The 448602-nt window shown below is 63.8% G+C and carries 438 protein-coding genes, 3 tRNA genes, 1 other RNA gene, 7 pseudogenes and 1 riboswitch (1 of these 450 only partly in view); of the genes and pseudogenes, 223 read left to right on the top strand and 226 right to left on the bottom strand.

Annotated elements, in window-relative coordinates:
• Positions 1-22 precede the first annotated feature (22 nt).
• From ACFOKF_RS04615 to mscL, 12 genes are all read right to left on the bottom strand, one after another.
• Positions 23-334: a (2Fe-2S) ferredoxin domain-containing protein gene (locus ACFOKF_RS04615; protein ID WP_380793551.1), complete on the bottom strand. Its 312-nt coding sequence runs from the start codon at positions 332-334 to the stop codon at positions 23-25.
• Positions 331-879 (bottom strand): J domain-containing protein, encoded by a 549-nt coding sequence (locus tag ACFOKF_RS04610; protein WP_380793549.1) that lies wholly within the window; start codon positions 877-879, stop codon positions 331-333. The genes ACFOKF_RS04615 and ACFOKF_RS04610 overlap by 4 nt, the downstream gene beginning before the upstream one ends.
• A gap of 56 nt (positions 880-935) precedes the next feature.
• Positions 936-2846, bottom strand: a complete 1911-nt coding sequence (locus ACFOKF_RS04605; RefSeq protein ID WP_380793547.1) for a hypothetical protein — start codon at positions 2844-2846, stop codon at positions 936-938.
• A gap of 143 nt (positions 2847-2989) precedes the next feature.
• Positions 2990-3392, bottom strand: an RNA gene (gene rnpB, locus ACFOKF_RS04600) — RNase P RNA component class A.
• Between the two features lie 44 nt (positions 3393-3436).
• Complete coding sequence (locus ACFOKF_RS04595; protein ID WP_380793545.1) at positions 3437-4135, bottom strand: N-acetylmuramoyl-L-alanine amidase; 699 nt, start codon at positions 4133-4135, stop codon at positions 3437-3439.
• Between the two features lie 150 nt (positions 4136-4285).
• Positions 4286-5161, bottom strand: a complete 876-nt coding sequence (locus tag ACFOKF_RS04590; RefSeq protein ID WP_380793543.1) for a CheR family methyltransferase — start codon at positions 5159-5161, stop codon at positions 4286-4288.
• Entirely contained in the window at positions 5161-6243 is a 1083-nt protein-coding gene (locus tag ACFOKF_RS04585) for a chemotaxis protein CheB (protein WP_380797655.1), read from the bottom strand. The genes ACFOKF_RS04590 and ACFOKF_RS04585 overlap by 1 nt, the downstream gene beginning before the upstream one ends.
• A 69-nt stretch (positions 6244-6312) precedes the next feature.
• Positions 6313-6678 carry a response regulator gene (locus tag ACFOKF_RS04580; RefSeq protein ID WP_298398580.1) on the bottom strand — a complete coding sequence of 122 codons (366 nt, stop codon included), beginning with the start codon at positions 6676-6678 and terminating at the stop codon, positions 6313-6315.
• Positions 6679-6764: 86 nt separating this feature from the next.
• On the bottom strand, positions 6765-7202 hold the full coding sequence (locus ACFOKF_RS04575) for a chemotaxis protein CheW (RefSeq protein ID WP_380793541.1): 438 nt from the start codon (positions 7200-7202) through the stop codon (positions 6765-6767).
• 9 nt (positions 7203-7211) lie between these two features.
• Positions 7212-9584 (bottom strand): chemotaxis protein CheA, encoded by a 2373-nt coding sequence (locus ACFOKF_RS04570; protein ID WP_380793539.1) that lies wholly within the window; start codon positions 9582-9584, stop codon positions 7212-7214.
• Between the two features lie 139 nt (positions 9585-9723).
• The gene (locus ACFOKF_RS04565) at positions 9724-9993 is read right to left on the bottom strand and encodes a hypothetical protein (RefSeq protein WP_380793537.1); all 270 of its coding nucleotides are present in this window, start codon (positions 9991-9993) and stop codon (positions 9724-9726) included.
• A gap of 146 nt (positions 9994-10139) precedes the next feature.
• Positions 10140-10577 (bottom strand): large conductance mechanosensitive channel protein MscL, encoded by a 438-nt coding sequence (mscL, locus tag ACFOKF_RS04560; protein ID WP_298398589.1) that lies wholly within the window; start codon positions 10575-10577, stop codon positions 10140-10142.
• A 103-nt stretch (positions 10578-10680) separates the two neighbouring features.
• Here mscL and ACFOKF_RS04555 point away from each other — a divergent pair, with 103 nt between their 5' ends.
• Genes ACFOKF_RS04555 through ACFOKF_RS04540 form a run of 4 tightly spaced genes read left to right on the top strand, consistent with a single transcriptional unit; the run spans position 10681 to position 13310 of the window.
• The gene (locus ACFOKF_RS04555; RefSeq protein WP_380793535.1) at positions 10681-11283 is read left to right on the top strand and encodes a LemA family protein; all 603 of its coding nucleotides are present in this window, start codon (positions 10681-10683) and stop codon (positions 11281-11283) included.
• Between the two features lie 4 nt (positions 11284-11287).
• A complete protein-coding gene (locus tag ACFOKF_RS04550) occupies positions 11288-12094 on the top strand; it encodes a TPM domain-containing protein (protein ID WP_298398592.1) in 807 nt (268 codons plus the stop codon).
• The gene (locus tag ACFOKF_RS04545; protein ID WP_380793533.1) at positions 12094-12771 is read left to right on the top strand and encodes a TPM domain-containing protein; all 678 of its coding nucleotides are present in this window, start codon (positions 12094-12096) and stop codon (positions 12769-12771) included. Before ACFOKF_RS04550 ends, ACFOKF_RS04545 begins: the two co-directional genes overlap by 1 nt.
• Complete coding sequence (locus ACFOKF_RS04540) at positions 12768-13310, top strand: NUDIX hydrolase (protein WP_380793531.1); 543 nt, start codon at positions 12768-12770, stop codon at positions 13308-13310. Before ACFOKF_RS04545 ends, ACFOKF_RS04540 begins: the two co-directional genes overlap by 4 nt.
• 86 nt (positions 13311-13396) lie before the next feature.
• On the opposite strand, the gene ACFOKF_RS04535 is transcribed toward ACFOKF_RS04540, so the two are convergent.
• The gene (locus ACFOKF_RS04535; RefSeq protein ID WP_380793529.1) at positions 13397-13852 is read right to left on the bottom strand and encodes a DUF6456 domain-containing protein; all 456 of its coding nucleotides are present in this window, start codon (positions 13850-13852) and stop codon (positions 13397-13399) included.
• A 95-nt stretch (positions 13853-13947) separates the two neighbouring features.
• On the opposite strand from ACFOKF_RS04535, the gene ACFOKF_RS04530 reads away from it, so the two are divergent.
• Positions 13948-14511, top strand: coding sequence for a helix-turn-helix domain-containing protein (locus ACFOKF_RS04530; protein WP_380793527.1), 564 nt, complete (start codon positions 13948-13950; stop codon positions 14509-14511).
• Between the two features lie 57 nt (positions 14512-14568).
• Positions 14569-15741 (top strand): glycosyltransferase, encoded by a 1173-nt coding sequence (locus ACFOKF_RS04525; protein ID WP_380793525.1) that lies wholly within the window; start codon positions 14569-14571, stop codon positions 15739-15741.
• Here the strand turns inward: ACFOKF_RS04525 and ACFOKF_RS04520 are convergent.
• Positions 15736-17364 (bottom strand): molybdopterin-dependent oxidoreductase, encoded by a 1629-nt coding sequence (locus ACFOKF_RS04520; protein ID WP_380793523.1) that lies wholly within the window; start codon positions 17362-17364, stop codon positions 15736-15738. The two genes, ACFOKF_RS04525 and ACFOKF_RS04520, sit on opposite strands and share 6 nt — an antisense overlap.
• Before the next feature lie 122 nt (positions 17365-17486).
• Here ACFOKF_RS04520 and modA point away from each other — a divergent pair, with 122 nt between their 5' ends.
• On the top strand, positions 17487-18257 hold the full coding sequence (gene modA / locus ACFOKF_RS04515; protein ID WP_380797654.1) for a molybdate ABC transporter substrate-binding protein: 771 nt from the start codon (positions 17487-17489) through the stop codon (positions 18255-18257).
• Positions 18258-18266: 9 nt separating this feature from the next.
• Here modA and ACFOKF_RS04510 read toward each other — a convergent pair whose 3' ends face one another.
• Complete coding sequence (locus ACFOKF_RS04510) at positions 18267-19013, bottom strand: HAD-IIB family hydrolase (RefSeq protein ID WP_380793521.1); 747 nt, start codon at positions 19011-19013, stop codon at positions 18267-18269.
• 152 nt (positions 19014-19165) lie between these two features.
• Between ACFOKF_RS04510 and ACFOKF_RS04505 the strand changes: the two genes are divergently transcribed.
• The 7 genes from ACFOKF_RS04505 to ACFOKF_RS04475 all read left to right on the top strand — a co-directional run bounded on the left by ACFOKF_RS04505 (position 19166) and on the right by ACFOKF_RS04475 (position 26973).
• Positions 19166-20269 (top strand): hypothetical protein, encoded by a 1104-nt coding sequence (locus ACFOKF_RS04505; RefSeq protein ID WP_380793519.1) that lies wholly within the window; start codon positions 19166-19168, stop codon positions 20267-20269.
• Between the two features lie 90 nt (positions 20270-20359).
• Positions 20360-21064, top strand: a complete 705-nt coding sequence (gene modB, locus ACFOKF_RS04500) for a molybdate ABC transporter permease subunit (RefSeq protein ID WP_380793517.1) — start codon at positions 20360-20362, stop codon at positions 21062-21064.
• Positions 21054-21674, top strand: a complete 621-nt coding sequence (locus ACFOKF_RS04495; protein WP_380793515.1) for an ATP-binding cassette domain-containing protein — start codon at positions 21054-21056, stop codon at positions 21672-21674. Before modB ends, ACFOKF_RS04495 begins: the two co-directional genes overlap by 11 nt.
• Positions 21675-21716: 42 nt before the next feature.
• Positions 21717-22364 (top strand): hypothetical protein, encoded by a 648-nt coding sequence (locus ACFOKF_RS04490; protein ID WP_380793513.1) that lies wholly within the window; start codon positions 21717-21719, stop codon positions 22362-22364.
• A 109-nt stretch (positions 22365-22473) separates the two neighbouring features.
• A complete protein-coding gene (locus ACFOKF_RS04485) occupies positions 22474-23490 on the top strand; it encodes a phytanoyl-CoA dioxygenase family protein (protein WP_380793511.1) in 1017 nt (338 codons plus the stop codon).
• Positions 23491-23645: 155 nt separating this feature from the next.
• Positions 23646-24716: a dTDP-glucose 4,6-dehydratase gene (rfbB, locus tag ACFOKF_RS04480; RefSeq protein ID WP_380793509.1), complete on the top strand. Its 1071-nt coding sequence runs from the start codon at positions 23646-23648 to the stop codon at positions 24714-24716.
• A gap of 58 nt (positions 24717-24774) precedes the next feature.
• A complete protein-coding gene (locus ACFOKF_RS04475; protein WP_380793507.1) occupies positions 24775-26973 on the top strand; it encodes a DUF4214 domain-containing protein in 2199 nt (732 codons plus the stop codon).
• A gap of 8 nt (positions 26974-26981) precedes the next feature.
• Here ACFOKF_RS04475 and ACFOKF_RS04470 read toward each other — a convergent pair whose 3' ends face one another.
• From ACFOKF_RS04470 to rfbA, 8 genes are all read right to left on the bottom strand, one after another.
• Complete coding sequence (locus tag ACFOKF_RS04470; protein WP_380793505.1) at positions 26982-27776, bottom strand: type I phosphomannose isomerase catalytic subunit; 795 nt, start codon at positions 27774-27776, stop codon at positions 26982-26984.
• Positions 27777-27799: 23 nt separating this feature from the next.
• Positions 27800-28849, bottom strand: a complete 1050-nt coding sequence (locus tag ACFOKF_RS04465) for a polysaccharide biosynthesis/export family protein (RefSeq protein ID WP_380793503.1) — start codon at positions 28847-28849, stop codon at positions 27800-27802.
• Between the two features lie 238 nt (positions 28850-29087).
• Positions 29088-29990: a GDP-mannose 4,6-dehydratase gene (locus ACFOKF_RS04460; protein WP_380793501.1), complete on the bottom strand. Its 903-nt coding sequence runs from the start codon at positions 29988-29990 to the stop codon at positions 29088-29090.
• Between the two features lie 10 nt (positions 29991-30000).
• The gene (gene gmd / locus ACFOKF_RS04455) at positions 30001-31035 is read right to left on the bottom strand and encodes a GDP-mannose 4,6-dehydratase (RefSeq protein WP_380793499.1); all 1035 of its coding nucleotides are present in this window, start codon (positions 31033-31035) and stop codon (positions 30001-30003) included.
• 10 nt (positions 31036-31045) lie between these two features.
• Entirely contained in the window at positions 31046-32356 is a 1311-nt protein-coding gene (locus tag ACFOKF_RS04450; RefSeq protein ID WP_380793497.1) for a UDP-glucose dehydrogenase family protein, read from the bottom strand.
• Between the two features lie 64 nt (positions 32357-32420).
• Positions 32421-33281: a dTDP-4-dehydrorhamnose reductase gene (rfbD, locus tag ACFOKF_RS04445; RefSeq protein ID WP_380793495.1), complete on the bottom strand. Its 861-nt coding sequence runs from the start codon at positions 33279-33281 to the stop codon at positions 32421-32423.
• Positions 33278-33823 carry a dTDP-4-dehydrorhamnose 3,5-epimerase gene (gene rfbC / locus ACFOKF_RS04440; RefSeq protein ID WP_380793493.1) on the bottom strand — a complete coding sequence of 182 codons (546 nt, stop codon included), beginning with the start codon at positions 33821-33823 and terminating at the stop codon, positions 33278-33280. The genes rfbD and rfbC overlap by 4 nt, the downstream gene beginning before the upstream one ends.
• Positions 33820-34704 carry a glucose-1-phosphate thymidylyltransferase RfbA gene (rfbA, locus tag ACFOKF_RS04435; RefSeq protein ID WP_380793491.1) on the bottom strand — a complete coding sequence of 295 codons (885 nt, stop codon included), beginning with the start codon at positions 34702-34704 and terminating at the stop codon, positions 33820-33822. Before rfbA ends, rfbC begins: the two co-directional genes overlap by 4 nt.
• A 255-nt stretch (positions 34705-34959) precedes the next feature.
• Between rfbA and ACFOKF_RS04430 the strand changes: the two genes are divergently transcribed.
• Complete coding sequence (locus ACFOKF_RS04430; RefSeq protein WP_380793489.1) at positions 34960-35757, top strand: sulfotransferase family 2 domain-containing protein; 798 nt, start codon at positions 34960-34962, stop codon at positions 35755-35757.
• Here the strand turns inward: ACFOKF_RS04430 and ACFOKF_RS04425 are convergent.
• From ACFOKF_RS04425 to ACFOKF_RS04405, 5 genes are all read right to left on the bottom strand, one after another.
• Positions 35747-36943 (bottom strand): glycosyltransferase family 4 protein, encoded by a 1197-nt coding sequence (locus ACFOKF_RS04425; RefSeq protein ID WP_380793487.1) that lies wholly within the window; start codon positions 36941-36943, stop codon positions 35747-35749. The two genes, ACFOKF_RS04430 and ACFOKF_RS04425, sit on opposite strands and share 11 nt — an antisense overlap.
• Positions 36940-37596 (bottom strand): ABC transporter ATP-binding protein, encoded by a 657-nt coding sequence (locus tag ACFOKF_RS04420; protein ID WP_380793485.1) that lies wholly within the window; start codon positions 37594-37596, stop codon positions 36940-36942. The genes ACFOKF_RS04425 and ACFOKF_RS04420 overlap by 4 nt, the downstream gene beginning before the upstream one ends.
• A complete protein-coding gene (locus ACFOKF_RS04415) occupies positions 37593-38399 on the bottom strand; it encodes an ABC transporter permease (RefSeq protein ID WP_380793483.1) in 807 nt (268 codons plus the stop codon). Before ACFOKF_RS04415 ends, ACFOKF_RS04420 begins: the two co-directional genes overlap by 4 nt.
• Complete coding sequence (locus ACFOKF_RS04410) at positions 38399-39511, bottom strand: hypothetical protein (protein ID WP_380793481.1); 1113 nt, start codon at positions 39509-39511, stop codon at positions 38399-38401. The genes ACFOKF_RS04415 and ACFOKF_RS04410 overlap by 1 nt, the downstream gene beginning before the upstream one ends.
• Positions 39512-39729: 218 nt before the next feature.
• Positions 39730-40860 carry a polysaccharide pyruvyl transferase family protein gene (locus tag ACFOKF_RS04405; RefSeq protein ID WP_380793479.1) on the bottom strand — a complete coding sequence of 377 codons (1131 nt, stop codon included), beginning with the start codon at positions 40858-40860 and terminating at the stop codon, positions 39730-39732.
• A gap of 360 nt (positions 40861-41220) precedes the next feature.
• On the opposite strand from ACFOKF_RS04405, the gene ACFOKF_RS04400 reads away from it, so the two are divergent.
• On the top strand, positions 41221-42342 hold the full coding sequence (locus ACFOKF_RS04400; RefSeq protein ID WP_380793477.1) for a hypothetical protein: 1122 nt from the start codon (positions 41221-41223) through the stop codon (positions 42340-42342).
• 57 nt (positions 42343-42399) lie between these two features.
• On the opposite strand, the gene ACFOKF_RS04395 is transcribed toward ACFOKF_RS04400, so the two are convergent.
• From ACFOKF_RS04395 to ACFOKF_RS04330, 14 genes are all read right to left on the bottom strand, one after another.
• Positions 42400-47724, bottom strand: coding sequence for a glycosyltransferase (locus ACFOKF_RS04395; protein ID WP_380793475.1), 5325 nt, complete (start codon positions 47722-47724; stop codon positions 42400-42402).
• A 572-nt stretch (positions 47725-48296) separates the two neighbouring features.
• Entirely contained in the window at positions 48297-48941 is a 645-nt protein-coding gene (locus ACFOKF_RS04390) for a methyltransferase domain-containing protein (RefSeq protein WP_380793473.1), read from the bottom strand.
• A 107-nt stretch (positions 48942-49048) separates the two neighbouring features.
• The gene (locus ACFOKF_RS04385) at positions 49049-50221 is read right to left on the bottom strand and encodes a polysaccharide pyruvyl transferase family protein (RefSeq protein ID WP_380793471.1); all 1173 of its coding nucleotides are present in this window, start codon (positions 50219-50221) and stop codon (positions 49049-49051) included.
• Positions 50221-51453, bottom strand: coding sequence for a glycosyltransferase family 4 protein (locus tag ACFOKF_RS04380; protein ID WP_380793469.1), 1233 nt, complete (start codon positions 51451-51453; stop codon positions 50221-50223). The genes ACFOKF_RS04385 and ACFOKF_RS04380 overlap by 1 nt, the downstream gene beginning before the upstream one ends.
• 5 nt (positions 51454-51458) lie before the next feature.
• Entirely contained in the window at positions 51459-53234 is a 1776-nt protein-coding gene (locus tag ACFOKF_RS04375; RefSeq protein WP_380793467.1) for a glycosyltransferase family 2 protein, read from the bottom strand.
• Between the two features lie 345 nt (positions 53235-53579).
• Positions 53580-54677, bottom strand: a complete 1098-nt coding sequence (locus ACFOKF_RS04370) for a mannose-1-phosphate guanylyltransferase/mannose-6-phosphate isomerase (RefSeq protein ID WP_380793465.1) — start codon at positions 54675-54677, stop codon at positions 53580-53582.
• A 61-nt stretch (positions 54678-54738) separates the two neighbouring features.
• Positions 54739-56022, bottom strand: a complete 1284-nt coding sequence (locus ACFOKF_RS04365; RefSeq protein ID WP_380793463.1) for a capsule biosynthesis protein — start codon at positions 56020-56022, stop codon at positions 54739-54741.
• Complete coding sequence (locus ACFOKF_RS04360) at positions 56015-57655, bottom strand: capsular polysaccharide export protein, LipB/KpsS family (protein WP_380793461.1); 1641 nt, start codon at positions 57653-57655, stop codon at positions 56015-56017. The genes ACFOKF_RS04365 and ACFOKF_RS04360 overlap by 8 nt, the downstream gene beginning before the upstream one ends.
• Before the next feature lie 135 nt (positions 57656-57790).
• Positions 57791-59086, bottom strand: a complete 1296-nt coding sequence (locus tag ACFOKF_RS04355; protein WP_380793459.1) for a glycosyltransferase family 4 protein — start codon at positions 59084-59086, stop codon at positions 57791-57793.
• Positions 59087-59143: 57 nt separating this feature from the next.
• Entirely contained in the window at positions 59144-59584 is a 441-nt protein-coding gene (locus tag ACFOKF_RS04350; protein WP_380793457.1) for an HIT family protein, read from the bottom strand.
• Between the two features lie 9 nt (positions 59585-59593).
• A complete protein-coding gene (locus ACFOKF_RS04345; protein ID WP_380793455.1) occupies positions 59594-60229 on the bottom strand; it encodes a CoA transferase subunit B in 636 nt (211 codons plus the stop codon).
• Complete coding sequence (locus ACFOKF_RS04340) at positions 60229-60591, bottom strand: DUF5076 domain-containing protein (RefSeq protein WP_380793453.1); 363 nt, start codon at positions 60589-60591, stop codon at positions 60229-60231. The genes ACFOKF_RS04345 and ACFOKF_RS04340 overlap by 1 nt, the downstream gene beginning before the upstream one ends.
• Entirely contained in the window at positions 60558-61442 is an 885-nt protein-coding gene (locus ACFOKF_RS04335) for a 5'-nucleotidase, lipoprotein e(P4) family (protein WP_380793451.1), read from the bottom strand. Before ACFOKF_RS04335 ends, ACFOKF_RS04340 begins: the two co-directional genes overlap by 34 nt.
• On the bottom strand, positions 61442-62152 hold the full coding sequence (locus ACFOKF_RS04330) for a CoA transferase subunit A (RefSeq protein WP_093019288.1): 711 nt from the start codon (positions 62150-62152) through the stop codon (positions 61442-61444). Before ACFOKF_RS04330 ends, ACFOKF_RS04335 begins: the two co-directional genes overlap by 1 nt.
• A gap of 89 nt (positions 62153-62241) precedes the next feature.
• On the opposite strand from ACFOKF_RS04330, the gene ACFOKF_RS04325 reads away from it, so the two are divergent.
• Positions 62242-63126, top strand: coding sequence for a LysR family transcriptional regulator (locus tag ACFOKF_RS04325; RefSeq protein ID WP_380793449.1), 885 nt, complete (start codon positions 62242-62244; stop codon positions 63124-63126).
• Here the strand turns inward: ACFOKF_RS04325 and thiS are convergent.
• The gene (gene thiS, locus ACFOKF_RS04320; RefSeq protein ID WP_380793447.1) at positions 63123-64124 is read right to left on the bottom strand and encodes a sulfur carrier protein ThiS; all 1002 of its coding nucleotides are present in this window, start codon (positions 64122-64124) and stop codon (positions 63123-63125) included. The genes ACFOKF_RS04325 and thiS overlap by 4 nt on opposite strands.
• A 111-nt stretch (positions 64125-64235) precedes the next feature.
• Here thiS and aroQ point away from each other — a divergent pair, with 111 nt between their 5' ends.
• The 5 genes from aroQ (at position 64236) to ACFOKF_RS04295 (ending at position 67801) form a co-directional block, all read left to right on the top strand.
• Positions 64236-64676, top strand: a complete 441-nt coding sequence (aroQ, locus tag ACFOKF_RS04315) for a type II 3-dehydroquinate dehydratase (RefSeq protein WP_380793445.1) — start codon at positions 64236-64238, stop codon at positions 64674-64676.
• A gap of 94 nt (positions 64677-64770) precedes the next feature.
• Positions 64771-65259: an acetyl-CoA carboxylase biotin carboxyl carrier protein gene (gene accB / locus ACFOKF_RS04310; protein WP_380793443.1), complete on the top strand. Its 489-nt coding sequence runs from the start codon at positions 64771-64773 to the stop codon at positions 65257-65259.
• Between the two features lie 14 nt (positions 65260-65273).
• Positions 65274-66626, top strand: coding sequence for an acetyl-CoA carboxylase biotin carboxylase subunit (gene accC, locus ACFOKF_RS04305; RefSeq protein WP_380793441.1), 1353 nt, complete (start codon positions 65274-65276; stop codon positions 66624-66626).
• Complete coding sequence (locus tag ACFOKF_RS04300) at positions 66623-66967, top strand: arsenate reductase family protein (protein ID WP_380793439.1); 345 nt, start codon at positions 66623-66625, stop codon at positions 66965-66967. Before accC ends, ACFOKF_RS04300 begins: the two co-directional genes overlap by 4 nt.
• Before the next feature lie 84 nt (positions 66968-67051).
• Complete coding sequence (locus ACFOKF_RS04295) at positions 67052-67801, top strand: ParA family protein (RefSeq protein WP_380793437.1); 750 nt, start codon at positions 67052-67054, stop codon at positions 67799-67801.
• 10 nt (positions 67802-67811) lie between these two features.
• On the opposite strand, the gene ACFOKF_RS04290 is transcribed toward ACFOKF_RS04295, so the two are convergent.
• Both ACFOKF_RS04290 and ACFOKF_RS04285 read right to left on the bottom strand, forming a co-directional pair.
• A complete protein-coding gene (locus ACFOKF_RS04290) occupies positions 67812-70121 on the bottom strand; it encodes a putative bifunctional diguanylate cyclase/phosphodiesterase (RefSeq protein WP_380797651.1) in 2310 nt (769 codons plus the stop codon).
• 106 nt (positions 70122-70227) lie between these two features.
• Entirely contained in the window at positions 70228-71949 is a 1722-nt protein-coding gene (locus ACFOKF_RS04285; protein ID WP_380797650.1) for a fatty acyl-AMP ligase, read from the bottom strand.
• 186 nt (positions 71950-72135) lie between these two features.
• Between ACFOKF_RS04285 and ACFOKF_RS04280 the strand changes: the two genes are divergently transcribed.
• The 10 genes from ACFOKF_RS04280 (at position 72136) to ccoS (ending at position 81839) form a co-directional block, all read left to right on the top strand.
• The gene (locus tag ACFOKF_RS04280) at positions 72136-72657 is read left to right on the top strand and encodes a regulatory protein RecX (protein ID WP_380793435.1); all 522 of its coding nucleotides are present in this window, start codon (positions 72136-72138) and stop codon (positions 72655-72657) included.
• 270 nt (positions 72658-72927) lie between these two features.
• Positions 72928-73671 carry a Crp/Fnr family transcriptional regulator gene (locus tag ACFOKF_RS04275; protein ID WP_380793433.1) on the top strand — a complete coding sequence of 248 codons (744 nt, stop codon included), beginning with the start codon at positions 72928-72930 and terminating at the stop codon, positions 73669-73671.
• Between the two features lie 276 nt (positions 73672-73947).
• A complete protein-coding gene (ccoN, locus tag ACFOKF_RS04270; protein WP_380793431.1) occupies positions 73948-75606 on the top strand; it encodes a cytochrome-c oxidase, cbb3-type subunit I in 1659 nt (552 codons plus the stop codon).
• 112 nt (positions 75607-75718) lie between these two features.
• Positions 75719-76465 (top strand): cytochrome-c oxidase, cbb3-type subunit II, encoded by a 747-nt coding sequence (ccoO, locus tag ACFOKF_RS04265; protein ID WP_380793429.1) that lies wholly within the window; start codon positions 75719-75721, stop codon positions 76463-76465.
• Positions 76462-76632, top strand: a complete 171-nt coding sequence (locus ACFOKF_RS04260) for a cbb3-type cytochrome c oxidase subunit 3 (RefSeq protein ID WP_380793427.1) — start codon at positions 76462-76464, stop codon at positions 76630-76632. The genes ccoO and ACFOKF_RS04260 overlap by 4 nt, the downstream gene beginning before the upstream one ends.
• Positions 76625-77536, top strand: coding sequence for a cytochrome-c oxidase, cbb3-type subunit III (gene ccoP, locus ACFOKF_RS04255; RefSeq protein ID WP_380793425.1), 912 nt, complete (start codon positions 76625-76627; stop codon positions 77534-77536). Before ACFOKF_RS04260 ends, ccoP begins: the two co-directional genes overlap by 8 nt.
• A 144-nt stretch (positions 77537-77680) precedes the next feature.
• Positions 77681-79114: a cytochrome c oxidase accessory protein CcoG gene (ccoG, locus tag ACFOKF_RS04250; RefSeq protein WP_380793423.1), complete on the top strand. Its 1434-nt coding sequence runs from the start codon at positions 77681-77683 to the stop codon at positions 79112-79114.
• A gap of 3 nt (positions 79115-79117) precedes the next feature.
• Positions 79118-79570, top strand: a complete 453-nt coding sequence (locus ACFOKF_RS04245) for a FixH family protein (RefSeq protein WP_380793421.1) — start codon at positions 79118-79120, stop codon at positions 79568-79570.
• Entirely contained in the window at positions 79570-81702 is a 2133-nt protein-coding gene (locus tag ACFOKF_RS04240) for a heavy metal translocating P-type ATPase (RefSeq protein ID WP_380793419.1), read from the top strand. Before ACFOKF_RS04245 ends, ACFOKF_RS04240 begins: the two co-directional genes overlap by 1 nt.
• Positions 81699-81839, top strand: a complete 141-nt coding sequence (gene ccoS, locus ACFOKF_RS04235; protein ID WP_298398644.1) for a cbb3-type cytochrome oxidase assembly protein CcoS — start codon at positions 81699-81701, stop codon at positions 81837-81839. The genes ACFOKF_RS04240 and ccoS overlap by 4 nt, the downstream gene beginning before the upstream one ends.
• 268 nt (positions 81840-82107) lie before the next feature.
• On the opposite strand, the gene ACFOKF_RS04230 is transcribed toward ccoS, so the two are convergent.
• The 5 genes from ACFOKF_RS04230 to ACFOKF_RS04210 form a co-directional block, all read right to left on the bottom strand.
• Positions 82108-84066 (bottom strand): TonB-dependent receptor domain-containing protein, encoded by a 1959-nt coding sequence (locus ACFOKF_RS04230; protein WP_380793417.1) that lies wholly within the window; start codon positions 84064-84066, stop codon positions 82108-82110.
• A gap of 232 nt (positions 84067-84298) precedes the next feature.
• Positions 84299-85159: a LysR family transcriptional regulator gene (locus ACFOKF_RS04225; RefSeq protein ID WP_380793415.1), complete on the bottom strand. Its 861-nt coding sequence runs from the start codon at positions 85157-85159 to the stop codon at positions 84299-84301.
• Positions 85160-85202: 43 nt separating this feature from the next.
• Positions 85203-85520, bottom strand: a complete 318-nt coding sequence (locus tag ACFOKF_RS04220; protein WP_380793413.1) for a DUF3325 domain-containing protein — start codon at positions 85518-85520, stop codon at positions 85203-85205.
• Positions 85510-87150: a PepSY-associated TM helix domain-containing protein gene (locus tag ACFOKF_RS04215; protein WP_380793411.1), complete on the bottom strand. Its 1641-nt coding sequence runs from the start codon at positions 87148-87150 to the stop codon at positions 85510-85512. The genes ACFOKF_RS04220 and ACFOKF_RS04215 overlap by 11 nt, the downstream gene beginning before the upstream one ends.
• Positions 87147-87455, bottom strand: a complete 309-nt coding sequence (locus tag ACFOKF_RS04210; protein ID WP_380793409.1) for a hypothetical protein — start codon at positions 87453-87455, stop codon at positions 87147-87149. Before ACFOKF_RS04210 ends, ACFOKF_RS04215 begins: the two co-directional genes overlap by 4 nt.
• A 135-nt stretch (positions 87456-87590) precedes the next feature.
• Here ACFOKF_RS04210 and ACFOKF_RS04205 point away from each other — a divergent pair, with 135 nt between their 5' ends.
• From ACFOKF_RS04205 to ACFOKF_RS04190, 4 genes are all read left to right on the top strand, one after another.
• Entirely contained in the window at positions 87591-89888 is a 2298-nt protein-coding gene (locus ACFOKF_RS04205; RefSeq protein WP_380793407.1) for a TonB-dependent siderophore receptor, read from the top strand.
• A gap of 400 nt (positions 89889-90288) precedes the next feature.
• A complete protein-coding gene (locus ACFOKF_RS04200; RefSeq protein WP_380793405.1) occupies positions 90289-91563 on the top strand; it encodes a TolC family protein in 1275 nt (424 codons plus the stop codon).
• Entirely contained in the window at positions 91560-93287 is a 1728-nt protein-coding gene (locus ACFOKF_RS04195) for an ATP-binding cassette domain-containing protein (RefSeq protein ID WP_380793403.1), read from the top strand. The genes ACFOKF_RS04200 and ACFOKF_RS04195 overlap by 4 nt, the downstream gene beginning before the upstream one ends.
• Positions 93284-94585, top strand: coding sequence for an HlyD family type I secretion periplasmic adaptor subunit (locus ACFOKF_RS04190; RefSeq protein ID WP_380793401.1), 1302 nt, complete (start codon positions 93284-93286; stop codon positions 94583-94585). The genes ACFOKF_RS04195 and ACFOKF_RS04190 overlap by 4 nt, the downstream gene beginning before the upstream one ends.
• A gap of 88 nt (positions 94586-94673) precedes the next feature.
• On the opposite strand, the gene ACFOKF_RS04185 is transcribed toward ACFOKF_RS04190, so the two are convergent.
• The 3 genes from ACFOKF_RS04185 to ACFOKF_RS04175 all read right to left on the bottom strand — a co-directional run bounded on the left by ACFOKF_RS04185 (position 94674) and on the right by ACFOKF_RS04175 (position 100120).
• The gene (locus ACFOKF_RS04185) at positions 94674-95771 is read right to left on the bottom strand and encodes a calcium-binding protein (RefSeq protein WP_380793399.1); all 1098 of its coding nucleotides are present in this window, start codon (positions 95769-95771) and stop codon (positions 94674-94676) included.
• On the bottom strand, positions 95772-96338 hold the full coding sequence (locus ACFOKF_RS04180; protein WP_380793397.1) for a calcium-binding protein: 567 nt from the start codon (positions 96336-96338) through the stop codon (positions 95772-95774).
• A 137-nt stretch (positions 96339-96475) separates the two neighbouring features.
• Entirely contained in the window at positions 96476-100120 is a 3645-nt protein-coding gene (locus ACFOKF_RS04175; protein ID WP_380793395.1) for a M10 family metallopeptidase C-terminal domain-containing protein, read from the bottom strand.
• Between the two features lie 491 nt (positions 100121-100611).
• On the opposite strand from ACFOKF_RS04175, the gene ACFOKF_RS04170 reads away from it, so the two are divergent.
• From ACFOKF_RS04170 to ACFOKF_RS04145, 6 genes are all read left to right on the top strand, one after another.
• Complete coding sequence (locus ACFOKF_RS04170; protein ID WP_380793393.1) at positions 100612-102933, top strand: TonB-dependent receptor; 2322 nt, start codon at positions 100612-100614, stop codon at positions 102931-102933.
• A gap of 99 nt (positions 102934-103032) precedes the next feature.
• Positions 103033-104376 (top strand): alkaline phosphatase family protein, encoded by a 1344-nt coding sequence (locus ACFOKF_RS04165; protein ID WP_380797649.1) that lies wholly within the window; start codon positions 103033-103035, stop codon positions 104374-104376.
• A gap of 100 nt (positions 104377-104476) precedes the next feature.
• The gene (locus tag ACFOKF_RS04160; RefSeq protein WP_380793391.1) at positions 104477-105508 is read left to right on the top strand and encodes a phosphoribosylglycinamide synthetase; all 1032 of its coding nucleotides are present in this window, start codon (positions 104477-104479) and stop codon (positions 105506-105508) included.
• Positions 105508-106317 carry an NTP transferase domain-containing protein gene (locus tag ACFOKF_RS04155; protein WP_380797647.1) on the top strand — a complete coding sequence of 270 codons (810 nt, stop codon included), beginning with the start codon at positions 105508-105510 and terminating at the stop codon, positions 106315-106317. The genes ACFOKF_RS04160 and ACFOKF_RS04155 overlap by 1 nt, the downstream gene beginning before the upstream one ends.
• A 3-nt stretch (positions 106318-106320) precedes the next feature.
• Positions 106321-107406 carry a sugar-transfer associated ATP-grasp domain-containing protein gene (locus ACFOKF_RS04150; protein ID WP_380793389.1) on the top strand — a complete coding sequence of 362 codons (1086 nt, stop codon included), beginning with the start codon at positions 106321-106323 and terminating at the stop codon, positions 107404-107406.
• Entirely contained in the window at positions 107403-108545 is a 1143-nt protein-coding gene (locus tag ACFOKF_RS04145; RefSeq protein WP_380793387.1) for a glycosyltransferase, read from the top strand. The genes ACFOKF_RS04150 and ACFOKF_RS04145 overlap by 4 nt, the downstream gene beginning before the upstream one ends.
• A gap of 7 nt (positions 108546-108552) precedes the next feature.
• On the opposite strand, the gene ACFOKF_RS04140 is transcribed toward ACFOKF_RS04145, so the two are convergent.
• The 3 genes from ACFOKF_RS04140 to prfB all read right to left on the bottom strand — a co-directional run bounded on the left by ACFOKF_RS04140 (position 108553) and on the right by prfB (position 110796).
• Entirely contained in the window at positions 108553-108861 is a 309-nt protein-coding gene (locus ACFOKF_RS04140; protein WP_380793385.1) for a PilZ domain-containing protein, read from the bottom strand.
• An 85-nt stretch (positions 108862-108946) separates the two neighbouring features.
• Entirely contained in the window at positions 108947-109669 is a 723-nt protein-coding gene (locus tag ACFOKF_RS04135; protein WP_380793383.1) for a class I SAM-dependent methyltransferase, read from the bottom strand.
• Positions 109669-110796 carry a peptide chain release factor 2 gene (gene prfB, locus ACFOKF_RS04130; RefSeq protein ID WP_380793381.1) on the bottom strand — a complete coding sequence of 376 codons (1128 nt, stop codon included), beginning with the start codon at positions 110794-110796 and terminating at the stop codon, positions 109669-109671. Before prfB ends, ACFOKF_RS04135 begins: the two co-directional genes overlap by 1 nt.
• A gap of 196 nt (positions 110797-110992) precedes the next feature.
• Between prfB and ACFOKF_RS04125 the strand changes: the two genes are divergently transcribed.
• Positions 110993-111862: a class I SAM-dependent methyltransferase gene (locus tag ACFOKF_RS04125; RefSeq protein ID WP_380793379.1), complete on the top strand. Its 870-nt coding sequence runs from the start codon at positions 110993-110995 to the stop codon at positions 111860-111862.
• A 131-nt stretch (positions 111863-111993) separates the two neighbouring features.
• Here ACFOKF_RS04125 and ACFOKF_RS04120 read toward each other — a convergent pair whose 3' ends face one another.
• From ACFOKF_RS04120 to ACFOKF_RS04105, 4 genes are all read right to left on the bottom strand, one after another.
• The gene (locus ACFOKF_RS04120) at positions 111994-112344 is read right to left on the bottom strand and encodes an endonuclease domain-containing protein (RefSeq protein ID WP_380793377.1); all 351 of its coding nucleotides are present in this window, start codon (positions 112342-112344) and stop codon (positions 111994-111996) included.
• A 179-nt stretch (positions 112345-112523) separates the two neighbouring features.
• A complete protein-coding gene (locus ACFOKF_RS04115) occupies positions 112524-112814 on the bottom strand; it encodes a hypothetical protein (RefSeq protein WP_380793375.1) in 291 nt (96 codons plus the stop codon).
• A gap of 3 nt (positions 112815-112817) precedes the next feature.
• Positions 112818-115361, bottom strand: a complete 2544-nt coding sequence (locus ACFOKF_RS04110; protein ID WP_380793373.1) for a penicillin-binding protein 1A — start codon at positions 115359-115361, stop codon at positions 112818-112820.
• A 294-nt stretch (positions 115362-115655) separates the two neighbouring features.
• A complete protein-coding gene (locus tag ACFOKF_RS04105; protein WP_380793372.1) occupies positions 115656-116933 on the bottom strand; it encodes an N-acetylmuramoyl-L-alanine amidase in 1278 nt (425 codons plus the stop codon).
• 539 nt (positions 116934-117472) lie between these two features.
• Here ACFOKF_RS04105 and ACFOKF_RS04100 point away from each other — a divergent pair.
• The 9 genes and pseudogenes from ACFOKF_RS04100 to ACFOKF_RS04060 all read left to right on the top strand — a co-directional run bounded on the left by ACFOKF_RS04100 (position 117473) and on the right by ACFOKF_RS04060 (position 126205).
• Positions 117473-120172: an Rne/Rng family ribonuclease gene (locus ACFOKF_RS04100; protein WP_380797645.1), complete on the top strand. Its 2700-nt coding sequence runs from the start codon at positions 117473-117475 to the stop codon at positions 120170-120172.
• Positions 120173-120308: 136 nt separating this feature from the next.
• On the top strand, positions 120309-121658 hold the full coding sequence (locus tag ACFOKF_RS04095; protein ID WP_380793371.1) for a M48 family metalloprotease: 1350 nt from the start codon (positions 120309-120311) through the stop codon (positions 121656-121658).
• A gap of 2 nt (positions 121659-121660) precedes the next feature.
• Entirely contained in the window at positions 121661-122428 is a 768-nt protein-coding gene (locus ACFOKF_RS04090) for a DsbA family protein (protein ID WP_380793370.1), read from the top strand.
• 211 nt (positions 122429-122639) lie between these two features.
• Positions 122640-122773: pseudogene (gene rpmH, locus ACFOKF_RS04085) on the top strand (50S ribosomal protein L34).
• Between the two features lie 35 nt (positions 122774-122808).
• On the top strand, positions 122809-123216 hold the full coding sequence (gene rnpA / locus ACFOKF_RS04080) for a ribonuclease P protein component (RefSeq protein ID WP_380797644.1): 408 nt from the start codon (positions 122809-122811) through the stop codon (positions 123214-123216).
• On the top strand, positions 123213-123425 hold the full coding sequence (gene yidD, locus ACFOKF_RS04075) for a membrane protein insertion efficiency factor YidD (RefSeq protein ID WP_298398689.1): 213 nt from the start codon (positions 123213-123215) through the stop codon (positions 123423-123425). The genes rnpA and yidD overlap by 4 nt, the downstream gene beginning before the upstream one ends.
• A gap of 34 nt (positions 123426-123459) precedes the next feature.
• Entirely contained in the window at positions 123460-125163 is a 1704-nt protein-coding gene (gene yidC / locus ACFOKF_RS04070) for a membrane protein insertase YidC (RefSeq protein ID WP_380793369.1), read from the top strand.
• An 87-nt stretch (positions 125164-125250) separates the two neighbouring features.
• The gene (gene yihA, locus ACFOKF_RS04065) at positions 125251-125898 is read left to right on the top strand and encodes a ribosome biogenesis GTP-binding protein YihA/YsxC (RefSeq protein WP_380793368.1); all 648 of its coding nucleotides are present in this window, start codon (positions 125251-125253) and stop codon (positions 125896-125898) included.
• A gap of 4 nt (positions 125899-125902) precedes the next feature.
• Positions 125903-126205: an alkylphosphonate utilization protein gene (locus tag ACFOKF_RS04060; protein WP_380793367.1), complete on the top strand. Its 303-nt coding sequence runs from the start codon at positions 125903-125905 to the stop codon at positions 126203-126205.
• A 179-nt stretch (positions 126206-126384) separates the two neighbouring features.
• On the opposite strand, the gene ACFOKF_RS04055 is transcribed toward ACFOKF_RS04060, so the two are convergent.
• On the bottom strand, positions 126385-126936 hold the full coding sequence (locus ACFOKF_RS04055; RefSeq protein WP_380793366.1) for a 2'-5' RNA ligase family protein: 552 nt from the start codon (positions 126934-126936) through the stop codon (positions 126385-126387).
• A 126-nt stretch (positions 126937-127062) separates the two neighbouring features.
• Here ACFOKF_RS04055 and ACFOKF_RS04050 point away from each other — a divergent pair, with 126 nt between their 5' ends.
• The 4 genes from ACFOKF_RS04050 (at position 127063) to ACFOKF_RS04035 (ending at position 130202) form a co-directional block, all read left to right on the top strand.
• The gene (locus tag ACFOKF_RS04050; protein ID WP_380793365.1) at positions 127063-127509 is read left to right on the top strand and encodes a pyridoxamine 5'-phosphate oxidase family protein; all 447 of its coding nucleotides are present in this window, start codon (positions 127063-127065) and stop codon (positions 127507-127509) included.
• On the top strand, positions 127510-127905 hold the full coding sequence (locus ACFOKF_RS04045) for a DoxX family protein (protein WP_380793363.1): 396 nt from the start codon (positions 127510-127512) through the stop codon (positions 127903-127905).
• A gap of 66 nt (positions 127906-127971) precedes the next feature.
• Positions 127972-130020 carry a carbon starvation CstA family protein gene (locus ACFOKF_RS04040; protein WP_380793361.1) on the top strand — a complete coding sequence of 683 codons (2049 nt, stop codon included), beginning with the start codon at positions 127972-127974 and terminating at the stop codon, positions 130018-130020.
• Positions 130017-130202 carry a YbdD/YjiX family protein gene (locus ACFOKF_RS04035; RefSeq protein ID WP_380793359.1) on the top strand — a complete coding sequence of 62 codons (186 nt, stop codon included), beginning with the start codon at positions 130017-130019 and terminating at the stop codon, positions 130200-130202. Before ACFOKF_RS04040 ends, ACFOKF_RS04035 begins: the two co-directional genes overlap by 4 nt.
• Before the next feature lie 229 nt (positions 130203-130431).
• Here the strand turns inward: ACFOKF_RS04035 and ACFOKF_RS04030 are convergent, their stop codons facing one another.
• Positions 130432-131349 (bottom strand): XdhC family protein, encoded by a 918-nt coding sequence (locus tag ACFOKF_RS04030; protein ID WP_380797642.1) that lies wholly within the window; start codon positions 131347-131349, stop codon positions 130432-130434.
• A gap of 91 nt (positions 131350-131440) precedes the next feature.
• On the bottom strand, positions 131441-132121 hold the full coding sequence (locus tag ACFOKF_RS04025; protein WP_380793357.1) for a S24 family peptidase: 681 nt from the start codon (positions 132119-132121) through the stop codon (positions 131441-131443).
• A gap of 115 nt (positions 132122-132236) precedes the next feature.
• Between ACFOKF_RS04025 and ACFOKF_RS04020 the strand changes: the two genes are divergently transcribed.
• Positions 132237-132422 (top strand): hypothetical protein, encoded by a 186-nt coding sequence (locus ACFOKF_RS04020; RefSeq protein ID WP_380793355.1) that lies wholly within the window; start codon positions 132237-132239, stop codon positions 132420-132422.
• A gap of 74 nt (positions 132423-132496) precedes the next feature.
• On the top strand, positions 132497-132790 hold the full coding sequence (locus ACFOKF_RS04015; protein ID WP_380793353.1) for a hypothetical protein: 294 nt from the start codon (positions 132497-132499) through the stop codon (positions 132788-132790).
• A gap of 20 nt (positions 132791-132810) precedes the next feature.
• On the opposite strand, the gene ACFOKF_RS04010 is transcribed toward ACFOKF_RS04015, so the two are convergent.
• Both ACFOKF_RS04010 and ACFOKF_RS04005 read right to left on the bottom strand, forming a co-directional pair.
• Positions 132811-133776 (bottom strand): hypothetical protein, encoded by a 966-nt coding sequence (locus ACFOKF_RS04010; RefSeq protein WP_449325390.1) that lies wholly within the window; start codon positions 133774-133776, stop codon positions 132811-132813.
• A gap of 19 nt (positions 133777-133795) precedes the next feature.
• Entirely contained in the window at positions 133796-135022 is a 1227-nt protein-coding gene (locus ACFOKF_RS04005; RefSeq protein ID WP_380793351.1) for a TIGR04063 family PEP-CTERM/XrtA system glycosyltransferase, read from the bottom strand.
• 91 nt (positions 135023-135113) lie between these two features.
• Here ACFOKF_RS04005 and ACFOKF_RS04000 point away from each other — a divergent pair, with 91 nt between their 5' ends.
• The 5 genes from ACFOKF_RS04000 to ACFOKF_RS03980 are packed head-to-tail and all read left to right on the top strand — an operon-like array spanning position 135114 to position 139565.
• A complete protein-coding gene (locus tag ACFOKF_RS04000; protein ID WP_380793349.1) occupies positions 135114-135251 on the top strand; it encodes a hypothetical protein in 138 nt (45 codons plus the stop codon).
• A complete protein-coding gene (locus tag ACFOKF_RS03995; RefSeq protein ID WP_380793347.1) occupies positions 135244-136608 on the top strand; it encodes a putative O-glycosylation ligase, exosortase A system-associated in 1365 nt (454 codons plus the stop codon). Before ACFOKF_RS04000 ends, ACFOKF_RS03995 begins: the two co-directional genes overlap by 8 nt.
• Positions 136605-137315 carry a hypothetical protein gene (locus ACFOKF_RS03990; RefSeq protein ID WP_380793345.1) on the top strand — a complete coding sequence of 237 codons (711 nt, stop codon included), beginning with the start codon at positions 136605-136607 and terminating at the stop codon, positions 137313-137315. Before ACFOKF_RS03995 ends, ACFOKF_RS03990 begins: the two co-directional genes overlap by 4 nt.
• Before the next feature lie 48 nt (positions 137316-137363).
• Entirely contained in the window at positions 137364-138371 is a 1008-nt protein-coding gene (locus tag ACFOKF_RS03985; protein ID WP_380793343.1) for a DNA topoisomerase IB, read from the top strand.
• Between the two features lie 33 nt (positions 138372-138404).
• A complete protein-coding gene (locus tag ACFOKF_RS03980; protein ID WP_380793341.1) occupies positions 138405-139565 on the top strand; it encodes a mechanosensitive ion channel family protein in 1161 nt (386 codons plus the stop codon).
• A gap of 119 nt (positions 139566-139684) precedes the next feature.
• Here ACFOKF_RS03980 and ACFOKF_RS03975 read toward each other — a convergent pair whose 3' ends face one another.
• The 4 genes and pseudogenes from ACFOKF_RS03975 to ACFOKF_RS03960 form a co-directional block, all read right to left on the bottom strand.
• Positions 139685-140452, bottom strand: a complete 768-nt coding sequence (locus ACFOKF_RS03975; protein WP_380797638.1) for a ThuA domain-containing protein — start codon at positions 140450-140452, stop codon at positions 139685-139687.
• Positions 140453-140472: 20 nt separating this feature from the next.
• Positions 140473-143522, bottom strand: a pseudogene (locus tag ACFOKF_RS03970) (glycosyl hydrolase family 28-related protein).
• 80 nt (positions 143523-143602) lie between these two features.
• Positions 143603-146578: a TonB-dependent receptor plug domain-containing protein gene (locus tag ACFOKF_RS03965; RefSeq protein ID WP_380793339.1), complete on the bottom strand. Its 2976-nt coding sequence runs from the start codon at positions 146576-146578 to the stop codon at positions 143603-143605.
• A gap of 135 nt (positions 146579-146713) precedes the next feature.
• On the bottom strand, positions 146714-149737 hold the full coding sequence (locus ACFOKF_RS03960; RefSeq protein ID WP_380793337.1) for a glycosyl hydrolase family 28-related protein: 3024 nt from the start codon (positions 149735-149737) through the stop codon (positions 146714-146716).
• Between the two features lie 155 nt (positions 149738-149892).
• Here ACFOKF_RS03960 and ACFOKF_RS03955 point away from each other — a divergent pair, with 155 nt between their 5' ends.
• On the top strand, positions 149893-150423 hold the full coding sequence (locus ACFOKF_RS03955; RefSeq protein WP_380793335.1) for a gluconokinase: 531 nt from the start codon (positions 149893-149895) through the stop codon (positions 150421-150423).
• A gap of 150 nt (positions 150424-150573) precedes the next feature.
• On the opposite strand, the gene ACFOKF_RS03950 is transcribed toward ACFOKF_RS03955, so the two are convergent.
• Together ACFOKF_RS03950 and ACFOKF_RS03945 are read right to left on the bottom strand one after the other, a co-directional pair.
• Positions 150574-151251, bottom strand: coding sequence for a FadR/GntR family transcriptional regulator (locus tag ACFOKF_RS03950; protein ID WP_380793334.1), 678 nt, complete (start codon positions 151249-151251; stop codon positions 150574-150576).
• Positions 151252-151294: 43 nt separating this feature from the next.
• Positions 151295-152641: a GntT/GntP/DsdX family permease gene (locus ACFOKF_RS03945; protein ID WP_380793332.1), complete on the bottom strand. Its 1347-nt coding sequence runs from the start codon at positions 152639-152641 to the stop codon at positions 151295-151297.
• Positions 152642-152937: 296 nt separating this feature from the next.
• Between ACFOKF_RS03945 and ACFOKF_RS03940 the strand changes: the two genes are divergently transcribed.
• Genes ACFOKF_RS03940 through ACFOKF_RS03930 form a run of 3 tightly spaced genes read left to right on the top strand, consistent with a single transcriptional unit; the run spans position 152938 to position 155337 of the window.
• Positions 152938-153219, top strand: a complete 282-nt coding sequence (locus tag ACFOKF_RS03940; protein ID WP_380793330.1) for a helix-turn-helix domain-containing protein — start codon at positions 152938-152940, stop codon at positions 153217-153219.
• A gap of 28 nt (positions 153220-153247) precedes the next feature.
• Complete coding sequence (locus ACFOKF_RS03935; protein WP_380793328.1) at positions 153248-154348, top strand: Gfo/Idh/MocA family protein; 1101 nt, start codon at positions 153248-153250, stop codon at positions 154346-154348.
• Complete coding sequence (locus ACFOKF_RS03930; protein WP_380793326.1) at positions 154345-155337, top strand: SMP-30/gluconolactonase/LRE family protein; 993 nt, start codon at positions 154345-154347, stop codon at positions 155335-155337. Before ACFOKF_RS03935 ends, ACFOKF_RS03930 begins: the two co-directional genes overlap by 4 nt.
• Here ACFOKF_RS03930 and dnaN read toward each other — a convergent pair whose 3' ends face one another.
• Complete coding sequence (gene dnaN / locus ACFOKF_RS03925; RefSeq protein WP_380793324.1) at positions 155338-156450, bottom strand: DNA polymerase III subunit beta; 1113 nt, start codon at positions 156448-156450, stop codon at positions 155338-155340.
• 175 nt (positions 156451-156625) lie between these two features.
• Here dnaN and ACFOKF_RS03920 point away from each other — a divergent pair, with 175 nt between their 5' ends.
• The 4 genes from ACFOKF_RS03920 to ACFOKF_RS03905 all read left to right on the top strand — a co-directional run bounded on the left by ACFOKF_RS03920 (position 156626) and on the right by ACFOKF_RS03905 (position 159712).
• Positions 156626-157114 (top strand): hypothetical protein, encoded by a 489-nt coding sequence (locus tag ACFOKF_RS03920; RefSeq protein ID WP_380797637.1) that lies wholly within the window; start codon positions 156626-156628, stop codon positions 157112-157114.
• Between the two features lie 129 nt (positions 157115-157243).
• On the top strand, positions 157244-157963 hold the full coding sequence (locus tag ACFOKF_RS03915) for an NYN domain-containing protein (RefSeq protein ID WP_380793322.1): 720 nt from the start codon (positions 157244-157246) through the stop codon (positions 157961-157963).
• Complete coding sequence (gene rlmN / locus ACFOKF_RS03910) at positions 157963-159210, top strand: 23S rRNA (adenine(2503)-C(2))-methyltransferase RlmN (protein WP_380793320.1); 1248 nt, start codon at positions 157963-157965, stop codon at positions 159208-159210. Before ACFOKF_RS03915 ends, rlmN begins: the two co-directional genes overlap by 1 nt.
• Before the next feature lie 79 nt (positions 159211-159289).
• Entirely contained in the window at positions 159290-159712 is a 423-nt protein-coding gene (locus ACFOKF_RS03905; protein WP_380793318.1) for a hypothetical protein, read from the top strand.
• Positions 159713-159798: 86 nt separating this feature from the next.
• Here ACFOKF_RS03905 and ACFOKF_RS03900 read toward each other — a convergent pair whose 3' ends face one another.
• Positions 159799-160311 carry an outer membrane protein gene (locus tag ACFOKF_RS03900; protein ID WP_380793316.1) on the bottom strand — a complete coding sequence of 171 codons (513 nt, stop codon included), beginning with the start codon at positions 160309-160311 and terminating at the stop codon, positions 159799-159801.
• Between the two features lie 327 nt (positions 160312-160638).
• Positions 160639-161199 carry an outer membrane protein gene (locus ACFOKF_RS03895; RefSeq protein ID WP_380793314.1) on the bottom strand — a complete coding sequence of 187 codons (561 nt, stop codon included), beginning with the start codon at positions 161197-161199 and terminating at the stop codon, positions 160639-160641.
• 264 nt (positions 161200-161463) lie between these two features.
• Here ACFOKF_RS03895 and ACFOKF_RS03890 point away from each other — a divergent pair, with 264 nt between their 5' ends.
• The 5 genes from ACFOKF_RS03890 (at position 161464) to ACFOKF_RS03870 (ending at position 165004) form a co-directional block, all read left to right on the top strand.
• Complete coding sequence (locus ACFOKF_RS03890; protein WP_380793313.1) at positions 161464-162195, top strand: cytochrome b/b6 domain-containing protein; 732 nt, start codon at positions 161464-161466, stop codon at positions 162193-162195.
• Positions 162192-162938, top strand: a complete 747-nt coding sequence (locus ACFOKF_RS03885) for a molybdopterin-binding protein (RefSeq protein ID WP_380793311.1) — start codon at positions 162192-162194, stop codon at positions 162936-162938. Before ACFOKF_RS03890 ends, ACFOKF_RS03885 begins: the two co-directional genes overlap by 4 nt.
• Positions 162939-162969: 31 nt before the next feature.
• On the top strand, positions 162970-164211 hold the full coding sequence (locus tag ACFOKF_RS03880) for a class I SAM-dependent methyltransferase (protein WP_380793309.1): 1242 nt from the start codon (positions 162970-162972) through the stop codon (positions 164209-164211).
• A 112-nt stretch (positions 164212-164323) separates the two neighbouring features.
• Positions 164324-164626 carry a hypothetical protein gene (locus tag ACFOKF_RS03875; RefSeq protein ID WP_380793307.1) on the top strand — a complete coding sequence of 101 codons (303 nt, stop codon included), beginning with the start codon at positions 164324-164326 and terminating at the stop codon, positions 164624-164626.
• Between the two features lie 102 nt (positions 164627-164728).
• Positions 164729-165004 carry a DUF3297 family protein gene (locus ACFOKF_RS03870; RefSeq protein WP_380793306.1) on the top strand — a complete coding sequence of 92 codons (276 nt, stop codon included), beginning with the start codon at positions 164729-164731 and terminating at the stop codon, positions 165002-165004.
• A 39-nt stretch (positions 165005-165043) separates the two neighbouring features.
• On the opposite strand, the gene ACFOKF_RS03865 is transcribed toward ACFOKF_RS03870, so the two are convergent.
• The 4 genes from ACFOKF_RS03865 to ACFOKF_RS03850 all read right to left on the bottom strand — a co-directional run bounded on the left by ACFOKF_RS03865 (position 165044) and on the right by ACFOKF_RS03850 (position 168317).
• Entirely contained in the window at positions 165044-165760 is a 717-nt protein-coding gene (locus ACFOKF_RS03865; protein ID WP_380793304.1) for a CHAP domain-containing protein, read from the bottom strand.
• 78 nt (positions 165761-165838) lie between these two features.
• Positions 165839-166372, bottom strand: coding sequence for a CHAP domain-containing protein (locus tag ACFOKF_RS03860; RefSeq protein WP_380793302.1), 534 nt, complete (start codon positions 166370-166372; stop codon positions 165839-165841).
• 108 nt (positions 166373-166480) lie between these two features.
• Positions 166481-167554: a DNA replication/repair protein RecF gene (gene recF / locus ACFOKF_RS03855; RefSeq protein ID WP_380793300.1), complete on the bottom strand. Its 1074-nt coding sequence runs from the start codon at positions 167552-167554 to the stop codon at positions 166481-166483.
• Between the two features lie 268 nt (positions 167555-167822).
• Entirely contained in the window at positions 167823-168317 is a 495-nt protein-coding gene (locus ACFOKF_RS03850) for a hypothetical protein (RefSeq protein ID WP_380793298.1), read from the bottom strand.
• A 98-nt stretch (positions 168318-168415) separates the two neighbouring features.
• Between ACFOKF_RS03850 and ACFOKF_RS03845 the strand changes: the two genes are divergently transcribed.
• Together ACFOKF_RS03845 and ACFOKF_RS03840 are read left to right on the top strand one after the other, a co-directional pair.
• Positions 168416-168805: a VOC family protein gene (locus ACFOKF_RS03845; RefSeq protein WP_380793296.1), complete on the top strand. Its 390-nt coding sequence runs from the start codon at positions 168416-168418 to the stop codon at positions 168803-168805.
• A 16-nt stretch (positions 168806-168821) separates the two neighbouring features.
• Positions 168822-169355, top strand: coding sequence for a peroxiredoxin (locus ACFOKF_RS03840; RefSeq protein ID WP_380793294.1), 534 nt, complete (start codon positions 168822-168824; stop codon positions 169353-169355).
• A 51-nt stretch (positions 169356-169406) separates the two neighbouring features.
• Here ACFOKF_RS03840 and ACFOKF_RS03835 read toward each other — a convergent pair whose 3' ends face one another.
• Both ACFOKF_RS03835 and ACFOKF_RS03830 read right to left on the bottom strand, forming a co-directional pair.
• Complete coding sequence (locus ACFOKF_RS03835; RefSeq protein ID WP_380793292.1) at positions 169407-170324, bottom strand: dienelactone hydrolase family protein; 918 nt, start codon at positions 170322-170324, stop codon at positions 169407-169409.
• 66 nt (positions 170325-170390) lie between these two features.
• Positions 170391-170876, bottom strand: coding sequence for an Lrp/AsnC family transcriptional regulator (locus ACFOKF_RS03830; protein WP_380793290.1), 486 nt, complete (start codon positions 170874-170876; stop codon positions 170391-170393).
• 103 nt (positions 170877-170979) lie between these two features.
• Here ACFOKF_RS03830 and ACFOKF_RS03825 point away from each other — a divergent pair, with 103 nt between their 5' ends.
• The 8 genes from ACFOKF_RS03825 to ACFOKF_RS03790 all read left to right on the top strand — a co-directional run bounded on the left by ACFOKF_RS03825 (position 170980) and on the right by ACFOKF_RS03790 (position 176781).
• Entirely contained in the window at positions 170980-171939 is a 960-nt protein-coding gene (locus tag ACFOKF_RS03825) for a DMT family transporter (RefSeq protein WP_380793288.1), read from the top strand.
• Between the two features lie 44 nt (positions 171940-171983).
• Positions 171984-172370: a fluoride efflux transporter CrcB gene (gene crcB, locus ACFOKF_RS03820; RefSeq protein WP_380793286.1), complete on the top strand. Its 387-nt coding sequence runs from the start codon at positions 171984-171986 to the stop codon at positions 172368-172370.
• Positions 172367-173713: an RluA family pseudouridine synthase gene (locus ACFOKF_RS03815; protein ID WP_380793284.1), complete on the top strand. Its 1347-nt coding sequence runs from the start codon at positions 172367-172369 to the stop codon at positions 173711-173713. Before crcB ends, ACFOKF_RS03815 begins: the two co-directional genes overlap by 4 nt.
• Positions 173710-174321, top strand: coding sequence for an FMN-binding negative transcriptional regulator (locus ACFOKF_RS03810; RefSeq protein ID WP_380793282.1), 612 nt, complete (start codon positions 173710-173712; stop codon positions 174319-174321). The genes ACFOKF_RS03815 and ACFOKF_RS03810 overlap by 4 nt, the downstream gene beginning before the upstream one ends.
• A complete protein-coding gene (locus tag ACFOKF_RS03805) occupies positions 174318-174977 on the top strand; it encodes an HAD-IA family hydrolase (RefSeq protein ID WP_380793280.1) in 660 nt (219 codons plus the stop codon). The genes ACFOKF_RS03810 and ACFOKF_RS03805 overlap by 4 nt, the downstream gene beginning before the upstream one ends.
• The gene (locus ACFOKF_RS03800) at positions 174974-175231 is read left to right on the top strand and encodes a hypothetical protein (protein WP_298398867.1); all 258 of its coding nucleotides are present in this window, start codon (positions 174974-174976) and stop codon (positions 175229-175231) included. Before ACFOKF_RS03805 ends, ACFOKF_RS03800 begins: the two co-directional genes overlap by 4 nt.
• The gene (locus tag ACFOKF_RS03795; protein ID WP_380793278.1) at positions 175228-175923 is read left to right on the top strand and encodes an ATP12 family chaperone protein; all 696 of its coding nucleotides are present in this window, start codon (positions 175228-175230) and stop codon (positions 175921-175923) included. The genes ACFOKF_RS03800 and ACFOKF_RS03795 overlap by 4 nt, the downstream gene beginning before the upstream one ends.
• 105 nt (positions 175924-176028) lie before the next feature.
• The gene (locus tag ACFOKF_RS03790; RefSeq protein WP_380797636.1) at positions 176029-176781 is read left to right on the top strand and encodes a hypothetical protein; all 753 of its coding nucleotides are present in this window, start codon (positions 176029-176031) and stop codon (positions 176779-176781) included.
• Positions 176782-176803: 22 nt separating this feature from the next.
• On the opposite strand, the gene ACFOKF_RS03785 is transcribed toward ACFOKF_RS03790, so the two are convergent.
• Positions 176804-177202, bottom strand: a complete 399-nt coding sequence (locus tag ACFOKF_RS03785) for an endonuclease domain-containing protein (RefSeq protein WP_380793276.1) — start codon at positions 177200-177202, stop codon at positions 176804-176806.
• 91 nt (positions 177203-177293) lie between these two features.
• Positions 177294-178037: a hypothetical protein gene (locus tag ACFOKF_RS03780; protein WP_380793274.1), complete on the bottom strand. Its 744-nt coding sequence runs from the start codon at positions 178035-178037 to the stop codon at positions 177294-177296.
• Between the two features lie 157 nt (positions 178038-178194).
• Between ACFOKF_RS03780 and ACFOKF_RS03775 the strand changes: the two genes are divergently transcribed.
• Genes ACFOKF_RS03775 through ACFOKF_RS03760 form a run of 4 tightly spaced genes read left to right on the top strand, consistent with a single transcriptional unit; the run spans position 178195 to position 180851 of the window.
• The gene (locus ACFOKF_RS03775) at positions 178195-178416 is read left to right on the top strand and encodes a hypothetical protein (RefSeq protein ID WP_380797635.1); all 222 of its coding nucleotides are present in this window, start codon (positions 178195-178197) and stop codon (positions 178414-178416) included.
• A 32-nt stretch (positions 178417-178448) separates the two neighbouring features.
• Positions 178449-179315 carry an EamA family transporter RarD gene (gene rarD / locus ACFOKF_RS03770; RefSeq protein WP_380793272.1) on the top strand — a complete coding sequence of 289 codons (867 nt, stop codon included), beginning with the start codon at positions 178449-178451 and terminating at the stop codon, positions 179313-179315.
• A 55-nt stretch (positions 179316-179370) separates the two neighbouring features.
• The gene (ygfZ, locus tag ACFOKF_RS03765; protein ID WP_380793270.1) at positions 179371-180108 is read left to right on the top strand and encodes a CAF17-like 4Fe-4S cluster assembly/insertion protein YgfZ; all 738 of its coding nucleotides are present in this window, start codon (positions 179371-179373) and stop codon (positions 180106-180108) included.
• Entirely contained in the window at positions 180105-180851 is a 747-nt protein-coding gene (locus ACFOKF_RS03760) for a glutaminyl-peptide cyclotransferase (protein WP_380793268.1), read from the top strand. The genes ygfZ and ACFOKF_RS03760 overlap by 4 nt, the downstream gene beginning before the upstream one ends.
• Before the next feature lie 49 nt (positions 180852-180900).
• Here ACFOKF_RS03760 and ACFOKF_RS03755 read toward each other — a convergent pair whose 3' ends face one another.
• Together ACFOKF_RS03755 and ACFOKF_RS03750 are read right to left on the bottom strand one after the other, a co-directional pair.
• The gene (locus tag ACFOKF_RS03755) at positions 180901-181584 is read right to left on the bottom strand and encodes a hypothetical protein (protein ID WP_380797634.1); all 684 of its coding nucleotides are present in this window, start codon (positions 181582-181584) and stop codon (positions 180901-180903) included.
• A gap of 168 nt (positions 181585-181752) precedes the next feature.
• Positions 181753-182139 (bottom strand): PH domain-containing protein, encoded by a 387-nt coding sequence (locus tag ACFOKF_RS03750; protein WP_380793266.1) that lies wholly within the window; start codon positions 182137-182139, stop codon positions 181753-181755.
• A 129-nt stretch (positions 182140-182268) separates the two neighbouring features.
• Between ACFOKF_RS03750 and ACFOKF_RS03745 the strand changes: the two genes are divergently transcribed.
• Together ACFOKF_RS03745 and ACFOKF_RS03740 are read left to right on the top strand one after the other, a co-directional pair.
• A complete protein-coding gene (locus tag ACFOKF_RS03745) occupies positions 182269-182844 on the top strand; it encodes a hypothetical protein (protein ID WP_380793264.1) in 576 nt (191 codons plus the stop codon).
• A 61-nt stretch (positions 182845-182905) separates the two neighbouring features.
• Positions 182906-183205 (top strand): PilZ domain-containing protein, encoded by a 300-nt coding sequence (locus tag ACFOKF_RS03740; RefSeq protein ID WP_380793262.1) that lies wholly within the window; start codon positions 182906-182908, stop codon positions 183203-183205.
• A gap of 114 nt (positions 183206-183319) precedes the next feature.
• Here ACFOKF_RS03740 and ACFOKF_RS03735 read toward each other — a convergent pair whose 3' ends face one another.
• Both ACFOKF_RS03735 and lepA read right to left on the bottom strand, forming a co-directional pair.
• Positions 183320-183796 (bottom strand): hypothetical protein, encoded by a 477-nt coding sequence (locus ACFOKF_RS03735; protein ID WP_380793260.1) that lies wholly within the window; start codon positions 183794-183796, stop codon positions 183320-183322.
• A gap of 4 nt (positions 183797-183800) precedes the next feature.
• Positions 183801-185606: a translation elongation factor 4 gene (lepA, locus tag ACFOKF_RS03730; RefSeq protein WP_380793258.1), complete on the bottom strand. Its 1806-nt coding sequence runs from the start codon at positions 185604-185606 to the stop codon at positions 183801-183803.
• Between the two features lie 152 nt (positions 185607-185758).
• Between lepA and ACFOKF_RS03725 the strand changes: the two genes are divergently transcribed.
• Entirely contained in the window at positions 185759-186571 is an 813-nt protein-coding gene (locus tag ACFOKF_RS03725; protein WP_380793256.1) for a CsgG/HfaB family protein, read from the top strand.
• Positions 186572-186628: 57 nt separating this feature from the next.
• Here the strand turns inward: ACFOKF_RS03725 and ACFOKF_RS03720 are convergent, their stop codons facing one another.
• From ACFOKF_RS03720 to rpsL, 29 genes and pseudogenes are all read right to left on the bottom strand, one after another.
• Positions 186629-187672, bottom strand: a complete 1044-nt coding sequence (locus tag ACFOKF_RS03720; protein ID WP_380793254.1) for an acyltransferase family protein — start codon at positions 187670-187672, stop codon at positions 186629-186631.
• A 144-nt stretch (positions 187673-187816) separates the two neighbouring features.
• Positions 187817-188350 carry an SRPBCC family protein gene (locus tag ACFOKF_RS03715; protein WP_380793252.1) on the bottom strand — a complete coding sequence of 178 codons (534 nt, stop codon included), beginning with the start codon at positions 188348-188350 and terminating at the stop codon, positions 187817-187819.
• 35 nt (positions 188351-188385) lie between these two features.
• Positions 188386-189041, bottom strand: a pseudogene (locus ACFOKF_RS03710) (adenylate kinase).
• Between the two features lie 50 nt (positions 189042-189091).
• On the bottom strand, positions 189092-190456 hold the full coding sequence (gene secY / locus ACFOKF_RS03705; protein WP_298398896.1) for a preprotein translocase subunit SecY: 1365 nt from the start codon (positions 190454-190456) through the stop codon (positions 189092-189094).
• A 191-nt stretch (positions 190457-190647) separates the two neighbouring features.
• Positions 190648-191184, bottom strand: coding sequence for a 50S ribosomal protein L15 (gene rplO, locus ACFOKF_RS03700; protein WP_380793250.1), 537 nt, complete (start codon positions 191182-191184; stop codon positions 190648-190650).
• A 279-nt stretch (positions 191185-191463) separates the two neighbouring features.
• A complete protein-coding gene (gene rpmD / locus ACFOKF_RS03695; RefSeq protein ID WP_046761668.1) occupies positions 191464-191643 on the bottom strand; it encodes a 50S ribosomal protein L30 in 180 nt (59 codons plus the stop codon).
• Positions 191644-191648: 5 nt separating this feature from the next.
• Positions 191649-192368 carry a 30S ribosomal protein S5 gene (rpsE, locus tag ACFOKF_RS03690; RefSeq protein WP_380793248.1) on the bottom strand — a complete coding sequence of 240 codons (720 nt, stop codon included), beginning with the start codon at positions 192366-192368 and terminating at the stop codon, positions 191649-191651.
• Positions 192369-192370: 2 nt separating this feature from the next.
• A complete protein-coding gene (rplR, locus tag ACFOKF_RS03685) occupies positions 192371-192736 on the bottom strand; it encodes a 50S ribosomal protein L18 (RefSeq protein ID WP_380793246.1) in 366 nt (121 codons plus the stop codon).
• Position 192737: 1 nt separating this feature from the next.
• A complete protein-coding gene (gene rplF / locus ACFOKF_RS03680) occupies positions 192738-193271 on the bottom strand; it encodes a 50S ribosomal protein L6 (RefSeq protein WP_380793244.1) in 534 nt (177 codons plus the stop codon).
• Complete coding sequence (gene rpsH / locus ACFOKF_RS03675) at positions 193271-193666, bottom strand: 30S ribosomal protein S8 (protein ID WP_311269169.1); 396 nt, start codon at positions 193664-193666, stop codon at positions 193271-193273. Before rpsH ends, rplF begins: the two co-directional genes overlap by 1 nt.
• A 12-nt stretch (positions 193667-193678) precedes the next feature.
• Positions 193679-193984, bottom strand: a complete 306-nt coding sequence (gene rpsN, locus ACFOKF_RS03670) for a 30S ribosomal protein S14 (RefSeq protein ID WP_007707881.1) — start codon at positions 193982-193984, stop codon at positions 193679-193681.
• 51 nt (positions 193985-194035) lie between these two features.
• On the bottom strand, positions 194036-194608 hold the full coding sequence (rplE, locus tag ACFOKF_RS03665; protein ID WP_380793241.1) for a 50S ribosomal protein L5: 573 nt from the start codon (positions 194606-194608) through the stop codon (positions 194036-194038).
• A complete protein-coding gene (gene rplX / locus ACFOKF_RS03660; RefSeq protein ID WP_380793239.1) occupies positions 194608-194919 on the bottom strand; it encodes a 50S ribosomal protein L24 in 312 nt (103 codons plus the stop codon). Before rplX ends, rplE begins: the two co-directional genes overlap by 1 nt.
• Entirely contained in the window at positions 194919-195287 is a 369-nt protein-coding gene (gene rplN, locus ACFOKF_RS03655) for a 50S ribosomal protein L14 (RefSeq protein WP_007686569.1), read from the bottom strand. Before rplN ends, rplX begins: the two co-directional genes overlap by 1 nt.
• Positions 195288-195464: 177 nt before the next feature.
• A complete protein-coding gene (rpsQ, locus tag ACFOKF_RS03650) occupies positions 195465-195728 on the bottom strand; it encodes a 30S ribosomal protein S17 (RefSeq protein ID WP_009820639.1) in 264 nt (87 codons plus the stop codon).
• 14 nt (positions 195729-195742) lie between these two features.
• A complete protein-coding gene (gene rpmC / locus ACFOKF_RS03645) occupies positions 195743-195946 on the bottom strand; it encodes a 50S ribosomal protein L29 (protein ID WP_013847759.1) in 204 nt (67 codons plus the stop codon).
• A gap of 3 nt (positions 195947-195949) precedes the next feature.
• Complete coding sequence (gene rplP, locus ACFOKF_RS03640) at positions 195950-196381, bottom strand: 50S ribosomal protein L16 (protein WP_380793236.1); 432 nt, start codon at positions 196379-196381, stop codon at positions 195950-195952.
• Between the two features lie 21 nt (positions 196382-196402).
• Positions 196403-197098 carry a 30S ribosomal protein S3 gene (gene rpsC, locus ACFOKF_RS03635; RefSeq protein ID WP_380793234.1) on the bottom strand — a complete coding sequence of 232 codons (696 nt, stop codon included), beginning with the start codon at positions 197096-197098 and terminating at the stop codon, positions 196403-196405.
• 4 nt (positions 197099-197102) lie between these two features.
• A complete protein-coding gene (rplV, locus tag ACFOKF_RS03630) occupies positions 197103-197489 on the bottom strand; it encodes a 50S ribosomal protein L22 (RefSeq protein ID WP_013847761.1) in 387 nt (128 codons plus the stop codon).
• On the bottom strand, positions 197489-197767 hold the full coding sequence (gene rpsS / locus ACFOKF_RS03625) for a 30S ribosomal protein S19 (RefSeq protein WP_380793231.1): 279 nt from the start codon (positions 197765-197767) through the stop codon (positions 197489-197491). The genes rplV and rpsS overlap by 1 nt, the downstream gene beginning before the upstream one ends.
• Before the next feature lie 5 nt (positions 197768-197772).
• Positions 197773-198609, bottom strand: a complete 837-nt coding sequence (gene rplB / locus ACFOKF_RS03620) for a 50S ribosomal protein L2 (RefSeq protein WP_179043899.1) — start codon at positions 198607-198609, stop codon at positions 197773-197775.
• A 10-nt stretch (positions 198610-198619) separates the two neighbouring features.
• Entirely contained in the window at positions 198620-198934 is a 315-nt protein-coding gene (locus ACFOKF_RS03615) for a 50S ribosomal protein L23 (RefSeq protein WP_179043898.1), read from the bottom strand.
• Positions 198927-199550 carry a 50S ribosomal protein L4 gene (gene rplD, locus ACFOKF_RS03610; RefSeq protein WP_380793229.1) on the bottom strand — a complete coding sequence of 208 codons (624 nt, stop codon included), beginning with the start codon at positions 199548-199550 and terminating at the stop codon, positions 198927-198929. Before rplD ends, ACFOKF_RS03615 begins: the two co-directional genes overlap by 8 nt.
• Before the next feature lie 3 nt (positions 199551-199553).
• Positions 199554-200303 (bottom strand): 50S ribosomal protein L3, encoded by a 750-nt coding sequence (gene rplC, locus ACFOKF_RS03605; RefSeq protein ID WP_380797633.1) that lies wholly within the window; start codon positions 200301-200303, stop codon positions 199554-199556.
• Positions 200304-200591: 288 nt separating this feature from the next.
• Positions 200592-200900, bottom strand: a complete 309-nt coding sequence (gene rpsJ / locus ACFOKF_RS03600) for a 30S ribosomal protein S10 (protein ID WP_007686587.1) — start codon at positions 200898-200900, stop codon at positions 200592-200594.
• 209 nt (positions 200901-201109) lie between these two features.
• Positions 201110-202300, bottom strand: a complete 1191-nt coding sequence (tuf, locus tag ACFOKF_RS03595; protein WP_380793227.1) for an elongation factor Tu — start codon at positions 202298-202300, stop codon at positions 201110-201112.
• 136 nt (positions 202301-202436) lie between these two features.
• Complete coding sequence (fusA, locus tag ACFOKF_RS03590) at positions 202437-204509, bottom strand: elongation factor G (protein WP_380793225.1); 2073 nt, start codon at positions 204507-204509, stop codon at positions 202437-202439.
• A 156-nt stretch (positions 204510-204665) separates the two neighbouring features.
• Positions 204666-205136: a 30S ribosomal protein S7 gene (gene rpsG, locus ACFOKF_RS03585; RefSeq protein ID WP_093020440.1), complete on the bottom strand. Its 471-nt coding sequence runs from the start codon at positions 205134-205136 to the stop codon at positions 204666-204668.
• A gap of 15 nt (positions 205137-205151) precedes the next feature.
• A complete protein-coding gene (gene rpsL / locus ACFOKF_RS03580; RefSeq protein WP_004208728.1) occupies positions 205152-205523 on the bottom strand; it encodes a 30S ribosomal protein S12 in 372 nt (123 codons plus the stop codon).
• 331 nt (positions 205524-205854) lie between these two features.
• On the opposite strand from rpsL, the gene ACFOKF_RS03575 reads away from it, so the two are divergent.
• The 4 genes from ACFOKF_RS03575 (at position 205855) to ACFOKF_RS03560 (ending at position 211428) form a co-directional block, all read left to right on the top strand.
• Positions 205855-208149, top strand: coding sequence for a putative bifunctional diguanylate cyclase/phosphodiesterase (locus tag ACFOKF_RS03575; protein ID WP_380793223.1), 2295 nt, complete (start codon positions 205855-205857; stop codon positions 208147-208149).
• Between the two features lie 291 nt (positions 208150-208440).
• Positions 208441-209643 (top strand): M23 family metallopeptidase, encoded by a 1203-nt coding sequence (locus ACFOKF_RS03570; protein WP_380793221.1) that lies wholly within the window; start codon positions 208441-208443, stop codon positions 209641-209643.
• Positions 209624-210007, top strand: a complete 384-nt coding sequence (locus ACFOKF_RS03565; protein WP_380793219.1) for a bactofilin family protein — start codon at positions 209624-209626, stop codon at positions 210005-210007. The genes ACFOKF_RS03570 and ACFOKF_RS03565 overlap by 20 nt, the downstream gene beginning before the upstream one ends.
• A 245-nt stretch (positions 210008-210252) precedes the next feature.
• Positions 210253-211428 (top strand): aminotransferase, encoded by a 1176-nt coding sequence (locus ACFOKF_RS03560; protein ID WP_380793217.1) that lies wholly within the window; start codon positions 210253-210255, stop codon positions 211426-211428.
• Here the strand turns inward: ACFOKF_RS03560 and ACFOKF_RS03555 are convergent.
• The 3 genes from ACFOKF_RS03555 to ACFOKF_RS03545 form a co-directional block, all read right to left on the bottom strand.
• Complete coding sequence (locus ACFOKF_RS03555) at positions 211383-211895, bottom strand: hypothetical protein (protein ID WP_380793215.1); 513 nt, start codon at positions 211893-211895, stop codon at positions 211383-211385. The two genes, ACFOKF_RS03560 and ACFOKF_RS03555, sit on opposite strands and share 46 nt — an antisense overlap.
• Positions 211896-212043: 148 nt before the next feature.
• Positions 212044-212820 carry an SDR family NAD(P)-dependent oxidoreductase gene (locus tag ACFOKF_RS03550; RefSeq protein WP_380793213.1) on the bottom strand — a complete coding sequence of 259 codons (777 nt, stop codon included), beginning with the start codon at positions 212818-212820 and terminating at the stop codon, positions 212044-212046.
• A 155-nt stretch (positions 212821-212975) separates the two neighbouring features.
• On the bottom strand, positions 212976-213806 hold the full coding sequence (locus ACFOKF_RS03545) for an alpha/beta fold hydrolase (protein WP_380793211.1): 831 nt from the start codon (positions 213804-213806) through the stop codon (positions 212976-212978).
• A 131-nt stretch (positions 213807-213937) separates the two neighbouring features.
• Between ACFOKF_RS03545 and ACFOKF_RS03540 the strand changes: the two genes are divergently transcribed.
• The 10 genes from ACFOKF_RS03540 (at position 213938) to ACFOKF_RS03495 (ending at position 222167) form a co-directional block, all read left to right on the top strand.
• The gene (locus tag ACFOKF_RS03540) at positions 213938-214921 is read left to right on the top strand and encodes a GlxA family transcriptional regulator (RefSeq protein ID WP_380793209.1); all 984 of its coding nucleotides are present in this window, start codon (positions 213938-213940) and stop codon (positions 214919-214921) included.
• Positions 214922-215174: 253 nt separating this feature from the next.
• Positions 215175-216689: a DNA recombination protein RmuC gene (gene rmuC, locus ACFOKF_RS03535; RefSeq protein ID WP_380793207.1), complete on the top strand. Its 1515-nt coding sequence runs from the start codon at positions 215175-215177 to the stop codon at positions 216687-216689.
• 150 nt (positions 216690-216839) lie between these two features.
• On the top strand, positions 216840-217013 hold the full coding sequence (locus tag ACFOKF_RS03530) for a hypothetical protein (RefSeq protein WP_380793205.1): 174 nt from the start codon (positions 216840-216842) through the stop codon (positions 217011-217013).
• A gap of 203 nt (positions 217014-217216) precedes the next feature.
• On the top strand, positions 217217-217846 hold the full coding sequence (locus ACFOKF_RS03525) for a nicotinate-nucleotide adenylyltransferase (protein ID WP_380793203.1): 630 nt from the start codon (positions 217217-217219) through the stop codon (positions 217844-217846).
• 12 nt (positions 217847-217858) lie between these two features.
• Positions 217859-218248: a ribosome silencing factor gene (gene rsfS, locus ACFOKF_RS03520; RefSeq protein WP_380793201.1), complete on the top strand. Its 390-nt coding sequence runs from the start codon at positions 217859-217861 to the stop codon at positions 218246-218248.
• A gap of 123 nt (positions 218249-218371) precedes the next feature.
• Positions 218372-218794, top strand: coding sequence for a 23S rRNA (pseudouridine(1915)-N(3))-methyltransferase RlmH (locus ACFOKF_RS03515; RefSeq protein WP_380793199.1), 423 nt, complete (start codon positions 218372-218374; stop codon positions 218792-218794).
• Between the two features lie 53 nt (positions 218795-218847).
• The gene (locus tag ACFOKF_RS03510) at positions 218848-220083 is read left to right on the top strand and encodes a murein hydrolase activator EnvC family protein (RefSeq protein WP_380793197.1); all 1236 of its coding nucleotides are present in this window, start codon (positions 218848-218850) and stop codon (positions 220081-220083) included.
• Positions 220084-220135: 52 nt separating this feature from the next.
• Complete coding sequence (locus tag ACFOKF_RS03505) at positions 220136-220336, top strand: type II toxin-antitoxin system VapB family antitoxin (protein WP_380793195.1); 201 nt, start codon at positions 220136-220138, stop codon at positions 220334-220336.
• A 38-nt stretch (positions 220337-220374) separates the two neighbouring features.
• The gene (locus ACFOKF_RS03500; protein WP_380793193.1) at positions 220375-220710 is read left to right on the top strand and encodes a VapC toxin family PIN domain ribonuclease; all 336 of its coding nucleotides are present in this window, start codon (positions 220375-220377) and stop codon (positions 220708-220710) included.
• Positions 220711-220814: 104 nt separating this feature from the next.
• A complete protein-coding gene (locus ACFOKF_RS03495) occupies positions 220815-222167 on the top strand; it encodes a S41 family peptidase (protein ID WP_380793191.1) in 1353 nt (450 codons plus the stop codon).
• Positions 222168-222321: 154 nt separating this feature from the next.
• On the opposite strand, the gene rpmB is transcribed toward ACFOKF_RS03495, so the two are convergent.
• Positions 222322-222615, bottom strand: a complete 294-nt coding sequence (gene rpmB / locus ACFOKF_RS03490; protein ID WP_009822595.1) for a 50S ribosomal protein L28 — start codon at positions 222613-222615, stop codon at positions 222322-222324.
• A gap of 147 nt (positions 222616-222762) precedes the next feature.
• Between rpmB and ACFOKF_RS03485 the strand changes: the two genes are divergently transcribed.
• Both ACFOKF_RS03485 and ACFOKF_RS03480 read left to right on the top strand, forming a co-directional pair.
• The gene (locus ACFOKF_RS03485) at positions 222763-222984 is read left to right on the top strand and encodes a hypothetical protein (RefSeq protein WP_380793189.1); all 222 of its coding nucleotides are present in this window, start codon (positions 222763-222765) and stop codon (positions 222982-222984) included.
• A gap of 38 nt (positions 222985-223022) precedes the next feature.
• Positions 223023-223484: a nucleoside deaminase gene (locus ACFOKF_RS03480; RefSeq protein ID WP_380793187.1), complete on the top strand. Its 462-nt coding sequence runs from the start codon at positions 223023-223025 to the stop codon at positions 223482-223484.
• 75 nt (positions 223485-223559) lie between these two features.
• On the opposite strand, the gene ACFOKF_RS03475 is transcribed toward ACFOKF_RS03480, so the two are convergent.
• Entirely contained in the window at positions 223560-225434 is a 1875-nt protein-coding gene (locus ACFOKF_RS03475; RefSeq protein WP_380793185.1) for a hypothetical protein, read from the bottom strand.
• 138 nt (positions 225435-225572) lie between these two features.
• Here ACFOKF_RS03475 and ACFOKF_RS03470 point away from each other — a divergent pair, with 138 nt between their 5' ends.
• From ACFOKF_RS03470 to ACFOKF_RS03450, 5 genes are all read left to right on the top strand, one after another.
• Positions 225573-225989, top strand: a complete 417-nt coding sequence (locus ACFOKF_RS03470; RefSeq protein ID WP_380793183.1) for a GtrA family protein — start codon at positions 225573-225575, stop codon at positions 225987-225989.
• An 80-nt stretch (positions 225990-226069) separates the two neighbouring features.
• Positions 226070-226564 (top strand): disulfide bond formation protein B, encoded by a 495-nt coding sequence (locus ACFOKF_RS03465; protein WP_380793182.1) that lies wholly within the window; start codon positions 226070-226072, stop codon positions 226562-226564.
• Entirely contained in the window at positions 226561-227115 is a 555-nt protein-coding gene (locus ACFOKF_RS03460; protein WP_380793180.1) for a demethoxyubiquinone hydroxylase family protein, read from the top strand. Before ACFOKF_RS03465 ends, ACFOKF_RS03460 begins: the two co-directional genes overlap by 4 nt.
• Positions 227116-227128: 13 nt before the next feature.
• Positions 227129-227716, top strand: coding sequence for a hypothetical protein (locus tag ACFOKF_RS03455; RefSeq protein WP_380793178.1), 588 nt, complete (start codon positions 227129-227131; stop codon positions 227714-227716).
• A gap of 104 nt (positions 227717-227820) precedes the next feature.
• Entirely contained in the window at positions 227821-228222 is a 402-nt protein-coding gene (locus ACFOKF_RS03450; protein ID WP_380793176.1) for a hypothetical protein, read from the top strand.
• 204 nt (positions 228223-228426) lie between these two features.
• On the opposite strand, the gene ACFOKF_RS03445 is transcribed toward ACFOKF_RS03450, so the two are convergent.
• Both ACFOKF_RS03445 and ACFOKF_RS03440 read right to left on the bottom strand, forming a co-directional pair.
• Complete coding sequence (locus tag ACFOKF_RS03445) at positions 228427-230001, bottom strand: amidase (RefSeq protein WP_380793174.1); 1575 nt, start codon at positions 229999-230001, stop codon at positions 228427-228429.
• A complete protein-coding gene (locus ACFOKF_RS03440; protein ID WP_380793172.1) occupies positions 229998-230405 on the bottom strand; it encodes a DUF1801 domain-containing protein in 408 nt (135 codons plus the stop codon). The genes ACFOKF_RS03445 and ACFOKF_RS03440 overlap by 4 nt, the downstream gene beginning before the upstream one ends.
• 33 nt (positions 230406-230438) lie before the next feature.
• A riboswitch (yybP-ykoY riboswitch) is annotated at positions 230439-230633 on the top strand.
• Positions 230634-230650: 17 nt separating this feature from the next.
• On the opposite strand from ACFOKF_RS03440, the gene ACFOKF_RS03435 reads away from it, so the two are divergent.
• From ACFOKF_RS03435 to gltB, 5 genes and pseudogenes are all read left to right on the top strand, one after another.
• Complete coding sequence (locus ACFOKF_RS03435; RefSeq protein ID WP_380793171.1) at positions 230651-231229, top strand: TMEM165/GDT1 family protein; 579 nt, start codon at positions 230651-230653, stop codon at positions 231227-231229.
• 84 nt (positions 231230-231313) lie between these two features.
• A complete protein-coding gene (locus ACFOKF_RS03430; protein WP_380793169.1) occupies positions 231314-232240 on the top strand; it encodes a complex I NDUFA9 subunit family protein in 927 nt (308 codons plus the stop codon).
• A gap of 110 nt (positions 232241-232350) precedes the next feature.
• Complete coding sequence (locus ACFOKF_RS03425) at positions 232351-233160, top strand: undecaprenyl-diphosphate phosphatase (RefSeq protein ID WP_298398152.1); 810 nt, start codon at positions 232351-232353, stop codon at positions 233158-233160.
• A 165-nt stretch (positions 233161-233325) separates the two neighbouring features.
• Positions 233326-234770: pseudogene (locus ACFOKF_RS03420) on the top strand (NAD(P)-dependent oxidoreductase).
• A gap of 52 nt (positions 234771-234822) precedes the next feature.
• Entirely contained in the window at positions 234823-239358 is a 4536-nt protein-coding gene (gltB, locus tag ACFOKF_RS03415) for a glutamate synthase large subunit (protein WP_380793168.1), read from the top strand.
• Between the two features lie 15 nt (positions 239359-239373).
• Here gltB and ACFOKF_RS03410 read toward each other — a convergent pair whose 3' ends face one another.
• Positions 239374-239886, bottom strand: a complete 513-nt coding sequence (locus ACFOKF_RS03410; protein ID WP_380793167.1) for a hypothetical protein — start codon at positions 239884-239886, stop codon at positions 239374-239376.
• 160 nt (positions 239887-240046) lie between these two features.
• Between ACFOKF_RS03410 and ACFOKF_RS03405 the strand changes: the two genes are divergently transcribed.
• The 5 genes from ACFOKF_RS03405 (at position 240047) to ACFOKF_RS03385 (ending at position 247115) form a co-directional block, all read left to right on the top strand.
• Positions 240047-240133 (top strand) — tRNA-Leu (locus ACFOKF_RS03405).
• Positions 240134-240222: 89 nt separating this feature from the next.
• The gene (locus tag ACFOKF_RS03400; RefSeq protein WP_380793165.1) at positions 240223-243585 is read left to right on the top strand and encodes a transglutaminase family protein; all 3363 of its coding nucleotides are present in this window, start codon (positions 240223-240225) and stop codon (positions 243583-243585) included.
• A 97-nt stretch (positions 243586-243682) separates the two neighbouring features.
• Positions 243683-246049 carry a circularly permuted type 2 ATP-grasp protein gene (locus tag ACFOKF_RS03395; protein WP_380797632.1) on the top strand — a complete coding sequence of 789 codons (2367 nt, stop codon included), beginning with the start codon at positions 243683-243685 and terminating at the stop codon, positions 246047-246049.
• On the top strand, positions 246046-246936 hold the full coding sequence (locus tag ACFOKF_RS03390; protein ID WP_380793163.1) for a transglutaminase family protein: 891 nt from the start codon (positions 246046-246048) through the stop codon (positions 246934-246936). The genes ACFOKF_RS03395 and ACFOKF_RS03390 overlap by 4 nt, the downstream gene beginning before the upstream one ends.
• Positions 246933-247115, top strand: a complete 183-nt coding sequence (locus ACFOKF_RS03385; RefSeq protein WP_380793161.1) for a hypothetical protein — start codon at positions 246933-246935, stop codon at positions 247113-247115. The genes ACFOKF_RS03390 and ACFOKF_RS03385 overlap by 4 nt, the downstream gene beginning before the upstream one ends.
• A 1-nt stretch (position 247116) precedes the next feature.
• Here ACFOKF_RS03385 and ACFOKF_RS03380 read toward each other — a convergent pair whose 3' ends face one another.
• Positions 247117-248487, bottom strand: a complete 1371-nt coding sequence (locus ACFOKF_RS03380; RefSeq protein ID WP_380793159.1) for a cytochrome P450 — start codon at positions 248485-248487, stop codon at positions 247117-247119.
• On the bottom strand, positions 248484-249608 hold the full coding sequence (locus ACFOKF_RS03375) for a hypothetical protein (RefSeq protein WP_380793157.1): 1125 nt from the start codon (positions 249606-249608) through the stop codon (positions 248484-248486). Before ACFOKF_RS03375 ends, ACFOKF_RS03380 begins: the two co-directional genes overlap by 4 nt.
• Before the next feature lie 21 nt (positions 249609-249629).
• Here ACFOKF_RS03375 and ACFOKF_RS03370 point away from each other — a divergent pair, with 21 nt between their 5' ends.
• Both ACFOKF_RS03370 and kdsA read left to right on the top strand, forming a co-directional pair.
• Positions 249630-249923 (top strand): hypothetical protein, encoded by a 294-nt coding sequence (locus ACFOKF_RS03370; RefSeq protein ID WP_380793155.1) that lies wholly within the window; start codon positions 249630-249632, stop codon positions 249921-249923.
• A 5-nt stretch (positions 249924-249928) separates the two neighbouring features.
• Positions 249929-250756 (top strand): 3-deoxy-8-phosphooctulonate synthase, encoded by an 828-nt coding sequence (kdsA, locus tag ACFOKF_RS03365; protein WP_380793153.1) that lies wholly within the window; start codon positions 249929-249931, stop codon positions 250754-250756.
• 107 nt (positions 250757-250863) lie between these two features.
• On the opposite strand, the gene ACFOKF_RS03360 is transcribed toward kdsA, so the two are convergent.
• The 4 genes from ACFOKF_RS03360 to ACFOKF_RS03345 form a co-directional block, all read right to left on the bottom strand.
• Entirely contained in the window at positions 250864-252129 is a 1266-nt protein-coding gene (locus tag ACFOKF_RS03360; protein WP_380793151.1) for a glutamate-5-semialdehyde dehydrogenase, read from the bottom strand.
• A 232-nt stretch (positions 252130-252361) separates the two neighbouring features.
• The gene (locus ACFOKF_RS03355) at positions 252362-253462 is read right to left on the bottom strand and encodes a helix-turn-helix transcriptional regulator (protein ID WP_380793149.1); all 1101 of its coding nucleotides are present in this window, start codon (positions 253460-253462) and stop codon (positions 252362-252364) included.
• A 106-nt stretch (positions 253463-253568) separates the two neighbouring features.
• Positions 253569-254213 (bottom strand): class I SAM-dependent methyltransferase, encoded by a 645-nt coding sequence (locus ACFOKF_RS03350; RefSeq protein ID WP_380793147.1) that lies wholly within the window; start codon positions 254211-254213, stop codon positions 253569-253571.
• A 144-nt stretch (positions 254214-254357) separates the two neighbouring features.
• Positions 254358-256652: a CDC48 family AAA ATPase gene (locus ACFOKF_RS03345; protein WP_449325389.1), complete on the bottom strand. Its 2295-nt coding sequence runs from the start codon at positions 256650-256652 to the stop codon at positions 254358-254360.
• Between the two features lie 335 nt (positions 256653-256987).
• Between ACFOKF_RS03345 and ACFOKF_RS03340 the strand changes: the two genes are divergently transcribed.
• Together ACFOKF_RS03340 and ACFOKF_RS03335 are read left to right on the top strand one after the other, a co-directional pair.
• On the top strand, positions 256988-257869 hold the full coding sequence (locus tag ACFOKF_RS03340; protein ID WP_380793143.1) for a LysR substrate-binding domain-containing protein: 882 nt from the start codon (positions 256988-256990) through the stop codon (positions 257867-257869).
• Positions 257870-257980: 111 nt separating this feature from the next.
• Positions 257981-259141 carry a GGDEF domain-containing protein gene (locus ACFOKF_RS03335; RefSeq protein ID WP_380793141.1) on the top strand — a complete coding sequence of 387 codons (1161 nt, stop codon included), beginning with the start codon at positions 257981-257983 and terminating at the stop codon, positions 259139-259141.
• Between the two features lie 42 nt (positions 259142-259183).
• Here ACFOKF_RS03335 and ACFOKF_RS03330 read toward each other — a convergent pair whose 3' ends face one another.
• Positions 259184-259855, bottom strand: coding sequence for a glutathione S-transferase family protein (locus ACFOKF_RS03330; protein WP_380793139.1), 672 nt, complete (start codon positions 259853-259855; stop codon positions 259184-259186).
• A gap of 185 nt (positions 259856-260040) precedes the next feature.
• Between ACFOKF_RS03330 and acs the strand changes: the two genes are divergently transcribed.
• Positions 260041-261984: an acetate--CoA ligase gene (gene acs / locus ACFOKF_RS03325; RefSeq protein ID WP_380793137.1), complete on the top strand. Its 1944-nt coding sequence runs from the start codon at positions 260041-260043 to the stop codon at positions 261982-261984.
• Positions 261985-262181: 197 nt separating this feature from the next.
• Positions 262182-262694 (top strand): cytochrome b, encoded by a 513-nt coding sequence (locus tag ACFOKF_RS03320; RefSeq protein WP_380793135.1) that lies wholly within the window; start codon positions 262182-262184, stop codon positions 262692-262694.
• 336 nt (positions 262695-263030) lie between these two features.
• On the opposite strand, the gene ACFOKF_RS03315 is transcribed toward ACFOKF_RS03320, so the two are convergent.
• Positions 263031-264239, bottom strand: coding sequence for a UbiH/UbiF/VisC/COQ6 family ubiquinone biosynthesis hydroxylase (locus ACFOKF_RS03315; protein WP_380793133.1), 1209 nt, complete (start codon positions 264237-264239; stop codon positions 263031-263033).
• Positions 264240-264375: 136 nt separating this feature from the next.
• Positions 264376-265464 (bottom strand): branched-chain amino acid aminotransferase, encoded by a 1089-nt coding sequence (locus ACFOKF_RS03310; protein WP_380793131.1) that lies wholly within the window; start codon positions 265462-265464, stop codon positions 264376-264378.
• A gap of 157 nt (positions 265465-265621) precedes the next feature.
• On the opposite strand from ACFOKF_RS03310, the gene ACFOKF_RS03305 reads away from it, so the two are divergent.
• Both ACFOKF_RS03305 and ACFOKF_RS03300 read left to right on the top strand, forming a co-directional pair.
• Positions 265622-266641, top strand: coding sequence for a threonine aldolase family protein (locus tag ACFOKF_RS03305; protein ID WP_380793129.1), 1020 nt, complete (start codon positions 265622-265624; stop codon positions 266639-266641).
• Positions 266634-267530 carry a DMT family transporter gene (locus ACFOKF_RS03300; RefSeq protein ID WP_380793127.1) on the top strand — a complete coding sequence of 299 codons (897 nt, stop codon included), beginning with the start codon at positions 266634-266636 and terminating at the stop codon, positions 267528-267530. The genes ACFOKF_RS03305 and ACFOKF_RS03300 overlap by 8 nt, the downstream gene beginning before the upstream one ends.
• A gap of 206 nt (positions 267531-267736) precedes the next feature.
• Here the strand turns inward: ACFOKF_RS03300 and ACFOKF_RS03295 are convergent, their stop codons facing one another.
• From ACFOKF_RS03295 to ACFOKF_RS03245, 11 genes are all read right to left on the bottom strand, one after another.
• Positions 267737-267904, bottom strand: a complete 168-nt coding sequence (locus ACFOKF_RS03295; RefSeq protein ID WP_380793125.1) for a hypothetical protein — start codon at positions 267902-267904, stop codon at positions 267737-267739.
• A gap of 77 nt (positions 267905-267981) precedes the next feature.
• Positions 267982-268779: an SDR family NAD(P)-dependent oxidoreductase gene (locus ACFOKF_RS03290; protein ID WP_380793123.1), complete on the bottom strand. Its 798-nt coding sequence runs from the start codon at positions 268777-268779 to the stop codon at positions 267982-267984.
• 17 nt (positions 268780-268796) lie between these two features.
• Positions 268797-269159 (bottom strand): HesB/IscA family protein, encoded by a 363-nt coding sequence (locus ACFOKF_RS03285; protein WP_380793121.1) that lies wholly within the window; start codon positions 269157-269159, stop codon positions 268797-268799.
• 242 nt (positions 269160-269401) lie between these two features.
• Positions 269402-269866, bottom strand: a complete 465-nt coding sequence (locus tag ACFOKF_RS03280; RefSeq protein WP_380793119.1) for an SUF system Fe-S cluster assembly protein — start codon at positions 269864-269866, stop codon at positions 269402-269404.
• Positions 269863-271047, bottom strand: coding sequence for a cysteine desulfurase (locus ACFOKF_RS03275; protein WP_380797630.1), 1185 nt, complete (start codon positions 271045-271047; stop codon positions 269863-269865). The genes ACFOKF_RS03280 and ACFOKF_RS03275 overlap by 4 nt, the downstream gene beginning before the upstream one ends.
• 98 nt (positions 271048-271145) lie before the next feature.
• Positions 271146-271910 carry a SufD family Fe-S cluster assembly protein gene (locus ACFOKF_RS03270; RefSeq protein WP_380793117.1) on the bottom strand — a complete coding sequence of 255 codons (765 nt, stop codon included), beginning with the start codon at positions 271908-271910 and terminating at the stop codon, positions 271146-271148.
• Positions 271907-272653 (bottom strand): Fe-S cluster assembly ATPase SufC, encoded by a 747-nt coding sequence (gene sufC / locus ACFOKF_RS03265; protein ID WP_380793115.1) that lies wholly within the window; start codon positions 272651-272653, stop codon positions 271907-271909. The genes ACFOKF_RS03270 and sufC overlap by 4 nt, the downstream gene beginning before the upstream one ends.
• 6 nt (positions 272654-272659) lie before the next feature.
• Positions 272660-273115 carry a hypothetical protein gene (locus ACFOKF_RS03260; protein WP_380793113.1) on the bottom strand — a complete coding sequence of 152 codons (456 nt, stop codon included), beginning with the start codon at positions 273113-273115 and terminating at the stop codon, positions 272660-272662.
• Between the two features lie 136 nt (positions 273116-273251).
• Positions 273252-274736: a Fe-S cluster assembly protein SufB gene (gene sufB, locus ACFOKF_RS03255; protein WP_380793111.1), complete on the bottom strand. Its 1485-nt coding sequence runs from the start codon at positions 274734-274736 to the stop codon at positions 273252-273254.
• Complete coding sequence (locus ACFOKF_RS03250; protein ID WP_380793109.1) at positions 274733-275143, bottom strand: RrF2 family transcriptional regulator; 411 nt, start codon at positions 275141-275143, stop codon at positions 274733-274735. Before ACFOKF_RS03250 ends, sufB begins: the two co-directional genes overlap by 4 nt.
• Positions 275144-275261: 118 nt before the next feature.
• Positions 275262-276206: a helix-turn-helix transcriptional regulator gene (locus ACFOKF_RS03245; protein ID WP_380793107.1), complete on the bottom strand. Its 945-nt coding sequence runs from the start codon at positions 276204-276206 to the stop codon at positions 275262-275264.
• Positions 276207-276568: 362 nt separating this feature from the next.
• Between ACFOKF_RS03245 and ACFOKF_RS03240 the strand changes: the two genes are divergently transcribed.
• Positions 276569-277621 (top strand): quinone-dependent dihydroorotate dehydrogenase, encoded by a 1053-nt coding sequence (locus ACFOKF_RS03240; RefSeq protein ID WP_380793105.1) that lies wholly within the window; start codon positions 276569-276571, stop codon positions 277619-277621.
• A gap of 72 nt (positions 277622-277693) precedes the next feature.
• The gene (ggt, locus tag ACFOKF_RS03235) at positions 277694-279394 is read left to right on the top strand and encodes a gamma-glutamyltransferase (RefSeq protein WP_380793103.1); all 1701 of its coding nucleotides are present in this window, start codon (positions 277694-277696) and stop codon (positions 279392-279394) included.
• 82 nt (positions 279395-279476) lie between these two features.
• Here ggt and ACFOKF_RS03230 read toward each other — a convergent pair whose 3' ends face one another.
• Positions 279477-279968: a hypothetical protein gene (locus ACFOKF_RS03230; protein ID WP_380793101.1), complete on the bottom strand. Its 492-nt coding sequence runs from the start codon at positions 279966-279968 to the stop codon at positions 279477-279479.
• A 227-nt stretch (positions 279969-280195) separates the two neighbouring features.
• Between ACFOKF_RS03230 and ACFOKF_RS03225 the strand changes: the two genes are divergently transcribed.
• The gene (locus ACFOKF_RS03225; protein WP_380793100.1) at positions 280196-280600 is read left to right on the top strand and encodes a hypothetical protein; all 405 of its coding nucleotides are present in this window, start codon (positions 280196-280198) and stop codon (positions 280598-280600) included.
• A gap of 247 nt (positions 280601-280847) precedes the next feature.
• Here ACFOKF_RS03225 and ACFOKF_RS03220 read toward each other — a convergent pair whose 3' ends face one another.
• Both ACFOKF_RS03220 and ACFOKF_RS03215 read right to left on the bottom strand, forming a co-directional pair.
• The gene (locus ACFOKF_RS03220; RefSeq protein ID WP_380797628.1) at positions 280848-281285 is read right to left on the bottom strand and encodes a SufE family protein; all 438 of its coding nucleotides are present in this window, start codon (positions 281283-281285) and stop codon (positions 280848-280850) included.
• Between the two features lie 142 nt (positions 281286-281427).
• On the bottom strand, positions 281428-281949 hold the full coding sequence (locus ACFOKF_RS03215; RefSeq protein ID WP_380793098.1) for a hypothetical protein: 522 nt from the start codon (positions 281947-281949) through the stop codon (positions 281428-281430).
• Positions 281950-282076: 127 nt separating this feature from the next.
• Here ACFOKF_RS03215 and ACFOKF_RS03210 point away from each other — a divergent pair, with 127 nt between their 5' ends.
• On the top strand, positions 282077-282967 hold the full coding sequence (locus ACFOKF_RS03210; RefSeq protein ID WP_380793096.1) for an aldose 1-epimerase family protein: 891 nt from the start codon (positions 282077-282079) through the stop codon (positions 282965-282967).
• A gap of 456 nt (positions 282968-283423) precedes the next feature.
• Positions 283424-285001 (top strand): peptide chain release factor 3, encoded by a 1578-nt coding sequence (locus ACFOKF_RS03205; protein WP_380793094.1) that lies wholly within the window; start codon positions 283424-283426, stop codon positions 284999-285001.
• 314 nt (positions 285002-285315) lie between these two features.
• On the opposite strand, the gene ACFOKF_RS03200 is transcribed toward ACFOKF_RS03205, so the two are convergent.
• Both ACFOKF_RS03200 and ACFOKF_RS03195 read right to left on the bottom strand, forming a co-directional pair.
• The gene (locus tag ACFOKF_RS03200) at positions 285316-286566 is read right to left on the bottom strand and encodes a spinster family MFS transporter (RefSeq protein WP_380793092.1); all 1251 of its coding nucleotides are present in this window, start codon (positions 286564-286566) and stop codon (positions 285316-285318) included.
• Between the two features lie 96 nt (positions 286567-286662).
• Positions 286663-289026, bottom strand: a complete 2364-nt coding sequence (locus ACFOKF_RS03195; RefSeq protein WP_380793090.1) for a TonB-dependent receptor — start codon at positions 289024-289026, stop codon at positions 286663-286665.
• Between the two features lie 161 nt (positions 289027-289187).
• On the opposite strand from ACFOKF_RS03195, the gene ACFOKF_RS03190 reads away from it, so the two are divergent.
• From ACFOKF_RS03190 to ACFOKF_RS03175, 4 genes are all read left to right on the top strand, one after another.
• Positions 289188-289799 carry a TetR/AcrR family transcriptional regulator gene (locus ACFOKF_RS03190; protein ID WP_380793088.1) on the top strand — a complete coding sequence of 204 codons (612 nt, stop codon included), beginning with the start codon at positions 289188-289190 and terminating at the stop codon, positions 289797-289799.
• 456 nt (positions 289800-290255) lie between these two features.
• Complete coding sequence (locus ACFOKF_RS03185) at positions 290256-290660, top strand: hypothetical protein (protein ID WP_380793086.1); 405 nt, start codon at positions 290256-290258, stop codon at positions 290658-290660.
• A 168-nt stretch (positions 290661-290828) separates the two neighbouring features.
• Positions 290829-292121, top strand: a complete 1293-nt coding sequence (locus ACFOKF_RS03180) for a class I SAM-dependent methyltransferase (protein ID WP_380793085.1) — start codon at positions 290829-290831, stop codon at positions 292119-292121.
• Between the two features lie 43 nt (positions 292122-292164).
• On the top strand, positions 292165-293955 hold the full coding sequence (locus tag ACFOKF_RS03175; RefSeq protein ID WP_380793083.1) for an ABC transporter transmembrane domain-containing protein: 1791 nt from the start codon (positions 292165-292167) through the stop codon (positions 293953-293955).
• Positions 293956-294007: 52 nt separating this feature from the next.
• Here the strand turns inward: ACFOKF_RS03175 and ACFOKF_RS03170 are convergent, their stop codons facing one another.
• From ACFOKF_RS03170 to ACFOKF_RS03150, 5 genes are all read right to left on the bottom strand, one after another.
• Positions 294008-294337 carry a PilZ domain-containing protein gene (locus ACFOKF_RS03170; RefSeq protein WP_380793081.1) on the bottom strand — a complete coding sequence of 110 codons (330 nt, stop codon included), beginning with the start codon at positions 294335-294337 and terminating at the stop codon, positions 294008-294010.
• 204 nt (positions 294338-294541) lie between these two features.
• Complete coding sequence (locus ACFOKF_RS03165; protein WP_007705977.1) at positions 294542-294964, bottom strand: ExbD/TolR family protein; 423 nt, start codon at positions 294962-294964, stop codon at positions 294542-294544.
• A 25-nt stretch (positions 294965-294989) separates the two neighbouring features.
• The gene (locus ACFOKF_RS03160; protein WP_093080008.1) at positions 294990-295478 is read right to left on the bottom strand and encodes an ExbD/TolR family protein; all 489 of its coding nucleotides are present in this window, start codon (positions 295476-295478) and stop codon (positions 294990-294992) included.
• Between the two features lie 126 nt (positions 295479-295604).
• Complete coding sequence (locus ACFOKF_RS03155) at positions 295605-296354, bottom strand: MotA/TolQ/ExbB proton channel family protein (protein ID WP_380793077.1); 750 nt, start codon at positions 296352-296354, stop codon at positions 295605-295607.
• A 72-nt stretch (positions 296355-296426) separates the two neighbouring features.
• Positions 296427-297089, bottom strand: a complete 663-nt coding sequence (locus ACFOKF_RS03150) for an energy transducer TonB (RefSeq protein WP_380793074.1) — start codon at positions 297087-297089, stop codon at positions 296427-296429.
• A 349-nt stretch (positions 297090-297438) separates the two neighbouring features.
• Between ACFOKF_RS03150 and ACFOKF_RS03145 the strand changes: the two genes are divergently transcribed.
• Both ACFOKF_RS03145 and ACFOKF_RS03140 read left to right on the top strand, forming a co-directional pair.
• A complete protein-coding gene (locus ACFOKF_RS03145) occupies positions 297439-298215 on the top strand; it encodes a hypothetical protein (RefSeq protein ID WP_380793072.1) in 777 nt (258 codons plus the stop codon).
• Positions 298216-298292: 77 nt separating this feature from the next.
• A complete protein-coding gene (locus tag ACFOKF_RS03140) occupies positions 298293-299597 on the top strand; it encodes a homoserine dehydrogenase (protein ID WP_380793069.1) in 1305 nt (434 codons plus the stop codon).
• A 30-nt stretch (positions 299598-299627) separates the two neighbouring features.
• Here the strand turns inward: ACFOKF_RS03140 and ACFOKF_RS03135 are convergent, their stop codons facing one another.
• A complete protein-coding gene (locus tag ACFOKF_RS03135; RefSeq protein ID WP_380793066.1) occupies positions 299628-300056 on the bottom strand; it encodes a hypothetical protein in 429 nt (142 codons plus the stop codon).
• Between the two features lie 145 nt (positions 300057-300201).
• Here ACFOKF_RS03135 and glpX point away from each other — a divergent pair, with 145 nt between their 5' ends.
• On the top strand, positions 300202-301185 hold the full coding sequence (gene glpX, locus ACFOKF_RS03130; protein WP_380793063.1) for a class II fructose-bisphosphatase: 984 nt from the start codon (positions 300202-300204) through the stop codon (positions 301183-301185).
• 41 nt (positions 301186-301226) lie between these two features.
• Here glpX and ACFOKF_RS03125 read toward each other — a convergent pair whose 3' ends face one another.
• The 8 genes from ACFOKF_RS03125 to ACFOKF_RS03090 all read right to left on the bottom strand — a co-directional run bounded on the left by ACFOKF_RS03125 (position 301227) and on the right by ACFOKF_RS03090 (position 310681).
• Positions 301227-301604, bottom strand: coding sequence for a MerC domain-containing protein (locus ACFOKF_RS03125; RefSeq protein ID WP_298396167.1), 378 nt, complete (start codon positions 301602-301604; stop codon positions 301227-301229).
• Positions 301605-301687: 83 nt separating this feature from the next.
• A complete protein-coding gene (locus tag ACFOKF_RS03120; protein WP_380793059.1) occupies positions 301688-303466 on the bottom strand; it encodes a sensor domain-containing diguanylate cyclase in 1779 nt (592 codons plus the stop codon).
• A gap of 93 nt (positions 303467-303559) precedes the next feature.
• Positions 303560-305032, bottom strand: coding sequence for a glycerol kinase (locus tag ACFOKF_RS03115; protein WP_380793056.1), 1473 nt, complete (start codon positions 305030-305032; stop codon positions 303560-303562).
• The gene (locus tag ACFOKF_RS03110; RefSeq protein WP_380793053.1) at positions 305029-306537 is read right to left on the bottom strand and encodes a glycerol-3-phosphate dehydrogenase; all 1509 of its coding nucleotides are present in this window, start codon (positions 306535-306537) and stop codon (positions 305029-305031) included. The genes ACFOKF_RS03115 and ACFOKF_RS03110 overlap by 4 nt, the downstream gene beginning before the upstream one ends.
• 110 nt (positions 306538-306647) lie before the next feature.
• Positions 306648-307259, bottom strand: a complete 612-nt coding sequence (locus ACFOKF_RS03105; RefSeq protein ID WP_380793050.1) for a hypothetical protein — start codon at positions 307257-307259, stop codon at positions 306648-306650.
• Positions 307260-307371: 112 nt separating this feature from the next.
• Positions 307372-307782 (bottom strand): ATP-dependent Clp protease adapter ClpS, encoded by a 411-nt coding sequence (gene clpS, locus ACFOKF_RS03100; protein ID WP_380797627.1) that lies wholly within the window; start codon positions 307780-307782, stop codon positions 307372-307374.
• Between the two features lie 119 nt (positions 307783-307901).
• Positions 307902-308801, bottom strand: coding sequence for a phasin family protein (locus ACFOKF_RS03095; protein WP_380793047.1), 900 nt, complete (start codon positions 308799-308801; stop codon positions 307902-307904).
• Positions 308802-308941: 140 nt separating this feature from the next.
• Positions 308942-310681, bottom strand: coding sequence for a PHA/PHB synthase family protein (locus ACFOKF_RS03090; protein WP_380797625.1), 1740 nt, complete (start codon positions 310679-310681; stop codon positions 308942-308944).
• A gap of 143 nt (positions 310682-310824) precedes the next feature.
• Here ACFOKF_RS03090 and ACFOKF_RS03085 point away from each other — a divergent pair, with 143 nt between their 5' ends.
• From ACFOKF_RS03085 to ACFOKF_RS03075, 3 genes are all read left to right on the top strand, one after another.
• Positions 310825-312036 (top strand): LL-diaminopimelate aminotransferase, encoded by a 1212-nt coding sequence (locus ACFOKF_RS03085; protein WP_380793044.1) that lies wholly within the window; start codon positions 310825-310827, stop codon positions 312034-312036.
• Between the two features lie 144 nt (positions 312037-312180).
• Positions 312181-312657, top strand: coding sequence for a DUF2721 domain-containing protein (locus ACFOKF_RS03080; RefSeq protein ID WP_380797624.1), 477 nt, complete (start codon positions 312181-312183; stop codon positions 312655-312657).
• Positions 312654-313217 carry a (2Fe-2S)-binding protein gene (locus tag ACFOKF_RS03075; protein ID WP_380793041.1) on the top strand — a complete coding sequence of 188 codons (564 nt, stop codon included), beginning with the start codon at positions 312654-312656 and terminating at the stop codon, positions 313215-313217. The genes ACFOKF_RS03080 and ACFOKF_RS03075 overlap by 4 nt, the downstream gene beginning before the upstream one ends.
• A 27-nt stretch (positions 313218-313244) precedes the next feature.
• On the opposite strand, the gene ACFOKF_RS03070 is transcribed toward ACFOKF_RS03075, so the two are convergent.
• The 3 genes from ACFOKF_RS03070 to ACFOKF_RS03060 all read right to left on the bottom strand — a co-directional run bounded on the left by ACFOKF_RS03070 (position 313245) and on the right by ACFOKF_RS03060 (position 317433).
• Positions 313245-314054, bottom strand: a complete 810-nt coding sequence (locus ACFOKF_RS03070) for a DODA-type extradiol aromatic ring-opening family dioxygenase (RefSeq protein ID WP_380793038.1) — start codon at positions 314052-314054, stop codon at positions 313245-313247.
• Between the two features lie 279 nt (positions 314055-314333).
• Positions 314334-316901 (bottom strand): HWE histidine kinase domain-containing protein, encoded by a 2568-nt coding sequence (locus ACFOKF_RS03065; RefSeq protein ID WP_380793035.1) that lies wholly within the window; start codon positions 316899-316901, stop codon positions 314334-314336.
• A complete protein-coding gene (locus ACFOKF_RS03060) occupies positions 316894-317433 on the bottom strand; it encodes a biliverdin-producing heme oxygenase (RefSeq protein ID WP_380793032.1) in 540 nt (179 codons plus the stop codon). Before ACFOKF_RS03060 ends, ACFOKF_RS03065 begins: the two co-directional genes overlap by 8 nt.
• Positions 317434-317677: 244 nt before the next feature.
• Here ACFOKF_RS03060 and ACFOKF_RS03055 point away from each other — a divergent pair, with 244 nt between their 5' ends.
• From ACFOKF_RS03055 to ACFOKF_RS03045, 3 genes and pseudogenes are all read left to right on the top strand, one after another.
• Positions 317678-318619, top strand: a complete 942-nt coding sequence (locus ACFOKF_RS03055; protein ID WP_380793029.1) for an RcnB family protein — start codon at positions 317678-317680, stop codon at positions 318617-318619.
• Positions 318620-318720: 101 nt separating this feature from the next.
• Positions 318721-319394: pseudogene (locus tag ACFOKF_RS03050) on the top strand (prolyl hydroxylase family protein).
• A 297-nt stretch (positions 319395-319691) separates the two neighbouring features.
• Positions 319692-320162, top strand: coding sequence for an RcnB family protein (locus tag ACFOKF_RS03045; RefSeq protein WP_380793026.1), 471 nt, complete (start codon positions 319692-319694; stop codon positions 320160-320162).
• Positions 320163-320356: 194 nt separating this feature from the next.
• Here ACFOKF_RS03045 and ACFOKF_RS03040 read toward each other — a convergent pair whose 3' ends face one another.
• Positions 320357-321937, bottom strand: a complete 1581-nt coding sequence (locus ACFOKF_RS03040) for a lysine--tRNA ligase (protein ID WP_380793023.1) — start codon at positions 321935-321937, stop codon at positions 320357-320359.
• Positions 321938-322067: 130 nt separating this feature from the next.
• Here ACFOKF_RS03040 and ACFOKF_RS03035 point away from each other — a divergent pair, with 130 nt between their 5' ends.
• From ACFOKF_RS03035 to ACFOKF_RS03020, 4 genes are read left to right on the top strand one after another with little or no spacing between them, the layout of a single operon-like run.
• Positions 322068-322427, top strand: coding sequence for a PilZ domain-containing protein (locus tag ACFOKF_RS03035; RefSeq protein ID WP_380793020.1), 360 nt, complete (start codon positions 322068-322070; stop codon positions 322425-322427).
• A gap of 41 nt (positions 322428-322468) precedes the next feature.
• On the top strand, positions 322469-325222 hold the full coding sequence (locus ACFOKF_RS03030; RefSeq protein ID WP_380793017.1) for an ATP-dependent DNA helicase: 2754 nt from the start codon (positions 322469-322471) through the stop codon (positions 325220-325222).
• A complete protein-coding gene (locus ACFOKF_RS03025; protein WP_380793014.1) occupies positions 325219-325761 on the top strand; it encodes a SixA phosphatase family protein in 543 nt (180 codons plus the stop codon). The genes ACFOKF_RS03030 and ACFOKF_RS03025 overlap by 4 nt, the downstream gene beginning before the upstream one ends.
• Positions 325762-325771: 10 nt before the next feature.
• The gene (locus ACFOKF_RS03020; protein WP_380793012.1) at positions 325772-326290 is read left to right on the top strand and encodes a GNAT family N-acetyltransferase; all 519 of its coding nucleotides are present in this window, start codon (positions 325772-325774) and stop codon (positions 326288-326290) included.
• A 19-nt stretch (positions 326291-326309) separates the two neighbouring features.
• Here the strand turns inward: ACFOKF_RS03020 and ACFOKF_RS03015 are convergent, their stop codons facing one another.
• From ACFOKF_RS03015 to rpmF, 5 genes are all read right to left on the bottom strand, one after another.
• Positions 326310-326663, bottom strand: coding sequence for a MerR family transcriptional regulator (locus ACFOKF_RS03015; protein WP_380793009.1), 354 nt, complete (start codon positions 326661-326663; stop codon positions 326310-326312).
• A gap of 80 nt (positions 326664-326743) precedes the next feature.
• Positions 326744-327040: an integration host factor subunit alpha gene (gene ihfA, locus ACFOKF_RS03010; RefSeq protein WP_298401974.1), complete on the bottom strand. Its 297-nt coding sequence runs from the start codon at positions 327038-327040 to the stop codon at positions 326744-326746.
• 92 nt (positions 327041-327132) lie between these two features.
• Positions 327133-328101: a beta-ketoacyl-ACP synthase III gene (locus ACFOKF_RS03005; RefSeq protein ID WP_380793005.1), complete on the bottom strand. Its 969-nt coding sequence runs from the start codon at positions 328099-328101 to the stop codon at positions 327133-327135.
• Positions 328098-329123, bottom strand: a complete 1026-nt coding sequence (gene plsX / locus ACFOKF_RS03000; RefSeq protein WP_380797622.1) for a phosphate acyltransferase PlsX — start codon at positions 329121-329123, stop codon at positions 328098-328100. The genes ACFOKF_RS03005 and plsX overlap by 4 nt, the downstream gene beginning before the upstream one ends.
• A gap of 68 nt (positions 329124-329191) precedes the next feature.
• Positions 329192-329371 (bottom strand): 50S ribosomal protein L32, encoded by a 180-nt coding sequence (gene rpmF, locus ACFOKF_RS02995; protein ID WP_298401966.1) that lies wholly within the window; start codon positions 329369-329371, stop codon positions 329192-329194.
• Positions 329372-329590: 219 nt separating this feature from the next.
• Here rpmF and ACFOKF_RS02990 point away from each other — a divergent pair, with 219 nt between their 5' ends.
• On the top strand, positions 329591-330022 hold the full coding sequence (locus ACFOKF_RS02990) for an MAPEG family protein (protein ID WP_380793002.1): 432 nt from the start codon (positions 329591-329593) through the stop codon (positions 330020-330022).
• A gap of 94 nt (positions 330023-330116) precedes the next feature.
• On the opposite strand, the gene ACFOKF_RS02985 is transcribed toward ACFOKF_RS02990, so the two are convergent.
• The 5 genes from ACFOKF_RS02985 to ACFOKF_RS02965 form a co-directional block, all read right to left on the bottom strand.
• Entirely contained in the window at positions 330117-330776 is a 660-nt protein-coding gene (locus ACFOKF_RS02985; RefSeq protein ID WP_380793000.1) for an MBL fold metallo-hydrolase, read from the bottom strand.
• A 211-nt stretch (positions 330777-330987) separates the two neighbouring features.
• Positions 330988-331413 carry an RrF2 family transcriptional regulator gene (locus ACFOKF_RS02980; protein ID WP_380792998.1) on the bottom strand — a complete coding sequence of 142 codons (426 nt, stop codon included), beginning with the start codon at positions 331411-331413 and terminating at the stop codon, positions 330988-330990.
• A 65-nt stretch (positions 331414-331478) separates the two neighbouring features.
• A complete protein-coding gene (locus tag ACFOKF_RS02975) occupies positions 331479-332522 on the bottom strand; it encodes a glycerophosphodiester phosphodiesterase (RefSeq protein WP_380792995.1) in 1044 nt (347 codons plus the stop codon).
• The gene (locus tag ACFOKF_RS02970; protein ID WP_298401944.1) at positions 332519-332878 is read right to left on the bottom strand and encodes an ArsC family reductase; all 360 of its coding nucleotides are present in this window, start codon (positions 332876-332878) and stop codon (positions 332519-332521) included. Before ACFOKF_RS02970 ends, ACFOKF_RS02975 begins: the two co-directional genes overlap by 4 nt.
• Positions 332879-332884: 6 nt before the next feature.
• Positions 332885-333265 (bottom strand): RidA family protein, encoded by a 381-nt coding sequence (locus ACFOKF_RS02965; protein WP_380792992.1) that lies wholly within the window; start codon positions 333263-333265, stop codon positions 332885-332887.
• Positions 333266-333403: 138 nt separating this feature from the next.
• On the opposite strand from ACFOKF_RS02965, the gene ACFOKF_RS02960 reads away from it, so the two are divergent.
• Positions 333404-333706: a hypothetical protein gene (locus ACFOKF_RS02960; RefSeq protein ID WP_380792989.1), complete on the top strand. Its 303-nt coding sequence runs from the start codon at positions 333404-333406 to the stop codon at positions 333704-333706.
• On the opposite strand, the gene ACFOKF_RS02955 is transcribed toward ACFOKF_RS02960, so the two are convergent.
• Positions 333703-334119 carry a group II truncated hemoglobin gene (locus ACFOKF_RS02955; protein WP_380792987.1) on the bottom strand — a complete coding sequence of 139 codons (417 nt, stop codon included), beginning with the start codon at positions 334117-334119 and terminating at the stop codon, positions 333703-333705. The genes ACFOKF_RS02960 and ACFOKF_RS02955 overlap by 4 nt on opposite strands.
• 151 nt (positions 334120-334270) lie before the next feature.
• Between ACFOKF_RS02955 and ACFOKF_RS02950 the strand changes: the two genes are divergently transcribed.
• The gene (locus ACFOKF_RS02950) at positions 334271-334789 is read left to right on the top strand and encodes a thermonuclease family protein (protein WP_380792984.1); all 519 of its coding nucleotides are present in this window, start codon (positions 334271-334273) and stop codon (positions 334787-334789) included.
• Positions 334790-334831: 42 nt separating this feature from the next.
• Here the strand turns inward: ACFOKF_RS02950 and ACFOKF_RS02945 are convergent, their stop codons facing one another.
• From ACFOKF_RS02945 to ACFOKF_RS02915, 7 genes are all read right to left on the bottom strand, one after another.
• Positions 334832-335419: a glycine zipper 2TM domain-containing protein gene (locus ACFOKF_RS02945; protein WP_380792981.1), complete on the bottom strand. Its 588-nt coding sequence runs from the start codon at positions 335417-335419 to the stop codon at positions 334832-334834.
• Between the two features lie 481 nt (positions 335420-335900).
• Positions 335901-336092 (bottom strand): hypothetical protein, encoded by a 192-nt coding sequence (locus ACFOKF_RS02940; protein WP_380792979.1) that lies wholly within the window; start codon positions 336090-336092, stop codon positions 335901-335903.
• A 61-nt stretch (positions 336093-336153) separates the two neighbouring features.
• The gene (locus tag ACFOKF_RS02935) at positions 336154-336408 is read right to left on the bottom strand and encodes a DUF2442 domain-containing protein (RefSeq protein WP_380792976.1); all 255 of its coding nucleotides are present in this window, start codon (positions 336406-336408) and stop codon (positions 336154-336156) included.
• Positions 336392-336634 carry a DUF4160 domain-containing protein gene (locus ACFOKF_RS02930; protein ID WP_380792973.1) on the bottom strand — a complete coding sequence of 81 codons (243 nt, stop codon included), beginning with the start codon at positions 336632-336634 and terminating at the stop codon, positions 336392-336394. The genes ACFOKF_RS02935 and ACFOKF_RS02930 overlap by 17 nt, the downstream gene beginning before the upstream one ends.
• Before the next feature lie 74 nt (positions 336635-336708).
• Positions 336709-337758 (bottom strand): ribonucleotide-diphosphate reductase subunit beta, encoded by a 1050-nt coding sequence (locus ACFOKF_RS02925; RefSeq protein ID WP_380792971.1) that lies wholly within the window; start codon positions 337756-337758, stop codon positions 336709-336711.
• Positions 337759-337763: 5 nt separating this feature from the next.
• Complete coding sequence (locus ACFOKF_RS02920) at positions 337764-338150, bottom strand: endonuclease domain-containing protein (protein ID WP_380792968.1); 387 nt, start codon at positions 338148-338150, stop codon at positions 337764-337766.
• A gap of 91 nt (positions 338151-338241) precedes the next feature.
• Positions 338242-340140 carry a ribonucleoside-diphosphate reductase subunit alpha gene (locus ACFOKF_RS02915; protein WP_380797621.1) on the bottom strand — a complete coding sequence of 633 codons (1899 nt, stop codon included), beginning with the start codon at positions 340138-340140 and terminating at the stop codon, positions 338242-338244.
• Positions 340141-340628: 488 nt separating this feature from the next.
• Between ACFOKF_RS02915 and ACFOKF_RS02910 the strand changes: the two genes are divergently transcribed.
• From ACFOKF_RS02910 to ACFOKF_RS02895, 4 genes are all read left to right on the top strand, one after another.
• Positions 340629-341276, top strand: coding sequence for a glutathione S-transferase family protein (locus tag ACFOKF_RS02910; protein WP_380792966.1), 648 nt, complete (start codon positions 340629-340631; stop codon positions 341274-341276).
• 64 nt (positions 341277-341340) lie between these two features.
• A complete protein-coding gene (locus ACFOKF_RS02905) occupies positions 341341-341532 on the top strand; it encodes a hypothetical protein (RefSeq protein WP_380792964.1) in 192 nt (63 codons plus the stop codon).
• Positions 341519-342679, top strand: coding sequence for a hypothetical protein (locus ACFOKF_RS02900; protein WP_380792961.1), 1161 nt, complete (start codon positions 341519-341521; stop codon positions 342677-342679). Before ACFOKF_RS02905 ends, ACFOKF_RS02900 begins: the two co-directional genes overlap by 14 nt.
• Positions 342680-342775: 96 nt before the next feature.
• The gene (locus ACFOKF_RS02895) at positions 342776-344296 is read left to right on the top strand and encodes a fumarate hydratase (protein ID WP_380792959.1); all 1521 of its coding nucleotides are present in this window, start codon (positions 342776-342778) and stop codon (positions 344294-344296) included.
• Between the two features lie 231 nt (positions 344297-344527).
• Here the strand turns inward: ACFOKF_RS02895 and ACFOKF_RS02890 are convergent, their stop codons facing one another.
• From ACFOKF_RS02890 to ACFOKF_RS02875, 4 genes are all read right to left on the bottom strand, one after another.
• Positions 344528-345889: a methyl-accepting chemotaxis protein gene (locus ACFOKF_RS02890; RefSeq protein ID WP_380792957.1), complete on the bottom strand. Its 1362-nt coding sequence runs from the start codon at positions 345887-345889 to the stop codon at positions 344528-344530.
• A gap of 107 nt (positions 345890-345996) precedes the next feature.
• On the bottom strand, positions 345997-346914 hold the full coding sequence (locus tag ACFOKF_RS02885) for a DMT family transporter (RefSeq protein ID WP_380792954.1): 918 nt from the start codon (positions 346912-346914) through the stop codon (positions 345997-345999).
• A 30-nt stretch (positions 346915-346944) separates the two neighbouring features.
• Positions 346945-348003: a DUF3667 domain-containing protein gene (locus ACFOKF_RS02880; RefSeq protein ID WP_380792951.1), complete on the bottom strand. Its 1059-nt coding sequence runs from the start codon at positions 348001-348003 to the stop codon at positions 346945-346947.
• A gap of 81 nt (positions 348004-348084) precedes the next feature.
• A complete protein-coding gene (locus tag ACFOKF_RS02875) occupies positions 348085-348330 on the bottom strand; it encodes a hypothetical protein (RefSeq protein WP_380792949.1) in 246 nt (81 codons plus the stop codon).
• Between the two features lie 157 nt (positions 348331-348487).
• Here ACFOKF_RS02875 and ACFOKF_RS02870 point away from each other — a divergent pair, with 157 nt between their 5' ends.
• Complete coding sequence (locus ACFOKF_RS02870; protein ID WP_380792948.1) at positions 348488-349705, top strand: MBL fold metallo-hydrolase; 1218 nt, start codon at positions 348488-348490, stop codon at positions 349703-349705.
• 6 nt (positions 349706-349711) lie between these two features.
• Here ACFOKF_RS02870 and ACFOKF_RS02865 read toward each other — a convergent pair whose 3' ends face one another.
• The 3 genes from ACFOKF_RS02865 to ACFOKF_RS02855 form a co-directional block, all read right to left on the bottom strand.
• Positions 349712-350227 (bottom strand): DUF3617 domain-containing protein, encoded by a 516-nt coding sequence (locus ACFOKF_RS02865; protein ID WP_380792945.1) that lies wholly within the window; start codon positions 350225-350227, stop codon positions 349712-349714.
• Positions 350228-350730: 503 nt separating this feature from the next.
• The gene (locus tag ACFOKF_RS02860) at positions 350731-351651 is read right to left on the bottom strand and encodes a hypothetical protein (RefSeq protein WP_380792942.1); all 921 of its coding nucleotides are present in this window, start codon (positions 351649-351651) and stop codon (positions 350731-350733) included.
• Positions 351648-352202, bottom strand: coding sequence for a DUF3617 domain-containing protein (locus ACFOKF_RS02855; protein ID WP_380792939.1), 555 nt, complete (start codon positions 352200-352202; stop codon positions 351648-351650). The genes ACFOKF_RS02860 and ACFOKF_RS02855 overlap by 4 nt, the downstream gene beginning before the upstream one ends.
• Positions 352203-352354: 152 nt before the next feature.
• Between ACFOKF_RS02855 and uvrB the strand changes: the two genes are divergently transcribed.
• Genes uvrB through ACFOKF_RS02835 form a run of 4 tightly spaced genes read left to right on the top strand, consistent with a single transcriptional unit; the run spans position 352355 to position 355618 of the window.
• Positions 352355-354538, top strand: coding sequence for an excinuclease ABC subunit UvrB (uvrB, locus tag ACFOKF_RS02850; RefSeq protein ID WP_380792937.1), 2184 nt, complete (start codon positions 352355-352357; stop codon positions 354536-354538).
• A gap of 57 nt (positions 354539-354595) precedes the next feature.
• Positions 354596-355045, top strand: coding sequence for a hypothetical protein (locus ACFOKF_RS02845; protein WP_380792935.1), 450 nt, complete (start codon positions 354596-354598; stop codon positions 355043-355045).
• Positions 355042-355326: a type II toxin-antitoxin system RelE/ParE family toxin gene (locus ACFOKF_RS02840; RefSeq protein WP_380792932.1), complete on the top strand. Its 285-nt coding sequence runs from the start codon at positions 355042-355044 to the stop codon at positions 355324-355326. Before ACFOKF_RS02845 ends, ACFOKF_RS02840 begins: the two co-directional genes overlap by 4 nt.
• A complete protein-coding gene (locus ACFOKF_RS02835) occupies positions 355298-355618 on the top strand; it encodes a HigA family addiction module antitoxin (protein WP_380792929.1) in 321 nt (106 codons plus the stop codon). Before ACFOKF_RS02840 ends, ACFOKF_RS02835 begins: the two co-directional genes overlap by 29 nt.
• 9 nt (positions 355619-355627) lie before the next feature.
• Here the strand turns inward: ACFOKF_RS02835 and ACFOKF_RS02830 are convergent, their stop codons facing one another.
• Together ACFOKF_RS02830 and pip are read right to left on the bottom strand one after the other, a co-directional pair.
• A complete protein-coding gene (locus ACFOKF_RS02830) occupies positions 355628-355951 on the bottom strand; it encodes a hypothetical protein (protein WP_380792926.1) in 324 nt (107 codons plus the stop codon).
• 2 nt (positions 355952-355953) lie between these two features.
• On the bottom strand, positions 355954-356898 hold the full coding sequence (gene pip, locus ACFOKF_RS02825; protein WP_380792923.1) for a prolyl aminopeptidase: 945 nt from the start codon (positions 356896-356898) through the stop codon (positions 355954-355956).
• A 59-nt stretch (positions 356899-356957) separates the two neighbouring features.
• Here pip and ACFOKF_RS02820 point away from each other — a divergent pair, with 59 nt between their 5' ends.
• From ACFOKF_RS02820 to ACFOKF_RS02800, 5 genes are all read left to right on the top strand, one after another.
• Positions 356958-358133 (top strand): nucleoside hydrolase, encoded by a 1176-nt coding sequence (locus ACFOKF_RS02820; protein ID WP_380792920.1) that lies wholly within the window; start codon positions 356958-356960, stop codon positions 358131-358133.
• A 49-nt stretch (positions 358134-358182) separates the two neighbouring features.
• Complete coding sequence (locus ACFOKF_RS02815; protein ID WP_380792917.1) at positions 358183-358953, top strand: class I SAM-dependent methyltransferase; 771 nt, start codon at positions 358183-358185, stop codon at positions 358951-358953.
• A 75-nt stretch (positions 358954-359028) separates the two neighbouring features.
• Positions 359029-359697: a 2OG-Fe(II) oxygenase gene (locus tag ACFOKF_RS02810; protein ID WP_380792914.1), complete on the top strand. Its 669-nt coding sequence runs from the start codon at positions 359029-359031 to the stop codon at positions 359695-359697.
• 165 nt (positions 359698-359862) lie between these two features.
• Positions 359863-362634 carry a TonB-dependent receptor gene (locus ACFOKF_RS02805; RefSeq protein ID WP_380797620.1) on the top strand — a complete coding sequence of 924 codons (2772 nt, stop codon included), beginning with the start codon at positions 359863-359865 and terminating at the stop codon, positions 362632-362634.
• 74 nt (positions 362635-362708) lie between these two features.
• Entirely contained in the window at positions 362709-363134 is a 426-nt protein-coding gene (locus ACFOKF_RS02800; RefSeq protein WP_380792912.1) for a response regulator, read from the top strand.
• A 99-nt stretch (positions 363135-363233) separates the two neighbouring features.
• Here the strand turns inward: ACFOKF_RS02800 and ACFOKF_RS02795 are convergent, their stop codons facing one another.
• Positions 363234-363464, bottom strand: coding sequence for a hypothetical protein (locus ACFOKF_RS02795; protein ID WP_380792909.1), 231 nt, complete (start codon positions 363462-363464; stop codon positions 363234-363236).
• A gap of 193 nt (positions 363465-363657) precedes the next feature.
• On the bottom strand, positions 363658-366279 hold the full coding sequence (locus ACFOKF_RS02790; protein WP_380792907.1) for a putative bifunctional diguanylate cyclase/phosphodiesterase: 2622 nt from the start codon (positions 366277-366279) through the stop codon (positions 363658-363660).
• Positions 366280-366694: 415 nt separating this feature from the next.
• Here ACFOKF_RS02790 and ACFOKF_RS02785 point away from each other — a divergent pair, with 415 nt between their 5' ends.
• The 10 genes from ACFOKF_RS02785 (at position 366695) to ACFOKF_RS02740 (ending at position 374614) form a co-directional block, all read left to right on the top strand.
• Positions 366695-367738, top strand: coding sequence for a tyrosine-type recombinase/integrase (locus tag ACFOKF_RS02785; protein ID WP_380792905.1), 1044 nt, complete (start codon positions 366695-366697; stop codon positions 367736-367738).
• Positions 367739-367741: 3 nt separating this feature from the next.
• A complete protein-coding gene (locus ACFOKF_RS02780) occupies positions 367742-368050 on the top strand; it encodes a hypothetical protein (protein ID WP_380792903.1) in 309 nt (102 codons plus the stop codon).
• A 453-nt stretch (positions 368051-368503) separates the two neighbouring features.
• Entirely contained in the window at positions 368504-369652 is a 1149-nt protein-coding gene (locus tag ACFOKF_RS02775) for a DNA cytosine methyltransferase (RefSeq protein WP_380792902.1), read from the top strand.
• On the top strand, positions 369649-370503 hold the full coding sequence (locus ACFOKF_RS02770; protein ID WP_380792901.1) for a hypothetical protein: 855 nt from the start codon (positions 369649-369651) through the stop codon (positions 370501-370503). The genes ACFOKF_RS02775 and ACFOKF_RS02770 overlap by 4 nt, the downstream gene beginning before the upstream one ends.
• A 12-nt stretch (positions 370504-370515) precedes the next feature.
• Positions 370516-371229, top strand: coding sequence for a GIY-YIG nuclease family protein (locus tag ACFOKF_RS02765; RefSeq protein WP_380792899.1), 714 nt, complete (start codon positions 370516-370518; stop codon positions 371227-371229).
• Positions 371216-371680 (top strand): very short patch repair endonuclease, encoded by a 465-nt coding sequence (locus tag ACFOKF_RS02760; RefSeq protein WP_380792897.1) that lies wholly within the window; start codon positions 371216-371218, stop codon positions 371678-371680. The genes ACFOKF_RS02765 and ACFOKF_RS02760 overlap by 14 nt, the downstream gene beginning before the upstream one ends.
• Before the next feature lie 275 nt (positions 371681-371955).
• On the top strand, positions 371956-373236 hold the full coding sequence (locus ACFOKF_RS02755; RefSeq protein WP_380792895.1) for a tyrosine-type recombinase/integrase: 1281 nt from the start codon (positions 371956-371958) through the stop codon (positions 373234-373236).
• 77 nt (positions 373237-373313) lie between these two features.
• The gene (locus tag ACFOKF_RS02750; RefSeq protein ID WP_380792893.1) at positions 373314-373700 is read left to right on the top strand and encodes a hypothetical protein; all 387 of its coding nucleotides are present in this window, start codon (positions 373314-373316) and stop codon (positions 373698-373700) included.
• 89 nt (positions 373701-373789) lie between these two features.
• The gene (locus ACFOKF_RS02745) at positions 373790-374008 is read left to right on the top strand and encodes a hypothetical protein (protein WP_380792892.1); all 219 of its coding nucleotides are present in this window, start codon (positions 373790-373792) and stop codon (positions 374006-374008) included.
• 69 nt (positions 374009-374077) lie between these two features.
• The gene (locus ACFOKF_RS02740; RefSeq protein ID WP_380792890.1) at positions 374078-374614 is read left to right on the top strand and encodes an integrase arm-type DNA-binding domain-containing protein; all 537 of its coding nucleotides are present in this window, start codon (positions 374078-374080) and stop codon (positions 374612-374614) included.
• Between the two features lie 658 nt (positions 374615-375272).
• Here the strand turns inward: ACFOKF_RS02740 and ACFOKF_RS02735 are convergent.
• A complete protein-coding gene (locus tag ACFOKF_RS02735; protein ID WP_380792888.1) occupies positions 375273-376523 on the bottom strand; it encodes an MBL fold metallo-hydrolase in 1251 nt (416 codons plus the stop codon).
• 3 nt (positions 376524-376526) lie between these two features.
• Positions 376527-377327: a hypothetical protein gene (locus ACFOKF_RS02730; RefSeq protein ID WP_380792886.1), complete on the bottom strand. Its 801-nt coding sequence runs from the start codon at positions 377325-377327 to the stop codon at positions 376527-376529.
• A gap of 123 nt (positions 377328-377450) precedes the next feature.
• Between ACFOKF_RS02730 and ACFOKF_RS02725 the strand changes: the two genes are divergently transcribed.
• From ACFOKF_RS02725 to ACFOKF_RS02710, 4 genes are all read left to right on the top strand, one after another.
• Complete coding sequence (locus ACFOKF_RS02725; RefSeq protein ID WP_380792884.1) at positions 377451-377795, top strand: helix-turn-helix domain-containing protein; 345 nt, start codon at positions 377451-377453, stop codon at positions 377793-377795.
• A 126-nt stretch (positions 377796-377921) separates the two neighbouring features.
• Positions 377922-378698, top strand: a complete 777-nt coding sequence (locus tag ACFOKF_RS02720) for an HNH endonuclease (RefSeq protein ID WP_380792882.1) — start codon at positions 377922-377924, stop codon at positions 378696-378698.
• 133 nt (positions 378699-378831) lie between these two features.
• Positions 378832-379095, top strand: coding sequence for a hypothetical protein (locus ACFOKF_RS02715; protein WP_380792880.1), 264 nt, complete (start codon positions 378832-378834; stop codon positions 379093-379095).
• Positions 379095-379394 carry a hypothetical protein gene (locus tag ACFOKF_RS02710; RefSeq protein WP_380792878.1) on the top strand — a complete coding sequence of 100 codons (300 nt, stop codon included), beginning with the start codon at positions 379095-379097 and terminating at the stop codon, positions 379392-379394. Before ACFOKF_RS02715 ends, ACFOKF_RS02710 begins: the two co-directional genes overlap by 1 nt.
• Before the next feature lie 152 nt (positions 379395-379546).
• Here ACFOKF_RS02710 and ACFOKF_RS02705 read toward each other — a convergent pair.
• Both ACFOKF_RS02705 and ACFOKF_RS02700 read right to left on the bottom strand, forming a co-directional pair.
• Positions 379547-379621 (bottom strand) — tRNA-Gly (locus ACFOKF_RS02705).
• A 55-nt stretch (positions 379622-379676) separates the two neighbouring features.
• Positions 379677-379751 (bottom strand) — tRNA-Gly (locus ACFOKF_RS02700).
• A 328-nt stretch (positions 379752-380079) separates the two neighbouring features.
• Between ACFOKF_RS02700 and paoA the strand changes: the two genes are divergently transcribed.
• From paoA to ACFOKF_RS02680, 4 genes and pseudogenes are all read left to right on the top strand, one after another.
• Positions 380080-380718 (top strand): aldehyde dehydrogenase iron-sulfur subunit PaoA, encoded by a 639-nt coding sequence (paoA, locus tag ACFOKF_RS02695; protein WP_380792876.1) that lies wholly within the window; start codon positions 380080-380082, stop codon positions 380716-380718.
• A complete protein-coding gene (locus ACFOKF_RS02690; protein ID WP_380792874.1) occupies positions 380715-381671 on the top strand; it encodes an FAD binding domain-containing protein in 957 nt (318 codons plus the stop codon). Before paoA ends, ACFOKF_RS02690 begins: the two co-directional genes overlap by 4 nt.
• Positions 381668-383872 (top strand): aldehyde oxidoreductase molybdenum-binding subunit PaoC, encoded by a 2205-nt coding sequence (paoC, locus tag ACFOKF_RS02685; protein WP_380792873.1) that lies wholly within the window; start codon positions 381668-381670, stop codon positions 383870-383872. Before ACFOKF_RS02690 ends, paoC begins: the two co-directional genes overlap by 4 nt.
• A 205-nt stretch (positions 383873-384077) precedes the next feature.
• A pseudogene (locus tag ACFOKF_RS02680) lies at positions 384078-386410 on the top strand (TonB-dependent receptor).
• A gap of 49 nt (positions 386411-386459) precedes the next feature.
• Here the strand turns inward: ACFOKF_RS02680 and ACFOKF_RS02675 are convergent.
• Both ACFOKF_RS02675 and ACFOKF_RS02670 read right to left on the bottom strand, forming a co-directional pair.
• Positions 386460-387404: a quinoprotein relay system zinc metallohydrolase 1 gene (locus ACFOKF_RS02675; RefSeq protein ID WP_380792871.1), complete on the bottom strand. Its 945-nt coding sequence runs from the start codon at positions 387402-387404 to the stop codon at positions 386460-386462.
• The gene (locus ACFOKF_RS02670) at positions 387401-388210 is read right to left on the bottom strand and encodes a quinoprotein dehydrogenase-associated SoxYZ-like carrier (protein ID WP_380792869.1); all 810 of its coding nucleotides are present in this window, start codon (positions 388208-388210) and stop codon (positions 387401-387403) included. Before ACFOKF_RS02670 ends, ACFOKF_RS02675 begins: the two co-directional genes overlap by 4 nt.
• 79 nt (positions 388211-388289) lie before the next feature.
• On the opposite strand from ACFOKF_RS02670, the gene ACFOKF_RS02665 reads away from it, so the two are divergent.
• From ACFOKF_RS02665 to ACFOKF_RS02630, 8 genes are all read left to right on the top strand, one after another.
• Positions 388290-388832, top strand: coding sequence for a rhodanese-like domain-containing protein (locus ACFOKF_RS02665; protein ID WP_380792867.1), 543 nt, complete (start codon positions 388290-388292; stop codon positions 388830-388832).
• A gap of 77 nt (positions 388833-388909) precedes the next feature.
• On the top strand, positions 388910-389368 hold the full coding sequence (locus tag ACFOKF_RS02660) for a pseudoazurin (protein WP_380792865.1): 459 nt from the start codon (positions 388910-388912) through the stop codon (positions 389366-389368).
• A gap of 65 nt (positions 389369-389433) precedes the next feature.
• A complete protein-coding gene (gene adh, locus ACFOKF_RS02655; RefSeq protein ID WP_380792863.1) occupies positions 389434-390954 on the top strand; it encodes an aldehyde dehydrogenase in 1521 nt (506 codons plus the stop codon).
• Positions 390955-391065: 111 nt separating this feature from the next.
• Positions 391066-391470, top strand: a complete 405-nt coding sequence (locus ACFOKF_RS02650; protein WP_380792862.1) for a DUF779 domain-containing protein — start codon at positions 391066-391068, stop codon at positions 391468-391470.
• Positions 391471-391565: 95 nt separating this feature from the next.
• Positions 391566-392708: an FIST N-terminal domain-containing protein gene (locus tag ACFOKF_RS02645; RefSeq protein WP_380792860.1), complete on the top strand. Its 1143-nt coding sequence runs from the start codon at positions 391566-391568 to the stop codon at positions 392706-392708.
• A complete protein-coding gene (locus tag ACFOKF_RS02640; RefSeq protein WP_380792859.1) occupies positions 392705-394936 on the top strand; it encodes a hybrid sensor histidine kinase/response regulator in 2232 nt (743 codons plus the stop codon). Before ACFOKF_RS02645 ends, ACFOKF_RS02640 begins: the two co-directional genes overlap by 4 nt.
• A gap of 59 nt (positions 394937-394995) precedes the next feature.
• Complete coding sequence (locus ACFOKF_RS02635) at positions 394996-396201, top strand: cation:proton antiporter (protein ID WP_380792858.1); 1206 nt, start codon at positions 394996-394998, stop codon at positions 396199-396201.
• Positions 396138-396578 (top strand): hypothetical protein, encoded by a 441-nt coding sequence (locus ACFOKF_RS02630; protein ID WP_380792856.1) that lies wholly within the window; start codon positions 396138-396140, stop codon positions 396576-396578. Before ACFOKF_RS02635 ends, ACFOKF_RS02630 begins: the two co-directional genes overlap by 64 nt.
• Positions 396579-396598: 20 nt before the next feature.
• Here ACFOKF_RS02630 and ACFOKF_RS02625 read toward each other — a convergent pair whose 3' ends face one another.
• From ACFOKF_RS02625 to pedF, 4 genes are all read right to left on the bottom strand, one after another.
• Positions 396599-397381, bottom strand: a complete 783-nt coding sequence (locus ACFOKF_RS02625; RefSeq protein WP_380792854.1) for a response regulator — start codon at positions 397379-397381, stop codon at positions 396599-396601.
• 67 nt (positions 397382-397448) lie between these two features.
• Positions 397449-399188 carry a methanol/ethanol family PQQ-dependent dehydrogenase gene (locus tag ACFOKF_RS02620; protein ID WP_380792852.1) on the bottom strand — a complete coding sequence of 580 codons (1740 nt, stop codon included), beginning with the start codon at positions 399186-399188 and terminating at the stop codon, positions 397449-397451.
• Between the two features lie 97 nt (positions 399189-399285).
• Entirely contained in the window at positions 399286-400143 is an 858-nt protein-coding gene (locus ACFOKF_RS02615; protein WP_380792850.1) for a substrate-binding periplasmic protein, read from the bottom strand.
• Positions 400144-400148: 5 nt separating this feature from the next.
• Complete coding sequence (pedF, locus tag ACFOKF_RS02610; RefSeq protein WP_380797618.1) at positions 400149-400574, bottom strand: cytochrome c-550 PedF; 426 nt, start codon at positions 400572-400574, stop codon at positions 400149-400151.
• Positions 400575-400726: 152 nt separating this feature from the next.
• Between pedF and ACFOKF_RS02605 the strand changes: the two genes are divergently transcribed.
• The 5 genes from ACFOKF_RS02605 to ACFOKF_RS02585 all read left to right on the top strand — a co-directional run bounded on the left by ACFOKF_RS02605 (position 400727) and on the right by ACFOKF_RS02585 (position 406357).
• Entirely contained in the window at positions 400727-401683 is a 957-nt protein-coding gene (locus ACFOKF_RS02605) for a PQQ-dependent catabolism-associated beta-propeller protein (RefSeq protein WP_380792848.1), read from the top strand.
• Between the two features lie 112 nt (positions 401684-401795).
• Positions 401796-403190: a porin gene (locus ACFOKF_RS02600; RefSeq protein ID WP_380792846.1), complete on the top strand. Its 1395-nt coding sequence runs from the start codon at positions 401796-401798 to the stop codon at positions 403188-403190.
• A gap of 109 nt (positions 403191-403299) precedes the next feature.
• Entirely contained in the window at positions 403300-405312 is a 2013-nt protein-coding gene (locus tag ACFOKF_RS02595) for a TonB-dependent receptor plug domain-containing protein (RefSeq protein ID WP_380792844.1), read from the top strand.
• A gap of 4 nt (positions 405313-405316) precedes the next feature.
• A complete protein-coding gene (locus ACFOKF_RS02590) occupies positions 405317-405586 on the top strand; it encodes a DUF1294 domain-containing protein (RefSeq protein ID WP_380792842.1) in 270 nt (89 codons plus the stop codon).
• 138 nt (positions 405587-405724) lie between these two features.
• Positions 405725-406357 (top strand): DUF1345 domain-containing protein, encoded by a 633-nt coding sequence (locus ACFOKF_RS02585; RefSeq protein WP_380797617.1) that lies wholly within the window; start codon positions 405725-405727, stop codon positions 406355-406357.
• Here ACFOKF_RS02585 and ACFOKF_RS02580 read toward each other — a convergent pair.
• Positions 406346-406642: a hypothetical protein gene (locus tag ACFOKF_RS02580; RefSeq protein ID WP_380792841.1), complete on the bottom strand. Its 297-nt coding sequence runs from the start codon at positions 406640-406642 to the stop codon at positions 406346-406348. The two genes, ACFOKF_RS02585 and ACFOKF_RS02580, sit on opposite strands and share 12 nt — an antisense overlap.
• Before the next feature lie 155 nt (positions 406643-406797).
• On the opposite strand from ACFOKF_RS02580, the gene ACFOKF_RS02575 reads away from it, so the two are divergent.
• Positions 406798-408096 (top strand): methyltransferase family protein, encoded by a 1299-nt coding sequence (locus tag ACFOKF_RS02575; protein ID WP_380792839.1) that lies wholly within the window; start codon positions 406798-406800, stop codon positions 408094-408096.
• A 98-nt stretch (positions 408097-408194) separates the two neighbouring features.
• On the opposite strand, the gene ACFOKF_RS02570 is transcribed toward ACFOKF_RS02575, so the two are convergent.
• Positions 408195-409568 carry a glutamate--cysteine ligase gene (locus ACFOKF_RS02570; protein WP_380792838.1) on the bottom strand — a complete coding sequence of 458 codons (1374 nt, stop codon included), beginning with the start codon at positions 409566-409568 and terminating at the stop codon, positions 408195-408197.
• Positions 409569-409667: 99 nt separating this feature from the next.
• A complete protein-coding gene (locus tag ACFOKF_RS02565; RefSeq protein WP_380792836.1) occupies positions 409668-410414 on the bottom strand; it encodes a 16S rRNA (uracil(1498)-N(3))-methyltransferase in 747 nt (248 codons plus the stop codon).
• A gap of 85 nt (positions 410415-410499) precedes the next feature.
• On the opposite strand from ACFOKF_RS02565, the gene ubiA reads away from it, so the two are divergent.
• Positions 410500-411408, top strand: a complete 909-nt coding sequence (gene ubiA, locus ACFOKF_RS02560) for a 4-hydroxybenzoate octaprenyltransferase (RefSeq protein WP_380792834.1) — start codon at positions 410500-410502, stop codon at positions 411406-411408.
• A complete protein-coding gene (locus ACFOKF_RS02555) occupies positions 411405-412859 on the top strand; it encodes a phospholipase D-like domain-containing protein (RefSeq protein WP_380792832.1) in 1455 nt (484 codons plus the stop codon). Before ubiA ends, ACFOKF_RS02555 begins: the two co-directional genes overlap by 4 nt.
• Before the next feature lie 222 nt (positions 412860-413081).
• Here ACFOKF_RS02555 and smc read toward each other — a convergent pair whose 3' ends face one another.
• The 4 genes from smc to ACFOKF_RS02535 all read right to left on the bottom strand — a co-directional run bounded on the left by smc (position 413082) and on the right by ACFOKF_RS02535 (position 418633).
• Positions 413082-416525, bottom strand: a complete 3444-nt coding sequence (smc, locus tag ACFOKF_RS02550; protein WP_380792830.1) for a chromosome segregation protein SMC — start codon at positions 416523-416525, stop codon at positions 413082-413084.
• A 74-nt stretch (positions 416526-416599) separates the two neighbouring features.
• Entirely contained in the window at positions 416600-417331 is a 732-nt protein-coding gene (locus ACFOKF_RS02545; protein WP_380792828.1) for a DsbA family protein, read from the bottom strand.
• A gap of 46 nt (positions 417332-417377) precedes the next feature.
• Complete coding sequence (locus ACFOKF_RS02540) at positions 417378-418043, bottom strand: thioredoxin domain-containing protein (RefSeq protein ID WP_380792826.1); 666 nt, start codon at positions 418041-418043, stop codon at positions 417378-417380.
• Positions 418044-418090: 47 nt separating this feature from the next.
• On the bottom strand, positions 418091-418633 hold the full coding sequence (locus ACFOKF_RS02535; RefSeq protein ID WP_380792824.1) for a DUF721 domain-containing protein: 543 nt from the start codon (positions 418631-418633) through the stop codon (positions 418091-418093).
• A gap of 26 nt (positions 418634-418659) precedes the next feature.
• On the opposite strand from ACFOKF_RS02535, the gene ACFOKF_RS02530 reads away from it, so the two are divergent.
• Genes ACFOKF_RS02530 through ACFOKF_RS02515 form a run of 4 tightly spaced genes read left to right on the top strand, consistent with a single transcriptional unit; the run spans position 418660 to position 422816 of the window.
• A complete protein-coding gene (locus tag ACFOKF_RS02530) occupies positions 418660-419721 on the top strand; it encodes an A/G-specific adenine glycosylase (RefSeq protein WP_380792822.1) in 1062 nt (353 codons plus the stop codon).
• Positions 419708-420631 (top strand): NAD(+) diphosphatase, encoded by a 924-nt coding sequence (nudC, locus tag ACFOKF_RS02525; RefSeq protein WP_380792820.1) that lies wholly within the window; start codon positions 419708-419710, stop codon positions 420629-420631. The genes ACFOKF_RS02530 and nudC overlap by 14 nt, the downstream gene beginning before the upstream one ends.
• A 39-nt stretch (positions 420632-420670) precedes the next feature.
• Complete coding sequence (locus tag ACFOKF_RS02520) at positions 420671-422017, top strand: TldD/PmbA family protein (RefSeq protein WP_380792818.1); 1347 nt, start codon at positions 420671-420673, stop codon at positions 422015-422017.
• Complete coding sequence (locus ACFOKF_RS02515; protein WP_380792816.1) at positions 422004-422816, top strand: 3'(2'),5'-bisphosphate nucleotidase CysQ; 813 nt, start codon at positions 422004-422006, stop codon at positions 422814-422816. The genes ACFOKF_RS02520 and ACFOKF_RS02515 overlap by 14 nt, the downstream gene beginning before the upstream one ends.
• Here the strand turns inward: ACFOKF_RS02515 and ACFOKF_RS02510 are convergent.
• Positions 422813-424090, bottom strand: a pseudogene (locus ACFOKF_RS02510) (YifB family Mg chelatase-like AAA ATPase); the annotation flags it as partial. The gene ACFOKF_RS02515 and the pseudogene ACFOKF_RS02510 overlap by 4 nt on opposite strands.
• Positions 424091-424635: 545 nt before the next feature.
• Between ACFOKF_RS02510 and ACFOKF_RS02505 the strand changes: the two are divergent.
• A complete protein-coding gene (locus tag ACFOKF_RS02505; RefSeq protein WP_036530295.1) occupies positions 424636-425040 on the top strand; it encodes a hypothetical protein in 405 nt (134 codons plus the stop codon).
• A 93-nt stretch (positions 425041-425133) separates the two neighbouring features.
• On the opposite strand, the gene ACFOKF_RS02500 is transcribed toward ACFOKF_RS02505, so the two are convergent.
• A complete protein-coding gene (locus tag ACFOKF_RS02500; protein WP_155276474.1) occupies positions 425134-425280 on the bottom strand; it encodes a hypothetical protein in 147 nt (48 codons plus the stop codon).
• Positions 425281-425316: 36 nt separating this feature from the next.
• Between ACFOKF_RS02500 and ACFOKF_RS02495 the strand changes: the two genes are divergently transcribed.
• Together ACFOKF_RS02495 and arsH are read left to right on the top strand one after the other, a co-directional pair.
• On the top strand, positions 425317-425751 hold the full coding sequence (locus ACFOKF_RS02495) for a GNAT family N-acetyltransferase (protein WP_010338401.1): 435 nt from the start codon (positions 425317-425319) through the stop codon (positions 425749-425751).
• Positions 425748-426488 carry an arsenical resistance protein ArsH gene (gene arsH, locus ACFOKF_RS02490; protein ID WP_036530299.1) on the top strand — a complete coding sequence of 247 codons (741 nt, stop codon included), beginning with the start codon at positions 425748-425750 and terminating at the stop codon, positions 426486-426488. Before ACFOKF_RS02495 ends, arsH begins: the two co-directional genes overlap by 4 nt.
• Positions 426489-426558: 70 nt before the next feature.
• Here the strand turns inward: arsH and ACFOKF_RS02485 are convergent, their stop codons facing one another.
• From ACFOKF_RS02485 to ACFOKF_RS02455, 7 genes are all read right to left on the bottom strand, one after another.
• Complete coding sequence (locus ACFOKF_RS02485) at positions 426559-427224, bottom strand: cytochrome b/b6 domain-containing protein (RefSeq protein ID WP_036530300.1); 666 nt, start codon at positions 427222-427224, stop codon at positions 426559-426561.
• Positions 427225-427289: 65 nt separating this feature from the next.
• Entirely contained in the window at positions 427290-428555 is a 1266-nt protein-coding gene (locus ACFOKF_RS02480; RefSeq protein ID WP_010338398.1) for a TolC family protein, read from the bottom strand.
• Positions 428552-428851, bottom strand: coding sequence for a DUF3240 family protein (locus tag ACFOKF_RS02475; protein ID WP_010338397.1), 300 nt, complete (start codon positions 428849-428851; stop codon positions 428552-428554). Before ACFOKF_RS02475 ends, ACFOKF_RS02480 begins: the two co-directional genes overlap by 4 nt.
• Positions 428844-431933: an efflux RND transporter permease subunit gene (locus tag ACFOKF_RS02470; RefSeq protein ID WP_036530303.1), complete on the bottom strand. Its 3090-nt coding sequence runs from the start codon at positions 431931-431933 to the stop codon at positions 428844-428846. Before ACFOKF_RS02470 ends, ACFOKF_RS02475 begins: the two co-directional genes overlap by 8 nt.
• 9 nt (positions 431934-431942) lie before the next feature.
• A complete protein-coding gene (locus ACFOKF_RS02465) occupies positions 431943-433052 on the bottom strand; it encodes an efflux RND transporter periplasmic adaptor subunit (protein WP_036530305.1) in 1110 nt (369 codons plus the stop codon).
• A gap of 48 nt (positions 433053-433100) precedes the next feature.
• Positions 433101-434114 carry a sensor histidine kinase gene (locus ACFOKF_RS02460; protein ID WP_010338394.1) on the bottom strand — a complete coding sequence of 338 codons (1014 nt, stop codon included), beginning with the start codon at positions 434112-434114 and terminating at the stop codon, positions 433101-433103.
• On the bottom strand, positions 434108-434788 hold the full coding sequence (locus ACFOKF_RS02455; RefSeq protein ID WP_010338393.1) for a response regulator: 681 nt from the start codon (positions 434786-434788) through the stop codon (positions 434108-434110). Before ACFOKF_RS02455 ends, ACFOKF_RS02460 begins: the two co-directional genes overlap by 7 nt.
• Before the next feature lie 205 nt (positions 434789-434993).
• Here ACFOKF_RS02455 and ACFOKF_RS02450 point away from each other — a divergent pair, with 205 nt between their 5' ends.
• Positions 434994-435686, top strand: coding sequence for a VIT1/CCC1 transporter family protein (locus tag ACFOKF_RS02450; RefSeq protein ID WP_010338392.1), 693 nt, complete (start codon positions 434994-434996; stop codon positions 435684-435686).
• 120 nt (positions 435687-435806) lie between these two features.
• On the opposite strand, the gene ACFOKF_RS02445 is transcribed toward ACFOKF_RS02450, so the two are convergent.
• Both ACFOKF_RS02445 and ACFOKF_RS02440 read right to left on the bottom strand, forming a co-directional pair.
• Complete coding sequence (locus ACFOKF_RS02445; RefSeq protein ID WP_010338391.1) at positions 435807-436199, bottom strand: ArsR/SmtB family transcription factor; 393 nt, start codon at positions 436197-436199, stop codon at positions 435807-435809.
• Positions 436196-436819, bottom strand: a complete 624-nt coding sequence (locus tag ACFOKF_RS02440) for a peroxiredoxin (RefSeq protein WP_010338390.1) — start codon at positions 436817-436819, stop codon at positions 436196-436198. Before ACFOKF_RS02440 ends, ACFOKF_RS02445 begins: the two co-directional genes overlap by 4 nt.
• Before the next feature lie 87 nt (positions 436820-436906).
• Here ACFOKF_RS02440 and ACFOKF_RS02435 point away from each other — a divergent pair, with 87 nt between their 5' ends.
• Genes ACFOKF_RS02435 through ACFOKF_RS02395 form a run of 9 tightly spaced genes read left to right on the top strand, consistent with a single transcriptional unit; the run spans position 436907 to position 443816 of the window.
• Positions 436907-437824, top strand: coding sequence for an MBL fold metallo-hydrolase (locus ACFOKF_RS02435; protein ID WP_010338389.1), 918 nt, complete (start codon positions 436907-436909; stop codon positions 437822-437824).
• Positions 437821-438270, top strand: coding sequence for a YeeE/YedE family protein (locus tag ACFOKF_RS02430; RefSeq protein WP_010338387.1), 450 nt, complete (start codon positions 437821-437823; stop codon positions 438268-438270). Before ACFOKF_RS02435 ends, ACFOKF_RS02430 begins: the two co-directional genes overlap by 4 nt.
• 16 nt (positions 438271-438286) lie before the next feature.
• Positions 438287-438493 carry a YgaP family membrane protein gene (locus ACFOKF_RS02425; RefSeq protein ID WP_010338386.1) on the top strand — a complete coding sequence of 69 codons (207 nt, stop codon included), beginning with the start codon at positions 438287-438289 and terminating at the stop codon, positions 438491-438493.
• On the top strand, positions 438490-438900 hold the full coding sequence (locus tag ACFOKF_RS02420) for a DUF6691 family protein (protein WP_010338385.1): 411 nt from the start codon (positions 438490-438492) through the stop codon (positions 438898-438900). The genes ACFOKF_RS02425 and ACFOKF_RS02420 overlap by 4 nt, the downstream gene beginning before the upstream one ends.
• A gap of 37 nt (positions 438901-438937) precedes the next feature.
• Positions 438938-440521, top strand: coding sequence for a bifunctional protein tyrosine phosphatase family protein/NAD(P)/FAD-dependent oxidoreductase (locus tag ACFOKF_RS02415; RefSeq protein WP_029547838.1), 1584 nt, complete (start codon positions 438938-438940; stop codon positions 440519-440521).
• 3 nt (positions 440522-440524) lie between these two features.
• Positions 440525-441310, top strand: coding sequence for a sulfite exporter TauE/SafE family protein (locus ACFOKF_RS02410; RefSeq protein ID WP_010338383.1), 786 nt, complete (start codon positions 440525-440527; stop codon positions 441308-441310).
• A 12-nt stretch (positions 441311-441322) separates the two neighbouring features.
• Positions 441323-442717, top strand: a complete 1395-nt coding sequence (locus ACFOKF_RS02405) for a cytochrome ubiquinol oxidase subunit I (RefSeq protein WP_010338382.1) — start codon at positions 441323-441325, stop codon at positions 442715-442717.
• A complete protein-coding gene (gene cydB / locus ACFOKF_RS02400) occupies positions 442714-443712 on the top strand; it encodes a cytochrome d ubiquinol oxidase subunit II (RefSeq protein WP_010338381.1) in 999 nt (332 codons plus the stop codon). Before ACFOKF_RS02405 ends, cydB begins: the two co-directional genes overlap by 4 nt.
• Positions 443712-443816, top strand: coding sequence for a DUF2474 family protein (locus ACFOKF_RS02395; RefSeq protein ID WP_080572849.1), 105 nt, complete (start codon positions 443712-443714; stop codon positions 443814-443816). The genes cydB and ACFOKF_RS02395 overlap by 1 nt, the downstream gene beginning before the upstream one ends.
• 381 nt (positions 443817-444197) lie before the next feature.
• Here ACFOKF_RS02395 and ACFOKF_RS02390 read toward each other — a convergent pair whose 3' ends face one another.
• Complete coding sequence (locus ACFOKF_RS02390; protein ID WP_010338379.1) at positions 444198-444830, bottom strand: tyrosine-type recombinase/integrase; 633 nt, start codon at positions 444828-444830, stop codon at positions 444198-444200.
• Positions 444831-445019: 189 nt separating this feature from the next.
• On the opposite strand from ACFOKF_RS02390, the gene ACFOKF_RS02385 reads away from it, so the two are divergent.
• Complete coding sequence (locus ACFOKF_RS02385; RefSeq protein ID WP_080572848.1) at positions 445020-445823, top strand: alpha-hydroxy acid oxidase; 804 nt, start codon at positions 445020-445022, stop codon at positions 445821-445823.
• A 55-nt stretch (positions 445824-445878) separates the two neighbouring features.
• On the opposite strand, the gene ACFOKF_RS02380 is transcribed toward ACFOKF_RS02385, so the two are convergent.
• Together ACFOKF_RS02380 and ACFOKF_RS02375 are read right to left on the bottom strand one after the other, a co-directional pair.
• Positions 445879-446472 (bottom strand): type IV toxin-antitoxin system AbiEi family antitoxin domain-containing protein, encoded by a 594-nt coding sequence (locus ACFOKF_RS02380; RefSeq protein WP_037509343.1) that lies wholly within the window; start codon positions 446470-446472, stop codon positions 445879-445881.
• A 2-nt stretch (positions 446473-446474) separates the two neighbouring features.
• Positions 446475-448602, bottom strand: partial view of a TonB-dependent receptor gene (locus tag ACFOKF_RS02375; RefSeq protein WP_380792807.1) — the 3' portion only. It continues 59 nt past the right edge of the window; only the last 2128 of its 2187 coding nucleotides appear in the window; its start codon lies beyond the right edge, outside the window; its stop codon occupies positions 446475-446477.

Raw genomic sequence — 448602 nt, 5'->3', positions numbered from 1 at the left:
AAAATCATTGGTAATTATAGAATTAAGACTGGCTGTCACAAATCCCCAGCGTCGTCGCCAGTTCATCCAGATCGGCTCCCGGACGCACCAGCAGCCATTGCCGGCTGTCGGCTCCGTCCACCACCGTCACGGCCCCCTTGGGACAAACGCCCAAGCAGTTCACCTCGACCAGACCGGCACTCGCTTTGCGTCCCTTTTTCAGCGATAAATGCCGACGCAGCGCCTTGGCCAGCCGTTCATCGCCATGCGGGCCAAATCCGCCATCCAGCTTCTTTGAACATTTACGGCAGATGAGGGCGACATTGCGCCAGTTGGCCTGGACATGATCTTTCAATCAGCCGCCTCCCGTGGCTTCCAGCTTCGCCGCTCCTCCGCCATGCGCAACACTTCATAAGCGGCCTGGATCGTCTGGAACCGCACTGCCGCATCGGCATCGCCGGGCTTGACGTCGGGATGATATTCCTTGGCCAGACGGCGCCAGCTCTTCTTCACCGCGTCAAAATCGGCATCATCCTCCAGTTCCAGCGCGGCAAGAGCATGCATCTCATCGCGCGACCGGCTGCCATCGCCCGGCCCGCCCCAGCCATGATAGGCGCTGGACTGAAAACCGCCTGCATCGCGGCGCTCATTGCGCTCGCGCTGCTCGCGCTCTTCGCGGTCCAGCCCCTGAAAATAGTCCCAGTTGCGGTTATATTCCGCCGCATGCTCGCTACAAAAATACCAGCGTTCACGGCTGTTTGGGGATTTGGGCGCGGGACAATCGCCCGGCTTGTCGCACCCATGCCGATCGCACAGGCGCACCTGTTGCGCCTCACGCGATGCGCCATAGCTGCGCCAGCGGGGAAAACCCCAGTCATTGGATCGGCTCTGTCTTGCCATGCCCCCTAGTTAGTGAAGGCGCATCACAAACGCCAGCCCATCCCCGCCGCTAGTCATCAGTTGGGCATACGGAAAGTGATGCCGCCCACGCTGCCGCCACAGCCCAGCGCCCCTGCGGGACGATAGCTTTGCTCAAAAGCCGCACGCGAATAGATCCGTACACTGTTGTTGCTGAACACCATCGGTGGATAGCTGATGATCGCCCGCTGGTTCAGGGTCTTGCCATCAGCTGAAACGTCAAACTGCACCATGCTCCACCCTTCGACCCCCACGCGCACCATATCCATCGGATAGTCGCCGCTGGAGGCCGGATTACCCCGCATGACCGGCTGGGCATCGACCACAGAACATTGTTGCGCCGTTAGCCCCGTCGCAAGGAAATCGGCGCGGGCGCCTGCCATATCCCGGGCAGCGACCCGTGCCGACGCCCGGCGGGTCAGCGCCGCCACACGCACTGGATCGTCGGCGGTCAGGGCAGGATCGGCGATGATCCTGTCCAATATGTCCCGGCTGCGCTGTTTCTCTCGCGGGCGCATCCGATCATATCCCAGCAGGCGCATCATTGCTGCCGCGCGGGGATCAGCCCCATAGTCCGAATCGGTCAAGCGACCATTTTCGCTATCTCTTATCTTCAATATGTCGGCATAGAGCAGCACCATCGGCGGCGCGCCCTGCGCCATCAATATTGTGCGTAATGCCACGGCATGATCCTGCGCCACCTTCCCCGCCGTCAGCGGATTTTCAAGCAGGCGCGCCAACACATCGGCTTGTGCGAGAGGAGCGCTACTACCGCTTTGCAAACGCGTCAGCTCATTTTCCAACGACAATTTCCGCTGCGCTTCCTGCTCGCCGGCCGGATCGAACGCGGGCGCGCCATGCTGATCGAGCCATTGGCGGAAGCTGGATTTCAGCCCTGCGTACAGCGACGGCCCGCCCTCTCCGGTCGAACATCGCAATTCGAGACGCGTGACCATACGGAAAAGAAGAGGAATTTGCGCAACATCCTCCGGCTTCCAGGTCCAGCGCGTGACAGCACGGGCAAAGACCAGCGCCATTCCGCCCTGCCGCGATCCATAGACTGGTCGCGCATAGCTGACGGCCCCGTCATCGCCGATGCCAAATTCCACGACGGCGACATCGTCGGGCTGCACGCCGTCTTCGCCACATTGCGGCAACGCCATGTCCGCACCATAGGTGAAGTCCTGCTTCTCCATCCGTCCGGCGCCGGTGTAGACCAGATAGTTGCGGGCCGTATCGCGATGCCCTGCCAGCATGGCTGCAATTGCAGCATCCGATCGGGCGACAAGGTCGGCGTAGCCCACCTTCATCGTCAGACCGCCTTCCGCCTTCACTGCCTTGGCGAAAGCGCTTTCCGCTTCGCCGAAGCGCCCTAGGTTGAGCAGCGCGCGCCCGCGCATCGCGGCGACGTAACCGGCAGTCGCCTTGTCAATCTCTGGCGCTCCCGCCATCAGCCGCTCTGCCTCTTCCGTCTTTGCCAGCCCAACGGCCGGATCGATGAAGATCGCGGCTTGCGCTTCTCCCGACAGCGCCGCTATTTTCGCACTGGCGTCATTGGCCACAGTCAGCGCATCCGCGTAGCGCGCCTGCGCCGCATCATAATCCAGGCTGTTGAGCGCCATTCGCCCCAGTGCCAGCAATGCCTGACAACGATCCATGTCGAGCGTCCTGTCGGTGGACGGTAATGCGGCGATAGCCTGTTCCAGCAACGGCTGCGCCTCCGCCCAACGGGACAATTCGGTCAGCGCAACCCCCTTGCGCAAACGCACGATCGCCAGCGATCGGGGCGCCTTCACGCGCTGTTCCAGCCCGGACAAGATATCGACGGCGCGGACATAATCGCCGCTCTGCGCGGCGGTAGCGGCGGCATCAAACGCCTGCTGAACGGTCAGAACGGGTGAAGGGCTATCCTGCCCCTGCGCCATGACGGGCATTATCGCCGCAGCCACCAGCAATCCACAGGCCCAAAGCCGCATCCACGCCCCCACTGTCGCGATCAGAAGGCGGTAGACTAACCATGGTTCATGCAGATTAAAATACAGTCATTACTACATGTTAAAATGAAATGGCAGCTACGGGATCTGCCATTCGATTCGCCAGAGGGCCTGTAAGCCGGGTTCTGTCCACTCCTTTCGGAGATAGGCGACCATTCCTCTAGGGAACGGATTGCTCCGTTCCTCAAGCAACCAACCCGGGCGATCTCGGTCGAAACAGACCTAGCAACCTTGCGACTGCGCGCCGCCCCTATTCGGTCTTGCTCCCGGTGGGGTTTACCGTGCCGCCTTGCGTTGCCGCAGACGCGGTGCGCTCTTACCGCACCCTTTCAATTTCACCCGACCGAAGTCTTAGGGCCAAAGCCCTGGGCGACCTGCTTTCTGTTGCACTGTCCCTTGGATCACTCCAGCCGGCCGTTAGCCGGCACCGTCATTTCGTGGAGCCCGGACTTTCCTCGCCGTGGAAGTTACCCGCCACGCCGCGGCCGCCCGGCCCTCTGGCGAAACGCGCCCTTAGACCGATTCGTCTGGCCAGTCATCCTTAATCAGTCGTCGCCCCGGGGCTTGGGCAACAGCAGGGCCAGCAGGATGGCGCGGCATTCGCCATCAATGATCCCATCAATCAGTTCGGGGCGAAAGCGCCGCTGGAAGGCGATGACGGCCGGCTGCGGTTCGGCAATGTCATAGCCGAAGCGTTCGAGCGCCAGCATGAAGCCGCCATCGGTCCAGTGCGGGTCCATCAGATTCTTGGTCGGACGCGGCAGCGCCAGCCGCAGGCGCGCCAGTTGGCCCCAGGGGAAAAGCTCGCCTGGATCCTGCTTGCGAGCCGGCGCAATATCGCTATGGCCCACGATATTCCCGCGCGTGATCCGATGGCGCTGGACGATGTCGTGCACCAGCGGGATCAACGATCCCATCTGCGCCTCCGGGAACGGGCGGTAGCCCCATTCATGACCGGGATTGACGATTTCGATGCCGATGCTGGCGGAATTGACATCATCTATACCGCGCCAGTGCGACCGTCCGGCATGCCATGCGCGTTTGGCTTCATCGACCATATGGACGATCTGGCCGCCTTCGGTCACGACATAATGGGCCGAAACCTTGGCTTCCGGATTTGCCAGCCATTGAATTGCGCTCTGCGCATCCGGCATTCCCGTATAGTGCAGCACGAGCATGGTGACGGGCAGAGCGCGTTCGTCGAAATTGGGCGACGGTGTTTCAATCATGGGAATATCGGTCATCGGGAAAGGCCAGTCACTTCCAGCAGTTCGAACATCGCGCCCTTCCGGCTCGCCCTTTTTGCGGACAGCCTGAAGCGAACAATGGCGAAGTGCGGCGCAGCAATCAAGCAGGGTTAATGACCGGTCCGTCAAACGATGCAAAACGGCGGTTCAGCCAAGCTTGCGCAAGACCCGGCCGCTATCGCGCGGCGACGGCGGCTTGGGGGCGTAGCCGCCGCGAAATTCGGCATGCGGAACGAAATCGTCGCCCTGACCGATCACCGTTTCCCCGGCCCCCAACAAAAGCACCGACCCTGCATGGCTGTGCCGGGCCAGTTGGTGCAGCACCGCCTGACGGCGCTCGGCGGTGAAATACAGCAGAACATTGCGGCACAGAAGCAGGTCATATTCACCCGTCGGCGCACTTGGATCGAACAGATTATCCTGCCGGAATTCAATCATCCGGCGCAGTTCGGCGCTGACGCGCCATTCCTCGCCATGGGGTTCGAACCATTTGATGAGGTCGCCCACTCCCATACCGCGCTGCACGTCCATCTGGGAAAAAACGCCAGACCGCGCCTGCTCGATCGCAGCGGAAGAAATATCCGTCGCCAATATTTCGATTCGCCATCCTGTCCAGCGCGCCGCATCGTTGCGCAGTCGGATCGCCAGCGAATAGGCTTCCTGCCCGGTCGAACAACCGGCACTCCAGATACGCAGGGTACGGTCCTGCCGATCTTCCTGAATATGCGGCAATATCTGACGATGGATCAGGTCGAAAATCTGAAGATCGCGAAAGAAGCTGCTTTCATTGTTGAGCAGCGCATTGACCACATCTTCTTCCAGCATCGCATTACGTTTGCGCACCACCTGCGCTGCCAGATCGTCAATATCGCGCAGTCCATGGGCGCGCATCACCGGGCGCAGCGCGGTTTCCATACGCCATGCGCGCCCTTCCGACAATATCTGCCCCGTCCGCGCCTCCAACAATCCCGAAAGAATGCGCGCTGCGCCCTGAAGGGCGGCATCTGGGGACGACAACGCCATCAGGCAACCACCCGCCCGCGACGCGCAACGAAATGCATGATCGTCGATGGCTCCATCACCGCGCAGGTCAGGCCCGCGCCGGCCACCGATCCCGGCATACCCCATACAACGCTGCTCGCTTCATCCTGCGCGACGATCCATCCGCCCGCCGCCACGATGTCACGCGCACCTACAGTGCCGTCACGGCCCATGCCGGTCAACACAATCCCCGCAGCCCCGGCACCATAGACCTCCGCCATGCTGGCGAACATCGGATCGACGCCGGGCAGGTTACCCGCGGGCGTGCGCTCAGGCGTCAGGACCACATTGACCCTGCCATGCAGCCCGCGCCGGACCTGAAGATTAGCGTCTCCGGGCGCGACATAGATGGTGTCTGGTGACAGCAGATCGCCGGTTTCCGCGACCTTCACCCGCAGGCTGGTCATGCGCGACAATTGTTGCGCAAAATAGCCAGTGAAGCTGAGCGGCAAATGCTGGGTCAAAAGTACCGGAACGCCCAGCGGCGCAGCAAGCCCCTGGAACAATTGGCCCAACGCATGGATGCCTCCGGTCGATGCGCCGATCCCCAGACAGGCGAGAGGCGCATCGGCCGGCGGGACCATGACCTGCGCCGGCACCCGTGGCAGGGGGGTGGCGGCCGGACGATCGCCAAACAAACGGTTCAGCCGTTCGATCAGCGCCTGCGGAAATTGCTCGCCGAAACTGCCGCTTCCCGGCTTCGACACGATGTCGCTGGCGCCAAGGGCCAGCGCCTCGACCGCGGCGGCGCTGCCTTCCTCGCACTTGCCGGACAGGATCGCCACCTTGACCGATGGGTTGGCGCGCAACACCTGCGGCAAAGCAGCCAAACCGCTTTGCCCAGGCAATTCGATATCCAGCAGGATCAGATCGACCGCATGATCCGCCAGATAGCCCAGCGCATGTTCGGCGCTGTTGGTTTTGTGCACCACAATATAGCGCGGATCGGCATTGAGGATGCGTTCGATGACGGTGCGAACGACAACCGAATCATCGACGACCAGCGTGCGCACCTTGCCGGCGTCTTTTTTGGGGCTGGCATGTATCGGCATGATGGCTGTCATCATGAAGGCTTTCTGCGCGAGATTGAAAACAGCGGGTTGAACGCCCCGAAAGGCATTGCAGCGAAGGGGCTAGATGACCCCGACGATCGCCAGCTTGCTTTCCAGCGTTTCCCGATCGAATGGCTTCATTACATATTCGTCGGCACCCGCTTCGACCGCCGCCTTGATGTGGCTGATGCCATTTTCCGTCGTACAGAAAATGATCTTGGGCCTGGCCGTCATCTTGGCGCTCGACAGCGCCTGAAGAAACTCCATGCCGCTCATCACCGGCATGTTCCAGTCCAGCAGGACGACATCCGGCGCAGAGGCTTCGCACTGGGTCAGCGCGTCCTGCCCATCCACCGCTTCGCTCACGCTCAGGTCCAGCGATTCGAGTATATGACGGGCCACCTTGCGGATAACCTTGCTATCGTCGACGACCAGGCAATTCTTCATGAAGCGTCCCTTGTGTATTTTTCATATTCCGTTTGACCGGACTTAGCTGGCAATGCCGATTATTTGGTAAACGATCCGACGAAGCGTCAGGCGGCCTGCGCCACCGATCCGCCCTCAATGAAGGCGGCGAGCGACACCAGCAGCCAGGGATCGCCTTCATGCTCGACCAGCGCACGGGCATAGGGCGTCCAGGCCGGACCGAGCTGGCCGCGCAATGGCACTTCCCCTTCGGGCACGCGGCAGATGTCGGACACGCCGTCGACCATCAGACCGTAGCTGTGACCGCTGATGTTCGCGATAATCGCCAGGCTGCGCTGCTCCGCCGGCGTCGGCCGGCCAAGGATGAGCGCTGCGACATCAATGATGGTGAGCACCCGGCTGCGCAACGCGGACAGGCCTGCGACGTGCACGCCCATGCCCGGCACCGGCGATATGTCGGTCAGGCGAACGACGGCCTCCACTTCGCAGGCGTCGACAGCAATCCGCGTACCGGCCAGGGTGGCGAGAAGATAAAGCTGGTCCATGGTCGCGTCCTACCCCCGCCGTCCGGCAATCGCCGCCATCAGCGCGGCCTGATCATAACGATAGATGCTGCCATCGTGCGGCCCGACCGGACGGGGCGACGCGCGCAACTGGACGACGCGGCATCCCATGATCTCCGCCACCTGAGCCGCGCCGGCGTCGGCGCACAGCACAACGTCTTCAGGATCGATGATCGCGTCGGCCGGCAGGCCCAACACCACATCATGCCCCGCCTGACGCAGCAGCGGCGCCAATATTTCGCGCGTCCAGCCATCTTCCGCATCGGCCAGAAGGCAACGGCCCATCGCCCGCTCGACCATGCTCTCTTCTGGCAGGGCGGCGAACAGGGCAAAGGGGTTGATGACCTCCAGATGCTCGCCATCGATCACCGCAACGCCGCTCAGCAGGCCGTGCATCGCCACCATGTCAGGTACGGCGGGCATCTGTACGATGTCCAGCACCGCCGCCACCGGATAGCAGGCTTCCCGCCGGTCATCCTTCAGGCGCAGCGCCGACACCTTGTCGCGATCGAACTGGGACAGGCCATTGGCGACCGGCACTAGCCGACCGTCCAGCCGCACGAAAGCGCGGCCGGCCGACCGGCCGAACAGGCGCGCGTCGACATCCTCGACCCGCTCAATCAGCGACAGCTTGAGCAAACGCCGTTCACCCGACAATTCCTCGAAGCGCAGCGCCGCGACCATTTCGACACCCGTCTGCGCGTCGGCGGCCTCCTCCTGCTGCCGCGCAGCGCGATCATCGATAATGTCGGGCAGGCGCGCTGCATTGGCGAGTCCGGCGGCGTCCAGCAGCAGCATGGGCTTGCCATTGTCGGGCAAGGTCATACCGGCATAGACGCCCGTCGCCATCACCAGCGGCGAAGCGGGACGGATCACCAGTTCCTCATGATTGTCGACCGCCGAAACACCCATGGCAAAGGGCACGCCGGTTGCTGACCGCACCACCATGATGGCGCGCGGCCCGGACTGAGCTGGCTTTTCCATGCCCAGAACATCTTCCAGATCGATCATCGAATGGCGGACCGACCTTATTGTGGCGATTTTCGCCCCGCCAACCTGACTGATCTGGAGCGTTTCATTATTGTCGTGCAGGATTTCGACTACGGCCGCGCGCGGTATCGCGAAATGCTGGCCGCCGGCGCGCACGATCAGGCCCGGAATGATGGTCAGCGTCAGCGGCACGCGCAACGTGATCGTCAGCCCCTGCCCCGGATGATTGTCGAGCGCGATGACGCCGCCGATCCGCTCCACATTGGCGCGCACCACATCCATGCCAACGCCCCGGCCCGAAATGGCCGTCACCTGGCTGGCGGTGGACAGGCCGGGCTGAAAGATCAGGTCCAGCTTCTCCTGCTCGCCCATGCGCGCGGCGGCATCCGGCGTCAGGCGGCCGGCGAGCACGGATTTTTCGACCAGCCGCGCCGTATCGATGCCCGCGCCATCGTCGGCGATGGCGATGACGATCTGGTTGCCGGACTGGCGCGCTTCTACGCGCAGGCTGCCCATTTCCGGTTTCCCGGCGGTGCGGCGCTTCTCCGGCGTCTCGATGCCATGGTCGATGCTGTTGCGCACGATATGGGTGAGCGGGTCGACGACCATCTCCACCATCTCGCGGTCCATTTCGACGTCGCCGCCCTCCAGCGTCAGGTCGATCCGCTTGCCAAGTTCCCGCCCCAGATCACGCACCATGCGCGGGATCGCGGCGAACAGACGGTCGACGCGCTGCATGCGGGTCTTGGAAATCACATCGCGCATGTCCGCGACACAGGTGGACAGGCGTTCGAACACATTGTCGAGTTCGGGATCAGCCGTTCGCTCGCGCAGTTTGCGCGACAATTCGTTGCGCGCCAGCACCATGTCCGACACGCCGTTCATCAACTGGTCGATCAGGCTCAAAGGCAAACGGATCGTGCGCGGCCCCGTCTGAGCGCCGCCCTGCCGAGCAACGGCGACAGGCGCCTGCGCCTTGCCGACAGCCTCGCCAACCATTTCGTCGGGCATCGCGCTGAGCGCACCGATCAGGAAATCGTCATTCTCGTTGGGCAAAGCGGCGCCGATCGCCACGGCCTCGGCCAATTCGCCGATCCGGTCCATAATGCCCAGCACGGCGCTGACCGTGGCGGGATCGGGACTGCGATTGCCGGCGCGAATCTCCGACAGCACATCTTCGGCGGCGTGGCTCAGCCGCTCGAATCGCGGCAGGTTCAGGAAGCCGCAGCTGCCCTTGACCGTATGAAAGAAACGGAAAATCGCGTCCAGCCGGTCGCGATCCGACGGATCAGCCTCCCAGGCGACGACTTCGCCGGCGAGCGCTTCCAGCGTCTCCTGCGTTTCCGATATGAATTCCTGTAGTAGCTCGTCCATTCCCAACCGGCCCCACGATGCGCGCATCGGCACCATGGCGGGGCGTGGTTAAAGCGTCGTTAAAGGCGCGACGAAAGGAAAAAGGCGCCGCGATTCCACCGCGACGCCTCTCATCATTCGGGGTATCGAAGCCTTGGGATCAGTGCTTCTTTTCGACGGCATCGGCCGCCTTTTCGCCCGCCTCACGGGTGGCGTCAGCCTTGTTTTCCAGCGCATCGGCGGCATTTTCAGCCGCATTTTCCGCATTGCCGGTCAGGTTGTCGGCCATAGCCTCCATATTGTCGGCCTGGTTATCGAGCGCGTCCGCCTGATTCTCGTACGCATTCTCAACCTTGTTTTCCTGCTTGGAATCGCACGCAGCGAGCGCAACCATGCTGGCAAGGCCAAGGATAGTGACGAAAGTTTTCACGGCGTTTTCTCCTGTTCTGCGCCCCCATGGGCTACCGTTCTGGACAAGGGGCCAGCCACTCGCAGGCAGCAGGCCAACCCTGACGCCGATCAACCGGCCGCACTGGCTATGGTTCCCGCAACCGACTCACTTCGTCGCATAAACGCTTATTTTTTGAGCGAATCCCGGATTTCGCGCAGCAACAGCACATCTTCCGGGGTCGGCGCGGGCGCGGCCGGCGCGGGTTCGGGCTTGGCGGTCAGCTTGTTCATCACCTTGACCAGCAGAAAGATGATGAAGGCCAGAATGAGGAAATTGACCAGCACGGTCAGAAACTGGCCCCATCCGAACATGGCGACGCCCGCCGCCTTCAGATCGGCATAGCTTTCAGGATTGCCCGTGAACCCGGCAGGCAATTCGCCCAGCCGGATGAAGTAGCGCGAAAAGTCCGCCCCGCCGAAGATGAAGCCGACCACCGGCATGATGAGATCGTCGGTCAGCGATTTGGTGATGGTGGCGAAAGCGCCGCCGATGATGACACCGACGGCCAGGTCCATCACATTGCCGCGATTGATGAATGTCTTGAATTCCGAAATCAGCCCCATGTGTGAAATCCCTTATACTGGCTGTGATAATGACAGGATGGCCCGTTGCGCCGCGCCGGGCAACGCCCTATTTCCACCAGCGAAACAAAGCCGAGGATGTTCCATGACGCAGCTGCGCCGCATCTCCACCCTTCTTCTTCCCCTGTTCGGGGCCTTCGCCCTGTCCGCCTGCGGCATCAATAGCGTGCCGACCGCCGAAGAAGAGGCCAAAGCCAAATGGGCCGATGTGCAGGCCCAATATCAGCGCCGCGCCAACCTGACCGGCAATCTGGTCGCCACGGTGAAGGCGGCCGGCAAGCAGGAACAGGCAACCCTGACCGCCGTGACCGAAGCGCGCGCCAAGGCGACATCGGTGCAGATCAACGCCGACGACCTGTCCGACCCGGCGAAGGTCGCCCAGTTCCAGGCGGCGCAGGCGCAGCTCAGCCAGGGCCTTGGCCGCCTGCTCGCCTCGGTCGAAGCCTATCCTGACCTCAAGACCAACGAAAATTACCTGCAACTCCAGTCGCAGCTGGAGGGTACGGAAAACCGCATCGCCGTCGCCATCCGCGACTATAATGGCGCGGTGCAGGCCTATAACACCCGCATCCGCACCTTCCCCGACGCGATCGGCGCGAAGCTGATCCATGGCGCAAAGCCCATGGCCCCGTTCCAGGCGACGACGCTGGGCGCGGAAGAAGCGCCGAAGGTCGATTTCGGCAATTAAGGCGATGCTGCGCCGCTTGCTCCTGATCCTCACGCTGCTGGCCATCGCGCCGGCGGCGTGGGCGCAGAGCTTTCCCGCTTTCGACGACAAGGGCGTGGTCGACGCCGCCAATCTGCTCGATCCGGCGCAGGAACAGGCGCTGAGCCAAAAGCTGATCGCGCAGAAAAAGGCGAGCGGGCGATCGTTGGTGGTGGCGACCATCCCCGATCTTCAGGGCTATGACATTCGCGACTATGGCTATCGCCTTGGCCGCGCCTGGGCGATCGGCGACAAGCAGAATCAAGGCGCGATACTGATCATCGCCCCGTCCGAACGGAAAATCGGGATCGAGGTCGGCTATGGCCTGGAAGGCGTGCTGACCGACGCGCTTTCCTCCCAGATCATTCGCAATGCCATCAGCCCGCGCTTCAAGGCTGGCGACATGGCCGGTGGCATCAATGCCGGCGTGGACGAAATCACGACCCTGCTCGCCCTGCCCCCGGATCAGGCGCGGCAGCGCGCGGCGGCGGCCGAAAACAACGCCCGAAAGCAGGATGATGGCGGTGGCGCGATCATCGGCTTCTGGGTGATCCTTTTTATCGTGTTCTTCGTCGCCCTGCCGCTGCTATCGCGTGCGCGCGGCGGCAGGCGTTACCGCCGTGGCGGCGGCGTTCCGCCCGTCATCATCTGGGGACCGGGCACCGGCAGTTCCGGTTGGGGATCAGGCGGCGGTGGCGGCTGGGGCGGATCGAGCTGGGGCGGCGGCGACAGCGGCGGCGGCTTTTCGGGCGGCGGCAGCTTCGGCGGCGGTGGCGCGTCGGGGGACTGGTGATGCAGCTTCATCTTACACAGGCCGATCATGACCTCGTCTCCGCAGCCGTCACGCAGGCGGAGGCGCACACGTCGGGCGAGATCGTCACCATCGTCGCGCGCCGGTCCGACAGCTATCATGATGTCGGCCTCAGTTGGGCGGCGGCGGCGGTGTTCATCGCACTGGCGCTGATGACGGCCTTTCCCGCCCAACTGCGCGCCTTCCTGTCGATGCTGCTGCTCGACTGGGAGCATGAACTGGCCGACTGGAAACTGCTGATGGGGCTGCTCGGCCTCCTCATCCTCAAATTCCTGGTCGTGCGGTATCTGCTGGCGATCATGCCGCTGCGCATGATGATGACCCCGCGCGCGACCAAGGCGCGGCGCGTGCGGCGGCGGGCCATATTGTTGTTCCGCACCGCAGCCGAAGCGCGCACGCGCGGGCGCACCGGCGTGCTCCTCTACCTCTCGCTCGATGAGCATCGCGCCGAAATCGTCGCCGACCGCGCCATCAATGAAAAGGTCGCGCCCGAAGCCTGGGGCGAAGCGATGGCCGCGCTGATCGATGCGATCCGCGCCGGCCAGGCTGGCGATGGCCTTGCCGAAGCGATACGACAGGTCGGCATCATACTGGCCGCGCATTTCCCGCGCGATGACGATGACGTCAACGAACTCCCGGATAGGCTGATCGAATTATGAGCGACCCTGACTGGCACGCCCCCGAACAGATTATGTGGGAAGGCCGGTTCATCACTGCCAAGACCCGGGGCAAATGGGAATATGTCGGCCGCGCGCGCGGCATCCATGCCGCTGTCATCCTGGCGATCGATGATGCCGCCGATGGCCGCCATGTCATCCTGGTCGATCAGTATCGCGTACCGCTCGGCCGGCGCTGCATCGAACTGCCCGCCGGCCTTGTCGGCGACGAACAGGAAGGCGAGGACGCCGGCATTGCCGCCGCGCGCGAGTTGGAGGAGGAAACCGGCTATCGCCCCGCCCGGCTCGAAGCGCTGGGCCAATTTTACAGCTCCCCCGGCATGGTGTCGGAAAGCTTCACCCTGTTTCGCGCCCATGATCTGGAAAAGACCGGCGATGGCGGCGGAGTGGATGACGAGGACATCCATGTCCATCGCGTACCGATAGACGGCATCGCCGATCAAATCGCCGCGTGGCGCGAACAGGGCTATGCAATGGATGTGAAACTGTTGCTGCTCCTCGGCGCGGGCATGCTCGAGTAAGAGTCTGTTTGGAAATGCGCCTCTGGCGCATCCGCACCGAAAACGCGCTCTTTCGCGCATTTTCCAAATAGACTCTAAGAACGCAATCAGAGCACCCGATACCAGTCCGCCACCCGATCAAGCGCCAGCGTCAGCACCAGCTTGCCCGCGCGACCGGGCCAGCCCAGCGCCTTTTCCGCCGCAATCAGCCCTTCCCCGGCGCAGGCGACACGCCAGAGAATATCCGCCAGCCCCGGCCCGGCGGCCTGCATCGCTGCGTCGAACCGCTCCCGCGCAGACAGTTGCGCCACCGTGGGATCGGCCCGCCGCTCCGGTCCACGCCGCCCGCCACTGCGCGGCGCCGCATCCCAGCACATCGTCACCCGCGCGCTCAGCCCCGCTTTCTCCCAGTCCGCGCGCAACAGATCGCCGGCGACAAAATGCCGATCGCTCAGATGACCGCGCGCATGCAACCAACTCAGCGGCGATTCGCCCAGATTGACCATCACCCGCTGCGGCCTGCCGTCCGGCCCCTCGATCATCTGTTCGACATGACTGGCCATGCGCGCCTCCCAAGGAAAAAGCTGTCGCTGCGGCCTTGCCACGCCGGATAATCTGTAGGAAAGATACAACCAAATAGGTTATCAAGGGCGTTTTCATGATCACCCGCATCCGCGAGGTTCGCAAGGCCAAAGGGCTGACCCTGGAACAGGTTGGCGCGCTGTGCGATCCGCCCACCACCGCCCAGACAATCGGGCGACTGGAAACCGGCACGCGCACCGTATCGGTCAACTGGCTGAACCGGATCGCGCTGGCGCTGGGCGTCACCAGCGCAGAACTGGTCGCTTTGCCGGGACAGGCCGAAGTGCCCGTTGCCGCTCTGCTCGGTCCCGACGGCGTGCGCGCGCCCGCCCGCGCCCTCACCCTCCCCCCGCCGATCGCGTCGGACGGTATGGTCGGCGTGCAGGTGGGGGCCAGTATTGGCGATTATCGCGCGGGCGACGCCATCTGGTGCCGCCGCATTGCGCCGGAGGATTTTGGCAGCGCGTTGAACCGCGACATTTTGCTGCCGCGCCCCGCCGGGCGCTTCCTGTTCGGCCGGCTGATCGGGCGGGAAGGCGACCGGCTGCAACTGCTGCCGCTGGGTGCGGGTACGCGCCAATTGGTGCTGACCGACCCGCCATGGGCCGCCGTCGCCGAACAGCTCGTCCGACGTCTCTAGCTAATTCATCGCTCTGCGCTTAACCAAGCATCAAAGCTGTGCATGCAAAGTAGAACCATGACGCTCAATGTTCTCATGCTATCGACCCTGTTCCCCGACATCAGCCGGCCCAATTTCGGCGTGTTCGTGGAACGGCAGGCGCGTGAACTGGCCAGCCGCCCGGAAGCCGACGTCACCGTCATCGCGCCGGTCGGCCTGCCGCCGTGGCCGCTGTCGCTGGCGGGCCGCTATGCGCCGCTGCGCGCGCTGCCGCGCAAGGAGCGCTGGCGGGAACTGACCGTCTACCGCCCGACCTTTCCGATCATCCCCAAATTTGGCGGCCGCACCAATGTGACGACCATGACCCGCGCCATCCTGCCGCTGGTCCGCCGGCTGCATGCGGAAAAGCCGTTCGACGTGATCGACGCCAGCTTCTTCTTCCCCGACGGCCCGGTGGCCCAGCGCCTGTCAAAGGCGCTCGGCATCCCCTATTCGGTCAAGGCGCGCGGCGCGGACATTCATTATTGGGGCACGCAAAGCGGCACGCGCAAGATGGTGCGGCAGGCGGCGGACGGCGCAGCCGGGTTGCTTGCCGTATCGGATGCGATGCGCCGGTCGATGGCTCGCATGGGCATCGATGCGGACAAGGTGCGGGTCCATTATACCGGAGTCGATCTCGACACGTTCGAACTGACCGATCGCGCCGCAGCCAAGGCCGCGCTGGATTTCAACGGCCCGGTGGTGCTCAGCGTCGGCGCGCTAATCCCGCGCAAGGGACAGGATCTGCTGGTGCGCGCGCTGCCGCAATTACCCGGCGTCACGCTGCTGCTGGCGGGTCAGGGCCAATATCGGCGCACGCTGGAGAATCTGGCCCAGGAACTGGGCGTTGAACGCCGCATCGGCTTTCTGGGATCGGTCCCGCATCACAAGCTGCCGCGCATCTTCGCCGCCGCCGACATCATGGCCCTGCCGTCCGAATCGGAAGGACTGGCCAATGCCTGGGTCGAAGCGCTGGCCTGCGGCACGCCAATCGTCATCAGCGATGTCGGCGGGGCGCGCGAACTGCTCGACCGGCCGGAGGCGGGGCGGATCGTGGAACGCGACCCCGAAGCCATAGCAGAGGCCATCCGCGCCCTGTTGGACAATCCTCCGTCGCAGGCCGCCGTGCGCGCGTCGGCGCTGCGCTTCACCTGGCAGGCGAATGGCGACACGCTGCTCGCGCATTTGCAAGGCATCGCCGCCGGCTCATAAAGCGGGCGGCACCAACCGCGCCCGGCCATCGGGCGCGGGAAAATGCCCGCCATCGAACGGCACTTCGCCCCAGCGCCACGGCGTCAATTCGTCATAGGCCGGGTTGGAAATTGGCGCGTGCCGCTTCAGGTTCAACAGTCGCTCGCCATCGTTGCGATAAGCGGTCAGCCGCACATGCTCGCGATACAGGTCCGCCGCCCGCTCATAATGAAACGCGTCGCCCCACCCCATCGCCTGCGCCACCTTCGTCACCGCCCACCAGTCTGGCTTCGCCTCCCCCGGCAGCGAAAAAAGGCGGCGCTGCCGACTGATCAGGCGATCAGGACCAGTCAATGTGCCATCCTTCTCGACGCCCGCCGGCGATGGCAGCAGCACATCGGCGTCTTCCATGCCTTCCCCCCGATCGCGACTGGCGATGACGAATGGCAGGGTCGCGCGCGCCTGCCGCAGCCAGGGCAACGCCTCGTCATCCCGGCCAATGCTCCACAGCGCCTTGATGCGCCCGGCGTGCATCGCCTCTTCCACTGCGCCCGGCGCCTGCGCGATCAGGTGCGCGCCCCAGAAACGCGCCACCTCGGCCCGGGCCTGCGGCGAAAAATCCCGATGCGCCGCCAGATCGCCGGTCAGGCAGCCGACTTCCCGCCCGCCCATGGCGTTGGCCTGCCCGCTCAGCAGAAAGGGATTGTTGCCCGGCCGGCCAATCGCGCCCTTCGCCAGATGCAGGTTCACTACGGCGCTCGCCACGCCGCTGCCTTCCCCTTCATCCCACAGCGTCACCAACCGTCCAGACGACGCCATCGCATCATAGAAGGCCCGCACCTCAGCCGTTGGCAGACCGCATTCGCGCGCCACCGACCAGATGTCGCACCCCGGCCGCAACCTGTCCCAAAAGCCAGCCGGCATCGCCACATGCCGGTCCAGAAAGCCCTGATCGACCGCGCCTATATCCTGACAGTGAAGCAGCAATCCGGTCAGCAGCCGCGCCATGCTCCCGCGCGCCACCACCAGACTTATGTCCGCCAGGCCATGCCCCTGCGGCGCAGCCCCCTCCGTCACCTGAATCAGCCGCACCCCGTGCGTCTCTCGGGCCGCCTGCACCCGGTCCATCAACACCGGATATCGCAGCGCCGCGCGATCCCCCAGCAACAGCAGCGTTTCGGCCTGCTCAATATCCTCGATCGCAGCGGGCATGACGGGCGCGCCAAAAGCGGCGCGCAGCGACTGATGCGCGCCACCCATGTCCCATGGCGCATGGATGTGCGCCGACCCGAAAAAGCCCTTCATCAGCTTGTTGGCGGCATAATAATCCTCGGTCAGCAAATTGCCCGCCACATGCAGCGCAATGCTGCCCGAACCATGGCGATCGAGAATAGCCTTCAGCCTGCGCGCGACATGCGCAATCGCCCGATCCCATCCGGTTCGCCGTCCACCCACCATCGGGTGCAACAGGCGCCCGTCCAGCGTCGCCATCTCCGCCAGCCCCTCACCGCGCGCGCAGAGTTGGCCGGCATTGGCCGGATGCATCCGATCCCCTTCGATCAACAGGCTGCGATCATCGCCGGTAATGGCGCGGACGCCGCACCCCGCGCCGCATTGGCCGCACAGGCTTCGCACGATCGCCATCTTAGCGGGAAAGCCGGGCCGGCAGGGCGAAGCGCGCCATCATCGGCGGATGCCTAGCGGAAGATGGAGGCGGACAAAAGCCCATGGTTGCGCCGCTGCCGCACTGGGCGCACATAGGCGGCATGATCCAGCTGCTCGCCCGCCTCATCGCGCTCACCCTTTTGCTGCTCACGCCAATCGCGCAGGCCGTCCCTTCCGATCGCGGCCCCGTGGTGCTGGCCGCCGCCAGCCTGCAGGAATCGATGACCGCCGCCGCCGATGCATGGGCGGCGCAGGGCCACGCTCGTCCCGTCCTTTCCTTCGCCGGATCATCCGCCCTCGCCCGCCAGATCAAAGCCGGCGCGCCCGCCGATCTGTTTCTCTCTGCCGATGAAGAATGGATGAGCGACATCGAACGGGCTGGGCTGCTGGCGCGCGGCACGCGGGTCAATGTGGCGGGCAATGCGCTGGTGCTGATCGCGCCGGCAAAACGACCGGTGCGCCTGCACATCGGCAAGAGGATGCAACTGGCTCGCGCGCTCGGCGATGGTCGTCTGGCCATGGCCAATCCCGATGCGGTGCCGGCGGGCAAATATGGCAAGGCGGCGCTCATGGCGCTGGGCGTCTGGCCATCCGTCGCTGGCAAGGTGGCGCGCGGCGACAATGTCCGGTCCGCGCTGGCGCTGGTGGAGCGAGGCGAAGCGCCGCTCGGCATCGTCTACGCCACCGACGCGCGCGCATCTCAGGATGTGCAGGTGGTCGGCGTCTTCCCTGCGTCCAGTCATGCGCCGGTCCGCTATCCGCTCGCGCGGCTGAAGGGCAGCCGCCATCCCGATGCCGAAGCCTTTCGCCGCTTCCTGCTGTCGGGCGCGAGCAAGGCGATCTTCGCCCGCTACGGCTTCACCGCGCCCTGATCTGCACTTTCACTTCAGGCAGGCGACCAGCCCGGATATGACCGCCAGCGTTTCCTGCGGATCGCGCACCCGCACCGTATCCAGCCCGATCTGCTTGGCCGGATAGTCATTGCCGCCCGGAAAGATAGCATCGCCGATGAACAGCATCGCGTCCAGCGCAATGCCGCTCGCATCGCGCAGCTTCTTGAGGCCATAGCCCTTGTCCACGCCTTCACGCGTAATGTCGATAGAGGTCGCGCCGCCCATATTGATCGACAGGCCGGGCAGGCGCTGACGCAGGTCCGCCTGAATGATCTTGCGCTTGGCGAAATCGGGATCCCATCCTTCCTTGGCGTGGATCGGCGCTTGCTGCCCCAGCGCGGAAAAGGTGATCTGGCTGCCCCGGTCCTCGATCCGGTCGCCCCATGTCTGTTCCGGCACGAACCCGGTCGCCTCCAGCGATGCATCGAACGCCGCCAGAATCGCCGCCTTCTGCGCATCGTCGAACAATTCGGCATAAACCGGCGACCAGCCATCCGCACCGTGGGTATAGAGCTTTGTGCCGGTGGTGGGCATCAGCCACAGCCGCGACCGATCGGCATGGGCCGGCAGGCGGCTGGCAACCTGCTTTTCGAATTGCGGCCAGTCTCCGCCGGAAATCACCGCGACATGCGCAACGGCCAGCAGGTCGGCAAGGGCGTCGCCCATCGCCTCGCCAAGCGGTTGCTTGCTTTCCGCCAGCGTACCGTCAAGGTCGAACGCGACCAATTGCTTCATCCATCGTCTCCAGCACTATCCAGGGTGGGGGCGTCGCCTATCATCGCCTATTCGCCGGTCAAGGGCGAACATGCGTCGGACTGGCGCCGTTCATCTGCGCACGGCTAAGCCTACAACCCAACCCGTTTCCATACCATGAAAGGACGATGGCTGTGGCGTCGCTGATCCTCGCTTCCCTGCTGATGGCCGCCGCATCGCCCGGCGCGACACTGGACCTGCGCCCGCAACCCGATCAGCAAAAGCCGATCTTCGACTGGTCGAAACAACGCTGCCCCAATGACAACATCATTCCCGATGCGCCGGCCCGCGCCTTCCGGCGAGCCGATGGGCAAATCAGCCTGATCGCCACCCATTTTGTCAACTGGACGCTGACCGGCCCGCGCTGGTCGTCGCTCAGGACCGACTGCCGCCCCGTTTTCGGCCCGGCCGACACCGGCGCCAACCAGCATGCCTGGATCGAGGCCACCTATACGATGGACGGCCGTACCGTGACCGCGCTGCTCAGCCGCGAATTGTCGATCGACACCGACCCGCGCAACTGCAAACCGGGCAAGGGCGTGAGTTGCTGGCTCAGCGATATTGTCACCGCCCAATCCGGCGACATGGGCCGCCATTATCGCATGGGCAAGGTCGCCGCCACGCTGGGCGACAGGATGCCCGCCGCCAGCCCGTCCCGCTACGGCGCCTTCACCACCAGCAACATCGCGCGCGGTCAGAGCGGCTATTATATGGTGGTCTTTCTGGACGGCCCCGGTTCGCCCAAGGGCAATTGCCTGCTGCGCAGCGATAATCCCATGAACCCGGCGCTCTGGCGCGCCTGGGACGGGCAGCAATTCACCCTGGACCTGTCCAGCCCTGCGCAGGCGCGCCGGTGCCATGCACTGCCGCATCTCGATGCACCGGTGCGGTCAATCAACTGGCTGCCGCGCCAGAAGCGTTGGGTAGCGATGATGGCGGCCCAGCGCATGATCGACGGCAAAGCGACCCAAGGATTTTTCTACGCCCAAAGCGCCGACCTGCGCAATTGGGGGCTGGCCCGGCTGCTGCTTCCCGCCCCTGTCTTCCGACTTGAGCCCGGCCGGGACTATATGCTCAGCTATCCGGTGCTGATCGATCCCGACAGCCGATCGCGCAATTTCGAAACGCTGGATCATGATCAGGCGCTGCTGCTTTTCGTCCGTCGCCGGTTCGAAGGCGCGAATGGCACGATGGATCGCGACCTGCTGTCCATGCCTGTCCAGATCGGATCGCGATAGCAGCCCCCTTCCGCCGGCGATGAAAGCCTGCCACTATCGTCGGCACGCCATGCCGTTTTCTCCCGATCCCTCCTGCCAGTTCATTCACGCATGAACTGGCTGCCTTCTCCCGAGGAATGGGGCGTCATCGCCTTGTCTTTGAAGGTCAGCCTGGTCGCGGTTGCAGCGATGTTGCCGATCGCATTCGGCCTGTCCTGGCTGCTGGCGCGGCGGCGCTTCCCCGGCCGGTTGCTGCTGGAAGCGATCGTCTATCTGCCGCTGGTCGTACCGCCGGTGGTGACGGGCTGGCTGCTGCTGCTGCTCTTCGGCGCGAACGGGCCGATCGGTCGATGGCTGGGCGACTGGTTCGGTGTCACATTGTTGTTCCGCTGGACCGGTGCGGCGCTGGCCGCCGCAATCATGGCCTTGCCGCTGATGGTCCGCGCAATGCGCCTGTCGATCGAGGCGATCGACCGACGGCTGGAAGATGCCGCCCGCACGCTGGGCGCTTCGGGCTGGCGATTGTTCCGGACCATATCGCTTCCCTTGGCGCTACCCGGCATCCTGGCTGGCGCGATGCTGGGCTTTGCCCGGTCGATCGGGGAGTTTGGCGCGACGATCACTTTCGTGTCCGACATTCCAGGCGAAACCCGCACCCTGCCGATCGCCATCTATGCCGCGCTTCAGGTGCCCGGCGGTGAAGCGATGGTCAGTCGCTTTGCCGTGATTTCGGTGCTGCTGTCGCTGGGGGCGCTTCTATTGTCCGAGCTGATGGCCCGCCGCTTCACCCATGGACGGGTCGTCCATGTCCTTTGACATTGATGTCCGCCGCCGGATCGGCGACCGCACCATCGCCTTGCGCGTGCGCACAGGGCCCGGCCTGATTGCGCTGGTCGGACCATCGGGCGCGGGCAAGACCAGCCTGCTCAACATGGTCGCCGGCCTGCTTCGGCCCGATGCCGGCCATATCGCCATTGGCGGCACGCCCCTGTTCGACAGCGCCGCTGGCATCGACATACCGGCAGCGCGGCGCCGGGCTGGCTATATATTCCAGGACATGCGCCTGTTTCCGCACCTGCGGGTCGAGGCGAATCTTCTCTACGGCGTGCGCGGCACGGATGGACTGACGCTGGACGATGTGCTCGGTTTTCTGGGCATCGGCCATTTGCTCCGCCGCCTGCCCGCAACCCTTTCCGGCGGCGAGGCGAAGCGGGTCGCGATCGGCCGGGCCTTGCTGTCCGATCCGGCATTTTTATTGATGGATGAGCCGCTTTCCTCTCTCGATCCGGCCCGACGCGATGAGGTCATGGCAGCGATCGAACGATTGCGCGACCAGTTCGCCCTGCCGATCCTGTACGTCACCCATAATGAAGCGGAGGCGGTCAGACTGGCATGCGAAACCATCCGTCTGGCCCCGCCCGCATGACAGCCCTCTTGCGCACCGTGCCGGGCGCGATAGGAAGCGCCCATGTCTGAAAACAGCAATGATGACAATGCGGCCATTCTCGCGGCCATCGCCCAGATCGACCAGAGGCTTGCGGCGCTTGAAGGCCAGATGCGTGATCTGGGTAGCCAAGTTGGCCGGGTGCATCATTTCGCCGAAATGGTGCTTAACGAAGTTCACGCCCGGCGGCGCGATCGACAAGCGGATGACAATGGCGGACGGCGCTGGTCGGAAGCAGGCTTTCCGCTGATCGAGCGCAACTGGCCGATCCGGTTCGGTATTGGCGGCGACGGCGCTGATTATCTCGCAGGCAATTGGTGGGAACCGGAATATTGGGGGCTTTGGGGCCGCGAAGACACACACGCGATCCGCTTTGCGTTGGAAAGCTATCGTGGCGGCTATGTCGAGGTCAATCTGACACTGATAGGCTTGGTAGGCGCCAGCGCGCAACGACCGACCGTCGAATTTACAGCAAATGGTTATTTCCTGCTCGCGCACACGCTTCGGCCAGATGAACATACACTCAAGCTTCGGCTGCCTCCCGCCTGCATCGGCGAAGGTGATGTCGCCTTATATATGAAGATCAATCCGGCGATATCGCCGCAGGCGCTTGGCATTAACGAGGATGATCGGGTGCTTGGCGTCGGCCTCATCTCCCTTGACATATGCTGATCAAAGACAAACAGCCTGCCTGCGCTGAAACGGCAAGGCAGCTATTGCGTCGCGACCACGCCCTGTCTAGTCGAGAAGCATACGCGTCCCGACACGGAGCAACAGCAGAGTGAACGAAACGCCTTCTTATCATTCCAGATTTGGCGGATTGTGGATCGATCAGGACGACTGGCGGCAGGAAGTTACCCGACGCGGACTGGATGAAGGACAGAAGGAACTGGTCGAGCGCTTTGTCGCAGACGGCTATGTCATCCTCGAAAATGCCATTCCGCACGAGATCGTTGACGCTTTCGCCAACCCGATCGCCGCAGCCTTCCAGAGTGGCAATTCCGACATTCTGTATCAGCCGCATGGCGATTCGCAGGCACGCCCTATGGCGGAGGGAGCGGACGGACTGACGTCCCGCGTGGTGGACGCTTATGTTCCTCTGCCCCAGGCGCTCGACCTGTTCGCCGCACCGGCCCTTCTCAACTTTCTCCAGACGATTTTCGCTGACGACCCGCTGCTGTTCCAAAGCCTGAATTTCGAGAAGGGGTCGCAGCAACCGCTGCATCAGGACACCGCCTATGTCGTGGTCGACGGCCAGCCGTTGCAACTGGCGGCTTGCTGGATCGCGCTGGAAGACATTGTCGCGGGATCAGGCGAACTCATGTATGCACCCGGATCGCACCGGCTGCCCGACTGGCAATTTGGTGGCGACAAGAAGCATTGGAATCCCGAACTCGACGGCATGGAAACCCATGGCCAATGGGCCGTATGGCTAGAGGATCAGGCGCGCGCCGGCCGCGGCGTAGGCCGGTTTCTGGCGCGCAAGGGCGACATTCTCGTCTGGCATGCGGATCTGGCGCATGGCGGCTCTCCGGTCGCCGATCCAGCCCTGACGCGGCGCAGCCTGGTCGGGCATTTCTGCCCCCAGCGCCAGAAACCTTATTATTTCGGTGATCCGGCGCATGCCGCTGTACGACACCACGGCGCACTGGGCTATGCCAGCCAGCATTTCCAGCTGTCGCCGATGGACAAGCCAAAAGATCGCACCCCTCCCTCCACCCCGCGCAGCATGTTCGGCTGGCCGCGCCTGTCACTGGCGCAACTCTATGCAAAGCGGAAATTGTCGCGATCGAGCTGAATGATCGGGAGCTGATGGCCAAGAGCCAGTTGCCAAGAATGGACTGTTGCCGCTACGCTGACGCGCAAGAGGGGTCAGCATAAAAGACAAGGTCACACCACGCCCATGGTCGCGCGATCATGTGGCGCGTCTCAACCGGTTGAATAGAGGACTGCATGGCCAATTTGATTGTCACGGGCGGCGCGGGTTTCATCGGCGCCAATTTTGTTCGCCACTGGCGCAAAGTGTCGCCGGCTGACGGCATCGTCGTCCTCGACCTGCTGACCTATGCCGGCAACCCGGCCAATATTGCGGACGTAACCGATGTCACGCTGGTCGAAGGCGATATTTGCGACACCGATCTGGTGTCGAAGCTGATCGCGGACCATGATGTCGACACGATCGTCCATTTCGCCGCCGAAAGCCATGTCGACCGGTCGATCACCGGCCCCGACGCCTTCGTCACCACCAATGTCGTGGGCACGCACAGCCTGCTCAAAGCCGCCAAGAGCGCCTGGCTCGACAAGGGCAGCGGCAAGCCGCACCGTTTCCACCATGTGTCGACCGACGAAGTCTATGGCACGTTGGAGCCCGAAGACCCCGCCTTCAGCGAAACCACACCCTACGCCCCAAATTCGCCCTATTCAGCGTCGAAGGCCGGGTCGGACCATCTGGTCCGCGCCTACCACCATACCTACGGTCTGGAAACGACGACCAGTAATTGTTCCAACAACTATGGTCCCTACCAGTTTCCCGAAAAGCTGATCCCGCTCTTCACCCTTAACGCACTGTCGGGCCGCAACCTGCCCATCTATGGCGACGGCATGAATGTGCGCGACTGGCTGCATGTGGAGGATCATTGCGTCGGCATCGAACTGATCCTCCGGAAGGGCCGGATCGGCGAAACCTATAATGTCGGCGGTGGGCAGGAACTGCCCAATATCGAAGTGGTGAAGGAAATCTGCCGTGGCGTCGACGCCGCCTTCGCCTCCAATCCCGACCTTGCTCGTCTCTTCCCCGACGCGCCTGCCGCAAAGGGCGGCGCCAGCGCTGACCTCATGACCTATGTCGAGGACCGCAAGGGCCATGATCGCCGCTATGCGATCGATGAAACCAAGATCCGGTCGGAACTGGGCTATGAGCCCGCCCGCGACTTCCCGCAGGGCTTTGCCGAAACGCTGGCCTGGTATCTGTCGAACGAAGACTGGTGGAAGCCTCTGGTCGAGCGCGCGAAGATCGCCCGCTGATATTTTGCGGCCGCGCATCCGGCCTGGATGCGCGGTCCGACCCTATTGCGGATATCTCATGAAGCTCGACATCATCATCCCGGTCTATCGCAACGCCGCGATGGTGCAGGATTGCATTCGGTCGCTGGTGCCCAATCTCATCGAAATTGCCGATTGCGCGCCACGCCTGATCGTCATCAACGATTCTCCTGATGATGAGGAAGTCGAACATTATCTCGCCTCTGGCGAAGCGATGCGGTCGATCGGCCTCATTCTGCGCAACAACGAAAATCTGGGCTTCGTCCGCAGCGTCAACAAGGGACTGGCGCTGGCGCGTCAACGTGGCGCGGCCGCGCTGCTGGTCAACAGCGATACGCTGACCTATCCGGGCACGCTGGCTGAAATGGTTGCTGTGCTACACGCCGATCCCCAGATCGCCTTCGTCTGCCCGCGATCCAACAATGCGGCGCTCTCTACTTTCCCGCAGATGCCCAATCCACTGTGTGATGCAGGATCGCTGCCCGAAACCTGCCATCACGCCTGGCAGATGCTGCGCCATCACCTGCCTCGCTATACACTCGCTCCTACCGCCGTCGGCTTCTACATGCTGATCGCCGACCATATCCTGCGCAATTTCGATCCTCTCGATGAGGAGTTTGGTGTCGGCTATGAGGAAGAAAATGACCTCGTCATGCGTGCGGGCAAACTTGGCTATCGCGCAGCCATGGCCAATCATGCCTACGCCTATCACGCCGGCTCGGCCTCCTTCCTGCTCAAGGACATGGATCTGCGTGGCCAGCAGGAAGGCAATCTGAACAAGATGATGGCGCGGCATCCGGAATTCCTACCGCTGGTGCGCGCTTATGAAGGTACGGCCGATTATCGCGCCGAAACCCAGATCAAGACGCTGCTTCCAACGCCCGAGGGCCGCCGCAAGGTCGCACTCAACCTGCTGACCATGGGCACTCACCATAACGGCACAAACGAACTCATCGTCAACGTCATCCGCTGGCTGGAGGCAAACCCGCCGGCGGATTTCGACATCCACGCTATCTGCAAGCCCGGCGTCGCCGAATTTCATGGTTTCGCGAACTTCCAGTCGATACGTATCGAGGAAAAGATTCGCCCCGATTATGCGCTGTCGATCTTCTTCGGCCAGCCATTCGACCTGCATATCGTCAACCTGATGGAGTATTTGGCGCCCATCAACATCTATGGCATGCTGGACGTGATTGCGCTGGATTGCAGCAATCTGCGCGGCCAGGACGATATTGAACCCATGTGGCGTCATGTCGCGGAACATGCGGATGGCGTCTTTTTCATCAGCGAATTTTCGGGCGAGACTTTCCGCAATCGCTTCGCCCGCCACTTCCGCACCAACGCTTATACGCGCCTGTTGCCGACCCGCCTGTCGGCCTATCGAGACACCGGTCATGGCGCGTCGGGGGGCAGCGACCATGTGCTGGTGATGGGCAATCACTTCAAGCACAAGGCCTCGGAAGCCATCGGCCGGCTGCTGGCGGATGCGCTGCCAGACACGGCCGTCATTGCCATGGCAGGTGTCGCAACCCGAGACGGCAACCTGACCCTCGCCGCGTCCGGTGCCGTGCCCGAAGCGGACATGGACGCGCTGTTCGCCAATGCCAGCGTGATCGTGCTGCCATCCCATTATGAAGGCTTCGGTCTGGGGCTGGTCCATGCGCTGTCCCGGGGCAAGCCGGTGGTGGTGCGCGACATTGCCCCGGTGCGCGAAATCCTGGCGACCTATCGATCGACCGAAGGCGTCTTCCTGTTCAGTGACGACAGCCCACTGCCAGAGCTGGTGCAGCAAGCCGCACGCTTTGGCCGGTCCCACGCCGATGATCGCGACGCGACGGACTGGGCGGACTGGGCAAGCGGCTTCTGGACCTTCGCGCAATCGCTATTCGATGATCCTGCACTGATGGAGCGCCTGTTGCGCCGGATCGAAAGCAGCGACACGCTCAAGTTGGCGCACCGTCTGAAAGACAAGGATGACGTCGCCTTCCAGCCCGAAGGACAAGTACGGCAGGTGTCGCTGGGTGCGCTTTTTGCCCTGCCCGACGAAGTCTTCGTCCAGTCGCTCTACAAGAATTTCCTCGGCCGTCCCGCCGATCCGTCAGGCCTCGACCATTATGTTCTCTCGCTGCGCAATGGCGCCAGCAAGAAAAAGGTCGCAAAGGCGATCATGCGGTCGGACGAGTATAAAGCGAACGCCAGCCGCATCCACATTGTCGACCGCTGGCGGTTGATGTTCTGACGAGCGCGTTAGGCCGTCCGCGCCAGCAGTCCGGCCGCATCCCGATCCGCCAAAACCTCATCGGCTGGATCGAGCAGCCACACGTCGCCGGGCCGCCATGACGCACCGTTCACCCGCCCCTTACCAGCCAGCGGCACAAACCAGACTGGCCCTTGCGTCGTCGGCAGCACCTGCCCGGCAGTCCAATGCCCCAATTCCATGGAAAAGGGTGAGTCCGTTCCGTCCAGCAGCACCTGCGCCTGACCCAGCGGCACATGAACCGGCGACCGGACATATGGCTCCAGCCGACTGGCGGCGATACCCTGATCCAAATGCAGTTCGCGCGGCCGACCATAGTCGAACAATCTGTAGGTCACATCGACATTCTGCTGCACCTCAACCAGCGTGATGCCGCCACCGATCGCATGCACCGTGCCAGCGGGCACGAAATAGCAGTCGCCCGGCCGCACCGGCTTCCAATCGATCCGATGCTCCAAAGACCCGTCAATCGCCGCCGCGCGAAAGGCCTGGGGCGACATTGGCTCCAGCAGCCCCAGCCCCAACCGCGCATCGGGCGCGCAGTCCAATATATACCAGGCCTCTTCCTTGCCGCCTGTCAGGCCAAAAGCATGCGCCTGCCGGTCATCAGGATGGACCTGGATCGACAGGGGCTCGCTGGTGAAGAGATATTTGACGAGGAGCGGCAACGCCTCTCCGCCCTCAAACCAGATCTCGCCGATTTGACCGCCCCGCACGTCGAAATGGGCCGGAATATCCTCCCGGCCCCATGTCTTTTCGACGGCACGCGCAACAAGCTTTGGCATCAACGCCGTCCTGTCAGAGACGCTTAATTGCTCAGCGCATTCTCGATCGTCACGGCGGGCAGCACGGTGCCCACCAGGATGTTCACGAAACGCTGGAAATCCGCGACCGGGCTGTTGGAGGCGTAGAGTACGTCCCGGTCCTGAATTTGGAAATTCTGCATGGTGAAATAGGTGGCCGGGTCGCGCATGTTGACGCGATAGATCACCGGCACCCGGCCGTCGGCGCGATGGCCAAGACCCGCCACATTGGAGACCCGCGCTGGATCCTCCCAACGGAACAGGAAGACGCCCTTGGGATCAGCCCGGCCATCCTGAAGGCCCGCAACGCGCCCCAGGGCCTGCGCCAATGTCAGGCCGGTGGCTTCGAACTGCACTTCGCGATTGGCGCCCGTTGCACCCAGCGCGGTGAAACTGAACGGTTGGTAGAGCGCTGTAACGACGTCGCCGGCCTTGAGCACCACATTCTGGCGCGGGTCGCTGATGATCGCCTGCAACGGCATCATCTCGACCTTGCCTTCGCGGCTCAACTGCACGGTCATGCGGCTGGCCGCTTCCTTGGTGCCGCCCCCCGCCGCAATCGCATCCAGGATGGTTTCGCCCTTCGGCGTCAGCGGAATGCGTGTGCTGTTGGTGACATCGCCTACAACCGATACTGTCGCCGTCATATTCTGGGCCAACCGGACATTGACCTGCGGCAGATGCGCCTTTTGCCGCAACCGACCGACGATATCATGTTCGATGTCGACCAGCGTACGACCGACCACGGGGACCGTGCCAGCGAAGGGAATGTTGATCGCGCCCGAAGGTCCGACGACATAATCTGGCAGGCCGGTGCCGCGACTTGTCTCCACCGATGTCGGCGGGGCGATCGCACCGAACAGCACCGCCGGCGGCGCTTCCCAGACCGTGACCTGCAACACGTCGCCGATGCCGACGATCTGGCCCATCGGCGCTGCACCGCCAAACAGTTCGGCAAAACCCGGCTTGGGCTGTGCCACCGGCAACTCACTATTCTGTTCGTCCAGGCTGATGATTCGGATGCCCTGAACCGTGGTGCTTTCCGCAGCCTTCATGACATGCTGCTTGCCAGGGCCGACAGAGGTACAGGCCGACGTCAGGATCGCCAACGCTAGCAAAGCCTTCCGCCCTGAACGCGCCTGCAATTTCACGAGGTCCGTCAATCTGTTCATCCGATTATCCAATATCTTCGCATCCAGCCATACCGCCCGGACCGCATTGCCTATCCACTATAGGGGCCAGCGAGTTGCAAGCCCATTATTCTTCGGCGTTCACACGGGTCGCCGCATCAGATCAACCGTCCAGCATCCATCGCAGTGTCCGAGTCAACGGAACATGCGCCAGCGGTCCGATCACCGCCTCGACGCGGGCCGGATCTCCATAGAGAATCGCAACATCATTGGCGCGGACGAAATCCGGGTTGACCATGACCTCCATCCTATGTCCAGCAAGCGACTGGACCGTTTCCAGCACCTCACTCAACGTCACCGCCTTGCCCGAACAGAGTTGGAAGACGCCGCCAATCGCGGCAGGCGCTTCCATCAGCCGGGCGTAGGCGTCGACGACTGTGCGCACATCGGAAAAGTCTCGCGCCACATCGATATTCCCCAGTTCGATCCGCTCCGCCCGCCGGCGGGCATGATCAACAATCTTTGGAATCAGGAAGCGGGGCGACTGGCCAAGCCCGGTATAGTTGAAAGGTCGTGCGACGATGATCGGCAACCGATCGGCAAACAGGCGACAGACCATTTCGGTCGCCACCTTGCTGACGCCATAGTCGTTCGCCGGCATGATTGGGCTGTCTTCCGTTAGGCAGCCGCCCTGATTCCCATGAATATTGGCGCTGCTCGCCACGAGCACCGAAAGAGGCGGCGTCGGCAAGCTGGCCAGAGCGCCCAGCAACAGGCGCGTACCCACGACATTGGCGGCATAGATTTCCGACACATCGCCATGGGCGACGAAGGAGATGGCGGCCAGATGGACGACATTATCCGGCCGCACCATATCCACGATCCGCTCAACGCTGGCGCGATCGACCAGATTGCCGGCATGGACGGCGTCAAAATGCGGGATTGCCCCGGCATCCGGCGCAGGGACCAGCGCATGCACCTCATGCCCGCGTTCGGCCAGCAACGCCGCCAGATGCCGTCCGGTAAAGCCGCCGCCGCCGGTGATCAGGGTTCTGGGCTTGCCCATCGGCATCGGCCTAGAAGCTGAACCCGGCCTGGTTCCGGCGAATATCCGCCTGCACCATCATGTCACACAGGCCTTCGAGCGATGTCTGCGGCGTCCAGCCCAACCGGTCGCGCGCGCTGCTGGCATCGCCAATCAGCAGGTCGACTTCAGCCGGCCGATAGAAGCGCGGATCGATCCGCATCAATGTTTTGCCGCTCTTGCGGTCGACTGCGATCTCTGCCTCGCCCTCGCCCGCAAATTCCACATCAAACCCGGCCGCACGGAAGGCGAAATCGAGGAAGGTGCGCACCGTTTCCGTCCGCCCGGTCGCCAGCACATAGGTGTCAGCCTCATCGGCCTGCAACATGCGCCACATGCCATCGACATATTCGCGGGCAAAACCCCAGTCGCGCGCCGCGTCTATATTGCCCAGCGCCAGACAATCGAGTTGCCCGAGCGCAATCTTGGCTACGGCATCGGTAATCTTGCGCGTCACGAACTCGCGGCCCCGCAACGGGCTTTCATGATTGAACAATATGCCGCTGCATCCAAAAATGCCGAAGCTCTCACGGTAATTGACCGTGCTCCAATGGGCATAGAGCTTGGCCACACCATAGGGGCTGCGAGGATAGAAGGGCGTCGCCTCATTCTGCGGCACCGTCTGCACCTTGCCGAACATTTCCGACGTGCTTGCCTGATAGAAACGGATCGTTGGATCGACGATACGGATCGCTTCCAGCAGGTTGACTGCGCCTAGGCCGGTAATCGCACCCGTCGTGATCGGCTGATCGAACGACACCCCCACAAAGCTCTGCGCCGCGAGATTATAGACTTCGCGTGCGCCGGTCTTCTGCAACAGGCGGATCGACGCCGACAGATCGGTCAAGTCATGTTCCACCAGATGAAGATTGGGGTGATTGGTGATCCCCAACTCCTCGATCCGCCAGAAATTGACCGAACTGGTGCGGCGATAGGCACCATAAACCTGATAGCCCTTTTCGAGCAGAAACTCGGCCAGATAAGCGCCGTCCTGCCCGGTAATGCCGGTGATGATCGCGGATTTCATCGCGCGACGATCAGCCCTTCTGCCCGACGCGCGTAATGGTGAAGCCGGCTTCTTCGGCCTCGGCGACGGGATAGATGTTGCGCAGGTCGACTAGCACGGGCTGGGTCATGGATGCAGCTAGGCGCTTAAGGTCGAGCGCGCGGAACGCATCCCATTCCGTCACCAGCACTGCCACATCGGCCCCGGCAGCGGCTTCATAGGCGTCCTTCGCCATGGTGACGCCCGGCATCATCGGCGCGGCCACGTCCATGCCTTCAGGGTCATGGGCGACGATCTTTGCACCGGCATCCTCCAGCGCCTGCACGATCGCCAGGCTGGGCGCGTCGCGCATGTCGTCGGTGTTGGGCTTGAAGGTCAGACCCAGCAGCGCCACCGTCTTGCCCCGCGCGTCGCCGCCCAGCGCCTTGACGATCTTGCGGCCCATCGCCCGCTTGCGCAGGTCGTTGACCTGCACCACCGTCTCCACGATGCGGATCGGCGCGTCATAATCCTGCCCCGTCTTCACCAGCGCCAGCGTATCCTTGGGGAAGCAGGAACCGCCATAGCCGGGGCCTGCATGCAGGAATTTGCTGCCGATGCGGTTGTCGAGGCCGATGCCGCGCGACACATCCTGCACTTCGGCGCCGACAGCTTCGCACAGGTCCGCCATTTCGTTGATGAAGGTGATCTTGGTCGCCAGAAACGCATTGGCGGCATATTTGATCAGTTCCGCCGTGCGCCGGCCGGTGAACATCAGGGGCGCCTGATTGAGGCTGAGCGGACGGTAGATCTGCGCCATCACTGCGATCGCGCGTTCGCTGCCGGTGGTGCCCACGACCACGCGGTCGGGCCGCTTGAAATCGCCGATCGCCGCGCCTTCGCGCAGAAATTCCGGGTTCGACACGCACTGAATGTCCAGATCCGGGCGCAGTTCGCGGGCGATCCGCTCCACCTCGTCCCCGGTGCCCACCGGCACGGTCGATTTGGTGACGATCACCGTCGGGCCATCCACCGCCTCGACGATTTCCCGCGCCGCAGCATAGACATAGGACAGGTCGGCATGGCCGTCGCCCCGGCGGGAAGGCGTGCCGACCGCGATGAAGATCGCGTCCGCGCCCTTGACGCCGGCGGCCAGATCGGTGGTGAAGGTCAGGCGGCCAGCCGCCGCATTGCTGCCCACCAATTGATCAAGGCCCGGCTCGAAAATCGGCATCTTGCCCGCTTCGATCGATGCGATCTTCCCCGCATCCTTGTCCACGCACACCACGTCATGCCCAAAGTCCGCAAAACAGGCCCCGGACACAAGTCCAACATAACCCGTGCCGATCATCGTGATTTTCATGTGTAGGTCCGCGTCCTTGGAAGAGGTGAATGACGGTGGCTGCGACGGCTAACAGAGCGCCGCATCATTGTGAAGCGGCTTGCATCCCGGCGATCATCTGCCGCAACTGGGTGCGCCAGTGCGGCGCCGGCCCGCCCAGTGCCGCAAAGGTCTTTCCCTTGTCCAGCACCGAATAGCTGGGCCGCCGGGCGGGCGTGGGATAATCGGCTGTGGCGATCGGCAGGATCGTCACATCCTTGTCGAGCAGGCCGGCCGCACGCCCTTCCTCATAGATAGCGACAGCGAAGTCGTACCAACTCGCCGCACCGCTGTCGGTATAATGATAGATGCCGGTCGCCCCGACATCGACCAGTTTCCAGATTGCCGACGCAAGTGCGGGCGCATAGCTGGGCGTGCCGATCTGGTCGGCAACGACGCGAATTTCCGGCCGCTCCTTCATCAGACGCAACATGGTATGGACGAAATTGCCGCCAACCGGGGCATAGACCCAGGCGGTCCGCACGATCAGCGAATCTGTGCCGGCCAGTTGCTCGCCCGCCAGCTTGGTGCTGCCATAGACACCCAGCGGACTGGTCGGTGCGTCGGGCGCATAAGGCGTGCCGGCGCCACCATCGAACACGAAGTCGGTGGAGACATGCACGAAGCGCGCGCCGATGCTGCGCGCCGCATCGGCCAGGGCGCCGACAGCCGTGCCATTGACCGCCATAGCCCGATCAGAGTCGGTTTCCGCCTTGTCGACCGCGGTGTAGGCGGCGGCATTGATGATGATGTCTGGCGCCACGGACTCGACGAAGGGCTTGATCAGATCAGGCTGCGACAGGTCCAGTTCCGCCGACCCGACACAGACCAGCGTAACGCCATCGGGCACCGTCGCCTGTAGCGATCGCCCAAGCTGACCATTGCAGCCGGTAATCAGCGCCTTCATGCAAACGCCTCGATCTCGGCCAGCGCCTTGCCCTGCTGGTCCTTGCCCGACAATTGTGGCTCCAGCCCTTCCAACGGCCATTCGATACCGACCGCCGGATCATTCCACATCAGCGAATGTTCGGCCGACGGATCATAAGGGGCCGTGCATTTATACAGAAAGTCCGTGCCATCCTCCAGGCTGACAAAGCCATGGGCAAAGCCCGGCGGCACCCAGAACATGCGCTTGTTCGCAGCCGACAGTTCAACCCCGGCCCATTTGCCGAAGGTCGGGCTGGACCGGCGCAGATCGACCGCCACGTCCCAGACCCGGCCGGATACGACGCGGACCAGCTTGCCCTGCGGATTGGGGTTCTGAAAATGCAGTCCGCGCAGCACGCCTCGGGCGGAGCGGCTGTGATTGTCCTGCACGAAGTTCAGGTCCAACCCCGCTTCGCGAAACACCGCCGCATTCCAGCTTTCCAGGAAAAAGCCGCGATCATCGCCAAACACGCGCGGTTCTATGATCAGCAAACCGTCAATGCCGGTTTCAACGATGTTCATGCAAAAGCGCCCTTGCCTTCCAACAGCTTGGCCAGATAATTTCCATAACCGCTCTTGCGCAGCGGCGCCGCCAGCTTTTCAAGCTGGGCGTCGTCGATAAAACCCTGCCGCCAGGCGATTTCTTCGGGGCAACAGATTTTCAGCCCCTGCCGCTCCTCGGTCACGCGCACATAGAGCGACGCGTCGAGCAAGGAACCATGGGTGCCGGTATCCAGCCAGGCATAGCCGCGACCCATAATCTCGACGTTGAGGCTCCCTTCCTCCAGATAGAGGCGATTGAGATCGGTGATTTCCAGTTCGCCACGCGGCGACGGCTTGAGCGAGCGCGCCAGTTCAACAGCGCGACCGTCATAGAAATAGAGGCCTGTCACCGCATAGTTGGACTTGGGTTCTTCGGGCTTTTCCTCGATCGTTTCGGCCCGGCCGTTGGCATCGAAGGACACCACGCCATAGGCTTTGGGATCGTTGACATAATAGCCGAATACCGAGGCGCCGGTGGTGCGCTGGTCCGCCTTGGTCAGAAGATCGCCCAGACCATGGCCGTAGAAGATATTGTCGCCCAGCACGAGTGTCGACGGGCTGTCGCCCACGAAGTCGGCACCGATCAGATAGGCCTGCGCCAGGCCGCCCGGATCAGGCTGCACCGCATAGGATAGCGACAGGCCCCATTCCTCGCCGGTGCCCAGCAACGCCTTGAAGGCGGGGGCGTCATGCGGGGTCGTGATGATCAATATTTCGCGAATACCCGACAGCATCAACGTCGACAAAGGATAATAGATCATCGGCTTGTCATATACAGGCATAAGCTGCTTCGATACACCCTTTGTCAGCGGATAGAGCCTCGTGCCCGATCCACCCGCCAATATTATACCTTTGCGCAATGTATGCCCTCCCGAATCAAGCGGTCTCTAGAGCCAAACTGGACGGATGAAATTAAGCCCCCGGTTTCATCGGGCTAGGACATAGCGGATGGATTTCGCACATGCAAAAACAATCCAGCCTCATTAACGATCAATTCGGCGACGGCGCGCGGCGTTTTACCGCACGGCGCCGTCTTTATCGAATACCCCCTTCCCTGCCGGGTATATCGCTGCCCAGATCATGCCCTGTCGCCATCGCACCGGAGAACCGTTTTCATGAAGAGACGCGAATTACTGCACAGCCGTCAGAACAACGGATCGGTGATGCTCAATGAAGCCCATGCCTTCGCCACCCGCTTTGCACTTAGCCTTTATCGGCGGCGCGCCATCTATTCCTTCATCCCCAAAAATGCCTGCTCGACGATGCGCTTCACCCTGGCGGTCGACAACGGATTCCTGCGCAAGACGGATTCTATCCAGTGGATCCACGCCAATAACGGCGCGTTCGTCGCCGCCCAACCGGACCTTGTGACCGCCGATTTCACGTTCACCATCCTGCGCTGCCCGTTCGACCGGCTGGCCAGCGCCTATCTTGACAAGATTGTCGGCATGCATCGGGATGCCTGGGATTTCCGCGAGGAAGGACATGCCAGCGGCAGCGCAATGGATGCGTCCTTCACCGACTTCATCCGCACGATCACCAGCGACAGGGCCAGACGGCAGAATATCCACTGGCGCCCCCAGAGCGAATTTCTGCTCTATGCCGCCTATGACCGCTATTACGCCTTTGCCGATATGCCGGCGATGGCCCGCGACCTTAAATCCACGCTGGACCTCGACATTGTCGACGCCCGATCCATGACCGGCCATGGCCGCGGCGCTCTACAAAAATTGGATGGCGATTATGGCGCCATGCCCGCCCTCGACATCGCCTTGCTGAAGCGGGACGGCCAGTGCCCCACAACACACGCCCTCTACACCGACGAAACGATCGGGTTGGTCGCCAGATGCTACAGGGAAGATATTCGGCTCTATAGAAAACGCACCGGGCATCCCTGCACATTCACGACCTGATGAGACCGATCGCACGCAGCAATTCGCGTGTCGTATCATCCCAGCCCCGTGGAATCGCCGGAGGATTAGGGTCGGGATGCTCCAGAGCTGACAATAGCGACGCAGCCAGCGCTGGAGGATCATCCGACGAAAAGAAATGGAGACCGGGCCGCGCAAGTTCACGAAAGACCGGCAGATCGCGCGCCAGCACCTTGCGCCCCTTGTCCAACGCCTCGACCACCGGCAGTCCGAAGCCTTCGCCATGAGACGGCACCCATATCAGCGCCGCGCGCGCATAGAGTTCAGCCAGATATTCGTCCGATGCGTCGTCCAGCCAGAACAGGCGCGTGCCGGCGTCGGGATGCTGGCGCAACCTTTGCTGCAACGGCTCCGTCCGCCAGCCCGGACGACCAGCGATCACTAACAACGGAGCCTCCCGCCCCTGCTGCCACAGCCAGTCCATCGCATCGATCGCCTGCGCGTGCGCCTTGCGCGGCTCAATGGTCCCGACCATTAGCACCGCCGGGCGCCCCTCCATTCGCGCCAGCAGAGCGTGACCCGACGGCGCGATCCCTCGACTGGGGGCGCTGGCGGACAGGTCGCCGCTCAGCGCGATCGCTCTGATGCCGATCTTTGCACGGCGCGGACCACCATGATCCGCCATCCAGTCACGCACATCCTGCGCGACGGTCGCCGATATGCAGATCAACTGGTCGGCATGGCGCAACAGCACCTTCATCCAGCGTCGGAAATTGCGCCCCGTACTATCGGGAAACCAATCGGAATGGCGCAGCGGCAGCATATCATAGACCAGCACATGGACGCTCGCACCGCGCCGTTTCCATCCCGCCACCTGACGCCGATGCCGCCACAGCCGATGTGCGGCAAGGTCCAGCCCCAGGAAGATGTCGCCCGCCGCGACTTGCACCGGTCGCACATAGCCAGGCATGCCAGCGGTCAGGAAATCCTGCCCCGCCTCGCAATAGCCGCGTCTGACGGTTGCGAACACCGGCACCAGTCGCACACCAGGCAGATCGGTCGCCAGCAGCCCCAGCCAGATCGCCCGGACGACCCGCTGGATGCCTGTTCCTGCATCATGCTGGATGATAGTCGACACATCGACCAGCAATTGCCGGTCATGGCCCGTGCCCGAAGCGGCACCGCCCCCTCGAAACAGGCGACGGACCCACCCCGGCACCACGCTCATTCGGTCGCGTGCGCCGTATAATAGGCGTAGGCTTCGTCCAGATCGTCGAACATATGCAGCCGCCCCCCAGCCAGCACGCCGGCCTTGTGGCAATGATCCCGCACATAATTGGCATCGTGCGACACCATGATCATGGCCCGATCGGCGCGTTTCACATATAATTCTTCATGACAGCGATCGCGAAACCGCGCATCGCCCACCGCCGTCACTTCGTCGATCAGGAAGCAGTCAAACTCGATCGCCATCGACACCGCAAAGCCAAGACGCGCGCGCATGCCCGCCGAATAGGTACGGATCGGCTCCCACAGATATTTGCCCAGTTCGGCAAAATCTTGCACTGCTTCGATCTTCTCTTCCGGGTTGACCCCATAGACGCGACAGATGAAGCGTAGATTGTCATAACCCGTCAGGGAATGCTGGAACGCCCCGGAAAAGGCAAGCGGCCAGGACACCGTCATGCGGCGAATGACCTGTCCACGCGTGGGCGTTTCCGCTCCACCGATGATCCGCACCAGCGTCGATTTGCCGGCGCCGTTACGGCCCAATATGCCGACCTTCTCACCCTTTGCGATGCTCAGGTTGATGTCCCGGAACACCTGGTGCCGGCCATGACGGGTCGGGTAGCTTTTCGCTACATCATCCAGAATGATCATTGCGGTATCAGATCTTTTTCGACAGCCCGGATCTGGATCAGCGCTAGCCCCGTCAAGATCGTGCAGACGAGCGCGACATAGCCAAGGTCATAATGGGGCGTGAAATGCGATCCGAAAAAACCGTCACGCACACATTCGATACCATGCACCATCGGCAGCCACAGCACGATATTTTGCATATCCGGCGGCAGGGAGTCGACCAGAAAGGCCGCGCCGGACAGCGGGAAGAGCAGATAGGCGCATGGGTGCCAGAATTTGTCGATCAGTTCGATCCGATGCGACAATGCCCCCAGAAACATCGCAAGCGACGATCCGAACCAGGCCAGCATGCCCCATCCTTCAGCCACCTTGAGCACATCTTCGGGCAAGGACAACCAACCAAGAGACGCAAAGAACAGGGTCAGCACCACAAAAGAGGTCGCGACGCCTGCAATTTCCAACACCAGCCGCGACAGGAAGATGTCCAGCACCTTCACGTTGCGGTGATACATCAACGACAGATTGGGTTCGATCGCGCCCACCAGCCGCGAGGGCATGTTGCGCCACACCAGCACGCTGGAATAGCCGGTCACGGCAAAGGCGGCGATGGGAAGGTCGGACCCGTGCACGCTCTTCGTCATCGCCCATAGCGTCGTAACGCCCAGGGTAAAAATCATCGGTTCGACGAAGAGCCAAAGGAAGCCGATATTGTGGCGACCATAGCGGGTCATCATTTCGCGCCGAAGCAGCGCGCTGATCACCCGCGCCTGGACTGCAAGACCCTTGCGCAGCGTCTGGACGTCCGCCTGCTCCCCGGCCGACATCAGTCCTTATGCTCCCGGATCCCGGCGGTCAGCATGGTCAGGATACCCCAGATGATCAGACCGACCACCAGCGTGCTGATGATGCCCCGAAGACGGCGCGGCTCGTCGGGCGAATCCGGCATGCTCGGTTCCGCGATCCGTTCGATATAGGCGCGCTTGCGGCGGGCCTCGTTACGCGATTCCTGAAGCGTCGCAATGGCCGCGCCCAGTTGTTTGTCGGCAATCTCGCTTTCCAGTTGCAGGCGCTGATATTCAGCGGCCGTCGCGGCGAGCGAGGTGCGATTGCCCGCCACCTGGCCCATCTGAGCGTCGATTTCCTGCCCCAACTGGGACACGCGCGCGGTCAACACCGGAATCTGCGGATTTTGCGGGGTGAAGGCGCGCAACTGGACCAATTCGGTCTTGGTCGCAATCAATTCATCCTGCAACTTGGAGATCATCTGCAACTGCACCGTGGCCTGCCGCTCAGGATCGACCACGCCGCTGCGATTGCGATAGTTGGACAGCGCCACGGCCGCGTTGCGCGCGACCAACTTGGCCTCTTCCAATTCCTTATTGCCATAGTCGATCAGGTCGGTGCGGCCGCGCTGGTTGAGCCGGTTGACCAGATCCTCGGCGCGTTGCAGCAGCCGTTCGTTGATCTGTTCGGCTTCCTTGGGCGAAAAGGCCCGGACGCGCAGGGTCGTGATCGAAGACGCAGCGTCGTTGCTCACTTCCAGCTTGTCGCGATAGAAGCGGAACAGCCGTTCATTGGCCGCCCCCTCCCCCATCGGGTTGAAGCGGTTGAAGATGGACACGCCATGGTTGCCATAAGCGCGCGCGACGAGACCGTCGCCGTTCACCGCCTTCAGCGCATCCCGCGAGAGGATATAGTCGCGGGTCACATAGGCTTCACTATTGTCGTTGGAAAAACCACTTGCCTTGAGCAGCATGCCCAGCCCTGCTGCGCCGCCGCCCTTGTCCGGGCTCCGCACTACGAACCGCGATTCCGAAATATAGACGTCGGATGCAAACAGGCCGAAATACAAGGTTGCGACGATGGTGGGCACAACCACCGTGGCCAGGAACAGAGGGTTCTTCAGGCCGGACAGTTTTTCAGTGATATTGCTCATCAAGCCCCAGCAAGCCGCAGTGTTTCGCAGGTTGGTAAGCGTGCGCTGCAACAAAGTCCAGCGGTCAATCACAGCAGTCTGCCGCATCAAAGACGGCAGTTCACCGCATTAACCAAGCGCCTGAAAGAACGCAGAACAACAAAAGGACGATTGCCGAAAACGACAATCGCCCTTGTTCACTGACATTGAAATCAAGCGGCCTGAAAACCGCCCGCGCATTAATCGACAGGGATTTCCGCACCCAGATTGGTTTCGACATTATTACCCTGAAAGAACCGTACGAAACGGTTGTAATAATGAACCTGCTTGCGGTTGAAAGTGTCGAACGACGCCTGATCATACAGTTCCTGCACGTCGACCCCATCCTTCAACAACTTGCGCGCGGAGACGTTGGGGATCCCGGCCTGGTTGGCCATTTCGACAGTACGGGTGTCATGCGTCACCAGCATGGCCGGGGTTCCGGCCAGCAACGTCGCGATCACGCCGTGGAGGCGTGTGCCGATCGCAAACTGCACGGTCGATGCATAGTCGGTCCAGGCGCCGACATCGGTGAAGATTTTGAGGTTCGCCTTGAGATAGTCGACAACCGCCCCCTTATCTTCGCTGCCATAGACCTGCGCCAGATAATCGAGCGCCTCGGGCGCCGTTTCCGCCGTCAGTTCGCCACGGGCAAACTGCATGTCCTGTCGTTCGGTCTGCGCGACATAATCATAGCCATTCGCCATCGCCAGCCGCATCATCATCAGGCCAATGTGCGATTTAGCCTTGGGATTGAACATATTGGGTTCGTCATCATAGCGCGTGCCGCTGATGCTGACGCGACTGATAGGCCCTTCGACCTTCTCGACCCGGGGCGGACCATCGACACGCCACAGCAGCGAGGGGCAGCCTGTAACAGTCACATTGGTGACACCCGCGCTGGCCACGACATCAGCCGTAAAGGCGCCCCGAACGGAGAGATATTTGCACCGTTCGGAAACGACTTTCAGGAACCGCTGAGTTCCAGGCAACAACTCAGGAATAGCGCTGTCAAACGACTGAGCGCCCAGCCCCAGAATAACCGTGGGCAGGTTGGCCCGCTCGATCAACGCTGCCAGACCACCCAGATCACGGCGGCCTGTCAGCCAGTTTGCCGCCGGGATAATGATGCCGTCATGATGTTCGCGAACATAATTGGGGTCAAAGCCCATGCCCGCCGAAGGCTTGTCATGCTTCACCACACGTCGCGACGCGGAAAAGAACATGAGGTTGCCGGTATTAAGCCCCGTTTCGGTCAGAATTTCGTCGACCGTCTTACCCTCTGCATTTTCAACTGAACCCGGACGCGAGGAAAAATAAGGATTTTTCATTACTATCCACAATCGTTGAGTGGCAAGGGATGCCATCAGAAAACTGATGTTCTGTTCCTCTAACCGAGGGATTTATCCCTTGCAACCGCGATGCTGCAATCACCGTTTTTTGCAGCGCAGCAAAATGGCCACATAAATTGACGGCGCTTCGGCCTGGAAACGGGGTAGTGGAGCGGCCGATAAATGGCCCCCCGATGCCCAGAGGGCCACCCTATTTCCCCCATTCACCCTCTCGGGCTCATTCCCATCCGCTCACCACGGACGGGAGAATATCGACATGTCATGCGTTGGTTCGGATCGAGTTCAGCCATGGTGAACAACAATGCGGCGAACGAGAATGACGCAAGAAGTGGAGTTTCTATGATCGCCATTTTCCTGAACATGCTTTTGCCGATGGCCGCCACGCCTGCGCGCCCGGCCACGCCTGCGCCGCGCCTGTCGCTGAATGTGACCGCCGACCTGGACAATCAGCGCACCCTCTTTTCCTGGCCGGGCCAGCGCTGCGCAGACCGGCGCATGCAACCTGACGCACCGGTGCGCGCCTTTCGCCGCGCCGATGGCCAGATCACTCTGATTTCCGGATCCTATGTCAACTGGACCATGACCGGCCCAAGCTTCGACAGCCTGAAGGTCAATTGCGACAGCGTGTTCAGCCCGGAAGGCGCTGGAGCCGGCGATCAGGCATGGATAGAGGCGACCTACACGCCTGACGGACGCACGGTAGGCGCATTGTTGAGCCGGGAGATCGCCGACGACAAGCGCCCCGGCGCCTGCGTGCCCGGGCCGGACAATAGCTGCTGGCTGGGCGACATCATCGCCGCCCGCTCAACCGACATGGGCCAGAATTACAGCAAGGGTTCGGTGGTCGCGACGTTGGGGGACAAGCGCCCGGCCAACGGGCGCCGCTATGGCGCTTTCACCACCAGCAACATCGCCAAGGGGCCGAACGGCTTCTACACCATCGCCTTTCTGGAAGCGAAGGACATGATCCGCGGCAATTGCCTGCTGCGCAGCGACGACCCCCTGGACCCGGCGCGGTGGCGCGGATGGGATGGAAAGGGCTTCACGCTCAACATGAACGATCCAGCCAGTGCGCAGCGCTGCGCAACGCTCGCCAATCTGAACCAGCCGGTCCGCTCGATCGCCTGGGTCAGCGCCAAAAAGCGCTGGATTGCTGTCCTATCGGACAACAAGGCCAGTGGCGGCCGCCAGAGGCCCGGCGTCTATTTCGCCGACAGCCCTAACCTGTTCCGCTGGAACACACCCCGCCTGCTAGCAGACTCAGCCATTTCCCTGGTCGGGCCTGAAGTGCAGCAGCGCCGCTGGTTCTATCCCGTGATCCTCGACCCCAACAGCAAGTCGCGCAATTTCGATACGATTGATCATCCCGATGCCCTGCTGATCTTCGTCGCCCATCGCCCCGGAAAGGGGAAAGGCCCGATCAACAAGAATCTTGTCACGGTGAACGTCCATATCGAATGAGGGGAACGGCAATATCGCAGGGGCGCGTCACGCAACGGACGGCCCCTGCGCACTCCATCAACTGGCCGGAGTGAACACCAGCATCGGCGAATAGGCGTGCTGTACGGCCCAGCTGGTGTAGAGATGGTCCGTGCCCACAAAGCCGCTGCGCATCATCGCCCTACGCACATTTTCGCCCAGTCCGCCCCAACTGGCGCGTTCATCCTTCAGCTGGAAAATCGCCGTACCACCTTGCGGCTTGAGCAGGCGCTTGAGTTCACGGGCGATAACCCCAACATCGCCGGCGTCATCCGCATCGACCCGCACAAGGATGAGGTGCAGCCCGCCATCCTTGTTCGGCAGGCGCCCCTTGCCATAAAGTTCCGCCAGCAGCGCGTCCATGGTCAGCCTTGGCCCTTGGAACTGCTTGGCCCAGACCGGCTCCATCGCGCCTTCCAGACCCACCGACAGACAGGGCAGGCGACGGAACATATAAGCGGATTCGCCCAGCCAGCGGTACAGCGTGCGATCGTTCCGACCACTCTCGCAACTCGGGCACTGGGCGTCGTCGCCAGTAAACGCTTCACCGAACCAGTCGCAAATATTGCAATGGTGCAGCTTGCCGGCACGCACGGCGGCGAAGGTGTCCAGTTCATCCAGCATACACGGATGCGCCACCACGACCGTTTCGTCGAACCGCTGCGACAGGCTGGGCCGGGTCTTGTTGAACAGGGCCACGATATTTTCAACCGGGCCCATCTTCCAGCCGCAGCTTTCAATGAAGAAGCTATATTCGACGTCGGTATAATCATGCGGCACGGCTTCGGAAAAACCGCCGATCGCATCATACATGGCCCGGCGCATGCCGAACAGGCCACCCTGCACATGGCCAAAGGGCCGGTCAGGATTGTCCGTCGCAAAGCTCTTGTTGCGGAACTTGTCGAACAGGCGAATGCCCTTGGGATAATCGGCGCCCGTCAGATAGGTGGGCGACTTTTCGACCGTACCGGCCAGCCCGACCATGGGATCATGCTTGAAAGCATGAACGAACGGAATTTCCCATCCTTGCGAAAAGCTGAAGCCCTCCTTGCCGCAGACATAGATGACGACGTCGCTGACGCCCTGATCCACCGCAGAGTTGGTGCCCGGCCCCACCATGGCGTTCCGGTTGTTGTGGATGATCGTCACATTGTCGCTGCGATCCCACACCGCATCGAGATGATCGGCTACCGCCTCGCGACTTGATTGATTGTCGCAGACGATCAGATGATAGGGCAGCGATGTATTGTGCTGAATGCGGTCGATGACGCCCGCCAGTTCCTTGAGGCCATTCCAGCTGACAATGACGATGTCGACGGTCCGGTTTTCCCACACGCGCGTCAGCACGTCGACCGCCCGGCCCACATCATGCTTCTGCAAGGCCTTCTTCTGCGCCGCCTGGATCATCGCAGCGACCTGATTGGCGGGCATGGTGTAATAACGGCGAATGGCGTCCGCCACCGATTGCGGATCGGGGTCCGCCATGATGCCGGTAATGCCGTCCACCACCAGATCCGGGATGCCCGCAATATTGGTGGTCAGGACAGGAACGCCAGCCGCCATGCTTTCGACGATGGACGTGGGGATGCCGTCCATATCGCCTTCCGCCGTCCGCACGGACGGACAGGCGAACAGATCGGCGCGCTGCATCACCGCCGGAATTTCGTCATGGTCGAGCTTGCCGCAGATGAACACATTGTCCAGCTTCAACTCGTCGATCAGGGCGCGATATTCCGCCTCGCAATCGCCATAGCCATAAAGTTCGATCCGCACGCCCAGATCGCTGATCGCCGGCGCTGCCTTGATCAGCAGGTCCAGCCCCTTCTTGGGTACGAAACGATGGACGGCGATGATCCGCCGCTGGCTGCGCGCGTCCTTGCCCGGCTGGAACGCTTTGGTGAAGCGGCTGGTGTCGACCGCATTGGGATTGATCACTACCTTGTTGCGGGGGAAGCCCCGGCTGATCACGAAATCCAGATGATATTGCGACAGGGTGAACATCCGCACGCACAGTGGCGACTGGCCGATTTCGGCCAGACGGTTCTTCTCATCATTCGAATATTTGAAGATGTCCTGCGCGTGCGCCATGAAGGTGAACGGAATATTCGCCTTTTCGCAGGCCGGCCACACCATGTCAGTGACGGTGGGATAGACGAAATGGGCATGCACGATGGTGCGCCCGGTTTCGACCAGACGCCGCGCCAGATCCTCCATCGACGCGACCCGTTCATAGGGCACGCTGAACCCCGGATCGAAGCCCTTGTGCGGACTCTGCCGGCAGAAGACCATCACGTCATAGCCGCGATCGATCAGTTCCTTCACCTCCGACAGGACGAAGGTTTCCGAAGGCACCGGGAAATGCCAGCAGAAATAGGCGATCTTCGGCGCTTCGTTGACCGTCTTGAGCGTAGGCAATTTCGCAGGCTTGATGATCGGCGCCGCCATCGCGGCATGCCGGCCAATCTGCGCCATGACCGTGTCATAGACGGTGCGCATCTGCTCGACATAGGTGCCGCGGCCGAATTTGGCGTGCGCGCGCGCCAGTCCTGCGGCCCCCATCGACTGAACAAGCGCAGGATCCGCACAGAAACGCTCGACAAAGGCGACAGCCGCCGCCGGCGTCCGATAGGGAATGAGATGTCCAGTGACGCCATCCTCGACCAGTTCGGGGATCGCGCCCCAGGCATAGGCGATTACCGGGCGCTGCGCCGCCATCGCCTCCAGCACCGTGCGGCCGAAGGATTCGGCGAAGTGCGACAGGCTCAGGATCACATTGGCCCAGGCCATCGCCTCGACCGGGCTGGCGGCATAGCCTGGAAAGAGGATATTCTTGGGCACGACGCCTTCGACCTGCCCCTTCTTGAGCGCCTTGACCGCCTCGCTTTCCGGACCGATCAGCAGAAATTCGGCATTTGGGCAGCGCGTTTCGCACAGACGCGCAATCTCCACGACGTCGGCCAATCCCTTTTTAGGGATGTTGCTGCTGACCAGCCCGAACCGAACCTTGCCCCCCCGGATCGGATTGTCCATCGCCAGTTCCTGGAGATCGACCGTGTTATAGACGGTGAATGTCCGGTTCGTCTTGTTAAAGACGCGCGACGTAACATCGGAATTGCCGATCACCCAATTCGCGCTCGACCGGACTTCCTCAATAATGTCGTCGCACGAGGCCCCGATGACCTTGATCAACGCGTCGTCATGATCGATCAGTTCACGCACATGCACCATACTCTGCACGTCGCACTGGCGCGCCGCGCGCAGACATTCGCGCAGCATGATGGTGTTGCTGTGGACGATCTTGATCTTCATCGCCCGGATCATCTGCGAAAAGAGCGCGACCGCATCCGGATTGATCGCCTCGTCCTTCTTCCACCAGCCATATTGGAAGGTGGAGACATAGACGGCATGACGCCGTAGCATGTTGGTGTAATCCGGCGCATTACGCGGCAGGACCACATAAACATTATAGCCAAGCGCGCTGATGCCGCGCACCATGTCGATGAAACTGCGCTCGCTCCCGAACAGATGAGGAGCGGCCGCATGGGCGACAACCAATATGCTGGGCTTAGCCGGATCGAACGCGGCATGGCCGTAAAATTGTTTAAAATTCAGCTTCTGCGCCAGTTCCGGCGCCACTTCGAGCATGGGCGAGCGCCGCTTGTCGGCGGACGAACGAGTCTGCGCAGCGCCCCCGGGAGCGCCTGCCCCCTCCGTCAGTTGAATAGTGCCAGTGGCGCCGCCCAGAACGATCGATGGCTGATCCGCCAGCCGCACCTGCGGTATGCCCCGTCCCACCAGCGGCCGATCAAAGCGCAGGGTAAAGCCATGATAGCCGCCGCCCTTGCCAGCTTCCGCCAGATCGGGTCGGGCGCCATCCGCCAGCACCGCGCCGATAATCTGTCCGTCCAGTTCAGCCTCGACAGTCAGAGGCATATCGGGCGCATCGGCGCGCCACACCCATCCTGACACCTCGTGCCGTGTCACCAGTTCGATATAGCCCTCAACCATGGAGGGGTCCGGCGCGGACACCGTCTGACCCGCGCGCTCCGCTTCTAGGTCGCGCATTTCCAGCGTGCCCGACGCACCGCCCAGCACCACGCCGGGCTGAGCCGACAAGCGGATTTGCGGCACGATGTCGCCACCCAGCGGCGCGGGAAATTTCAGGACGAAGCCATAGCGCCCGGTGCCATGCCCGGAATCCCGCAAATCTTCACGCAGAACATCCGCCGTTGCGGTGCTGACGACTTCACCGTTCAGGACGGCTTCGATCGTGAGCGCCGCATCGGGCGCATCAGACCGCCAGACCCAACCCGTCGCGCCGTGCCGCGTCAGAAGTTCGATATAGCCTTCGACCTGCGCAGGATCGATCGAAGCTTCCCCGGTCGTGGGCGCTGGCAGGCTGCCTTCGACCAGATGCACTTCGCCGGTCGCGCCGTTCAGCACAATATCGGCATGCTCCACGACCCGAACGATCGGCAGGACATCGCCGGCAATCGGCTCGAAGAAACGCAGCGCGAAACCATAGCGACCGCTTCCCTTGCCCGCGGCGGCGACATCCTCGCGCAATATATCCGCCTGCGCCGCGCCGATGACCGTGCCGTCCAGAACCGCTTCGACCGACAAGACCATGTCCGGCGCATCTTCACGCCAGACCCAGCCACTCACCCCGTCATGGGTCAGAAGTTCGATATAGCCTTCCACGGCCACCGGCGGAGAGACAGGCGCTTTATCCGCCGTTACATCAATCGCTCCATGCGCTGTCAGTATCATGGACGGACGCCGGGTCAGACGAACGATCGGCTCCGCCCCTTCGGCGATAAAGTCGTCATAGGGCAGAATGAAGCCATAACGCCCCGTGCCTTTGCCCGCGACAACCAGATCCTCACGCGCAATCTCCGCCACCGCGCTGCCAATCACCTGATCGTCCAGCACGGCTTCGACCGCCAGCGCCATATCCGGCGCGTCCGGACTCCACACCCATCCGGTTGCGCCTTCGTGACTGGCATGTTCGACAAAGCCCTCGATATGAGGAGGGATGTCGCGGTCTGCTTCGGTGGCGACGTCGGCAGCGCCCGATTCTGGCGCATCGGCTTCCGCCGGCATATCGGCTATCAGCATGAAGGCGCCGGTGGGGCTGATGGCGACCGAGCGTTGTTCGGCAAGGCGGATCAGCGGCTCTTCACCCTCCATTAGCGGGCGCAGCAATTCCATCCGGAATCCATGATTGCCCAATCCCTTGCCCGCGGCGGCAAGGTCCGGCCGCGGCAGGTCCGCCAGCGCCAGACCAACAATTTCATCATTCACCAGCGCTTCCACGCGCAACGGCACATCAGGAATATTGGCACGCCAGACCCAACCAGCCACCAACTGGGGCTCCATGGCTTCGATATAGCCTTCAACCGCTGGATTTTGTTCATCTTTCTGATCAACACGCTTCCAGTGCCGATCCCAATCCCGCAGCGCCATATTCAAACTATCAACCCCCGCCGACTTCAAAATGAAATATAGTCACGAATCAAGCAAGATGACGATCAACTCACACCTTCAGCATATTGAAGGAACATCCCCAAAAGGCAATAATCTTCCCCGCATTGCAGCACAACAAGATGAGCGATCGCAATCCATTGCACTCTTTTACGAGCGCAATATTCATGCGTGGAATTGCAAATCCGAAGATTAACCATCTGCCATTCGTAGCATGACGCCGACACGCACAATGCGTGCGCCGCTCATTCTGGACAGAATTGGAAACCCCTCAGCTCTGCTCGCGTGGTTGCAGCGCACAACAATATTTATTGCAATGCGACAGCATCGGTCTGACGGCCAAACGCCCCTTGAAAGCGACGACTGGAGAAACATCGCCGCATATTCATGGTTAACGGCTGGAAAGCCATAAAATGCAGACCCTTGTTGAAACGACTGTCTCCAGCCGCAACTTATGCAGCGGGCTTTTCCAGCAATGTCAGCCCATCCAGATACTCCACATGCCCCCAATGAATGGGAGCCTGGTCCAGCACCACCAATCCGGCACGGTCGGCCAGATGCTCGAAGATCGCGTTCGACATGAAATTGCGATTATGCGGATTTTGCGTCCAGACATGGGTCGGATGCTCGCTATAATTGCTATGATGATAGAGCGCCCGTCCTCCCGGCGCCAGAACGCGCGCGGTTTCCTTCAGATAGCTCCAGACGTCCAGCATTTCGAAATGGACGACGGCGTCGTAGGAAAATAGGGAATCATAGCTGCCATCGGCCAGTTCGGACAGGTCGACGCCATTATTCACATAATAGCGGAATTTCGGCGCTTCCCCCAGCAAAGCGCGGCAGGCCGCGATGTTCTGGCCCAGCGCATCCACCAGCACGATATTTGAGGCGCGATCCATATACATGGGCACATGCCGCCCTTTGCCAACCGCCAGTTCGATGATGGCATTACATTCCAGTTGGCGAAACATTTTCAGGAAAGGAGAATTGCCATCCCAGAAAAGCGCGACGGCGTCCGCCTGCGCGGCATCGTCATAATAGCGCGTATTTTCATGCACATCCAGGATGGCCTGCGTCGCTTTCGCCTTCTCCATCATCCTTCTCCCGTTCCTGTTTATATGGCCCGGGGTGCAAAGCCGGGAGTGTCAAACACCCCGGCTTTGAAGATCATGTCAAGACGCTGTTGCTAAGGCACTGATATCGATCAGTTCACCTGCCCCGCCAGATGCAGCAGATGCGCCGATGGCGGAACGCCGTTGGCGCGCAGCAGATCAACAAAGGCCTGCGCCCGCTGAAGCCGATTGCGATCGAAAGCCTCTGCGTCGAATTGTGCGGCAAAGCTGTCGCGGATCATGGCCCAGTCGAACTGCCCCGAACGCCAGGGTTCGTCATAGATCGACACATAGGGAATGTTCATGCTGCGGCACAGTTCATAGGTGCGCGAATCCCATGCCACGCACAAAGCCGGCGTACCGGCCTGCAATGCCAGCGCCGTCCCATGAATGCGCGTGCCCAGAACAAAGTCCGCGCGCGTCAGATGCTCCATCCACGCCGGCACATCCCACCAGACGTGGAAATGGCGACGCCCTTCACGCTGGAAATCGCCCAGTGGCAAATGCGGCATCAATTGCTTGTGCAGGACACGCATCGTCTGTTCGTCCAGCGCATCGCCGCGTGCCAGCCGCAGATGATCCAATTGCATCTGGACATGCATCAGCCCCCCGGAACGCACAACCGTCCGGATGAGCGCATGTTCGAAGGGTTGCGAGCGCGGATCCCACGGATTGCCCAACGTGCCGTTCAGCAGCGGCAAATCATCGCCCAGAGCCGCGAATTTCTGAGCCACGACATGGCCCAGATTACGCGCCGGCGACAGCATCAGCGACGGGCATCCCGTGACGACCGCATTGTCGGCCAGGCCATAACGGTCGAGCAGCTTGTAGGTCAGGTCGCCACGGACCGAGACGTTGACCTGCCCGCCCGAACGATCCCTGAGCGCACGCAGCCACGCCAGATGCCGGTCCGACAGGGTCACATCGCCCGGCTCCAGCGTCAGCCGGTCCAGCAATCCCTGCGCGCCCAGACCCAGCACCACCGCTCGCCAGTCGGCCGGCGCACGCTCCAGAAACGCATGGAAATGGGTGGGATCATAATGCTCGCCGAGGTAATTGGCGAGTGTGAACACGCCAATCTTCTCCTCCGGCGAAGGGGTTTCGATCAGCGTCACATTCCGCGGAAAGCCCAATATCAGGGCCGATGCGTAGGAAAAGGCCAGGTTGCCGGGATTGATCCCGACTTCCTGCGCCAGCGTCTTGGTCGACTTGTGACTGGTAATACCGAGCCGCGATGGCTCACCACGCAAGATAATTTTGTTCATCAATGATACAATTTCAAATGAGCTTCTGCACAGTCGGATTGACGAAGGAAAGACGGCATGTCCCTGATAAGGCCGTCATAATCAACCTGTCCTTCGGTGATGTCGACGATCAGATTTTGCAGGCTGAGGCTGTCGCGCGCGCGGAAATTCAAGCCGCCACGTCCGGGCTGCACCTTTTCCGCCATGCCGCCAATATCCGGACAGATGACCGGGCGGCCATATTTATAGGCTTCCTGAATCACGACGGGGGAATTTTCCCACCATTTCGACCCCATGACAACCCAGTCCACCCCGGACATAAGACCGCCCAGTTCCTCACGCTCATAGGCACCGTGGAAACGGACCATGCCCTCGGCCTGCTTTTCCGCCCGCTTCAGCAAATCACTGACCTTCTCACGGAAATCCGCGCTCTGATGCTCCAGCCCGGATCCGTAGATATCGAGCGACACCTGCTTGCGCACCGCCTTCGGCAGGCCAAGAAACGCCTCCAGGATCAGGTCGATGCCCTTGAAATGGTTGATCTGACCGAAATAGGCAAAGCGGCCGCGCCCCTGCCCTTCGTTCAGGCGGCGCGGCGGCACGCGTTCGCCATCCTCCAGCCCGTTTTCGATGACGATGACCTTGTCCGCCGACAGGCCCCAGGCGACATAGCGGTCCTTGAGGAAATCGCTCGGCGACACAAAGGTGTCGACCAGGTCGAAGAAGGATTTCACATAGACTTCGCGCAGGAAGATGTCCTCCATCGACGTCTGCGGGAAACAGCCATGGCATTCGCGCGGGCTGGACCTGTAGCAGAGCCGCCCGTCGGTCTTGATCATCTGGCCGCTGTTCAGACAGATGCCGATGAATTCATGCAGCGTCAGCACGATCTTCGCCCGCGGACACACCCGCTTGGCGGCGTGGATCATCTCCAGCCCCAGAAACACATAATGGTGGAAATGGATGACGTCGGGATCGATCGTGCGCAGCATATCGGCAAAATCGCTATCCTCACCCAACGCGATCGTGGCCGACAGGCGCGGAATATCGGCATTGCCGCCGATCAGATATTCCCGTTCGTTGAGCGAGGCCACCGGACTGCCCAGATGCAGCATCTGCTGTTCGGCGCGGCCAATGAACCAGGCTTCATGCCCCGGTAGGGCATTAATGCCCTCGAACAGCGAGTAGGCAGCAATTTCGCCGCCGCCCTTGCTGAAATTGGGATGCGCGTGACTGAATATCGCGATACGCATTTAGATCAATTCTCCCACGGGTCCGCGAGTTCGGCGCTTTCGATCTTCTTCTTGTACCGCCAGCCATTATAGAGCGTCAGCAGGTGTCGGTACGATGTAATGCTCTGCAAATTCTGCGATTGGCGCTCCAGATGCCAGAGCCGGGGCTTGGCGTTCAGAACCAGCTTCAGCTTGCGCTTGCGCAACTTGAGGCACAGGTCGCTATCCTCGAAATCACCGATGATATAGCCTTCATCCAGACCGCCCAGTTCGCGATACATGTCCGCGCGCAACATCAGGCAGGCCGCGGTTAGCAACGGCACGTCATAGCTGTCGTCCGCCCCCCACCAAGGCGCGCCCTTGCCAGGATGCACGTTCAGCACGAAGCCGGGATAATAGGGGTCTTCCTTCGGCCGCATGCCGGCATGCTGCACCGATCCATCGAAGAACTGGAGCAACGGCCCGACAGCCCCCACACCCGGCTCGTCCAGCGACTGGATCATGTCGCCCAGCCAGCCCGGCTTTTGCGGAATGACGTCGGAATTGAGCAGCAGCAACCGGGGCGCGACGGCAAAACCCGCCCCCATATTATTGGCGCCGGCAAAGCCCATGTTCCGATTGTACCACACCACCCGGAAAGGCAGGCGATACAGATCATACATGGCCGCCGCCATATCGAGCGTGGGACTGAGAATATCGGGATCATCGACGACATAGATCAGGTCGACACGATCGAAATCGGCATCATCCTTGAACCGCGCCATCTGATATTTCAGGAAATCATAGCGGCCATAGAGCGGCACGATGATCGAAACGTCGGTCGACGGCGGCAATGTGCCAAACTGCTTGACCTGCGGCTTCGGCCGGTGACGGCTGATCTCGGGGGAAATAGTGCTGATCGGTTCGCCCAGCACCTTGTCGAACAGGTCGAACAGGCTGTGGCGAATACGGTCGGGCGCCGGCACGAAGGTCAGCACATCCTTGACCACTTGTAGCGGCGTCGCCGCCTCTGCATCCACATCGACCAGCAACCAGGCCTTGCCTCGATCGCCGCAATCAAAACACAGAGCGTGGACGTCGTTCGGACTGACATCGCCATCGACGCGCAGCACGAAGCCAGCCATTTCGGTCACCTGCGGGAAGCGCCCCTTCAGATTGGCGGCGACATCCATGCGGGCCAGCCGGAAGAATTTGTCGGTCACATCGATTGGGGAGCGCTTTTCGGTGTGGAACGACACCGACTTGAGCGAGGCATGCAGATCGACCATCCAGCCAAAGATGATCAGCCCGCCTTCCCCCATCGGAAAAGCCTTGTCGATGGCGCCGACCAGAGAATGGGAGTCCTCGAAATATTTGGGCAGGCTGGCCAGCGTCGGCGTCGAATCCGACGTGCCGAACTCGACCGCCAGCAAAAAGTCACGCACCAGGCCAGTTCCCCCGAAATTATGGCAGCGCAGATGATATTGGCCAGCCCGCGCATCCTGCACCAGAATGTCAAAGCCCGGATTCTCCTCCACCACATGGGGATGCGCCGCCTGCACGTCGGGCCGGGACAGGCGCGACACGCGTGCGCGCACCGGGCTACCATCACGCAACACCTCGATCCGGTCACTCCCGACCAGCCAGCCTTTCAGCGTCAGCCCCCGGTTGAGCAGTACGATTGTGTCCAGGCTGATGCCGGAGGCCATGACGCCGCCCGCCTCCACCTTGATGGGCTCGGCTCCAGCCAGCAAGCTATCGCGACCCTCCTCCGGCACGCCCTGCGCGCCGCCCTGCTTCTTCAAGTTCAGGAAACCCACCATTGATCTGTCTTCCCCTTACCCGACCGCCTTGGTGACGGCCCGGGTCCGATAAATCGAAACCGACTGCCCGACGCCCGCCTGTAAGCCAACGCCGGCCAAGCCTATGCCGACACAGGCCCGGTCAAGCCGGGTCGCCGCTCTGTCGATCCACTGGAAAGGGCGATGAAAGGCAATCCCGCTTCGTCGCCGTTACGGCTGCGGACCATCACACCCTTCCACAGCCGCAAGTCTCTAACCCCGAATATGGCCTTTAGATTACTGGACGTTCAGCCGATAACGCCGGACGTGTCAATTCAAAATCCCGCACCTGCGCATGGAGCGGCACGCCTTTCCGGACGAACCGCTTCAGCCCTCTTGTTCGGCCACATCGGCGCGGCGCGCATGCAATGCACGATGCGCCTCCATGATCGTCTTGACCTCTTGCGATCGGTTGCGGGGCAGGATCAGGACAGCCTCCGCGGTCGATATCACTACCATGTCCGACACGCCCAACGCGCCGACCGGCGGACCGCCATCAACGAAGATCAGATTGCGCGACCCATCTTCCACCACCGCCGGGCCGGTGATGCTGTTGTCGCGCTCATCCCGGCCGCGTATCGCCCAGAGGGCATCCCAGGAACCTACATCGGACCAGCCGATGTCCACCGGCACAACCACCGCACGCCGGGTTTTTTCCATCACCGCATAGTCGATTGACTGGTTGGTTGCAGCGCCGAAACTCGCCGCGCCGGGACGAGTCAGCGTCCCATCATCGACCGCCTCGGCCATCGCCTGCGCCATCGGCCCGGCAACATCAGGGGCCAGCAGGGCCAGTTCGGACAGAAATGCCGATGCGGTGAACAGGAATATGCCCGCATTCCAGCTGTGCCGCCGCCCGTCGAGATAGGACTGCGCCACGGACAGCGTCGGCTTTTCGACAAATTCGCTGATCTCATGAATATCCGCGTCGCCGTCCAGTGGAGCGCCCTTAGCAATATAGCCATAGCCGGTGGCCGGATGATCGGGCTGCACGCCGAACGTCACCAGACGGCCCGACCGCGCAACCGGCAGAGCGTCGGCGATGCGCTGGTGGAAAGCGGCCAGATTACCGATCACATGATCCGATGGCATGACCAGCATCAGCGCATCGGGATCGCGCTGCGCAATCCAGTGGGCCGCCATGGCCACCGCCGGCGCGGTGTTGCGTCCCTCCGGCTCCACCAAAATGGCCGACGCCGTCAGGCCGGTCGCTTTGAGCAGTTCTCCCAATATGCCGACATGCCGATCGCCCGTCACCAGAATGGGCGGCGCAAAACCGGGACGACCGGATACACGCCGCAGCGTTTCTTCCATCATGGTGCAATCGGACGTCAGCGGCAGAAATTGCTTGGGGCGGTCGGCGGTGGACAAGGGCCACAGCCTTGTTCCGGAACCGCCGACAAGGATCACGGGATAGATGAGCATGAACAGCCCTTAGATCGAAGACGTAAATATTTCGCGGAAAATTATCGCCGGAATATGACGATCAACTGGCCAGCAGGCTCAATCGGCCATGACCGCCTGGGCGCAACGGAAATTCGGCTACGCCATGATCGGTCCGCTCCGCCCGGGTCAGCCGCTCCACCGCGTTAACCACCAGCATTTCCAGCCCTTCATCACTCAGCAGACCACCATGGATCAGGCATCGGTCGATCAGGACGCGCTTGAACGCGGCATAGAGGCCCATGTCGGGCTGATGCGGCGCACTCCAGAAACCATCCAGCCCGCTATCATGCACCACGCCGGGAATCTTGTAGACGGCATGGCCCAGCACGATCACCGGCTTACCCGCGTTCAGCGCCAGCGTGCCGACCGTGCTGTTGACCGTGACGACGCCCAGCGACCTGTCGACAACCTCGGCAATATCCCAGTCGGCCAGATAAACGACGCGATCCGCCACACCATAATAGCGCGCAAGCCGCGCCGTCAGCGCATGCCAGCCGACCAGCCCCGGATCGAGCGGATGGCGCTTCACCACCAGCGACACGCCTTCCGGGGCATGGCGGGCAAAGCTCTTGATCACGAACCGCAGCGCCGCCCGCATATTGCCAAAGGGCGAATGGACGCGAATCTGGTAATCGGAATTGAGTTGAAGCGGAAGGGTGAAGAAAGGCTGGTCCTTGATCCTGGCCCATTCCGCACGTGCCCGGCGTGCATAGCTTTTGCGCCCCACCAGCTTCCAGCACCAGGCCAACGATTCCATCAGGAAGCTATGCGGACGGTGGGTAGTATAAAAGGGAAAATAGGGCCGCATCAGCGCGGATGCCAGGCCATTGCGCATTGTGTTGCGCGCTCGCGCGCGAAAGAAGGATGGTACGCGCGGGCGGTTTTCCTCATCCCCGTCAGGCAGGTCGCGCGCTTGATCGCGATACCATTTTGGATCAAGCGGCAAGGTGGAGTTGCCGTTCACCCCATCATCCTGCAACGTCAGAAAATCGGGCCGGATATAGCCTTCCTCCACGACATGAACGCGCACGTCGCGCAGCCGCGCCATGCCATGCGCCGACGCATGATAGGGACGGCAATCGCCGTAGAGCACAAGGTCGGTCACGCCCTGATTGACGACAAAATCGTCAAAGAATAGCGGCCAGTTGCGAAATGTGCCGCGATAGTCGGTCGCTTCACCCGGCCAGTCTATCTTGTCGCCGCCATTGATGTTGATCCGCAGCGCCCGATGGCCACGATCACGAAGCGCCTGCGCCAGCATCGCGAAATAGGGACCATGTGGCCCCTGTAAAAAAAGAAATGTCTTGGCGGACGCTTCAGCCATGCAGGAACTCGGCGGACAAAGTCATAAATCGGCGCAACTTCCCCTGTAGCATCCGCAACCGGATCAAAAACGTCACCGGCGGCGTCGATCCGTTCGCCATGCGGTCCACCATCACTTCGGGACCGCAGGGCAATCGCGTAACGGGATCGATATAGCGAGGATAGAGAATGAGCGCGCCCGCCACAAGCTGATCCACGGTGAGTTGACGACCGCGTCGACCAGTCGATTTGGCAAGGTCGCGGGTCAGCCCCCATCCGGCATAAAAGGGCATGCCGTGAACCGTCACGGATCGCCCGCGCATCAGCGCCTCAAACCCGGTCAGGGACGAAAGGACATGCACTTCATCCACCGCCTGCACCAGTTCCATCAGCGGCGCGCCGGTATCGATCGTATCGGCATGGGCCAGAACCACGGCGTCGGACAGATGACCCTTGCGATGACCGGCCTGCACGTCGGGATGCGGGCGATAGACGATCCAGGCGTCCGGTTCGGCCCTTCGCACCCGCGCCAGAAAATCCAGATTGCCGTCGACGCCCGCGCCGCCCAGCCGGACCGACAGGTCATCGTCCACCTGCCCGACCGCCAGCACCGTGCGCCGCCCCTTGGGCAGGCCGATCATCTCGCCGGCTTCCGGCCCATATTTGGTGACGCCCGCCGCACAGATGCGGGTGCGCAACCGCCGCGCCCGATCGACCAGCCCGGCCGGAAAGGCATGGGTCGCGAGCAGGCTCTCCAGATCATTGGCGGCGCGCGCGTTATAATAGATGCCAGTCCGGTCGACCACGACGGATCCGGGCGGATGCAGCGCCGCCCCCAGACCGCGTGAGCGCAGGAAGCCATCCTCCACCCGAGCCACGGCCACACCCTGACCGGCTGCCTCCTGCGGCAGAGCAGGCGGCACCCGCGACGGCCAGATCGCAAGCGATCCACCCTGCTGCCGCGCACGGCGCAGCCCCCGCGCAGGCGACAGGAAAGGCGGCGCGCGCAGGCCGTCCCACAGAAAATGGCGAATGGCCTCACGTTTCCAGAAAGCCATGCCGCTGGCTGCCGCAATGCCGCGATTGCCCTCCAGATGCCGTCGCCAGTCGGCGAGCTGCTCGATGGCCTGCATGACATCGATCGCTGCGCCGGAAAAGCAGTCGCGATAGGCGGCCGCCGCAATCCGGGACCACAAAGCCGTTCGCAATATGTCCGGATCGACCGGCGCGCCATCGGGGTCGAACACCGGCACGCCAAGCAGGCCAGCAATCAGCGCCAGATCATCGTCGGGCGCAGCATGGACCGCACGCGCCTGCTCCACCAAAGTCCAGGGGTCGCAACAGGCCGGCAACAGCCGCCCGACCGGCCCCTTTTCCCTGCCCGCCAAAGTGCTTGCCGGAACGATGCCGATTTCCTGCGGCAGCAAGCCGGCCAGCGCCTGCGACGCCACCGGCACGCCGTCCCGCACGATCAGGCGCAATCCAGTCGGGCGATGCCCCCAGAAATCGCCGCCGACCCGCCCCTGGACAAGCCTGTCGAGCACGGCATCGTCAATGCCGGCATCCGCTGAACCGCCGGCAGGCGCACTGATTGCCGCGACCGATGGCGCAATGCCGGGGAAAGGCGGCGAACGCAGGAAAAGCGCGAGCGTCACGGTTGCCCGGCGCCTGCCGCCAGCACGGCTCCACCCTGTCGGGCGGTGTCCATCATAATGCCGGATGCAGCCCCTGCACGGGCCATGGCCATGTCCTCCATCGTCCCCCACCCATGCGAGCGTCTGATGGGAAGGTCAAGAAACAGAGGCCGTTACTTCTTCGATCAGGTCGGTGACGATGTCGAAATAATCACGCCAGGTCGGCGCCCGCCACGCCGCGATGCGCGCCAGTTGGGCGGCTCGATCCGGGGCATCGGGCTGGCTATACTGTTCAATCGCGCGCATCCAGCCGATCCCGTCGAGCGGATCGAGATAATCGGGCGCGTCGCCGCCCACTTCGCGATGGGCGATGATGTCGCTGCAAATCACCGGCACGCCCGCCGCCAGCGCCTCGACCACCGGCATGCCGAACCCTTCGATAAAGGACGGCATCAACATCGCCCGCGCCTGCGCCACCAGCGCCTGCATCCGGTTGTCGGACACTTCGCCCGCCTCGATCACATGGCCGCGCAGCGCCTCACCGCGCTCCAGCATGTCGATCACATTCTCATTTTCCCAGCCGCGCCGCCCCACCAGCACCAGCACCGGCGCGGCATCGCCCAGCCGGTCGACCAGCCGCCGCCAGATGTTGAGCAGCAGCAAATGATTCTTCCGCGGCTCGATCGTGGAAATATAGACGAAATAGGGCCGATCCGGCACATCCTCCTGCCGGTTGGCGAACATGTCCGCCGGGTCCGCGCCGAAATGCGCGACGCGAATCGCCCGCCCGCCCAACCCGCGCCGCATATGCGGGGCAAGCGCGTCGATCGTCGCCTGGCTATTGCCGATAATCCCGGTCGCATGGCGATCGATCGTGCGCACGCGCCTGCGATGCTCGTCCGCCCCCTGCGGCCGGGCGAATTCGGGATGGCTTAGCGGAATAACGTCATGCACCAGCGTCACCAGCTTCGCGCCCTCGGCCCGCAGGATCGCGCCGACCTGCGCCTCGTCATCCAGATGATGGGGCGACACTTGCAGATAGATGCGCGGCCCGGTCGCGCGCGGCACCGGGCGCGGCCGGGTGGCGAACATGTGGCGGATGACCGCCGCCTTGCCTTCCCCCGCGTCGGTCGCCCCCGCATTGCGCCATTTCGCCGCAGTGAAAGCCAGAAACTGACGCACCGCCGAATTGCTCAGCCGGCCATAATAGCCGCCCGCCGGATGCACCGCTGCAAAGGCCAATCGGTCGGGAATCCGCGCCAGCAATTCGCGGGCATAGACATATTCGACCCGATCGATCCCGGTTGGCGCAGGATGAAAGGCGCGCGACAACAGGCGCGACACGTCCAGGATGACTTCGCTCTCGCCGCGCGCGCCGGCAAATTGCGCGCTGGCCCGCTTGGACCGCAGGGCCAGCCGCGCGCCGGGCGCATTGAAAGGACGCAAAGCCATGTCAGCGCCTATCCCACAGGCTGTTGCCCCACAGGCGGTTCGCGAAGAAAAACATCATCAGAATTGCGCGCGAATCTCTTCGGCCAGCACCTGCAAGGCGTCCTTGTCCGCCATCGCGCCCGCGCCATGGGCAGCGAACCCCTTGGGGTCGCCCTCCCACCGGGGCAGGATATGGACATGCAGATGGAAAATCGTCTGCCCCGCCGGCGCGCCGTTAAACTGGGCGATCTGGATGCCGTCGGGGTTCAGCGCCTTGCGGATGGCGGTGGCGACCTTCTTCGTGGTCGCCATCACCTGCGCCAGCGCTTCGTCTTCTATCTCCAGCAGGTTGCGCGCCTTGGACCATTTGGAAATGACCAGCGCATGGCCCCGCGTCTGCGGCATGATGTCGAGGAAGGCGAAGGTCGTGTCATCCTCATAGAGCTTCATCGACGGGATTTTGCCCTGAAGGATCAGGGCAAAGATATTAGCGTCGTCATACGTGCCGTCGAGGCTCATGGATTGCCCTTAGCTGATATAGTGGGCGGTCGTCTTAGCAGCGACTTCCTCCGCCGTCACGCCCGGCGCCATCTCCACCAGCTTGAACGGGCTGTCATGATCCGGGCGCTGGAATACGCACAGATCAGTGACGATCATGTCGACCACATTCTTGCCAGTCAGTGGCAGGGTGCATTCGGGGATGAACTTCGCGTCGCCATTTTTCGACGTATGCTCCATCACCACAATGATCTTCTTGACGCCCGCGACCAGATCCATCGCGCCGCCCATGCCCTTGATCATCTTGCCGGGGATCATCCAGTTGGCGATGTCGCCATTCTCGGCGACTTCCATCGCGCCCAGCACGGTCAGGTCGATATGCCCGCCGCGGATCATCGCGAAACTGTCGGCGCTGGAAAAATAGGCGGACTGCGGCAATTCGCTGATCGTCTGCTTGCCGGCGTTGATCAGGTCGGCGTCTTCCTCACCTTCATAGGGAAAGGGGCCGATGCCCAGCATGCCATTTTCGGACTGGAGCGTCACTTCCACGCCATCGGGAATATGGTTCGCCACCAGCGTCGGAATGCCGATGCCCAGATTCACATAGAAACCGTCCTGCAATTCCTTCGCCGCCCGCGCGGCCATCTCGTCACGAGTCCAGGGCATCAGTTTAGACTTCCTTCCTGAATGGTCGTTATTTCGCCGACCTGATTGCGCAATTCCGCCGATAATGCGGATACGATCGATTCGAGAGCTTGCCGCTCATCCAGATCCCATGTCGTGGCATAGGCGCGCGCGGCATGCCGGATCGTATCGGACATCAGATAGCCGAAAAACGTCGGGTCTTCCAAAGTCCGAGCGGAAATCCAGACGCTGCTGCCCGCCCCATTTGTCACCCACACCCGCATGATCTCATGGGACTGGTCTGTCAGTATGTCGCCCCTATCCAGCGACAGGGCGTTAGGATGCTCAGCTTGCGATATCGCTTTCTCTGTCATTTCCCGGTTCCATTGGCGGGCAATTCCCACCTTTTGTCCATCGGAAACACATCGTCATAGCCGCCGACCAGCCCGCTGCCATAAACAGGGTTGGGCAGCACGAACCAGCCATTGCCCCACAGCCCCGCAACCGGCGCCTGCATGGTCATGGCACGGCGCGGGCCGGGGGCCGCTTTGTTCAGGTTGAACAGGTCGGAAAAATCGCCCAACTGGTCGCCGCCCATGGCGATGACGCAATATTTGGCGGCGATCGTCGCCCGGCGGCCATCCTTGCGCGATCCCATGGCGTCGTCACCGCTGAGATACAGCGTCTGGCCATGTACAGCCTCGCCCAGCCCCGCCGCCCTGATCGCGCGCACCGTCGCATCGGCATTGGCGGCCGATCGGTTGGTGTTGAAAATAACCGTCACGCCCAGCGCCCGCAACGCCGCCACGCCACGGTCCGCACCCGGCACCGGCCCGACCGCGCCTTCGCCGGTCTTTTCCCACGCATCCCAGTCGGCCGGATTATAGCCCTTGCCGGTCTTCGCATCATGATATTCGAAGCCGGTGTTCAGCATCACCGTCTCGTCCACGTCGAACACGGCTGCAAACGGCTTGTCGCCACAAGGCACGAATGAAGGCGCCGCCAGACTCGCCCCCTCCGCCAGCACTACGCTATTTGCCGGGCGCGCCTTCACCGTCACCGCCGCATAGGTCAGCAGCGCATTCCACGCCTGCACCGAAATCGCGGCGCCCTCGCCCGACCCGTAAAGATATTGCATCCCGGCGGGCGGATTGGCGTTCGGCGCAGCGCCCGTTACGGCTGGCGGCGTGGTAGTTGCACAAGCCGCCAAGGGCGCCAGCAGCAGCGCCGGAAAAGCACGCTTCGTCATCAACATCAGGCCGCTTCCCGCGCCCGCGTCGTGCGAAACTCGATCTTCTTGTCATAGGGCGCGCCGATGATCATGCGCTTCACATAAATGCCCGGCAGGTGGATCGCATCGGGATCGAGCGTCCCCGTCGGCACCACTTCCTCCACCTCGGCGATGCAGATCTTCGCCGCCGTCGCCATCGGCGCGTTGAAATTGCGGGCGGTCTTGCGGAAGATCAGGTTACCGCTCTCGTCGGCCTTCCACCCCTTGATGATCGCCACATCGGCAAAGATGCCCCGCTCCAGGATATAATCCTGCCCGTCGAAGCTCTTCACTTCCTTGCCCTCGGCCACCTGAGTCCCCACGCCAGTCTTGGTGTAGAAGCCGGGAATGCCTGCCCCGCCCGCGCGGCACCGCTCCGCCAGAGTCCCCTGCGGACAAAATTCCACCTCCAGCTCGCCCGCCAGAAACTGCCGCTCAAACTCCTTGTTTTCGCCGACATAGGAGGAGATCATCTTCTTCACCTGCCGCGTGCGCAGCAGCTTGCCCAGCCCTTCGCCATCGATCCCGGCATTGTTGCTGGCGATGGTCAGATCCTTGACCCCCGAATCGCGGATCGCGTCGATCAGCCGTTCGGGAATGCCGCACAGGCCAAAGCCCCCCGCGCACAGATGCATCCCGTCGAACAGCAATCCGTCCAGCGCAGACGCGGCATCGGGGTAGAGCTTCCTGGCCATCGGCATCCATCCTTCCTGAAATTTCGCACCACCCTATGCAGGCCGACCGATCAATACCAATGATTTGTTTTTTCGGTTAAGCACAAACAATGTCTATCAATCGCATCGCCTTCTATCATCTCGAAACGCTGCTCTGGATCGCGCGGCTGGGCACGTTCGCGGCGGCGGCGGCGCGGCTCAACACGACCCAGCCTGCCATTTCCGCCCGTGTGCGGGAACTGGAAAATCATCTCGGCACCGCGCTGTTCCGGCGCGACGGGCGGACGATGGCGCTCACCCCCGCCGGGCGCGAACTGGTGCGCGAAAGCGAACCGCTCTGGGCGCGTTTTCAGGGCGTGCTGCTGGGGTGCAGCGATATTGCCGGCGCCACCGGCATCATCCGCATCGGCGCGGGCGAAATTGCCGCCGCCAGTTGCCTGCCCGGCTTCGTCGCAGAGCTTGGCCGCGACCTGCCGCAAGTCAGTCTGGAAGTGGACATCGCCCTGACCGCAGACCTCATCCAGCAACTGGCGTCGGGCCATGCCGACATCGCCTTCGCGGCCGGCCGCATCGCCCATCCGATGCTGCGCACCGCCCCGATCGGCAGCGTCGACCTGCTCTGGCTCGCCAGCCCCGCAACCGTCGCCACGATGGTCGTAAACCGCCCGCCGATCTGGTCGCTCACCAACCTGTCGCCGCTCTATCGCATTATGAAGGACGCGATCGCCGCATCGGACCTTGCCGATTGCCCGCTGAACCTGTGCAACAATGTCCGCACCATGATCGACATCGTGCAGGAAGGCGGCGGCATCGGCATCTTCCCCCGCCCGATGGCGCGCCAGCAACTGGCCGACGGCACGCTCCTTCCGGTCCCCGGCGCCCCCGCTATGCCGCCCGTGGATTTTCACGCCGCCATCCGCGCCGCCGAAGCCGATCCGCTGGTCCTGGCGATCTTCGACCGCGCAAGCCGGCTGGAATTGCGATCCAGCGTTTAGATCAGACCGGCCAACGGACTCGAAGGATCGGCATACATGCGCTTGCCCATGCGCCCGGCGCGATAGGCCATGCGGCCAGCCTCGACCCCCGCCTTCATCGCGGCGGCCATCAGCACCGGGTCTTTCGCCTCTGCGATCGCGGTGTTCATCAGGACGCCGGTGCAGCCCAGCTCCATCGCCACCGTCGCTTCGGACGCGGTGCCCACGCCCGCATCGACCAGCACCGGCAGCTTCGTGCCCTCCACGATCAGGCGGATCGTCACCTTGTTCTGGATGCCCAGGCCCGATCCGATCGGCGCGCCCAACGGCATGATCGCCACCGCGCCCGCATCCTCCAGCCGCTTGGCCGCAATCGGATCATCGACGCAATAGACCATCGGCTTGAAGCCTTCCTTGGCCAGAACTTCCGTGGCCCGAAGAGTCTCGACCATGTCGGGATAGAGCGTCCGCGCCTCACCCAGCACTTCCAGCTTCACCAGATCCCAACCGCCTGCCTCGCGCGCCAGCCGCAGGGTGCGGATCGCATCCTCCCCGGTGAAACAGCCGGCCGTGTTGGGCAGATAGGTGATCTTCTTGGGGTCGATATAGTCCGTCAGCATCGGTGCCTTAGGATCGGAAACATTGACCCGGCGCACCGCCACGGTGACGATTTCCGCGCCCGACGCCGCGACCGCCGCCGCATTCTGTTCGAAACTCTTATATTTGCCGGTGCCCACGATCAGCCGCGACCGGAATGTCTTGTCCGCCACGGTCCAGCTGTCGTCATCGAGCGACGCGACATCGCCGCCGCCCACAAAATGCACGATCTCCAGTTCGTCGCCATCCTCGACCTTGACCTGCGCCAGCGTCGAACGCGGCACCACTTCCAGATTGCGCTCGACCGCCACCTTTTCCGGCACGAAGCCCAGTTCGCTCGCCAGATCGGCCAGCGTCAGCCCGTCGCGAATGCGGCGATGCTCGCCATTGATATGGATGGAAATGGTGCCGTCTATGCTCACTGCGCTGTCCCGGACAAGAAGGAGTCTCGACTAGGCGAGACGGGAAGGGCTAAGGATTGGCCCGCATATAGAGGCGGCCTTGCCCGCCAAGCAACAGCAGAAGGGTTCGCCATGGCCGACACGCGCAAAATCTATGTTCTCAACGGCCCGAACCTCAACATGCTGGGCACCCGCGAGCCGGAGATTTACGGCTATGACACGCTGGACGACATAGCCGAACGGATGGAGGACGCCGCCGGCCGCGCCCATGTGGAGATTGATTTCCGCCAGTCCAACCATGAAGGCCATCTGGTCGACTGGTTGCAGGAAGCCCATGCGGAAGGGGCGCATGCCGTCATCATCAATCCGGGCGCCTATACCCACACATCCATCGCCCTGCATGACGCGATCAAGGGGATCACAGTGCCGGTGATCGAAATCCACCTGTCCAACCCGCATGCGCGTGAACCTTTCCGCCACAAAAGCTATGTCGGCATGGCGGCGAAGGGGACCATCGCCGGCTTTGGTCCCATGTCCTATATGCTGGCGCTGGAAGCCGCGCTGGAACTGTAGCTCACCGCGATTCCGGCGCGCGAAAGTTGCGCTTTGCCGCAAATGCGAATAGGCGCAGGCGCCAGAAACCATATTCACCGGCCAGGGACTTCACATGACCGACAAACAAGAAAAGGGCGCAATGCAGGTGGACGTGCAGCTGGTGCGCGATCTCGCAGCGCTTCTGGACGACACCAACCTCACCGAAATCGAGGTTGAGGACGGCGACCGCAAGATCCGCGTCGCCCGCAAGGTCGGCGGCGCGCCGGCTGCCGTTTATGCGCCCGCTCCGGTGGCCGCAGCCCCCGTTGCCGCTCCGGCAGTTGCACCCGCAGCACCGGCCGCCGCAGCTGAACCCGCTGTTCCTGCCGGTAATGTGGTGAAATCGCCAATCGTGGGCACCGCCTATCTCTCGGCCGAACCGGGCGCCGCCCCTTTCGCCCGCGTCGGTGCGCAGGTGAAGGCCGGCGAAACCATCCTGATCGTCGAAGCCATGAAGGTCATGAACGCGATCACCGCGCCCGTCGCCGGCACGGTCAAGGCTGTGCTGGTCGATAACGGCCAGCCGGTCGAATATGACCAGCCGCTGATCGTCATCGAATAAGGCGCGAACCGCTTATGGCCATCGAAAAGCTGCTCATCGCCAATCGCGGCGAGATCGCGCTTCGCATCCACCGCGCCTGCCATGAAATGGGCATCAAGACGGTGGCGGTGCACTCCACCGCCGACGCCGACGCCATGCATGTGCGTCTCGCCGATGAGGCGATCTGCATCGGGCCGCCCGCGGCCAAGGACAGCTATCTGAACATCGCCGCCATCATTTCGGCGGCGGAAATCAGCGGCGCGGATGCGATCCATCCCGGCTATGGCTTCCTCAGCGAAAACGCCAAGTTCGCCGAAATCGTGGAAGCGCACGGGCTGGCCTTCGTCGGTCCCAAGCCCGAACATATCCGCACCATGGGCGACAAGATCGAAGCCAAGCGCACCGCCGGCGCGCTCGGCCTGCCGCTCGTCCCCGGTTCGGACGGCGCGGTCAGCGATGTCGAGGAAGCCAAGATCATTGCCGAAGCCGCCGGCTATCCGGTGATCATCAAGGCGGCATCGGGCGGCGGCGGTCGTGGTATGAAGGTCTGCACTTCGCCCGACGATCTCGAAACGCTGATGCAGCAGGCCGGCTCGGAAGCGAAGGCCGCCTTTGGCGACGCGACCGTCTATATCGAAAAATATCTCGGCAATCCGCGCCATATCGAAATCCAGGTGTTCGGCGACGGCAATGGCAACGCCATTCATCTGGGCGAGCGCGACTGTTCGCTCCAGCGCCGCCACCAGAAGGTGCTGGAAGAAGCCCCCTCGCCCGTCCTGTCGCAGGCCGAACGGGAACGGATCGGCGGCGTCTGCGCCAAGGCAATGGCCGACATGGGCTATCGCGGCGCGGGCACGATCGAATTCCTGTGGGAAAATGGCGAATTCTACTTCATCGAGATGAACACCCGCCTTCAGGTGGAACATCCCGTGACGGAGATGATCACCGGCGTCGATCTGGTGCGCGAACAGATCCGCGTTGCCGAAGGCAAGCCGCTTTCGGTCGCACAGGAAGACATCGTCTTTTCCGGCCATGCGATCGAATGCCGCATCAATGCGGAAGATCCCCGGACCTTCGCGCCCTCGCCGGGCACCGTCACCAGCTATCACGTCCCCGGCGGCATGCATGTCCGCGTCGATAGCGGCCTGTATCAGGGCTATAAGGTGCCGCCTTATTATGACTCCATGATCGGCAAGCTGATCGTCTATGGCCGCACCCGCGAGGGCGCGATCATGCGGCTGAAGCGCGCGCTGGAGGAATATGTGATCGAAGGCATGAAGACCACTATCCCGCTGCATCAGGCGCTGCTGACCGACAAGGATTTCCTGGACGGCAACTACACCATCAAGTGGCTGGAAGAATGGCTTGCGCGCGAGGATGCTCAGTGAAAGCCACCATCTGGCATAATCCCAAATGCGGCACATCGCGCAAGACGCTGGCGATCCTTGAGGAAACGCCGGGCGTCGAGGTGGAGGTGGTCGAATATTTGAAGACCCCCTTCACCCGCGACAAGCTGGTCCAACTGTTCGCCGACGCCGGGATGACCCCGGCGGACGCGATCCGCAAGATGGGCACCGACGCCGAGGAACGCGGCCTGCCGGACATGACGGCGGACGCGATCCTTGACGAAATGGCGGCCAACCCGGCCTATGTGAACCGCCCCTTCGTCGAGACCGAAAAGGGCGTCCGCTTCTGCCGCCCGCAGGACAAGGTTCTTGAAATCCTGTAATTATCCAGCCTCTTGTCACGCCATCGTAACAAGAGGCTGATTTGAGCCCTTGCTTTGACGGCGGGAAGCCGTAGCTTCCCCTTCATGGCAAAGGAACCGGCATTGGCGACCATCGCCGTCTACAGCCTCAAGGGCGGCGTAGGCAAAACCACCTTCGCGATCAATCTGGCCTGGGCGTCCGCCTGCATATCCAAACGCCGCACCCTGCTATGGGATCTCGATCCGCAAGGCGCATCCAGCTGGCTGATCCAGACCGACCAGACCAGCCGGGACGCCGCACAGGCGATCTTCAGCAAGGATGTCGATATCCGCAAACTGATCCAGCCCTCGACCGTGCCGGGGCTGGACCTGATCGCCGCCGATACGTCGCTGCGCGGGCTCGACCATCTGTTTCGCGAAATGGACAAGAAGAAACGGCTCGCCAAGCTGATCGACAGCCTGGGCCGCGATTATGACCGCATCATCCTCGATTGCCCGCCGGGCCTGACCGAAACCAGCGAGCAGGTGCTGCGCGCCGCCGACCTGATCGTCATCCCGGTCATCCCCTCTCCCCTGTCGCAAAGGGCGATGGGCGAAGTGGCCCGCTATCTGGTTCAGCGCGGCGGCAGCCATGCGCCGATCATGCCGGTCTATTCGATGGTCGATCGCCGCCGCAGCCTGCACCGCGCCGCGCTGGAAAGCCAGTCGGGCTGGCACGCCATCCCCATGGCCAGCACGATCGAACAGATGACGGTGCGCCGCAAGCCGCTCGGCGCCTTCGCCCCTGCATCGCCCCCGGCGCAGGCGTTCGCGGCGCTCTGGACCCAGGTCGAACGGCAATTGCTGGCGCGCTGACCCGGCCGGTTCAGCCGATCGCCCGCTGGGTCGGCATGGGGAACAGCCGCACCGCATCTCCCCCCAGCATCGGCCGACCGAAATAATAGCCCTGCACCTTCTTGCAGCCCAGCCGCCGCACCATCTCCAGTTCCGCCTGCGTCTCCACGCCTTCGGCCGTCGTGACCATGCCCAGACTGTCCGCCAGCGTCACGACGGCGCGGATGATCGCCAGACTTTCCGCCGTGTTGCGCGACGCCCCCACCACGAAGCTGCGGTCGATCTTGATCGTGTTGAACCGGGTGCGGCTCAGATAACCGAGCGAGCTGTATCCGGTGCCGAAATCGTCCAGCGACAACTGAATGCCCAGCGCCAGCAACTGATCCAGCACCTTCAGGGCGCCGGCATCGTCGGTCATGAACACGCTTTCGGTCACTTCCAGCTCCAGCCGATGCGCGTCCAGCCCGCTTTGCGCCAGCGCCGATACGACCGCCGCAACGAAGCTGGGATGCGCCAGCTGCTCGGCCGACACGTTGACGGCAATGCGCACATCGTCGGGCCAGCCCGCGGCCTCCTGACAGGCGGTGCGCAACACCCATTCGCCGATCGGGCCGATCAGCCGCGCTTCCTCCGCCACGGGGATGAACCTGACCGGCGAAATCGGCCCCATTTCGGGGTGGGTCCAGCGCACCAGCGCCTCGAACCCGACGATCCTTTCTTCCGCGACGTCGACCACCGGCTGATAAAGGACGTGCAACTGGTCCTTTTCCAGCGCCTCGCGCAACGCCAGTTCCAACTGGCGACGCTCCTCGGCCTGCGCGTGGAGTTGCGGCTCATAGGCGCAATGCCGCCCGCCGCCCTCGCCCTTCGCCCGGTACAGCGCCAGATCGGCGCTGCGGATCAGCGCTTCGGCCTCCCGCCCATCCGCCGGCGACAGCGCGGAGCCGACCGAAGCGCCCACATGCAGCATATGCTGATCCACCTGATAGGGCGCGGACAGGGCCGTGATGATTGCGGCCGCCAGACGCGGCACCGCCGCGGCATCGGCGATGCGCGGCATGACGACGGCAAATTCGTCACCGCCGATCCGGCCGCAGAAATCATCGCCCGTGCAAACCGTCAGCAACCGGCGCGCCACCTGGCTCAGCAACTTGTCGCCGGTCTGGTGGCCCAGCGTGTCATTGATCGCCTTGAACCGGTCCAGATCGATCATCAGGTAAGCGCATCCGGGCGACCGGCCATGCGCAGCCTCCAGAGCCCTATTCAGGGCATTGTCCAGCGCCTCGCGCAGATGGCTGCGATTGGGCAGGCCGGTCAGCGGATCGAAACGCGCCAGCTGCGCGATCTTGTCGGCCGATTCGCGCTGCGCCGTCACGTCGGAGCCGACACCGCGAAAGCCCTGAAAGACGCCCTGTTCGTCATGCCGCGGCGACGCAGACAATTCCCACCAGCGCCATTGCCCCTGCACCTCGACTGGCAGCGCCAGATTGCTGAAGCTTTCGCGCTGCTTGAGATGGTCGGAAAGGTCACGCAGCCCGGCAGCGAAGCGCCCGCTTTCCCATCCGCTGCCCGCCAGCAACTGCACCAGCGACGCGCCTTCCAATTGCGCCGGCGTCCGCCCCAGCATTTCGGCCAGTCGCGCCGACACGCCGGTCAAACGCCGCATCGCATCGGTCTGCCAGAGCCAGTCCGATCCGCCGGCTTCATATTCGCGCAGCAACAGGCTGACGACCTCGGTCTTCTCCACCAGTTGCGCGGTGGCGCTATGCTGCCGCCCAAATGTATGGGCATAGATCAGGCAGCCGCCCAGCAGCGACAACGCATAGCTGCTGGCCAGCGCCCGCAGCGGCAATTCGCCCCCCGCATGGAACATGGCGAACAGCCCGGCAATGCAGGGCAGCAGGAAGGCCATGGCCGACAGCGGCAGGGCGGCATAGCTGATCGCCCCGCACACCATGACGCAGCTGATCAATGTCCAGAGCGCCACCAGCTGCTCGGTATCCCCCGAATGGGAAATCAGCGCCATGCAGACAGCCCAGACGCCGCCATGCAGCAGCGCACCGACGGCATGCCGCCGCAGGTCTGCCGCCGACAGAAGGGCCGCCCCGCCCTGCCGGCGCTGCCGATCGAGCAGCAAAGCGGCAAGGCTGATGGCGACGAGGGCGATGCTCCACCCGCCCAGCAGCCAGGACGGGCAGCAAAGGGAAAAGACCTGCCAGAGGAACAACAGGCCGCAAATATTCATGCCATGGCGCAGCACGGCCAGCCCGTCAGCGGAGCGCAATTGCGCCTCCAGCACACGCAGCCCGGCCGCATCGCCGATCGGAGCCAGCCCCATCATTGCGCGCATGGACTTGCGCGCCTGATGATCCTGCTCTGCGGCTGGTTCTTTCTTGCTACCCACATGCCCGCGTTAGCAGGCGGGGGTTAGCAATCCGTAACCTGCGTCAGGCGGCGATGTCGTAGGGGCGAATTTCGCCGGTCAGATAGAGATTGCGCGCCTTGGACCGGCTGAGCTTGCCCGAAGAGGTGCGCGGCAAAGTGCGCGGCGGCACCAGTTCCACGACGCAGTTCATGCCGGTGATGGCGCGCACCCGTTCGCGAATCTGGTCGCGCAGGCGTGACCGCTCCTCATTGTCCGACGTGCGGCAATGGACCAGCACGGCGGGCGCTTCCTCGCCGCCGGGCGTGGTGATCGCGAAGGCCGCGATGTCGCCCTGCTTGAAGCCGGGCAGCTGCTCCACCGCCCATTCAATGTCCTGCGGCCAGTGATTCTTGCCGTTGATGATGATCATGTCCTTGGCGCGGCCGACAATGTAGAGATAGCCGTCGGACAGATAGCCCATATCGCCCGTGTCCAGCCAGCCGTCAGCCATGCAGGCCTCGGTCGCTTCCTGATCGCGGAAATAGCCGACCATCAGCGACGGCCCGGTGGTCCACACCTTGCCGATCTGGCGCTCGGCCATCAGGCCGCCATCCTCGTCGCGGATTTCCACGATCATGTCCTTGGCGGGCTTGCCGCAATTGACGATCGATCGGAAACGCTGGGGACGGCCTTCGGGCGCTGCGCCGCCGGACAGGTCGGTTTCCTCGACCAGTTCGACGATGATGCCCTCGCCCGGCGGCATGATGGTGACGGCCAGCGTCGCTTCGGCCAGGCCATAGCTTGGCAGGAACGCCTTGGGGCTGAAACCGGCGTCGGCGAAGGCGTCGACGAAGCTCTGCATCACGTCGGGGCGGATCATGTCCGCGCCATTACCCGCGAGGCGCCAGCGCGACAGGTCGAAGCGGTCGGCCGCCTTCGTCTGGCTCGACATGCGGCGCGCGCAGATGTCGTAGCCAAAGGTCGGCGAATAGCTGATCGACGTGCCTTCATTGCGGCTGATCAGGTCCAGCCAGGCCAGCGGACGGCGGGCGAAATCCTCCGTCTTCATATAGTCGGTCGACACCTGATTGGCGACGGGCGACAGGAAACAGCCGACCAGACCCATGTCATGATACCAGGGCAGCCAGCTGATGCAGCGATCGCTGTCCTGCACTTCCATGCCATGGCTGTGCGCCGACAGGTTGCTGAGCAGCGCATGGTGCGTCACCGCGACGCCATGGGGGAAGCGGGTCGAACCGCTGCTATATTGCAGATAGGCGATTTCGTGGGGCTGCGCCTGCGGCAGGTCGACGGGGACAGCCTCACGCGCCAGGAAATCTTCGAACGCGATGCTTTCGACCGCCTTCTGACGGCCCGATTCGCCCGCCATCTCTTCCAGTTCCTTGGGGAAGAGGAACAGCATCGGGTCACAGCTGGACAGCTGGACATTCAACTGGTCGATATAGCTTTCCTTGCCGCCAAAACTGGTCGGCAACGGCAGCGGCACCGGCCAGGCGCCGGCATAGACGATGCCGAAGAAAAGCGTCGCAAAGTCCGGCCCGGTTTCGGCGACCAGCGCGATGCGGTCTTGCGGCTTCACGCCATGGGCGATCAGGCGATGGGCGCAGGCGATGGCGTCGGCGCGCATCTCACTGAACGGATAGGGCCGCGCCAGATTGCCGCGTGCATCATGGAAGTTGAGGCCGCGTTTGCCCTGCGCCGCATAGTCCAGCGCCTCGCCCAGCGTCTCGAAATCCGAGAAGCGGCGCGGCAGGTCATCGGTGGTCGGCGTCGGTGCCATCATCTCTTGCGAACCCGTCATATTGGTTAACCCAATGTCTTCAAAATCGTGAAACCGCGGCCGCTAGCAGCTTTGACCGCCATTTGCACCGCCTATTCCATTCCAGCGTCGCTTATTAGCCGACAAGGCGCGGTAAAATTCCGGCCCGACTGTGGCATAAAGATGGCGCATCGGTCATTAGATGTCGACATGACCGGCAAACGCCCCCCTCCGCCGCTCGATGAAGCGGTGCTGCGCGATCTGGCGCTGCGCCATGTCGCCCGTTTTGCGACCAGCCGGGGCAAGCTGCTGGCCTATCTCAACCGCAAGATCAGGGAGCGCGGCTGGGGCGGCGAAAGTCCCGCCGATCCTGACGCTCTGGCCGACCGCTTCGTGGCGCTGGGCTATATCGACGATGCGGGCTATGCCGTGATGAAGAGCGCATCGCTCAGCCGGCGCGGCTATGGCGCGCGCCGCATTGGCGAGGCGCTGCGCGCGGCAGGCATTGCCGAGGGCGACCGGGAGCAGGCCGACGCCCAGACCGCTTCTGACGCCTGGACCGCGGCGGACCGCTTTGCCCGACGCAAACGGATCGGTCCCTACGCCCCCGCCCCGCTCGACCCCAGGCAACGCGAAAAGGCGATCGCCGCCTTCCTGCGCGCGGGTCATGCCCATGCCATCGCCCGCCGCTGGGTCGATGCCGCGCCCGGCGAGGAGATGGAAGAGGAATGAGCCAATGCCGGTCCGCCGCGACGATCGGGCGGCGACAATTGCGAAACTTCTCTAACTTCGTGCGTGTCATCAATGGAAAGTCAGCCCATAGCCGCCCCACGCCCTGTAGGACAGCCGCAGGCGAGTGATGCACGCGCGCCTTTGAGCCTGTTTGGAAAGGCGCTTCTGGCGCATCCGCACCGAAAATGCGCTCCTTCGCGCATTTTCCAAACAGACTCTTACGCATATTTACGGATAGGTCGCCGCCTGCCGCCGCGTCATGCAGCCCCAATGGATATGCGATTTGACATGGCGCAAAAGACCGCCGCCGCCCCGATGGCCCGCAGCTGCGGCGGGCAATCCTGCGACATGTGCGTCGTGCGCGACCATGCGATCTGCGCCGACCTCAATGATGCCGATCGCGAGGCGCTGAGCCGGATCGGGCGGCGGGTGGCGCTGCATGCCGGGCAGACGGTCATGTGGGAGGGCGACGACAGCACCGTCGTCGCCAATGTGATCGAAGGGACGCTCAAGCTCGCCACCTCCACCGGCGACGGGCGCGAACAGATTGTCGGCGTGGTCTATGCCTCCGACTTTATCGGCCGTCCCTTCGGCGCGCGCACGCCCCATAGCGTCACCGCGCTGACCGACGCCCGGCTCTGCCTGTTTCCGCGCGGGGCCTTTGACGGCTTTGCGATGCGCCATGGCGAATTGCAGCATCGGTTGTTGCAACGGACGCTGGATGATCTGGATCGCACACGCGACTGGATGCTGCTGCTGGGGCGCAAGACCGCGCGGGAGAAGGTCGCCACCTTCCTGCTGGACATGGGCCGCCGCCTGCGCGCGGACGCGGACGGGGTGATAGAGCTGCCTTTGTCGCGCCAGCAGATCGCCGATGTGCTGGGCATCACCATCGAAACCGTGTCGCGCCAGATGACCGAAATGAAGCGTGAGGGCGTGATCGATCTGGTCGGCCGGCGCGGCGTGCGACTGGTCGATATTGGCGCGCTGGAGGCGCTGGCGGAGGCAGCCTGAACCAACCTCCGTTCGGTTCGAGCCCTTCGACTGCCTGCCAAGGCAGGCGCTCTGGACAGGCTTGTCGAGAACCCTCCCGCGCTGACTTCTCGACAGACGGTTCTCGACTTCGCTCGAACCTGCTCGAAGCGAACGGAACTTGTTATTGCCCCCTCCTCACCCTCCCCCTACGCACTATCCCGTAAAGACCCGCACCGCCGCTTTTGACAGAGGTCAAGGCATAAGGGCGGCGTCCACGCCAAGGACGTCGCAAAAGCCTTTTGCGGGGACAGGTCGATGGACAGACTGGTTTTGCGGACGGGCGGCTGGTTCGCGCTGGCGCTGATCGCCTTTGCGGCGATGCTGGCGGCGCGGGACGGCGGCTTTGCCGTCCATATGGGGATAGTGAGCGCGGTGGCGCTGGGGCTGGCCGTCTATGCCATGCGCAGCGCCGATTATGCCGGCTTTGCGCGCGGCCTTCTGAAGATGCCGGCCGATCAGGGCAAATATTATGACGATGTGATCCGCTGGGGCGTGATCGCCACCGTTTTCTGGGGACTGGCCGGTTTTCTGGCGGGGCTTTACATCGCCTTGCAACTCGCCTTTCCGGCGCTCAATCTGGGCCTGGAATATACCAGCTTCGGCCGCCTGCGCCCGCTGCACACATCGGCGGTGATCTTCGCCTTTGGCGGCAATGCGCTGCTGTCCACCAGCTTCTATGTCGTGCAGCGCACCTGTCGCGCCCGGCTGTTCGCGCCGAAACTCGCCGACTTCGTCTTCTGGGGATATCAGCTTTTCATCGTGCTGGCCGCGACCGGCTATCTGCTGGGCATTACCGAGGGCAAGGAATATGCCGAGCCGGAATGGTATGTCGACCTGTGGCTGACGATCGTCTGGGTCTGTTACCTGATCGTCTTCGGCGGCACGGTGATCAAGCGCAGCGAGCCGCATATCTATGTGGCCAACTGGTTCTACCTCGCCTTCATCCTGACGATCGCGATGCTGCATATCGTCAACAATCTGTCGATGCCGGTCAGCCTGCTCGGTTCCAAAAGCTACAGCGCCTTTGCCGGGGTCCAGGATGCGCTGACGCAGTGGTGGTATGGCCATAATGCGGTGGGCTTCTTCCTGACCGCCGGCTTCCTGGCCATGATGTATTATTTCGTGCCCAAGCAGGCGGAACGGCCGGTCTACAGCTATCGCCTGTCGATCATCCATTTCTGGTCGCTGATCTTCCTCTATATCTGGGCGGGTCCGCATCACCTGCATTATACCGCCCTGCCCGACTGGGCGCAGACTTTGGGCATGGTCTTTTCGATCATGCTGTGGATGCCCAGCTGGGGCGGGATGATCAACGGCCTGATGACGCTGAACGGCGCGTGGGACAAGATCCGCACCGATCCGATCATCCGCATGATGGTGATGGCGCTGGCCTTTTACGGCATGTCGACCTTCGAAGGACCGGTCATGTCGGTGAAGGCGGTCAACAGCCTGAGCCACTATACCGACTGGACGATCGGCCATGTGCATAGCGGCGCGCTGGGCTGGAACGGCCTCATCACCTTCGCCTGCCTCTATTATCTGACGCCGCGCCTGTGGAAGCGGGAACGGCTGTACAGCCTGCGCCTCGTCAACTGGCACTTCTGGCTCGCGACGCTGGGGATCGTTCTCTACGCCGCCGCCATGTGGGTCGCGGGCATCATGCAGGGCCTCATGTGGCGCGAATATGGGGCCGACGGCTATCTGGTCTACAGCTTCTCCGAAGTCGTGAGCGCGATGCTGCCCATGTATCTGATCCGCGCGGCGGGCGGCCTGCTTTACCTGTCGGGCGCGATCATCATGGCCTGGAACATCGGCATGACTATCGCAGGCAAGCCTCTGCGCGACGAAAAGCCGATGCGCGACGCGGCCTATGATCCCGGTGCGGACAAACCTCTCATGCCTGCTGCCAACTAAAGTCCCGTTCGCCCTGAGCCTGTCGAAGGGCCGTCCTTTTCTTCCGAAGAAAGGACAGGGCTTCGACAGGCTCAGCCCGAACGGAATTAAGGTTCCTTCGAGGACAAAGACAATGACAAGCAAACCAAAGGGTAGGTTTTTCGACCATGGCACGCTGGAGCGGAATATCTCGCTGCTCGGCATCGCATCGCTGGTCGTCGTCGCCATCGGCGGCATCGTGGAGATCGCGCCGCTCTTCTGGATCGACAACACGATCGAGAAGGTGGAGGGCGTGCGCCCCTATACCCCGCTCGAACTGGCGGGCCGGAACATCTATATTCGCGAGGGCTGCTACAACTGCCACAGCCAGATGATCCGCCCCTTCCGTGACGAGACGGAACGCTATGGCCATTACAGCCTGGCGGCGGAGAGCATGTACGACCATCCCTTCCAGTGGGGGTCGAAGCGCACCGGGCCCGATCTGGCCCGCGTCGGCGGCCGCTATTCGGACGAATGGCATGTCCAGCATCTGAAAGACCCGCGCGCCGTGGTGCCGGAATCGATCATGCCGACCTACCCCTTCCTCGCCGAGCGCGAGTTGAACACGGGCGACATGCGCGGCGACCTGACCGCGCTGACGCGGGTGGGCGTGCCCTATAGCAAGGAAGATGTGGCGAAGGCCAATGACGACCTGAAGGCGCAGGCCGATCCCAATGCCGACGCGACCGACCTCCTCAAACGCTATCCCAAGGCGCAGCAGCGCGACTTCGACGGCAATCCGGCGAAGCTGACCGAGATGGATGCGCTGGTCGCCTATCTCCAGATGATCGGGACGCTGGTCGATGTGGATACGGCAAGACCGCAGGAGGAGCCGCGATGACGTACGACGCGCTTCGCCACTTCGCCGACAGCTGGGGACTGGTGTTCATGGGGGCAAGCTACCTCATCCTCGTCGGCTGGCACTTCCTGCCGCGCGGCCGCCGCCACAGCCGCGACGCCGCCACGATGATCTTCAAGAATGACCAAACGGAGGCCGACAATGGCTGACGGACAGGACAAGAAAATCGACGCCGCCACCGGCACCGAACTGAAAGGGCATGAGTGGGACGGCATCGCCGAACTGGACACGCCGCTGCCGCGCTGGTGGCTGTGGACCTTCTACGCGACCATCCTCTTCGCGATCGGCTATGTGATTGCCTATCCGGCGATCCCGATGCTGCATGACTATACGCGCGGGGCTTTGGGCTGGTCGAGCCGGGGGGCGCTGAACAAGGAACTGGCCGCGCGGGAGGCGGAAATCGCGCCGCTGCGCCGGGCGATCGCCGACACGGCCATCACCGACCTGCCCGGCAAGCCGCAACTGATGCAGGCCGCGGTCGAGGGCGGACGCGCAGCGTTCAAGGTCCATTGCGTCCAGTGCCATGGATCGGGCGCGGCGGGGGCGAAGGGCTATCCCAACCTCAACGACGATGACTGGCTATGGGGCGGCGATCTGGCGACGATCGAAAAGACGATCACCGACGGCGTGCGCAACCCCAATCATGATGCGACCCGCGTGTCGATGATGCCCGCCTTCGGCCGCGACCAGTTGCTGACCAGCGCGCAGGTCAATGATGTGGTGGCCCATGTCCGCGTCATCAGCCGGCAGGACCGGCCAAACGCCGCGTCGCAGCGCGGCGCGAAGCTGTTCGCCGACAATTGTGCAGTCTGCCACGGCCCGGATGGCAAGGGCACGCGGGCGCTGGGCGCGCCGAACCTGACCGACGGCATCTGGCTCTATGGCGGCGACGCGGACACGATCCGCGAAACCGTGTGGAACAGCCGTCAGGGCGTGATGCCGCGCTGGGACGACAAGCTGGACAAGGCGACGATCCGCATGCTGGCGACCTATGTCCACAGCCTGGGCGGCGGCGAAGCGACGCCAGTGGAAGCGGGCAATGCAGCGCAGTGAGGCCTTCCTCCCCGGCACGGGGAGGAGGACCGCCGCGAAGCGGTGGTGGAGGGGGTATGCCCCCAAACGCCACGGTTGCGTCAGCTTGCCCGCCCCCTCCGTCAGCGCTGCGCGCTGCCACCTCCCCGTGCCGGGGAGGAGGGGATGCTGATGCCAGCCGGGTCCAGCGCCCTCTATGAAAAGCGCAAGGGCGTCTATCCCAAGGCGGTCGATGGTTTCTATCGCCGCCTGAAATGGGCGATCATGGCGGTGACGCTGGCCATCTACTGGGGCACGCCCTGGCTGCGCTGGGATCGCGGGCCTTATGCGCCGGATCAGGCGGTGCTGATCGATCTGGCGCATCGACGCTTCTACCTGTTCGCGATCGAGATATGGCCGCATGAGTTCTACTATGTCGCGGGCCTGCTCATCATGGCGGGGATCGGCCTGTTTCTGGTGACGTCCGCCGTGGGCCGGGCCTGGTGCGGCTATGCCTGCCCGCAGACTGTGTGGACCGACCTCTACCAGCATGTCGAACGCTTCATCGACGGCGACCGCAATGCGCAGATAAGGCTGGCGAAAGCACCATGGAGCGCCGCCAAGATCGCGCGCCGCTTCGCCAAATGGGCCGTCTGGCTGGCCATCGCCCTCGCCACCGGCGGCGCATGGATCTTCTATTTCGCCGACGCGCCCACGCTTCAACACGCCTTCTGGCACGGCACAGCAGCGCCCGTAGCCTATGCCACGGTGGCCGTACTGACCGCGACGACCTTCGTGCTGGGCGGCTTCATGCGGGAGCAGGTGTGCATCTATATGTGCCCCTGGCCGCGCATCCAGACGGCGATGCTGGACGAAAAATCGCTGGTCGTCACCTATAAGGACTGGCGCGGCGAACAGCGCGGCAGCGTGAAGAAGGCGCAGGCCAGCCCCGATCTGTTCGGCGACTGTATCGACTGCAACCAGTGCGTCGCCGTCTGCCCCACCGGCATCGATATTCGCGACGGGGCGCAGGTCGGCTGCATCACCTGCGCCCTGTGCATCGACGCCTGCGACAAGGTGATGGCGCAGGTCGGCCGCCCCCGTGGCCTGATCGATTATTGCACGCAGGAAGATGCGGAGGCGGAAAAGCAGGGCGCTCCCCCCCGCCCCGTTCTCAGGACACTGCTGCGCCCCCGCACATTGGCCTATGCGGCGGTGTGGCTGTCCATCGGTGCGGCGATGCTGTTCGCGCTGGGCGCGCGCACCCGGATCGACATCGCCGCGCAGCAGGACCGCAACCCGATCTTCGTTCGGTTGTCCGACGGGGCGATCCGCAACGCCTATATGGTCAAGGTCCGCAATATGGAGGCGCGGCCGCGCCCGGTGACGGTCGCTGTCGATGGCCTGCCCGGCGCGATGCTGTGGACCGACGCCATGCCGCGCGGACAGGCGAGCGCGACCGTGACCGCCACCGTTCCCGCCGACAGCGTGGCCAAGCTGCGCCTGTTCATCGCCGCCCCTGCTCCCGGACCGCAGCGGCAGGATTTCGCCTTCACCGTCCGCGCCACCGACCGCGAAGGCGGCGGCGACCGCGAACCCGCCCGTTTCGAAAGGCCCTGACATATGATCCGTCGCTTCACCGGCTGGCACATGACCGGCATATTGGTCGCCTTCTTTGCCGTGGTGATCGCCGTCAATCTGCTGATGGCGACGGTCGCGATCCGGTCTTTCGGCGGCACGGTGGTCGACAACAGCTATGTCGAAAGCCAGAAGTTCAACCGCTATCTGGCGCAGGCGCGAGCGCAGGATCGCCTCGGCTGGACGGATGCCGTGGCGCTGGACGCCGCGCGCCATGTCACGCTGGCGCTGACCGACAGCGCTGGCGCGCCGATCCGTGATGCCCGCATCGCGGCAGTGGCGCAGCATCCGCTGGGCCGTGCGCCCGACATCGCCATCAGCTTCCACGAAACCGCGCCCGGCCATTATGTCGGCGATGTCCGACTGCCCGCCGGGCGCTGGCAGTTGCGCGCCGACATCAACCATGGCGCACAGCATCTGTTGCGGGAGGTTTTCTGATGGCGACCCAGCCTGTTTTTGCCGAGGCCCCCGTCCCCGACAGCATCGAAAGCCTGTTCGCCGTCCCCGCGCTGCATTGCGCCGGCTGCATTGCCAAGATCGAGCATGGCCTCGCCAAAGTGCCGGGCATCGAGGGCGCACGGGTCAACATGACGGCCAGGCGCGTCGCCATCCGCCATGATCCCGCGCTTAGCCCGCCGGACCTGAAGGCCGCGATCGCCGCCATCGGCTTCGACGCTGAACCGCTGGCCGACCCCGGTGTGGATGTCGCCGCCGCCGAAAATCGCGCGCTCATACGGGCGCTGGCGGTGTCGGGCTTCGCCGCGATGAACATCATGCTGCTGTCGGTGTCGATCTGGTCCGGCGCGGATGGGGCCACGCGGCAGATGTTCCATTGGCTCTCCGCCCTCATCGCCCTGCCTACGGTCGCCTATGCGGGCCAGCCCTTCTTCCGATCCGCCTTCGCCGCGCTGCGACAGGGGCGCACCAATATGGACGTGCCGATCAGCATCGGCGTGCTGCTGACCACGGGGATGAGCCTGTATGAAACGCTGACCGGCGGCCATCATGCCTGGTTCGACGGGGCGGTGATGCTGATCTTCTTCCTGCTGGCGGGCCGGTGCCTGGACAGCATGATGCGCGGCCGGGCGCGCGCCGGCGTCGCCGCGCTGCTGAAGCAGACCGCGCCGGGCGCCATGGTGCTGGACGCACAGGGCGCCAGCCGCTGGGTGCGGGCCGATGCGTTGCGGCCGGGAATGCATATGCTGGCCGCCGCAGGGGAGCGGCTGGCCGCGGACGGGCGCGTGGTCGATGGGAGCAGCGGTCTGGACATCGCCTTCCTGACCGGGGAGAGCGCGCCCGTCTGCGTCAGTCCGGGCGACGGCGTGCAGGCCGGCGCGCTCAATGTCGACGGACCAATCATCGTGGAGGTGACGGCGGCCGGCCCGGATACGGTGATCGCCGACATCGCCCGGCTGATGGAGGAAGCGGCGCAGGGCAAGTCGCGCTATGTGCGGATCGCCGACCGGGCGGCGCGCCTCTATGCGCCCTGCGTCCATCTGCTCGCCGCCCTCTCCTTCGCCGGGTGGATGATTGCCGGGGCGGGTGTGCATCAGGCGCTGCTGATCGCGGTCGCCGTGCTGCTGATCACCTGTCCCTGCGCATTGGGGCTGGCGGTGCCGGCGGCGCAGATCGTGGCGTGCGGCGCTTTGATGAAGCGCGGCGTGCTGGTGAAGGACGGGTCGGCGCTGGAACGGCTGGCCGAAGTGGACCAGGCCGTGTTCGACAAGACCGGCACGCTGACGCTGGGCCGCCCCACCCCGCGCGACATCGACCGGCTGGAGGCGCAGGACAAGGGCATAGTGCTGGCGCTGGCGCGCGGCAGCCGCCATCCGCTGAGCATCGCGCTGCGGCAGGCGCTGGAAGCGGAGGGGGTGACGCCCGCGCGACTGGAGGACGTGCGCGAACAGCCGGGCGAAGGCATGAGCGGTCGCTTCGCTGGCGAGACCGTGTCCCTTGGCCGTCCCCGCAGCCTGATCAGCCTGTTCGATCTGGCCAGCGAATATCGGCGCGGTCCCACCGTAACGCTGCTGCGCTTTGCCGACGCCCCCCGCCCCGATGCGGTCGAAACGCTGGCCGATCTCAACGCCATGGGCGTCGCGACCCTAATCGCCAGCGGCGACCGGCCCGAAGCGCTGGAGGCGATCGCCCGCGCCACCGGCACGACCGCGATCGGCCACCTGCGCCCGCAGGACAAGCTGGCGCTGATCGGCCGGCTGAAGGCGGCAGGCCATAGGGTATTGATGGTGGGCGACGGCCTGAATGATGGTCCCGCACTGGCGGCAGGCCATGCCAGCATGGCCCCGGCCTCCGCCAGCGACGCCAGCCAGCTGGCCGCCGACGCCGTATTTCTGGGCGACCGGCTGGCCCCGGTGACGATGGCTGTGCGCACCGCCAGGCGCAGCGTCGCCGTGGTGAAACAGAATTTCGCGCTGGCGATCGGCTATAATATCTTCGCCGTGCCGCTGGCGATTATGGGCCATGTCACGCCACTGGTCGCCGCCATCGCCATGTCAACCAGTTCGCTGGTGGTGATCGCCAACGCCCTGCGCCTGAAGGGAGCCGCACGATGACCGGCATTTCCATCCTGATCCCGATTGCTCTCAGCCTTGGCCTGCTGGGTCTGGCCGCCTTCTTCTGGGCGCTGCGCGACGGCCAGTTCGACGATGCGGACGGCGCCGCCGCCCGCATCCTGATCGATGAGGAATGATGATTTCACGCCAAATCCGTTCGCCCTGAGCTTGTCGAAGGGCTGTCTTTTTGCAAACGCTTCAAGAACAGAACGGGGCTTCGACAAGCTCAGCCCGAACGGAAGTTGGGCGATCCCTATTGAACTAGGGCCGATCGACATTCAGATGATGGCGGAGCGAAAATGGTGGATTTGCGTGACCCGGAGCGGAGCGTACTCAAAGTACGTGAGCACCGGAAGCACGGAAATTCGCCATTTGCAGCCCGCCAGGGCTGAATGTCGATTGGTCCTAGAAGCGCACGCCTATGCCCATCCAGATGCGCGCCGGATCAATAATATAGCCCGACGCCTCATAGTTCAGCCGCTTGTCGAACAGGTTCTGCACACCGCCATGGACGGTGAAGGCCGGCGTGATCTTGTACGATCCGCCAATGTCCACCACCGTATAGCTGGCGGCGAAGATGTTGCTGCCGCTGATCTGCGCTTCGGTCACGGCTTCCTTGCCGCGATAGACGGCGCGGGCATAGGCGGACAGGCGCTGGTCGGGCTTCCAGTTCAGCGATGCGCTGGCCTGCTGCTTGGGCGTGTCGTTGAGCGCCGCGCCCGCCGCCGCGCCGGTCAGCTGTTCGGAATCGGTCAGCGTGCCCGACGCATTGACCCGCAACGTGCTGGTCAGCGGGAAGTCGACCGACAATTCGATGCCGCGCACCTTGGCCTTGTCGACATTGACATAGGTCGTGGGCGGACGCCCGATGGTGCTGAGCGGCTCATCGACGCACCAGGCCCCAGCCTCGATACAGGTCACGCGCGTGATCTTGTCATTGAAGCGCGTATCATAGGCGGTCAGGCTGGCGTTGAAGCGTCCGCGTGAAAAGAGCAGGGCCGCTTCGATCGTGCGGGATGTTTCCGCCTCCAGATCAGGGTTGCCATAGATGGTGCCGCCCCGGCTGGTCTGGCCCCAGTCGGACAGCGTCTGGCGCAGGCTGGGCGCGCGGAAGCCCTGCGAATAGCCGCCCTTCAGCGTCAATGCCTGATTGATGTTCCACACCGCATAGGCGCGCGGGGTCCAGTGCACGCCATATTGTTCGTCATTATCCATGCGGATGCCGCCGGTCAGCGCCAGTCCATCCAGCAGCTTCAGCTCATTTTCCGCGAACAAGGCCCAGCTGGTGCGCGTCGTGCCGGTGGTGGTGGACCCGGACAGGCGGTTCCCGGTCAGGTCGGTCAGGTCTTCATAGCGATAAAAGCCGCCCACGGTCAGCGTGTTGGATGGCAGCGGCACGACCCACAGGCTCTGCGCGACCGTGTTCTTCACCTGCTTTTGCGCGGTGACGTTTTTCGCATCCTCATATTGCAGATAGGATTCGGAACTGGCGAAGCCCCATTTGCCGCTATGGCTGATCGACCCGACCTTGCGCCGCTGATCCTGCACGTCCACCGTGCCGGCCGGCGCAGTTGCCGAAGCTTCGATCGTCTCGCCCGAAACCTGCGTCACCTTCTGGCGATAATAGCCCGCCTCCAGCAGGATTTCGTGCCGGTCGTTGAGCGCAAAGCCGACCTTCCCGGCCAGGCTCTGGTCCAGCCGCTCGGGCGTGCCGCCGATCACCTTGTCGCCTTCGCGCCGGTTGATCGCGCCCTGCAATTGCAGGCCCACGCCGTTCGTCACCGGGCCGGACAGATAGAAATTGCCGTCGCCGAAATTGCCATAGTCGCTGCCCAGCTGCATCGTGCCGTTGACCCGCGCGCTGCCGCGCCAGTCGCTGCCGATGCGGCGGGTGATGATGTTGACGACGCCGCCCATCGCATCCGATCCGTAGAGCGAGGACATGGGGCCGCGCACCACTTCGATCCGCTCGATCGCCTCCAGCGGCGGCAGCTGGCCGCCTTCGCTGATATTGCCGCCATTGGTGCGGGATTCGCGGGAGGAAAGCCGCTTTCCGTCGACCAGGATCAGCGTATATTGCGGTGCCATGCCGCGAATGGAGATGTCGCGACTATTGCCCTCGCCCGGCGTCACCGTGACGCCCGGAACCTCCATCAGCGCGTCGGTCACTTCGCGATAGGGCAGCCGGTCGAGCTGTTCGCGGGTGATGACGCTGATCGATGCGGGGGCATCGCGCACTTCCTGTTCACGGCCGGCGGCGGTGACGACGATTTCGCTGCTGTCGGCCTCCGCCGCCCACGCCGGGGCAAGCATGGTCAGGACCGGGACGAGCGCGGTGGCGCGCAGAAGGGACTGGACCTTCACGTAGGAAACTCCTCTGGATGAAATGATAGGCCGGGCGAAGAAGGACTTGCCCGTTTCGGGTCACGGCAACGCCGCGCCCTTCATGTCGATGAATGTGCGATCCCCCGGCGTCTTGAGATGACGCATCTAGTTGCGATTGCTTCGCAGCCGCATGTGTCGCATCCGCGCCGCCATGCCAAATATCAAATCTGAATAGCGATTGTGCGCGATATGATCGCCGCGCACTATCCGATCAGGCGGCGGTCGCCAGCATCTCGATCAGCCATAGGGTGGCGGGATCACGGGCGCTGCGCTCATGCCAGAGCAGCCAGTAATCGAAGCCCGCCACCTCTTGCGGCGCGGGCAGGCAGGCAAAGCCGTGCGACCGGGCAAAGCGTTGCGCCGCCCGGTCGGGCATCGTCAGGATCGCATCGCTCGCCCCGATCAGGTCGGGCGCGGCGTAGAAATAGGGCAGGCGCGCCACCACCCGCCGCTCGTCGGCCCGATCGCCCAGGCTAGCATGGACATGGTCGACATGGGGTTCGCCGATGCTGATCGCGACATGCGGCCAGCGCAGATAATCGTCCAGCGTGACGCTGTCCTGCGTCGCCAGCGGATGATCCGGCCGCACGATCAGCGACTGGGTTTCGCGGAACAGATGGCGCGAATGGGCCAGCGACAGGTCCGGCTCCAGCCCATAGATGACCAGATCCAGTTCGCCCGCCGCCAGCTTGCGGAACATATCTTCTGAAAAGGCGGACACATCGATGCGGCAATCGGGCGCCGCCGCGCCGATCGCCGGCAAGGCGGGCGACAGCACCGACAGCACCCCATAATCGGTCGCCGCCATGCGAAATACCCGGTCCAGCGTTTCCGGCGCGAAGTCGGATGGCGCCAGCATCGTCGTGGTCAGGGCCAGCCAGTCCTCCAGCGGCTGGGCCAGTTCCACGCCGCGCCGCGTCAACGTCATGCCCGCGCCAGACCGCACCAGCAGCGGATCGGCCAGCAACTGGCGCAATTGCCCCAGCGCGCGGCTGACCGTCGGCTGGCTCAGGCCCAACCGCTGCGCCGCGCGGCTGACGCTGCGGGTCTGAAGCAGGATGCTGAGCGTCACCAGCAGATTGACGTCGAGCGGACGGATCGCGCAGCCCCTTCCCTTACAGCGCCGTCAGCAACAGGCCCGCCGCCGCCGCCGGCATGGCCAGCCCATAGGCGATGCGCGGCCGCCAGGACAAGAGCAGCACCAACGCCGCGCCGCCGATACAGAGTTGCCCGATCCAGGCGACCACGCCCAGCCCCGCGCCGAACCGCATGATCGCCACGATCGCCGCCAGCGCCAGCAGCGCCCAGCCCAGCGGCCGCGCCGCCCGCATCGACGGCATCGCCGGCAAGGGCCGGGCGGGCCGATATTTCTTGACCGCCAGCGCCAGACTGGCCAGCGCGGCATAGCCGATCAGCCCGGTTTCAAACGACATCGACCGCCTCCCGCGCAACCATAGTGAGCGAAGGCGCCGCCGATGGTGGCAGGGGCTTGCGCTTGCGCACCGGCGCGGCCTTCACCTGCGTCGCCCGCCATGCGCCAAAGCCCAGCAGCGCGCCGATGGCGATCATGGCGATGTCGAACGCCACGAACAGCGTGTCGCCGCGCATCAGGCTGGCGATCAGCCCCCGGTCCGTCGTCGCCATATTGACCAGCGGCAACGCCAGGAAGGCGGCGGCCGACAGGCCCAGCGCCTCCGGCCAGGCGCGCTTTACCGGACGCAGCAACATCAGCGCGGCCATGCCGAACCACACCCAGTACATCGCCTTGACCTCCAATGCCTCACGCCCCGCCAGATCGGCCGGGATCAGCCGGTTGGCCAACAGGAAGGCCGCCATGCCCGCCGGCAGGCAGGCGATGGTCGCGATGTTCAGCCGCTCGAGCAGACGGAAGCCGAAAAAGGGCTTCGCACCCGACTTGCGCCGCTTGGCGGTCCATAGCAACAGGCCGGTGCCGACCATCGCCGTGCCGGTCAGCCCCAGCAGAAAATAGGTCCAGCGCAGCACCGGCCCGGCATAATTGCCCAGATGCAGGCCCAGCATCACGCCCGCCGTCGCGATCGCCGCGCCGGGCGCAGGCGATGCCGACAGGCGCGCGCCGGTGACGCCGGAATAGGTGATGGAACCGGCGCGGGCGTTGATCTGGTCCGCGCTGCTGCGCTGGATCGTCACCGTCGCCGCCGCATCATTGGGATTGCGGATGACAATGGTGCGCGGCGTCCCCCCGCCCCATTCGGCGCGCGCCGCATCGACCATCGGGCCGATCGACGCCAGCGGCGCGGCTCGGCCGGCGGCAGGCACCTCCTCGTCCCGGCCATAGGCTTCGGCGTAGAAAGTGGCAGGCTTGGCGTAATTGGCCACCGCAGGCCAGGGCATGTACATCGCGACCAGCGTGATCAGGCCCGTATAGGTGATCATCGCATGAAAGGGCAGCGCCAGCACCGCCGACACATTATGCGCGTCCAGCCAGCTGCGCTGCCCCTTGTTCCAGCGCAGCATGAAGAAATCGGCGAAGAAGCGCTTGTGCGTCACCACGCCGGATATGATCGCCGCCAGCATGAAGATGGCGCAGACCCCCGCCAGCCAGCGGCCCCAGGGATGGGGCAGCTGCAACTGGAAGTGGAAGCGATAGAAATGCTCGCCCCCGCGCGTTTCCCGCGCGGTCACGGGCGCGCCGGTCGCCGGGTCCAGCCGGATTTCCGGGCGACGGGGCGCGGGCGGCGCATCGGGATCGGGATTGGGCCGGGCGCGCGCGAAGATACGGGTTTCCACCATGCGATCGTCGGGCAGGTAGATATACCATTGCTCGTCATCCGGCGACGTCGCCTGCATATGGGCGACCGCCAGTTCCGCCGCATGGCGCGGAGACACCGGCGCCAGCTGCAATTCGGGCTGCATCCAGCGGGTAATCTCCGGCCGGAAATAGCTGGCCGTGCCGGTCAGGAACATGGCGAACAAGATCCATCCGGCCAGCAAACCCAGCCAGGTGTGAATCCACGCCATCGACTGCCGCAGGCCGCGCGGCGCCTCCATCTCCGTCGCCTTGCTCATGGGTGTCTTGCTCATGGTCGCGGCCCCATCAGCCACAGCAGCCCGACTGACAGGATCGCGCTGCCCCAGATGACCGCCGCCACGCGATGCAGCCGCCTTTCATGGAAAGCCCATAACGCCAGCAGGGCATAGATCAGGAAGGACAGGATCATCCCCCATGCCGTCGCCTCCGCCCGCGAAACCGGCAGGATTCGCGCCAGCAGTGACGCAAGGGCCGACGCAGCCGCATAGCCGCCGACCAGCGCGGTCAGGCAACGGGCGGTCATGGCAATGGCGCGCACCGGCGCGCGCCGGGACGGTGTCAGGCTGTCAGTCTTCATGCGCTCCCCTTGGCGGCGACGGACTTGCCTCTACCCGATGGCGCGCCTAGTGGCAATTGCGAATCATTATTACTCGCATCCGCAACAGGGGAGGATCGCATGACCAATCATACCGGAGCTGCAACGCGGCGCACAATGCGCGCAACTGTCCAACTCGGTGTCGCACTCGCCGCGCTCACCCCGTTTCTGGCCCATGCCGAAGAGGCTGACAGCAGCGCGGACACGATCATCGTCACCGGCCTGAAAGACAATCAGACCGGCTCCGGCACCAAGACCGACACCCCGCTGATGGCGACCGCCCAGAGCATCACCATCATCGATAATGACGAACTGATCCGCCGCAACGCGCTGTCGATCAATCAGGCGCTGGGCTATGTCGCCGGCGTCTCCCCCAATCAGCGCGGCGCCATGGTCACGCGCTATGACCAACTAATCCTGCGCGGCTTTGCGCCCGGCGTCTTCCTGGATGGCATGCGGCTGATCGCCGGCCCCTATTCCACGCCGCAAATCGACTTCAACCGGGTCGACCATATCGACGTGGTGAAGGGACCAGCATCGGTCCTCTACGGCAATTCCACCCCCGGCGGGCTGGTCAACCTGACCAGCAAGATGCCCGAAGCGACCGCCTTCGGCCGGTTCGAAGCGCAAGTCGGCAATTATGACAGCCTGCGCTTCGTGGGCGACGTCAACCAGCCGCTCGACAGCGAAGGCCGGCTGCTCGCCCGCGTCGTGGGCGGGTGGCAGAAGGCGGACGGGCTGACCGACGGCACCGTGGCCGAGCGTTATCATGTCAGCCCGATGCTGACCTTCGCGCCCGATACCGCGACCAGCTTCACATTGGTCGCCGCCTATCAGCACGCGCCCAGCGGTGGCGGCTATTCCGGCGTGCCGGCCTTTGGCACGGTCTTGCCCAATGGCGGGCTGGGCACGCTCCCCCGCAACATCAACACCGGCGATCCGGGCTATGAGCGCTATGATCACAAGGCGAAGTCCATCGCCGCCTTCTTCCGCCATGATTTCAACGATCATCTGACGGTCCGGTCGAACTTCCGGTTCCAGAACAATAAGCTGTCCTATCGCCAGCTCTATGTTTCCGGCTTCCTGACGACCGGCACGGGCGCGTCCACCAACAGCGACTATTCCCAAATCTTCCGCGGCGGCGGCGGCGCGGACGAGGATTTCGACACGCTGACGCTGGACAACAGCCTGAACGCCAAATTCGCGACCGGGCCGATCCAGCACAATATCCTGCTCGGCCTCGATTATCAGCGCATCACCGGCGAAAATGTCCAGCAATTCAACAGCCGAATTACCCAGGGCATCCCCAATCTCAGCCTGTTCGCACCCAGCTATGGCGCGGGCCTGCCGACATTCGACCTGAAGGATCTGTCCGGGCTGGCCAGCGCAGCGCGCGCTTATACCAACAGCTATGGCAAACGCGACCAGACCGGCGTCTATTTCCAGGATCAGATGTCGATCGGCCGGCTGCAACTGATCGCCAGCGGTCGTCAGGACTGGTATGATCAAAATTCTCTGAACCTCAACCCGACCACCGCCGCCGCCCGCGCCGCGCCGGTTACGCGCTTCGATCAGTCCGCCTTCACCATGCGGCTGGGCGCGCTCTATGAATCCGCCTTCGGCCTGTCGCCCTATGTCAGCTACGCCGAATCCTTCGAACCGCAATCGGGCACCGTTTTCGTGTCGCCGACCGAAAATCGCGCCGCGACCCCGGTGACGGGGAATCAATATGAGGCTGGCCTGAAATATCAGCCGACCGGCACCAATGCGATCTTCACCCTGTCCGCCTATGAACTGCGCCGCCAGAATGTGCTGGTCGGCCACCCGGAGGCCGGCACAGGATCAATCCCGTCGACCGCCCAGATCCAGATCGGCGAAGTGCGCGTGCGCGGCGCGGAACTGGAAGGACGCGGCGAAATCACGCCCGGCTTCGACATCATCGCCGCCGCCAGCTACACCGACGCGATCATCACCCAAGGCGCGCGCGCCGTCGCGCCGACGGCCACCAACAGCGGCACGCCGACCACCACCGGCACGCGTCAGCTCGGCACGCCGAAATGGGCGGCGTCCACCTTCCTGTCCTATGATTTTGGCAAGGCGGAAAAGGCGACCGGCGCGCTCGCCGGCCTTAGTCTGGGCGCGGGCCTGCGCTATGTCGGCGGATCGGATGGCACCACGACCTATGCGATCATCAACAATGTCACCACCTTCCAGCGTTTCCACACCGACGGCTTCATTCTGGTCGATGCGCTGATCGGTTATGATCTGGCCAAAGTCGGGCTGGATCGCTGGAGCATCGCCGTCAACGCCGCCAATCTGTTCGACAAGACCCATATCTCGGCCTGTCCGTTCAACAATAGCTGCTATTATGGCGCGCCGCGCACGGTTATCGGATCGCTGCGCTTCGCCTGGTAACGCCGAAGGCGGGCCTCTTCTTGGTTCTGAAACATGACGGATGCGACATATCTTGATCGCGGCATGAAAAGAACCAGAAGAGGCCCGCCCCGGCATTGTGACAACTCGTCGCGATCCAAGTTGCCTGCCTCTGTATATTCAGGCATATCCGCCGCACATCTCCACAGCCGCCCTTGTTGCGCCTGACCGGATGATGACTTGGGGGAAGTTGGCGTTGCGGTACGCTTTGGCGGGATTTCATGGCGGGAAAGCCAAGGGGCGTTGGCGTGCCCTGACGGGCGGCGCGGCAGGCGTTGCATTGCTTGTTGGAGGGGCGACGCCCCTGTTCGCGCAGCCGGCGTCCGTGCTGGCGCCCCCAAATATGCGGCCATTTTCCGCGCCAACGGCAGACGATCCGCTGTTGCGTAACGCTGATGCCACCAGCGACCCCGCCCTGTTTCAGGGAGAGGTCGAAACCGCCGTCCAGACCAACATCGTCATCGACGAAGCCCAGGCCGGGGAGCGGGAGGCACGGGCCGCCCGCGTGCAGGCCCGGTCCGCCCTCTTCCCCACGATCGACCTGTCGATCGATGCGAATCGATCGCTGGCGCGTAATTTTTCCAACGATATCGGCAACATCATCGAACGGTCGCGCCCTGAAGGCCGCACCGACGCCACCGCATCAATGCGCCAGCGGCTGCTCGATTTCGGCTCTGCGTCGATCCGCATCAGCGCCGCCACGGCCCGATTGGAGGCCGCGCGCCTCACCACCCGCACCCAGGGCGAGGATGTGGCGCTGCGCACCATTGCCGCTTGGTACGCCATCTTTGCCCAGCGCCTGATGGAACAGGCCGCGATCGACTATGGCGCCCGGCAGGAAAAGGTGCGCGATCAGCTGGAGCGCCGCATCACACAGGGTTATTCGGCGCGCGGCGACATGCCGCGGGTCGAAAGCTCGATCGCCAACACCCAGTTGCGCCTTGCCCGCTTCCGCCGCGATCTCAATACAGCCGAAGCACAATATCGGACGCTGACCGGGCATGACGCCCCCGCGCAGATCGGCCGGGCACCCCTGCCCCGCGACCTGCCGACGGACGCCGCCGATCTCGAAGCGCTGCTGCTGCAATCGCCGATCGTGCGCAAGGCGGAGGCGGAAGCCCGCGCCGCGCGGCAGGACGCCCGCGCCGCCCGCGCCGAACGGCTGCCCAGCATCGCCGCGGGTATCGACGCCGGCCGCTATGGCGTGTTCGAAAATCCGGGCGACTATGACGTGCGCGGCCGCATCATCCTGCGTGCGCAGCTGGGCGCAGGCTTCAACGCCAAGGCCGATCAGGCGACCGCCCGCGCCGATGCAGCCGATGCCTATGCCACGCGCGTCCGGCAGGATGCGCTGCGCGACGCCCAGACCGCGCTCACCGATCTCAAGGCGTTGCAGGCGCAGGTGGACGCGGCCCATGCCGCCTATCTCGCCAGCCGCGACACGCGCGACGTCATCGCCGCCCGCTTCGCCTCGTCACAGGGGACGCTGTTCGACCTGCAAAGCGCAGAAGACAACTATTTCTACAGCGCGGCCAACTATGTGCAGTCGCTGTCGGACCGTGACGCCGCGCACTTCATCCTGCTGGCCAAGACCGGCCAGTTGCTGCCACACCTCGCCATTTCCATCGCCTCTTCGGACAGGATCGCCCGGCCATGAACGACCAGCCCTTGATCGCGGCCGCCAGGGAGCGTTTCGCCCCCTGGCTGATCGAGCCGATGCTGCGCAACCGCGCCATCTATGTGAAGGTCGCGATCGCCGCGACGATGATCAATCTCTTCGCGCTCATCTCCTCGCTCTTCACCATGACCGTCTATGACCGGGTCATTCCCAACGACGCCTCCTCCTCGCTGGTGGGGCTGACGATCGGGCTGGTGATCGTGCTCATTTTCGACTTCGTGCTGCGGTTGCTGCGCGTCTATTTCGTCGATGTGGCCGGCGCCAATATCGACCATGATGTCGGCGACACGCTGTTTGCGAAGCTGCTGGCGCTGCGGCTGGACAAGCGCAAGGGGTCGACCGGCACGTTGACTGGCCTGATGCGCGAGCTGGAAACGCTGCGCGATTTCTTCGCCTCGGCCACTCTGTCCGCCATTATCGACGTGCCCTTCATCCTCATCACCCTGTCGGTGATCGCCGCGCTGGGCGGCATATTGGTGCTGCCCCCGCTGCTGATGATCCCGGTGGTGGTGCTGGCCGGCATGCTGACCAATCCCGCGCTCGACCGGCTGTCGGCCAAGAGCCTGGGAGACGGCCTCGTCAAGCAATCGGTATTGATCGAAACGATCGGCAGCCTGGAAACGGTCAAGGCGATCGGCGCCGGTCCGATGCAGCGCGACCGCTGGCGCAAGGCGCTGGTCAAGCATTCGCACAGTTCGCTGGGCCAGCGGCTGACTGCGTCGATCGCCGTCACCGTCGCCAACAGCGCCAACACCATCGCCTATTGCGGCATCATCATCCTGGGCGTGGGCCTGCTGCGCGATCATGTCATCACCACCGGCGCGCTGCTGGCCTGCTCCATATTGTGCGGCCGGGCGATCGCCCCGCTGGCGCAGATCGCGACGCTGCTCTCGCGCCTCTCGGCGACCCGCATCGCCTATCGCCAGATCAACACGCTGATGGAAACCCCGGACGAAGGGCCGGCCGGCGAAGGCCTGATGCCCACGAAGATCGACGGGCGTGTCGAAATGCGCAATGTCGCCTTCCGCTATCCCGGCGCGCCGGAAAATGCGCTGAACGGCATCAACCTGTCGATTGCACCGGGCGAGCGCGTCGGCTTCCTCGGCCGGGTCGGCTCCGGCAAGTCGACCATCGCCCGTCTGGTCCTGGGCCTGTATGAACCGCAGGAGGGCGTCGTGCTGATCGACGGCGCGGACGTGCGCCAATATCAGCCGCATCAGATCCGCAGCTTCATCGGCGCCGCCATGCAGGACAATGTGCTGATGGCGGGATCGGTGCGCGACAATATCTGCCTTGCCCGCGATGCCGGCGATCAGGATGAAATGCTGCGCGCGGCCGAAATCAGCGGCACGCATCGCTTCATGGGACAAATCGTTAATGGCTATGACATGCGCCTCGCTGATCGTGGCGAGGGTCTGTCGGGCGGGCAGCGGCAGTCCATTTCCATCGCCCGCGCGCTGGTCGGCAATCCCCAGATCCTGTTGTTCGATGAACCCAGCAGCGCGATGGACGCGCAGACCGAAGCGGACCTGATCAATCGGTTGCAGCCCGAAGTGGCGGGGCGCACCGTGCTGCTGATCACCCATCGCACATCGCTGTTGCGCCTGGTCGATCGCGTCATCGTACTGGATCAGGGCAAGATCGTCGCGGATGGCCCGCGCGATGCGATACTTCAGCGCCTTTCGGGAGGAAAAGCGGCATGACCCGCGGCGTCGAAACCACGGCCGATGGCCATATCCGGCCGACCGTGCCGGCCAATATCTTCCTCTGGGGCATCCTCGCCTTCGTGGCGATCTTCCTGCTCTGGGCAGGGCTGACCCAGATCGACCGCACCGTCCGCGCAACCGGCAAGGTCATTCCCAGTTCGCAATTGCAGGTCATTTCAAACCTGGAAGGCGGCGTCGTGGAGGCGATCCTGGTCCGCACCGGCCAGGATGTGAAACAGGGCACGCCGCTGGTGCGCCTCAACCCCACGCAAAGCGGATCGGAATTGGCGAGCAGCCGCACCACCAGCGATGCGCTCTCGCTCAAGATCGCCCGGCTGGAGGCGGAGATCATCGGCCGCGCGCCGCGCTTCCCCGCCCCGCGCGACGCGGTGATGGCCACCCAGATCGAGGTCGAACGCAGCCTCTACAATGCCCGGATGGCCGAACTGAACAGCATCAACGGCGTTGGCTCCGCCCGCGTGGCGCAGGCACAGCGCATGATCGCGGAAAGCCGGGCGACGCAGGATTCGCGCAACGCCTCGCGCGATACGGCCAAGGCCGACCTGCAACTGATCCGGCCGCTGGTGAATGAAGGGATCGAACCACGCCGCGCCCTGTTGCAGGCGGAAAATAGCGTTGCCGTCTCCACCAGCGAAGCGGTGGGTGCAGCAGCAGCCGTGTCCCGCGCCCAGTCCAGCCTGGCCGAAGCGCAATCGACCGCGATGCAGCAGAAACGCGACTGGATCGCCCGCGCGGCCGACGAACTGGCGATCGCGCGCGGCGAAATGGCGACCCGTCAGGCCGCCCTACCTGCCTATGAAGACAAGTTTCGTCGCACCATCGTACGCGCGCCAGTGGACGGCCGGGTCAATCGCGTGTTCGTGACCACCGTGGGCGGCAGCGCCCGGCCGGGCGACCCGCTGCTGGAAATGGTGCCGGGCCGCGACAGCCTGCTGATCGAGGCGGCGGTGATGGCCAAGGACATCGCCTCGGTCCGACTGGGGCAGAAGGCGAAGGTCAATATCAGCGCCTATGACAGCGCGGTTTACGGGTCGATGCAGGGCGAAGTCGTCGCCATCTCGCCCGACGCGGTGGTCAATGAACGCACCGGGGAAAGCCACTATCTGGTCCGGGTCCGCACCTCCAGCGACGCCATTACCGACGGCAACGGCCATCGCCTGCGCATCGGCCCCGGCATGGGCGCAGACGTCAACCTGCTGGGCGACAAGCGGACGGTCCTGACCTATTTGCTGACGCCGCTGACCCGCCTGAAGGAAACTGCCTTCCGCGAATGAAGATCGGGCGGGGCGATGGCCGCTGTCATCGCCCCGCCCATATCATCCTGTCGTCATCACACCTGCCCAGCGGCGCGATACGACATGGTCAGCCGATGATGAAATTGCCCGCGTTCAGCGCGGGATTGCCCAGCAATATGGCGAACTGGATCGCTGCGACCGCGCCATTGCCGTCGGCGTCGAACAACAGGGCGCCGGTCTCGCTGTCATAGATGATCCGGTCCGATCCATCCCGCGCGCTCCGGTCGGCGCGAAAGGCTTCCGCCGGCAACGCCCCGATCAGCAAGCCGGTGAAGATGGCGGCGTCCAGCACCATTGCATCGCCTTCCAGCGCATGAAAATCGTGGACCCTATCGACATTGTCCGGGCCAATCGGCGCCGCAAACAGGAATCGATCCGCGCCCAGCCCGCCATTCATCCGATCATGGCCGGGTCCGCCATCCAGCACATCCTGCCCGGCCTGTCCCACCAGATAATCGTCACCGCCCATGCCGCGCAGAACATTGTCGCCGCGACTGCCGCTCAGCGTCTGGTTCAGGCCGTTGCCGCTAATGTCACGATCAAGCGCGCCGGGCAGCACCAGCGTCTCCACCGCTGCATCGGCAGGCAGGACATAGCTGATCGACAGCACCACCGCATCGTTGACGCCCTCGTCGCCATTCTCGACAATCCTGTCGCCGACATGATCGACATAGTAAATATCATTGCCCCCACCCCCGCTCATCAGGTCGCCGCCGGTTCCGCCGTCCAGAATATCCGCGCCATCGCCGCCCCGCAGCGCATCCACGCCGCGCTCGCCATACAGAAGATCGTCGCCGCCATCGCCATATAGTGCATCAGCGCCGTCGCCACCGACCAGCTTGTCCAGCCCTCCGCCGCCATACAGGCTGTCATCGCCGCCCAGACCCGACAGCAGATTCTTGCCATCCGTGCCTGTCAGCCTGTTCGCCGCCGCATTGCCCTGCGCACTCGCCGCGCCATCCAGCAGGGTCAGACTTTCCACATCGATGCCGGTCAGGCTGTAGGAAACGGATGCGAAGATCCGGTCATTGCCGCCCTGCCCCGGCGTTTCGATCACGACATCGCCGACATTGTCGACATAATAGCTGTCATCGCCAGCGCCGCCTTCCATCACGTCCGCGCCGCCCTGCCCGTTGATGCGATCATCGCCGTCACCGCCGATCAACTAGTCGTCGCCATTGCCGCCGTGCAGCCGGTCCCTGCCCCCGCCGCCCTCCACGACATCGTCTCCGTCCAGCCCCTGCAACAGATTGTCAGCCGCATTGCCGCGCAGCAGATTGTCCAGCGCATTACCCTGTCCGGTTGCCGCCGCGCCAGGCAGGATCAGATTTTCGACGCCGCCTTGGGGCAAAGCATAGGATAGGCGGGCAACGACCTGATCCAGCCCTTCGCCGTCCGCCTCCACCACTTGATCGCCATAATCATCGACGCGATAAATATCATTGCCAGCCCCGCCCGCCATCCGGTCGGCATGCTCATTACCGTCCAGCAGATCGTCGCCGTCTCCGCCGTACAGGCTGTCCAGCCCCAGTCCGCCCTGCACATTGTCATCGCCGCCCAGGCCCAGAATCTCATCGTCACCCGCCGTGCCGGTCAGGCTGTCGGGTCCGTCGGTGCCGACAATCGACGCGTCGGCCCTGATCAGATCCTGCACGCGCGTCAGGGTGAAGGCGCCATCCGGATCGTCCGGCTTGCGGATGATGATCCTGGCGGCAGAGGGGCGAAGCAGCATGGCGTCATTCTCCAGCAGGGGGCGGTTCGCCGGCTATGGAGACGCTGGCGCCGGCGCGCCCTTCATGATCGAGATGAACACAGGGCCGCCCAACCAAATTGGACGGCCCTGCGCTGATTCTGGTGATCGAACGATGATCAGGTGACGACGAATTCGCTCGCCGTCAGCGCCAGGCCGGTTGACAGGGTGGCGAACTGGATCGCCGCCGTTGCGCCGGTGCCATCCGCATCGAACAGCAGCGCGCCGGTGGCGCTGTTATAGATGATGCGATCGGTCGAGTCATTCGCGGCAGACCCAATGAAGAACGCGCCGGAAGACAAGGTGCCGGTCGCCAGTCCAGTAAATATAGCATTTTCCAGCGATATGGTGTCGTCGGCCACCGTATAGTCCGTGATCGTGTCGATATTGCCGCCCCCCAGGGCGGAATCGAACACGAACCTGTCCTGACCAAGTGCACCCGTCATGCTATCGGCGCCCAGACCGCCGTTCAGCATATCATCGCCGCTGCCGCCGTTCATGCTGTCGTTGCCGTCCAGTCCCAGCAGCACATTGTTGCCGATGTTGCCGGTCAGCGTGTTGGCCCGACCATTGCCCGTCCCGTTGATGTTCGCCGATCCGGTCAGGGTCAGCGTTTCCACGATCCGGCCGGACAGGGTGTAGGACACGGACGAAAAGATGCGATCCGTGCCGCCGCCATCGGCTTCGACAACATTGTCACCGACATTGTCGACATAGTAAATGTCGTCACCGGTGCCGCCTGTCAGCACATCCGCACCGGCGCCACCATCCAGCGTGTTGTTGCCGCTATTGCCGGTCAATGTGTCGTTAAAGCCCGAGCCGATCAGCTTTTCGATGTTGATCAGCGTGTCGGTGCCTGCGCCGATGGTGTTCTGCGCCCCGGCAATGGCCAGGCTGACCGTGACCGCAGCGGTAGCATCGACATAGGTGGCGCCATCGGTGTGCGCGCCGCCATCCATGATGTCATTGCCAGCACCACCGTTCAACGTGTCGGCGCCAAGCCCGCCGTTAAGCGTGTCATTGCCGTCAAGACCAGACAGGATATTGCTGCCATCATTGCCGTTGATCGTATTGGCGCGGTTGTTGCCGATGCCATCCAGCGCCGCCGCGCCCAGCAGGGTCAGCGTTTCCACGATCCGTCCGGTAAGGGCGTAGGATACCGACGAGAAGATCGTGTCGGTACCTGCGCCATCCAGTTCCACCACATTGTCACCGGCATCATCGACATAATAGATGTCGTTGCCGGTACCGCCAGCCAGCACATCCGCACCTTCGCCGCCATTCAGCGTGTTGGCGCCGCTGTTGCCGGTCAGCGTATCATTATAACTGGAGCCGGTCAGATTTTCGATGCTGATCAGCGTATCGGAACCCGACCCTCCGGTTGCCTGCGCACCCGCGATCGCGAGACTGACCGTCACCGCGCCGAGCGCGCCGGCATAAGTTGCGGTGTCCGTGTCCGCGCCGCCGTTCAGCGTGTCATTGTCCCCGCCGCCGTTGAGCAGATCATTGCCGTCGCCGCCCAGCAGCGTGTCGGCGCCGCCATGGCTTTGCAGCACGTCATTGCCGCCATTGCCGGTGAAGATATTGGCCGCGCCGGTTCCGATCATCGTATCCGCGCCGCCATTGCCGACGACATTCTCGACGCTCGACAGGGTAATGGCTCCACTACCGAAAGGCGTGTAGCTGAATTCCCCATCATCCAGATTGGTGATGGAAGTCGTTACCGAGGTTGCCGAGAAGTCGAACGTGTCCGATCCCGCGCCACCGGCGAAAATTTCACCATAGCTGCCGATCCAGCCATCTTCGATGATGAAGGTGTCGTTGCCGGCCTCGCCATAGACCAGGTCCTTGCCACCGCCGCCATTGAACACATCATTGCCGGCGCCACCGACCAGCAGGTCGTCGCCATCGCCGCCATTGACGACGTCATTGCCGGAACCTGCATAGACTTGGTCATTGCCGGCATTGCCGTTGATGACATTGACCGCCGTGCTGCCGGTGATCACGTCATTCTGCTGCGTGCCGTCAATATTCTCGACCGAGGTGATGCTCCATGTCCCGCCATATTCGGGTTCATAGCGCCATGTCCCGGCCGCCAGGTCGATGATCGCGCCCCATGTGGCGGTGATGCCGCTCAGGTCAAGCCGGTCAGTGCCCGAACCACCGTCGATGGTGTCGCCCCATTCGACATTGGACAGAGACAGATATTCGCGGTTGATGAAGACGTCATCGCCGGCTTCGCCATAGAGCGTATCCGATTCCCAGCCGCCATAGATGGTGTCATTGCCCGAACCGCCATAGATGACGTCCACGCTGTCCGCGCCGTCGATAATGTCATTGCCGGCGCCGCCATTCAGCGTATCGCTGCCATAGTCGCCGAAGATATAGTCATTGCCATCATCGCCATTGACCGTGTCGGCGCCATCCCCGGCATAGATGGCGTCGCCACCAGCGCCGCCGCTCAGCACATTGGCGAGATAATTGCCCGAAATAATGTCATTGCCCGATCCGCCGATGGCGTTTTCGATCATTGACGCGCTGTTGCCGCCATAGAGCAACGCATTGAAGATGTTGCCCCGCGCAAAGACATCACTGCCATTATTGCCAAGATAGGCCAGTTGCGCCTGGCTGAACACCGAATAGCCGCCAGGATTGAGATCGAGCGACAGGTTGGTGGTATAGTTGGACAGGTCATAGGTATCGACGCCGCCGCCGTCCCAGATCGTCGCGAAAATGCGATTGCCGCCCGGATCAATCGCCAGCGATCCGTTGATATAGGTCTCGCCGGTCGTGGGACTCCATGTGTAGACCGTGTCGCCCGACTGAACGCTGTAGTCTGCGCCATACATCGCCTGCAACGCCGCGATGTCCAGCATCATATAGGTCTGCGGGGCGCCAAATTGCTCATAGCTGTAGCCAGACAGCGGGGCGCCGACATAGCTGCGATAGGTCATGACCGAAAATTCGACCGAATCATAGGCTGTCGGCAGCGCGCCAAAGCCGCCGGTTTCCTGCCCATGCTTCAACCCAAGCGAATGGCCCAGTTCATGCAGCATGGTGTGCCAGGCATAGTTGCCCGCAACCGGATTCTTCAGCGTATAGATAGTACTGTCATAATAGTTGCCGAAGAAAGTGTCGCCGCCATAGGCGTTGGCGTTGGGGTAATAAGCATAGGCGGTCGTCGGATCGCTCGAATTGGCAGCGCGAATGGTTGCTGCGCTGCTGCCGGCACCGGCATAATCGATGCCCAGATTGGTAAAACCTTCGACCGAGAACCCATAAGCAGCGGAAAGCTGGGTATAGGTGAAGTCGTTGAGCGCGGTGTGCATCGCCAGCGTCTGCTGCGCCGTGAATTGCGAAAAGCCTTCATTCTGCGCGCTGAAGCCATCGCCATCGGCGTCGGAATTATAGCCCGCCTGATAGTCGGCCGGCGAATCCGTGTCGGCGTAGGTGATTAAGCTGTTGGCCCATTTGATGCCGCTTAATATGCCGTCGATACGCTGATCGCCCGTCGCCCCCTGCGCGACGGTGGTGGACCCGCTGCCATTTTCCTGCGGCGCGTCGAGATCGCCAGCCGAACCTGTCGTCGGCGGCGTCATGACATCCTGTGGATAGAGCAGCAGCGTCGCGCTGCGCAACTGATCGACGCGGGTGGCGTCGAATATGCTGGCTCCTACATCCAGCGGAGCCCCGAAGGCCGAGACAGTGCCGGATTCAGATGCCGTTTTGGATTTAAGTGGACCATTGCCGTCAACCTTGAACATAGAACCTCCCAGAAATTGAGGAAGACACGTTCTTTGTGTCGATATGGCGACCACTTATTTGGTGCAGAGTAATGGCAGTATTTTGTGCAGGTGCCAAGAATTAGATTTTCTGAAAAATCAGCGATATAGCAACAAATTCAATTGTGACAAAACTTGTCATTCGCGGTTTATTTTCGAATCGTAAAACAGGAATATTTTACCGCTAAGCAATAAATCCCACACTGTCACAAAAACAAACAGACTGTTAAACAAGCATCAACTAAATGAATCTGGACAATTATTGCTCCACTTTCACCGGCAAAGTTCGTGACCGATCCTCTCGCACGCGCGAAAGAGCCATGATCGCATGCCCGAATGACGCCGCCACGGAAATTGTTACACCATAGTCACGAAAATGACTTGACCGCGTCAACCAACCCACATGGCCGTGCAACATCCCCCGGATAGGTGCGCCCCCGACCTCAGGTCCGAAATAGGGGGACTATCCGATCATGCGTATCACTACCGCTCTGCTGCTGGCGTCGACCGCCATCATTTCCGTTCCCGCCTTCGCGCAAGACGTCGCGCCTGCCGCTGATGCCGCCGCCGACGCATCAGGCGCGGAAATCATCGTCTTCGGCCGCGGCGAAACCCGCCAGGTGCAGGAAATCACCAATCGCGACATCATCACGCTGACGCCCGGCACCAACGCGCTCAAAGCCATTGAAAAGCTGCCCAGCGTCAATTTCCAGTCGGCCGACCCGTTCGGCAATTATGAATGGTCGCAGCGCGTCACCATCCGCAGCTTCAACCAGAATCAGCTTGGCTTCACCTTCGACGGCATCCCGCTGGGCGACATGAGCTATGGCAACCATAATGGCCTGCACATCACCCGCGCGATCAGCAGCGAGAATATCGGCAGCGTGCGCGTGTCGCAGGGTGCTGGCTCGCTAGGCACGCAGGCGACCGGCAATCTGGGCGGCACGGTAGAAACCTTCTCCGCCGATCCGGCCGATTATCTTAGCGGCGGTTGGCTCGCCGGACAGGGCAACCTGACCTATGGCAGCGATGAAACATGGCGCGCCTTCGGCCGCATCGCGCTGGGCACGCGCGACGGCATTCGCGGCTATGTCTCTTATGGTTACGGATCGACCGACAAGTGGAAAGGCCAGGGCACGCAGGACCAGCATATGGGTAATGCCAAGGTCGTGATCCCCGTTGGTGAGGCGAAGATCGACGGCTGGCTGAGCTATTCGGACCGCCGCGAACAGGATTATCAGGACATGTCGATGGGCATGATCCGTCGCCTCGGCTGGAACTGGGACAACACCTACCCCGATTATGCCCGCGCGATCGATTATGCCGACCGGCTGAACGACGCCGACCGGATCAGCAACAGCGGCGGATCGCCCTTCCCCGACGGCCTATACGATTATAGCGGCGCGCCGGTCGCCGGCGGTCAGGTCTATCCCGGCAACGTCACCAGCGCCGACGACGCCTATTATGACGCGGCCGGCCTGCGCAAGGACTGGCTGGGCGCGATCGGTTTCACCACGCCGATCGGCGAGCAGGCGAATTTCCAGATCAAGGGCTATTATCACAATAACAGCGGCATGGGCCTGTGGGCCACGCCCTATACCCCCAGCCCCAATGGCGTGGCCATGTCGATCCGCACGACCGAATATGACATGGACCGGATCGGCGTGTTCGGCAGCGTCGACTATACGCTGGGCATCCAGCAGCTGAGCGTCGGCGCATGGTATGAGAATAACAAGTTCAATCAGGCCCGCCGCTTCTACGCCTTCGCCAGCCGCACCTCGCCGGGCCTGAGCTTCCGCGACTATCCGACCGATCCCTTCTACACCCAATGGGCGTTCGATTTCACCACCAACACCTTCCAATATCATGTGCAGGACAAGATTGACCTGGGCATGGTGACGATCAATCTGGGCTGGAAGGGCTTCCAGGTCACGAACAAGGCGGAAGCGGTGGTGCAGGCCACCTTCCCCGAAGGCAAGATCAAGGCGCAGGACTGGTTCCAGCCCCATGCCGGCTTCGCCGTGGAGCTGACGCCGGAAGCCGAAATCTTCGGCGGCTTCACGCAGGTCACGCGCGCCTTCGCCAGCGCCACCACCACCGGCCCCTTCTCCACCAATCAGGCCGGCTTCGATGCGATCAAGGATGATCTGAAGCCCGAAACGTCGGACACGTTCGAACTGGGCCTGCGCTACAACACGTCGCGCTTCAACGGCACGCTGGGCGCTTATCTGGTGAACTTCCGCAACCGCCTTCTGGCGGTGCAGGTGGGCAGCCCGATCCAGGGCCTGGCCTCCGCGCTCCAGAATGTCGGCGGCGTACGCGCCGTGGGCATCGAAGCGGCCGGCGACCTGAAGCTGGGCGGCGGTTTCGGCGTATATGCCAGCTACAGCTACACCGACGCGACCTATCGCGACGATGTGCTCAACAGCTCGGACGGCACGCTGGTCGCCGCGATCAAGGACAAGACCGTGGTCGACAGCCCCAAACATATGGCGCGCGGCGAGTTCAACTATGACAATGGCCCGATCTTTGGCCGGATCGGCGTCAATTATATGTCGCGCCGCTTCTACAGCTATACCAACGACGCCTCGGTCCCCGGCCGGGTCATCGTGGATGCCTCGATCGGCTATCGCCTGACCGACAAGATCGAGGTGCAGCTCAACGCCACCAACCTGTTCGACAAGAAATATGTCGGCACCATCGGGTCGGGCGGCTTTGGCAACAGCGGCGACGCGCAGACCCTGCTGGTCGGCGCGCCGCAGCAATTCTTCGCCACATTGAAGGCGGGGTTCTAACATCAACAACAGCCGTTCGTTTCGAGCGAAGTCGAGAAACGGGATGCAAAGTCCTATCTGCTTCTCGACACGCTCGAAGCGAACGGTGGTGGAGACATGATCGTGAAAAATGCCGCGCTTGCATCGCTTCTGCTCGCCACTTGCCTGCCCACGGCGGCGCTGGCGGAACCCGTCCTGCTGATCTCGATCGACGGCCTGCGCCCCGGCGACGTGCTGGAGGCGGACAAGCGCGGCCTTTCCCTGCCCAATTTGCGCCGTTTCCTGACCGACGGCGCCCATGCATCGGGCGTGACCGGCGTTGCGCCCACGCTGACCTATCCCAGCCACACGACGCTGATGACCGGCGTCACCCCGGCCACCCATGGCATCGTCGCCAATAACAGCTTCGATCCGACCGGCATCAATCAGGGCGGCTGGTACTGGTATGCGCAGGACATCAAGGTGCCGACTCTATGGGAGGCGGCAAGCAAGGCGGGCCTGACGACCGGCAACATACACTGGCCGGTCAGCGTCGCGGCAAAGGGCGTCCGCTGGAACCTGCCGCAAATCTGGCGCACTGGCCATGCCGACGACGCAAAGTTGCTCGACGCGCTGGCCACGCCGGGCCTGAAGGCGGAACTGGAAAGCAGGGTCGGCCAGTCCTATGCCATGGGCATCGATGAAAGCCTGAGCGGCGACCAAAATCGCGGCCGCTTCGCCACTGCCCTGATGGCGGCGCACAAGCCCGATTTCCTGACCGTTTACCTGACCGCTCTGGACCATGAACAGCATAGCGTCGGCCCGGATACGCCGCAGGCCCATGATGTTCTGGAAAAGATCGACGCCATCGTCGGCGATCTCGTCGCGGCCGAGCGCAAGGCGCATCCCGACGCGGTGATCGCGCTGGTCAGCGACCATGGGTTCGAAGCGACCCACACCGGCCTCAACCTGTTCCGCGCCTTCATCGACGCCGGCCTCATCACGCTGGATAAGGATGGCAAGGTCGCATCCTGGCAGGCCATGCCGTGGATCGCCGGCGGTTCGGCGGCGATCATGCTGTCCCGCCCTGATGACGCCGTGAGCGTGGCCAAGGTCAAGGCGCTGCTCGACCGGCTGGCCGCCAATCCGGCCCACGGCATCGCCGCCGTGCTGGACCAGCCCGCCATCGCAAAGATCGGCGCCAATCCGCAGGCGCGCTTCCTCGTCAATCTTCAGCCCGGTTTCGTCACTGACATTTATCGCGGCCCCACCGCGCCGCTGGTCGCGCCCACCCCGGTCAAGGGCATGCACGGCTATCTGCCCGGTCCCGCCCATCTGGAGGCGACTTTCCTGATCAGCGGACCGCACATCGCCAAGGGCAAGGATCTGGGCCGCATCGACATGCGCGCCATCGCGCCGACACTGGCCAAGGCGATGGGCGCTACCCTGCCAGACGCGCAGGCTGCGCCGCTGGAGCTTCAGTAACAGGATCGACGCCGAACCGTCATCGCCATGACCGATTGCGATCATGGCGATGCAACAGCTTCGTAAGCGGCGCGTCACGCTGGCCCGGTACAGGACAGGCATGACAGCGATCCATCCCCGCCAGATCCGCATTTCCGCTGCCGACAAGGCGCGGCTGCGCATCCTCTTCCTTGCCAAACATGCCTGCGCCGATGGCCGGCCTGATGCGCAGGATGGCAATCACGCCATCTATCATCATGAAATGCGGACCACGCTGGAGACGATCGGCCTGCATGTCGATGTCGCCGACCGCTATGATGCGCTGTTCGATCGTCCTGATGCCGATTTCGTCGTCACCCTGCTCAATCGCGGCGGCTTCCTGAACAGCGAAATGCTCGCCCCGCTGCTGCTGACCCGGTGCGACCTCCCTTATCTGGGCGCTTCGCCGATCGTGCGCGGCCTGTCCGACGATAAATATCTGAGCAAGATGATCGCCCGCGCGCGCGGCGTGCCGACGATGAAGGCGCAGATCTTCCGGCGCGGCGGCCTGTTCGAAGCGCCGGCTTTCACGGCCGACCGGCTGGTGGTGAAGCCCAACGCCTCCTCCGCCTCCTGGGGCGTAAAGATGGTCGATAGCTGGGCAGAGGCGCGCGACCATGCCGACAGCCTGTTTGCGCTGGGCCATGATGTGCTGGTCGAACAATGGGCGCCCCTGCTCGACGTCGCCGTGCCCGTGGTGGGCGGCAGTGGCGGCGCGCCCTGGATTCTCCCGCCGATGATGTATGTGCCGGCCGATCCGCATCGCGAACGCAGCTATGAGGAAAAGCGCGGCCTCATCGACGCGGGCGACGATCCGCTGGTGCTGGTCGAGGACGCGGACCTGCGCACCCGGCTGGAGGCGATGACGCAGGCGATGCTGCCTGAACTCTGGCCGTTCGACTATGGCCGGTTCGAGTTCCGCTATGACCCGGCGAGCGGAACGGTGCTGTTCATGGAAGTGAACCTGTCCTGCAACCTCTGGTCGAAAAAGACCATCTCCCGATCGGCCGCCTCGATCGGGGTCGACCATGCGGCGCTGGTCGAAACCATCATCGGCCACAGTCTGGAGCGGCAGGGATTGTTGATCGCCATGCCTGAACAGGTGGCGGCATGATGCCGGGTCGGACCACGGCGGTCATTCTGGCCGGGCGACGCGACGGCGCGACCGATCCGCTGGCGCTGACGGCGGGTGTAACCCACAAATGCCTCGTCCCAGTCGCGGGCCAGCCGATGCTGCTCCATGTGATCGAAGCGCTGGCCGCCAACAGCCGGATCGGCGAAATTCGCGTGGTGATTGAACAGCCCGAATTGCTGCGCGACCTGCCCTCTTTGCGCGGGCTGATCGCGGGCGGACGGCTTAAGGGGATTGGCGCGCAGCCCAATCTGGTCGACAGCGTGCTCGCCTCGGCGGAGGGCGCGGCCTTCCCCCTGCTGATCACCACCGCGGACAATGTGCTGCTGACGCCCGAAGCCGTGGACGAGATGATCGATGGCTGCGCCGCGACACAGGCGGATGCGGCGGTCGCCTTCACCCGGCGCGCTTTCGTGCTGGCCGCCCATCCGCAGGGCCAACGCAAATATTACCGCTTCGCCGATGACAGCTATTCCAACTGCAACACTTACTGGATGCGCGACAGGTCCGCGCTCCGCGTTGCCGAGACCTTCCGGTCGGGCGGGCAGTTTGTGAAGCATCCGATGCGGATCATCAGCGCCTTCGGCCTCATCAACCTCATCCGCTTCCGCTATGGCATCGGCACGCTGGAACAGGCGTTCGGCCGCTTTTCCCGCCGCTTTCGCCTGCGCATCAGCCCGGTGATCCTGACCGATGGCGCGGTCGCGATCGATGTCGACAACGCGCGTACGCGCGATGTGGCCGAGACCGTGCTGGCCGACCGCGCCACGCTGGCGATCGCGGCGGAATAGAACTTGCTCACCTTGCGCGCGCTGCCGGTTGGCCGGGACGGCGGCAACAGCCTGCTCGCCGCCTATCATGACGGGCTGGCGCAGCACTGGCCGCCCGCGCGGCGGCTCGCCGGGCATCTTCTGGCGCTGGCCGGGCGCGGCGGATGGTCGGCGGCCGAACGGCTGTATCTGGGCCATGGCGTGCGCCTGCACGGCCTCAGCATGAAGGATCGCAAGGGGCTGCATCGCCTGCTCAACCCCGCAGCCTTCCCACTTTTGAATAATCCGTTGAAGAATAAGCAGCTATTTGCGGAACGGGCGGTGGGACTGCCCCTACCCGACGCCTGCGATCCCGATGGCATGAATCTGGTCGACTGGCTCGCAGGACAGGACGACATCATCGCCAAGCCCAGCTATCGCTCCAAGGGGCAAGGGGTGGAGCGCTTCGTGCGGCAGGATGGGCATTGGCGGGCAGATGACACATGCATCGACAGTGTCGCTCTCGCTGTTCACCTGCATCGTCTCTGGCGTCAGGGCGGCGTCATTCAGCGGCGCCTGCCAACCCATCCTGCCCTTGTCGACCTGTCCCCCGGCGCGTTGCCGACGTTGCGGATCGTTACCTGCCTGAATGAAGAAGGCGTGCCCGAAATCTGCGCCACCGCGCTGCGCCTGTCGGCCGGCGGCCCGCGCCCGGTCGACAATTTCAACGCCGGCAATCTGGTGCTGGCGGTGGATGACAAGGGACGATGCGGCGTCGCCTGGCGCAGCGGCGGCCAGCGCCCGCCCTCCCGCCACAGCCGCCACCCCGCGACCGGCGCAGCAATCGAGGGCATGACCATCCCCGACCTCGCCGCCGCCCGCGCGCTGGCGATGCGGGCGCATGATCGATTTCGCGCCGGCTTTACCGTGATCGGCTGGGACATCGGCCTCACTGCGCAAGGCCCCGCGCTGATCGAGGGCAATTGGAACCCGGGCACCGACATCGTCCAGCTGGTCGAAGGCCGGGGCATCGCGCAAAGCCGACTGGGCGAACTCTATCGCCATGCCCTGACGCAGCTTCCCGCCAGCCAATGGCGCGCGGCTCCGGCGCTGCAACGGGACCGCATGTGAAAATCGCCCTCTATGTCCATGCGCTGGCGGCGACCGGGGTGGTGCGCAATGTCCGCCTGCTTGCGGCCGACCTGACGGCGCGGGGCCATGATGTCGAACTGGTGACGGCGCTGCCTGGCGGCGCGGGCGTGGGCGGCGTGCCGCACCATGCCCTGCTGTCGGATGCGGACGGATCGCGCCGGCTCCAGAAATGGCGCGCCATGCCCCGCCTGCACGCCCATCTGCGCGCCAGCCGGCCGGACCTGCTGATCTCGGCGGGCAATCATGGCCATCTGACCGTGCTGCTGGGCAGCCGCTTGCGGCCGGGACTGCGCCGTGTCTATCGCATCAGCAATGATCTGCGTCGCGCTGCGCCGGGCGCGCCCAAGGGAGTGTTCGCGTCCATCGGACGCGCACTGATGACCCGCCTGCTGGCGGCCGACGCCGATCATCTGGTGCTGGTATCCCCAACCTTGGTGGACGGCGTGCCGGCCTTTGCCCGCTCCGTCGCTTCAGGGCGCGCCAGCGTGATCGAAAATGCGATCGACGCCGGCACCGCCCGTCGACAGGCCATGTTCCCCGCGCCGCATCCCTGGCTGGACGGACCTGCACCCGTCATCCTCGCCATTGGTCGTCTGGCGCCGCAGAAAAACTTCCCGACGCTGATCGACGCTTTCGCCCGACTGCGGCAGGACCGCCCTGCCCGCCTGATCCTGCTGGGCGAAAGCCGCGACGATGCCCGGCAGAGCCTGTATCGACAGGCGGCCGCACTGGGCGTCGAAACCGACCTGCTGCTGCCCGGCGCAGTTGACAATGTATTCCCCTGGATTGCGGGAGCCGCCGCCTTCGTCCTGCCATCCTGGTGGGAGGGATCAGCCAATGTCCTGCTGGAAGCGATGGCCCTCGCTCGGCCGATCGTCGCATCGCGCAGCGCCGGCAACGCCACCGCCCTGCTCGACCATGGCCGCTTTGGGCTATTGATAGACCCGGCCGATCCGGCCGCCATGGCGCAGGCGATCGCACAGCAGATTGATCCGGCCCGCCACATCCTGCCGGGCGACAGGATCGACGCCTATAGCCTGGATCGCTGGTCGGATGCATGGCGCACTATTGTGACGCAGATCGCGCCAGCACCCGAAAGGCGACCCGCCTTCACCTGACGGGGCGTCAGCCGTCGGTCAGGCCGCGGATCGTCGCCGCATCCAGCGGCGCATCGAAATGCACGTCGAATTTCTTGCCATCCACCCAGACGACATGCGCCGCAACGCGCATGCCATCCGTCTGAATGATGATCCCGCTGCCCGGCCGGGGCGCCCGACGTTCGCAATGGAGCAACGCGCCGGATGCCGACAGGTCCAGCATATGGGCCCGCAGCGCGATGCCGTCGTGGCGCAACTGGACCGGCTCGAACAGCTTGCGCCGCATAGCGTCATGCGACGCCGCGTCTCCATCCGCATAGGAATCCCGCTCGATCATGGTCCGAGCCTCCCTTGTCGACAGACTGCGCCAACAGCGATGACAGCCCGTCAACAAACAGGGCGTCACCCCGATTAACCATTTTTCAGTTCCGAAAAGCGCAGGGAATGATGCTGGCCGGATCAGGTCGCGCGGCGATGCGGCGGAAGCGGGCGAGATAACCGCCCGCGGTCGGCTTAGGGATCACCTCTTCCATGCGAAAGCCCATGGCGGCCAGTTCGCAGGCCAGCAGGCGCGGCGGCGTGCCATGCTGATCGGTCGACCGATTGGCGTCGACCACGATCAGTTCGCCATTCTTCCTGAGCGCGGGACTGAGATGCCAGAGAAAGGCATAAGGCTCTGCGATCTCATGATACATATGGACCATCAAAATGCGGTCGAAACTGTTTGCGGGCAGCCTGGGGTCTTCGGGCGCGCCCAGCTTGACGCTGACATTGTCCCATTTTTCCCGCGTGATGCGGCGCGACAAGGCTTCGATCACTTCGGGCAGAATATCCTCCGCCAGCACCCGCCCGTCCGCGCCAACCCGTTTGGCGAGGCGCACCGTATAATAGCCCTCGCCCGCGCCGATGTCGGCTACGCTCATGCCGGGGCGGATGCCCGCGCGGTCCATGATGTCTTCTGCTTCATTGACGCGGTCACGCGCTTCCTCGCTGGACCAGCGAGTCGACACGATCGGCGCGATCGGGCGGTCGGCGCGGGGGAAATCCTGCGCGGCGGCGGGGCGATCCTTTTCATCGCCCCCACCCAACGGATTGCAGGCGGCGAGCAGGAGCAAGATGCCCGCCGCAACCGCCCGCACGATCATCAATCGACATCCTCCACATCGACCGATTCGCCCGTCACCTTCTGCGACAAGGCGGCGGCCATGAAGGGATCGAGCGCGCCGTCCAGCACATCGTCAGGCGAGGTGGAGGTGACGCCGGTGCGCAGATCCTTCACCAGCTGATAGGGTTGCAGCACATAGGAGCGGATCTGGTGGCCCCAGCCGATTTCGGTCTTGGCCTGATAGTCGGTGTTGGCCGCTTCCTCCCGCTTGCGCAGTTCGGCTTCATAGAGCCGCGCCTTCAGCATGTTCATCGCCGTCGCGCGGTTCTTGTGCTGCGATCGGTCATTCTGCGACGCGACGATGATGCCCGAAGGGACGTGGGTGATGCGGACCGCGGAGTCGGTGGTGTTGACGTGCTGGCCGCCCGCGCCCGATGCGCGATAGGTATCGATCTTGAGGTCGCTTTCCTTGACCTCAATATCGATATTGTCGTCGATCACCGGATAGACCCACACCGACGAGAAGCTGGTGTGGCGGCGCGCCGCGCTGTCATAGGGGCTGATGCGGACCAGGCGGTGAACGCCGCTTTCGGTCTTGGCATAGCCATAGGCATTTTCGCCCTTGATCAGGAAGGTGGCGGACTTGATGCCTGCGGTTTCGCCCGCCTGATAATCGACCAGATCGACCTTGTAGCCGCGCCGTTCCGCCCAGCGGCGATACATGCGCGACAGGATTTCGGCCCAGTCCTGACTTTCGGTACCGCCCGCGCCGGCATGGATTTCCAGATAGGTATCGCTGGCGTCGGCCTCACCGGCCAGCAGCGCCTTGATCTTGTCCTCGTCCGCCCGCTCGGCCAGCGCCTTCAGCGCGGCGATGGCTTCGGCGACCATATCCTCGTCACCTTCGGCCTCGGCCATTTCGATGAGTTCGGCGTTATCGGTCTTCTCGCCCTCGATCGAGCGGGTCGCGCCGATCGCGCTGTCGAGCCGGGTGCGCTCGCGCATCACCTCCTGCGCCAGCTTGGCATTGTCCCACAGGGTCGGGTCTTCGACACGCGCGTTCAACTCGTCCAGCCGGCGCAGCGCACGGTCCCAGTCGAGGAAGCGGCGCAGCAGGTCCAGCGCGGCGTCGATACGGTCGATATATTGCTGCGCTTCGGCGCGCATGGGAAGTCTCCAGAAATGTCGTTGCGCCCAAACGCGCCAGCAAACGCATGCCACTATCCGAGGGCGGCGGATTTGGGAAGGGCGTAAGCCAAAGGCCAGACGGGCTGCCCTGCTTTTCACAAATCCGCAACTATCATCTTAATCGAGCAACCAAACGCCTCTAGTGTTGCGATATATTCGCGACTAACCAAGGCATATGCGGTTCAAGAAAATCCTCAAGCGGCTGCGTCCTCGCCGACATAAAGCCCCGCCCACTGATCCAGTTGTTCAGGGCGAAGCGGCTCCGGCGGCGGCCGGCAACAGCTTCCTGCCCGACATGGATCGTTGGGTTCATATCCATTATGTCGATTCGATCGATCAGGTCGTCGCTGAAATCGGAGATCCAGCCGGGAAGACCATAATGGACCTGGGCTGCGGCGAAATGTTGATGACATATGGCCTGGCAGCGCGAGGCGCGGCTCAGGTTGTGGGCCTGGACGTGTCGGCGCTCAATCCGGAGGGCGCTGTTGCACGACTGATCGAAGCCGGCTTTCCCGAAGCGGAACAGATCAAGGATCGGGTTAGCGCCTGCGTCTATGACGGTCGGGTCATGCCGTTTGACGACAATCATTTCGATGTGGTGTTCAGTTGGGGAGTCATGGAGCATGTCGCCGACGTTCCCGCCGTACTCGCGGAGATCAAGCGCGTGCTCAAGCCCGGCGGGGTCGCCTTCATCAAGGTCTTTCCGTGGTTCCACAGCTATTATGGCAGCCACCTGTCGGACTTCATCCCCACGCCTTTCGCGCATCTGACGCTCGACAATGCAGCGATGCGCGCGATCATAGAAAAGACGGCGCATGAACAGACCGTGGTGCATCCCAATCTGATTCTGGGCCACATGTGGGACGAATATCAGACGCTCAATCGTTATTCGGCGAACATGTTCTATCGCGACGTCAAGGCTGCCGGCTTTACCCGCGACGTGTGGAAACTCATCAGTCACCAGCATGACCTGAGCCATGCGCCGGCCGGCCATGATCTGTCAGACCTTATGGTGTCAGGATCAGACACGCTGCTTTATAAATAAGCCGTATGGCGCGCCTTCAATAAATCCCGCCCTGCCCTTCCAGGAAGTCGGCGTCGTTGCGGCGGCGGCCGCCTAGCCGCCAATCCTCCCCTGAAAGGGGAGGTGGCAGCCGAAGGCTGACGGAGGGGTAGCTAGCCCCGCGCGCTGGCGCTGATGTGGAGGACGACAGCCTCTACATCCTTCAGCACATCCGTTGCCCGGATACGGAGAACCCTGATCCCCTCCCCGGTGAGCCACAGGTCACGCGCCGCATCCCGTTCCGGTGCGTCGCCACGCCCATGCACCTCGCCATCGACCTCAACCGCAAGGCGGTGTCGGGGGCAGAAGAAGTCCAGTATATAGACGCCCGCCGGATGCTGGCGCCGAAAGCGGAGGCCGGCGGGGCGTTTGCGCAGTTCCTGCCAGAGCAGGATTTCGGGCAAGGTCATGGACCGGCGCAAGGTGCGGGCGCGAAGCTGCGTGTCTTTCGGGCCATGGAGCATGGCCGCACCCTACCCCTCCGTCTGGCCTGCGGCCAGCCACCTCCCCTTTCAGGGGAGGATTTTCTCGTCGCATTATTCCTCCCCTGAAAGGGGAGGTGGCATCGCGAAGCGATGACGAAGGGGTAGTTCACCCCACGCATAAAGTGGATGTCATCCATTCGCGCCAAGCTGACAAACGATCAGCGCAATTGGGTCATTCGTCCGTCGGAAAAATACCCGACTTCAACATCGGGAAGTTCAATAGATACGCGACTTGCCAACAGCAAACGCGCTTGATCGAGTTGCTCCACTATGTGCGGTTTAAAACCCTCATAATGGGCATCTTCGTACCTCAGAAGCCATTCCGCCAAGTCAGAACATAAGGTCGGGCTCAATCCAATATCGGAAGGCTCAATATAGCCACCCTCCATTTTATCTCTGATTCCAGTGCCTGACAGCATCCCGTCGATGAGAAGAATACGGTCTGCCATCCCTCAATAAATCCCGCCCTGTCCTTCCAGGAAGTCGGCGTCATTGCGGCGGCGGCCGTTGGCGACCGCGCGGTCTGCGCGGGCGGCGGCGACCTTGGCCTGTTCCTCGGCTTCTTCCTTGCGGATCGAGCGGCGAGGTTCGGATTCGGGCTTGAACGCTTCCCAGATCACGGCAGGCTTGGGATCGGTGCCGGGCCATGCGCCATAGACGCGCTTGCCCGAACGGCGGTCGATCGCGACCATGCGGATGCCGGCGGGCGCGACGAAGGGCGTCTTGGGCATGGTTTCCAGCAGCGGCGTCATCGCCGCCTTCCAGATCGGCGCGGCGATGCGGCCGCCCTGCGCCCAGCCGCCCAGGCTGCGCGGCTGATCATAACCGATATAGACGCCCGCGACGATGTCCGGCGATCCGCCCACGAACCAGACATTGGTCGGGCCGTTGGTGGTGCCGGTCTTGCCAAAGAGCGGGCGGTTGAGGTCGGCCAGCACGGTGGCGGTGCCGCGCTGGATCACGCCTTCGGTGATGTGGACGACCTGATAGGCGGTCATCGGGTTCATCACCTGTTTGCCCTCCATGCCGAAGCGGGGCATCGGCTTGCCGTCCCAGTTCGCCATGTTGCAATTATCACAAGGCTTCCAGCGTTCGGGCCAGATCACCTTTCCACGCCGGTCCTGCACATAGTCCATGACCTTGGGCGGGAATTGCCGGCCCTGATTGGCGAGCGCGGCATAGGCGTTGACCATGCGTTCCACCGTCGTCTCGCCCGCGCCCAGCGCGAAGGAGAGATAGGGCTGATAGTCGCCGATCCCCATATTCTTGATGGTGCGCACGACACGATCCATGCCGGTCTGGCTGGCGGCGCGCACGGTCATCAGGTTGCGCGATTGCTCCACGCCCCAGCGCATCGTCTGCGGACCGGCGCTGCCGCCGGAGAAGTTGCGGAAGCATTTCTGGCCAAGGCCCGCGCCCTGATAGACGCACAAGGGGCCATCGACGATGATCGAGGCGGGGGTCATGCCATTGTCGAGCGCGGCGGCATAGACGAAGGGCTTGATGGTGGAACCGGGCTGCCGCAGCGCCTGCGTCGCGCGGTTATAGGAGGAGAGGCGCGAATCGAAGCCGCCCTGCATCGCGCGGATGCGGCCGGTATGGACTTCCTCCGCGATCATGCCGCCGGAGACTTCGGGAATGTTGCGCAGCGCCCAGCTTGATCCGTTGCGCGCCACGACGATGAGGTCGCCCGGCTTCATCGCCGAGAAGGCCGGGCCGCCAGTCTTGCGATAGGGCGTCTGCGCCGCGCCGGCCGGGAGCGTGCCGGTGCTGCCGTCGGCGAAACCGATCTGCGCGTCCGTGGACGTGCGGCTGATGATCACCGCGACGCGCCACTCGGCATAATCGACGTCGATGTAGCTGGCCGCCAGTTCCTTTTCCCAGCCATTGTCGACATTGACATGGCCGACCGGACCGGACCAGCCGCGCCCGGCGTCGAACCGGAGCAGGCCGTTGCGCAGCGAGGTGGCGACATGATCCTGAAGCGTGGGATCATAGGGGCTGCGCACCCAGAGGCCGCCAGCATAGACGCTGTTCGGGCCATCCTCCGCCTTTTCGCCGAACAGCTGGATCAGGCGGCGGCGCACCTCCTCCATATAATAGCCGCCGGCGCGGGCGTCGAAGCTGGAGCCATGCGCCTGCACCGTGCCGAGCGGCTGCGCCTGCGCGGCGGCGCGCTGGGCGGCGGTGATCCAGCCATTCTTCTCCATTTCGCCCAGCGCCCAGTTGCGGCGATCGAGCGCGCGTTCATGCCCCTTTTCGCTTTCCGGGCGATAATTGGCCGGCCCCTTGGGCAGGATGGCGAGATAGGCCATTTCATGCAACTGGAGGTCGGCGACATCCTTGTCGAAATAAGCGCGGGATGCCGCCTGAACGCCATAGGCGTTACGGCCAAGGAATATCTGGTTGAGGTAGAGTTCCAGGATCTGCTGCTTGCTCAGCACATTTTCCATGCGCCAGGCGAGGATCATCTCCTTCACCTTGCGGGTCGGGGAATATTCGTCGCCGATCAGCAAATTCTTCGCGACCTGCTGGGTGATGGTGGAGCCGCCGCGTGCACGCTGGCCCGAGCCGAGCTTGCTGGCATAATCGAACACCGCGCCGGCGAAGCCGGGAATATCCACGCCATGATGTTCAAAGAAGGTCTTGTCCTCCGCCGCCAGATAGGCGCGGATCAGCAAGGGCGGATAATCGCTATATTGCAGCTGGACGCGGCGTTCGCGGGCATAGCTGTGCACCGGCTGGCCATTGATGTCGCGCACGATGGTCGGCAGCGGGGGCTCATATTCCAGCAGCGAGGTCGCGTCGGGCAGGCCGCGCGCGAAGATCAACCAGAACAGGGCAATGGCGAGCAAGGCGCCGCCCAGCAGGATCGCCACCCAGCGAAACAGGCGGCGCTGCCATAAGGGGCGCAAACGTCCAAACAGGCCCCCGGCGTCACGGCGCAGGCGATAGGCAAAGGACTTAGGGGCGGTTTCGGAACGGGCCTCTTCCATGGGAAAGAGGCTCTAGGGTCAAATCGCGGCCAAGGCCAGTGGCGATCATGCGATCGGGCATGCGATCGACCGCATCTGGCGACCGTGGCGGACGCATGTGCGGCGAACAATCCCTTAACTTCGCATATTTCCCGCCGAATCGGACATTTTGTTGCGCTGGGCTGATCCTATCGAAAAGGCGCAGCATCCAGGGCGGGATCGAACAGAGCAACCCAACATCCGCCGTTCTGTTCGAGCGTTTTTTGGATAAAGGTCATGCCGGTTCAGTAGCGCACATCCTGCAAATAGGACAGGTCAGCCCCCGGCCGCGCCGCTGCGCATCGCCAGTTTGCGGGCGAAATGCACGTCGATGGCGCGAGCGACGCCACGGGCGATCTTTTGCTGCCCATCGCGCGAGGACAGGAAGGCGCTGTCGTCGGCGTTGCTGATATAGCCGGTTTCGAACAGGATGGACGGCGTATCGGGCGCTTTCAGCACCATCAGCGAGGCAAAGCGGTGATAGGCGCTGCGGAAGGGCACATAGGGCGCGGCCTCCCGCTGCAACAGGCGTGCAAAGTTAGCGGAAATATTCATCGATTCGCGCTGGGTAAGGTCGATCAGGATCGAGGAGACATCGCCCGACTGACTACCCAGGTTCACGCCATTGATGATGTCCGCCTTATTTTCGCGCGCAGCCAGACGCGCCGCTTCCCGGTCGGAGGCGGTTTCGGACAATGTATAGACGGTCGCGCCATGGGCTTGGGTATTTTCCGCCGCGTCGGCGTGGATGGAGATGAACAGGTCCGCCCCCAGCTTGCGGGCGATGCCATAGCGTTCCTGCAACACCAGGAATTTGTCGTCATCGCGGGTCAGCGCCACGCGGACGCGGCCCGATTTCACCAGCTGGTCGCGGATCGCCTGCGCAATGGCCAGCGTCACATCCTTTTCGCGCTTGCCATTTTCGCGGTTGATGGCGCCCGGATCATGGCCGCCATGGCCCGCATCGATCACCACCAGCGGGCGCGCGCCATCATGCGATCCTTCCACCGGCGGCAGGGCGACGCCGCGGGCGGCGGCCGGGATCGGCACGGTGATCGAATGGATGCGCTTTTGCGGACGCGCGGCCATGTCGGCCGGCGCATCGAAACGGGTGCGCCCCCGGCCGACTTCGGTGCGGAAGCGGCTGTCGCTGACGCCCTGAAGCGAGAAGCTGAGCGATTTGCCGTCGGCCGCCATGTGCGGATCGCCGAGCGCGGCAGGACCGGACAGGTCCAGCACCACGCGGGCAGTGCCATCCGAAAGCTGGCCCTGCCGCACCGCCGCGACGCTGCCCTTGCCCGGCGAAAAGTTAAAACGCCCCATCTGCGCGCCGGGAATGTCGAGCGCGAGCCGACGCGGCGAATCCAGCAGGAAGGCGGACGCGCCCTCAACCCGGTCGTCAAAGCGCACGACGACGCGGTCGTCGCGCACGTCGACGCCCGATATGCCGCCCGCGCTGATCGGCGCGGCGAAAAGCATGCCCGCAAGGGCAAGGCCCTGAACCATGCGCCGCTTGTGCAGCGCCTGTCGGTTGGCCGTCCAGCCAAATTTCATGACGATGATCCGTCCGAGAGCGTCCCCACGCTGAATCCCGGATTAAGCATTGCCTGTATGAGTCGGGTAAAATGAGAAGGTTAACAGTCGCTTCAGCATCGAATGCAGCGCATTGCCGACTGCCACAGATTCGACATAATATTTTGGGCAGCCGTTGCCCCATCGGTATTTGACTGCTACCCATCCATATTCCTGACAGGTCCGCCTATTATAATGGCAGGCTTTTAAGGGCAATGAGATAAGCATCGACGGGCGCGGGATCGCACCCCCGGCGATGACGCAAACAGGTTGACGCTGCATGAGGCATGAATTTCCATCCACGCTAGCCCCGGCAACGGGCGTAGCGGCGTGGGTGGTGCGGCCCGGCGAATTGTCCGGCCCTGCCGACGCAGCAGACGCGCAATTTTTCCTTGAAACCCGGACGATGCCGACCGCCGCGCCCTTATCTGCGCGCGCCCGGCCGTCCCTTCACTATCGCGTGGAAGCGCGGCCCCGTGCCGCTGCCCGTCCACGCCGGAGATTTATACATGACAATGCGTATGCTGATCGATGCGCGCCACCGGGAAGAAACCCGGGTCGCGGTCGTCAAGGGTAACCGGATCGAAGAGTTCGATTTCGAATCGGCCGAACACAAGCAGCTCAAGGGCAATATCTATCTGGCCAAAGTGACCCGCGTGGAGCCTTCGCTCCAGGCGGCGTTCGTGGATTATGGCGGCAACCGCCATGGTTTCCTGGCGTTCAGCGAAATCCATCCCGATTATTACCAGATCCCGCGCGAGGACCGCGAGGCGTTGCTGCGTGAAGAGCGCGAGCATGCCGAAGAAGAAGCCGCGCTGCGCGCCGATTATGATGATGAGGATGAAGACGGCCATCATGGCGAGGACGGCGTCGAAGTCGTCGAGGCGAGCCATCATCATGACGATGAAGATCATGGCGAAGGCGAAGCGCCCGAAGCCGCCAAGGGCGGCAACCGTCGTCGCGGCGGCGGCAAGGGCGATGAAGCCGCCGACGAACTGCGCCGCAAGCGCATGGCGCTGCGCCGCCGGTACAAGATTCAGGACGTCATCAAGCGCCGCCAGGTGCTGCTGGTGCAGGTCGTCAAGGAAGAGCGCGGCAACAAGGGCGCGGCGCTGACCACCTATTTGTCGCTGGCCGGCCGTTATTGCGTGCTGATGCCGAACACGTCGCATGGCGGCGGCATTTCGCGCAAGATCAGCAATGCGGCCGACCGCAAGCGGTTGAAGTCGATCATCGCCGAAATGGCGCTGCCTTCGACCATGGGCTGCATCGTGCGCACCGCCGGCCTGCAACGCACCAAGCCGGAGATCAAGCGCGACTTCGACTATCTCGCCCGCCTGTGGGACGAGATTCGCGAACAGACGCTCAAGTCCGATGCGCCCGCGCTGATCCACAATGACAGCGACCTCATCAAGCGCGCGATCCGCGATATCTATAACAAGGATATTGAGGAAGTGATCGTCGAGGGCGAGCATGGTTATAAGGCCGCCAAGGACTTCATGCGCCTGCTGATGCCGAGCCATGCGCGCCGGGTGAAGCAATATGCCGACGCGGTGTCGCTGTTCCAGCGCGCCAGCGTGGAAGATCAGCTGGCGGCGATGTACAACCCGGTCGTGCAGCTGAAGTCGGGCGGCTATCTGGTCATCAACCCGACCGAGGCTTTGGTGTCGATCGACATCAACTCGGGCCGGTCGACCCGCGAACATGGCATCGAGCAGACTGCCGTCGCGACCAATCTGGAAGCGGCGCGCGAAATCGCCCGCCAGCTGCGCCTGCGCGACATGGCTGGCCTGGTCGTCATCGACTTCATCGACATGGAGATGAACTCCAACATCCGTAAGGTCGAAAAGGCGATGAAGGAGGCGCTGAAGGACGATCGCGCCCGCATTCAGGTCGGCCGGATTTCAGGATTTGGCCTGATGGAAATGAGCCGCCAGCGCCTGCGCACCGGCGTATTGGAAGCATCGACCCGCCAGTGCCCGCATTGCGAAGGCACGGGTCTGGTCCGCACCGCATCGTCGGCCGGGCTTGGCGCGCTGCGCATGCTGGAGGAAGAAGCGGCCCGTGGTCGCGGCAGCGTCATCACGCTGCGCGCGAGCCAGGAGGCGGCCTTCTATGTCCTCAACAACAAGCGTCGCGAGCTGGACGAGATCGAGCAGCGTTATGGCGTGACCATCGTGGTCCTGCCGGACGGCGAGATCGAGGGCGCGCGCATGTCGGTGGAGCCGAGCGGTCCCCGCCCCGAGCGCGTCGTGACCTATGCTCCGCTGGCCGAGGACGAGGATGATCTCGACCTGCCCGAAGAGGACGAGGAAGAGGAAGAAGAAGCCGAGGAAGCCGAAGCCGCGCCCGAACGGGAAGAGCGGGGCGATCGCGGTGAAGAGCGCGAAGGCCGCCGTCGCCGTCGCCGTCGCCGCCGTCGTGGCGGCCAGCGCGAGGAAAATGCGGGCGAAGGCGCCGCTGAAACCGACGAAGCTGGCGAAGAAGGCGAAGACGAAGCCGTCGAGGGCGAAGAGGCCGCCGAAGGTGAAGCCGTTGTCGCCGAAGCGGGCGAGGCCGAGGGTGAGGAAGGCGGTTCGCGTCGTCGCGGTCGCCGCGGTCGCCGGGGTGGTCGTCGCCGTCGCGAGGGTGGCGATGCGCCGCTGAGCGAGGACGCGCAGGCTGCCGACGCCGTTGAGGCGGAGCCGGTTGCGGAAGAGGCTGCGATTGTCGAAGCCGCCGAAGCGCCCGCCGCTGAGCCGGTTGCCGAGGAAGCCGCCGAGCCGGCGCCCAAGACCCGCCGTCGTCCCCGCGCCCGCAAGAAGCCTGTCCCGAGCGACGTCGAGGGAGCGGAATCGGAAGCCGTGGCGGAAGCCGCTGCGCCGGTCGAGGCGATCGAGGCCCCGGCCGAAGTCGCCCCTGCCGCCGTGGAAGAGGCTGCGCCCGAAGCGCCGGCCAAGCCCAAGCGCACGCGCAAAAAGAAGGTGGTGGAACCGGCGGCCGAGACCCCTGCCCCCGAAGCGGACGCCGCGCCTGTAGCGGAAGAAGCGCCGGCCAAGCCCAAGCGCACGCGCAAGAAGAAGGTGGTCGAGCCTGTCGTCGAAGCGGTGGCCGAGGCCGAAGCGCCTACTGCGGCAACCGAAGCGCCCGTCGCCGAACCGACGGCGGCCGGCGAAAGCCCGGAAGCCGAAGGCGAAGGCGGCCCGCGTCGCGGCTGGTGGCAGCGCACCTTCGGCCAGTAACGCCCGGACGCTCGCAATGAAAAAGCGCCGCTGCCCTTCCGGTCCCGACCGGCGCGCAGCGGCGCTTTTCTTTTGGCGGCGACCGGCCGGGGCCTTCACGGCAGGTTCAGCGCCGCCATGGCATCGGCTTTGCCGCATGACCCGACTTTTCCAATTCATCGCGCTGACGCTGGCCGCCCTCGCGCTGATGACGCGCCCGGCGCTGGCGCAGCAGATCTTGCGCGATGCGGAGACGGAAGCCTTTATGGCGGACATGTCCGGCCAGCTGATCAAGGCGGCGGGCATGGAGCCGAAGAATGTCCAGGTGATGGTCATCAATGACCCGGAGATCAACGCCTTCGTCGCGGGCGGCCAATATGTGTGGGTGCATAGCGGGCTGATCGCCCAGGCCGACAATGTGAACCAGTTGCAGGGCGTGGTGGCGCACGAACTGGGCCATATCGAGGGCGGCCATATCATCCGGTCGGGCGAAGGCATCAAGGAGGCGACCAGCGTCACCCTGCTGAGCCTGGTGCTGGGCGCGGCGGCGATCGCGGCGGGCGGCGCGGAAGCGGGCATGGGCATCATGGGCCTGGGCCAGCAGGCGGCGATGACCAAATTCCTGGCCTTTTCGCGCGGGCAGGAAAGTTCGGCCGACCTTGCCGGCGCGCGCTATCTCCACACCGCCGGGATCAGCGGCCGGGGCAGCCTGGAATTCTTCAAGAAGCTGCAAAATCAGGAATATCGGCTCGCCATCCCGCAGGACAATAGTTACGGGCGCACCCACCCGCTGTCGGGCGAGCGCATCAATGTGCTGCGCGAAGTCTATGAGGTCGATCCGGCGTGGAACAGGCCGCCCGATCAGAAGCTGGAGGCGCGGTTCGAGCGGATCAAGGCGAAGCTGGTCGGCTTTGTGTCGGAACCCGCCCAGACGCTGCAAAAATATCCCGAGAGCGACCAGTCGATCCCGGCGCATTATGCGCGCGCTTATGCCTGGCATAAGAGCGCCTACCCGGAGAAGGCGCTGTCGGAAGCGGACGCGCTGCTGACCGCCGCGCCGCACGACCCCTATTTTCTGGAGCTGAAGGGGCAGATATTGCTGGAAAGCGGGCGGCCGGCCGATGCGGTGGCGCCGCTGCGCGAGGCGGTGAAGATCACTAATCAGCCGCTGATTTCGGTGCTGCTGTCCCACGCGCTGATCGCGACCGAGGATGAAAAGAATTTCGCCGAGGCGGAACAGGTGTTGCGCCTCGCCGTGCAGCGCGACCGCGAGAACCCCTTCGCCTGGTATCAGCTGGGCGTCGTCTATGAACGGCGCGGCGACATTCCGCGCGCGGCGCTGGCGACGGCGGAGCGCTATGAGATGATGGCGCAATATCCCATGGCGCTGCGCAGCGCGGACGCGGCGATGCAGGGGCTGAAGCCCGGCACGGTTGACTATCTGCGGGCGCAGGACATAGCGATGGTGTCACGCGCGGCGATCGAGCAGCAGCGGAAGAAAAGATAGATATGACAGACCAGACCCGGCCGAGCTTTCGCGCCGCTTTATCCAACAGGACCATGCAGATGACTTTAGGCGGTTTCGCCCTCATCGCGGCTGCCGCCGGCACCGCTTTCGCCGTGCAGGCGCCCGCCGCCGTCGGCCCCGCCGACAAGGCGGCGATCGAGAAGATCGTGCACGACTATATCCTGGAGCATCCCGAGATCATCCCGCAGGCGGTGGAGAAATTGCAGGCCAAGCGGATGTCGGGCACGATCGAAGCGGCCCGCAGCACGCTGGAGACGCCCTATGCCGGCGCATGGGAAGGCGCGGCCAATGCCGACGTGACCGTGGTCGAATTTTTCGACTATGCCTGCGGCTATTGCCGCGCTTCGTTGCCCGACCTTGCCAAGCTGGTCGGGTCCGACGCGAAGGTGAAGATCGTCTATCGCGAACTGCCGATCCTGTCGGAAGAAAGCAGCGACGCGGCCAAGGTGTCGCTGCTGGCGGCCGAGCGCGGGCAATATATGGCCTATCACAAGGCGCTCTATGGCGCGGGCAAGGTGACGCGCGACACCATCGTCGCCGCCGCCGCCAAGGCGGGCATCACCAGGTCGGAAGCCGAATCGGCGATCGCGTCGAGCAAATATGATGCGGAAATCCAGTCCAACATCGCCCTTGCGCAGAAATTGCAGGCCAGCGGCACACCGACCTTCGTGATCGGCGATCAGGTGCTGAACGGCGCGGTCGGTTTCGACGCGCTGAAGGAAGGCGTGGCGGCGGCGCGGGGGAAGTAAATAAAGCGCCGTTCGGTTCGAGCTTGCCGGGACTGCATGACCCGGTTCTCGACAAGCTCGAACCGAACGGATGAGAGGTTGGCACATTGCCGCTTCCGCCATTGACTTCGCCCCCCCTTTTCCCTATCGGACGCCCCCTGACTAGCGGCCGCTGCACAAGCGGCCCTTTTTTGTCACGCCTGATTCTCTATTTGTCTTTGAGGAATGAACGATGAAGCGCACCTATCAGCCGAGCAATCTGGTTCGCAAGCGCCGTCACGGTTATCGCGCCCGCATGGCGACCCGGGTGGCCGCAACATCATCCGTGCGCGTCGCGCGCGCGGCCGCAAGAGCCTGAGCGCCTGATTTCAACGCCTGAAAATGTCGCCGCGCCGGCCATGATGGTCCGGCGCGCGGATTTTCTGGCGGCGAATCGCGGGCGTCGCGCACCCATGCCGGGCTTTGTCCTGCTGGTGCGCGAACGCGGCGATGGCGATCCGGCGATGCGATATGGCATCACGGTCACGAAGAAAGTTGGCGGCGCCGTCATCCGCAACCGGATGAAGCGCCGTTTTCGCGTTCTTGCGCGCGAATTGCTGCCGACCCTGGGCATAGCCGGGGCCGACCATGTGCTGATCGGCCGCGACGGCGGGATCGAGCGCGACTTTTCCCTGCTGCACGCAGAGCTGACCAAGGCGCTGGGCAAGATCATGACCCGGCCGATCGATCCGCCGCGCGACCCGTCGCGCCGGAAAGGCAAGCCGCAGCGCCAGCCCCGCATGGAGCCGAATCGGGCGCCGGGCCAGTGATTGGCCGGCTGCTGATCCTGATCGCCCGTGCCTGGCAACTCGGCCCCTCGCGCATCCTGCCCCCCACCTGCCGCTATGCCCCATCCTGTTCCGAATATGGAATTCAGGCCGTGCGCAAATATGGCGCGATCAAGGGTAGCTGGTTGGGGTTCAAGCGGCTAATGCGATGCCACCCATGGGGCGGCTCGGGCTACGATCCCGTTCCCTGACAGACATAGACATAAGACGGCGGAGCCGAACAAAGTGGACGATAAGAAGAATATCATTCTGGCGGTGCTGCTGACCGCAGCGATCCTGTTCGGCTGGCCCTATGTCTCGCATTATTTCTTCCCGGCGGCCAATCCGCCGGTCACGAAGATCGAAGGCGGCAAGACCACCCCGGTCGCCGCGCCCGGCACCGATGCGGCCGATGGCCCGGCGGTGATTCGCGACCGCGCGATCGTGCTGAAGGACAGCCCGCGCGTCGCCATCCGCACGCCCAAGCTGAGCGGCTCCATCAACCTGAAGGGCGCGCGCATCGACGACATCGTGCTGCCGACCTATAAGGAAACGATCGAGAAGGCGTCGCCCGACGTTCGCCTGTACAGTCCCAGCGGCACGGCAGACGCCTATTTCGCCGGCTTCGGCTGGCAGGGCGAGGGCCTGAAGACCCCGACCAAGGACACGGTCTGGACCGCGAACGGCAAGGAACTGACCCCCACCAGCCCGGTGACGCTGAGCTGGAACAATGGCGCGGGCCAGTTGTTCGAAATCCGCCTGTCGGTCGACGAAAATTACATGATCACCGCCGCGCAGAAGGTGTCGAACACCGCCGCCGGCGCGGTTGGCGTCAAGCCCTATGCCTATATCAGCCGCAACGGCATCCCCAAGGATCCCGACACCTGGACCATCCATGTCGGCCCGATGGGCGTGTTCAACGGCGCGGCCAATTATGACGTGAATTACAAGGATCTGGACAAGGGTCCGTCGACCCAGAGCTTCCAGTCCAAGGGCGGCTGGATCGGCTTTACCGACAAATATTGGCTGTCCGCGCTGGTCCCGGCCGCCGACGCCGATTTCGCCGGCCAGTTCCGCAAGGGCGCCGGCACGCAATATCAGGCCGACGCCGCGCTGGGTTCGACCATGCTGGCCAGCGGCAAGGCCGCGACCCAGACCATCCGCCTGTTCGTGGGTGCCAAGGAAGTAAAGACGCTGCAAGCCTATGAGCGCGCCGGCGTGCCGCTGTTCGACCGCGCGATCGACTGGGGCTGGTTCTACTGGTTCGAACAGCCTATCTTCGCGCTGCTCCACTGGCTGTTCGAGACGCTCGGCAATTTTGGCGTGGCCATCATCTGCCTGACCTTCTGCGTCCGTGCACTGATGTTCCCGGTCGCCCAGCGCCAGTTCGCCAGCATGGCGGCAATGCGCGCGGTGCAGCCCAAGATGAAGGCGCTGCAGGAAAAATATAAGGACGACAAGCAGCAGCTCCAGCTCAAGATGATGGAGCTGTACAAGCAGGAGAAGGTCAATCCCCTCGCCGGCTGCCTGCCGATCTTCATCCAGATCCCGATCTTCTTTGCGCTGTACAAGGTGTTGCAGCTGACGATCGAAATGCGTCACCAGCCCTTCGTGCTGTGGATCAAGGATCTGTCCGCGCCCGACCCGCTGCACATTTTCAACCTGTTCGGCCTGCTGCCCTTCACCCCGCCCTCCTTCCTGGCGATCGGCGTGCTGGCGCTGCTGCTGGGTATCTCCATGTACTTCCAGTTCAAGCTGAACCCCGCGCAGATGGATCCGATGCAGCAGCAGGTGTTCGCGATCATGCCGTGGATGATGATGTTCATCATGGCGCCCTTCGCCGCCGGCCTGCTGGTCTACTGGATCACCAACAACTGCCTGTCGATGGCGCAACAATGGTGGCTGTACCGCAAGCATCCGGTGCAGGCCGCCACGGCGCCGGCGAAGTAATTCGCGCTACCCCGCCCGTTCGGTTCGAGCTTGTCGAGAACGGCGCGCAACGCTTCTCGACAGGCTCGAAGTGAACGGAGTTTTGATATGGCGGGCGAAGATCAAGCCGAACTGATCGAGGAAGCACGCAAGCTGTTTTCCGGCCCGATCACATTCCTCAAATCCGCCCCGACGCTGGATTTCCTGCCCGATATGGCCGTGAATGAGGTCGCTTTTGCCGGGCGGTCCAATGTCGGCAAATCCTCGCTGCTGAACGCGCTGACCAACCGCAATGGCCTGGCCCGCACATCCAATACGCCCGGCCGCACGCAGGAACTCAACTTCTTCGACGTGGGCGATCCGCTGCGCTTCCGGCTGGTCGACATGCCGGGCTATGGTTATGCCAAGGCGCCCAAGGATCTGGTGAAGAAGTGGCGTTTCCTGGTGAACGACTATCTGCGCGGGCGCGCAGCGCTCAAGCGGGCGCTGGTGCTGATCGACAGCCGCCATGGGATCAAGGATGTCGACACCGACATGCTGGACATGCTGGATGGCGCGGCGGTCAGTTACCGCATCGTGCTGACGAAGGCCGACAAGATCAAGGCGAGCGAACTGGCGGCGGTGACCCAGCGCACCGCCGACGCGATCCGCAAGCGCCCCGCCGCCCATCCCGAGATCATCGCCACATCGAGCGAAAAGGGTATGGGCATCCCGGAACTGCGCGCCGCGGTTCTGGAAGCGGTCAGTCAGGGATAAGCGCATGGCCGACGACGATTATGTCTATGACGAAGCCAGCGGCGAGTGGATCAGCGCGGCGGATGCAGCGGAACGCGCGGGCACAGATGGTGTCGTGGAAGTGCGCGATTCGGTGGGCAATCTGCTGGCCGATGGCGATCAGGTCACGCTGATCAAGGATCTGACCGTCAAGGGCGCGGGCCAGACGCTGAAGCGCGGCACGCTGATCAAGGCGATCCGCCTGACCGGCGACGCGCAGGAAATCGACTGCAAATATGACGGCATCAAGGGCCTGGTGCTGCGCGCGGAGTTTGTGCGCAAGCGGTGAGTGTCGCCCTATTTGCCCTCTCCCGTTTTCACGGGAGAGGCTACGGAGACTTGGCAGCTTGCTGCCTAGTCGATGTCGGTGAGGGTCTTTCTTCTTCTTCCTTTGCGCCTCAGCAAAAAGAAGAGAGACCCTCACCCAACCCTCTCCCGTGAAGACGGGAGAGGGCTAAGAAACACCTTTTAAAACAGGCTATACTGCGCGCTGCCCTGTAGCTTCCATGTGCCCACAACATCATGCCGGGTGCGGCCGACATGGCTGCATATCAGCACCAGTTCCTCCACCCGCCAGCCAAAACCGTCGATGCGGCGCTGGGCCGGAGGGCCGTCGCGGTAGAAAAGGGTCTGATGCGGACTGAAGCTCCAGTCGTCGCGCGGGGGCGCGGCCGATCGCTTCAGCGCATCCGCCACCTGGCGCTGGAGCCGGGCCAGCGGCGCATTGCTGCGGCCGGGGCGCAGCGCGGCCGATCGACCGCCATAGCTTAGCCGATCGAGCAGCAGGTCGAACGGGTCGGCCATGATCGCGGGAGCGGCCATGTGCAGCCGGTCGATCGTCTCCTGCGGATAGGCCGGCGCATCGGCGGTGACGCCCAGCGTCACATGCTGGTGCGCGGGCAATATGCGATCTGCGCCGCCCGCCAATATTTCGGCATAATGATCAATCCGGCGCGCGACGACGGGCGGCGGTTTAATCGCGAAGAACAGGCGATAGAGGGGCTGGGCGCGGCGTCCCATTGGGCGATCCTTGAAAAGCAGCTATTTTGTTCTTTATATGTTCCATTCCCTTTGGTGTCGATGGCCAATGGAACCCGAATCGCCCTATCCTGCGTTAAGAGCGCACTGAGGAAAGGAGTGAGGCATATGGTGCAGCACACGATCGCCAGCCTGTCCGAGAAGATGCAGCATATCGATTTCGCCATGCTGTCGACCCATACCGAGGACGGCCATATCGGCGCCCGGCCGATGAGCAACAATCAGGATGTCGCCCATGGCGGCGACAGCTATTATTTCACGACCGAAGACACGCTGATGGTGAAGGACATTGAGCGCGACCCCCGGGTCAGCCTGTCCTTCCATGGCAAGAGCGGGCTGTTCGGCCAGCGGCCCTTGTTCATCGCGCTGGAGGGTCGGGCCGACCTGATCCGCGACCGCGCGCAGTTCGAGGCGCACTGGAACCCCGATCTGGAACATTGGTTCGCGCAAGGGGCGGATACGCCGGGACTGGTTATGATCCGCGTCCATGCCGAACGCGCCCATTATTGGGACGGGCAGGATGAAGGCGAACTGGAAATCGACATTTTGCACTGAATGACGCGCGGTCGGACGATTGCGCGCGGTGTGCTGGCCGCCCTTTATGCGGTGGCGGGCGTCGCGCACCTGGCGCGGCCCGGCGGGTTCGTCGCGATCACGCCCGGCTGGGTGCCGGAGCCGCAGTTGGTCGTCGCCCTGACCGGCATTGCCGAACTGGCGGGCGCGGCGGGACTGATGATCCCACGCCTGCGCCGGGCGGCGGGATGGGGGCTGGCGCTCTATGCCCTGTGCGTCTGGCCGGCCAATATCAACCATGCATTGAACGACATTCCGCTGGGCGGCGTGCATCTGAGCTGGTGGTATCATGGTCCGCGGCTGGCGTTGCAGCCGGTGATCATCTGGTGGGCTTTGTGGGCGAGCGGCATCACCCATTGGCCATTGCGTCGCCGCTAACTGGTTGTGTTTCGGGCATGGGGGCTTAGGGTGTGCCCCCTCCCCCAAACGACTTCTGGAGCGCGCGTGACCCGGCATATTCCATGGATCATCATCGCCCTGCTGGGCGCAGCGTCGCTGGGCGTCGTAGCGGTGTCGCGCGGCGAAACGGTCAACGCGTTGTGGATCGTGGTGGCGGCGGTCAGCTGTTTCCTCGTCGCCTATCGTTATTACGCGCTCTATATCGCGCGCCATGTGATGCGGATCGACCCCGCGCGGCCGACCCCGGCGATCCGGCGCGCCGATGGCCTCGACTATGTCGCGACCGACCGCACCGTGCTGTTCGGCCATCATTTCGCCGCGATCGCGGGCGCGGGGCCGCTGGTGGGTCCGGTGCTGGCGGCGCAGATGGGCTATCTGCCCGGCACGCTATGGATCATTTTCGGCGTGGTGCTGGCGGGCGCAGTGCAGGATTTCATGGTCCTGTTCATTTCCATGCGGCGCGACGGCAAATCGCTGGGCGAACTCATTCGGATGGAAATGGGGCAGGTCGCGGGCACGATCGCGCTGTTCGGCGCCTTCATGATCATGGTCATCATCCTGGCGGTGCTGGCGCTGATCGTGGTGAAGGCGCTGGCGGAAAGCCCGTGGGGCATGTTCACCGTCGCCGCCACCGTGCCGCTGGCCATGGCGATGGGCGTCTATACACGCTGGATACGGCCGGGGCGGATCGGCGAAGTTTCCATATTGGGGCTGATCGGCCTGATCGCGGCGATCGTCTATGGACAGGCGGTATCCTTGTCGCCGGTGTGGGGGCCGGCCTTCACCTTCACGCCGGTGCAATTGTGCTGGATCTTGATCGGCTATGGCGCGGTCGCTTCGGTGCTGCCGGTGTGGCTGCTGCTCGCACCGCGCGATTATCTGTCGACCTTCCTGAAGATCGGAGCGATCGCGGCGCTGGCGATCGGCATCGTCATCATGGCCCCGCCGCTGAAGATGCCGGCGCTGACACAGTTCGTCGGCGGCAATGGCCCGGTCTGGTCGGGCGGCCTGTTCCCCTTCCTGTTCATCACCATCGCCTGCGGGGCGGTGTCCGGTTTCCATGCGCTGATTGCCAGCGGCACCACGCCCAAGCTGATCGCCAGCGAAGCCCATGCGCCGATGATCGGCTATGGGGCGATGCTGATGGAGGCGTTTGTGGCGATCATGGCGCTGGTCGGCGCGTCGATCCTGGACCCCGGCATCTATTTCACGATGAACAGCCCCGCCGCGCTGATCGGCACCGATCCGGCCAGCGCGTCAGCCGCGATCACCGCCATGGGCTTTCCGATCTCGCCTGACCTCATCGCCCAGACGGCGAAGGATGTGGGCGAACTTAGCATCATATCCCGCGCAGGCGGCGCGCCGACGCTGGCGGTGGCGATGGCGGAAATCTTCAGCCATGTGGTCGGCGGGCCGGCGATGAAAGCCTTTTGGTATCATTTCGCGATCCTGTTCGAGGCTTTGTTCATCCTGACCGCGGTCGACGCGGGCACGCGCGCCGGGCGCTTCATGTTGCAGGATCTGATCGCGCTGGCCGTGCCCGCCTTCAAGGAGACGAAGAGCCATGCGCCCGGCATCGTCGCGACGGGCCTGACGGTCGCGGCCTGGGGCTTTTTCCTCTATCAAGGCGTTACCGATCCGCTGGGCGGCGTGAATACGCTCTGGCCGGTGTTCGGCATTTCCAACCAGATGCTCGCCGCGATCGCGCTGATGCTGGGCACCGCCGTGCTGTTCCGCATGAAGCAGGACCGCTTTGCCTGGGTGACGATGGCGCCGGCGGCCTGGCTGCTGATCTGCACCCTGTCGGCGGGATGGCTGAAACTGTTTTCCGCCGATCCCAAGGTCGGGTTCCTGGCGCATGCCGACAAGTTCAGCGCAGCGGCAAAGGCGGGCGAAGTGCTGGCCCCGGCCAAGTCGATGGCGGAGATGGAGCGCATCATCTTCAACGATCGGATCGACGCCGCGCTGGTCGCGCTGTTTCTGGCGGTGGTGCTGTCGATCCTGTTCTTCACGGTGAAGACCTGCCTGGCCGCGCGCCGGATCGCTGCGCCCACCGCGCGGGAAATCCCGGCCCAGCTGGTGCCGGCAGAATGAGGGAGATGCTGGCGACTCTGGCCCGCACCGCACGGCTGATGGTCGGGCTGCCCGACTATGACGCCTATCTGCGCCATATGGCGCAGCATCATCCCGACCAACCGGCGATGGACCGCACGCAATTTTTTCGCGACCGGCAGGAGGCGCGCTATGGCGGCAAAAATGGCGGGCGCTGCTGCTGAAAATCACTGAAAACAAAAGACTAATAGAAGCGGCGTGGAAATCTGAACGCCATATTTTGCAATATTACAATCGTAAAATCCCATGGCGCGACAGGAAATTTCACAAATACGCCATATGGGGTATTGATCCGTCCCGTCGCTTTGCTAGGGCGCGCCGGTCCTTTGTGCCCGACAGCGTAAGGGATCTGCCCCTCGCCCGTCCCTTGCGGCGAGGGGCAGCCTTTGATCTTCAGCCTTTCGCGTTGAAGCCGGCGACCATGCCGGCGGTGATGGACAGGGCGATTTCCGCCGGTCCCACCGCGCCGATGTCCAGCCCGGCCGGCCCGTCGATCCGGGCGAGATCCTGCGCCGTGAAGCCCATCGCCTCCAGCCGCTCCAGCCGCGCGGCATGGCTGCGGCGCGATCCGAGCGCCGCAATATAGCCGGTCGGCGCGCGCAACGCCGCAATCAGCGCGGGGTCGTCAATCTTGATGTCATGGCTGAGCGTCACGACGGCGGTCGCTTCGCCGGGATGACGCGCGGCAACCGCTTCGTCAGGCCAGCGATCATCCAGGTCAACGCCGGGAAAACGCTCCTGAGTCAGGAAGCGCCCGCGCGGATCGATCACCACCGGCGTCACCCCGATCGCCTGCGCCAGCGGGACAAGCGACTGGGCGATCTGCACCGCGCCCACGATCAGCAGGCGGCGCGGGGGATCATAGCGGTTGAGGAAAGCGCCGTCCGCCTCCCCTTCCCGCGTCATTCCACTCGTCAGATCGGTGGACAGGGTCAGCGCGCGGCCGCGTTCGCTTTCGGTCAGTATGCGGTCGAACAGGCCGGGTGCAAATCCGCCTTCACCGACCGGCTGAACCAGCACGGCAATTTCACCGCCACATGGCAGCCCGGCTTCCCATGCGTCGCCATCCGCCACGCCATAGGTCCGAACATGCGCCGCCCGGCCGGCAATCACCTCGGCCGCGCGTTGCAGCACGTCGGTTTCCACGCAGCCGCCCGAAATGCTGCCTTCCAATCGGCCGTCGCCATGCACCAGCATATGGCTGCCGCGCGGACGCGGCGCCGATCCCCATGTGGAGATGACGGTCGCCAGCGCCATCGGCGCGCCGCGCCATTCCATCGCCTTGCGGATCACTCCGCCATTATCGTTCAAACCCAGACTCCCTTCGCGGCCATTCTGACCGGGCAGCCGCCCGATCACCGCCGCAAAATATCCACTTGATCAAAGTGGCGGTCCGACCCGTTCAGATCAAGCGCCGCCCGGTCCAAACGACCCGGCCGACAATATCCACCAGTGCAGGGTCAATATCGGCCCAGTCAGGATAATGGGGATTGTCGCTGACCACGCTGAATCGCCCGCGCAATGGACCCATGGCGACCCGCTTGACCATCAGCACGCCATCCAGCCGCAGCACATAGACGCCATCACGCAGGCGGACCGCATCATCGCGATGATCGACCATGATGTCGTCGCCATCGCTGAGCGTGGGCGCCATCGATTCGCCGTCGACCCGGATGATCGACACATGTTGCGGCTGCACGCCCAGATGCCGCAACCAGCGCGCATCGAACGCCATCACGCCGGCCGCCCGTTCATCCTCGTCCAGCGTGCCGCCGCCAGCCGACGCGCCCAGCGCCAAACGCGGCACCGCCACGACCGACGGCATGCTGCGCGATCGCGTGGGTGGCGGCGCGGCAGGTTCGGCCATCGCCGCGCCGCCGCCCAACATCCGTTCCGCCACGCCAAAATAGCGCGCCAGGATGCGGCGATCCGCCTCATCCAGCTTGCGCGGCGTGCCGCGCTTGATGAACTGCTGAATATAGGCCGGATTGCGCCCGATCAGCCGGGACAGATCGGCATAATTGTCCCCCCGTTCGGCAACCAGCCGCTCCAGCGCGATACGGGCGTCCTGCATGTCATCCATGATCTGTTTTTACCGATAGGAATTTTCCTAGACAAGTAGGAAATTGAGATTGAGATAGGAATATGCCTATCGACTCGCAGCCTGCGAGTCGCGCGACAAAGGGAGATGAAAGCAAATGCTGTTGCGCACCATCGAACGATTTCTGCACGAATTCGACATTGCGCCCACCCGCTTCGGGCGCGATTGCGCGCGCGATCCACGGCTGGTCTTCGACCTGCGGCGCGGGCGCGAGCCGGGCGATCGTGTCACGAGGCGCGTGGAACATTTCATGAACACTTATCGCAGGAGCGCCCGTCCATGACAAGAGCCGATCCTCTTTTCCGCATTGCGCAGCGATCGTCCGCACCCCGGCGACTCAGCCCTGAAGACAGGGCCATGTACACCCTGTTCCTCCAGTTGCGGCGGCGGGCAGGCGAACCATCCAGCATCGAAATCTTTGACAGCATCCCCTGGCAAAGCGCGCTGTTCCAGGGACGACGCGTCCTCTTCAACCTGGAGTTTGCGGGTGAAAGCCATGCCGAAAGGGCGGAAATATTCGCCGCAGAGATGGGGTCAGTCGACTGGCCGCTGTCCGGCTATTTCGTCGCCGACATCACGGCGGACAGCATGCATGCCAGACCAGCGGGCACCGAACTGAGACTGTCGGCGCTGATTATCAAAGATTGGTAGAAAGGCGTTAGCCGGCCGGATCAGCGCCGCCCGGCCAGCGAGCGCAGCGCGCCCAGCGCAGCGCGCAAGGCTTCGTCCGTGTCGCGCTCCACCGCGCCGCACACCGGCACGGCGGGGGCGACGGGCATGTCGGCAATCACGCCGCCCGGCGCCATCACCGGACGGACAGGGCGCGATCGCAGCACCAGTCCGCGCTCCAGCCTGTCGGTCAGTTCATTGACGGACAATCCCTGCGTGGGCGCGCGCAAAGGCAGCGGCGTCAGCTTCGGCTCGGCGGCCGGCGCGATCGGTTCGATCGCATCGGCCATCAGCGGGGCGACATCCTCTTCGACCGAGTCGGGAAGGTCCGATTCCGGTTCGACGAAGAGCGCGACCGGACGCAGGAAGGCGGGCTGCGCCAATGGCGTTTCCGCCTGCGGCGCGGGGGCATCAGGCGCGGCAAAGCGCATGGCGGGTTCGGGCGATACGGGTTCCGGTTCGCGATTCACCACCAGCGGCCGGCGGCCCGATTCGGATCGGGCGAAAATATCGAGACCATCAAAGTCGCGGCTGGCGAAGATGGGCGGACGCGGCGGCGCATCCGGGTGCGCATCGGCGCGACGCAGCGACGGCGCGTCGGTTCCAACATCGGGCGCGGCGCGTCCACGCGCCAGGGCGGTCAGCTTGGAGAAGGCGAAACCCATGGTCTTTGCTCCCTGGACGCGATGGGCGCGCCCTTTCCCTTCTTCTTCGTCCGTCACACCGGCCGGCGCGCGACGGGTCATTCCAATCAGGCCCGCCGCCATCAGGCCGGCAAAGCCCGCAACCACAAGCCGCGCCGTCCAGCCCAACGGCGGTGCGGCGGCCGGTATGGCCTCGCTGAGGCCACTCGACGCCACGACCGTTTCGATCAGGCCGATCGGCGTTCCCAGGGTCAGCAGCGCGACGGCCATGCCGCCCATCGCCACCATGGCCTTGCCCTTCCCCTTTAGAACGCCTGTCGACACCGCTCTTTCCACGTTTCGTTCAGGCGACCGCCCGCACCTTGTCAGGACGGGCTAGCAGCCTTTGGTAAACAGGTTCGTAACGCAAAATATTTGACGACCAGTTACGATCGCGCTCGACAAAGGCGCGCGCCACGGCCCGGCGATCGTCCCACATGCCGCGATCGGCGAACAGGCCGGCGATCGACGCCGCGATCGCGGCCGGATCATCGGGCGCGAACAGGGTGCCGGTGACGCCATCCTCGATCAGTTCGCGATGGCCGCCCACGCTGGACGCGGCGACCAGACGGCCCTGCGCCATCGCCTCCAGCGGCTTGAGCGGGGTGACGAGGTCGGTCAGGCGCATCGCCTTGCGCGGATAGGCCAGCACATCGACCTGCGCATAATAGTTTTCGACCTGATCGTGCGGCACGCGGCCGACGAAGACGATATGATCGGTGAAGGGGGAAGCCAGCGCCTGATCGCGCAATGCCTGTTCCACCGGGCCGCCGCCGACCAGCAGCAGCTTCGCCCTTGGCCGGGCGCGCACGAGTCGCGGCATGGCGGCGATCAGATCGTCCAGCCCTTCATAATCATAGAAGCTGCCGATGAAGCCGACGACGTCCGCCCCCTCCAGCCCCAACTTTGCGGTCAGCGCCGGATCGCGCGGGACAGGCGCGCCGAACTGATCCATGTCGACGCCATTGGGCGACACGATGATCTTGGCCGGATCGATGCCGCGCGCGATCAGATCGCCGCGCAGCCCTTCGCAAATCACCGCCACCGCATCCGCCGCGCGCACGGCATGGGTTTCCAGCTGGCGCGTCAGCCAATAGCGCGGGCTGCCCTCCGTCCCGGTGCCGTTGCCGACCGCCGCATCCTCCCAAAAGGCGCGAATCTCGTAGATCATGGGGATGCCGTGGCGTTTGGCGACGCGCTGCGCCGCCATGGCGTTGAGCACCGGGGAATGGGCGTGGATCACATCGGGCCGCCATTGCCGCACCAGCGCGTCGATCGCGTCGGCATGGGCGGCAATGTCGCGCCATTCGCGCAGCACCGCATTGCCGACCGCCGGTTCGCCCGGCGTGCGATGAAAGGTCAGGCCGTCAACCGTCTCCGCCTGCGGACCGGCGGCGCTGTGGCGGCGACCGGTGATGCCGCGCACCTCCCACCCCCTGCCCATCTGCGCGCGCAGGATCGCCCGCGTACGGAAGGTGTAGCCGCTGTGCATCGGCAGACTGTGGTCCAGCACGTGAAGAATGCGTGTCATAGCCAGTCCTGTCTGCCGGAAAAGGTTTAACGGCCCGTCAACTCTGTCGCGCTAGGACAGGGTCCGTGCTTACCGGACTCCGCCTCCTCCCATGATCGATACGCTGTCTTTGCTGGTCAGCCATGGTGCGATCCTGCTCGCCGCCTGGCGATTGCTGTCGCGGCCCGATCTGGATCGCGATCCCGAGTCGCCGCCCCTGAAGGACGCGGAGCAGCCCGGCGATGCGTGACCTGTTCTTCCTCGCCTTTCTGGCCGCCTTCTTCCTCATGGGCTTTCGCCGGCCGTTCCTGCTGGTCGCGGTCTATGCCTATATCGACATCGTTTCGCCCCAGCGCCTGTCCTATTTCCTGCTGAACGCGATTCCCATCTCCTTCATCGCCTTTGCCGCGATGGTGGGCGCATGGCTGCTGGTGGACGACAAGAAGGATTGCCGATTTTCCGCGCGGCAGGGGCTGATGCTGCTGCTGGTCGCCTGGTGCGGCTACACCACCATGACCGCCGACTTCCCGGTCGAGGCGCTGACCAAATGGAACTGGGTATGGAAGGCGATCATCGCCGGCGTCTTCCTGCCGCTGGTGCTGCGCACGCGATTGCGAATCGAGGCGCTGATCGTCTTCATGATTCTGTGCGCCAGCACCATCATCATCAATGGCGGCATGAAGACGGCGCTGTCGGGCGGCGGCTATGGCGTGCTGAACCTGATGGTCGAAAATAACAGCGGCCTGTATGAAGGCAGCATCATCAGCTGCGTCGCGATCGCCCTGATCCCGCTGATCCTCTGGGTATCGGCCTATGGCACCATTTTCCCGCGCGACTGGAAGCTCAAGGCCTTCTGCTATGCGCTGTGCCTGGCCTGCATGCTGATGCCGGTGGGGACGGAGGCGCGCACGGGCCTTGTCTGCCTGGTCATCCTGGCGGGCATGATGCTGATGCGGTCAAGCAAGAAATTCGTCTATGGCCCGTTGATGGCGCTGGCGGCGCTGGCCGCCATCCCCTTCCTGCCGGCCAGCTTCACCCAGCGCATGGGGACGATCGAAAATCATCAGGGCGACGAAAGCGCCTCCACCCGCGTCGCAGTGTGGATGTGGACGCTCGATTATGTGAAGCAGCATCCGGGCGGCGGCGGCTTCGACAATTATCTCCAGAACAGCTTCACCTATTTCGCCCAGAGCACCATTTCGGACGACAGCGGCACGCGGGTCGAGCGCCGGCTCGTCACCGATCAGGGCCGCGCCTATCACAGCGCCTATTTCGAACTGCTGGGCGAACAGGGCTATTTCGGCTTCGCCATCTGGGCGCTCATCCACTTCATCTGCTTCATCCGCACCGAAATGATCCGCCGCGCCTATCGCAAGCGCGACGGACCCGATGAAGCCTGGATCGCGCCGCTCGCCGTGGCGCTGCAACAAGGACATATAATCTACATGATCGGGTCGCTGTTCGTGGGTATCGCCTATCAACCCTTCATCTTCATGATGCTGGCCCTGCAAATCGGGCTGGACACCTATCTGACCCGCCGGCGCAAGGCGGCGGCGAAGCAAAGTCTGGCGGCATCGCTGGCGCAGCATCGCGGCCTGCCGGCATGAGCGGCGACCTGCGCATGCTGGGGCTGGCCCATGGCCTGCTGCTGGGCCTGTTGCTGGCCAGCCCGCTGATCGGGCCGGACATGCTGCCATGGGCGGTGCAGGCGCTGTTCCTGCTGGGCGGATTCCAGTTGCGGCTGGCCGACCGGCGCTGGGATCTGCGCGGCGGGCCTATCGCCTGGATCAGCCATATCCGCATGGCGCCCCGCCGCCTGCTGCCATGGGCGGCGGCGGCCGTCGTGGCGCTGATCGCCGGGCGGACCGACCTGATGCAGGCGATCATCGGCGCGACATTGCTGTGCGAATTGCTGGTCTATCCGATCAGCGCGCATCTGATCGCCCGGCTGACGCGACCGATGGTGGCTGGCCTCATCCTGCTGCTGATCGGGGTGCAGGGCGCGGCGGGAAATCCCATGCTCGGCTATGTCGTCGCGTTCCTGACCGGCCTGTCCACCTGCCTGTTCTGGCTGCGCGGTCCCGATGGCGACGGCCCGACTTTGATCTGGGCGCTGGGGGCCACCACGGCTGCAGTCGTCGCGCCGATCGTCGCGCCCGTCACCCTGCCCTGCGCCTTTGCAGTCGGCGCGGTCAGCGCCACGCTGGCGCTGGCGCATCTGTCGGTGCTGCGCCGCCGTCCGGTGCCGTGGCGATCCGACCGCCGCCAGACCATGCGGCGCGGCCTGTGGCTGGCCCCGGCCCGCCCGTCCTGACGGGAACGAAGCGATTGTCCGGGGGTTTTGCGCCATGAGAAGGAAACTATGGCGCACCCCCCGATCGTCCATGCGGACGACTGCAATCCCGGCATCACGCGGCGCGCGCTGAAACGCGGCTGGGCCTATCATGACGCGGATGGCCAGCGCGTCACGGACGCGGAAGAGGTCGCGCGGCTGAACGCCATCGCGCTGCCGCCGGCCTATCGCGACTGCTGGTTCTGCCCCTCCCCCTTCGGCCATATTCAGGCGACCGGCTATGACGACCGGGGCCGCAAACAATATCGCTATCACCCCGACTATCGCGCCGCGCGCGAGGCGGAAAAATATGCCGGCTGCCCGGAGTTCGGCCGCGCCTTGCCCAAATTGCGCGAGCGGCTGGAAGCGGACCTGTCGAAGCGCGGCCTGCGCAAGGAACGCACCATCGCCGCCGTCGTGCGCCTGCTGGACCTGGCCAAGCTACGCGTAGGCAACGAGCATTACGCCACCACCAACAAGAGTTTCGGCGCGACCACGCTGCGCCGCCGGCATCTGGACATCAAGGGCAAGTCGCTGACGCTGCGTTACCGCGCCAAATCGGGCAAGCAGCAGCAACTGACCGTCACCGATACGCGCCTGTTGCGCTTCGTGCGGCAGGTGCAGGATCTGCCGGGCCAGCATCTGTTCCAATATCTGGATGAGGATGGCGCGGCGCGGCCGATCACCTCCGGCGACGTCAACGCCTATATCGCCGATGCCATGGGCGCGCCCTTCACGGCCAAGCATTTCCGCACCTGGGGCGCTTCGACCATCGCGTTCGAGGCGCTGGCGGCTGGCCCCGTGTCGCTCAAGGACATGATCGCCCCGGTGGCGCAGGCGCTGGGAAACACCCCCGCGATCAGCCGCAAAAGCTATATCCACCCCGCCCTGATCGCGCTGTGCAGGGATGGGCAGGATGATTGGCGCGCAGGGCTTCGCCTGCCGCGCCGGACGCGCTATCTGTCACGCGAGGAACGCGGGCTGATCGCCTTCCTCGACTCTGTTTCCGATTGCGCCCCGCTTGCAGCGGCGGCCTGAACCCCCTTTCATTTCCCCCAGAACAGGACAGGCATGGCCGACAAGAAAGATCCCGCGCTTCCCGACATCAGTGTGACGCCGCCCAATCTGACTGAAATGTGGCACAGCACCATCCACTGGTTCCAGTTGCACTATATCCAGATCCTGATCGCCATCGGCGCGGCTACGATCATCTATCTGGCGCTGGCGGCGATCCGCGAACTGGGCAAGCGGCATCGCGGGCATGCAGGCGACGCGCTGGGCTATACCAATGTGCTGGGCCGCGCGGCGGCTCGCACCACCCATTATTTCATGCTGCTGGTGTCCGCCCGGCTGGTGGTGGGATATGCCGACGCCCCAGCTTCGCTGGCCAAGACCGTCGCCTTCCTGTTCACTGTCGCCTCCGTGTTGCAGGCGGCGATCTGGGCGCGGGAGATCATCCTGGGCCTGATCGAGCGCAAGACGCTGGCCGAGGATGGCGGGGGCGAGACGCTGGCCAACGCCATGGGCCTGATCCGCGTCCTCGTCAGCTTTGCATTGTTTGCCATCGCCGCCGTGGTGGTGCTGGACAATCTGGGCGTCAATGTGACGGGTCTGGTCGCGGGTCTGGGCATTGGCGGCATCGCCATCGGTCTGGCGGCGCAGGGTATTTTTTCCGACCTGTTCGCCGCCCTTTCCATCATCTTCGACAAGCCGTTCCGCCGGGGCGAAATCATCACCTATGATCAGACCACAGCGCGGGTGGAGAAGATCGGCCTCAAATCCACCCGCCTGCGCGCGATGAGCGGCGAAAAGAAGGTGATGTCCAACGCCAATCTGCTGCAAAAGGAAATCACCAGCCTGCAAACGCTGACCCAGCGGCGGGTCACTTACGCCATCGGCATCATCTATCAGACGCCAGAGGACAAGGCGGAGGCGATCCCCGCGATGCTGAAGGCGATCGTGGAGGCCGAAGGGCTGATCTTCGTCAACGCCGGGATCATCGCCTTTGGCGCGAGCAGCCTGGATTATCAGCTGAATTTCGACGTGCCCGATCCCGACCATCATGACTATTTCCAGATGCGGCACCGCATTGGCCTGGCCATCTGGAAAAAGTTCAACGCAGAGGGGATCGAGTTCGCCTATCCCACCCAGACCAGCTTCACCGCCGCCCCGGACGGCAAGGCGATCATGCCCTATGCCGAAGTGCAGCCGGTGCGGCGGGTGGACGGCTAGCCGCAGACGATATTCCTCTGACCCGTTCGTTTCGAGCCAAGTCGAGAAACAAGAAGCGCTGCGCTATCCCCTTCTCGACTTCGCTCGAAGCGAACGGAGGTTGCTGAGCCACTCGCAGGTCATTGCCCTGACGCTGCCTCGCCCTGCCCGGTGGCGGCCCAATATAGGCCGCCCATCAGATGGGCGAGATAGGTCGGATCGCGATACATTTCGACATCATGGCCCAGCGTGGTGACGAAGACCCGGCCTTTCTCATAAACGTGCCGCCAGGCGACCGGATGATCCCGGCCCATGGGTCTAGCCACCTGACCCGGCCAGATTTTCGTCGGGTCATAGCTGCTTTCATCCACCTTCAGCACCGGGTCGATCGCCACATCATAGGGATTGGTGAAGACGTAAAATTCGTCGCTCCAGATCCAGCGATCGGGCAGGCCGAAAGTGGCGGGAAAGCCCTTGTCCGCGATCGTCACCACGCCGGTTTGCAGCATCGGGTGGTTGACGAAGCTGCGGCCGACCAGTTTCTCATACCAGACCCAGTCATTGGGCGGCGTGATGGCGGCGCGATGCACCACGATCGCATTGCCGCCGGCGCGCATATAGGCTTCGAACTTCGCGCGCTGGGCCGGGTTCAGCACTTCACCCGGCGTATTGAGAAACATCACCGCCGCATATTGGCCAAGGTCGCCGTCGAACGCATCGGTGCGGTTGGCCCAGGTAAAGTCGAACGCGTGGAGCTTCGCCAGCCGCTCCAGACTGTCGCGCGCGACCGGAATATATTCATAATGATATTTGTTGGGGATGGAGAGGATGAGCAGCTTATACTGGCTGTCGGCCAAGGAGGCCGAGGGGATGAGCATCCCCAGCAGCGCCAGCAAGGCCCAGATCATCCGCCGCATCGCCACCCCCTTCAGTCGATCTGCGCCGCATATAGGCCGTGGTGCGACAACATGAACAGCGTCTTGCCGTCCGCGCCGCCGAACAGCAGTTGCAGCGGCCGTTCGGGCACGTCGATCCGGCCGATTTCCTTGCCATCGGGCGCGTAGACGAAGACCTGACCATTGGCGACATAGACGCGGCCCTGCGCATCGCGCGCCACGCCCTCCCCGCCGCGATCGGCGAAGATTTTGAGGTCGCTCAGCGTGCCGCCCGCCGCCACCAGGCCGCTATAGGTGCGGTTTTCCGACGCGTTGGTGACATAGATGCGCTCGCCCGGCTTGCCCTGCACGAAGCCATAGCTGTCGAGCGAATGGGAGAAACGCAGGCCGCGATGGTCGGCCGGTCCCTGCGCGAAGACGCGCCAGGCCGGGAGCGCGATGCTGCCATCGGGCGAGACATAGGATTGCGCATTGGGCTGGGCCGTGTCGTGGGCGAACATGTCGGCCAGAGTGGTGAACTGGTAGCTTTTGGGATCAATCTGATCCCTGAACTCGCCATTCACCCACCAGTTGACCGGGAAGACCGTCGCCGCGCCATTCTGGGCCGCCGGGGTGGCGGGGATGACGCTGATCTGGGTTTCGGGCGCATCGGGCGTGACGCTGTAGACCGTGCCGTTGCGACCATAGGAGGAGAGGACCAGCAGGTTGCCCGACTTGTCGATGGTGAGGTTCACCGGATCAAGCGCGGCGTCGCGAACCATTTCCAGACGACCCGCATCCGACCAGCGCCAGATGCGCGAGAAGAAACGGTCGATAAAATAGAGCCGGCCCTGCGCATCGACCGCGCCGCCGCCGATGCCGTAGAAGCCGTCGGCCAGCTTGGCGACCGAGGCGTTGCCGAAGGTCGAGGGGGCGACGGGTTCGGGCTTGGCCGGCACGTCGAGCACGGCAAATTCCCGCTCGCGCACTTCCAGGCCGTGGGTGACGTCCGTAATCGCATTTTCGAACGAATATTTGGTGAGCCGCAGGAAGGTGGCGCAGCCATTTTCGTCGCAGGTGCCAAGGCCGCTTTCCGCATTCACATGGACGTTGCGGAAGCGAATGTCTTGGGAATTGTAGAGCGACACGGCGGTCGGCGCGGGCTTGCGCGTGCGGGTGACGCGATAGCCGTGGAAATTGGCGACCAATATGTTGCGGGAATCGCGGATTTCGAGCGCAACGGCGTCGCCGCTCTCGCCCGCCTCCCCTTCGGTCTGGGGGGCCAGCAATTCCCAGTTGGCGACGCGGTTGAGGCCGATTTCGGTGCGGACATGATGTTCGACCGACGCCTGAATCAGGCGACCGGGCGTTTCCGTGTCGGAAATCAGGATGCCGGGATGGCCAAAGCTGCTGGGGCTCCAGATATTGGCGAAGGTGCCGCCGCCGCCCTGCGTGACCCAGAGGCTGGCATATTGGCCGGCCCAGCGGCGCGATGCGTCAGGATCGGCAGTGGCGTTGTTATTATAGGGGTTGCGCCGGCTGCCGTCGAAGGCGTCGGTGCCATGGCCGCCCTGGAACTTGACGTCATTGACCATGGAATTGGCGCCGGCCTTCCACAGCAAGGCCGTAGCGCGCGGATTGGCGCCATTGGTGTCGAGCGCGATGCCCGCCACGATCGCGTCACCGCCCTGCGCGCTTTCGACCAGCGCCTTGGGCGCGCCGACGCCCTGAAAAGCGGGGGTGCCGTCGGGCAGGACGATCTGGGTCAGGCTGGGGTGCAGGCCGATCAGCACCGTGTCGGCGCGCAAGCGCAGCGTGTCGCTGACCTTGTAGAAGCCGGCGGGGAGATAGACCACGCGATGGCTGTCGATCGCCTGTTGCAGCGCAGCGGTATCGTCCGTGCTGTTGTCCCCCTTCGCGCCCAGCGTGCGGACATTGACCCAGTCGGACACGGGGGGAGCGCACGGATGGCGGGCGCTGTGGGTGCGGGCAGGCTGGCGATGCTCTGCGCCTGCATGTCCGTCTTATAGTCGCCGATGCGGCCGAGGCCCGGAAGGGTCAGGCCGTGGGTGAAGGAGGACATTTTGTAGGTCGCGCCCTTCCCCGCCACCGTCCGGCCGCTCTCGCGGAAGCGGGCGAAGGTAGGGGTGTTGGCGGCCAGCACATTCTGGAAGCCGACCTGCGTATAGACATTCTTTTCATTGGAGATGATGACGCCGGCCTTCGACACATTTTCGAAGCGGACATCCTGTCCCCAGAGCCAGTCGCCATAGCCGCGATCGATCTCGATCCCGACCGGCACATTGCGGAAGGCGACGTTGAGCAGGGTCAGGCCCGCCTCATGTTCGCGGATGGCGGCGTCGCGCTGGCCTTCGAATGTAGCGTCGACCAAGGCGAAGGGCCAGGCGGGCGAGGGTTTTTCCGCCAATATGCCATAGCGGCCGCCCTTGAAGTGCAGATCCTCCGCCTCGTTGGCGACATGGTAGAGGCCGGCGAGGCCCGATCCGATGTCGAAATCGACATGGCTGACGAAGCTGTGCTGGGCGGAGTGAAAGCGGATCGCGGTCGCGGCCGGATTGCCGTCCTTGATACGGAAATCGATATTGCCGAGCGCGGAATAGAAGGTGCCGGGATTGGCGTCGGCCACATTTTTGTCGAAGGGCACGCTGCCGGCCGGGGGGAAGGCGGCGGGCGTGCCGTCCTTGTCGGTCTGGCGCTTGCCGCCGGCGAAGATCAGCATATGGGCGACGCCGCGCTGAAAGCCGGGGGTGTTGGCGCCCAGTTCGATCACTGGGCGCTTTTCACCGATGCCGAAAATGCGCACGCCCGGCCAGAGGAACAGGGTGCGGCTGATGCGATAGGTGCCGGCGGGAAGGAAGACGATGCCGCCACCGCCCTTTGCCGCCGCTTGGTCGATCGCCTGCTGGATCGCCGCGCTGTCATCGGCGCGGCCATCGCCGACGCCCTTCACGCGCACGGCGCGGGCGTCGTCGGGCATGCTGGTGTAGACGGATGGCGATGCAAAGGCGGTTTGCGCCGCCGCCAGACATAGCAGCACCGACGCACAGGCTCCGCTCAATCCACCATTTAGGCCGCGATACATCCATCAGGCTCCGTAAAAAAGAAGACGTCCCGGCCGTGCAGGACCGGGACGAGTTTGGGGGGAGGTAATCTTATTTTCTATCAGAAGTTGAAGCGGACGCCGGCGCGGTAGATGCGGCCCAGCGTGTCATAGAGCGCGGGGTTCACATCGAGACCAGTGTTGGTCTGGGGCGAGGCGACGGGGTCCTTGTCGAACAGATTGTCGACCTTGCCATAGATGGAAATGGCGTCGTTGAATTTGAAGGTTGCGCCGATATCGACATAGAAAGCGCCCTTCATCTTGTTATAGTCGATCGTCGGGTGGTTGCCGGTGGAGGCCGGGCAGGACGACTGGCACACGACATATTGATTGCCGAAGGTGCCGTCGCTGAACCAGCGTTCCTGCACCGTGAGGCTCAGCTTACCGCTGTCATAGGTCTGCACCGCCAGCCATTTCCAGTCCGGCGTATTGCCATTATTGGCCCCGGCCTGATCAATCGGATCGACCCCGGCAATGCCGGCGCTGACGACGAACTTGCGGATATGGGTGCCGAGCGCGCGGACGGTGACGCTGCCCGGCAGGCCCAGCGGCTGCTGCCACTGATAGCTGGCCTCAATGTCGAAGCCGCTGGTCCGCCAGGAGGCGAGGTTGAACGGCTGGACATTGACATAGTTCAGGCCCGGATCGGCATTGTTGAGGCTGAAGCCGCCGCAGAAGGCCTGATTGCCGTCATAGCAGAATTGCACGATCTGCTGCGCCGACAGGCTGGACACCACGCCCTTCAGCTTGATGTCATAATAGTCGAACGACAGGCTGAGGCCCGGCAGCCAGGAGGGGCGCGCCAGCACGATGCCCAATTCGGTGTTGCGGGCGATTTCCGGCTTCAGGCTGGCGTTGCCGATCGTGTTCTGGAAAATCTGTACCGCACGGCCCTGGAAGGGATCGTTGAAGCTGGGGACGGAGGTGACGGTTGGCGCGGCGAACAGTTCCGACAGGTTGGGCGCACGCACGTCGCGCGAGGTAACGGCGCGCAGGCGGATGCCGTCAAGCGGCGTGTCCCAGGTGCCGCCGACCTTCCACGCCCAGACCGTGCCCGACGTGCTGTAATGGGTGCCACGGCCCGCCGCGTTCAGATTGGCGCGGCCCATCGCTTCGCTGTCGAACAGCGGCATGTCGATTTCCACGAAGCCTTCATAGACTTCATATTTGCCGCGGCCGTTCTTGTAGTTGCCGGCCGCCCAGTTGCTGCCCAGCGAGCTATTGAGCAGCGGATCGGCCGGATAATCGGCGCTGTTGGGGCTGAGCGCGGAGACGCCCGCGCCATAGGGATCGGCGTTCACGCGGTAAAATTCGCGGCGATATTCCGCGCCGAAGGCGAGCGAGAGCGGCCCGGCCCACAATTCCAGCGGATTGCCCGAGAAGTTGAGGCTGGCGACATCCTGCGTCAGCTTCGTATGCTGGAACGGGCCATTTTCATGCGGCGCGACATAGGCGAGCGCGGCGGCGGAAGGAGTGAAATCGCCAAAGACGTTGATCGGCACGCAGCCATTGGCGCGGGCGACCGGATCGGCGCAGACGATCGCGCCATTGAGGGTGATGGCATTGGACGCCGCCGCATAGCGGCTTTGCAGCACGATATCCTTTACCCGGATGTCCGAAATGGTGATGCCATGTTCATAATAGGCGTCATAATTCCAGTCAGTGCCGGCGGCGGCGAACTTGCCCTTGGCACCGGCGACGAAGCGATATTGCTTGCGATCGGTATAGACCTGCGGATCGGGGAAGGCGCCGTTGGAGGAACCGAAGCTGAAGGAGGTGATGCCGGCGGTCGCGCACTGATCGCGCACCGACTGGGGCAGATAGGCGTTGGCGCAATCCACCGTCAGGCTGGAGCGGGTATAGCCGGGATTGGGCTGGTTGTTGGTCTTCACCTGCGCGACGTTGACCGTGACATAGGCTTCATTGTCGTCGGCGAAATCATAGCCGATCCGGCCATAGCCGTTGATGCGCTCCAGCGAGGATTTGAGCGATGCGCCAGACCCCGGCGCACCCGACAGGTCGCCGCCTTCGCAGAAGCTGTTGCCGCGATAGCAGTTGGCGACAGCGCCAGTGCCGGTCGGCGTGCCGCCCGATCCATAGTTGAACTGATAGGGGTTGCCCTGCCGATCGAAGGCGATGCCCTGCAACGGGCCGTTATTGATCAGGCCATAGCGCGCATATTGATAGGGCTGGGCATAGTCGCGATAGTTGAACTGCGGCAGGCCATTATTGGTCTGGCCCGTGTTCATCAGCGTGGTGGCGCGATACCAGTTGCGGCTGCCGGCCAGATCCGTGCCGAAATCGCCCGCGCCAACGCCGCCTTCATGATCATATTCGCCGCTGACCACCACATGCAGGCGATCGTCCATAAAGGATTTGCCATAGGCGGCCTGCACCAGCGCGGTTTCATCATCGCCATATTTGGTGATGCTGCCCAGGATATTGCCCTTGAACCCTTCGAAATGCGTGTCGGTGATGAAGTTGACGACGCCGCCGACCGCATCCGACCCATAGGAGGCGGACGCGCCGCCAGTGACGACGTCGACGCGCTTCACCAGCAATTGCGGGAACATGGAAATATCGGGAACGCCGGTGACGTTGGCGCCGACGACGCGCTGGCCATCCAGCAGCGTCAGGGTGCGGATGGGACCAAGGCCGCGCAGCGAGAAGGAACTGAGGCCCTGCTGGCCGCTCGATGTGGAGAAGGTGCCGGTGGCCGCGCCGGTCGATCCTTGCAGCGAAGGCAACTGGGCGATGGTGTTGAAGATGTTGGGCTGGGCGTTGTTGACGATCTGCTCTTCACCGATGACGGTGGTGGGCGTCGGCGCATTAAAGCCGCTGGTGGTGATGCGCGATCCGGTGACCACGATGTCGGCGGCGCGGGGAGCATCGGCCTGCGCGGCATCCTGCTGCGGCGCGACGCTCTGGACGGGTTCGGGCGCGCCCTGGGCTTGCGCTGCGCCCGCCAGGGCCATGGTCGCCACGGCTGCCAAGCTGACGCTGGCCAGATGCCGGTGGAGTGCGATCGTCACTTTCATTCATCCATCCCCTTTTATCTCCGACGGCCCTCCCGCCGCCGGGCACCCATGACGGGCTATTGTGTGAGTATTACCCCCTGCCCTGTCCGGCCGCACTTACGACATAGGTCGTAGATGCAGCGGAAGGCCGGATTTTCAGGGCTTTGCGGCGTAGAGCGCGTGGTGCGTCAGGATGAACAGGGTCCGCTTGTCGGGACCGCCGAACAGGATCTGGAGCGGCCGGTCGGGCACATCGATGCGGCCCGTCTCCTTGCCGTCGGGACCATAGACGAAGATTTGCCCGTTCGCGACGAACACCCTGCCCTGCCCGTCCACCGCCACGCTTTCGCCGCCGCGATTGGCGAAGGGCTTGAGCGCCGTCAGCGTGCCGCTTGGCCCCACCGTGCCGCTATAGGTGATATTTTCCGATCCGCTGGTGACGAACAGGTGGTCGCCGATCTTGCCCGACACGAAACCATTGGCGTTAAGACCATCCGACCAGCGCCAGCCGCTATGGTCGACCGGACCCTGCTGCCAGACGCGGAAGGCGGGCAAGGACAGGCTGCCGTCGGGCGAGACATATTCGCGCGCTTTGGGCGTGCCGGCATCGCGGGCGAACATCTGGGCCAGCGTGGTGAATTCATAGGTCTTGGGATCAAGCTGGTCTTTGAACTCGCCATTATTCCACCAGTTGACCGGCAGCAGCGTCTTGGCCGTGCGGCCATTGCGCACCGGGGTCGGCTGGATCAGCGTCATCGCGTCCTTCGGCCCGGCGGGGTCGAAGGCGTAGACGCCGCCCTTTGCCCCCAGTGAGGACAGGACCATGACATGGCCCGAAGCGTCGATGGCGAGATTGACAGGGTCAAGCGCATGATCGCGCACGATCTCCAGCCCCCTGGCCTCGCTCCAGCGGTGGATGCGCTGGAAGCGGCGGTCGATGAAATAGAGCGCACCTTGCGCATCCACCGCCGCGCCGGAGATGGACCAGAAGCCGTCCTCCAGCTTCTCGACCGTCGTGGCGGAGGGCGCGACGGCCGGGATCGTGCTGCCTGATGGACCAATGTCCAGCGCGGCGAATTCGCGTTCGCGCACGAGCAGCTTGCGGCTGACATCTTCTATCGCATTGTCGAACGGATATTTGCTGGCCCGCAGGAAAGTGCCGCAGCCTTCATCGTCGCAGGTGGCGAAGCCGCTTTCGCCATTCACATGGACATTGCGGAAGCGGATGTCGCCCGAATTGGCGATCTTCACCGCACTCTTTTCCGGCGCGTAGGTGCGGGTGACGCGATAGCCATGATAGTTGGCGAAAAGGAGATTATGGCTGTTGCGGATGTCGAGCGAGATGGCGTCCGGGCCGTCATCCACTTCCTGCTCGGTCTGCGGGGCGAGAAATTCCCAGTTGCGCACATTATCCAGCACGATTTCGTTGCGGGCATGATGTTCGACCGACATTTCATAGACATGACCCGGCGTGTCGGTGTCGGTGACATAGAAGCCCGCCTGCGCGAAGCTGTTGGGACTCCACACATCGGCGAAGGTGCCGCCGCCCCCGTCCGTGACCCAGATGCTGGGATATTGGGCATCCAGACGCCCATCGGTGACGGGATCGCCGGTGTTGACGCGCAGCGCGCCCAGCATCTTGCCGTCGGCGGTGGGCGTGCCGCCGCCGCCCATGATCTTGATGTCCTCAACCAGGCTCTGCTCGCCCGACCGCCAAAGCAGGGCGGAAGCGCGCGGGTTCACCCGGCCGGTGAAGAGGCCCAGGCCCGACAGGATATTGTCGCCGCCCTTGCGGCTTTCGAGGATCGGCAGAACCGCGCCCAGGCCGGCATGATTGGGGTTGCTGTCGGGAATGAAGAGCTGGGTGATGGCCGGGTGCAGGCCGATGAGGATGCTGTCCGGGCGCAGGGTCAGCCGGTCCGTAACCTTGTAGAAGCCGGCCGGGAAATAGAGGATGCGGTTGGCGTCGATCGCCTTTTGCAGAGCGGCGGTGTCGTCCGCCTTGCCATCGCCGACAGCGCCCAGAGTGCGGACATTGACCCAATCGGCCATCGGCGGCAGGTCGCGGATCGCGGGCGCGCGCGGTGCGGGCATGGCGGCGAGCAGCTGGATGTCGGCGGTGGTGGCATAATCGCCCGTCTGGCCGAGTGCGGGCACGGCTAGGCCATAGGAGAAATTGGCGACCTTATAGGCCTTGCCCTTGCCGTCGATCGTCCTACCGCTGTCGCGGAAGCGAGCAAAGACCGGACTGTTCACGGCAAGCGCATTGTCAAAGCCGATCTGGGTGAAGACGTTCTTCTCGTTGGAAATGACGACGCCGGCCTTCGATATATTCTCGAAACGGACATCCTTGCCCCACAGGCTGTCGCTGTAACCGCGGTCGATCTCGATCCCGACCGGCGTGTTTTTGATCGCGACATTGACGAGGGTCAGGTCGACTTCATGTTCGCGGATGGCGGCGTCGCGCTGGCCGTCAAAGGTCGAATCCAGCAAGGTGAACTGCCAGGCGGGCGAGGTCTTTTCAGTGACGATGCCATAGCGGCCGCCCTGAAAATGGACATTCTCGATGACATTGCCGGCCTGATAGACGCCGGCAAAGGCGGTGCCGAGGCGAAATTCCATATGGCTGAGGAAAGCATGCTGGGCCATGCGGAAGCGCACCCCGGCGGCGGCCGGATTGCCCGCGCCAATCTCTATGTCGACATTGCTCATCGCGGAATAGAAGGTGCCGGAATTGGCGTCGCGCACCACCTTGTCGCGCGGCACGACCGTCGGCACCGGAACCGGCACCTGCCCGACATTATATTGGTCGCCGCCGGCGAAGATCACCATGGTCGACACGCCCTGCTGAAAACCGGGCGTATTGGGAGCGAGCAGCAGCACCGGCCGGGTCGGGCCGACGCCATAGACGCGCACGCCCGCCGGCACGATCAGCGACCGGGTGATGCGATAGGTGCCCGACGGCAGGAAGACGATGCCATGGCCGGTCGCATCGCGCGCCTGATCGAGCGCCTGCTGGATCGCGGCGCTGTCATCGGCGCGGCCATCGCCAGTCGCCTTGACGGTTACGGCATGGGGTTCGGCGGGCGCCACGGGGAAGACCGACGTCGTCGCGGCAAAGGCCGGCGCTCCCAATGTGGTCGCTGCGAGCAACATCGCGATCATGCTGCGTCCGATCATGTCCGCCTCCTCTTCCCTTTTTTCTGGATGCGGCATGGCTAGGGGAGCGGGCGCGGATTGGCACTTGCGACAAAGGTCGTAGTTTTCCTGAAGGGTAGCCCGCCCTTATAGCGATGGGACCGATGCATCTCGCATCAGCGCATAAGGACGCCCGCTTGCCGATTTCCGCCGACCCCGCCCCCACTTCTCCGCGCGCCCTCATCGTCATGGGGGTGAGCGGTTGCGGCAAGTCGACGCTGGGCGCGCTGCTGGCCGGGGCGCTGGACTGCCCCTTTCTGGAAGGCGACAGCTATCATTCGACAGCGGCGGTGGAAAAGATGCGCGGCGGACAGGCGCTGACCGATGCGGATCGCTGGCCCTGGCTCGACCGGCTGGGCGCGGCGATCGCGGATAGGGTGGCGGCGCAGGGCGTGGCGGTCGCCGCCTGCTCGGCGCTCAAGCGCGCCTATCGCGACCGGCTGCGCGCGGCGATCGGCGTGCCGGTGCATTTCATCCTGCTCGACAATGACCGCGACGCCCTGCTGGCGCGGGTGGGCAACCGGCCGGGCCATTATATGCCCCCCAGCCTGCTCGACAGCCAGCTCGCCACGCTGGAGCCGCCGCTGCCCGAGGAAGGCGCGATGATCCTGACGACCGATGTGCCGGCGGAGACGCTGCGCGACCGGGTACTGGGTTGGCTGGGATAGGGTTGAGGTCGTAGAGCGGGCATTACCCGTCACCCCAGCGAAGGCTGGGGTCGCAGGAAATGATGCGTTACGAGGCTCCAGATCCCAGCCTTCGCTGGGATGACGGCGAAAATGCAGACCGTTTCCTAACCACCCAAGCCGCCCTCACCCCTACGGCATCAGCCGTCGCCGCCCCTCCCACAAATGCCAGCGCATGGCGAGAGCCGCACCCTCCGAATCTTGCGCGCGGATGGCGGCGACGATCTGTTCATGTTCGCGCAGCATGGTCGCGATCACTTCGGGCGGGCGGGATCGGCTGATGTCGACGCCAGCGCGCATGATCTTGTCCACATCGCCATGCAGCGCGTCGAAGGCGATCAGGAAGGCCGGATTGCCGGTCGCCTGCGCAATGCGGCGATGCAGGTCCATATCCTCGACATGGGCGGGTTCGCTCGACAGGAGCGCCTCGCGCAGCCGCTCCATGCCTTCTTCCACATGCGCCATTTCCTGCGCGGTGCGGCGCGTGGCGGCCAGGCGCGCGGCCTCCGCCTCCAGCACGAAGCGGACTTCATAGCTGCCCAACGTCGCAGGCAGCTCGGTCGCGGGCATGAAGGCGGCGAGGCGCTGCGACGGGCGGCTTTTGACGAAAGAGCCGGCGCCCCGGCGCGCCTCGGTAATGCCGTCCGATGCGAGCCGCACCAGCGCCTCGCGCACGATCGCGCGGGACACGCCGAACCGCTCGGCCAACGCCGCCTCCGACGGCAGGCGCGCGCCGACCTCCAGATCCTGCGCATTGATGATCTCGACGATGCCGGCATAGGCATGGTCGGACAGCCGGGCCTGGTTCATCGGCGCACCTGTGGATTGCTGTCACCCATGGCCGCCTCCTTTGTTAGAAGATGCTGCTCGCGACAAGCACCAATAGCAAGCCGACCACCGCGACCACCGTCTCCATGATCGACCAGGTCTTGAACGTGCCGGGCATGTCGGTGCCGAGGTAGGATTTGACCAGCCAGAAGCCGGGATCATTGACGTGCGAGAAGAAGAGCGAGCCCGCGCCGATCGCCAGCACCATCCATTCCGGCTCCACGCCCGATGCGGCGACCAGCCCCTGCATCACGCCGGCGGTGGTGATGGTCGCGACGGTGGCGGAGCCGGTGGCGAGGCGAATGCAGACCGACACGCCCCAGGCGAGCAGGATCGGCGAGATCGCGCCGTCCGCCGCAAAGCGGACCAGCAGGTCGGACAGGCCAGCCGTCACCAGCACCTGCTTGAGCGCGCCGCCCGCGCCGATCGCCAGGATGATGCCGCCCGCCGGCACCATCGCTTCGGTCCAGATGGCGTTCTGAATCTTCGCGTCGGTGATGCGGCGGCCGAACAGCAGGGGCAATGCGACCAGTACGGCGATCAGCAAAGCGACGACGGGGTCGCTGACCCAGCCGAGCCAGTGGAAATGCGGTGCGACGAACGCCGGCAACAGCGCGACCGCCTGCCCCGCCGCGATCAGCACCACCGGCAGCAGCACGGCGGCCAGCGCCCGCCCGACCGACGGCGTCGCGACATCGACCTTCACCGGATCGAGCAGAGGCGGGTTGAGTTTGACGCCGGGCGCGGTGAAGCGGGTGAGCAACGGACCGGCGATGATCGCAGTGGGGATGCCGACGATCAGGCCATAGACGAGAGTGAGGCCGAGGTTAGCGCCCAGCGCATTGACCGCGAGCAGCGGGCCGGGATGCGGCGGCACCAGCGCATGGACGACCGACAGGCCCGACAGCGCGGGCAGCATCAGACGGAGCTTGGCGGTGTCGCCATTCTGCCCGGCGGGCAGCGCGGCGGCGGCGGACGCGACGATCGGCAGCAGCAGGACAAGGCCGGTTTCGAAGAAAAGCGGCAGGCCGATGACGATGGCGGTGAACAGGCTGGCCCAGGGCGCGCCCTTCACGCCGGACAGGCGCAGCGCGGCACGGGCAAGGCCGCCCGCTCCATCCGACAATTGCAGCATCGCGCCAAGGCCAAGGCCCAGCGCGACGACCAGGCCGGTGCCGCCAAGGATGGCGCCCGCCCCCTTTTCCACCGCCTTGGCCGTATCCTCCATCGGCAGGCCGGCGATCAGGCCGACGGTGAAGGCGCCGCAGAGCAGGCCAACAAAGGGATGCAGCCGCCCCCGGATGATGAGCGCGATGGAGAGGGCAATGCCGATGACGGCGGCGATCAGCAGGCGATAGTCGGCCGGGGTCATCGGCTCGTTCCCCGATGGTCGAAACGCTGCCCACATGATGCCGATCGACGAAATGGTAACGCCATTCCCACCCTCTCCCTGTTCCGCTTGTCCGGGGGCCAAATCGACCGAATCCCGCAAAGCTGTTAGACAGGTTATAACTGCAATTTCGCCACAAACTAGGGTATTTGACAAATTATCGGATTTTTCTCTTGAACCTGTCTGACTGATTCCATTATCGTTAGCGCTAACGAATCTCAGGACCGCCCGGCCAATTTGGGGCTGTCCGCCGACGGATCGAAACAGGGAGAGGCAAGATGCATATCGCGACGGATCTGCACCACATACCCGATCGTCAGGATCGCCACGCCCCGGAAATCCCCCACCTCACGCCGACCCAGATAAAGGTCATGCGCTGCGTCCATTCGGGCCTGCTCAACAAGCAGATCGCCTATGAGCTGGGCATGGCGGAAGCGACGGTGAAGGTGCACATGACCGCGCTGATGCGCAAGCTCAACGTCCGCAACCGCACGCAGGTCGCCATCGCCGCCGGTCATTTCGGCTGGATGCGCGCCACGCTGAGCCACGCCGCCGACTGACATTTCTTTCATTGCGGGAGAAGGCCCCATGAACCGATCGAGACGGGACATGATGAGCGGGATCGGCGCGGGTCTGGCGCTGGCGGGCATGGGCGGCGGCCCGGCCTTCGCCGCATCGCGCAAGATCGGCTATGCGATCGTCGGCCTTGGCTCCTATGCGACGCGCCAGATCATGCCCAATTTCGCCGGATGCGATCAGGCGAAACTGGTCGCTTTGGTCAGCGGAACGCCGGCCAAGCTGGCGCATTATGGCGACCAATATGGCATCCCGGCGACGCGCCGCTACAGCTATGCCGATTTCGATCGCATCCGCGACAATCCCGATATCGATGCCGTCTATGTCGTGCTGCCCAACAGCCTGCATGCGGAATATGTCATCCGCGCCGCGCAGGCGGGCAAGCATGTGCTATGCGAAAAACCGATGGCGGTGTCCGTCGCGGAGTGCGAGGCGATGATCGCCGCCTGCCGCAAGGCGGGCAAAAAGCTGATGATCGGATACAGATCGCGCTTCGAACCCTATAACCGGCTGGCGATCGACCTGACGCGCGGCGGGCATGTCGGGCCGACGCGCCTGATCACTGCGGAACATGGTTTTCCGGCGCAGCCCAATCAGTGGCGGCTGGACAAGCCGCTGTCGGGCGGCGGGTCGCTGATGGACATCGGCATCTACAGCCTGAACGCGGCGCGCTATCTGACTGGGGAGGAGCCGGTGGAGGTGAGCGCGGTGGAAAGCACCGACCGCGCCGACCCGCGTTTCCGCACCGTGGAAGACCGGATCACTTTCATGCTGCGCTTCCCGTCGGGGATCATCGCCAATTGCATTTCCAGCTATAGTTCGGGCCATAATGGCTATCGCGTGATCGGCACGCAGGGATGGATCAATATGGAGCCGGCGACCCCCTATAGCGGGCAGACCATGACCATCCGCAAGAATAATGTCACCGCGCCCCGCACCCTGCCCGCGCCGGCGAAGAACCAGTTTGCGGGGCAGCTCGACCATCTGGCCGAATGCATCATGACCGGCGCGACGCCGATCGTGCCGGGCGAGGAAGGGCTGGCCGATTTGCGCGTGATCGAAGCGATTTATCGCTCCGCGGCGGAGGGGCGCAGCGTGCGCCTGCGGGCATGATCGCACGGCGGACGGCGCTGGCGGGCCTTGCCAGCCTGCCGGTCGCGGCGGTTGCGGCGACACGGACCAGCGGCGTCACGCGGATCGATCCGGGACTGGACCGGATCATCGCGCCATCGGCGAAGGTTGAGCGGCTGGCCAGCGGGTTTCGCTGGGCCGAAGGGCCGGTGTGGGCGGCGCAGGACAAATGCCTGTTCTTCAATGATCCGCCGTCCAACATCCTGTATCGCTGGCGCGCGGAGGATGGCGCAAAACCCTTCCTGTCGCCTTCGGGCCTGCAAACGCCGGTTCCGCCGGAAATCCGCGAAGCCGGGCTGAATGGCCTGGCGATCGATGCGGCCGGCGCGCTGATCGCGGCGGACAGCGGCACCCGCGCGATCGTGCGGATCGACATCGCCAGCGGGCAGCGCCGCATAGTGGCCGACCGCTATCAGGGCAAAAGGTTCAACAGCCCCAATGATCTGTGCATCGCTGCGACTGGCGCGATCTATTTCACCGATCCCACCTATGGGCTGCGCGAAGGCGACGCTTCGCCGCTGCGCGAACTGGCGCATTGTGGATTGTACCGCATGTCGCCCGATGGCGAGGTGACATTGCTGGATGGGGATCATCGCCGCCCCAACGGAGTCGCCCTGTCGCCCGATGGACGCACCCTCTACCTGGCGCTGTCAGACGAAAAGCAGCCTGAAGTGCTGGCTTATGCGCTGGATGCCGATGGCCTGCCGACGCAGCGCCGCCTGTTCCGCGACATGCGGCCAGAGTTGGCGCGGGGGCTGCCCGGCCTGCCCGACGGGATCAAGGTGGATGTGCACGGTCATGTCTTTGCGACGGGGCCGGGCGGCGTGCATGTCTGCGCGCCGGATGGAACATTGCTGGGCATGGTCAGCACCGGCAAGGCGATCGCCAACTGCGCCATCGATCAGGAAGGCGCCCGGCTCTTCCTGACCTCGGCCGATCAACTGGCGGTGATCGGCCTGCGTCGAGCCTGATCAGACCCGCATCGGCATCAGCACATAGAGCGCCGGGCTGGCGTCGCTTTCGCGGATCAGCGTCGGCGCAGCGGCATCGGCCAGATGCAGTTCGACCAGATCGCTGTCGATCTGACCCAATATGTCGAGCAGATAGCGCGCGTTGAAGCCGATATCGAAGCCTTCGCCCTGGAACGCGCCCGGCACGTCTTCAGCCGCCGTGCCATTTTCCGGGCTGGTGACGGACAGGGTGATCTTGTCCTTGTCCAGGCTCATCTTGACCGCGCGGGTCTTTTCGGTGGCGATGGTGGCGACGCGGTCGACGCCGTCCTCGAAGCTGCGCGGATCGATCTTGAGCAGCTTGTCGTTCGCGGTCGGGATGACGCGGCTATAATCGGGGAAGGTGCCGTCGATCAGCTTGCTGGTCAGGATCGCGCTGCCCAGGCCAAAGCGGATCTTGCTGGCCGACAGGCTGATCTGCACCGATCCTTCGACTTCATCCAGCAGCTTGCGCAATTCGCCGATGCATTTGCGCGGGATGATGATGCCCGGCATGCCTTCGGCGCCTTCCGGGCGCGTCACGGTGACGCGGGCCAGACGATGGCCGTCGGTCGCCGCGGCCTTCAACACCGGCTGATCCTCGTCCGACACATGGAAATAAATGCCGTTCAGATAATAACGCGTCTCTTCGGTCGAGATGGCGAAGCGCGTCTTGTCGATGATCTGCTTCAGCGTTTCGGCCGGCAGTTCGAACTGCGTGGGCAGGTCGCCTTCGGCGATGACCGGGAAATCGTCGCGCGGCAGGGTGGACAGGTTGAAGCGGGCGCGCCCGGCCTGAATCAGCATCTTGCCATCGGCCGCGTGCAGCGACACCTGGCTGCCTTCGGGCAGCTTGCGGGCGATGTCGAACAAAGTGTGGGCGGAAATGGTGGTCGACCCCGCCTGCTCCACCTGCGCCGACACGCTTTCGACCACCTGAAGGTCGAGATCGGTCGCCATCAGCTTGATCGCGCCGTCGGCCGACGCTTCGATCAGCACGTTGGACAGGATCGGAATCGTATTGCGCCGCTCGACCACCGACTGGACGTGGCTCAGGCTCTTGAGGAGCGTTGCGCGTTCGATGGTGGCCTTCATGTCCCTGTTCTGTCCGTTTCTTTTTAAGCCGATAGCCGGGTGGTTCGGTCGAATCCCGGCGACAATGATGGATGCTTCTTCATAGCCGCTGTTGCCGTCCCTGCAAGCGTCGGCTTCGCGCTTTTCATATCCGGCCGGGGTTGCAAATGGGGACAGGTTGGGCTTTGCCCACGGCATGCGCCGCATCCTTGCCCTGCTGATCCTGCCGCTGATCGTCGCGACGCCCGCGCGGGCGCGCGATTCGCTCGGCATCTTCGAAAGCTGGGGGGCGTTTCGCGATCCTGCGGCGCCACGCTGCTACGCCATCGCCCAGCCCATGGCGCGGCGGGGTCAAAGTCCCAAGGGCTTCGCCTCGGTCGGAACATGGCCGCGCCAGCGGGTGCGCGGGCAGGTACATATCCGCCTCAGCCGCGCGCGGGCGGCCAGTGCGCCGGTCACGCTGGTCGTGGGCGAACGCCGCTTCGCGCTGGTCGCGGGACAGATTGACAGCTGGGCGCCCGACGCGCGCAGCGACGCCCAGATCATCGCCGCGATGCGATCGGCCAGCAGCATGAGCATCGCCAGCATCGGCGCAAACGGCCGCGGTTTCGCCGACAGCTACGCCCTGCGCGGCGCGGCCACGGCGATCGACGCGGCGGCGCTGGGCTGCGCAAAACTGCGCTGACCTTGACTTTTTGGGCCTGGACATGTATGTAAAGTCCATCCCGTCCCCGGCAGGCCGTCTTGAGGCGCTCGCAAGAGCAGACATCAGCTCAAGGCCGCTCCCGGGGACATTTTTTTAGCAGGCTTGAGAATGGCAACGGCAATCGTCGTTGATGGAGCTTATTTTCTCCATCGTTTCCGACATGCTTTCCCGAATCTGGATGCCAGCAATCCGAAGGCGGTTGCCTACGGAATTATATATCTGTCGGCTTGGCATATCGCCGTGCGCCTTGGCCCCAAGCCCACCTTAGCGGCCATCGAATCGCAGAATTTCCGGCCCGAAGAAACCGCCGAACTCTATCGCATATTCTTTTATGATTGTCCGCCGCTGACCAAGCGACTTCATTCGCCGGTAAGCAAGAAAGCTATCGATCTTTCCAAGACGGATCTCGCGCGCTTCCGTTTGGCAGTTCATGCCGAATTACAGACTGTGCGGAAGGTCGCCCTTCGTTTGGGACGACTGAACGAAAGTTTCTTATGGCGCCCCAAAGCTGAAGCAATGAAAGCGTGGCTTAAGGCGCCAGACCAGTTCGATCCCAGAGATGAAGATTTCGAACTGGATGTCACGCAAAAAGGCGTAGACATGCGATTGGGCCTTGATGTCGCAGCAATGGCCTTCAAGCGTCAGGTAAACCAGATTATATTGGTTGCCGCCGATGCCGACTTTGTGCCCGCAACCAAACTGGCGCGCCGCGAAGGCATCGATGTGGTATTGGACCCCATGGGTGGCTTCGCAGCCCATGATCTTATTGAACATGTCGACGGCGTGAGAAGCGCGGTATTTGACAAAGCATTGATGGCGAAAAATTGATGATGCAGATTCCCGGCCATATCGATCCTGTGCCCGTGCCGCGCGCGGTGACGCCGCGGGAGGATGGGCGCGTCGACCTGATGGGGCTGTCGCGCCCGCAGATCAAGGGCGCGCTGGAGGAAGCGGGGCTGGACGTGAAGGCCGCCAAGCTGCGGTCCAAGCAACTGTTTCATTGGCTCTATCATCGCGGCACCACCGATTTTGAGGCGATGACCGATCTGGCCAAGCCGATGCGCGGCTGGATGGCCGAACGCTTCGTCGTCGGCCGCCCGCAGGTGGTGGAGGCGCAGGTGTCGAGCGACGGCACGCGCAAATGGCTGCTGCGGTCGGACGACGGGCAGGATTATGAAATGGTCTTCATCCCCGATGCGGACCGGGGCACGCTGTGCGTCTCCAGCCAGGTCGGCTGCACGTTGAATTGCAGCTTCTGCCACACCGGCACGATGCGACTGGTGCGCAACCTGACGCCGGGCGAAATCGTGGGTCAGGTGATGCTGGCGCGCGACGCGCTGGGCGAATGGCCCAAGGGCAATATGGCGGCCGCCCACGATGTCGACGCCGATGAAGACGAGGATGCGCCGCAATATTCGCCCGACGGGCGAATGCTGACCAACATCGTGATGATGGGCATGGGCGAGCCGCTCTATAATTTCGAGCATGTGCGCGACGCGCTGAAGGTCGTGATGGATGGTGACGGGCTGGCGCTTTCGCGTCGGCGCATCACCCTGTCGACCAGCGGCGTGATCCCGATGATGGCGCGGGCCAGCGAGGAGATTGGCGTCAATCTGGCCGTCTCGCTCCATGCCGTGACCAAGGAAATTCGCGACGAACTGGTGCCGCTGAACCGCAAATATGGGATCGAGGAGTTGCTTCAGGCCTGCGCCGACTATCCCAAGGCCAGCAACGCCCGGCGCATCACCTTTGAATATGTGATGATCAAGGACAAGAATGACAGCGACGAGGATGCGCGCGAACTGGTCCGCCTGATCCGCAAATATAAACTGCCGGCCAAGGTCAACCTGATCCCGTTCAACCCCTGGCCCGGCACCGATTATGAATGTTCGACGCCCGAACGGGTGCGCGCGTTCAGCTCCATCGTGTTCGAAGGCGGCATCAGCGCGCCGGTGCGCACGCCGCGCGGGCGCGACATCATGGCGGCCTGCGGCCAGCTCAAATCCGCGAGCGAGAAGAAGAGCAAGGCGGAAATCAAGCGCCTGGCCGAAGAGAAGCAAGCTGCGCTCGGATAATCCGGGGCTGACAGGATGCGCGCTGCGCAGAAACGGAACCCCGCCCGAAATGGCGGGGTTTTCTTTTGGGGGAATGCCGATGAGCGATGACGAGATTGATGCGCTGGCGACGGGCTTTTGCGACTGCACCCTGCCCAAGGCGCTCTGGACCCATGAAGCCCATTTCGCGACCGCGCTCTGGCTGATGCTGCGGCGACCGGACATACGGGTCGAACGGGACATGCCCGGCATGATCCGCCGCTATAATGAAAGCGTGGGCGGGGTGAACAGCGACAGCAGCGGCTATCATGAAACGATCACGCAGGCGTCGCTGCACATGGCGCGGCGGATGGTAGCCGACCAGCCTGACGGCGTGACGCCTGCCGCGGCGCTGGCCGCGCTCATGGCTTCGCCGCTGGGCGACAAGGACTGGCTCTTCACATATTGGTCGCGCGATGTGCTGATGACGGCGCAGGCCCGCCGCGATTGGGTCGCGCCCGACCGCACGCCGCTTCCGGCATAAAGGAAAAAGGGCGGCCCCTTGCAGGACCGCCCTTCGCCCTCCTCACATCGTCTGACGATGCGAAGATTCTGATCAGTTGAGAGGGATCAGAAACGGAAGCCGATGCCGACAACGCCGGCGTCGCGGCCGCCGATGTTGGCTTCATATTCGCTGCGCTGATATTCAGCCGAGATGTAGGTGTTCGGGGTCACGGCATATTCCAGACCGCCGCCATAGCGCACGCCTTCGAACGACGCGCCGGCGCCACCCACATCAATGCGGGTGTTGGCATAGCCGACCTTGCCGAACGCCAAAACCTGCGGGGTCACGGTGTAGCCCAGACGGACCGAAGCGGCCAGATCACGGCTGACTTCCGCGCCGGCGCCAGCGCTGGTGGTGCTGTCGCTGAACGAGACTTCGGGGCCGAAGGTCACGCCGTTGGTGACGGCCAGGTCATAACCGGCGGCAACGCCATAGGTGAAACCGTCACGGCCGTCGAACTTGTCATAGCCCAGCGTCACGCCCGCGCGCGGCCCGGTGAAGGGCGCTGCGTCCTGAGCGAAAGCAGGGGCAGAGAAAGCAGCGGCAGCAGCAATGGCTGCGAAAATCACAGTCTTCATAAAGTCCTCGATATTATTCTTGTCGCCGTGACTTAGATGTTCATCCGGCGTTCAGGTTCGATGCAAAGCAATCATGAACTTATTCTCACAATTCCTCCTGCTTCTTTTCTCTCGATTATCTAGAGAGAGAAGAGCGCCATCTGCATCACGACCGCGCAGTGGCCATCTAGGATCGCCAGATTGAGTTGCAAAGGGGGTCGGAATTTATTTCAATCAATTTCGGGACTTGTGTTGCAGATTAGTGACACGCCCGTTTGAACGCCACCAGGGCGCTTGAAAAAGGGGCAGCCGTCGCCGGCCGCCCCTGCTGCGCAGTCCCCGCTCCGGTCAGAAGCGCAGCCCGACGCCCGTGACGAACTGGTGCCGCGAAAGGCCTGCCTCATAGTTGGAATAACGATATTCGCCCTTGAGGAAGAGACTGTCGGTCAGCCGATATTCCAGCCCAGCCCCCAGCCGCAGCCCGTCCAGATTGTCGCCGCCGCTGACCGTGCCGCCTTCTCCGGCCGAATCCCGATATTCGAACCGGGCGTTGGTGTAGCCGGCCTTGGCATAGGCCAGCGCCTTGTCGCCCAGCGGCACGCCGATGCGGCTACCGACATAAAGGTCGCGATCGCTCGCCGTGCGGCCGCCGGCATAGCCTTTCTTCGTGGTGGAATCGGATATTTCCGCCTCGACGCCCAGGATCACGCCACCAGCGGCGACATCATAGCCCGCGTTCAGGCCATAGAGCAGCCCGTCGGCCGAACTGATTCCATCGGCATCGACGCTGTCATAGCCGGTGATGATTTCGGCATGGCCGCCGGTGAAGGGGGCGGCATCCTGCGCAAAGGCCGGGGCGGACAGAAAACACAGGACCGAAGCGGCCAGAAAAATCGTAATATTCTTCATAATTACCCATCTATCTTCATACGTCGAAGCATAAAATGACTGACAGGCGACCTTTTTCCTTCTTCATCTCTTGAACAAAGATGACGGTTTTTGTTATATATCTGCTAATCTTATTTGCGTATCGACTTATTTTTCCCTTGCGGGATCGCGATTGATCGAAACAGCTTCGTCATTTCCATTGTCGTTCGACCAACAACAGTTCAGACGTCGCGAACGACATGATCCCATATGGACCGACGCCAAAAAAGCGATAGGATCGTCGCCATGGACAATCCGCCCGACAACCCGCCCGACCGCACAGGGGCGATCGTCAGGCGGCACCGCCTGTCGACGCGACTCTGGCATTGGCTCAATGCCCTGCTGCTCTATGTGCTGTTCACCAGCGGCCTTGGCATCTTCAACGCCCATCCGCGCCTCTATTGGGGGCATTATGGCGCCAATTTCGATCATCCCTGGCTGACGCTCGATCGCTTTGGCGGCTGGCTGACGCTGCCGGCCCATTATAATCTGGCCCTGTCGCGCCACTGGCATCTGACCGCAGCGCCGATCTTCGCCTTTGCGCTGCTCGCCTATATGGTCTGGAGCCTGTTCAACCGGCATATCGCCCGCGATCTGGCTTTTCGCCGCGGCGAGCTTTCGCCCCGCCATGTCTGGCGGGACATATATAACCATGCCCGACTGCGCTTTCCCACCGGGCAGGCGGCGCTGCGCTATAATGTGCTGCAAAAGGCCAGTTATGTCGGCGTGATCTTCCTGCTGCTGCCGCTCGTCATCCTGACCGGCCTCACCATGTCGCCGGGCATGAACGCGGCCTGGCCCTGGCTGGTCGACCTGTTCGGCGGCCGGCAAACGGCGCGGTCGATCCATTTCCTCGCCGCCTTCGCGCTGGTGGCTTTCTTCCTCGTCCATATCCTGATGGTGCTGCTCGCCGGGCCGCTGAACGAAGTGCGATCGATGATCACCGGCCGCTATCGCCTGCCCAAGGAACGGCCATGATCCTGACCCGGCGCAGCCTGCTGCTGGGCGCAATCGCGTCGCTCGCGGGCTGCGATCGACTCGCCAGCACCCCTTCCGTGCGCGAAGCGCTGTTTTCGGCGGAAAATTTCCACAAATGGGCGCAGCGCAGCCTGATGGCGCGCGACGCGCTGGCGCGGGAGTTTCGCCCCGACCAGATTTCCCCGATCTTCCGCGCCAATGGCACCGCCAATCCCAACACGCCGGCCTATAAGGCGCTGTGGCGCGGCGGCTTTGCCGACTGGCGACTGCGCATCGACGGGCTGGTGACGCGGCCCCTGTCATTGTCGCTACCCCAGTTGCACGCCCTGCCCCACCGCGAACAAATTACCCGCCATGACTGCGTCGAGGGGTGGAGCGCGATCGGCAAGTGGCGCGGCGTGCCTTTGAAGACCATCCTCGACGGCGCGGGCCTGCGCGACACTGCGCGCTATCTGGTCTTCCACTGCGCCGACAATATGGGTGCCGGCCTGCCCTATTATGAAAGCATCGACCTGATCGACGCCTTCCATCCGCAGACGATCCTGGCCTTCGCGCTCAATGATCGCCCTCTGTCGGTCGCCAATGGCGCGCCGTTGCGGCTGCGGGTGGAGCGGCAACTGGGCTACAAACAGGCCAAATATCTGATGCGCATCGAAGCCGTGCAACATTTGTCCGCCATAGGCGCGGGCAAGGGCGGCTATTGGGAAGACCATGCCGGCTACGACTGGTATGCGGGTATTTGACGCCTGCGAAACGACATGACAAGGTAGCGGCATGAAACTGTTTGAACGTGTTCTCAAGCGGTTGGTCACGCGTGGCCAGCTTACCGTCTATTATTCTGGAGGAGGCAGCTTCACCGTCGGACAGCCCGATCCGGCCTTCCCCACCCTCGCCCTGCGCTTCCACGACAAGCGCGTTCCGCTCGACATCATCAAGGATCCGCGCCTTGGCATGGCCGAAGCCTGGATTGACGGCCGCATCGGCATGGAGGGCGGCGGCATCATGGAATTCATCTCCATGATTCGGGCCAACAATCCCTGGGAACAGGGCAAGTCGATCGACGCCAAATCCTTTATCAGCCGCAGCTTCAAGACCGCCCGCCAGAAATTCTGGCGTCTCAACCACAAGGGCCGGTCCAAGGCGAACGTCGCCCATCATTATGACCTGTCGGGCGCGCTCTACGCCCTCTTCCTCGACCGCGACCGCCAATATAGCTGCGCCTATTTCCCCGATGCGGACAATGAAGCCGGCATCAGCCTGGAGCAGAGCCAGGAGGACAAGAAGGCGCATATCGCCGCCAAGCTGCATCTGAAGCCCGGCATGAAGGTGCTGGACATTGGCTGCGGCTGGGGCGGCATGGCGCTCTATCTCCACCGCACCTGCGGCGTGGACGTCACCGGCATCACCCTGTCGGAAGAACAGTTGAAGGTTGCGCGCCAGCGGGCGCAGGATGCGGGCGTCGCCGATCATGTCCGCTTCGAACTGATCGACTATCGCGACATGCAGGGGCCGTTCGACCGGATCGTGTCGGTCGGCATGTTCGAACATGTCGGCACCGCGCATTTCCGCACCTTCTTCAACAAATGCCGCGAATTGCTGACGCCTGAGGGGGTGATGCTGATCCACACGATCGGCCGGGTCGGCGGGCCGGGCATCACCGACGCCTTCACCCAGAAATATATCTTCCCCGGCGGCTATATCCCCGCTTTGTCGGAAATGATCCAGGGCAGCGAGGATACGCGCCTGATGGTGACGGATGTGGAGGTGCTGCGCATCCATTACGGCCTCACCATCCGCGAATGGTATAAGCGGACGATGGCGCACAAGGCGGATATCGTCGCCCTCTATGACGAGCGCTTCTTCCGCCTGTGGACCTTTTATCTGGCCGGGGCGGCGACCGTGTTCGAACATGGCGGCATGGTCAATTATCAGGTCCAATATGTGCGCGATCGCCGCACTTTGCCCATCACCCGCGACTATATGCAGGAGGCGGAAGCGGCGCTGCGGGGCCGCTGATCCGCATTAACCGTCGCTGACAGCCCCGTTCCCGGACGGTTCAGTCAGCGGCGGTCATTCTCTCCCCCATGCCCCCGCCCATGCCGGGCGGGCATCTGAGGAGAGACAGGCAATGAAACTTTTGTGGAAGGGCGCGGCGGCGCTGAGCATCGCCGTTGCCGGATTGAGCGCGGCGGCCGTCCCCGCGCAGGCGCATGATCGCGGTTATGGCTGGCGCGGCGACCGCGATGGCCGCTGGGATCGGCGCGGCTGGGACAATCGCCGCTGGGACGATCGCCGCCACTGGCGCGGTGATCGCCGCGACTGGCGCGGTTATCGCGGCTATTACCGTACCGGCTATCGCCAGCGCTGCTGGACCGAATGGCGCTACGACCATTATCGCGACCGCGACGTGCGCGTGCGCATCTGTCGCTGAACCGGCACAGGCGATCCGTTCAGGGCCAGAGGAACGGGTCGCATGTTGACGGATGGCGGGGCCAGACGCTAGGCGCGACGCAGCATTTCAAGGAATTTGACCATGAGCGACACGCCCCCCGACCATCTGTCCACCAATCCCAAAAGCCCCCATTTCGACATGGAGGTGCTTCAGCGCGGCATCGGCATCCGTTTCAAGGGCCGCGAGCGCAAGGATGTGGAGGAATATAATATCTCGGAAGGCTGGATTCGCGTCGCCGCCGGCAAGACCCGCGACCGCCACGGCAATCCGCTGACGATCAAGCTGACCGGCGAAGTCGAAGCCTGGTTCGAAACCCCCGCCGACGACGCCGGGGACAAGGCCACCGACGCCGAATAAGCATGACGAAAAGGGGCGCTGCATGCGCCCCTTTTTCCATCAGTTCAGCACCGCGTCCCGCTTCACGTCGGAGATGATGGCGCTCAGCGAACGCTCCGCAGGCGCGGAATCGGCAAAGGCGATCGCGCGCATGTCGGTCTTCAGTCGGGGAACCGGGCCATTCCCGGCGCGCGCCATGCGCACCGGCATCGCCGGTTCAGCCCGCAATACCGCCGGCACCGGTTTCTGGTCCCAATTGTCCGTATCCACCTTCGCAAAGCGCACGCTCGCGCCCAGCGCCGGATCGGGCACGAAGTCATGCAGCTTAGCCCTGGCCGGATAGATGAAGCCATAGGTGGGGTTGGTCCGCGCGCCCATCTGGCCGGTCGGGCTGTGCCACACGCGCACCTGGCTCCAGTCGCCCGCGTCCGATACGTCGATCGCCAGCACATCTTCCTCGATCGATCCGGGCACCGACCAGTTGGCATGACGGATCAGCACGCGCCGGTCGTCCAGCACCTTGCTGACCACCGCGACATGCCCCAGCACCATCGGGCCATAGGGGCGGAACGCCAGCACCGCGCCCTTTTTGGGCGTGTGGCCACGCTTATATTGCCCGTCGGCCTGGTCCCACCAACTCAGCGCATCGCCGCGAATATCCACGCCCGATACGGTGCGGGCATAGGGCACGCATTGCAGCACCGCCGCGCCAAAGGCGGGCGCAGCCATAAGGCCGGACAACAGCATCGCCGCCGCCCAGCGCGTCATTCGAATCATTATGCGATCCCGAAACGTCTAGAATCGCCCCACCGGGAACGACCCTAAAACGCGGACTCTTTGGGAAAGGTTAAAATCTTAGAAAGCAGCGCGCAGGCCGGCGCCACCGCTCTGTTCGGCCGATGCGATGCGCACCGGAGCCTGATCGACCGCCTTGGGCGCATCGGCATAGATGAAGCCGCGGGCCGCATTGGAGCGCAGGCCCAGATTGCCGATCGGGCCGTACCATACGCGCACATCGGTCCAGTCATTGTTGGGCGACACGTCGATGGCGCGGACATTGCGCTCGATGCCGCCGCGATAGGACCAGTTGGCGTGGGTCAGCAGCACTTCACGGTCGCTGACCACTTTGCTGACCATGGCGACATGGCCGACCGGCATGGAGCGGCTGGCGGCAAAGGCCAGAACAGCGCCGACGCGCGGTTCATGACCACGGTCATAACGGCCTTCGGCCTGACCCCACCAGGTATTGGCGTTGCCATGAATGTCGATGCCGGAAACTTCACGGGCGAAGGGCGCGCATTGCAGCGTGCCGGCCGTGGCGGGAACAGCGATCAGAGCAGAGAGCGCAAGAACAGACGCCGCGAAAAACGCGCGAAAACCAGCGAACATCCGATTGCGACCCCGACTTATTGTGTAGGCTTGAACCCCGTTGATCGTCTTAGGGCAGACGCCGGACGAACGGACAAGCGCGGGGCGACGAGTCGTTTCGCCGATGCGTTATGTTGCGGAACGAAAAACATGGCCGGCCGTTACAGTCAGCCGTGTCGCATCATCCAGATCGTTGAAAAGACTGGATTCCGTGCCCGTCATCCACACCTGCCCCCCGCTGTCCCGCAATCGTTGGAACAATGCGCTGCGGCGCGACGGGTCGAGATGGGCCGCCACTTCGTCGAGCAGCAGCACCGGCGGCTGGCCGCGATCGGCGGCGACCAGCGCGGCATGGGCCAGCAGGATCGACAACAACAGCGCCTTCTGCTCCCCGGTCGAACAGAGCGCCGCCGCCTGCCCCTTGGCGATGTGCGTGACCGACAGGTCATGGCGATGCGGGCCGGACAGGGTGCGCCCCGCCGCCGCGTCGCGCCGCCGCTCCCGCCCCAGCCGCGCCGCCAGCGGTTCGTCGCCCGTCGCCTCCACGCCATCGACCGCGATCAGCGGCCGGGCGAAGGGTTCGTCGGGCTGGTCGGCCAGCGCATCATTGAGACGCGCGACCAGATCCGCCCGCGCATCGGCCAGCGCTGCGCCATGTTCACCCATCTGCGCCTCCAGCGCGCTCAGCCAGGCCGGATCGGCGCGTCGCAGATCGCTCAGCAGCCGGTTGCGCGCCCGCATCGCCGCATCATAGCGCGCACTATGCGCCGCATGGCCCGGATGCAGCGCCAGCGTCAGCCGGTCCAGAAACCGCCGCCGCCCGCCCGGACTGTCCAGAAACAGCCGGTCCATCGCCGGGGTCAGCCAAACGATCGACAGATGATCGGCCAGCGCATTGGCGGACGAGGCGACGCCGCCGATCCGCACCTGTCGCCGATCGGGACTGGCCGGCGCTACGCCGGTGCCCAGCACCACGCCATCCACCTCCGCCGCGACGCCGAAACCGCCCGGCCCGCCCTGCCGCGCCATGGCGGACAGCGGCACGCCGCGCAGGCCCCGGCCGGGGGCCAGCATCGACACCGCTTCCAATATGTTGGTCTTCCCCGCGCCATTGTCGCCGGTCAGCAGGATGAAGGCATGATCTGGCAGGATCAGCGCATCCGCATGATTGCGGAAATCGCTCAGGGTCAGGCGGCCGATCATCGGCACGCTGTAGCGGGGAGAAGGGGCGGAAGATAGATGTGTTGGGCGTTGGGAGTGCGCCAGTACGGGAGGTTTAGTGACAATACGAAAAAGCCCCTCCCTTCCAAGGGAGGGGTTGGGGTGGGTGCGAGCGAAGCGAGCTTGCGTCCTATCTCCCCCCTGAGCGCCGCTGACGCGGCGTACCCACCCCCGCCCCCTCCCTTGAAAGGGAGGGGAGAAGATAGGGCAGATTCTGACCGTCAGCCCCACCAACCCAAACTCCCTCCCCTCAACACCGTTTGCGCGTCACCGCCGCTCCGTCGTTCGTCACGATCAGCCTGTCCCCCGTCCGCCGCATCTCCACGGTGCGCTGCCAGCTCTGGCCTTCGCCGGTGAAGCTGGCGTCCACGGCGACCCGGCCGTCCGCCCCTTCGCGCACCGCCTTCACCGTGCCGACGCTCTCGTGGAAGATCAACTGGTCGGGCGCGACCGTCAGCTCCAGCGCGGCGGCGCGGTCGCCACAGCGTTCCGCCTCGCCAGCCCAGCGTCCCTGAAAGGCGACCGGGATCAAGCCGTCGGGCGCAGCGGGCGGCGGCGGCCCATCGACGCCGGCCGCCGGCTCGAGTGGGGCCATGGCGTTGGCGGGCGCATCGGCCGGCCGCGTTTGCGGCAGCGCCTGATCCACGATGTTGGTGACGACGCCGGGCTGCTGCGCGGCGTCATTCTGCTGCCGGTCGCAGGCGGCGGCGAGCAGGAGCAAAGGGAGCGGCAGAAACCTGATCATCTCGAAGAAACCCGGCCGCCCCCTCCCGGTTCCCCCGCATGACTCACGCCCGGCGGCATGATAGCGTGCGGCGTCAAATTCGAAGGAGAGTCTGCATCATGCCGGTGCTGGGAATGGGCGGCCTGTTTTTCCGATCGCACGATCCGCAGGCGCTGGCCGCATGGTATCGCACGCATCTCAATGTCGGCGGCGGCTGCGTGGCCGATCCAAAGGCGGAAGCGAATGAATGGGTGTGGCAGACGCTGGGCGGCCCGATGGTCTTCGCCCCGTTCAAGGCGGACAGCGATTATTTCGCCGCCGACAAACAGCATATGATCAATTTCCGCGTGTCCGACCTCGACGGGCTGCTGGCGCACTTGCGCGCGGCGGACATTGCGATCATCACCAAGCCCGAATGGGACGACCCGGTGGTCGGCCGTTTTGCCCGCATTCACGATCCAGAGGGCAATGCGATCGAACTTTGGGAACAGCCTGCCCCAAAAGAATGACCTAAGGAGCCTGTCCATGAAGCGCCTGTCCCTTTTCCTCGCCGCCGCTGCCGCCATGTTGACGCCGGGCGCCGCCATGGCCGCGCTCGCCGTCGGCGCAAAGGCGCCCGATTTCACCACCCGCGGCGCGATCGCGGGCAAGACCTTCACCGTCACCCTGTCGCACCAGTTGAAGCGCGGGCCGGTGGTGCTCTATTTCTTCCCCAAGGCGTTCACGCCGGGCTGCTCGGCCGAAGCGCGCGAATTTGCCGAGAATATCGACAAGTTCAAGGCGGCGGGCGCGACGGTGATCGGCATGTCGGCCGATCCGGTCGATGATCTGGTCGCTTTTTCCACCAAGGAATGCGCGGGCAAATTCGCCGTGGCTTCGGCCGGGCCGGGCATCGTGTCGGGCTATGACGTCGCGCTCAAGATGCGGCCGGGCATGACCGACCGCACATCCTATGTCATCGCGCCGTCGGGCCGCATCGCATTCGTCCACAGCGAAATGAGCTATGCCGGCCATGTGAAGAGCACGCTGGCCGCGGTCGAGGCGATGAAGACGAAATAAGGCTGTCGATCCGTCGGGAAGCGGCGCACACCACTTCCCGACGGACGAATTTCACCCCTTCACATATTTACCGAACCAGCCCAGCGTCGCATCCCACGCCGCCTTGGCCGCCGCCTCATTATAGCTGGGGCGATAATCCGCCATGAAGCCATGGTCCGCGCCTTCATGCACGATGATCATGTCGGGCGGTGATTTTCCCGCCGCAGCCAGCGCGGCCTGCATCATATGCACATCGGCGACCGGGATGCCCTTGTCCAGCGCGCCATAGTGGCCCAGCACCGGCGCTTTCAGCCTATCCACCTGCTCGATGGCGCTGAGCGGTTGCAATTCGGTCTTGTCCGTCACCAGCCGGCCGTAAAAGGCAACCCCGGCGTCCAGATCGGCGCTGTGCGCGGCATAGAGCCACACCATCCGCCCGCCCCAGCAAAAGCCGGTGATGCCGCGCCGCGTCGCATCGCCGCCATGCTTCCCCGCCCAGGCATAGGTCGTATCGATGTCGGCCAGCACCTGCGCATCGGGCGCTTTCGACACGATCGTCCCGACCAGTTGCTTGAAATCCGCCACCTTGGTCGCATCGCCATGGCGCGCGAACAGATCGGGCGCGATGGCGTAATAGCCGGCCTTGGCAAAGCGGCGGCACATGTCGCGAATCCATTCATGCACGCCGAAAATCTCATGCACCACCACGATCACCGGCGCGGGCTTGCCGCCGGCGGGGCGCGCGACGAAGGCGGGCATGGCGAAACCGTCGTTCGCGGCGATCGACACAGTGTCTTCCGTCAGTCCGTCGCCCGGCGTCTGCACCGCGCTGCTGGCGACTGGGCGACAGGCGGCGGCGAATCCGGCGGCAAAGGCCCCGCCGGCCAGCACATGGCGGCGCTGCAATCCCGTCATGCCGATCCAGTTGCGATCCTCCGGCAGGCGCGCGGGCGCTTCCCGATCCTTCTCGTCCTGGCGCTCACTGGTCATCGGTGCTTCTCCTGCCATTTGCCGTCGACGCAGCCTAAAGAATCAGCCCGGAAACGAAAGACCCGACTATGGGATAGCCAACGCCATTCCCGCCTTCACCCGGTCCAGCGCCAGAAAGCTGTGATAGCTGGCGACAAAGTCATTTTCGGCAAAGAGCCGCCGGGTGATCGCTTCATAGGCGTGCATGTCCGGCGCGACGATCAGCAGGACGAAGCTGAGGCCGCCCGTCACATAATAGCATTGCTGCACATCGCGGTCGGCGCGAAACAGCGCCTTCGCGCGGTCGACCGTCGCCGCCTTCTCATCGGTCAGGTTGACCTGAACGATCGATGTGATGCCCAGCCCGACCGCATCGGGATCAACGATGGCGGCATTGGCGGCGATCACGCCATCCTTCTCCATCGCCGCGATGCGCCGCTGCACGGCGGCGGTCGACAGGTTCACCGCTTCGGCAATAGCGCGTTGCGGCATGCGATTATCCTGCTGGATGATTCGCAGGATCGCCCGATCGAACGGGTCGATCGCACGGCGGGATGCAGAAAAATCGGCCATGACCGAGTAATTGTTGCATTCGACCAGCCAATCAAGAGCGCTTTTCCCATGACGATGATGATATTTATCGCACCAGGGTCAATGGGGCGATGATGGTGGCGGCATGAGCAGGGTATCGAACGGCAATATCGTGGCGGGCATCGCCTGCGGCATGGGCGCGGGGGCGCTATGGGGACTGGTGTTTCTGGCGCCGGAAGTGATGCGCGGCTTCAGCCCGCTGCAACAGGCGGTCGGCCGCTACCTCGCCTATGGCCTCCTGTCCGCGCTGCTGATCGCGCCGCGCTGGCGCAGCCTAGCCGCGCGGATGACGCCGCGCCTGCTATGGGCGCTGGCCTGGCTCGCGCTGGCGGGCAACCTTTTTTATTATGTGCTGCTGGCCAGCGCCGTACAGATGGGCGGCATCGCCATGACGTCGCTGGTGGTCGGCTTCCTGCCCGTCGCAGTGACGATCATCGGCAGTCGTGAAGCCGGCGCGTTGCCGCTGCGACAGCTTGCCCCGTCGCTGCTGCTATGCGTGGCGGGCGCGCTGTGCATCGGCTGGCAGGCGGTGGTGATGCCCGGCCCGGGTCCGGTCGCGACGCGGCTGATCGGCTTTCTGTGCGCGGTCGGCGCGCTCGCCTCCTGGACCGCCTTCGCCATCGGCAATAATCACTGGCTGCGCCGCATGGGCGACATGCCGGCGCAGGACTGGAACCTGCTGATCGGACTGGCGACGGGCGCGCAGGCGTTATTGTTCCTGCCGGTCGTGCTGGTGGTCGGCCTTGGCGATCATGACGCTGCCGCATGGGGCCGGTTCGCAGCCGTCTCCTTCGCTGTCGCACTGCTCGCCTCGATCGTGGGCAACATGCTCTGGAACCGGATGAGCCGGCTGCTGCCGCTGACCATGGTGGGACAGATGATCCTGTTCGAAACCGGCTTCGCCCTGCTCTATGGCTTCGCATGGGAGCAAAGGTTGCCGACCCTGCTGGAAGGGGCCGCCTTCGCCCTCGTTATCCTGAGCGTCGTCACCTGCATCGCCGCGCACCGGCGACCAGTGCCGGCCGACGCCGCCATTGCGGCCTGATTGCGTCCTTTCCCCTTTGCCCGAATCGCGATAGGGCGATTTTCATGACCAACATGTTTCTTGTGATGGGCGGCGGCGCGATCGGCGCGGCGCTGCGCTATCAACTGGGCCGCCTCGTCGCCCCGATCACCCCCGGCACCACCTGGCCCTGGGGCACCTTCGCCGCCAATCTGATCGGCGGTTTCGCCATGGGGCTGCTCGCCGGCTGGCTCGCGCGCGGCAGCGCCGCTTCCGGGGAGCCGATCCGCCTGTTGCTGGGCGTGGGCGTTTTGGGCGGCTTCACCACCTTTTCCGCCTTCAGCCTGGAAACCATGCTGATGATCGAGCGCGGCCAGATCGCGCTTGCGTTGGCCTATGCGCTGGCCTCGGTGATCGGCGCGGTCGGCGCACTGGCGCTGGGCCTCAATCTGATGCGGAGTGCCGTGGCATGAAGGGCCGTCCTCCAGCAAAAGGCGGCGCAGGTTCGCGCGGTGGCAAGCCTTCGGGCGGCCGCCCATCCGATCGCAAGACGTCTGATCGCAAGCCCGCCGGTCGCGGCAAGCCATCCGGCCCGCGCAAAAGCGAAGGCGACAAGCCTTTCCGTCCTAAAGCGCCCGCCGCCGCCAAATCGGCGGCTGCCAAACCCGCCGCGCCCAAGCCCACCCCGGCCAAGGCGAACCCCGCCAAGGGCGTTTCGCTCGACGTCCGCCAGTTCCGGGTGAAGGCGGACGATGACGGCATCCGTCTCGACCGCTGGTTCCAGCGCCATCTGCCCGATGTCGGCTTCAACCTGGTGTCGCGCTGGTCGCGCACCGGCCAGCTGCGCGTCGATGGCGCGCGCGCCGCGCCGGGCGACCGCATCGTCGAAGGCCAGATGATCCGCGTGCCCCCCGCTGAAGCCAAGCCCGAAGCGGCGGAAAAGCCCAGGCGCGTGCGCGTCATCGACCTGACGCCCGACGAGATCGCCTATGCGCAGGAAATGGTGATCCATCGCGACGATCAGGCGATCGTCATCAACAAGCCCCCCGGCCTCGCCACGCAGGGCGGCACCAAGACCGACGAGCATGTCGACAAGCTGCTCGACGGCCTGTTGTTCGACGCAGAATCGCGCCCCAAGCTGGTCCACCGGCTCGACAAGGATACGTCCGGCGCGCTGCTGCTGGCCCGCTCCAGCCGCTCCGCCGCCCATTTCGCCAAGGCTTTTTCCAGCCGCACGGCGCGCAAAATCTATTGGGCGCTGGTGATGGGCGTGCCCAGCATCGAAGACGGCATGGTCGAATTGCCGCTCGCCAAGCAGCCGGGCACCGGCGGCGAGAAAATGCATGTCGATCAGGAGGAAGGGCTGCCCGCCCGGTCGCGCTACCGCGTGATCGAACGCGCCGGCAACCGCGCCGCCTGGGTCGAACTGCAACCCTATACCGGCCGCACCCACCAGTTGCGCGTGCATATGGCGGCGATCGGCCATCCGATCGTGGGCGACGGCAAATATGGCGGCAAGGAAGCCTTCCTGTCCGGCACCATCAGCCGCAAGATGCATCTGCACGCCCGCCGCATCCGCGTCGACCATCCCGATGGCGGCCGGGTCGATGTGATGGCGGATCTGCCGACCCATTTCGCCAACAGCCTGCATGAACTGGGTTTCGACCTGAGCCTGGGCGATATGCCGCTGGACGACGAGATCGACCGGACGCCGACGCGCGAGGATGAAAAGCGGTTCGCGCGCCAGCACGCCAAGCAGGTCCGCAAGGATCGCAAGGGCGAACGCCGGTCGCGGGGCGGCCCGAAGAAGGGATGACGCCGGGCGCGCCCTATCGCTGGAGTGACGAGGCGGCGATCCGGGCCTTTGTGGCGCAGACGGGCTTCGGCCTGCTCTGCGTCGCCGCGCCGGACAGGGTGCATGTCGTCCATCTGCCGCTGGTCTGGCTGGATGACAGGCGGATCGGGCTGCACATCCATCGCGCCAATCCGATCGCCCGGCATCTGGACGGGCAACAGGCGCTGATCGTCGTCACCGGTCCCCATGGCTATGTCAGCCCGGACTGGTACGGCATGCCCGACAAGGTGCCGACCTGGAACTATCTGTCCGCCGAACTGCGCGGGCCGATGAGCCGGCTGGACGATGCCGCGACCGTGGCCCAGATCGACGCGCTCAGCCATGATCAGGAAGCCCGCCTGTCCCCCAAGCCGGTGTGGACCCGCGACAAGATGGCGCCCGGCAGTTTCGACCGGCTGCTGGGCGGGCTGATCGGCTTTTCCATGCAGGTGGAAACCATGCAGGGCACGGCCAAGCTGGGGCAGGACAAGCCCGAAGCCGCCCGCATCGGCGTGGCGGATGCGCTGGCGGCCGGCGGCAATAGCGATCTCGCCGCCCTTATGCGCGCCACGCCGGGAGCTAAGCCATGAGCAACCGCCTGATCGTCTTCGATTGCGACGGCACGCTGGTCGACAGCCAGCACAGCATCTGCACCGCCATGGTCCGCACCTTCGAGGAAGCAAAGCTGCCCCCGCCCGATCGCCTGGCGATCCTGTCGGCGGTCGGCCTGTCGCTGCCGGTCGCGATGGCCCGGCTGCTGCCACAGGCGGATCGCGACTATCACGACCATCTGGCCGACCGCTACAAGCTGGCTTTTCAGGCGATGCGCCGCGAACAGGGCGTGCAGGAGCCGCTTTATCCCGGCATGGCGGAACTGGTGATGGAACTGGACGCGGCCGGATGGCTGCTGGGCGTGGCGACCGGCAAGTCGGACCGGGGCCTCAACCTCTGCCTCACCCATCATGGCATCATCGACCGCTTCGTGACGCTCCAGACCGCCGACCGCCATCCGTCCAAGCCGCACCCGTCCATGCTGCTGACCGCCATGGCCGAAGCGGGCGCCGCGCCCGACACCACGATCATGATCGGCGACACGAGTTTCGACATAGACATGGCGCTGGCGGCCGGCGTGCGCGCGATCGGCGTGGGCTGGGGCTATCATCTGCCGGACGAACTGGTCGCGGCCGGCGCGCATGCCGTGGCGATGGACAGCGGGCAATTGCGCGGCCATATCGGCGCGCCATGACCGACCTTCCACCTCCCCCGCCGACCGACCCGGACAAGGTCGCACGCCAGCGCCATTTCGCCATCGGCCTGTTCCGCCTGTCGGGCGCCTTCATTGTCATGTTCGGCTTCCTCGCCATCATGCAGCGGTTCGACTGGGTGCAGGGCAACCGGGCCAAGGCGTTCGGCGCGATCATGGTCGTCACCGGCCTGTTCCAGTTCGTCATCGTCCCGCGCCTGCTGCTGGCGCTGTTTCGCCAGAGGCCGCCGCAATGAAGCGTTTCTACACGGATGTGACGATCGTGAACGCCGATGGCGGCTTCGCGATCCAGTTGGACGGCCGGCCGGTGCGCACCCCGGCCCGCGCGCTGCTGGCGCTGCCGACACGGGCGCTGGCGGATGCGGTCGCCCAAGAGTGGCGGGCGCAGGGCGAGACGGTCGAACCCGCCTCCATGCCGATGACCGGCCTTGCCAATGCCGCGATCGACCATGTGTCCGCCAATAAGGCGGATTTCGCCGCCGGCGTCGCCCGCTATGCGCAAAGCGACCTGCTCTGCTATCGCGCCGATGGTCCCGACACGCTGGTCGCGCGGCAGGCGGCGGCGTGGGATCCGCTGCTCGACTGGGCGCGCACCCGCTATGACGTCGCCTTCGCCGTGACGCAGGGGATCATTCCGGTGCCCCAGCCCGATGAGACGCTGGCCCGGCTGGAGGCCGCCGTCCTTGCGATCGATCCCTTCACCCTGACCGGCCTGTCGACTTTGGTGACATTGAGCGGGTCGCTGGTCTGCGGTCTGGCGCTGGTCGAAGGCGGGCAGGATCGCGACAGGATCTGGCAGGCGGCAGAAATCGACGAAGCCTGGCAGATCGAACAATGGGGCGAAGATGCCGAAGCCACCGCCCGCAGCGCCGCGCGCACGGCCGATTTCGCCACCGCCGCCACATTCTGCGCGCTCGCCCGCGTTTGAGGCGCTGGAACCCGCGCGCCCTTTCGGTCATTCTGTCGGGCGATGATGCGGGCGATACGCCCCGCCCGACTTTCACGCCATGAGGAGACACAGAGCTTGGCGCAGATGCTGACCCGGTCCGTGCTGACCGCCCTTTTCGCTTTTGCGACCCCTGTTCTGGCCCAGCTCCCGCCAGCACCCCCGCCCGAAGCGCCACCCGAGGAAGCCGCACCGGTCGAAGAAGCGGCTCCGGTCGCGCGCGAACTGACCTCGGCCGAAATCGCCGCCTTCAATCAGGCCGTGACCGATTTCACCGCTGGCCAGACCGCCCAGCAACAGGGCGACAATCAGGGCGCGGTGGAGAAATATGACGCCGCGCTGCCCGCCATCCGCGTCGCGGTGGAGGCCGATCCGGCCAAGATCGACAATGTGAACTTCCTCGCCAACGCGCTCTATGCCGACGCCGCCGCCTATGGCGCATTGGGACAGAGGGACAGGCTGATCCCGCTTTATGAGGAATCGCTGCCCCACTGGCGCAAGCTGGTGGAGGCCAAGCCTGAGGATGCGACCAGCCGCACCATCTTGGCCGGCATATTGGTGCAAGTGGGCAACCAGAAGCTGGGCGACGCCGATGTCGCGGGCGCCGACCCCTATTATACCGAAGCCCTGCCGCTGGCGCGCAAGGGCGTGGAGGAAAAGCCGGGCGATCCGGCCGCGCGCAACCTGCTGCTGTCGGTGCTGATCGGCGCCTGCCAGACATCGATGGTGGAAGGGATGCGCGACGAAGCGATCAACCTGGGCAAGGAAATGATCGCCGACGGCAGCATCGACGCCGCCAACCGCCCCTCGATCGACGCCCTGACCGGCGCGGCGGGGTAAGGGCTGCGCAGATTGTGCGCCGTCAGCGATCTTTCCTCCTCCCCTCCCTGAAAGGGAGGGGTTGGGGGTGGGTTCCGCCGAGGCACTCGGCGGTCTTATCCAAGATCACGGACAGTACGCCGTCGCGATTTTCGAACACATCACCATTCCAGAAACGCAGCACAGTCCATCCCGCATCCGCCAAAAAAGCTGTTCGATGTTCGTCATAGGTCAACGCATTCTGATGTTGCGCGCCATCAAACTCCAAGGCCAATTTGGCGGTCCGACACGCGATGTCCAATATATAAGGTCCGACAACCAGTTGCCGGGTATAGCGCGGCCGATAGCGCGATAGCTGCCGCCAAACCATCCGTTCCGCTTCTGTCTGCCCGTTGCGCAAGGCGCGCGCGTTAGCTGTCATATGTTCCGGGATACGGCGCATTGCCGCAGGATAACAAGGCGCGCTTCGCGCGCCTACCCACCCCCGCCCCCTCCCTGACAGGGAGGGGAGAAATAGACAATTTTCAGCCCGCCTACCGCCCATTATCCGCGATGATGTCGACGCTGGTCTTGCCGCCCGGCGCATCGGTGAACAGGATGAAATAGGCGCTGCCGTCCGCGCCGCGCGTGCCGCCCAGCACATGGTCGCCGCCCAATATGCGATGTTCGCCGTCATAGCCCGCCCGGCGCGCGATCGTGTAATAATAGTCCATCACCCCCTGACGCGGAACCGGCGTCACGAAGCTGGCCGCGCGCAACGTGCAGCCATCGGCCTGCGTCCCCGCCGCTTCGGTCAGTTGCGCGCCGGGATAGAGGGCGAAGGGTTCGGGCAGGCGCTGCGCCCATTCCATGCCGTAATTCAGCTTCTTGGCGCAATTGCCATTGCCGCCGCGCCGGGTCGCCTGTTCGCGTGCGACCGCGCCCAGCGTCGCCGCCGACGCCATCGCCTCCCCCTCGCTCGCCGCCGGTGCGGGCAACAGCTTGCCCCCGGCCAGCTTCACCGCCTGCGCCTGCGCCGCGCCGGCATCGCCCGTTAACGCCGGCAGCGCGCCATTGGCGGGCTTGTCGGCCGGGCGCACGGCGTTGCGGTTGGACTGGCCCACCAGTTGCGGATCGACCACGATCGGGTCGGCCAGCGCGCCTTTCAGCGCCGGATCGGCGACATTGTTGGTCAGTTGCGCGTCGAGCGCGGCGAGACTGGCGTCCTTCTCGCCCTTGCCGCAGGCGGCGAGGGCCAGCACCAGCGACAGCATGCCGACGGACCGGACAGACGCCATGATATACTCCTTTGCCACGCGGCGATGGACGCGACGCGTTGATATTCGATTAGGGACAGGCCCGAACTGGCCGATTTTCCAGTAAAAAGCCAGTTTCACCGGACTGGCATCATCGGCATGTCTTGCTCTGGCACAGGTTGCAGGCCATGTGTTGACGATGCTCAACATCCTGTCCGGCTTCATCGGCCTTGTCGCCCTTATCCTGATGATCCCTGCGGCGCTGCCGTTTCTGGGCGGTCTCAACTGGCTGTTCGTGCCGATCGCCCTGTTCGGCGCGTTCATCGGCCTGATGTCGTCGAAGAAGGGCGGACAGAATTTCTGCCTGATCGTCGCGGCCTTCGGCGCGCTGCGCCTGTTTCTGGGCGGAGGCATTTTCTGACCGACGCCCATGCAGAAACGCGGCGCGGCCTGATGGCGGCGGTGGGTGCCTATGGGCTGTGGGGGCTGTTGCCGCTGTTCTTCCGCCTGCTCCACCATGTCGATCCGGTGGAGATCGTGACCCAGCGCGTGCTCTGGTCGCTGCTGCTGATCCTGGCTTTGCTGGCGCTGCGCAATGGCCTGCCGCCCTTTCTCGCCGCGCTGCGCAATGCCCGGCTGGTCCTGCCGCTCGCCGGATCGGCGCTGATGATCGGCATCAACTGGCTGACCTATGTCTGGGCGGTCAATGACGGCCATGTCGTCGCCGCCAGCCTGGGCTATTTCCTCAACCCGCTGGTCAATGTGATGCTGGGCGTGCTGGTGCTCAAGGAAAGGCTGCGCCGGCCGCAGATGCTGGCGATCGGCGTTGCGTCGATCGGCGTCGCTATCCTCGCCGCATCGGCGCTGACGACATTGTGGATCAGCCTGGCGCTGGCTTTCAGCTTCGCCTTCTATGCGCTGCTGCGCAAGCTGACGCCGGTCGCGCCCATGACTGGTCTTGGGGTCGAGACATTGCTGCTCACCCCGCTCGCCATCGCCTATCTGGTCTGGGAACTGCGCCATGGCGGCGTTGGCTTCGGGCAGGACGCGCCGACCACCGCGCTGCTGATCGTGTCCGGCGCGGTGACGACGGTGCCGCTGGTGCTGTTCGCCATCGCGGCCCAGCGCCTGCCGATGGCGACGCTGGGGCTGCTGCAATATCTGGCCCCCACGCTCCAGTTTCTGTGCGGCATCTGGCTGTTCGGCGAGCGGCTGAGCGTCGGCCAGATGGCCAGTTTCGGTCTGATCTGGCTTGGCCTCATCCTCTTCGCCACCGATGGCATCGCCACCGCCCGTCGCAACCGCATGGCCGCGGCCTGACCATGATATGCGCGAACGGCTTGGCTAAGTCGTTTCGCCATCCTACCTACAGCGCATGACCGTCACCACCCTGCGCGATCGCGCCATTCTCCGCATATCGGGCGAGGAAGCCCGTCCCTTCCTTCAGGGCCTGCTGACCCGCGATGTGGTGAAGCTGACGGACGCGCATCCGCGCTGGACCGGGCTGCTGACGCCGCAGGGCAAGGCATTGTTCGACTTCATCTTGTGGGGAGACGGCGACGATGTGCTGATCGATTGCGAAGCGGCGCAGGCCGACGCGTTGGCCAAGCGCCTGACCCTCTACCGCCTGCGCCGCAAGGTGAAGATCGCGCGCGAAGACGCGCTGACGGTCCACTGGTCGCCCGCCGCCGCCGATCAGCCGCTGGACCCGCGCCTGCCCGCGCTCGGCCATCGGTGGCTTGCACCCGCAACCGATGGCGACGCCTCCGCCGCCTTCCGCGCCCATCGCCTGTCGCTCGGCGTGTTCGAGGGCGTCGAAGAACTGGGACAGGACCAGACTTTATGGCTGGAAAGCAATGCCGAAGAACTGAACGGCGTCGATTATGACAAGGGCTGCTATGTCGGGCAGGAAAACACCGCCCGCATGCATTATCGCAACAAGGTGAACCGCCGCCTCGTCGCCGTGCCGCTGGATCAGGCCGATGACAAGCGCCAGCGCGCCGCCCTGCCCGATGTCAACCTGTCGATCGAATTGCGCCGGGTCGAAACGCTCGATCCCGCCGCCCTGCCGGTCTGGCTCGCCGCCGCGATCGCCGATCAGGCTGCGCAATGAAGCGCCTGCTGCTCGCGCTCGCCAGCGCCTTCCTGCTCGCCGCGCCGGCCAGCGCCGACACGCCTTGGACCCTGGTCAAAAGCTACCCGCATGACCCCGCCGCCTTTACCGAAGGCCTCTTCTACCATGACGGCGCCCTCTATGAGAGCACCGGGCTGGAAGGCCAGTCGGAGATTCGCAAGGTCGCCCTGAAGACCGGCAAGGTGCTGCAACGCCGCATCGTCGATCGCCCCTATTTCGGCGAAGGCATCGTCAACTGGCAGGACCGGCTCATCAGCCTGACCTGGCGACATCGGCGCGGCTTCGTCTGGTCGCTGGGCGATTTCAGGCCCCTGTCCGACTTCCGCTATGATGGCGAAGGCTGGGGGCTGACCCAAGACGGCAAGAGCCTGATCATGAGCGACGGCACGGCGCAGTTGCGCTTCCTGGATCCCGACAGCCTCGCCGAACAGCGCCGCATCACCGTCAGCTGGAATGGCCGGCCGGTCGATCGGCTGAACGAACTGGAATATGTGCGGGGCGAGATATGGGCGAACATCTGGTATGACACGAAGATCGCCCGGATCGATCCCGCTACCGGCGCGGTGATCGACTGGATCGACGTCGCCCCGCTACTCAAAGCGGCCAAGGTGCGCGACAGCGAAGCTGTGGCCAACGGCATCGCCTATGACGCGCGCACCGGCCATGTCTTCATCACCGGCAAGAACTGGCCCCGCCTGTTCGAAATCCGGGTCGGGAAATAACGGGTCTATTCGAAAAATGCGCAAGCGAGCGCATTTTCCAGACAGGCCCCTAAAGTTCCAGCCCGATCAGCGTGCCGCTGCCGATCCGGTCGACATAGCGCTTGCCGTCAATCTCCAGCCAGTCGGGCGTGATTTCCAGCCGGCGTCCGTTGATGGTGGTGCGCAGATGCTCCACCGCGATCCGGTTGCGCGCCACGATCCGCAGCACGCACAATCCGTCGCCGCGCGACGCCATCATCGAATAGCGGTCGCCGCGCAGCAGAAAATGCCAACTGCCATCGGTCGGCTTCCATTCATTGCCGTCGATCACCTGCATCGGCGTGCCGTCCGGCGCGCCCAGCCGCACGCTGATCCGCGTCGCGCCATTGGTGCGGCGCGGCGGCGCAAAGATCAGGATCGGCTCGCCCTCCAGCGTGATCGGGATCGGCGTGTCGCGCAGCAACCGTGATCCGCCGACAATCAGTTGCGGCAACTCCGCTGAAAAGGGCAGCCGATCGCGGGCGAAGTGGCGCTGGCGCACCACCGGATTGGCATGGAAGCTGTGGACCTGGGTCGCGGTCAGCCGCCCCTCCTCCACCAGTCCATGACAGGTCGGACACAATAAAGTAGCGCCCGGCCCGTCGGGCAGGCCCAGATACCGATAGATAGTGACGCCGCAACGCACACAGGCAAAGCCGCACGCATGACGAATATCCGCACGCTGCTCTGCCGTCAGATCCGACAAAGACGGCATCACTCGCAAACCAACCATAGCGACACCCCTGTGATCGCCGCCCACCCCTTTGTGGACGATCGTTCCTGACATGGCGTCCTCTTGCGATCGGTTGCTCGGCTGGCCCCCTTTTGGTTACGCTATCGTTTAAATAAATCAGCCCAAGTCAAGGGGCTGCGGGAATATAGTCTATCTTTGGGGCAACAGGTCGACATTACGCGCGGCGGCGATCGCCCGGATTCGATCGGGCCGGGGCATATTCTTGATGGCGATTTCCGCCATATCGCCAGCGCTAAACAGTTCGACATGGCCCACGCCGAACATGCGCTGCCCCAGGCTCTGGGTGATCCGCACCGACCGGATGGAGGTCAACGCAATCTCGGTTCTCTGTTTGGAGAGCAATCCCCGCTCCAGCAGCACGTCTCGCTCCGACAGCGCCAGCCGCTCGCCCTTGTGCAATACCCACCAGATGCCGATCGCAATTATGCCGACCACCGACACCAGCAGCAACAGGAACAACAGAGGGTGCGCGCGGAACATCGCGGGATGCTCGTCATATAACCAGACTTCGCTCATGCCGCCTCCTTCCCGGTCTTTGACCATGCCGCCCGACGCAGGTCAAGGCGGGCGCACAAGCACGCCTGACAGGACGCGCCTCCATCTTCTCGCTGTCCTACAGACATCGACCCGCCATAGCATCCGGGCATGACCCAAGACCTTGCCCCGCCCGACAGCACCTCCACTTCGTCCGATGACGGGGCGGAGGACTGCGCCAACCATCTCCAATTCCGCACTGTCCCGCGACGCTATCGCCATACTGGCTGGACGCCGGAACGACAGCAGGGATTCATTGCGGCGCTTGCCGACATGGGTTCGGTCAAGGCGGCCGCGCGCAGCGTCGGCATGACGCCCGAAAGCGCCTATCAGCTGCGCCGCGCCCCCGGCGCGGAGGAATTTGCCGCCGCCTGGCTGACAGCGCTCGACCATGGCGTGCGCCGGCTGGAGGACATCGCCATCGAACGCGCCATTCATGGCGTGGAGCAGCCCGTCTATAGCTATGGCAAGCTGGTTGGCACACGCCGCGTCTATAATGACCGCCTGCTGATGTTCCTGCTGCGCAACCGCGCGCCGACCCGCTTCACCCCCAACGGCGCCCGCTCGCGCACATTGCAGGATGAACTGGCGGAAATCCCCAATCGTCCCGACAGCCCTGAGGCGATCCGGCAGTCGGACGAAATGATGCGGATCATCCGTCGCGAACGGCAGGCCAGAGGAGAATAGGGGAAAATTTCTTCGCGTCTCCACCAATCCTTAGGAATTTCATGGTTAGATTTTGTTCACCATGACCGCCCAGAAACAGCTAACCCCGCGCGCCACGCGATTTTCCTCCACCCACATTTGCGAAATTGCGGGGCCGACGATGGCGCCGGTTCGCGGCCGGATCGCCAATATCTCGGCGTCCGGCATGCTGGTGGAGCAGAGCTGTCCCATTTCCATTGGCGATGTCATCCATGTCGCCATCCCCGGCAATGGCGATGTGCCGGGCACCATCGTGCGTCGCAAGGATGGCAATATCGCGATCAAATTCTTCGCGAAGATCGACATAGCAGCCTTTTGTCAGGCGACGAAGATCGCCGCCTGATCGCGCGGCGCGCTAGAGCGTAATCCGTTCATACTGAATCGGATCACGCTCTATTTTTCTTTTGTTTTCCGCATTTTCCGAGCCAGCAGATGATGCCATCTGCTTCGAAAATGCTCAGCCCATCCGCTTGCGCATCGCCGCCAGCACGTCGCCCGCCAGCCGCGCATAGTCGGCGCAATCGCGCTGCATCGCCGCTTCGGCGCCTTCGCCGCGCAACTGCCCGAAACATTGCCGGTTCTGCGCCGCGCGCATCTGGCGCAGCCGGGCGCGACTCTCAGGCGCCAGCCCCAGTTGCGGCGCCGTCCGCCGCCACGCTTCGGCCGCGCTGAAGATGCGCCGTCCAGGGTGAATGCCCGGATCATGCCCCGCCGCAGCGCCACGCCGGTCGACCCGGCCCGCCTCCACGATCAGGTCGGTCAGGAACAGGTCCAGTTCGCGCAAGCCATTGCCGATCAGCTTCGCTGGCATGGCCCCGCGCCGCCGCCCGGCGGCATCGGGGCAATCGCACAGCGACATGCCATTGGCCAGGAAAGCGGCGGCCCGCTCGATCCGTGCGACCTGCCCCGCAATCGGTGCGCAGCGGCCGCTCACCCGATCAGCTTTCGTCGCCCATGCGCAGGGCGGCGATGAAGGCTTCCTGCGGAATCTGGACACTGCCATATTCGCGCATCCGCTTCTTGCCTTCCTTCTGCTTGTCCAGCAGCTTCTTCTTGCGGCTGATGTCGCCGCCATAGCATTTGGCGGTGACGTCCTTGCGCATCGCCGCGATCGTCTCGCGCGCGATCACCTTGCCGCCGATCGCCGCCTGAATCGGGATCTTGAACAGATGGCGGGGGATCAGATCCTTCAGCCGCTCGCACATATGGCGGCCCCGCGCTTCAGCGGCGGAGCGGTGGACGATCATGCTCAGCGCATCGACCGGCTCATTGTTGACCAGGATGCTCATCTTGACCAGATCGCCTTCCTGGCTGCCGGTCTGATGATAGTCGAAGCTGGCATAGCCGCGGCTGATCGACTTCAGCCGATCATAAAAATCGAACACTACTTCGTTGAGCGGCAGGTCATATGTCACCTGCGCGCGCCCGCCAACATAGGTCAGGTTCTTCTGCACGCCGCGCCGGTCCTGGCACAGCTTCAGGATGGAGCCGAGATATTCGTCGGGGCAATAGATCACCGCCTCGATCCACGGCTCCTCGATCTTCTCGATATGGTTGGGATCGGGCATGTCGGCCGGATTGTGCAGATGCAGGATGCGGCCATCCTTCATATGCATGTCATAGACGACCGACGGCGCGGTGGTGATCAGGTCCAGATCATATTCGCGGGTCAGCCGCTCCTGGATGATCTCCAGATGCAGCAGGCCCAGAAAGCCGCAGCGGAAGCCGAAGCCCAGCGCCGCAGAGGTTTCCATCTCGAAGCTGAAGGATGCATCGTTCAGGCGCAGTTTGCTGATCGAATCGCGCAGCTTCTCGAAATCATTGGCGTCGACCGGGAACAGGCCGCAAAACACCACCGGCTGCACTTCCTTGAAGCCCGGCAGCGGCTTGGCCGCGCCATTCTTGACGGTGGTGATGGTGTCGCCGACGCGGGTTTGGGCGATTTCCTTGATCTGCGCGGTGATGAAGCCGATTTCGCCAGCGGCCAGTTCGGGCAGCGCCTCGATCTTGGGCCGCATGCAACCGACACGATCGATCAGATGTTCGGTGCCGCCGATCATGAACTTGATCGCCTGCCCCTTCCTGATGACGCCATTGATCACGCGGACGAGGATGACGACGCCCAGATAGGGGTCATACCAGCTGTCGACCAGCATCGCCTCCAGCGGCGCATTGCGGTCCCCCTTGGGCGGCGGAATCTTGGTGACGATGGCTTCGAGAATATCGTCGATGCCGATGCCCGACTTGGCGCTGGCCAGCACCGCTTCCGATGCGTCAAGGCCGATCACATCCTCGATTTCCTTGCGCACCTTCTCCGGCTCGGCGGCGGGCAGGTCGATCTTGTTCAGCACCGGCACGATCTCATGATCATGTTCGATCGACTGATAGACGTTCGCCAGCGTCTGCGCTTCCACGCCCTGTGCGGCGTCCACGACCAGCAACGCGCCCTCGCACGCGGCCAGACTGCGCGACACTTCATAGGCGAAGTCGACATGGCCCGGCGTATCCATCAGGTTCAGCTCATAGGTCTCGCCATTTTTGGCGGTATAATCGAGCCGCACCGTCTGCGCCTTGATGGTGATCCCGCGCTCCTTCTCGATATCCATATTATCAAGGACTTGCGCGCTCATCTCACGGTCGGTCAGGCCGCCGGTGCGCTGGATCAGCCGGTCGGCCAGCGTCGACTTGCCATGGTCGATATGCGCGATGATGGAGAAGTTACGGATATGGGACAGGTCGGTCATGCGCGCCCGATAGCAGCGATTTCAGGCGCTGTCAGCAAGTCACCGCACGCCATGTAGGCAAGCCCCGGACGCTATGCTATGCCATCGCGTCCTTTGTGGGTCGCATCATAAACAAAATGCTTTCATCTCAACCACATCAGAGGAATTCGGGCATGTTGAAGATGGTTCCCGCGCTCGCCGCGTCGGTGGCGCTGATCGCAACGCCGCTGGCTGCAAGCGCGCAAACGAACATGAGTTCGTCGGGCCAGACGTACAAGGATGGCACCACCAAGGGCGCCTCCTCGGGCCGCCGCTCGCAGGAGCGCGCAACACAGCAAATTCCGCACTGCACCCGCCGCATCGGCACCGTCGCGATTGTCGAACCGGACAATCAATGGTGGCGCGAACTCAATCTGGGTAGCCCCGAAGCGATCCTGAAGGTCTTCATCCAGCAGTCGGGCTGTTTCGGCATCGTCAATCGCGGGCGTTCGATGCAGAGCCGCGCGATGGAACGCGCCATGGCCGATTCGGGCGAATTGCAGGCCGGATCGAACCTGGGCAAGGGCCAGGTCAAGACGGCGGACTATTATCTGGAGCCGGACATCGTGTCGTCCAACCGCAATTCGGGCGGCGGCGGCATTGGCGGCGCGCTGGGCGGCCTGATGGGCGGCACCTTCGGCGCGATCGCCGGCGGCCTGAACATCAAGAAAAAGGAAGCCAATGTCACCCTGTCGGTCGTCAACGCCCGCACGACCGAGGAAGAGGCGCTGACCGAAGGCTATGCCCGCAAGACCGACATCGGTTTTGGCGGCGGCGGCGGCGCAGGCTGGTGGGGCGGCTTTGCTGCGGCCGGCGGCAGCAGCTACCAGAATACCGAAATCGGTCAGGTCATCGTGCTCGCCTATCTGGACGCCTATACCAAGCTGGTGACGCAATTGGGCGGCCTGCCCGACAATGCCGCTGCTGCCGCGCCCGTCGCGCAGTAAGTCGGTCCATTCAGCAGAGTGAGGGGCGCGGCCAGCGATGGCGGCGCCCCTTTTCGTTCAGCTCTGGCTAGGCGCGGGTTCGACCGGCAGCTTTCCGCCCTCGCGTCGCCTTTTCCACCACGCCAGAATCGCTTCTCCCGCCGGGCGCTCCACAAGTCGGTTGATCGCCGTGCCGAGCAGCAGCGCCACCAGAAAGGCTGCGGCAAAGCCGATCCAGGGGCTGAAACCGGCATGGGCGAATTTCAACATCACGACAAAGCCGACATGCTGGTGGATCAGATAGAAGCTGTAACTGATCCCGCCCAGCCAGATGAGCGGCCGGATAGCCAGAAAGCGCAAATGGCCGTGGATCAGCGCGGCGAAGGCCAACACCAGCACGCAGCCGACGATCGTGACGTCCCATGTCTCGATCGTGGCGATCGACGCCAGCGCCAGCGCCGCATAGGGCGCCTGCTGCCGCAGGCTGCGCTGCCCGCGCCACACGCGATAGGCCAGCATGCCGATCATGAAGAAAGGCGTGTAGCGCAGCACCAGCAGCATGATGATCCGTTCGGGCATGTCGGGCCAGAACCAGTAGAGCCACCGCACCAGCAGCCACGCCGCCAGAACTGGTTCCAGTCGCCGCACGCCGCCGAACTTCCAGATCGCGATCATGCAGAAATAAAAGGCGATCTCCACCGTCAGCGTCCAATAGGCGCCATCCACCTCCGGCAGGAAGGCAAAGCCCTGCAACATGGTGAAATTGGCCAATATGGCCACCGGCCCGATCAGCAACTGGGTCGCGTGCGCCAGATATTCGATCGACAGGGTCAGCAACATCGCGACCAGATAGGCGGGATAGAGCCGGGCGAATCGATTGACGACGAAGTCAGCCACGGTGCGGATGCGATCCAGTGTGAAGAAGATCGCGAAGCCCGAAATGGTGAAGAACAGCAGCACGCGATAATTGCCGCCAGGAAAACTGAACGGCACATGCGCCGCCTGCGGAAACAGTTCATGGAAGCGCGTCGAATAATGGAAAATCAGTACGCACAGCGCACCGATGCCGCGCAGGGCGTCCAGTTCCGTCAGGCGGCCACGATCGAGCGGCGTTCCAGTCATGCCGCCTCATAGCAACAACACAGCAACGAATCCGTTAAGATCGCGGTTAATTTCTTTGGGAACCGCGCTTTTCTTGGCTGCTCTCTTGTCGCAGTCACCGCATCGGCCAGCCCCCGCGCAGCGCTGCGGCTCTGTTTGCGCCTATTACGGCGACTCGGCCGCCTTTTTGAGACCAGCCAGTTGCTCGCCCAACACCTGATCGACCAGCGGCGCCATCTTGTCCGCCCCCATGCGCAGATAGCCGCCCACGACATAGGTCATGGTGACGCGCGCGCCCTTCCCCGCGGATGCGATGGCGAAGTCCAGCGTGCCGGCGACCCCTTCCGTCTGCAACGGCCCGAAGGCGCCGGAAAAGCGCAGCCGCTGCCCGGGAACGGCGTAGATCACGCGCGCATGCTCGATGCTGCCCGGCGCGCCCCCCTTGGACGGGATCGTCTCGCAGAAACAGCCGCCCGCCCGCGCATCCACGGTCATATTGGCCGAATCGCCGCTATAGGTGTGCGCATCATTCCACCAGTCGCCTGGCGTCGTCAGCAGGGCATAGATGCGCGCCGGATCGGCCGCGATCTCGACGCTGCTTTCGGTCGCAAAACCCACCGTGCTGCTGCCGGTAACAGCAGCATGGGCCGGCGCAGCCATCGCCGCACCAGCCCATGCCAGTAACCCGAAAATACGCATAGCCGCCTCCCCTGTCATAGGGGACGCAGTCTAGCTCAGGCCGCGCCGGCGTCCAATATGCCGGCGATGGCGACGGTCACGTCGTTCATGTCGGCCATGCCGTCCACCCGCGACACGATGCCGCGCGCTTCGTAGATCGGCAGGATCGGCGCGGTCTTGGCGCGATATTCGGCCATGCGGGTGCGCACGGTTTCCTCATTATCGTCCGGACGGCGCTTGAACTCATGCCCTTGGCACTTGTCGCACTCGCCCTCGACCTTGGGCTGCTTGAAGCTGTCATGATAGCCCGCGCCACAGCTGGCGCAAGTGAAGCGGCCGGTGATGCGCTCGACCAGCGCGTCCTCGTCCACTTCCAGTTCGATCACATGATCCAGCGTGCGATTGCGATCCGACAGGATGGTGTCGAGCGAATGGGCCTGCGCCTCCGTCCGCGGATAACCGTCGAAGATCACGCCGGTATCGGCCGCCAGCGCGTCGAGCGCTTCGCCGATAATGCCCGACACCACCTCGTCAGGCACCAGCGCGCCCGATTCCATCAGCGCCTTGGCCTGAAGTCCCACAGGCGTTCCCGCCTTCACCGCCGCGCGCAGCATGTCGCCGGTCGAAAGCTGCACCATGCCACGATCGTCAACCAGCCGAGTCGCCTGAGTGCCCTTGCCGCCCCCGGAGGGCCAAGCAGAATGATATTCATTGCGCGCATTCTCCCCTGTTCGTGCGCTGATTAAAGGATCGAAACGCCCCTCAGCGCAGTCGACCCTTGAGCTTCGCCTTCTTGATCAGATCGCCATATTGATGGGCGAGCAGATGACTCTGGATCTGGGTCACGGTGTCCACCGTAACATTGACGACGATCAACAGGCTAGTCCCACCAAGGTAGAAGGGAATGCCCGCCCGTGCGATCGCAAATTCCGGCACCAGACAGATGAAGGCCAGATAGGCCGCGCCGATGACGGTGATGCGCGTCAGCACATAATCCAGATAATTTTCGGTGTTCTTGCCGGGGCGGATGCCCGGAATGAAGCCGCCATTGCGCTTGAGGTTATCGGCCGTTTCTTCCGGGTTGAACACGACAGCGGTGTAGAAGAAGCAGAAGAAGACGATGCCCAGGCCATAGAGCAGCATGTAGACGGGGCTGCCATGCGACAGATACTGGTTCAGCGTCAGGACGAAGTCGCCCCACTTGCTTTCCCCCGCCACCGTCTGGCCGGCGAACTGCGAAATGGTCAGCGGCATCAGCAGCAACGAGCTGGCGAAGATCGGCGGGATGACGCCAGCGGTGTTGACCTTGAGCGGCAGATGGCTGCGATCCGCCTGCATCAGGCCCTGGCGCGTCTGGCGCTTGGGATATTGGATCAGCACCCTGCGCTGCGCCCGCTCCATGAAGCAGATCAGCGCGATCAGGCCGAACGCCAGCACGATGATCAGCATGATCAGCAGGCCGGAGATCGACCCTTCGCTGCCCGACTTGAACAGGTTGCTCAGCGTCACCGGCAGCTGGGCGACGATGCCCGCCATGATGATGAGCGACGTGCCGTTGCCGATCCCGCGCGAGGTGATCTGTTCACCCAGCCACATCAGGAACATGGTGCCGCCGATCAGCGAGACGACGGCGGTCAGGCGGAACAGCAGGCCCGGCTCGATCACCGCCTGCACGCCCGACTGGGCGCCAAAGCCTTCCAGGCCGACAGCGATGAAATAGCCCTGCACCGCGGTCAGGCCGACGGTGCCGTAACGGGTATATTGATTGAGCTTCTTGCGGCCGCTTTCGCCTTCCTTCTTGATCGCCGCCAGCTGGGGCGAGAGGGAAGCGCCAAGCTGCACCACGATCGACGCGGTGATATAGGGCATGACGCCCAGCGCGATCAGGCTCATGCGCGACAGCGACCCACCCGAAAAGGTGTTAAAGATGTCGAGGATGCCGCCATTGGTCTGGCTGTACAGCTGCGACAGGGCGGTCGGATCGACGCCGGGCAGCGGCACGAAGCTGAGGAAACGGAAGACGATCAGAGCGCCCAGCGTGAACCACAGGCGCTTCTTGAGGTCGGTCGCCTGGCTGAACTTCGCGAGGCTGAGATTGGATGCGAGCTGGTCGGCTCTCGATGCCATGGTGGCTGCCCTTCAAATCACTCTTGCCCGACTGCAATACGGGCCGGAATCGGCTATCCCCTTAACGGGGCTGTGGGGCGCTGTCGAACCGGGAATTATCGCTTTCGCGACAAACGGCGTCCCCCGATGCACATGACCCCGCCAACCCATATCGGGCAGCGGGGTCATGCATGCAAGTCTCAGGCGATAAATCAGCCCTGCTTGGCAGCCTTCTTGGCGGCAAGGGCGGTGCCCTTCTTCGCCTTGGCCTTTTCAGCAGCGGGGACGACGGCGATCACGTCGACCTTGCCACCGGCCTTTTCCACGGCTTCAACGGCGCTCTTCGACGCACCGGCCACCAGGAAGCTGACCTTCGCGGTCAGTTCGCCCTTGGCGAGCAGACGGACGCCGTCCTTGCCGCCGCGGGTCAGGTTGGCGGCGTTCAGAGCGGCCTGGTCGAGAACAGCGCTCACGTCCAGCTTGCCGGCGTCGATCGCCTTCTGCACTTCGCCCAGGTTCACGATCGCGTAATCCTTGGCGAAGATGTTGTTGAAGCCGCGCTTCGGGATGCGCATGTGGAGCGGCATCTGGCCACCCTCGAAGCCGTTGATGCTGACGCCCGAACGCGCCTTGGCGCCCTTCTGGCCGCGACCGGCGGTCTTGCCCTTGCCCGAGCCGATACCACGGCCGACGCGCATCCGGCCCTTGCGGGCGCCGGCATTGTCATGAAGTTCGTTAAGCTTGGTCATATTCCTGCACTCGCTTTCGCTTTTGTCGCGCGCGGCATGATTGCCGGAAGGCAATCATGCCGAAGTCCCAGCGAAGGCTGGGACCGCTGGCAGTCGGATGCGCCCCTACGGATTGCTTCCGACCAGATAAAACCGGGGGTCTCCTCGAAAGGACTCGCCATCCGGCATGAGATCCCAGCCTCGACTGGGATTTTCAGAAGCGCGCCCTTAGCGCGCCTCTGAAAAAAACGAAAGAGGGGTTTCCCCCTCTTTCGCTCTCTATCGATGGATCGAAAGGCTTCAGCCTTCGACCACGGCCACCATGTGGGGCAGCTTGGCGATGGCGCCGCGGACTTCCGCCGTGTCTTCCAGCTCCACCACGCGGTTCATCTTGCCAAGGCCCAGGCCGATCAGAATCTTCTTCTGGGCTTCGGGGCGACGGATCGGCGAACCGATCTGCTTGATCTTGATCTTCGCCATGTCAGTTACTCCGCAATCGCTTCGGCATCAGCCTGCGCGACTTCGGCCGAGGCGCCGCCGCGACGCAGAAGGTCAGCGACCTTCTTGCCACGACGCTGCGCCACCGACTTCGGGCTGGTCTGTTCGCCCAGAGCCGCGAAGGTCGCACGGATCATGTTGTAGGGGTTCGACGTGCCATTCGACTTCGTCACGACGTCAGCGACGCCGAGGCTTTCGAACACGGCGCGCATCGGACCACCGGCGATGATGCCCGTACCGGCCGGAGCCGAACGAACCGTCACCTTGCCAGCGCCGAAATGGCCCAGGCCGTCATGATGCAGGGTGCGGCCTTCCTTCAGCGGAACGCGGACCATCGCCTTCTTGGCGGCGGCGGTCGCCTTGCTGATGGCTTCAGGCACTTCGCGCGCCTTGCCATGGCCGAAGCCCGCACGGCCCTTGCCGTCGCCGACGACGACCAGAGCCGCGAAACCGAAGCGCTTACCGCCCTTGACGGTCTTCGAGACGCGGTTGATGTGAACCAGCTTCTCGATCAGCTCTTCGCCCTGCTCCTCGTCGCGGTTGCCGCCACGACGGTCGTCGCGACGGCCACGGCCGCCACGCTCGCCACGGTTGCGATCGCCACCGCCGCGGTTGCCACGGCCACGGCCGGGACCACGACCTTCGGTCGGTGCGCCTTCGCCACCCTCGACGGGTGCGACGACTTCGTTGGTGTTTTCGTCAGCCATGATCAGAACTCCAGCCCGGCTTCACGGGCCGCATCGGCCAGCGCCTTGACGCGGCCATGGAACAGGAAGCCACCACGGTCGAACACGACCTTGGTGACGCCGGCGGCGGTCGCCGCAACGGCAACGCGCTTGCCGACATCGGCAGCGGCTTCGGAGGAAGCGCCGGTCTTGCCCAGAGCCTTCGAACCGACTTCCTTGTCCAGGGTCGAAGCGGCGGCGACGGTCTTGCCGGCGGCGTCATCGATGACCTGGGCGTAGATGTGACGGCCCGAACGGTGGATGCTGAGGCGGGGCTTATTGCCCGACACAGCCTTGAGCGCGGTGCGAACGCGGCGACGACGCCGCGCGAAGAGGGAAAGCTTTGCCATCTTACTTCTTCTTCCCTTCCTTGCGGAAGATGAACTCGCCGGCGTACTTGATACCCTTGCCCTTATAGGGTTCGGGCTTGCGCCAGCGGCGAATTTCAGCCGCTACCTGGCCGACCTTCTGCTTGTCGATGCCGCTGATCTCGACCGTGGTGTTGTCCGGGGTCTTGATCTCGATGCCTTCGGGCACGTCGAAGTCGACGTCGTGCGAATAGCCAAGCTTCAGGTTCAGAACCTTGCCCTTGGCGTCCGCACGATAACCGACGCCGGTAATCAGCAGCTTCTTGGTGTAGCCTTCGGTCACACCGGTAATCAGGTTGGCGACCAGCGTGCGCTGCATGCCCCAGAACGCGCGAGCGCGCTTGGTGTCATTGGCAGGCTTCACCGCGATCACACCGTCTTCGATGCTGTAGGTGACTTCGTTGGCCAGCGGGATCGACAGGGTGCCCTTGGGCCCCTTCACCGACAGCTGACCGTCGGCGATGGCGGCGGTCACGCCCGCAGGGACGGCGACCGGCTTCTTACCAGTACGGCTCATCAGAACACCTCCGCCAGCACTTCGCCGCCGACATTCTGTTCACGCGCTTCGGCGTCGGACAGAACGCCGCGGGGCGTCGAGACAATGGTGATGCCCAGGCCGTTGCGGATCACCGGAAGTTCCTTGGAACCCGAATAGACGCGGCGGCCAGGCTTGGACACGCGGGCGACATGCTTGATCGCGGGCTGTCCTTCGAAATATTTCAGCTCGATGCGCAGGCCGGGGTGCTGGCCAAGCAGCTCTTCGGAATAGCCACGAATGTAGCCTTCACGCTGCAACACGTCGAGCACGCGGGCGCGCAGCTTGGAAGCGGGGGACACAACGCTGTCCTTCTTCGCCTGCTGCCCGTTGCGGATGCGGGTGAGCATATCACCCAGGGGATCGGTCAATGCCATCTCAAATGATCCTTACCAGCTCGACTTGGTGACGCCGGGGATCAGGCCCTTGTTGGCCAGATCACGCAGCTGCACGCGGCAGAGACGGAATTTGCGGTAATAAGCGCGGGGACGCCCCGTCAGTTCGCAGCGGTTCCGAACGCGGGTCGGGTTGCCGTTGCGGGGGATCTCCGCCATCTTCAGACGCGCGATCAGACGATCGCTGTCGTCGGCCGCGGTATCATTCGCGATCGCCTTGAGCTTCGCATAGCGGCCGGCATATTTCTTCACCAGCTTCTTGCGGCGCTCGTTCTTGTTGATCGAACTCAGTTTCGCCATGACTTAAGTTCTCTTCCTTAGCTTAAGCGTTTGGGAGAGAAGCGGGACCGATTAGGCCGCCTGCTTCTCTTCGAGCGGGAAGGGGAAGCCGAAGAGGCGCAGCAGTTCGCGCGCTTCATCGTCCGTCTTCGCCGTGGTGGTCACGATGATGTCCATGCCACGCACCTTGTCGATCTTGTCATAGCTGATTTCCGGGAAGATCAGCTGTTCTTTGATGCCAAAGGCGTAGTTGCCACGACCATCGAAGCTCTTGGGGTTCAGACCACGAAAGTCGCGAACGCGCGGCAGAGCGATGTTGATCAGGCGGTCCAGGAATTCATACATGCGCTCGCGGCGCAGCGTGACCTTGGCGCCGATCGGCATGCCTTCACGCAGCTTGAACTGCGCGATCGACTTGCGAGCCTTGGTGATGACCGGCTTCTGACCGGCGATCAGCTCCATTTCCTCGGCGGCCTGCGTGACCTTCTTCTTGTCCTGGGTCGCTTCGCCCACGCCCATGTTGAGCGTGATCTTTTCGATCTTGGGGACTTCCATGACGTTCTTGTAACCGAACTTCTCGGTCATCGCCTTGGCGATTTCGGCGTCATAGATCGCCTTCGAGCGCGGGATATACTTCTCGCTCATTACAGCACCTCACCGGACTTGACGGCGACACGGACCTTCTTGCCGTCGCGGTCCTCAAAACGGACGCGGGTCGGCTTGCCATCCTTGTCGGCGACAGCGACGTTCGAAATGTGCAGCGGCGCAGGCTTGCGATCGATGCCACCCTGCGGGTTGGCCTGATCGGGCTTGCGGTGACGCGCATGCACGTTGATGCCTTCAACGAGGACGCGGTCCTCCTTGGGCAGAACCTGGAGGACGGCGCCGGTGCGGCCCTTGTCCTTGCCAGCCAGGACGACGACCTTGTCGCCCTTCTTGATCTTGGCAGCGCTCATTACAGCACCTCGGGAGCGAGCGAGATGATCTTCATGTGCTTCTTGGCGCGCAGTTCGCGAACGACGGGGCCAAAGATACGGGTGCCGATCGGCTCCTCGTTCTTGTTGATGAGCACAGCGGCATTGCCGTCGAAGCGAATCACGCTGCCGTCAGCGCGACGCACGTCCTTGGCGGTGCGCACGATGACGGCGCGATGCACGTCACCCTTCTTCACCTTGCCACGAGGCGCAGCTTCCTTGATCGAGACGACGATGATGTCGCCTACGCTCGCGAAGCGACGCTTCGATCCGCCCAGCACCTTGATGCACTGGACGCGCTTGGCGCCGCTGTTGTCAGCGACGTCAAGATTGGATTGCATCTGGATCATGGATCCGGTTCCTTCTTATTTGGCCTACCGGGACAATTCCCGGCGGTTCCGAATTCAAGTGCATAGAGACTCTTGTCGAGCCTTTGACTCTACGCGAAGCGCGGGCCTGTACCCTTTCCGAAAGGAAAAGGCCAGCCCCGCGCCGCATTTTTATATCAAAGGCTCAGGGAGCCTCCCTCAGGCCGCCGTTTCCGGCGACTTGTGGGTGTCCACGCGCTCGATGACCTTCCAGGTCTTGAGCTTGGAAATCGGAGCGGTCTCTTCGATGCGGACCGTTTCGCCTTCCTTGTAGACGTTACCCTCATCATGGGCATGATACTTCTTCGACAGACGAATGATCTTGCCGTAGAGCGCATGCTTAACCTTGCGCTCCACCCGAACCACAACCGTCTTGTCGGTCTTGTCGGAAACCACCGTTCCCGTCAGCACGCGCTTGGGCATCGTGTGTTTCCTTCTTACTTCGCAGCCGAGCGCGAACGCTCGGACTGAAGGGTCTTGATCTGCGCGATCGACCGGCGGACTTCACGCACGCGGCTGGGCTTTTCCAACTGGTTGGTGGCCGCCTGGAAACGCAGGTTGAACTGCTCGCGCTTCAGGTTGTTGAGTTCGGTCGACAGTTCGTCGTCCGTCTTGGTCTTGAGGTCTGCGACGTTCGCCACGGCTTAACCCTCCAGGTGCGAGGTATCGCCGAGGCGGGCGATGACCTTCGTCTTGATGGGCAGCTTCATCGCGGCGCGCGAGAAGGCCTCTGCTGCGAGCGGACCGGGCACGCCGTCCAGTTCGAACAGGATGCGGCCCGGCTTGACGCGAGCAGCCCAATATTCGACCGAACCCTTACCCTTACCCTGACGGACTTCGGCAGGCTTCTTGGAAACCGGAACGTCGGGGAACACGCGGATCCACAGACGGCCCTGACGGCGAAGGTGACGCTGGATCGCGCGGCGGGCCGCTTCGATCTGGCGTGCGGTGACGCGCTCGGGTTCCAGGGCCTTGAGGCCGTAGGCGCCGAAATTCAAAGCCGAACCGCCCTTGGCGTCGCCCTTGATCCGGCCCTTGAAGGCCTTGCGGAACTTCATTTTCTTCGGTTGCAGCATGACGCTATACCTACCTTATTCTCAGCGCGCCGGGCGCACGCCGGAGGTCTGAGCCTCCAGCATCAGCCGGTCGGTGGCCATCGGATCGTGGCCAAGGATTTCGCCCTTGAAGATCCAGACCTTGATGCCGCACACGCCATAGGCGGTGTGCGCGGTGGCTTCGGCATAGTCGACGTTCGCACGCAGCGTGTGCAGCGGAACGCGGCCTTCGCGATACCATTCCACGCGCGCGATTTCCGCGCCGCCCAGACGGCCGCCACAGGTGATCTTGATGCCTTCGGCGCCCAGACGGAGAGCCGACTGCACCGCACGCTTCATGGCGCGACGGAAAGCAACGCGGCGTTCCAGCTGATCGGCGATGCCCTGCGCAACGAGCTTGGAGTCGATTTCCGGCTTACGGATTTCGACGATGTTCAGGCTGACGTCCGAAGAGGTCAGGCTGCCCAGCTTCTTGCGCAGCTTTTCAATGTCCGCACCCTTCTTGCCGATGATGACACCGGGACGGGCAGCGTAGATCGACACGCGGCACAGCTTGGCCGGACGCTCGATCACGACCTTGGAGATCGCGGCCTGCGGCAGGTTCTTCATGATGAACTGGCGGATCTTCAGATCCTCCAGCAGCAGACGGCCATAGTCGGCGCCTTCGGCGAACCAGCGGCTGTCCCAGGTGCGGTTGATCTGCAGACGCAGACCGATCGGATTGCTCTTGTGACCCATAGTCTTACGCCTCCGCTTCTTCAGCTGCTTCGCGAACGACGATGCGCACGCGGCTGAAGGGCTTCAGGATCCGGGTCGACTTGCCGCGGCCGCGAGCGTGGAAGCGCTTCAGGGTGAAGCTCTTGCCCACCGATGCTTCCGCGACGACCAGTGCGTCGACGTCCAGATTGTGGTTGTTTTCCGCATTGGCGATGGCCGAAGCCAGCACCTTGCGCACGTCGACAGCCATCGCCTTCTTCGAGAAGGCGAGGATGTTCAGCGCGTCCTCGACCTTGCGGCCGCGGATCAGCGTGGCGACCAGGTTCAGCTTCTGGGCCGAACCACGGATCTGCGTGCCGACGGCGAGCGCTTCATTGTCGGCGACGCGACGGGGAGCCTTTTCCTTGCTCATTAGCGCTTGCCCTTCTTGTCGGCAGCGTGGCCGGGGAAGTAGCGGGTCGGGGCGAATTCGCCCAGCTTGTGACCCACCATTTCCTCGTTCACGACAACCGGAACATGCTTGCGGCCGTTATAGACGTTGAACGTCAGGCCAACGAACTGCGGCAGGATGGTGGAGCGGCGCGACCAGGTCTTGATCGGGCCACCACGGCCACCGGCGTCCTGCGCCGTTTCCGCCTTCTTCAGAAGGCTGAGGTCCACGAACGGACCTTTCCAGACGGAACGAGCCATCTCGCTTACCTCTTCTTCTTCGCGTGGCGGCTACGGATGATGAACTTGTCCGTCGCCTTGTTGTGGCGGGTGCGTGCACCCTTGGTCGGCTTGCCCCAGGGCGTGACCGGATGACGGCCGCCCGAGGTCCGGCCTTCACCACCACCGTGCGGGTGGTCGACCGGGTTCTTGGCAACACCGCGCGTCAGCGGGCGGATACCGTTCCAACGGTTGCGGCCTGCCTTGGCAAGGTTGGTGTTGGCATTGTCCGGGTTCGACACGGCGCCAACGGTGCCCATGCAGTCCGAACGGATGTAGCGCTGCTCGCCCGAAGACAGGCGGACCATCACCATGCCACGATCGCGACCGACCAGCTGGGCATAGGTGCCCGCCGAACGGCAGAGCTGACCGCCCTTGCCGGGCTTCATCTCGATATTGTGGATGATGGTGCCGACCGGCATCTGGCCGAGTTCCATCGCGTTGCCCGGCTTCACGTCGGTCTTCTTGCCCGCGACGACCTTGTCGCCGGGAGCCAGACGCTGCGGTGCCAGGATATAAGCCTGGGTGCCGTCGGGATAATTGACCAGCGCGATGAAGGCGGTGCGGTTGGGGTCATATTCCAGACGCTCGACCGTACCTTCAACGTCCCACAGACGACGCTTGAAGTCGATGATGCGGTAACGCTGCTTGTGACCGCCACCGATACCGCGCGAGGTCACATGACCCTTGTTGTTACGGCCGCCGGTCTTGCGCTTGCCTTCGGTCAGCGCCTTGACGGGCTTGCCCTTGTGCAGGCTCGACTTGTCGACGAGGATCAGGCCGCGCTGGGCGGGGCTCGTCGGGTTATAGTGCTTAAGTGCCATCTATCCCGCCTCAGATACCGGTGGTGATGTCAATCGACTGGCCTTCGGCCAGCGTGACAATCGCCTTCTTGACGTCCGAACGCTTGTAGGGCTTGCCCTTCCAGCGCTTGACCTTGCCCTTCTGCACCAGCGTGTTGACCGCCTTGACGGTCACGCCGAACAGCGCTTCGACGGCAGCCTTGATTTCAGGCTTGGATGCGTCGTTGGCGACCTTGAAGACCACCGCGTTGTTTTCGGAGAGAAGGGTCGACTTCTCGGTGATGACCGGCGCGACAACGACGTCGAAATGACGGTTGTCCACGGTCGCGGCTTCTTTCTTAGCCATTGAAACGGGCCTCCAGCTTTTCGACCGCGGCGCGGGTCAGCACCAGCGAGTCGGCCTTCAGGATGTCGTAGACGTTGGCGCCGACGGCCGGCAGCAGGTTCACGCCGATGATGTTGGCCGAAGCCTTCGCGAAGCTGACGTTCACGGCATCGCCGTCGATGAACAGCGCCTTGGTCAGGTTCAGCTTGGCGAGGTGCGCGACCAGATTCTTGGTCTTGCCTTCCGCCACGTCAAAGCTGTCCAGAACGATCAGCGAACCGTCCTTTGCCTTCGACGACAGAGCCATTTTCAGCCCCAGAGCGCGAACCTTCTTGTTCAGGTCGTGACCGAAATCACGGGCGCGGGCGCCGTGCGCCTTACCACCGCCGATGAACACGGGCGCCTTGCGGTCGCCGTGACGGGCAGTACCGCCGCCTTTTTGACGACCGAACTTCTTGCCGGTGCGGGCAACGTCCGAACGCTCGCGGGTGGCGCGGGCCGGAGCGCGACGCTTTTCCAGCTGCCAGGTGACGACGCGGTGCAGAATGTCGGTGCGGGGCTCGACGCCGAACACGGCATCGTTCAGCTCCAGCTCACCGGCTGCTGCGGCGTCGAGGGTCTGTACATTGACCTTCATGACTTAGCCCTCCTGGCCTTCGGTCGCTTCGGGAGCGGCTGCTTCAGCAGGCGTCTCGGCAGCGTTGTTGCTGTTCGCGGCAGCCTTCAGGCTGGCGGGATACGGAACGTCGGCGGGACGCTTCACCTTCACGGCGTCGCTCACGGTCAGCCAGGTACCCTTGGCGCCCGGAACCGAACCCTTGACGAACAGCAGGCCACGCTCGACGTCCGTGCGGACGATTTCGAGGTTCTGCTGCGTGCGCTCGCGGTCGCCCATGTGACCGGCCATCTTCTTGTTCTTGAAGACGCGACCCGGATCCTGGCGGTTACCCGTCGAACCATGTGCACGGTGGCTGATCGACACGCCGTGGGTGGCGCGCATACCGCCGAAGCCCCAGCGCTTCATGGCGCCGGCGAAACCCTTACCCTGGGTGTGGCCAGCGACGTCGACCAGCTGGCCGGCGATGAAATGATCGGCCGCGATTTCGGCGCCGACTTCGAGGAGCGCGTCCTCGGCGACACGGAATTCCACCAGACGCGCCTTCGGCTCCACTTCCGCCTTGGCGAAGTGACCGCGCTGCGGCTTGGCGACATTCTTGACCTTCGCGACGCCCGCACCCAACTGAACCGCGACATAACCGTCACGCTCAACTTCCTTGCGAGCTACGACCTGATTGCCCTCAAGGGCAAGAACCGTAACGGGAATATGACGTCCGTCCTCCTGGAACAGACGGGTCATCCCGACTTTCTTAGCGATCACGCCTGTGCGCATCACTTGTTACTCCCATAGAGGCCCGCCTTAGCAGCGGGCGTATCCAACGAAAAAACCGCTCAGCATCTCTGCTTCGCGGCCCAACCCTTGCTTATAGATCACCCCGTCCGGGTTGGATGCCGATCCCGCCAGGGAAAGGCGACGGGGGACCAGGACCACGCGCCTGCCCGGTTCACCGGGGAAGGCCGTGCGGTATCCCTTGTGTCGTTTGAGCTTCCGCCCCTTTCAAGAAGAGGTTCGGAATGCCCGATACCCTGCCCTCCTTGCGGGGAGCAGGGACTTGCCGGCTCAGGCCAGCTTGATCTCGACGTTCACGCCGGCAGCCAGGTCCAGCTTCATCAGCGCGTCGACCGTCTGCGGCGTCGGCTGCACAATGTCAAGCATGCGCTTGTAGGTGCGGACTTCAAACTGCTCGCGCGACTTCTTGTCGATGTGCGGACCACGGTTGACCGTGAACTTTTCGATGCGCGTCGGAAGAGGAATCGGACCGCGAATGAGAGCGCCAGTGCGGCGGGCGGTGTCGGCGATGTCGCCGGTCGCCTGATCGAGCACGCGATGATCGAACGCCTTGAGGCGAATGCGGATGTTGCTGTCCATTGTTCCTGTACCGATGCGAAAGAGCCAAAAACGCGGAGCATTTTCAAAAATCAGCCGGAGCAGCCGATGACTTGTGAAAATGCGCCAACAAAAAAATATCCGCCCCGTAAACTGCCCTTCTAGCTCGTTCGAGCCGGAGAAAGGCGATCCGGGGCGGCTAAATTCCTCAGCGGCGCGAATCAGGCGATTCGCGCCGCTGCGGTCCTATATTACTTCGAGATCGTGCCGACAACCCCTGCGCCGACGGTACGACCGCCTTCACGGATGGCGAAGCGCAGACCCGGATCCATGGCGATCGGCGCGATCAGCTTGATGCCGAGCTTCACGTTGTCGCCAGGCATGACCATTTCGGTGCCTTCAGGCAGGATCACTTCGCCGGTCACGTCGGTGGTGCGGAAGTAGAACTGCGGACGATAGTTCGCGAAGAACGGGGTGTGGCGGCCGCCTTCTTCCTTCGACAGCACGTACACTTCGGCGTCGAATTCGGTGTGCGGGGTGATGGTGCCGGGCTTGGCCAGAACCTGACCACGCTCAACTTCTTCACGCTTCGTGCCGCGCACCAGGGCGCCGATGTTGTCGCCCGCACGACCTTCGTCGAGCAGCTTGCGGAACATTTCCACGCCGGTGACGGTGGTCTTGGCGGTGTTCTTCAGGCCGACGATTTCGACTTCTTCACCAACCTTGATGATGCCGGTTTCGACGCGGCCGGTCACAACCGTACCACGACCCGAGATCGAGAACACGTCTTCGATCGGCATCAGGAACGCCTTGTCAACCGGACGCTCCGGCTGCGGGATGAAGCTGTCGACAGCCTGCATCAGCTTCAGAACGGCGTCGTGGCCGATTTCAGGGGTCTTGTCCTGAAGGGCAGCGGCAGCCGAACCGGCGATGACGGGGATGTTGTCGCCGTCGAAGTCGTACGAGCTGAGCAGCTCGCGGATTTCCAGCTCGACCAGTTCGAGGATTTCGGCGTCGTCGACCAGGTCGACCTTGTTCATGAACACGACGAGCTGCGGCACGCCGACCTGACGGGCGAGCAGGATGTGCTCGCGGGTCTGGGGCATCGGGCCGTCGGTGGCCGAAACGACGAGGATCGCGCCGTCCATCTGGGCCGCACCGGTGATCATGTTCTTCACATAGTCAGCGTGACCCGGGCAGTCGACGTGCGCATAGTGACGGGCTTCGGTTTCATATTCGACGTGGGCGGTCGAAATGGTGATGCCGCGCTCGCGCTCTTCGGGAGCCTTGTCGATGTTGGCGTAGTCAACGAAGGTTGCGCCGCCGGTTTCGGCGAGCACCTTGGTGATCGCTGCGGTCAGCGAGGTCTTGCCATGGTCGACGTGACCGATGGTGCCGATGTTGCAGTGCGGCTTGTTCCGCTCAAACTTAGCCTTAGCCATTTTATCCTACCTTCTAATCAAATCAGCTTTGGTCTGACCGCTCGGCCGCGCCTCGCGAAGGCGCGTCCATAGCAGCAAATTCACAGATTACCAGCCCCTAACCGAGCCGCTTGCACGGCTCGGCCAGAGAAACTCGTCAGGCCATCTTCGCCTTGACTTCGTCCGCCACATTCTGCGGCACTTCGTCATAGTGCGAGAAGATCATCGAGTAATTCGCACGCCCCTGGGTGAAGGACCGCAGCGAGTTCACATAGCCAAACATGTTGGCCAGCGGGACCATGGCTTCGACCACCTGCGCGTTGCCGCGGGTGTCGGTGCCCTGGATCTGGCCACGACGGCTGTTCATGTCGCCGATGACGTCGCCCAGATATTCTTCCGGGGTCACGACTTCGACCTTCATGACCGGCTCCAGCAGGGTGATGCCCGCCTTCTGCGCCGCTTCGCGCATCGCTGCGCGACCGGTGATTTCGAATGCCAGCGCCGACGAGTCGACGTCATGATAGGCGCCGTCGTACAGGTTGATTTCGAAATCGATGATCGGGAAGCCGATCAGCGAGCCGGTGGCCGCCGTTTCGCGCATGCCCTTTTCGATCGCGGGGATATATTCCTTGGGAATGTTACCGCCCTTGATCTCATCCTTGAAGATGATGCCGGCGCCGCGTTCACCCGGGGTCAGTTTCACCTTGATGCGGCCGAACTGGCCGGTGCCGCCCGACTGCTTCTTGTGGGTGTAGTCGACGTCGACGGCCTTCTTGAGATATTCGCGATAGGCCACCTGCGGCGCACCGACATTCGCCTCGACCTTGAACTCGCGCTTCATGCGGTCGACCAGGATTTCGAGGTGAAGTTCGCCCATGCCCTTGATGATGGTCTGGCCCGATTCGTGATCGGTCGACACGCGGAACGAAGGATCTTCGGCGGCCAGGCGGTTGAGCGCGACGCCCATCTTTTCCTGGTCGGCCTTGGTCTTGGGCTCCACCGACAGTTCGATGACCGGCTCGGGGAATTCCATGCGTTCCAGGATGATCGGCGAGCGCTCGGCGCACAGCGTATCACCCGTGGTCGTTTCCTTCATGCCGGCCAGCGCGACGATGTCGCCGGCATAGGCCGCATCGATGTCTTCACGGCTGTTCGCATGCATCAGCAGCATGCGGCCGATCTTTTCCTTCTTGTCCTTGACCGAGTTCAGATAGGTGCCCTTGGTCAGGGTGCCCGAATAGACGCGCAGGAAGGTGAGCGAACCCACGAACGGGTCGTTCATGATCTTGAACGCCAGGCCGGAGAAGGGCGCGTCGTCGGCGGTCGGACGGCTGTCGGGGGTTTCGCCGTCCATCTTGACGCCCTGGACATCTTCAATGTCGAGCGGCGAAGGCAGATAATCGACGACGGCGTCGAGCAGCGGCTGAACGCCCTTGTTCTTGAACGCGCTGCCGCACAGCACCGGCACGAAGGCGTGGCCCAGCGTACCCTTGCGGATCAGCTTCTTGAGGGTCGCGACGTCGGGCAGATTGCCTTCCAGATAGGCTTCCATCGCCTCGTCGTCCTGTTCGACGGCGAGTTCGATCAGCTTTTCGCGATATTCGGCAGCCTTGTCCGCCAGGTCGGCCGGAATTTCTTCATAGAAGAATTCGGCGCCCAGGCTTTCATCCTTCCAGATGATGGCGCGGTTTTCGACCAGGTCGACCAGACCCTTGAAGTCCGCTTCCGCGCCGATGGGCAGATAGAGGACGGCCGGGACGGCGCCCAGGCGATCGATGATCGTCTGCACGCAATAATAGAAGTTGGCGCCGGTGCGGTCGAGCTTGTTGATGAAGCACATCCGCGGAACCTTATACTTGTCCGCCTGACGCCACACGGTTTCCGACTGCGGCTCCACGCCGGCAACGCCGTCGAACGCGGCGACCGCGCCGTCGAGCACGCGCAGCGAGCGTTCGACTTCGATGGTGAAGTCGACGTGGCCGGGGGTGTCGATGATGTTCAGGCGGTGGTCGTTCCAGATGCACGTGGTCGCAGCCGACGTGATGGTGATGCCACGTTCCTGCTCCTGCTCCATCCAGTCCATGGTGGCGGCGCCGTCATGGACTTCGCCGATCTTGTAGGACTTGCCGGTGTAGTAAAGGATACGCTCGGTCGTGGTGGTCTTGCCGGCGTCGATGTGCGCCATGATACCGAAATTGCGATAGCGTTCGAGCGGATGGCTGCGGGCCATGATGCTTCTCCGTTGCCGGCGCGCCGGCGGTTGGGGATTCGTGTGATCTGGGGTGGCCCCTAAACCAATCCGTTCGCCATGGGTAGCCACCCGTGGCGAACGGACCGATTTTGGCAGGCCAATGTCGAAGCGGGCGCGAAAGCACCCGTCCCGATATTACCAGCGGTAGTGCGAGAAGGCGCGGTTCGCTTCCGCCATGCGGTGCGTGTCTTCGCGCTTCTTCACGGCATTGCCGCGGTTGTTGGCGGCATCCAGCAACTCACCCGACAGACGGGCTGCCATGGTGGTTTCGCTGCGGTTGCGCGCGGCCGTGATCAGCCAGCGGATCGCCAGGGCCTGCGAGCGTTCGGGACGAACTTCGACAGGAACCTGGTAGGTCGCACCGCCGACGCGGCGGCTGCGGACTTCGATACCCGGCTTCACATTGTTGAGGGCGTCATGGAACAGACCGATCGGGTCCTTCTTGGCGCGCGTTTCGACAGTGTCGAGAGCGCCATAGACGATCGATTCGGCAACGGCCTTCTTGCCGTCCTGCATGATGCTGTTCATGAACTTCGACAGCACAATATCACCGAACTTGGGATCCGGCAGGATAACGCGCTTTTCGGGGCGACGACGACGTGACATATTCCTGTTCTCCCCTTACTTCGGACGCTTAGCGCCGTACTTCGAACGGCTCTGCTTGCGATCCTTGACGCCCTGGGTATCCAGAACGCCGCGAAGAACGTGATAGCGCACGCCGGGAAGATCTCGCACACGGCCGCCACGGATCAGCACGACGCTGTGTTCCTGGAGGTTGTGGCCTTCACCCGGAATGTAGGTGATGACTTCGCGCTGGTTGACCAGACGCACCTTCGCCACCTTACGCAGAGCCGAGTTCGGCTTCTTCGGGGTCGTCGTGTAGACGCGGGTGCAAACGCCGCGCTTCTGCGGGTTCGCATCCATCGCAGGGACCTTGGACTTGGTCTTCTGCAGTTCGCGGCCCTTGCGGACCAGCTGGTTGATTGTTGGCATGAAGCCCTTCACCTTTTCAGTTACTTTACCGGCATTCCAGTGGCTTGCCGCCTGAAAGCATAGCCTCCAAACAGCAAAGGCCCCGGGGGCGAAAACCCCCTGGAGCCACAAGAGCACCCGGTAATGTTCAGCTCTGTTGGCGCCCAGCCATATATCGCGAGGAGACGAGTCTTCGCACGGCAGACCTCTGGGCAGGGCGGGCCTATAGCGATATGCGGACACAGGGTCAAGCAAGCTGCCCCGACTGGGCAACAGCCGGGCTATTTCAACGAGTTAGTAAATTGGCAACCATGTCGCCTTACCCTGCGTGCGGGCGCAGCATGGGCAAGACGTGATCCTTTTATCCAACCTCACCGGCGAATTCCGCGATTCCGGCAGGGAATCGGCTTTCCAGGCGGAACGGCTGCCCGTCTCGCGCCGCCATGCGCGGATGCTCTTCGCGCTATCGGCCCTGCTCAATGCGCTATTCCTGATCAGCGACTGGCGCTTTGCCGGCACGCCCCATTTCTGGGTCGCCGTGCCCTCCCGGCTGACGGTCGTGCTCTGGTCGCTCTATTGCCTGTCGCTGTGTCGCCGCATGAACAGCTTTCGCGCGGTCGAACGCATCTGCTTCGGCTGGCAGGTGGTGACGGCGATCGGCGTCGCCTTCCTGGTTTCCTCGCGCAGCGACATCGCCATCTTCGTGCTGGTGATGCTGCCTTTGGTCTTCTACCTCGTCGTGCCCACCAGTTTCCGTGGCAATGTCGGCGGCGGTCTGGGCTGCGGCGCGGCCTTGCTGCTGGGCTATCTGCTGCCCGCCCCCGCCTCCACCACCATGCTGGGCATGGTCCTGGCGATGCTGATCCTCCATTGCGGCATGTGGATGGCGATCGCCCGCCATAATCGCCTGCAACGACAGGAATGGATGGCCGGCCGCGCCGCCTATGACGCGCAGGCCGCTCTGGCCGACAGCCGCGACACGCTGGAACGCATGTTCATGGCGGTGCCGCTGCCCCTGCTGGTCACGCGCCGCGATGGCAGCGTCCTTCGCATGAACCGCGCCGCAGCCGAAGGCTATGCGGCGGGACAGAATGTGGTGCTGGACAATGTCCACCATACCTATGTCGATCCGCCAGTGCGCGACGACATGTTCGACCGCCTCCAGCGCAACGAAGTCATCGACAATTTCGAATGCCGCCTGCGCCGCGCCGACGGCGTGGTCCGCGATGCGCTGCTGTCGTCCCGGCCGATCGTCATCAATGGCGAACCCTGTTTCGTGACCAGCGTGGTCGACATCACCGAACGCAAGGAGGCTGAGGGGCGACTGGAGCGTCTGGCCATGACAGATGGGCTGACCGGCCTGTCCAACCGCGCCCATTTCATGACCACACTGACCCGGATCACGCAGCAACCGCCGGTCGCCCCCGCCTTTTCCGCAGTCGCCCTGATCGATCTGGATGAATTCAAGCGGGTCAACGACACCGCCGGCCATGATGCGGGCGACGCCCTGCTCTGCGCGGTGGCCGACCGGCTGCGCCATGCGCTGCGTCCGGGCGATCTGGTGGCGCGCATGGGCGGCGACGAATTTGCCGTGCTGCTGGCCGACCTGCCGGGGCCGGATGCGCTCCAGCCGGTGCTGACGCGGATCAGCGAATATCTCCATGCCCCGCTCAGCTATCATGGCCGCGCGATCGAAAGCCGGGTCAGCATCGGCGTCGCCCTCTTCCCCGACCATGGTCAGGATGTCGCGTCACTCATAAAACATGCCGACATCGCCCTTTATCACGCCAAGAATAGCGGGCGCGGACGCGCCACCCTGTTCGGCCCCGGCCTGCTCGACAGCTGGGAACGCGAAGCGGCCATGCTCGATCGCGCCCGCCATGTGCTGGCGCAGGAGCGCCCTGTCCCCTGGTATCAGCCCAAGATTGCGCTCGACACCGGCCAGCTTCAGGGATTCGAAGCGCTGTTCCGCTGCCCCACTCCCCTTAGCGGGGTGATCATGCCCGGCGAAATCGCCGCCGCCTTCGAACATCCCGAACTCGGCCCCGCCATCACCGCGCAGATGATCGACGGCATCGTCAGCGACTGCCGGCGCTGGCGCGACGCGGGCCTGGCCTTCGGCCATGTCGCCCTCAACGTGTCGGGCGCGGACCTCAATGACGATCGCTTTGCCGATCGCCTGCTCGACCGGCTGGCTCAGGCCAATCTGCCACCCTGCTTCATCGAACTGGAAGTCACCGAATCGGTGTTTCTGGGCCGCAATGCCGATCGCGTCGGCCGCGCGCTCCAGCAATTAAGCGAAGGCGGCATCGCCATCGCGCTTGACGATTTCGGCACCGGCTACGCCTCCCTGTCCCATCTCAAACAATTTCCGATCGACGTCATCAAGATCGACCAGCGCTTCGTGCGCGACCTGGAAACCGACCCGGATGACGCCGCGATCGTGCGCACCGTCCTCAACCTTGCCTACAGCCTTGGCATCCGCACCGTGGCCGAAGGCGTGGAGAACCAGCAGCAACTCGATTATCTGCGCGCGGGCGGCTGCCATTATGGACAGGGCTTCCATTTCGGCGCGGCCATGCCTGCGGAAATGGTAGAGGAACGGCTCCGCAACGATCACCCCTGGCTGGCGGCCTCCATCGGCTGAGAGCCTTGCGGCACCGGGCCGCACCCCCACCCGACCACCCAGACATGGTATCCTGATGGGTGGTCGGGTGGGGGTGCGGGCCGGTGCCGCCGCGAAAATGCGCGCCTTCGCGCATTTTCCAAACAGACTCTAAAAAGTGAAAAATCCTGTCAGATTGGCGGAACCAATCAGCTTTTCTTGCATTTCGTCGCGTTGATGGATCGACTCGTCACGACTCCGGGATGCCGGATTCGCGCGCTCGGCAAAGCTTTGCTACCGGCCCTGTCCGAATAGAAAGAGTCGGGGTCGCATTTGTCGCATCAGAAAAAGAAAGGGGTGGCCGGCCTCCGGGACCGGCTGAACGCCCTCTGCCCTGAGCGCGAGATTTTTCTGCGTTCCGGCGGCCAGGTCCGTTTCATCCGCCTGTCCCGCAAACTTCAGTTCAGCGCCATCGGCGTCGTCGTCGCCGCCCTGATCGGCTGGGGCGGCGTTACCATCTCCATGCTGGCCAGCAACGCCGCGATCGCCCGGCAGAGCGCCGCCCTGACCGCCAAGGGCCAGTCGGTCGCCACCGCCGCCAGCAAGGTCGAACATTATCGCAAGTCGGTCGAGGATCTGGCGCAGGATCTCGAAGCCCGTCAGAACTTCATGGACGATCTCTACAAGACGCATTTCGGCGCCGAGGAAGAGAAGAATGCCGGCGCCGACCTGATCGGTGCCGATGATGCCGACCAGACGGACAAGAAAGCCGAAAAGCAGGATCGCCTGACGGCCAAGATCAGCATGGCGCCCGAAGCCGCGCCGCTGGTCCGGCTGGAACAGCGCCAGCGCCGTTTCGCCATGCTGCTGACCCATGCGGTCGAGCGGCGGGCGGACAAGGCCGCCGCCGCCATCCGCAGCTTCGGCCTCAATCCCGACAGCCTCGCCCGCAGCGCCGCGCGCGCGCAGGGCGGCCCCTTCGTTCCGTGGAAGGGCGACAAGGGCGCGATGACCGGCGAGCTGGAAAATCTGGCCGACGCCATGGCGCGGATGGAGTTTCTGGAACGCAGCCTGATGATGATTCCGTCGGGCCAGCCCACTGCCACGCCGATGCTGTCCAGCTCCTATGGCTATCGCCGCGATCCGTTCAACGGCCATGCCGCCTTCCATGCCGGGCTGGATTTCCCCGGCCGACGCGGCCAGCCGATCAATGCGGCCGCCGACGGCCGGGTCAGCTTCGTGGGCCAGCGTCAGGGCTATGGCAATGTGGTGGAGGTCGACCATGGCAATGGCATCATGACCCGCTACGCCCATCTGTCGGGCTATGCCGCCCATGTCGGCGAAAAGGTCGCCCGTGGCGATCGCATCGCGCTGATGGGATCGACCGGCCGCTCGACCGGCCCGCATCTGCATTTCGAAGTCCGGCTGAATGGCCAGGCCATCAACCCCCGCCGCTTCCTGGAGGCCCGCAAAGATGTTCTCCAAGTCCAGCAAATCGCCACGGCCCGTTTCGCCGATGTCGGCAACCGGGGCTAAGCACACGCCCTTCTCGCTGATCGGCAGCGATGTGACGATCAGCGGCAACCTGTCCGCCACCGTCGACCTGCATGTCGACGGCGTGGTGGAAGGCGACATCAGTTGCGCCGCGCTGGTGCAGGGGCCTGACAGCCGGATCACCGGCCATGTCGTCGCCCGCAGCGCCCGCCTTGCGGGGCTGGTCGACGGATCGATCAGCGCCGACGAACTGGTGGTGGAAAGCAGCGCCCGCATTACCGGCGACGTGACCTACGCCACCATCACCATTGCGGCGGGCAGCCGGATCGAAGGCCGCTTCGCCCATAAGGATGGCGCAGCCCCCGCCGCCGAACTCAAGCTGATCGCCAACGACAGCGCCGGCTGACCCGTGCGCATCTAACCATATTTGTCACTGGCCGCGTGCCGTCACTACGCGCTATCGCCCCGCCGTCATTTCGATGGGAAGAGGTGCGCGATGGAACGTCCCGACTTCTGGCCTGATGTGCGCCGTTTCCTGCTGGGCTTCGCCAGCGGCGGCATCGTCATCGGCGTCTACACATTGATCAGCGTGCATCCCCTGCCTTAGTCGCCGCTTGACCCGCACGCCGCCGTGCGGAACATCCTGTCGCCATGACCGATGCGCTTCCCCTCGGCCATCCCGTCTACCGGGACATGCCGACCACCATCTTCGAACATATGTCCGCCCGCGCGCGCGAAACCGGCGCGATCAATCTGGGGCAGGGTTTCCCCGAAGGCCCCGGACCGCGCGAAGTGCTGCAAGCCGCCGCCGACGCGCTGCTAACCCGGTCCAGCCAATATCCGCCGATGCCCGGCCTCATCGAATTGCGCACGGCCATCGCCGACCATTATGCCCGGCACCAGCAACTCGACCTCAACCCGCAGGAGGTCATCGTCACCTCCGGCGCGACCGAGGCGATCGCCGCCAGCCTGCTCGCGCTGGTGAAGCCCGGCGACGAAGTGCTGATGCTCGCCCCCCTCTACGACGCCTATCTGCCGCTGGTGGAGCGGGCCGGCGGCATGGCGAAGGTGGTGCGCCTGACCCCGCCCGACTGGCGCGTCACCCGCGACGCGCTGGAGGCGGCGATCGGCCCGCGCACCCGCATCCTGCTGATGAACAATCCGGTGAACCCCGCCGGCATCGTCCTGCGCGACGAAGAACTGGCGCTGCTGGCGGAGCTTTGCGTCGCCCATGACCTGATCGCCATCTGCGACGAAGTGTGGGAGCAGACCGTCTATGACGGCGTGCCGCACCGCCCGCTGATCGGCTTTCCCGGCATGCGCGGCCGCACGGTCAAGATCGGGTCGGCGGGCAAAATCTTCTCCGTCACCGGCTGGAAGGTCGGCTGGATGTGCGCCGCCCCGCCCATCGCCACCCTGCTCGCCCGCGCGCATCAGTTCCTGACCTTCACCACCCCGCCCAATCTGCAATGGGCGGTGGCGCAGGGGCTGGGTTGGCCCGACGACTGGCTGAACGATCAACGCGCCGCCTATCAGGCGTCGCGCGACCGGCTCACGGCGGGGCTGGAAAAGGCCGGCTATGTCGTACAGCCCAGCGCCGCCACCTGGTTCCTGTCGATCGACCTGCCCGCTTCCGGCATCGCGCTGGACGACGTCAGCTTCTGCAACCGGATCATCGACGAAGCCGGCGTCGCCGCAATCCCGATCAGCGCCTTTTATCCGCAAGACCCCGTCACGCATCTCGTCCGCCTCTGCTTTGCAAAGACGGACGCGATGCTGGATCAGGCAATCGACCGGCTGGCCGCCTTCCGCGCGGCGCTGGGCTGACGGACGATCGCCACGCCCAGCGCGATCATGCCGATCAGCAACAGCCCCTGCGCGGCCAGGAAAGGCGGCTCGCTGCCCGTCGGCGCAAAGGCGTTGAGCGCCGGCACCTTGAGGAAGCCCTGCACCACCAGCACGAACAGGTTCATCCACAAGGCGGCGGTGGCGCTCACCGCATGGATCGTCCGCGCCCGCCCCTGCAGCTTCAGCCCATAGAGCGCCACAAAGGCCACGATCAGCACCAGCGTCGAGATCACCCCCACCCCGATCGCCGGCGTGAACCCGCGAAAGGGAAAGAGAAAGCCGGTCAGGCTGGTGAGCAGGGTAGTGACCAGAAAAAACCCCTGCACGCCCGGCAGGAAACGCCCCTTCGCCTGTGCCGGCAGGGCGATCAGCCCGGCAATAATGCCGATCAGGCTGATCGCGACATGCAGCGCGATGAAGGCGGGAATGGAAAGACCGAGGATCATGACGTTTCTCCTAGTTTCCAGAAATCCGTTCGGTTCGAGTAGCCCCTTCGACCGCCTGCAAGGCAGGCGCTCAGGACAGGCTTCGAGCGAAGCCGAGAAGGCGTATCGAGAACGGGTTCTCGACAAGCTCGAACCGAACGGGGTGGGTTCAAATCCGATAGCGGGCCGCCGCATCCTTGAGCGAAAGATTGGGCCGCAGCGCAGCCCGCGCCGCCAGATAGGCGTCCAGGTCCGCATTGTCCGGCAGCGCGGGAATGGTGATCGGCTCGCCCATGTCCAGCCCGGCCAGCGCCGCGTCGACCATCACCTCCACATCCATCACCATCGCAGGCGGAATGGCGGCGATCTGCTCGGCCGTCCAGATGGCGGTGCGGGTGATGCCGGGCAGCACCGCCTGCACCTTCACCCCCTTGCCGCCCAGTTCGACCTGCAACGCCTCGGTAAAGGCCAGCACATAGGCTTTGCTCGCCGGATAGACCGCGGTGAAGCCGTCGGGCATCAGCGCCGTGACCGACGTGATGTTGATCAGCGTCCCCGCCCCCTTCGCAGCAAAGCGGGGCGCGACAGCGCGGGACAGCCGCGTCACCGCCAGGATGTTGAGGTCGATAAGGCCGGTCAGATAGGCCGGGTCCGTCTGTGTAAAAGCCTGCTCCCCGGCGATCCCGGCATTGTTGATGAGGCCGGTGATGGCGTCATCATCGCGCAGCCGCGCTTCGATCCGGGCGAGGTCATCGGCCTTTGATAGATCGGCGGCGATTACTTCGACGCCGACGCCGGTTTCGCGCAGGCTGGCGGCCAGCGCCTCCAGCTTGTCGGCCCGCCGGGCGACCAGGATCAGATTGGCGCCGCGCTTTGCAAAACGATCGGCATAGACCGCGCCGATACCGTCCGACGCGCCGGTGATGAGAATGGTGTCGTTGTTCATGGGGGTTCTCCCGTTAATCCACCTCCGTTCGGTTCGAGCTTGTCGAGAACTGTTCTCGACACGCCTTCTCGACAAGCTCGAAGCCTGTCCTGAGCGCCTGCCTTGCAGGCAGTCGAAGGGGCTACTCGAACCGAACGGGGATAAATTGTTGGTTTTCAGCCGTTGATGAAATCCAGCAGGTCGGCATTGAACCGATCCTGATGCGTCTGCGTCAGCCCATGGTCGGCGCCTTCATACACGATCAGCGTCGCATCCGTAACGATCTTGATGGTGGAGAGGGCCGCCGCGCCGATCGGCACGATCTGGTCGTCATCGCTATGCAGGACGAGCGTGGGCACATCGACCTTGGCGAGGTCCGCATGGAAATCGCTCTCGGAAAAGGCGCGGATCGAGTCGAGCTGGCCCTTCAGGCCGCCCATCATCCCCTGCCGCCAGAATTCTTCGCGAATGCCTTCCGAAATCACCGCGCCGTCCCGGTTATAGCCATAGAAGGGGATGGTCAGATCCTTGAAGAACTGGCTGCGATTGTCGAACGTGCCCTTGCGAATGCCGTCGAACACCTCGATCGGCAGGCCGCCCGGATTGGCTTCGGTCTTCAGCATCAGCGGCGGCACCGCACCGATCAGCGCCAGCCTGGCGACCCGGCCCGTGCCATGGCGGCCGACATAGCGGGTCACTTCCCCGCCGCCGGTCGAATGGCCGACCAGCACCACATCCTTCAGGTCCAGCGCCTCGATCAGGTCGGCCAGATCGTCGGCATATTGGTCCATATTGTTATTGTCCCACACCTGATCCGACCGGCCATGGCTGCGACGATCATGGGCGATGGTGCGAAAACCCTGATTGGCGAAGAACAGCATCTGCGCGTCCCAGGCGTCGGCCGACAGCGGCCAGCCATGGGAAAAGACGATCGGCTGGCCATCGCGCGGCCCCCAATCCTTGTAGAAGATGCGGGTGCCGTCCGTCGTGGTGACAAAATTGCTCATGATGAAAGTCCCTTTCCGTGTCTGGAAGAGCGTCTCTCACGCCCTGTGCTTGCAGAATTAGGGGAGATGACGGAGGATCGGGATTGGCGGTTCCGACATTAAGCGGGCCGATTCCGACAAAGGGCCTTGGCATGACCGACACCCGCCTTCCGCGCGCAGAAGTGGGCATCCTGCTCTATCGCAACTGCCAGCAGGCGATGGTCCATGGCATGACCGACCTCATAGACATTGCCGGGCAGTTTTCGGTCCAGCATGGCGGCCCGGTGGTCCGCGTCAGCCATTGGCGCATGCAGGAGGATGGCGACTTCGCCCGCATCCACGACACGCATGAGGGGCTGCCCGGCACGCCCGGCATATGGCTGGTCCCCGGCCGCCTGACTGGCGTGCCCGACGCACAGGAAGCCGCGCCCTACGCCCGCTGGCTGCTCGATCGCCATGCGCAGGGCGCGACGCTCGCCTCCAACTGCGGCGGCGCTTTTCTGCTCGCCGCGACCGGCCTGCTCGACGGCCGACCGGCCACCACCCACTGGTGGTTCGCCGATCAGTTCCGCACCCGCTTCCCAAAGGTGAGGCTCGATTGCGACCGCATCGTCATCGACGATGGCGACATCATCACCGCCGGCGGCCTGATGGCCTGGACCGACCTTGGCATGCGGCTGGTCGACCGGCTGCTTGGCCCCACGGTCATGCTCGACACCGCCAAATTCCTGCTGATCGACACGGCCGGGCGCGAACAGAAGCATTTCGCCCGCTTCCTGCCGCGCCTCACCCATGGCGACGAACCGATATTGAAGGTGCAGCACTGGCTCGCCGCCCGCGAAGCCAAGGCGACCAGCCTGGGCGAAATGGCGGCGCAGGCCGCACTGGAGGAACGCACTTTCCAGCGCCGGTTCAAGGCGGCGACGGGCATGACCGCGATCGAATATGTCCAGCATCTGCGCGTCGCCCGCGCCCGCGAGCATCTGGAATTCACCAAACGCACCGTCGACCAGATCGCCTGGAGCGTCGGCTATGAAGACGCCGCCGCCTTCCGCAAGCTGTTCCATCGCCTCGTCGGCCTTTCGCCCGGCGACTATCGCACCCGCTTCGCCGCGCCCTCCGCGCAGGCAGCGTAACAACCCGCAATATCCGTTCGTTTCGAGCGAAGTCGAGAAACGCGCGCGCCCCGTTTCTCGACTTCGCTCGAAACGAACGGTGCAAGAGTCTTGCAGCCGCCGTCAGCGCCCGCTAGGTTCCCGTTTCGTTCCGACAACCCTACCCCTCCCCGTTCGGGCTGAGCCTGTCGAAGCCCTGTTCTTTCTCCAGAGAAAGACGGCCCTTGGACTTCTCTCAGGGCGAACGGAGCCTAATGAGGTTAAAGCAAATCCCATGGACAGCCTGGCCGCCATTCTGATCGTCATCGCGCTGCTGATCGGCCTTGCCGTCGGCTGGCTGCTCAAAGGCAAGGCGCTAGCCCCGCTTGCCGCCGAAAAGGCCGATCTGACGACGAAGCTCGACACCGCCACGACCCAGCGCAACGCCGCCATCGCCGAACTGGCGGTGGAGCAGGAACGGGTGACGCAGGCCAATGTCCAGATCGCCCGCGTCGAATCGGCGCTGCACGCATCCGACCAGCGGCTGGAATCGGCGCAGCATGCCGCCAGCGAAAAGCTTGAGGCGCTCCAGGCCGCCGCCGCCCAGCGCATCGACGCCATTCAGGCCGAACGCGAAGCCGCCCTGCGGGAACTCGCCGCCCTCAAATCCGATATTGAGGCCCGCACCCGCGCCTTCGAAGCGCAGATCGTCGCGCTCAAGGACGCCAAGGAGCAACTCTCCGCCCAGTTCAGCGAGATCGGCGGCAAATTACTCGAATCGGCGCAGAGCCAGTTCCTGACCCGCGCCGACCAGCGTTTCGCGCAGGCCAGTGAAAAGAGCGAGGCGCAGCTCAAATCCCTGCTCAATCCGGTCGAAACCACGCTGAAACGCTATGAGGAAGGCCTCGCCCGCGTCGAAAAGGATCGCGTCGGCAGCTATGCCGAACTGCGCGAAGCGGTGCAGCAGGTGCATCTGGGACAGGGGCAGGTGCGCGAGGAAACCGCCAAGCTGGTCAACGCGCTGCGCGCCGCGCCCAAAACGCGCGGCCGCTGGGGCGAACAGCAGTTCAAGAATCTCATCGAAACCGCCGGCCTTTCCCCCTTCGTGGACTTTCAGGAGGAAGTGTCCGTCACTGTAGAAGATGGCCGGATGCGACCGGATTTCATCATCAATCTGCCCGGCGATCAGCAGATGGTGGTCGACGTCAAATGCTCGCTCGTCGCCTATCTGAACGCCGTCGATCAGGTCGATCCCGCGCTGCGCGACGCCCATATGCTCGATCATGCCCGCGCCATGCGCACCCATGCCGACGCGCTGGGCCGCAAAGCCTATTGGGAACAGTTCGACAAGGTGCCCGACTTCGTCATCATGTATGTGCCCGGCGACAATTTCGTCACCGCCGCGCTGGAGGCGGACATGGACCTGTGGGAACGCGCCGCCAAGAATCGCGTCATCATCTGCGGCCCGGCCACCTTCCTCCCCCTCGCCCGCACGCTGGCCAGCCACTGGCGGCAGGCCGGCTTGCAGGATCAGGCGCGACAGGTCGGGCAACTGGGCAAGGAGCTTTATGAACGCCTTGCGGTGGCCGCCAGCCATCTCAAGCGGCTGGGGTCCGGCCTCACCAGCGCGGTCGACAATTACAACAAGTTCGTCGGCAGCTTCGACCGCAGCGTCCTGCCCTCCGCCCGGCGTTTCCGCGATCTCAACATCGAAACCGGCGGCAAGGAGATTGAGGCGGTGGAGCCGCTCGAAGTATTGGCCCGCGACGCCCAGTCCGACGAGGCAAAGGCCCTGCCCGCCGCAGAATAAAACGTCCCTCGTCCCGCAGGCGGGAGGGGGGTTAGAGGGTGGGCCTGCGCAATCCACCACATTGTAAATAAGCCAGGAACAAGCCCGCCTCCCCCGCGTATCTCTCCATAAGCGGCTGAAAATTCCGATGGCCGCAAACAGGAGAGCATCATGTGGAAGACCCTGCTGGGGCGCCGTCCGCTGCGTCGGCGCACCGTGCCCGTGCCGGATCGCCCCCCGATCGAACAGGACCGTGCCATGCGCGATGATCCCTTCGCGGACCTCATCGCAAAGCTGAACAAAATCCCCTATCAACGACGGCGCAAGGTCGGGATGGGCTGCTGAAACCTGTCCTATTCCGATCGTCCGCCCTATAAGCGAAGGACAGCCCTCCCGATCGCGCCGCGCATAATATAATTTCCAACTTTTGTTTCGAAATGTCCGATTCGGCGGGAAATATGCGAAGTTAAGCCCGCAATCTCCTGTCGCCGTCACCTCCCCTGCCGCCCACCATTGCTGCTTTGCCCCGACGCTGGCATGGCGGCTTCATGAAAAAGATCGGCCTGCTCGGCGGCTCCTTCAATCCGGCCCATGGCGGCCATCGCGCCATTTCGCTCTTCGCCAGAGACGCGCTCGACCTCGACGAAATCTGGTGGCTCGTCTCCCCCGGCAATCCGCTCAAACCCGCAAAGGGCATGGCCCCGCTGCCCGCCCGTCTCGCCCACGCCCGCAAGGTCGCCCGGCGCGCGCCGATTCGGGCCACCGCGATCGAACGGCATTTGCGCACCCGTTACACCGTCGACACGCTCCGCGCGCTCACCCTGCGCTATCCCCGCCACCGCTTCATCTGGCTGATGGGGGCCGATAATCTGGCGCAATTTGGCCAGTGGCGCGACTGGCGCGGCATCGCCCGGCAAATGCCCATTGCCGTAATCGCCCGTCCGGGTTATGATGACGCCGCCCGTGGCTCTACGGCCATGAGCTGGCTGCGGCGCTTCGTCCGGTCCGCGCGCCAGAGTGCAGACTGGACGAATTGGAGACCACCGGCGCTCGTGCTATTGCGCTTTCGCCCTGATCCAAGATCGGCGACCCTGCTGCGGCAGGCGGACCCCCTCTGGCATCGCGAATATGAAGCAACGTGTGTGCGCGATCCGCTCACGCGCCGGTATGTCATCTAGATTGGAGTTTAATTGTCTAACCTCGCCCCTGCCAACGATACCGCGCTCGGCGCAGAATCCGTGGCCGCCCTGCACGCCCTTGTCATGCAATCGCTCGACGACGACCAGGCGCAGGAAATCATCTCCATCCCGCTGGAAGGCAAGAGCAGCATCGCCGATCATATGGTGATCGCGAACGGCCGTTCGTCGCGTCAGGTCGCGGCGATCGCCCAGCATCTGGCCGAACGGATCAAGAAGGAAACGGGCCGCTCCGCCCGCGTCGAAGGCCTGCCGGTCGCCGACTGGGTGCTGATCGACGCCGGCGACGTGATCGTCCACCTGTTCAAGCCGGAAGTGCGCAGCTTCTACAATCTGGAACGGATGTGGGGCTTCGTCGACGCGCCGGTCGCGGGCAACGCCTGATTTCTCTTTGACCGTTCGGTTCGAGTAGGCTTCGAGCGGAGCCGAGAAGCCGTATCGAGAACCCTTCTCGACTTCGGTTCTCGACCAGCTCGAACCTGCGCTCGAAGCGAACGGAATTTGTAAATGCTCCTCCACATCATCGCACGCGGCAAGATCGGGCGCTCGCCCGAAGCCGATCTGGTCGACCGCTATGTCAAGCGGCTGACCATGCCGCACAAGATCACCGAAATGCCCGACCGGGGCGGCAAGCTGCCCCCCGTCGGTCCCGGCACCGTCACGGTCATGCTGGACGAAAAGGGCAAGCAGCTCGGATCGATGGATTTCGCCCGCCGGATCGAGGGCTGGCGCGACGCGGGCATGCGCGAATGCCGTTTCCTGATCGGCGCGGCGGACGGCTTCGATGACGCGGAGCGGGCGAATGCAGACCTGCTGATCGCCTTTGGCGCTATGACCTGGCCGCATATGTTGGCGCGCGCGATGCTGGCCGAACAACTCTGGCGCGCCTGCTCGATCCTCTCCAACCATCCTTATCATCGCGAAGGCTAGAAGCCCCCGCGATTTCCGCCTAGGCAGAGCAGGATAAAGGGTCAGGGCATCGGGTGAAGCGCACTATCCTCATTGCTGGCGGACTGGCGGGCCTTCTGGCCCTTGCCGCCACGCGCCTGCCCGCCGCCGCCGATAACGCCATCATCCTGTCAGGCACCGCCGGCACCACCTTGGCGCAGGAACAGCAGGCACTCAAAAACGCCCGCCGCCAATCGGACGAAGCGCGCGACCGCTCCGCCCGTCTCGAACAACAGGCCGGTCTGGCCCGCGACGAAGCCGAACAGGCGCGCCGCCGCGCCGCCGCGATCGCCGCCCGCATCCAGCAGGCGGAGGCGGATATTCAGGCCGCGCAGGCCCGCATCGCCATCATCGCCCGGTTGCAGCGCGCGCAGGCCGCCCGCCTCGCCGCCAAACAGGAACCCGTCGTCCGCCTGACCGCCGCGCTCCAGATGATGGCCCGCCGCCCGCTGGCGCTGGCGCTGGTCCAGCCCGGATCGGTGGCCGATGCGGTGCATATGCGCGCGGTGCTGGGCCAGATCCTGCCCGTCATCCAGCAGCGCACCGCCGGGCTGCGCGCCGAACTGGACAAGAGCCGCGCGCTGCGCGCCACCGCCCAGCAGGCCGCCGATGCGCTGGGCAAGGCGCAGGCCGACCGCAAGGATCGCCAGACCGCGCTGGCCACCCTCGAAGCGCAAAAGCGCATCGCCGCCCGCGACTATCGCGCCAATGCGGGGCTGGAGAGCGAACGCGCGCTGGCGCTGGGCGAGCGGGCGCGCGACATTGTCGATTTGATGGACCGGCTGGAGGAAGCAGGCGATTTGCGCGACCGGCTGGCTGCCTTGTCCGGCCCGCTGCTGCGCCCTGCCCGCCCCGATCAGGCCGCCGCCCCCGCGCCCGAACGCGAAAGCGCCGCCGATGGCCCGCCGCCCTATCGCCTGCCCGTGATCGGCCAGCTCGTCACCGGCATGGGCGAAGTGAATGACGGCGGCGTCCGCTCGCGCGGCCTGACGCTGGTAACGCAACCGGGTGCTCAGGCGATCGCCCCCACGGCCGGCCGCGTCGCCTTTGCCGGTCCCTATCGCGACTATGGCCAGATATTGATCATCGACCATGGGCAGGGCTGGACCACCCTGATCACCGGCCTCCACCGCGTCACCGCCCAGGTCGGCGACAGCGTGCGACAGGGCGACCCCGTCGGCATCACCGGACCCGAACGCCCGAACATCACCGTGGAGCTGCGCCGCAATGGCCGCCCGGTCGACATCGTGCCGCTGGTGGGATTGGGGTGAGGCATTGAAGGCAGCATCATTTGATGCTAATTTTGGTGCCTTGCGGAGATAGATGATGCGCACGACATTGGCCCTTGATGACGATTTGGTTGCCGAGGCGCAGGAACTGACCGGATTAACCGAAAAATCCGCACTGGTTCGGGAAGCGCTCAAAGCGCTCGTGCAACGGGAAGCCGCGCGCCGTTTAGCATTACTTGGCGGCTCCGAACCGGATTTCGAATTGCCGCCGCGGCGACGCTCAATGCCAGCATGATATTGGTCGATAGTTCGATCTGGATGGATCATCTGCGCATGGCCGATCCCCAACTGACGGCTGCACTGAACACAGGGCGAATATTGGCCCATCCCTTTATCATCGGTGAAATTGCGCTGGGCAGCCTGAAAAACAGGCAAGGCGTCTTGAGGATGCTACGAAGACTGCCCGAAGCGGTGCTGGCAAAAAACCACGAGGTCGACACCCTGATCGAACGGGTGCCATTGTTCAGTCTGGGAATCGGATATGTCGATGCTCATCTCCTAACCTCCGTTCGGCTCACCGCAGGAGCCTTCCTATGGACACGGGACCGACGACTGCACGATATTGCGATGCAGATGAGCATCGCCTGGACGCCGCCCCACCCCCATTAACCCGACGCTCATCGACCCTGCGCGACACTCCATCGAAGCGCGCTTTTGCGTTGGCACGCGAATCGGCCTATATCGGGGATCAGATGCCGGAATCTAGGACAGCCATGAAATCCACCTTCCTCCAGGGCGCGGTTGCGCTCGGGGCGCTTGCGCTCATCCCTGCTACGACCGCCGCTCTCGCCGATGGGGAAGCGTCGAGCTACAAGGCGCTCGATGAATTCATGGATGTGTTCCAGAAGGTGCGCAGCGACTATGTCGAGAAGGTCGACGACGAGAAACTGATCAAGGGCGCGATCGACGGCATGCTGGCCAGCCTCGACCCGCATAGCAGCTTCCTCGACGCGCGCGATTTCCAGAATCTGCGGACCCAGACGGAAGGCAGCTATGGCGGCCTTGGCCTGTCGGTCACGCAGGAGGATGGCGCGGTCAAGGTGATCGCGCCGACGCAGGATACCCCGGCCTGGCGCGCGGGCATCAAGGCGGGCGACTATATCACCCATATCGATGGCCAGCTCATCTATGGCGGCACGCTGGATGAAGCGGTGGACAAGATGCGCGGCGCGCCGGGCACGTCCCTCAAGCTGACGCTGGTCCGCGCCGGCCGCGACAAGCCGATCGAACTCACCCTGACGCGCGAGATCATTCAGTTGAAGCCCGTCAAATGGGAAGTGAAGAATAATATCGGCGTCATCAACATCGTCAGCTTCTCGGCCAATACCGGGGCGGACGTGCGATCGGCGATCCGCAGCATCGACAAGTCGCTGGGCCACAAGCCCACCGGCTATATCCTCGACCTGCGCTCCAACCCCGGCGGCCTGCTGGATGAAGCGGTCAGCGTCAGCGACACCTTCCTGGAGCGGGGCGAAATCGTGTCGCAGCGCGGCCGGGCCAAGGGCGATGTGGAACGCTATTATGCCAAGCCGGGCGACGATGCGAAGGGCCTGCCGGTGATCGTGCTGGTCGATGCCGGCTCCGCCTCCGCCTCCGAAATCGTGGCCGGCGCCTTGCAGGACCAGCATCGCGCGCTGGTGATGGGCGAACGCAGCTTCGGCAAGGGCAGCGTCCAGACCATGCTGCCGCTCAGCAACACCACCGCGCTCAAGCTGACGACCGCGCGCTATTATACGCCGTCAGGCCGTAGCGTGCAGGAAGGCGGCATCCAGCCCGACATTCGCGTGCCGCAACTGTCTGACCCCGATTACAAGAACCGACCGAAATTCCGCGAAAGCGACCTGCGCCGTCACCTGATCAACGAGATCAAGACCGACGACAAAGCGCTGGAAGAGGATGCGAAGGACGATCCGCGCTTCGCCATGTCCGCGGACGACCTCAAGAAGAAGGGTGTCGAGGACTTCCAGCTCGACTATGCGCTCAAGACGATTTCGCGTCTGGCCGGCACGCCCGGCGCCACCATTGCCCAGGCCCAGGTAGCGGCACGGAAACCGGGTGCCAAATAAAGCGCGCGCGCCGGTGCCCAGATGCGGCATCGGCGCGCAGTTCCGGCTGGCTGCCACCGACTCTTGCGGCCTGCCCTCTCAACAAAAAAGATGCGCACGCAAAAAAGCGGCCCAGTGAGGGGCCGCTTTCTATGCCGAAACGAATCGAAACGAATCAGGCTGCGGCGGCAGCCTTCTTCTTGACGATGTCGCGCTTCAGGCGGCGAGCCTTCAGCGACAGCTTGTCGTCGCTGGTCTTGACCAGCCAGTTGTCCAGACCGCCATTATGTTCGACCGAACGCAGACCATGGGTCGACACGCGCAGCTTCACGGTGGTTTCCAGCGCTTCGGAGATCAGCGAGACGTTCTGCAGGTTGGGCAGGAACACACGCTTGGTCTTGTTATTGGCGTGGGAAACATTGTGACCCACCTGGCGACCCTTACCGGTCAGCTCGCAAATGCGCGACATAGTCAATCAACCTTTGAAATTCGGGTTCGTTCGGAAAGCCGCGCCGATAACGGGATTCGTCTCCCCCGTCAACCCGCAGCAAGGCAGGATCGCAACCCTTTGGCGACCCGATGCGTTGAAAGCGCGATTAACGCAAAGGAGGGACATATGCGAGTCATTGGTGGATTGCTGGTGATTATCCTGCTCGTTCTGGCCGGCGGCATCGCCACGGGCTTCATTGATCTGCAAAAGACGCAGGAGGGCCGCCTGCCCGAAATCGCGGTCAAGGAAGGCACGCTCCCCAAATATGAGGCGAATGTGGCCAAGGTGGAAGTAGGCACCCGCAAGGAAACGGTCGATGTGCCGACGGTGGACGTGAAAAAGCCCTGATCCTTCCTAACAGCCAGATGATCCTGTAAGGGGCGGGCATGGCCCCGCCCCCCTTTCCCTTGCCCGTCCCGATGCGCCGCGCGCTCGACCGTGCCCGCGCGGCGCAGGCGGCAGGCGAAGTCCCGATCGGCGCAGTGGTGACAAGGGACGGGGCGATCATCGGCGAGGGCGAGAATCGCAACCGCCGGGACAATGATCCCACCGCCCATGCCGAAATTGTCGCAATGCGCGCGGCGGCGGCTGCGCTGGGCGACTATCGCCTGACCGGCTGCGACCTGTGGGTGACGCTGGAGCCGTGCCCGATGTGCGCGGGCGCGATTTCCCACGCGCGAATCGCCCGGCTCTATTATGCAGTAAGCGATCCCAAGGGCGGCGCGATCGAACAGGGACCGCGCCTCTTCGCCCAGCCGCAATGCCTGCACCGGCCCGAAGTCTATGGCGGCCTCGCCGAGGCCGAAGCCTCAACGCTGCTCCGCGACTTTTTTCTCGCCAGACGCTGACCGAAGCATCGCGCGAAAAGGATCAGCCTTTTCGCATCAGCGATGCGACCTCAAAAGCTATATCAAAGCGCGCGATCAGCGCGGCTTGGTATAATCGATGCGATAAAGCTGATAGGGCAGCGTCATCGCCGTCTCCAGCTGCACCGGCACCAGCCATTTGGGCAGGTCGCCCCGCATCAGGCCGGCATAAAAGCCGCCGGGGCTGCGCGACTGATAGATGGTGCCTTCCGGGAACCAGGGACAGACCAGCAGATAGGTGGCGTGATGCTTGGCCGCGATCGCGCGAAAATCGCGCGCCGGACCGTCAAAGGCGTGGTGGATGTCCAGAATCGTCGCGCCGTTGCGGTGATAAGGGCCAGCCAGCGCGCTATGATGCGTGGTGGCGATCAGGCGCGGGCCAAGATCGACCATGGTGAAAATGGTCGCCGGCGGCAGCTGGTCCAGCACCTGCAACGCCGGCAAGGTGCGGCAACGGCCATTGGCCTTCTTGATCGAATCATTGCGGGCGATGGCGGACGGACGCCAGGGCTTTGGCGTGGCGCCCGTCGCCTTTTGCCAGGCCGTGACGATCTGCGGATAGAGCGGATAGGCGCAGGCGATGGCGGCCAGCAGCGCCACCCCGGCCCCGGCGGCAATCTTCACGCCGCGCCGCCCCGTCAGGATCGCGCCGACCAGCCGGTGCGCGGCCCAGGCGGCGGGCGGGATCGCCAGCAGCTGCGCCGCCGGCCCGGCGCGCAACTGCCAGAAGAGCAGCGCCGTGGAAAAGAGCATCATCAGCCCCACGGTGGCCCAGGCCCAGAGCCGCTCCGGGTCGCGCCGCGCATCCCACAAGGCCCAGATCAGGCCGATCAGCCCCGCGACCGGCACTGCCATCAGCGGCACGACCATTGACTGCGCCTGCACCGTGATGGGCTTGGCCTCGCGAATATTGGCGAGCCAGAGCCGCTCCAGTTCGGGCGAAATCTGATAGGGGCTCAGGCATTGGGGCCAGTTGAGGTAGAAGAAGAGAGCGACCGCGCCGCCCACCACCGCGCCGGCCGCCATCCGCACCGGCCATCCGCGCAAAGGGGCGATCGACAGGACGACCATTCCCGCCCCCGCCGCGCCGAACACCGCCACCCAGATGGGCGAGATCGCGTCGCACACCATTGCGCGGTTGGCATAGCTGGCGAACAGCAGATAGAGGATCGACGTCGCCCCCGCGAGGCTGAGCCCATAGGGCAGCAAACGCCGCTCAGCCCCCGGCCGGAACACCCAGCGCAGCGCGATCAGCGCGCCACCGGCCGCCAGATACACGATCATCTCCATGCCGATGGCGATCGACAATGCGCTGCTGATCCCGGCCATCAATCCGCCGCGCAGGCGATTTTCGTCGATCACCCCGGCCAGCATCGTCAGCGCCAGCGCCAGTTGCCAGCCATGATGGTCGATCCGCATCGGCGCATACATGCCCAGCGCCATCTGCGTCGCCAGCGGGGCGAGGATCGCCAAGAACCAGCCATTCGGCCCCGCCAGCCGCCGCCCGATGAAACCGAGCGAGAGCATCAGCAACAGCAGCGGCAGCAGCGGCGCAATGCCGCAGGCCAGTCGATCGGCCAGTCCCTGATCGACAAAGGCGCGGAAAAACAGGATCAGCCCCGCGATCGGAATGTCCACCAGCCGCGACCAGTGGATATTGGCCCCAACCGGCGGATCGAGCCGATATTGGCGCAGATCATACCAGCCCTGCCCCGCCAGCCAGTCCTTCACCTGCACATAGCGGATATTGTCGTCCGTATCGCTCAGCACCAGCCAGTGGATCGCCAGCCAGCGCGTCACCACCATCGACACGGCAATGATGATCCAGATGAGGAAGGTCAGCCATTTCCAGTGCCGCTGCGCATAAGCGGTCAGGATCGGCCCCCAATGCAGGGCATGGGCGCGCAGGGCATCGCGGCTAGGCAAGGTCATGGCGGTGGACTAGAGGGATTTCGCGTGAAATGGAACATTTCACGGCTCGGGAATCCCGGCAAAAAACAACGGACCGCAACTTTGCCTCCGCTACTGTTGCGGTCTATGGCTCCGCATCAAAGCGCAACCGGGGCCGTCATGAAATATCTGTCACGACTTTATGCAGACCATGGCGCGCTGTTCTGGCAGATCGTGCGCTATGGCGTGACCGGCCTGTTCGTCACCGCCTGTCAGGCGGCGATCTACTGGACGCTGGCGGCGATGGCCGGCCTGCATCCGCAGGTCGCCAATTTCATCGGCTATCTCGCCGCCGTCGTCATCGGCTATGTCAGCCATAGCCTCTTCACCTTTCGCGGCCATGGCGGCGACGCCAGCCATGGCGCGCGCGGCGCGAAATTCATCATCGTGTCGTTGATCAGCTATGCGCTCAATGCGCTCTGGGTCTATCTGTGCGTCACGCATATGCGCTGGCCGGCCTGGTCGCCCATCCCCGCCATGATCTTCATCACGCCCGGCATCGTGTTCGGCCTGAACCGGCAATGGGTGTTCCGCTGACCTTCCAGATCAGGCGACATCCGAACAAAAGTCGCCAAGTTCAGCATGACGAAAGCATGGGGAATGTTTAAGCGGGCGGAATGAACAGCCAGTCTCCCTCGCTTGCCATGGCCCGCGCCCTGGCGCTGCTCGCGCCTCTCGCCATGTTGGCGGGCGCCTATGCCTTTCAATATGCTGGCGGCTTGCATCCGTGCGAAATGTGCTGGTGGCAGCGTTATGCCCACTTCGCCGCCATCCCGCTGGCGCTGATTGCCTATGGCGTGCGCGGGCGGGCCTGCATCAGCGGCCTGTTCGCAGGCTTTGCCGGCATCGCGGTCGGCATCAGCGGCCTGATCGGCCTGTTCCATGCCGGCGTCGAATATGGCTGGTGGGAAGGGCTGACCACCTGTTCCACATCGCCCTCCGGCGGCAGCGCGGCGGACATGCTCAACCAGATCATGGCCAGCCCGATCACCCGTTGCGACGTGGCGGCGTGGAAGATGTTCGGCATTTCGATGGCGGGCTATAACGGCCTCTTGTCGAGCGTGGCCGCGCTCGCCATCTTGGCCCTGTTGCTGAAAGCGAGGAAGGCATGAGCGCGCCCAAGGATTTCCCCCGGCCCGGCAAGCGGCCGAGCGATGTCGACCGCGCATCCATGGTGCGGGTGGATCAGGCCGGCGAATTTGGCGCGGTGCGCATCTATGCCGGGCAACTGGCGGTGATGGGCGACCGCCATCCTTATGGCCGGCTGATTGCGGGCATGGCGGCGCAGGAGGAACGGCACCGGGCCGCCTTCGACGCGATGATCGCCCGGCGCGGCGTGCGCCCGACCGCGCTGGCGCCGATCTGGAATGTCGCCGGCTTTGCGCTCGGCGCGGTGACGGCGGCGATGGGGCCAAGGGCCGCCATGGCCTGCACCGCCGCGATCGAAACCGAAATCGACAAACATTATGCCGAGCAGCTGGAGCAGCTGGGCGCGGACGACCCGGAACTCTCCACCGCTATTGCGGATTTTCAGGCGGAGGAAGTCGAGCATCGCGATGCCGCACTGGCCCATGGCGCGGAGCAAGCCCCGGCCTACCCCCTCTTGTCGGGCGCCATCCGGCTGGGATGCCGCGCCGCCATCGCGCTTTCCAAGCGCATCTGATAAGGACGGACAGATGATGAAGACCAAGATGATCGCCGCCGTCGCCCTGATGATCGGCGCGTCCGTCCCGGCGCTGGCGCAACAAGACACGCCCCCCAATGCCGCAACCAGCAGCGGGACGGAGAAGATCAATCTGGTCATCGTCTATGGCGACGACGCCTGTCCGCAGAGCCGGGGCGACGACATCGTCGTGTGCGCGCGCAAGGGCGAGGAAGAACGCTATCGCATCCCCGAGCCGCTGCGCGGCGATCCGAACAAGCCCAGCAATCAGGCCTGGGGGGAACGGGTGCGGTCAATGGAATATGTCGGCCGGCAGGGCACCGAAAGCTGCTCGCCCGTCGGCGGCGGCGGCGCGACCGGCTGTTTTGCGCAGCTGTCCCGTCTGGCCAAGGCGGAACGGCAACAGGCCGACAATGCCAGCTGGAAGGATCTGGTCGAAGCGGAGCGCGCCCGGCGCCTGTCCACCATCGACGCCGACAGCGAAGCGATCGAAGCGCGGGTGAAGGCGGAGGAAAAGGCCGCCGCCACTGGCCAGCCGGCGCCAGTGCCGCCTTCGACGAAGGACGGCATCGTCCTCGACGGTCCCGCTCCGCAGCGCTGACGGATCTGGACCGGACGGGTTCGAGGGGCGGGCGCCGTCCTGACAGACAGGCACCGGACCGGGGCGGGTTCGGCGTCATCACAGGGGACAAGAAGGAATTTTCTATGCGACAGTCCGTCGTTCTTCCCCTGATCGGCCTGATGCTGGCGCCCCTGCTGCCCGGCAGCGCGATGGCGCAGCCCGAACCGCCGCCCGAACGGATCATCAACCTGCTGGTCTATGGCGACGATCCCTGCCCGCAAAGCAAGGGCGACGAAATCGTCGTGTGCGCGCGCAAGCCGGAATCCGAACGCTATCGCATTCCCAAGAAGCTGCGCGAAAAGCCTGAACCGGCCGGCGGCCCGGGCTGGGGAAGCCAGGTTGCGACCATGGAGCAGACCCAGCGCCAGACCCTGCCCAACAGCTGTTCGGTGATCGGCAGCAACGGCTTTACCGGCTGCACCGCGCAGATGCTGCAACAATGGTTCGCCGAACGGCGCATGCAGGAGAGCAAGGGCGAGCCTTAAGGTCGCGCTTTAAATATGATCCGTTCGCCCTGAGCCTGTCGAAGCTTCAAACGAGGCGCGTGACTCGTTTGAACCTGAGCGCCTGCCGCAAGCAGGCAGTCGAAGGGGGCTGTACTTTTCTTAGCGTGTTCAAGGCAAAATGCAGGGCTTCGACAAGCTCAGCCCGAACGGAGGTTGGGTGATCCAGGTTTCACGCACGAGGCTCTAAGGCCGCATCCCCTCCAGTTCCGGCCCGGTATCAGCGGTCGATCGAAAATCGGGCTTCAGACTGATCCCGGCCGCCTGCTCATAGGCCAGTCCCGCGTCGAGCAAGCGCTGCTCTGCATAGGCCGGGCCGATGAAACTTAACCCCACCGGCAGGCCGCGCACCAGCCCCATGGGCACGGTCAGGTGGGGATAGCCAGCGATCGCTGCGGGGCCGGTGGAGCCGCCCGGCCCCTCATATTGATCGCCCCAGACCGTGTCCGACAGCCAGGCCGGGCCATAGCTGATCGTCACCAACAGATCTACGCGGTTGTCCGTCAGCATCGCATCGATCCCGTCCTTCCCCGCCAGCCGCAGCGATGTGTCCCGCGCGGCGCGATAGGCCGGATCGTCCAGCCCGGCCTTCGCCTGCGACAGGGTGAAGATATCCTGCCCGAACAACGGCATTTCGGTGGCGGCATGCGCCGCATCGAAGGCGATCAGCGCATCGAGCGTGCGGGTTGGCACCTGATCGGCGCGGGTCGTCGCCAGATAGGCGTTGAGGTCCGCCTTGAACTCATATTGCAGCACATCATAGCTGGCGGCGGACATGCCCTCCATTGGGGGCTTCTTCACCTCGACCAGTTGCGCGCCAAGGCCCTTCAGCACGGCCAGCGCGCCCGCATAACGGGCCAGCAATTCCGGCTGCGCACCGCCGCGCAGCACGCCGATCCGCATGCCCCGGATCTTTGCCGGGTCGAGCGCGGCGGCATAGTCGCCCGCATGGGCCATAGCGTTCGCTGTAGCGGGATCGCCCGGATCGCTGGCGATCAGGGCGGACAGCAGAATGGCGACATCGCGCACGCTGCGCGCCATTGGCCCGGCCGTATCCTGACTATGGCTGATCGGCACGATATGGGTGCGCGGGATCAGGCCGATGCTGGGCTTCAAGCCCACCAGCCCCATCATGGAGGCCGGGCAGATGATCGACCCGTTGGTTTCGCTGCCGATCGCGGCGGGGGCGAAGCGGGCGGCGACGGCCGCGCCCGATCCGCTCGACGATCCGCAGGTGGTGCGATCGAGCGCATAAGGATTGCGGGTGAGGCCGCCGACCGCGCTCCAGCCGCTCATCGATCGTTCGGACCGGAAATTGGCCCATTCGGACAGGTTGGCCTTGCCCAGAATGATCGCGCCCTTCGCCTTCAAGGCGGCGGCGACCGGCGAATCACGCCCCGGATCATTGCGGGCCAGCGCCAGCGACCCGGCGGTGGTGGGCATGCCGGCCGCCTCGATATTATCCTTGAGCAGGATCGGCACGCCATGGAGCGGGCCGCGCACCCTTCCCGCCCGCCGCTCCGCATCCAGCGCGCGCGCTTGCGAAATGGCGTGGGGGTTGAGCGCGATGATGGCGTTGAGCCGTGGCCCCTTGCGGTCCATCGCGGCGATGCGCTTCACATAGGCGCGCACCGCTTTCTCGCTGCTGGTGCGGCCGCTGGCGAGATCGGCGGAGAGGGAGGCGATGGTCGCATCCTGCGTTTGCGCTTGTGCGGGCGCGCCCGTCATCATCAGGGCAAGGACGGGCAGCAGCCTCTTCATCGCGGATAAACCTCATCCATATGGGCAAGGCTCTGGACGATCAGCCGTTCCAATACCGCCATGTCGATGCCCGACAGGCGCTTGACATAGAGGCAGCCCTTGCCGCGCCGATATTTGCCCAGAGGCGTGAAATCTGCATCGTCCAGCCCGGCGAGGTAGAAGACCAGTTCCGCCTTGCGCGGGGAAAAGCCGATGCGGCACATGACGCCCTCCCGCCCGCTATCATAGCGATAATGGTAGCGGCCAAAGCCGATGATGCTCGGCCCCCACATATGCGGCGGCTCACCCGACAGGCGCGCCATCAGCGCCGCCACGATCCGGCCATCGGCCTGCCGCTCGGCCGGTTCGACCCGGGCCAGAAAATCCTCGACCGCCGCGTCCGTTTCGACCGTCTTGTTCACCATGGCTTGCCATCCCCCCGCCGCTCGCCTAGAGGCTAGCGCGTCATCTGGGGAGTAGCCAGTCGTTCCGATTGCAGGAACGGGCCATGCGTCAACATATTTGGTCGAGAGGCCATGGCGTATGGGAGGCGGATCATAGGCATCCGTATCGGGCGAGACCAATGGCATCGGCGCTTTTCTGTCCGGCCGGGCGGGAAGCGACGGTGGCATTGTGTCTGTCAACCTTCGCCCGGCCCCGGAACGATCCAATGGAAGCACTCTTTACTTCTGCCGCCTTGGTTGCGCTCGCCGAAATGGGCGACAAGACGCAATTGCTCGCCATGCTGCTCGCTACCCGCTTTCGAAAGCCGGCGCCGATCATCCTGGGCATTTTTGGCGCGACGGTCGCCAATCATTTCCTCGCCGCGCTGGTCGGCCATTCCATCGCCGGCGTGCTGACGCAGGGCTGGTTCCGCTATGCGGTCGCCGCCTCCTTCATCGCCATGGCCGCATGGACGCTGATCCCCGACAAGATTGACGAGGACGCCCCGCTCAAGGCCCCATCGAAGGCGGGCGTGTTCGTGACCACCCTGATCGCCTTCTTCCTGGTCGAAATGGGCGACAAGACGCAGGTCGCCACGGTGGCGCTGGGCGCGCGGTTCGACAATCTGCTGGCCGTCACCATGGGCACCACGCTGGGCATGATGATCGCCAATGTGCCCGCCGTGCTGTTTGGCGAAGCGCTGGCGAAGAAGGTGCCGATGCGCGCGCTTCAGATCGGCGCGGCGCTGCTGTTCCTGGCGCTTGGCCTGTGGATGCTGGCTGACCTGCAAGGCTGGATCGGATAGGATAGAAGAGGTTGTCAGCGGGTGGCGGCTGTTGCAAGGGTGGGAGCAATCCTTGCCCTGGCAGAAAAATATAGGACGCGCGTGATGAACGACAGTCTGGTTACGATCTTCGGCGGCGGCGGCTTTCTGGGCCGGCAGGTGGCGCAGGCGCTGATGGCGCGGGGCGCGCGGGTGCGGATCGCCCAGCGCGATCTGGCAAGCGCGGTCAAGATCAAGGCGCTGGGGAATCTGGGCCAGAGCCAGTTCGTCGCAGCCGACATCCGCAAGCCCGCCACCGTCGCCCGCGCGCTGCACGGCAGCGACATCGTCATCAATCTGGTCGGCGTGCTGAGCGGCGATTTCGACGCCTTCCATCATGAAGGCGCGGCCAATGTGGCGAAGGCGGCCGCCGCCGCCGGCGTGAGTGCGCTGGTCCACATCTCCGCAATCGGCGCGGATGCGGCCAGCCCGTCGGCCTATGGCCGGTCGAAGGCCGCAGGCGAGGACGCGGTCAAGGCCGCCTTCCCCACCGCGACGATCATCCGCCCATCGATCATCTTTGGCCCCGAAGACCAGTTCCTCAACCGCTTCGCCCAGATCATCGGCTCCGCGCCACTGATCCCGGTGATCGGCGCAGGCACGAAGTTCCAGCCCGTCTATGTCGCCGACGTGGCGCAGGCGATCGCCAATGCGGCCGAGCAACCGGGCGTCCATGGCGGCAAAACCTATGAGGTCGCCGGCCCGCAGGTGATGAGCATGAAGGAAATCAACCGCTGGATCGCGAGCGCCATCGGCCGCGACCGGCCACTGGTCGAAGTGCCCGGCGCCTTTGCCTCGCTGCTCGCCGCGTTGCCGGGCGGGCCGATCACCCGCGACCAACTCGCCATGCTGGGCCGCGACAATGTCGCCGCCCCGGGCGCGCAAGGGCTGGCGGCGCTGGGCGTCGCCCCCACGCCGCTGAGCGCGGTCGCCGGCAAATGGATGGTCCGCTATCGCAAACATGGCCGCTTCGCCGGCCGTGCGAAAGCCTGATCACATGATATGCGGGCGGGGCGCATGCCATATGCCGCCCCGCCTTTCATGCTCCTCCCCACAGCCATCTGGGGGAGGATTTTTTATGCCAGGGAGCCAGGATCTAAACCATGGACCTTCATTATCTGACCGTCATCCTGCTGGGCATTGTCGAGGGGCTGACCGAATTTCTGCCCGTATCCTCGACCGGCCACCTCATATTGGCGAGCGAGCTGCTGGGCTATGACGCCTCCACCTGGGCGATGTTCAACGTCATCATCCAGCTGGGCGCGATTTCGGCGGTGGTCGTGCTCTACTGGCGCACCTTCTGGGCGGTCGGCATGGGCCTGTTGCGGCGCGAGCCGGTCAGCTGGCGCTTCCTGCGCAACCTGATCCTCGCCTTCATCCCCGCCGCCGTCATCGGGCTGGCGCTGCACGATTATATCGAAGTGCTGCTGGGTGCGCCGCAGGTCGTCGCCTGGGCCTTGATCGCCGGCGGCGTCGCCATCCTGCTGATCGAACGGGCGATCAAGGAACAGCGTTTTCACGGCATCGCCGACATTCCGGTCGTGCGCGTGCTGGGCATCGGCTTCATCCAGTGCATCGCCATGATTCCCGGCGTCAGCCGGTCGGGCGCAACGATCATGGGCGCGCTGACGCTGGGCGTCGAACGGCGCACGGCCGCCGAGTTCAGCTTCTTCCTCGCCATCCCCACCATGCTGGGCGCGACGACGCTGGAATTGCTGAAGAAAGGGGATCAGATCACCAGCGCCGCCGTGGGCTGGGACAGCATCGCGCTGGGCTTTGTCGTGTCCTTCGTCGTCGCCCTGCTGGTCATCAAATGGTTCGTCGGCCTGGTGTCCAAACATGGCTTTGCGCCCTTCGCCTGGTATCGAATCATCGCTGGCGCAGCCGCTCTGATCTGGCTCACCCTAAGATAGGACCGAATCGGACATATTGATCGGCCATTTTTTGCGATCGATTCGCAACAAGGGGTAAAATGGCCGATTAATAGGTAACTTATACTGACCTATATGCCAGAATCCACGTGACTCCGTGGGTTTTTCTGCTATGCGCGCATCTGCAACATAGTCAGGGACAGGTTTATGGGCGACAATCCGATGCTGAAATTCGTGGGCAAGGGACAATCCTACCGGAAAAGCGCGCGGCCGATGATCGCGCCGACGACTTTCTCGAAATCAGCCGCAGCTTCGTGCTTGAAAAAGCGGAAGAACAGGCGTCGCGCTGTTCGCAATGCGGCGTGCCCTATTGCTCGACCCACTGCCCGCTGCACAATCATATCCCGGACTGGCTGCGCCTGACCGCCGAGGGGCGTCTGCGCGAAGCCTATGAACTGTCCAACCTGACCAGCACCATGCCGGAAATTTGCGGCCGCATCTGCCCGCAGGACCGCCTGTGCGAAGGCAATTGCGTCATCGAATTTTCCGGCCACGGCTCCGTCACCATCGGCAGCGTCGAGAAGTACATCACCGACACCGCCTGGAAGGAAGGCTGGGTCGAGGCGCTGGTTCCCGGCAAGCCCACCGGCCAGTCGGTCGGCGTGATCGGCGCCGGCCCCGCCGGCCTGACCACTGCGGAATATCTGCGCGTCGCGGGCTATGAGGTGCATGTCTATGACCGGCACGACCGCGCCGGCGGCCTGCTGACCTATGGCATCCCCGGCTTCAAGCTGGAAAAGGATGTGGTGATGCGCCGCATCCAGCGCCTGAAGGACGGCGGCATCATCTTCCATGAAAGCTTCGAGGTCGGCTGCGACGCCACCATGGAGCAGCTGCGCGAAAAGCATGATGCGATCCTCATCGCGACCGGCGTCTACAAGCCGCGCGACATCAAGGCGCCGGGCGTCGGCGCGCCGGGCGTGGTCAAGGCGCTCGATTATCTGACCGCCTCCAACAAGGCGGGCTTTGGCGACGCGGTGCCGGAACATGAAGACGGCACGCTGCTGGCGACAGGCAAGAATGTCGTCGTCATCGGCGGCGGCGACACCGCGATGGACTGCGTGCGCACCGCCATCCGTCAGGGCGCCGCTTCGGTGAAGTGCCTCTATCGCCGCGATCGGGAAAATATGCCCGGATCGCAGCGTGAGGTCGCCAATGCCGAGGAGGAAGGCGTCGAGTTCGTCTGGCTGACCGCGCCGATCGCCTTTGAAGGCACGGAGCATGTCACCGGCGTCAAGGTGACGAAGATGCGTCTGGGCCAGCCCGACGCTTCGGGCCGCCGCGCGCCCGAACCCGATCCGGGCAGCGAACATACGCTGGACGCCGATCTGGTCATCAAGGCGCTGGGTTATGACCCCGAAGAACTGCCCAGGCTGTTCGGCGCGGACGACCTGTCCGTCACCCGTTGGGGCACGCTGCGCGTCGATCACAAGACGATGATGACCAGCATGGACGGCGTGTTCGCCGCCGGCGACATCGTGCGTGGCGCAAGCCTGGTCGTCTGGGCGATCCGCGACGGCCGCGACGTGACCGATCATATGCACCGCTATCTGAAAGCCAAGGCGAAGGCGGGCGAGAAGGTGCCGGCATAAGCCGCCCCTCGACCACCCGACACCCTATCATCATCGGAAGGAAGGCCCGATCATGACCGACACCCATTTCATGGCCAGCCCGGAAGAGCGCGCGCGCATCGCTGCGCAGGGCATGTATCACCCCGATCTGGAAGGCGACGCCTGCGGTGTGGGCCTGGTCGCCGCGACCGATGGCCGCGCCAGCCGCCGCGTGGTCGCCAGCGCGATCGATGCGCTCAAGGCCGTGTGGCACCGTGGCGCGGTCGACGCCGATGGCAAGACCGGCGACGGCGCGGGCATCCATGTCGACCTGCCGGTCCGTTTCTTTGACGATTGCATCGCCGACAGCGGGCACAAGCCGCTGCCCAACCGGCTGGCCGTGGGCATGGTGTTCCTGCCGCGCACCGATCTGGGCGCGCAGGAAGCCTGCCGCACGATCGTCGAAGCGGAAATCATCGATGCGGGCTACACCATCTATGGCTGGCGTCAGGTGCCGGTCGACGTGTCGGTCATCGGCCAGAAGGCGCAGGCGACCCGCCCCGAAATCGAGCAGATCATGATCGCCGGCCCGATGCCGGAAGAACGCGACATGGCCGAGTTCGAAAAGGATCTCTACCTGATCCGTCGCCGCATCGAGAAGAAGGTGATCGCGGCCCAGATCAACGACTTCTACGTCTGCTCGCTGTCGTGCCGGTCGATCATCTACAAGGGGCTGTTCCTCGCCGAATCGCTGTCGGTCTTTTACCCGGACCTTCAGGACGAACGGTTCGAGAGCCGCGTCGCCATCTTCCACCAGCGCTATTCGACCAACACCTTCCCGCAATGGTGGCTGGCCCAGCCGTTCCGCACCCTCGCCCATAATGGCGAGATCAACACGATCCGCGGCAACAAGAACTGGATGAAGAGCCACGAGATCAAGATGGCGTCGCTGGCCTTTGGCGAGCAGTCCGAGGACATCAAGCCGGTGATCCCGGCCGGCGCGTCCGATACCGCCGCGCTCGACGCCGTGTTCGAGGCGATCTGTCGCTCCGGCCGCGACGCGCCGACCGCCAAGCTGATGCTGGTGCCCGAAGCATGGCAGGCGGACAGCGCCGAACTGCCCAAGGCGCATGCCGACATGTATGAATATCTCGCCTCCGTGATGGAGCCGTGGGACGGCCCTGCCGCGCTGGCGATGACCGACGGCCGCTGGGTCGTGGCCGGCGTCGACCGCAATGCGCTGCGCCCGCTGCGCTACACGCTGACCGGCGACAATCTGCTGATCGTGGGATCGGAGACCGGCATGGTCGTCGTGCCCGAAACCACCATCGTCAAGAAGGGCCGCATGGGTCCGGGCCAGATGATCGCGGTCGATCTGCTGGAAGGCGAAATCTATGACGACCGCGCGATCAAGGACCAGATTGCGGGCGAACGCCCCTATGGCGACCTCATCAAGGATTTCCTGACCGTCGAGGATCTGGCCGACGCGCCCAGCGCCCTGCCGTCATGGGACAAGGCGGAACTGACCCGCCGTCAGGTCGCCGCCAATCTGACGCTGGAGGATATGGAGCTGATCCTGTCCCCCATGGTCGAGGATGCGAAGGAAGCGATCGGGTCGATGGGCGACGACACGCCGCTCGCCGTCATTTCCGACAAGCCGCGCACCATCAGCCATTTCTTCCGCCAGAATTTCAGCCAGGTTACGAACCCGCCGATCGACCCGCTGCGCGAACGGCATGTGATGAGCCTGAAGACGCGCTTCTCCAACCTCCACAACATCCTGGAGGAAGGCGCGCAGAACAGCCATGTGCTGGTGCTGGAATCGCCGGTGGTGACGAGCGCCGAATGGGCGCGGCTGAAGGCCTATTTCGGGCCGGCCGTGGCCGAAATCGACTGCACCTTCCCCGCGACCGGCGGGCAGGAGCAGCTGCGCGCCGCCATCGCCCGCATCCGGGAAGAAGCCGAGCAGGCGGTGCGCGAAGGCCGCACCGAAATCTTCCTGACGGATGAGCATGTCAGCGCCGACCGCGTCGCCATTCAGGGCGTGCTGGCGGCTGCCGCTGTCCACACCCATCTGGTCCGCAAGGGGCTGCGCAGCTACGCATCGATCAACGTGCGATCGGCCGAGGCGCTCGACACCCATTATTATGCGGTGCTGATCGGCGTCGGCGCGACCACGGTGAACGCCTATCTGGCCGAAGCCAGCATTGCCGATCGCCATGCGCGCGGCCTGTTCGGCGACCTCGCCTTCGACGCCTGCGTCGAGCGTTATCGCGTCGCGATCAATGAGGGCCTGCTGAAGATCATGTCCAAAATGGGCATCGCGGTCGTCAGCTCCTATCGCGGCGGCTATAATTTCGAAGCGGTCGGCCTGTCGCGCGCGCTGGTCAATGATCTCTTCCCCGGTATGCCGGCGAAGATTTCGGGCGAAGGCTATGCCTCGCTCCATTACAGCGCGATGCTGCGCCACGACGCCGCCTATGACGCGGCGGCGGTGCGCCTGCCGATCGGCGGCTTCTATCGCCAGCGCAATGGCGGGGAGGCGCATGCCTATTCCGCGCAGCTGATGCACCTGCTCCAGACATCGGTCGCGACCGACAGCTATTCGACCTATCTGCAATTCTCGCGCGGCGTGCGCGATCTGCCGTCGGTCTATCTGCGCGACCTGCTGGAGTTCAACTTCGCGCGGGAAGCGGTGCCGATCGACGAGGTCGAAGCCACCACCGAAATCCGCAAGCGCTTCGTGACGCCGGGCATGTCGCTCGGCGCGCTCAGCCCCGAAGCGCATGAGACGCTGGCGATCGCGATGAACCGCATCGGCGCCAAGGCGGTGTCGGGCGAAGGCGGCGAGGATGCCGCGCGCTTCAAGCCTTATGAAAATGGCGACAACGCCAATTCGGTGATCAAGCAGATCGCGTCCGGCCGCTTCGGCGTCCATGCCGAATATCTGGGCAGCGCCGAAGAAATCGAAATCAAGGTCGCACAGGGCGCCAAGCCCGGCGAGGGCGGCCAGCTGCCCGGTTTCAAGGTGACGGAATTCATCGCCCGCCTGCGCCATTCGACGCCCGGCGTGACGCTGATTTCGCCGCCGCCGCACCATGACATCTATTCGATCGAGGATCTGGCGCAGCTCATCTACGACTGCAAGATGATCAACCCGCGCGCCAAGGTGTGCGTGAAGCTGGTCAGCCAGGCAGGCATCGGCACCGTGGCGGCGGGCGTGGCGAAGGCCCATGCCGACGTCATCCTGATCGCCGGCCATGTCGGCGGCACCGGCGCATCGCCGCAGACGTCGATCAAATATGCCGGCACGCCCTGGGAAATGGGCCTGTCGGAAGCCAATCAGGTGCTGACCCTCAATGGCCTGCGCCATCGGGTGAAGCTGCGCACCGACGGCGGCCTCAAGACCGGTCGCGACATCGTGATCGCTGCGATCCTGGGCGCGGAGGAATATGGCATCGGCACGCTGTCGCTGGTCGCCATGGGGTGCATCATGGTGCGCCAGTGCCACAGCAACACCTGCCCGGTCGGCGTCTGCGTGCAGGATGAAAAGCTGCGCCAGAAATTCACCGGCACGCCCGAAAAGGTCATCAACCTGATGACCTTCATCGCCGAGGAAGTGCGCGAGATATTGGCGCGTCTGGGCTATCGCAGCCTGGACGAGGTGATCGGGCGGACCGAATTGCTCAAGCAGGTCAATCGCGGCGCCGAGCATCTGGACGATCTCGACCTCAACCCGATCCTGGCCAAGGTCGACGCACCCGACGATCAGCGCCGTTTCAGCCTGGAGGGCCGCAACCCGGTTCCCGAAAGCCTGGACGCGCAGATGATGAAGGATGCGCGCGCCGTGTTCGAACGGGGTGAAAAGATGCAGCTCACCTATACGGTGCGCAACACGCATCGCGCCGTGGGCACCCGCCTGTCCGCCGCCGTGACCGAAAAGTTCGGCATGTCGACGCTGGCCGACGGCCATCTGACCGTGCGCCTGCGCGGGTCCGCCGGCCAGTCGCTGGGTGCCTTCCTGTGCAAGGGCATCAAGCTGGAAGTGTTCGGCGACGCCAACGACTATGTCGGCAAGGGGCTGTCGGGCGGCATCATTTCGGTGCGCACGACCGTATCCTCGCCGCTGTCGTCGAAGGACAACACCATCCTTGGCAACACCGTCCTTTACGGCGCGACCAGCGGCAAGCTGTTCGCGGCGGGTCAGGCCGGTGAGCGCTTCGCCGTCCGCAATTCGGGCGCGCAGGTGGTGGTCGAAGGCTGCGGCGCCAATGGCTGCGAATATATGACCGGCGGTACGGCCGTGATCCTGGGCCAGACCGGCGCCAATTTCGGCGCAGGCATGACCGGCGGCATGGCCTTCATCCTGGACGAAGATGGCAGCTTCCCCAGCCGCGCCAACCCGGAAAGCATCGTGTGGCAGCGGCTGGAAAGCGCGCATTGGGAGGCAGAGCTGAAGGCCCTGATCGCCCAGCATGCGGTGGCGACCGACAGCAAATGGTCCAACACCATCCTGGACGACTGGGATCGCTGGCGCCGTTATTTCTGGCAGGTCTGCCCGAAGGAAATGGTCAAACGCCTCGCCAACCCGCTGAGCGATGCGCAGGCGGAGGTCGTCGCGGCCGAATAAGCCGGATTGCGCACCTTAACGGGGGTCGGTCGGGACGATGGGGGGCGCAGGCTCCGCATCCTCCCGCCGAGCCCCTGTTTGCGTTGGGACGGTCGCAACCGGGACAGCATGGGGCGCAGCAGGCGCATTATCGGCGAATCGCACCACATGGACCGGCACCAATTGCTGGGGCGAAGATGTGACTTGCGTCGCTTGCGGCGTGTCTTCCGCCGCATCGGCCATATAGTCACGCACCACCGGATCATCGCTGCCCGCAATCATACCGTCCGCATCCAGCCCTGCCATGTCCGCCTGCCACCGCCGTTCGGCCAGCGTCGGGCCGCACCCGGTGCAGTGGATTGCGACCGGCGCTTCGTCCATGGCTATCGCGCTATCGGCAGACGGCTGGGGATCATAGCCGCTCTCGACCACGGACTGATCGGCGGGCGAGCGCCCCTGTGGACTGGTGACATATTGGCCCAGCCCCAGTCCCATCACCATGGCGGCGCCCATGGTGGCGCCGGTCGCCATCCAGAATTGCATCGGCATTATCGTCTCCTGCGCCGGTCGCCTCCTCTCGCGGCGCCGGCCTCCTCTTTCCCGATCAATCACAACGCGGATGCAGATCACTTGTTGCATGACCCAAAAGCCTTTGCTAAGGGCCGCCTCCTACCAAGGCACCGGCCCCGCCGGTTTCCTGTTTGATTGTGCGGTCATGGCGGAATTGGTAGACGCGCAACGTTGAGGTCGTTGTGGCCGAAAGGCCGTGGAAGTTCGAGTCTTCTTGACCGCACCATCACCCTGCCAGCCTGAATGCCGGCAGAATCTTTTCCCCCGAAACGATTGGCTGTTGCATTGCAACAAGCGCTGGCGTTTGATCGCCCGATGCTCAAGGCCGCCCTCCACCACCTGACGTCCTATCGCTACAGCCGCCCGATCCGGCTTGGTCCTCAGGTGATCCGATTGCGGCCCGCGCCGCACAGCCGCACCAAAGTGCCCAATTATGCGCTGAAGATCGAACCGGCGAACCATTTCCTCAACTGGCAGCAGGATCCGCACGGCAACTGGCTGGCGCGGATCGTCTTTCCCGACCCGATCGATCATTTCAAAATCGAGGTCGACCTGCTCGCCGATCTCGACATCATCAATCCCTTCGACTTTTTCGTGGAGCCTTATGCGGAGGAATATCCCTTCGCCTATGACGATCAGCTGAAGACCGATCTGGCCGCCTATTTCGATCTGGAGGATCAGGGGCCTTTGTTCGACGCGCTGGTCGCCGAATATGACGGGCATACATCTCGCACGGTCGATTTTCTGGTCGAGGTGAACCGGCGGCTGCAACAGCGGGTCGGCTATGTCATCCGCATGGAAGCGGGCGTGCAGACGCCCGAAGAGACGCTGGACATCGGCACCGGCTCCTGCCGCGATTCGGCCTGGCTGCTGGTGCAGTTGTTGCGCCGGCTGGGTTTCGCCGCGCGCTTCGTGTCGGGCTATTCGATTCAACTCGTTGCCGATGTCGAGCCGCTGGAAGGGCCAAAGGGCGTGACGCAGGACGTGGTCGACCTGCATGCCTGGGCCGAAGCCTATGTGCCGGGCGCCGGCTGGGTGGCGCTGGACGCGACCAGCGGCATGTTTGCCGGCGAAGGCCATATCCCGCTGTGCGCCACGCCCCATTATCGCTCCGCCGCCCCGATCAGCGGCATGGCCGAACCGGCCGAGGTCGATTTCGAATTCGCCATGACCGTGTCGCGCATTGCCGAAGCGGTGCGCATCACCAAGCCCTTTACCGATACCCGCTGGGACGCGGTGATGGCGCTGGGCGCGAAGGTGGACGCAGACCTCAATGCGCAGGATGTGCGCCTGACCACCGGCGGCGAGCCGACCTTTGTCGCGGAAAATGGCGGCGATGCGGGCGAATGGAATGGCGACGCGGTCGGCCCGACCAAGGCCGCCTATGCCGACAAGCTGATCCGCAAGCTGCGCAGCGAATTTGCGCCGGGCGGCCTGCTGCACCATGGCCAGGGCAAATGGTATCCGGGCGAAAGCCTGCCGCGCTGGGCCTATGCCGTCTATTGGCGCAAGGATGGCGTGCCGGTGTGGCGCGACGCCGACCTGATCGCCACCGACGATGCGCCCGCAGGCGCGCGCATGGTTACGGCGGACGATGCGCAGGCTTTCCTGGGCGCACTGGCGGGCAATATGGGCTTTTCCGCCGACTATACCCATCCCGTCTATGAAGACCCGGCGGTCTGGTCGATCAAGGAAGCCGATCTGCCGGTCAACACCACGCCCGAAGCGCCCGAGATCGCCGATCCCGAAGCGCGCGCGCGGATGGTGAAGGCATTCAGCCGCGGCCTCGACCAGCCGGTCGGCTATGTGCTGCCGGTGCAGCGGTGGCAAAGCGCCGTCGCCACCCCACGCTGGCAGAGCGAAATCTGGCAGTTGCGCCGGGGCAAGCTGTTCGCCGTGCCCGGCGATTCGGCGCTGGGATATCGCCTGCCGCTGGGGTCGCTGCCCTATGTCCCGCCGTCGGCCTATCCCTATATCCACCCGCGCGACACCAGCGAACCGCGCGGGCCGCTGGCCGACTATCGCGTGCAGGTGAGCGAGGCCGCCACCCGAGAAGAGGCGCAAGCCCAGCCGGTCCAGCGCGTGGCGGAGGCCGAAGGCGGCGCGGCGGCGCAGGCGCGCGTCGAGCAGGTGCTGATCGAAGGCGCGGTGCGCACCGCCATCACGGTCGAGCCGAACGGCCATTGCCTGTCGGTCTTCCTGCCGCCGGTGCAGACGCTGGAAGATTATCTGGAACTGATCGCGCAGGTCGAGATCGTGGCCGAGGCAACCCGCATCCCGGTGCGGATCGAGGGCTATGCCCCGCCGCCCGACCCGCGCCTGGACGTGCTCAAGGCCACGCCCGACCCCGGCGTGATCGAAGTCAATGTTCAGCCCGCCGCCAGCTGGGACGAAACGGTCGCCATTACCGAGCGCCTCTATGCGCTGGCGCGCGAATGCGATCTGACCGCCGACAAGTTCATGGTCGATGGCCGGTCGGTCGGCACCGGCGGGGGCAATCATATCGTGCTGGGCGGGGAAAGCCTCAATGATTCCCCCTTCATCCGCCGCCCGGACCTGCTGAAGAGCTTCGTCCTCTACTGGCAGCGCCATCCTTCGCTCTCCTATCTCTTCTCAGGGCTTTGCATCGGCCCGACCAGTCAGGCCCCGCGCATCGACGAAGCGCGGCATGACGGCCTGTATGAACTGGAGATCGCGCTGGCGCAGGTGCCCGATCCGGTGAAAGAGGGCGTGGACAGGCTGCCGCCGCCCTGGCTGGTCGACCGATTGTTCCGCAACCTGCTGGTCGACGTCACCGGCAACACCCATCGCACCGAAATCTGCATCGACAAGATGTTCTCGCCCGATGGACCGACCGGGCGACTGGGCCTGCTGGAGTTTCGCGGCTTCGAAATGCCGCCCGAAGCGAAAATGAGCCTGGCCCAGCAATTGCTGATCCGCGCGCTGACGGCGTGGTTCTGGCGTCAGCCGCAACAGGGCGGGCTGGTCCGCTGGGGCACGGCGCTGCACGATCGTTTCATGCTGCCCCATTTCGTCTGGGCGGATTTCATGGAGGTGCTGAACGACCTTAAGGGCGCGGGCTATGACTTCGATCCCAACTGGTTCGAGGCGCAACGCCAGTTCCGTTTCCCCATCCACGGCGCGGTCGATGCGGGCGGCGTGGGGCTGGAGATCACCCATGCGCTGGAACCCTGGAACGTGCTGGGCGAAACCGGCGCGATCGGCGGCACGGTGCGCTATGTCGATTCATCGACCGAGCGGTTGCAGGTGCGCGCCACCGGCCTGATCGCGGGCCGGCACATATTGGCCTGCAACGGCCGCCGCGTTCCCATGACGGCGACCGCCGTGCCGGGCGAGGCGGTGGGCGGCGTGCGGTACAAGGCGTGGGCGCCGGCCAATTGCCTGCACCCCAATCTGCCGGTCAATGCGCCGCTGACCTTCGATGTGCTCGACAGCTGGAGCGGCCGGTCGCTGGGCGGCTGCGTCTACCATGTCGCGCATCCGGGCGGGCGCAATTACGACACGCTGCCGATCAACGGCTATGAGGCGGAATCGCGGCGCAAGGCGCGTTTCCAGGATTATGGCCACACGCCCGGCCCGGTCGACATGCCGCCGGCCGAACTGCCGGGCGAATTTCCCATGACGCTGGACCTACGCTTCCGCCATCCGGGTGTGTAAGGGTGACGCCGTGGATACCAAGACCCGACTAGACTGGGCGGCCGACTATCTGGCCGCAGCGCCCAAGGGCGACCTGTTCGCCGGCGCTGCGCCCGCCATGGCGGCGCACTGGCGCGCGATGCTGGATCGTCTGTCTGCGCAGGCGAAGGGCGATCCGGCGACGCTGGCCGACCATGTCGGGCGACAGGCCGCCGATCTGGGTCTGGCCTTCCGCCTGACCGGGGATGAGCAGGAACGGCCCTGGCCGCTCGGCCCCGTTCCGCTGCTGATCGGCGCGACCGAATGGGCGCATATCGAAACCGGCCTTGCCCAGCGCGCCGAACTGCTGGAACGGGTGATCGCCGATATCTATTCCACCCAGTCGCTGGTGCGCGATGGCAAGCTGCCGGCAAGCATCGTCACCGGCAGCCCGCATTATTGGCGGGTCATGACCGGCACACCGCCGCCGCGCGGCCATCACCTCCATTTCTATGCCGCCGACATCGGCCGCGGCCCGGCAGGCGAATGGCGGGTGCTGGCGGATCGGGTGCGCACGCCCGTCGGCATGGGTTATGCGCTGGAAAACCGGCTGGCCCTCTCCCGCGCCACCGGCGACCTGCTGGGCGCGATGAACGCCCGTCGCCTCGCCCCCTTCTTCGCTGACCTGCGCCGGGGCCTCGCCGTCGACTGCGCCCGGTCCGATCCGCGCATCGGCCTGTTGACGCCCGGCCGCTTCAACCAGAGCTATGCCGAACAGGCGCATCTCGCCCGCTATCTCGGGCTGTTGCTGGTCGAGGGCGACGATCTGATCGTGTCGGACGGACGGCTGTTCGTGCGCACCATTCAGGGCCTCAAGCGCATCGACGGCCTGTGGCGCTGGATGGACAGCCGCTTCCTCGATCCGCTCGCTTTCGACAGCAAGTCGCGGATCGGCGTGCCCGACCTGTATGACGCCTGCGCGCGCGGCGGGCTGATGGTCGGCAACTGGCCGGGCGCGGGCGTGATCGAATCGCGCGCCTTTGCCGCCTTCCTGCCGCAACTGGCCAAGGCGGTGCTGGGGCAGGACCTGATCCTGCCCAATATCGCGACCTGGTGGTGCGGCCAGCCGCGCGAGCGCGACCATGTCCGCGCGCGGCTGGACGATCTGGTGATCGGCTCCGCCTTCGATCAGGACGTCATCGGCCTGCCCGACGCGCATTTCACGCCGGGCGCATCGATGAACGCAGCGCAGCGCAAGGCATTGCTGGCGGCAATGGCGAAGCGGCCGATGGACTATGTCGGGCAGGAGGTGGTGAAGCTGTCGACCGCCCCGGCGGTGATCGACGGTCGCCTCGCCCCCCTGCCCTTCACCCTGCGCGTCTTCGTCGCGCGCGATGGCGCGGGGCAATGGCGGGTGATGCCCGGCGGCTTTGGTCGACTTGCGGGCCATGGCGACATTCGCGCCGCGCTGATGGGACAGGCGGATATGTCCGCCGACATGTGCGTGGTCGACGCAAAGCCCGTGCCGCCCGACACGCTGCTGGGATCGGGCGCGCCGGCAATCCGGCGGGTCGGCGGCATGCTGCCAGCCAAGGCGGCGGACAATCTCTTCTGGCTGGGCCGCTATATCGAGCGCGCGGAAATGACGCTGCGCCTGATCCGCGCGATCGCCGGTGGATCGATCGAAGCCGACCTCGGCTCCTCGCTCGATTCGCCCACCATGGCCCGGCTGGTCGATCAGCTGGTGCAATGGGGCGCGGTGCCCGGCAGCGGGTCGGCGGTCGGCCCGCTGTGCGCGACGGCGCTGGGCGAGGCGCGTCAGCCCGGCAGCGTCCGCGCGCTGATGGCCGTGGTCGCCAATATCGGCGAAGGGCTGCGCGATCGGCTGGCGAGCGATTTCTGGCGGCTGGTGCGCCTGCCCTTGCCGACCTTCGACGGCGCGGTGACGGAAACATTGCTCGACGCCTCCGCCCGCATGATCGAGCGGATTTCCGCGCTGGCGGGGCTGGCGGCGGAAAATATGGGGCGGACGGAGGGGTGGCGCTTCCACGACATGGGCCGCCGCATGGAGCGCGCGGTCAATGGCTGTCGCCTGATCGCCCTGTTCGGCGGCGATCAGGCGTCGGCCGACGACCTGACCGTGCTGCTGGACCTGATGGACAGCCAGATCAGCTATCGCACCCGCTATCTGACCGATCCGGCGCTGCCGCCGGTGCGCGACCTGCTGGCGCTGGAGCCATACAACCCGCGCGCCATCGCCTATCAGGCGCAGCGGCTGGCCGAGCATGTCGCCGCCCTGCCCACGCTGCGCGCCGACGGCATGCCGGAAGAGCCCCGGCGGCTGGCGGACGCGCTGGTGGCGCGGCTGGCCCCGCTGACCGGCGACATGCTGACCATGGCGGATATTGCCGATGCCGAAAGCCGGCTGTTCGCCCTGTCCGACGCCATCGGCCAGCGTTACTTCCTGCAACTCCACAAAACGGAAAATGCGGACCTGCTGTCATGATCTACCATGTCCGCCACCGCACCATATTGCGTTACGCCGCGCCCGTCCGCGTCGCCCGCTTCAACCTGCGGCTGAAGCCGGCACCATGGCCGGGACAATGGACGTCCGACCATGTGCTGGAGGTCGATCCCGCCCCGTCGATCATCGAATCGCGCCCTGCCGCCTGGCCGGTGCAGGTATCGCGGCTGGTGATCGAAAGCCCGATCCGTGAACTGACGATCGAAAGCCGGTTTCGCGCCGGGGTGCAGGGCGGCGTAATCGAACCGCAAGCGGATGATCCCACCATCGGCGCGGTGGCCACCGCCGCGCTGATCGACCGGGCGATGGGACCATCGGCCCCGGCCCATTATCTCTATGCCTCCGCGCGCGCGCCGATGCTGGCGCAGATCGGGCAATGGGTGGGCGACGCGCTGGCCCCCGACCGGCCGATCGTCGCCGCCGCGCTGGAACTGGCGCTGCGCATTCAGGCGGAGTTCGCCTATCAGCCCGGCGTCACCGATGCAGGCACGCCGGTCGCCGACGCCTTTGCCGCGCGCCATGGCGTGTGCCAGGATTTCGCCCATGTCATGGTGGTCGCGCTGCGCCTTGCCGGCCTGCCCGCCGCCTATGTCAGCGGATACCTCCGCACCCTGCCCCCGCCCGGCATGCCCCGACTGGTCGGCGCGGACGCGATGCATGCCTGGGTGATGCTATGGTGCGGGCCGACGCGCGGCTGGATCGGTTTCGATCCCACCAATGGCTGCATTACTGGCGACGGGCATCTGTTCATCGCCATGGGCCGCGACTATGCCGACGTCGCGCCGATGGACGGGCTGTTCGTCGGCGGCACCGGCCAGAGCCTGCAGGTCATGGTCGACGTCGCCCCCGAAGAAGAGGAAGTTGCATGATTACCGCCATCATCCTGGTGCTGGCCGGGCTCTATTGTCTGGGGCGCGGCGTCATGGATTTGCGCGCGAAACGCTGGATCTGGGGCGCGTTGGGGCTGGTGAGCGGCATCGCGATCATGGCCGCGCCGATCCCGACGCAGGTGCAGGTCACGGTGCCGGCGGGAACGGCGGCGCGCTGATCTACACCCGTTCGAACATCAGCATCATGCCTTTGCGCGGGCGCACCGTCAGGCGGCTGATTGGTTCGGGCTTGAAGCCCGGCTTCACGCGGATCCGGTAACGGCGCACCACCGCCGCAATCACCGTCATCACCTCCTGCTGGGCAAAGCCCGCGCCGACGCAGACGCGCGGTCCCCGGCTGAAGGGGAACCAGGCCTGTTTCGCCATGTCCGCATTGGCCGGGTCGGCGAACCGATCGGGATCGAAACTATGGGGGCAGGCCCAATTATCCTTGTTGCGCTGGGTCAGCCAGGGGGCGACGACCAGCATCGCGCCCTGTTCCAGCTGCTTGTCACGCATCTGCATCGGACAGGGGACTTCGCGCGGGAAGAAGGCGAGCGGCGGATAGAGGCGCAGCGTTTCCTTGAATATGTTGCGCACGACATGCATGTCCTTCAGCATCGCGGCGGTGAAGGGATGATCGCCCGCGATCTGCGCCACTTCCGCTCGCGCCCGGTCCTGAATATGGGCGCATTCCGACAACAGATAAAGCGCCCATGTCATGGTGCTGGCCGATGTTTCATGCCCGGCCAGAAAGATGGTCGCCACCTGGTCCATCAATTCCTTGAGCGTGAAATGCGCGCCGGTTTCCGGGTGCTTCGCCTCTACCAGCGACTGGAGAATATCCTTGTGCTGCGCCGGGTCGCCGGCATGGAAGGCATCGAAACGCGCCGTCACGATCGGCCGGAACACATCGCGGATCGCATCGGCAGGCCGGGCCGATCGCTTTTCGAACCAGCGACTGGGCAGGCCATAGAGGCCCAGCATCGAAGCGGAATGGGACAGGCGCTGGAACCGGCCGAACGCCTTGTGGATGATCGCCGACCGCTCCAGATCCAGCGTCTGAGAAAAGAGCGTGCGAAAGATGATGTCGGCGGCCACATGCGTCATCATCGGATCGACGTCGAATGGCCTGGTGCGATCGGCGGTGTCGATCCGCTCCAGAAAGGCGTCGGCCGCCGCCGCCATCATCGGCATCGACTTGGCGAGCGCGGTATGGGCGAAGGCCGGGTTGACCATCGCCCGCTGATTTTCCCAATCCTCGCCATTGGCGGAAAAAACGCTGTTGCCGATCAGCGGCCAGAGCCCCTTCACCAGTTCGCTATGCTTGGGAAATTCGGTCCCGCCCTTCAGGATGCGGTCCACCAGCGGCAATTCGTTGGCGATATACATGGTCTGGCCGCGCCCGCGCACCTCGCCCATCTTCATCGTATAGCTTCTTTCGAACAGCACATGGATCCAGCTGTGCCAGCCGATGAAGAAGCGCCGCATCATCGTGCGCTTGTTGCGCGTGGGCTGCGGGAAAGGCGGGGTGAAGAGCGGATCGGTCATGGGATCGTCCTGAAGGCGGCGATGGACTCGTCAAGGCGGTTGCGACCCGCGGTCAGGCTGACGAAATCGACCGGCGACAGATGGTCCCCCACCCGCAGATAGTCGAAATGCGCCTCATATTTGTTCGACCAGCCGCTATGATGATTTTCCGGCCGGTAGAAGAGGTGGAAGCGCGGCGAGAGCATGTCGACCCGCGCCGCACAGCGATCGCTGACAAGGGTCAGTGGATTGACGTTGAAATAGGCGGCGCCGTCGGGCGGATAGGACAGGTCGACATAGCGGAAAGGCTTGTCGGCCAGCGCGGCGAGATCGGCATGATACCAGCCCGCGTCGGTGCGCAGCGCAATCACCGGCACCACCTGCCCCAGCCCGATCATCGCGAAATGATCCGGCAGCGTATCGCCGCGCAGGGCGAAGATGCGCCGCATCAGCGACATGCCCAGGATCGTGCCGGCGCTATGGGTGACGAGCAGCACTTCGTCCCACGGCCCGTCCATCTCCGCCACGATGCGCTGCGCAAACAGGTCCAGCCGCGCGTCCAGTTCCGGCCCCGGCCCGTTCGCCGCCAGCCCGTGATGATAATAAGTGAAGCGCAACAGCCAGGGCACCACCAGCTTCGTCAGCCATTTGCCCGAAAACAGCGCGCTCACCCCGATGCCGACCAGCGCCGCCGCCCAGAAGGGCAGCAGGATCGACAGCGCCAGCGCGGGGATCAGCGCGAAGAGCAGCGGGATCATCACCGCCAGGACGGGCGGGTAGCAGATCGTCAGCACCGGGCCGGGCCGCAGCCGCTTCATCCGCGCAAACTGCATGAAGCGGGCATGGCCGACATAGGTGGCGATGGAGCGCCAGGCCAGGATCAGCGGATTGCGAATCCACACCTTTCCGACCAGATCCTCCCAGCGCAGATACTCATAGTCCGTCTCGACCCCGGCCTGCGGATTGTCGATGGTCCAGATCGCGGAGGAGGCCGGGCCGGCGCGCCGGGCGCTCACGGTCAGCGCCTGCCTCGTCAGCGCGGCATGGCGCGCCGCCTGTTCGCGATAGAGCTGATGATAGAATCGCACGCCGCGCGGATCGAAACCGCCGAGGTAGAAGACTTTACGCTTGAACTTTTCCACGGCCCCCGCCCTAATCGGCGCATGAACACGCCCGAACGCGATTACTGCTATTTCATCGACCACCGTAAGTACAACCGCAATGTCGGTTGCCGGAAACATGACAATATGTACGGCATCAATGGCGGCGGCGGCGAGCGAGACCGGTGGCGCGCCGACCTGCATTTTTACCGGCATATGAAATCGAACGGCGATCCCATGGCATTGCCCGCCCTGCTCGCCTGCCTCACCTTCGGCTGGTTCTGCTGGAATTATCATCCGGGCAAGGGGTTGTGGCGCGGGCAATTGTTGCGCCGCTTCGCCAAAGCGCCCAAGTGAGCGGCATGAGCGATCCCAAGCATGTGAAGGTCGGCCCGATCACCTTCGGCAACGACCTGCCCTTCGTCCTGATTTCCGGCCCCTGCCAGATCGAAAGCCGCGACCATGCGCTGTTCATGGCGGACGCGCTGGCGAAGGCGGCGGCGGATGCCGGGGTGCCCTTCATCTTCAAGAGCAGCTTCGACAAGGCGAACCGGACATCGGTGTCGGGCCGGCGCGGCGTCGGCATCGATGCCGGGCTGGCGATCCTGGCCGATGTGAAGGCGACGCTGGGCTGCCCGGTGCTGACCGACATTCATGGGCCGGAACAGGTGGAGGCCGCGGCGCAGGCGGTGGACATTCTCCAGATCCCGGCCTTCCTCTGCCGCCAGACCGACCTGCTGGTCGCGGCAGGCAGGACCGGCGCGGTCATCAACGTCAAGAAGGGGCAGTTTCTGGCCCCCTGGGACATGGCGGCGGTGGCGCAGAAGGTCGCATCGACCGGAAACGAGCGCATATTGCTGACGGAGCGGGGCGCGAGCTTCGGCTATAACACGCTGGTCAGCGACATGCGCGCGCTGCCGACCATGGCGCAGACCGGCTATCCGGTGATCTTCGACGCCACCCATTCGGTGCAGCAGCCCGGCGGTCTTGGCACCGCATCGGGCGGGCAGCGCGAGTTCGCGCCGCTGCTGGCGCGCAGCGCGGTGGCGGCGGGGGTCGCGGCGATCTTTGCCGAAGCGCATGACGATCCCGACAATGCGCCGTCCGACGGGCCGGTGATGCTGCCGCTGACCTGGGTCGCGCCGATGCTCAAGACGCTGCGCGCGATTGATCAGGTGGTGAAGAACTGATCATGCCGCGCTCCTGCGAAAGCAGGAACGCAGGATGCAGGGCATATCGTTCGACGCATATCGTTCGACTCTGGGCTCCTGCCTTCGCAGGAGCACGCCCCATATGATTACGGCCGCGTCTGGCCGGTGCCGCGCACGATCCATTTATAGGTGGTCAGCCCTTCCAGCGCGACCGGCCCGCGCGCATGAAGCCGCCCGGTCGAAATGCCGATTTCCGCGCCCAGCCCGAATTCGCCGCCATCGGCAAACTGGGTGGAGGCGTTCCACATCACGATCGCGCTGTCGACGGCGTTCAGGAAATGCTCCGCCACCGCCGCATCGTCGGTGATGATCGCATCGGTATGATGGCTGGCATGCACGTCGATATGGGCGATCGCCTCCTCCACGCCGTCGACCAGCCGGACCGACACGATCGCGTCGAGATATTCGGTGTCCCAATCCTCGTCGCTGGCGGCGATGACCCGCGCGTCCATCGCCTGCACCGCCTCATCGCCGCGCACTTCGCATTTGGCGTCCAGCAATGCCTGCACCAGCGCGCCGGCGCTGGGATAGGCGCGATCGATCAGCACCGTTTCGGTCGATCCGCAAATGCCGGTGCGGCGCATCTTGGCATTGACCACCAGGCTTTGCGCCATGGCCGGGTCCGCCGCGCCGTCGACATAGCTGTGATTGATGCCGTCCAGATGGGCGAGCACGGGCACGCGCGCTTCTTCCTGCACGCGCGCGACCAGGCTCTTGCCGCCGCGCGGCACGATCAGGTCGACAAATTCGGCCGCCTTCAGCAGCGCGCCGACCGCCGCGCGATCGGTGGTGGGGACCAGTTGCACCGCTTCGGAGGGCAGGCCGGCGGCGACGATCCCTTCGACCATGGCGGCATGAATGGCGCGGTTGCTTTCCTTCGCCTCGCTGCCGCCGCGCAGGATGACGGCATTGCCCGCGCGCAGGCAGAGGGCTGCGGCGTCCGCCGTCACATTGGGCCGGCTTTCATAGATGATGCCGATCACGCCCAGCGGCACGCGCACGCGCGACAGTTCCAGCCCGTTGGGCCGCACGACGGTATCGATCACGCTGCCCAGCGGATTGTCGAGGCTGGCGACCTGCTCCACCCCGGCGGCGGCACCGGCAATCCGGTCCTCATCCAGCTTCAGCCGGTCGAGCATGGCGGGCGACAGGCCGTTGGCGGCGGCATTTTCCATGTCGCGGGCATTGGCGGCAAGGATGGCTGGTGCCTGATCCCGCAGCGCCTGCGCCGCGCGGCGCAGCGCGTCCGCCTTCTGCGCATCGCTCGCCTGAGCGATGATGCTTGCGGCGCGGCGCGCACGCGCGCCCAGCGTCGCAATCAGCATTTCGGGGGTCTGGGTCAGGTCATTCATCACGTGTCTCGCCATCCAATCGGGCGGCGGCTTAGCATGAATGGCCGGCCGGGCGAAAGATTGCGCAGAATGATTATGGGGATTGGTGCTGGCGGCCGAACCATGGGTCGCATAATGATCCGACCGCCAGCGGGCAGGGAACCTGCCTCGGTCCCCTTCCTAGTCGTCCGGCGCGTCGGCCACATACCCCATAAGGGGTAGAGCCTTTGAAACAGGCGAAAAAACTGAAAATTCAGTGGCTGATCAGGCCTACGATGCGCACCAGCTGGGATTCCCGGTTGCAGCCGGTCTTTTCATAGATGCTGCGCAATTGCGCCTTGAGCGTTTCGGTGGAGACGCCGCGCGCGGCCGCAATGTCCGCCCGCGACTGGCCCGCCGCCAGCCGGATCGCAATGTCCGCTTCGGCCGGGGTCAGGCGGAACGTGCGGGTGAGCATCTGCACATGCCGGTCGCTGGCCGCCCCGACCCGGGCGATGACGATGGCGCGCGGCGCGAAGGGCAAGGCCCAGGGCGCGACCGGCAGCGGATAAAATTCCAGCATGATGCCAACACCGCCATCGGCCTCCGCCAGCGCGACCGGATCGGCCGCACGCGCCGGCGGATCGACGATGGTGCGCACAGCGCGCAGGATGGCGCGCGTTTCATCCGCCCGGTCGCTGGCCAGCCAGCCATCGCTCAGCCTGATGCGGCTGGACGAGAGCAGGGCTTCGGCGCGCGGGGTCATGCCGCCGACCCGTCCGGTCGCATCGAGCAGCCAGCAGGCCCGCTCCATCGATTCGAACGTGCCCGCCAGCAGGGCAAAACCCTGTTTCTCGATCGCCTGCTGCAAGCGGACGGCGGTGCGGGCGTGCCCGGCAATATCGGCGAACAGATCGCGCTGGTCCTGCGTGGTGCGGCCATCCTTGCTGTCGCGCAGCAACGCCAGGCCGATCATATGATCCTGGCCGGCGGTCAGCTTGGCCTGACAACCATTGAAAATGTCGAAATCGGAACAGAGGTCGAGATAATCGTCGGCGCGCAGCGACTGACGGGCAATGTCATAATGCGCCTCATGCACGATCGCCGGCCGATCGGGCAGGCGATCGGCGGCAACGCGGAAATTGAGATCGGGCGCGCCCTGATCGATCATGGCCGATTTGGTGAGGATACTCTCATCAATGTCGCTGATCCAGTTGAAGGACGCAGCGCTGGCGCCAAAACCGATCATCTGGCCATGGCGCGACCCCGTCGCCTCCGCCATCGCCCGAAGCGCGTCATCCCATTTTTCCGGTTCCAGCGCGGCGGAAAGGAAAATGTCAGCCCAGTTGCCTGCGTTGCTGGCGGAAGTCGCCATCCCATTCCCCCTTGCCCGCTTCGGCGTTATCGCAAGGGCATGGGAAGTCAAACGCCATGTGGTTTCCGGCTTGTTACCACCCCTTTATCCTGATCTGCATCAAGGATCAGGCCGCCTGCGCCAGCGCTTCCTGCTTCACCGCGCGAATCATGCGGCACGGGGGGATGTTGCGCCATTCCAGCGAGTCGCTGACATCTTCGAACACCGGCGTCAGCATCCGACAGACATAGCGCGAATATTGATAGATCAGGAACGCGCCGCCCGACCGCAGCGCGGTGCGGGTTTCGGCGCAAATGGCCGCGCCCACGCCATCGGGCAAAGTGGAGAAGGGTATGCCCGACAGGACATAATCGGCCTGATAATGACCCGCTTCCTTGATGAAGCGGCGCACATCGGCCGCCGATCCATGCACCACCCGCAGACGGGGGTCATCAATCTCCGCCTCCAGATAGGCGACGAAATCAAGGTTTACGTCGATCGCCAGCAGGGTGGCGTCCGCCGGCAGCCGATCGAGAATGGGCCGGGTGAAGGTGCCCACGCCCGGACCATATTCCACGAATAGCCGGGTATTGCGCCAGTCCACCTGATCCAGCATCCGATCGACCAGCGTCGCGGAGGAGGGAATGACCGATCCGATCATGCCGGGATGTTTGACGAACTGCCGGAAAAACATCCTCCACTGGCTGAAAAAGGATCGAACGCCGCCTTTCTCACCCTTGCCCTTGGTCTTCTTCACCGGAATGGAGGCCATTAACACTCGCCTGTCTGAACTGTCCGCACGGCCTTGCAAATCCCGCGCTCGCTGGCAAGCGGCTTCGCAACGCACCTGTCATAAACGCGGCGAAGCCGGCCGAGTTCATTTCCGGCATCGCCGCGTTCTTGATCATCGGACAGCCTATTGGGCGGAATCGCGCGGACGCAGCATGCCGGGCGATACGAAGCCGATCGGGTCGACCTGCATCGCGCGTTGCTTCAGCTGCGACTGGATCTGTTCATATTCGCGCTCCATGTCCGGCGTCACCGATGCGCGCGTTTCCTCCAGCGCGACGTCGAAATGGGCCTGCGTCACCTTGTCGACGTTCAGCGACTGGCGCAGCGCCACCAGACCGGCGCGGCGGACCAGATCCTCTAGGTCGGCGCCGGTGAAACGCTCGGTCCGTTCCGCCAGCACATCGAGATCGACATCGTCGGCCAGCGGCATCTTGCCGGTGTGGATGGACAGGATGCGCTTGCGCCCCGCCTGATCGGGCACCGGGACATAGATCAGCTCATCGAAGCGGCCGGGCCGCAGCAAGGCCGGATCGATCAGCGTCGGCCGGTTGGTCGCGCCGATGACGACCACCGACTGCAATTCCTCCAGCCCGTCCATCTCGGCCAATATGGTGTTCACCACCCGCTCCGTCACGGCCGGTTCGCCAAGCCCGCCGCCGCGCGCGGGGACCAGACTGTCCAGTTCGTCGATGAAGATGACGGTGGGGGCCACCTGCCGCGCGCGGGCGAACAGGCGGGCGATCTGCTGTTCGCTTTCGCCATACCATTTGGACAGCAGGTCGCTCGATTTGGTGGCGATGAAATTCGCCTGCGCCTCTCGCGCGACCGCCTTGGCCAGCAAGGTCTTGCCGGTGCCGGGCGGGCCATAGAGCAGGAAGCCCTTGGCCGGGCGGATGCCGATGCGACGGAAGGCGTCGGGATCCTTGAGCGGCAGCTCCACCCCTTCCTTCAGGCGCATCTGCGCGTCGTCCAGCCCGCCAATGTCGGCCCAGCCGATATTGGGCGCCTGCACCATCACTTCGCGCATGGCCGATGGCTGGACCCGCTTGATCGCGGACAGAAAATCCTCCCGCGTGACGGACAATTCCTCCAGCACGTCGGCCGGGATCGTCCCTTCTTCCAGATTGAGGCGCGGCATGAAGCGGCGCACCGTCTCGATCGCCGCTTCGCGGGTCAGCGCCGCCAGATCCGCGCCGACAAAGCCGTAGGTCATGCGGGCGAGTTCGGCGAGGTCGACCTTGTCGCCCAGCGGCATGCCGCGGGTGTGGATGCCCAATATCTCGCGCCGGCCGCGCTCGTCCGGCACGCCGACCACGATTTCGCGGTCGAACCGGCCGGGCCGGCGCAGCGCCTCATCAATCGCTTCGGGTCGGTTGGTCGCGGCGATCACCACCAGATTGGTGCGCGGCTCCAGCCCGTCCATCAGCGTCAGCAACTGGGCGACCAGCCGCTTTTCCGTCTCGCCGGTCACATTGCCGCGTTTGGGCGCGATCGAATCGATTTCGTCGATGAACAGGATCGACGGTGCGGACTTGGCCGCCGCCTCGAAAATCTCGCGCAGCTGCTTTTCCGATTCGCCATAGGCCGATCCCATGATCTCCGGCCCATTGATCAGGAAAAATTCGGCGTCCGATTCATTGGCGACGGCGCGGGCCAGCCGGGTCTTGCCCGTGCCCGGCGATCCGTGCAGCAGCACGCCCTTGGGCGGATCGACCCCCAGCCGTTCGAACAATTCGGGATAGCGCAGCGGTAGTTCGACCATTTCGCGCAGCTGGTCGATCGCCTCGGCCATGCCGCCGACATCGTCATAGGTCACGTCGGCGCGGCGCGATTCGCGCGGCTCCTCATATTCGGCGCGCAGTTCGACTTCGGTTTCCGCGTCGATATGGACGATGCCCTTGGGCGTGGTCGACACCACGACCAGACGAATTTCCTGAAGCGCATAGGCGGGCGCGGCCAGCATCTGGCGCAATTGGGGCGGCATGTCGCCGGGCGGCACCTGTTGCTGGCCGGCGGTCGCGACAATATCGCCTGCGGTCAGCGGCCGCTGAAAGAAAACGCGCTTCAACGCTTCGGGATTGCCCTGAAGCCGCAGGTTATTTTGTGCAGGCGCGAACACCACGCGCTGGGCGGGACGCGATTCGACTTTTGCGATCTGAACGAAGTCGCCCGATCCGACACCGGCATTGGCGCGCTGCAAACCATCCAGGCGCAACACGTCCAGCCCTTCATCTTCCTTATAGGGGCGCACCACCCGCGCCGGGGTCGGCCGCTTGCCGGCAATCTCGATCACCTCGCCTTCGGCCAGCTGCAATTCGGCCATCACCGCCAGCGGCAATCGCGCAAGACCGCGCCCTGCATCCTCCGGGCGCGCATTGGCGACCTGTATCCTGCGTCCTGTTCTTTCCTGATCGGCCACGAGCAATCCCCGTCCTTGTCCTTCCGTAACGAGATAGGAAACGCAGGCGGCCGGGGAAAGGGGGCGCGCCCGCGACGGGACGGCACAAAAAAAAGGCCAGCCCGAAGGCCAGCCTGAAAGTTTTTAGGAGAGGATGCCTGAAAGGCCCCTTCTATGTGCAGTGCGGCATGATTTTTTGCAAGTGCGAAATAATCTGATGAGTTGCAAAAAATGCATCTTGCCATTTTCGCCTTTTTCCTGCTCATTATGGAGAGGATGCTTGGAACCGGGATGCGCGCCGTTCGATAAAGAGAATTGACGCGGCGCAGCGGATCGGCTTCGGACTTTTACAGATTATGCGCAGATTGCCGCCCCTAACGGCCCTGGAGGCCTTTGTTCAGGTTGCCCGCCTTGGTTCCGTCAAGGCCGCCGCCGAAGAACTCGCTCTGTCGACCCCGGCGCTCAGCCGCCGTGTGCAGGCGCTGGAGCGCTTCATCGGTCGTCCCCTGTTCGATCGCAAGCATCAGGCGCTGGAGATCAATATCGATGGCCAGCGGCTGCTGGACGATATTGCCCCCGCGCTCGATTCGCTCAGCCAGGCGCTGGAGAATATCCAGAGCGGCGGCAACCAGCTGCGGCTGCGGCTGGCGGTGATGCCGCTGTTCGCAACCCAGCGGCTGTTCCCCCATCTGGGCCGCCTGCGCCAGCAGCACCCGCAGCTGCATATCGACATCGAAACCACGCCCCATGCCGTCGCGCGGCTGGGCGAAGGGCTGGACGCGGCGATCGTGCTGATGGCCAAGGACATTGATCCCGCGCTCTACGCGCATGAGCTGGATCATGAAGAAGTCTATCTGATCGGCCGGCGCCAGCTGCTGGAAGGGCCGCAGGCGCTCAAGTCGCCCGAGGAGCTGGCGCAGCAGACCATCCTGCTCCACCGCGACATGGCCCTGTCGTTCGACGCCTGGAAGGAAGCCGCCGGCCTGTCCGATCTGCAACCGCTGGCGGTCGACAACTATGATTCGGGCCAGCTGATGCTGGAGGCGGCGGCGCAGGGGCTGGGCGTGGCGGTGATGCATGCCAGCCATTTCGAACAATCGAACGATCCCCGGCTGGTGCGGTTGTTCCCGATCCATGTCGAAAGTCCCTATCGCTATTTCTTCGTCTGCCGCCCGCGCGCGCTCCAGACGCGGGCCGTGCGCATCTTCCGCGACTGGCTGGTGGCCGCCGATATTTGAAAATACGCGAACGGGCGCATTTTTGGGCGGTGCCGGCCTTTCAATCGATACGCCTGCGATTCTTTATCGCCGCGCCCTTAACCTTGTTTCGCACCCGTCGTTATAGCGATCATGACCGGGGCAATCTCTTCATCCGCGAGCCCACAACATGGGCTGACCGACCGACTGGCACGCTGGGCCAGAGGTCTTTCCGGCAAAGCCGAGGACGAGGATGAATCGGAGCCGGAGCAGCGCCCCAGAGCGGGCGGCGCATCCAACCGGGAGATCAACCGGCGGCGGCAGCTTTATGCCGACATTGGCGACTTCCTGTTCGCCCATGATCTGGACCTGACCCCGATCAATTTCAGCGTCGCGCTCGATTATCTGACCGGGGCCAATATCGGCGTCGAAAAGGCGATCCGCGCGGTGATGATGGAGCGCGGCAAGATCACCAATGGCTGGATCGAAACGATCGCGGCGGAACAGCGCGCCGACGAAGTCACGCCCGAATCGCTCGCCTCCATGCTGGACAAGGTCGAGGAAAATCTGACCCAGTTCACCGGCCTGATGCATGAATCGCGCAATTCGGCGAAGGATTATGGCGCAGCGCTTCAGGAACAGGCGAAGGATCTGGCGTCGGGCGGCGACAATGAGCCGGTTCTGGCGCGCCTTGTCGGCCTGACCCGGTCGATGGTCGAAAAGACCCGGCAGGTCGAAGGCCAGCTGCGCGAAAATCAGAAGCAGACTCAGGCGCTTAAATCCAGCCTGGAAAGCGCCCGCCGCGCCGCCGAACATGACCATCTGACCGGCCTGCCCAACCGCCGCGCCTTTGAAGGCGTGCTGCGCGAGGAAGTGGCGCTGGCGCAGGCGCAGCATGAGGCGCTGTCGGTCGCCTTTTGCGACATCGATCATTTCAAGCGGATCAACGACACCCATGGCCATGACACCGGCGACCGGGTGCTGAAATTCGTCGCCGGCCTGCTGGCCAAGATTTCCAACGACCGTTGCCATGTGGCGCGGCACGGCGGCGAAGAATTTGTGATGCTGTTCCGCGGCAAGACGGCGGCCGAAACCTGCGAGGCGGTGGACGGCGTGCGGGAGGATCTGGCCAATCGCAGCCTGGTTAACCGCACCAATGGCGAGCGGATGGAGCGGGTGAGCTTTTCCGCCGGCGTCGCCAATGTGCTGGTCTATGAAGATGCGCGCGCCGCGCTGAAGGCCGCCGATCGCGCTCTCTATCTGGCCAAGGAACATGGCCGCAACCGCGTCTATCTGGCGGCGGAAACGGACTGATACGCTCTGGCCTCCTCCCGCGTGCGGGAGGAGGCAAATCTTTTAGAAATCCGGCTTTTCATAATGGGGCGGCGGGGTGATGACCTCCATCCGTTCCGACAGCAGCGGTCGGAAGGACGGGCGCGACTTGAAGCCGGCATACCAGCGCTTGACCGGCTCATGCCCGGCCCAGTCGATGCCGCCCAGATAGTCCGCCACCGACAGATGCGCCGCCGCCGCAATATCGGCCAGGCTGAGCGTGCCGCCCGCCATCCAGCTGCGATGGTCGAGCAGATAATCCATATAATCCATATGGACATTGGCGCGCTTCATCGCTTCGCGCAGGACGCGGGCATCGGGCGACGCGCGCTCCACCAGACGCTTCTTCATGCGTTCGTGCAACAGCGGGCCGACGACATCGCCATAGAAATTCTGGTCGAAGAAAGCGGTCAGCCGGCGCACTTCCGCACGGCCCGCCGCCGTGCCGGAAATCAGCGGAAACTTCTCCACCGTCTCCTCGAAATATTCGCACATCGCCTGACTGTCGATCAGGGTGATGCCGCGTTCTTCGTCCGCCATCACCGGCGTGGTGCCGGCTGGATTGAGATCCAGAAATTCGTCGCGCATCATCCAGGGGGATTCGCGCACCAGATCATAGCCGATCCCCTTTTCGCCCAGCAGCAGCCGGACCTTGCGGGAAAAGGGACAAAGCGGAAATTGGTAGAGCAGCCACATAGAGCATTGCTGTTAGGCGCGCGCAGCCCATGGGGAAAGCGGCAAATTGCGGAAATGCGATGCAGCGCCTTCGGCGATATTCTCCAAAAGAACGACGTCAAACGGCATGGACCTCCCGCCCGATCGCGCTAAGCTATGGCGGAGAAGAGACTGCGACAATAGTTTCGCTACGGAAAGGATGCCTGATGTCTGACGATTTCTTCCCGGTGCCGGACAGCTGGGCCACAGGCGCGCTGATGGACCGTGCCGGCCGGGAAGCGGATTATGCCCGCTCGATCGACGATGCCGACGCCTATTGGCTGGAGCGGGCCAAGCGTCTGGACTGGATCACGCCGCCGACCCGCGCCAATGAAAGCAGCTTTGCGGAAGCCGATTTCGGCGTCCAATGGTTCAGCGACGGCGTGCTGAACGTCAGCGCCAACTGCATCGACCGCCATCTGGCGGATCGGGCGGACGAAACTGCGATCATCTGGGAACCCGATTCGCCCGACGCCGATCCGCGCCGTTATACCTATGCCCAAGTCCATGCCGAAGTCTGCCGCCTGGCCAATGTGCTCAAGGCCGCAGGCGCAAAGAAGGGCGACCGGATCACCATCTATCTGCCGATGATCCCCGAAGCCGCTTTCGCCCTGCTGGCCTGCGCGCGGATCGGCGCGATCCATAGCGTCGTCTTTGGCGGCTTTTCGCCCGAAGCGCTGGCAGGCCGCATCATTGATTGCGATTCGACCATCGTCATCACCGCCGACGAAGGCCGCCGCGGCGGCAAGGCCGTGCCGCTGAAGGTCAATGTCGACGCCGCGCTGAAGGAATGCCCCAGCGTGCGCAAGGTCGTGGTGGTGAAGGCCACGGGCGGCGCAGTGACGATGAAGGACGGGCGCGACCTCTGGCTGCATGAAGAAGCCGCAACCGTCTCTGCCGACTGCCCGCCCGAACCGATGAAGGCGGAAGACCCGCTGTTCATCCTTTACACCTCCGGCTCCACCGGCAAGCCCAAGGGCGTGCTGCACACGACCGGCGGCTATCTGCTCTGGGCCAGCCTGACCCACGAACTCTGCTTCGATTATCGGCCCGGCGACATTTACTGGTGCGCCGCCGACATCGGCTGGGTCACGGGGCATAGCTATATCGTTTATGGCCCGCTGGCGAACGGCGCGACGACGCTGATCTATGAAGGCGTGCCCAATTATCCCACGCCCGCGCGCATCTGGCAGGTGGTCGACCGGCATCAGGTCCAGACCATCTTCACCGCGCCCACGGCGCTGCGCGCGCTGATGAAGGAGGGCGATGATTTCGTCCATTCCACCAGCCGCAAATCGCTGCGCCTGCTGGGCACGGTGGGCGAACCGATCAACCCGGAAGCCTGGCGCTGGTATCATCATGTCGTGGGCGAGGATCGCTGCCCGATCATCGACACCTGGTGGCAGACCGAGACGGGCGGCGCGATGATCGCGCCGACGCCGGGCGCGACCGACCTCAAGCCCGGCTCCGCCACCTTCCCCATGCCGGGCGTGGTGCCGCAGATCGTGGATGGCGAGGGCAAGGTGCTGGAGGGCGCGACCGAGGGCAATCTGGTCATCGCAGGGAGCTGGCCGGGGCAGATGCGCACGGTCTGGGGCGATCATGAGCGCTTCTTCCAGACCTATTTCAGCACCTTCCCCGGCAAATATACGACCGGCGACGGCGCGCGGCGCGACGCGGACGGCTATTACTGGATCACCGGCCGCGTCGACGACGTCATCAACGTGTCGGGCCACCGCATGGGCACGGCCGAGGTCGAAAGCGCGCTGGTGCTGCATGAAAGCGTCGCCGAAGCAGCGGTGGTCGGCTTCCCCCACGACATCAAGGGGCAGGGCATCTACGCCTATGTCACGCTGAACAGCGGCGAGGAGGCGAACGACGCGCTGCGCAAGGATCTGGTCAAATGGGTGCGGACCGAAATCGGGCCGATCGCCACGCCCGACGCCATCCAGTTCGCGCCGGGCCTGCCCAAGACGCGATCGGGCAAGATCATGCGCCGCATCCTGCGCAAGATTGCCGAGGGCGAAGTGTCGGCCCAGGCGCTGGGCGACACCAGCACGCTCGCCGACCCGTCGGTGGTGGACAATCTGGTCGCCAATCGTCAGGGTTAGAGCAGTTTGAAGTCATCTGGAACAGATGACGGCTCGCAAAACGCGGAAAACAAAAGACTCTTAGGGCGTGGTGCGGTTCAATCTAATCGCATCACGCCCTAAGGGGCCGTCCTGACAGGCGGTCCATCATGAAATGAAGCCATGGGCGTCGGGTAGGATGGCCATGGCTTTGGCCGACATCCCAAAAGGAGCAGCCCATGGCCCGTTACACTTCCGTCGCCCGCGCCCTGCACTGGATCATCGCCATCCTCATATTGGGCAATTTGTTCCTCGGCTTTGCGCATGACGCCCTGCCAAAGGACTGGGTGGTGATGCCGGTGCACAAATCCATCGGCCTGACCGTGTTGGCGCTGACGCTGCTGCGGATCGTCTGGCGCCTCACCCACCGCGCCCCACCCCTGCCCGCAGCGATGCCGGCATGGGAAAAGGGCGCCGCCCATGCGACGCATGTCCTCTTCTACGCGCTGATGCTGGTCCTGCCGCTGTCGGGCTGGATCATGTCTTCGGCTGGCAACCGCCCGCTCAACTGGTTCTTCCTGTTCGACGTGCCCAAATTCGCCGTGGCGAAAGGCGACGCCATCGTCGGCCTCTCGCGCGGCGCACATGAGCTGCTGCCCTGGCTCTGGGTGGCGCTGATCGTGCTGCATGTCGGCGCAGCGCTGCGCCACCATTTCCTGCTGAAGGACGATGTGCTGCGGCGGATGCTGTAAGTTGAAATTCAGGGGCGTTTGCGCTATGTAGAAAGCGCAAATGTCATGGCGTTTTCGCCTTTGATAGAAGAACCCCCGTCACGGCAATGGCGGGGGTTCACTCGTTTGGGGACGCGCGGCAACGCGCCCCCGCCCGTCGTGCACCTTATTTGGAGCGCGAAACCTCCACGATCTTGAGGATCAAGGTCGCAAAGGCGATCATCACTCCAAGAGCGATGCACGCATCCGCAAATGTCATGCGCGTTTCTCCTTTTGATAGGCGGCGTTATTGCCGCGAATCAGGAGTAGCAGGGAAATGGCTGTCGCGTCCGAGGCATCGCCTCGTCGCGGGCTTTCCTACACCATCTCGCCCGTCAGCAGCCGTGGCAGCGCGCCCGACTGGCCGCGCGCTTCGGCCATGAAGCGGTTCTTGAGCAGCGAGGTGCGCTGCACCGCCGCCAGCCCCGCGCGACGCACCAGCGAGGGGATCTTGCCCGGCACGTCGAACAGGCGGACGAGGCCGTCCATCGCCACGCTGGTCATCATCGCGTCCAGCCCGCGCCAGCGCTGATAGCGCGCCAGCAACTGCGCATCGCCCGGATCGAGGCCAAGGCGCATGCCCTCCACCAGCACTTCGACCAGCGCGGCGACATCGCGGAAGCCCAGATTGAGGCCCTGCCCGGCAATCGGGTGGATGGCGTGCGCGCTGTCGCCCACCAGCGCGAGGCGCGTGTCGGTAATGCGCGCGGCATGGTGGAAGCCCAGCGGATAGGAGGAGCGCGGCCCGGCCAGCTTTATCTCGCCCAGGAAACCGCCGATCCGCTTCTGCGCCTCGGCCAGCCAGGCGCGCTCGGACAGCTTCATCATCGCCGGCGCCTGCTCGGTCGGCACGGTCCACACCACGGCGGATCGGGTGCCCGGCAGCATCGGCAGCAGCGCGAACGGACCGCCGACATAGAAGATTTCATAGGCGGTATTGGCGTGCGGCACTTCATGGTCGATCGCCGTCACCATGGCGGTATGCTTATATTGCCAGCGGGTGGTGTTGATCCCGGCCGCCTCGCGCGTGGGGCTGTTGCGCCCCTCGGCCGCGACCAGCAGCGCGCCCTCGATCACCGCGCCGCTCGCCAGCGTCAGCGTGACGCCATCGGCATTGCGATCGACATGGGTGGCATGATCGGGCTGAAAACGGGTAAGGTTCGCGGCCTCCTGCGCGGTTTGCGCCAGGGCGACGCGCAGGTCGCGATTGGGGAACATCGTTCCCATCACGCCATCTTCGGCATCCGGCGCGAAATCCAGCGCGCCCGGTTCCAGCCCGTCGCTGACCCAGATGCGGTCGATCGGGCAGCCCTTCCCCTCCAGATGCCGGCCCACGCCGATCGCGGAGAGCATGGCGTAGCTGGTCGAACTGATGGCGGAAACGCGGCCGTCGAACCCGGCGGCGGTGGTGCCGACCGGATCGGCCGGATCGATCACGGCGCAGCGCACGCCATGGCCGGAAAGGGCGATGCCAAGGGTGAGGCCGACCAGCCCGCCACCCAATATCACGACGTCAAAGCGTTCCATGGAGGCGTGTCTAGGCGCTTGGAAAGGGATTGGGAAGCGACCTGGATCAAATAGCATGTGCTCCTGCGAAAGCAGGAGCCTAGTTGGTAGGCCAGAACTGGGCTCCTGCTTTCGCAGGAGCACGCAGCCTCACATCTTACAGCGTGTGCACCCAGCCGGCCGGATCGGCCACGGCGCCGCGCTGGATGCCGGTCAGTTCGGCGCGCAGGCTTTCCGTCACCAGACCGCCATCGCCATTGCCGATGGTGAAGTCGCCGCCCGTGCTCTTGACCGTGCCGATGGCGGTGACGACCGCCGCCGTGCCGCAGGCAAAGGCTTCGCGCATCTTCCCGCTGGTCGCGTCTTCGCGCCACTGGGCAAAGCTGTACAATTCCTCACGCACCTTGATCCCCCTGGCGCGGGCGAGCGTGACGATCGAATTGCGGGTGATGCCGGGCAGGATGGTGCCGAGCGGCGGCGTGATGATCGACCCGTCGTCCATCACGAAGAAGACGTTCATGCCGCCCAGTTCCTCGACCCACTTATTTTCTGCGGCGTCGAGGAAGACGACCTGATCGCAGCCATGCTGGATCGCTTCCTTCTGCGCGACCAGCGAGGCGGCATAGTTGCCGCCGCACTTGGCGGCCCCGGTGCCGCCCCGCGCCGCGCGGGTATAATGGTCCGACACCCACAGGGTCACGGCCTTCTTGCCGCCCTTGAAATAGGCGCCGGCGGGCGAAGCGATGACGCAGAAAATATATTCGTTCGACGGGCGCACGCCCAGAAAGGCTTCGCTGGCGAACAGGAAGGGGCGCAGATAGAGGCTCCCTTCGCCGCCCGGAATCCAGTCTGCATCGATCTTCACCAACTGCTCGACCGCTTCCAGGAACAGCTCTTCCGGGATCGCCGGCATCGCCATGCGCTCGGCCGATTCGGCGAAGCGGCGGGCATTTTCCTCCGGGCGGAACATGGCGATGCTGCCATCTTCCAGCCGGTATGCCTTCATGCCTTCAAAGATTTCCTGCGCATAATGCAGCACGGCGCAGGCCGGATCGAGCTGAAAGGGGGCGCGCGGCTCCACCTTGTGGCTGTGCCAGCCCTGCCCTTCGGTATAGCGGATCGTCACCATATGGTCGGTGAAGAGCCGGCCGAAACCGGGATCTTCGAGCAATACAGCGCGCTGGTCTGCCGCTACAGCCTGGCTGTTGCGGGTGACGGTGAAGCGCGACGTCTGCTCGGCGGCCATGGTGAGTCTCCTTATACTGGCTCGGAAGGGGCCGCCTATGTCACAGAGCGGCGCGTGAAACAATTGGTCATATATGCTGACCTATTACGCGCGGACAGGGCCAGTCGCGCGGCGATGGCCTCTTCTCGCGCGGCGGCGGCCCGGCTATCGATCGGCCATGCATTTCTTCTCCGACAATGTCACCCCGATCAGCCCCGCCATTCTGGCCGCCATCGCCGCCGCCGATCATGCCGACCATGGCTATGACGGCGACGCATGGAGCGCGCGGCTGGACGGCGCGTTCAGCGACCTGTTCGAAACGCCGGTCAGCGCCCTGTGGGTCGCCACGGGGACGGCGGCCAACTGCATCGCGCTCGCCACGCTCTGCCCGCCCTATGGCGGCATCCTCTGCCATGAAGAAGCGCATATCATGGTCGATGAATGCGGCGCGCCCGGCTTCTTCACCCATGGCGCGAGCCTGATGGCGCTGCCCGGCGACGGCGCGAAACTGTCGCCGCTTGCCGTGGCCGACCGGCTGAAGGCGATCCGTCCCGATGTGCATCAGGTGCCGGCCCGCGCGATCAGCATCACCAACGCAACCGAATATGGGCTGGTCTATGCGCCCGACGAAGTCGCCGCGCTGGGCGATGTGGCGAAGGCCCATGGCATGGGCTTCCACATGGATGGCGCGCGCTTCGCCAATGCTGTCGCCCATCTGGGCTGCGCGCCGGCCGACGTCACATGGCGCGCGGGCGTGGATGCGCTCAGCTTTGGCTGCGTCAAAAATGGCGGCATGGTGGGGGAGGCTCTGCTCTTCTTCGGCGACAAAGCCCCTGCCCGCGCCGCCGAGGCGAAGCGCTGGCGCAAGCGGTCGGGCCATCTCTTTTCCAAGGGCCGTTATCTCGCCGCACAGATATTGGCGATGATCGACGGCGGGCTGTGGCTGGACAATGCCGGCCGCGCCAATGCCGCGGCGCAGGCGCTGGCGGCGGGCGCAGCCGGGCGGCTGATGCATGTCGTGCAGGCGAACGAACTGTTCGTGCGGCTGACCGCGGCGGAAGCCGCCAGCCTGCGCGCGCAGGGTTTCGACTTTTACGACTGGGGCGACGGCGCCGCCCGGCTCGTCACCAACTGGTCGCAGGATGCGCAGAGCGTCGCCCCGCTGGCGCAGGCATTGCAGGCGCTGGGCCATGGGTGAGGGCAAACGGGGCGGCGTGCTGCTGCCCTTCATCCTCGTCACCCTGATCTGGAGTTCGACCTGGATCGTCATCCGTGATCAGATCGGATCGGTGCCGGCCAGCTGGTCGGTCTGCTATCGCTTCCTGCTGGCCGGCGTCGCCATGGCCATCTTCGCACGCTTCCGGGGCGTGTCCCTGCGGATCGGCGGCGCGGGCCTGCTTTTTGCCGGGCTGCTGGGCGTGGCGCAGTTCGTGCTCAATTTCAATTTCGTCTATCGGGCGGAGCATTATCTGACGTCGGGCGTGGTCGCGGTCGTCTATGCGATGCTGCTGATCCCCAATTCGATCCTCGCCTTCCTGATCTTTCGTCAGCCCGTCAGCCGCGCCTTCATCGGCGGATCGGCGGTCGCGGTGGCGGGCATCATCCTGATGCTGCTGCATGAATATCATGCCGCAACGGTCAGGCCGGACATGGTGCTGCTGGGCGCGGCCTTCTCCTTCGCGGGGCTGATGAGCGCGTCGGCCGCCAATGTCATGCAGGGGATGGAGATTGCCCGGCGGCTGCCGATGGTGGCGGTTCTGGCCTGGGCGATGCTGATCGGCGCGGCGGTGGATGCGCTGTTCGCCTGGGCCACGGTCGGCCCGCCAACCTTCGATCTGCGGGCGGGCTATATAGCGGGCGTCGCGTGGCTGGGACTGGCCGGATCGGTCGTCACCTTCCCGCTTTACTTCACGCTGATCCAGCGCATGGGCGCAGGCCGGGCGGCCTATACCAGCGTCCTGATCCCGGTGATCGCGATGCTGATTTCGACACTGGTGGAGGGCTATCGCTGGTCCGCGCTGGCGATCATCGGCGCGCTGCTGGCGATCGCCGGCATGGCCATCGCCCTGCGATCCAAAGCCGCTTAGAGCCTCGTGCGTGAAACCTGGATCACCCAACCTCCGTTCGGGCTGAGCTTGTCGAAGCCCTGCATTTTGCCTTGAACACGCTAAGAAAAGTACAGCCCCCTTCGACTGCCTGCTTGCAGCAGGCGCTCAGGTTCAAACGAGTCACGCGCCTCGTTTGAAGCTTCGACAGGCTCAGGGCGAACGGATCAAGGTGAAGGCGTTCCAGTCTACCGCATGCCGCCGGGCTGATAGCGCAGCTTGGCGGCGTTGACCTTGTCGATCAGGCTGGCGATCGATTCGGGCGCGGCGGCCCCCCGTCCGGGCACGGCCATGTCCGTCATCCGGTGGCTGAGCGCCGAAAAATTCCTGTCAATCTGGCTGTCGATGCGGATCATGGCGCGTCCCTTAAAAAGCGATGCCCCGCTTGTCGATCAGCGCGGTTAACAAGGCGTAAACCATGCGATGAACGGAATCACAGGCAAGCGCGCAGCCCTTCGCGATAGGTCGGATAGCGCGGCGTCCAGCCCAGCAGCCGCTTCGCCCGGCCATTGGCGACGCGGCGATTTTCGGCATAGAAGGCGCGCGCCATCGGCGACAATTGCGCTTCCTCCAGCGTCAGGAGCGGCGGAACAGGCTGGCCCAGCAGGACGCAGGCTTCCTCGATCAGCCGGTTCTGCGCGCAGGGCAGGTCGTCCGACAGATTATAGACGCCCGGCGGCCCGCTATGGAGCGAGGCGATGATCCCCGCACCAATATCGTCCACATGGGCGCGGCTGAAAATCTGTTCGGGCAGGTCGATGCGATGCGCCCGCCCCTCCCGCACCCGGTCCAGCGCGCTGCGACCCGGACCATAGATGCCCGGCAGCCGGAACCGGCGCATATCCGGGCGAAGCGCGCCCCAGTCCGCGTCGGCCTGCGCCCGCGCGGCGCGACGGCCAAGGCCGACGGGGCTGGCTTCATCCACCCATGCGCCGGCTGCGTCGCCATAGACGCCGGTGGAGGAGAGATAGCCGGTCCAGATGGCGGGGGCGGCGGCAATAGCCGCGCCATAGCGGGTCAGGACGGGATCGGCGTCGCCTTCGGGCGGAACGGAGGAGAGGATATGCGTGGCCTGTGCGATGGCGGCGCGGACGGCGGCGTCATCGTCAAAGGCGATGGTTTCGCTGTCGGCGTTGCGGCGCACGCCGGTGATGCGCCAGCCGTCACCACGCAATCGGGCGGCAAGGCGGGACGCGGTATAGCCCATGCCGAGGATGAGCATATGGGGCATCTTACCCGCCCGCCGGGTTAAACCGTAAAGCTCTCGCCGCAGCCGCAGCTGCCCTTGGCGTTGGGATTGTTGAAGACGAAGCCGGCCGTGAAATCATCCTCCACCCAGTCCATCGTCGATCCCACCAGATAGAGGACCGATGCGCCGTCAATGTAGAGTATGCCGCCCGGCGTTTCGATCTTCTCGTCGAACTTGGCTTCTTCCGTCACATAGTCGACCGAATAGGCAAGGCCCGAACAGCCACGCTTGGGGGTAGACAGCTTGACGCCGATCGTGCCTTCGGGCGCCTGGGCCATCAGGTCGGCAATGCGCTGCTGCGCGCTCGGCGTCAGGATGACGGCGGCGGGGCGGGCGCGGACTTTGGTCGTCGTTTCGGTCATTCCAATATCCTCCCCCCTCCCTGAAAGGGAGGGGCCGGGGGTGGGTCGTCGCCGCAGGCGGCGCTTGGTTCGATGGGACAGAGGCTCGCTTCGCTCGCCACCCACCCCTTAATCCCCTCCCTGGAAAGGAGGGGAGAAACTAGAGCATCGTACGGAAAAGTGGGAACCGGTTTTCCGCTTAAAACGATGCGACAACAAAAACTTAGAGCATGCGGTCCGCGTCGAATTTAACGCAGCATGCTCTACAGCATCCCCAGTTCGAGCTTGGCTTCGTCGCTCATCTTGCCCGGATCCCATGGCGGATCCCAGACCAGATTCACCTCGACATCGCCCACGCCCGGCACCGCGCCGACGCGCAGTTCGACTTCGCCCGGCATGGATTCGGCCACCGGGCAATGCGGCGTCGTCAGCGTCATGGTGACGACGGCGTGGCCATCGGTCGTAACGTCGACGCCATAGATCAGGCCCAGATCATAGATGTTGACCGGGATTTCGGGGTCGAAGATTTCCTTCAGCGCATCGATGATCCCGTCATACAGGTCGCCGCCCGGCTCGCCGGCCGCCACTTCGTTGGGCTTTTGCGTCAGGAAGCCATCCAGATAGTCGCGCTGGCGCGGCGCGGCCTCTGCCGCATCGTCCACGCGCGCCTTGGGCGGGCTGTCCACCGCGTCCACTTCCTCGACCAAAATCTTGCGTTCCTCAGTCATCCAAAAATCTTCCTGACCCGCTCGATGCCCTTCACCAGCGCATCCACATCGCTGTCGTCGCTATAAATGCCGAAACTGGCCCGCGCCGTCGCCTCCACGCCCAGATGGCGCATCAGCGGCTGTGCGCAATGATGGCCGGCCCGGATCGCGACGCCCGTTTCATCCAATATGGTGCCGACATCGTGCGGATGCACCCCCTCAACCTCGAAAGAGAGGATGCCGGCCGAATTATCGGGGCCAAAGACGCGCACGCTGTTGATCTGTTCGATCGCGGCGCGCGCCTTGGCCACCATGGCGCATTCATGGGCGTGGATCGCGTCCAGCCCCACGCCCTGCACATAATCGATCGCCGCCGAAAGCCCGACGACGCCCACAATATGCGGCGTTCCCGCCTCGAACCGGGTCGGCGCGGGGGCATAGGTCGTCTTTTCGAACGTCACCTTGTCGATCATCGACCCGCCACCCTGATAGGGGGGCATGGCGTCCAGCAGTTCCTTGCGACCCCACAGCACGCCGATGCCGGTCGGGCCGTACAGCTTATGCCCGGAAAAGACGTAGAAATCGCAGTCCAGCGCCTGCACATCCACGGCAAGGCGCGGCACCGCCTGGCAGCCGTCGATCAATATCTTCGCGCCGACCATATGGGCGATGTCGGCGGCGCGGCGGCAATCGAGCACGCTGCCCAGCACGTTCGACACATGGGCCAGCGCGACCATGCGATGCTGCGGCGTGATCATCGCGCGCATCGCGTCGAGATCGATCTGGCCGTCCGCCGTCAGCGGCACGACGTCGATATGCGCGCCGATCTTCTCCGCAACGATCTGCCAGGGGACGATATTGCTATGATGCTCCAGCGTGGAGAGCAATATGCGGTCGCCCGCCTTCAGCTGCGTCCCGGCCCAGCATTGCGCCACCAGATTGATGCCCTCGGTCGCGCCCCGGACATAGACGATCTCGCTGTCCGACTGCGCGCCGATGAAGCCCGCGACCTTGCGCCGCGCCGCTTCATAGGCCAGCGTCATATTGGCCGAGCGTTCATAGACGCCGCGATGCACCGTCGCATAGTCCGGGCCATAGGCGCGGGCGATGGCGTCGATCACGGCATTGGGCTTTTGCGCGGTGGCGGCGCTGTCCAGATAATGCCAGTCGCCCACACCGGGGAAATCATGGCGTAAGCTCAAAAAACCGTTCGGGCTGAGCTTGTCGAAGCCCTGTCCTTCCTTTGCAGTGAAGGACGGCCCTTCGACAGGCTCAGGGCGAACGGATGTTGGGTCGTTCGTCACACCAAAGTCTCCAGCTTGGCGAGCGCAGCGGCCTCCAGCGCGTCCTTGACCGCTTCGCCCGCCACATCGTCAAACATGCCCGCGACGAACGCCTTCAACAACAATGTCTTGGCCGTCGCCGGGTCCATGCCGCGCGACGCCATGTAGAACAGCGCCTGCTTGTCCAGTTCGCCCACCGTCGCGCCATGCGCGCATTTGACGTCGTCGGCGTAGATTTCCAGCTCCGGCTTGGCGTTGGCCGTGGCGGTGCGATCCAGCAGCATGGCCTTGATCGACTGGAACGCATCGGTGCGCTGCGCATCGCGGGCGACATTGATGCTGCCCAGATAGCTGCCCGTCGCGCGCTGGCCCAGGATCGACCGGATGGTCTGGCCGCTGGTCGAATCGGGCTGAGCATGGGTGACGCTGGTGATGATTTCCAGCGTCTGGTCGCCGCCGCCGATGATCGCGCCCTTCAGTTCGAAATGCGCATTGCTGCCGATCGTGACAGTAAAGGTCACGCGGCCCAGCTTGCCGCCGACATTCAGCACATGGAAATCGCACCGCGCGCCGTCGGCAATGGTGATGACATAGTCATGCACGGCCGCAGCCCCTTCGCCCACATCCTGCAACAGATGATGGGCCACGCTGTCGCCCGCCGCCACATCGATACGGGTGGGCGCGGGCACGGGCCACACGGTCGCCAGCGCCTCTAGGTCGCTATAGCGCCATTCTTCGGCCTTGCGGGTGGGCAGGGGCGTCGGCAGAGTCAGGGCGTTCACGCGGCCACCACCTCGGCATAACCCTCGCGCTCCAGCTCCAGCGCCAGTTCGGGACCACCCGACTTGACGATCCGGCCGGCGGCCAGAACATGGACGAAGTCGGGCTTCACATAATCGAGCAGCCGCTGATAATGGGTGATCAGCAGCACCGCCTTGTCCGGCTTGCGCATGATCGCATTGATGCCCGATCCCACGATCTTGAGCGCGTCGATGTCGAGACCCGAGTCCGTCTCGTCCAGGATCGCCAGCTTGGGATCGAGAATGCCCATCTGCACCATTTCGGCGCGCTTCTTTTCGCCGCCCGAAAAGCCGACATTCACCGGGCGCTTCAACATTTCCATGTCGAGCCCCAGCAGACCGGCCTTTTCCTTGGCCAGACGGATGAATTCGCCGCCGTTCAGTTCCTTCTCGCCGCGCGCGCGGCGCTGCGAATTGAGGCTTTCGCGCAGAAATTGCAGGTTGGACACGCCCGGAATCTCGACCGGGTACTGGAAGCCCAAAAAGAGCCCGGCCGCAGCCCGCTCATGCGGCTCCATCTCGAACAGGTCGGCACCCTCGAAGGTCGCGGTGCCGCCGGTCACGTCATAGTTCGGACGGCCGCCCAGCGTATAGGCCAGCGTCGACTTGCCCGCGCCGTTCGGCCCCATGATCGCGTGGATTTCGCCCGCATTGATCTGGAGCGACAGGCCCTTCAGGATCGCCTTGCCGTCGATTTCGTTGGTGAGAGTGTCGATCGTCAGCATGTCCGTTTAACCCTTATGCGCGCGCTGCAGCGTTCGCGCGGTCCAGAAAGCCATGTCGCGCACATCGCCCGGCGCGGGGAACAGCGTGTCGATATGCCGCTTGATCGGCATATAGGGCCACCAGTCGGCATCCGGTTCCGGCGCGCCCTTTTCCAGCAGCGCGACGACGAATTCGCTGACCGGGCCCATGCGGGCGAGGTTGGGCGCCTTCGCCTTATGGAAGGCCTTGTCGGTCCGCAGCTTCTCGGTCATCGCGACATCGCCCTTTTCCAGCGCATCGCGGCATTCGGCCTGATAGGCGTCGAGATCGCCGAAATCCTTGGCGGCGCGGGCGGCGAGTTCGCCGTCCTCCAGCTCATAATCCTCGGTCAGGATGCGGATCGCAGCGGTCCATGCCTGACCATTGCCGACATCCTCCGCGAAATCGGCGAGGGCATCCTGGATATCGTCTTCGTCGCTCAACTTATTCGTCCTTCAAAATCTCAAATGCTACGTCACCCTGAACTTGTTTCAGGGTCCATTCCTCCCCACTCCCCTCGCCCTCAATGGCGCAATGGATGCTGAAACAAGTTCAGCATGACGGGGTGGGGCGGAGATATTAGCCCACGCTGCCTTCCAGACTGATGCCGAGCAGCTTCTGCGCTTCCACCGCGAATTCCATTGGCAGTTGTTGCAGCACTTCCTTGGCGAAGCCGTTGACGATCAGGCTGACCGCGCTTTCCTGATCGAGGCCACGCTGCATCGCGTAGAACAGCTGATCGTCGCTGATCTTGCTCGTCGTCGCCTCATGCTCGATCTGGGCGCTGGGATTGCGCACTTCGATATAGGGCACGGTATGCGCGCCGCACTGGTCGCCCAGCAGCAGGCTGTCGCACTGGGTAAAGTTGCGCACGCCCTCCGCGCCCGGCGCCACGCGCACCAGCCCGCGATAGGTGTTGTTGCTGCGGCCCGCGCTGATCCCCTTCGACACGATGGTCGAACGCGACCCCTTGCCATTGTGGATCATCTTGGTGCCGGTGTCGGCCTGTTGCAGATTGTTGGTGAGCGCCACCGAATAAAATTCGCCGACGCTATTTTCGCCGTTCAGCACGCAGGATGGATATTTCCAGGTGATGGCGCTGCCGGTTTCCACCTGCGTCCAGCTGACCTTGGAGTTGCGGCCCTGACACAGCGCGCGCTTGGTCACGAAATTATAGATGCCGCCCTTGCCATTCTCGTCGCCGGGATACCAGTTCTGGACGGTGCTGTACTTGATCTCCGCATCATCGAGCGCGACCAGTTCCACCACGGCGGCGTGCAGCTGATTTTCATCGCGCATCGGCGCGGTGCAGCCTTCCAGATAGGAGACATAGCTGCCTTCATCCGCGACGATCAGCGTGCGTTCGAACTGACCGGTATTTTCCGCATTGATGCGGAAATAGGTCGACAGCTCCATCGGGCAGCGAACGCCCTTGGGAATGTAGACGAAAGTGCCGTCGGAAAAGACCGCGCAGTTCAATGTCGCGAAATAATTGTCGTGCATCGGCACGACCTTGCCCAGCCACTTCTTCACCAGATCGGGGAATTCGCGCACCGCTTCGCTGATCGAACGGAAGATGACGCCCGCTTCCTCCAGCTCCTTGCGGAAGGTGGTGGCGACGCTGACGCTGTCGAACACGGCGTCGACCGCGACCTTGCGGCTGCCCTTCACCCCGGCCAGCATTTCCTGCTCGGCGATGGGGATGCCCAGCTTCTGATAGGTCGCCAGAATTTCGGGATCGACCTGATCCAGCGAATCCAGCTCCACCTTCTTCTTCGGCTCGGCGTAATAATAGGCGTCCTGATAGTCGATCGGCGGGACGTTGAGCTTGGCCCAGTCCGGCGCGTCCATCTTCTGCCACATGGCGAACGCCTTGAGCCGCCAGTCGAGCAGCCATTGCGGCTCCTTCTTCTTGGCGGAAATGAAGCGGACCGTATCCTCGTTCAGCCCCTTGGGCGCGAAATCCTGCTCGATGGCCGAAGACCAGCCATGTTCATAGGTCGAGGCGCGATCTGCGGCCTCCTGCGCTTCCTGATTGCGAACGGTGGTTGCTTGTTCGGTCATGCCATTTCTCGTGTCAAACTGGCGATAGTCACGTTCGCGAGCGCTTCGCGGATCGCGTTGTTCGCCACATTCATGTGCGGGCGGATGCGGCAATCGCTTTCCAGATTGCAGTCATGGGCGCCCATTTCCGTGCAGGCGGTCATGGCGATCGGCCCTTCGACCGCCTCCACCACGTCCGCCAAAGTGATGGCCGCAGGCGGGCGCGACAGGCGCACGCCGCCGCCCGTGCCCCGGCTCGATTCGAGCAAACCGGCCGACGACAGGCGGCTCACCAGCTTTTGCGCGGTGGGCAGCGGAATGCCGGTTTCGGCGCTCAGCGTGGTCGCGTTCATCCGCGTCGCGCCGCAATGGCGCGCGGCGGCGGACATCAGCACGACCGCATAGTCAGCGAAGCTCGACAATTTCATGTCGTGTCACGCGCCCTTTACAAGTTGCGAACCATTCTCAAATCGGACCGATTCCATCCGATTGGGCGCATGTGGTCGCACAGGCACGTTTAATCAAGGAAATTTTGCTTGGGCGCGGTCAACTCAGACGGTTGAGAACGGCCACGTCACCGCCCAGCGAACGGCGCAGCAAGGTCAGTTGCGCAACGGCGGACGGTTCGGTCTGCAACTGGTGCGGGGTCAGGCCGATGAAATGCTTGATTTCCCGAATGAAGTGCGACTGGTCATAAAAGCTGGCCTCCTCGCACAATTGCTGCCAGCTGTCGCCATCCAGCGCGATCCGCGCCGAACAGCGCAGCGCCCGATATTTGCGGGCCAGCAGCTTGGGCGGGGCGCCATAATATTTGTTGGTCAGGCGCGCCAGTTGGCGCGGCGACAGATCGGTCGTTTCCGCCAGCGATTCGATGCGGGGCGATCCTTCCCCCATCAGCCAGGCGTCGACCGCCCCCAGCAAGTCCCAGATGGCGGCGCGCGGCGGCTTCACCAGCTTGCCCAGTTCCGACCAGCACAGATCCGCCATTGCGTCGGCATCATCATCGTCCAGCCCGCGCAATGCCGCCAGCAATGCGCGGTAGACATCGCCTTTTTCCGCCGCCAGATCGCAAAGCCGGTCAGCCAACAGGCTGGCGTTCCCGCCATGCAGCGCCATCCATCCCGCCGGCAACAGCGAAATGCCCAGCACCCGGATCGGCCCGTTCACCTGAAAACGGGTCGCGCCCATGGTCGGCCCCAGCAGGCAGACATCGGGCGTGGGCGTCACCGCGCCATCGTGAAAATGATAGTCGCCGCCGCCGTCAAGCATGAAGCGCAATTGCGGCACATCGGCGCGTGTTGCATCTGCGAAACGGTCCGCCGTCACCGAAAACAGATAGAGAGAGCCGAAATAGGCGCGCAGATTCGGCGGAGGCGCAAGATAGCGGAGCCGGACAGGCCCCTGCGCCGCCGCCACCGTATAGGATAGCGGCCCGCGTTCATCCGGTAACGCGACTGCGCCACCGCCCGTTTCTGCCAGATGCGGCCCCATGTTCTTCACCCCAAGGAAAAACACTATGCGCCAATAGCATGGGGGCGCAAGCAATATGGCTAATTCACTGTAACTTTTATGTCGCTGAAAGCCGGGCGACGGATGCGAGACAAAAAAATGACCCGGCGATTTTCATCGCCGGGTCAGGAAAAGGTCTCATCGGCCATGGGCCTAAGAGCCTTCGGGTCGCAAGCCGGCTTTACGCCGGAATCGGTGAAATTTTATTGGATGAATCGGACATTTCGCGATTGCAAACGGTCTCATTCATGACGTTTTCTGTCATGAAATGTCAGGATCGGGGCGATGTGACTGATCCGCCACAGTGACTCGACGCCCGCGCCCGGCGCTGGCATAGCGCCCCCATGTCCTATCGCCTGATCCGCCCGCTCCTCTTCACGCTCGATGCCGAGCGCGCCCATAATCTGTCCATCGCCGCGCTGCGGATGATGCCGACGGCAAAGCCTCTTGCCGCCGACCCGATGCTGGCGACGACGGTGGCGGGCATCCGCTTTCCCAACCCGGTCGGGCTGGCGGCGGGTTATGACAAGGATGGCCGGGTCGCGCACAAGATGCACGGGCTGGGCTTCGGCTTTGCCGAACTGGGGACGCTGACCCCGCTCGCCCAACCGGGCAATCCCCAGCCACGCCTGTTCCGCCTGGCCGAGGATCGCGCCGTCATCAACCGCTTCGGTTTCAACAATGGCGGACAGGGCGCAGCGGCCGACCGCATCGCCCGCTATCGCCGCCCGCATGGGCAGGGCGCGATCATCGGCATCAATATCGGCGCCAATAAGGAGGCGACGGCCGCCGGCCGCGCCAACGCCGATTATGCGACCGGCGTCACCTGCATGGCGCCGCTGGCCGATTATCTGACCGTCAACATCTCCTCCCCCAACACCCCCGGCCTGCGTGCGTTGCAGGGGCGGGCGGCGCTGGACGATCTGCTGAGCGCGGTGATGGCCGCCCGGCCGCAGGGCGGACCGCCCATCTTCCTGAAGGTCGCGCCCGATCTGGAGCCGGCCGATGTGGAGGATATTGCCGCCGCCTGCATCGACCACCGGGTCGACGCGCTGATCGTGTCCAACACCACCATCACCCGCCCGACGCTGCGATCGGCCCATGCCGGCGAAACCGGCGGCCTGTCCGGCGCGCCGCTGACCGACCTGTCGCAGGCGCGGCTGCTCGATTTCCGCCGCCTGCTGGGCCATCGCCTGCCGCTGATCGGCGTGGGCGGCATCGCCAATGCGGACCATGCCTATGCCCGCATCCGCGCCGGCGCGTCGCTGGTCCAGCTTTACAGCGCGCTGGTCTATGAAGGCCCCTATCTCGCCCGCCGGATCAATGCCGGCCTCAAGGCGCTGATGGCGCGCGACGGGGTGAAGACTGTGGCGGAGATTGTCGGCGTCGACGCCTGATCGGTTCGCCGCGCCATAACCCCGGTCTATCATGGGGTTGCGAAGCGGCGTCGGGGCGATAGGGTGCCGGGCATGACCTCCCGCCTGACCGGCCTGCTGGCCCCCCTCGCCCTTATCGCCCTGAACCCCGCCGCCGTTTCTGCACGCGAGCCGGTTTCGACCAACGCCACCGTGTCCGCCGCCGATCCGCGCGCGGCGCAGGCCGGGCAGGAGATATTGCGCAAGGGCGGCAGCGCCACCGACGCCGCCATCGCCATGATGCTGACGCTGGGCGTGGTCGAACCGCATAATAGCGGCATCGGCGGCGGCGGCTTCCTGATGCATCACGATGGCAAGACCGGCGTGCTGGAGTCGATCGACGGCCGCGAAACCGCGCCGGCCGCCGCCCGGCCCGACCGTTTTCTGGGCGCCGACGGCAAGCCCCTGCCCTTCATGCAAGCCTGGCCGGGCGGCTATTCCGCCGGCGTGCCGGGCAATTTGCGCATGGCGTGGGACGCCCACAAAAAATGGGGCAAGCTGCCCTGGGCCGATCTGTTCCAGCCGGCGATCCGGTACGCGCAGGATGGCTTCCAGCTGGGCGAGCGCACCGCCACGGCGCTGCGCGCGACGCAAAATATCTGGGCCGACTTCCCGGAAATCCAGAAGATGTTCTGGGTGAACGGCGCACCGCCGCCGGTCGGCGCCTTGCTGAAAAACCCGCCGCTCGCCGCCCTGTACAAGCGGATCGCGGCGGAGGGACCGGGCGCCTTCTACACCGGCGAAAATGCCCGCCTCATCAGCCAGGCCGTGACCAACGCGCCCAAAAATCCGGTGCCGATGACGGAGGCGGACATCGCCGCCTACAAGGCCGAACCGCGCAAACCCATTTGCGGTCCCTATCGCGCCTATACCGTCTGCGGCATGGGACCGGTGTCGGCCGGCGGCATCACCGTGCTGGAGATATTGGGCATGGTGGAGCGTTTCCCGCTTGCCGCATGGGGCAAGGATGATCCCCGCTCCTGGCATGTCATCGGCGAAGCGATGCAGCTCGCCTATGCCGATCGCGACACCTGGCTGGGCGATCCCGCCTTCGTCTCCGTGCCGATCAGCGGCATGATCGACCCCGCCTACCTCAAACAGCGCTCCTCGCTGATCCGCCTCAACAAGGCGCTCAATGTCTACAAGCCCGGCACCCCGCCCGGCGCGCAACCGCGCACGGCGTCGCTTCCCCAGCCAGAAAGCGGCACCAGCCATTTCGTCGCGGTCGACCATGATGGCGACATCGCCGCCTGGACCTCCACGATCGAAAGCTTCTTCGGCAGCCAGCTGATCGCCAATGGCGTCATCCTGAACAATGAGCTGACCGATTTCAGCTTCTCGCCGGAAAAGGATGGAAAGCCGGTCGCCAACCGGGTGGAGCCGGGCAAGCGCCCGCTCTCCTCCATGTCGCCCACCATCGTCTATGACGCCAGGGGCACGCCCGTCTTCACCGTGGGCGCGGCCGGCGGCAAGACCATCATCATGCAGGTCGCCAAGGCGCTGATCGCCCATTTCGACTGGGGCCTGTCCGCGCAGGAGTCGATCGCGCAGGGCCTCATCTTCTTCAACGGCGACGGGCTGGTGCTGGAACAGGGAACATCGGTGGAAGCGATGAAGGCGCCGCTGGAGAAGCTGGGCCACCGGGTCAGCATCAGCAAGCTGGGCCTGAAGGCCAATGCCGCCGAACGCCTGCCCGACGGCCGCTGGCAGGGCGCTGCCGATCCGCGCAGCCCCGGCGTGTCCTTGCAGGAGTGAAGTCCACACCCGTTCGTTTCGAGCGCAGTCGAGAAACGGGGCGCAAGCGGTTCTCGACAAGCTCGAACCGAACGGGAAACTATCACCCCTTCAAATTCAGCCCCGCAACGTCGAATTCGAACGGCGCGGTCTTTTCCTTGCCGTCGACCACCAGGTCGACCTTCACGCTCTTCGCCTTGCGGATGACGTCATAAGCGCCCTGCGACGGGGCGATGGCGATGCCGTCATCATTGGTGGCCATCCGTCCCTTCCATTCATGCTCCTTGCCATCGTCGGTGGTGGCCGTAACCCGGCAATCGGACATGTCGCAGGTGAAGGGCGCACCGACCAGCTTCACCGTCACGTCCGCCCCGCCCTCCTTGAGCGGCTGGACCAGCAGGACCGAGAATGTGTCGGGCGCGGTCATGGTGACGACGCTGTTCTTGCTGCCGATATAGGCGACCTTCACCGCCTTGCCTTCCCCATTCTCATATTTCCACGACTGGCCGATCTGCTCGCGCTGGGTCGGTTCCTTGGGTTTTTCGGCGCAGGCGGACAGGCCAGCCACCGCCGCAATCATCAGGATGGCGCGCATCGCCCTTCTCCTTGCATATGGTTACGCAAGGACAATGTCTGGGCGGCGCGGAAAGTTGCGTGGTTGGCCGGATGAAAGGCGCGGGAAACGACCGGGCTGGGTGGGAAGGGGACGGGCTACTTTCCCACTCTCCGTTCGCCCTGAGCTTGTCGAAGGGCTGCACTTCTTCTTCAAAACGCAGGGTTTAAAGGAAAAGAGCAGGGCTTCGACAAGCTCAGCCCGAACGGATGTTGGGTGTCCACTTCTGGTCGATTTCGGCTAGGCAGCCTTGGGCGGCGCATATTTCTATCGCACCACGCCCGCCAAGGGTAGTTTGGGGACTGGCAGGTTTTGGTTTTCTCAACGCCAAAGCCGACATTGATCCGACCTGCTCTGTGATGCATCGTCGCGCGATGAAGAATTTCGCGATCCTTAGCGTCGGCCCCATATTTCTGCTCAGTGCATGCTTGAATAATCCTACGATTGATGAAGAAATCGCCGGACGATGCGGAATTTCGGTTGGCGAGTATCAGAACGTCGAGTCGAAATTAAATCGGAGCCGCGACGGCGCATCAGTGCTTGCTGGCCACTGCCGCCTTACCCGAACCGCAAAGGACGTTATCGAAGGAACAGTAATCGATAATGCTTTATGAGCATGAAGAGTGATCAATGCTCTTATTCATGCCTGCAATTGGGCAGTGATCCTTGTCGTCCAGATGGCAACAAGTGGTCGTAACCCGCCATCTCCCCTTCGTCATGCCGGGCCTGACCCGGCATCCCGCTTTTTCCTGCAAACGCCAAACGGTAAGCGGGGCCCCGGATCAAGCCTGTCCTGAGCCTGCCGAAGGGTCCGGGGTGACGGATAGCGCCCGAAAGCCGGCACCCGCCGGTCCGATCGCCCTACCCCTGATACCGCCCCGCCGTTTCGCGGATCAGGGCGATCATGTTGGGGATGCCCTGCGTGCGATTGGAACTGAGCTGGTTTTTAAGGTCGAAGGGCGCCAGCGCGCCCTCAATGTCCGCCGCGCCAATCTCCGCCGGGCTGCGATCCTGCACGGTCAGCAGCACCAGCGCGATGATCCCCTTGGTAATCGCCGCATTGCTGTCCGCCAGAAAATGCAGCCGGCCATCCTCCAGCACCGTGGGATAGACCCACACCGCCGCCGAACAGCCACGCACCAGAGTCGCGTCGGTCTTGAGCGGATCGGGCATCTCCTCCAGCCCGCGCCCCAGATCGATCAGCAGCCGATAGCGATCATCCGCATCCAGAAATTCATATTCGTCCTGAAGATCGGCCAGAGCGGGCATGGGAGCGGGCAAGTCGGTCATGCCCGCCATATAGGGGCAAATGGCGCGGGCGGAAGCCGCTTTCACATCCTCCGTTCGTTTCGAGCCCTCCGTTCGTTTCGAGCGAAGTCGAGAAACAGGAGCGCTGCGCTAGACGCTTCTCGATACGCTCGAAGCGAACGGAAGTAATTCTTCAACTCGCCACCTTGCATCCCTTGGCCGACGCAATGCCGCGCAGATAGCCGCGCCGGGCGATGCCGGCCGTCACTGCCGCCTGCAAACGCCGTTCGGCCGGGGCCGCGCCGCTGATTTCGCGCACCAGCCCGCGGAAGGGGATCAGCGAATTGACCACCGTCTTGCCGACCGCCTCGGCAATCTTGCCGGTGCGATTTTCGTTCGCCTTCGCGCCCACCGTGAAGTCGTCACCCAGCACGGCGTTGAGTTCGGACAGCGACGCCTTCAGCCCCTTGCAGCTGCGCGAAGGGGGCGCGGCATAGGGATTTTCCACCGCCTTCACCAGAACGGCGGGAATCTCATCCTTGTCCAGCCCGACGTCGCGGGCCGGCTGGGTCGCGATCTTGCCGGCCTTGTCGAATGTGCCGTCTTTTTTTGCGGCTTCCTCCTCTTTCGGCTTGTCCTGCGCCTTTTGCGCCAGGGCAACGCCCGGCAGGGCCAGGGCCAAAGTCAGGGCCATCGCGATCGCATGTGATTTCATGTGGTTCCTCCGCCCGATCAAACCAGCGACAGGGCGGTCGGTTCCCGTGCGAAACGATCAGCGCAGGCGACAGCTTCATGCGCCCGCGCTATGCGATTATCCCTGTCCCGCAGGAAGGCCGATCATCTTGTCCCAGTCCGACGCCCGTTTCACCATCGCTTCGCCCACCTTGTCCGCCAGCATCGACCCGCTGGGCGCGGAGCTCTGGTCGTTGACCGACGCGCAGGGCCGCGAATTGATGACCGACGCCGATCCGCGCTGGTGGACCGGCCATGCCCCCCTGCTCTTCCCCTTCGTCGGCCGATCGCGCGGCGACATCTATCGGCTCGACGGACAGGACTATCCGATGCCCCAGCATGGCTTTGCCCGGCGCAAGCCCTTTGCCGTCGTGGCGCAGAGCGGCGACAGCCTGCTCCTGCGGCTGGAGGCCGATGAGGAAACACGCGCCGCCTATCCCTTCGACTTCCGGCTCGACATGGGCTTCGTGCTGGACGGCGCGACGCTGCGCATGACCGCCACCGTCGCCAACCGGGGCGAAGCGCCCATGCCCTTTTCCTTCGGCTATCACCCCGCCTTCGCCTGGCCGCTGCCCTATGGCGGCGCGGCGGAGGATCATCGCATCCTCTTCGATCAGCCCGAACCCGCAGCCATCCGCAAGGTGGGCGACGAACCGGGGCTGATCGCGCGCGAGTCCGTCCCTTCCCCGGTGGAGGGCGACACGCTGGTCCCGACCCATGTCATGTTCGAAGGCGACGCGCTGATCTGGGACGATCTGGGCAGCCGGTCGCTGACCTGGGGGGCGCCGGGCCATCCGCATCTGAAGATTGATTTCCCCGATACGCCCTGGCTGGGCCTGTGGCAGAAACCGGGCGCCCATTATCTCTGCGTCGAACCCTGGGCCGGCATGGCCGATCTGGTCGGTTTTGACGGCGATGTCTGGGCCAAACAGGGCATCATGGCGCTGCTGCCGGGGGACAGCCGCAGCTTCCGCATGGACGTGACGCTGGTTTCGCCATGACTCTGCCGTTTCGGGAATTGGTAAGGCAGTCGCCACCGCCGATTGTAATCGGCATTTGGTCCGTCTTGATAGTCTCCCTCATTGCCTTCCTCTTTTGGGTGAATCACTTTTCAAAGCGGGAGGAAAATCGACGCGCAGCTTTGGTGTATCAAGTTGACGGGTCATTTGATCGACCAGCGGTGGCCAGATGTTTGGCGAGCCAACTGCCTTTCACGGGACGAGACTGGCGTTCCGTGGACCAGGGGGGCCAAACTTGGCGCAGAGACAACACAGCACGGCATCTCAGAGTCGATTTAGTCGATGAGAGTGATCTGCAACGCATCGATATTTTCACGCGCGACGCCCGACCTTTGCGGGCTCAGGAAATCAACGCTGTAAGGCGCTGCCTCGTCCTTCCGGGCAAGCAAAAATAGATCGGGCTGGGAACTCGTCAAAGATTCAGTATATGGGCACGCCATGACGATCCCATCCCGCCGCACCTTCGCGATCATTTCCCACCCGGACGCCGGTAAGACCACGCTGACGGAAAAGCTGCTGCTGGAAGGCGGCGCCATCCATCTGGCGGGCGAGGTCAAGGCGCGCGGCGCGAACCGGCGCGCCCGGTCCGACTGGATGAAGATCGAACAGCAGCGCGGCATTAGCGTCACCTCCTCGGTCATGACGTTTGAGCGGACGCGCGATGGAGAAACCATCACCTTCAACCTGCTCGACACGCCGGGCCACGAAGATTTCAGCGAAGACACCTATCGCACGCTGACCGCCGTCGATTCGGCCGTGATGGTGATCGACGCGGCCAAGGGCATCGAACCGCAGACGCGCAAGCTGTTCGAAGTGTGCCGCCTGCGCAACCTGCCGATCATCACCTTCGTCAACAAGGTCGATCGGGAAGGGCGCGAAACCTTCGGCCTGCTCGATGAAGTCGCCGACCAGCTGCAACTCGACGTCTGCCCGATGAGCTGGCCCGCCGGCATGGGCGGCGAATTTGAGGGCATTTACGACTTCGCCACCAACCGGCTGATGCAGCCGACCGGACCCAGCCGCGAATTTGACGGCACCCGCCACCAGTTTACGGGCCTCGACGATCCGAAGCTGGCCGACCATCTGTCCGACCGCGCGCTCGACAAGCTGCGCGAGGAAGCGGAGCTGGCGCAGGGCGGCTATGGCGCATTCGACCATGACCGCTATCGCGCCGGCGACCTGACGCCGGTCTATTTCGGGTCGGCGCTGAAATTGTTCGGCGTTACCGAACTGATCGACGCTTTGTCCGCCCATGCCCCCGCGCCGCGCGCGCAGCCGGCCGAACCGGCCGCCGTCGAACCGGAGCAGAGCGAAGTCACCGGCTTCATCTTCAAGGTGCAGGCCAATATGGACCCGATGCACCGGGACCGCATCGCCTTCATGCGCCTCGTTTCGGGCAAGTTCCGCCGCGGCATGAAGCTGACGCCCTCAGGCAGCGGCAAGGCGCTCGCCGTCCATTCGCCGATCCTCTTCTTCGCGCAGGACCGCGAATTGGCGGATGAGGCTTTCCCCGGCGACATCATTGGCATTCCCAACCATGGCGCGCTGCGCGTGGGCGATACGCTCAGCGAAAAGCCCGGCCTGCGCTTCACCGGCCTGCCCAATTTCGCGCCGGAAATATTGCGCCGCGTGCAGCTGAAAGACCCGACCAAGACCAAGCAGCTGCGCAAGGCGCTGGACGACCTGTCCGAAGAAGGCGTCATCCAGGTCTTCTATCCCGAAATCGGCAGCAACTGGATCGTCGGCGTCGTCGGCCAGCTTCAGCTCGAAGTGCTGATTTCGCGGCTGGAGGCGGAATATAAGGTCGCGGCGGGGCTGGAACCCTCCCCCTTCGACACCGCGCGCTGGATCAGCGGCGATGACGCAGCGGTCAAGGAACTGGTGTCGTACAATGGCGCGAACATGGCCAAGGACCGCGACGGCAATCTCGTCTTCATGGCGCGCAGCGCCTGGGACATCGGCTATCAGCAGGAACGCCACCCCAAGGTGAAGTTCAGCGCGACCAAGGAACGGTAATCAGAGCATTTTGAAGTCATCTGGAACAGATGACGGCTCGCAAAATGCGGAAATCAAAAAACTAATTAGTGATTTAAAATCACGAATGGGCGGATTGCGTCCGCCCATTCACGACTAAATCGGATAGCGCTCAAACTGTCGCTTTCGCTGTCTCTTGTCTCAGGGACTATTTGGAAAATGCGCGGAAGAGCGCATTTTCGTTACGGCACCGGCCCACACCCCCACCCGACCGCCCATCAGGATACCATGTCTGGGCGGTCGGGTGGGGGTGTGGGCCGGTGCGGATGCGCCAGAGGCGCATTTCCAAACAGCTCTCACGCCGCAACCCAATCCTTGCGCAGCGCCCTCCCCGCCAGCGCCATGAACAGCCCGGCAAGCAGGTAGAAGCCCAGCGCCGCGACGATCGCATAGCGCAGCGCTTCCACCCCATAGGTCGGGGTCAGCGCATCGGACAATGCGCCGACGCTCCAGCTGCCAAGGCCCAGCCCCACCAGATTGTTGATCAGCAGGAAGGTCGCCGAAGCGCTGGCCCGCATCTGCGGCGGCACCAGATGCTGCACGGCGGTCAGCACCGGACCCAGCCAGACATAGACCAGCGCCTGCGGGATCAGGAACAAAGCAAAGGCAAAGGTCACGCTGCTCGACAGCACGCCGACCACGAACAGCGGCATGCCAATGACATAGCTGATCGCCGGCACCCAGGCGAACCAAGCCTTGTCCCGGCCGCCCATGGCATCGCCCAGAAATCCGCCCAGCAGCACCCCGGCCACCCCGCCGATCAGCAGCAGTCCGCCCAGAAACTGGCCCGCGCCCAGCAGGTCCAGGCCAAAGCTGCGCATCAACAGGCTGGGCAACCAGAAGGCCACGCCATAGCCGCACATCGAACTGCACGCCGCGCCCAGCGCCAGCATCCAGAAACTGCGCTTGGCCGCCAGGATGCCGAACACAGCGCTGACCGGCACGGCATCGCCCGCCTGCACCGGCCGCGCGGGTTCGCGCACCACCAGGCGGAAGATCGGCGCGATCAGGATGCCCAGCAGGCCGACGGCGATGAAGGCGGTGCGCCATTCCACCGTCTGTGCGATATAGCCGCCCAGCAGCACGCCACCCGCTGATCCCAGCGGAATGCCGAGCGAATAGATGGACAGCGCCCGCGCCCGCTGATGCGCCGGAAAATAATCGGAAATGACCGCATAGGAGGGCGCGACGCCGCCGGCCTCCCCCACGCCCACGCCGATGCGGAACAGGAACATCTGCATGAAACTGCCCGCCATGCCGCACAGCGCGGTAAAGCCGCTCCAGATGGCGAGGCTGACGGTGATGACCCAGGTGCGGCTGGTGCGATCGGCCAGCAGCGCCAGCGGAATCGCCAGCGTCGAATAGAGCAGCGCAAAGGCGATGCCGCCCAGCGCGCCCAGTTGCGTGTCGGTCAGCCCCAGCTCCGCCTTGATCGGCCCGGCCAGGATGCCAAGGATCTGCCGGTCGAGGAAGTTGAACGTATAGACCAGCAGCAGCATCGCCAGCACGACGCCGCGATAGGCGGGGGAAGAGGTTCGATCCGTCATAAGGCTTTCACCCATCTCCGTTCAGTTTGAACTTGTCGAGAACCTTTGTGCGCGGGTTCTCGACAAGCTCGAACCGAACGGATGAAGGTGAACAAATCAAAATTTCACCGAACCCGTCACAAACACCTGCCGGGGATTGCCGTAGAAAGCGGTCAGCGTGCCTTCCCGGCCCAGCGAGGGCGTGGGATAGCCGGCCGCATTGTTGATGATCGCCCCGGTCGTCGCATTGGCCGCGACGAAGGTATAGCCCGACGTCTTATATTCCTTGTCGAGCAGATTCTTGCCATGCACGCCGATCGTCCAGCGATCATTGGGCGCGGTGTAGACCAGGCTGGCGTCCCACAGGGCATAGCCTTTCTGGTCGATATAGGGGTTGGGGATTTCGAACTGATAGGTCTTGGACCGCCAGGACAGGGTGCTGCCGGCATAGAGGCTGCCATCGCCCACCGGCACCGTGTAGCTGAGCGTGCCGCTGGCAGTCCATTTGGGCGTGTTCTGCACCCGGCGATAGGCCGCCACATCGGTCGGCACGCCGCCGACATTGGTGATATATTCGCGATATTCCGCGTCGATATAGCCGATCGCGGTTTGCAGGTTCAGCCGGTCGCCGCCCGACAATATGTCGCGGCCCAGCCGTGCATTGCTTTCAAATTCCAGCCCCTTGAACCGCGCCTTGCCCGCGTTCGACACGACGCCGCAGAAGGATGGCGTCGCCACCCCGCCGACGCTGACGGTGCAGGCGACGGAGCCGGGAATCTGCACATCCTTGTAATCGGCATAGAAGCCGGCGATCGCGACATAGAGCGCGCCGTCCATCAAATTGCCCTTATAGCCGACCTCATAGCTGTCGACCTGTTCGGGGCGGAAGCTGAGGAAGGAGGCGACTTCGCTATCCTGCCGGATGCCGTCGCCATTCAGGTCCGGCGCATTGGTGCCCACCCCGCGCGGATCAAAGCCGCCGCCCTTGAAGCCTTTCGAATAGCTGGCGTAGATATTGTGATCCGGCGTCGGCTTGTAGCTGACAGAGAAGCGCGGCGTGAATTTCTTGAACTTGGACGATCCGCGGAAATTGGTGCTGGGCGCGCCGAAGGGGATGCCCGCGCCGTCGAACACCGGCGATCCGCCGCCCAGATAATTTTGCCGCACTATCTCCGCCCGCCGCTCATCCCAGGTATAGCGGCCGCCCGCCGACAGGCTCAGCTGATCGGTCAGATCATAGGTGAAATCGCTGAAGATCGCATAGGTTTCGGTATCGACATTCGCCTGGGTGAAGGCGGTCAGGCCCGGGACGGTGGTGAACAGCCGCACATCGAACTGGGTGTCGGCCTTTGCGTCCAGATAATAGAGGCCGACCATGCCGTGAAAGCGGCCCTGATCGTAGAGCAGCTGGAATTCCTGGCTCAATTGCTCGTTGAAATAATAGGCCGGCACATCGACATCGACCGCAGGCAGCGCATCGAAATCGATCGGCGACGCGCTGTCATCCTTGCGCCAGGCGCTGATCGACCGCAGCGTCACCGCGTCGCTCAGTTCGGCCGTGATGTTCAGCGACAGGCCATAGGATTTCACATATTGCTTCGGGTCGGTCAGCCCGCCCTGCGTATCGAACACATCCTTCAGCATCGGCGTGCCGGACAATTGCCCAGGCATCAGGCGATGGCCGCCGCGCGCATTGCTATTATCCTTGGTATAATCGCCGGTCAGGCGCATCAGCACCGGCTCGCCATAACCGCCCATTTCGACGGTGGCGCGCCCGGCCCATATGTCCTTGTTATAATTATCCTCGCCGGTGGTCAGATTCTTGCCAAAGCCACCGCGCGACAGCCGCGCCACCGCGCCGCCCACACGCACCAGATCGCCGATCGGGGCGGAGGCGCTGATGATGCCGTCGGCCTGATCATAAGTACCAAACGTACCCTTAAGCTTGAGCGAGAAATCCTGCGGCAGCATCCGCGTCACATATTTGACCGCGCCGCCGATCGTGTTGCGGCCATAGAGCGTGCCCTGCGGCCCGCGCAGCACTTCGATCCGCTCCACATCATAAATGTCGAGCAGCGCGCCCTGCGGCCGGTTGAGATACACATCGTCGAGATAGATGCCCACACCCTGTTCGAAGCCCGACACCGGATCCTGCTGCCCCACGCCGCGGATGAAGGCGGTCAGCGTCGAATTGGTGCCGCGCGAGGCCTCCAGCGTGGTGTTGGGAGTGACGTTGGCAAGGTCGCTAATGTCGATTGCCCCGCCGCGCTCCAGCGCCTCACCGGAAAAGGCGCTGACCGCGATCGGCACGCTGACCAGCGTTTCCTCACGCCGGCGGGCGGTGACGACGATCGCCGCGCTGTCTTCATCGGCGGCGGATGCCTGCGGCGCGCTGTCCTGCGCCCATGCGGGCAGCGTCGCCAAGCCGCCCCATGCGGCGGACGCGAGGGCAAGGGCGCGAATGGTCTGATGAGCCTTCATCGGGTCAGTCCTCTCCTGAAAATAGCGATGCCCGGTTTGCCGGATCACCTGCGTTGCCTGATTCGATAATGAAAGTTGAACCAACTTTCAACTTGAAATAAGAGGCGGGAGACGAGAGCATGGCGCTGCGGCAAAAAGACAACAGGATTTTGAGAGGATTGATGAGCGAAGAGGCCGCACGGGAGGACAAGACTCCGCGCACCGCACGGGGCGCACGCACCCGCCGCGCCCTGCTGTCGGCGGCGGGGCAAGAATTTGGCGAAAAGGGATTTCACGAAGGATCGATCAGCGGCATCACCCGCCGGGCGGGCTGCGCGCTGGGCAGTTTCTACACCTATTTCGACAGCAAGGACGATATTTTCCGCGCGCTGGTGAACGACATGTCGGGCCAGGTGCGCGACTATGTGTCCCCCCGCATCGCACAGGCGCGCGACGGCATCGACGCCGAACGGGTCGGCCTGCTGAGCTTTCTGGAATTTGCGCGCACCCACAAGGAAATCTACCGCATCATCGACGAGGCGGAGTTCGTCGATCAGGCCGCCTATCGCGCCCATTATGAAAATACCGCCAGCCGCATGGCCGCGCGCCTGACCAAGGCAGCCGAGAAAGGCGATGTGCGCCCGGATGTGGAGGAAGTGCATGCCTGGGCGATCATGGGCATGAACGTGTTTCTGGGGTTGCGCTATGGCGTGTGGGATGACAGCCGCCCGGCCGAGGACATTGCCGCCATCGCCAATGCACTGGTCGAAAAGGGGATCGGCCGGCAGTCCTAGAGCATTTTGAAGTCATCTGGAACAGATGACGGCTCGCAAAATGCGGAAAACAAAAGACTCTTAGAACGTAGTACGGTTCAATCTAATCGCGTCACGCTCTATGCGGCGTCGGCAAATTCATCCGCCTTCTCTGCCTGCCTGCCAATGCCTGCGCGGGAGTGATGCCTGTCTGTCCTACAGGATGGATTTCCACGACGCTGCGATTGGCTCCTTTCAATTGTCAGCAACAAAACGCGTTGCAAACGGCTTCGCTTCAGCACGACAAAAGCGACATAAGGCGACAAATCCGCACGCATTTTGCAGTGCTTTTGTCGCTTTATCGCCAGTGCAGCGCGATCAGAATTTGTCCGCGCCGCCTTAAGGAGCCGGGCGCTGGCCGCGCCCTGCCGCATCAGCGACTCACCTTATCCCTGCGACCCTTGTCGCCACCGGGCGCCGGGCCTAGCCGGCTTTATCATGATAAAGTCGCGCCTCCCCCTCTCCGCCCTTGCGATCGCCGCCCTGTCCGCGATCGTTCCCGTCACCGCTTATGCCGAGGGTCTTGGCGGGGAAGTCAATTACGGCCGGGCGGATGGCCATTGGGGCACGGAAATCGGCGCCGGCTATGCCCTCGACATGGCGGGTTTCAGCCTGACTCCGGGGGCGGGCGTCTATCTGCGCGATGGCGACACGAAACTCTATGGCCGGGTCGAGGCCGCCTATCATATCCCGCTGTCCGCCACGATCGGCGCGGGCGTGCGCTTTAGCGGCGACAATACCCGCCCCTATGCCACGCTGGCCATGCCGATCATCCCCAAGCTGCGCGCCAAGGCCAATGTCGGCCCCAAATATTATGCGGTCGGCCTGACGCTGGGTTATTGAGCGGCGTTGCCTGACCTTGCGTGATCAGGCGCGAGCGATGGCCATGGACATTATACGGACCATCGACGTTCCCACCGTCAGTTGGGTGACGATCGACCGGGCCGTCATATGCCTGTCACAGCCCGCCCGGCATAAGGCCGCCTTTCTCATGAAGGAGCTTGTTTTCCTGTGACATCGCGCGAACTGACCGGGCTTCTTCCCCTGAGCGAGACACGGGCGCAGCCGGATGATCTGCCCCGCCGCCTGTCGGACATGGCCTGGCGCATCGGTTTCGGCGCGATCGGCTGGCCCTGGCTGCTGGCCAGCCTGTCGGGCGGACGACCGGCGGACAAGCGCGCGCTGCTGGACGAACTGGGGCTGGCGCATGACGCTTTGCCCCATCTGGGCAGTTGGAAGGCGGATGTTGGCTTTCTGCGCCATATCGTGCGGGAAATCGCCCGACTGCGCCCTGCCCATGTCGTGGAGCTGGGCGCGGGCGCATCCTCTCTGATTGCGGCGCGCGCATTGCAGCTCCATGGCGGCGGGCGGCTGCACAGTTTCGACCAGCATGGCGGTTTTGTCGACGCGACCCGCTTATGGCTCGCCGACCATGCCCTCGACGTCGACATCCGCCACGCCCCGCTGACCCATGAAAGCGCCGATTGGCCCGGCCGCTGGTATGCGATCGATCGGCTGCCCGATCAGATCGACCTCATCATCATCGACGGTCCGCCCTGGAGCGTGCATCCGCTGGTGCGCGGCGCGGCCGACAGCCTGTTCGCGCGCCTTTCTCCCAACGGCGTAGTGTTGCTGGACGACGCCGCCCGTCCGGGTGAACGGCTGGTCGCCCGCCGCTGGCGCCAGCGCTGGCCGCATATCGATTTTCGCCTGATGAAGGATGGCACCAAGGGCACGCTGGTCGGCCGCCGCCGCGACACCAGCCTGCCGGTCGCCAACGACAATGAAGCCGGCCGCACGCTTCGCCATATGGGCCGCGCCGCCGCCATCGCCGCGCTGATCGCCACCGGCTGGATCGCGCGCGGCGAACTGGGCGAATTTCCACAGGCTGCACAGGCCAGCAGCTTTCTGGATGAAGCCGCCGCGTCCCGCCGGGCCGGTCTGTTGCGGCAGGCCATGGCCTCTCAGGTGGAAAGCGCCACGCTCAACCCGCAGGAAATCGAGCGCGCGACCGGCATCGTCCTGCCCCGCATGCCCGCCGACTGGCGCGTCACCGACGTTCAACTTTTCCCTACGCCAGACAGCCCGGCGATCGCCATGACGCTGGAAACCGGGCGGGGCGAGCATCTGTCCTTCTTCGCCGATCGTGCCGAAACCCCGGCGGAAGGAAAACCACTGCTGGCCGAACGGGCCGGCGACGTCAGCGCCTATTGGGAGGCGGGCGACATGGCCTATGCCCTGACCGGACAGGCGGGGCCGCGTCGCATCATGGAACTGGCGGGCAGCATCGCGCCGGCGGGCTGAATGTCCCATTGAGGCGGCGTTGGCGGGCTGCTAAGCGCCGGCCATGGAGGATATCGCCCCCGCTTCGCCGTCGCCTGCATCCAGGCGGCCCGCCCTTGGCAGCCTGTCGATGCTCTGGCGCGCCGCGCGCCGCTATCCCGGCCGCATCGCCGGCGCATTGCTGGCGCTGATCGTCTCGTCCGCCGCGACGCTGGGCATCCCCAGCGGCTTCCGGCTGGTGATCGACCGGGGGTTCATGGGCGGCGGGGACATAAGCCGCTGGTTCGAATATCTGCTGCTGATCGTCCTCGTGCTGGCGATCGCTTCGGCGTTGCGCTTCTATTTCGTGTCCTGGCTGGGCGAGCGCGTGGTCGCCGACATTCGCAGCGCGACCCAGGCCAATCTGCTGCGGCAGGCGCCCCGCTTCTTTGAGGAAAACCGCCCTTCCGAAATCGCGTCGCGTATGACCGCCGACACCGCCATCGTCGAACAGGTGGTCGGATCGACCGTGTCGGTCGCATTGCGCAATCTCGTTACCGGGATCGGCGGCCTCATCTATCTTTTCGTGCTCGCGCCCAAGCTGGCGGCGCTGTTGCTGCTGGGGATCCCGCTGATCCTGCTGGTGCTGATTGGCCTTGGCCGCCGGGTGCGGGGCCTGTCCCGCGCCAGTCAGGACCGACTGGCCGATGTCGGCAGTGTGACGAGCGAAGTGCTGGGCGCTATGAAGATCGTTCAGGCTTTCGGGCAACAGACGCGCGAAGCCGCCCGCTTCGACGCCACCGTGGAGGCCGGCTTCGCGACCGCACGCAAGCGGATTGGGCTGCGGGCGATCATGACCGCAGTGGTCATCGGGCTGGTGTTCGGATCGATCACCGCCGTCATGTGGCAGGGCGCGCTCGACGTCGCGGCCGGGCGACTGTCGGGCGGCAGCATCGCGGCTTTCGTGCTGACCGGCGGTCTGGTGGCCGGCGCCTTCGGCTCCTTGTCAGAAAGCTGGGGCGATTTGTTGCGGGGCGCGGGCGCAGCCAGCCGGCTGGAAGAATTGATGACCGCCGTGCCGGATATTCAGGCTCCGGCCCAACCGCAACCAATCCCAGCGACGAACAGAGGCGCGCGCCTGCGCTTTGAAGACGTGCATTTCCATTATCCCACCCGCCCCGATCAGGCCGCCCTGCACGGCGTATCGATCGACGCTGCGCCGGGGGAAACGGTCGCCGTGGTCGGCCCTTCGGGCGCTGGCAAATCGACGCTGATCCAACTGGCGCTGCGTTTCTATGATCCTGACGCCGGCCGCATCAGCATTAACGGCGTCGCCTTGCCCGATGCGGATCCCGCCGCCCTGCGCGCGATGATCGCCATGGTGCCGCAGGACAGCGTGATCTTTGCCGCATCGGCCCGCGACAATCTGCGCTATGGCCGGTGGGACGCCAGCGATGAGCAGATCTGGCAAGCGGCCCGCACCGCCAATGCCGAAGCGTTCCTGCGCGCTTTGCCGCAGGGTCTGGACAGCTTCCTGGGCGAAGGCGGTGCGCGCCTGTCCGGCGGTCAGCGCCAGCGCCTGTCGATCGCCCGGGCCCTGCTGCGGGATGCGCCGATCCTGTTGCTGGACGAAGCCACATCGGCGCTCGATGCCGAATCGGAACGACTGGTGCAGGATGCGCTGGCGACGCTGATGCAGGGGCGTACGACGATCGTCATCGCTCATCGCCTGGCCACCGTGCGCGCCGCCGACCGGATCATCGTGATGGATGAGGGGCGGATCGTCGAACAGGGCGATCATGCTGCACTTGTGGCGCAAGGCGGCCTCTATGCGCGTCTCGCCAGCCTCCAGTTCCAGGACGTGCCTGCCGCCTGAGTTATGCCGGGACGGCGGCCTTCACCGGCAGCCTCATTGCCTTATCGACGTATCAGCGCTGGGCAGCCTGAACGCTCAATCGAACGATATGGTCCAATATTGCAGGATGCAGGGGGCGTTCGAAGGCGCACCCCGATTCATGCGCGTGGGTCCAGGTGACGCGCGCGCGACGCCCTTCGAAGCCGGGCAGCATGATCCAGATGTCATTGCCGATGGTCAGCTTCATGAAGCTTTGCAGGCGGAAGCCGCTGACCGATACGTCGGTGATACGGCTGCTGAACCATGTTTCGCCCGGACGCCGCACCTTGACGGCGATCTGCACATGGCGCCGCTCGGCCGTGCGCCCTTTGCGATCATAGTCTGTCTGTCGTTCAGCGCCCATGGTGCCACGATCATCCGTCAGCGACGTAAGCAAATGGTTAAGTACCCGCCTCTTTTCCGAAAAAGCCGCTTTTGACATGCCATAAAAAAGGGCCGCCCGAAGGCGACCCCTATCAGTCTTGGCACTTCCATCACCAGCCAGCCCGGCAACCATCCCGACAAACCGGGAAGTCTTGCACCGGAAAGGTCGAGGCCGGTTCAGCGATCAGAAATTGCCATATTGTTCGTTGCCGACGAAGCCCAGCTTCGTCACGCCCGCACGCTTGATCTCCGCCAGCACTTCGTCAACGACGACATAGCGGGTCTGCGCATTGGGCTGGAACTGCAGTTCCGGCTCGACGGGCAGACGCAGCGACTGCTGCAGATACTGACGCAGGGTCAGCAGGTCGATCGGCGCACCGTTCCAGGTGATCACGCCACCGGCGTCGATCGCGACCTTGTTCTTGACCGGATCGATCACGCTGTCCGTAGGCGGCGCGTTCTGCGGCAGGTCGATCTTGACCGCGTGGGTCTGGATCGGAATGGTGATGATGAACATGATGAGCAAAACGAGCATGACGTCGATCAACGGCGTCGTGTTCATTTCCATCATCGGTTCGCCATCATCGGAACCCATGCTCATTGCCATGGCGAATTCTCCTTAAAGCGACCGGTCAGAGACGGGTCGGATTCGAACCGGGTTCCGGTTCGGAGATGAAGCCCACCTTCGGGAAGCCGGCGCGCTGCATCGTGTAGATGGTGCCGCCGATGCACCGATAGGGGGTGTTGATGTCGCCGCGGATATGCACTTCAGGCAGATCCTCCGGCTTCAGATTCTCAACGCCACCAGCCTTCTTGATGTCCGCTTCGAGCTTCGCGACCGCACGATCGAGCAGTTCGCTCGAATTCACCGGGGCCATGCCCCAGAAAACCGCACAGGCACCGTCGGAACCCGTCGTGACCGAGAGGGACACATTTTCGGGCTTCGTCGTGGTCGGCTCGAACGCCACCTTGGGAAGTTGCAGATCGACCGTCTGGACGACGACCGGGACCGCGATGAGAAAGATGATGAGCAGCACCAACATGACGTCGACGAGCGGCGTCGTGTTGATGTCGGACAACGGCTTTTCTTCACCGCCGCCAGAGCCAACACTCATTGCCATTGATACTATCCTAACCTTGGTTTCGATGGCGTCCCGTCAATGGGAGCATTGCGGGAGCCATGGTCGGTGGGGAACCGGACGGTCGCAGCCGCCACCCGGTTCCTTCCACCGGCGTCTTGAGACCGATCAGGCCTTGGCAGCAGCCGGCTTGGCAGCAGGTGCGGCCGGAGCGGCAGCAACGGAAGGCTTCACGGCGCCGTCCGAAACCAGATAGGCCAGCAGATCGACGGTGAAGCCGTTCAGCTGTTCGGCGATCGTCTTGTTACGGCGCTGCAGGAAGTTGTAGGCGAGCACCGCGGGAACGGCGACGGCCAGACCCAGAGCGGTCATGATCAGAGCTTCACCGACCGGGCCGGCAACGGCGTCGATCGAGGCCTGACCGGCAGCGCCGATCTTGATCAGAGCGCGGTAGATACCGATAACCGTACCGAACAGACCGATGAACGGCGAGGTCGAACCGACGGTCGCGAGGAAGGCCAGACCGCCGCCCAGCGACGAGTTGATGGCGGCTTCCGAACGGGCCAGCGAGCCGTGCAGCCAGTCATGCGCTTCGACCGGATCCTTCAGCTTGCCATGCTCTTCCTGCGCCTTGATGCCGTCGTCGACGATCTGCTTGTAGGCCGAGTTCTTTTCGAGCTTGGCGGCGCCTTCCTTCAGGCTGGCCGAACGCCAGAAGGTCGCACGAACCTTCTTGCCCTGGTTGATGACCTTCTGCTGTTCGATCAGCTTGGTGAACAGAACATAGAAGGTGCCAACCGACATGATGCACATGATGGCGAACACGGTCTGGGCGATCAGACCGCCCTGCTGCAGGGCTTCCTGCAGGCCGTAGGGGTTTTCCGGCTTGGGAGCCGCAGCTGCGAGATACATCAACATGTTCAAGACTTCCCTCTCAATGAGATCAAGCGTGGGACAGGCGGCGCCGGGCGCTCGCCTACCCGAGTAGGATTATTCCGGCAGACGCCAGGTGATGCGGCCATTGTACGTGTCAGGCATATCCTGACCATCCGAACCCTTTGCCGGCTTGAACCGCGCACGGCGCGGCAGCAGGCGGCAGGTCGCCTCGTCGAGGTCGGCATGGCCGGTCGACTGAGTGATGGTGCAGTTGGTGACACGTCCATCCGCGCCGATTTCCAGACGGAAACCAGCCGTACCCGAACGCTCTTCGCGCTGTGCGCGGCTCGGATAGTCGGCATCGCTGAGCCAGCTGCCCGGTGCGCCACGCGGCGTAGCGCGCGTTGCGGCCTGGGGCGGCGGCGGCGGAGCCGGCGGCGGCGGCGGCGGAGCCGCAACCGGGACCGGATTGAACACCGGCGGCGGCGTCCGAACCGTCTGGATCGGCGGCGCAGGCGCCGGGGTCTGGACGATCGGCGGAGGCGCAACAACCGGCGGCGGCTCGATCGGCTGATCTGGCGGCGGCGGCGGCGGCTCCTCGTCCGGTGGCGGCGGTTCCTCCTTCACGTCGACAACATTCAGCTGCTCTGCCGCCTTTTTGACATATTTCATGCCAAGGCCGGTGACGAAGGCATAGCCAAGAACAGCGTGAATCAGGGCGACGATGACGATCGAGACAGTCCGACTCGATCCTTGCGAGTGGTCAGCATAGGCCATTCGGCAACGACACTCCTTAACTCATCTTACCAGTGGTTTATACAAATCAGCCAAAAACGACCCCAGCCAACCGGGCTATCCCGATCACCTTTGGCCCCTAACCGTATATTTGCTACCGAGCGAACTCCTATCGCGGCGGATCGTGGCACGCAAACGCTTTATCGACATGATCATTTGCGACTACCATTTCATATCGGAATGACTTGCCTGTGACATCCTTGCCACGGGCTAAAACCATAGGACGAAGTTAACGATGAAATCCGCCAACCGCCTCTTGAAATATGGATTGCCGTGCCTCATTTCCGCCTCATATCCTGCGGTTTTCCCGGCCTTTGCCCGTGACGGGGCGATGGTAACGCAACCATCCGCAGCGCAATCAGGACTGTCCTATGCGGACATTGTGGACCTGGCGGACAAGGCCCCGCTGGTGGCCAATGTGCGGATTCGCAACATCATCATTTTGAAGCCCGAGCAGGCTGGAACGGTGCCGGCAGACCATAAAAGGCTGTTCATAGAGGCGGATGTGACGGGCCTGATTCGCGGTGAATCGGGAATCAGCCCCCTTGTAACCTATCTATATGATGCGCCGCTGGACGCCCGCGGCAAAGTGCCCAAGCTCAAAAAGGCCCAGATGATCCTGTTCGCCCGCGCCGGCGGCCGGCCGGGCGAGATTCAGCTGATCGCGCCCGATTCGCAGATCCCTTCCACCCCGGCGGAGGTTGACCGGGTCAAATTCATCCTGTCCGCCCTCGTCGCCCCGGACGCGCCGCCGCGAATCCTGGATGTCGGCGACGCCTTCCATGTCGCGGGAACCATTGCAGGCGAAGGCGAAACGCAGATTTTCCTGCGCACCGAAAATGGCGATCCGGTATCGCTGTCCATCCTGCGTCGGCCGGGACAGGCGCCGCACTGGGCCGTGGCGTTGGGCGAGATCGTCGATGAAGCCGCGCGCCCGCCTGAACCGGGCAGCCTGCTCTGGTATCGCCTCGCCTGTAGCCTGCCGGCCACCCTGCCCCCTCGGTCGGTGCGCAGCCTTGCGGTGCAAGATGCCGAAGCGGCCCGCGCCGACTATCAATTGGTGATCGATGCCCTTGGCCCTTGCGGCCGCACCCGCAAATCGGGCTGACGCGCCTTTTCCTTTGGACAGGGACGCGGAGGCGGCTATCAGCGCCGCTCTTGAAAAGTCGGAAGGGAAAAGCCGCCATGACCAATCTGCACCGCCATGCCCCGCTGCGCGTCGCGCTCGTCGGCCTCGGCACGGTGGGCGGCGGGGTCATTCGGCTGCTGGAGGCCAATGGCGACCTGATTGCGCGGCGAGCCGGCTGCCCGATCCAGATCGTCGCCATTTCCGCACGCGACAAGAATAAGGATCGCGGCGTCGACCTGTCGCCTTATGAATGGGTCGACGACATGAACAGCCTTGCCACCCGCGACGATGTCGATGTGGTGGTGGAACTGATCGGCGGGTCTGACGGCCCGGCCCTCACCCTCGCCCGCCAGTGCCTGATGGCTGGCAAGCCTTTCGTCACCGCCAACAAAGCGATGCTGGCCCATCATGGCCTGGATCTGGCCCGGCTGGCGGAAACGGGCGGCATCGCCCTGAAATATGAAGCGGCCGTCGCGGGCGGCATCCCGGTGATCAAGGGCATGCGCGAAGGCGCCGCCGCCAATGAAATCAGCCGCGTCTACGGCATCCTGAACGGCACCTGCAATTACATCCTGACCACCATGGAGAAGGAAGGCCGGGGCTTTGACGAGGTGCTGAAGGAAGCGCAGGAACTGGGCTATGCCGAAGCCGATCCCAGCTTCGACATCGATGGGGTCGATGCCGCGCACAAGCTGACCATCCTGGCCAGCCTGGCCTTTGGCACCGAACTGGATTTCGACGCGGTCGCCACCACCGGCATCCGCCACGTCATCGCCGCCGACATCGCCGAAGCCGCTGCGCTGGGCTATCGCATCCGGCTGGTAGGCATGGCGCAGAACGGACCGGAAGGGCTGTTCCAGCGCGTTCACCCGATGCTGGTGCCGCTCGATCATCCCCTCGCCCATGTCGACGGATCGCTTAACGCCGTCGTGGCGGAAGGCAATTTCGTCGGCCGCCTCTTCTTCCAGGGACGGGGCGCTGGCGATGGCCCGACCGCATCGGCTGTCGTCGCCGACCTAATCGACGTGGCCCGCGATGAATATGGCGACGCCTTCGCCATGCCGGTCGCCGCCCTGACGCCGCAGCATAAGGCGGATGCCGGCGCCCGCATCGGCCGCACCTACCTACGTTTCAAGGTGCAGGATCGCCCCGGCGTGCTGGCGGAGATTGCCGCGGCCACCCGCGATGCCGGCGTATCGATCGAAAGCATGATCCAGCGCGGCGCGAATCAGGCCGATGGCGTGCTGGTCGCCATCGTCACCCATGCCGGCGAAGAACGCTGCATTGCCGACACGCTGGACCGCCTCGCCGGCTCCGACAGCCTTCTCGACACGCCGATGGTGATGCACATACTGGATTGATCCAGTCTCAAAAAAGCAAGATTGGAAGATTCAATGCACCCCGCTGCCTCTGAAACGATCGGGCAGCGGGGGCGGCGGCGCCAAATCGGCATCGGGATCGACGATTGCGGTGATGCCCTTCACAAGACCGTCGATCATCTTTGCGCCGTTCCAGCCGCCAACGCATCCCGCCGCCTGCCCGCCCACGACGCCGCAACTGCCCTGACGCGGCGCAGCGGCCGAGGCGCGCGGCGCTTCTCCCCGGGCAACGCCCTCCGCCTCGCGCGGTAGGGGTAGGCGTTCGCGCGCATTACGCTCTGCCCGTGTGCCGCACACGACGATGGCGTCACCGCTACGGTCGCAGGGGCGGATCACGCGCGTCTTGTCCCTATAGGCCGCCATCAGCGGATCATCTGCATCCTGCGCAAATGCCGGCGTCATCATCGGCATGCAGAGCAGCAGGAACAGCGCGCGCTTCATAGGACATAAAAGATCAGCCAATCATGGCCGCATCATGTCGGCGGGCGGGCGAATGGGAAAGGAAGCGACGTCGCGCCGTCCTTGCTCGACAAGAACCGGGCGACCTCCTATCTGCTGGAGCCATAAGAAAAGGGCAGAGGAAATCATGGTTCAGGCAAGCTCGACTCTCGACCGCGTGCTGGTGCTCGAAATGGTCCGCGTTACCGAAGCGGCGGCGATCGCCGCATCGAAACTGATCGGCCGGGGCGACGAGAAAGCAGCCGACGCCGCCGCCGTGGAAGCGATGCGCCTGGCCTTCAACGATCTTTACATGGATGGCACCGTCGTCATCGGCGAAGGCGAGCGGGACGAAGCGCCCATGCTCTATATCGGTGAAAAGGTAGGCAATGCGATCGGCACCGGGCCAAAGATCGACATCGCGCTCGATCCGCTGGAAGGCACCACCATCACCGCGAAGGCCGGGCCGAATGCTCTGGCGGTGCTCGCCATTTCCGAAGAAGGCGGCCTGCTGAACGCCCCCGACGTCTATATGGAGAAACTCGCGATCGGCCCCGGTTACCCGGAAGGGACGATCGACCTCAACCGCTCGGTCCGGGAGAATGTCGAAGCCGTAGCCAAAGCCAAGGGCGTCGATCCGCACGAACTGATCGTCTGCGTGCTGGACCGACCGCGTCATGAAAGGCTGATCGGCGAATTGCGCGCGATCGGTTGCGGCATCATGCTGATTCCCGATGGCGACGTGGCCGGCGTGATCGCCACCAGCGACCCGGAAACCACGATCGACATCTATATGGGGTCGGGCGGCGCACCCGAGGGCGTGCTGGCCTGTGCCGCGTTGCGCTGCGTGGGTGGTCAGTTCAAGGGTAAACTGCTGTTCCGCAACGAGGATGAACGGGTGCGGGCGCGCAAATGGGGCATCACGGATCTCGACAAGATTTACGACCTGAAGGAACTGGCGAAGGGCGACTGCATCTTTGCCGCGACCGGCGTGACCGACGGATCGCTGCTGGACGGGGTGAAGCGCCTGCCCGGCAGCAGGCTGACGACCCAAAGCGTCGTGATGCGCGCGAGCACCGGCACCGTGCGCTGGGTGAAGGGCGAGCACCGGCTCGATCATAAAGGGTTTTGATATAAGAAAGGGAGCCATTTGGCTCCCTTGTGCGACTGGCTTTAACGACCCGCTCGGTGATTAAGGTCGTGGCCCAGCGCCAATATGGCAACGCCAATGAAGGTGTAGATGCCCTCCTGCATCCCATGATCCATGGTCAGCGCTCCCGCCATCACGCCAAGCCCCAGCGCCCCGATCGCCGACGGCATCATATAGCCATGGACGATCGCGCCATGCCCCAGCGCCACCGCGCCCAGCAGGATCGCCAGCACAAGGCCGGCTTCATGAAAGATGGGGCTTTCGAAAATGCCGCCGGCAGAGGCCAACAAGCCCAGAATCACCGCCGTCGCAAAACAATGCGCCACGCACAGACCCGACAGGGCGATCGCGATGCGATCGATCCGGCCAGTCATCAGGGCATTGCGCAGGGTCAGCTTCATGGTCGCCGCTACATAGGACAGACCAGCATAAGTTACAACATAACATCACAACTTTTATGGGTTAAATCCCCTTGTCCGGCGGGTCAGGCCGCCAGCCGCATGCAATTGCGGCCGCTGCGCTTGGCGCGATAGAGCGCCTTGTCTGCCGCCTCCAGCATCGCCGACCGATCCGACTGACCATCCAGTTCGACCAGACCCGCGCTGAAGGTCACGCGAATCGGCTGATCCCCGACCATCATCACCGGATCGGCCAGCGCAGTGCGCAGTCGCTCACACACCAGGCTCGACCTGTCTACATCGCTGTCCACCAGCAATATGGCAAACTCCTCGCCGCCCAGCCGGCCAATGCTGTCCACGGCCCGAAGGCCGGGCCGCAGCCGTTCCACAAAGGCGCTCAGCACCCGATCGCCCGCGCCATGGCCATAGCTGTCATTGACCGACTTGAAATGATCGATGTCGATCAGCAGCAGGCTTGATCGCGCGCCCGTCTGCGCCCGTGCGATTTCCTCATCCAGCTTTTCCAGAAAGGCACGGCGGCTGTCGGCCCCAGTCAGCGCATCGCGCGAGGCCACCTGCTGCAACGCCCGCTGGCGCGCCTTGTGCCGCGATATGTCGCGAATGGTGCTGACCACCCCATTGGCATCGCCATGTTCATCGATCACCGCGCGGAGCACCATTTCGTACCAATCGAAATCTCCGGCCGTCACCAGCGGACGAAATTCGACCTGATGGACGCTACCCGGTTGGGCCAGCGCAGCGCGGTGCGCTGCGATCACGATGGCCCGATCCTGCGGATCGACCAGATTGGCGGCCGACTGGCCCAGCAACAGTTCAGGAGCACAGCCAATCTGTTCATGCGCGGAGGGCGACGCATATTCTATCACGCCATCGACACCGATGTTGAGCACCACGTCCCCACTATGTTCGGCGATGGTGCGGAACCGCACTTCGCTTTCCGACAACAGGCGAAACAGCCGACGCCGCGCATGCAGTTCGGCCGCGACCGGCATGCACAGCAGGAAACTGAGGGCGAGGTAGAATTGGAAGAATTGCACCCGATCGCCGGTGCTCGCAGGGATGATGGTCAAAGGCCCGACCCCGGACATGGTCGCGGTTCCGCCAATCGCCGCCAGCAGGACGATGGATGCAGCGGCCCCCATCTGTCCGACACGAAAGGCGATCAGCACAAGCGGCAACAGCGGCGCAAACAACATGGGATAACGCGCCCAATAGAAGATATGCACTGTGCAGAGCGTGAACAAAATCAGCAGCACCGCGGCTTCCACCTTCGCCGGTGTGGCGGTTTCGCGCATCCAGCGTCCAAGTTCTCCCTGCAACAGCATGATCAGGATCGGCGCACAGGTCAGGCCGCCCAGCGCATGGCCGGTATACCATTGCAACCATGACGCCCCGAACGACACCGACGTCAATTGCGACGCGACGGTAGCCGCCAGCATCCCGGTCACGATGTCGGCTACGCCGGTCAGCGCCAGAATGAAGACCACCAGCGGCCGGATCGCCCCGATCACGCGATGGTCTGGCACATAGCGGCGGCAGAGAATCGCCACGATCAACGATTCGAGGATGTTGATCGCCGCCATCGGAATCGCCGCCATCGGCCCCATGCCGAACATGGCGGTCGCTGCTGCGCTGGCAATGCCGCAGGCGATGATGGCACGCGGCCAGTGCGCCGTGCGCGACGTCAGCAATTCCGCCATCAGGAAGGCATTTGCCCCCCACAAAAAGGCCAGACCGCCTTCGAACCGGGAAATTATGAGCGCAGCGGACGCTGCCACAAAATAGACGCTGCCCGTCACGATCGGGCTTAGGGCAGAAGGATTTCGAAGGACAGGCCGCGGCATGATGCGCCTGTCGTTAGCCGCTCAACCTTAATAAACATTGCCGTTTCATGTCGCTGACGCCGCACGCATGCAAAATAGCAGATGGCGTAGCGATCAGGTGACGGCGGCAGCATCCAATAACGTCCGCCATCCTTTCAGACGCTGCGTCCGCATCGCCGGCATCATCGTCGGATCAAAGCGCATGCGCCCTGGAATCATGGTCGCCGCCGCCTCCAGCGTGGGAAACAAGCCTACGCCGACTCCCGCCAGCATCGCCGCGCCGCGCGCCGTCGTCTCTACGTCCGCAGGCCGCTCCACCGGCAGACCCAGCATATCCGCCATATCCTGCGCAATCCAGTCATTGGCGCTCATCCCGCCATCGATTCGCAGCGCTCGCCATGGCGCGCCATCAGCGGCAAACGCCATGGCGAGATCATGCACCTGATGCGCGATCGATTCGAGTGCGGCGCGCACGATATGCGCCCGCCCCGAACCATGGGTCAGGCCGGTGATGCGGCCTGTCGCTTCCGGCCGCCAATGCGGCGCGCCAAGCCCTGACAAGGCCGGCAGCAGAAACACGCCACCATTATCCGGCACCGACCGGGCGATCACATCCGTTTCGGCCGCCGTGGCGATCAGCCCCAGCCGGTCGCGCAGCCACTGGATCAGGCTGCCGGCGACAAAGACCGACCCTTCCAGCGCATAATGGCGCTGCCCGCCCATCTGGCATAGCACCGTGCCCAGCAACCGATGCGCCGACCGCGGCAGTGCATTGCCAGTGGGCGCCAGAATGAAGGCGCCGGTGCCCAATGTCGCCTTGACAGAGCCCGCAGCCAGACACCCCTGCCCGATCGTCGCCGCCTGCTGATCCCCGGCCAGACCGCATAGCGCAATCCTGCCCCCCAGCAATTCTGCGACCGTCGTGCCGAACAGGCCGGCATTGTCCACAATCTCCGGTAAGGCCGCCTGCGGCACGCCGAACAGCGCGCATAATTCCGCATCCCATCCCTGGCCGTCCAGCTTCATCAACTGCGTGCGGCTGGCGTTGCTCGCGTCGCTGACATGCAGGCCGCCCGTCAGTTTCCACATCAGCCAGCTTTCCACCGTGCCAAGCGCCAGATCCGGTCCTGCCGCCGCCACCTCCGGAGCATGATCGATCAGCCAGCGCATCTTGGCGGCGGAAAAATAGGGATCAAGGATCAGGCCGGTACGCTGCTGAATCTGCGCCTCGTGCCCCGCCGCCTGCAACCGATCGCAATGGTCGGCGGTGCGCCTGTCCTGCCAGACGATCGCACGGGCAAGCGGCGCGCCGGTCCGCCGGCTCCAGGCGACGACCGTTTCACGCTGGTTGGTGATGCCGATCGCGGCAATCCGGTCGGCCCCGCCCGCCTGCGCCACCATCTTGCGGGCGCAGTCCAGCGTCTGTTCCCAAATTTCGGCGGCGTCATGTTCGACCCAGCCGGGCCGGGGATAATATTGGGTCAGGTCCGCCTGCGCCGTCGCCACGCGCGCGCCATCAGGCGCATAGAGCATCGCCCGCGTCGATGTCGTGCCCGCATCCAGAACCAGCAGATGCCGTTCGCTCACCCATTTCCCTCCAGCCATGTGTCGAGGCGCGCTACCTGCGCCCGGTTCAACCGCAATCCCAGCTTGCTGCGCCGCCACAATATGTCGGCGCTGGTTTGCGCCCATTCGCGGCGGATCATGTGACGGACTTCCGCTTCGGTCAGTCCATGGCCGAAATCCTCGCCCAGCGCCTCTGCGTGACGGGCTGAACCAAGCCAGGTCCATGCCTGCGTGCCATAGGCGCGGGCGATGCGATCGACCGTGGCTGCGTCCAGAAAGGGATAGTCCGCCGCCAGCCGCCGCATCAACGCCGTCAGCCCGGTCATGGGAAAATCCCCGCCCGACAGCGGCGCAGTCGCGGTCCAGTCGCCGCCGGCCATGCGGGGCAGGAACGGCCGAAGCCGGCCGATCGCTTCGGCTGCGAGATGGCGATAGGTGGTGATCTTGCCGCCAAAGATGTTGAGCAGGGGCGGCTGCCCCTCGTCACGATCCAGTTCCAGCCTGTAACCACGCGTCGCCGCTTCCGGCTTGCCCGATCCATCATCGACCAGCGGCCGCACACCGGCATAGGACCAGACAACATCCGCAGGCGTAATCGAACGCGCGAAATAGCGATTCGCGCCATCACAGAGATAGGCGATCTCCTCTGCGCTGGCGGCGACCTGATCCAGCTCTCCTTCATGATCGCAATCGGTTGTGCCGATCAGGGTGAAATCCCGCTCATAGGGGATGGCGAAGAAGATACGGCCGTCCGGCAACTGGAAGAAATAGGCCAGGCCATGATCGAACAGACGCGGCACGACAATGTGCGATCCCCGCACCAGCCGCATGGCCCTTTCCCCCGGCCGGTGCGCCCTCGCCAGCAGGTCGAGCACCGCAGGCCCCGCCGCGTTGACCACGGCGCGGGCGCGAAAGAGTGACACTGCCCCATCATGCTGCCGCGCTTCGATGCGCCAATGATCGCCGGTACGCGTCAGTTGCGTCACCCGTGTCCGCACATGGACGCTCGCCCCCCGGTCTGCCGCGTCACGGGCATTGAGCATCACGAGACGGGCATCGTCGACCCAGGCATCCGAATAGCAATAAGCGGGACCAAAGCCGGCCCGGAGCGGCGCGCCCGCACAATGGCGTCGCAGATCGATCGCCTGCGTGGCCGGCAAGGTGCGCCGACCGCCCATATGATCGTAAAGGAACAGGCCCAGGCGCAGCATCCAGCGCGGCCGCAATCCGCGCGTCCAGGGCAGGACGAAGCGCATCGGATGAATGATGTGCGGCGCGATCGCCCAGAGCCGTTCCCGTTCCGCCAGCGATTCGCGCACCAGCGCAAATTCGCGATGTTCCAGATAGCGCAGCCCGCCATGAATCAGCTTGGTCGAGGCTGACGATGTACCTTGCGCCAGATCGCCCTGCTCCAGCAGCAGCACGCTGACGCCACGCCCGGCGGCGTCGCGGGCGATGCCACAGCCATTTATCCCACCGCCGATGACGGCCAGATCACGGATCGGCGCTGCACTCTCCTCACTCACAAGAGGAGAGATAGGATGGCCAGCCGGTCATGGAAAGGCGGAACGAAAAGACCGACGGAGGGACAGACCTTCCGCCGGTTCCGTCACCAGTCCCCAGGTGACGAAAGGGTTCAGGCCAGGCTGTCGACCACCAGCCCGCTATTGCTGCTGTCGGCGCTGCTCGCGGCGCTGCCGTAGAGCGACTGCGTCATGCTGGATCGTAGATTTTCAAGAAAGGCGATCATCGAATCCAGCTGATCGGTCACGCTCGTCGTGTCGGTGGCGCTGATCGAACTGTCGTCATCCTCGCTGCCGTCGGCCGACGGCGGCGGTCCGGGAGGCGCCCCCCGCATAGCGCCAGACGCGCCGACGCCGCCCGGCCCGTCTATGCTCATACCGCTGTCGGCGCTGTCGCCGGCTGATATATTGCCCGGCCCCTGGGCGAAAAGGCTCTGAAGCTGGGCCGCCTGATCCTCCGTCAGGGTTCCGGCCGACACCTGTTCGTCGATCAGCGAGTCGATCCGATCCTTCATGCCCGAAGGATCGAGCCGCGAACTGCCATCGCTGACCGAGGCGGAAAGCGCGCTGTCGATCGAATCGAGCGCCGTTTCAAGTGCGTCGCCATCAACCTGCGAGATCGATCCCGCTTCGACAGCTGCGTCGATTTTGCCGTCCATCGACATGCGCGGCGACTGCCGCTGCGCTGGCGGCATCGCCATGGTATAACTGGATATGCTTGTCATGCTTGAAGTCCCCACTTCATGTTAGTGGGGCCATCATGCGGAATGTTTCTAAAAAACCTTATATTTCAACGATGTAATTTATTGAAATATAAGCGCTACATCCGCGCCGGCGTCAGGCCTTTTCCAGCGTGCATTGTAACGGATGCTGGTTCTGGCGGGCGAAATCCATCACCTGATTGACCTTCGTTTCAGCCACTTCATAGCTGAAAATGCCGCACACCCCAACGCCACGCTGATGAACGTGCAGCATCACACGGGTCGCTTCCTCCATGTCCATGCGAAAGAAGCTTTGCAGCACATGGACGACGAACTCCATCGGCGTATAATCGTCGTTGAGCATCAGCACTTTGTAGAGCGACGGCTTCTTGGTGCGCGTGCGGGTCCGAGTGGCGATGCCTACATTGGGTCCGCCCGGGCCATCGCCCTGGTCGTCCTGATCCCGGCCCGCCATGCTGACGGACCACGCCGATGCGGTGGTGACACTGTTCATGATGGCAAGGAATATGGCGATTTGTCCGCGCATGGCAAGGGGGCGAGGGTGCAACGGGTCGCCCAGCCGTCGGAAATTCCGTGACAAAAAAGGCGTCCCCTTTCCAAAAAAGGGACGCCCTTCATGCTTTGACCTCTTGGTCGCGAACGCCCTCAGGCGGCCAGCGACTTCACCTTGTCAGTGACCAGCGTGACGCGCGCGCTCAGCGGCTGGGCGACATCGCCCGCCAGCTTCATCAGCGCTTCGCTGCTCTTGGCTGCTTCCTTGGTGAACTCATCGAAGCTGCTCGACAGCAGTTGGCTCTGCAACTGGAAGAATTCAGTCGGCGTCTTCACGGTCGAGAAGCTCTTGATCGACGCCGTCGCCTTTTCGAAGCTCTTCTTGCTATAGTCGACCGCTTCCTGGCCCAGCGTTTCGATGCCCTTGGCAGCGATCTTGCCGGATTCGACCAGCGCTTCGACATTGCCCTTGGCAAGGTCGCTCAGTTCTTCGATCGCCTTGGTCGACTTTTCGACATTGGCCTTCGTCTTCTCGTTGAAGTCGGCATAGGCGGTTTCGAACTTGGCCTTGGTTTCCTCGGCAAACTTCTTTCCGGTTTCGATGACGTCGTTCATGATCTTGGTTCCTTCTGTGGCGGGCAGCGGCGTGGTCGCGAAAGATTCGGCCTTTTCAGAAAGGCTCTCTGTAATTTCAGGCTCCGGATCGGGATCGGAAGGCTCTTCAACCGGCTCCTGTTCCGGAACAGGTTCCGGTTCGGGCGTCGATTGCGGATTAGTATCGATCGGCTTCACCTCATCGGCTTGCGGATTGGTATCAATCGGCTTGACGCTGGACTGAGGATTGGTGTCGATCGGCTTCACCTCATCGGCTTGGGGGTTGGTGTCGATCGGCTTGACGCTCGCCACCGCAACTTTCTTCGCTACAGGCTTGGGTTTTGCAGGCGCACTCCCGATCGCAGCTTCCGCCGCCTTCAGCGCCTCGCTCGCCGACAAGGTCGACGCGCTGGCCTTGCTGCGCGGCTTGCTCCTCGGGGTCTTCGGGGTATCGGCCATGACCATCCTCCGTTTGTTGCACTGCACAATATGGGTTTTGCGGAGTTATTGCAAGGCTTATTGTGCAGTGCAACAAAACCGACACCTGCCGCCCGCCACACGAACAAAGCGATGGACCGCAAACACTGTAAATCAGGGATTTAGCGCGCCTTCACATAGCGCCCCGGCGCCTCCTCTATCGCCTTGAGCCGTCCTTTCCCGGGCACGCGCGCGCCCTTTGCCGGGACGGATTTCGAATCGAGTCCCTCGATCCATCCACGCCAGTCCGGCCACCAGCTGCCCTTCGTCTCCTTCGCGGCGGCAAGGAAAGCGTCCAGAGTCGGTTGCGCTGCGTCACAGGCCCAATATTGATATTTCATCGCGGCCGGCGGGTTGATCACGCCGGCGATATGCCCCGACCCCGCCAGCAGGAACCGGATCGGCCCGGAAAGATTTTCCGTCAGCTTCCACACACTCTCCAGCGGCGCGATATGGTCTTCCCGACCGGCCTGCACATAGGCGGGCGTCTTTACCAGCCGCAGATCGATCGGCGTGCCGGCCACGCTGATGGCGCCCGGCACCACCAGCAGATTGTCACGGTAGAGCTGCGTCAGATAATCCCGGTGCCAGCGCGCCGGCAAATTGGTGGTATCGCCATTCCAGTAGAGCAGGTCGAAGGGCGGATAGTCCATGCCCAGCAGATAATTGTTGACGACATAGTTCCAGATCAGGTCGCGCCCGCGCAGCAGATTGAAGGTCGCGGCCATGTAGCGCCCGTCGAGGAACCCCTTGGACGACAGCTGCTCCACCATCTTCATCTGCTCGTCATCGACGAACAGGGTGAGGTCGCCGGCCTGGCTGAAATCGACCTGTGCGGTGAAGAAGGTCGCGCTGGCCACCTTATCCGCCTCGCCGCGCCCCGCCAGCAGGGCCAGCGTCGCCGCCAGCGTCGTCCCCGCGACGCAATAGCCGATCGTGTGGACGCTCTTCACCTTCAGCAGATCGCGCACCGTATCGATCGCGTCGATCTGACCACTAAGGATATAATCGTCCCAGGCCATGTCCTTCATCGAGGCATCGGCCGATTTCCACGACACGAGGAAAACGCTGATTCCCTGATCCACCGCCCATTTGACGAAGCTTTTTTCGGGCGAGAGATCGAGAATGTAGAAACGGTTGATCCAGGGCGGGAAGATGATCAGCGGCGTTTCCAGCACCGTCTCGGTCGACGGCGCATAATGGATCAGCTGATAAAGCGGCGTTTCATGGATCACCTTGCCGGGCGTGGAGGCGATGTTGCGCCCCAGTTCGAACTGCGTGCCGTCGGTATGGGTAAGCTGGCCCTTCTCCATATCGGCCAGCATATGCTTGAGGCCCTTGACCAGATTCTCGCCGCCGCTCTCGATCGTCTTCTGCACCACCTGCGGATTGGTGAGCGGGAAATTGCTGGGCGCGATCGCATCGAGCAGGCCGGTCGTCGCAAAGCGCAGCTTGGCCTTCTGCTTCGGGTCCACGCCGTCGACGGCGTCGGCCATCTTCATCATATAATCGGACAGCAACAGATAGCTTTGCCGGATCAGGTCGTAAAAGGGATGATCGGTCCAGGCCGGATCGGCAAAGCGCCGGTCCTTGCGCGCGGCCGGACTGTCCACGGGGGCCGGTTCCGGCTGGTTCCGCAGCAGACCGCCCGAATCGAGAAAACGCTGCCAGAGCGCCAGCCCTTCGTCTGCAAAGCCGGTCTGGATGCGCGCCACGATGGCAGGATCAAAGGGCAGAACCTGCCCGGTGGCGCCGGCCGCCTGCTCCAGCATCAATTGCTGGGCGCGGCCGATCACCTGCGTCCATTGCTGCATATCCTCCAGGGTCGGCAGGTGCGGCTCCAGGACATCGCTATTCTGCATGGCCACCTTGCTCCTCCTGGCATTGTCGGTCTGCGCCGCTTTCGCTGGCATGTCCCCTATCAGGCGGTTATAGCCAGATTGTGACATGCCAGCGGCGCGTCACGCACTATTCCCTACCGCGAGCTTTCAGGAAAGCCCCAATAATGTCCGAAGAATTTTACCGCATGAAGCGCCTGCCGCCCTATGTCATCGCCGAAGTGAACGCGATGCGGGCCGCCGCGCGGGCCGGCGGAGAGGACATTATCGACCTGGGCATGGGCAATCCCGACCTGCCGCCGCCCGACCATGTGATCGCGAAACTGATCGAAGTCGCGCAGAAGCCCAGCGCCCATGGCTATAGCCAGTCACGCGGCATTCCGGGGCTTCGCAAGGCGCAGGCCAATTATTATGGCCGCCGTTTCGGCGTGGACATCGACCCGGAAACCGAAGTTGTCGTAACGATGGGATCGAAGGAAGGCCTCGCTTCGCTGGCCACCGCGATCACCGAGCCGGGCGACGTGGTGCTGGCCCCCAATCCCAGCTATCCGATCCATACGTTCGGTTTCATCATCGCAGGCGCGACGATCCGGTCGGTGCCGACGACGCCGGATGAAAATTATTTCCGTTCGCTCGACCGCGCCATGGCCTTCACCGTGCCGCGCCCGTCGATCCTGGTGGTCAATTATCCGTCCAACCCGACGGCAGAGACGGTGGACCTTGCTTTCTACGAGCGCCTTGTCGCCTGGGCGAAGGAGAACAAGGTCTGGGTGCTAAGCGACCTTGCCTATTCCGAGCTTTATTATGACGGCAACCCGACGCCGTCGATCCTTCAGGTGCCGGGTGCCAAGGATGTGGCTATCGAATTCACGTCGCTCAGCAAGACCTATAGCATGGCCGGCTGGCGCATGGGCTTTGCGGTAGGCAACCGCAAGCTGATCGCAGCGATGACGCGGGTGAAATCCTATCTGGATTATGGCGCGTTCACGCCGATTCAGGCGGCCGCCTGCGCCGCGCTCAACGGGCCGCAGGACATCGTGCAGAAGAATCGCGAGCTTTATCACAAGCGCCGCGACGTGCTGGTGGAGAGCTTCGGCCGTGCCGGTTGGGACATTCCGGCGGCGCGCGCGTCGATGTTCTGCTGGGCGCCGCTGCCGCCCGCGCTCAAGGACATGGGGAGCCTTGAGTTCTCGAAGCAATTGCTGACCCATGCTAAGGTCGCGGTGGCGCCGGGTGTGGGCTATGGCGAGGATGGCGAAGGCTTTGTGCGCATCGCCATGGTCGAGAATGAGCAGCGGCTGCGGCAGGCTGCCCGCAATATCAAGCAATATCTGAAATCGATGGGCGTCAATACGCCATCGACCAAGGGCGCAGCCTGATTCAAACAGGTCGCTGCCGCCAATGTGGGAGCGACCCGTTTTTACGCGGGAAAGTGGCGCTTTGCCACGCATTATCCTTGGCCCAGCCCCTTGCCCCCCGCTCCGCGATAAAGGATAGCTGCATCCGATGAGAGGTGCCGCTTGATGATCCCCCTTCCGCAGGTCAGCCAGGTCGCGCAGACGATCCAGCTGGCGCTGGCCCCGGTGTTCCTGCTGGCGGGCATCGGCGCGTTCCTGAACGTGTGCGTCAGCCGTCTGGCCCGCATCATCGACCGGGCGCGCGACGTCGAACGGATGGTGTTGTCCACACGGGGCAAGGAACATGACCGGATGGTCGCGGAAATCCGCGTGCTCGACCGGCGCATGAGCGTGGTCAATGCCGCGATCTTCCTGTCGGTCGCGTCGGCCTGCGCGGTCTGCCTGGTCGTTATCCTGCTGTTCGCCGGCAATTTGTTCAACGCCCATTTGGGCACGCCGATCGCCATCTTGTTCAGTCTGGCGATGCTGTTGCAGGCAGGCGCCTTTGGCACCTTCATCCAGGAAATCCGGCTCGCCTCGCGCACCATCCATATTCGCAACGAAGTTCTCTATCACAAGGTCGACGAGGAAGAGGCGACATGACCCGCTTCACCGTCAACGACCGGCCGGTGCAATATCGCATGGATCCTGAAACGCCGCTGTTATGGGCGCTGCGCGACGCATCCAACCTGACCGGCACCAAATATGGATGTGGCACGGGCGATTGCGGCGCGTGCACCGTGGACATTGACGGGGAGGCGGTGCGATCCTGCCAGGTGACGATCGGCAAGACCGAGGGGCGGTTCGTTACCACGATCGAGGCGCTGTCGCCCGATCGCGGCCATCCGCTGCAACAGGCGTTCGCCGCCGACAATGTGTCCCAATGCGGATACTGCATTCCCGGCATGATCATGGCCGCGTCGGTGCTGCTGCGCCGGACCAATGATCCGTCCGATGAGGATATTGACGCGGCGATCACCAATATCTGCCGCTGCGGCATCTATCCCCGGCTGCGCGGGGCGATCAAGCGGGCCGGGCGCATCATGCGCGGCGAGGAACAGACCGCCGCCGCGCCGCCGCCCGGCATTGCGCCGGAAGAGGCGGCGAAGGCGGTGCCGGCCTTGGGGCGTTCTTCTTCCCGGACGGACAAGCCAGCCGACTGACGCGCCTGCCCGTTCCTTCGGATGGCCTCAGCCGAAGCGATAGCCCGATACGGTCCAGCCCAGCACGCTGCTGCGGTGGGTGCAGGTCGCCGCGTCATCGCCGCCCGCGCCCAGCGCCACCATCAGCGGCAGCAGATGCTCCTCGCGCGGATGGGCGAAATGGGCGTGGGGCAGCGCATCCCAGGCGGCGACGCGGGTGGCGCGAGCCTGCGGATCGGGATCGGTGACGGCGGCGGTCAGGGCATAGTCCCAGGCGGTCGACGGGGCGATCGCCTGCGGCCCGCGCACGCGCAGATTGTGGAAACTCATGCCCGATCCGACGATCAGCACGCCTTCATCGCGCAGTGGGGCGAGCGCCCGGCCCGCCGCGATATGATCGGCCGGGTCGAGATCGCGGCGCAGTGAAATCTGGGCCAGCGGAATATCGGCATCAGGCAACGCCACCTTCATCGGGATGAAGACGCCATGATCCCAGCCGCGCGCAGCCTCCTCCCCCGTGGGGAAGCCGGCATCGCGCAGCAAGCCGGCGGCGCGACGCGCGAGATCGGGCGCGCCCGGCGCATCCCAGCGCAGGTCATAAGTGTGCGGCGGAAAGCCATAATAGTCGAAAAGGAGCGGCGGTTTTTCACCAGTATGGACGGTGAAATCCGCCTCCTCCCAATGGCCCGAGACCAGCAGGATGGCGCGCGGCCGTTCCGGCAGACCGGCGATCAGCGCCGCCAGATAATCCTGCATCGGGCGCCACATCGGGTCGCTGTGCGGCCGATCAGGATCGGACGGGTCCATGAAGAAGCAGGGGCCGCCGCCATGAGGAAGGAAGAAAGTCGGCTGTTTCATGATGCTCTCGATACAGGGCGATGGCGGGCTTAACTTCGCACTTTTCCCGCCGAACTGGACATTTTGTTACGCGCCCTTGATCCTATCGGAAAGGCAAAGCGCTACTGCCGAGAGTGCAAGGGCGACAAGAAGCGGGGCGTGCCATAGCCGTCGATATTGCCATTGGCGCGCCGGATAGGACAGGCAGAGATACGTCGTGCATGACCGCTACATCGGCATGCGGCGGCCATCCCGCAATCGGGCAAGTGGAAACTGTTCGTTTCGCCGTCCGCCCTGCGATCAGCCCGCTGCGTCGATCACCGGCGCGAGCGCCTGGGCCAGGGTGGCGCCCGAATAGGGCTTCTTGACCAGCGTCACATCCTCGAACCGCTCGGGCAGTTCCAGTCCGTCGCCATAGCCGGTGGCGAAGAGGAAGGGGATGCCGCGTTCGGCCAGCAGGTCCGCGACCGGCAGGCTGGTTTCATGGCCAAGGTTGAAGTCCAGCACGGCAAGGTCCACCGGCTGAATGGCGATCGCTTCGCGCGCGCGGCCGACGCTGGCGGCCGTCAGCACCTCCGCCCCCAGATCGCGCAACGCATCTTCGCCATCCATGGCGATGATCATATTATCTTCGACCAGCAGGACGTTGCGTCCCCGCAGCAGACCGGGGGTGACGGGCGCGGCCGGCTTGGCGCGATCGCGACCGGCGCTGTCGGAAAGGACGGATACGACATGGCGCGAAGGGATGCAGAAATGCGCTTCGATCCCCGCAAGCCTGTAGTTGATTTCGGCCTGGCCGCCCAGATCATAGGGGATGGAGCGTTCGATCACGGTCGATCCGAACCCCCGGCGCGTGGGGGCCACCACCGGCGGGCCGCCGATTTCGGTCCAGTCGAGCAGCAGGCTGCCATCTTCATCCACGCGCCAGTCGATTGTCACCGATCCATTGTCCGACAGCGCGCCATATTTGGCGGCGTTGGTCAGCATTTCATGGATCACCAGCGCCAGCACAGTAAAGCAGCCAGGCGTCAGCAACACATTGGGGCCGGTCAGCCGCACCCGATCGCTGCGTTCGCCCAGATAAGCGCCCGCCTCCACCTCTATGAGGTCATGGAGGCGCGCAGGGCTCCAGCGGTCGGCGGTAATCTGATCATGCGCGCGGGCCAGCGCATGGACGCGACTTTCCAGCGTGCCGATAAACTCCTCGACCGAGCGGGCGCTGTCGCGGGTCTGCGACAGGAGGCCGCGGATCAGCGAAAGGATGTTGCGGACGCGATGATTGAGTTCCGCGATCAGCAATTCCTGCTTTTCATGCGCGCGCTGCCGTTCCGCATCGGCAGAATCGGAGAGGCGCAGGATCACTTCCAGCAGTGCGGTGCGCAGCGCTTCAGCCACGCGCAGTTCGGCCGGGGTAAAGGGCAGAGCCACGCCCTGCACCAGTTGCGACCATATTTCGAAGCTCTTGCGCGGGGTCAGGCGGGGGCCGTTTGGCCCATATTCGATTTCCTTTTCCGGCTTGCCCGCCCAGCGGACCGAGCGCAGTTGTTCGGCGCGGAACAGCACGACATAGTCGCGCGGACGGCGCGACAGCGGAATGGCCAGGATGCCCGACGCGCGATCGGCATAGACGGCCGCTTCGGGCAGCACCTTCGTCAGACTGTCGGTCGTGTAAATCTGGCTGGCGGCGACGCGGTTCAGCATTGTGACAATGGCGGAAAAGGCCGCTTCATCGGGGACCAGCCCCGAAAAGGTCATCTGTCCGTCAATATAGACGCCGACGCCATCGGCCGGGATGGTGTCGAAAATGATGTCGCCCAGCCAGCGCGCGTTGGACAGCAGATCATGATCCTGCGCGACGGCGGACAGCAGCCGGTCGGCCACCTGCCGCGCCTTGCCTTCATAGCTGGCGGTTTCGGCGCGCTCGCGGCTTTCAAGCATCATCGAGAAAATCTGGCCGAACAGTTCGGCGGCGCTGCGCTGGGCAAAGGTGGGCAGGCGCGGGCTGTAATGATGGCAGGCGAACAGGCCCCAGAGCTTGCCTTCGACGATGATCGAAATGGAGAGCGAGGCGCCCACGCCCATGTTGCGCAGATATTCGACATGGATCGGCGAAACGGCGCGGGTCAGGCACAGCGACATGTCGAGCGCCGCGCCGGTGGGATCGAGCGCGGGGACAACGGGCACGGGGTCGGCCCCGATGTCGGCGATGATGCGGAAGATGTTGCGCAGATAGAGGGCGCGCGCCTGCGCCGGAATGTCCGACGCGGGGTAATGGAGGCCAAGGAAGCTGTCGACGCCGGGCTTCAGCGCTTCGGCCACCACTTCGCCATCGCCGCCGTCGGCAAAGCGATAGACCATCACCCGGTCGAAACCGGTCAAGGCCCGCACCTGCCGCGCGCCATCGCGCAGGAAGGCGGTCATGCCGTCGGCCTGCGCCAGACGCGCGACCATGGAGCGAACGGTGCTGCTCGCCTCCATCTCATCATGGCTGGCGAGTTCGGCCTCTATCACCACGAGCGGGCCGGAGAAATGAACCGCCACGTCGAAGGCGGGGCCGCCCTCCATCAGGGCGAGCGAGAAGACGCGTTCGACCGAATCGGGACCGCGCAGCAGGGTGATGCGGTTGCGCAGCGTGTGGATGGCGTCGGCGGTGAAGATGGCGCTGACGGGCTGGCCCAACATCTCCTGCGGCGTGCGACCGATGAAATCGGCGCTGTTGGCCGACACGCGCGACACCAGCCAGTCGGCCGTGAGCGCCATCAGGAAGCCGAAGGACTGGACCTTGCCCAGCACATGGATCGGTTCCCGATCGCAATTGGTGAGGTCGACCGCGAAATCGGTGGCGGTCAGATCGCTGCCGTCAGCCATGCCGCATCGCCCGCTGTTCCTGCGCCGCCGTGGCGAACAGGGCGAAGGCGGCCAGAGCGCCCTGCACGGCGTCCTCCAGCCAGCCCTCGCCGCCTTCCGCCGCTGCGCCGTCAAGCGCGCGCTGGAAGGCTATCCATTCACCCTTGTCATGCACGGCGGAGAGATAGGCGCGGGGCAGGCCTTCACCGACCTGGCGGGACAGCATCGCGCCGCCAAGCCGCGACCCTTCCAGCGTATAGAGCAGCCCCCAGCGCCCCCCTTCCTTCATATCCTGCCGCATCGGCAATGGTTCCGGCATGCTATCCCCCAACGCCGCCAGATCCTGCGCCAGCAACGGCAGGCGAGAACGTGCCGGACGCGCAACGGGTTCCATCGCGGCGAGCGCACGGCCATGGGCGGTCAGAAAAGAGCGATAATCGTCACGCGACTCGAGCGAAAAATCGCCGAATGCATCATCGACGCGGCGATGGCTGTCCATCGTCGCGGCGCGCAGGGCCTGCCGCGTGCGGCCAGCATCGGGAGTTTTCATCACTCGGCAGTCCTATGGGGTATGCACGCAGAATGCTTTGATCTGGATTAGCTTTCTGCGGAAGTCGGGGCGTTTTGCCCTCGATCCGGGCTGAAATCAGCATGGAAGCAATATGTCCCAATGTCCATATTCGGGCCGGCGATTCTTTCTGATCGCTGACAGGCGGGTTCAGCCTTGCGACACGACGACTGGTCTAAAAGCAGATCATCAGGGGACATCTTGTCCCCGCGTGAGGAAAGTCAGAACGATGTTGAGGAAGATGGTGCTGGCGGGGCTGATGGGCGCGACGCTGCTGAGCGGGATTGCGCCTGCTTATGCGCAGGCCGGGCAGGAACGGGGCGGACAGGAACGCGGCGATCGGGGCGGGCGTGAAGATCGCGCAGCGCGGCCTCAGGGCAATATGGCCTGGTCGCGCGGCAACCGCATGACCCAGCCGCAGGGCGATAATCAGAATAGAGGCCAGAGCTGGCAACGCCGCGATGATGCCGGCGCGCAGCAACGCTGGCAGCAGCGCCCTACTGGCCAGCCCGGCAATGCCCAGCCTGCCGGGCAAATGGCCCCGCCACGCCCCGACGCGCGCTGGCGCGGCGACCCGAGCCTGCCCGCCAATCGCGAGGTGGAGCGGCAGGTGCGCGAACGGCGCGAGCGGGAACAGCAGCAGAACTGGCGCAACGATCAGCGTAATGACCGGCCAGACTGGCGCAACGACCGGCGCGGAGATGACAGGCGCGACTGGAATGGCAATCGCGACTGGAACCGCGATCGCGACCGCAATGACGGCCGGTGGAATAATGACAATCGCAATGGCGGCTGGAACAACGGCAATTGGAACAACGGACGGCGCTATGATGATCGCACCCGCTGGAGCAACCAGCGGCGCTGGGACAATGGCTGGCGGCAGGACAGGCGCTATGACTGGTACAGCTATCGCAGCCGCTATGGCGACCAGTATCGCATGGGACGCTATTATGCCCCGCGCGGCTGGGACTATGGCTATCGGCGCTTTTCGGTCGGGATCTTCCTGAACAGCCTGCTCTATTCGAACAGCTACTGGCTGGATGATCCCTACAGCTATCGCCTGCCGCCGGCCTACGGGTCGCTGCGCTGGATCCGCTATTATGACGACGCGCTGCTGGTCGACGTGCGCGACGGCTATGTGGTCGACGTGATCAACAATTTCTTCTGGTGAGTTTTCTCCCTTCCTGAACTGGCCTTCAGGAACGACTGACCCCGGCATGGCGACATGTCGGGGTCTTTTCTTGTGGGGCGCGGCTGTGGCAGAGGACGGGCATGACAGATCCGATCGACGATGGCGGCATCGCCTCAGCCATTCGCGCGCAATTTGGCGACAGCGTTCGCGCGCGGCTGGACCGCAATCCGATGGTGAGCCGGATCGATGCGCCGAACCTGGAAATCTATGGCCGGCAGAATTTCCTGAGCGCGCAGGAATGCGCGGACTTGCGCGACCTGATCGACGCCAGCGCCAAGCCCTCCTCGCTCTTTTCCGGCAGCGCCAATGCGCAATATCGCACCAGCCATAGCGGCAATTTAAGCCCCTGGAACCCGCTGGTCGAAACAATCACCAACCGCATCTGCGCGCTGACCGGCCTGCCCGCCGCCCATGGCGAGACGTTGCAGGGGCAGCGCTATACGGCAGGGCAGGAATATAAGGTCCATTGCGACTATTTCCCGGTGACGGCTGATTACTGGCAGCAGATGCGCACATCAGGCGGGCAGCGGACCTGGACGGCGATGATCTATCTGTCGCCGGTCGAAGCCGGGGAGAGACGCATTTCCCGCAATGCGAATTCATGGTGCCGCCGGTCGAGGGAATGATCCTGATCTGGAACAACATGGCCCGCGACGGCGCGCCCAACCGATATAGCCTGCATGCCGCCCGGCCGGTAGAGCAAGGGACCAAATATGTCGTGACAAAATGGTTTCGCGAACGGCCGTGGAGGTGAGGTTTCGGGGAATGTGCCTGCGCACATTCGGCCGCACCTGCCCTCACCCCCACCCGACCGCCTAACGATAGTAGCCTATGGGCGGTCGGGTGGGGGTGAGGGCCGGTGCGGCTTCAAAATGCGCCCTTTCGCGCATTTTCAAACAAACCCGCCTGATACAAACTGCGACATAAATGACTGGAATCTGACTGGATCATTCCCGGACCGTTCAGGCGGGGAGCGGCATATCCATCCTTGTTGGCGGCGGAACCCGAACCCGAATGCGGGGTTCAGCCGCCACCCAATGGGAGACAGATTATGCGTAAGTTCATCATCCTGGGCCTGCTGGCCGCCACCGTCGTGCCGAGCGTCGCTTCGGCCCAGTCCTATGGCGAGGCGCGCCGCAGCGAACAGCGCCTGCGCGAGGAACAGCGCGACCTGCGTCAGGCGCAGCGCTATGGCGACCGCCGCGATGTGCGCGAGGCGCGCCGCGACGTGCGCGACGCCCGTCAGGAAGCACGCGAGGACTGGCAGGATTATCGCCGTTCGCACCGCGACGTCTATCGCGGCGGCAACTGGCGCGCGCCGTTCCGCTACAGCCAGTGGAATGCCGGCGCGCAGCTTCGCCCGGCCTACTATAATTCGCGCTATTATATCGCCGACCCCTATCGCTATCGCCTGCCCCGTCCGGGCGTGAACCAGCGCTGGGTCCGCCACTATAATGATGTGCTGCTGGTCAATGTGCGCACCGGCCGCGTGATTACCGCGCATCGCGGTTTCTTCTGGTAAGATATTGAAAAAAGGGCGGCGCCTGTCTTTCCGACCGGCGCCGCCCTTTTCGCTTTTCCCCACTTGGCCGCGCCGCCCGTTGCCGGGCGCACGCGGCCGATGACACGCGCTGGGCGCGCCACCAGTCCGAAAGGGGGGTGGACCGTTGCCCGAAACGGTCCATTGGGCGGAAAGTTCCGCCGGTTTGATTCAGATCAAGATGCGAGCGCCTGCGCGATCAGCTTGCGGCTATTGGCGATGCCGTAAAGCGCGATGAAGCTGCCCATGCGCGGCCCCTGATCCGCGCCCAGCAGGGTCTGGTAGAGCGCCTTGAACCAGTCGCGCAGTTCGGCAAAGCCAAACGCTTCATCCTTGCCAATGGCATAGACGATATTCTGAATGTCCTCGGCGCTTGCGCCTTCCGGCAGGGCGGCCAGTTCTTCGTCCAGCTTGCGCAGGGCGGCGGCTTCATTGGCTTCGGGCGCGCGGCGCTGAAGCGTGGGCGCGACGAAATCGCGGTGATAGGCCAGCGCATGGCCGATCAGCGCATCGAGTTCGGGATAGGTTTCCGCGCTGGCGCCCGGCACATAATTTTGCAGATAGCCCCAGACCTGTTCGGGGCTGGCGTCGCCCATCACGCCGACAAGGTTCAACAGCAGCCCGAACGTCACCGGCAATTCGCCATCGGGCAGCTTGCCGTCATGGATATGATGGACCGGATTGCCGAGCTGCTGCTCGATCGCCTGCTTGGGATAATTGCCGCGGAACTGCCAATATTCGTCCACCGCGCGCGGGATGACGCCCATGTGCAGCTGCTTGGCCTTTTTTGGCTCGCGATAGGCGTAGAAGGCCAGGCTTTCCTGCGGGCCATAGGTCAGCCATTGTTCGAGGCTGAGGCCATTGCCCTTGGACTTGGAGATTTTCTCGCCCTTTTCGTCGAGGAACATCTCGTAATTGAAGCCCTCGGGCGGGCGGCCGCCCAGCGCACGGCAGATTTTCGACGATTGCGTGACCGAATCGATCAGATCCTTGCCCGCCATTTCATAATCGACGCCCAGCGCATACCAACGCATCGCCCAGTCGACCTTCCATTGCAGCTTGGCCGCGCCGCCCAGGATCGACTGTTCGATGGTTTCGCCTTCATCGACGAAGCGGACGATGCCCGCTTCGGCGTCGATCACCTCGACCGGCACCTGAAGCACGATGCCGCTCTTGGGCGAAATCGGCAGGACGGGCGAATAGGTGGCCTGCCGTTCCTTGCGTAGGGTCGGCAGCATGATGTCCATGATCGCCTGATAACGGCGCAGAACCTGACGCAGCGCTTCGTCAAAAGCGCCGGCCTGATAACGCTCCGTCGCGGACACAAATTCATAGTCGAAGCCGAAGCTGTCGAGAAAATCGCGCAGCATCGCATTGTTATGATGGGCGAAGCTTTCGAATTTTTCGAACGGATCGGGCACCTGCGTCAGCGGCTTGCCAAGATATTCAGCCAGCATCGCCTGATTGGGGACATTGTCCGGCACCTTGCGGAACCCGTCCAGATCGTCGCTGAACGCCACCAGTCGCGTGGGAATGTCCGACAGGGAATGGAAGGCGTTGCGGACCATGGTGGTGCGCAGCACTTCGTTGAAGGTGCCGATGTGCGGCAGGCCCGATGGGCCATAGCCGGTTTCGAACAGGATATGCCCTTTATCCGGCGCGCCGTTGGCATAACGCTTCAGAAGCTTGCGCGCTTCTTCATAGGGCCAGGCCTTGGATGCGGTCGCAGCGGTGCGGAGAAGTTCGGACACGGTCATGGCCCAAGCCCCTACCCCCGGACGGCGCGAAAGAAAACGGGCTTTTGCGGCAAAATCGGGTTAAGAATCGTTCTCAAATTAAAGATTCATTTACCGTGCATGTCGTAAATTGGGCAAGAATGGAGGCGAAATGCAGATCAAGCGCAGCCGCGAACGCATTGTCGTGGACATCCCGATCGTCGTCACGACTGTGCTCGACAGCCTGGAAGGCACCATCGTCGACCTGAGCGAAGGTGGCGCACAGGTGGTCGGTTGCACCCTGCCGCCGCGGTCGCAATGTCAGCTTGATCTGGACGGCCATGTCGTATTCGGCACGGTGCGCTGGTCCGAAGAGGACCGGATGGGCATCCGTTTCCCCTATGAACTGGTCGATGGCCCGCTGTTCGACAAACTGGAACTGGCGCGTGGCGGCAGGCGTTCGCCGGTGCCGTTCCAGCCGCGCTTTACCGCGCCGGCCATGGGTGGCGGATTCGGCCGCCGGGCGGTCTGAAACAGGTTTTCCTTTTGTTCCTGTTCGCCTAGACCGGGCGGGTGATTGATCCAGCGACATTGCCAGCGCTCCACGCCAGCCATGGCGGCATATGGCTGTGCGAAGACGGCCGCACCCAGGCGCTGGCCAAGGGACAGGCGATCGCCCGCGCCGCCGAAACGCCGGTGCTGCTGCTCAATGCGCCGCTGACCGGACAGCGGCTGGGCTATCCCGAGCTTAATGGCCTGGACCTGCTTGAGCTATGGGCCTTCCTGCATCCCGCCCGCTTTCTGGTGCCCACGCCCAAGGGGCTGGCGGATGCGCTGGACCTGCCTGCGCCGACCAATGAAGGCGATATTCCCGCCCTGTTGCAACGGGCCGCCGCGATGTTGCTCGACCGGCTCGGTTCGCCCGAATGGCCCGAGCGCGAGGGGGGCTGGACGGCGGCGCAATCGCTGCACCGGATGCGCTGGCCCTGGTCGCCGCTGGTCGCGCCCCGCATCCCCCGCCCGCGCGAAGCGGAACGCTGGCTGTTTTCCAAATTGCCCGAATGGGAGGAGGCGCAGCCCCGTCCGGCCCCGCGCACCGTCAGCCTGGCCGAGGATCAGGTGCTGGCCCAGTTGGATGCGCTGACCGGCGCGGGGGCTGAGCCTCGCCCCGGCCAGCGCGCCTATGCCGCCGCCGCCCGCATCGCCTTCACCCCGCGCAAGCATCGCGACCAGCCCAATATGCTGCTGGCCGAAGCGGGCACCGGGATCGGCAAGACGCTGGGCTATCTGGCCCCCGCCTCGCTCTGGGCCGCGGAAGCGCAGGGGACGGTGTGGGTGTCGACCTATACCAAGGCGCTGCAACGGCAGCTGGATCGGGAAACTTTGCGCCTGTTCCCTGACCCCGCCATGGCCGCGCGGCGGGTGGTGGTGCGCAAGGGGCGGGAAAATTATCTCTGCCTGCTGAATCTGGAGGATGCCTTGCAGGGCGGCTTCGCCGGGCGGGCCGCGATTTTGGCGCAACTGGTGGCGCGCTGGGCCGCCTTCACCAAGGATGGCGACATGGTGGGCGGCGACCTGCCCGGATGGTTGCCGACTTTGTTCCGCCGCAATGGCTCCACGGCGCTGACCGACCGGCGGGGCGAATGTATTTATGCGGGCTGCCCCCATTATCGCAAATGCTTCATCGAACGGTCGGCGCGGGCTTCTGCGGATGCGGACATCGTGATCGCCAATCATGCGCTGGTGATGATCAATGCCGCGCGCGGGCGCGAGACGGGGCAGCGGCCACAACGCATCGTCTTCGACGAAGGGCATCATCTGTTCGATGCGGCGGATTCGACCTTCTCCGTTGCCCTGTCGGGGCAGGAGGCGATCGAACTGCGCCGCTGGATCATGGGGCCGGAGGGCGGATCGCGCGGGCGGCGGCGGGGGCTGGCGGCGCGCCTGTCCGACATGGCCAGCTATGACGAGGAAGGCGGGCAGGCGATCCGCGCGGCGGTGGACGCGGCGCAGGCGCTGCCGGCCGATGACTGGCTGAAGCGCGTGGTGGCGGGCGAACCGTTCGGGCCGCTGGAGGCGCTGCTCGCGGCGGTGCGAGGGACGGTCTATACCCGCGCGGAGGCGGCGGGCGAGGCGGATGCCGGCTATGGGCTGGAAACCGAACTGGCCGAGCCGGATGGCGCTCTGGTCGAGGCGGCGCAGGAGGCGGCGCTGGCGCTCGATGCGCTGATCAAGCCGCTGGTGCGGCTGGCGCGGCGGCTGGAGGCGGTGATCGAGGATGCGCCCGACTGGCTGGACGGCGCGGCGCGGGCGCGGATCGAGGGGGCGGTGGCGTCGCTGGGCTGGCGGCGTGACCTGATCGCGGCCTGGCTGGCGCTGCTGGCGCGGATCGGCGGGCCGGCCGATGCGGACTATGTCGACTGGATGACGGTCGACCGGGTCGAGGGGCGCGAATATGACATTGGCATCCATCGCCACTGGCTGGACCCGACCCGCCCCCTTGCCGAAACGGTGCTGAAGCCGGCGCAGGGCGTGCTGCTGACATCCGCCACGCTGAAGGGCGGGGGCGAATGGAGCAATGCGGAGGCGCGCAGCGGCGCGATCCACCTGCCCCATGGCGCGGAGCGGTTCGAGGCGGCCAGCCCGTTCGACTATCCGGGCCGGGCCGAAGTGCTGATCGTCACCGACATCAAGAAGGGCGACATTGCCGCCATGTCGGGCGCTTACGCGCGCCTGATTGAGGCGGCAGGCGGCGGCACGCTGGGCCTGTTCACCGCCATCCGGCGGCTGCGCGGGGTGCATGCCCGCATCGCCGACCGGCTGGCGCGCGGCGGCTTGCCGCTCTACGCCCAGCATGTCGATCCGATGGATACGGGCACTTTGGTCGATATTTTCCGCGACGATCCGCGCGCGTCGCTGCTTGGCACCGACGCGCTGCGCGACGGGGTGGACGTGCCGGGCCATTCGCTGCGGCTGGTGGTGATGGAGGGCGTGCCATGGTCCAAGCCCACGGTGCTGCATGCCGCGCGGCGGCTGGCGGGCGGCGGCAGCGCCTATGACGACCGGCTGATCCGCGCGCGGTTGGCGCAGGCGTTCGGGCGCCTCATCCGCCGGGCGCAGGACCGGGGCAGTTTCGTCATCCTGTCCGCCGCCATGCCCAGCCGGTTGCTGAGCGCTTTTCCGCCCGGAACGCCGATCCGCCGGCTGACGCTGGACGAAGCGATCATCGCCGTCAGCGTGCAGGCGCGCGAACAGCCCCTTGGCCTCGAAGCCGCTTTGGGGCATCAGGGGTCCGAATCCGGCCCGCCCCAACAGGAGAGAGAATGAAGCGCCTGACCCTGTTGCGCCACGCCAAATCGGACTGGGACGATCCGGTGGCGCGCGATTTCGATCGGCCCCTGAATCGGCGCGGCGAGAAGGCTGCGCTGTTGATGGGGCAATTTGCCGCCAAGCGGAAGATGCAGTTCGACCTGCTGGTCGCATCCCCCGCCGTGCGCGTGGTGCAGACGCTGGAGACATTTTTCGAAGGCTATGGCGAGACGCTGGACGCGCGCTGGGATCGGCGCATCTATCTGGCCTCCTCCCCCACTTTGTTCGATGTGGTGCGCGATTTTCCCGACAGCGCCGACCATGTGCTGATGGCCGGGCATAATCCGGGGTTCGAGGAACTGATCCTGGATCTGGTGCCCGATGATGGCGCCAGCCCTCTGCGCGAGGATGTGGAGGTGAAATTCCCAACCGCCAGCATCGCGGTGATGGATCTGGCGATCGATCAATGGGCGCAGGCCGGCGAAAACAGCGCCACTTTGGTCAGCTTCACCCGCCCGCGCGATCTGGACCCGGCGTTGGGGCCGGGCACGCGCTGAGGCGCGGGGCGTGACGCCTATTCACTGGCGCCGCGCGGACATGCGCGATGCCGCCGCCCTGTCGGCGCTGGGCGGCGCGACTTTCCTCACCAGCTTTGCCCATGATCATCCGGGCGGCGCGTTGCTGGACCATATCGAACGCGCCCATGGACTGGCCTATTATCAGGCTGCGCTAGGCGATCCGGCGCAGACTGCGCTGATCGGGGAAACGCCGCTGGGCGCGCCGGTGGGCTATGCGCTGATCACGCCGCCCGCGCTGCCGGTGGCGACGGACGCGCGCGATATTGAGCTCAAGCGCATCTATCTGCTGCATGGCTGGCAGGGCGGCGGCTATGGCGACGCACTGATGGCGCTGGTGCTGGAGGAAGCGCGGCGGCGCGGGGCCAGCCGGCTGCTGCTGGCCGTCTATCCGCAGAATGGCCGGGCGCGGCGTTTCTATGCGCGCCACGGCTTTGCAGAGATTGGCGAAATGACCTTCATGGTCGGGGACGTGCCGTTCCGCGACCTGATCTACGCGCGGACGCTGTAACCCGCCAGTTGAAAACTGGTCAGTCGCCGATCGCGGCGGCCAGCGTGGTGCGGATTTCCTGCAACCGTTCGATCAGATGCGCATCGTCCATACAGGGTTCGACCGGCTTGGCGGGCGCAACGACGGGGGCGCCGTTCGGCTCCTCCAGCGCCTTTTGCGCGCCCTTGACGGTGAAGCCCTCGACATTGAGCAACTGGTTGATGCGCCGCGCCAGCGCGACGTCGGCCGGGCGGTAATAGCGTCGGTTTCCTGATCGCTGCAACGGCCGCAATTTGGGAAAGCGCGTTTCCCAATAGCGCAAAATATGCTGGGGAAGACCAAGCTCGCCGGCCAGCTCGCTGATGGTCAGAAATGCACCCTCTACCTTTTCCATGACAGTGATGTTGCACCCGGAGCCGGGGCAACGTCAACTATGGTAAAGCAATGGGAATATTGGAAAAGCGCCCAGCCGTGTCAAATTGAGGCGACGCGGTCCCGCATTGTCTGGCTGGCGCGGAACGTGAGCACCCGGCGGGGTTCGATCGGCACTTCGACGCCAGTCTTGGGGTTGCGGCCCATGCGTTCGGTCTTGTCGCGCAGAACGAAGGTTCCGAAGCTGGAAATCTTCACATTTTCGCCGCGCTCCAGCGCGCACGACATATGTTCAAGGATGGATTCGACCAGCGCCGCGGCTTCCGCCCGCGACAGACCGACATGCCGGTTGACGCTTTCGGCCAGGTCCGCGCGCGTCAGGGTTCCATTGCCGCTCATCGATCATCCCCATTTCATCGCCCAGCGACCATCTCCCCGGATGATCTTCATGAAATGTGATTGATTCGCGGCGCTTTGGCAAGCGCTATAGATCAGACGCGCAGGACGCAGGCGCCCCAGGTAAAGCCGCCGCCCATCGCTTCCAGCACGACCAGATCGCCCGCCTTGATGCGCCCGTCGCGCATGGCGAGGTCGAGCGCCAGCGGCACGGACGCTGCGGAGGTATTGGCATGCTGGTCGACGGTTACAACCACGCGATCAGGGTCAAGCTTCAGCTTGCGGGCGGTGGCGTCGAGGATGCGGGCATTGGCCTGATGCGGGACCAGCCAGTCAATATCCGCCGGAGTCAGATTCGCCAGGTCAAGCACTTCGCGCAGCACCGACGCCAGATTGGACACGGCATGGCGGAACACTTCCTGCCCTTTCATGCGCAGCTTGCCCACCGTCTGCGTCGTGGACGGGCCGCCATCGACATAGAGAAGCTGGTTATGGCGGCCATCGGCATGGAGTTTGGCCGCCAGAATGCCGCGCTTACCCTCAACGCTGTCCTCTGCGCCCAGCACGATCGCGCCCGCGCCGTCGCCGAACAGGACGCAGGTCGCACGGTCTTCCCAGTCGAGGATGCGGCTGAAGGTTTCCGACCCGATCACCAGCGCGCGGTGGGCGGCGCCCGACCGGATCATGCTGTCGGCCACGGTCACGGCGTAGAGGAAGCCCGAGCAGACGGCCGCGACGTCGAAGGCGACGCAATCGTCAATGCCGAGCGCAGCCTGAACCTTGGTCGCGGCGGCGGGGAAGGTCTGGTCCGGGGTCGCCGTCGCCAGAATGATGAGGTCAATGTCCTGCGCGGCGATGCCGGCGGCGTCGAGCGCATTGCGGGCGGCATCGGCGGCAAGGCTGGCGGTGGTTTCGCCCTCCCCCGCGATATGGCGGTTGCGGATGCCGGTGCGCTCCACGATCCATTCGTCGCTGGTGTCGACCATCTGCGCCAGTTCGGCATTGCTGACGGTGCGAACGGGCAGGGCCGAACCCGTGCCGAGCAATATGGACCGGCGAATCACTTGGCGGACAGCTCCAGCTTTGACGCTACATCGGCCAGCGACTGAATATCGGCGATGTCGGCTGCGATGCGCCGGGTAATATCTTCTTCCAGCAGGCGGGCGGCGACATGCACCGCATTGGCCACGCCCTTTTCATCCGCGCTGCCATGGCTTTTCACCACCACGCCATTGAGGCCCAGGAAAACCGCGCCATTATGATTGTTCGGGTCAAGATGATGCTTGAGCATGTACATGGCCGGCTTCGAGATCAGGAAGCCTATCTTCGAGCGGATCGAACTGGTGAACGCCTTGCGCAGCACGTCGGTCACGAAGCGGGCCGTGCCTTCGGCCGTCTTCAGCGCGACATTGCCGGAAAAGCCGTCACACACGATGACGTCGGTATCGCCGCGGGCGATCTTGTCGCCTTCGGTGAATCCATCGAACTGAAGCGAGAGATTATCGGCGGCGCGCAGCACGGCGGCGGCATCGCGAATCTCGTCAGTGCCCTTCAACTCTTCGGTGCCGATGTTGAGCAGGCGGACGCGCGGACGATCGAGGTCGCAGGCGATGCGGGCATAAGCCGCGCCCATCACCGCGAACTGAACGAGGTTGCGGGCGTCACATTCAGTATTGGCGCCCAGATCCAGCATGATGACGTCATTGTCGCCCAGCGTGGGCAACATCGCCGCCAATGCTGGACGATCCACGCCCTTCATGGTGCGCAGGGCGACCTTCGCCATTGCCATCAGCGCGCCGGTATTGCCGGCGGAGACGGCAGCACCAGCCTCGCCCGCCTTCACGGCGGCGATGGCCATCGCCATGGAGCTGGTTTTCTTGCGAATCGCGACGCTCGGCTTATCCGAGCCGTCGACGACCGTATCGGCATGGACGATGTCCGACGCCGCCCGCAAGTTGGGGTGATGGTCGAGCGCCGCCTTGATCCGCTCCTCGTCGCCGAACAGGGTGAATCGCAGGCCATCATGACGGCGACGGGCCAAAGCAGCCCCCGCCATCATCACGCGCACGCCTTCGTCCCCGCCCATCGCGTCGATTGCGATTCGCGGTTGGCTAGACACTTTTATTCACCCCTTTGCGGAGTAGAGAGAAGGGCTTACGCCCCGACGGCGACGATTTCGCGGCCGTTATAGTGACCGCAAGCGTCGCACAGATTGTGGGGACGCTTCAGTTCACCGCAGTTCGAGCATTCGTTGAACGCTTCCACGCGCAGGGCGTCGTGGCTGCGACGCATGCCGCGCTTGGAGGGGGAGGTTTTGCGCTTGGGGACAGCCATGTCGGCACCTTATTCCATATATCAATCAGGTTGTGCGACTGGCCGGTTCCCACAGGATGCCGACGCCAACGGCGCCGCAGACCCATGCGGCCGGGTGATCGCGAAGCCCTGCGCCTATAGCGGTTTTTGCCGGAGGCGCAAGTCCTTCCTTACCCCGACACTTGCCCCTTTCCCCAGCGACTCTACTGTGTGCAGCGCCGAATAACAGGGATATGACCCATGCTGCTGCCAATTACACTGACCTTTGCCGCCGCCTGCGCGCTGCTGAACTTCTGGCTGGCGATTCGCTGCGCCCGGTTCCGGATCAAGGACAAGATATTGCATGGCGACGCCGGGCACGGCCTGCTGGCGCGGCGGATGCGGGCACATGCCAATTATGTCGAATATACGCCGATCGTGCTGATTCTCTTTGGGCTGGTCGAGATGGCGGTAGGCGCGTCGCTATGGCTGTGGATCGGCGTGCTGGCCTATGTGGTGGCACGGATAGCCCATGCGTTCGGCATGGATGCGGACAAGCCCACGGCGCTGCGCGCGGGTGGCGCGCTGCTGACATGGGTGATCATGATCGTGATGGCCGGGACGGCGCTCAGCATCGCCTATGGCGCGACGCGCGCCATGCCGGTGCCACCGGCTATGGCGGCGCGGGGATAGGCGCTTCTTCCGTTCGCTTCGAGCGAAGTCGAGAAGCGGCTAACGCAACGCTCTCGTTTCTCGACACGCTCGAAACGAACGGGCGTTGATTACATCACCCGCCCAATACCGAATCGGCGACGAAAGGGTTGGTGCGGCGTTCGTGGGCAAAATTGCTCATCTGGCCGTGGCCGGGGACGAAGGCCGTTTCGCCGCCCAGCGGCCAGAGCTTGCCGGTGATGGCGTCGATCAGATCCTGATGATTGCCGCGCGGGAAGTCGGTGCGGCCGATCGATCCCTGAAACAGCACGTCGCCCACGATCGCCAGCTTGCTGGGGGCGTGGTGGAAGACGACATGGCCGGGCGTGTGGCCGGGGCAATGGATGACGTCGAAGGTCAGGTTGCCGACCGTCACCTGATCGCCGTCGTTGAGCCAGCGGTCCGGCTCGAAACTTTCGCCGGGTACGCCCCAGCGCTCGCCATCCTGCGGTAGCCGGTCGATCCAGAAGCGATCATCCTCATGCGGCCCCTCGATCGGGACATTGAGGTCGCGCGCCAGCACGCCCGCCTGCCCGCAATGGTCGATATGGCCATGGGTGACGAGCAGCTTCTCGATCGTGACGCCATGCTGCGCCGCCGCCTTCTTGAGCACGGGCAGATCGCCGCCCGGATCGACAAAGGCGCCGCGCATCGTTTCCGTGCACCAGAAGAGCGTGCAATTCTGCTGGAGCGGGGTGACGGGGATCAGGACGGCTTTGAGCGGCGACATGGTCATGGGGAGGATGTGGCGGACGGGGGCGGCATGTGCAAGCCCCCGCACGGATGGTGAGGCCGTGCTACTGATTGCCTGCCATCTTCTATCCGTCACCCCAGCGCAGGCTGGGGTCGCAGGAGAGGACGCGCTATGGGGCCTGAGATCCCAGCCTGCGCTGGGATGACGGTGGGGAAACCGACAGCTACCGCACCAACAACGCCTGCCGCGCTTCCTATTCCGCGCCTTCCATCGCGAACGGCTCGGCCAGGCTGATGCTGTCCAGCACCTTGGCGGTTTCGTCGCGGACGCGGAGCATTACGCGGTGCAGGCGGCATTCCGATTCAGGCAGGCAGTTGGTGCAGCTTTCATGCGCGAAGCGGCTGGCGCAGGGAGTGAGTGCGAGCGAACCGCGCGTCAGGCGGACGATGTCGCCATAGCTGATGTCGACCGGGGCGAGCGCCAGCCAATATCCCCCGTCCCGCCCCCGCTGCGTCGCGACCAGCCCTTCGCGCGACAATTCGGACAGGATGACCGTCAGGAATTTGGACGGGATATTCTGCCGCGTGGCGATTTCATTGAGCGGCACCGGACCCTGTCGGTAGCGGTCTGCAAGATGCTGGAGAGCGCGGATGGCGTAACGGGTCTTCTGGGACAACATGGGCCCGTTATTCGCCCCCCGCCCCGCTTTGGCAAGTCAAGCGGGGCAATGGAGAAAGAAGTTTTTCAGTGCGTCGTGGCAGAAAGCGCCGCGCGGGCTTGTCCGGGGAAATCGCTGAAGACGCCATCGACGCCGGTGGCCGCGATCGCCTGCACATAGCCGGTGAAGTCGCCGCGGCCCTGCGGGTCGTCGGGTCGCTGGAATTGGGCGGGAAGGAAGCTGTTTTCCATCCGCAGCGTCCAGACATGGACCTGCAAGCCGGCATCATGGGCGCGGCCCACCAGCGCGGTCGGGCCTTCAGGCGCAAGGATCATCGCCGCGGAGGGACCGACCCCGTCGGCATAGGCGGCAATGTCGCCCAGCCCCTGCACGGTCAGCATGTCGGCATAGGTCGTGCCGGGCAGATCGGCAGGCCCACCTTCCGCATCGACAAGCTGGATCAGGCGCAGCCGGGTGGCGGCGCGCAGGGCTTTCAGATTGCCGACCTCGAACGACTGGATGAACACCGGATCGTCGGCATTTTCATAGCCATATTGGCTGAGCAGCGCGAGCATCGCCGCCTGGTGCGGCAGGCCGATCTTCGCGAAATAGCTGGGATGCTTGGTTTCGGGATAGATGCCGATGCGACGGCCGGTTTCCGCTTCCTTGGCGCGGACCAGCTTCAATATCTCTTCGAAGGTCGGGATCAGATAGAGATCGTTGAAGCGCTTGTTGGCGGGGCGCAGGTCAGGGAGCCGTTCCCTTGCTCTTAAGGTGCGCAGTTCGGCGAGGGTGAAATCCTCGGTAAACCAGCCGACCATTTCCACGCCGTCAATCTGCTTGCTCGTCTTGCGATCGGCAAATTCGGGATGGTCGGCGACGTCGGTCGTGCCGCCAATCTCATTTTCATGCCGGGCGACGAGGACGCCGTCCTTCGTCAGGACAAGGTCCGGCTCGATATAGTCGGCGCCTTGGTCGATCGCCCGCTCATAGCTGGCGAGCGTATGTTCGGGCCGTTCGCCGCTGGCGCCGCGATGGGCGATCAGGATCGGTTCGGCCCGGACCATCTGGAGGGGGATGAGGCTCATGAGCAGGAACAGCCCGATGCGCGCCAGCCCCCGCCCGATCACGCCTTCACGCCTTGCAGCGCGTTTTCGTAGGTGGTCGCCTTGAAGCCGACGATGGTTTCACCCCGGCCGGTGTCGAGGATCGGGCGCTTGATCATGGAGGGGTTGGTGATCATCAGCAGGATCGCCTTGTCCGCATCGATATGCGCCTTGTCACCCGCATCCAGCGCCTTGAAGGTGGTGCCGGAGCGGTTGAGGATGGTTTCCCAGCCATGTTCCATCACCCATTCCTCCAGCTTCGCCTTGTCGACGCCGGCGACCTTATAATCGTGGAAATTATAGGCGACGCGCTCATTGTCCAGCCAGTTGCGGGCCTTCTTGATCGTGTCGCAATTCTTGATGCCGTACATGGTGATCATGATGGCTTATCCTTTGAACGCGGTGACTTCGATTTCGATCTTCATCTCCGGCTTGACGAGGCCGGCGATGACGCAGCTGGCGGCCGGGCGAATGTCGCCGAAGACCGGCCCGGCAATGTCGCCCATCACATCCCAATAGGCGGCGTCGGTGATGTAATAAGTGACGCGCACGACATCGGCGAAGGAGAAGCCGGCGTCTTCCAGCGCCTTGCCGATCACCTTGAGCGCGTTGCGGCCCTGTTCGACCACGTCTTCGGGCATGGTCTTGGTTTCGGGATCGGTGCCGGTGGTGCCGGCGACGAAGCACCAGTCGCCTTGGACGACGGCGCGCGAATAGCCGACCTGCGCCTCGAAAGGCGAGCCGGAGGAAATGAGCTGGCGGGACATGAGGGGGATTCCTGTTGCAGTGCGAAAGGATCGCCCGCGCCTTTGCCCCCTGCGGCGCGGGCTGTCCAGCGCTTTTCCCCGGAACAGGGCGGGATGCAGGTCGTTGAGCAGGGATCAGCCCAGCATTGGAGAAGCGCGATGGACCGCCCCACCCCCGACCGGGAAATCGAAGAAAATAGCGAACAGGCCGAGACCGGCAGTCAGGCGCAGGATGTGGCCGATGACGCACGGGGCCGGTCGACCGATCTGGCGGAAGACAGCGAACGCGGTGGGCGGGCCAGTGTGGCGCAGATCACGCCCGACGATACGGAGGATCTGGTCGAGAAGATGGAGGCGATGAACCGATCCGGCCGGATCGACATGGACGCCTATGCCGGCGAGCCATCCATGGACGATGAGGAGGATAGCTATGGCGCGCGCGACGAGGAGGATGAGGATTAGGCAGCTGCGCTGCCGCCGGCCTCCAGCGCGAAATTGATCATGCCGCGCGCCATATGGCCCAGCGCCTGGGCCATGGCGTCGCCGATGGCGGGATCGAAATCCTCCTCACTGGCGATCGCGCAGGCCATGGCCGTCGCCCATTGATCGGCCAGCATCGGCGTGATCGGGAAAGCGCGGTGCAACGACATGATGCACGGGCCGCGTTCGAACCAGTCGCGCGGGCCGCCCAGCCAGCCGCACAGGAAGCGGGTCAGGCCATGACGCACGGCGCTGAGATCGGCGGCGTGGATGGCGCGCAATTCAGCATAAGCCGGATCCTGATCGATCAGGTCGTAGAAGCGGTTGGCGACGGCGCGGACGGCCGGCTCCCCGCCGATGCGGACATAGGGGCTGGGCGGCGCAGCGGCGTTCATGGCGATCGGCTCCGTTTCGGATGGTCCCGGCGAGCATGGCAGGGCGGCGCGGCGCGGCATTGACCTGCGTCAAATCGGGAAAGCGCCGGATCGGTGGAACAGTGGGTGCGCTTTAACCCGCTGTTTGCCGGCGGGCCGCTAGAGCGGCGGGATGGCGAAACAATCCTATGGCAGACAACGAAAGCGACCGGCCTTTAGCGGCCCGGCGCTGGTCTATGCCATCTGCATCGGCCTGCTTGTCGGCTGGTATGGGCCGCTGTGGGTCGAGCGGTTCGACCTGCCCCGCGTCGATGTGCCGGAGCAGCGCGCGCCGGCTGATAGGCTGTCGGCCGACTTCGGATTTTGCCATTCAGGCGGCGGGATCAATTGCGTGGTCGATGGCGACACATTCTGGTTTCAAAGCGTGAAATACCGGATCGCCGACATTGATACGCCCGAAACCCATGGGCCGGAATGCGCGGCGGAGGGGGCGTTGGGCAAGCGGGCCACCGATCGGTTGCAGGCCCTGATGAATGCAGGCCCTTTCTCGCTGGAAAACGCCGACCGCGATACGGATCGTTACGACCGCAAGCTGCGCGTCGTGACGCGCGAAGGCCAGTCGATCGGGGACCAGCTGGTCGCCGAAGGACTGGCCCGGACATGGGATGGCCGCCGCCACCCCTGGTGTTAATTTTTTGAAGATGCGCGCGAGAGCGCATCTTCAAACAGGCTCTTAGCGGCAGCTGACCCCGCCACGATCGATTTCGCGGCCCAGCAGCGCGCCTGCCCCGCCGCCGATCAGCGTGCCGAGCAGGTTGGACTGGCCCTGCGCGATCTGGTTGCCGAGCAGACCGCCCAGCGCCGCGCCGACGATCAGGCCCGTGGTGCCGTCCGACCGGCGGCAATAATAGCGATTGTCGCCACCGCGATAGATGCGGGTGCTGCGATCGACCCGGATCGGGGCATAGCCGCTGCGATAATAGCGGTTGGGCTGATAATGGCGGCCATAGCGCGGATCGGGGCGGTTCCAGTCATAGCTGTATATCGGGCGACCGGGGCGGCGATTATCGGCGCGGCGGTCCTGACGCCAGTCGCGGCGGTCGTCACGATAATCGCGATTGGCCTCGCGGACGTCACGGCGATAATCCTTGCGCGCATCGCGCACGTCGCGGCGATAATCCTTGCGGGCGTCGCGAATGTCGCGCTGACGTTCGCGCGCGTCGCGGCCCGGCTGGGCCATTGCGGACGTGGCGGCGATGCCGGTCAGGCTCATCGCGCCGAGCGACAGGGCGACGATCGCCTGTTTGAAACCGAACTTCATGATTGAGGCTCCTTCCCTCATAAACTGTGATGCTGGCGGTAGAACCCACGGCATTACAGAATGTTGCATGAACGGAACAAAACCGCCCGTTCAGCGCGGGGACAGGCGTGAGGAGGGCGCGGGCGCGCACGACGAAAACAGGATTTGCGCGGCTTAACTTCGCATATTTCCCGCAAGTTTGCACATTTCATGTCCGGTTCTGGTAATATTCTTACGCGTCGATCGGCAGGCAAGACAGTGACATGAATCATAGAGCATAATCCGTTCATACTGAATCGGATAATGCTCTATTTCTCTTTTGTTTTCCGCATTTTCCGAGCCAGCAGGTGATGCCACCTGCTTCGAAAATGCTCTAGGTCGGCCGTGCCGGATAGGACAGGCCAGGGTCGGGAAGCCGATAGCGCAGCGCGCGCGTTTCTCGGCTATGCTCGAAACGAACGGGGTGGTTGGGTCGACCTGATATTATCCCTGTAACGGCCTGTCAGAGCGCGTTGGCGATGGCGTCTCGCTGGTCGTTGGACAGGCCGTCGGCGGCAGAGGCATTTGCACCGTCGGTCGGTTTGTCCGGTCCTGATCCGACGAACTGGATCGCGGTCAGGATCACCAATATCGCCCAGAGCAGCGCCAGCCAGCGACTGGTGAAGAGTGAGCGGAGACGGACGCCGAAGAGCATGGCCGCATGATAGGGCGGCGGGGTTAAGGAAGGATCACCCCGGTTCGGCGCAGCGCACCGTTCAGGCGGCGGCCTTGCGCGAGCGGGTCTGGTCGCCCCTGCCCGCGAGCAGGCCGGCGATTGAGATGTCCTCGTCTATTTCCTCCCAATGGAGGCCGCTGGGGCTAAGGAAGAAATCGGCGCGCTGCGCGGGTGTTGCATGCAGCAAGCGCGGGAACCAGACGAGGGGAATGCCCAACGTGCGGCCATCTTCCAGATCCACCCACATCTGCGCTTCATCGAAGCGAACATCGGTCGGCCTAGGCGAAGAAGTCATTCCAAGCGTCCTCGATTTCCGTGCGCCGCATTACGACAATGTCTCGAAGCCGCTTTATCCAGCGGGCATCGAAGCCACGATTGTAGGCAAGTTCGACCTCGGGATATAGCCAGGACTTGGCATCTGCATCGGGCTGGGCGACATGGATATGCACTGGCTCGCGCGGATTGCCTTCATTGGCGAAGAAGTGGAACCGGCAGCCATCGACACGGAAGATGACCGGCACGGCCCACTCCTGCTCGCTCCGATCGGTTGAACAGGCAATGGCCTGCCGGTCCAACCGATTCAATTTGGGAAATCTTACTCCGCCGCGATCCCCGCCGCCTTGAACATGTCCGGGTCTGCGTCGAGGTTGGCGGGTTCGCCGCCCTTGATCTTCTGGCGGCGATCGAAGGCGTCCCAGACGTCGTTCCACTGGCCGCGGGTCGCGCCCTTGCTATATTCGGTCGCGCGGGTTTCGAAGAAGTTGGCATGCTCCACGCCGTTGAGCAGCGGGGTCAGCCAGGGCAGCGGATGCTCGTCGATCATGTAGATGGGCTTGAGGCCCAGCTGACCCAGGCGCCAGTCGGCGATGTAGCGGACATATTTCTTGATGTCCTTGGGCGTCATGCCAGGGACCGGACCCATTTCGAAGACAAGGTCGACGAAGGCGTCTTCGATGCGGACGGTCTTCTGGCACATGTCCATGATGTCGTCCTTGACCGAGGCGGTCAGGCAGTCGCGTTCCTTCACGAAGCTGTGGAACAGCTTGATGATGCCTTCGCAATGGAGCGTTTCGTCGCGGACCGACCAGGTGACGATCTGGCCCATGCCCTTCATCTTGTTGAAGCGCGGGAAGTTCATCAGCATCGCGAAGGAAGCGAAGAGCTGCAAGCCTTCGGTGAAGCCGCCGAACATGGCCAGCGTCTTGGCAATATCCTCGTCCGTGTCGACGCCGAACTGGGCCAGATAGTCATGCTTGTCCTTCATCTCCTTATATTGGAGGAAGGCCGAATATTCGCTTTCGGGCATGCCGATTGTGTCGAGCAGATGCGAGTAGGCGGCAATGTGGACCGTTTCCATGTTGCTGAACGCGGTCAGCATCATCTTGATTTCGGTCGGCTTGAACACGCGGCCATATTTTTCGTGGTAGCAATCCTGCACTTCCACGTCGGCTTGGGTGAAGAAGCGGAAAATCTGGGTCAGCAGGTTGCGTTCATGGTCGGACAGCTTCTGCGCCCAGTCACGGCAATCCTCGCCCAGCGGCACTTCTTCGGGCAGCCAGTGAAGCTGCTGCTGGCGCTTCCAGAATTCATAGGCCCAGGGATATTCGAAGGGCTTGTAGACCTTGCTGGCTTGAAGAAGGGGCATGTGGGTTACTCCGAGCGATCTGTTCCAACCCCTCTCCCCTTGTGGGAGAGGGAGGGGCCCGTCGCGTCAGCGACGGGAGGGTGAGGGGTGAAGGCTGCGGCGATGGTCGCCAGCACACCTTCAGGATTCTGCATCACATCATGGTTCCAGAAGCGGATCACATGATAGCCTTCCCCGTTTAGAAAGGCCGTGCGGTCCGCATCCGTCGCTTCATCATGCTGGCCGCCATCAATTTCCAATATCAAGCGGCCGGCATGTGACGCGAAATCAGCAAAATAGGGGCCGAGCGGCACCTGACGGCGAAACTTTGCGGCGGGCAATCTTTGGCGGAGCAGCGCCCAGAGGCGCTTTTCTGCGTCAGTTGCGGCGCGGCGCAATTCGCGGGCACGCACTGTCGTCGGGTTCGGGGCTTTCCCCCTCACCTTCCCACGCCGCTGCGCGGCGCAGGCCCCTTCCTCTCCCACAAGGGGAGAGGAGGTTACATCACTGACAGGCGAGGCACTCGTCATAGTCGGTGGTCTCGCCGATTTCGAACTTGGGGGCGTCGATCGTGTTGTCGGCTTCCACGCCGCCGCTGCCCGCAAAGCCGGCGCGCTGGACCGACTTGGAGCGCAGATAATAGAGCGACTTGATGCCCAGTTCCCAGGCGCGGAAGTGGAGCATGAGCAGATCCCATTTTTCGACATCCGCCGGGATGAACAGGTTCAGCGACTGCGCCTGATCGATATAGGGGGTGCGATCGGCCGCGAGTTCGAGCAGCCAGCGCTGGTCGATTTCGAAGCTGGTCTTGTACACATCCTTTTCTTCCTGGGTCAGGAAGTCGAGATGCTGGACGCTGCCGCCGCGCTCCAGGATCGAGTTCCACACGGCGCTGCTGTCCTTGGCTTTGGCCACCAGCAGCTTTTCGAGGTACGGATTCTTGACCGCGAAGCTGCCCGACAGGGTCTTGTGCGTGTAGATGTTCGCCGGGATCGGTTCGATACAGGCCGATGCGCCGCCGCAGATGATGGAGATCGACGCGGTGGGCGCAATCGCCATCTTGCAGCTGAAGCGTTCCATCACGCCCATGTCAGCGGCGTCGGGGCACGGACCACGCTCCTGCGCCAGCAGCATCGACGCTTCGTTCACCTTGGCATTGATATGCTTGAAGATGCGCAAGTTCCACGATTTGGCCATGGCGCCTTCGAACGGGATGGAGCGCGCCTGAAGGAAGCTGTGGAAGCCCATGACGCCAAGGCCGACCGAGCGTTCGCGGCTGGCGCTATACTTGGCGCGGGCCATTTCCGGCGGGGCGCGATCGATATAGTCCTGAAGCACATTGTCGAGGAAGCGCATGATGTCTTCCGCGAAGGTCGGGTGATCCTTCCATTCGTCCCAGGTTTCCAGGTTCATCGACGACAGGCAGCAGACGGCCGTGCGGTCGTTGCCCAGATGATCGGTGCCGGTCGGCAGGGTGATTTCCGAACAGAGGTTCGACGTCGACACCTTCAGGTTCAGGTCGCGATGATGCTTGGGCATCATGCGGTTCACCGTGTCGGAGAAGACGATGTACGGCTCACCCGTGGCCAGACGCACTTCGACCAGCTTCTGGAACAAGGCGCGGGCGTTGACGGTGCCGCGCACCGACTGATCCTTCGGGCTGCGCAGGTTGAATTCCGCGCCGTCGCGCACGGCCTCCATGAACTCGTCGGTCAGCAGCACGCCATGGTGCAGGTTCAGCGCCTTGCGGTTGAAGTCGCCCGACGTCTTGCGGATTTCGAGGAACTCCTCGATTTCCGGGTGCGACACGTCGAGATAGCAGGCGGCCGATCCGCGACGCAGGCTGCCCTGGCTGATCGCGAGGGTGAGGCTGTCCATCACGCGGACGAAGGGGATGATGCCGCTGGTCTTGCCGTTGAGGCCGACAGGCTCGCCAATGCCGCGCACCGCGCCCCAATAGGTGCCGATGCCGCCGCCGCGCGAGGCGAGCCAGACATTTTCGTTCCAGGTGTTGACGATGCCTTCCAGGCTGTCGTCGACGCTGTTCAGATAGCAGCTGATCGGCAGGCCGCGTCCGGTGCCGCCGTTCGACAGGACCGGCGTGGCGGGCATGAACCAGAGTTTCGAGATATAGTCGTAGACGCGCTGGGCATGGTCCGCATTGTCGGAATAGGCGGCGGCGACGCGCGCGAACAGATCCTGATAGGATTCGCCGGGCAGCAGATAGCGGTCGTTCAGCGTTTCCTTGCCAAATTCCGTCAGCAGCGCGTCGCGCGACGCATCGGTCACGACCGGGAAACGGTGCGCCAGCACGGTCGATGATGTCATGGTTTCAGCCTTGTCCTGCGCGGGTTCGGGCTGAGCCTGCACGCTCGCCTTCGCCTCTTCCAACAGATCGTCCATCACAGTCGCCACGTCGCCACCTTGTCCACTATCTCTAAAATCCATGCGAGCCCCCGAATGTTCCCGTTCCGTTCGATTCGGTCAAGCGGGTCGCGGAAAGCCGCGCATCCTGCACATGAACCGGACCGTGCCGGGGACGGAAGAGGCCCCAACCGACCGGATCACATGGGCAAAAGCGCCCTTGCGCCGGAAAATAGTCCGGCGATGCGATCACAATCTGTTGGGTGTCCCCCCGTTAACCCGATACAAGGGATAGTGCCATAGCGTAGTTCAGGCGCAAGAGGGTAAATGACAATCTGACGACTCCATTCGTCGCCCGTCCCGCCCGCCCGAACGGCCAGACCGGGAGCGACGCGCGGACTTTCCTAGCCCCCGCAAAAGGCAAGAGGGCATGCGCAAAGAAAAAATAAATTGAGGCTTGCCACGCAAAAGCGTGGGTGTCTGATTCCGGCGGGACACAACAGGTTGCGGGTCCATGGGAGAGCGCGATGATTCTCTACTACCACCCCCTTTCCTCCTATTGCTGGAAGGTGCTGATCGCCCTGTATGAAAATGGCATTCCGTTCGAACGGCGGATGCTGGACGGGGCGGAGGCGGCGGCGGAATGGACGCAGCTATGGCCGATCGCCCGCTTTCCCGTGCTGCATGACCCGGCCCGCAACGCCACGGTGGGGGAAGCCAGCATCATCATCGAATATCTCGCGCTGCATGAGCCGGGGACGTTCCGCCCGATCCCCGCCGATCCCGACGCGGCGCTGGAGGTGCGGCTGATCGACCGGCTGTGCGACAATTATGTGATGACGCCGATGCAGACGATGGTGGGCGACCGGCTGCGCCCGCCCGACGCGCGCGATCCCCATGGCGTCAGCACGGCGCAGGATCTGCTGGCGCGGGCCTATGCCCTGCTCGACGCGCGGCTGGCGGGGCGGCGCTGGGCGGCGGGCGACAGCCTGACCCTGGCGGACTGCGCCGCCGCGCCCGCCTTATTCTACGCCGACAAGATCATGCCGATGCGCGCCGACTATCCGGTGCTGGGCACCTATCTCGACCGGATTGAGGCGCGGCCCAGCTTTGCCCGGGTGCTGGAGGAAAAGCAGCCCTGGTGGCCTATGTTTCCGTTTGCGCAGAACGATTAGAGGCGGTTAGGGGCTTGCCCGCGTCGCTCCCGCCCGTTTAAGCAGATGCGGGGAACAGGGGCATATGGCTGACAGCGAACATGATCAGGCATCCATGCCTGAATATCCACCGCCGGACGACCTGCGGGCGTTTCCGCTGCGCCATGGTTTTGACAGCGCCACCTATGCCCGGCGCAATCCCGACCTGTCCAACCTAAGCCCCGACGCCGCGCTGACCGATTTCGCCCGCCATGGAGGCACCTATGTCCCCCGATAATATCCATGCGCAGGCCAACCGCCTGTCATTGCTGGCGCCGGACGGGCGCTTTGCCCTGAACCTGCCGGAATCGCCTGCGCCGCAAGACGCGATCGCTTTCATCCAGCGCCATGGCTTCGATGTCGCGGCCTATCAGGCGCGCTACAGCGACATGGCGGTCGTCTCGACTGAAACCGCGACCAGACATTTCGCCATGCATGGCTGGCGCGAAAACCGGCTGGCGTCCTTCGCGCATCTCGACGCCATGCGGCAAAGCTGCATGAGCAACCCGCAGGCGGGGTGGATGCGCTACATCATGCAGATCGGCATGCAGACGCTGACGCTGAAGGTGCTGACCAACTGCCGGACGCCGGAAAGTTTTGCAGGACTGGTCCAGTTGCTCGCCCCCCGCGACGACGCCCTGCCGATGCTGGTGATCGGCGACAGCCATACCGCTTTCCTCAATCAGCCCTGGCCAATGCTGGCGGCCGGCATGGTGCCAGCCCCGATCCTGTGTTCGGGCGGGTCAGCCCGCGGCCTGGCCAATCCCAATCCGCGCGCCGATTATCGCGGCCTGATCTTCCAGCGCCTGTCCGCGCTGGGCATGGCGCTGCTCCACCGGCCGGTGCTGTTCAAGTTCGGGCAGGTCGACGTGGAATTCGTGTTCGACATGAAGCGCATCCGTGAGGGCGTGCGCCACTATGACGGCGCCGCCGCCCGCAGCTTCATTGCGCAATCCATCGAACGCTACGGTCAATTTCTGGACGAATGCCGGCAATATTGCCGGGGCCGCATGATCGTCATGGGCATTTTCCCGCCCACTTTGTCCGACGAGACGATCCAGAAGGGCTATATCAACGCGCATATCGCCTTCCTGAATGCGGAGGATGACGCCAGGGCGCTCCAGCAATCGCTGGCGGCGCTGGAGCATCCCGACATTGTCGAGCGCATGGCGCTGGCGCGTTACACCAATGCGCTGATCGCAGATGTCTGCGCGCGACGCGACTTGCCCTTCATCGACGAATTTGATGCGCTGCTAGGGTCGAACGGCATGGTCCTGCCGGAACTCGCCATACCGACCGACCATCATCTGGCGCTGGCGGGCGATCATGGCCGACGCCGCATCATGGCGGTGGGACGCCAGATTCACGCGCTGGCGATGGCCTGACCGCTGACGACTGGACTCATCGCCTCAAAGGCCTATAGCCCGCCCTTGCAGGGACCCGCCGTGCAGAGGCGGGCCGCAATATAGGGACCAGGGTAGATGACCGTCATCAAGACCGCCGACCTCATCGAGAGCGTCGCCGACGCGCTCCAGTTCATCAGTTACTATCATCCGATGGATTATATCCGGGCATTGGGCACCGCCTATGAGGCCGAAGCCAATCCGGCGGCCAAGGACGCCATCGCCCAGATCCTGACCAACAGCCGCATGTGCGCCGAAGGCCACCGGCCGATCTGCCAGGACACCGGCATCGTCAACGTGTTCGTGAAGTGGGGCATGGAGTGCCGGCTGGACGATAACAGCCGCTCGATGCAGGACATCATCGATGAAGGCGTGCGCAAGGCGTATCTGAACCCCGAAAACCGCCTGCGCGCGTCGATCCTGAAAGACCCCGCTTTCAGCCGACAGAATACCAAGGACAACACGCCTTGCGTGCTGAACGTGGAAATGGTGCCGGGCAACAAGGTGATCATCGACGTCGCGGCCAAGGGCGGCGGCAGCGAGAACAAGACCAAGTTCAAGATGATGAACCCCAGCGATTCGATCGTCGACTGGGTGCTGGAGATGGTGCCGCAGATGGGCGCCGGCTGGTGCCCGCCGGGCATGCTGGGCATCGGCATCGGCGGCACCGCGGAAAAGGCGGTGGCGCTGGCCAAGGAAAGCCTGATGGACCCGATCGACATGGGGGAACTCAAGGCACGCGGGCCGCAGAACAAGATCGAGGAACTGCGCATCGAATTGTTCGACAAGGTCAATGCGCTGGGCATCGGCGCGCAGGGCCTGGGCGGGCTTGCCACCGTGCTGGATATCAAGATCCACGACTATCCCTGCCATGCGGCGGGCAAGCCGGTGGCGATGATCCCGAACTGCGCTGCGACCCGCCATGCGCATTTCACGCTGGACGGGTCGGGTCCGGCCTATCTGGAAACGCCCAAGCTGTCCGAATGGCCGCAGGTCGACTGGAAGCCGAGCAAGGAAGCGATCCGCGTCGATCTGGACGCGCTGACCCCGGAACAAGTGCAGGGCTGGAAGCATGGCGACCGCCTGCTGCTCAATGGCAAGATGCTGACCGGGCGCGACGCCGCGCACAAGCGGATCGCCGACATGCTGGCCAAGGGCGAGGAACTGCCGGTCGATTTCAAGGGTCGCGTGATTTACTATGTCGGCCCGGTCGATCCGGTGCGCGACGAAGTGGTCGGCCCGGCTGGCCCGACGACCGCCACGCGCATGGACAAGTTCATGGACATGATGCTGGAACAGGGTCTGGCCGCCTGCGTCGGCAAGGCCGAGCGCGGCCCGGCCGCAACCGACAGCATCGCCAAGCACAAGAGCGCCTATCTGATGGCGGTCGGCGGCGCGGCCTACCTCGTCGCGCGCGCGATCAAGGAAGCCAAGGTTGTGGGCTTTGAGGATCTGAGCATGGAAGCCATCTACGAATTTACCGTGGAGGACATGCCCGTCACCGTTGCGGTCGACAGCGAAGGACAGAATGTCCACCGCCTCGCCCCGCTGGTGTGGCAGGAAAAGATCAAGCGGGAAAAGCTGCTCGAAGGCGCATGATCATCACGCCCTCCCCATCGCATGGTGGGGAGGGTGTAGGCAGCCCGTGATGGTCAGGATGCGCCGGATCGGGTGACACAGCGCCTTAGAGCGGATGACAGTGATTGATTGGAAATGCCCGTTCGCTTCGAGCGAAGTCGAGAAGCGGGGAGCGCGGTGGCTGCGTTTCTCGACTTCGCTCGAAACGAACGGATCAAAATAAAGTCGTTTGTATCGCGCGCGCGATAGCGCTTATCCCTGATCGCGATAGGCCATTTGCAGGATGCCCCAGTGTCGGCCCTTTACATGGATCGACGCAATCACCTGTTTCAGCAGGATAACCTCCCCCTCGGCGGTCAGGCGGCGATACGCCTTGATGCAGAAGGGCTTGGTAATTTTCGCCTGCTCGCGCGTATCGGGAAAGTCGAAAATCACGCCTTCACGCGAATGTTCCAGGTTCCAGTTGACGTCGCCGGGCCGCTGCGGCTGGGCGCGTTCGGGCATGGCGATCGCCCCAAAGGCGTTGCGGTCGGTGAAGGTCATGCCGAACAGGCCGGCAAAGCTACGCGCCTTTTCCTGCTGCGCGCGCGCAGTCGGCAACATCGCAGCCTGCACCGGATGGGTGAAGAGCGGCGGGTTGGAGCCGGGGACCGGCGCATAATATTCGCCGAACACGTCCGCTTCGCTGATGTCGCCGGCATCGATCGCCCGTTCGATCGCCTGGCTCACCCGTTCGGCGCTGTCCAGGCTGAAGCGGATATAGGGCGAATCGGGAATGTCGACGCCGCTTTCCGCCAGATATTGCAGCAGTTCGTTGGCGTCTTCGCTGGCGGTGGTGACGCGGCCGGACAGGCGTTGCAGGCCGTCGGCATTGTCGGTGGAGGTATTGGCCAGCGCCGACAGGCCGGTGCGGATTTCCCCGGCCGATCCGACCATGGAGGCGATGCGGCACGCCACCGCTTCGCTATTGCCCGACAGGCCGTGCATCAGCGCGCTCAGCCGATCGACCAGCGCTTCGATATTCTTGGTGTCGTTGAGCGCGGTGCGCGCGGTCTGCGCGCCATGGGTGATGCTGTCCAGCATGCCGCCCGCTTCGCCCGTGAGCGCGCCGATCGACTGTTCGATCGTGTGGGTGGCAGCTGCGGTTTCCTGCGCCAGCTTCTTCACTTCGGATGCGACGACTGCAAAGCCGCGCCCGGCGTCACCCGCGCGCGCCGCCTCGATCGTAGCGTTGAGCGCGAGCAGATTGGTCTGGCTGGCGATGCCGCTGATGACGCTGGTGACATGGGCGACGGTCTTGAGCGCTTCGCCAAAACCGTCGAGCCGCGCATGGATGCGGCTGACCTGTTCGATGAGGTCGACGAAATTGCTGTTGGCGGCGGAAAGCTGACGCCCGGAATCATCGATGATGGCGCGGGCGGCGATCGCCTTCTCACGCGCCTCCTGCCCGGCCTGCGACACGCTGTCGCCGTCGCGCGATAGTTGCGCTGCCGCGCCGCTGATCGCCTCGATCGTATGCGCCTGTTGCGTGACGCGATCGGCCAGTTCGCTGATGTCGGCTTGCAGATCGAGCGTACGGATGCCCAGGTCGCCAGACAGTCTGGCAACCTTCATGACCGCTCTTTCGACGGATTGCGATGTCGCTTCGTTTCCCACGAATCCCATGGCTATCGCGCCATGGTAAAGGAAGGGTTAGCGTTGCGGTGGGCCGAAAACAGGGGTTAAAGCGCGCCCATCAAGGCCAGCGCCACGCCGCTGACCACCAGCAAAAGTCCCACAGCTTCGCTGCGCCGCATCCTTTCCCTAAGGTAAAAATGGCCGAACGCCATGGTGAAGGCGACCTCGATCTGGCCGACGATCCGCACCAGAGCGACCGGCGCGGTGGCGAAACCGGTGAACCAGCAGGCGGACCCAAGTGCAGAAAGCAGCCCGACCTGCCCCGACACGCGCCAACTGGCCAGCACCGCGCGCATCTGCCCCGGTTCGCGCAGAATCAGCCAGGCGCCTTGAATCAGCGTCTGCAAAAGCACCGTCGTCGCCAGCACGATGAGCGCGGCCACAATGCGGTCATCGCCGCCGACCTCCTGCGTGGCGCGGCGGATGCCGATCGCCGTCAGCGCGAAGAAGAATCCCGACGCGATGCCGGTGATCGCGGCGGGCTGGGCCAGCGCGCGCAGGAAATCGGTCGGTCCCATCCTTTTGCCGCCGGTCGACAGGATCATGACGCCGATGACGCCGCAGCCGATGCCGGCCCATGCCAGCGGCGAAAGCCGTTCGCCCAGCAGCAGGAAGGACAGGACCGCCCCCTGCACCGCTTCCGTCTTGGAATAAGCGGTGCCGACCACGAAATTGCGGTGCTGGAACGCCATGATCAGCAAGTTGGTGGCGATGATCTGCGCCAGCCCGCCTGCGAGGCAGAAGAGCAGGAAGCGCGATCCGATGCCCGGCATGGGCGCGGGAAAGAGCAGGCGATAGCCGCCGAGCAGCAGCAGCGCGAACGGGATGCCGTAGAGATAGCGGACCAGCCCGGCGGCGTTGATCGACAGGCTGTGGCTGACCCGGCGCTGGACGGCGGTGCGCCATGCCTGAGTCGCGCCGGCCATCAGCGTGGCGGGCAGCCAGAGGGGGGATGTGATCATGCTCGCCCTATACAGGGCGGGTCCGCCGCGTCACCCCATCATCACCAGGAAGGTGAAGAAGAGCGACAGCGACACGCAGGCAAAGCCGTAGAGCAAGGGCAGGCGCAGCATCGCGCCCGTGCGCGACAGGGCATAGGCATCCTTGAACTGGCGATACATGTGCCAGGCAGCGAACAGCAGCAGCCCCAGCGTCACCAGTCCGCTGGTGACATGCACGGCGGTCAGCAGCATCGAGAACGAAAAGAGCAGCGACATGAAGGCGATCGAGTAAGTGACGTAGATCGCATGATCATACATCTTGTAGCGACGGCTGAAGGGGAAGAGCAGCCACAGGAAGGGCAGCGAAATGAGGATCAGCGCCCAGGAGAATTTATAGGCGTTGGCCTTGAGCTTATAATAAGCGAATTCGGGATTTTCCGCCGCCGCGCTCACCGCCTTGCCCACCGTCTTGGCGATGCCGCCATTCATCCCTTCGCCCACCAGCGAATCGGTGAGGTCGCCCGCCAGCGTCAGCGCCTTGCGCTCCGCGCGGGCGTCGGTCAGATTTTCGGTCAGCGCCTCCCTGCGCGCCGCCGACAGGCCGGGCGCTTTCAGCTTCGCCTCAATCTCCCGAATATGGGCGTCGGCCTTGTCCTGTTCCTTGCGCAGTTCGGCCTGCGCGCCCGCATCCATCTTTACGCCGTTGACCGCAGCGGTCGTGCCGCTGTGGCTGGTGAGCGAAAAGATCGCGTACATGAGGAAGGCGGAAAAAAGGAACAGGGCGAAGGGCGACACGAATTTCGCCCGCTCGCCATGGATGTAGCGCCGCGTCAGCGTGCCCGGCCGGATCGCCAGTTCGGGCAGGGTCGTCCAGATCTTGCCTTCGAAATGCAGTACACCATGCGCCAGATCATGCCCGATCGCGGCGAAGCTGCGGTGGATATGCGCCGCCTGCCCGCAATGGGCGCAATAATTGTCCGATACCGCAGCCCCGCAATTGAGGCAGGCGCCATGCCCCGCACCATGCGATTCGCCATGGCCCGCCTCCACCGCGCGCGCCAGCATCGCTCCCGTAATGGCGTCTCCCGCCGCGTCCAGTTCCCCCGTCATGGGGAGGCAGGATAACAAAGCTGTATGACGCTTGCCAGACAGCTTTCGCAGCACACCGGATCATCGCCGCGCGTTTGCTAATCAGGCGCCGCCGGCCAGCCGCATCATGCGTTCGGGCATATCGGATACCGCCTTGCGGCCCATGGTCCAGTTATTTTCCAGCCGCACCAGTGGATTGGGCGCGCACCAGATTTCCCCCGAATCGCTGAGCCCCGTCACCCAGATCAGATTATGTTCCTGTCCATAATCGATGACGGCAAAGGCATAGCCCTTTCCTTTCCCTTCGACATGGATGGGCAAAGGCGGGTCGAGTTGCGTGAAGGACATGGCGCGGCTCCGGCATGAGGATGTGCTGAACAATGCCGATGATCAGGGCCAGTTCCTGCGCAAATGGGGAGTTTGATCGAGATCAGGCAGTTTTTCCGCCTCTTGCCGCCGCACCGTTCCACGCTATGTCGCACAGGCATCGCCTTGGGGGAGCAACATGGGTCGTCTTGTCAGCATCGCCAGAGGCGCAGGGATCGCTCTGCTGTTCCTGATCGTTGCGCTGTGTCTGGCGGTCACGATCATTCCGCCCTTTCTGGACCGCATCTATTATCAGGGGCCGGTCAGCCGCCATTATGACGGCGCGCATTTCTTCAATCCCGACGGGGTGATCGATCTGCCTGCGCCGCCGGGCGCCAGCCGACAGGGCTTCATCGCCCGCTGGCTGCTGGGCCATGACGACCGGCCGCCATGGCCCGTCGCGATCGCGGTCAAGCCTGCGCGCCCCGCCCCCTTCGCCGCGCCGCGCGGCATGGTGGCGACCTGGGTCGGCCATGCGACCGTGCTGGTGCAGGCGGCGGGCCTCAACATCCTGACCGACCCGATCTGGTCCGACTATGCCAGCCCGTTGCCACCCTTGGGACCAAAGCGGGTGGCGCAGCCGGGCATAAGGTTCGACGATCTGCCCAAAATCGACCTGATCGTGCTGAGCCACAATCATTATGACCATATGGATTTGCCCACGCTGAAAAGACTTTGGGAGCGCGACCGGCCGAAGATCGTCACCAGCCTGGGCAATGACGCGATATTGAAGGCGCAGGGCATCCCGGCGACCGCGCTGGACTGGGGCCAGTCGGTCAGCGGCGCGGCCCTGAACGGCCTGGCCCCCCATGCCGTCATCCAGTGCGGCAATTATGAACATTGCCCCGATTATCAGGTGCATGTGACCCGCAACCATCATTGGGGCAGTCGCTGGGGCACCGATCGCAACCGCGCCCTCTGGTCCAGTTTCGTGATCGAGACGCGGGCAGGCAACATCTTCTTTGCCGGCGATACCGGCGCAGGCGACATGGGCTGGCCGATCGAGGCGCGGCGCTATGGCCCCATCCGGCTGGCGCTGATCCCGATCGGCGCCTTCCGATTCTGGAAGGGACAGATGCAGTCGGACGCGCATATAGGCCCGGTGCAGGCGGTGGAGGTGTTCCGACGGCTGGGCGCATCGACCGCCATTCCCATCCATTGGGGCACGTTCCGCCTGTCCTACGAACAATGGGATACGCCGCCCCGGATGCTGGAGCTGGCCCTGCGCTGCGCAGGGATAGAGCGCCGGCGCTTCGCCCCGCTGCGGATCGGCCAGTCGCTGCTGGTGCCGGGCTTCAGCCCCGTCCCCATCGGCCGCAAAAGCTGCGACGAACGGGCGATCCGCGCGCTGGAATAAAGGCGGTCAAGCCGCTGGCTTGCCCCCCGCCGGGCAATCGCCGGTCCGCGTGCCGGTGAGGTCATGGGTGGTGCGCAGCACGGGCTTGCCGTCCTGCGTCTTCGTCATGGTGGTGCCCAGGGTCAGCGTGTCGGCGGTATAATTGCCCTCTACCGTGATTTCCGACGTGCCCGCGCCCGCCGTGCAGGCCAGTGTGGCGATCAGCCGGCCCTTGCGCGCCATCTTGTCCTTATAAATGCAGGCCGTGCCTTCCGCGCCCGCCAGAGCATCGGCATCGGGCATGCCATCCTTGTCGATCGCGACGCATAGTTTGTCGTCGCTCACCTGCTTGAGCGCGGCCTGATATTCGGCCGGGGTGACGGTGGACGTGTTGAAGCCGGTGGTCTTGCGGGTCAGCGCCCATTGCCCGGCCTGCATCAGCACCGGCGCTTCCTCCGCTTTCGGCGCGGGCGCCTGATCGCTGCCGCAGCCGGCAAGCAGCAGGGGCGCCATCAATGCCGCCGCATATATCGTCTTTCGCATAGCCTCTCCCCTGCTTTTCTCGTCCAACCGCGCGACGGTCTACCGGCAGGCGGCAAAGCGCAAGCGTAAATCAGCGACGCCGGCGGGTGGGGGGCGTGGAAGTCCGGCGGCTTGTTCGAGATCCAGGCGAGGAAATGCGCGAGGTCAGGCTGGGCGCGCAGCGCGTCCGCATCGGTAAAGCCGCGCGCCAGCTGCGCATTGGTCAGCGTCGCATGAATGGTGCGGTGGCAGATCGGATGGAGCGGCTCCACGGTACGGCCACCCCGGCTTTTGGGCAGCGGATGATGCCATTCCACCCGCCGCCCTAGTGTGGTGAATTTGAAATACGCTACATTTTGCGGCAAAGTGGTGAGCGTATTTCAAATCCAGAAACCACACTAGAATCATATAATTGCTAGTGGCCCTAATGAAGCTGAAGTTCGCTCAGCCTTACCGGGTAACGTGGCGAACTTCAGATTCGGGCCACTAGCGGCCGACCGCACAGCCAGCAGGCGGCCGGCGGATCAATCGGCAGTTTCGCTTCCATCGTCGTCGACCAGCGCCCTGACCAGCTGCCCGCGCTGCACCCGGCCGAACCGATTGAGCGGCAGGTCATAGAGTTCGACCAGAAAGCGCCGGTCCCAGTCGGTCAGGTCGCTGGCCCTGTCTTGCGGCGAAAACAGGTTCAGGATGGACGGCACCTCCGGCAGCGCCCGACCGCGCACTTCGGCCAGCCCGACAAAGGCCGCATATTGAGTGGCGGCAGTAAGCGATATGCCCTCCGCCCGGTTGACGTCGATGATGACGGTCGCAGCGGCAATGGTGCGGATCGCCTGCGTGCGGACCAGGCTGGGCGCGAAAGACCCGCCGATCGGCACCCCATCGGGCAGCACAGGCGTGCCACCTTCGCTATTGCCGCCGGCCCCCGGTGGAGGAGCCGTGGCGACCGCACCGCCATCGCCCGAACCGAAGCGGATCGAATACCACCAGCGGATCGGCGCCTCGCTTTCCAGCAGGGCGCGACGATCAGGCCCTTCCACCTGCGCCAGACCGATGGGCTGTTTGGCCTGAATCATCGACACCATTTCCCTGCCGTCGCCGACGAAGGCGACAAGGAAATTGGTGTCACAGTCCTTTTCCGCCACCGGCGCGCCCATCGCCTTCATCGTGGCGCGCAGCTGATCGGTGACGATGCGGGCATGGTCGGGCGACAGGCCCTTCACCCGGGGGCATATGTTCGCCACCCAGCGGGCGACGCTGCGCTGGCTTTTCACCACGCCCAGCTTGCGGACGAAATCATTGGCCTTCGCCCGCACCTCCTCCCGCGTCAGCCGCTGCCCCTGGACCACGATCATGTCGTCCTCGCCAGCCGACTGGGCCAGAACCGGCATAGGCACGGCGCAAGCGGTCAGCGCCAGCGCAACAACAGAAGGAAAGCGCATCATTTGTCCTCCGTGCAGCTGTCGCCAATCCACTTGCCTTCCGAACGGGCGGTCATCGCCATGGTCATGCCATTGGGGCCGCCCGCCATCTTCATGTCCATATCCATGGCATAATGTTCGGGCGCATAGGTGCCCGACATGACGGCGTTCATCGTGCCGCCCTGCGACTTGCACGACACCTGCCCCTTTACCGCGCCGTCCTTCGCCTCGAACCCGCCATAGGTGCAGTTCTTATTCTCCTGCCCGGCGAACATCTCGCCGCTGGGATTGGCGGCCTGTTCGGGCGTCACGCAATATTTGAGCGACGTCTGGTTCATCATGCTCTTCATCTGATCCTTCATGCCGGCCGGGGCCTGGGGCATGTCGATGTCCTGCACGGTGAAGCGCCCTTCCCACTGGCCGGGCTTGAGCTGCACCTTATCGACCTGCGCCTTCACCTCCGCCTTGCTCATGGCGTCGGTCGCGGCGATCTCTCCGGCTTTCTCGCCAGGCTTGTCGTTGCAGGCGGCAAGTCCCGCCGTCAGAAGCGCCAGCATCAGCAATGTCGCGCGCATGATCATCCTCCCTGTTTCCGCCCCCCACGCAGAACCATAACGCCGTTACACGCAGGTTCAATGACATAGGATAGTTGTTCTTTTTTTGTTCCTTTGGATATTCTATATCCCTGAAAGATTGCGTCCCCTGTCAAAGCCCCCATATTGCGCCCATGTCGATTCAGATCCGCACCACGCTCGATGAACCGGAAACCGGCGACGCCTTCGTGCCGCATCGCCCCGCACGCCCCGAAAAGAGCGAGGGCGGCCGGCCTTTCACGCTGGTCAGCGAATATCAGCCGTCGGGCGACCAGCCGACGGCGATCGCCGAACTGGTGGCGGCCGCAAAAGAGGGCGAGAAGGATCAGGTGCTGCTGGGCGTCACCGGCTCCGGCAAGACCTTCACCATGGCCAAGACGATCGAGGCTTTGCAGCGGCCGGCGCTGATCCTGGCGCCGAACAAGATTCTCGCGGCGCAGCTTTATGGGGAGTTCAAGAGCTTCTTCCCCGACAATGCGGTCGAATATTTCGTCAGCTATTACGACTATTATCAGCCCGAAGCCTATGTCGCGCGGTCGGACACCTATATCGAGAAGGAGTCGAGCGTAAACGAGAGCATCGACCGGATGCGCCATTCGGCCACCCGCGCGCTGCTGGAGCGGGACGATGTGATCATCGTGGCGTCCGTCTCCTGCCTCTATGGCATCGGATCGGTCGAGACCTATTCGGCCATGACCTTTGCCATGAAGAAGGGCGGGATCGAGGACCAGCGGGAGATCATCCGCAAGCTGGTGGCGCTTCAATATAAGCGCAATGATGCGGGCTTTGCGCGCGGCAATTTCCGCGTGAAGGGGGACAATCTGGAGATTTTCCCGTCCCATTATGAGGACACGGCCTGGCGCATCAGCTTCTTCGGCAACGAGATTGAGGAGATTGTCGAGTTCGATCCGCTTTCCGGCAGGAAGGTCGCCAGCCTCGATTATGTGAAGGTGTTTCCCAACAGCCACCACGTCACACCCGGTCCGACGCTGAAACAGGCGATGGAGGCGATCCGCCATGAACTGACCGAGCGGCTGAAGGAACTGGAGGGCGAGGGCAAGCTGCTGGAGGCGCAGCGGCTGGAGCAGCGGACCAATTTCGATCTGGAGATGATCGCGGCGACCGGCAGTTGCGCCGGGATCGAAAATTACAGCCGCTTCCTGACCGGGCGTCTGCCGGGCGAGCCGCCGCCGACTTTGTTCGAATATCTGCCTGAAAATGCGGTGCTGTTCGTGGATGAAAGCCACCAGACCGTGCCGCAGATCGGCGCGATGGCGCGCGGGGACCACCGGCGCAAGATCACGCTGGCCGAATATGGGTTCCGTTTGCCGTCCTGCATCGACAACCGGCCGCTGCGCTTCAACGAATGGGACGCGATGCGGCCGCAGACGGTCAGCGTTTCCGCCACCCCCGGCCCGTGGGAGATGGAGCAGACCGGCGGCGTGTTCAGCGAACAGGTGATCCGGCCTACGGGGCTGATCGACCCGCCGGTCGAGATCAAGCCGGTGGAGGACCAGGTCGACGACCTGATCAACGAATGCCGCAAGGTCGCGGCGCAGGGATATCGCACGCTCGTCACCACGCTCACCAAGCGGATGGCTGAGGATCTGACCGAATTCATGCATGAGGCGGGGATCAAGGTCCGCTACATGCACAGCGACGTCGAGACGCTGGAGCGTATCGAGCTGATCCGCGATCTTCGCCTGGGCGTCTATGACGTGCTGATCGGCATCAACCTGCTGCGCGAGGGGCTGGATATTCCCGAATGCGGGCTGGTGGCGATATTGGACGCGGACAAGGAAGGCTTTCTGCGGTCCGAAACATCGCTGATCCAGACGATCGGCCGCGCGGCGCGCAATGTGGAAGGGCGCGTGATCCTTTATGCCGACCGGATTACCGGGTCGATGGAGCGGGCGCTCAACGAAACGTCGCGGCGGCGGGAGAAGCAGCAAGCCTATAATGACGAGCATGGCATCACGCCTTTCACCGTAAAGAAGAATATCGGCGACATCATCGCCCATGTGGCGAGCAAGGATCAGGTCACGGTCGAGACGGGACTGGAGGACCGGCCGCATCTGGTGGGCCATAATCTGCGCGCCTATATCGAGGATCTGGAAAAGAAGATGCGCGCGGCGGCGGCTGACCTGGAGTTTGAGGAAGCCGGGCGCATTCGTGACGAAATCCGCAAGCTGGAGGCCGAGGAACTGGGATTGCCGCATGAGCAGCAGGTGGCTGCGCCTAGGGGCCGTGCAACCGAGGGGAAGCCGGGGACAAGGAAGGGGCGGTTCGGGAAGACGACGCGGAAATTTGGAAGATAGCATTCCACTATAGTCCAATTAGTGCTATTGTCGATCTCGCAATATCGTGAGATCGCCATGCACATTGATGTCAGCCTAGATGTTTTCAAAGCGCTAACCAACAAGTTGCGCTATGAAGGCCACAGCTTTGATGACGTGATAAGAGAGCTATTAGCGCTCGATTCGCCAACGGAACCTGATCGAAATGCCGAAGCCGGTCTTGAAGATAGCGAGCCGCTCAATAGCGTGAACCGCAGCTTTCGCCGCATGATGGGTGAATTTTACTCACGCGGCCTTGTCTTGCCAGACGGCACAGGGCTGCGCGCACGATATAAAGGAGAGGAGTTTCGGGCTCGAATAGAAGGAGGCATATGGCTTGATGAGGGCGGGCAAGAGCATTCCAGTCCTTCCGCCGCGGCGCGCGCCATCACCGGCAATAATGTTAACGGACTACGCTTCTGGGAGGCACGTAGACCTGTCGACACATTTTGGCGGAAACTGGATTCTATTGCCGGTGAAAACCAGTGATCCGCTCTTTCGCCGATCCCGAAACCGAGAAAATATGGCATGGCGAGCGCAGCCGCAAGCTGCCGTCGGACATGCAGGATCGCGCATTGTATAAATTGAAGCTGCTCAACCGCGCCCGCACTCTGGACGACCTGCGCAATCCGCCAAGCAATCGCCTTCATGCGCTGAGCGGCGACCGCGCCGAACAACATTCAATTTCCATCAATATGCAATGGCGTATATGCTTCGTCTGGAAAGACGGACACGCGCACAATGTCGAAATCACCAACCACTACCGATAACCCCGACTGGCTGCACAACGCCCATGCTGGCGAAATGCTGTGGCTGGAGTTCATGGAACCCCTGGAGATGACGGCGGCGGAACTGGCGACCGCGATCGGCTTGCCTGCCGATCGCGTGCAGGCCGTGATAGATGGCGACCGGCCGATGGACGGCGAACTGGACCTGCGACTGGCGCGTTATTTCCGCATATCGGAAGGTTTTTTCCTAGGCCTCCAGATTGACTATCAACTGCTGGAAGCCAAGCGCGCGCTGAACGGGGAACTGGATCGCATCGTTCCGCGCGCCGCCTGACGCCTGCCCTCAATAAGTCCGGCTCGTGACCTTGGCGGTGCCGTCGGGGAGGATTTCGATCAGGTGGGCGCTGTCATTATTGCATTGCGCCTTCCAGCCCTTCACGCCCGGTCGGATTTCGGCGCGCTCTGATCCCGTGACCGAAGGACAGGCGCCGCCGGACGCCTTGATCGCCTTTTCCAGCACGCCGTTGCGCAGGTCCGGGTCCAGCTTCGCCACCTGCGCGGCGGCGCCGGCGTCGGGCTGGTCGACGCGGGGGGCGGGGGTGTCGCTTTCACCGCCGCCGCAGGAAGCCAGCAGCAGCACCGGGGCCAGCATGAGGAAAGTCCGCATCGTCATTCTCCTGCAAATCCGTCCGTCGCGCGGATGAGCGCGTCCAATATGCCCGGTTCATTATAGGCGTGGCCCGCGCCCTCGATCATCTCGAAGCGCGCCTGCGGCCATGAACGATGCAGCGCCCATGCGGTTTCCGCCGGGCAGGCCATGTCATAACGGCCCTGCACGATGACGCCGGGAATGTCGCGCAACTTGCCCGCGTCGCGGATCAGCTGGCCATCCTCCAGCCAGCCGCCATGGACGAAATAATGATTTTCGATTCTGGCGAAGGCGAGCGCGAAATCATCCGCATCATGGGTGGCGGACAGCGCGGGATCGGGCAGCAGGCGGATCGTTTCCCCTTCCCACACGCTCCAGGCGCGGGCGGCGGCGATCCGGGCGGCGCGATCGTCGCCGGTCAGGATGCGGCGATAGGCGCCGACCATGTCGCTACGCTCGGCCTCCGGAATGGGCGCGACGAAGCGTTCCCATTTGTCGGGATAGATGCGGCTGGCGCCCTGTTGATAATACCAGTCAATCTCCTGCTTGCGGATGGTGAAGATGCCCCGCAGCACCAGTTGCGCCACCCGATCCACATGGGTCTGGGCATAGGCCAGCGCCAGTGTCGATCCCCAGCTGCCGCCGAAGACCAGCCACTTGTCCACGCCCGCCATCTCGCGCAGCCGCTCAATATCGGCGACGAGGTGCCATGTGGTGTTGGCGTCCAGATGGGCATGCGGGGTCGATCGGCCGCAGCCGCGCTGATCGAACAACAGCACGTCATAACGCGCGGGATCGAACAGCCGGCGATGATCGGGCGAAATGCCCCCGCCCGGCCCGCCATGCAGGAAGATGGCGGGCTTGGCGCCGGGCGTGCCGGCGCGTTCCCAATAGAGACTGTGGCCATCGCCTACGTCAAGATGACCAGTGGCGTAGGGGGTGATCGGCGGATAGAGGCTGCGCATGGACCCGTCCTAACAGGCGGCGGCGCGAAGCGAAATGGGGGTGCGCGGACATGCGATGGATGATGGCGATAATGGGCGCGCTGGCGCTGGTGACGGGCGCGCAGGATGTGGGCGCGAAACCGGCCGCGCCATTGCCCACGCCCGTGGCGGCCAAGCGACTGGTGATCGTGGACGATGACATGATCGGGCTGAACGGGGTGCCGTTGCTGCTGCTGCAAAGCCCGGATGTGGAGGTGCTGGGCATCACCACGACCAGCGGATCGGTGTGGCGCGACACCGCCACCGCCTATGCCCTGCGCACGCTGGAGATATTGGGGCGGACCGATGTGCCGGTGGTGCCGGGCGCAACCTTCCCCCTGCTCAACAGCGCGGAGGCGACGAAGCGCTGGGAGGGGCAATATGGCCGGCTGGTGTTCAAGGGGCCGTGGACCGATTACTGGCCGGGCGACACGATTCAGGATCATCCCGGATCGACCGACCCGACCAAGGTGCCGGATTTGCCGATCGGCAACCCGACCAGCAAGCCCAGCGCGGAGATCGCCGCCGCCTTCATGGTGCGGATGGTGAAGGCGCATCCGGGGCAGATCACTTTGTTCGCTACCGGCCCCATGACCAATGTCGCCATCGCCCAGAGCCTGGACCCCAGCTTCGCCGCCAATGTGAAGGAAATCGTCTATATGGGCGGCAGCCTGGCGCCGCATCAGACATTGCAGGGCGCGTCGGCCGAGCAGTTTGCGCGCGAATTCGTCAATTCGCCCCGGCGCGAGTTCAATATCCGCTGGGATCCTGAGGCCGCGAAGATCTTCGCCCATGCACCCTGGAAGAAAATCACCATGATCCCGGTCGATCCATCCACCGGCACGCAATGGACGCGGGAATTTCTGGATGGACTGAAACCCGCCCATACACCGCTGACCGACCTGTTCCAGACCGGCCTTGCCCCCGGATTTCCGATGTGGGACGAAATCGTCGCGATGGCGTGGCTGAACCCCGAAATCGTGACGAAGGACGAGACATTGTGGATCGATTTCGAAACGAGCCAGACCGCGGCCTATGGCGATACACTGTCCTGGACGGAGGCCTATCGCCCGCATCTGGGCGAACAGGCGCAGCGGGTGATCCTGTCGGTCGACCGGGCGAAGATGGAGGCGGCGATGGCGGCGCTGTACAAGCGGCCGATCGGCGCTTCGACCAACGACCGCAAAGCATCGACCGACACCAGATCGCGCCGTTGAACCGGCGCTGCGGCAGGCGCATGGTCGCCCTCTTTGCAGGAGGGGTTTCATGCGCCTGATCGTTGCACTTGCCGTTACGGGATCGGCCATCACGGGACTGGCGATCGCCAGCCCGGTCGCCGTTTTCGCCAGAACCGACTTCGCCGCCGCCATCGCCGACCCCAAGCGCCCGGCCGAAGCGCGGGAGTTGGACGCCAGCCGCAAGCCGGCCGAGACGCTGACCTTCCTGGGGCTGAAGCCCGGCATGAAGGCGGCCGACATCATGACCGGATCGGGCTATTGGGCGGAAATCATGGCCGATGTGGTCGGGCCGAAGGGCAAGGTCACGGGCTTTGAACCCAGCCAATTTTACGCCAGCGAAGAGGAAAAGCCCAAATGGGCGGCGCTGGTCGCGCGGCGGCCGGAGGTCGATTGGGTGCGCTATCCGTTCGAGGCGTTCAGTGCGCCTGCGAACAGCTTCGATTTCACCATCATCAATATGAGCTATCACGACCTCTACTGGCAGTCGGACAAATATGGCATCCCGCGCACCGATCCCGCCGCTTTCGTGAAGACGCTCTATGCCGCGACCAAGCCGGGCGGGATCGTGGGGATCATCGACCATGTCGGCGCGCCGGGCGACACGCGCGCGATCGTGGACGCGCTGCACCGGATCGACCCGGCGGTGGTGCAGGCGGATTTCGAAAGCGCCGGCTTCGTGCTGGAGGCGCAAAGCCCGCTGCTCGCCAACGCGGCGGACGATCATAGCAAGCTGGTGTTCGACCCGGCGGTGCGCGGCAAGACCGACCGTTTCCTGTTCCGGTTCAGGAAGCCCAAATAATCCTCCCCGGCATGGGAAGGATTTGACCGCAAGGCGCGGGATGACGGGTGCGCTGCTATCCGCCATCCTGCCTTCATGGACCTGACCGACATCGATCGCCATGGCGCCGCGCGCCTGCCCGCCCTTTTGTCGCCCGAACAATGCGCAGACATCATTGCGCTGTGGGATGATTCCGCCGCATTCCGCAAGGAAGTGGTGATGGCGCGTCACGGCTATGGCAGCGGGCGCTATCGCTATTTCGCCTATCCGCTGCCCGAGCCGGTTGCGGCGCTACGGAAAGCGCTGTGGCCCGCGCTGGCGGCGCACGCCAATCGCCGGGCGGCGATGCTGGGGACAGGTGAGATATATCCCGCACGGCACGCCGATTTCCTCAATCGCTGCGCGCTGGGCGGGCAGGACAAGGCGACGCTGCTGCTGCTGCGTTATGAAGCGGGCGACTGGAATGCGCTGCATCAGGATGTCTATGGCCCGCATATCTTTCCGTTGCAGGCCGCCGTGCTGCTGTCTCAGCCGGAGCGCGATTTTACCGGCGGCGCGTTCGTGTTGACCGAGCAGCGCCCGCGCATGCAATCCCGCCCCGAAGTCGTGCCGCTGGCGCTGGGCGACGCCGTGGTCTTCCCGGTGCGCGACCGGCCGGTCATGGGCGCGCGCGGCGTGCATCGGGTGCAGATGCGCCATGGCGTCAGCCGGCTATTGTCGGGCGTGCGCTATACGCTGGGCATCATTTTTCACGATGCTGCATAACACCAGCCAGCCCCCGTTCAGCCGACCCATTACATTTTGCGACAAATTTGTCCGGTACATGCCAGATTCTTGCGACAAGTGGCGGCTAGACGAATAGGGGTTCCGGTCTGTCCTGGGGGGTTTTTCGTGCGTCGATCCGCATCCGTTTTCCTGTTGCCGTTGATGATGGGCGTCGCGCCCGGTGCGCTGTTGGCGCAGGAGCAGCCGCGCGGGCCTGCCACGCCGCAGATGGACGAGGGCGAGGAGATTATCGTCACCGGCCAGCCGCAGCGCGGATCGGTGATCGGCGATGTGAAACCCGAACAGCAATTGTCGCCGGGCGATGTGCGCGCGCTGGGTGTCGCCTCCATTTCCGAACTGGTCAGCGAATTGTCGCCCCAGACCAATGGCACGCCGGTCATCCTGCTGAACGGCAAGCGCATTTCCAGCTTTTCGGAAATTCAGGACCTGCCGACCGAGGCGATCCAGCGCGTCGACATTCTCCCCGAACAGGTTGCGCTATCCTATGGCTATGCGCCCACGCAGAAGGTGATGAACATCGTGCTGCGGGAGCGGTTTCGCGCCGAAACCGGACAGACGAAAGTCGGCACGACGACGCAGGGTGGTCGAGAGAATGGCGAGGTGGAAGCCGGTCTGCTGCGCATTCAGGGCGACAATCGCTTCACGCTGAACCTGGAATATAGCCGCGCGGCGCATCTGCTGGAAAGCCAGCGCGACATCGTGTCGGCCGCGCCCGGCCGGCCCTATTCGACGCTGGGCAATGTTACCGCGACGACGCAGGGGGCGCAGATCGATCCGGCTTTGTCCGCGATGGCGGGGCAGAACGTCACGGTCGCCACCGTGCCCGGCAGCGCCGCGACCGCCGTGCCGACGCTGGCCGATTTCGCCGCCGGGGCGAACGCAACCGACGTCAGTGATGTCAGCCGATACCGCACGCTCAGCCCATCGACCGAGAATTTTTCCGCCAACGCCACGCTGGCGCGCGCGCTGGGCGGGGTATCGGCCACGATCAATGGCCGGCTGGAACTGTCCGACAGCGATTCATTGCAAGGCCTGTCGCAGGCGGCGCTGAACCTGCCGACGGGAAGCCCTTTCTCCCCCTTTTCCAATGACGTGACGTTGTATCGCTATCTGGCGCAGGCGGGCGCGCTGGGGCAACAGGTGCGCGGCACCACCGGCCATGTCGGCGTAACGCTGAACGGGCGGCTGGGCGGCAGCTGGCAATGGTCCTTCACCGGCAATGGCGACCTGTCGATCACCCGGACCCGCACCGATCGCGGCGTGGATACCGGCGCGATCCAGAACGCGATCGATGCCGGCGACGCCGGCGTCAATCCCTATGGCAGCTTTTCCGCCGACCTGCTGTCCACCCACCGCACCGATCGGGCGCGGGCGGAAAGCCGCGCGGTGCAGGGCGACCTGCTGGTCAGCGGCGCACTGTTCGACCTGCCCGCCGGCAAGGTGATGACGTCGATCCGCATCGGTGCATCGGCCAATGGCTTTGAAAGCCGGTCGCTGCGATCGGGCGTGGAGAGCGGCAATGATTATAACCGCGAAATCACCAGCGGACAGATCAGCCTGGACCTGCCGATCACCAGCCGGTCGCGCGGCGTGCTGGGCGGCGTGGGCGACATTGGCGTCAATCTGAACGCCGCGGCGCAGCATTATTCGGATTTCGGCACGCTTTCGACGCTGGGCTATGGCCTGCGCTGGCAGCCGGTGAGCGCGGTGCAAATCCTTGTTTCCGCCAATCAGGACCGCGCCGCGCCAACCGGCACGCAGCTGACCGATCCGCTGATTTCCACGCCCAACGTGTCGGTGTTCGACTATGCGACCGGGCAAACGGTGTTCGTCACCCAATTGTCGGGTGGCAATGCGACATTGCGCGAAAGCGTGCGCGACCAGTTCCGCCTGAGCGCGACGGTCAAGCCGTTCGAAAAGCCCAATCTGACGCTGACCGCCACCTATCTCAACAGCCGGACCAGCAACCCCATTTCCGCCTTCCCATCGCCCACCCCGGCGATCGAGGCGGCCTTCCCCCAGCGGTTCCTGCGCGACGCGGACGGCAATCTGCTCCAGATCGATTCCCGGCCGATCAACTTCCTGCGGTCGCAAAGCGAACAACTGCGCTGGGGCTTCGCCCTGTCCTTCCAGCTTAAATCGCACATTCAGAAGGTGATCGAAGCCTGGCGCGCCGCCGGATCGAAGCCGGAAGACCGGCCCAAGGAACTGGACGCTATGCGGGGGCCTTCGCAGCGCGACCGGCAGCCGGGGCAGGAAGGCGGCCCGCCGCCGGGCGGCGGACAGGGCGGGAATGCTGGTCCCGGCGGCCCTGGCGGTCCCGGTGGCGGCCCCCGCGGGCCGGACGGCGGCGGTTTCCGCAGTGGTCCGGGCGGTCAGGGCGGCGGGCGGCTGAGCTTCAGCGTCTATCACACCTGGCATTTCGCCGAAAATATCCTGATCGCGCCGGGCGTTGCGCCATTGAACCTGCTGGATGGCGACGCCACCGGATCGTCGGGCGGCCAGCCCCGGCATGAGGTGGAGGCGCGGATCGGCTATATGAACAATGGCATCGGCGCGCGGCTGGGCGTGGACTGGGAGAGCGGCACCCATGTCGATGGCGCACTGACCGGAACCAGCGCCGGCAGCTCGCGGCTCAATTTCGGCAGTCTGGCCACCGCCAATCTGCGCATCTTCGCCAATCTGGGGCAAATGCCCAAATTGGTGAAGGACGTACCTTTCTTGCGCGGATCACGGCTGTCGATCGGCATCGACAATATCTTCAACGAACGCCGCACGGTGACGGACGCCACCGGCGCGACGCCGCTGCGCTATCAGCCGGGCTATCTCGATCCGCTGGGCCGCACCGTATCGATCAGCTTCCGCAAGCTCTTCTTCCCCAATTTCAGCGCGGGGGCCAATCGCCCGCGTGGTTAAATGGGCGTTAGTCACGCCTAAACTTGTGCATTCCCCGGCCGTTATGATCGACGTAACGGTTGGGGAAGACGACAATGAAGCCTGTCAGAATTGTGGTGGTCGATGATTCGCTGACCATCCGCACGATGATCGAAACGCTGCTGGAGCAGGACCGCCGGGTTGAAGTGGTCGGCATCGCCCGCAATGGCGAGGAAGCACTGGACATGATCCGGCTGGAAAAGCCCGATGTCGTGACGCTGGACATCGCCATGCCCGGCAAGGACGGCATGACGATCCTGGACGAGATCATGGCGATCGACCCCTGCCCCGTCATCATGCTGTCCAGCCTGGTGCGCGACGGCGCGCCGATCACGGCCGAAGCGATGGACCGGGGCGCCGCCGCCTGTTTCAACAAGGCGATGATCGTGCGCGAAGCCCGCCGCTTCGTCACCCTGATCCGCGAAGTCGGTCGCGGCCTGATGCCGGCTTTCGAACAGGCGGAGACGGCGATCGCAGCCTGACAAGGCGACAATGATGCAATAAAAACGGAGCGTCAGGCGCGCGAAGCGGACCTGACGCCGGGGGTACGCCCTGTCAGCAGCATGCGCGGCGGCGCCCCTTTATCGCGGGAATGTCATGTCCAGGCCAAGCGTCCTGGCAAGCATGAAGGTGAAGAACAGCAGGCCCAGCAGCGACAGCGCCAGAACCGCGCTGATCTTACCGACAGCGCTTAGTACCTCTCCTTTCCGCGTCTTCTTATCCTGATCATAATGCCATTTGATGGCAAAGAACATGCCGGTGCCGAGCACGGCAACCTTGAATATTATGAAAACAACGGGAACCCAGTCCATTGCCTTTGACAAATCCTGTCTGATAACAAAGCATATCTATAATATGATTGCGACACTGATCGAAATCATCTTGCCTTAGACCACGGATGCGACGGCAAATATTGGACATAATGCCCGCCCCCCGAATGACGCGGTATGGATGGCGCTGATGGCGCGGTGCGCGTGCGCTGAGGCGACCCGCTGCGCCGCCCCGTCAGGACGCCATGGATCGCGGCACGTTACGCAGGCTGGCGATGTCCACCGCGCTGGAAAATTCCACGCCCATCCGGTCGTCCTTCGACCAGCGACTGGTGGCGTTGACCAGGTGATTATCGGCAAATTCGATCGCGAAAGCCGTGCCGGCCGGCACATTCCACAATCCTTCGATCAGCGCGCCGGTGGCGGAAATATTGCGCACCCGTCCGGTATAGATATGACCGTCATGATGGACGGCGACCGTGCGCAGCATCGTCTTGCGCGTCGGACGACTGGAACGATAGCCATTGGCGCTGGCGCTGGTGCCGGTGCTGCGCTGGGCGATCAGCACATCTTCGATCGGCATCGGCCGGCCATAGATATAGCCCTGAATATGGCTGCACCCCAATTGCCGGATCAGCGCCAGTTCGTCCTGCGTTTCGGCGCCCTCCGCCGTGGTGTCCATGCCCAGCGCTTCGGCCAGGTTGACGATCGCCTTGACGATGGCGCCGTTGCGGCTGCCCTTGATCGCGGCGCCGCGCACGAAGCTCTGGTCGATCTTGATCTTGTCGAACGGCGCGGTGCGCAGATAGCCGAGCGAACTATATCCGGTGCCGAAATCGTCCAGCGCCAGCCGCACGCCAATCGCCTTGAGCCGGGCGAAGATCGCATCGATGCCGGCCTCTTCGTCCAGGAAGACGCTTTCGGTGATTTCCAGCTCCAGCCGTTCCGGCGCCAGCTGGACCGCCGCCAGCGCATTCATCACGGTCGAAGGGAATCCGGGATTGGTGAACTGGTTGGGCGACACATTGACCGCGACGCGCACGCCATCCTGCCATTGCGCCGCATCGCGACAGGCGGTGCGCATCACCCATTCGCCAATCTGCCCGATGAGGCCGATGTCTTCCGCGATCGGCACGAACAGCGCCGGCGAAATCGGCCCGCGCACCGGATGGGTCCAGCGCAACAGCGCCTCATAGCCGGTGACTTGTTCGGTCTTTGACGAAACGATCGGCTGATAGACCAGATGCAGGCCATCGGCGGCCAGCGCCCGGCGCAGATCGCCTTCCAACTGGCGGCGATCCTCCGCATCGGCGTGCATATCCGACGAATAGAAGCGGTGGACGCCGCGCCCATTGCCCTTGGCCGCATAGAGCGCCAGATCGGCATTGCGGATCAGCGCGTCGGCGGTAACGCCATCCTGCGGACAGGCCGAAATGCCGATCGACACGCCGATCACCACGGCAGTCCCTTCGATCATATAGGGTTGCGATATGTCGCTGATGATCGCCTGGGCCAGATGGCCGAGCGCCGCCTGTTCATGGCGACCGGGCAGCAATATCTTGAATTCGTCGCCGCCTTGCCGACCGACCAGCCCCTTGTTGCCGACCACCTTCTGCAACCGCAGGCTGACCTGCCGCAACAGCGCGTCGCCTGCCGGATGGCCCAGCGTGTCGTTGACGCTCTTGAACCGATCAAGGTCCAGCATCATCAGCGTGCAGGCGCCCGGCGTGCCATTGCGGTCGGCCACCGCCTGTTCCAGCGACCGAAGCATCTGGATGCGGTTGGCAAGGCCGGTGAGCGAATCGAACTGGGCAAGCCGCGTCACTTCCGCCTGGCTGCGGCGCATTTCGGTCAGGTCCGTACCCGACCCGCGAAAACCGTGAAACTGGCCATATTCGTTGAATATCGGCTGGCCGGAAATCGACCACCAGCGCTCTTCCTTCGCGTCCCTGACCAGAGCCGCGCAGACAGAAATTTCCGAAAAGCCGGTGCGGGCCGACAGATGGAAGCCCAGCGTGCGCTCCCCATCGCCCTGCTTGCGGTCGTCCGGGCGCACAATGTCGGTCATCGGCCGCCCCAGCAGCCCGCCCTGCGGCACATCCAGCGTCTGGGTCAGCGTGTCGGAAATATAGGTCAGGCAGCCCTGCCGGTCGGTTTCCCAGAACCATCCCCGGCCGGTGCGCTCATGCTCTTGCAACAGCCGGTCCGATCGCTGCGCGCGCAAATCCTGCCGGTGGCGGGCGATCGCCTGATCCCGATCCGCCGTCGCCTGCCGCACGGTCGCAATCAGCATCACGATGACGCAACTGCACAGCAGGCCGATCTGGATCACGCCGGCCCGGTCCAGCACGGACACGATCAGCGCGCCCAGAAAATAGCTGATCCCCAGCAGGCGGCGATCGCCAAAGATGCAGACCGCCAGCAAGGCCACCGCCAGTTCCGGCACAGCGGCCAGAAACAGCGTGTCGGTCGCGGCGCCCGCTTCCTGGGCCAGCCACAGGCTGAAGCTGAGGCCCGACAGGAACACCATCGGCAGCATCAGCCGATTCTGGACATGCGGCATGCGCCGCTGAAACCATTGCCGGCGCGGCAGCAGCATCAGCGCGCCGTCGATCATCAACATGCCCGCCAATATGGCGGCCTGCGCGCGATCGCCCGAATAAAATGGCAGGCGCAGCAGCGCGACAACGCAGATCTTGGCGAGCAGGATCAGCGGCCATAGCCGGGCGATATGGATGAAGGCCCCGGAAATCCAGGATGCGGCGACCTCCGTCCCGCTCTCGGCTAGGCCAAGCGCGACCATTATGGTCATGGGACGGGACGGACTATCGGCAAGGGACGCGCGCAACAGGGACATGCGTGCAACCATAGCGCGAACTTCTTGCCAGAGAATTACTCCGCCGCGCGCAGGAAAGCTGGACATATGCGGGACAAGCCAGTCGCGGCACATCACCCGCGAAAAGCCCCGACCGGGCAGGCAACCGATCGCGCCGAAACGCAGCGAGCATAGAATAGCCGCATCGCGACATGCGCCGACATTGCTGGCTATAGCCATGTTTTCATGAAAAACTGGAGCGGGCGAAGGGATTCGAACCCTCGACCCCAACCTTGGCAAGGGCCGCATTTGAGGCCCCACGCGGTTCCGCAAAGAAACTTACTGACAAGACAAGTGCTTGCCTTTGCTACATATATTGGGCAAGTTTCGTTCCAGGTGGTTCCGTGGAAAACCGGCAATTCTCGCTCCCCCACGGCTCCCCCGATAGGAGGACGAGATGGCGGCGGCAAACAAGAGGCGGTTCACCGACCAGATGCTGGAGCGAATGCGCCCTCCCACCAGCGGGCGGGTGGAGCTGGGAGACGAGGTTGTCCCCGGCCTCGTGCTCCGGGTGACGACCAGCGGGGTCAAGTCGTTCAGTGTCATCTACAAGGTGCCCGGCGAGGGCGGGGTGAGCACGACGGGCAGACTTCTCGCCGGTCGCCAGCACCGCATCACGCTGGGCCAGTATCCCCTGCTGGGCCTCGCTCAGGCGCGGGAGAAGGCGCGCGAGCTGCTGGGCACCGCCAGCGAGGGCCGCGATCCCCGCCCGGAGCGGCGCGAGGCGAACCTGCTGCGCCACACCAACACCGTCGAGACGGTGGCCCGGCGCTTCATCGAGCAGGACGCGAAGCGCACCGTCGCGAGTTGGCAGAACATCAAGCGCGTGCTGGACCTGCACGTCGTCCCCCGGCTGGGCAGCACACCGATACGCGACGTTCGCCGCGCCGACGTTCACGAGCTGCTGGACGAGCTGGTCGCCGCCGACAAGGTCGGCACCGCGCGCGAGGTCCGCAAGCATCTGTCCCGGCTGTTCAACTGGGCCGTGGATCGGGAGCTGCTCACGGACAGCCCGGTGCATGGGCTGCGCCGTGGCGATCTCGACCCCAACGCCGACGCGGGCCGGGCGCTCACCAACGACGAGCTGCGCCACGTCTGGCGAGCGGCGGGCGACCTCGGCTACCCCTTCGGCCCTTGGTATCAGCTTCTCATCCTGACGGGGCGGCGGCGGGACGAGTGGGCGGCAGCGCGGCGCTCGGAGATCGACGCAGCCAACCGGCTGCATGAGCCGCCCAAGGAGAGGCACAAGTCCCGGCGCGGGCATGTGTTGCCCCTGTCCGACGCCGCCTGGGCGATCATCGACGGCCTGCCCGTATGGCCGGGCAACGACTACCACCTGCTCTCCACTGACGCGGGCGCGGGGCATATCAAGGGCTTCTCCAAGGCCAAGACCCGGCTGGACGCTGGGGCGCTCAAGCTGATGCGGAAGGCTGACCCTTAGGCGGTGCTGACCTCATACCGCGTCCACGACTTCCGCGTCACCTGCGAGACGCGGCTGGCGGACCTCGGCTTCAACCAGGACGTGCGCGGCGCCGTGTTGGGCCACGCCAAGCCGGGATTGCAGAAGACCTACAACAAGCACGAGTATGAGCGAGCGGTGCGCCACATCGCGCGGCTGGAGCGGCTTCGCCTCCTATCGGAGCAGGGCGTGCGACCGCATTACGCCTTCGAGGCGGAGGAGCTGGAACACCTGCGGACCCTGCGGGACGCGATCCACGCGGAGATGGTCGCCGCTGGACAGGTGCCGGGGTGAGGCCCCTCAACCGCCCGGAGCGCGACGTGACGCTCCACACGCCCAAGACGCGGCGCAAGTGCCTGCGCTGTGGTGCGCCGTTCGACAGCACTGGGCCGGGAAACCGCCTCTGCCAGAAGTGCCGTTTCCAGGCTGCGGGGATAAGCCCGTTTGCTCCATAGTCGAGCCAAGAGGGGTTGCGCTCGGGGGACAAATGGAACAACAAGAGAACAAAGGGGCTAGACAGTGGCAGAATGTGGCGCCATAAAGGCGCCATGTCTATTCCCGAACGAACAGTAGCCGACTTGGATCGCATCAACCTGAGGCTGTCCAAGGAGACGTTTGAGGCGATTGACCACGCGAGAGCAGCACGTCCGGGGCGCGTGTCACGGAACACTTGGATCGCGGAGGCAATCGAGGAGAAACTGACGCGGGATGCTGTTGAGCGGCCCGCCCCAATGGGGAAGGTTGGCAATGCCTAGCTTCTACGAGTTCTTCGCGGGCGGAGGAATGGCTCGGGCCGGACTGGGCGACAGTTGGAAGTGCCTGTTCGCCAACGACTTCGATCACAAGAAGGGCATGACCTATCAGGCCAATTGGGGGACTGGGGGCGAGCTAACCATTGGTGATGTGAAGGATATTCGAGCCGCTGACTTACCCGGCACCGCCGATCTTGTCTGGGGTTCGTTCCCCTGCCAAGACCTGTCACTGGCAGGTGGCGGCGCTGGGCTGAAAGGCGAGCGCTCCGGCACGTTCTATCCCTTTTGGGACGTCATCAAAGGTCTCATCGCGGATGGCCGCGCGCCCCGGCTGATTGCACTGGAAAATGTCTGTGGAACGCTGACGTCCCACGAAGGCAAAGACTTCCAAGCGATCTGCCAGACGTTCGCTGACTCAGGATATCGCTATGGCGCTCTTGTCGTGAACGCCGCGTTGTTCGTGCCGCAGTCTCGCCCCCGCCTCTTCGTGCTTGGTGTTCGTGAAGACGTCGAGATCGACCCTGCGTTACTTGCCCCCGGCCCAATGGAGCCATTCCACACGCGGGGGCTTTGCACGGCGGCCGAGAGCATTTCGGACGACGCAAAGGGGGCGTGGCTATGGTGGAATGTCCCGACGCCGCCTCATCGCAATTCAACCTTTGCCGATCTAGTTGAGGAAAATCCGGCCAGTGTGAATTGGCACACGCCCGCCGAGACGACACAACTGCTCGGCATGATGTCCGCCCTCAATCTTGCGAAGGTGTCTGCCGCCAAGCGCGCGAAGCGACGCATGGTTGGTGGCGTCTATAAGCGGACCCGGCTGGACGAGCGGGGCGTAAAGGTGCAACGCGCCGAGGTACGGTTTGACGATGTTGCCGGGTGCCTCAGGACACCCGCTGGCGGCTCCTCGCGGCAGACAATAATTGTGGTCGATGGTAACGATATTCGCTCGCGGCTGATCTCGTCGCGGGAGACAGCGCGGCTGATGGGCCTGCCTGACGAATACAAGCTGCCAAAGAATTACAACGAGGCGTATCACCTGACGGGTGATGGCGTCGCAGTGCCGGTTGTTCGTCACCTCGCCGCCTATCTGCTTGAGCCCCTCTTGGGCATTGCCGCTGCACAAGATCGCGAGGCTGCGTGAGCATTATCCCTTGTGAACAGAACAAGGGGTTGCGCGATCAGATTGAGCGCTTTGCAGAGGTGTTGAAAACCGAGGCGCACAAGCTCGGCGACCACGGACTGGATGAGAAGGAGTTCTACAACTCCGGTCTGTTTCGCGGAGCGGTCGAGCGTGTCAGAGGACAATTCTCTGCCACCATGCGCGGCAAGCGCGAGTTCGTGCAACACGCCCTGAACCACATGGAGGATGGTGGCTTCATCGCCGGTTGGGATTTGACGGAGGACGCCAATCGCAACGACTATATCGTCCGTCTGAACAGCGGCCGCAACGCTGTGATCGACTTGAAGGGCTGCCTCGACGGGAACAACACCAACATCTTCGAGCGCCCGGCGAATGCAGACGAGTTCGTGATATGGAGCATTTGCACCAATCACGGGGCCGACCCGCGCCGAAACGCTTGGTCGGGCATTCATACACGGCTGAGCGCGGAGATGATTTCCCGCAACCAGCGGGTTGATGGCGTGGTGCTCTGGGACATGGTCTGCGGGACCATCGGACGCCCCTGTCCCAAGCTGCTGGCCGCAACGGACCGCGCGACCGATCTTGGTCCGTTCAGAGCGCCACCCGCCTGCATCTACCTACTGCCGGCGTCAATCCCGTCGGTGGCGGCCCCCAGCGCTGCGGCGCAGTCGCTGGATCAGGTGGAGTTTCTCTCGGCTTTCCACTCTTGCTTTGGCGGGCAGGACGACGAGTTGCACTATGTAGACTTTGCCGTCGCTCGCTCGGGCAGAGAGTTGATGAGAAAGACCACCGTCAGGCGCGGCGGCGTGGTGGCGCAAGAATCAGAGATGACGGCGATACGTCGCGTCTGATACGGGATAGCGATGCCCAATCGCGATCCTGATTCCGTCAACTTCCCTCCCTTTGAGACTGAGGATTTGCGAGACAATCTCGCAAGATTTCTCAATTCGCCCTTCGAGGATTCAACAGGCACCACCCGTCCGGTCGGCAACTACAGATGGGGCGTGTATGCATTCTTCGACTATGATGGCGAACCGATCTACGTTGGGCAAACCAACGAGAAGCTGCGGACCCGCATTCGCCGCCATCTGACGAATCAGCGAACCGACGCGGTCGCAATGTCAGTCCTCGATCCATTCGAGGTATTTGAGATTGAGGTCTGGCCGCTGCCCGAATTTCAGGAGGTCGCCCGCGCTGATCTTGCCGCCCGCCAGCATCTGGACGCCTTGGAGCGTCTCGTCACAGCGCAGGCCATTGAGGGATCGGAGTTCAGGGCGATCCTCAACGAGAAAGATCCTCCACTCGGAACGGCGACGGTGGCTCCGCCGCCATCGTTTCGTGGTCGCATCGTATCCGACAGGGTGTTCGAGCTTCGCTCGCATCCCGACTTTCGGATAGCGCGCCGTGCGCTCATTATCTCACGGCTGGCTCAGGTCATCTCCGAGCGCAAGGTGCAGGGCGGGCTTCGCCGCGTGCTCCTAACCCAGGCGAAGCGCCTTCAATGGCTCGCGGAGCGCCGGTATGAGGCGCTCGGTGGCGCGGCCTCAGTCGAGCCAGAGGGCGATGAAGACGCCTGACCCCGCGCGGTCGCGCACTATGCGGGCCGTCAAATCGGTGAACACCAAGCCCGAGATGCTTGTGCGGAGGCTGGCCCACTCACTGGGCTATCGCTTCCGCCTCCACCGCAAGGACTTGCCTGGCTCGCCCGACTTGGTTTTCTCCGGGCGGCGCTGTGTGATCTTTGTGCATGGCTGCTTCTGGCACGGTCACGACTGTCGACGGGGCGCTCGACAGCCCAAGGATAACGCCGACTACTGGCGTGCCAAGGTCGCCCGAAATGTCGCGCGAGATGCGCGCGTGCTGGGGGAGTTGGAAGAGGCAGGCTGGCGCAGCATCGTCCTCTGGGAGTGTGAATTGCGCGATCGCAACCAGTTGGAAGCTCGAATCCGCAATTTCTTGGATGGCCCTGGCGGCGCGTTGCACCGCTCCCCCAGCGGCTCCCCCGAGCCGAGCGACAAGGGCGTATAAAGCGCCCTAAGCGCCTACAAGCCTTTATAATTTCAATGGAAAACTGGAGCGGGCGAAGGGATTCGAACCCTCGACCCCAACCTTGGCAAAGGCAGTATCGTTTCTAACCGTGACTTACGGTGAACGACCAACGCTTGCAAAATACCGACCTAAATAATTGATTTTACGAGCAATTAATGGTTATATTGAGCTAGCTTCACTATGAGGGTGGCTATCTCAATATAACCATTAATTACACCGGCGTGGCGACATGGTGGTGATTTGGACGCAACGATTTGGCCACCGAGAAACTCACCAAACGCCATATTGATGGCCTCAAGGCCTCCGCCAAATCATATCGCCATTACGACACCGAATTGAAGGGCTTCGGCGTTCAGGTCCTGCCCAGCGGGGTCAAATCCTACATCGTTGAATACCGTCCCGATGGCGGCGGACGCAGTGTCGCCAAGAAGCGGATGACCTTGGGCCGCGTCGGTGAACTTACCCCAGATCAGGCCCGCGCGATGGCGCGCGACAGGCTTGCCGATGTTCGGCGCGGCACCGATCCGCTGTCTGACCGCCAGACCAAGCGTCGCGAGCAAAAGCTATCCGAGTTCATCGACCAATGGGAGATCGACGCTCCAGCAGGCAAGCGCACGGGCCGTCCCATGAAGGAGCGCACCCGCACCTACATGTTGGCACGGCTCCGTCATCATGTCGTCCCGCTCTTGGGAACCAAGCGCATCAGCGATGTGACCGTGGACGACATAAACGGCATGATCCGGCGTATCGCACGCGGCGAAACAGCAAAGGATGGACTGTCCGGCAAGAAGCGCGGGCGTGTGAAAGTCAGGGGCGGTGAAGGTGCAGCCCTCAAGGTGGCAAGCGATCTTTCGATCATCTTCAACTATGCCGTCGAAAAGCGATTGATCCCCACCAATCCGGTTACACTTGCGAGAAAGCCGCGCGCAGGGAAGCGGCACGACTTTCTTACCGCATCAGAGTTTGCCCAGATCGCTCAGGCATTGACTGCCTTGGAAGCGGAGGGATGCAATCCTGCCGGTATCGCCATCCTAAGGCTGATTCTGTTGACCGGTGCACGACCCAGCGAGATCGAAGGTCTAAAGTGGGCGGAAGTCGATACCGATCACCAGTGCCTTCGCTTGGCGGAGAGCAAAACGGGGTATTCGGTGCGCCCCCTGTCGCAAGCCGCCGTGGACATATTGTCAGCGATCAGTCGCGGCGCGTCGCCCTATGTCTTTCCGGCTACCCGTGGCGACGGCCATTTCACCGGGGCGAAAAAGATATGGAATCAGGCGCGGACGAAGGCCAAGCTCCCCGGAAGAGTCCGCTACCATGCGCGGCACGCTATGGCGACATTCGCCTTGGCTGACGGCGTGGACGCCGTGTCCGTCGCTGCGATCATGGGCCACAAAGGCCCGCGCACAACACTAGCGACCTATGCGCATGTCATCGACGGGACGGCGGCCCGCGCGGTCGAAGCCGTTGGACAGAAGATCGCCGTCGCCATGCAAACACCGCCTTCGACCCCTACGCCCGTTGAAGGCCATACATAGGGGAACTTTGGCTGAATTTCTGATCCGCCGGTATATACCGTGGGAAGACAATGGTGTCGTTCCAACAGGAGGCTCCAATGACCCATGGTCGTACTTTCCGCCGCCCCGAAGCCGCACGGCTTTTGCAAGCTCATGGACTTCGAACCACAGCCGCCAGCTTGGCGACGATGGCGACGCGCGGAGGCGGACCGCGATTTTTCAAAGTCGGGAAGCTCTGCATGTACCCTCTGAGCGACCTCGAATCATGGGTAGCGCAGCGCACCACTGGCTTATTGGATTCCACCTCCACGACGAAGGGAGCGCGCGTCGATGACTCTCTCCAACCGGATTACGAATTGGACGACGATCTGTTCATCACCGGGCATCCCGGCTTCGACGAGATCACGCGCCTTCTCGATCAGGAGGCGGAGATGCAAGCACATATGGACGCTGCTCGCATCGAATACGACGAACAGTTCGCCTAGATAAAACAGTTAGTTGACACCCTCTGAGGGTCTGGTTTTGCATGGATGGGAGAAATCGTTCTCCCGCTAGCACTACCACGGAGAACATCATGGAACATACCGCAGAAGTCGACGGCTTCATCCTCATCCCTGCGGCGACCGGCGGCGGGGCTTTGGTTCGCCGAAGCCAGATCGCGGGCGCTCGCGCCAATGGTCGGGACGGGGCCATCGTCTATGCGATGTGCGGGCCGTCGATCTATACGACGGCGACCATTTCCCAACTCGCCCAGTATCTCGACGCGGAGTCCGCCAACATTCATCGGGACTGACCGTAGCGACCCAGATTGTGTGCCGGTGGGGCGACCCATCGGCACATGTCGTATGTGAAGGAGGCACAGGTGAAAGCCCGCAAGAACCCGACCAACGAGCAGCTATTGCGGCGATTGCGTCGCCGACCGGAATCAGAACGTGACCCCCGCTACAAGAACGATGCCTATTGGGCGCTGCGACTCCAAGGTCATCCACACGCATACGCCAAACGCGCTTTCCGGGATCAGCCGCCCGTATTCCATGAGCGAGAAGTTTCCGCAGACGCTGGCGGATGCGATCCGGAAGATTTGCTATTTCAAGCCGGATCAACTTGGACAGAGCTAGAGGTGGCCATTCGCCCGCTCCTCTCGGACGAAACCGTTCATGCGCTCCAGCCAAGGGATCGCGAATATATGGCTTGGGATCAGGAAGTCCCCGGACTGGGGGTTCGAGTACGGACCACGGGCTATAAGAGCTTTGTGCTCTTCATTCGCCCCGGCCATACTGGGAGGCTCCAAAAACACACATTAGGGAAAATCACGGCGCTTTCACTCGACGATGCTCGGCAAGCAGCAAGAGCCCGCCGTAACGCGGCTCTGGATGAGGCTGAATCGCAAACAGATTAAACCGGTCTGTCTTGGTCAGTTACCCCCAATTACCCCAGCCCAATCAGAGAGACTTTAGGTCACGGGGAGTTTGAAAAAGGCAGATCGGCGCGCTTCAGAAAAAGACAAAACTGGCTGAATCAGACCCGCAAGCCTGCTCCAGTTCTCTTTTGCGCTCCCACCAAAAAACTCAGATGAGATAAATTTCGCTATTTTCCGCTTCATCGCATGACGGCGGACCATTTCGATGAAACGCGATGAGATGAAAGCCGAGAGGGAATGAAATATACCCCGCAACGATTCCTCTAGCCTCATGGGCGCTTAGGTGTGGCAAGTTGGTGTCCTAACGGCGGGCCAAATCCGCAATTTCACCGCCTGCAGGAATTGATCCGCCATCGCCACCATGGAATCGCCATTCGGTTTGAGTCCTGTCGTCGGTATGCAGGGGCGGGAGCGATGCTCAGCATCGCCGCATATTGCGCGTCCAGTCCCGATTGTGAGGCGAGCTTTTCATGCGTCGGCTTTCACAAGGCGCGCGGCGAACGCATGACCTGCTTGGATGACAGCTTAAAACCTAGAGCAATGGTTCAATTTGCTCCCCAGGATAATGGATAGTGATAGCGATCAGCAAAGATACAGGACAGAAACCGAGCCAGTAAGGGCATACTCACACATACCTTTATCCAATCTCGGACCATTCTCCATCAGGTGAAGGCCTGACATTGGGAAATAGCTCAGAGTAGCGATAAGGTTGCATGGTATGGATGGGGACGAGCTTGCTCGCCCCCACTCTATCTACAAATCGGCGCAGATCAGAAACATGGGCATGACCGGAGGTGTGATGAATTTCGAAGCTCATGCCCTGAGCATTGGCCCACGCCCTTAAATCGGGCTTCTCCCGATCCAAATAGCCCGGCCAGAGCGACCAGATGACCTTCCCCCCGGCCAATTCGCCGATGGCTTCCGCATCCTCGATCATAGACGACCTAAACATCATCACCCATTGATCGCAGGTCGCTCCTATGTCCGAAGCGAATACGCGGTGCCGCCGATAGGGTTCGACCAGATCGAACCGCTTCTGCCTGATGATGCGCGCCCTCTGCCTCTTTGGCAGATACACCTTCATCCTTGATGATGGCGATAGCGGGCTGGGCAGCGACGACTTGCCGAGGGCGTCCAGAATATTTGCCGTGTAGGCGTCCGCAATGAACTGCCTACCAGACCGCTGCGTCGCGCGATAGAAAGTGACCAGTCGGTCGATGTTTTGAGCGGAGAAGCAAGCAAGGACGATACCGCTGGTATCTGCAATCGACGAGGCAATGTCAGCCTCGACCTGATCCTCTGTCATCGGGGCAGGCGAATCCTCACGCCCCAACACCGTTCCCTCCATCAGCAGCACATCGACTGAGGCGGGCGGGTCGGCAAGAAAGGCGTCGAATGCCCATGCCTTCCGGCCATGTGCGCGGAAGTCGCCGCTATACAGCAGCCGTTGCCCGTCCGCCTCGATCAGCAGCGCATATGCATCAAAAGCGGAATGATCCATCAGGTAGGGGGTGACCCGGAACGGCCCGATGTTGAACGAGCCGCGATTGCGATAGGTCGTGATCGGCTGCGCGAAGTTCCTACCTGTCGTGAAAGCCGAGGCGACCTCCAATAACCGCCGCGCACCATCGCCAATGTACACCGGCACCGAGGGATGCACTACTTCGAGCAGCCCATAGTGATCCGAATGGGGATGGCTGATGAGGACGCCGAGCAGGTCGGGACTGTCCCCGTCCACCAATCCCGCGACTGGCGGCAATAAGCTCTGATCGGGCCTTCCCGCTTCCAGCGGCAGACCCAAATCGAGAAGCAGCGACTTCCCGCTCGACTGCACCTCAATGCAGTTGCCGCCGATGACGGTCGCGCCACGATGAATCCGGAAGCGCATATCCTACACCCGCGTCCGCTGATCGAGCGCCGACAATGCAGTCATCGGATCGGGATCAGGCCAGACAAACGATATGGGGAAGGCTTCGAAGGCAAAGGACAGTCGGACTTCCTGCCGTTCCGCACCTAGCGCCATGACGCCCCGCGATAGCCCCGCCTCCAACCAGCCGAGATTCAGTCCATCATAATATGGATGTGGCGCGAGGACTGACAGCCGCACATCCGAGGCTTCGACAAGCGACTTGCCGCCATAGCCGAGGCGCGCACTATGCTCCCGACTTAGCAGCCAGACGAAACCGTATTTGAGGATTTCCACCGCTGCATAGAGCGGATTGTCGCTTCCTACCTTCAACTCCACGAATTCGAAAGCGTTAGGACCACGGCGATGGACCAGATCAATCGCCCGCCGCCGATCGCCACCTCCCGCGATCATCCCCGATGCAATGGGAACCTGATTCGACCAGTCGCTCCGACCCCGTGACCTCGCCGCGCTGACAATGGCGCGCTCCAGCGTCACCTCCGGACTCGAATTATGGGCGGCGTGATCGCACTTAGGTTCGAGCCACCGCCAGTTCTCACGCGACGGCGACTTGGCCAGCGCACCGATGCATCCAAGCCAGTTCCCGGCCACCCTTTCAAACAGGGTGCGCACAAAACCTACCCCATCGAACGCTACGGGTGGCGTCGCGCTCAGCCTTTGGAGCGCGGATCGATGTTTAATGCTGGCGATATTCAGGTGATCGGCTGCGAGGCGATCAACATCGTCGAACAGCGACAGCGGGACGAGGCTCTCAGCCGGGAACATACCTTACATCTCCAATCTAAAGCCAAGCCAAAGGAAGGTGCTAGTATCATACTACTTGTAAATCGAAATCAGTCAGCTTGATGCTTGATACCGTCACGAAGCGGCAGCGGGCAAATTCTGGGGATGAACCTCAAGGATCGCGTTGCCAGCAGAATAAAGACAATCCGGAAACTCCGGCGGCTGACCCAAGAGCAGCTAGCGCAGCGCGTTGACCGAACCGTGTTCGCCATTTCGCAGTTGGAACGGGGCAAGAGCCTGCCCAGCTTTGAGACATTAGAACGCCTGTCGGTCGCGTTGGAGGTGCCGGTGAAAGAGTTCTTCGACGATGGTAGCGAGGCGGCGGGCATGTCGCCCCACCGACTAAGCCTCACCACGGCAGTTGCTGACCGGGTTCGGTCGATGGCGGACGATCAGATCGAGGCGACGCTTCGTATGATGGACGCGATGTGGCCGAAAGCGCGCAAATAGGCGATTTGCGATCTATTAAAAATAGGGGTCCCCGCATCCCTGACGGGTGAGCGCCACGCGCAAGCACCTCAACCTATCTGTGAAAATGACTATCTCGCGTCGATTTGTCTGAAACGAGTTGCAGAAATGGACGTAGTAGGGGAGCTTTCGCTAGTTGCGTCATTTGCAGTCCCTGAAAAATTGAAGACCATGGCAATCACCCAAAAATCAATAAAGATTCTGTGGTCGGCCTCGGGGGGCTTATGCGCATTTCCCGAATGTCGGCAGAGACTGACATTTAGTGAAGCTGGTGAGTATGCCCCTTACACATTGGGCGAGATGGCGCATATTTGCGGCGATCAACCCGGCGCAAACCGCCATGATGCAGCACAGACCCCGCAAGAGCGGGATGACTATCAGAATCTAATTCTTTTGTGCCCAACTCATCACAGCCTGATTGATCGCGCCGAAAACGAGGGGCGATTCCCAGTCGAATCTCTGCACCAGATTAAGGCTGACCACGAAGCCTTTGTTCGTTTACGGCTTCATCCAGACCCTGCAACCGACAAACAGGCCATAGCGCGTGAGATTTCGCCGCTGCTCGCCGCCAACCATCAGGTCTGGCTGAATTACGGACCGCTTTCAGACCTCGCTCGCAAAAACCCAAATAGCGATGCAGCCTATGCGGTTTGGCTATCTGAGCGGCTTGGAACGATCGTACCGAACAATCGCCGTATCACCGAAATTCTAGGCGATAGTGCCCAAGTTTTCACACCTGAACAACAGCGGATAATTGCAGATTTCCAGCTTCATGCTCGCGGTTATGAGCGCTGGGTGGCAGATGAGATCGCTTACGAAGGTGTTGTCCGCTTCCCAACGGCCTTTGCCGATCTGATTCAAGGGACTCTGCATGCCAGCGCATAGTGAGACATTTCCTTGGCCGAGCTACTATGGAAATTTCGACTTCTTCGAACAAAGAATGCGTACGCATAGCCGTGTGCGTAGCCTCGAAGCGTTGGGTGATGGGCGGTACAGGCTTACAAAGACGGACGGGGCTGTGCTCGAAGTTTTCATATGCGAGTGCTATTCCTATGGCGTTGCTGAGTATCTGGAAACGACCGGCAAGCTCGGTAGATTGGACGCGATCATCATCTCGTCGAATTGGTGTGGTTACACCACCGATCTCAAGATGCAGTGTCGTGACGAACGGGTAGGCCTCTTCGACATCCGAGATTTTATGGCCGCACTCAATCGTCGGGTGTTCTGGGCCTATCTGAACGACTGGGATGACAAGCGCTTCAAAGAACAAGGGCTTATTTGATGGAAAGCCTTACCGTTTATGGGTTTGGCTCGTTCTTCAGTGGCGGACCCAAACCACACGACATCGATTTGCTTCTCGTGCATCGCTCGGCAAATCTTGAGTCGTGCAGATTCGCTATCGACTGCAAGGCGCAGATCAAATCAGCGCTCCCTTCCGCCGACATCGTGATGCTCTCGGAGGCCGAGGCCAAAAGCCTTGATTTTGTCGAACGGGCGAAAGCGGTAAAGTTAGAGAACTTGAGCGCCGAGAGCATGGACGCCGATGTGCAGGCACTTGCGAGCCGACTTTCAAGACCCTGACTGCTCCGCAAGGAGCGCGTTCACTCGGCAGCAAAGGCACAAATCGCGTCCCTTGGTTTGCATTCCCGTGGCGACATGGTGGCGACACAGATTGAAGGCGCAATCTTACCTCGCCCGAAGGGCGGGTATTACCTTGATTTATATGGGAAAACTGGAGCGGGCGAAGGGATTCGAACCCTCGACCCCAACCTTGGCAAGGTTGTGCTCTACCCCTGAGCTACGCCCGCTCGGGCGGCCGAAAGAAATGGTCTTCCGGCGGATGTGGCCAACTGGCAGAAAATCTGGAGCGGGCGAAGGGATTCGAACCCTCGACCCCAACCTTGGCAAGGTTGTGCTCTACCCCTGAGCTACGCCCGCTCTTGGCGGCCGGGAGGGTGAAGCCCTCTCGGCGGGTGGCGGCCAACTAGCAAGGCTTTCCCAAATCGGCAAGGGGCAGAATTGCAGAAAAATGAAATCCGCCTTTTCTGATGTGGAAAACCAGCCTTTTCGGTGGTTTAGAGCAGCAAAGAAAATGCCGCTCAGACGCTGGCCATATCATGATCCGGCGAATCATGCGGCCCGCGTCCCCGGAAAAGGGCCGCTTGGCCCACGCTGTCGATCTGCTAATCTGCCCTCATATCTGTTGCGGCGGGATCATTTGCCGCCGCCCTTCGTAATGCATAGCAGCCAATAGGGAAACGCAGACATGTCGTCCGATCAACTGACGCGCCGCGGCCTGTTGCAGGGCAGCGCCGTGCTGGCCGCCGCCGCACCCGCTTTATCGGGCGCGCCCGGCGCTGCCGCCGCGCCATCCAAAATCCATGGAGCCAAAGCCATGATGCCGGTGGAACTGACGATCAACGGCCGCGAGGTCCATCTCCAGCTCGATCCCCGCACCACCCTGCTCGACGCGCTGCGCGAGCATCTCAACCTGACCGGCACCAAGAAGGGCTGCGACCATGGCCAGTGCGGCGCCTGCACGGTGATCGTGGAGGGCCGGCGCGTCAACAGCTGCCTGACGCTGGCGGTGATGCATGATGGCGAGAAGGTGACGACGATCGAGGGGCTGGGCACGCCCGAAGCGCTGCACCCGATGCAGAAGGCGTTCATCGTGCATGACGGCTATCAATGCGGTTACTGCACGCCGGGGCAGATTTGTTCGGCCGTGGCGGTGCTGGACGAGATTGCGGCGGGCGTGCCGAGCCATGCCACCGCCGATCTGGACGCGGTGACGCTGACCGACGCCGAACTGCGCGAGCGGATGAGCGGCAATATCTGCCGCTGCGCCGCTTATCCCAACATCATCGCCGCCATGCGCGACGTGGCCGGGGAGGCCAAGGCATGAAGCCCTTCACCTATGAACGCGCGGCCAGCGTGGAGGCGGCGGCCAGATCGGCGGCATCGGTTCAGGGCGCGCGCTTCATCGCGGGCGGCACCAATTTGCTGGACCTGATGAAATTGCAGATCGAAACGCCGACCCATCTGATCGACGTCAACCATCTGGGCCTCGACCGGATCGAGGAAACGGCGCAGGGCGGGCTGCGCATCGGCGCGCTGGTGCGCAATACCGATCTGGCCGCCGACAAGCGGGTGCGGCGCGACTATGGGGTGCTGAGCCGGGCACTGGTGGCGGGCGCATCCGGGCAACTCCGCAACAAGGCGACGACGGGCGGCAACCTGCTGCAACGGACCCGCTGCCCCTATTTTTACGACACCCGCATGCCGTGCAACAAGCGGCAGGCGGGCAGCGGCTGCGGCGCGATGCAGGGGATGAGCCGGAGTCTGGCGATTCTGGGGGTGAGCGACGCATGCATCGCCCAGCATCCCAGCGACATGGCGGTGGCGATGCGGCTGCTGGACAGCGAAGTAGACACTATAGACGCATATGGCGCGAAGCGGTCGATCCCGATCGCGGACTTCCACCTGCTGCCCGGTGAGACACCTCAGAAAGAAACGGCGCTGAAGCCGGGCGAGATAATAACGTCCGTCACCCTGCCCAAGGCGATCGGCGGGACGCATGTCTATCGCAAGGTGCGCGACCGGGCATCCTATGCCTTTGCGCTGGTGTCGGTGGCGGCGATTTTCGGGAAGGACGGCAGCGCGCGCTTCGCCTTTGGCGGGATCGGCGCGAAACCCTGGCGCGTGGCGGCGGCGGATGCGGCGGCAAAGCAGGGCGCAAAGGCGGTGGCGGAAGCGGCGCTGAACGGCGCCCGCACCACCCATCATAATGATTTCAAGAAATTGCTGGTCGAAAGGACTTTGGCGTCGCTCTATCGGCAGCAGGAGGAACGGGCATGAAGTTCGATCAGCCGGCGGGCATCAACCCGATCGACCGGGGCCGGGTGGTCGGCATTCCGCATGACCGGATCGACGGCGCAGCCAAGGTGACGGGCACCGCCCCCTATGCCTATGAACGGCACGACGCCGCCCCCAACGCCGCCTATGGCTGGATCGTGGGCGCGGGCATCGCGAAGGGGCGGATCGCCGCCATGGATATGCGCGCGGCGGAGGCTGCGCCCGGCGTGCTGGCCGTCGTCACCCACGCCAATGCCGGCAAGTTGGGCAAAGGCAGCATGAACACCGCGCCGCTGCTGGGCGGCCCGCAGATCGACCATTATGAGCAGGCGGTGGCGCTGGTCGTCGCCGACACGCTGGAAAATGCGCGCGACGCCGCCAAGCTGGTGCGCATCGATTATGGGACGGACGGCGGCAAGTTCGACCTGAAGGCCGAAAGCATCCGCGGCGTCATGCCACCCGCCATCTTCGGTTCCCCGGCGGATTCGCAGGTCGGCGATTTCGACGGCGGCTTTGCCGCCGCAGCGGTGCAGATCGACCAGCATTACACCACGCCTGACCATAGCCATGCGATGATGGAGCCGCACGCCACCACCGCCGCCTGGAATGGCGACCGGCTGACGCTGTGGACGTCCAACCAGATGATCGACTGGGGCGTGGGCGAAGTGGCCAAGACGCTGGGCATTCCCAAGGATAAGGTGCGGCTGGTGTCGCCCTATATTGGCGGCGGTTTCGGATCGAAGCTGTTCCTGCGCGCCGACGCGCTGCTGGCGGCGCTGGGGGCCAGGAAGGTCGGCCGCCCGGTGAAGGTCGCGATCGCCCGGCACCAGATCCCCAACAACACCACCCATCGCCCCGCCACCATCCAGCGCATCCGCATCGGCGCGGACAAGGATGGCGTGATCGACGCGATCGGCCATGAAGTCTGGTCGGGCGACCTGCCCGGCGGCGGGCCGGAAACCGCCGCGATGCAGACCCGCCTTCTCTATCGCGGGCCGAACCGGATGACGGCGCACCGGCTGGTGACGCTGAACCTGCCCGAAGGCAATGCGATGCGCGCGCCGGGGGAAGCGGTGGGCCTGCTGGCGCTGGAAGTCGCAATGGACGAACTGGCCGAAGCGTGCGGCGTCGACCCGGTGGAACTGCGTATCCGCAACGATGTGCAATATGATCCTGAAGCAGGGCCGCAGCGTCCCTATTCCAGCCGCAAGCTGGTGGAGTGCCTGCGCGCGGGCGCGGATCGGTTCGGCTGGAGCAAGCGCAACCCCAAACCGGGGCAGGTGCGCGACGGGCGCTGGCGCGTCGGCATGGGCGTGGCGGCGGCGTTCCGCAACAATCTGGTAGGCAAATCGGGCGCGCGGATCGGCGTGGACGGCGCGGGCAAGGTGATCGTCGAAACCGACATGACCGACATCGGCACCGGCAGCTACACCATCATCGGCCAGACGGCAGCGGAAATGCTGGGCGTGCCGCTTGAGGCGGTGACGGTGCGGCTGGGCGACAGCCGTTTTCCGGTGTCAGCCGGATCGGGCGGGCAATGGGGTGCGAACAGCTCCACGGCGGGCGTCTATGCCGCCGCCATGGCGTTGCGCGCGAAGCTGGCGGAAAAGGCCGGCTATCCCGCCGATCAGGCGCTGTTCGAGGATGGCCTGATCAAACTCGGCAATCAGTCGCAGACGCTGGCGGCGCTGGCCGGGCGCGATGGGCTGTGGGCGGAAGACAGCATCGAGTTCGGCGACCTCGACACGCGTTATGTTCAGGCGACCTTTGGCGCGCATTTCTGCGAAGTGGGCGTGGATATCGACACGGCCGAAGTGCGCATCCGCCGCATGGGCGGGGCCTTTGCCGCCGGCCGCATCCTGAACCCCAAATCCGCGCGCAGCCAGGTGATCGGCGCGATGACCATGGGCGCGGGATCGGCGCTGATGGAGGCGCTGGACGTGGACACCCGTTTCGGCTTCTTCGTCAATCATGACATGGCCGAATATCTGGTGCCGGTGCATGCCGATATTCCGCCGCAGGACGTGCTGTTCATCGAGGAGCTGGACGACAAAAGCTCCCCGATGAAGGCCAAGGGCGTGGGCGAACTGGGCATATGCGGCGCGGGCGCTGCGGTGGCCAACGCCATCTACAACGCCACCGGCATAAGGCTGCGCGACTATCCACTGACCATCGACAAGCTGCTGAAAGCGCAGGCGGCGTAAAAGCGCCCTTGGCGCATCCGCACCAGCCCACACCCTCACCCGACCACCCATCAGGATATCATGTCTGGGCGGTCGGGTGAGGGTGTGGGCTGGTGCCGCGTCGAAAATGCGCTCTTCCGCGCATTTTCCAAGCAAGCTCGACTCTCCCGACCCAAGGTATAATGGAGCGCCGCCGCCCCCGCCCCTAGCCTTCCCGCCAAAGAATATGGGGAGAGGCTTTGTGAGGATTTTAGCGGCGCTGCTGACGGGGAGCGCGATCGCGCTGGTCGCCGGAACGGCATGGGCGCAGGCGCCGGACGAGGCGGACGGCGTGCGCCAGCCGATCATCGTGACCGCGCCGGGCGGCGCGGTCGATATAGACGATGCGCTGACGCTGACCGCCGCCGACATCAGCCGCACCGGCAGCCCCGATTTCCTGGGCGCGCTGACCCGCAATTTCGCGGGCGTGACGCTTCAGGATGCGCAGAATAATCCCTGGCAGCCCAATCTGGTCTATCGCGGCTTTGTCGCCTCGCCGCTTCAGGGGCAGGCGCAGGGCATCGCCGTCTATCTGGACGGCGCGCGCTTCAACCAGCCCTTTGGCGATACGGTGCAGTTCGACCTGCTGCCCGAAGCTGCGATCCGCAGCGTCAACCTGCTCGACAAGAGCGCCGTTTATGGCCTCAATGCGCTGGGCGGCGCGTTGACGCTGGAAACCAAGACCGGGGCCAGCGATCCGGGGCTGGAGGCCAGCCTGTCGCATGGCCGTTTCGGCATGACCGAGGCGAGCCTGGCCGGCGGCATGGCCTGGGGCGACTGGAGCGCGTTCGGCGCATTCCAATATACCCATGATGATGGCTGGCGCGATCATTCGCCCTCCACCCTCTATAATGGCTATGGCGATGTGGGCTTCGATACGGCGACGGGCGGCCTGCATCTGAAGATCGTGGGCGCGAACACGAACCTGACGGGCAATGGCGTTTCGCCGGTGGAATTGCTGGCGGCGGACCGGCGCGCGGTCTTCACTTGGCCCGACAATAGCCGCAGCCGCTATGGCCGGATCAGCCTGCACCCCTGGGTCGCGCTGTCGGACACCACCCGGATAGAGGGGACGCTCTATGCCCAGAAGCTGACGCTGCGCACCGTCAATGGCGACGCCGCCGACATTGAGGGGTGCGAGGAAGAGGATGATGCGGGCTATGTCTGCCTGGAAAGCGTGGGCGGCGATGACGAGGAGGAAGAACAGGCCGTCCTGACCGACGCCGATGGCAATGCGATCGCCGACACGCTGGGGGGCGAAGGCTATGGCGTGCTCAATCGCGGGCGCACGAATACACGGGCGATGGGCGCGCTGGTGCAACTGATCGACAAGCGGGCGCTGAACGGAGGCGAGAATGTCTTTGCGCTGGGCTTCAGCTATGACAGCAGCCGCACCCGTTTCGACACATCGACCGAACTGGGTGCGCTGACGGAGGATCGCAGCGTCGACGGGCTGGGATCGATCATCGTGCAGGAGGACGGCGCGATCGCGCCGGTCGGCCTCATCGCCCATACCGATTATTGGGGCGTCTTCGCGCAGGACCGGCTGCCGATAACATCGCGCCTGTCGGCCGAAATCGCGCTGCGGTATAACAACGCCCGGATCGTGATGCGCGATCAGATCGGCACCGCGCTCAATGGCCGCCATCACTTCGAGCGGCTCAATCCCGGCATCGAGTTCGACTATGCGCTGTCGGACGCCCTCAGCCTTCGCGCGGGCTATGCCGAAAGCAACCGCGTGCCGACCCCGGCCGAACTATCCTGCGCCGACGAGAACGCACCGTGCAGCCTGACCAATTTCTTCGTCGCCGATCCGCCCTTGAAACAGGTGGTGGCCAAAAGCTGGGAAGCGGGCGCGAAGGGCCATGCGCAAGCCGGCGGCTTCGCCATCGACTGGCTGCTGTCCGCTTACCGCACCGACAATCGCAACGACATTCAATATGTCGCGTCGGAGATTCGCGGCCGCGCCTATTTCCGCAATATCGGCATGACCCGGCGGCAGGGCGTGGAGGCGACGCTGCGCGCCAGCCGGGGCGGCTTCAGTGCGGGTCTCAGCTATGCCTTCACCGATGCCACCTATCGCGCGCCGCTGACCCTTTCCAGCCCGGCCAATCCGACGGCGGATGAGGATGGGCTGATCGCGGTGGAGCGCGGCGACCGGCTGCCGGGCATCCCCGGCACAGCGCCACCATCAGCATCGATTATGCCGGCAAGGGCTGGAGCGTGGGTGGCGATGTGATTGGCCGGTCGGGCCAATATCTGGTCGGCGACGAAGGCAATGACGAAGCGAAGCTGGGCGGCTATGCGGTCGTCAACCTGCGCGCCAGCGTTGATCTCATCAAGGGCGTCAGCCTGTTCGGCACGCTCAGCAACGCCTTTAATCGCCGCTATGCGACCTTCGGCACCTTCAGCGAAGTGGATGAGATCGAGTTGGAGGAAGCGCCCGGCGCCTCCAATCCGCGCGCCTACGGCCCCGGCGCGCCGCGCCGCTGGCAAGTGGGCGTGAAGGCTTCATTCTGACGCGCCTTTCCCCTGGGTGCGCGGCAAGCGATGCTGCGCACCCAGGGGGTCAGCCCGGCACGTCCACCCGCGGCAGCAGCGCGGCCTCCAGCCCCGGATAGAGGTGCGAGACGCTGCGCTGCATTTCGTAACGGGCGGCGGCCATGGTCGCGAAGCGGTCGGGAATGGCGATCTCGCCCGCCTCCACCATGTCGAGGCCATCGCGCACCGCCTGTGTCAGCGTCGCTTCCAGCCAGTCGATCCAGTCCCGCGTCTGGGCAATTGCCGCCGTGCCGCCCGGATCGAACGGACCATGGCCGGGGACGACGCCCTTGTGCCGCAACGTCTTGAGCCGATCCAGACTGACGCGCCATGTCGCCAGATCGGCGGTCGGCGTGCTAGGCGCGCGATCGTGAAAGACCAGATCGCCGCCTAGCAACAGGCCCGTCTGCCCGTCCAGCAGGGCAAGGTCGGCGCTGCTATGCCCCGACAAAGCCAGCAGGGTCAGGCTGCGCCCGCCAAAATCCTCCTGCGCCTGCGTGATCGTCCGCCCAGGCAGGATCAGATCGGTGCCGCGCATCCAGTCGCCCAGCAGCCGGTACATGCCATCGGCATAGCCCTGCCCCTCCGCCCGCAGCGCGTCGATCGTGCCGGGCAGCGCGGCGACGATGGCGGGATCGAAGGCGGCCAGCCCCATGCCATGATCGGGATGGAGATGGCTGACATAGACGCGGATGACGGGCTTGCCGGTCAGTTGTTCGGCCGCCTGCCCCAATGCGCGGGCGTAGCGGACCGACGGGCCGCATTCCCACAGCACGGTTCCGGCTGGCGTGGCGATGATCGCGATATTGGCGATCGCGCCGCCATTGCCCGCCTCGACCGGCTCGTCGGCGCCACGCACCAGCCAGACGCCATCTGCGATCACTTCGGGCGTGATCGCATAGTCGGCGGCATAGGCGGGCGCAGCGGCCAGCGCCGCCATGCCGCCGATCAGGGCGCGTCGCGACAGGATCATCGGCCGGCCGGCATCGGCGACTGGCGCGCCACGGACAGCGCGGCCCGGTAATCGCGGCCATTGGTGTCGTGCGCCAGGATCGTCAGCGCGTCGCCGGCCTTGCCGTCGACCATCAAAGTGATGGCCGGGTCTTCGGCGACAGCGGCCCATATCTCCATCTCGCCCAGCGTCCGGCCGCCCGCATCCTTCACCGCCAGTTCCTCCAGATGATAGGTGGCGATATTGTCGACGAAGCCGGTGTCCATCGGGTGCCGGAAATTCAGGCGCAGGCGGCTCACCCCGTCCGCCATCGGCCAGGCTTCGCCCCGTATCTCGCCCAGATGATCAGCCCAGTCGCCCTTGACCCGGCTGACCGGCGGGGCGGAACAGCCCCCGCCCGCCGCATCGACCCAGCCGCCCGACACCAGCCACTCCCCGCTCGCCAGCTGCACCGCGCCGCGCACCGGCGTCCGCTGGTCCAGCTTGATCCGGGTCGCGACATAGGCGGCGGCATGGGTCGGGCGATAATCGATCGCGATCGGTATGGGGTTCAAATCGACCAGCAGCACGATGCGAGTCACGCCGGGGATCGCGCGGGCATCTATGGCAACGGGGAAGGATCGCTGATTTTCCGCAATCATGGGGAAGTCGACCTTCACCCGCGGATCGAAGCGAACCGGATCGTCGCCGAACAGCGTGCGCGCATGGGCGGCCCACATGGGCGATCCCAGCGGGTCCGCCACTGTCTGAGCAGGCGCTGTCGCCCTGGCATCGGTCGCGACCCATGCCAGGGCGATCGCGACCCAAAGGCTTGCCTGCCTTTGCATTGTCCTTCTCCCTTATGCCGGGGTCTATTCTCCTTTTATGTCGCCTACCATTGGCCCTTGGTCGCATCAGGAGAGAGACATGCGCGCCGTTTTCATCGCAACCTTACTGGCCGCATCCCCCGCACTGGCGCAGGATGCGCTGTTCGATGTGCAGGGCTATCGCATCGCCCATTATCGCGCGCCGGTGCATCAGGCTCCCCCCGGCGTCGGGCGGATCGCGCCAGAAGCGGCCGCCCATTTGCGGCCGGGGCGCGACGCCCTGTTCATCGACGTGCTGCCGGCCGAGGGCGGGCATCGGGAAGCGGACGGACGCTGGCGGCTCGCCGCGCCGCACGACTCGATTCCCGGCGCGCACTGGTTTCCCGAAGCCGGGCGCGGCGTGCTGGCGCCGTGGATCGGCGACGGGTTCCTGCGGGGCGTCGCCCGGCTGACGCGGGGGCGGCGTGACGCAATGCTCATCCTGTTCTGCAAGGCGGATTGCTGGATGGGATGGAATGCGGCCCGCCGGCTGCGCGCGGCGGGCTATCGCAATGTCTGGTGGCTGGCCGAGGGCGTGGATGGCTGGAGCGACCTCAACCGGCCGCTTTCCCGCGTCGAACCCGATAGCGGCGTCGCCCCATAGGACCAAAGGTCAATTGTGCGCGCAGCCCCTGTGGCCGCACTCTCCCCTTAATCCGGCCGAGAAAGCCGTTTGATTCCATGGAGAGTGATTTGACTGACCTGCGTATCCCGGCCGTTCTGCTGACCGCTGCCGCCCTGGCTGTTTCGCTGCCCGCCTGCGCCAAGGACATCGTCGTCCAGATGAAGAATCAGGGCGCCGACGGCACGATGGTGTTCGAGCCCAGCTATATAAAGGCCGCGCCCGGCGACACGATCCGCTTTCAGCCGACCAATCCCAGCCACAATGCCGAAACCATGGCGAACATGCTGCCCGCCGGCGCAACGCCGATGAAGGGCGGCATGAACAAGGAAGCGGTGCTGACCGTCAGCAAGCCCGGCCTCTATGGCATCAAGTGCATGCCCCATTATTCGATGGGCATGGTCGCGCTGGTGCAGGTGGGCAAGGTGACGCCGGCCGACATCGCCGCCGCCAAGGCGGTGAAGCTGCCGCCCTTCGCCGCCAAGCGCATGACCGCCGCCCTCGCCAAGGTGAAATGAGCGCCCAGCCCCCTTTCATTCACAAGGCCCTTTCATTCAGACGCATATCATTCGGGAGTAGAAGCATGTTGCAGCAGGTGATGGAGCGTTTCGCGGGGCAGACGCTGATCCGCGACCAATATGACAATTATATCGGTGGCGAATGGGTCGCGCCGGTGCAGGGCGACTATTTCGACAATATCTCGCCCGTCACCGGTCAGGTGGTCGGCCGGATCGCGCGCGGCACCGCCGCCGACATCGAATTGGCGCTGGATGCCGCGCACAAGGCGAAGGATAGCTGGGGCAAGACCTCCTCGACCGAACGGTCGAACATCCTGCTGAAGATCGCCGACCGGATGGAGGCCAATCTGGACCTCATCGCGATGGCCGAGACGATCGACAATGGCAAGCCGATCCGCGAAACCACCCATGCCGACGTGCCGCTCGCCATCGACCATTTCCGTTACTTCGCCGGCTGCGTCCGCGCGCAGGAAGGGTCGATCAGCGAGATCGACCATGACACGATCGCCTATCATTTCCACGAGCCGCTGGGCGTGGTCGGCCAGATCATCCCGTGGAACTTCCCGATCCTGATGGCGGTGTGGAAACTCGCCCCGGCGCTGGCCGCGGGCAACTGCATCGTCTTGAAGCCCGCCGAACAGACGCCGATGTCGATCCTCGTCCTGCTCGAAGTGATCGGCGACCTGTTGCCGCCCGGCGTGCTCAATGTCGTCAACGGCTTCGGCGTGGAAGCGGGCAAGCCGCTGGCCAGCAACAAGCGGATCAGCAAAATCGCCTTTACCGGCGAAACCACCACCGGCCGCCTGATCATGCAATATGCGTCGGAAAATCTGATCCCGGTCACGCTGGAACTGGGCGGCAAGTCGCCCAACATCTTCTTCGAAGATGTGATGGACGCAGACGATGAGTATTTCGACAAATGCCTTGAGGGCTTTGCGATGTTCGCGCTCAATCAGGGCGAAGTCTGCACCTGCCCCAGCCGCGCGCTGATCCAGGAATCCATCTACGAAAAGTTCATCGAACGCGCCATCGCACGGGTGAAGGCGATCAAGCAGGGCAGTCCGCTGGACCCGTCGACCATGATCGGTGCGCAGGCATCGAACGACCAGCTCGAAAAGATCCTCTCCTATATCGAGATCGGCCTGAACGAAGGCGCGCAGCTGCTGACCGGCGGCGAACGCGCCAGCCTCGATGGCGAACTGGCCGATGGTTATTATGTGACCCCGACCGTGCTGAAGGGCCACAACAAGATGCGCATCTTCCAGGAGGAAATTTTCGGCCCGGTTCTGGCCGTCACCACCTTCAAGGACGAAGCCGAAGCGCTCGCCATCGCCAATGACACGCTCTATGGACTGGGCGCCGGCGTATGGACCCGCGATGGAACCCGCGCCTATCGCATGGGCCGTGGCATTCAGGCCGGTCGCGTCTGGACCAACTGCTATCACGCTTACCCCGCCCATGCGGCGTTCGGCGGGTACAAGCAGTCGGGCATCGGCCGTGAAAACCACAAGATGATGCTCGACCATTATCAGCAGACCAAGAATCTGCTGGTCAGCTACAGCCCCAAGGCGCTCGGCTTCTTCTAAGCGGGGGCTGCGAACAGTCGAAGGCGCTCTCCTCTCCAAATACGCCTTCGACGGCGGCGGGCATCATTTTCCCCGATGCCCGCCGCATCGTCGTTTTTCAGGAGGATGATCATGACGGCCCTTCCCCCCCGCATATTGGCCACGCCTGAAGCGCAAGCGCTGATGCACCTGCTGGCCCGGAAGCACGGCCCGCTGATGTTCCACCAGTCGGGCGGCTGTTGCGACGGGTCTGCGCCCATGTGCTTCCCGCGCGGCGAGTTCAGGGTGGGCGCGCAGGATGTGCTGCTGGGTCATGTGGCGGGCGACATTCCCGTGTGGATCGGCGCGGCGCAGTTCGAATATTGGCGCCATACGCAGGTGACGATCGACGTCGTGCCGGGACGTGGCGCGGGCATGTCGCTGGAAAGCCCGGAAGGCGTGCGCTTCATCGTCCGCTCGCGCATCTTCACCGACGACGAAAATGCTCTGCTGGAGGCGGCGGGCGACCCGCTACGCGGGGATGCCGTAACGGGATAGATGCACCATTTCCAAGGATGACAAGCGAAGGCAAGGCGGTGCATAACCCTGAAAAATCAGGCCGGAAAAATTAGGGTAGCCGCGGGGAGAGGGACATGACCATGCTAGCGTCGGAGATCGGCTTTGCGTCGAGCCACTCGCCGGACCCGGCGGTGGCGATGGCCGATGTCGCGCGGCAATTGGGGGACGCGCCGCTGGCCGGCATGCTGCTCTTCTGCTCCCATCGTTTCGACCGGGATGCGCTGGCCCGCGCGGTCAATCGCCATAGCGAAAATGTCGTCGCCATCGGTTGCACCAGCTCGGGCGAACTGACCGAGGCGGGCTATGACGAGGATAGCCTCAGCGTCATCGGCTTCCCGGCGGACGGCTTCCACCTCGTCTCCCATATCTTCGATGATATTGATGCGTTCGATCCGGTAGCCGCGCGGGAGGATATTCGCGCGCTGGCGGCGATTGCCGATCGCGACAGCCGGCATCTGGGCGACCATGTCAATCATGTCGCCCTGTTCCTGGTCGATGGCCTGTCGCATCGCGAGGAATTGCTGACCATGACGATGCAGGACGCGCTGGGCGACATTCCGCTGATCGGCGGATCGTCCGGCGATGGCCTCGCCTTCCGCGAAACGGCGATCTTTCAAGGCGGGCGTTTCCATCGACGCGCGGCGGTGATCGCCATCCTGTCCACCGCCCGGCCGGTCCATGTGTTCAAGGCGCAGCATTATCGCCCCGGCGCGGCCAAGATGGTCGTGACCGGCGCCATCCCGCAGGACCGGATCGTGACGGAAATCAACGCCGAACCGGCGGCGCAGGAATATTTGCGGCTGGCGGGCCATGCCGGCGAGGAACTGGGGCTGGCCTTTTATGCCGCGCATCCGCCGATGGTGCGGGCGGGCGGCGACTATCATGTCCGGTCGATCCAGAGCGCCAATGCGGACGGCAGCCTGACCTTCTATTGCGCGATCGACGAAGGCATCGTGCTGACCGTGGGCGAGCCGGTGGACCGGATCGCGGGCATGGAGGCGATGTTCACCGACATCGCCGCCCATGTCGGCACCGTCGACCGCATCATCGCCTTCGACTGCGTGCTCAACCGCATTGATGCGGAACGGCGGCAGATTGGCCGGGCCGTTTCCGAACTTTATGGCCGCCATCGGGTGATCGGCTTCAACACCTATGGCGAGCAATATCACGCCCTGCACGTCAACCAGACCTTCAGCGGGCTTGCGATCGGGCGATGAGCGACGTCGCGCTCCCCGCCGCACAAAGCGACAGCGAACTGGACAGTTTGCGCGAGGAGGTGCGCAAGCTGCGCAAGATCAACGCCGCGCTGATCGACCGGGTCGAACGGTCGAGCGACATGGCCGGCAACGCCTTTTCCATGTTCGAAACCGCGATCACGCTGGAAGCGATGGTGCGCGAACGGACGATGGAGCTGGAGGATGCGCTGGGCCGGCTGGCCAAGGCCAATGCCGATCTGGCCGAAGCCCATGATACGGCCGAAGCCGCGCAGATCCGCCTGCGCGACGCGATCGCATCGATCAACGAAGGCTTCGTGCTGTTCGACGCCGACGACCGGCTGGTGCTGTTCAACGAAGCCTATCTGGGCTTCTGGCCGGAAATCGCCGATCAGGTGCGCGAAGGCCTGTCTTTCGAAGAAGTGGCGCGGCTGGCCGCCGCCTATCACCAGCCTTTGGGATCGGTGGTGGCGCCCGACCGCTGGGTGTCGGACCGGCTGGCGCGGCACAGCGTCGCCGATGGCGGCCATGTGCAGGCGCTGGCCGACGGGCGGTGGGTGCAGATCAACGAACTGCGCACCAGCGAGGGCGGCATCGTCGGCATCTATACCGACATTACCGAGGTGAAGGCGGAGGATGCGCGCGACCGGGCGCTGGAGCTGGCCGAGCGCAATCTGGTGTTGCAGGCGACGCTGGACAATCTGTCCGAAGGCGTGTGCCTGTTCGACGCGCAGGGGCGGGTCGCGGCCTGGAACGAAGCGTTGCAGCATCTGCTGGGCCTGCCCGACGACTGGGCGCAGGAGAGCGGCACCCATGCCGCGCTGGTGACATTGTGCCGCGATCGGCTGGGCATGGCGGATCAGGGATGCCTGGACTGGCGCGGCCATGGCCAGCGATCCGATTCGATGCATGCGCTGGTCCGGGCGGGGGAGCGCAGTTTTGAACTGCGCAGCACCGCGCTGGAACGGGGCGGACAGGTGATCGGCTTCACCGACGTCACCGACATGCTGCGCGCGCAGGCGAGCTTGCAGGAAACGGCGGAAAATCTGGAGCGGCGGGTGGCCGACCGCACGGCGGAGCTGCGCGCCGAAGTGGCGGAACGGCGCGAGATTGAGGGCCAGTTGCGCGACGCCAAGACGGCGGCGGAAAAGGCGAACCTGTCCAAGACCAGCTTTCTGGCGGCGGCGAGCCATGACCTGTTGCAACCGCTGAACGCCGCGCGGCTGTTCGTCGCGGCGCTGGGCGACCGGCGGCTGGCGCTGCCGACCCGCGCACTGGTCAACCAGACGTCGACCGCGCTCGATTCAGTGGAGGATCTGCTGGAAGCGCTGCTGGAGATCAGCCGGCTCGACGCGGGCGCGATCCAGCCGGAGATTGGCGACTTCCGGCTCGATACTTTGCTCGGCACGTTGCGGGTCGAATTTGCGCCGGTCGCGCGCGCGGCAGGACTGACCCTGCATATCGCCAGCGATCCGATCTGGATCCGGTCCGACATCAGGCTGGTGCGCCGCATCTTGCAGAATTTCCTGTCCAACGCGCTGCGCTATACCCAGCGCGGATCGGTAACGGTCGTTTGTCAGGCGGATGTGCAAGGCGTCAGGGTGAGCGTCACCGACAGCGGCCCTGGCATCGCGCCCGACAAGCAGGCTTTGGTGTTCGAGGAGTTTCGCCGGCTCGATACGCGGACCAGTGGCAAGGGGCTGGGCCTCGCCATCGTCAGGCGGGCGAGCGACATGCTGGGCCATCGGGTGACGCTGGAATCGGTTCCGGGCAAGGGGGCGACCTTCGCGATCGACCTGCCGATGGGAGAGCCGGTGGCGGAACAGGCGAACGGATGGGACACGCCCGGCCGCGACCGCACGATGCGCGGCCTCAACATTCTGGTAATCGACAATGAACGGGCGATCCAGACGGGGATGCGGACGCTGCTGGGCGGATGGGGATGCACGGTGCAGACGGCGGGCGGCTTTGCCGAGGCGGCCGGCCTGTTCGCCGCTGGGCTGGCGCCCGACATCATCCTGATCGACTATCACCTGAACGATGGCGAGACGGGCGAAGCGACGCTGGCGCAGCTGCGCGATCATTTCGGCGCGGCGGTGCCCGCGATCATGATCTCCGCCGACCGGGGCAAGGAGTTGAAGGCGCGGCTGGACGCGCAGGGCACGCCCCTGCTCAACAAGCCGGTCAAGCCCGCGCAATTGCGGGCATTGTTGCGCACCATGCTGAAATAGCGCGGGCTTGGCCCTGCCCCGCGCGGACGTTAAGGTCGGCTGCACAAGGGGGCGACGCGATGCACGCAATGCAAATGTTCGAACTGGTGATCGCCATGCTGCTGGCGATCATCCTGCTGCATTATGCTGCGCACAAACTGAGCCTGCCGCCGGCGGTCGCGCTGCTGGCTGGCGGCGCGCTGTTCGCTTTCGTGCCCGGATTGCCGGTGATTGCGCTCGACCCCGAACTGGTGCTGGTGATCTTTCTGCCGCCGCTGCTGATGGACGGGGCATGGTTCATCGCGCTGCGCCACCTGCATCGCCATATGCTGGGGATCATCGGGCTGGCGATCGGCGCGGTCATCTTTACCACGGTGATCGTGGCGGTGGTGACGCACTGGCTGGCGCCGTCGCTGCCCTGGGCCGCCTGCGCGGCGCTGGGCGCGATCGTGTCGCCGCCTGACGCCGTATCCGCGCGCGCCGTGCTGCAACGCGTGCATCTGCCCCGCCGCCTGTCGATCCTGCTGGAGGGCGAAAGCCTGTTCAACGACGCCAGCGGCCTCGTCCTCTTCCGCTTCGCCATCGCGGCGGGGGTGACGGGGGCGTTCAGCATGGTCGATGCGCTGGAAAGCTTTGCGCTGCTGGCGATCGGCGGCGCGGTCGTCGGCGCGCTGGTGGGCGCGGCCTGGGTGCTGCTGGTGCCCCGGCTCAACGACAAATATCTGATGATCGCCTCCTCGCTGCTGGCGCCATGGGCGTCCTATCTGCTGGCGGAAAGCGGGCATCTGTCGGGCGTGATCGCGACCGTCACCACCGGCCTCATCTGCGGCTGGTATCAGCATATCGTCTTTTCCGCCGAAGTGCGGATGAACGGCACCGCCTTCTGGGCCGTGATGATCTTCCTGATGGAGGCGTTCGTCTTCCTGCTGATCGGATCATCGCTGCGCGGCGTGATCGACCGGGTCGGCGGCTTCGACGTGGTGCTGCACGAGATGGCGGGGCCGGTGCTGGCCATATTGGCGGCGCTCACGCTGGCGCGGTTCCTCTGGGTGTTCGGCGCCGACGCCGTGATCCACGCCCTGCGCGCCGCCGGGATACGCCGCTATACGCCGATCGGCGCGCGGGCGGCCACGGTGCTGGGCTGGGCCGGGATGCGCGGCGTGGTGACGCTGGCGGTGGCGCTGAGCGTGCCGGAGGATTTCCCGGCCGCGACTTCATATTGGTGGCCGCCTTCGCCGTCATCATCGGCACGGTGCTGGTGCAGGGGACGACGCTGGGCATGGTGATCCGGCTGGTGAAGCTGGAGGAGCCGGAGGGCGATCGCGCGCGCATGACGATGAGCGAGGCGGAAGCGGCGATGGCGCAGGCCCAGCTGAAAATTGTCGAAATTCATGCCCATGACGAGGACGGCAATGTGATCCATCCGCGCCTGCTGGACCGTTATCGCCGCCATGCGACCCTGTCAGCCACTTATGCAGGACAGGAGGAGGAACATGCCGAAACGCTGCACGCGCATTTCGACCTGATCCTGAAGGCGGTGGCGGCGGGCCGGATCGAGTTGCTGCGGCTGCACCGCAATGGCGACATTGACGAAGAGACGCTCCACGAACTGGAGCGCGATCTGGATCTGGAGGAACTGAGCGCGCTGGCCGCCAAGGCATAATAAAACCAAGGAGGGCCGCCTTACTCCTCGCCGAAATGCACCCGGTTGGCCTTGATCACCGCCTGCGTGCGGCTGAGCACGCCCAGCTTTTGCAGGATCGCCGATACATGCGCCTTGATCGTGGTCATCGACACGTTGAGGTCGTGCGCGATCTGCTTGTTGAGGCGGCCATTGACCAGATGGCCCAGCACCGTCTTCTGCTGCGGCGTCAGGCTGTCGATACGGCGGGCGATGTCATCTTCCTCGGCTGAGGGCGCAGCGCCCTCCCCCATGGTTTCGGGCAGGTAGATTTCGCCCGACACGACCCGGTGCAGCGCATCGACGATGGCGCTGCGCTTCAATGATTTGGGAATGAAGCCGGCGGCGCCGGCGGCGAGCGCTTCCTGCACGATGGCGCGATCAAATGCGCCCGACACCATGACGACGGGCAGGATCGGAAAACGATCGCGCAGCAGCTTCAGGCCGTCGAGCCGGCGCACGTCGGGAATATTGAGGTCGAGCAGGATCAGGTCGAAATTATCCTGCTTTTCCAGCGTGGCGACGGCCTCATCCAGACCGGCCGCCTCGAAAATCTCGATATTGTCGAAACTGATCGCGATCACGCTGCGCAAACCGTCACGCACCAGGGGATGATCATCGATGATCAGCACCCGCTCCATAATCGCATCCCCGCCCATATAATGGCCCATATCATGCCCCTGCATCGGATGGTCGGTCAAGTCATGGGACGCGGCAAAACGCATTGCGCCGGGCGGGATGGCCGGGGCCGATTGCGTATGATGTCCGCGTCCCATGACGATCATTGTCTTTGGTCCTTGTCTCTGGTGGCAATGCGCGCAAGACCGGCATCGGCCCTGCGCGCGTCACCCCTTATTTCGGCAGCTTGAACACCCAGAGCGCGCCGCCCTGATTGATGTCCTTGAACGATTTGGCGACTTCGCCGCCCCACAGCGGCACCGCGCCGCCCCAGCCGGACATCACCGCCACATATTGTTCGCCATCCTGTTCCCAGGTGACGGGCGATCCGACCACGCCGGACCCGGTCTGGAACTTCCACAATTCCTGGCCCGTCTTGGCGTCGAACGCCTTGAGGAAACCTTCGGGCGTGCCGGTGAAGACAAGGTTGCCGCCAGTGGTCAGAACGCCGCCCCAGAGCGGCGCCTTGTTCTTATATTCCCACATGATCTTGCCGGTCTTTGGGTCCATCGCGCGCAGCACGCCGATATGATCGTCGGCAATCGGCTTGATGGTGAAGCCCGCACCCAGATAGGCCGCGCCCTTCTTGTAGGCGATCGGCTCGTTCCAGATGTCCATGCCCCAGTCGTTGGACGGGATGTAGAACAGGCCCGTATCCTGGCTGTAGGCCATGGGCATCCAGTTCTTGCCGCCCAGGAAGGAGGGCGAGGCGAAGACCGGCTTGCCCTTGCCCTCGCCGGGGGCTGGCGGACGGCCTTCGGGAATATAGTTGGGCTTGCCATTCTTGTTGAAGCCATTGGCCCAGGTCGTCTGCGCCACGAACTTGCTGGCGCTGATGAACTTGCCGTTGGTGCGATCGAGCACGAAGAAATAGCCGTTGCGGTCGGCCTTTGCGCCCAGCTTCATCGGCTTGCCGTTGACCGTGGCGTCGAAGGGAATGAACTCATTCACGCCGTCGAAATCCCAGCCGTCATGCGGCGTGGTCTGGAAATGCCATTTGATGACGCCGGTGTCCGGATCGATCGCCAGGGTGGAGGCGGTGTAGAGATTGTCGCCGGGACGCAGATGGCTGTTCCAGGGCGCGGGATTGCCGGTGCCGAAGAAAAGCAGGTTGGTTTCCGGGTCATAGGTGCCGCCCAGCCAGGTCGCGCCGCCGCCGCTTTTCCACAGGTCGCCCGGCCAGCTGGCGTTGAGCTTGCCGGTGATGCCATTATCCTTGCCCTTGAGCGTGCCCATATGGCCTTCGATCACGGGACGATGCCAGATCAGTTCGCCGGTATTGACGTCTCTGGCTTCCACGGCCCCCACTACGCCAAATTCGCCGCCCGAATTGCCGGTGATGACCATGCCCTTGACGATCAGGGGCGCGGCGGTGGCGCTGTAGCCTTCCTTATAGTCGGCAATCTGCTTGTTCCAGATCACCTTGCCGGTGTTGCGGTTGAGCGCCACGAGGCGCGCGTCCAGCGTGGCGAAGATGATCTTGTCGCCATAGATGGCTGCGCCGCGATTGACGACGTCGCAGCAGGGCATGATGCCGTCGGGCAGGCGGGCGTCATATTGCCATTTTTCCTCGCCGGTGCGGGCGTCGAACGCGAAGACGCGCGAATAGCTGCCCGTCACATAGATGGTGCCGTCATAGACGATCGGCTGCGCTTCCTGACCGCGCTGCTTTTCGCCGCCCAGCGATGCAGCAAAAGCGGGCACCAGTTTCGACACATTGCTCGAATCGATCGCCTTGAGCGAACTGAAGCGATGCGCCTGAGGCCCCATGCCATAGGTCAGTACGTCGCCGGTCGACGCCGCGTCGTTCATCAGATCCGCATCGGTTGGCCCTTCGGCCAGCAACGGCGCCGCAGCGACCGCCAGCGACAGTGCGGCAGCGCCCGACAGCGCCCGCATCATCGGTCCTTTCATAACCATCCTCCCTATTAAAACGGGCGCTCTACGCCCCCCGTTTGCGTGCAGACTATGCCACCCCGACAAAGCGGCAATTGAACCTTTGGTCGGCCCTTCACCCCGCCGCCTGCGCTGGCGTCCAGGTGACGCCATAGCGGGCGAACAGCGCCTTCATTTCGCCGCTGGTCGCCATGGCGGTGACGATTTCCTCCACCGCGTCGCCCAGCGTGCGGCTATTTTCCTTGACCGCCATGCCGATGTCCCAGCCGGGCGAAGCGAAGGCGGGCAATGGTCCCTTGCGCCAGGTCAGAGGCGGTCCGCCGGCGCGGCGGGCCGCCTCCTCTATCTGGGCGCGGCTGGCCAGCACGGCGTCGGCCTTGCCCGCCAGAGTGGCGGCCACCGCGTCCGATCCGGTCGGATAATGAGTGACGTCCTTGGCCAGCACGCCGCCGAAGCTGCCGATCAGGTAGAAATCGGGAATGGAGTCCAGCTCGACAGCCAGCCGGCGGCCTTTCCACTCGGTCGGCATCGCCTCCACCGCCATGCCGCCCGCGCCGGCGAGGCCAAAGCTTTCGCGATAATAAGGCGCGACGATCGCGACCTGATCGTTACGCGATGCAAAGGTCCGGTCGAAGGGAACATGCAGCATGATGTCGCCGGGCGTGAAGCCCAGCAGTCCGCCCTTCCACACGCCATTGCGCAGGTCATCGTCGGCGCTTTCGTCCGCGACCAGCTGGGCGACATCGGCGCGCACGCCCAGCTTCGTGGCGATCGCCTGCGCCAGATCGGCGTCCAGCCCAATGAGCTTGTCGCCCTCCTCCCAGGACCATGGGCGGTTATTCTGATAGACGACCACCCGGATGGCGCCCAGCGCCTTGACCTTGGCGAGCGGGGCGGCGCTGAGGCCGCCGGGCATCAAGCCCAGCGCCAGCGCCGCCCCCGCCCCGCCGATCAGCCCCCGCCGCGAGAGCATGGCGATCAGCCCTGGAACTTGGTTTCGAGCCAGGCGCGGATGGCCCAGCCGGCCTTCTGCCCCAGCACATCGCCGAACGGCGGCATATAGACTTTGCCGTCATGGCTGGAACCGTGGCGGAAGCGTTCGGCGAACCACTGGTCGCCCGATTCGCCCTGTTCCAGATAGCGCAGGTCCGGCGCGATGCCGCCGCTCTCCGCGTCCAGGCCGTGGCAGCGGGCGCAATTCTGGCCATAGGCCGACTGGCCGATCTCGATCGCCTTGGCATTGCCGCTATAGGGATTCTTCTCCAGCCAGGCGTCGCCGATTTCCGGCAATGCCGACGTATCCACCGCCTGCGGCGTCACATCGCCATGCGCCATCAATGCACTTGTCGCGGTCATGCCCAGTACAGCCATGGCACCCAGCAACGCGACCCTACCCAAATTCATCATTATATCCTCACCCGGTCGGTTTTCCCCTGATGCGTCCGAGTGTAGGCAAGCGCGCGCCGCGCCCCCATTGGCCATTGGTACAATCCCGTAGAGACAGGGCTGCGGATAGACCCTTGGGACAAGAATAGGGGCAGGGAGAGGAAGAGACGATGAAGCGGATAATGATGGCCGGGCTGATGCTGATGCCGGCCGCAGCGCAGGCCGAAACCCTCTATGTCTCCAACGAGCGGGGCGACAGCGTCAGCGTGATCGACGCGGCGTCGGGCGCGGTGCGCGCGACATGGAAGGTCGGCGGCCGGCCGCGCGGCATCACCGTGTCAAAGGATGGGCGCTACATTTATCTCTGCGCCAGTCTGGACCATGCGGTGCAGGTGATCGACCGGGCGACCGGCGCGGTGGTGGCCGAACTGCCATCGGGGCAAGACCCCGAGCAATTCTTCCTGTCGCGCGACGGCAAGACTTTGTTCGTCGCCAATGAGGATGACGCCGCGCTGACCGCGATTGATCTGGCCAGCAAGAGCGTCGCCTATCAGGTCGATGTCGGCGGCGAGCCGGAGGGGGTGGCGCAAAGCCCGGACGGCAAATGGGTGGCCGTCACGTCCGAGGAGGATAATGTCGTCAACTGGATCGATGTGGGGAGCAGGGCGATGGTCGCCGAAACGCCGGTCGACCTGCGCCCCCGCCATGTCGAATTTACCGGCGACGGCAAGAGCTTGTGGGTCGCGGCGGAGGTGGGCGGCACGGTGCAGATCGTCGACACCGCCAGCCGGCACGTGACCGAGACGCTGCACTTCGCCATCCCCGGCATCCCCGACCATCGCATCCTGCCCTGCGGCATCCGCTTCACGCCCGATGGCAGGACGGCGGTGATCGCGCTGGGCCGGGCCGATCATGTCGCCATCATCGATGTGGCGAGCCGCAAGGTGCGGGCCTATGTGCCGGTGGGCAAGCGCGTCTGGCATGTCGCGATCAGCGCGGACGGCGCCCACGCCTACAGCGCCAATGGCCTTTCGGACAATGTGTCGGTGATCGATCTGGCCAAGGCGCAGGTGACCGGCACCATCGCGGTCGGCGCAGCGCCGTGGGGTATAGCGATCGCGCCCTGATGATCCGCCTGCCCGAAGGGAGGAGAACCTAAGTCCAATTTCTCCCCCTTCCCTTCCGCAGCACTCTCCGCCCCAGCCGGAGACAAGCCGGCGCGAAGACAGGGAGGATGATATGAAGGGGACGTTGCGCCTGATGAGCGCGGCTGGAGCGCTGATGCTCGCCGCCACCGCAGCGCCGGCCATGGCCGGCACCACCGCGGACCTGCTGAAACGGCTGCACGAAAAGGGCATCCTGACCGACGACGAATATCAGGAACTGGTGAAAGGGCAGGCGACCGAAACCGCGCAGGCCGCCGCGCCCGCTCCGGCGGTGACGCCGGACGCATCGGGCGGCGCGGGCTATGTGCGGATGACCGATAGCGGCGTTGGCCTTCAGGTTGGCGATGTGACGCTGAAATTCTCCGGCTCCGTCAATGGCTTCTATGTCCATGACAATGGCGATACGCCCAGCGCCACTACGGCGGTAACAGGTGGCGTCGCCACGGTGGGCGGCAACAGTTCCGCGGTGCGCAACGGCCTGCTGCCCGGCTTCCTGAAGGTCGAGGCATCGACCAGCCTGGACGGATGGGACGTTGGCGCGCATTTCGGCATGTATCCGGGCATCAATTCGGTCAGCTATGTCGGTGGCGGCGCGAACAGCGGCGGCAATCCCCGCGCGCTCCAGACCGCCGGCATCGATTTCCGCCAGACCTATCTGACCTTCGGCCGCGCCGGCTTTGGCGAAGTGAAGATCGGCCGCGACATCGGCCTGTTCCAGTCGGAATCGATCCTGAACGACATCACATTGCTGTCGTCGGGCACCCCGGCGGGCAATGTCGCCCCGTCCAACACGACGCTGGGGCGGATCGGCACCGGCTATATCTACACCGATTTCCAGCCGCAGATCACCTACACCACGCCCAGCTTCAGCGGCTTTACCGCCAGCATCGGCATATTCGAGCCGTTATCGTCGCTCACCGGGCCGGAGGAAGCGAACAAGCAACCCGGCTTCCAGGCCAAGTTCGTCTATGATGGCAAGTTCGGCGACCTCGCGACGCGCCTTTGGGCGTCGGGCATTTCGCAAAAGCATAATGTCATCGCCGGGCCGGACTATACCGGCTGGGGCTGGGACGCGGGCGCCAAGGTCACGTTCGGCCCGGTCACTTTGGTCGGCACCTATTATGACGCATCGGGCCTGGGCACGACGGCGCTCAACCTGTTCGACACCGATGGCCTGGGCAACCGGCGCGACAGCCATGGCTTCTATCTGCAAGGGCTGACGACCTTCGGCAAATTCTCGGTCGGGGGCAGTTATGGCGAAAGCAACCTTGACTATGCCAATGCGGCCGATGCGCTGGCCAACCCGACGCTGGTCGACAAGAATAGCAGCTGGGTCGGGCAGGTCCGCTATGGCCTCAACAGCTGGGTGACGTTGCTGGGCGAATATGTCAGCACCACGTCGAAGGCGCATAACGGCAACAAGGCGACGTCCGACGCCATTGCCGCAGGCGCGATCCTGTTCTTCTGACCGAAGGAACAATGTCACGGGGCGGGGGCCGTATCCTAATAGGGTGCGGCCCCTTTCCATTTGCAAAAGGCAAGGAAAATAGAGAGAGGGGCGTCGAGGGGATCGCTTCATGAAACGCTATTTTTTGCCTGCCGTCCTGCTGACCGTTCCGACCATCGCACTGGCGCAGGCGCCGGAGGAGGCGGCCGGCGATTCGACCATCATCGTCACCGGCGCGGGGCTGGCGTTGCCGCCCGGAACGCCGGCCTATGGATCGGTCGTGATCGACCGGCAGCGCCTGCTGGACAGCGCATCGGGCCGGATCGAAAGCGTGCTGGGCGATGTCGCCGGGTTTCAGCAGTTCCGCCGCTCGGACAGCCGGTCGTCCAACCCGTCCAATCAGGGCGCGACCTTGCGCGCGCTGGGCGGCAATGCGTCCAGCCGCACGCTGATGCTGCTGGACGGCGTGCCGGTCGCCGATCCCTTTTTCGGCTATATCCCGTTCAGCGCGCTGGCGCCTGATCGCCTGTCCGTCGTGCGTGTGACGCGCGGCGGGGGCATCGGCGCCTTCGGATCGGGCGCGGTGGCCGGCACGATCGAAATGGCCAGCGCGACGCGCGACCAGTTGCCCGACTTTTCCGCCAGCGCCCTTTACGGCAGCCGTGATGCGACCGAACTGTCCGCCGGGCTGACGCAGGATCTGGGCGGCGGCTATGTCTCGCTGTCGGGCCGGTGGGACCGGGGCGACGGCTTCCAGACCACGCCAAAGGACCAGCGCGTCGCCGCCACCGTGCCGGCCGCCTATGATGGCTGGTCGACCAATGTGCGCGCGGTCGCGCCGATCAGCGCCACGTCGGAACTGCAATTTCGCGCCACCCTGTTCGAGGATAATCGCACGCTGCGGTTCGCCGGCGCGGACAGCATGAGCCAGGGGCAGGACGCCAGCATCCGCTATATCAATCGCGGGCCGTGGCAGGTGGATGCGCTGGCCTATATCCAGGCGCGCAACTTCTCCAACATCGTCATCTCCTCCTCCAGCTTCCGCAAGTCGCTGGACCAGCGCAACACGCCGTCCACCGGCATTGGCGGCAAGATTGAGCTGCGCCCGCCCGTGGGCGACGCCCATATGCTGCGGCTGGGCGTCGACACGCGCTTTGCCACCGGCGACATGTATGAGGACGCCTATAACGCCAATGTCGCGGCCAACCCCCGCACCTTCCTGCGCCATGCCGGCGGCGACCAGTGGACCACGGGCTTCTTTGTCGAGGATGACTGGACCATTGGCGATCTGGTGCTGACCGGCGGCGGGCGCGCCGATCGCTGGTCGATCCGCAACGGCTTCTACCATCAGGTCAGCGCCACGACTGGCGCGACCACGGGCAGCGACTATGCCGACCGATCGGACTGGGAATTTTCCGGTCGGGTGGGCGCGCTCTATCAGGCCAGCGACGCGATCGCGCTGCGGGCCTCGGCCTATAGCGGCTTTCGCCTGCCCACGCTCAACGAACTTTATCGCCCGTTCGTGGTGTTCCCGATCACGACGCGCGCCAACGACGCGCTCACCCCGGAAAAGCTGAAGGGCGCTGAGGCCGGCATCGACCTGACGCCGGCAAAGGGCGTCACCCTGTCCGCCACCGCCTTCTACAACCGGCTGGACGACGCGATCGCCAATGTGACGATCGACGCGACTACGCGTCAGCGGCGCAATGTGAACCGCATCGTCGCCAAGGGCGTGGAACTGACGGCGGCGGCCAGGCTGGGCGACATCACCCTGTCGGCCTCTTACGCCTATAGCCATAGCCGGGTCGATGCGCCGGGCGCCGCCTTTGACGGCCTGCGCCCCGCCCAGACCCCCAGCCACGCCGCCAGTGCGACGATCGCCTATGCCCCGGCGTCCGGCCCGACGCTGTCGACCACGCTGCGCTATGTCGCCAAACAATATGAGGATGATCTGCAAAGCGACGTGCTGCCCGATGCGCTGACGCTCGACGCCATCGCCCGCCTGCCGATCGGCCATGGCGTCAGCATCGTGGCGCGCGGCGAAAATCTGTTCGACGAAACGGTCGTGACGCGCAATGCGGGCGGATCGATGGATCTGGGCACGCCGCGGACCTTGTGGATCGGCGTCAGCTTCGGGGGCTGATGCGTTGACGGCGATACTGATTGCGGCGGCCCTGCTGACGGCAAACATCATCGCCTTCACCCTGTTCGGCCTGGACAAAAGGCGCGCCCGGATGGGTTTGCGCCGCTTGTCCGAACGCAGTCTGCTGCTCTGGGCGCTGGCGGGCGGCACGCCCGGCGCCTTCCTTGGCCGCCATGTCTTTCGCCACAAGACGCGCAAACAGCCCTTTTCGACCCTGCTCTGGCTGATCGCAGCGGCGCAGGCAGCGGGCGTCGCCGTCCTGATACTGCTTTGATGACCGGGCTATGACCGCAGGCGCAGTCAGCGGACCCCAATGGACTGATCGATTATCATGGCGGAGACCAGCGGAAAGAAACGCGCTATAGCACTAACTCCTTGCTCTTCTTGTCCTTCGGGCCTTTGAATGTCGTCCATGCGCTCCTCCATGCTCTTTCCCTGGCGCTATGGCATGTTCCTGGCGCTGCTTGCCCTGATCGCGCCGCTGTTGCTGATCCTGCCCTGGCATGAAGCGGTGATGGCCGGGTTCGATGCCGCAGCGATCGCCTTCATGGCGTCGGTAGTGCCGCTGATCGATGCGAACCCGGACTCAATGCGGCGCAAGGCGCTGGCGAACGACGCCAATCGTGGATTGATGCTGCTGCTGACGGGCATCGTCAGTTTAGTGATCTTGGTCGCGGTGGGCGTGGCGACCAGCCAGCATGGTGGGCCGGACGCAATCAGCATCGCGCTGTTGCTGGCGACCCTGCTGATCGCCTGGCTCTTTTCCAACCTCGTCTATGCGATGCATTATGCCCATATCTTCTACCTGCCCGGGCGCGCGGGCAAGGACCGGGGCGGGCTGGATTTCCCGGATACGCACGAACCGGGCTATTGGGATTTCCTCTATTTCGCCTTCACGCTGGGCATGACGTTCCAGACGTCGGACGTGTCGATCGGGTCGACGGCGATGCGCCGGACGGTGCTGTTCCAGTGCCTCGCCGCGTTCCTGTTCAACCTTGGCATCCTGGCCTTCACCATCAATGTGCTGGGCGGATCAGGCGGCTGATTCCCAGCGGTCCGGGCCATCCTTGCCGCTATCATCGCCCGCATCGTCGCGCAGCACGGCCAGCGCTTCCCACCATGATTCCTCGGGCTGGCGAAAGGCGGCCAGATGGCCGTGCCGCGGCCGCGCGCACCAGATCCGCCCCTTGCGATAGAAATGCCAGCGCGAATCGCAATTGAGCGGCACCTGCTCGAAACCGGGCTGCCCATCGGCGGGATCATCGACCTGTCGCAATTGTCCGGGCACCTCACGGACGCTGCCATCGGGAAACTGCACGGCGATGGACATGGACTATTTCCTCTTATCAGGCCCGCTCGGCTTCCATAACGATCTGAAATCGCTTCGGTTCACCGGGCGTCATCGCTTTTGCGACGAATCGCCGGCATCAGGCCCTCTCCTGCCTTCATCGCTTGATTACGAATCTTTGCTAAAGGCTGATGACAATGAACAAGGCCGATCCCTGTCCCCCATCCGCCGTCAGCCATGGCGTCGGCATCGCCGGCCTGGCGGGCCTTGCCCTCTGGACGCTGGTGGCGCGCCATTATGGCATGAACGGTCCCAATGCAGGCCTCGCCGCGGTGGTCGCCTGCGGCCTGCCGATGGTGCTGTGGTCGCTGATCGTGGACAAGGTGCATCGGCGTACTTCGACCGGCATCGACTGGCAGACCACGCCCCGCCCGCTAAAGGCTGTGATCGACACCAGCATCGTCAAGATCGCAGGGTTGTGGGCGACATGGCTCGCCATCGCCCTCTTCTACTGCATCGCCCGCTGGTACTGGAGCGGCAGCTATCGTTTCTCGATGGACCTGTTCATGGCGGCCGCGCCCTGGCTGCTGGCGGCGTCCATCCCCTATATGCTCTGGATCGACCGGCGACTGACCGATCCGAAGGACGCCTGCTACAGTTTCGGCCAGTGGGTGATCGGCGGCGCGGCCGGCGCGCCCGACATGGCGCAGGTCGCCCACCATGGCCGCGCCTGGGCGGTGAAGGGCTTTTTCCTCGCCTTCATGGTGTCGATCGTACCGGGCAATTTCGCCAGCGTGGTGGAATGGCGGATCGACCATGCGCTGTCTAACCCGGTGGCGCTGGCCGGCTTCCTGATCGCGGTCATGTTCATGATCGACGTCTGCCTGGCGACGGTCGGCTATATTTTGACCTTCAAACCGCTCGATTCGCACATCCGCACCGCCAATCCCTTATTGGGCGGCTGGCTGGCGGCGCTCATCTGCTACCCGCCCTTCGTGCTGATGGGCGGCGGCGGCCCCCTCGATTATCATGCCGGCGGGGCGGAATGGGATTATTGGACGCAAGGGTCGAGCGCGCTGCAATGGCTGCTGGGCGGCTGGCTGGTGCTGCTGACGGGCCTTTATGCCTGGGCGACGGTGGCGTTCGGCATCCGCTTTTCCAACCTCACCCATCGCGGCATATTGACCCATGGTCCCTATCGCTGGACCCGGCACCCGGCCTATCTGTCGAAAAACCTGTTCTGGTGGTTTTCCGCCTTGCCCTTCCTGACGGTCAGCGGATCGCTGTCGGACATGGTGCGCAACTGCGCGATGCTGGGGCTGACCAACGCGGTCTATTATTGGCGCGCCAAGACCGAGGAGCAGCATCTGGGCGCCGACCCGGACTATCGCGCCTATAGCGACTGGATGGAGCGCAATGCGCCCGTCCCGCGCTTCTTCGCCTGGGTGACGGGGAAGAAGCGCGAAACGATGGTGTCAGCGCAACCGGCGGAATAGGAAGACGTGCTCCGGCGCAGGCCGGAGCCCTGCTCCAACGATGCGCTTTTGATCGAGAACAGGACTGGGCTCCTGCTTTCGCAGGAGCACATGCTTCTTCAGAAGCTCTCTTCCCCATAAACCTTGCTCAGATCGCCGCCCCATTCGCCATGATAGCGGTCCAGCAGTCGTTCGGCGTTGGTCTTGCCCGATGCGACGACTTCGTCGAGGAAGGCCAGATAGCCGGTTTCATTGTCGCCCGCGCTGTTCAGGCGACCACGCGCGGCAAGGCCCGACCGGGCAATGTCCACCACTTCCCCGGCAATGTCGCGCAGCTTGCGCCCGCCGCCGATCGGCGCGTCGAGGCCCAGCTTCGGCACGGAATCGCGCAATATCTGCCGCTCCTCCATGCTCCAGTCCTTGACCACGTCCCACGCCGCGTCGAGCGCGCCCTGGTCATAGAGCAGGCCGACCCACAGCGCCGGCAGCGCACAGATGCGGTTCCACGGTCCGCCATCGGCCCCGCGCATTTCCAGAAAGCTCTTCATCCGCACTTCGGGGAAGGCGGTGGACAGATGATCCTCCCAATCCTTCTCGGTCGGCTTTTCGCCGGGCAGGACGGAGAGTTTTCCATCGAGGAAATCGCGGAAACTCAGCCCCGCCGCGTCGATATATTTGCCGTCGCGATAGACGAAGTACATCGGCACATCGAGGGCATAGTCGGCATAGCGCTCATAGCCAAAGCCGTCCTCGAACACGAAGGGCAGCATGCCGGTGCGCGCCGGGTCGGTGTCCGACCAGATATGGCTGCGATAGGACAGGAAGCCGTTGGGCTTGCCATTGGTGAAGGGCGAATTGGCGAACAGGGCGGTCGCCAGCGGTTGCAGCGCCAGCGAAACACGGAACTTCTGCGCCATGTCCGCCTCGCTGCCATAGTCGAGGTTGGTCTGAATGGTGCAGGTGCGCAGCATCATGTCCAGGCCCAGCGACCCCACGCGCGGCATGTGCCGCAACATGATGTCGTAACGCCCCTTGGGCATGATGGGCAGCTCTTCACGGCTCTTGTCGGGCCACATGCCAAGGCCCAGGAACCCAAGGCCCAGCATGTCGCCGACATATTTCACCTGTTCCAGATGGCGGCCGGTTTCGGCGCAGGTCTGGTGCAGATTTTCCAGCGGCGCGCCGGACAGTTCCAGCTGGCCGGCCGGCTCCAGACTGATCGTGCCGTCGGCACCGGACAAAGCGATGATATTCTCGCCCTCGAACACCGGGCTCCAGCCATAACGGGTCAGGCCGATCAGCAGCGTGTGGATGCCGCCCTTTTCCTCATAGGCCGGGGCGTGATGATCCTTGCGGCTATAGACGAATTTCTCATGCTCGGTGCCGATGCGCCAGCGTTCCTTGGGCTTCTCACCCTTGGAAAAGGCCGCGATCAGCTGGTCACGGCTTTCGATGACGGGATCATGATCCCCTGAGTCGGTTCTAGTGCTCATGCCCCGCCCTTAGTGCTTCCCCAACGCGCGTCAAACAAGAGCGCGCGGCCGACAGATAAGTTGCCCCTATCAAGAGCGCAATAACATGGCGAAATGAAACTATTCCCAGTCGCCATTGATCGTCATCCACGCGGCCGTCGCGGCGATCGCAGCCGTTTCCGCGCGCAGGATACGCGGGCCGAGCGACACCGGCACCGCTCCCGGCGTGGCGCGGATCGCCTCGCGCTCGGCCGGATCAAAGCCGCCCTCCGGTCCGACCAGAAAGGCGGCCGGACCGGGGTGCGCGCGCAGCGTCGCTTCCAGCGGTGCGCCGCCCGTCTCATCGGCGAAGAACAGGTGCCGGCCGATCGGCCAGCCCTTCAGCAATGCGTCCAGCTTCACCATCTCGGTCAGATCGGGCAGCCCGGTGCGCCCGCATTGTTCCGCCGCCTCGACCAGATGGGCGTGCAGCCGATCAAGGTTCAACTTATCCACAACCGCCCGCCGGGTCAGCACTGGCTGGAGCCGGGCCACACCCAGTTCGCACGCCTTTTCTGCGATCAGGTCGATCCGCCCCTTCTTTATCGGCGCGCAGCACAGCCAGAAATCGGGCACATGCTCCGGCGGCTTTGTCTGTTGCACGCATTCCAGCACCAGATCGCGCTTGCGCATATCGCGCACCCGCGCCGCCCATTCGCCCGACCGGCCGTCGAACAACAGCACGATGTCATCAGGCTTCACCCGCATGACGCTGATCAGATAATGGGCCGGATTGCCGTCGACCGGCACCGCGACGCCTTCGCCCAGTTGGGTTTCGACATGCAGGCGCGGCGCGCTTTGCGGGGGCCAGGCGGGGGTAGCGGTCATCTTCTCTCTTGTCTTGCCGGATACATGTTCTTCCCTAAAGAGAAGCATGGCCCTTCGACAAGCATAAGGGCGGACGGAGTCTCAGTTGAATCACACCATCGTTCCCGACAGCGAAGCGCGCGGCCTGCTCGCACGGCTGCCGGATACCCCCCGCACGCTGGCGCAACTGGCGCGGTTCGACCGGCCGATCGGCTGGTGGCTGCTGTTCTGGCCCGGCGCATGGGCGGTCGCGCTGGCGGGCGGCGGCTTTGCCCGCTGGCCGCTGATCGCCTGGCTGCTGGTCGGCAGCATCGCGATGCGCGGCGCGGGCTGCGTCTTCAACGACATTGTCGACCGCGACCTCGACCGGAAGGTGGCGCGCACCGCCGCCCGGCCGCTGGCGAGCGGCGCGATGGCGGTCAGGACGGCCTGGCTATGGCTGGTGGCGCTGTGCCTGATCGGCCTGATCGTGCTGCTGCAACTGTCTCTCTATGCGCAGATCGTCGCGCTGGGCAGTCTGGCGCTGGTCGCGGCCTATCCCTTCATGAAGCGAATCACCGGCTGGCCGCAACTCTGGCTCGGCCTCGTCTTTTCCTGGGCGGCGCTGGTGGGCTGGAGCGAAGTGGCGGGCGCGCTGACCCTGCCGGGCTTGCTCCTCTATGCCGGAGCCATCTTCTGGGTGGTGGGTTATGACACCATCTACGCCTTGCAGGACCGGGAGGATGACGCGCTGATCGGCATCGGGTCCAGCGCGCTGTCGATGGGGCGGCATGTGCGCGCCGGGGTGAGCCTTTGCTACATAGTGGCGCTGGCGCTCTGGGCAGGCGCGATATGGGAAATCCGCCCCCAATCGTTAGCCCTTGCAGCCCTGCTGCCGATGGCGGCGCATCTGCTCTGGCAGGTGGGCACGCTGAAAGAAGATGGAGTCGATCCGCTGCGTAAATTCCGGTCCAACCGTTTCTCGGGGTTCCTGATGTTCCTGGGCTGCCTCGTCGTGGGGAGCGCTTCGCTATGACGCCGCAACCGGGCACGGATTGCTGGCGCATCGCGCGCGCAGAAAAAGCCAGCGTCATCGTCGACGCGGACAATTATTTCCGTCAGGCGCGCGCCGCGATGATGAAGGCGAAGCGCCGCATCATGCTGATCGGATGGGATTTCGACCCCGCGATCAGCCTGATCCGCGAGGATGAGGCGAAGGATGGCGCGCCGGTGGTGATCGGCGATTTCATCACCTGGCTGGTGGAGCGCACGCCGGAACTGGAGATTTTCCTGCTGCGCTGGGACGTCGGCGCCATGAAATCCATGGTGCGCCCGTCGCATCTGGTGACGACATTGCGCTGGATGGCGCATCCGCGCATCACCGTGAAGCTGGACGGTCATCATCCCCCGGCCGCGTCGCATCATCAGAAAATCGTCGTGATCGACGATTGCTTCGCCTTTTGCGGCGGCATCGACATGACCGGCGACCGATGGGACACGCGCCATCACCGCGATGAGGAGCCGGGCCGGCTCCATCCCGACGGCACGCCTTATGGGCCATGGCATGATGCGACGACGGCGCTGGCCGGGCCTGTCGCCGCCGCGCTGGGCGATCATGCCCGCAATCGCTGGGTCGGCGCGGGCGGCGATCCGCTGGAGCCGGTCGAGGGCGTCAGTGATTGCTGGCCCGACAAGCTGCCGGTGCAGTTTGAAGGGGTCGATGTCGCCATCGCCCGCACCGCGCCCAAGATGGACGATCAGGAAGAACTGACCGAGATCGAGCAACTCTATCTGCATCAGATCGCAGCGGCGAAGCACCGCATCTATGCCGAAAGCCAATATTTCGCCTCCCGCCGCATTGCCGAGGCGATCGCCAAGCGGCTGGGCGATCCGGACGGCCCGGAAATCGTCATCGTCAATCCCGAACAGGCCGATGGCTGGCTGGAACAGCAGGCGATGGATTCGGCCCGCGCCCGGCTGTTCGAAGCGTTGAAGGCGCGCGACACCTATGGCCGCTTCCGCATCTATCATCCCTTCACCAATCGCGGCGTGCCCATCTATGTCCATGCCAAGATCCTGATCGTGGACGACCGGCTGATCCGGGTCGGCTCCTCCAACATGAACAACCGATCGATGCGGCTGGACACGGAATGCGACGTCTGCATCGACACCGCGCTGCCCGGCAATGACGGGCGGCAGGCGACGATCCTCAAGATTCGCGACGACCTGATCGCCGAACATCTGGACCTGCCGGCCGAACGTGTGTCGGCGGTCATCGCTGAACGCGGCCTGATCGCGGGGATAGAGGAATTGCGGCAAAAGCCCGGCCGCACCCTGCGCCCCTATGTGACGCCGGACCTGAACGACGTGCAGCAATGGATCGCCGACCATGAGGTGCTGGACCCCGAAGGGCCGGAAGAAATGTTCGAACCCGTGAGCGAACGCGGCCTGTTCCGCCGGATGAAGGGCTGGTTCGGGCGGGGCTGACGCGCCTGTCCTATCGCGATGCCGCTGCGCTATAATCGGGCTGCGGCTTTGCGATAGGATCAGCGCCGCGCACGATTATGTCGCATTTGGCGGGAAATATGCGAAGTTAGAGCATTTTGAAGTCATCTGGAACAGATGACGGCTCGCAAAATGCGGAAAATAAAGGACTCTTAGAGTGCGATGCGGTTCAATCTAATCGCATCACACTCTAAGGGGATCGCCCTACTCCGCCGCCAGCAGCGCCTCCGCGCCGTGCAGGTTGACCGACACCAAGCGGCTGACCCCGCGCTCGACCATGGTGACGCCGAACAGCCGGTGCATCCGGGCCATGCTGACGGCATTATGGGTGACGATCAGGTAACGGGTGTTGGTCTGCGCCACCATCGCATCCAGCAGGTCGCAGAAACGCTCGACATTGGCGTCGTCCAGCGGCGCATCGACTTCGTCCAGCACGCAGATCGGCGCAGGATTGGTCAGGAACAGGCCGAAGATCAGCGCCACCGCCGTCAACGCCTGCTCACCGCCCGACAACAAAGTCAGCGCGGCCAGCTTCTTGCCGGGCGGCTGGGCCATGATCTCCAGCCCCGCCTCCAGCGGATCGTCGCTGTCGATCAGTTCCAGATGCGCCTGCCCGCCATTGAACAGGGTGGTGAACAAACGCCGGAAATGCCCGTCCACCGCCTCGAATGCGGCGAGTAACCGCTGCCGCCCTTCGCGGTTCAGGCTGCCGATTGATCCGCGCAGCTGGTTGATCGCCTGGGTCAGTTCGGCGCTTTCGGCGCGGCTCGTCGCCTGTACCGCCTCCAGCTCTTCCAGCTCCTGCGCCGCGACCAGATTGACCGGGCCAATCCGCTCACGCTCGACCACGAAGCGGTCATGCTCACCCTGCTCGGTTTGGGCCAGCCGCATGTCGGCGCTGGAAAAGCCCAGTTTTTCGGGCAGCACCGGCGGCGGACATTCGAACCGCTCGCCCGAAAGGCGATTGGTTTCGATCCGCCGTTCGTCGGCTGCTTCGGCGCGGGCGACGGCGGTGGCGCGGGCTTCGCGCGCGGCGGCCAGCGTCTCGCCCGCCTGCGCCGCCCGACCTTCGGCAGTCCGCAACGCGCTTTCCGCCTCCAGTTCGGCGCGGCGGGCCTGATCGGCGGCGTCGGTCAGGGCGCTGCCCTGATCGCTCAGGTCCGCAATGGCCTGCGCCAGCGCTTCAGGCTGCGCTTCGATCGCCGCGCGCTCGGTCGCAATCTCCTCACCGCGATCGACCATGGCGGCAATCCGCTTGGCCGCCTCCCCTGCGCGGGCGCGCCAGCCCTTGATCTCGGCATCGGCCGCCGCCTGTCGTTCGCGGTCGCTGGTCAGCGCCCGGTCGGCCAGCGCCTGATCGGCCTGTAGCTGGCTGACGGCGGCGCGCGCCTTCTCGCTCGCCTGCACCAGCGCCGCAACCAAGGCCCGCGTCTCCGCGCCGTCGGGCACGGCGACGCGCGCAGCCTGCGCCTTGTCATGCTCGCCCTGCGCCGCGCCCTGATCGCGCCGCGCTTCGGTCAACCGTTCCTCTATTCCCTCGCGCCGCCCGGCCAGCCGCTCCAGCGCTATGGTCGCCTCATCCGCCGCACGCAGCGCTGCGCGCAATCGTTGGTCCGCCTGCGACAAGGCCGTCCGCCCGGCGGCCAGAGCCTGCGCAGCCCCCTGCTCGCGCGTTCGGGCTTCATCCTGCGCGGCGGCCGCGGCGTCGACATCGGCCTGTGCCGCCGGGCGGGCAGCGGCAATCGCCTCCAGCCGGTTCAGGCGAATGAGCCGCTCGGCCGCCGCCGCCCCGCCCTCCAGCGCGACATAGCCGTCCCAACGGCGCATCTGCCCGTCCAGCGTGACCAGCCGCTGCCCCACGGCAAGCGCCTGCCCCTCGTCACGCGCCGCCACCGCAATCTGCGCCAGACGTCGGGCCAGTGCGGCGGGCGCGGTGACATGATCGGCAAGGGCGCTCGCCCCGGCAGGCAGGGGGGGATCGACCGGCAAAGCCTCCGCCCCGGCCCAGCGGCGCTTGCCTTCGGTCCCGACCGGCGCTTCCAGATCGTCGCCCAGCGCAGCGGCCAATGCCCGTTCATAGCCGGGCGCGGCCTTCAACTGGTCCAGCGCGCGCGCCTTGCCCGCCGCGCCGCTTTCGACCGCGCGTTTCAACGCCGCCGCCTCGCTATCCAGCGCCGCCAGCGCAGCGCGGGCGGACGCCAGCGCCGTTTCGGCAATCGCCCGCGCCTCGGCCGCCGCCTGCCTCTCCGCATCGGCCGTCTGGATCGCGGCGTCGGCGGCGTCGCGGTCGGCCCCGGCCTGCGCCTGTGTCGCCTGCGCGGCCCCGCGCTGCGCCTCCAGCGGGGCGGCGTCGGGCAGCGCATCGGCTTCCGCCGCCAGCCGCGCCACATCGCGATCGGCGCGCTCCAGCCGGCTGCGCGCCGCCGCCAGCGCTGCTTCGGCCACGCGCAGTTCGGCCTGCTCGGCCGCCTGTTTCGCCATCGCCTTCGCCAGTTCCAGCTCGGCGTCGCGCGCGCCAGCCTCCGCCGCAGCGATGCGGGCGGCGAAATCGGGGCGCAGCTTTTCGGTGTCTGCGATCCGCCCTTTCAGCGTCGCAATCTCCGCCGTCAGCCGGGCGATGGCGTCGGCCGCGTCATTGGCGAGCGTGCCTTCACGCGCGCGATCCTCCTCCAGCCGGTGCGCCTGCTGGGCGAGGTCGGACAGGCGGCGCATCACCGATTCCCGTTCGGTGCGCAACGCGGCGAGGCGATGGCCCGCTTCATTGGCGGCGTCGCGCGCCTGCTGCGCCCCAGCGCGGCGCTCCGCCAGCGCCGATACCGCCGCCTGCGCATGCGCAGCCGCCGCCATCTGCCTTTCCTGCGCAGCCGACACCGCAGCGTCCGCCTGCTTCGCTTCGGCGCGCGCCGCCTCTGCGCTGGCATTGGCCTCGCGCCAGCGCGCAAACAGCACGCGCCCTTCCGCAATCCTGATCTGTTCGGACAGGCGGATATAGCGTTCCGCCGCCTTGGTCTGTCGCCGCAGGCTGCTGGCGCGCGCATCCATGTCGAGCAAAATCTCGTCCAGCCGGGCCAGATTGGCTTCGGCCGCGCGCAATTTCTGTTCGGCGTCCTTGCGCCGGACATGCAGGCCGGCGATGCCCGCCGCCTCCTCCAGCATGGCGCGCCGTTCCTGCGGGCGGGCGGCGATGACGGCGGCGATGCGCCCCTGACTGACCAGCGCCGGACTGTGCGGGCCGGTGGCGGCGTCGGCAAAGACCAGCGCCACATCCTTCGCACGCACATCCCGGCCATTGGCGCGATAGGCGCTGCCCGCGCCGCGCTCGATCCGGCGGGTGACTTCCAGTTCGCCATCCGCGCCCACGTCCACCGCGTTGAACAGTTCGCCCTGTTCCTGCACGGTCAGCAACGATACTTCGGCAAAATCACGCTGCGGGCGGGTGGCGGTGCCGGCGAAGATCACATCCTCCATGCCGCCGCCGCGCATGGATTTGGCGCTGGATTCGCCCATGACCCATCGGATCGCTTCTAGCAGGTTGGATTTGCCGCAGCCATTTGGCCCGACGATGCCGGTCAGGCCCGGTTCGATCCGCAGCTCCGTCGCATCGACGAAGCTCTTGAAGCCGGAAAGCTTGAGGCGCTTTATCTGCACGGGGGCATGCCGGGACGGCAGGCCGCCCCGGTTCCGTCAGGCGCAGGCGCCGATGTCAGCCCCCCGCGCGACAATCAGAGTCCCGCTTCCTTGAGCTTGGGCTGGAGCGTGGCCCAGGTGGCGACATTGTCGATCAGCACGCCATTGATCAGGAAGCTGGGCGTACCCTGAATCTGATACTGGTTGTTCGCGGCTTCGACGCCCTTGGCCAGCTTTTCGGCGGTCGCCGTATCGGCCAGGCACTGCTTGGCCTGATCGGCGGAAACACCGCGCTGCTGGGCATATTCGACCAGACCCGCAATCTGGGCGATCGCGCCGGGGCGCTGGGCCGGAGGCAGCTGTTCGACCGTCTTGAACGCAGCGTCCTGACCCTGAACCTTTTCGAACATCGCCGACTGGTTGGCGAAAAACTGTTCGGACAGCGGATAGAAAATATCCTTGCCGCCGCACCGCGCCAGCAGCGCCGTGGTCAGATCGATCGGATCGCGCAGATAGGTGCGAAATTCGAAGCTCATCTTGCCGGTGTCGACCAGCTTCTTGATCTCTTCCGACGCTTCGGCCGAAAAATCGCGGCAATGGCTGCACGTATAGGAGCCATATTCGACCAGCTTCACCTTCGCCGACGGGTTGCCCATCAGATAATAGCCTTCGGGCGTAGCGGCGATGGTTTCCGACCAGCTGGTGCCGGCCGGCGCAGCGACGGCGGCGACGGGTTCGCCGCTCGGCTTGGCGCCTTCGTCACTCTTGCCGCAGGCGGCAAGCGTCAGGCTGAGGGCAAGGATGGCGATACCGGAAAGAAGTTTCACGACGGGCATGGCTCCGATGATGGGGGCGTATGGAAAGGGGTTTAGATCAGCGCGCAGCAGGGGGCAATGCGGCCTGAAGAATGGCCCAGCTCGATCCCTGCACCAGCGTGCCGTTGACGACAAAGCCGGGCGTGCCGCTGATCTTGACCTTGTTCCACGCTTCGTCGGTCATCGCCAGAATCTGCTTCATCGATTGCGGATTGGCGACGCAGGCGTTGAGCTGTGCATTGGTGAAGCCGCGCTTGTTCATCAGCGCATAAAGGCCGGTCTTCTGGCCGATGTCCTGAAGCGCGGGAATCTGTTCGGTCGGCTTGGTCGCATCGCGATCATAGCTTTCCAGCTGCTCCATCCAGGCGCTCTGGTTAGCGAACAGCGCCTCATGATTGCCCATGAAGCGGGCCGGGCCGCCACAGCGGGCGAGCAGGGCGGCGGTCAGGTCATATTTGTCGCGCACGGCGTTGCGCACTTCGACCGCAACCTTGCCGCCCTTCACATATTGGGTCTTCAGCGGCGCGCTCGCCTCTCCGACGAAATGAGCGCAGTGCGAACAGGTATAGCTCACATATTCGACCAGCTTGGTCGGCGCGGCCGGATTGCCCATATAATGGCCGCCGATCGGACTGATGGTGACGCGGCTCACCCAATTTGCGGCAGGCGCGGCAACCAGCGCGGCGGGAACAGCAAGCAGGGCAAGCGACAGATATTTTTTCATGGGACGGGTCCGTAACAAGGGCCGGCTGAACAGGGGCCGAACTGATGTCAGTTGATCTTGGGCAAGCCGCTGCTGTTGGCAAGCCCCTGCGCCAGCGATTCGAGCACGGCGCGCAGTTCGGGATCGCCAATATCGCGCAGCGAATCGCCCAGTTCGACCGGGATCGGCTTCAGGTTGCGCGGCGGCGGGCGGCGTTCCGGCGTGGACGGCCGGATGTCGCCCTGCCGCATCGCCACCTTCGCGACGGCGGCATAGCCAAAGAAGCGGTTCACCCGGTCGACAATGTCGGGCAACACATGCTGGATCATCGGCGCATGGCCGCTCATCACTGTCAGTTGCAGCGTCCCGCCGGCCTTCTGCCCAACCGGGAAGCGGATCGATTCGGGCGCGGAAATGCCGGCATAATGCGGGCCGACAATCTCCGCCCAGCGGGTGACGATGCTCGACTGGACGAAACCGAATTTGCGAAAGGCGGCGCGGCCGATGTCGGGCATCAGGTCGGAAATCTGGCGCGGCGCGCCAATGCGCGGACGCTCCTCCGCCGGAATCCTGCGACTCTTCATTTTCGGTGGGACCGGGCGTTCCGTCATGACGCGCTACATGGCATAGGGCCGCCATGCGCGTCGAGGGTAGAGACACAAAAATCGCGAGCGACCTGCTTGCCCATTATGACGTCCATGCGCGCCGCCTGCCCTGGCGCGCGCCGCCAGGCGCCAATGCCGCCGATCCCTATCGGGTCTGGCTGTCCGAAGTGATGCTGCAACAGACGACGGTGGCGGCGGTCGGCCCCTATTTCGCGAAGTTCACCCAGCGCTGGCCAAGCGTCGCGGACCTTGCGGCGAGCGAAGACGCCGATCTGATGGCCGCCTGGGCGGGGCTGGGCTATTATGCCCGCGCCCGCAATCTGCTGGCCTGCGCACGGGCGGTCGTACGCGATCATGGCGGGCATTTTCCCGATACGGAGGATGGCCTGCGCGCCTTGCCGGGGGTGGGCGCCTATACCGCCGCTGCGGTCGCCGCGATCGCCTTTGGCCGGCGCGCCGTGGTGGTGGACGCCAATGTCGAACGGGTGGTCGCCCGGCTCTTTGCCATCGCCACGCCCCTGCCCGCCGCCCGGCCGCAGATTCGCGAAGCCGCCGACCGGATCACCCCTGATGCGCGCGCCGGCGACTTTGCCCAGGCGATGATGGATCTGGGCGCAACCATCTGCACGCCGCGCAATCCTGCCTGCGGCATTTGCCCCCTGCGCGACGATTGCGCCGCCGTCCTGACCGCCGATCCGGCCGCCTATCCGGTCAAGGCGGCGAAGAAGGCGAAGCCCCATCGGCTGGGCCATGGCTGGTGGATCGAACGCGACGGCCATGTCTGGCTGGTGCGCCGGCCGGACAAGGGGTTGCTGGGCGGGATGCGGGCGCTGCCCAGTTCGGACTGGACCGCCGCGCCCGACGCTACGCCGCCAATCGATGCAGACTGGATGATGATCGATATTCCAGTCGCCCACGTCTTCACCCATTTCTCGCTGGCGCTGACGATCCATCATACCCATGTGGGGTCGGATGCGACGCCGCCGGGCGAAGGCGAATGGTGGCCGGTCGAACGGATCGGGGACGCCGGGTTGCCGACATTATTTGCGCGCGCGGCGGATGCGGTGAGAAAGGACAAGGATGCACGGGACTGAAACGCGCAAGCTGCCGGGCTTTGTCGGCGGCACCATCGACCGGGTCGACCACATCCGCACCAATCCGGCATTGCTGGCGAGCGCATTCGTCGATCCCGCCGCCCGGCTGCTGCTGCTCGACGGGCTGGATCCGGTCGAGGCGGACGGGCATCTGGTGCTGGAGCCGCTGGCGGCCGATGCGCAGGTGGAGGATCATCTGCTGCTGGGCATCGACACCGGCAATCGGCCGATCTTCGCCCGGCTGGTCGCTGATCTTGGCCCCAATCTGGTGCCCACGCCGCGCAGCCGCGCCATCGCCGATCTGGTGCCGGCGGAGGAAGTCGCCCTCTATGGCGCGGCGCGTAGCCTGGTCCACTGGCATGCCCGGCACCCTTTCTGTTCGGTTTGCGGCGGGGCAACGGCGCCGGCAAAGGCGGGCTGGGCCCGCAAATGCGGCAATTGCGGGTCCGAACATTTCCCGCGCACCGATCCGGTCGTCATCATGCTGGCCGAACATCGCGGGCGCATATTGGTGGGGCGTCAGCATAGCTGGGCGCCCGGCCGCTATTCGGCGCTGGCCGGCTTTGTCGAGCCGGGCGAGACGATCGAGGAAGCGGTCGCGCGCGAACTGTTCGAGGAAGCGGGCGTGCGGGTGCGCGATGTGCGCTATGTGATGAGCCAGCCCTGGCCCTTCCCCTCTTCGCTGATGATCGCCTGCATCGGGCAGGCGGAGGATGATGCGCTGACGCTGGACCAGACCGAGATTGAAGACGCCTTCTGGTGCGATGCCGATGGCGTCCGCGCGGCGCTGGCCGGCGATCCTGACGCGCCCTTCTCCGCGCCGCCGCCCATGGCCGTGGCCTGGCATCTGCTCGACCGCTGGCTGGCGGTCGCCGGTCCTACGCTTGTTCCCTCTGGCGCAAGCGCGTAAGGCCCTTCTCTTTATCGCTATAAGGACTATCTCCCCTCCATGCTCAGCCTAGAAGAAGCCCAGTCGCGCGCGCAGGATCTGGTCGGCGCCGCGCGCAAGGCGGGCGCGGACGCGGCCGACGCCATCTATGCCTGCAATGCGTCGACCAATGTGTCGGTGCGGCTGGGCGCGCTGGAGGATGTCGAGCGGTCAGAGGGCGAGGAAATCGGCCTGCGCGTGTTCGTGGGCCAGCGTTCCGCCAGCATTTCCGCGTCGGACATGAACCCGGCGACGCTGGACACGCTGGTCGACCGCTGCATCGCCATGGCGCGCGAGGCGCCCGAAGACCCCTATGCCGGCCTGGCCCCCGAAGACCGGCTGCTGCGCAAGCGCCCGCCCTCGCTCGACCTGACGGACGAGGATGAACCGGAACCCGCGGTGCTGCGCGAACGGGCGTTGCTGGCGGAGGAAGCGGCGCGCAGCGTGCCGGGCATCACCAACAGCGAAGGCGGCGGCGCAGCAAGCGGCCGCAGCCAGGTGGCGCTGGCCACCAGCCATGGCTTTGCCGGCGCCTATGCCGGGACCAGCCATTCGACCTGGGCCAGCGTGCTGGCGGGCGCGGGCGCGGACATGCAGCGCGATCATGCCAGCCACAGCGTCCGCCATCTGGAGGATCTGGACGACGCCGAAGCGATCGGCATTCGCGCCGGCCAGCGCGCCGTCGCCCGCCTCAATCCGGTGAAGGTCGAAAGCGGGGTGATGCCGGTGATCTTCGATCCGCGCATCGGCTCCAGCATGATGGGCCATCTGATCGGCGGCATGGTCGGCCCGGCGATCGCCCGCCGGTCGAGCTTCCTGCTGGACTTGCTGGGCGAGGCGATCTTCGACAGCAGCGTCACCATCATCGACGATCCGCTGTTGCAGCGCGGCCTGCGGTCGCGCCCCTTTGACGGCGAAGGACTGCCGGTCGAACGGCGCGCGCTGATCGACAAGGGCGTGCTGACCGGCTGGCTGATGGACAGCGCATCGGCCCGCCAGCTCGGCCTGGAACCCACCGGCCATGCCAGCCGCGGCGGCGCGGGCGCGCCCGGCGCCAGCGTCACCAACGTCCATATGGAAGCAGGCAGCATTTCGCCCGGCGACCTGATGGCGGACGTAAAGCGCGGCCTCTATGTCACTGAACTGATCGGCATGGGCGTCAACGGCGTCACCGGCGACTATAGCCGGGGCGCGGCCGGCTTCCTGATCGAAAATGGCGCGGTGGCGCATGCCGTGTCGGAAATAACCATCGCCGGGAACCTCAAGGACATGTTCAGGGCGCTGGTGCCGGCCAACGACCTCCAGTTCCGCTATGCCATGAACGTGCCGACGCTGCGCATCGACGGGATGACCGTTGCCGGGGGATGACGCCTCTATCCGCGCCGTTGTGTCGGCCGTGGCGGATGCGGCTGATCATGCGCTGACGCTGTGGGCGGGCGGGGAAACCCGCGTGCGCCAGTGGGAAAAGGTGCCCGGCCATCCGGTGTGCGAGGCCGATCTGGCGGTTGACGCCCTGTTGCGCGAACGGCTGACGGCGATCGATCCGGCGGCCGGCTGGCTGTCGGAGGAGACGGCAGACACGATCCATCGACTGAGCGTGCCGCGCGTGTGGGTGGTCGACCCGATCGATGGCACACGCGACTATCTGCGCGGCCGGCCGGGCTGGGCCGTGTCGGTGGCGCTGGTCGATCGCGGTGCGGTTTCGCTGGGCATATTGGCCGCCCCGGCGCGTAACGAACTCTGGGTGGCGCAAGCCGGCATGGGCGCGACGCGCAACGGCCGTGCATTGCAGGCTGGCCCCCGCACCATGCTGCCCGGCGCGCGCGTACCCGCCGATCAATTGCCCAAGGCCGATCGCGATCTGGTGGTGGTGGACAAGCCCAACAGCATCGCGCTGCGTATGGCGATGGTCGCTGCTGATGAGGCCGATCTGGTCGCCACGGTGCGCTGGGGCAATGAATGGGATGTCGCGGCTGCAGCACTCATTTGTCAGGAGGCGGGCGCCACCGTCACCGATGCGCTGGGCGATCCGTTGCTGTTCAACCGGCCCCAGCCCACGGCTTTCGGCCTGCTCTGCGCCGCGCCCGGCATCCATGGCGCGGCGGTCGACCGCCTGTCCCCCCGCGCCCGCGAATTACTGGGCCAATCCGTCCCGAACGGCGGTTAATTGACCGGCGGACGGCGGCGGTAACTCAGCGCTTCCGCCACATGCACCCGGCCGACCCGATCGGCTCCCGCCAGATCGGCAATCGTCCGCGCCACCCGCAGCACCCGCGTATAGCCCCGCGCCGACAATTTCATCGCGGCCGCCGCCTGCGCCAGCAATTGCCGGCCCGCCTCATCCGGCCCGGCCACATCCTCCAGCGCGTCGCCATCGACTTCGGCATTGCTCCTGACCTTGCTGCCGGCATAGCGCGCCGTCTGCACCACCCGCGCAGCCGCGACCCGCGCAGCCACCTCCGTCGATCCCTCAGCCGGCGGCGGCAGCACCAGATCGGCCGCCGTCACCGCCTGCACCTCCACATGCAGGTCGATGCGATCGAGCAGCGGTCCAGAAACTTTGGCCTGATAGTCCGCGGCGCAACGCGGCGCGCGCGAACAGGCCAGCGCCGGATCGCTGAGGTGCCCGCACCGGCACGGGTTCATCGCCGCGATCAACTGCACTCTGGCCGGGAAAGTGACATGCGCATTGGCCCGCGCCACTGTCACCTCGCCCGTCTCCAGCGGCTGGCGCAGCGAATCGAGCACGGTGCGCTGAAATTCGGGCAGTTCATCCAGAAACAGCACGCCCAGATGCGCCATGCTGACCTCACCCGGCCGCGCCTTGAGGCCCCCGCCGACTAAAGCCGCCATCGACGCGCTGTGATGCGGATTGCGGAACGGGCGGGCGCGGCTGATCCGTCCGCCCTCCAGCGTGCCGGCGACGCTCGCCACCATCGAACTTTCCAGCGCTTCGGCCGGCGTCATGTCGGGCAATATCCCCGGCAGGCAGCTCGCCATCAGCGATTTGCCCGCACCCGGCGGCCCGACCATCAGCAAATTATGCCCGCCGGCCGCCGCAATCTCCAGCGCGCGCTTGGCGACTTCCTGCCCCTTCACCTGTTTCAGGTCCGCTGTCCGCATTGGCGCATCCACGACGCCGGGCTGTGGCGGGGACAAAGCGGAGGTGCCCTTGAAATGGTTGAGCAGGCTGAGCAGGTCCGGCGCGGCGACCACCTCCACCTCGCCGGCCCAGGCGGCTTCTGCACCTTGGGCCACCGGGCAGACCAGCCCCTTTTCCTGACTGCCGGCATGGAGCGCCGCCAGCAGCACGCCGGGCGACGGCGCGGTCCGCCCGTCCAGCCCCAGTTCGCCGACCACCACATAGCCGGCCAGCGTCTCTGCATCGATCACGCCCATCGCGCCCAGCAGCGCCAGCGCGATCGGCAGGTCGAAATGACTTCTTTTACCCTATTGCACAGAACCGTATGAAAGTGAGGTTTCAGGACGAGATGCCGATAGTGAGGTGGAATAGTTCGTGCGGACAGCAGGGGCTGCGCGTAGCCATCGGCTTAGCGCAGCGCAGCCCCTGCTGATGGTGGTACGATTCCGGCATGGCGCCCGGACCCACTGCTGCCAAGCAGTGGGCCCGGTCACACTTGAGGGGCAGTTGGGCAGTCGCAACATTCTTGTGTTTTGAGCCGGCGACGAAACAGCGCAGTTGCCGATCCGGTAGAGATCTGGAACAGCGCAACGTCTAGCAGTGCTTTAGCACGGTCGCGAGGCGAACGTTTTGAACGCCCGTTAGGCGAATGTCCGGATTGGAGCCGGGCGATGGGGATAGCTGACGCTCACGTGAAGTCGGCAGTCGACCAGAAATTGCCTTTTATGAGCGGGAACGCGAACGGCCGGGTTCCCCAAAAGCGGCCAACGCTTAAAAATGGGCAGATTGTCTCACCATCAATGGCACATGACAGAAGCGCGTCTCGTAGCTAAGAGCGCAATCGGTGCATCGACTTCGCAATCTTGTCCTTGCCAATCGGCCCCTTGCCTGCGCGGTGCTTGTACTCGCGCTGATGATGAAGATCGTCATGCCGGCGGGGTTCATGCCAACCGTTTCGAACGGGCGGATCGTGGTCAGCATTTGCTCGGGTACCGGGCCGATGACGATGGTCATTACGATCCCCGGCCTTGAACATGGGAAATCCGGTAGCGACGGTCATCAGGGCAAGGCAGAACAGCCTTGCGCCTTCTCAGGCTTGTCGGCGCCGTCCCTCGCTGCTGCGGACCCAATTCTGTTGGCGGCTGCGATTCTGTTCGTGCTGGCGCTCGGCACGCGCCCTCTGGTGCTGCGAGCTTCGACAGCGCCACCCTATCTGCGTCCACCCCTGAGGGGGCTTCCGGCAATCTGATCGTTCGTCGTCGCATGAGGGGCTGAGGGGACGGGTGCGTGTATCGCGTCCGCCTCCTTCGCTGTCATGCACCTGCGTCCGATTTGGCTTGGCTCAATGCGCGCTCTTGCGGCTGCCAGGCCTGCCGAGGATTACCATCATGATAATCGCTGCCTGGTTTTGCCGGGTTCGCCACTTCGCATGACTGCGCGAAGTCGCATCCTCCTGCGCCAGTTCCATTTGTGGCTGGGCGATCGTCAAGCGGACCCGTCCCTGGTATGAAGCGGGAGCGGCGGCATGACGCAGGTATATTTCTCGGAGGCTCGCCACGCCGATGATGTCCTGCGGCTCGCGCTCGGCGCCGCGCAGCTCCCGACCGACGATCTCGGCGGTCCCGACCAGATGTTCTTCAGCCTGTCCGACGATGAAGAGCTGATCGGGTTCATCGGCCTGGAAGGTAGCGGCACCGACCGGCTGCTCCGCTCGCTGGTCGTGCTGCCGACCCGGCGCGGCAAAGGATATGGCCGGATGCTGGTCGAACGCCTTGAAGGCGTTGCTGATGGCGCGGTCGAGCGGCTGCACCTCCTGACCAGCGGCACCGGGGAGTTCTTTCGCAGGCTTGGTTACACCGATGCCGATCGCGACGCCGCGCCGGCCTTCATCGCAGCGACCGCGCAGTTCACGTCGCTGTGCGGTCCGCGCGCGACCTATCTCGTCAAGGATCTTGGATGACGCGCCTTCGTGACGTACCCGACGCCGACCATCTGCCAGCACTCGATCGCGGCATCGCGATCACCCGGCCCGCCGCCGGCATGGGCGACGATCAGCCGCCGCCTCGCATCCTGCTGCTGTACGGGTCGCTGCGCGAACGCTCGTTCAGCCGGCTCGCGGCTGAGGAAGCGGCACGACTGCTGATCCTCTTCGGCGCGGAGGTGCGGATATTCGATCCCAGCGACCTGCCGCTCCCAGATCAGGTGAAGGGTGACGATCATCCGGCGGTCCATGAGCTGCGCCAGCACGCGCTCTGGTCCGAAGGCATGGTTTGGTGCAGCCCCGAGCGGCACGGCCAGATCACCGGCATCATGAAGGCGCAGATCGACCATCCGCCGCTGGAGTTCGGCGGCATGCGGCCGACCCAGGGTCGCACGCTCGCGGTCATGCAGGTGTCGGGCGGCTCGCAGTCGTTCAACGCGGTCAACACGCTGCGCCTGCTTGGCCGCTGGATGCGCATGATCACGATCCCCAACCAGTCGAGCGTGGCGATGGCGTTCAAGGAATTCGACGAGGCCGGCCGCATGAAGCCGTCGAGCTATTATGACCGCATCGTCGACGTGATGGAGGAACTGGTGCGGTTCACGATCCTGACCCGCCCGCACGCCGGCCAGCTCGTCAACCGCTATTCCGAACGGAAGGCTGTACAGGCAAAGCATGAAGCTGCCACCGATCTTGCGGTCCAAGCCGTTCTGTAGGCCAGCACTTCAATCATCGACTAATCGGAAAGCCGAGCCGCCATCGCCACGTTGCAGCATCACCTCCATCCTATTGTGCTCGGCCGGGAAGCATCGCTGTAAGGATATACTTCCCACTCCTCCTCGTTTCGAAAACAACTCCGGCAAGGTGGAGGGCAATCAGAACGTACAGCAAATTTACCGCTGACTCGTGCACTTCCTTCAAGGGCTCGTCCTCTGCGTCATCGCCTATCTCTTTCCGCTCAGAACCTTTGAGTAAGACGCTGTCCCTGTCATCTGTGCCCCGACCAACGGCGTGGGACGGAGCCTCGCTAATCCATTTCGTGGAGGGCAGACCAGCCATGCCAATGCCGGTCGCTATGATGATGCTAAGCGTTCCCCAAATAGCGTAGACCATCAATGCACCTAACGGATTGTGCGATGGATGGATTTCATTGTGTCCGGCTCTAATCTCCGGGATATGGGCAAGCGCTTTACGCGGACTCGGTGGGAACGCTGTGAACCGTGCCTCTTTGGGTCCAACGAAACCCCAGAGCAGTCTAAACGCCAAAACGGTTGCGAGGGCGTATCCCACCCAGACGTGCGGCCCCGAACCCTCTTCCGTGAAAATTGCATTCCCGATGACAGCAAGAACGATTGACCAATGGGTCACCTTAACAACGGGGTCCCATTTCGCCTTTGCTCGGGCTGAGTCTTTTAGGGGCCGGACTGGGATTCCAGGTTTTGAACTCTGCATTTCAGATTCCTCCGCGTGAATGGGAAGATGACTTCATTCTCTACAGCGATTGCCAACCTACGCCCTCATGGCTCCTTCTCGTTACCTTGCCATATCGTATGAGAATCGATGAGTAATTTCACGATAGCTCGTGTCGCAGAGCTGCGCGCGTCTATGGCCAGCCGGTCCGCATCATGTGCTTGCCGTCGGGAATAGAGCAGATCGGACAGGTCGATAATGCCCCCTTCGTACCCGCGCTCCGTCCGTGTGGCGGCGTCGAGCGAACTTCTGGCAGCACCCTGAAGCCGCTGCCAAGCGACGTAGCGGCCAGAGGCGTTCGCCATATCAGTATCGGCCATCGCCAGCACCATCCGGCGCGCTTGCGCGAGATCCATAGAGGCAGCGGAGGCATTGGCTTCCGCCTGATCCTGCTGGAATTTCCGGTATCGTCCTCCCAATGGGATCGAGAAGACGACACCGACACCGCGTTCAATGCCAGAACGCTCGCTAAAGGCCCGGACGCCCAGCTGTGGGTCCGGCAAGCGATCAGCCTTCGCCCGCCGTGCGACGACTTCAAGACGCAGAGCTTCGCGATCAGCAGCCCCAATTTCATGACTGCGCTGGATCACCAGATCATGAAGTGCAGTCAGGTCCTGAGAAGGCAGGACTGGATCAGCCAAGGATGGTGCGTCCGACGGCAGGGCCAGATCGGGGAAGTTCGATTGCAGCAGCGCTCGCGCCTGTTTCATATCAGCCAGGCTGGCTGCCGCGACACCCTTGGCCTGATCGAGCGCCGCCTGGGCCTGGTCGGTGTCAAGCATCGATGCATCGCGTAACTGCACTCGCCTCTTCACGGCAGCGAGACCGCGTTCGAGTAATGCGACGTTCGATTGATCCGTGCGGTTGAGCTCGCTTGCCGTCAGCCAGTCGTACCAGAGCTGCGACAGATACAAGGCCGCCTGATGGCGCGTATCTTCCATCCGGTTTTGCGCGACTTCGACACCAAGCTGGCCTGCCTCGCGATCCAGGGCAGCCTTCCCGGGCAAGCGAAAAGATCGGCTGACCGTGCCGTCGAACTCCGTATAATTCCGCTCCAGCCGCACGTCGCGATTGATGTAGCTTCCGGTGAGCTGGACCTCGTGAGGGCCAACGCGGAGCATATCGCTCGCCGCCGATGCAGCGCCGACGCGCTTGCCCGCTGCCTCGACGGTCGGATGACCGTCAAGCGCCTTCACCACCTGCTCCTCAGGCGGCAAGGACCATTGAAGACCAGTCGCTTGCGCGTGCGCGGCAGTTGCGAGCGCAGTCGCTATCGAGATGGATAGCGGCAAGAGGGCAGTCAGCTTCTTCATGAAATCCTCCCGCGCTCGATGATCGGCAAGGAGTGCCAGCGCACAGGTTGTTTGCGGCGCGATGAGGCAACCGCAGCGATTATGGCGGGGATCATGGAATCCTCGACGACGAGCTCGAATGCGATCCGATGGAGGACTCCTCTTACCTGCTCATGCGTTCCGGCGTCGCTGAAGTCGCGACCGAGAACGGCTTCCTCACGGCGATGGATCGGCGCGGACGCAACGGTTCGAATAGCCTCCACCAGAGTTCCCGCATCCGGAGGGGAACAGTGGAGGACCAGCAGAAGCTCAGCCATTGGCCAGCACCTCTTCGAAATCCTGCTCGCCGCGGCCCTCTCCGAACCTTTCGAAAAGGATCGGGAGAAGTACCAGAGTGAGCAACGTGGACGTGACCAGCCCGCCGATGACCACAATGGCAAGCGGGCGCTGTATTTCGGATCCCGGACCGGTCGCGAACAGCAGGGGGACCAGGCCGAAAGCGGTAATACTCGCGGTCATTAGGACGGGGCGGAGGCGTCGCTCGGCACCCAGGCGCACCGTCTGCGTCATGCTCTGCCCCTCCTGACGGAGTTGGCGGAAATAGGAGACCAGCACCAAGCCGTTCAGCACCGCGATGCCAAGCAGAGCAATGAAGCCGACGGAAGCAGGCACTGACAGATACTCTCCCGATGCCCAGAGCGAGATCAGGCCGCCGACCATGGCGAAGGGAATGTTGACCAGGATCAGCGTGGCGGCCCGCAGCGAACGCAAGGTGGCGAGCAGGACGAAGAAGATAAGGAGCAGCGCGACGGGAATGACCATCATGAGCCGAGCCGATGCACGCTGCTGATTTTCGAACTGGCCACCCCACACGATGCGATAGCCGGGCGGGAGCGGCACCTTGCTCGCGACTGCGGCCTTCGCCTCGTCCACATAGCCCACCAGATCACGACCAGAGACGAAGGCCTGGACCAGAGCGAAGCGGGAACCATTCTCATGGTCGAGCTTCACCGGACCCTGCGTATGCTTCACCTGCGCCATGTCGCTGACCCGGGCGAGCGTTCCACCCGGCGTCATGATCTGCAGGTCTTCAAACCGGGTCGCATCATTGCGGATGCTTTCGTCACCGCGGATGACGATCGGGATCCGCTTCTGACCTTCGGCGACGATACCGGACCGAACGCCTTCCACCTGTGCGCGCAAGGTGTCCTGTAACTGATCGATCGGCATGCCAAACCGGCCTGCGGCTGCTCGGTCGATGTCGAGCTGCAGGTAGTCCACGCTGTCGTTCGCGACCGTCAACACTTCCGTCGCGCCGCGCACCTGGCCCAACTCATGCTGCACGCGACCTGCAAGATCCGCGAGGACCGCCGAATCCGGTCCGAAAATCTTGACAGCCAGGTCGCCCCGGGCGCCGGTCAGCATTTCCGAGACACGCATTTCGATCGGCTGGGTGAAACTGGGCTGGATGCCAGGCAGGCCGTCGACGGCCTTGCGGATCTGCTCCAGGACGAACTCCTTGCTGCCGCGCCACTCGGACTGCGGCTTCAGACGGACGAAGGTGTCGGTCTCATTAGGTCCCATCGGATCAAGCCCGATTTCGTCAGCACCAACCCGCGCGATGACTTCCTGCACCTCGGGGACACCCATCAACGCGCGCTCGACCGCCTTGTCGCCCTCGACGGACTGGGCCAGGCTGATGGAGGGCAGCTTCGTCAGCTGCACGATGACTGACCCTTCATCCATCGTCGGCATGAAGGTTTTGCCCACTGCTCCATAGGCCAATCCGGCGAGGACCAGTCCGAGAGCCGAGAGGCCGTAGACCAGGCGCTTGCGCGCAAACGCGCCATTCAGAAGCGCACGGTAGCGAGGCGTTAGCCAGCGCATCACCCATGGGTCCCCATGATGTCCGCTTTTCAAGCCGAACGAGGCAAGAACGGGAACGAGCGTCAGCGCGAGCAGGAGCGATCCTGCCAGGGCGAAGACAATGGTGAGGGCAACCGGCGCGAACAGCTTGCCTTCCAGCCCCTGCAGCGAGAGCAGAGGAAGGAACACAAGCGCGATGATGATGATGCCCGCCGATACCGGCACCGTCACGTCGCTGGTTGCGCGGAAGACCTGGTGAAGGCGCGGATGGGAGTCATCCTGTTGGTGCGACAGACGCTCTACGACGTTCTCCACCACAACGACCGCACCATCCACAAGCATGCCAATAGCAATGGCCAGTCCACCGAGGCTCATGAGATTCGCGGACAACCCGGCCATGCTCATGAACAGGAACGTCACCAGCGCGGCCATCGGCAGTGTGACCGCCACGATCGCGGCGGCTCGCCAGTCACCGAGGAAAACGATCAGAAGGATTACGACCAGGACGGTCGCTTCCAGCAACGCCTCCTCAACCGTTCCAACCGCTCGGCCGATCAGATCGGACCGATCGTAGAAGACCGCGATGTGCGTTCCGGCTGGCAGGCCACGCTCGACCTCGGCCAGACGGTCTTTGACGCCGGTCACAACCTGCCGTGCATCGGCACCGCGAAGAGCGATCACAAGGCCCTCGACCGCCTCTGCCTTGCCGTTCTTGGATACCGCGCCATAGCGCGTCAGGCTGCCCGTCCCGACACTCGCCACATCCCCCAGGCGGACGATGCGCCCGTCACGGCTCGTTATGACCAGCGACTGGAGATCGGCCACGGATCGGATCGCGCCGACAGCCCGAACGATCAGGGATTCTTCGCCAGTGACGAGGCGGCCGGCTCCGTCGTTGCGATTGCCACCGTCGATGGCCGTCTTGATGTCGGCAACGGATAGATGGGCTCCGGCCAAGGCGAGAGGATCGGGCCGGACCTCGAAGGTACGGACATATCCACCAAGTGCGTTGACGTCGGCGACACCGGGCACCGTCCGCAGCGCGGGACGGATGGTCCAGTCGAGAAGCTCTCGCCTTTGCTGGAGGCTGAGCGGCCCCTCGATCGTGAACATGAAGATATCGGACAGAGGCGTGGAAATCGGCGCCAGGCCACCCGACACGCTCGCCGGCAAATCCGCCATCACTCCGGACAGGCGCTCCGCCACCTGCTGACGCGCCCAGTAGATATCTGTGCCATCGGTGAAGTCGATGGTGATATCGGCAATCGCATATTTGGCGGACGAACGCAGGATAGACTGCCGGGGAATGCCCAGCATCTCCATCTCGATCGGGGCAATGACGCGGCTTTCGACCTCTTCCGGCGTCATGCCGGGAGCCTTGAGAATGATCTTGACCTGCGTCTGCGCTATATTGGGATAAGCATCCACGGGTAGCTGAACGAAGGCCCATGCGCCGAGGCCGGCGACAGCCAGCGCAAGCGCTACGACGAGCAGGCGATAGGACAGAGCCTTCGCGACGAGTGACTGAAGCATGGGCCCGACCTATTTCGAGATGGCGAGCGCTTTGAGCGCGCTTGTGCCCGTAGTGACGACGTTCTCACCGACGCTGACGCCGGTCAGGAGAAGGACCTGGCCATCCACCGCGCCGCCCTTTGTCACCCTGCGCTGAACATAACCGCCCCGGACCGCCACGAAGACCACCGACTTGCCGTCAGTATCCACTACGGCCGCGGCAGGCAGGACGACTGCGCCTTTCGGTGCAGGCCCGAATATCGTGACATTGCCCGTGGCGCCTGCGATGACCCCTGGAGCGGCGGGAAGGCTCGCCTTCAGCGAGGCAGATCGCGTCATCGCGTCGATGGTGCTGCCGACAGATGTGACGGTGCCAGAAAGCGCGCCGAGTTTGACCGTCATGCCGGGTCTGATCTGTCCAACAAGCCGCTCGGGAACCTGCGCGACGACTTCGTAACGGCCATTCGCATCGATCACATAGGGAGCAGTCGTCCCGTCCAACGGGTCGCCTGTCTGGATCTTGGCACGCGTAATTCTGCCCGCGATCGGAGCTGTCAGCGTGTAGGTGCCGCTGCTCCCATGCCCGCCGACAAGGCTGAGAATGCGGCTTTTCTCGCGAACGTCCGCACGCGCCTCCATGGCCACTGCGCGGGCTTCGTCGGCTCGCGCTCCGGCAATCACCCCTTCCTTGTCCAGTTGGGACAGCCTGGCGGCACTCGTCTGCGCGACACCCAACCGTGCATTTGCACGCGCGAGATCGGCGCCCAGCGTCAGAATGTCACGGCTCGAAACCACGGCCAGTGGTTGCCCGGCCTGTACGCTGTCGCCTTCCACAACCATGGTGCGCATCACCACACCCGGAAGTGTCGCGGTCACCGCTACACGCGCGTTAGCGGGCGGACTGATCGTGGCGGGGAGATCGGCGATCGGCGCTTCTGATGCAGGCAATGCCGGAGAGGCCTTGATGCCGAGCAATCTCGCCCTGTCCGGCAGCACGGCAAGCATGCCGGCAGCTTTCTCGGTCTTGACCTGCGTTCCCGCCGAGACGGTTTCCGAGCGAGGAAACATAGTCCAGCCCAAGCCCGCGACTGCGACGGCTACAATGGCGCCGCCCACCAGATATTTGCGTCCGTTTTCCATTTCGCCGCGATATCGGGTTCAACCTGACGGCGTCTTGACGATGGGAAATTACTGCAGGCGGAAATCCAGGATGAGTTCTCTCAAGGTCTCGCTCGTTCGAATATGACCGTTATGTGCGCTCATAATCCGATGGGTTATGGAGAGGCCGAGACCCGCGCCATGGGGGCTGGCATGGTCTGCTCGCTGATGGCGGCGGATGAGTTGCGCCAGCTTCTCTTCGCTGAGGCCGGCGCCTTGGTCGCGCACCCTGATGATCGCTCCGGGCCCGGATATGATCGTCACGGTGCCACCCATGGGCGTCGCGCGGACGGCATTTTCAATAAGGTTTCGGATTCCCGCCCCGATCGCTTCCCTGTGGCCGTATATCTTTGGCACCTGGCCTTCGGACTCTATCGCGATCTCGCGTCCTTGCGCGATGACGGTCGCTGCCAGGGACGAGACACTGTCTTCAGCCAATGTCTCGAGATCGAGTGGCTCAGGCGTCATGGGCATGGTGGCGTCCGCGTCGATCTGCGCCAGTAGCAGGAGCTGATCCACAAGACGGCGCATGGCGCTGACCTGCGCCTTCAGAGGATCTCCATCCGATCCCTCGCGTCGATCAAGCTCTAGAGACAAAATGGCCAACGGCGTCCGCAATTCGTGGGCGACGTCAGACGCAAAATCCGCCTGTTGCTGAGCTGAGGTGTCGAGTCGGTGAAGCAGGTTGTTGATGGATCGCACGAACGGTTTCGCTTCAGCAGGCATATCGGCTTCATCGATCTGCATCCCGCGTTCGGTCGGTGCGGTTTCGATATGACGCGCCGCTTTGCTCAGGGGCTCGAACGCCGTTCTGATGACCCATGTGGTTGCAAGGCCCATTGGCAGGATCAGCACCACCAGTGGGATGAGAACATGATCGAACAGTTCCGTCGATGCCGCGTCGCGCATGGTCGGATCGAGCAAGGCGCTAAACGGTATGCCATATTCCGAGAGGACAGCGTAGATCAGCGACACCGTACCGATGGCGCCAACCAGCAGCAGGCCACCGATGAGCCGATGGCCAACCGAAAGTCGCTTCAGCACGGTTCCCGGTCTTCTAGCAAGTAGCCTAGCCCCTTGATCGTATGGAGCATGTTGCGAGCTCCGCATTCCTCAAGTCGACGACGCAGCCGCGAGATTGCGGCATCCACTGCATTAGGGGATATCTCGTCTCGAAAACTATACAGTGCATTTTCGATACGAGATCGACGAACGACTGCACCAGCCTCCCGCATGAGTAACTCAAGCAGGCTGGTCTCGCGAGGTGACAGATCGATGGCCTTACCCTGATACCGCGCGCGATGAGCGCTCGTGTCATAGGATAGGCTGCCCACCTCCAACACGGGCGCTGCCCGAGCTCCCGGACGGCGAAGTAGTGCCCGAATCCTCGCTGCCAGCTCATCCGCCTCTACCGGTTTGACGACATAGTCGTCAGCGCCGCCGTCCAGTCCATCGACCCGCTGCTGGAGCGAACTGCGGGCTGTCAGCATCAGGACCGGCACCGCAAGGCCCGCGTCACGCCTCTTCTTGATCCAATGTACGCCGTCACCATCGGGCAAGCCCAGATCGAGGATGAGTGCATCATACTGAGCCGACCCAAGAGCCAGATCCGCCTCCGCTGCCGAATAGGCACAATCGCATACGAATTTCCGACGCGTAAGGCCCTCCGCCGTCAGATCTGCCAGGTGGCGATTGTCTTCAATGATCAGAATGCGCATGCTCTCATCCGGCGATGGTTTTACCCGGCATATTACCGAACCGATCTGACATCGTCCTGACCATATGAATTTCTTCTGACGCTTGTGATCCGATACGGCGTCGCGCCTCCAAATTTGTGCGGATCGAGCTTGCCGGACTGGCACGAGATAGCGAACAGGCTATAATGCGGGTCAAAGAAATGGCTTGGCTTCAAAGGGGATTACGATGCGCAGCCACCGGGAAACCCATCTCGTCTCTCGTATCGGATGGCTTCGTGCCGCGGTGCTAGGCGCCAACGACGGCATCGTATCCACGGCTAGCCTGATGATCGGCGTCGCTGCGTCCGGTGCCTCCCGTTCTTCCATGTTGATATCTGGTATAGCGGGTCTGGTGGCCGGCGCGATGTCGATGGCGGCGGGCGAATATGTGTCGGTAAGCTCTCAGTCTGACACCGAAGCGGCGGACTTGCGCCGGGAGCAGCAGGAAATCGCTGACAATCCCGATGCGGAATTGGCAGAGTTGGCTGGTTTCTATGTTCAGCGAGGGGTCGACGAAAAGACCTCGCATGAGGTTGCGAAACAACTCATGGAGCATGATGCACTGGGTGCTCATGCTCGCGAAGAACTCCACATCACCGAGATGACTGCCGCACGCCCGATCACAGCGGCATTGACGTCTGCCTCGACGTTCACGGCCGGAGCCCTGCTGCCTCTCATCCTTGCGGCTTTGCTGCCGGCGTCGCTCACCGTAACAGGCGAAGCGCTGGGATCGCTCCTGTTCCTGGCGCTCCTGGGATGGGTGGGAGCTGCCGCTGGCGGTGCAAACCCGCTCAAACCTGTCGGTCGTGTGGTGTTCTGGGGGGCGTTGGCCATGGGTTTGACCGCTGGCATTGGCAGCTTGGTCGGGAAAGCAATTTAGGACAAAGGCCCAAAAGCTGCGCACATGAAACTTCTTCTACGACGTTAAGAGCGTGTCGCTTGCAGCGACCACCGCAGCACTCGCTACAAAGCCAAACGAGGCAAACAGCGCGTAAATATCTTAATCAAGCACTTGAGCAAATCCGGCCACCCCTTCAGGTAATGATGGACGACGCTCCGGTTTGGCAGACGGCCGGATTTCTTCGACCTTACCCAGGCCTCCGAAAATCGCTTCCATTGTTCGGACGCACAAAGCGACCCCCTCGTCAGCAAGCGCGTACCAAACGAGTTTGGCCTCCTTTCTCGTTTGAACGAGATTGGCCCGGCGTAACTCCCCTAGCTGCTGGCTGAGTGCTGGTTGGACAATGTCTGTCGCTTCGCCGATCTCCGATACGTTGCGCTCCCCGCGTAACAGGCAAGAGAGGATCATGAGGCGCTGTGGTTGCGCAAAGACCTTGAGCTTTTCGGACGCGACGGTCGCAGCTTCGCGGTCCTCGTAAAATGCCTCGTTCATAGCGCGTCCGCAAAGCGGCAAAACCAGTCCTGGCGATCTTCTGCGATGTCAGATGGTGGGCAGAGCAAAGGCTGTCCTTCCCGCCATCCTTCAGGCGCAAGTTTCTGGGCACTGCCCACCACTTGCAGTGCTTTAAGCAACCGCAGCATCTCATCGACCGATCGCCCAACATTATGGGGGTAGCATGTGATCGCCCTTATGACCCCTTCGGGATCGATGAAGAATGTCGAACGCATAGCCATGCTGTCAGCAGATTGCTCGTCAACCATGCCATAGGCATGCCCAATCGCCATGCTCGGATCCTCGATTATCGGGAAGCGGACATCCGCTCCGAGCGTCTCTCGGATCGCTCTGACCCACGCCATGTGCGAGTAAAGGCTGTCGACTGACAGTCCCAACAGCGACGTTTCAAGGGCATCAAATTCCGACTGCCGACGGGCGAGTTCAGCGAATTCGGTGCTGCAAACTGGCGTGAAGTCAGCGGGATGGGAAAAAAAGATCACCCATCGTCCACGCAACTTTGAAAGCTGAATTTCGCCCCCGGTCGAACGGGCGCGAAAGTCTGGCGCGGGCTCTCCAATGCGCGGTGAGCGAGATTCAATTCTTTGGGCCATTTCCATGACGTCTCCTTCGACGCTCCTCCCTCTTGACGCAACAAGATTATTCGATTACACGATATATGTAAATGTGAATTTGTGAGGTTTTCCGTGGCCGACTCCGCTCTTGCAGCCGCCTCATCGCAGATCTCAGCCGCTCAAACGGACACCCCCCAGATCAAGGCGTTCTTTGACGAGCCGACCTTCACGGTGACCTATGTTGTTCATGATCCCGAGAGCCGCCACGCTGCGATCATCGACAGCGTGCTGGACTATGACCCCGCCTCGGGTCGCACCTCCTTCTCCTCGGCAAACGCGCTTGTCGCTTTTGTCGAGGAGAAGGGGCTTGCTATCGACTGGCACCTGGAGACGCACGCTCACGCGGATCACCTGTCAGCTGCGCCATATCTGAAGGAGAAGTTGGGCGGGCAAATCGCCATCGGCGAGCAAATCATCACGGTGCAGCAGGCATTTGGTAAGCTTTTCAACGCGGGCACCGATTTCGAGCGCAACGGTTCCGACTTCGATCATTTGTGGAAAGACGGTGATCACTTCCGGATCGGCAATCTTGATGTAACCGTGCTGCATGTGCCGGGGCACACGCCGGCCTGTATCGCCTATGTGATCGGCGACGCCGTCTTTGTCGGCGATACCATGTTCATGCCCGACTACGGCACGGCACGTGCTGATTTTCCCGGTGGCGATGCCCGAACCCTCTATCAATCTGCGATGCGGCTTCTGTCGCTCCCGCCGGAAACGCGGCTGTTCATGTGCCACGATTATCTTCCGGAAGGGCGCAAGGACTATGTCTGGGAAACGACCGTAGAGGCCGAGCGCCAAGCCAACGTCCATATCCATGACGGGGTAAGCGAAGACGAATTTGTCGCGATGCGCGAGGCCCGCGACAAGACGCTCGCGATGCCGCGCCTCATTCTGCCTTCTGTCCAGGTGAACATGCGCGCCGGTCATTTCCCGCCTGCCGAGGACAATGGCGTCACGTACCTCAAGATTCCGGTCAACGCAGTATGATGCTGCCCGGCTTCCCCAATGCCACCCCCGTCGCGGGGTTGGTTGGCGGCCTGCTGATCGGGCTTGCGGCAGCGATCATGCTGCTCGGACTTGGTCGCATCGCTGGTGTAAGCGGTATGTTGGCCCGCGCGTCGGGAATTTCCGATACGGGCACACCGCGCGCCATAGCGCTCGCGTTCATCGCCGGACTGCCGCTTGGTGCGCTCCTCGTCATACTGTCTTCCAGCAGTATCAGACCGCTTTTTACAGGATCAGTCCTGCAACTGGTCATTGCCGGACTGCTCGTAGGTTTCGGCACGCGCCTTGGTTCAGGCTGCACGAGCGGTCACGGGGTCTGCGGTCTCTCCCGACTTTCGCGCCGGTCGATGGTCGCAACGCTGACCTTCATGGTCAGCGGCTTCGCCACCGTTGGGCTGATGCGCGCTTTCGGTTTCATCAACGGATAGTCGGAGGACACCGGACATGAAGAGGAATATGGGAACGGTCGATCGGATGCTGCGCACCATCGCAGCCTTGGCGATCGGTTATCTCTGGTGGACCGGAACGATCAGCGGGGACCTCGGTGTCGGCTTGGCGATCGTCGCAGTTATATTCCTTCTGACAAGCGCGGTCAGCTTCTGTCCGCTCTACCGCCCGCTCGGCCTTTCAACCTGCGGCACTGGGAAGTGAAGGTCCCTGCCATCTCGTTGCTAGCGGGCACCTTGTTCGGAGCTGGGCTCACCATATCCGGCATGGCTGACCCCGCGCGGGTGCGCGCCTTCCTCGATCTGTTCGGGGCCTGGGATCCCACGCTTGCCTTCGTGATGGTCGGTGCGATGGTGCCGATGGCGATCGCCTGGTTGGTCCAGAAGCGGATGCCGCGACCGATCGTCTGCGAGGCGTTCGACTTGCCCGGTACAAGCTTGCTGGATGCCAAGTTGCTTGGCGGAGCGTCATTGTTCGGGATCGGTTGGGCGATCGGGGGACTATGTCCCGGCCCCGCACTCGCCGACCTTGCCATCGCACCAATTGAAGCCGGAATTTTCGTCGCCGCCATGCTCGCCGGCATGACCGCGCACCGCATCATTACAAAATGAAAAGAGGCCCGCTTCAGAGCGGGATCGAGGAGAAGCCATGGACATCAAGCCGCTCAATCGGGACTTTGCAATCTCCCCGCAGATTGATCTCGCCGACCTTCCGGCAATCGCCGCCCAAGGTTACAAGGCGATCATCTGCAATCGACCTGATAACGAGGAGAAGGGTCAGATTGCCGCTACGGAGCTTCGTGAAGCTGCCGAACGACTGGGCTTAGAGTTCGCGCATGCGCCCGCAGTCTCGGGGGCGATTACCGATGCGAATGTTGAGGCCATGGCAAGTGCGCTAGCGCGCCTTCCTAGGCCGATTCTCGCCTTTTGCCGCTCCGGCGCGAGGTCGACGAAGTTGTATGACCTCTCCTCCTCTCGGAGCCAATCGGCCCCTGTAGTCCATATTCACGATGTCGTGATTGTCGGCGGCGGTGCAGCGGGGATTGCGACGGCAGCAAGCCTTCTAAAGCGCAATCCGAAGCTCGATATTGCAGTTATCGAGCCATCTGAGGAGCATTATTATCAGCCCGGTTGGACTATGGTCGGCGCCGGTGTCTTCGAGAGAGAGTTCACACGACGCACTGAAGCGCAGGTCATGCCGAGCCGAGTGAACTGGATCCGCGCAGCAGCCTCGGATTTTGCCCCCGACGAAAACAAGGTGATCCTCAGTGATGGCGGCGAAGTCCGCTACCGTGTTCTCGTTGCCTGTCCGGGTATCAAATTGGATTGGAACGCTATTCCGGGCTTGGCCGATACGATCGGCAAGAACGGCGTGACGTCCAACTATGGCTATGATCTTGCGCCCTACACCAACAGACTGGTGAAGCAATTCAAGGGCGGACGGGCGCTGTTCACCCAGCCCGCAATGCCGATCAAGTGTGCCGGCGCGCCGCAAAAAGCGATGTACCTTTCCTGTCATCGCTGGGAAAAGGCAGGCGTCCTGAAAGACATCGACGTCCAGTTCCACACCGCCGGCGCGGTGCTGTTCGGCGTTGCCGCCTATGTCCCGGCACTGATGGAATATGTCGAGCGCTATGGCGCGCACCTCAACTTCGAATCGAAGCTCGTCGCGATCGATGGCGCCGCAAAAGTGGCGACTTTCGAACGCAAGGATAGCGACGGCACCGGACGCGTCGAAGAGCGCTTCGACATGATTCACGTCGTGCCGCCACAGGTCGCGCCGGATTTCGTGCGCACCAGTTCCCTCGCAGCAGCCTCCGGCTTCATCGAAGTCAACGAGGCGACGCTTCGACATGTGCGCTATCCTAATGTATTTGCATTGGGCGACGCCTGCTCCGCCTCGAATGCCAAGACCGCCGCTGCGGCGCGCAAGCAGGCGCCGGTTGTCGCGGTCAATGTACTTGCCGTGCTCGAGGGCAAGCCGCCGACCGCTGACTATGACGGCTATGGCTCCTGTCCGCTAACGGTCGAGGCTGGCAAGATCGTGCTCGCCGAGTTCGGCTATGGCGGCAAATTGCTGCCCAGCTTTCCCAATTGGCTGATCGACGGAACGCGGCCCTCGCGCCTGTCCTGGCTCCTCAAGGACACCATCCTGCCGCCGGTTTACTGGCATGGCATGCTCAAGGGCCGGGAATGGATGGTCGCGCCGCACGCGATCGAAGCGGCGCACTGAGCCATGCTTGAGCCGCTTCAATATGCCCTCGGCGGACTGTCAGGCGCGCTGGTGGGCTTTGTCCTCGGGCTTGTCGGGGGCGGCGGGTCGATCCTCGCCGTGCCGCTGCTGCTCTATCTCGTAGGCGTCCGCAATCCGCATGAGGCGATCGGCACCAGTGCATTGGCCGTCGCGGCCAATGCGCTTACTGGCCTCTGGAACCATGCCCATGCCCGCACCGTGAACTGGCGGTGCGGGGGGATCTATGCTGCTGCCGGCGTCGTCGGTGCGCTCGGCGGTTCAACGCTTGGCAAGAGCATCGATGGGCACAAGCTGCTGTTCCTGTTCGCGATCCTGATGATCGTTGTGGCAGTCTTGATGTTTCGCGGTCGCGGCGACCAGGGCGTCGAGGGCGCGCAATGCAATCGGGAGAATGTCGGCAAGGTTGTCAGCTATGGTCTCGGGACCGGCGCCTTTTCCGGCTTCTTCGGGATCGGCGGCGGTTTCCTCATTGTGCCGGGGCTGATCGCCTCGACCCACATGCCCATCCTGCGCGCGATCGGCACCTCGCTCGTCGCGGTCGCGGCCTTCGGTCTGACGACAGCGCTCAACTATGCGCTTTCGGGCTACGTCCTTTGGGGTCTGGCCGGCGTGTTCATCGTGGGCGGCATTGTCGGGAGCGTCATCGGCACGCGTGCATCGCAGGTACTGGCCGCCGAAAAGGGCCGGTTGAACAGCCTCTTCGCAGTCTTCGTGCTCGTCGTTGCCATCTACATGCTATTCAAGAGCTGGTCCGAACTCGCCAGCTGAACGGGGATATTCATGGACGCCATCATTCTCGCAAGGGCGCAATTCGCCTTCACGGTGAGCTTTCACTTCCTCTTCCCGGCCTTTTCCATCGGGCTGGCAAGCTATCTGGCCGTGCTCGAAGCTCTGTGGCTGAAGACCGGCAAGGGCGTCTATGCGAACCTGTTTCGCTACTGGCTGAAGATCTTCGCCGTCGTGTTCGCCATGGGCGTCGTCTCGGGCATTGTCATGTCCTACCAGTTCGGCACCAACTGGTCAGTGTTCTCGGACAAGGCGGGACCTGTCATCGGACCGCTGATGGCCTATGAGGTGCTGACCGCCTTCTTCTTAGAAGCCGGATTCCTCGGGGTCATGTTGTTCGGGATCAACAAGGTTGGGCGCAAGCTGCACTTCGTCGCGACGCTTGCAGTCGCGCTGGGGACTTTTATTTCCGCATTCTGGATCCTGTCGGTCAACAGCTGGATGCAAACGCCCGTTGGCTATGAGGTCGGCGCCAACGGCCAGTTCCTGCCGGGGCCAAGCTGGCTGACAATCATCTTCAATCCCAGCTTCCCCTATCGGCTCTTTCACACGGTCCTTGCCGCCTATCTGACGACCGCTTTTATCGTGGGTGCCGTCGGAGGATGGCATCTCTTAAAGGACCGCACCAATCCCGGCGCACGCAAGATGTTCTCTATGGCGATGTGGATGGCGGCGCTCGTTGCTCCGATCCAGATCTTCGCCGGCGACATGCACGGGCTCAATACTCTCAAGCACCAGCCGGTGAAGGTGATGGCGATGGAAGGCCATTTTCAGAGCCACCCGCACGGTGCGCCTTTGATCCTGTTCGGCATCCCCAACAGCGCTGAACAGCGGGTGTATTATGCCATCGAGATACCCAAGGCGTCGTCGCTGATTCTCAAACACGAACTCGATGCGCCCTTGAGTGGCCTGGACACCGTGCCACCAGCTGATCGTCCTCCCGTCGGTATCGTCTTCTGGGCCTTTCGCGTAATGGTCGGGATCGGTTTCGCGATGCTCGGGATCGGGATCCTGAGCCTCATCGCGCGCTGGCGCAAGGCGCTCTACGACTGGCCGCTGCTGCATCGCTTCGCTGTGCTGATGGGGCCGTCGGGACTGATCGCAGTGCTGTCCGGCTGGATCGTGACGGAAGTCGGACGGCAACCCTTCACAATCTATGGTCTGCTGAGGACCGCCCAAAGCGCTTCACCGCTGGATGCTCCTGCGGTCGCCTCGTCGCTGCTGGCCTTCGTGGTCGTCTATTTCGCCGTCTTCGGGATGGGCATCTGGTATCTGCTTCAACTCATGAAGAAGCCGCCTGAAGCACATGAACCGCCGCCCAGTGATGCGCCCATTCGCAGTGCGGGGATCACCCCGGCGCCGGCTATCATCGAGGGAGCTTCGTCATGATCGATCTCACCGTCATCTGGGCCTGTATCATCGGCTTTGCTATCATCGCCTATGTCGTGATGGACGGCTTCGATCTCGGCATCGGCATCCTGTTTCCGTTCTTCAAGGTCGGGCAGGATCGGGACACCGCGATGAACAGCATCGCTCCGGTCTGGGACGGAAACGAAACCTGGCTGGTTATGGGCGTGGGCGGCCTGTTTGCCGCATTCCCGCTGGCCTATGCCATCATCCTTCCCGCGCTTTACGCGCCGATGATCGCAATGCTGCTTGGCCTTGTATTCCGCGGCGTGGCATTCGAGTTCCGCTGGCGCGACCCGGCGCACCGTGCTTTCTGGGACAAGGCGTTCACGACAGGGTCGGTCGTCGCCACCTTCGCGCAAGGCATTGCGCTCGGCGCGCTGCTACAGGGCATCACGGTCGAGGGGCGCAGCTATGCCGGGGGTTGGTGGGAATGGCTGTCGCCGTTCAGTCTGCTGACGGGTGTCGGGCTGCTAGTCGGCTATGCCCTGCTCGGGGCTTGTTGGCTCAACTGGAAGACTGAAGGCGGGTTGCGACGGCAGACGGTGACCTATGCCGGGCGGCTTGGCATCGGCCTGCTCATCATGATCGGCGTGATCAGCCTCGCAACGCTGCGGCTCGAAACGCAATACTTTCAGCGCTGGCTGAGTTTCCCGGGCGTGGTCGCGACAGCGCAGGTGCCGCTCGCCACGCTCGTCGTAACATTCCTGTTTTATCGTAGCCTCCGATTGAAGCGCGATGCGCAGCCTTTCTTCTGGGCGTTGGCCCTGTTCGGGCTATGCTTGGTCGGCCTTGGTGTCTCGATCTGGCCCGATGTCGTTCCGGCGCGGGTGACGATCTGGGAAGCCGCAGCGCCCGTCCGCAGTCAGTTGTTCATGCTGGTTGGAGCCTCGATCATGGTGCCCGTGATCCTGGCATATACGGCCTGGTCCTATTGGGTTTTCCGGGGCAAGGTTGGCATTGAGGGGTATCATTGATGCCGCTCTGGCTGAGTCGCCTTGGATGGTTTTTCGGCATTTGGGCTGCTAGCGTTTTCGCGTTGGCGCTTGTGGGCGGAATGCTCCGCTGGTGGCTACGCTAAATGGCCCCTCGCCATAGGTGAGAGGCCAACACTCAAATTTCGGTATTTTTGGGCGTCTTCTACGTCGATCCCGAGATAGCTAACCATATTCTCGATCTTGCTATGGCCGAGCAGGATCTGGACAACCCGTAGATTGCCGGTCGCCCTGTATATGATCGATGCCTTCGCTCGGCGGAGTGAGCGGGTGCCGTATTCGCTCCGCATCAGGCCAACTCCTGTCAACCATTCATCTACAAGCCGAGCATAATGCCGAGGCCGTTCGTCGGGAGGTGCGGGAACGTCGGCTTGTAATCAGGGCTGCCGTTTAACATGTCACAGGCGAACGTCGGGAATGTCCCAGCGCCCGTGCCCGGCACGCCCTGGGCACGGGCGCCAGCAGATTCAGATCTCCGTGTTTTCTGCAAGGGCAAGCGCGTCCTCTACGTCGATCCCTAGATAGCGCACCGTGTTCTCAATCTTGCTATGGCCGAGCAGTATCTGAACGGCGCGAAGGTTGCCCGTCGCCCTGTAGATGATCGATGCCTTCGTTCGGCGAAGTGAGTGCGTGCCATACTCGCTCCGCATCAAGCCGACACCTGTCACCCATTCGTCGACAAGCCGAGCATACTGCCGTGTGCTCAGGTGCCCATTGTGATCAACCCGGCTTGGGAAAACATAATCGTCCACTGTTCCGCCCCGGCGTTCGAGCCATGCCAGCAAGCTCGCTCGAGCATCTGGCAGCAGCTCAAATTGAACGGGCCGACCTGTTTTCTGCTGCATGACGATTGCCCGCGTTCGGACCTGCCCGCCGCTTACAAGGTCGCCGATCTTGATCTGCACGAGGTCGCAGCCCCGAAGCTTGCTGTCGATCGCCAGATCGAACAGCGCCCGATCTCGTAGGCGGCGGCGCTGATTGAGGTAGAAACGGATTTCCCAAATCTGCTTCGGTTTCAGCGCCCGCTTGGCGCCCACGGTCCTTCCTGCATTCCAAACCGGGCGCTTGGTGGCGATGAGTTCTGTTTCAGGCATCTCCATGATCGTTCTCCTTTGGCCACATTGGCCTTCTGCAGAACGCTTGCCGACGAGGATGCGCAGGACTTGCTATAGGGCTCGTGCCGACCAACTCAAGACATTTGGCGTCATTGATGTGACCGACAGCTTTTGCCAGGATCCGCCATGCCATGGCTGCTGCCAATATAAAGTCGCCGCCCACCATGCGGAGCTTTGCCATCTGAGCGACATACCCAGAAGGTCAGCACTCTTTCCAGCATTCCTCTCGAGGACATTGCCTGGGCTGCGCATGCCGCGCGCCAGGCCATGGAGCGTGACCAGACGCCGCGGCTCTGGTTCCAGCTCTATTTCCAGGCTGATCGAGGGCATTCGCTTGAACTGGTGCGACGCGCCGAGGCTGCTGGCTATTGCGTCCTCATGGTAACGATCGATGCGGCCATGAAGCGATCCGAATTCGCACTGCCGGAAGGGGTCGAGGCCGCCAATCTCCGTGGAATGCCCCGCAGCGTCCAGAACAGCGCGGCTGCGGGCGGGCAGATCATCTTTGGAACGGCGCTGGCCGACGCCGCACCAACCTGGGACGATATCGCGTGGCTGCGCAAGCAGACCAGTTTGCCGATCATATTGAAAGGCATCCTTTCTCCTGCTGACGCTCGCATGGCACTTGATCATGGCGTTGATGCCATTGTCGTGTCGAACCATGGCGGACGCGTCACCGACGGTCTCATCACGCCCATGAAAGCGCTTCCATCGATCGCGCGTACGATCGATGGAAAATGCCCGATCCTTCTCGACAGCGGTGTGCGTACCGGCACGGATGTCCTCAAGGCGATTAGCCTTGGTGCCAGCGCGGTCATGATTGGTAGGCCGCAACTTCATGCCCTCGCGGTGGCAGGCATGGCCGGCGTTGCCCATATGCTTCACATGATACGGGCAGAGTTCGAACTCGCCATGGCGCAAGTCGGCGTGAAATCGCTGGACGAACTTGGTCCTGCTTATGTCACCTCTTCAGACTGATGTGTGAGGCCGGACGAATGTCCGGCCGCATGTTCCTCTAGGCGCGACATATGCACTATCCTCGGCGCTTCGAGGCCGGCGAGGCATAAACGCCGTAGCCCACCCTCTCGATCAAGCCACGCTTGGTCATCTTGCTGACGACCGAGCGAGACACGCCCATTCGGCCGAGATCGGCGATTGTTGCCGTGTCACGATCGCGCAAAACCGCAAAGACAACTGCCTGTTTGGGGGCGCCATATGTGCGATTTATGAGCCGGATCGAACGATCCTGTCGCTTCTTTGCCCGTTGTTCAGGAAGACCTGGGCACCGGGCGACATTACGAAAATCAAGTTTGCCGCCACGCCGGGTCAGGCCTGCTGCGCACGCGTCCAGCAATGCGTGCAGGTGCGCCGGCAGCCCGATGTCCATCGGCGGTATCTGGCGCTGGAATGCTGCTATGCCCCCAAGAAGCCGGATCTCATCCTGGTTCACAAATGGGCTGGACAATGTCGCTATCACGAAGCCTCGCTCGGTGGCGTGTTCACCCAGTGCTGCGAATGCCCGGATAGCGGCCTCTCCGACTTTGGCACTGCTGCCACCACGCAGAAGGCAAATTGCCAGCCGCTCCTCCCTTGTGAAGCGCTTCAAAGGAAGGAAGCGGCTGGACATGGTCAGAACTTCGCGCTGAGGCCGACCTTCACCGCAGTCGGTGAACCTGGCGTGATGTTGTTGTTGCTATGGGCATAGAGATAGTAACGCTTGCCAAGGATATTCTCGACATTCACCTGCAGGCTCAGCTCTGGCGCGATGTCGAAATAGACGGCGCCATCGAGCCGCGTATAGCCGGGCATCGCGACGCAATTGTCGGTCGAGGCGTAGCGCTTGCCCTGGTAGATCACGCCCAGCGCAGCGCCGAGCTGTTCGATCGGATCGAAGCGGGTCCAGAGCGAGGCGCTGTGCTTGGGCATGTTGGGCAGGATGTTCCCTGCCTGGACAGTGCCCGAGACATTGTCGAGGAAGGTGCCGTCGGAATAGGTGTAGGCGCCGACCATGCTGAGCTGCTTGGTAATGCTGCCCGCAGCACTGAGTTCGATGCCCTTGGTGCGCTGCCGTCCGATCGGCACCGTCGGCGAGGCCGCATTATTGGGATCGCTCAGCGCCAGAACATTGTCGCGATCCAGTTGATAGATGGCGGCGGCAAGGTTGAACGTGGGGAGAATGTCCCACTTCGCACCGATTTCGTAGTTCTGGAACTTCTCCGGCGCCAGGCTGGCGTTGGAAAGCGAAAGGCCGGTCAACTGGTCGCCACCACGCGGCTGGTAGGTACGCGAGTAGCTTGCATAGATGGAGGCATTCTCGGCCGGCTTGAAGATGAGGCCGGCGCGCGGAGACCAGAGATTGTCGGTCACGTCATAATATTCGGGAGATATGGTGCTGCCGCTCGTCCGGAAGGCGAGGCTGCGCCGATCGTGCAGCGTGGTCTTGAAATGCTCGTAGCGCACGCCCACGACGATATCGAACATGGGCGAGATGGCGATCTGGTCCTGGACATAGCCGGCCGCGACCTCCGCCACGCCGTTGCTGTTCGTGCTGCTCGAAATCATGGTCCAGCTGGTGGGCAAACGAACATTAGACGCCGAGATCGGCACGGTCACCGAGCTTGCATTGCCTGCAAAACGCCCTTCTTCCCGAATATTGTCGGATTTTTGGTGACCATATTCAGCGCCCACGAGCAGGGTATGCTCAATGGAGCCGGTATTGAAGATCGCATTGAAATCGGTCTGGTTGATGAAATTCTTGCGTTGCGTGGTGGCACGATAGGCCGAGATGCTCACGCTCGTTTCAGCTGCGTTGACCGCGCCGGGGAAGACGTTGGAATAATATTTGTCATAGTCGGCATAGCGGGTGCGGTTGCGGATCGAGACCGTGTCGCTGAACTTATGTTCGATGAACAGCGAACCGGCGTCGGTATTCGTACCGGTAGGGCTCTGGGTCGGATCGCCGAAGAACTGACCGCGCGGCGTGCGAAGCGGGCCAACGATATTGGTCGCCGAAGCGCCGAACCGAGCGGGAACGCCACGATCGGCGACGCGCTCATCCTCGAAATGCTCATATCCAAGCGAAATGGTCGTATCGGGACCAATTTTGAATGAGCCGGTCGGGTTGAAGCCCCAGCGGTTATAGTTGACGCCATCGCGATAGCTGTCGCTGTCCTGATAGACACCGGTCAGTCGGACAGCTGCAAAATCGCTGATCGGCGTGCCCAGATCAAACTGGGCGCGCTTATGCTCGAAGCTTCCGCCTTCCAGTCGGAAGGCACGATGAAGATTCCAGTCCGCAACCTTGGTAACGCGATTGACCACGCCGCCTACGCCGCCCCGGCCGAAGATCATCGCGTTCGGTCCTTTGAAGATTTCCAGCTTCTCGATGTTATAGAGGTCGCGATAGGTCTGGATATCGTCGCGCATGCCATCGACGAAGAAGTCGCCGGTGGTCGAATTGCCGCGGATCACCAGCGTTTCGCGATTACCCTCGCCCTGGGCCGAGAAAACGCCCGGGACATAGCGTATGGCGTCACCGATGCTGTTGGCTGCCTGATCCTCGATCTGCTTGACCGACACCACATTGACCGACTGGGGTACATCGATCAGCGGCGTATCCGTGCGCGTCGCGCTGATGCTGCGGCTGACCTTGTAGGAGCTTTCGGCTTCCCGATCATCGATCGCGGTGTCCGTGACCGTTACGGACCCGAGAACCTGCTCCTGGGCTATTGCGAGTGAGGGGGAGACCAGCGAAAGG

The sequence above is a fragment of the Sphingobium rhizovicinum genome (assembly GCF_042647625.1).
Taxonomy (GTDB): Bacteria; Pseudomonadota; Alphaproteobacteria; order Sphingomonadales; family Sphingomonadaceae; genus Sphingobium; species Sphingobium rhizovicinum.
This window is presented reverse-complemented; position numbering and strand designations above follow the sequence as displayed.

Coding starts and splice junctions, on each gene's coding strand:
- paoA (WP_380792876.1), top strand. CDS start 380,080: ATGTCGTCCGATCAACTGACGCGCCGCGGCCTGTTGCAGGGCAGCGCC.
- rplC (WP_380797633.1), bottom strand. CDS start 200,303: ATGCGCACAGGCGTGATCGCTAAGAAAGTCGGGATGACCCGTCTGTTC.
- accB (WP_380793443.1), top strand. CDS start 64,771: ATGACCGACAAACAAGAAAAGGGCGCAATGCAGGTGGACGTGCAGCTG.
- ACFOKF_RS02565 (WP_380792836.1), bottom strand. CDS start 410,414: ATGACCGCTACCCCCGCCTGGCCCCCGCAAAGCGCGCCGCGCCTGCAT.
- ACFOKF_RS02605 (WP_380792848.1), top strand. CDS start 400,727: ATGAAGCGGATAATGATGGCCGGGCTGATGCTGATGCCGGCCGCAGCG.
- ACFOKF_RS03870 (WP_380793306.1), top strand. CDS start 164,729: ATGAGCGACACGCCCCCCGACCATCTGTCCACCAATCCCAAAAGCCCC.
- gltB (WP_380793168.1), top strand. CDS start 234,823: ATGACCGACACCCATTTCATGGCCAGCCCGGAAGAGCGCGCGCGCATC.
- ACFOKF_RS02430 (WP_010338387.1), top strand. CDS start 437,821: ATGATGCTGCCCGGCTTCCCCAATGCCACCCCCGTCGCGGGGTTGGTT.
- ACFOKF_RS04610 (WP_380793549.1), bottom strand. CDS start 879: ATGGCAAGACAGAGCCGATCCAATGACTGGGGTTTTCCCCGCTGGCGC.
- rpsQ (WP_009820639.1), bottom strand. CDS start 195,728: ATGCCCAAGCGCGTGCTGACGGGAACGGTGGTTTCCGACAAGACCGAC.
- ACFOKF_RS04345 (WP_380793455.1), bottom strand. CDS start 60,229: ATGCCCTGGACTCGTGACGAGATGGCCGCGCGGGCGGCGAAGGAATTG.
- ACFOKF_RS02915 (WP_380797621.1), bottom strand. CDS start 340,140: ATGGACGATCTGTTGGAAGAGGCGAAGGCGAGCGTGCAGGCTCAGCCC.
- ACFOKF_RS02720 (WP_380792882.1), top strand. CDS start 377,922: ATGGACGTAGTAGGGGAGCTTTCGCTAGTTGCGTCATTTGCAGTCCCT.
- ACFOKF_RS04000 (WP_380793349.1), top strand. CDS start 135,114: ATGATCGATACGCTGTCTTTGCTGGTCAGCCATGGTGCGATCCTGCTC.
- rplX (WP_380793239.1), bottom strand. CDS start 194,919: ATGAGCGCTGCCAAGATCAAGAAGGGCGACAAGGTCGTCGTCCTGGCT.
- ACFOKF_RS03475 (WP_380793185.1), bottom strand. CDS start 225,434: ATGACCTTGCCTAGCCGCGATGCCCTGCGCGCCCATGCCCTGCATTGG.
- ACFOKF_RS02855 (WP_380792939.1), bottom strand. CDS start 352,202: ATGCGCGCGACATTGCTGATGCTGGCGCTTCTGACGGCGGGACTTGCC.
- rlmN (WP_380793320.1), top strand. CDS start 157,963: ATGATGCAGATTCCCGGCCATATCGATCCTGTGCCCGTGCCGCGCGCG.
- ACFOKF_RS02805 (WP_380797620.1), top strand. CDS start 359,863: ATGGGCGTCGCGCCCGGTGCGCTGTTGGCGCAGGAGCAGCCGCGCGGG.
- ACFOKF_RS02485 (WP_036530300.1), bottom strand. CDS start 427,224: ATGCAGAGTTCAAAACCTGGAATCCCAGTCCGGCCCCTAAAAGACTCA.
- ACFOKF_RS02530 (WP_380792822.1), top strand. CDS start 418,660: ATGCGCGTCGAGGGTAGAGACACAAAAATCGCGAGCGACCTGCTTGCC.
- ACFOKF_RS03545 (WP_380793211.1), bottom strand. CDS start 213,806: ATGAGCAATTTTGTCACCACGACGGACGGCACCCGCATCTTCTACAAG.
- ACFOKF_RS02650 (WP_380792862.1), top strand. CDS start 391,066: ATGACGGCCCTTCCCCCCCGCATATTGGCCACGCCTGAAGCGCAAGCG.
- ACFOKF_RS03950 (WP_380793334.1), bottom strand. CDS start 151,251: ATGAACCAGGCCCGGCTGTCCGACCATGCCTATGCCGGCATCGTCGAG.
- ACFOKF_RS04530 (WP_380793527.1), top strand. CDS start 13,948: ATGATCACCCGCATCCGCGAGGTTCGCAAGGCCAAAGGGCTGACCCTG.
- ACFOKF_RS04335 (WP_380793451.1), bottom strand. CDS start 61,442: ATGTTGATGACGAAGCGTGCTTTTCCGGCGCTGCTGCTGGCGCCCTTG.
- ACFOKF_RS04135 (WP_380793383.1), bottom strand. CDS start 109,669: ATGATCGTGCGGGCGGTTGCGGCGGGCATCTTGCTCCTGCTCGCCGCC.
- ACFOKF_RS03215 (WP_380793098.1), bottom strand. CDS start 281,949: ATGAAATCACATGCGATCGCGATGGCCCTGACTTTGGCCCTGGCCCTG.
- rpsG (WP_093020440.1), bottom strand. CDS start 205,136: ATGTCACGTCGTCGTCGCCCCGAAAAGCGCGTTATCCTGCCGGATCCC.
- ACFOKF_RS02765 (WP_380792899.1), top strand. CDS start 370,516: ATGCCCAATCGCGATCCTGATTCCGTCAACTTCCCTCCCTTTGAGACT.
- ACFOKF_RS02730 (WP_380792886.1), bottom strand. CDS start 377,327: ATGTTCCCGGCTGAGAGCCTCGTCCCGCTGTCGCTGTTCGACGATGTT.
- ACFOKF_RS03565 (WP_380793219.1), top strand. CDS start 209,624: ATGTCGGCAACCGGGGCTAAGCACACGCCCTTCTCGCTGATCGGCAGC.
- ACFOKF_RS03985 (WP_380793343.1), top strand. CDS start 137,364: ATGGCGCACCCCCCGATCGTCCATGCGGACGACTGCAATCCCGGCATC.
- ACFOKF_RS04525 (WP_380793525.1), top strand. CDS start 14,569: ATGACGCTCAATGTTCTCATGCTATCGACCCTGTTCCCCGACATCAGC.
- ACFOKF_RS04570 (WP_380793539.1), bottom strand. CDS start 9,584: ATGGACGAGCTACTACAGGAATTCATATCGGAAACGCAGGAGACGCTG.
- ACFOKF_RS03140 (WP_380793069.1), top strand. CDS start 298,293: ATGACCAATCTGCACCGCCATGCCCCGCTGCGCGTCGCGCTCGTCGGC.
- ACFOKF_RS03070 (WP_380793038.1), bottom strand. CDS start 314,054: ATGAAACAGCCGACTTTCTTCCTTCCTCATGGCGGCGGCCCCTGCTTC.
- ggt (WP_380793103.1), top strand. CDS start 277,694: ATGACCTCCCGCCTGACCGGCCTGCTGGCCCCCCTCGCCCTTATCGCC.
- ACFOKF_RS04280 (WP_380793435.1), top strand. CDS start 72,136: ATGACCGGCAAACGCCCCCCTCCGCCGCTCGATGAAGCGGTGCTGCGC.
- ACFOKF_RS04205 (WP_380793407.1), top strand. CDS start 87,591: ATGCGCGCAACTGTCCAACTCGGTGTCGCACTCGCCGCGCTCACCCCG.
- ACFOKF_RS04050 (WP_380793365.1), top strand. CDS start 127,063: ATGGTGCAGCACACGATCGCCAGCCTGTCCGAGAAGATGCAGCATATC.
- ACFOKF_RS03155 (WP_380793077.1), bottom strand. CDS start 296,354: ATGTTGATGTATCTCGCAGCTGCGGCTCCCAAGCCGGAAAACCCCTAC.
- accC (WP_380793441.1), top strand. CDS start 65,274: ATGGCCATCGAAAAGCTGCTCATCGCCAATCGCGGCGAGATCGCGCTT.
- ACFOKF_RS02940 (WP_380792979.1), bottom strand. CDS start 336,092: ATGCTCTTCGGCGTCCGTCTCCGCTCACTCTTCACCAGTCGCTGGCTG.
- ACFOKF_RS03280 (WP_380793119.1), bottom strand. CDS start 269,866: ATGACTGAGGAACGCAAGATTTTGGTCGAGGAAGTGGACGCGGTGGAC.
- ACFOKF_RS02410 (WP_010338383.1), top strand. CDS start 440,525: ATGCTTGAGCCGCTTCAATATGCCCTCGGCGGACTGTCAGGCGCGCTG.
- ACFOKF_RS04470 (WP_380793505.1), bottom strand. CDS start 27,776: ATGCCAAAGCTTGTTGCGCGTGCCGTCGAAAAGACATGGGGCCGGGAG.
- arsH (WP_036530299.1), top strand. CDS start 425,748: ATGACGCGCCTTCGTGACGTACCCGACGCCGACCATCTGCCAGCACTC.
- ACFOKF_RS04330 (WP_093019288.1), bottom strand. CDS start 62,152: ATGGCCAGGAAGCTCTACCCCGATGCCGCGTCTGCGCTGGACGGATTG.
- ACFOKF_RS02465 (WP_036530305.1), bottom strand. CDS start 433,052: ATGGAAAACGGACGCAAATATCTGGTGGGCGGCGCCATTGTAGCCGTC.
- ACFOKF_RS03295 (WP_380793125.1), bottom strand. CDS start 267,904: ATGATCCGCATCGACAGCCAGATTGACAGGAATTTTTCGGCGCTCAGC.
- ACFOKF_RS03495 (WP_380793191.1), top strand. CDS start 220,815: ATGAAATCCACCTTCCTCCAGGGCGCGGTTGCGCTCGGGGCGCTTGCG.
- ACFOKF_RS04430 (WP_380793489.1), top strand. CDS start 34,960: ATGAAGAGACGCGAATTACTGCACAGCCGTCAGAACAACGGATCGGTG.
- aroQ (WP_380793445.1), top strand. CDS start 64,236: ATGGCCGACACGCGCAAAATCTATGTTCTCAACGGCCCGAACCTCAAC.
- ACFOKF_RS03465 (WP_380793182.1), top strand. CDS start 226,070: ATGAACAGCCAGTCTCCCTCGCTTGCCATGGCCCGCGCCCTGGCGCTG.
- ACFOKF_RS04550 (WP_298398592.1), top strand. CDS start 11,288: ATGCTGCGCCGCTTGCTCCTGATCCTCACGCTGCTGGCCATCGCGCCG.
- ACFOKF_RS04055 (WP_380793366.1), bottom strand. CDS start 126,936: ATGGGACGCCGCGCCCAGCCCCTCTATCGCCTGTTCTTCGCGATTAAA.
- ACFOKF_RS02945 (WP_380792981.1), bottom strand. CDS start 335,419: ATGAAGTTCGGTTTCAAACAGGCGATCGTCGCCCTGTCGCTCGGCGCG.
- ACFOKF_RS04580 (WP_298398580.1), bottom strand. CDS start 6,678: ATGAAGAATTGCCTGGTCGTCGACGATAGCAAGGTTATCCGCAAGGTG.
- rplP (WP_380793236.1), bottom strand. CDS start 196,381: ATGCTGCAACCGAAGAAAATGAAGTTCCGCAAGGCCTTCAAGGGCCGG.
- ACFOKF_RS04490 (WP_380793513.1), top strand. CDS start 21,717: ATGTCTGAAAACAGCAATGATGACAATGCGGCCATTCTCGCGGCCATC.
- ACFOKF_RS03410 (WP_380793167.1), bottom strand. CDS start 239,886: ATGCCGATGCAATTCTGGATGGCGACCGGCGCCACCATGGGCGCCGCC.
- ACFOKF_RS04325 (WP_380793449.1), top strand. CDS start 62,242: ATGTCTATCAATCGCATCGCCTTCTATCATCTCGAAACGCTGCTCTGG.
- ACFOKF_RS03745 (WP_380793264.1), top strand. CDS start 182,269: ATGACCCAAGACCTTGCCCCGCCCGACAGCACCTCCACTTCGTCCGAT.
- ACFOKF_RS04540 (WP_380793531.1), top strand. CDS start 12,768: ATGAGCGACCCTGACTGGCACGCCCCCGAACAGATTATGTGGGAAGGC.
- ACFOKF_RS03790 (WP_380797636.1), top strand. CDS start 176,029: ATGCTGACCCGGTCCGTGCTGACCGCCCTTTTCGCTTTTGCGACCCCT.
- ACFOKF_RS03455 (WP_380793178.1), top strand. CDS start 227,129: ATGATGAAGACCAAGATGATCGCCGCCGTCGCCCTGATGATCGGCGCG.
- ACFOKF_RS02875 (WP_380792949.1), bottom strand. CDS start 348,330: ATGTCCTTCACGCAACTCGACCCGCCTTTGCCCATCCATGTCGAAGGG.
- ACFOKF_RS02670 (WP_380792869.1), bottom strand. CDS start 388,210: ATGCAAAGGCAGGCAAGCCTTTGGGTCGCGATCGCCCTGGCATGGGTC.
- ACFOKF_RS02415 (WP_029547838.1), top strand. CDS start 438,938: ATGGACATCAAGCCGCTCAATCGGGACTTTGCAATCTCCCCGCAGATT.
- glpX (WP_380793063.1), top strand. CDS start 300,202: ATGGTTCAGGCAAGCTCGACTCTCGACCGCGTGCTGGTGCTCGAAATG.
- ACFOKF_RS03805 (WP_380793280.1), top strand. CDS start 174,318: ATGAGCAACCGCCTGATCGTCTTCGATTGCGACGGCACGCTGGTCGAC.
- ACFOKF_RS02835 (WP_380792929.1), top strand. CDS start 355,298: ATGTCGAAATCACCAACCACTACCGATAACCCCGACTGGCTGCACAAC.
- ACFOKF_RS04025 (WP_380793357.1), bottom strand. CDS start 132,121: ATGGATGACATGCAGGACGCCCGTATCGCGCTGGAGCGGCTGGTTGCC.
- ACFOKF_RS04510 (WP_380793521.1), bottom strand. CDS start 19,013: ATGAAGCAATTGGTCGCGTTCGACCTTGACGGTACGCTGGCGGAAAGC.
- ACFOKF_RS02595 (WP_380792844.1), top strand. CDS start 403,300: ATGAAACGCTATTTTTTGCCTGCCGTCCTGCTGACCGTTCCGACCATC.
- ACFOKF_RS02675 (WP_380792871.1), bottom strand. CDS start 387,404: ATGATCCTGTCGCGACGCGCCCTGATCGGCGGCATGGCGGCGCTGGCC.
- ACFOKF_RS04420 (WP_380793485.1), bottom strand. CDS start 37,596: ATGATCATTCTGGATGATGTAGCGAAAAGCTACCCGACCCGTCATGGC.
- pedF (WP_380797618.1), bottom strand. CDS start 400,574: ATGAATTTGGGTAGGGTCGCGTTGCTGGGTGCCATGGCTGTACTGGGC.
- ACFOKF_RS03080 (WP_380797624.1), top strand. CDS start 312,181: ATGATCCCCCTTCCGCAGGTCAGCCAGGTCGCGCAGACGATCCAGCTG.
- ACFOKF_RS03090 (WP_380797625.1), bottom strand. CDS start 310,681: ATGCAGAATAGCGATGTCCTGGAGCCGCACCTGCCGACCCTGGAGGAT.
- ACFOKF_RS04475 (WP_380793507.1), top strand. CDS start 24,775: ATGAAGCTCGACATCATCATCCCGGTCTATCGCAACGCCGCGATGGTG.
- ACFOKF_RS03145 (WP_380793072.1), top strand. CDS start 297,439: ATGGTAACGCAACCATCCGCAGCGCAATCAGGACTGTCCTATGCGGAC.
- ACFOKF_RS04555 (WP_380793535.1), top strand. CDS start 10,681: ATGACGCAGCTGCGCCGCATCTCCACCCTTCTTCTTCCCCTGTTCGGG.
- rpmF (WP_298401966.1), bottom strand. CDS start 329,371: ATGGCTGTCCCCAAGCGCAAAACCTCCCCCTCCAAGCGCGGCATGCGT.
- ACFOKF_RS02625 (WP_380792854.1), bottom strand. CDS start 397,381: ATGATCGTCATGGGACGCGGACATCATACGCAATCGGCCCCGGCCATC.
- ACFOKF_RS04400 (WP_380793477.1), top strand. CDS start 41,221: ATGATCGCCATTTTCCTGAACATGCTTTTGCCGATGGCCGCCACGCCT.
- ACFOKF_RS03380 (WP_380793159.1), bottom strand. CDS start 248,487: ATGACCGATCCGCTCTTCACCCCGCCTTTCCCGCAGCCCACGCGCAAC.
- ACFOKF_RS03530 (WP_380793205.1), top strand. CDS start 216,840: ATGTGGAAGACCCTGCTGGGGCGCCGTCCGCTGCGTCGGCGCACCGTG.
- ACFOKF_RS04465 (WP_380793503.1), bottom strand. CDS start 28,849: ATGAAGGCTGCGGAAAGCACCACGGTTCAGGGCATCCGAATCATCAGC.
- ACFOKF_RS03225 (WP_380793100.1), top strand. CDS start 280,196: ATGTTGGGTGTCCACTTCTGGTCGATTTCGGCTAGGCAGCCTTGGGCG.
- ACFOKF_RS03890 (WP_380793313.1), top strand. CDS start 161,464: ATGGACAATCCGCCCGACAACCCGCCCGACCGCACAGGGGCGATCGTC.
- ACFOKF_RS02570 (WP_380792838.1), bottom strand. CDS start 409,568: ATGAGCACTAGAACCGACTCAGGGGATCATGATCCCGTCATCGAAAGC.
- ACFOKF_RS03320 (WP_380793135.1), top strand. CDS start 262,182: ATGGCCCGTTACACTTCCGTCGCCCGCGCCCTGCACTGGATCATCGCC.
- ACFOKF_RS04535 (WP_380793529.1), bottom strand. CDS start 13,852: ATGGCCAGTCATGTCGAACAGATGATCGAGGGGCCGGACGGCAGGCCG.
- ACFOKF_RS02455 (WP_010338393.1), bottom strand. CDS start 434,788: ATGCGCATTCTGATCATTGAAGACAATCGCCACCTGGCAGATCTGACG.
- dnaN (WP_380793324.1), bottom strand. CDS start 156,450: ATGAAGGCCACCATCGAACGCGCAACGCTCCTCAAGAGCCTGAGCCAC.
- rfbC (WP_380793493.1), bottom strand. CDS start 33,823: ATGAACATCGTTGAAACCGGCATTGACGGTTTGCTGATCATAGAACCG.
- mscL (WP_298398589.1), bottom strand. CDS start 10,577: ATGGGGCTGATTTCGGAATTCAAGACATTCATCAATCGCGGCAATGTG.
- ACFOKF_RS02745 (WP_380792892.1), top strand. CDS start 373,790: ATGGAACATACCGCAGAAGTCGACGGCTTCATCCTCATCCCTGCGGCG.
- ACFOKF_RS03795 (WP_380793278.1), top strand. CDS start 175,228: ATGAAGCGTTTCTACACGGATGTGACGATCGTGAACGCCGATGGCGGC.
- ACFOKF_RS03425 (WP_298398152.1), top strand. CDS start 232,351: ATGGACCTTCATTATCTGACCGTCATCCTGCTGGGCATTGTCGAGGGG.
- ACFOKF_RS03615 (WP_179043898.1), bottom strand. CDS start 198,934: ATGGCTAAGAAAGAAGCCGCGACCGTGGACAACCGTCATTTCGACGTC.
- ACFOKF_RS02555 (WP_380792832.1), top strand. CDS start 411,405: ATGACGCCGCAACCGGGCACGGATTGCTGGCGCATCGCGCGCGCAGAA.
- ACFOKF_RS02845 (WP_380792935.1), top strand. CDS start 354,596: ATGCACATTGATGTCAGCCTAGATGTTTTCAAAGCGCTAACCAACAAG.
- ACFOKF_RS03885 (WP_380793311.1), top strand. CDS start 162,192: ATGATCCTGACCCGGCGCAGCCTGCTGCTGGGCGCAATCGCGTCGCTC.
- yihA (WP_380793368.1), top strand. CDS start 125,251: ATGGCGGGCGAAGATCAAGCCGAACTGATCGAGGAAGCACGCAAGCTG.
- crcB (WP_380793286.1), top strand. CDS start 171,984: ATGACCAACATGTTTCTTGTGATGGGCGGCGGCGCGATCGGCGCGGCG.
- rpsJ (WP_007686587.1), bottom strand. CDS start 200,900: ATGGACAGCAACATCCGCATTCGCCTCAAGGCGTTCGATCATCGCGTG.
- ACFOKF_RS04495 (WP_380793515.1), top strand. CDS start 21,054: ATGTCCTTTGACATTGATGTCCGCCGCCGGATCGGCGACCGCACCATC.
- ACFOKF_RS03335 (WP_380793141.1), top strand. CDS start 257,981: ATGACCGGGGCAATCTCTTCATCCGCGAGCCCACAACATGGGCTGACC.
- gmd (WP_380793499.1), bottom strand. CDS start 31,035: ATGAAATCCGCGATCATCACCGGCATTACCGGGCAGGACGGCGCTTAT.
- ACFOKF_RS03860 (WP_380793302.1), bottom strand. CDS start 166,372: ATGTTCGCTGGTTTTCGCGCGTTTTTCGCGGCGTCTGTTCTTGCGCTC.
- ACFOKF_RS03515 (WP_380793199.1), top strand. CDS start 218,372: ATGCTCCTCCACATCATCGCACGCGGCAAGATCGGGCGCTCGCCCGAA.
- secY (WP_298398896.1), bottom strand. CDS start 190,456: ATGGCATCGAGAGCCGACCAGCTCGCATCCAATCTCAGCCTCGCGAAG.
- rplF (WP_380793244.1), bottom strand. CDS start 193,271: ATGAGCCGTACTGGTAAGAAGCCGGTCGCCGTCCCTGCGGGCGTGACC.
- ACFOKF_RS04425 (WP_380793487.1), bottom strand. CDS start 36,943: ATGAGCGTGGTGCCGGGGTGGGTCCGTCGCCTGTTTCGAGGGGGCGGT.
- ACFOKF_RS02660 (WP_380792865.1), top strand. CDS start 388,910: ATGGAGAGTGATTTGACTGACCTGCGTATCCCGGCCGTTCTGCTGACC.
- ACFOKF_RS02890 (WP_380792957.1), bottom strand. CDS start 345,889: ATGAAGGTTGCCAGACTGTCTGGCGACCTGGGCATCCGTACGCTCGAT.
- ACFOKF_RS03480 (WP_380793187.1), top strand. CDS start 223,023: ATGGCCCCGCCCCCCTTTCCCTTGCCCGTCCCGATGCGCCGCGCGCTC.
- ACFOKF_RS03120 (WP_380793059.1), bottom strand. CDS start 303,466: ATGCCGCGGCCTGTCCTTCGAAATCCTTCTGCCCTAAGCCCGATCGTG.
- ACFOKF_RS02615 (WP_380792850.1), bottom strand. CDS start 400,143: ATGCTCTCGCGGCGGGGGCTGATCGGCGGGGCGGGGGCGGCGCTGGCG.
- ACFOKF_RS03540 (WP_380793209.1), top strand. CDS start 213,938: ATGACCGACACCCGCCTTCCGCGCGCAGAAGTGGGCATCCTGCTCTAT.
- ACFOKF_RS03305 (WP_380793129.1), top strand. CDS start 265,622: ATGCATTTCTTCTCCGACAATGTCACCCCGATCAGCCCCGCCATTCTG.
- ACFOKF_RS02985 (WP_380793000.1), bottom strand. CDS start 330,776: ATGACCATGTCGCCGCTCAAAGCCGTCCTGATCCCCGTCACCCCGCTC.
- ACFOKF_RS03290 (WP_380793123.1), bottom strand. CDS start 268,779: ATGCCCCATATGCTCATCCTCGGCATGGGCTATACCGCGTCCCGCCTT.
- ACFOKF_RS03990 (WP_380793345.1), top strand. CDS start 136,605: ATGAGCGGCGACCTGCGCATGCTGGGGCTGGCCCATGGCCTGCTGCTG.
- ACFOKF_RS02865 (WP_380792945.1), bottom strand. CDS start 350,227: ATGCGAAAGACGATATATGCGGCGGCATTGATGGCGCCCCTGCTGCTT.
- ACFOKF_RS03980 (WP_380793341.1), top strand. CDS start 138,405: ATGGCCGACAAGAAAGATCCCGCGCTTCCCGACATCAGTGTGACGCCG.
- ACFOKF_RS04260 (WP_380793427.1), top strand. CDS start 76,462: ATGACGTACGACGCGCTTCGCCACTTCGCCGACAGCTGGGGACTGGTG.
- ACFOKF_RS03900 (WP_380793316.1), bottom strand. CDS start 160,311: ATGAAGACTGTGATTTTCGCAGCCATTGCTGCTGCCGCTGCTTTCTCT.
- ACFOKF_RS03390 (WP_380793163.1), top strand. CDS start 246,046: ATGATCTACCATGTCCGCCACCGCACCATATTGCGTTACGCCGCGCCC.
- ACFOKF_RS04035 (WP_380793359.1), top strand. CDS start 130,017: ATGAGGGAGATGCTGGCGACTCTGGCCCGCACCGCACGGCTGATGGTC.
- ACFOKF_RS04375 (WP_380793467.1), bottom strand. CDS start 53,234: ATGGTGGGTTTCCTGAACTTGAAGAAGCAGGGCGGCGCGCAGGGCGTG.
- ACFOKF_RS02520 (WP_380792818.1), top strand. CDS start 420,671: ATGCTCAGCCTAGAAGAAGCCCAGTCGCGCGCGCAGGATCTGGTCGGC.
- ACFOKF_RS04380 (WP_380793469.1), bottom strand. CDS start 51,453: ATGCGTATCGCGATATTCAGTCACGCGCATCCCAATTTCAGCAAGGGC.
- ACFOKF_RS02885 (WP_380792954.1), bottom strand. CDS start 346,914: ATGATCACATCCCCCCTCTGGCTGCCCGCCACGCTGATGGCCGGCGCG.
- ACFOKF_RS03840 (WP_380793294.1), top strand. CDS start 168,822: ATGAAGCGCCTGTCCCTTTTCCTCGCCGCCGCTGCCGCCATGTTGACG.
- ACFOKF_RS03165 (WP_007705977.1), bottom strand. CDS start 294,964: ATGGCAATGAGCATGGGTTCCGATGATGGCGAACCGATGATGGAAATG.
- ACFOKF_RS03310 (WP_380793131.1), bottom strand. CDS start 265,464: ATGGCCGCCGAGCAGACGTCGCGCTTCACCGTCACCCGCAACAGCCAG.
- ACFOKF_RS03445 (WP_380793174.1), bottom strand. CDS start 230,001: ATGAAGAGGCTGCTGCCCGTCCTTGCCCTGATGATGACGGGCGCGCCC.
- ACFOKF_RS04275 (WP_380793433.1), top strand. CDS start 72,928: ATGGATATGCGATTTGACATGGCGCAAAAGACCGCCGCCGCCCCGATG.
- ACFOKF_RS03930 (WP_380793326.1), top strand. CDS start 154,345: ATGATCGCACGGCGGACGGCGCTGGCGGGCCTTGCCAGCCTGCCGGTC.
- adh (WP_380792863.1), top strand. CDS start 389,434: ATGTTGCAGCAGGTGATGGAGCGTTTCGCGGGGCAGACGCTGATCCGC.
- ACFOKF_RS03755 (WP_380797634.1), bottom strand. CDS start 181,584: ATGCCGTCTTTGTCGGATCTGACGGCAGAGCAGCGTGCGGATATTCGT.
- ACFOKF_RS03945 (WP_380793332.1), bottom strand. CDS start 152,641: ATGACCCCGGCCGACTATCGCCTGCTGATCGCCGCCGTCATCGGCATT.
- ACFOKF_RS04175 (WP_380793395.1), bottom strand. CDS start 100,120: ATGTTCAAGGTTGACGGCAATGGTCCACTTAAATCCAAAACGGCATCT.
- ACFOKF_RS04160 (WP_380793391.1), top strand. CDS start 104,477: ATGACAGCGATCCATCCCCGCCAGATCCGCATTTCCGCTGCCGACAAG.
- ACFOKF_RS03915 (WP_380793322.1), top strand. CDS start 157,244: ATGGCAACGGCAATCGTCGTTGATGGAGCTTATTTTCTCCATCGTTTC.
- nudC (WP_380792820.1), top strand. CDS start 419,708: ATGCACGGGACTGAAACGCGCAAGCTGCCGGGCTTTGTCGGCGGCACC.
- ygfZ (WP_380793270.1), top strand. CDS start 179,371: ATGACCGTCACCACCCTGCGCGATCGCGCCATTCTCCGCATATCGGGC.
- ACFOKF_RS03240 (WP_380793105.1), top strand. CDS start 276,569: ATGTCCTATCGCCTGATCCGCCCGCTCCTCTTCACGCTCGATGCCGAG.
- ACFOKF_RS02830 (WP_380792926.1), bottom strand. CDS start 355,951: ATGCGGACTTTCCTCATGCTGGCCCCGGTGCTGCTGCTGGCTTCCTGC.
- ACFOKF_RS03370 (WP_380793155.1), top strand. CDS start 249,630: ATGAACACGCCCGAACGCGATTACTGCTATTTCATCGACCACCGTAAG.
- ACFOKF_RS03760 (WP_380793268.1), top strand. CDS start 180,105: ATGAAGCGCCTGCTGCTCGCGCTCGCCAGCGCCTTCCTGCTCGCCGCG.
- ACFOKF_RS02710 (WP_380792878.1), top strand. CDS start 379,095: ATGGAAAGCCTTACCGTTTATGGGTTTGGCTCGTTCTTCAGTGGCGGA.
- ACFOKF_RS04155 (WP_380797647.1), top strand. CDS start 105,508: ATGCCGGGTCGGACCACGGCGGTCATTCTGGCCGGGCGACGCGACGGC.
- rpmD (WP_046761668.1), bottom strand. CDS start 191,643: ATGGCGAAGATCAAGATCAAGCAGATCGGTTCGCCGATCCGTCGCCCC.
- ACFOKF_RS03500 (WP_380793193.1), top strand. CDS start 220,375: ATGGCCGATCCCCAACTGACGGCTGCACTGAACACAGGGCGAATATTG.
- acs (WP_380793137.1), top strand. CDS start 260,041: ATGTCTGACGATTTCTTCCCGGTGCCGGACAGCTGGGCCACAGGCGCG.
- ACFOKF_RS04095 (WP_380793371.1), top strand. CDS start 120,309: ATGACCCGACTTTTCCAATTCATCGCGCTGACGCTGGCCGCCCTCGCG.
- ACFOKF_RS03230 (WP_380793101.1), bottom strand. CDS start 279,968: ATGCGCGCCATCCTGATGATTGCGGCGGTGGCTGGCCTGTCCGCCTGC.
- ACFOKF_RS04355 (WP_380793459.1), bottom strand. CDS start 59,086: ATGGCTTTGCGTCCTTTCAATGCGCCCGGCGCGCGGCTGGCCCTGCGG.
- ACFOKF_RS04295 (WP_380793437.1), top strand. CDS start 67,052: ATGGCAAAGGAACCGGCATTGGCGACCATCGCCGTCTACAGCCTCAAG.
- ACFOKF_RS04210 (WP_380793409.1), bottom strand. CDS start 87,455: ATGAAGACTGACAGCCTGACACCGTCCCGGCGCGCGCCGGTGCGCGCC.
- ACFOKF_RS02620 (WP_380792852.1), bottom strand. CDS start 399,188: ATGAAAGGACCGATGATGCGGGCGCTGTCGGGCGCTGCCGCACTGTCG.
- ACFOKF_RS03450 (WP_380793176.1), top strand. CDS start 227,821: ATGCGACAGTCCGTCGTTCTTCCCCTGATCGGCCTGATGCTGGCGCCC.
- ACFOKF_RS03190 (WP_380793088.1), top strand. CDS start 289,188: ATGAGCGAAGAGGCCGCACGGGAGGACAAGACTCCGCGCACCGCACGG.
- sufB (WP_380793111.1), bottom strand. CDS start 274,736: ATGACCGAACAAGCAACCACCGTTCGCAATCAGGAAGCGCAGGAGGCC.
- ACFOKF_RS03430 (WP_380793169.1), top strand. CDS start 231,314: ATGAACGACAGTCTGGTTACGATCTTCGGCGGCGGCGGCTTTCTGGGC.
- ACFOKF_RS03220 (WP_380797628.1), bottom strand. CDS start 281,285: ATGGCGGGCATGACCGACTTGCCCGCTCCCATGCCCGCTCTGGCCGAT.
- ACFOKF_RS03205 (WP_380793094.1), top strand. CDS start 283,424: ATGACGATCCCATCCCGCCGCACCTTCGCGATCATTTCCCACCCGGAC.
- ACFOKF_RS02965 (WP_380792992.1), bottom strand. CDS start 333,265: ATGTCCCGCCAGCTCATTTCCTCCGGCTCGCCTTTCGAGGCGCAGGTC.
- ACFOKF_RS03185 (WP_380793086.1), top strand. CDS start 290,256: ATGATAAAGTCGCGCCTCCCCCTCTCCGCCCTTGCGATCGCCGCCCTG.
- ACFOKF_RS03075 (WP_380793041.1), top strand. CDS start 312,654: ATGACCCGCTTCACCGTCAACGACCGGCCGGTGCAATATCGCATGGAT.
- ACFOKF_RS03460 (WP_380793180.1), top strand. CDS start 226,561: ATGAGCGCGCCCAAGGATTTCCCCCGGCCCGGCAAGCGGCCGAGCGAT.
- ACFOKF_RS03525 (WP_380793203.1), top strand. CDS start 217,217: ATGAAAAAGATCGGCCTGCTCGGCGGCTCCTTCAATCCGGCCCATGGC.
- ACFOKF_RS02600 (WP_380792846.1), top strand. CDS start 401,796: ATGAAGGGGACGTTGCGCCTGATGAGCGCGGCTGGAGCGCTGATGCTC.
- ACFOKF_RS02785 (WP_380792905.1), top strand. CDS start 366,695: ATGGCGGCGGCAAACAAGAGGCGGTTCACCGACCAGATGCTGGAGCGA.
- ccoO (WP_380793429.1), top strand. CDS start 75,719: ATGACAAGCAAACCAAAGGGTAGGTTTTTCGACCATGGCACGCTGGAG.
- ACFOKF_RS04180 (WP_380793397.1), bottom strand. CDS start 96,338: ATGCTGCTTCGCCCCTCTGCCGCCAGGATCATCATCCGCAAGCCGGAC.
- ACFOKF_RS03065 (WP_380793035.1), bottom strand. CDS start 316,901: ATGGCTGACGGCAGCGATCTGACCGCCACCGATTTCGCGGTCGACCTC.
- ACFOKF_RS02445 (WP_010338391.1), bottom strand. CDS start 436,199: ATGAACGAGGCATTTTACGAGGACCGCGAAGCTGCGACCGTCGCGTCC.
- ACFOKF_RS03250 (WP_380793109.1), bottom strand. CDS start 275,143: ATGAAATTGTCGAGCTTCGCTGACTATGCGGTCGTGCTGATGTCCGCC.
- ACFOKF_RS03880 (WP_380793309.1), top strand. CDS start 162,970: ATGAAACTGTTTGAACGTGTTCTCAAGCGGTTGGTCACGCGTGGCCAG.
- ACFOKF_RS02690 (WP_380792874.1), top strand. CDS start 380,715: ATGAAGCCCTTCACCTATGAACGCGCGGCCAGCGTGGAGGCGGCGGCC.
- ACFOKF_RS03045 (WP_380793026.1), top strand. CDS start 319,692: ATGCGTAAGTTCATCATCCTGGGCCTGCTGGCCGCCACCGTCGTGCCG.
- ACFOKF_RS04245 (WP_380793421.1), top strand. CDS start 79,118: ATGATCCGTCGCTTCACCGGCTGGCACATGACCGGCATATTGGTCGCC.
- ACFOKF_RS03505 (WP_380793195.1), top strand. CDS start 220,136: ATGATGCGCACGACATTGGCCCTTGATGACGATTTGGTTGCCGAGGCG.
- ccoN (WP_380793431.1), top strand. CDS start 73,948: ATGGACAGACTGGTTTTGCGGACGGGCGGCTGGTTCGCGCTGGCGCTG.
- rarD (WP_380793272.1), top strand. CDS start 178,449: ATGGCGGCGGTGGGTGCCTATGGGCTGTGGGGGCTGTTGCCGCTGTTC.
- rpsE (WP_380793248.1), bottom strand. CDS start 192,368: ATGGCTGACGAAAACACCAACGAAGTCGTCGCACCCGTCGAGGGTGGC.
- ACFOKF_RS02815 (WP_380792917.1), top strand. CDS start 358,183: ATGCGCCTGATCGTTGCACTTGCCGTTACGGGATCGGCCATCACGGGA.
- ACFOKF_RS04120 (WP_380793377.1), bottom strand. CDS start 112,344: ATGCTCCATGGCCCGAAAGACACGCAGCTTCGCGCCCGCACCTTGCGC.
- ACFOKF_RS03135 (WP_380793066.1), bottom strand. CDS start 300,056: ATGAAGCGCGCGCTGTTCCTGCTGCTCTGCATGCCGATGATGACGCCG.
- ACFOKF_RS03330 (WP_380793139.1), bottom strand. CDS start 259,855: ATGTGGCTGCTCTACCAATTTCCGCTTTGTCCCTTTTCCCGCAAGGTC.
- ACFOKF_RS04110 (WP_380793373.1), bottom strand. CDS start 115,361: ATGGAAGAGGCCCGTTCCGAAACCGCCCCTAAGTCCTTTGCCTATCGC.
- ACFOKF_RS02405 (WP_010338382.1), top strand. CDS start 441,323: ATGGACGCCATCATTCTCGCAAGGGCGCAATTCGCCTTCACGGTGAGC.
- ACFOKF_RS03835 (WP_380793292.1), bottom strand. CDS start 170,324: ATGACCAGTGAGCGCCAGGACGAGAAGGATCGGGAAGCGCCCGCGCGC.
- rpsL (WP_004208728.1), bottom strand. CDS start 205,523: ATGCCAACAATCAACCAGCTGGTCCGCAAGGGCCGCGAACTGCAGAAG.
- ACFOKF_RS04545 (WP_380793533.1), top strand. CDS start 12,094: ATGCAGCTTCATCTTACACAGGCCGATCATGACCTCGTCTCCGCAGCC.
- ACFOKF_RS02935 (WP_380792976.1), bottom strand. CDS start 336,408: ATGACTTCTTCGCCTAGGCCGACCGATGTTCGCTTCGATGAAGCGCAG.
- ACFOKF_RS03385 (WP_380793161.1), top strand. CDS start 246,933: ATGATTACCGCCATCATCCTGGTGCTGGCCGGGCTCTATTGTCTGGGG.
- ACFOKF_RS02635 (WP_380792858.1), top strand. CDS start 394,996: ATGCACGCAATGCAAATGTTCGAACTGGTGATCGCCATGCTGCTGGCG.
- ACFOKF_RS03720 (WP_380793254.1), bottom strand. CDS start 187,672: ATGACTGGAACGCCGCTCGATCGTGGCCGCCTGACGGAACTGGACGCC.
- ACFOKF_RS02980 (WP_380792998.1), bottom strand. CDS start 331,413: ATGTTGTCCCAGAAGACCCGTTACGCCATCCGCGCTCTCCAGCATCTT.
- modB (WP_380793517.1), top strand. CDS start 20,360: ATGAACTGGCTGCCTTCTCCCGAGGAATGGGGCGTCATCGCCTTGTCT.
- ACFOKF_RS03550 (WP_380793213.1), bottom strand. CDS start 212,820: ATGAACAACGACACCATTCTCATCACCGGCGCGTCGGACGGTATCGGC.
- plsX (WP_380797622.1), bottom strand. CDS start 329,123: ATGGGCGGGGACGAAGGCGTGCGCGTGATGATGGCGGGGGCTGCTTTG.
- ACFOKF_RS03830 (WP_380793290.1), bottom strand. CDS start 170,876: ATGGCCGATTTTTCTGCATCCCGCCGTGCGATCGACCCGTTCGATCGG.
- ACFOKF_RS02585 (WP_380797617.1), top strand. CDS start 405,725: ATGCGCTCCTCCATGCTCTTTCCCTGGCGCTATGGCATGTTCCTGGCG.
- clpS (WP_380797627.1), bottom strand. CDS start 307,782: ATGCGCGGACAAATCGCCATATTCCTTGCCATCATGAACAGTGTCACC.
- sufC (WP_380793115.1), bottom strand. CDS start 272,653: ATGCTGACGATCGACACTCTCACCAACGAAATCGACGGCAAGGCGATC.
- ACFOKF_RS03995 (WP_380793347.1), top strand. CDS start 135,244: ATGCGTGACCTGTTCTTCCTCGCCTTTCTGGCCGCCTTCTTCCTCATG.
- ACFOKF_RS04005 (WP_380793351.1), bottom strand. CDS start 135,022: ATGACACGCATTCTTCACGTGCTGGACCACAGTCTGCCGATGCACAGC.
- ACFOKF_RS04195 (WP_380793403.1), top strand. CDS start 91,560: ATGAACGACCAGCCCTTGATCGCGGCCGCCAGGGAGCGTTTCGCCCCC.
- ACFOKF_RS02580 (WP_380792841.1), bottom strand. CDS start 406,642: ATGTCCATCGCCGTGCAGTTTCCCGATGGCAGCGTCCGTGAGGTGCCC.
- ACFOKF_RS03400 (WP_380793165.1), top strand. CDS start 240,223: ATGCTCAAGGCCGCCCTCCACCACCTGACGTCCTATCGCTACAGCCGC.
- ACFOKF_RS04575 (WP_380793541.1), bottom strand. CDS start 7,202: ATGGACCAGCTTTATCTTCTCGCCACCCTGGCCGGTACGCGGATTGCT.
- ACFOKF_RS03965 (WP_380793339.1), bottom strand. CDS start 146,578: ATGAAAGTGACGATCGCACTCCACCGGCATCTGGCCAGCGTCAGCTTG.
- rpsH (WP_311269169.1), bottom strand. CDS start 193,666: ATGGCATTGACCGATCCCCTGGGTGATATGCTCACCCGCATCCGCAAC.
- rpmB (WP_009822595.1), bottom strand. CDS start 222,615: ATGTCGCGCATTTGCGAGCTGACCGGTAAGGGTCGCCAGGTGGGTCAC.
- ACFOKF_RS04385 (WP_380793471.1), bottom strand. CDS start 50,221: ATGAACAAAATTATCTTGCGTGGTGAGCCATCGCGGCTCGGTATTACC.
- lepA (WP_380793258.1), bottom strand. CDS start 185,606: ATGACCGACCTGTCCCATATCCGTAACTTCTCCATCATCGCGCATATC.
- ACFOKF_RS02950 (WP_380792984.1), top strand. CDS start 334,271: ATGGCGAAACAATCCTATGGCAGACAACGAAAGCGACCGGCCTTTAGC.
- pip (WP_380792923.1), bottom strand. CDS start 356,898: ATGCGCAGCCTCTATCCGCCGATCACCCCCTACGCCACTGGTCATCTT.
- ACFOKF_RS03810 (WP_380793282.1), top strand. CDS start 173,710: ATGACGCCGGGCGCGCCCTATCGCTGGAGTGACGAGGCGGCGATCCGG.
- ACFOKF_RS03170 (WP_380793081.1), bottom strand. CDS start 294,337: ATGGGCGCTGAACGACAGACAGACTATGATCGCAAAGGGCGCACGGCC.
- ACFOKF_RS02735 (WP_380792888.1), bottom strand. CDS start 376,523: ATGCGCTTCCGGATTCATCGTGGCGCGACCGTCATCGGCGGCAACTGC.
- ACFOKF_RS03850 (WP_380793298.1), bottom strand. CDS start 168,317: ATGATCAGGTTTCTGCCGCTCCCTTTGCTCCTGCTCGCCGCCGCCTGC.
- ACFOKF_RS04350 (WP_380793457.1), bottom strand. CDS start 59,584: ATGAGCCTCGACGGCACGTATGACGACGCTAATATCTTTGCCCTGATC.
- ACFOKF_RS03845 (WP_380793296.1), top strand. CDS start 168,416: ATGCCGGTGCTGGGAATGGGCGGCCTGTTTTTCCGATCGCACGATCCG.
- ACFOKF_RS03825 (WP_380793288.1), top strand. CDS start 170,980: ATGAGCAGGGTATCGAACGGCAATATCGTGGCGGGCATCGCCTGCGGC.
- rpsS (WP_380793231.1), bottom strand. CDS start 197,767: ATGGCTCGTTCCGTCTGGAAAGGTCCGTTCGTGGACCTCAGCCTTCTG.
- ACFOKF_RS03440 (WP_380793172.1), bottom strand. CDS start 230,405: ATGGTGAACAAGACGGTCGAAACGGACGCGGCGGTCGAGGATTTTCTG.
- ihfA (WP_298401974.1), bottom strand. CDS start 327,040: ATGAGCGGCAATGGAACCCTGACGCGCGCGGACCTGGCCGAAAGCGTC.
- ACFOKF_RS03875 (WP_380793307.1), top strand. CDS start 164,324: ATGAAACTTTTGTGGAAGGGCGCGGCGGCGCTGAGCATCGCCGTTGCC.
- ACFOKF_RS02910 (WP_380792966.1), top strand. CDS start 340,629: ATGATTCTCTACTACCACCCCCTTTCCTCCTATTGCTGGAAGGTGCTG.
- ACFOKF_RS03160 (WP_093080008.1), bottom strand. CDS start 295,478: ATGGCAATGAGTGTTGGCTCTGGCGGCGGTGAAGAAAAGCCGTTGTCC.
- cydB (WP_010338381.1), top strand. CDS start 442,714: ATGATCGATCTCACCGTCATCTGGGCCTGTATCATCGGCTTTGCTATC.
- kdsA (WP_380793153.1), top strand. CDS start 249,929: ATGAGCGATCCCAAGCATGTGAAGGTCGGCCCGATCACCTTCGGCAAC.
- ACFOKF_RS04460 (WP_380793501.1), bottom strand. CDS start 29,990: ATGGGCAAGCCCAGAACCCTGATCACCGGCGGCGGCGGCTTTACCGGA.
- ACFOKF_RS04090 (WP_380793370.1), top strand. CDS start 121,661: ATGACAGACCAGACCCGGCCGAGCTTTCGCGCCGCTTTATCCAACAGG.
- ACFOKF_RS03750 (WP_380793266.1), bottom strand. CDS start 182,139: ATGAGCGAAGTCTGGTTATATGACGAGCATCCCGCGATGTTCCGCGCG.
- ACFOKF_RS03935 (WP_380793328.1), top strand. CDS start 153,248: ATGAACCGATCGAGACGGGACATGATGAGCGGGATCGGCGCGGGTCTG.
- ACFOKF_RS02470 (WP_036530303.1), bottom strand. CDS start 431,933: ATGCTTCAGTCACTCGTCGCGAAGGCTCTGTCCTATCGCCTGCTCGTC.
- ACFOKF_RS02860 (WP_380792942.1), bottom strand. CDS start 351,651: ATGATGCGCTTTCCTTCTGTTGTTGCGCTGGCGCTGACCGCTTGCGCC.
- ccoG (WP_380793423.1), top strand. CDS start 77,681: ATGCTGATGCCAGCCGGGTCCAGCGCCCTCTATGAAAAGCGCAAGGGC.
- ACFOKF_RS04170 (WP_380793393.1), top strand. CDS start 100,612: ATGCGTATCACTACCGCTCTGCTGCTGGCGTCGACCGCCATCATTTCC.
- ACFOKF_RS02760 (WP_380792897.1), top strand. CDS start 371,216: ATGAAGACGCCTGACCCCGCGCGGTCGCGCACTATGCGGGCCGTCAAA.
- ACFOKF_RS03105 (WP_380793050.1), bottom strand. CDS start 307,259: ATGACAAGCATATCCAGTTATACCATGGCGATGCCGCCAGCGCAGCGG.
- ACFOKF_RS04595 (WP_380793545.1), bottom strand. CDS start 4,135: ATGACCGATATTCCCATGATTGAAACACCGTCGCCCAATTTCGACGAA.
- ACFOKF_RS03150 (WP_380793074.1), bottom strand. CDS start 297,089: ATGGCCTATGCTGACCACTCGCAAGGATCGAGTCGGACTGTCTCGATC.
- ACFOKF_RS04405 (WP_380793479.1), bottom strand. CDS start 40,860: ATGAAAAATCCTTATTTTTCCTCGCGTCCGGGTTCAGTTGAAAATGCA.
- ACFOKF_RS02425 (WP_010338386.1), top strand. CDS start 438,287: ATGAAGAGGAATATGGGAACGGTCGATCGGATGCTGCGCACCATCGCA.
- ACFOKF_RS03350 (WP_380793147.1), bottom strand. CDS start 254,213: ATGGCCTCCATTCCGGTGAAGAAGACCAAGGGCAAGGGTGAGAAAGGC.
- ACFOKF_RS04020 (WP_380793355.1), top strand. CDS start 132,237: ATGCTGTTGCGCACCATCGAACGATTTCTGCACGAATTCGACATTGCG.
- ACFOKF_RS04190 (WP_380793401.1), top strand. CDS start 93,284: ATGACCCGCGGCGTCGAAACCACGGCCGATGGCCATATCCGGCCGACC.
- ACFOKF_RS02480 (WP_010338398.1), bottom strand. CDS start 428,555: ATGAAGAAGCTGACTGCCCTCTTGCCGCTATCCATCTCGATAGCGACT.
- ACFOKF_RS03785 (WP_380793276.1), bottom strand. CDS start 177,202: ATGCGCCGTATCCCGGAACATATGACAGCTAACGCGCGCGCCTTGCGC.
- ACFOKF_RS04220 (WP_380793413.1), bottom strand. CDS start 85,520: ATGTCGTTTGAAACCGGGCTGATCGGCTATGCCGCGCTGGCCAGTCTG.
- rplN (WP_007686569.1), bottom strand. CDS start 195,287: ATGATCCAGATGCAATCCAATCTTGACGTCGCTGACAACAGCGGCGCC.
- ACFOKF_RS04520 (WP_380793523.1), bottom strand. CDS start 17,364: ATGGCGATCGTGCGAAGCCTGTGCGGCCAATGCGGCGCGGGGTGCGGC.
- ACFOKF_RS02495 (WP_010338401.1), top strand. CDS start 425,317: ATGACGCAGGTATATTTCTCGGAGGCTCGCCACGCCGATGATGTCCTG.
- ACFOKF_RS03315 (WP_380793133.1), bottom strand. CDS start 264,239: ATGGAACGCTTTGACGTCGTGATATTGGGTGGCGGGCTGGTCGGCCTC.
- ACFOKF_RS03865 (WP_380793304.1), bottom strand. CDS start 165,760: ATGATTCGAATGACGCGCTGGGCGGCGGCGATGCTGTTGTCCGGCCTT.
- ACFOKF_RS02960 (WP_380792989.1), top strand. CDS start 333,404: ATGGACCGCCCCACCCCCGACCGGGAAATCGAAGAAAATAGCGAACAG.
- ACFOKF_RS02820 (WP_380792920.1), top strand. CDS start 356,958: ATGATGGCGATAATGGGCGCGCTGGCGCTGGTGACGGGCGCGCAGGAT.
- ACFOKF_RS03975 (WP_380797638.1), bottom strand. CDS start 140,452: ATGATCTGGGCCTTGCTGGCGCTGCTGGGGATGCTCATCCCCTCGGCC.
- tuf (WP_380793227.1), bottom strand. CDS start 202,300: ATGGCTAAGGCTAAGTTTGAGCGGAACAAGCCGCACTGCAACATCGGC.
- ACFOKF_RS04410 (WP_380793481.1), bottom strand. CDS start 39,511: ATGAGCAATATCACTGAAAAACTGTCCGGCCTGAAGAACCCTCTGTTC.
- modA (WP_380797654.1), top strand. CDS start 17,487: ATGATCCAGCTGCTCGCCCGCCTCATCGCGCTCACCCTTTTGCTGCTC.
- ACFOKF_RS02450 (WP_010338392.1), top strand. CDS start 434,994: ATGCGCAGCCACCGGGAAACCCATCTCGTCTCTCGTATCGGATGGCTT.
- ACFOKF_RS02810 (WP_380792914.1), top strand. CDS start 359,029: ATGGACCTGACCGACATCGATCGCCATGGCGCCGCGCGCCTGCCCGCC.
- rfbB (WP_380793509.1), top strand. CDS start 23,646: ATGGCCAATTTGATTGTCACGGGCGGCGCGGGTTTCATCGGCGCCAAT.
- ACFOKF_RS04390 (WP_380793473.1), bottom strand. CDS start 48,941: ATGATGGAGAAGGCGAAAGCGACGCAGGCCATCCTGGATGTGCATGAA.
- ACFOKF_RS02870 (WP_380792948.1), top strand. CDS start 348,488: ATGGGTCGTCTTGTCAGCATCGCCAGAGGCGCAGGGATCGCTCTGCTG.
- recF (WP_380793300.1), bottom strand. CDS start 167,554: ATGATCGGCCGCCTGACCCTGAGCGATTTCCGCAATCATGCGGATGCG.
- uvrB (WP_380792937.1), top strand. CDS start 352,355: ATGTCGATTCAGATCCGCACCACGCTCGATGAACCGGAAACCGGCGAC.
- ACFOKF_RS02790 (WP_380792907.1), bottom strand. CDS start 366,279: ATGTCCCTGTTGCGCGCGTCCCTTGCCGATAGTCCGTCCCGTCCCATG.
- ACFOKF_RS04060 (WP_380793367.1), top strand. CDS start 125,903: ATGGCCGACGACGATTATGTCTATGACGAAGCCAGCGGCGAGTGGATC.
- ACFOKF_RS03470 (WP_380793183.1), top strand. CDS start 225,573: ATGAAATATCTGTCACGACTTTATGCAGACCATGGCGCGCTGTTCTGG.
- ACFOKF_RS02725 (WP_380792884.1), top strand. CDS start 377,451: ATGAACCTCAAGGATCGCGTTGCCAGCAGAATAAAGACAATCCGGAAA.
- rplD (WP_380793229.1), bottom strand. CDS start 199,550: ATGAAGGTCAATGTACAGACCCTCGACGCCGCAGCAGCCGGTGAGCTG.
- ACFOKF_RS02990 (WP_380793002.1), top strand. CDS start 329,591: ATGCTGCTGCCAATTACACTGACCTTTGCCGCCGCCTGCGCGCTGCTG.
- ACFOKF_RS04125 (WP_380793379.1), top strand. CDS start 110,993: ATGCGGTTCAAGAAAATCCTCAAGCGGCTGCGTCCTCGCCGACATAAA.
- rpsC (WP_380793234.1), bottom strand. CDS start 197,098: ATGGGTCACAAGAGCAATCCGATCGGTCTGCGTCTGCAGATCAACCGC.
- ACFOKF_RS03340 (WP_380793143.1), top strand. CDS start 256,988: ATGCGCAGATTGCCGCCCCTAACGGCCCTGGAGGCCTTTGTTCAGGTT.
- ACFOKF_RS03300 (WP_380793127.1), top strand. CDS start 266,634: ATGGGTGAGGGCAAACGGGGCGGCGTGCTGCTGCCCTTCATCCTCGTC.
- rplO (WP_380793250.1), bottom strand. CDS start 191,184: ATGACCAAGCTTAACGAACTTCATGACAATGCCGGCGCCCGCAAGGGC.
- ACFOKF_RS02795 (WP_380792909.1), bottom strand. CDS start 363,464: ATGGACTGGGTTCCCGTTGTTTTCATAATATTCAAGGTTGCCGTGCTC.
- ACFOKF_RS02925 (WP_380792971.1), bottom strand. CDS start 337,758: ATGCCCCTTCTTCAAGCCAGCAAGGTCTACAAGCCCTTCGAATATCCC.
- ACFOKF_RS03245 (WP_380793107.1), bottom strand. CDS start 276,206: ATGGGGCCGCATCTGGCAGAAACGGGCGGTGGCGCAGTCGCGTTACCG.
- ACFOKF_RS03285 (WP_380793121.1), bottom strand. CDS start 269,159: ATGACCGAAACGACGACCAAAGTCCGCGCCCGCCCCGCCGCCGTCATC.
- ACFOKF_RS03395 (WP_380797632.1), top strand. CDS start 243,683: ATGGCGGCGCACTGGCGCGCGATGCTGGATCGTCTGTCTGCGCAGGCG.
- ACFOKF_RS04290 (WP_380797651.1), bottom strand. CDS start 70,121: ATGATGGGGCTGGCTCCGATCGGCGATGCGGCCGGGCTGCGTGTGCTG.
- ACFOKF_RS02440 (WP_010338390.1), bottom strand. CDS start 436,819: ATGGAAATGGCCCAAAGAATTGAATCTCGCTCACCGCGCATTGGAGAG.
- ACFOKF_RS03025 (WP_380793014.1), top strand. CDS start 325,219: ATGAAGCGCCTGACCCTGTTGCGCCACGCCAAATCGGACTGGGACGAT.
- ACFOKF_RS02775 (WP_380792902.1), top strand. CDS start 368,504: ATGCCTAGCTTCTACGAGTTCTTCGCGGGCGGAGGAATGGCTCGGGCC.
- ACFOKF_RS02895 (WP_380792959.1), top strand. CDS start 342,776: ATGACCGTCATCAAGACCGCCGACCTCATCGAGAGCGTCGCCGACGCG.
- ACFOKF_RS02900 (WP_380792961.1), top strand. CDS start 341,519: ATGTCCCCCGATAATATCCATGCGCAGGCCAACCGCCTGTCATTGCTG.
- ACFOKF_RS03035 (WP_380793020.1), top strand. CDS start 322,068: ATGCAGATCAAGCGCAGCCGCGAACGCATTGTCGTGGACATCCCGATC.
- ACFOKF_RS04105 (WP_380793372.1), bottom strand. CDS start 116,933: ATGAAATTTGGCTGGACGGCCAACCGACAGGCGCTGCACAAGCGGCGC.
- ACFOKF_RS04590 (WP_380793543.1), bottom strand. CDS start 5,161: ATGGCGTTGTCGTCCCCAGATGCCGCCCTTCAGGGCGCAGCGCGCATT.
- ACFOKF_RS03815 (WP_380793284.1), top strand. CDS start 172,367: ATGAAGGGCCGTCCTCCAGCAAAAGGCGGCGCAGGTTCGCGCGGTGGC.
- ACFOKF_RS04115 (WP_380793375.1), bottom strand. CDS start 112,814: ATGGCAGACCGTATTCTTCTCATCGACGGGATGCTGTCAGGCACTGGA.
- ACFOKF_RS03895 (WP_380793314.1), bottom strand. CDS start 161,199: ATGAAGAATATTACGATTTTTCTGGCCGCTTCGGTCCTGTGTTTTCTG.
- ACFOKF_RS04140 (WP_380793385.1), bottom strand. CDS start 108,861: ATGATCGAGCGGGATTCCTATGCGGATGGAGACGCGGCGTCGCATGAC.
- ACFOKF_RS02665 (WP_380792867.1), top strand. CDS start 388,290: ATGCGCGCCGTTTTCATCGCAACCTTACTGGCCGCATCCCCCGCACTG.
- ACFOKF_RS04100 (WP_380797645.1), top strand. CDS start 117,473: ATGCTGATCGATGCGCGCCACCGGGAAGAAACCCGGGTCGCGGTCGTC.
- ACFOKF_RS03715 (WP_380793252.1), bottom strand. CDS start 188,350: ATGCGTATTTTCGGGTTACTGGCATGGGCTGGTGCGGCGATGGCTGCG.
- ACFOKF_RS03780 (WP_380793274.1), bottom strand. CDS start 178,037: ATGGCGTCTGTCCGGTCCGTCGGCATGCTGTCGCTGGTGCTGGCCCTC.
- ACFOKF_RS03055 (WP_380793029.1), top strand. CDS start 317,678: ATGTTGAGGAAGATGGTGCTGGCGGGGCTGATGGGCGCGACGCTGCTG.
- ACFOKF_RS03560 (WP_380793217.1), top strand. CDS start 210,253: ATGACCGATGCGCTTCCCCTCGGCCATCCCGTCTACCGGGACATGCCG.
- ACFOKF_RS02475 (WP_010338397.1), bottom strand. CDS start 428,851: ATGGCTGAGCTTCTGCTGGTCCTCCACTGTTCCCCTCCGGATGCGGGA.
- ACFOKF_RS03920 (WP_380797637.1), top strand. CDS start 156,626: ATGCGCCGCATCCTTGCCCTGCTGATCCTGCCGCTGATCGTCGCGACG.
- ACFOKF_RS04370 (WP_380793465.1), bottom strand. CDS start 54,677: ATGCTCATCTATCCCGTGATCCTTGTCGGCGGTTCCGGAACAAGGCTG.
- ACFOKF_RS03800 (WP_298398867.1), top strand. CDS start 174,974: ATGACCGACCTTCCACCTCCCCCGCCGACCGACCCGGACAAGGTCGCA.
- rplR (WP_380793246.1), bottom strand. CDS start 192,736: ATGGCAAAGCTTTCCCTCTTCGCGCGGCGTCGTCGCCGCGTTCGCACC.
- ACFOKF_RS03360 (WP_380793151.1), bottom strand. CDS start 252,129: ATGAATGACCTGACCCAGACCCCCGAAATGCTGATTGCGACGCTGGGC.
- ACFOKF_RS03085 (WP_380793044.1), top strand. CDS start 310,825: ATGTCCGAAGAATTTTACCGCATGAAGCGCCTGCCGCCCTATGTCATC.
- ACFOKF_RS03175 (WP_380793083.1), top strand. CDS start 292,165: ATGGAGGATATCGCCCCCGCTTCGCCGTCGCCTGCATCCAGGCGGCCC.
- ACFOKF_RS03015 (WP_380793009.1), bottom strand. CDS start 326,663: ATGGAAAAGGTAGAGGGTGCATTTCTGACCATCAGCGAGCTGGCCGGC.
- ACFOKF_RS02540 (WP_380792826.1), bottom strand. CDS start 418,043: ATGAAAAAATATCTGTCGCTTGCCCTGCTTGCTGTTCCCGCCGCGCTG.
- rmuC (WP_380793207.1), top strand. CDS start 215,175: ATGGACAGCCTGGCCGCCATTCTGATCGTCATCGCGCTGCTGATCGGC.
- ACFOKF_RS02880 (WP_380792951.1), bottom strand. CDS start 348,003: ATGACGGGGGAACTGGACGCGGCGGGAGACGCCATTACGGGAGCGATG.
- ACFOKF_RS03940 (WP_380793330.1), top strand. CDS start 152,938: ATGCATATCGCGACGGATCTGCACCACATACCCGATCGTCAGGATCGC.
- ACFOKF_RS02955 (WP_380792987.1), bottom strand. CDS start 334,119: ATGAACGCCGCTGCGCCGCCCAGCCCCTATGTCCGCATCGGCGGGGAG.
- ACFOKF_RS02645 (WP_380792860.1), top strand. CDS start 391,566: ATGACCATGCTAGCGTCGGAGATCGGCTTTGCGTCGAGCCACTCGCCG.
- ccoP (WP_380793425.1), top strand. CDS start 76,625: ATGGCTGACGGACAGGACAAGAAAATCGACGCCGCCACCGGCACCGAA.
- ACFOKF_RS03435 (WP_380793171.1), top strand. CDS start 230,651: ATGGAAGCACTCTTTACTTCTGCCGCCTTGGTTGCGCTCGCCGAAATG.
- ACFOKF_RS02535 (WP_380792824.1), bottom strand. CDS start 418,633: ATGACGGAACGCCCGGTCCCACCGAAAATGAAGAGTCGCAGGATTCCG.
- ACFOKF_RS02640 (WP_380792859.1), top strand. CDS start 392,705: ATGAGCGACGTCGCGCTCCCCGCCGCACAAAGCGACAGCGAACTGGAC.
- ACFOKF_RS02800 (WP_380792912.1), top strand. CDS start 362,709: ATGAAGCCTGTCAGAATTGTGGTGGTCGATGATTCGCTGACCATCCGC.
- rpsN (WP_007707881.1), bottom strand. CDS start 193,984: ATGGCGAAACTGAGTTCGATCAACAAGAACGAGCGCCGCAAGAAGCTG.
- rfbD (WP_380793495.1), bottom strand. CDS start 33,281: ATGAAGGCGCTGATTACCGGCTGCAATGGTCAGCTTGGGCGATCGCTA.
- ACFOKF_RS03095 (WP_380793047.1), bottom strand. CDS start 308,801: ATGGCCGATACCCCGAAGACCCCGAGGAGCAAGCCGCGCAGCAAGGCC.
- rplE (WP_380793241.1), bottom strand. CDS start 194,608: ATGAGCGAGAAGTATATCCCGCGCTCGAAGGCGATCTATGACGCCGAA.
- ACFOKF_RS02905 (WP_380792964.1), top strand. CDS start 341,341: ATGGCTGACAGCGAACATGATCAGGCATCCATGCCTGAATATCCACCG.
- ccoS (WP_298398644.1), top strand. CDS start 81,699: ATGACCGGCATTTCCATCCTGATCCCGATTGCTCTCAGCCTTGGCCTG.
- ACFOKF_RS02380 (WP_037509343.1), bottom strand. CDS start 446,472: ATGTCCAGCCGCTTCCTTCCTTTGAAGCGCTTCACAAGGGAGGAGCGG.
- prfB (WP_380793381.1), bottom strand. CDS start 110,796: ATGCGCGCCGAAGCGCAGCAATATATCGACCGTATCGACGCCGCGCTG.
- fusA (WP_380793225.1), bottom strand. CDS start 204,509: ATGGCCCGCAGCCATCCGCTCGAACGCTATCGCAATTTCGGTATCATG.
- ACFOKF_RS03905 (WP_380793318.1), top strand. CDS start 159,290: ATGAGCGATGACGAGATTGATGCGCTGGCGACGGGCTTTTGCGACTGC.
- ACFOKF_RS03200 (WP_380793092.1), bottom strand. CDS start 286,566: ATGACGGATCGAACCTCTTCCCCCGCCTATCGCGGCGTCGTGCTGGCG.
- ACFOKF_RS04585 (WP_380797655.1), bottom strand. CDS start 6,243: ATGACAGCCATCATGCCGATACATGCCAGCCCCAAAAAAGACGCCGGC.
- ACFOKF_RS04045 (WP_380793363.1), top strand. CDS start 127,510: ATGACGCGCGGTCGGACGATTGCGCGCGGTGTGCTGGCCGCCCTTTAT.
- ACFOKF_RS03740 (WP_380793262.1), top strand. CDS start 182,906: ATGACCGCCCAGAAACAGCTAACCCCGCGCGCCACGCGATTTTCCTCC.
- paoC (WP_380792873.1), top strand. CDS start 381,668: ATGAAGTTCGATCAGCCGGCGGGCATCAACCCGATCGACCGGGGCCGG.
- ACFOKF_RS03725 (WP_380793256.1), top strand. CDS start 185,759: ATGTTGAAGATGGTTCCCGCGCTCGCCGCGTCGGTGGCGCTGATCGCA.
- ACFOKF_RS02575 (WP_380792839.1), top strand. CDS start 406,798: ATGAACAAGGCCGATCCCTGTCCCCCATCCGCCGTCAGCCATGGCGTC.
- ACFOKF_RS03960 (WP_380793337.1), bottom strand. CDS start 149,737: ATGATCGGACGCAGCATGATCGCGATGTTGCTCGCAGCGACCACATTG.
- rplV (WP_013847761.1), bottom strand. CDS start 197,489: ATGAGCAAGGAAAAGGCTCCCCGTCGCGTCGCCGACAATGAAGCGCTC.
- ACFOKF_RS03485 (WP_380793189.1), top strand. CDS start 222,763: ATGCGAGTCATTGGTGGATTGCTGGTGATTATCCTGCTCGTTCTGGCC.
- rplB (WP_179043899.1), bottom strand. CDS start 198,609: ATGGCACTTAAGCACTATAACCCGACGAGCCCCGCCCAGCGCGGCCTG.
- ACFOKF_RS03195 (WP_380793090.1), bottom strand. CDS start 289,026: ATGAAGGCTCATCAGACCATTCGCGCCCTTGCCCTCGCGTCCGCCGCA.
- ACFOKF_RS04450 (WP_380793497.1), bottom strand. CDS start 32,356: ATGAAAATCACGATGATCGGCACGGGTTATGTTGGACTTGTGTCCGGG.
- ACFOKF_RS04015 (WP_380793353.1), top strand. CDS start 132,497: ATGTACACCCTGTTCCTCCAGTTGCGGCGGCGGGCAGGCGAACCATCC.
- ACFOKF_RS04415 (WP_380793483.1), bottom strand. CDS start 38,399: ATGTCGGCCGGGGAGCAGGCGGACGTCCAGACGCTGCGCAAGGGTCTT.
- ACFOKF_RS03355 (WP_380793149.1), bottom strand. CDS start 253,462: ATGGCGACTTCCGCCAGCAACGCAGGCAACTGGGCTGACATTTTCCTT.
- ACFOKF_RS03125 (WP_298396167.1), bottom strand. CDS start 301,604: ATGAAGCTGACCCTGCGCAATGCCCTGATGACTGGCCGGATCGATCGC.
- ACFOKF_RS02970 (WP_298401944.1), bottom strand. CDS start 332,878: ATGATCACCATGTACGGCATCAAGAATTGCGACACGATCAAGAAGGCC.
- ACFOKF_RS04240 (WP_380793419.1), top strand. CDS start 79,570: ATGGCGACCCAGCCTGTTTTTGCCGAGGCCCCCGTCCCCGACAGCATC.
- ACFOKF_RS03775 (WP_380797635.1), top strand. CDS start 178,195: ATGCTCAACATCCTGTCCGGCTTCATCGGCCTTGTCGCCCTTATCCTG.
- ACFOKF_RS02395 (WP_080572849.1), top strand. CDS start 443,712: ATGCCGCTCTGGCTGAGTCGCCTTGGATGGTTTTTCGGCATTTGGGCT.
- ACFOKF_RS04215 (WP_380793411.1), bottom strand. CDS start 87,150: ATGAGCAAGACACCCATGAGCAAGGCGACGGAGATGGAGGCGCCGCGC.
- ACFOKF_RS04365 (WP_380793463.1), bottom strand. CDS start 56,022: ATGGCTGAAGCGTCCGCCAAGACATTTCTTTTTTTACAGGGGCCACAT.
- rnpA (WP_380797644.1), top strand. CDS start 122,809: ATGGTCCGGCGCGCGGATTTTCTGGCGGCGAATCGCGGGCGTCGCGCA.
- ACFOKF_RS02750 (WP_380792893.1), top strand. CDS start 373,314: ATGACCCATGGTCGTACTTTCCGCCGCCCCGAAGCCGCACGGCTTTTG.
- ACFOKF_RS04285 (WP_380797650.1), bottom strand. CDS start 71,949: ATGATGGCACCGACGCCGACCACCGATGACCTGCCGCGCCGCTTCTCG.
- ACFOKF_RS03040 (WP_380793023.1), bottom strand. CDS start 321,937: ATGACCGTGTCCGAACTTCTCCGCACCGCTGCGACCGCATCCAAGGCC.
- ACFOKF_RS02390 (WP_010338379.1), bottom strand. CDS start 444,830: ATGGAGATGCCTGAAACAGAACTCATCGCCACCAAGCGCCCGGTTTGG.
- ACFOKF_RS03555 (WP_380793215.1), bottom strand. CDS start 211,895: ATGATCCTCGGTCTTTCCATTCCCGCCTTCATCGCGCTGCATGTCGCG.